This is a genomic window from Leptospirillum ferrooxidans C2-3, assembly GCF_000284315.1.
In the GTDB taxonomy this organism is placed as follows: Bacteria; Nitrospirota; Leptospirillia; order Leptospirillales; family Leptospirillaceae; genus Leptospirillum; species Leptospirillum ferrooxidans.
This window is the reverse complement of sequence record NC_017094.1, coordinates 57,672-519,044: the sequence shown is the minus strand read 5'-3', so window position 1 is coordinate 519,044 and position 461,373 is coordinate 57,672. Positions and strand designations below refer to the sequence as shown.

Genomic DNA, 461,373 nt, shown 5'->3' with positions numbered 1-461,373 from the left:
CGATATCCGGAAGGGACGACTCGTTCCGACCTATGGAAGTTTCCCGATCCGTTGCGACTGGTGCGAGGAAGTGTCCGAGAGTGTCGCCCAGACTGGATCCTGTTGGGTCTGCCCGAACTGCATCGGGGAGATGAGAGGAGAAACAAGAGGATGAAACGAGAATCCGGTGGCTTTGTCCTCCCAGTCGCGGTCATGGCGGTTATTGTCCTCATGGCTTGCTTCTTTGTTTTTAAATCATCGCCGTCCCCCCAAGGCGCCCGGACAGTGGATCAAAATGGCGCTCCCCTGCTTTCCCCTGCTCCGCCGGATCAAAAAGTCCCTCCCGCCACCAAACCATCATATAAGCGTGCGGAGACGGAGTCGCCGATGGGCTGGAGAACTCTTTACCGGGACAACTGGGAATTTCTGTGTCCCGTTCTCGGACACCAAGTTGTCGATCCGGAAGAAGCCTGCCGTCTGATTGCGGCTCCGGCCCGGCTGGGGCCGATCGTCGTCCGCGATTCGTCGGTCAAGTATGACAAACCATTCACCGTGAAACGGAATCCATCGGTCCCATTGGTCAAATACAGCATCAAACATCCGGTGATGAGTCTCCCGGAATACGTTGGCCCCCGGTTTTACCCGGAGCGAATGATGTGTGCAAACTCTCCCGGAAAATGGATTCCGACTCATCGTCCTGTGATCGATCCGCAAGGAAGGCTGATCCGGTATGACCCGGAGCAGGTCCGGATCTTTTGCGGAGGCGTCAAATGAAGGCCGACAGATCAGGTACTTGGACAGAGCAAAAAATGTACAAGATGGGGTATCAGACATTCAAGGAGTGGACAGCCAAATCTCCACAGTGCAGAACATGCGCCAAGGCTGAAAAAGTCTGGAATGACGACAACAAAAACCTCCATTGCATGGCCGGTGATTTTGCGACTCCACCAGGAGCCGTTTGCGACGAGTACAAAAAAAGGATGGATCGGAAATGAGCCGGAAATCCGTTTCCCAAATAATGGTCAATATTTGGTCAAGGTGAACAAAGTTTCAGAATGACAAGCAGATATCGTTTGTATCACCAGCTTTTCCAGACAGTTTTTCTTCATTTCTGTGGAAAAGGAAGTCCCGGATTTAAGGAGGATCTATTTCATGGAAACACTCACACTCCCCCAGGCCGCCGAGTTCTTGCAGTTTCACCCCGATTGGGTCCGACGGGAAGCGAAAGCGGGACGAATCCCCGGTCGGAAAATCGGGAGAGAGTGGCGGTTCATGAAGGAAGACCTTGTCGTATTTATCCGGTCGGGATATCCTGAATTCCGGCAGGCACCAATTGTGGAGGTGTCATCGTGTCAATTATCAAAAGAGGAAGTACGTGGTGGATTGATTTCACAACGCCGCGCGGAAAGCGCATTAGATGCTCGGCTCAAACGGAAGACAGACAACAAGCGCAAGAACTCCATGACAAGTTGAGGGCCGAAGCCTGGAGACAGGTGAAGCTCAAAGAAAAACCGTCTTATACATGGGACGAAGCTGCACTTCGGTGGCTCGATGAAAAAAGTCACAAGAAGAGTCTGCGGGATGACGAGAGTCGGTTGATATGGCTCCAGTCTTTCTTGCGGGGGGAAAAGCTGTCAGAAATCGACCGAACCATGATCGATCGGATTATTCTGGAGAAAAAAAAGGAGCAGTCTTCTCCCGCTACGGTAAACCGCTATCTTGCGCTCGTCCGGGCGATATTGAAAAAAGCGGTCAAATGGGGGATGGTTGAGAGCGTTCCATCCGTTCAACTGCTCCAGGAGCCGAAAAGAAGAATTCGGTGGCTTACACGGGAAGAGGCCAACAGACTTCTCCGAACGCTCCCAGAACATCAGGCAGAACTGGCCAGATTCGCTTTGGCCACCGGGCTGAGACAAGGCAACATATTGACACTTGAGTGGGCGCAGATTGATCTTCAGAGGGCTATATGCTGGATTCATCCGGACCAGGCGAAGGGAGGAAAAGGAATCGGCGTCCCGCTAAACACCGAGGCTCAGTCCGTATTAAAACGGCAAGCCGGCAAGCATGAACGCCGAGTCTTTGTTTATGAAGGAAAGCCGATCAACCAGGTCAACACATTGGCCTGGAGAAAAGCCCTCGTCAAGGCAGGGATTGAAAACTTTCGATGGCACGACCTTCGGCATACCTGGGCATCATGGCATGTTCAGGAAGGAACCCCGATCCACGTGCTTCAAGAGCTCGGAGGCTGGGAATCCAGCGAGATGGTCAGAAGGTATGCTCACCTATCTCCAGATCATCTATCCAAATGGGCAGAAAATTCATCTCGCGTCACAAATACGTCACAAGGACAGTTACAGCTAGTCGTGTAAACACCTTGAAAACGGCTCCAGTATTGGTGGGCCGAGGGAGGATCGAACTCCCAACCCGCTGATTAAGAGTCAGCTGCTCTGCCAATTGAGCTATCGGCCCGAAGAATTAATAGCAGGTATCAGCTAGAAATTCAAGGGGAAGGAGAAGATTCCTTCCCTCTTCGGGCCAATTTTTAGTCCTGATCCTGTTCTTCCCCTTCAACAATTCCCTCGGGAATCCACTCACTTGACCTGCGAACCGAAAACAGTCGCTCCCCTTCAGGAGCCATCGGGCAGACCCCGGCAGGACAAATATGCTTCTCTACATGAGACATCCATTCTTCCTTGAAATACTCAAGAGAACTGAGAGGCACACTTGGAGCGCTCTTTCCAAGGCCGCAAATGGATGACTCCATCATGTAATCCCCGATCCGGACCAGAAGGTCAAACATCTCAGGTTTCCCCTGCCCGTGAACGATCTGGTCCAGAATCTCATAGTAGTCCTCTGTTCCGTCACGACATGGAGTGCACTGGCCACAAGACTCATGATGGCTGAAAGCGGACATCCAGTAGGCAAGATCCACCATGCAGGTCGAGTCGTCCAGCACAATAACCGAGGCGGAGCCCAAAAAAGAGCCCGTCAAGGCAACAGAAGGATAATCGAGAGAGATATCGAGATGCTCCGGAAGGAGAAGCCGGCTTGCCGAGCCCGCAGGAAGGATCGCCTTCAGCTTGCGGCCGTTGGGAATCCCTCCCCCCAAAACCATGATCACCTCACGAAGGCTCATTCCGAAGGGAACCTCATAGAGTCCCGGCTTCGCGATGTGCCCCGACAGACAAAATAGCTTTGTCCCCGGAGTGGCTTCGTCACCAAGGGACTTATACCATTCCCCCCCCTTCAGAATAATGGAAGGGATGTTGGCAAGGGTTTCGACATTCTGAACATCTGTAGGCCTTCCCCAAAGCCCCACATCGGTAATCCTGGGCGGTTTGTTCCTGGGCAATCCGCGACGCCCCTCAAGGCTATTGATCAGCGAGCTTTCCTCGCCGCAGATATAAGCGCCTGCCCCCCGATACAGCCGGATATCGTAAGAAAATCCCGACCCCAGAATGTGTTCTCCCAGGAATCCCCGCTGGCGGGCTTCCTCAATCGCCTTTTCAAGGATCCGCCAGGAACCGGGATATTCTGCCCGAAGATAGATATAACCGAGATTCGCCCCAACAGCATAACCTGCCAGAATGATCCCCTCGATCAGGCTATGGGGATCACGCTCCATGATGTAGCGGTCCTTGAAGGTCCCTGGCTCGCCCTCGTCCGCATTGGCTACAACATACTTCACACCTTCATGTTTTTTCACCGCAGCAAGCTTCGCGCCGGTCGAATAGTCCGCACCTCCCCGACCTCCCAGGCCAGATAGCCGGATCTCGTCGATGACCGCATCCGGAGACATTGATGACAGAGCCTTCTTCAGGGCATTGTACCCACCCTTCTCGAGATAGGAGTCCATCTCAACTGTTACAGGAGAGGCCAGATCGTTAAAAACCACCGTTTTTCCCTTGATGGGTTCTCCGATAGGAGTTGGAACAGGACAAATCGTGGGACCGCTGCTCTTGTATCTTGAAAGGATTTCAGGGAGGGACTCAGGAGTGACATTCAGGTACACATCCTCATCAATCATGAGCGAAGGTCCTTCCGCACACTGTCCAAGACACTGGGCCGGCCTCAGCGTGAAAAGGCCATCGGATGTCGTTTCCTCAATTCCGATCCCGAGATTCCTGGAAAGGGCCCGGAAGAGCTTCTTCCCTCCATTGTTCAGACAGGGATTCGTAAGACAGGGGCGAATGACATGGTGGCCAGAAGGATGAAATGAAAAAAACTGGTAGAATGTCCCGATTCCCAAAACATCGGAAGGAGAAAGGGATGTCTTCCTGGCAATTTCCCTGACCTCCTCTTCCCGGATATAGTTGGACCGTCCCATTGCGTCGTGGAGAAGTGGCAAGACAGCCTGTTCTGGTCGCTCCCAGGATGCGGAGGAATCAGAACAAGCGGTCTCTTTGAAGGATGCGTCACCCGATATACGATCTGAGTCCAAGATTGACCTCCTTTTACATGATTGCCTTCACCTTGTCATTTCTGGGAAAATAAACGACATTACAGGATGTTCCCTCTAATGGGTTCACCCATTGAACTACACCCTAACATCCTGCCATAACGGGGAGATAAAATGAACAGGTTGAAAGAGCGTCAATCATTTTCCGGGAAGATCAGACTGTTGCTGTTTTTTTTACTGATCGCGAACGTTTCCCTGCCCGCCTGCTCAACAAACCCGGTGGAACTGCACCCCTACCAGAAAAACACAACCATTCCAGCCACACCTGAAGAGTCCAGAGCCATTCTTGAATCCATTGAAAAAACCCATCCGGGAATCCATATCGAAGCCTCGCTCTCCCCCGCCGGAACAGCGACCAATGCCAAGATTACGGTGCGAACCTCCCGCAAGGAACATCTCGTCAACAAGGGATTCCAGAAAATTGAGGGCAAAACCGAGATTTACCCCGCCTGCCAGCACTGGTTCTATCTGACAAGGAACTTCGATCCGGCTTGTGGGGGCGGGAAACTATGGGGAACAGCCTCTGCTATTTTTGTCGATGGAGTCGGGATAGGAGCTCTTTTTGATCTCGTTCAGCTTGGGCGATACCCGTTTACTTGGACCAAGACCGATCTCTCAAACCCGCAAATGACCGATGAAGTGGCCGATCTGGCGAAGAAAATGGCTTTGTCGGCCAAAAACAAAGCGACTCTTTCAGCTCCAAGGTGAAGGAACTGAAAGAGCACTCTCTGTGGAATATTGTTCAGGATCTGCGTCTTGCGCGGCGTCCTGTCGATGAAACAACCCTCACCGGTTGCAGCTCTGACCTGCGGGAGTGTGCAAGAAGCTTGGACAGAAAAACAACCGGAACCAAAACAAAAAGAGTGATCAGCAAAGAACCAAGCATCTTCCCACCTTCTTTCATCACCAGAAAAAATGATCCGGTCAAAGGGAAGGCCGGACAAAAAACCGACCACCTCCCCGGAACGCTCCCTCAAGGTCGAATCTTTCCAACAGGAGCTCCAATGGTTTCAATATATTCCCTCACCGGAGCCTCGTCAACCTTTTTGACCGCCCAATCCAGTGATTTGGCACACGGTTTGGCCACATTGCGGCTTTTTTCAAAGGCTTCCGGAAAAAGAAGCTCGTTCATGACACCAACGGCAATCGACTTGCAACATTATCGGAACAGCCATCACCTCATTCAAGACCGAGTCGGCCCAACATGTCAGGTGTAATCTGGACAGGAATGGAAGAAGCCCTCAATGAGCTGAAAGCCCCATTTGAAGGATCCATCTCCGAAGATACGGATTACTGCAAAAATGTCCCTGATCCCATTCACAAGCTTTATACGGGGAATAACCTTCCCATCTTGAAATACCTGCTTGGAGAGATCTCCGGGGAGGTCAAGGTGATTTATATTGACCCGCCCTACAACACCGGGAGCATTCTGAACTATCACGACCGCTTTTCGGTTTCATACAAAAAAAACTCTCCCCTCAAACGGGCCGAAGATTTCGATGAATGGCTCAGCAAACCCTCGGCGGACCATAGCCCCTGGATGAGCTTCATGTTTCCAAGACTTGCACTAGCCAGGAAGCTTCTCCGCCCGGATGGCGTGATTTTTATCAGCATCGATGATCGGGAGCTCCCGAGGCTCAGGCTTTTGATGGATTGGATCATGGGGGAAAAGAACCATATCGGAACAGTTGTCTGGAGAAAGAAGGTGGTACGGGGCAGAGGGAACCGGCATATCATCCCCCAAACCGAATATATCGTTTGTTATGCGAAGGACATTTCCATTCTCCCCCCCTTTCAGGAGCCCTTGACCGATGACATGATCGGTGCCTACACCAAAAAAGATGAAATGGGGGCCTATAAGGAGATTCCCCTCGCCAAATCCGGAACAGCCCATTCTCCCCGCCCCAATCTTGTCTACCCGATTATCGCTCCCGACGGAACAACCATTCACTGTCCTACCCATCAGTGGAGATGGAGCGAGAAAACATTCAGGGAGCGTCAACAGGAAATTCTCTTCCGGAAAACGAAAAAGGGGGTCTGGAGGATTTTGACAAAACAATATCTGGAAACAGCCGATGGACTGCGCTACAGAACGCCCACATCACTCTACGACAAGGTCACCACCACCGATGGCACGAAAGAGCTGCAAGCCATTTCCGGAAACGGGAACTTTGACTTTCCAAAGCCATCAAGACTGATCCGGGACCTGATTTCCTGGGCAACAACCGGCTCTCCCCAACCGGACAGACCGGAGATCATCCTCGATTTTTTTGCGGGAACGGCTCCAACAGCCCAGGCGGTGATCGACCTCAACAGGGAAGATCACCGGAGAAGAATCTGTTATCTCGTCCAGGACCGGATCGAGGATCCCCGCCACACAGACAAAATCCTTGAACTGGCAAAAATCAGGATTCAAAAAGCCCGTGAATCCCCATCGGATGGATCTATGGAAGATCAGGCCATTTTTCCGCAAGGATTTCGACTATTCCATTATCTCCCACCAGCATAGCCTAGGGAGTCTGCACAAGCCGGGACAAGTTCAGGACCTCCCTTTGGGGACTCCATGACCAGCCGGCAAATGCCAACGGCTCTTTCCCGGAAAAAACCGGTCCATTTTCTGATTGTCGAACAACCGCCGGCATCACTCCGCTCCAATCCACCGAAGTCGATTGTCCAGCCACCTTTCCGGTGAAATGGTTTGTGACCGACAAAAAGAGAATCGGAGTGATCACGATCAGGAGGGGAAAGATCTCACGGGCAAGTCCCCTTGAGTACTTTTGTCTCAGGAAAAGCCCCACCAGCCATCCATTGAAAATCAAAAGCAAAACAGGCGGAACAGCCGGAAGGGAAATCTGTCCGAGCCTTATTCCCGAAAAGAAAGTGGCAAGAGCAATCACCGCCCGGGAACAGACACTCAAGACATTCTCCAGATATAAAGGCACCCAGCCCAAAAAGAGGGCCAGCCCCAGATAGGCAAATCCCGCAGGCAAAAGAACCTCTCCGGCCAAAGGAACGATGACAGGGTTCGAGACGATGCCCACAAAGTCACCGATATGGAAGACCCCCCATAAAAGCGGGGTGGTAAAAAGTGTTACCCAAAGTCCTGTCTTTACTGTTTCAGCAGAAAACAGAGCGGAAGGAACACTAGTGCCGGAGTGGTCCTCTTTCCTCAGGGCGGCCAGGACACCCAGAACAGCCATCAGGGAAAGATCCATGCTCGTGGAACGGGGAAGATCAGGGATAAGGATCATCATGGCCATCAGGGAGATGCCAAAAAGATCCTCACGATGGATGGAGACCCCCCATCCTCTCGATACAAGAACAAAAATGGCCGCAAGGAGTGCTCGTCCGGCGGGAGGAGGCATCCCGATCAAACTGGCGTAGGCGATCAGGATGGGGATCACCAGAATGGCCGACAAGCGGTTCACATAAATACGGGCAAGAATTTGACGAAGGAATGCCAATGGCATCCATCGGAGGGCGACAAGGAACGACCCCGAAAGAAATGCGGCAAGGAGTCCCATATGCTCCCCCGAGACCGATAAAAGATGGTACACCCCGGAACCGAGAAAGACATTGTTGATCTCGGGAGACATATGGGTTGTATCAGAGAGAACCATGGCTTCAATCAGTCCGGAAACATCGGGAGGCAAGCGGGATTCGAGAAAAAGCTCGAGGGAATGAATCCTTCTTGGAGCCCACCCCGAAAAGGATCCCTCACCGTTTTCATCGATCATTTCCCGATCCGGAACAAAAACGTTCCAGGGACGAATCTCTCCCTGAAGAGATCCATTGTCCAGAAATGACAAAAAACCATGTTGGGAAAGAAACTTGTCCGGGTGATCCGATAAGGACACATCGCCAGAAAAACACTCTCCCGCTTCTGGAGCCTGACGAACCCTCGCCGAGGGAATCAAAAGATGAATCCCCTCTTTTCTGCCATCGTCCAATGTGGCCATCAACACGGCTGAAAACGTTTTTTCCCCCTGGCTCTTGACCTTTTCAAGGCAACCATGAAAAACCGTATTTCCAGACGGAATCGTATGAGAATAGGGAATGGACAGATGGAAAATGGACCAGAAAAACCCGAGGGATACCCAGCTCCATGGTGAAACGATTCCGGGAGGGGCGGACAGGAATTCACGGTAGAGGAATAAGGAAAGGGATATCAGAAGGATGAGCACAAAAAGGGGAGCCAAAGGAAAGAAGACTCCCCCCAGGATCCCCAGAAAAGCGGCGATTGCCGCAACCAGCCACCCAACCGGAAAAATCAGTTCGCCATGACCTCAAAGTCCTTGAGGACGGCCCTTTCAAGCTCCTCCACCAGATAGGCGATCCGATCGTGGTTCTCGCCTTCCAGCATGATTCTGAGTGCGGATTCCGTTCCGGAGTAGCGGAGCAAGAGCCTTCCCCGACCACCGGACAGCTCCTCCTCGACAACATGGGACATTCGCTGGAGGTGGGCGAGTGTTTCAATCGGAACTTTCTTGAAGACCGGAACCGTTCGCAAGACCTGGGGAAATGGCTGATAGACAGAAGCCATCTCGGAAAGGGAAATCCCTTTTTCAACCAGTGTCGACACCAGCTGCACCGTTGACATCAGGCCGTCACCTGTCGAATGGAGATCGCGAAAGATCAGATGGCCCGATTGTTCTCCCCCGAATGACAGGTTCTCCGCTTCGAGCGCTTCCAGAATATATCGGTCCCCAACCTTGGTCTTAAGCACCCGTATGCCATTTCTTTTCATCAGGATATCCAGGGCCAGATTGCTCATGACCGTGGTGACAAGCGTCGAGTTCCTGAGCGTCCCCTTCTCATTCATCGTCAAGGCCATCATGGCCATGATGGCATCACCGTCAAGGATTCGTCCCGTTCCGGTGACAAAAACCGCCCGATCGGCATCCCCGTCAAGAGCCACGCCAAAATCCGCACCAACCTCCAGAACCTTTTCGGCAAGCTTCTCCGGGTAGAGTGCGCCACAGTGATCATTAATGTTGACCCCGTCCGGCTGGTTGCCGATGGCAGTCACCTTTGCCCCCAGTTCACGAAGGGCCATGGGGGCCACGTTATAACCGCCTCCATTGGCCAGGTCCATCACGATATGAATACCGTCGAACTTCATAGAGCGAGGGGTGGTGTTCTTGATGAACTCAATATATCTCCCATCGGGGCCGGCAAGCCTTGCCACCTTGCCGATTCCGGGCCCTGTGGGGCGAATCTTGTCGATTTCATCCCCCACAACCAGAGACTCTATCCTGGCTTCAATCTCATCGGGAAGTTTCGATCCATCCGAGGAGAAAAACTTGATCCCGTTATCCTGGTAGGGGTTATGGCTTGCGGAAATCATGATGCCCGCATCGGCCCTGAGCGCCCGGGTCAAAAAGGCGATTCCCGGGGTGGTAAAAGGACCGACGACAATGACATTGACCCCCATGGAGGTGATTCCGCTCGTCAGGGCGTTTTCAATCATGTAGCCGGAAATGCGCGTATCTTTTCCGATAACAACATGATGGCCTCCCTCATATTTTCGGAACAGATAGGCGGCAGCCCGGCCAAGACGAAAACAGGTCTCTCCTGTGATTGGTTCAACATTGGCCACACCGCGAATACCATCGGTACCAAAAAGAGATCGATTCATCATTCTCCTCCGAAAATTTTTAGACGGCCACAGGAATCGCCCGGACTCAGACAGGTCATTCTGGTCGATAAAATCTTAAAAGATCAAAAACCATGAGAACAAAAGACTCATAAAGGAAACCAGAAAAGAGGCAATAAAAGCACTTCCAAAAGAATCGATCGAAAAACCCGGTACAAACCATGTCACAGACCAGAAGACCAGAGCATTGAGAACAAAGGTAAAAAGACCAAGAGAAAGAATGTTGATCGGCAATGTCAGTAAAAAAAGGATCGGCCGTATCAGCGCATTCAGGATTCCCAGCACAACGGCGACCAGGATCGCTGTTCCGAAGTCCTTCAGGTGAATTCCCCTGATCCAATGCGCCACAAAAAACACGATCAGTGCGTTCAAAAGGATTCTTAATACCAGTCCCATCGGCGTATTCCTTTCACTCCATTACCAAAGGCAATCATGATGCATTCAAACATGCGATCAGTCCACTCGATCTATCCTACAGGATTTCCTCAACCTTGGAACGCATTCGTCCGATAAGGAACAACACCCAATGCTCTTCATCCAAAAAAACCATGATTGATTCTTTTGATCGTCGATGGAGGAAAAAAAACGATTTGATTTATTAAACCAAAAAACATAAGATTCGCTCAACCAAAAACACATCTTTTCAAAAAAACGAAAAAAATTTTTAATCGTCTTTTTTGATAATCATACACATACCCGAATTGGCACCAGCTGCCCAAAAAGGAGTATCGGATGTCTCTGAAGAAAAAACTTCTGGGACTTATCTTTTCCCAGATAGTCCTATCGTTCATTGCTGTTATGGTGATCGTCCATGGAATCAACTCCATCGACAAGGAGTCTGCCCATATCAACACGCTTTCCCGGGAGACCGACGACATCTCCCAGAAGATGGAATCGATGCTCATTCAGCACCAGAGCGCGATGCGGATTGTTTTATCCGGAGGACTTCGTGGAAGCTTTGTGGAAAAAGCGGTGCTTCTTCAGGGAGAATCCCTTTTTCCCTACCTTGTCAAAAAACTGGGGATCAATCCAACAACACAAAAGATTCAATCGTTATTGGCATTGACGGTGAGCCTCGATCATGCCTCCCGGGCAATCGGACGGCCGGAGATCTCTCTGCTAAGGTTCAACAAGGTCATTCTCCCCAAATACAGCATGCTCATGAGTCTTGTGGAAAAAAATAAAAAAGAGACTCTCTCAGCTCTCTCCAAGAATCTTCTCCGAAAGACTTCTCAGATCAGGATGCAGGTTCTGACAGTCATCATCATCGACATGGTCCTGAGCATGTCCCTTCTGACAATGATCACCATCTCCCTGTTGAAGAAGATTTCGATTATTTTCAATGTCTCGGAGCAACTTGCCAACAAGGACTTTACGGCGTCGATGCCTTCTTTGGGGAAAGATGAACTTGGCAAGATCGCCTCTGAAATACAGACCCTCTCAACGGATCTCCAGAAAACCGTCAAAGATGTCAGCAGCTATGCAAACACCATCTTCAAGGAAACATCGACCATCCTGGTCTCAATGAAGGATCTGAATTCCAACGCTACAAACATGAATTCGGAAATTACCCATTCAGTCTCTTCCATGGATGAGCTCGATACAACGATCAACTCCTTTCGCGGAATTGTCCAGGAAGGAATCAACTCGACGCAGGCAACCCGGAAACAGGCCCAGTGCGGCCTTGAAATCGGAGAGCAGGCCTCACAATCCCTTGCATCACTTTCCAAGGATGTTTCCAGAACATCCCAGCAGATCAATCTTCTGGCGGGAACGATTGAAAAAGTCACTGAAGCCACTGCCGGGATCCAGAATATTTCAAGCCAGACAAACCTTCTGGCTCTGAACGCCGCGATTGAGGCCGCAAGAGCCGGAGAGCAGGGACGCGGATTTGCGGTGGTCGCCGATGAAGTCCGGAAGCTTTCAAGCCTCACATCGGGTCACGTCAAGAACATCGAAGAAATCGTTGCCGATGCCAGTCGGGTCATGAGGGAAACGATCGATATTTCCGAGGGCATGGTCCAGGGGATGTCCCAGAACATGCAGGATGGCCAAAAAGTCCAGGAAGCACTGACACTCATCAGCCAGCGGCTTGAAAGCATGGAGAAGACCATTCAGAGCCTCGGAACAACCATCTCGGTCGTCAGCAAGGTGGAGGACCAACTCAGGGGAACCCTTCTTGCCAACGAGAAAATGGCTAAAAATACGCTTTCCATTGCCGCAGGAACGCTTCGTGAAGCCGAAACCGTCTCAAGGACGATTGAAGAGCTCTCTGCCCTGTTTGCAAAATAAATCCTCGGGAGCCTGTAAAAGGCTCCCTGCCTTACCCGCCACCGGAAGCATTTTCCTTTCAGTTGAACCTCATGGGGTTTTTCCCGCCACCCCAATGCAGTATGCTGTCTTATCGGACTCACCACACATCCCGTTCCGTCAAATGAACCCGGATCGACAAAACCCATCAAAAAAGTCCATTTTTCCAAGTTCGGAAAGGAGTCTTCATGCGAAGAAATTTTTCTTCCTTATATGGGAAAACCCTATCGGAAAAAGCGCAGATACTTGAATTTTCCGATTATCTCGCCATCGACAGAACCGTCATGGCCAATGAGCGAACCCTTCTTGCCTATATAAGAACCGGGGTGGGACTCCTGATCGCGGGACTCGCTCTTATCCGATTTTTCAAACAGACCCATTTTGACTATTACGAGATCGCTGGAATATTGTCCATCGTTGCCGCCATTTCAGTGACCATTTTGGGCATACGGGATTTTTTCCACATGAGAGGCTTTTATGCCGAGGTGCTCGAGCAACAATTCATGGAAAAACAATCAGGAAAGTCGGAACAACGACAAAACCAGCAAAAGTCATCTGCAAGATCATGATGGAGCTACCGAATACAAAGCATCAAAAAACCTTTATGGAATCGATACATATGTCACAGCGGTTGATGGGCTCGCTCCGGCAAGGATTTCATTCGCTTTGACCATTGCAAGGGAAGATGCGGACTGATTCATCCAGAGGGCAACAGAGTTTCCGGAGGAATCCACATACATGGCACTTCCGTGGGGGTAGCCATAACCGACCCAACCCGATTCCAAAGCGGAAGGAGTGGCAAAGCTTCCCACAATTCCACTTCCAAAAGAAGTGAAAGGATCAGAAAGTTTTGCGACAGAATAGCTGTTTGCTCCGGTCGTTCCCCAATCCCCTCCGGCGGCCCACATGACAATATGATTGACGCTGTCAACAAAAACATTATTTTGGGGAGGAGCCGAATTAGTGAGTGTAATCGACACCACCGCTGACAGGGGCAAAGAGTAGGTCCCGAGAGAAGGCGTTAATGTAAGATCGTTCAGGTTAACTAGAATTGTAACCGGTGAAAAAACGGACGGAGACGAAGTCGTTGAAAAAGCATCATACTCGCAACCGATGATTGCTACCTGATAGGACGTATCGATCCCGATCGCATCAGCCGTGCACGAGGCATTTCTACCTGCAGAAAAATTCGATTGTGTTTGAGCATCCGGACGATAGATGATTCCTGTTTTAATATCGGCAAATTCCAAAAGGTTCCCATCACTTTTTCTGTTAAAATAAGAAACCGCCCCCGATCCGGAAAGGATCATCTTGTAGTTCTGCCCACCTACAACGAGATAAGGGTCATAGGCAAAATTTTCGACAATATCAATTCCGCCCGATAACTGATAAGAGGGGATTGATGGATATACCGTAGAAGTCACCGGGTTCGAAGGATTGGAATAATCCACAAACTGAAATCCCGAGCCGGTCTCCACAATCGCTATCTGGATGGAGGGATCCATCACCACCCCACCCACATCGGTCAACCCTGCCGAAGTATCGATTTGATCAGTGGCCGTTAGATTTGTATAGGGATTACAATTACTGACATTACTACCCGTCGAAAACTGAAAAAACTCCAACTGATAACTATTAATATCAAAGGCCACGCCGACAGAATGCTGAGTATCGAGATTGACTCCGCTAATAGAAAATGAACTGGTATTACATTGTATTTGTGTATAAGAAGGAGTTGGATTCTGGGCACTCGGAAGAGTAATCAAGTATGCAGTATTCGTAGAAGAGGTAGTACCTGAATTCCCTGAAGAACTGCCACTGGTCGAAGCCCCCGAAGGCGCCGCCACCGTCGCATTCCCATTGGAGATAAAGACCCCCAAGGAACCGGAGGAAGCCTCCGTGCTATTGGAAACCGCCGTTGAAGAAGTTGCTCCGCCACCTGCTCCTCCTCCTCCGCCGCCGCCACCACCACAGGAAGTGAATCCCAAAAGAAAAATTGCGCCGAACAAATATCTTGCAGCGGATCCCGCGGGTTTATTCACGGAAGACTCCTTTTTGGTGGCTTTGACTACTGAATCGGACCATACCCCGGGAAAACAGCTCCATTTTGAGTCAGGGGAGGATTCACAAGCCCCATCTCGTTTAAAGATGGTCCCCAACTTCTTCCGGTAGGAGGTCCACCCCGGGAGACCCAAACCGATAAAACACCATTGGAATAAGAAGACATCGGAAGCTCTGTCGTTGCCGATGTCCCGACATTTTGGGGAACGGCCACCGTCAAAAGGGCCCCCTGGCCGCTCACAGAGGCCTGGGCAACGGTAATCGGAGTTGTGCCATCCCAGGCGGAAACAGGAGTCGAAGCCAAAAAACCGGCGTTGACCACAGGAGCCCAACCCGTTGGCCATCCGATACAGGCGCCCACCGATGAGGAACCCCAGGGACAGGCCCACTCCTCATAATTGGAAACCGTGCGGGAAAGACCGCGAAGCTCTTTGACCAGAGCAATCTGCCTCGCGGTCACAATCCACCCGTAGCTTCCCGCCGCAATAATCGACGAAATCACCGCTCCCAGAAGGATCGAGAGCAGAAATTCGAAATTCATTTGATGAAATTTCTGGTTTGACGACCATTCCCCATCGTCGTCGGATTTAAAGTCGCCGAAGCGGGACCACCCACCACCGGAGCCGAGCCCCCCGAGCTTGAAGACGGATCCGTCTGGCTCTGCTGACAATCCTTCCCCTGAACATCGGAATTACAATTTGCGACCTGATGGGCTTGTTCCGAAGCATTTACATCCCCTTGACCGGGATTCGTATTCGTCGAGGAAAACCCTCCGCTTTCAGACGGTGTCGTCTGGGAACAACTGGTCGAGGAAGTTGTCGAGCTTGTGCAGCTGGTCGAAGGATCGGAATAGCCATCGGCCGGAGTCGACCCGGAGGATGAAGAGGCATTGTTGTTTGAACTTGCGGCAACGGATATGCCGGAACACGCCAAAACGACGAACAAACCAAGGAAAATCCCCTTGATCAATGAAAGGGATCCTTTATACACATTGCTTTTCATGGCAAACTCCTCTCCCTACCTGGAGAAATTGAAGAAAATGTGCCTGTCAAAATCCCCCTTCCCGACCGTTCAGGAAAGGATGCGTTTCTAACAATAACGTCCACCGGCGGCAGTAATAAGACATCCCTGGATCAGGATATTCCCGGAACCCAGAAGATCACCACCTGTGATTGAAAGGCCAACCGGCTGGCCTTGGCTGTCACGCACCCCTTCTGCGATCGAAACGGCCGTACCCAGGGCAGAATTCGAAAAAAGGGCGGCGCTTCCCTGAGACAGGGAGGATCCTCCGGGAACGGCCACTGAGACCGGGGCATTCGTCGCAATCCCCAGACCTCCGTTTGATGCTCCGCTCAAAAGAGAAAGATAGGATCCTGAATTGACATCCGAAAAATATCCAACGACACCTGTCCCCGCGGGGTCCTGAATCGTTGCAACCATCGCCGCGGACGCATTGGTTGTTCCCGTCGCCAGAGTCACCTGAGATCCGCTTTGAGCGTTCACGAAAAGTCCCGCGGCGCCTCCTGCTGACGACCCCTGGTTGGCCAGGTAGCTTGCCATTCCCACCGTTCCGGAAAATCCGTAGAACTGGGCATCAGGACCGGAGGCCCCTTCAGCGAGATCAATATAGGACTGGCTGGACTGATCCTTGAAAATGGCGGCGGAACCGGTTCCGGACGGATCGTTTACATAGGAATACAAAGAAACCGGGCCGGGGGTGATCTGGGTATAGACCCCCTGTGTGCCGATGGAAAGAATATTGGCGCTTTGCCCCGTGGCGTCCCAGAACCCGCCAGCATAACCCGCACCGGACGTATCGTTGACCTGGGCGTAGAGACCGACATCACCACCAAGAGAGTCAGGGCCGTTTGTCCCCTCCGCCATGCCGACATAAGCCCCGTTGCTTTTATTCTCGAAGGTCCCCGCAGCCTGGGCGGCTCCAGATCCGTTGACTGACAGAGCCGGCGTCGTGTCCCCGGTCGCAATGTCCTGAACGATCAGCGGAGCGCCATTTTGATCCACCGTCTGGGTAATGTTGGGTGGAGGCTGATCCATGACAAAGTTCCCCTGAGGAACCGGCTGGCTCCAATTGATCGTCGTGGGGGAAGTCGCCGTTGAAAGGGGAAGGCTCCGTTCCAGAAAACCGAACATCGGAGAGAGCGATGCCGGCACCACAAGCTGGAGCTGATAGTCGTAAGGGGAGCCAGGAGAAGCCGTAACCAGGGAAATGGAGACTCCGTCGGGAGTGGTGACCGTCCCGCCACCCGGACAGGAGACACAGACACCCGTTCCGGTCGTGGGCAAATACCCCCCTGACACAAGAGAGGAAACGGTCGGGGCCTGTCCATTTTTCAACCAGTAGAGATTGGCCGTATTCGAGATCATGCGGACCGCCTCGAGGTCGATATTGGCGTTCTTGAGCATGACGACCGAAGACACTTTCCCCGCGACAACCGAAGCAACGATGGCGAGGATCAGAAGAGAGATCGACAAGGAAAGCATGTTGATAAAACCGCCATCATTTGGCTTTCCCAATGGTCTTTTCATGATCAGGCACCTCCCATGAAGGAGTTGACAATGCCAAAGATCGGCCCATAGAGCGCCGCAAATGCCAGCAGAACCATCACCGACATTGCGACCACCATGATCGGACTCACGACCGCCTTCACCGCCTCGAGCTTTTTCGCCACAAGCTCTTCATAAACGCTTTCCATCTTGATCAGCTCATCATGGAGATTTCCGGAATCCGCGGCGATTCCGATCCAGTCGGAAAAACCGCCGGAAAAAAGATCCGATCCCGAAAGAACCTGAGCCAAGGGAACTCCCTCATCTTCCATTTTTCTCTTCATCTCGAGAACCTTTTCAGAAAGATCCTTCGAACCAAGCGATCGGGCAATCTCCGCCAAAGCGTCGTTTCTGGTAAATCCCGCCCCGATGAGCATCTCGAAACTGATCACGAACTTGTAAGTCAAAAGCACCCTGAAAATTGAATCTATAAATTTTATTTTTCTAATAATTTTTATAACGAACCTTTTTCCGAACCGACTCAATAATACCACATAAAGAAAAATCATCAAGAAAAGCGAAAATAGTCCAATCAAGTATTTTATGTTATCGACAAAAAAGGTATCGAGAGCAAAAATATCCGACACGAACGCCGAAAGCTGGAGTTTGGGGAGCTGGACCACAAGTGCGTGGAACCTCGGCAGAACATCGAAAAAAAGAACATACCCAAAAAGGACCATGACAACGATATTGATGGCAGGCATGATCAGGGCATTTCTGAGATCCTGCCGCATCTTGGCCATTTGTTTGAGACTCTTGGCCGCTTTTTTCAGAACCTGCCCAAGCGTTCCGGTTTTTTCTCCTGTCTGGATGACCGGCAAAAACTCGCGGGGGAATCCTGCAACGCCAAATGCCCGCGAGAGCGGAATTCCCTGCTCGATCAGAACCAGAACCCGGTCAATGATTTTCTGGACACCCCGCGCCTCGAGATTCGCCCGGACAAACTTCAGGGATTGTTCGACAGGAAGACCGTTTTCAATAAAAAGGGAGAGACGGTCACAGATGTCAGAGGCCGTTTTGGTCGAGATTCCTCCGTTGTTTTCCGGAGAAATCCAGAACAGGACGGTCTTCCCCCAATCGGGAAGAAGGGCAGAGATCTTCCCGTAGGGGAAGTTTCCCCTGATTTCAGAAATCGCCTCTTCAATATCCCTGGCCTTGATCGATCCGCTTGAAAGCTTTTCGTTGACGATCACTTCGTAGTTGTAGATCACTTAAAGCACTCCGGCGTTTCTGAGGACCTCTCCAAAAGAGGTTTTTCCAGTGGAAGAGTCCCTCAGCGCTTTTTCCGCCAATGACATCCACTCCGGATGGAACGACTCATAGGCTCTTTTCAGGACGACAGAGTTGGAGGACTTCTGATCTGCCAGAAATCCCCTGGTTTCCCTGTTCATGAACAAGATCTCGGCCAGGGCGTAACGCCCCACGAAACCGCCACCATTGCAGCGGTCACACCCGTAGGGATCATAAACGGTATCGATTCCGGCACGGCCGATAAGAATTCCGAGATCCCCCACCAGATCTCCGGGAGCAATAGGCCTGGGACGGGCGCACGAGCAAAGTTTTTTCAACAGGCGCTGGTTCATGACCACTTTTGTCACCGAGAGAATATCGAGGTAGGAAATGCCAAAGTCGAGAAGTCTCTCGAAAATCTCAAAAACCGAGGTCACATGAAGGGTCGTCAGGATCAGATGTCCTGTCCTTGCCGCCTGGACGCTGACCCTTGCCGATTCGCCATCGCGGATTTCCCCGATCATGATGATATCCGGATCGTGGCGAAGGGAGGATCTCAACGCATCGACGTAGTCCCATTTTTCATTTTCGGCGTTCCAGACCTGCACCTGGATGCCGAAAGGTCTTCTGTACTCAATCGGGTCTCCGATATCAATCATTTTTCTGGTGTTCAGATCCATCTCGGAGATGACCGCATGAAGAGAGGTGTTCTTTCCCGAACCGGTTGGCCCCGTGACAAAGACCATTCCGTTTGAAAGGTTCGAGAGGATCGACTTCATTTGAGAAATCTCGTCTTCCGGGTAACCGAGACTCGAAAGCCGTATCGTGGCCTTTTGCGATCCCAGGATTCTCAGGACAACCGAAAACGCATTATGAATGGTTGGAATAAAAGAGGCCCGGATCTGGACATCCCTGTGATCGATCGATACCGTAAAGTGGCCATCATGGCTCTTGTTCGACTGCGGGTTCAGAACACGGCTTTTGGTGACCAGAGCCATCGTGACGGTTTCATAGACCGCGCGTGGAATAAAGGCAACGGTGGAAAGGTCGCCATTCAGCCGGAAAAGAACCCTGACCACTTTCTGCTGGGGCTCAAAATGAATATCCGAGGCATTCATCCGGTATGCCCTGTTGACGATGAACTCCATCATCTCCGAAGGCTGCGCGACAAGAGCCATCACCTCTTTTGAAAACTGGGCGGGATGGATGATGCCCATTCCCATGATTTCGTTCTGTTTCCAGAAGATGGAGCTTTTTTCAAGGAGCAGGAAGTTCGCCAGACCAAATCGTTCGACGACCCCTTCTCCGATCAACTGTTTTTCAAAATCATGGATCCTGGAAGGGTCCGAGATGACAAAGCGGTTCTCCGTCAGCGGAATCACCGCCCAGGAGATAAAGAGCTTTTCATATCGGCGAAAAAGACTCTGGTCGAGCTGATCCCCGACCGACTCGAGGGCAATTTTGGGGATTCCTGTCTGAATGGACAAGGCCTCCAGAATCTTTTCCTCCGAGGTATACCCATTCTCGAGAGCCATCTCGCCCACACGTCGACCGGAGGCCTGCGACTCGGTCAGGAGACCTTCCCTGATCGTGGGATCGATCCCTCCGATCTCTTCTAGAATCTCGAGAATGGGTCTTGGAGACCGGATTTGCATTACATCTGCCCCGCTGTGATATGCGTCGATTCCTTTTGCGGAATGGTTCTCAATGGAGCCTGTTCTGGCTTCAGGTGCAAAAGGGTTCGGGTTGTGGGTTCGGGAACGGCAAAACCATCGGAGACAATGGGCGTAATGATAAAGACCATCTCGTCGACTGTCCGGACATCGTTATATCCTGAAAACAGGTATTTGAGACCCGGAATGGCTCCCAAAAACGGGATCGTGTACTCCTGCTTTGAAATGGTGTTTGAGATCAGTCCTCCCATAATGACCGTGTTGTTGGACCGGGTCAGGATATCCGAGGACAAGGCCCGGGAAGCAATCTCCGGCTCCTGGAAGGTCCCCACCCCCTGAACGGCGATCGAGACAAATTGTGTCAGGGTATTCAGGACCGGAACAACATGGAGCCTGATGGAATCATGGTCGATCACCGCGGTGATCTCGAGATTCAATCCGACGGTCGCGTAAGAGATCTGGGGAATGACCAGGGAAGAAGAGTTGAGCCCACCGAAAGCAAACGGCATTTCACTCTGGAGATAAGGAATATTGGTCGTCGCATTGATCGTCGTCGGAAGTCCGGACAACGTCAGGATCCTGGGCTGGCTGACCAGGTGAACATGTCCGATCTGGTCAAGCGCCTGCAAAATGGCGGTACTCGTTCCATTCGGACTCGTCACTCCTATTGAATAGGGTGCGAACTGGGAGCCTGTCGCCGCGAGACCCGCATTCTGGGCACCGGCTCCAATCGTGGTGAACTGTGCGCCGACCCCCTTCAGAAGAGCGTTCCAGTTCACACCGAAAGAGTTGTTCTGGTTGAGCTGGATCTCGGCAATCTCCACTTTCAGGTAAACCTGCTTCCGGAGCGCATTCCGGACTCGGTTGAGATAATCCCTGATATCCGAAGTCCGGTCCACCTGGTCATGGACATAGACATACCCGGACTCGGTATCCACACGGACCACTCCGTGAGGTCCCTTCATTCCGTCCAGGGTCTTTTTGAGCGAATCCCAGAAAGTGACAAGACCGCTCGACATATTGACGGTAACATTTCCTGAGGTCTGGGTCCCCTGATTGGCACCCATGCCACCACCCATCCCTCCCGTCATACCGCCAAGGCCGCCGCCCATGCCGCCGCCCATTCCTCCTGCCATACCTCCACCCATGCCTCCTGCCATGCCGCCGCCCATGCCACCGCCGGAGCTTCCCGAGCCTCCCCCCGGAGTGGTGGGGTTGGATCCCACAGACCCCATCAGGATGGTCCTGATGTTCGGAACGGGAAGCCTGAAAAGAATGGTTTCATGGCGGGTGACCCTGATATGGTCCGGCGCTGGAAGAAAGGCGGCTCCCATCGGTTTCAGGATCAGGTCAAGGGCTTGCCTCAGTGTTTTTTTTCGGATGGAAATGAAAACATGCTCCGACGGGTTCATGTCCCCCCACACAACCGTGATGCCTTCTGGCATGATCAGCTCGAGCGTGTCGGATAGCCTTGTTCCCCTGAAATCACCGCTGACCACCTTGTTCAAATAATCATAATCCCGAACATGAGCCTCCTTTTGAGGAAGGGGCAGAATCACCTGAGGTAAGGATGGATCGATCTTTCCTGCCTTTTTGTCATAGACCGGATGCAGATCAGACAAGGTTCCCTTCTTGGCGACCGGTGCGCTTTGACATGCGCCCAGAACCAGCATCAGGGCAAGCATGGGGAACAGGAAAGACTGTCTTTTCTTCATTTGATGGCTCCCGTTCCAAAGGGTTTATGGCGGCCCTGCACCTGAGAAACATCCCCGCCGGAAAGGGCAAACGTCTCTATCCGTCCGGTTTTTGTATTCCGGACCGTAACCGACTTTGCGCCGATGCCGCGAATTTCAAGCGTCCCCAAAACATCCCCGACCGAAACAACCCGATCCAGCCCCCGAAAAAAGACAACGGCATGATGGCCGGAGACCGCCCGAACGGTCAGACGATCCATGGGAGGGCCGGTTTTTTTTTGAGAAAAATGTCTCATGGCCGGACCGGAATACCCCATCTTTTTCTGAAGCTCCCATTTTTCCACCTCAAGCTTCTCGGTAAGAATCTCTTTTTTCAGCTTGATCAGATTGTTGTAATAGGCTTTGTCCTGATCCGACAGTTCAAAGATCGGAGCTGGCACCGACGGAGAAGAGGGAGATCCCTCCGGCGGGAAAGCCGCCGCCACTCCCCTGTCGGAAACGATCAGGAGCAAACAGCCTATCGTAGCCGCAAGAAGCGAAAAGGAATTGCCATGGACTCTATTCATTCATTCGACCTTTCCATCCATCCGTTAACAATCTACCGTTGGGGACTTTTTGGGGGAAGATTCTTTTGCTTCATCGCCGCAAGGGCGTCCTGAAGCCGTTGCCTTTTGATCAACGCTCCTTCAAGAAGTGACGCCTGATGGGGGGGAATGCCTTCAAAACGGACCAGAAGGTCAAGCATCCCCGGAGTATCCTTCTCCGCAAGATCCCCTGAAACACCCGCATTCGAGAGGTACTTCACCCGGCTGACGAGCGCCTTGTCTTTTTGGGCGAGATACTCAAGATAAGGCATCAGGAAAAGAACCGTGCTGAGACTTGCGGGCACCGAAAGTTTCCAGGTGCTCTCCCACACTCTGCCATTCAATCCCCCGACCCCGACCACAGGCTTCATGTCCCCAAGCTCCGTCGGACCATGGCCATCTAGCGGTTCAAAGCGGATCGGGATGCCCCATATCGACCGCAAGGCGCCGAAATCCGCAATACCGGACTCCAGATTGTCATCGATTCCTCCAAGGAGAAATTCATCGTGGCGGATCATCGTCCGGATCCTCAGAAGCTCCCGGGCAAGAAGCGGGTCGCCTTTTGCCAAATCTTCCATTTTCACAAGCTTCGCGTGATCCTGATAAAAGGAGAGCAAAGACCATCCAAGGGAACACAATCCTATGAAGAGAATGGAAAAAAGACCCACCGTTGCCAGAAGGAAAGGAGGAATCTTGTTCATTTTCCCTCCTCCTCTTTCCTGAGCAGACCATTCCATTGCCCCTGAAACAGAAAGGAGGGTGAAAGATCTTCCACCGGAAGATAAATCGGCCGTGGATTTGTGAGAAGAAGGTGCTGCGCTGCGATCCGTTCCTTTGTCCTTCCGACCAGTGTATCCAGAAGAATTCGTGATGGAGCCCGACCCTCTATGAACCAGTTGTATTTTGCCGCTCCTGCCCGGAAGAGAATCAGCTCCCTCGATGTCAGCGGGCTGCTTGCGATATCAAGCCGTGTCAACCCCCAGGAAAGGTCCATCTGCGAAGAGAGATCGGCGTTCACATCGGACAAGAGGATGTGAACCATTCTCGCATTGGTCAGTCTGGCCAGAAGCAGTTCATGACGGGCTTTCAGGATACGGGTTCGTTCGATCGCCAGGTGGTCGAAGTGCCTTACAAAAAACAAGGCGATCAGAAATAAAAGCATTCCCAGAAGCGATCCCGGAAGGACCTTTAAAAAGATCGATCGCCAACTGGCATTTTTGGCAGAGAGAGACTCATGGACAAACGGGGGATCCTTAAGTGCGTCACCCAGCAGGTCAAAGGGAATATCCTGGATTGTCCCAGCCACCTGGTTCCAGTCCAGGGCTGTCCTGTTCCGGGAATCCCTGATCCAGGAAATTTCCTCCTTTGGAGCCGGCCCTTCTTCCTGTGATATTGTTTGAAGCAAATGATCCAGGAAGGAAGAAATGCCAAGGAGAAAGGACTGTGGATTCGAGACGGTCGCCATGGAGATCACATTCGACTCCATCACACCGCCTGACTGAAGGATCACCACAAAGCCGGAGACAGAGTCCGGATTTCCCTCCGCCATCACCGGAAACAGATAGCCGTACACGCCGAGTGGATCGGTCGCAATCGCCCCCATCGGGCGAATAAAAGCCGGCAATCCCAAAAAGACCGGAAGTGACTGATTGACCGCTTCCCATCCTGGCGGAGAAACAAACCACCAGAATCCCTCCGGAGCATTCCATGTCAAAACATTCCGTGGGGAAAGACCAAGACCTCCGGCGATCAGCTTTCTGGAATCGGCGATGGACATTTTTCGGGAACCCTGAGCCGCACGGGAACTTCGAAAAACAAGGGTCAGTCCAGCAGGAAAATAGAGGACACAGTCTGATCTTTGAGGCACATCGGGGATCGTTCCGGAGGTTATGACCTGATCCCCGCTGAAGCGGACAGGTCTCAGTGGCATATGCCCTGATTTGAAGCGAAGCGAAAAGGGTTTCAACATTCTACTCTTCCTGGGCTCTCATCTGACAAAACACCTTTGATCCTGACACACAACGCCGGGCAAGCATCCCTCTTGAAACCCAAAAGAACGAATGAGAATAGCAGGAAAAAATAACGATTTATAATGATTCATGACCCGGGAAAATCTCTTGGACGGGTCGCAAACTGACGTGCCGTCTCAAGGGTGATCTGCCCCCTGGAAACAAGACGCTTGAAGCTTCCCGTAAAGGTCCGGAAATGCGTATCCCCCTGCTTCTCCATCGATTCGATTTCGGGATAGAGAAGATGGAGCTTGTCTTCCCGGCTTCGGATGATATTCCTGATGGCCTCATTTAAAAACGCAAACTCCTGTGCCACGGCCCGGTCTCCATTGACCGTGGGAACCAGCACCTGGCTGACGACCGCCTGGATGACCATCGAACACTGCGCCCGGATAATCGGCTGCTTGTGGGCCGGAAAACTGTCAAGGATCCTGTGAAAGGTCTGGGCAACGTCAATCGAATGGAGTGTCGTAAAGACAAGCTTTCCCGTTTCAGCAAGCGTCATCACCGCTTCAAGCGCTTCCGGGTCCCGAGTCTCCCCTACCAGGACGACGTCAGGATCCTCTCTGAGTGCGTCTCTGATCGCTTGCGGATAAGTACTGACTCCCCCTCCGATTTCCCTTTGGGAAAAGCGGGCCTTGATCGGGTTATAGATCAGTTCGACAGGATCCTCGATCGTAATGATATTGACCGGACGAACTTCGTTGATGGCCTGGATCAGCGAGCCCAGGGTGGTTGTCTTGCCCGATCCGACCGCTCCGGTCACCAGGACAAGCCCCCTCTTGAGCTGGATCAGCTCCGAAAAAACAGGAGGCAGACCAAGCTGTTCAAGGGGAGGGATCCGTCGGGGAAGAACCCTGACCGCCATGTCATATCCGTTGATCGATCCCAGGATATGCATTCGGATCCGAACATCATCAAAGCCGAAGGAAGCGTCCTGTCCATAGGTTTCCAGAAGCCACTGGACAAAACTCTGGGACACGGTGATATCGGTATCCTCGATCACCCCGCGGCGACGGACATAACATCCCTCTCCCTTGATATGAACGTCGGTAATCATCTCGTCTTCGAAGAGGGGCCTTATCCAGCGCCAGCCATCCTGCAAAGGTCCGTTATCATTCCATGACAGGCTTTTCATTGCACATTCCTCTGATGATCCCTCGAGAAGGAAGGGATTCGATTAAAAGGCACTTCTCAAAAAACAAGCGTCAACGTGCCGGACGAGGGGCTGCACTGGGTTGCCTGTGCTTGAAACTGGTTGCAAATCGCCTCAAAGTCCGTATCGGTGAAATAGCTTGAAAGGATTACAATCGAAAACTGGTATGGAGTGGCTCCCGCAGCAACAGAAACGGAAGTCTGCGGGATAGAAAGAGAAAAAGAAGGACCGTTGCAGCCTGAGGGAGGCCAGATCCCGGAAGCGGAAAGAGCCGGACAGGAAAGCCCCGAATAGGAGCTGTTGATCTGAATATACTGATGGGATGCCGTTCTGACATTTCTGATCACCTGGGACAGTGCCGATATGTTCGCCCCGTGGATATAAGAACGGTAACCGATCAGAGAGGCCGATGTGACAAGCGCCATGACAAAAAGGACGACTGTCAGCTCCATCATGGTAAATCCGCCATCCCTTGCATGACGAACCTTGTCCATCGACCCATCCCTAATCAAACAGAATTCAGTTCATTGTCAACGAGAGAGTTCCACCAGCGCAGGTTCCCGTCCCGTGAGAGGAATAAGCATTCAGGATAGCCGTACAACCATCTGTGCTCAGACCGGTCTCAGACAAGGTGAACTGGTTGGTATTGGTCCCTGTCGCGATCGTTCCGTATCCGCCATAGGGATTCAGGACGCCCTGGGTCGTATAGGAAGACGGGAGCATTGTGGTGGAACCGGCCACATATCCCCCCGATGCGTATGCGGTCAGGCCATTATAGGTTCCCCCCACCTGGCCGGCATTGGCCTGGGCATAGTTGTGGGCGGTTTCTATAAGCTTTTCAATTTCCGTTTTGGTTGCGGCGATCTTGCCACCATTCACAAACGAGTTGTAGCCCAACAATGCCGCAGCCACCAGAATACCGATCACCAACAGGACCACAGACAGTTCAATCATTGTAAAACCGGAATCATTGACCCCTTTCGCCTCGATGGAACTTTCCGACCCTGAATCCAACGCTTCAACCTGTGTCTCTAACATGCTTTCCATGATAAATCCTCCTCTGACAATCCCCAAGACCAACCCAAGCGAACCAACTCCTTACACAAATGAAGGGGTTTCCCGAACCATTCATTAAGGAGAAAGTGACCCGCAGAAATCATACCACAAAAAATACCAAAGTAAAATTTTTAAGATAAAAATAAATTATCAAACAACACATAAACAGAAAAGTACTTTAAACGAAAGGATTTAATATTGATATTCAAAAAAATAAAAATGAAAATCAATATTTACATGACTTATCGGTAAATAAAAAAAATTGAATGAACAGTATTGGATAAGGAGGGCTCAATTGACATCATCAAGAACCACAAAACAAAAAAAAGGGTGGGAAAAATCCCACCCTCTCGAAAAAACCATTGGTCGGCAAAAGAAATGTCAATTTTTGACGGGGCTCGACTCCTGTTTTTGTGTAACGGGAGAATGATCAAAGCGGATCGGGATCCCCTTCACCGTCGTGCATGTCAGTGTATAGACGTCATACAAAGGCAAGAACCCATACAGGGAGGTCTCCGTTGTGACATGAACCAGTCCATCCGCATTGAGCGAGGGATGGGCCTGGAGGGCATGACGCAACGCCGTTTCCACATCGGAGTCCCCCCAAGGAATGATGCCGAGAATAAAATGGCGACAGGCGGTTCCCGTAATTTCCGTTCCCACTCGGTGGAACCGGTGGGAATCGTGGGGACCAAGATCCGCCTCGGTTTCACTGTTTGTCAGCAATCCTAGGCTTCCGGTCGATGTACAGGACGACAAAACAATCATTAAAAATAATGATGCCATCAAAAGAAAGGATCGACAGAATTTTAACCTTTTCATATTTGACTCCTCCTGGGGTGAAATCCCGTGAACGTATTGGTTACTTGTGACCACCCTTTTTCGCAATTCCCTTGATAGAACCATGATTTGCTGAAACGTTTGGCAGTGGACCTGTCGTATCATGGAGCATGGCGGCCGAAACCGGAATATTGGATTTGGCAGTGGCGTGATAGGAATAAGGAGTATAATAGTTTGAACAGCAACAGGTGCACTCAGGCACATAGGCCGGGCCATACACTCCCCCACCAGCGCCGCAGCTTCCAAGAAGGGATCCCACCAAAAGGATCCCTCCCCCATAAATCCAGCGGGACACCCTTCCGTTCGAGACGTGTCTTTTATCCATCAGTGCACATCCTTGGTCATATGGTCGGCACGCCATCCAAAAGACTGGAGACGAACCGCAGATGGAATCCGGTCAGACCGTTTACGGTATTGTTTGATGCTCCCAGAAAACGGATCGAACCGATTTCATGAGAAAACAATTCCACAAAAGGACTGCGTTATCTCCAATTAAAACCAAGCACAAGCCCTTTTACCTTTTTTGATCGATCCCGTCAAGCCATTTTGGACCCATCGATCATGCGTTTCACAAGACTTTACCCGGTGGAGATTCTCCTTCAGAATAAAACGGTCATAAAAACAACCCCTTGAACAATGGGCCATACCGGCCCTTCATTATGGAGAAAAAAGACCCGATGGATCAAACAAAAGAGATCGCTGACCTGAAAGACAAAATCAAAGCGCATTCCCAGGGGACAACAACCCTGAATCTTTCTTTCATTGGAATCGTCAATGGACTTTTTGAATCCCTGGGACAGAACCCTGCAACATCCGGGGAACTTGCCATGAAAACCGGAATGGATCCCGAATATGTGGAAAGATGGTGCGATGCGGCTTACGCTTTTGGGCTCCTTGATGGCCAGGACCATCAATTCCGTCTTTCGTCCCTTGGTGAAATCATGAGGCCTTCTCACCCCCAGACATCCATGCCGCAGGTGATCCAATCCGTTCTCGGAACACATATGTCCGAAAGGATTGCCGGCCTCATGCGGACAGGAGAACGTCCTGGAGAGGTCATTCTTGGAGAGAGAGAGACCGTTCTTCCCTGGTTTGGCCCCATGCTCGAGACCACATTCGGCCCGATATTTGAAAAACAGATTTTCCCTGCCATTCCTTTCTTCAGGGAGATCGATCGCAACGATGCCCTGGCCATCGATCTTGGCTGTGGGAATGGCTGGTACCTGAGAGCCCTGGCAAAACACAGCCCCAAACTTTCCGGGCTGGGAGTGGACGGTTTCCGGGAAAACATCCGGCAAGCAAGCCTTCGTGCTGAAGAGGAAGGGTTCGGAAACCGGCTAAAGTTCACCCAAGGCGACATTTTTTCCCTCAAACTGGACCGGAAGGCGGATATGATCGCAATGAACAGGGCCCTCCATCATGTCTGGAGTGACAAGGAGAGACTGTTCCCGATGCTCCGATCATATCTCGCACCCGGTGGAGCCCTTGTCTTGTGGGAGCCCTTCTGGCCCAAACAACGCGAAGAGTTGAGATCAAACGGAAAACGTCCGCTCTCTTTCCAGAATCTTGGGGAGCATGCTCAGGGCAACAGGTTGCTTAACCCTGAGGAAATTGCCGAAGAATGCCAAAAAGTTGGTCTTAAGACAACAATTTCCCTTTTTGCAGAGGGAAATGAATCGGTTGTCGTTGCAGTGAACACTCCCTAGAAACGATCTCTCGGTCTGACATCTCCATGAATCAGGAGAGCGCTTCTCCGGTTGTCTTTTTTCCAGGCAAAAGAGCCATGACTGACCGGAGAAGCGTATCCCTGACCTCTTGCTCCACAAGCTCTCCTGCGGGAAATCTCACCTGATAACTGACCGTCGAGCTGGAAAAGTCCACAAGACGGAGCGTGATCTCCGCTGGAGAAAGGGCATATCGACCGGTCAGGCATTCAAGGATCCTTTTTTCGATGGCCTCCGTACTCACACCCGAAGGAATATCCATCCGGATGGAAATCCGCTCATCTGAAAAGCTTCTCTCAAATAACAATGCCTGAAGAAGGATACTGTTTGGCAACATGAACGTTTTTCCATCCTCCCCCCTCAGGTGGGTATAGATCATTCCCAGGGACAGAACCGTTCCCCTGTACTCCGGAGCCAGTGTTTCATGCGGATAGGTCGAAGCCAGCCTGGCGTATTGCCAGGTGACTATACCGATTGTCTCTCCGACTTTGAACGGTTGGGTAAAGGCCAGTACGAATCCCGAAAAAAAGTTTGTCAGACTGCTTTGCGCTGCAATACCGATGACAATCGAAAGGACCGTGCCTCCAAGGGCCAGATTTTCAAAGCCTTTTCCCAGAAGGCTGAGGACAATAAAAACCCCTGACGCGATAAAAAGGAAATCGATAAAATATCGGGCAGAATTGGCTTTCTCCTTCCCGATCCGCTCTGCCAGAAAAGGAACAAGATCCGAGACCAGTGTCCTGTACAGGGTAAACAGAATCAGAAGGATTCCCGAGATTTCCATCAGGTTGATAGCCTCGGGATAGCTCTTGTAATGCCTCCCGATGGCATGAACCCCCATCAAGAACAGTGGAATGGAGAGAAAAATAAAGATGAACCGGAAAGAAATGAAATGGGTTTTCTCTTTTGCTCCGTCTGCTGGAGAGTTCCCTGTTAATGGCATAAGCGGTATCCTCCTTCGTGACCTGATCCATCAAAAATGAAAAATACTCCCTGTTTCGCCCTTTCATAGAATGAGTCAAAGCGAAAGTCAAAAACCAGAATTGTATCCCGAACCCGGATAAGGAAACCCTTACAGGGTCAGAACCACCCGAAAGCGGGCCTTGTTTGAGATCATGACCTGATAGGCCTTTTCTGCCTCTTCAAGGGGATACGTCTCCACCATTGGGCGGACACCCGCCTGATGGGCAAAACGAAGCGTCTCTTCTGAATCTTTTGCATCTCCGGATGGCCAACCCGAAATCCTTTTTCGTCCCCCGATCAATTGAAGCGGCGAGACGGAAAGAGGATTGGCATCGACCCCGACAAGAACCATGTTGCCATTCGGCGACAGTCCGTCGACCAGCCGCGAGGCCAGTTCACTGTTGGGTGCTGTCACAAGAATCACTTTGGCCCCGCCCATTTTATTAAGGGCGGTCACAGCATCGCCAGAAGAAAGGTCGATATAGTCATGGGCCCCAAGAGACCGCGCCAAAGCCTCTTTCTCTTTTCCGGAAGACAGTGCCACCGTATGAAGCCCCATCTTGGAGGCAAACTGGATACCGAGATGTCCAAGCCCACCGATTCCCGAAATGGCCACGAGATCGCCAGCCACCGCTCCGGAATGGCGTAGGGCATTGAAGGTGGTCACCCCGGCACACAAAAGGGGAGCCGCCAGCTCTTTGGCCATCCCGTCCGGAACTCTCGCAAGGGCCTCTTCAGGAGATACCATGTATTCGGCATAGCCTCCATCGAAGGAAATCCCTGTCACTCTGGAATGTTCGCACAGGATAAAATCTCCCTTCCTGCAGGAATCACACTCGAAGCAGTGTCCGCCATGCCATCCGACACCAACAATATCGCCAACCTTCCAAGCCAAAACAGCTTCCCCCGTTTTTTCAATGACACCCACAACTTCATGTCCTGGAACTCTTGGATACGAAAGACCGGGAAAAAGTCCATCCCGGACAAAAACATCGCTATGACAGATGCCGCATGCCGACACCCTGATCAATACCTGTTTTTTTCCGGGAGCGGGTCGATCGGTATTCGATACGAGAAAGGGCATTCCTGGTTGACTGACCTGAACAGATCTCATCGAAGCCTCCTTTTACAATCCGGTCCAATTGATCGCAGAAGACATTGACTCCAATAAAGAAACAGTCCTCTCTCCATAATGGAGAGAGATTGGACTCCGATCAAGTGCGCGCTTAAAATCAGGTGGAGACAAGAGGGATTCATGGGCAAAGCACTTGAAGTCATGCGTTCGAAAGGGAGGACATATTGGAACATATTGTTTCTGGAGAAAAAAGCCTTGCAACATTTGGAGGCGGTTGTTTCTGGTGCCTTGATTCTGTCTTCAGGGATACGAAGGGTGTTTTATCCGTGGAATCCGGTTATATGGGCGGAACGGTCGATCATCCCACATACCATATGGTCTGCTCCGGCCGAACCGGCCATGCGGAGGTCGTCCGGCTGGAGTTCGACCCGCAGGTGATCTCCTATGAGGAGTTGCTGGAGATTTTTTTTACCATCCATGACCCGACCACACTGAACCGACAGGGACACGACATCGGAACACAATACAGATCGGTCATCTTTTCTCACGACAAGAGACAGGAACTCTCTGCAAAGACAATCATCAAGAACCTTGCTTCGGCCTATCCAAACCCCATCGTGACCGAAGTGGTTCCCCTGTCAGTCTTTTACCCGGCGGAGTCCTATCATCAGGACTATTTTTCTGACAACCCGGATCAACCTTATTGTCAGGCTGTCGTAAGGCCCAAGCTGGAAAAATTCCGGAAGGTGTTCCCTCAAAAATCCTTACAAAAAGGCGTTTGACCATAAAAACAATGGACTCCCGTCAGGAAATAATCTTATCGTGGCCAGCGATATTCAAGGAGTGATGGATCCGGCTCGGCTTTTCAAGACCCAATCGACAAACGATCCGGAAGGAATCGCCGGGCTGGAAAGATATCCCTGATAGCTCCCCACGCCAAATTCCCGAAGATAGCTCAATTCCAGCTCGCTCTCCACCCCCTCGGCGCAGACTTCAAGGCTGAGGGCACGGGCCAAAAGGGTGATCAGACGAACAATCTCTGAATCCTCTCCCATTTCTCCGATCTGCCGGACAAAGGAACGATCGATCTTGAGAACATCCACCGGAAAGCGCCTCAGGTAGCTTAAGGAAGAATATCCCGTACCAAAGTCGTCAATCGCTATCTTTATCCGATGGGCTTTTAATGCGCCCAGGAGATCGATCGATTCCTGTGCTTTGCGCATGACAACCGTCTCGGTCATTTCAATCATGACCTGTTCAGGATTTTCTCCGGAATGGGACAACATCTGAAGAAAATTGAGCAGAAAATCCGGCTCCTGGAGTTGTCGGGCAGACAGGTTGATGCTGATCCGGAGATGATCCAGTCCATAGCCCCGCCAAACCGACAGCTCGTTGAGGGCTGTCTTCACAACCCACTGTCCGATAGGAACAATCATCCCGTTTTCTTCCGCAAGGGGAATAAACTGATCCGGATGGATCGGCGTGCCATCTTCGCCGATCCATCGGATAAGCGCTTCCGCACCCGTTGTTCTCCCGGTCACCATATCGATCATTGGCTGGTAATAAAGACGGAATTCATTTCGTTCGAGCGCCTTGAACAACCTCTTTTCCATCGAATACCGGACAGTCTGCCGTTCCCTCGCCTCCGCGCTGAAGAACTGGACCTGGAAACGACCCTGCTCTTTTGACTGGGAAAGCGCCATGTCGGCATTACTGATCAATGTTTCAAAATCCTCGCCATCTTCGGGCATGATCGTTGCCCCGATACTCGCCGTCAAAAAATATTCCTGACCATCAATCGTGTATGGCATCGAAATCGACTGCAGGATTTCCGATGCCACTTTCTCGGCCGCCTTTCTGGACTGGATCCCCGAAAAGGCCAAGGCAAACTCATCCCCTCCCAGTCTCGCAACGAGATCATTTTTTCGGACCACCTTCAACAGTCTTTCGGAAACAGCTTTTAAAACACGATCTCCCATCGTATGTCCGGAGATATCGTTCGTCACCTGAAAACGATCGAGATCCATGACGAGAAGAAGCAGGCATCCATCTTGTAGCGTGATCTGGTGTGTGACAGCACGAAAAAATTTTTGGTAGAAGGATGTCCTGTCATAGAGACCGGTGAGGTTGTCCATCGACTCTCCTTCAAAAGAGTCCCCGGGATCCCTCTCGACCGCTCTCTTGTCTCCTGAGATTACGACCCGGAATGGACCGGATGCGCCGTCCGGGAGAGAAAAACGGAGCACCTCTTCCAGCTCGGAAAGGATCCCGATCTCATGACCTTGAACCCTTTCTTGCCATAGGATGTTACTGGCGATCTGATTTCCCCCACCGTCAAATACAGAAGCGCCAATACCATGACTGGAGAGAACGATCTCCTTGCCACCGGAATGATTCCGCCCCTCAAGCTTCGTATCTTGAGCCTGAAAGGCTCTTCTCTCGCGTTTGTTTTCATACATTCGGCTATCCGCTTTTCTCAAGATAGTGGCCAGATCCTTGTCTCCCCGGGGGTAAAGGCAATACCCGATGCTTGCAGATATCTCATAGTCACAACCACAAATTTTGTAGGGACTCTTGAGATGCTCCATGAACTGTCCAATCCACATCGGAATCTCTGATTTTTGAGAGAGTCCCCGGACCAGGATTCCGAATTCGTCTCCTCCGAGTCTCGCGACCAGGTCTTGCGAACGAACGGAGAGAAGAAGCCGGTCGGAGAACTCGTTCAGCAGACGATCCCCCTCCTGATGTCCATACTTGTCATTGACTTCCTTGAAGCGGTCCATATCAAGATAAAAAATCGCCCCTCTTGCCCCCTCTCCCAGTTCCCGTTCCAGTTCCGACATAAACAGGATCCTGTTGGGAAGCCCCGTCAGGGGATCATGATGGGCCATATACGAAAAGAGCTCCTCTCTTCGTCCGGAGAGACATTTCATCAACATTTGCCATGTACCGATACCGGCAAATCGCTCTCCGTCAACCACCAAAAAACCATCATCCATCGCCCTGGGGAGGGTATCCCCCTGAAATCTTTTGCCTATCTCATCAATATCACTTGAAATCTGGACGGTGACAGGAAGGGGATCCATAAACTCCGTGATGGGTTTTGGACCAAACAATTCATGGGAATAACGAAACGAAAAACGTTCAATGAGGGTGCTCCTGAAGATCAGTCCAATGGGACTCTCGTTCTTCAGGATTGCAAGCCCTGGCAGTCCTGGATCCTGCCCGAACATTCTGTAGACCTTTTCCGACGATGTCTTTTCGGAGACCCAGCTATCGGTGACGATCAGATCTTTTGCTGTATGGACAGGAAGTCTTAAACGCGGAGAAAAGGATAGGGTGTCTATGTTGGGAAGAATATCGGAAACAAGCGACTGATCGATCATGAAATCCTCCGGGATCAAACCAAAAACCCGAAACAAGCCTCCCATCATTGGGTGTAGAAAAACTAGCACCCCAAGAAAACAAAGCATCAAGAATGCGTTACAAACAGCTGACAAACATGGTCTTCTGGCTTCTCCTCAACCAGGTGAAAAAACAGTGGCTCTGATCAGCCGCCATTTTTTTGTTCTGAGACAAGCTCACGAAGACAAATATCTGACGATGAGAATCGGAAAACGGAAAAGACCAAGGCAGGAGTCCTGCGTCAAAGACTCCGGAGAAGACGGTAAGACGCGGAGTAGCAAACTCCTTCGCACAGCCTCGTCGAAAGAGGAACTTCCGAACCTCCCTCCTGCAACGTAAAGGGTTTAGATGCAAAAAAGTTCATGTGACGATTTTCTCTTCACCCACTTTTGGGCACTGGCCGTGGCATCCCACAGGGAGAAGGATTGATCGGCCTGCAGGGAAGGAAGGTCTCTCCCGGGTCACGGATATCGCGCTTGGGCCGATGCTGTTCGCGGTGATGTTTGTCGTGTCGCCCGGACTCTATCACCTGAGTTCAGACATGCTGATTATTTTGACCTCAGAAGCCTTTGGGACCAATAAGAACACCCCCCACGGCCGGGATGTTTTCTCCCTCCCGGGAGTCCTTGGATCGTATCTGGCTTATACGCTCGTTTTGGGGCAGACCATCCATTTTTCATTTGAGATTTTGCACACGGGACCTTATTGAGCCATGCGGGTTTTTGGATCGAGCCCCGGGACCCCCGGGAGAGCCGAGAGATGGGGTGTGGCGGCCAAAATGTCTTGAACTCGATGCATAGGGTTTTTTCGGGCTCCGGACGTTCCATTCCCCCCAGTTGGGGCGGAAAAGGAAGTCAGGCGTGAACGCTCAGTTTGACGCCCAGCGCGTGCATCACCTTCATGATCGTTTCGAAGCGAGGTTTGGAGCCGGGGGTCAGGGCCTTGTCAAGACTTTCTCGCCCAAGCCCCGATTTCCGCGCTATCTGAGACACCCCGCGCGCTTTGGCCACGTTGGACAGAGCCGCCAAAAGAAGATCTGGATCGTTCTCCTCAAGGGTGACGTTCAGGTATTCGGCGATGGCCTCCTCGCTGTCGAGGTAGACCGACGGATCGAAGGCCAGAATTTTTTCTTTCATGGTTTACTCCAGGGTTTTCGCCAATTCTTTGGCTCGCGAGATATCGCGGTCTTGCGTCGATTTGTCCCCACCGCAAAGCAGGAGAATCACCGTGTTCTCCTGGCAGAAGAAATACAGGCGGTATCCGGGTCCCGCATCGATCCGAATTTCCGAAGCGCCCTCTCCTACCGGCTTTACGTCACCCAAATTTCCCATCGCGATTCTGTCCAGGCGGGACAGGATCCGGACCCGTCCGGCTCGATCTTTCGAGAGAAAAGCCAATTCGCGAAGGTTTCTGTCTACTGGACGGCAATCCTGCAACAATCGTATTCAAATGGATACAATAAATCTAGCACAAATACATTAATGAGAAACAACGCATGACAAAAATCGTCAAAAACAAAAAACCGGAATGTTGGGGAATTTTGCTGATTGAGCTCGACACAGGTTGGAACGTGGTGAGCGAAAACGGGAGCTGCGAACGATATCCGGAAATCGACTTCAGTGTGATCGAGGAGACGGATCTTTTGCGGATTTCACCCCCGTCGGCGACCGAGACGACCCAACAGGAGGTTGTCGCATCGGCCTGAGTCGCACTGAGAACCTTCCAGGAAGGAGAGAGATCATGACCATATCGTCAATACGACTGACAAATCCGGGGGGAGGAGGACTCTCTCGAAAAAGATCGTGAATCCAGTCCCTCAAAAAACCTGTGCTCAGGGATGGAGTCATCGGTGCGGTCGGTGGGTTGATCGTCATTGCAATGGAGACGCAGGTGTGTTTCAGAGGTCAATAAAGACTCCCTTTACAAGCTTTGGTGCGTTCAGGAGGTCACTTTGATTTCAGTTGAAAGGGAGAAGCCCATTGTTACCCCGGGGATCGCTCCTGGTAGCTATTACCCGGCAGGAGACGATTTAGGATATGGGTTAGTCGGGACTTGATCGGACGGAATGGTATCGGCGCAAACCCCATCTTCTCCGTATACTTCGGATCCTGTCCTGTCGTCAGGACCCATTCAAGTAGCGTTTTTACATCTCTCATCGTTTCCCCCGGCAAATTCTTGTTCACCATCCAGAACTCAAAATTCGCATCCGGGTACAGGTTCTTGCCATGAAAGTGATATACAATGGAGCGATTGAAGTCTTGGGGAAAAGTCGGATCTTGTAATGCCGCTTGTCCTGCTGCCTGGATCGTTTTAATTGATCCCACCACAAATTCCCCATCCCGATTTTTTAGGGCAGCCGACTTCAGGTGATATTCAAGGATCCATCCCAGTCCCGCATATCCGATTGCTCCTGGGGTCGCCATCACTGCCGCCACTAACGAATCCGACCCGCTATAGCCCGATCCTGTTGGCCAAGAGGGCAACATATCTCGCCCAACATTTTCTTGCCAGTCTTGCGAGGTCTGATTGAGATAGTCTGTAAACACAAAAGTTGTACCAGAAGAATCAGCCCGGTGTATTACCTTAATCAGCTGATGTGGAAGTGTCACCTTGTGATTCATCACCATTATGGCTGGATCATCCCAATATTTGATTTTTCCCAGATAGATCCGCGCTATCGTTGGGCCGTCCATATTTAGCCTGATCGTCTTGTCCAATTTTGGGATATTGTAGATGATCTCCGCGTCTTCAAACGCCACGGGAATCGAGACGAGGTTGGAAAATCGGGCTCTCAGCCCTTTTGTCAGATAAGTGTCCGATGCCCCGATCATGATATTCCCATTCGCCGCATTCGTAATACCAAACCCGGAACCGGTTGATAGCACCGAGATATGTGTATTCTTATGTTGCTTCATGTACTCTTGAGACCATACTTGTTCCAGCGGAAACAGTGCCGATGATCCGGAAATCATGAGATCTGCTGCCAGGCTCTCCTGTACCCTGATACCCCCTGCCACCATAAAAAGAAGCCCAATGCATATTCCACGCTTTAATCTATCCGTCCATTTGTCATTCAGAAACATCTGAGTCCCCCATATATGCGGTCAATTTCCGCTTATAAATCACAAGTCAAGTTTTTCACCCACCATTCATATTCTCTTAGTGTGGTCCCAGAACGAATCTGTCTGAGATTGTTGGTTATGGGTTACTCTCATTCCGTTTCATCGTGTAGTCGTCCATATAATTAGCCAGTTCCGGTGACATTGGTCCTAAAAAAGAGACTGGATGAATGGCCCCTATTCCCTCAATATGCTTCTCAGTATTGACAAGGATTTCTTTTCATCATTTTTCGCGCAGGAAACCCTTCCCTGGACGGTTTATGTCAGGGAACGGGAGGAATGCGCTGCTCCTTTCTGTTGAAGGGCTGACACAGGAAATATTATTGCCTATAATGAGCTTATGAAAAAAGCATTGAAGGTCAAACTGACCCCAACCAAAGAAGAGGCCAAGTCTCTTCTGGAGACGATCGAGACGTTCAACGACGCCTGCAACTGGATTTCCAAAAAGTCCTTTGAGGCAGGAACACCGTACCAGATGAAACTCCACCATCTGGTCTATTTTGAAGCGAGGGAACAGTTTCCCGCCCTCACCTCACAGATGATCGTCCGGGCCATTGCCAAGGTTTCCGGCAGCTACAGGACGGAGAAGAAAACGCTCCACTTTTTCAAGAAACAATCGGCCATGGAGTATGACAAGCGTCTTCTGTCTTTCAAGTCCCTGTCCCATGCTTCTCTTGCGACCATCCACGGACGGATCACCGTTCCGTTGATCTTCGGCCACTACGCTCCGCTCGACCGGAACAAGATGCTCGGACAGGCGGATCTCACCCCCTCCGGCGGGAAATTCTTCCTGAATCTCGTGATCGATGTTCCGGACGGAACACCCTATGACCCCGAAGAGTTTCTCGGAGTCGATATGGGCATTGTGAATCTCTCCACCGACTCCGATGGAGAATCGTTCTCCGGAGAAGGAGTGGATCATGTCCGGGAAAAGATCCACACCCTGAAAAAAGCGCTTCAGGAGAAAGGAACGAAGAATGCCAAACGCCACCTGAAAAAAGTGTCTGGCAAAGAAGCGCGATTCAAGAAAGACACGAATCACTGTCTTTCGAAAAAGATCGTTTCCAAGGCAAAAGGCACCGGACGAGGTATCGCCCTTGAGGATCTCAAGGGATTCAACGGCCGGACAATGGTTGGAAAGAGCCAAAAGGAACGATTCGGAAAATGGGCGTTTGACCAGTTGAGACGCTTTATCACCTACAAGGCTGTTCTGGAAGGCGTTCCCGTGGTGGTCGTCGATCCACGAAACACCTCCCGCACATGCTCTGTTTGTGGACATTGCGAAAAAGACAACCGAAAGTCTCAAGAACATTTCTCCTGTTTGATCTGTAAACACACCGAACATGCGGACATCAATGCCGCACGGAACATTCGCTTCAAGGCCGCAATCAATCGGCCTATCGCAGTCTGAATCGAACGCTTGAACTGCAAACCCCCACGACAGCTTCGGCTTAGTGGCGGGTAGTTGATAAATCTTTTAGGACTTAACGGAACAGACCTCTCCTACAGATATAGCAAGCTTAAGTGCCAATTGTCCAAATTTTCCTTCGTAACACATGAGGCGTTCCTAGGAATGTCCCATCTTAGAAAAAGTAGAACCAGGACATCATTGCCCGCTGATCTGCTGCCGTTATCCCGGTGGTGTAGAGTGTATTGTAACTTCCAACTTCAAGAGACACGCGGACCGCCGGAGTGAGATCATGGGAGAGGTTTACAAAGGTGTAAGTGTTTCGTGACCAAGGAGCGAGGTATTTGTAAAGTCCATTGCTTGAAACTCCTCCTCCGAGGGTTTTCGGGCCGATGGAATTTGCGAGAGACTGTATGTTCGTTCCGATGTCGCCGGCAAAACCAACGGAAATCCATGTTTTGGCCTGATCAGGAAAGTAATACTGAAGATTCAGGTAAAAGGTTTCAAGATCCAGCGGAACGAACTCATCTCCCTGGAGGATGCCATTGCCGGCGGGGATCAGTCCCCCACTGGGAATCCCGGAAGCTCCCGCTGTTCCGGCATAAGATCCCAAGCCGAAGGTAAGATTGGGAAAGAGCCAGGCATCGCCTTGCCCATAAGTGAATTCTGCTGCCAGGGTCAGGGTATTTCCAGGATTGTCGTTCTGGATAGGAATAATGGGGAGAAGTAAATCCAAAGCATAGGCTGATGTGGATTTATTGAACGTTTGTGTACCTGCTCCGGCTGATGGAATAAAAGAACCATTATAGTTTGTTTGGACATCTGAGAACCCGATCGAAAGTGGGGAAGGTCCCTTTGCGCTGTTACCCAGCGTATCTTCTCCCATCCAGTTTGTATTGACCCATTTGATCCCTTCCACAAAAGCCGGGAAGGCGAAACTCTCGGAGGGAGGCATCATGGCGGACACTGCTATTTCTGCCTTGTTTCCGTGAGAAAAGTGGAAGATCCGATAATAGCGGATTTGTGGGAACCATGCCGTGGGGGAGCCGGGACCCGAAACGATCTGCAAAGAGTTGTACATATAATAAGGTCTCCAGCCGAATAGGGACCAATATTGCCCAATAAGCAGATTCCCCCAATTCTGGCTGCTGATATCCATAAAAGCAAGTCGGATCCGTGGAACGGGAAATTGGAACATGCCGGGTCCGGAATTCGTTCCACACGGGAAGGATCCTCCATATTGGCATTCACCGGGAGTATTGAGAAAGTCCATCTCGAGAAGGCTTCGAACCTTATACCCATTATAGTTTGGAGAAGAAATGGCAAAACCAAGTCGGGAGTTATTGGCATCGAACCCGAATGAGGGGTGATCCACTGTCTGACCGAGACTGGGATTGGTTGTCGGAGGAATCGCGTTGGTTTCCACTGTCTGGGAATTCGCGGCCCCTGAGTTGAACGGCCAATTGTTGAATGAATTCGTAGAGTCATAGATGGTATCGAGTTCGATGAACCCATAGACCATGATGAGCCATTTACTCACCATTTGGGCATACCCCGGGGGAGGTGCATCAGGGATAAGATTCAGAAAAGACCGGTGTACTTCTGATTTGAACGGAGTATCGTCTTGATTGTTGGAGCTTGAAGATCCCTGCTTCGGGCCTGTTGATGCTGAGGAGGATTGATCAGGTGTAGTTAGCGAAGAGCTCCATGCATTTGCCGTCCACGAAATTTCTCTGAAACATAGGACAAATATGATAAGGAGCAACGAAGAGCGGATCCCCAGTATTGTCATGTTCTCTCCATTGTCAAGATCAATCATGACTGCCGCTTTACAGCTCGGTATGTCGTAAGAGCCAGTGCCCTTCGCAGCTCTTAGCAAATTGTGTGCCGTGTAAAAAATGGCTGTAAATATGAAGAGTCTGTTTTGGAGTTGATTCATCGCTCCCGCCACAAACACATGATCTTTCGGTGGGGGGCATACAGCCTTCACCCCCCATGTTTGAATGGAGAGGGAGATCTTTTGCAAAAATGGCCCTTTTCCTTTTTTAAAGGGATGTTATGAGATGGATTTGTTTCTGGATGATGGAATCTTATTTCTCACGTTGATGGACAAAATTGTTATCTCTTGAACGATTAGTGATGACAATTTTGTTCATAATATTGCTGGAAAAATCGAAAAGATGAACCTTCATGCCATCATATATTCGTGGCATATTTCTTGCTTAACGATAGTTAATCATGTAGATGGGTTGTATCATTATGATGGATCAGGCAGATCAATGACGTGGAGGTCATCTATTGAAGAAACGTGAAGGGATCATTCCTCCAAAATTTGCTGACAAATTTTTCAGAATTGATTTTGAATCAGAGCCTTTACCTGTTCTTTGTCTCTATCCCATTCCGCCTGGAATCATCCTTGATGACGTCCGGCTGGAAGTGTGCGGATTAGAGGAGCACCCTCGCCTGATCCCTTGGTCTTCTCTTTCATCTCTTCCCCGGATAAAGCAGGATATTCCCATTATTTGCCAGCTCTTTAACTGGTATGAAAATGTTCAGTGGGAAGGCATCCGTCTTGTGGATTTGATCGATCATCTTCGAGTGGATGCACCCATTGATGGATATTTTGCCTTTTACTCAAGAGATGGCGTTTATTTCGAAACCTTGTCCAGAGATGAGGCGAGAGACCCGAGGGTACTACTCGCTTTCGGTCTGAATGGTGAACCTCTTCCCGAGCAGCATGGTGGTCCTCTCCGGCTGGTTGTCCCGTTTCTTCAGGGATACAAGAGCGTTAAGTGGCTCGGAGGAATACGGGTTTTTCGGAATGATCCAGTCGGAATCAAACGCCTCCTGGGACAAAGTCCCAGTGGGCAGCTAAACGATGCTTGGGTAAAGCGCCTTGGTGTTGTCGTACCTTCCGGAAAAGCCGGTGATCCACCACCTTTGGGGGCTCCCGCATCTGCAAGTGGTATTTTATCTCCGCCCAAAAAAGAGGATTTTCCAACCCATTCACTTTCTGCCCCGAGAATTGATGCACGGTTGTTGTCTGGCGAACCGTCCGGGGAGGAAGGGGTGGAAGTGGAATGGGGATCAGAGAAAGACGTCCTGTGCGAGATCATGGTCATTGTGCGCCCGGAACGTCGACAGGCAACCCAGAAAGCGCTGGAGGAGGGAGGATTTCTTTCTTACTCCACCTATGGAGTATTGGGGAGAGGTCGTCAGAAAGGGCTCAAGTTCAAAGGAGAGGAGACCTCAGAAGCGGCCATACGGTTTCTGCCACGGCAGATGTTTATGTTTGTAGTGAAGGAGTCATCCGTGAACGAAGCGGTTGAAATCATTAAAAAAGCTAACCAAAGCGGTAAAAAAGGCCAATTTGGGGATGGAAAAATTTTTGTGCTTAAAATGGAGACTGCCATTCGGATCAGCACCGGAGAAACAGGGGAGGATGCCATTTGAAGCTCATACGGGCCATCGTTCGCTCCGAAAAAGAGCCTCAGGTTCTAAAAAGTCTGGAATCCGGCGGATTCTATGCGATGACTAAATTTCCTGTTGTAGGTCGCGGACAGCAGCAGGGAATTCAGGTGGGAGATGTGAGTTACGACACTCTGTCGAAACTTGAATTTCTTGTGGTGGTTTCGGATACAGATTTGGCAGCGGTTGTTCAGTGTATCGAGGAAGCAGCTTATACGGGGCACCCCGGGGACGGAAAGATCTTTATCCAGGAGGTTCTGTCATCTCATACCATCCGAACAGGAGCCGAGGAACATGGAGAATAGTCGCAAAGGGCAACCCATCATCAGTTCTTTAAAAAGCGGTCATCCAAAAACTCTTTTGTCCGCTTTTCTCTATTTTGATGTGAGTTTTATGGTGTGGATGCTGATTGGAGCGCTGAGTGTTCTTATCGCCAAAGATCTGCATCTGTCAGCTTTTCAGAAAGGGTTTCTTGTTTCAGTTCCACTGCTGGGAGGGGCTTTCTTCCGGATTATCCTGGGACTTCTGTCAGACCGGTTCGGTCCCAAAAAAGTAGGAATGACAAGTCTTTTGGTGACGATCCTTCCCCTCGGATGGGCATGGCTTGGAGGGAAAAGCTTCTACGAGCTTTTGGTGGTCGCGTTGTTTCTGGGAATTGCCGGGGCCAGTTTTGCTGTGGCGCTTCCGTTGGCAAGCCGGTGGTACCCGCGTGAGAATCAGGGTATCGCGATGGGTATTGCCGGGGCGGGGAACAGTGGAACCCTTATTGCGGTGTTCCTGGCACCAACCCTCGCCGTTACCTATCATCTGGGTTGGCATAGAGTTTTTGGGTTGGCTATCATTCCTGTTCTTGTGGTCTGGGTCCTCTTTACCTGGCTTGCAAAGGAGCCTCCAGTGACTGCGGCTCCTACGGGAATTCGTCCGTATCTTGAGCTTTTAAAAGTCAGGGATCTTTGGTGGTTCTGCCTGTTTTACGGGACAACTTTTGGAGGGTTTGTCGGTCTCACAAGTTATCTGAACATCCTTTATCACGACCGTTATGGCCTTAGCGCCATTGCAGCAGGAAATCTCACGGGATTGGCCGTTTTATCCGGAAGCTTCTTTCGTCCAGTTGGCGGGGTCCTTGGAGACCGTTTTGGAGGATTGCGCGTTCTCACTGTCATCTATTTGCTTGTAGCCCTGTCGTTTATGTTGTTCGGAGTATTTCTTCCGGTCGTTCCAGTCGCCATTCTCCTATTGACAATAGGTATTCTGGCCCTTGGAATCGGGAATGGCGCGGTGTTTCAGCTGGTGCCCCAGCGCTTTTCTTCCCAGATTGGTGTTGTTTCGGGAATTGTCGGAGCAGCTGGTGGTTTGGGCGGATTTTTCCTGCCCAGTCTCTTCGGAGTCCTGCGCGAGTACTGGAATCTTACGGGTGCAGGTTTTGTGGTCTTTTCTTTTATAGCGTTTTTCTGCGGGACAGTGGTTTTTCTTAAACGAAAAAACTGGGAGCACGAATGGCTACCGGTTCCAGAGATTTCTCCCGAGAGGGATCGCGGGTTGCCGCTTCTCCCCCCGGCTGTTCGTGTTCCGATGGAAGTTGTCTTCGGAGGTTGAGCATATATTTTGAAAGGAAAAAGTCCCATGAAGATTGTCATTATTGGTAATGGAATGGCGACAGATGCCTTTCTTGAATCGTGGGGAGAACTTCCTTCTTCTGTTAAAACCCAGTGGGAAATAACAGTTTTTGGTGATGAGACTCTTACCTCGGCTTACAACCGGATTTTTCTGGTAGACCTCCTGACCGGACGAAAGACGACAGAGAAGATTCTGCTCAAAGCGAGTGACTGGTATTCTCTTAACGGAATAACCCTGAAGACAGGGGTGCGGATCGATCGTATTGATTCGATGGCAAAAACTATCTGGGACGAGAATGGAAATTCAACTCCGTATGATATTGCCGTGATCGCGGTTGGCGCTCGTCCCTTTATACCACCTGTTCCGGGAGTTTTACTCAAAGGTGTCCATGTGCTCAGGACAATAGAAGACGTCAGGGAGGTTTCGGAAAGAGCTCGTAAAAGCCGGAAGGCCGTTGTTGTTGGCGGTGGACTTCTTGGCCTTGAGAGCGCCCGGGGGCTTTCAGACATGGGTGTTGCTGCGACAGTTCTTCATCTGAGGGGATGGGTGATGGACCAGCAACTTGATCAGATGGGCGGTCACCTGCTCAAAAAAGAAATCGAGCGCATGGGGATACAGATCCGTGTCAACACCGTTCTCTCTCAAATTCATGGAATTGGGGGTAACGTTAGCGCGGTGGAGCTCAGCACAGGTGAGCATCTTCCCGCTGACCTTGTTCTGATTTCTGCCGGAATTCTTCCAGACACACGCCTTGCGATTTCGTCCGGGATTGATGTTAACAAGGGTGTCCTGGTCAAAGACGATCTTATGACCAGCGCGTTAGATGTGTATGCCCTGGGAGATGTGATTGAACATCGGGGGCATTGTTACGGACTCGTGATACCGCTCAGGGAACAGGCAAAGATTCTTGTTCACAATCTGACACATGGCTCGGAAGCGCCCCTTTCTTACGTCGGGACGGAATGCTCGACAGCGCTCAAGGTTTCAGGGGTGTCAGTGATCTCGGCGGGCAAAATTCTTGGTGGTAGCGGAACAGAAGAACTGGTTGCACTGGATTCCCATCGTGGAAGTTACCGAAAACTGATTTTTAGGGGAGATCGTCTGGAAGGGGCGATCTTTGTGGGAGATCCTGCAGGAAGTCCCCGGGTGTTGGGCCTTATCAACTCGGCTGGTTCGGCCTTGGCTCTCAGGGAAGATTTTTTTGGGAAATCCGTTTCATCTGCCTTGATTGAAGGAGACGATAAAGAGACGGTGTGCGTTTGCCACAATGTGACGCGAGGAACGATCCTTGCAGCGGTCAGGACGAAGGGCCTTAAATCCCGGGACGAAGTTGCAAAACATACGAAAGCCAGCACCGGATGCGGAAGTTGTTCACAAGCCGTGACAGACCTGATTGCCCGAAGTGAGATTGGACAGAAATCCGTAAAAGCTTCACCAGCCACCGCCGTTTCTATCGATAATCCTCCGATCAGGACACTCCTGTCGGAATACCCGCCGACCTACCCCAAGATGCTCGAGATTGAAAGAATCAAGAAAGAAGGTCTCGGACTCGATTTTGATGAAATCTTCAAAAAAGACATTGCGGCTCTCTCGGAAGACGATTTTTATCGTCTGAAGACTTATGGCATCTGCAGTCAGAAGCATCCGGGATTTTTCATGGTCCGGATTCGAATTCCGGGAGGTCGCCTCTCCTACGATCAAGGTGTGGAACTTGCCCGGCTATCGAAGAAATACGCTCGTGGAAGAGTCCATATCTCGACACGTCAGAATCTGGAACTGCATTGGATCCGGTTGCATGACATGCAGTATATATGGGAAGGACTGGATTCAGTTGGGCTGTCGACCCGGTCGAGTTGTGGTCACACCATGCGGAATGTAATGGCCTGTCCTCATGGTTCGGTCAGTCCGGATGCGCTCATGGATGTTGGTCCTATCGCTCGGTCCATCAGTGATTACTTTGTTCAGCGTTCGGACATGATTAATCCTGGTCTTCCGAATCGGCTGAATATTCTTTTTTCAGCCTGTCCTCTCTGCGATCCGGATGTGTGGATCAATGATATTGGATTTCGGGTCGTTCCGGCCCCGGCGGAGCAAAATCAAGCGGAGTCTTTTGGATTTGAGCTATGGGCCGGAGGAAGTCTGGGCGCACACCCGGTTCTTGGGTTCAGGCTCAAGGAATTTATTCCTCTTCGCGAAGCACTCCCTGCCTGTCAGGCTATTTTTGAAATATATACAAAACACGGAAACAGGAACAAGGCTAAATCCCGTCTCAAGTGGTTGGTTGAGCAGTGGGGGAAGGAGAAATTCTCAACTATATTTGATCAGGTTTTCCAGGGAAAGAAGTCTTTGCCCGAGAATAAGGAATTCCGTTTTGCGGAAGAAAAACAGTCTCCCCGTCCGTTTCCGTTTTCCTTGTATCCCTCTCGTATCCTTGAAGGGTGTCTTCCACAAAAGCAACGGGGAAAGGTCCTCATTCCGGTGGATGTGCCTCTTGGAGAGCTTGCCTCCTACCAGTTGAAGGCCCTGTCAAAGATCACTCGCCGGTATGGAGATGACGGCATCCTTCAGTTGACGAAGGAGCAGAATATTGAGATCCAGGGTATTACTGAAAGGCATGGACCATCCGCTATCCATGAAATCAGGGGTCTCGGGCTGTCCCCATTTTCTGTTGGCACGAACCCGAATATTGTGGCATGTCCCGGAACGGAGTTCTGTGTTTTGGCAGTGACAGATGCCCAGGGGGTGGCGCGCTCCCTGCTGCATGATTTTAAATCTCCCAATCCGAAGGTCATGGAGCTGATGGATCAAGTAACGGTTGCCATTTCCGGATGTCCAAACAGCTGTTCCAAACATCAGGTAGCGGATATCGGGCTTTCTGGTGCCATGACCGTGGTTGGTGATGACAGGCGCTATGCCTATTCCGTCTACCTTGGCGGGCGGATGGGGAAGGAAGTTCGACTTGGCGAAGTGGTGCTTAAGGGGTTGACTGAAGAGATGGTTCTTCCGGTATTCGAAACACTCCTCGAATGCATCGATAACCGTCGAATTGGAGTGGAGACCTTCCAGAATATTGTCGATCGGGTGGGGGTGAAAATGCTTGGAAAAGAGGTAGAAACGCTCCTTGAGTCCAGCCGTCCGCATATTTGGGAGAAAATCCGGATGGAGTGCCAGGATGATATCCATGAGGAAATCTTGAAATGACTGTACGTTGTCCTATTTTACGATGTGCTCCGCGGTAGGACTGCTTTTTCTATAACTAGCCGTTCATCTTGCAGCTTCAGATGAGGACTGTGGATGCCAGCTGATTTGACCGGATGCCATTATCCTCGAAGGAGGCCTTTGTGAAAATGATCCAGGCAATTGTTAGGCCGGAAAAAGCAAATGATGTTGTTCTTTCCCTTGAAAAAACAGGCATTCTTGCTTTGACTCGAATGGATGTGATGGGACATGGACGGCAAAGGGGGATTCATGTTGGAACCATCCATTACGCAGAAATTGCGAAGGTCTTTTTCATGATTGTAGTTGAAAATCACGATATGGATCGTGCTGTCAATGCGATCCGGATTGCGGCCTGTACTGGTAACCCAGGGGATGGAAAGATCTTTGTTTCTTCCCTTCTTGAATCCCGGACAATCCGTGAGAGTGGAAAATCGGTCGCTTCACAGAAAATAACTGATCATGAATCAACTCCACTTTCCGGAAAGGGTGTTTAATGATGATCACTTTTCCCATCCGTCCTCTTTACCTCCGTCTTTCTGTGACAGATCGCTGTAACTTGAGATGCCTTTACTGCAGGCCTGATAAGACAGAAGACAGTGCGATGCACCCGTCTCATCTATCAGATGAACATCTGTTGGCCCTTGTGGAGATGGTGGACACCGCTGTACCAATTTACAAATTGCGTTTGACGGGAGGTGACCCGCTAGTTCGTCCCGCCCTCCATGAATTTGTTGGAAAGGTCCGAAAGCTTCTTCCAAAGGCAGAAATTGCTTTAACCACAAACGGGCTTCTGCTTTCCCGCCAGGTAAAGGCACTGAAAGAGTCCGGTCTTGATACGATGAATATAAGCTTAGATACGACAGAATTCGGTGTATTCGAAGAAATTGCCAGGGTCAATGCGTTTGACGATGTTTTGGAAGGTATTCTGGCCGCAAAAAAGTCGGGGTTTAGGAGTCTCAAGCTCAATACGGTTCTTTTGCGTCATTTTAACGGGCAATCCTTGCATGAGCTTGTCGATTTTGCGACTGACATGAGATGTGAATTGCGCTTTATCGAATTAATGCCGATCGGAGTGGCTTCTGAATACTTCAAATCCGAGTTTCTGTCAGCTGACGAAGCACTGGCATTTCTTCGCCCCTATTTTGGCGATCCGATTCCTCTTGGCTTGAAGGGAACGGCGTCGCGTTATCTCTTCCAATTTCGTGGGAAGAAAACTGTTGTTGGATTCATTACAACCATCTCGGAACCGTTCTGTGGAGAATGTGACCGGTTGCGCATCGATTCAAGAGGATGGTTGTTTCCGTGTTTGCACGATTATGACGGATTAGATCTTCTCTCATTATGGCGGACAGGTGAAAGAGAACAGGCTGTCCGGTTAATCCGGGCAGCTCACACAGAGAAAAAAACGCCCATTCGGGAATGGACATCTCAGCAGATGGTCCGGATCGGGGGATAGGAGGCATGATCCATGCCAGATAGGGGTGGTAATCGTTTTCCAAGCATATTGAACCGTTCCGAAGAAAGCGCGTCAGTGGCCCCTCGCACCTTTTTCATGGTTTATTTTGGTCCCATTAGAGAGAAAGCCGGGAGGCTGGAGGAAGAGATTTTGACAAATGCCAGAACACCTGAATCTCTCTATGAGGAGATAAGGAAAAAATATGATCTTGAGTACCCCTTTTCTCTTCTTCGGGTCGCAGTGAACGGGACTTTCACAAACCCGGATGACTCCCTTGTACACGGAGACACTGTTGTTTTCCTTCCTCCATTTGGAGGGGGATGAATGTTTCAGTTCATGAGAACGGCTATTTCTGATGGGGTTCTACGTTCTTCTCTCTATCATCCGGGAGCTGGAGGAGTGGTCATTTTTGAAGGCCGCGTCCGGAACCAGCACCGGGGGCGATCGGTACTGTTCCTTGAGTATGAGGCCTATGAGGCACTTGCAGAGAGAGAAGGGTTGGCGATCCTTGCGGAAGTGAGGGAAAAGTATGACATTCTGGAGGTTCTTTGTGCTCATAGGACCGGAAAGGTTGAGCTTGGGGAGATGGCGGTTTGGATTGGTGTCGCGGCCGTTCATCGGGCTCCAGCTTTTGAGGCTTGTTCTTTCGTGATCGATGCGATAAAACAGCGTCTTCCGATATGGAAAAAGGAATTCTACGGTGATGGAATGGCTGTGTGGGTGAACTGCAAGGACGAAACATTTCCTTCCGCTACAGAGAAGAAAATAGGAATGGCCTGCCATGATCACTCCCGATGAGGCACTCAGCACCGTTTTGAGAAATGTTGCCCAGTTGTCCCCCGTATGCTTGTCCCTTGCAGATGCGCTTGGGTGTCGCCTCTCGGAGGATATTCAGGCTCCCTGTGATTTTCCTTCTTTTGACCGATCGATGATGGACGGGTTTGCCGTGTGTTTGGGATCGGTGTCAGGACGATACCGACGAATGGGTATTTTGAAGGCAGGAGAAAGTTGGCCGATCCCACTTCATGCGGGTGAGTGCGTGGAAATTATGACTGGGGCTCCCTGCCCATTAGGAACGGATCTCGTTTTTCCTTATGAGGATGTTGAATCAGATGGGGCGTGGATGACTTCCACTCAGAATCATGAGTTGGGTCAATACATGTCAAAACGCGGGAGCGAGTGCAGAAATGGCGAGACCGTTCTCAAGAAAGGAACGATCGTGACTCCGCTGGTTATTGCTGTACTGGCTTCGTTTGGCCAAAAAACGGTACCTGTCATCCCTCCTCCGCAAGTTGCGATTATCGTAACAGGACGAGAGATCGTCCGTGAAGGGAGATTTCTTGAAGAAGCACAAATTCATGATGCCAATGGCCCAATGCTGATGGCAATGGCTTGTATGCTCGGAGTTACAAAGATAGGATCACAGAGTGCCGACGATGATCTTTTTTCACTGACACAGGCACTCGAGCAGGCCTCAGAAGCAGAGGTAGTGCTGATCACTGGGGGTGTTTCAGAGGGACTTTTTGATCTTGTTCCGGAGGCACTTCAAAAAACTGGGGCAGAGATCCTTTTTCATAAGGTTTCACAAAAACCCGGAAAACCATTCCTCTTTGCCCGAAAGGGAGGCCGGCTTTATTTTGCTCTTCCTGGAAACCCCTTGTCTGCTCACCTGTGTTTCCATCGCTATGTAACTCCGGTCATTCGTATGATGCAGGGGAATATCCTTCCGTCATTTCGTGATCGGGGTATCGCCAGGATTACCCCCAACCAGAGTGGGCGAACCCGCTTTGAGCTTGCCCGGGTCCAGGGTGATCGGGGGACAGACCAGCCATTTCGCTTAACTGTTTATGAGGGCCGTCATTCTTCTGATCTCTTTTCGGTGCACAAGGCGAACAGTATCGTGTGCGTTCCCCCTTCCAAAGAAGGCGATACAGCAAGTTTTAAAGAGAAAGATTGGGAATTTGAATGGCTCGAGAGTGCACGAATGGAGGATATGTGGAGTTAGCGGAAGATCCGGGCTCCCGAGCCCGGATGGTGGATGTGGGAGCAAAAGAAGTTACAGAGAGGATTGCGATTGCTTCTGGAAGGATACGTCTTGCCAGGGAAGTGATCGAATGTATCCGGGCGAACAAGGTCCCGAAAGGAAATGTTTTTGAAGTCGCCCGGGTTGCAGGCATCATGGCAGCCAAGCGAACCGACGAGATTCTCCCTCTTTGCCATCCGTTGCCGCTTGAGTCAGTGGAGGTTCATCTGGAGATTCTTCAGGATGTTGTTATGGTCCGGGTTCAAGTTCGTACGCATGCCAAAACCGGAGTCGAGATGGAAGCACTCACAGCTGTTGCCGCCGCTTGTCTGACGGTATATGACCTGTGTAAACCTCTGGCGAAAGGTCAGTCAGCAGTCATCGAATGCATTCAGCTTGAAATGAAATCGGGTGGCAGAAGAGGTACCTTTATCCGGAAGAACGAATTAGAGAAAGAGGGTGAAGGATCATGCGCATTGCCGTCCTGACTCTAAGTGACAGAAGCTATGCCGGTATTCGCTCCGACCAATCCGGGCCAATGGCGGTCAAAATGTTGGAAGAGGCATTTGCCGGAAGCTCGATTGAGGTGGCCATCCTTCCCGATGACCGTACTGCCATCAGGGAAAAGTTGCTGGAATCAAGTGCCAATGGGTACAGTGACCTGATCGTAACGACTGGTGGAACGGGGCTTGCTCCTCGCGATGTGACGCCAGAGGCAACCCGGGATGTCCTTGAACGGGAGATCCCCGGAATGTCCGAGGCGGCAAGGGCTGCCGGTCTACTAAAAACTCCGCATGCAATGCTCTCGCGCGGTGTTTGTGGAACACGGGGAAAAACATTGATCATCAATTTACCAGGGAGCCCAAAGGCCGTTGCTGATCATTTAAGCCTCCTGATTCCGGTTATCCGGCATGCACTTGATCTCTTATCAGGATACACAGAAGTATGTGACGCGTCTCCCATGGTGCAGTCAATTCCAATTGAAGAATGAGTCTGAAAACAAGATCCTCTAACGAGGAAAACAGATCATAATCGTTCCTGGTTAAAAGTCTGGATCCGAGTTTTTGGCTTTCTGATCCTCAGGCCCGTTTTTCAGGTCTTTCTCCCCCTGTGTCAGGATAATTGTCGCATGACTTTGAGAAGTCTTTGAGGGAAGATTGATCCAAAACTAAACAGGCGAGGAGAGAAAACATGGGTCAACAATACGCATTGGAATTCAAGGAAAGCATCGTCAAGAGAATGCTTTCTCCTCAGAACGAATATATCCCCACCTTGTCCCGGGAAACCGGGATTCCTGTCGATACTCTTTATACCTGGAGGGTTAAATATCGATCCCGGTTCATGGGCGCAGCCCTTTTGAAAGATCGGGAAACGTCTTCCCTGAGCTCGGAAGAGAAGCTTTCAATCCTTCTCGAAACAATGTCCTTAAATGAACACGAGTTGGGAGAGTATTGTCGTCAAAAGGGCCTCTACCCGGAACAGATTGAGGCCTGGAAGAAAACGGTTCTGGAGGGGTTGCTCTCTCCCTGAAAAGACGCAGAGGGAAAAGGTATCTCAGCAAGCCAAAACGATCCGGCAGCTGGAAAGCGAGCTTCTTCGGAAGGAAAAAGCCCTGGCAGAGGAGGCCACTCTCCTGATGCTTAAAAAAAAAGTGGACGCTCTTTTGGAGGAAAAAGAGGTCGGAAGATCGATGGGGAGTCCCGTCAGGAAATGACACGTTTGATCGAGGAAGCCCGAAAGGAGGGGGCTCGCCTTTCCAGGATCTGTGCCGTTCTGGAGATTTCTCCCAGGGCGTTCCAGCGACATGGGAAGAAGAAAGCGGGAGGAGAGGACGGGCGCAAGGCAGCCCAGACGAAACGAGCCCCTGCCAATGGGCTCACTTGCGAAGAGGAGGCCATGATTGTATCAACGGTGAACGAACCTCGCTTCGCCTCCATGTCTCCGGCCCAGATCGTTCCGATTCTGGCCGATGAAGAGCAGTATCTGGCATCGGAGTCGACTCTCTACCGGATCCTTCGGAAGAGAGGGCAGCTTGCCCATCGTGGGCGTTCCAAGGCCCCGACGCACAAGCGTCCTTCGCCGCTTGAAGCCACCGCTCCGAATCAGGTCTGGACATGGGATATCACCTATCTCTCCACGACCGTCAAAGGCCATTTTTTCTATTTGTACCTGATTCTGGATCTTTACAGCCGAAAGGTTGTGGGATGGGAGGTCTATGCGGAAGAATCCTCCGAACATGCGGCCGAGACGATCCGGAAAACCGTTTTTCGGGAGAGAAAAGGAGGGATCGCGCCGAAGGTCGTCCTGCACTCGGACAATGGGGCGCCTATGAAGGGAGCCACAATGCTTGGAACGCTCCAGATGCTGGGAATTCGCCCCTCATTCGGGCGTCCTTCCGTCAGTAATGACAACGCCTATTCGGAGTCACTCTTCAAAACCCTGAAATACCGGCCGGACGACCCGGTGGAAAAGCCCTTCGACACACTGGAAGAGGGGCGGAAATGGGTCTCATCTTTCACAGGGTGGTACAACGAAGAGCACCGCCACAGTGCCATCAAGTTTGTAACGCCTTCACAGAGACATAGCGGGAAAGAGCGGGAAATTCTGAATCGAAGGGAGAGGATTTACCAGGAAGCACAAAAGAAAAATCCCGAACGATGGTCCGGAAAAACGAGAGACTGGACGCCTATCGGAAAAGTGACTTTGAATCCTCAAAAAGAGGTGGTCCGTAAAGACCAAAATTTGAAAGAGGAAAAGTCCAAGAAAATGCGACAGATTGTTTGACAATTACCGCGGGAATGGATCCATATAGCCGGTCAGTGAGAACTCTCACAGAGGTCCGGGTACGCCTCAAAGAGGCGACCCTCACAAAAAAAGGCGTCCTCGTGCTGGCCACCAACAACGTCGACGACACTTCCCTCTCCTCCTCCCGCTCTCTGATCTCCACCTACAAGGTTCAGGGATCGATGATCGAGGGGAGTCCTGGAAACCAATTTCAGGCGATCCGTTGATGCCTCAATCATCGATTGAACGAATCACCTGACTTCTCTGGAATACTGTTAGCTTCTTCGTAAGTTTGGCCAGGATAGTGATTGAATGAGCCCACACTACGGTATTCTTGCTAAAATCAATTATCTTTAACTGGTAAAGAATCTTCGTTCAAACCGGTCTACAACAATTGTGAGACATCCGACAGACCCGATAATGGCGATATCTGCTCCCAATTGTCGACCAGGAGAATCGATTTCCGAAGCGGGCACAGCCCATTTGGTACCGTCGCTCCTCGGACGCAATAGAGCGAGACTCATCAGACCCTGAGACAACGACCACCTGTTCTGAGTCTTCCAATGTTTCCTCGAAACATCCTTTAAGAATCCCTATCACCCAAAGAACTCGTGGCGAGTAGTTTTTGAGTTTCAAGAAGACAGAAGACGACATATGATTCGTTTGGAATGTTCAATGCTGGTGAGGAATTAATGTGTTTTGATGTGGTGCGCCCGGCAGGAGTTGAACCTGCGACCTTCAGATTCGTAGTCTGTTGCTCTATCCGGGCTGAGCTACGGGCGCATGAAAGAGGAAGGACGTCCGATTATAGTGATTTCTTCTCCGGAATCAAATCCCCTTGAGATTTCCCCACCGCAATTCTTTGGTTTTCTTTGGATAGGCATCTTTTTTTGTTAAGATACCCGATGTCAGATACCCCACTAAATGGAGGAATACCCGTCCCGTGAGCCAGCATCCCTACCTCTTTAAAGAAATCGAAGCCAATGTTCAGGCCATTTGGGAAGAAAGCAATGCATTCCGAACGGAAAACCAAAGCGATCGACCAAAGTTCTACTGTCTGGAAATGTTTCCCTACCCTTCCGGAAGGATTCATATGGGCCATGTCAGGAATTATTCCATTGGAGACGCCCTCGCCCGCTATAAGCGAATGAGGGGATTCAATGTCCTGCATCCGATGGGTTGGGACGCGTTTGGTCTTCCGGCCGAAAACGCCGCCATACAGAGAAACATTCCACCGAGAACATGGACAATCGACAACATTGCCCACATGAAAAAACAGCTTAAGAAGCTGGGGCTCTCCTACGACTGGGACCGCGAGGTCGCAACCTGCCTCCCGGACTACTATCGCTGGAACCAGTGGCTCTTCCTCCAGTTTTTAAAACGGGGCCTGGCCTATAAAAAGGGAGGACTTCTCAACTGGTGCGACCAGTGTGCGACGGTTCTCGCAAACGAGCAGGTGGAAGAAGGTCTTTGCTGGAGATGCAAAAGCCCGGTTGAGCTCAGATCTCTTGAGCAGTGGTATCTGAAAATTACCGATTATGCAAAAGAGCTTCATGACACATTAAAAGAACTTACCGGATGGCCTGAAAAAGTCAGGACAATGCAGGAAAACTGGATTGGCCCCTCCACCGGCGCACACATCGACTTTACCGTTGCCGGACTGAAGAAACATCTGACCGTCTTTACCACCCGTCCGGACACCTTGTTCGGAGTGACATTCGTAACGATTGCCCCGGAACACGAAGAAATGGAAGAGCTTCTCTCCCTTTCTCCAAACCGTGATTTGGCCAAGGCATTTATCCATGAAACTCTTCACAAGCGAACAACGGAACGAAATGCGGAGCTCGTTGAAAAAGAAGGCATCGACTCCGGAGTCAGGCTGGTCCATCCGTTGACAGGAGAGACCATCCCCCTCTGGATTGGAAACTTTGTTGTTTCCGGTTACGGGACAGGAATTGTCATGGGCGTTCCAGCCCACGATACGAGAGATTTTGAATTTGCCAAAAAGTATGGCATTCCGATCAAGACGGTCATTTCCGACTCTTCAAACAACCCGCTCCAAACCCAACAGGAAGCCATGACCGGACCGGGCATTCTGGTTCAATCAGGACAATTTGACGGGCTCAAAAACGATCAGGCCAAAATCGAGATCACCAGATACCTCGAAGAAAAAGGAGCGGGTCGCTCTGTTACAACCTACAGGCTGAGGGATTGGGGAATCTCCCGGCAACGCTATTGGGGAACACCTATCCCTGTTCTCTATTGTGATGGCTGCGGAATGGTTCCGGTACCAGAAAAGGATCTCCCGGTTTTGCTTCCAGAACATGTCTCCTTCACCGGCAAGGGTGGCTCTCCACTCGCCGAACAGCCGTCTTTTCTCAATGTCCGGTGCCCACAATGTGGCAAGGATGCCAAGAGAGAAACTGACACGATGGATACCTTCATCGACTCGTCCTGGTATTTTCTTCGATTTACCGACCCGAAAAACACCGAGATGCCATTTGACCGGCTGAAATCTGCCCATTGGCTTCCGGTCGACCAGTATGTCGGAGGGGTCGAACACGCCATCCTCCATCTTCTTTATGCCCGTTTCTTTACAAAGGTCCTGAACGATATCGGACTCTCTCCGGTTCGGGAGCCCTTCCAATCCCTTCTGACTCAAGGGATGGTTTTGAAAGACGGAAGCAAGATGTCCAAATCAAAAGGCAACGTCGTGGACCCCGATTTGCTCATTGACCGTTATGGAGCCGATACGGTCAGGCTGTTTACCCTTTTTTCCGCCCCCCCCGACAAAGATCTCGCATGGGACGACAAGGCCGTCGAAGGGGCCTACCGATTTCTGGGAAGACTTTTCCAAAAATCCCAGGAGTTGTTGACTCATCCCGGATTTCAGAAAAGAGCTTCCTTTACCGATGAGCTCCCGTCAGAGCTTCGTCTTGTACGGACCAAAATCCATGAAACGATACAGGATGTGACACGGGACCTCGATGGCGATGCCCAGATGAACACCGCCATCGCAAGACTCATGGAGCTCCTGAACACGCTCTATTCGGTTGACATTCAAAATGGCGCCGCTGAACGATCCGTTCTCCACGAAGGCCTTCATGTCACATCCATGCTTCTTTCTCCGTTCGCCCCTCACCTATCCCAGCATCTTTGGAGCAGTCTGGGAGAAGAGGGGCTGGTTTTAAATGCCGGCTGGCCGAAAATCGACCAGTCGGCCCTTTTGAGAGATGTTGTTCCCTTTATTGTGCAGGTCAATGGAAAGCTGCGGGCAACATTGATGCTCCCACCGGCCACAACCGAGGCTGAACTGAAAGAACAGGCCCTTCAGGATGAAAAGGTCACCCGGGTTTTGGAAGGATTGCAGATCAGGAAGATCGTCCATGTTCCCGGAAAACTTTTGAATTTTGTCGCGGGACCCGGATAGTCCATTGAAACACTTCTTCTGGCGAATGGGCTTTCTCTCCCTCTTCTTCGGGATATTGGGGGGATGTGGGTATCACATATCCAACCTGTCGGGGTTGACGCATCTCCCTAACGCCAAGCACCTGTCACTGGGAAAGCATGTGACAATGTCCGTCCAGTCTTTTCATAACGCAACAGTCTTTCCCCTGATTGAAACCCAGGTTTCACAGCTTTTAAAAGACGAGCTTCTGAAAGTATCGGGCATTACCCTGGTCAACAACCCCAAATACGCGGACCTTGTCTTGTCAGGAACGGTCGTCAGCGCAGCAGAAATCCCGCTTGCACTGTCCTCAACCCAGGGAATCGAACAATATCTGGTTGAAATCGTCCTCTCCGCCAAAGTCACCGGCTACGATGGAAAAATTATCTGGCAAGGCGGATCCATCATTGGTGGCGCCCCGATGTATGTCAACAACAATCTGGCCATATTCCAGCAGAACCAGTCCTATGCCATGAACGAAGCAACACAATCGGCTGTGAGCCGCCTTGTGTCTTCCATGGCCCACAACCTCAAATCGGCTGTTTTCATCATCCCCAACCAGTCCCTTTCCCAGCCGCTCTCCCCACAAGTACCCGGAGGAATGGCAAGCCCATTTCCCAACTCACCCGGAGCTCCGGGCGGGATTCCCCAGCAACCTGGTGTTCCCGGCGGAATTCCTCCCGGGACAATCCCATGATCCAATCCTCTCTTGATCTTCTTCAAAAGGATTTTCCGGTCTCTCCCATTCTCTTGCTGATTCCGGAAGACGCCCTGATCAGACAGGTGATCCGAAAAGCACTGATTCACCGGATATTTCCCGAATCGGACAGCGACAATGTCCTGATCAATCTTGAGGAAAAATCCGGAAGTGACGTTCAGACGGGCGACATCCGAAGGTTCCTTTTTGAATCGAGTCTCTTTGGATCAAAGAGACTCGTCTGGATCGAACAGGCCGATAAAATCGACGACCTGTCCCTAAAGGCAATCTCCAAAATACTGGAAGGGAACACGTCCGTTCCCAAGGCACTGATTGTTCTTGAACTCAAGGAAAAAACGGCGGAAGAGCTCTCAAAATCCTTTCCGGGATACAGGATGGGATGGCCCAGAGTCGCAGCCCAAAAAGATCAGGAATTTCAGAACTGGGTTTTGGAACTTGGGAAGAAAAGAAATCTTAAGGTTACACAACCTGCCGCAGAAATCCTTCAGCATCATTTTGACAGCCATCTGGGACTTGTTGACCAATGGCTGGAAAAGATCAGCGTTTCATTCAAGAATGCAACCAGCGACAGTAAACTTCCCATCATCACACCCGAGTTTCTTCTTCACTCGGAGGACAGGATTGAAGATCCTCTCCAGACCGTTTTTCATCTTTTTACAGGATGGGAAGAGAAAGACCGGAGAGTCCTGCTGGACTGGAAAAGGTTTGCGGGAAAAAGTGGATCACCATTGGGAATTTTATCGTTATGGCATCGCCAGTGGAGACTCTATACCATTGGCAACCTGTTGCTATCGGATTCGAATGGAACACAAACTTTGGCACAGATGGAAAAGCTTTCTCCCTACAGGGCGAGAAAAGTGATGGAAACAGCAGGAAAGCTGAATTCCAAAACTCTCAAAAGAGGCTATGAACTTCTGGTTGAAACGGATTTTCTCATGAAGTCGGGGGGAAATCCGGACATCGCCATGGACAGGCTTCTGTTGGGACTGTGGGCACTGTCCCCCAAGGGACAGAAACCCACAAACCAATATGGCGTCAGGAAAGTGCGTTGACTTTGTTCGTCAGCCTGGAAATTTTTCTTGAAGCGGCATTGCGATGAAGGATGCGACGATTGACCGCATGATCAAGAACCGGAACCACCTCACCCAGAAAAGTGATGGCTTCCTGCTTTTTGCCTTCGGAGACAGCCACCTCAACCTTGCGGGCCATTGTCCTGATCATCGAAATGGCCTGCCGATTGTGATTCCGTCTTTTTTCATTTTTACGAATGTCTTTGATTGTAGCACTATGGGATGCCAAACGAACCTCCTTGAAAACACCGGACCCGACCAAAAGCGGTGGGCCATTTCACCTGTCATTCTGCCGCCAGAAAAGCAGAAAATCTATTGTCTACACAATCGGAGACCGCCCATCCTTCTTCCTGAATCAGGACGACATCAAACGGTATCGGCCGCAATCTCCGAGATAAAAGACACGAAATCCGAAGATGTCATTCTAGGGGAAAAAACAAAACATTTCAACAAACATTCTCCTGAGGGCCAATGACCGAACAAACAAAAGAACCCAAGCATCTCGGAAAAAAAACCGGATCGGTCTCACTGGCCACGCTTATATCGAGAATTGCCGGATTTCTGCGGGACATGTTTATCGCCGATCGTTTTGGAACCACGTCCCTCTCGGATCTTTTTTATATCGGGTACAGGATTCCGAATATGCTCAGGGAGCTTTTTGCCGAAGGAGCCCTTTCCTCCGCCTTCATCCCTTCCCTTTCCAGAACGCTCGCAACAAAGGGTGTCCGGGAGGCCTCAAGACTCTATACCGCTGTCCTTTATATCCTCGTCATCATCCTTGGGGGGGTTATCCTTCTCGGAGAGCTCTTCGCCCCGGAGATCCTGCGGATACTCGCTCCGGGATACTCAATGGACCCGCACTCAAGAACCATTGGCATCACCCTCATCCGGATCATGTTTCCTTTTCTGTTCTTCATTTCACTGTCAGCCCTTCTGATGGGCATCCTGAATGTCGAAAACAAGTTTTTCCTGCCGGCATTCTCTCCTGCCTTTTTCTCCCTGGGCCTTGTTATCGGAATGGTTCTTCCCGGCGGACTGACCGATCATCATCCTGTTTATGGACTTGCCATGGGAGTCATTCTAGGAGGGATCTTTCAATGGGCCCTACAGTGGTTCTTCATGAAAAAGGACTCTATTGGACTCGATCTCAGCATGTCCCTCAAAGAAGGGATCCGGCATACCGAAGCCAGGAGGGTCATGCGTCTGATCATTCCTTCAATCGGTGGATTGTGGGTGATGCAGGGGAATCTTCTGATTGCAACGATCCTCGGATCGTATCTCGCAAAGGGCACCATTTCTTCACTCTATTATGCGATGAGGCTTGTTCAGTTTCCTCTCGGACTGATTGGAGCAGCGATCGCAACAGTCATTCTCCCCATTCTTGCCCGGCAAAGTCTTGAGGAAAATGCCAAGGAAAAAAGTCTTCATACCCTGAAAGACGGATACAGGCTTTCACTTTACTTCATGCTTCCGGCAACCGCAGGACTCCTGTCCCTGGGAGAGCCACTGATCAAAATCATTTTCGAGCATGGATCATTCCGGACCCAAAGTGTCCACGAAACACTTCTCGCGCTTTGGGGCTACGCCATCGGACTCTGGTCCTTTTCGGGAGTCCGGATCCTTGTCCGAATCTACTATGCCGTACAAAACACGAGATTCCCGGTCAAAGCGGCCATTTTTGGACTTCTGGCAAACCTTATTGTATCGGTTGTCTTCCTGAAATCGCTGGGAATCATTTCTCTGGCTGTGGGAATTACGATCGGGTCTATCGTCAATCAGCTGGTTCTTTTTTATGGTTCAAAAAAAATCATGGGACAATGGCCATGGGTAATTTTCGGGAATCTCCTCCCTGTTCTGGGGTGGTCTTCAGGGCTTTTCATCCTGGAAGCATTCCTGTGGAAAAAGTTCACCGTTCTGTTTCCGGCACCCAGCCCTTCCCTCATCGCAATGGCAATCCTCTTCCTTATTGTGTCAGGGGCCACTTTTTATATTATGGGAACGATCTTTTCCGGGGTGGAAGAGGGCCGGCTTCTTCTTTCGGGAAGCCGGTCCCTGCTAAAAAGACTCCTTCGAAGAAGCCGCTGAGAAGATCCTCTCCCGATAATTGGACTGGAAAAGATAATTTGACCAGGAAGAGGGCATTTCAGAACGAAGGGACATATGTAAGAGAATCGCGGGAAACCAGTGGGGACGAGCGGCTTTCTTCAGAAGCCTCATTCCGGCCTCGTCAGGGGTCTGTCCGGATTTGAGGTGATTGCATTTTTTGCAGGCAGTAACGATGTTTTCCCATGTTTTTGTCCCGCCACGAGCGGCCGGAAAAACATGGTCAAAGGTCAGATCACTCTTATCGAATCGTTTTCCGCAATACTGGCAGGAATAACCGTCACGGGCAAAGATGGTCTCCCGGGAAAAACGCACCATCTGACGAATTTGATGAAAAGAGACCATCCGCTGGAGCCGGATAACGGAAGGCATCTTCATCGCCATGGAAACAGAATGGATCTCCCGGTCAAAAGTTTCCACAACTTCCACCTTCCCCTGAAAAATCAGGGTAACGGCCTTTTCCCAGGAAACAATTTTCAGTGGTTCATAAGTCGCATTCAAAAGAAGGGCTTGCCCGGACATCCGAACCCCCAATCTCCTAACGCCAACAGCATCTGATCCGACGAAAATGCTTCAGAGAGCCTTTCATGAAAGGAAAGACCCTTGAGTGACAAAAGGGACGGATGTATTATTCCATAAACAGGATTTTCCCTGCAAATCCTCTACGGGCAGAATTGGGGTCGAACTTGTCTTTCACATCCATTTCCTCAATTGCCAGCTCCCAAAAATCCCTTTTTGGAATTGAAGAGGGTGTGCGTCTTGTCCTCTTCCAGCGGGACTGGGACAGCCACCTTCCATCTCCGATCAGGGACAATACCTACCCTGGAGCCATCTCACCCGAAGGAATTATCATCAGGACATCCCGGCAGGCGTGGCAGCGACAATGCACTTTTCTTCTGCCCGAAATCCGGGAGACGATTCAGGCCATCGCACCCGACCTTGCCCACCTGCCGATTGTCATCCGGCTTGAAAAGCCTTTCAGGAAACCATTGCCGGCTAAAAACAACAGCGTGGAACTGACAGAAGAGCTCCAGAACCAGGCAATGGCAATCAGCATGCTCTCAGAAGATCCTGGTGTTCGGAAAGCGTGTTACCCGATCATCCTCAAATCCCTTCTCACCGCTAAAAAACTGGGATTACCCATCATTTCGCCAAAAACAGATCCCCCTCAGGATAGCTGATCAGACCCTCTTGCCTTTTCCAACTGTTCCCCGCTCTGATATGATCAGAATATCGCTAAACTGCTGGCAGGTGAATCTCACAGGGACGTTTTTCAGTCTTCCCTTCGTTCATCTCCATACGCCTTAACAGGAAGGATTTCCCCATTGTCAGAATCCGAGGACCAGAGTCCCGAGGCAACACGATCCGTCACTGAAGAAGGAACCGCTCCCCATCATAGGGTTCCGACACCGATTAGGGTCTTCAACGCCCAAACAGGAGAGCATATCGAAGTTCCATTCCAGAAAAGGGTTTCCACACTGCTGCTCAAGCTGGGCCTCGATTCTGAAACCGTTCTTGTCATCCAGAAAGACAGTCTTCTTTTGCCGGGAGACAGTATTGATCCGCAGTACGAGGTGGAGATCAGGCCGGTCATCTCGGGAGGTTCCGGATCATGAATTGTCGAGTCTGTAAAAAAAAGGCCGTTATCGCCATCCCCCGGCACAATACCGCATTCTGTGCAGACTGCTTTGATAAATACTTGATGGATCAGGTTCGAAAAACCATCAAGGAATTCAGGATGTTCGAACCGGGTGACCGTATTCTTCTGGCCGTTTCGGGAGGAAAGGATTCTCTCGCCCTTTGGGAGATACTGAAAAGGCTTGAACTTGATGTCCTCGGGTACCACCTCGACCTCGGCATTTCTGAGTACTCGAAGGAGAGCACCGAGAAAACGCGAGCTTTTGCGGAAAAAAGAGGATATCCACTTATTATCGAGGAGATCGAATCAGAAACGGGAGCCACACTTCCCGTTATAGCCGAATCCACCAAAAGACCCCCGTGCTCGGCATGTGGCCTTTCCAAACGGCACCTTTTCAATCGGGCGGCCCGGCAACATGGCTGTCAGGTTCTTGCAACGGGACACAACCTGGACGATGAAGCCTCACGCCTTTTGGGAAACATTCTCCATTGGCAGGATGGATATCTGGAAAAACAGTCCCCATCCCTTCCTGCTGAAGGAGGGCTCATACGAAAAGTCAAACCGTTGAATCGCCTGACCGAAAAAGAAATGGCCACCTATGCCTACCTGAAGGGAATCGATTACGTCATCAGGGAATGCCCCATGTCCGCTGATGCAAAACAGATCTTCTATAAAAAAGTCTTGAATGACATTGAAAAAGAATCTCCCGGTACAAAACAGTTTTTTTACTTCGGATTCCTCGAGCGCTTAGAGAAGATGTTTCCTCCATCAAGTGAAAACGCTCCTCCCGCAGGAAGTTGCAAAGTCTGCCAGGAGCCCTGCTACACGGATATTTGCAGTTTTTGTCGACTCCGGATGAAATTGTCTCCTTTTCCCGAGACTCAAGAAACAGCGGAATCTTCGATCAATTTCATCACGCCCAATACTCACTGAGGAACCATGGCCCTTCTTGTCAATTCGTTCAGTTATTCCCCTTCCCAATGGGGGCAGTATGAAACATGCCCCCGACAATACTGGTTTTCCCGCTATGGATCATGGGGTGGATGGGAAAAAAACTGTTCTCCCCTGACGCGCGAGATTTACAGGCTCAAAAAACTCTCCAACCGTTATCTCTGGAGCGGAAGCCGAGTCCATGAAGCCATCTCTTCCATTCTGAAATCCTTCCAGGCGGGCCATGAGATCGATCCGGAGAAGGAAAAACAAAAACTTCTCTTCCAGATGAGGCTCGATTTCAGGGAATCAAAGGCTCTTCTTCCCGAAACCATTCCCCCCAAGGGAAGCTATCGATTCATTGAACACGACGACCAGGAAATGGCGATCCTCGATTCCGAATGGAAGGAAATTGTCGGGAAAAGCCTTGCAACGCTTGAGAACTTCTTCCTGTCCGAACCTTGGGAATGGATCCGGTCACTGGGACCCGATTGCCTTATACGGACAGACGAAATCCTCGAGAGTATCCCTTTTCAGACCGATGGGATCGATTTTCCGGTCTATCTATCCATCGACTTGGCTATAAACGATCCGGAAGGCTTGATCATCCTGGATTGGAAGACAGGAAAACCAAGCCCCAAGAATCATCAGCCACAACTCGATCTTTATGCTTATTATGCCGTGAAAAAATTCGGTCGAGAACCCCATACCATCAGGACCGGAGCGATCTACCTCTCAAACCCGGACAGGAAAGTCTCCCTTTCCTCTTCTTCTCAAGTCATCTTTGAGGAAACCCATTCCCGCATCGAACAACACACCAGAACCATTCTTTCAAAGATTCAGGATCCCTTGAACGGTGTCGCGGAAAAAGAGGGATTCACTCCGATGCCGGGAGCTTATTCCTGCAAGAGCTGTTTTTTCAGAAGAGTTTGCGAAGACGCATACTAGTCCCGGGTCCATCCATACAAATCTGGCCGACAAATGATATAATGAAAGAGTTATTAAAAAATAAAAATCAGATCAATTAAATATATCATCATATTTTTTGAAACACTGGGCTGATGCCCATTTGGGTGAGGAAGGCGATTAGCAATCAAGACTTTTTTATTTGGGAACAAGCGATCTGAAAGACAGTCGCTCATCGAAAAACACTAAGGGCTGGAAGGGAACTTCGATGATCTGTCCCTTATCTGATAGGAGTTCCGGATCCCGAGAGTTGAAGTATGTGATTTGCGTCACATAACAACATGACCAAATTCACTGATCAATCCATCAATTGGGGGTAATCTCGCTCTCATGGTTCACTCGGGATCATTTTCCGGTCGATTGCTTATGAAAAGATCTTTCAAATTCCACCCGGTATTTCCTGCTCTCAATATATAAAGGAGCCTCCATGGATCCGATCCTTTCCCCAGAAGAAATCAAGGCGCTCATGGCCAGCATCAGGGTCCCCGGGATTCACGAGACTTCCCCTGAAATCCCATCCGGTGAGCAGACATCCAGTCCGAACCCACCCATCGAAAGCGGTGCGATGATATCGGACCAGGATGGGCAAATCGTCTGGGTCAGCGAAGATTTTCTCAAGATGACCGGGAAAGAAAAAGAAAACCTGATCGGTCAGACCCCAGAGTTTATGAAAGTCCCCAAGCACGTCAGCAAAACATCGCTGCCTGTCTGGGAAACCATACTGCAGGGAAAGATCTTTACAATGGTACACCACGACCACAGAACCAATGGATCCCCTTGCAACTATGAAATCACCCTCATTCCGATTCTGGGAGATAATGGGTCAATAACAAGCTTTGTTCATGTCTGGAAAGATATGGACAACAAGATCCAGAAAGAAAAAATCCTATGGAAACAAGCCCATATCGATCCGTTGACAGGGCTGCCCAACAGGAACTTCCTGTCCCAATGGATGCCGGCTGAAATTTTGAGAACCCAAAAAGAAAAAAGCCGGCTGGGCGTTCTCTTTCTTGATCTCAACGGGTTTAAAAAAGTCAACGATACGTGTGGACATGCAGGGGGAGACACCCTTCTGAAAGTGATCTCGGGACGACTCCTGCGATGCTCAAGGAGAACAGACCTTGTTGTCAGGCTGGGTGGTGACGAGTTTTTGATCCTTCTGAACAATATTGAAAGTGATACGGCACTGACATTACTGGTCGAACGCATTATGGAAGCGATACAAAAGCCCATCAGGATCGAAGGAAAACTTGTTGAGATAACAGGATCTGCCGGGGTTGCCATCTGCCCCCAGGATGGTGTCTTGTGGGAAGATCTGATTCGAAGGTCCGATGAGGCTATGTATATGTCCAAAAATCAGAACCAAAAAAGATGGCGTCTTGTTTCATCGACTTCCTTTGTCGATTCGATCAGGATCTCAGAATCCCGTTCCTTGAAAGACAATACGATCAAACTCCCCAGATTCCAGGAAAAAGTCCACCAGACCAAGGGGTAAATATAACCCGAAGCTCTCCTGAAAAGAGAGCTTCGGGCGCTTCATTCCCATGATCGCTTAATGGTCACTCACCTGAAATTGCCCCACCAGCTGCTGCAATTGTCTCGTGGAAAAACGAACCTTACCGACACTCCCCCGAAGAGCCTCTACCGCGTGTTGCATCCGTTCTGTCATGATCTTGGTATTCTTGACAATATCACTATGGGATTCGCTCGTCTCGAGAATATTGGCAATGGAATCCCCCATTTTCCGGACGACTTTCTCGATTCCTGCATGGTCCGAGCTTGATCCTTCTGTCAATAAAAGACCCTCCTCAACACCGGACATGCTGCCTTCCATCGTAGTAACGGCTTCTTTTGCTTCTCCCTGAACCTGGCTGATCATCGAACGAATTTCACGAGTCTGCATGCTGGTGCGTTCCGCAAGCTTTCGAACCTCTGCAGAGACGACACCAAACCCTCTCCCGTGATCTCCGGCCCTGGCGGCCTCGATTGCGGCATTCAGCGCCAAAAGATTGGTCTGGTCGGCAATTTCCTGAATAACCTCTACGATTTTTCCAATATTCCTGGCGCTCAACTCAAGCGCTTCAATGGATACCTTGGAATGGTCGATCGAGTGTCGTATGCCACCTGTCCTGGCACGAACAGCGTCAAATTGAGATCTGGCAGTTTCAATGACATGAGTCATCGATGATTTCATTTCCTCTGCAGTTTTTGATGCCACGGAAATTTCCGCCATTTGAGTGGCAAGAGACTGCAGGAGGGTCTCAATCGCCTTGACGACTTGAGCGGAGGCCCCATCAGCCTCATTATTTTTCTGAAGCATCTGCTGATTGGTCTCGAGAACCAATTCGGATGTCCTGACGACCTGACCGACTATCCCGTCAAGGTTGTCGATGAAACTATTGATCCACCGCCCCATTTCTCCTGTTTCATCCGCAACGAGAATCTTGTGATCAAGTCTCTGGCGGAGGTTTCCGCCCCCTTCTGAAATCGTCCGGATCACTCCGGTCATCTCCTTTAGTCGATGGGAAAAAGGCTGCAGTCCTTTTTTATAAAACCACAGGCACACCATCATAAAAAAGGGAAGAGTGAGCACCTCGCGCTCCCAGAATGAGAGTCCGGAAAGATGCAGAAAGCCGATATTCAAGGCCCATACAAGAAGATTCAATCCTACAAAAAGTCCCATAAACTGGAAATTCATGGATCTTCGTCGATAGACCTCCTCAAGATCTCCTTCGCACATCATTCCCCATCGATCGGGAGATCCAGGCATCTGAAAGGTCACACCTGATCCAATCACGGGAACATGACGGTAATCGGAATATCCGGGATAGGTCACAAACAGATTGCTCCCGTTTCGGATCGTTTCCCGGACCCCGGGGTGAAGATCCCCTGTCGATGGATCCGTAAATCGGAGTTCAAGCTCTGTATGGTGCTCCACCTTCACCGTACCCCATGATGTTTTGATTCCTCCCTTAAGGTTCTCTCCAAAGGAAAAGCTGTCATCTTCAAAGCGTGAACGAGACAGCGCAGTGCCCGGATCAATGGAAGGATCAAAATGAGACTCTGCCATAAAGAGATAATTATCTCCCGACTCGGGATAGACATGGCCAGCCTCCCGCTGGATCAGATCCCCGATGACATCATTGGGAATCCTTGCGCAAAGGCACCCCAGAGTTTCTCCCCGGCTCTTGATGGGGTGATAAAACATCAAGGTCACGTCATCATGAAATTTTGATGTCGAGGGACCAATTCTACCGGTCTCGGGATCGATATAGGGGCCATGAAGGAATGGAGCCTTGAGCCCCTCGAAAAAAGCTTTTGATACCAAAACAGCCCTTCCTTCCCTTTCCTTTTTGCTTGAGGCAACAACCGTTCCGGAAGAATCCAGGACAAACAGTTCAGAAATATCCAAAGAATGAACCCGTTCCAACTCCAGAAATTGACTCGATAACTCTGGCCACAGGTCAGCAGCCTCCTCAGCGATTGCCGATAAATAGAGCCACTTCTCTTGAGCCCATTGCGTCAATATTTTCAATCTGGTCGCGGAAATCCCCTCAAAAGTTCTTTCTACAAGCCCATAAGTATCCTGATTCAAAAGACAAGACAGTCCAAGACTCATCGCTCCCGTTTTTCCCAAAAAAGGGAGCCACTTCTTTTCATCTATAGATAAATTCATTTGATGACTTTTAAGCATACCGCCTCCGATGAGCATCAAGGGTTTAGTGCACTGTCTGCATCATGAGCAAACCTTATGCCACATTAGGAAGCATCGAGAAACAATAAGTTTTTTCAGGTTATAAGTATAATTTTATTTTATAATAAAAAATGAGATAAGCCCAGCGCAACAAAAATGGAAACATTACATCATTTTTGTTGAAATGCGATATAGCAAAATGGCAGGAAACAGGGATGTTCGGGTAAGGTTACCGGAGTTTTCTCTTGACTCAGGGGATTGGCATCATTTCCCTTGCTCTGATGGATCATGGAAAATACTTCAGTGTCAGGGAAAGATAGGACAGGCTGGTCAATGGCTCACAAATCTGGTGCAACAGCCATGGAGCGGTCTACCATTTCATTTCCACAGCGGGGATCTGTCGATCATTATTCCCACTTAGTCCAGATTCACAAGGACATACTTTTTCTTGAGTTTGGTCGTCCCCATGATAATCGTATCCACAATCTCGGCGTACCCTTGCTTGCTTAACCGGATCAAAAAAGCGCCGTCATTAGCCCAGATGGCTTTATTTTTAACACAGATTCTCACAGGAGTATTTGTCAGATAGCGACCATTAAAAAACAGTTTCGCCGACACGTTGGTTTCAATAATGAGCGGCGTTTCCGTTTTTGTGCAGGCAACACCAACCCTTCCGATATTTTTGTTGTTTTGCTTCTTGGAAATATTTCCCTTGTTTTGTGTGGACTGAGGAACGACCGAGGGTTGAATCACTGGTGAATTCGTTCCAATAGGAGGTGAAACAGGTGGTGGTGGCAATGAATTTTGGTTCGTCTGGGCGGGAGTCTGTGAATTGGTGCTTTCATAGCGTTGTTGCATTTCGTTGAGAAGATCTTGCGCTGAATCGGCCAAAACAACCCCAGAGGTCAATTGGATGCCTGCGAGGAAAACCATTATGAACTTGAGCATTCGCATTTTTCACCTGAAGTTAAATTGTATGAGCCAATCCTTCGACCCTTATATGATACATAATTCCAATCTTCCAGGCGACTTCACCCACGGTGGCATTTTCCCCATGAACCTCACTTGAATCTGCCATGATTCGCTTCAGTTTTCAGTCGGAGCGCCCTATAAAGGGCTTTGATGGAATCCTCTCCGGGATGAATCCCGAAGTTTTAAAACATTTTCAGATAAAAGAACGATACGGGCCTGAAAACGGAGAAGCAAACGAAAAATTCAAGATGCTCGGAAGGAAGCATAAGGGATCTGGAATGAGATCAGAAAACGGATGGGCAGTGGATTACCCTTTTGTTCCGGAGATAGAAGTCCGGAGATAGGAAAAAGGTGAACGCGATTTAAAAAAAGTCAAAAGAGGGTAGTGCCACGGAAAAAACGATCAGACTCTTAAGTAATATGGCTATACATTGGGGTGAGTGAGGGGTTTCGAACCCCCAACCCCTGGAGCCACAGACCAGTGCTCTGCCCTTGAGCTACACTCACCATTGAAGCGGAAAACTTGGGTATTCTACTTCATTTCGCCCAACAATCGCAACCACCGGAAAAAGTCCCAGACAAACTAGTGGACCAGACGCTCCGGGTGGAGGATATAGTCTTCAACTGTTCTCACCACAGGTCTGGAAATGCTTTTTTTGAGCCGTCCTTCCAAAAGCCTTTGAGCCTGGGAGAGATCATTCCCGGCATCCCTTCCAGATTTGAGAACTGTTTGCACCGTCTGGCGCCGGTTCACGTCCACAACGGCAATGGCGCTATTGAAGCCGATAAAAGTATAGGGTGAACCGGGTGGAGCCGGAACCTGGCCGGTGTGAACATCTCCCTGGATGAGAATCGAAGGATTCCCCGTCGATGGACGAAAGCCGTCTTCCCCCAAAAGCTGGGTGATCTGGTCGGTCACCACTGAAGACCCGTAGGTATCCCCCGTAATATGAACCGCAAATGTCAGATACTTTGAAAAAAGGTTCATCAGCTTCTCGGAATCGTCCCCAATGGAAAAACCAAGGATTGGATGCATACCAGAAAGCCCCGAAAGCTCCTGGGATTTCTTGATTGCCTTCTTTTCAATTTCAATAATCCGGACCAGAAGTCTTGCCTGATGGACAGGGTCAGAGACTCCTTCCAGTTGTGTTTTCTTGGACAGGATCCTCAATCGCAGGGAAGACAGCTCGGAGGACAAGGCTTGTGTCGCTTTTTTCCGGTTCAGGACTGCAAGGGCATAGTAGCCATTTTGATGGGAATCAAATTGGACCTTGGGAAAATACACACCTTTCAAGACTGCATCCGTTGAGACATCAAGATGCTCTCGTCTTAAAAAGTGTTGTGTCGTATCCGACTCCGTCCGGATGGAAACAGACTGTGATTTCACCTTGGAGCGAATGATTCCTGAAAGATTTTTCATGGCATCCGACTTTGCCCGGTCAACGGAGCTTCCGAATCCGGAAGCAGTCAAATAGGTGGAACGGGGATAAGAGGAACTCATCCCTGTCTCCCACCATGCCCCATTGGAAGAAGATGTTGCACAGCCGGCCAGGATAGACGAGAACACCAGAACCGCCGACAGGACTTTGATCCGAAATGGATGACTCATGAAAAATCTCCTTATATACAGGTTGTTAACGTCCATCGGTTTCGTGCAAAAGAAGGAACTGACCGGGAACCAGAGTGACCTTTTTCTCAATGACCGGTCCGGATACTCCCATAGGATACACTGAAATATCATATGTCCCCGGATCAAGATCCAATTCGGAATAATCCATTTGCGATGGCAAGGTTCTCCACGAACGGGTATCTGCCTCATCCGAGGCCACATTCGCGACATCACCAACAATCATGGCAATCAAACCCGCAATGCCTCCGCCCTGCCTGTCGGCCACATTTGTGGCAACAACCTCTTCGGCTGTCTTCAGGATAGATCGGATCGCTTCCCTGAAAACCACGCGCTTCAGATGATCCTGAAAATTGGTCAAACCGATTGCCCTCAGAGGCTCCGCCACTTCGGAGGTATTTTCGGCCACAACAGTCTTCCCCGCAGCACTTGCGACGATACGATGGCCAAAGATCTGAGTCCCCCCGGAAACCGGATTGGGAACGGAAAAGCTGACCATCGCCAATGTATTGGCGATGGGAAACGGAAAAGCGAACCGTTGACTTGTCAGATGAAAGATCTGGCCATTGTAGCCAATAAAAATCACATGCCCCATTTTTTCAAACGATTTTGATCGTATCCATTGCACACCCGGAAATCGTTTTTTCAGTCTGGCCAAAAGATTGACCCGACCGGAAGCCTCGGCCGAACGCAGAAGCGCCGGAAGCACAAAGGAAGGAATTGAGGCGCCATACAGAAGTTGATTCTTTTCATACGTCGAATAGGCTTTTCTATAGGAAATCAGGGATGAGGAATAGTCCACCCCCCCTGAGTTGACCTGTGCCTCCTGGTAAACTCCGGAGAGGAATCTGGCAAAACCGTCATCCGTATAATGATTGAGTTGAGCGGTATTGAACGCGATGTGGTGCTGCGTCATTAAACGAACAGCGGAACTTTCGTATCGTGCAAATTTGCCTGGAGGAGTCGCAGCCTTGGGATAGTCCTGATTGTATTCCTGAAGCTTCAGACGGATTTTGCGGGTTTCAACGAGTGCCCCGGTCCAGTCTCCAGTCTCTGCGTAATTCAAGGAATTCAACAGATTGATCATGACCCGTTCAAATGGATATCCCCTGTAGGGAATGACCAGATCGTTGGTCTGATAGGCCTCGATGATATTGGTGACCGATTTGGTATAGAGAATCCTGCTCAGGCGATCCGCTCTGCGAAAAGCTTTTTCACTTGTCCGATAGTCTCCGGAGGCTTGTGCCGCAGCACCAAGATCCATGTCATAGAGGACTTCATTTTTCTCTCCATATGAACCGTGGGCTTTCCGGATGATTTTTTCCGGTCCCGGATCAACCCCTCCATCGGAAGGGTTGAGGGACAGGGATTCGAAATACCCTTTGTATTGCTCCGTTGACGGAGCACAGGATGAAAGGATCAAACATGTCAGAATAAAACACAAAAGTGATTGAGCAGGCCGCCTGGACCGAACCGATTCGTCCTTCAAAACACCTCCGTCAGCAATGGGTCAGAATCCCATACTGGATTGATGTGCAATCTTTTTGACACGATATTCCGAGGCCCATACGATCTCGTTCGATGTCAGGTCAATTGCCTTGAGGTGAGTCTCATACATCCGGACAGTCTTTCCGCCCCTTCTCGCCACATAGGAGTTGATCGACCCTGTCAAAAGATAATCCGCCCCGGTTTGCTGGTCAGGACCATGGATCGTTGACGATCTGGCATGAGACATCTGATAGGCTCTTTCCGAGGAAGCCTCTCCCCGATGGGCAGCATTGGCTGTCACAAAATGAACCTTTCCGGACTCAAGGAGCTGATCCTGAAAATGGTTTAGAAAAAGCCGGGTATTGATATGCTGGTCGGATCGATTGATGATCTGACCAAGCTCAACAACCGGCCTTCTTCCATGCTTGGCCTTGAAGTTTGCCAGCCAGTTTTCCCTGAGGGCTTTCCTGATAAGGGTCTTTGCCGTGAGTCTTGCATCATTGTCGGTCCAGCGGCTGGTAACCCCACCTTCCGTATCAAGGCTCACCCGTTTGACACTATAAGAAGAACACCCCGAGAACGACAGGACAGAAACAATAGAGAGGCACAAAGCCAAAAATGAAATTTTTCCAGACTTTAAAGGAAACGACATCATCCTAACCCTCCAGTAACAAAAAATGACCCGACAGAAAAGTCAAAATACTCGGGAAATATACCATAATTCTGCTCTTGTGCCATATCAAAAATAAATTGATGTATCCCCATCTCTCTCCTCTGGGTTAAAAGACAGTCCCGCCCGTTAAAAAAATAAATAAAAGATTCCTTTATCCAGCCTTGCATTGGGCATCTTCCCCCACTTACAATGGCTAGAGGTCGCAAAAATCGATCCAGAAGAATCTCCGGCACCAAAAAGGTTTTTAGCTGACAGATTCACCTTTTTTTCAATCCTGCAGCTTCATCCTTTTCCCTCACAAAAACCAAAAATGACCATTGGAGGACATCTATGAAATCTCTCAAGAACTCAAAAACAGTCGACAACCTGAAAGCCGCTTTTGCAGGAGAGTCCCAAGCCAATCGTCGTTACCTCTACTTTGCCAGAAAAGCCGATGTTGAAGGCTATCCCGATGTTGCCGGAGTTTTCAGGGACACTGCTGAAGGTGAAACAGGCCACGCTTTTGGCCATTTTGATTTTCTGAAGGAAGTTGGCGATCCAGCCACAGGGGAGCCTGTCGGCGATACCCCAACCAACCTGAAATCCGCGATCGCAGGGGAAACCTACGAATATACCCAGATGTACCCCGGATTTGCGAAGACCGCGAGAGAAGAAGGATTTGAAGAAATCGCGGAATGGTTTGAAACCATGTCCAAAGCCGAAAAGTCCCATGCGGGAAGATTTTCACAAGCTCTCAAGAATATGGCCTGATCCAGGCTTTTTGCCATCATTTCCATTTTCTCCGAATATGAAAAAGGGGAGCTTTCGGGCTCCCCTTTTTGATGTTCCAATCTTCCAATATTTCAGCAGTTCATTCACTCGCTTATTTCCAAATCGTTAACACTGGCTCCAGCCGCAACTCCCGCCTTTTTCACCACCCATACACTTGAGACAACCTTCCATGAAGGCGACTTTACCTCCACAGGTGGGACAGGCCACTTCAATCGCAAGCCCCTTTTCGGCGATTTCGCCATCTTGGGAAGAAAGGATTGTGCCGATGGCTTTCGCAATGGCATAAGGGTCCGATCCCAAGGTTCCCGCCTCTTCATGGGACTTGATGAACTGGCCGATCACCTCTTCAATGGGAGCACCGTACTGAAGCGCCATCGATCCAAGACGACCAAACAGGATCGCGCTTTCTCTCTCCCGGTGGTCTGCTGCCGGTGTCACAAAAATCTCGGCAGGCCGGCCATCCGCATCAAAATAAAGATGGACGTAGGACTTTCCGGACTTTCCCTTGATCTTGGCACGCACACCCCGGCTTGTATCCAGGGGAACCCTTCGATTACCCCATTTCAGATCCTTTGAGGTAAGGGGATCGGAGACTTTCTCTGATCCGGTCCCAAGGTTCAGAACCTGGTTTGAACGGCTTCCGTCACGATAGACGGTAATTCCCTTGCAACCGAGGTCATAGGCAAGAAGGTAGGATTTCTCCACATCTTCAATTGTGGCTTCCTGGGACATATTGATCGTCTTTGAAACTGCCGCATCGATATACTTCTGAAAAGCTCCCTGCATTCGGACATGCCACGGCGCCGAAATATCATGGGCCGTTGCAAAAACCATCTGCCACTTTTCGGGAACCTGTGGAATCCCCCTGCAGGATCCATGATTTTTAACGATCAGGGATGGAAGTTCTTCTGACCAGAAACCCTCCCTTTGGGCCACTTCGGTAAAATAATCAAGCGTGTAGGGAAGGTGAGTTCCATCCATGACATTTTTATACCAGATAATGGAAAATTCGGGCTCACAGCCAGAGGAAGTATCCGCAATCATGCTGATGGTCCCCGTCGGGGCAATTGTCAGCAGATGGCTGTTCCGTTTTTTGGTTCCAATCCCTTCGAAGTAAGGGAACGGCCCCTGGGTCGCGGCCAGCTCCTGGGAGGTCCGCTCTGCCACTTCCTGAATATGACTCATGATCGATTCGGCCATCTCGAGACCTTCTTCGGAATCATAGGGAATCTCAAGATACATCAGGAGCCGGGCAAACCCCATGATACCCAACCCGATTCGCCGTGTTCCCTTGTTGACCTCTTCAAGCTCCGGAATTGGAAAACGGTTGGCATCCACAACATTATCCAGAAAACGGACAGCGAGGTAGACGGAATGGGTCAGCTTCTCCCAATCGACTGAATACTGCCCCTTGGTATTCCGCACAAGGTGCTTTTCAAGATTGATGGAGCCAAGGTTACAGGACTCATAAGGTCCAAGAACCTGCTCTCCACAAGGATTCGTTGCTTCATATGTCCATTTTGACGGAGTTGGATTGGCCCGATTGGCAGTATCAATAAAGAAAAGTCCCGGTTCTCCGTTTGCCCATGCATTATGGGCAATACGGTCAAAGACCATCCGGGCAGACAAGCTGCCAGCAACTTCGCCATTATTGGGGGAAATCAGATCGTAATCCGTATTTTCCTTGACCGCTTTCATAAAGACATCGGTGATTGCAACGGAAATATTGAAATTGGTCACTTGGGTCAAATCCATCTTGCAGTCAATGAATTCCAGAATATCCGGATGATCCACCCTGAGAATCCCCATGTTCGCACCGCGACGCGTTCCACCCTGCTTGATCGCATCGGTTGATGCGTTGATGACCTTCATGAAAGAGACTGGACCCGATGCCTGTCCTCCTGTTGACCGAACCACTGCTCCTTTGGGACGAAGACGGGAAAAGGAAAATCCGGTACCGCCACCGGTCTGGTGGATCAGTGCAGTGGCCTTTACCGTGTCGAAAATTTCGGGCATGGAGTCCCCGATCGGCAACACAAAACAGGCGGAAAGCTGACCCAAAGGTCTACCGGCATTCATGATCGTTGGCGAATTGGGGAGAAAATCGAGACCTGCCATAAAACGATAGTACTCTTCTGCCAGAAACTCCCTCTCGGATGGCTGGGGGTTGACCGAGGCAATCGCGTTGGCAATTCGCCTGAACATCTCTTCGGAATTCTCCCGGACAACACCCATCTCATCTTTGGCAAAATATCGCTTTTCCAGAACTTTCAAGGCATTTTCCGACAACATGATTTCAACATTTCCAGACATACGACCCCCATTCAAAACAGACAAATTGGTCTAACTCATTGAATTTCCAATTATTCCAAAAGATACCAGTAGCATACCGCTTATAGTATGGCAAATAACAATGGATACAATATGTGGTATGATTCCGGGATTCTAAGACAATCCTTTCAAGAAATCAAACCCCTGAAAATCCTTTTTCATAATGAAAATTTTTGTAATGATTTTTGCCTGTTAAAGCCATTGGATTCTTCCGGCCTAGTTCTTTGATTGACATTTCAGAAGAGTTTTTCAATGATCAATGGAACTCATCTGTGCTCAAAAATATTCAAAAAACGCATGATTCAAGAAACAGGAACTCACGAAAAAGGGGAAAACCATTCATACCCAGCAAGCGATCCTATTCGCACTTCTTCAAGGGGCAACAGAACTTGCACCCGTCAGCTCACTGGGACACGGGATCCTTTTGCCGGCAGTTCTCGGCTGGAAATCTCTCCAGATGCACAAGGATTTCCTTCCTTTCATGGTCGCACTTCACCTTGGAACAGCACTGGCCCTTCTCCTTTACTTCTATCGGGACTGGACGGCTCTGTGCCTTGGATTTCTCCGGTGGATGACAACCAGCAAGGCCCAGCTATTGAAAAGTGATGTGGATCATGCCCGAATTCTCCTTCTCGTGATGGGGGCCAGTATTCCGGGAGGATTGCTGGGATTCCTTCTTGAAAAAAAAATCCGGGTTCTTTTCCAGTCCCCGAAGACGGCGGCGATTTTTCTGGTGGCGAACGGATTGGTTCTTTTCGGGGGTGAGATTCTCAAGTCCAGGAAAAAAGGGATACCGCTTCAGGACCTTCCGATGGGAAGAGCCGTTTTGGTGGGTCTTTTTCAGGCTGTGGCCCTGATACCGGGATTCTCCCGGTCCGGGATTACGATGGTTGGTGGAATCGTCAACGGACTGGGCCATGAAGAAGCGGCACGATTTTCATTTCTTCTCGCAACACCCATCATTCTGGGAGCCGGAGTTCTGGAGATCCCCAAAATGCTCAGGGACCATTCGCCCCAGATCCTGCACCTTTCCCTCGTTGGAGCCATTGTCTCCTTTTTTACAGCGTGGCTTACAACATTTATCCTGATGAAGTATTTCCGTTCCTTTGAAACATCAAAGGCCCTTGTTCCTTTTGGAGTCTATTGTCTTCTTGTTGGTAGTGCCGCCTATTGGTACATGTCGTAAAGACTCCGGAAAGGGTCTTCTGAAGCAGATTCAGCAATCAAGAAGACAGATAGCCCAAGAATCGGCCAGTTCTTGAACTGGCAGAAAATCTCTTCGACATTATTTTTTTTTCTTCCGTTTCCGGAACAGCAGGTAAACAAGCGCACCGCTCCAGGCCAGAATCAGAAATATCCACATAGCCGTTGCCGTATGATCCAGAATGGATTGTGCCAGCAGATGACGTTGATCCAAAACACCCCCCCATCAAACCACTTCTTTAGGCTTTTCCAACGATAAGACTGGAAAACAATTGAGCAGAGCTCCAATAGAAACTATACTGGAAGGGCGCTCCCTAATCAAAAGATCACTTTTAACTCCGAGGTGCCGGTGAATCCTTATATTGTGATGATGTCGATACTGATCTACCTTGCCCTTGCCGGTTACCTGACGGCATGGTATATCCGGTCCGGACGAAACGGATCAGCCATTGGCCGGCAGATCGGATCACTTTTTTCCACAGAGAACACATCCGATTTCATTCGAATCCGGAGAGGGCATATCGCCTCGGCTCTTTTTGGGTTTACATGCGATGTCAGCGGGACAATCATCATGGAGGTCGAAAGGATCAAGGGTCGAATAAAGTTCCACCCTGTGCCTCCGGCTCTGGACTGGTTTCATCTGATCACCGCTCAGGGAGCTCTTTTTTTATTTATTATCCTGGCCATTCTGGGATTTCTGAAAAGAAAGGGTGCCCCCATTTCCCGGTTTCATGTCCCCGTTGCGAAGGTTTTTTTCCTGTTATGGATTTCAAGTTCAATCTCGGGATGGTTTTACCGGATTTCATGACAAGGCTTATTCCGCGAAAATCTGGCTCCATCGAAAAATGATTGCCGAATCCTCAATGGTTCTGATAGTATTGGCTTCCCCAGTTTAAGGGCGGCGTAGCCAAGTGGTAAGGCAAGGGTCTGCAAAACCTTTATACCCCAGTTCGAACCTGGGCGCCGCCTCCAACAAGATCTCTGACCGATGAAATTTGCATGAAACTTATCCCCCCATACAGGCCGCCTTCAAATCATCCAGAAAAAGAACCCCCATAGCCAAAACGTCATAAAAATCATGCACCTCAAATTTTCAGAGCGTGCTCTCTCCCCCCCAAGCCATCCTCGCCAAATTCTTTAGCAAACACTCATCGTAATATCTTCATCCCTCTTTATTGGGCTTCACTTATCTTCTTTTCCGAACACCAAGCCAATACTTCGGAAAGATCCAATCATTAAAAAAACCCATGATGGAATCGTTCAACTACAGCCACTAGAACACCATATTTAATCAGTATTTTTCCATTACGGATTCAAAAAAAATGAGCACAGAAGCCATCAAATAACGTGAGCCTAATCAAAATATGCCGTGAGACATATCAATTTTGAACTTGATCCATCACACAGACCTTGATGCATTCTTTCTATAACCTGAAATCACGCTGGAAACAGCGGCTACGGGAGTTGGGAGGCATATCCAATCCGGATATCACATCTTCCAATCCCAAAATCTTTCATAACCTTAACCCAAGGAGTGAAAACATGAAAAAGGAATCAAAAAAATCCATTTCAATAGCCATCGGCAATGCAGGAGTGGCAACAGCCATAGTGGGAATTCTTGTCTCCGGAAATGCCTTTGCCGCAACAACCGGATCTTCTTCAGGTACAAGCATTGCCATCCCTACTGTTGGCTCAACTTCATCAACATCTGCAGGTTCCAATGGGGGAGCTACAAGCAGCACTGTTAGCAACACCTCTTCTTCATCATCAGGAGCAGCATCAAGCAGCCCTTCTGTCTCATCAGTAAAAACAGATATGACAAAAGACATGAAGGATATTGCTCTTGATAAGAAAATCTCTACCTATTTGCAAGTCGACATTCTCAGAAACAAACTTGCATTACAAAAAATGATGAACAAGGAGGATAAAACCCGAGATATGCTCAGAAGACTTCAGGCTGATCTTCGATCAAACATGAAGAAGGATGATAGAGACGATCAGAAAGCAGATATTCTTGCTGATCGAAAAAAAATCAGCCAACTTCATAATGAGTTAAAAAAAGAACGACAGTCAATTAACAAAATGAAGACTGAAATCAAGAAAGATATCTCGGAAAGATCCGCTCAGATCAAGGATATTATGAAAAATGAAAAAGATTACAAATCCGATCTAGCAACTCTTAAGAAAATATCCACACCGGTGACCACGGCTTCCAGCTCGCCGTCCACCTCTTCCACCAAAACAGCGAGCAGCTCTCCTTCTGCTAGCTCGACTTCATCCGCACCGGTGACCACGGCTTCCAGCTCGCCGTCCACCTCTTCCACCAAAACAGCGAGCAGCTCTCCTTCTGCTAGCTCGACTTCATCCGCACCGGTGACCACGGCTTCCAGCTCGCCGTCCACCTCTTCCACCAAAACAGCGAGCAGCTCTCCTTCTGCTAGCTCGACTTCATCCACACCGGTGACCACGGCTTCCAGCTCGCCGTCCACCTCTTCCACCAAAACAGCGAGCAGCTCTCCTTCTGCTAGCTCGACTTCATCCACACCGGTGACCACGGCTTCCAGCTCGCCGTCCACCTCTTCCACCAAAACAGCGAGCAGCTCTCCTTCTGCTAGCTCGACTTCATCCACACCGGTGACCACGGCTTCCAGCTCGCCGTCCACCTCTTCCACCAAAACAGCGAGCAGCTCTCCTTCTGCTAGCTCGACTTCATCCACACCGGTGACCACGGCTTCCAGCTCGCCGTCCACCTCTTCCACCAAAACAGCGAGCAGCTCTCCTTCTGCTAGCTCGACTTCATCCACACCGGTGACCACGGCTTCCAGCTCGCCGTCCACCTCTTCCACCAAAACAGCGAGCAGCTCTCCTTCTGCTAGCTCGACTTCATCCACACCGGTGACCACAGCTTCCAGCTCTACGGCCTCTTCCGTAAGGGTGGCAAACCGATCTGGTTCAACAGTCACCACCTCTTCATCTCCGGTTACAACTGCTTTAAGTGATCCGTCAAGTTCCACGACAGCGTCTTCTTCAAGCTCGGTGAACACCGCTTCCAGCGGATCTTCTAGCACTGCAGTTGCAACAGATATTCAGAACGATAAGAAGTCGATCCACCTTCTTGTCGCCGAAATTTCAAAGGACCATCAAATGCTTCGAGCTGACCGAAATAAATTCTATGAATCCATGGAAAGCTCTGAAGATGGTTCCAGCAAAACTTCATCATTAAAGACAGCCATCAAGGCCTTGAAGACCAAGCTCCATGCTGCGGTCAGTTCCTTGAAAGTCGCCCGAATGGATCTTAGAAAAGATGAAGGCCATCACATTTCAACGGCTTCTGCTCTTCATGGCACAGGAACTGCCTCTCCGCTTAACGCTGGAACGCATCCAACGGTTCATCCGGTGGTGCATCCTGTAGTCAAAAAGTAACGCTTTTCCATAAATCAGAAAAGGGGGAGTTTAGCTGCTCCCCCTTTTTATCGTTATAAAAAATCACAACAAGATCCTGTGAATTGTCCTGAATGGAATCCATAAAACGATTCACTCAAAAAGCTTGCACAACATTTTTTTCATAACAGAAGCAAAAATCCCGGTTTCAATCTTTCTTCCAATGATTCTTGGATAAAACATGTTTGCCTTGGGTGGGTACAAGTGATCGAAATGAAAACAACTCCAATAAAATTCAAGGGAAAGAAAAAGGCACTTCTTTTCTCCCTGCTATTGTCCCTTTCCCTATCGCAACCCATATTTGCCCAAGAAAAAGGAAAAGCCCCAACCAGCGATCCTCAAACAACGGAATCCTCCATTCAAAATCAAAAAAAACAGAAAGAAATTGAAAAACTGATCCAGGCAAAGAGATATCCAAAAGCCTACAAGCTTGCCCGTCAGCTACAAAGTCAATATCCCGAGGACTTGAATGACATCTATCTTCTTGCTTATATCGAAAAAAAAGTCCATTTTCTGCGAAAGGGCCTTTTGACTTTACAGAAAGGATTAAAAATCGACCCTGAAAATGTCGACTTGTCCATTTTAAAAGCAGAAATCCTGATCGAACAAGGCCACACTCAACAAGCCAGAGACATCTTAAAACATTTTCAGAAATCTCAGCCAAATAATAAAACTATTCAGAAGGACCTTCTTAGAACATATTTTCCGGACGGCTACCAATCAACCATACCCCCAATGGATCAACACCTGTTCTCATTAGGATTGGTTCAGACACCATTCACCCCCGATGACTTTCTTGTTTCAAGCCTGCCAAGCTGGAGTTTAGACTTTTCAGCACTGGGCGTGAATTACTCTGGAGGGGCTCTTTTTCTTGGCGATACGAAATTGGAGTCACCCATGGCAATGGGGCTTCGTTTCATTGCAGGAAGAACTGAGTATCTGGGATTTTCCAGCCAGGGGAACGGTGTCAATAGCTGGACATATGCAGGCATTGATGCTCCCATCAATAACCATGCAGATATCCAGGTGGATGCTGGCGATACATCTATTGGAAGAACCGGATTATACGGTCATCTATTCTACAACCCGGGGGACCTTACACTAGACATACAAGGCGTTGATAACATGATCTGGGGAGACTTCGGACAAGCGATCCAGATGAATGGCAGTGAAAGCGGTATTAGTCTTTATGCCAATCTTAAAATAAGCCAACGGCTCTCTCTGGGAGGCAACTACTGGTATTACAATTACACCCTCAACAACGGCACACTGCCCTACGGGAACCTTCATAACTCTTTTTTGTATATGGACTTCCAGCTTACAGAGGACCCTGCTACAGACATTATCGTTGGATACGATGACTGGACCGTGATGGCAAGCTCACCCGCTGTGGCGGCGCTTGTTCCCGAAATCATGCGCCAGCAATACTTGCTCCTGGCCCTCAATGGGGAAAAGCAGTATGCAAATGGGCTGGTTTTCAATGGACAGTTGGGCGGGTACAACGATTTCTATAGCCATGTTACATCGTTCGAAGCCACAGCAGGAATCCGGTATCCCATTTCAATGCACTGGTCCTTTTATGGGAATGCCGTTTACTTCGATGAATCCACTCTCTACTCCGGACCTTCAGAAGAACTGATGCTGGGGATAAACTTCCTGTTTTGAGAAAGGATTGAAATAATGTTTCAAAACATATTGCTCGGAAAAAGAATCACAGCATGCCTCCTCTTGATTGGAACCATTGTTATGGGGGGATGCAAAACAACTCCCTACCAAAACTCGGAGCCAATCGAGCACATGTCTGTTTTGATTCTCCCATTTAAGAACCTGACATCAACTCCTGAAGCGGGCAAGACAATCTCCGCCCTTTTTATTTCTTCCATAACCCTTCACCATGTCATGTATCTGTCTTCCGCAAGTAACGGAACAATGAAAGATATTCAAAAGATGACAGAAAGTGGCACTTTACCCAATAGCATTCTTCAACCTCTGGCAAAAGAACATATTGATGCCGTCCTATTTGGAAATGTAACGGAGTATGAGTATAGATCAGGTCTCTCCACAGAGCCTGTTGTCGGATTCACATGGAAGATGATCTCGACAAAAACGGGAAGAACCGTTTGGACAGGTGCAGTGAGTCAAATAGACACTTGCTTCTGGTTTTGTCACGATACTCTATCCGAATTTGGGAAAGAACTGGTCGATGCAGCAGTCGATAAGCGCTTGTCTGATGATTACCAATATCAATCCAGACAAGATTATTTCAATCGTTCCGATTAAAAAATGAAAAGAGGAGATGATGCTTCTGTAAAAAGAACGATCTCCTCAAAAAGAGCTTCCCGATATCCCCGGCAAGACAGCCCGACAAGGAAATCATCCTCTTGAAAAAAGGTCCTCCGGTCTGAAAGAATGGTTATGATGGACGATTCGATTTGATCCGTCAGAGGACGTCCGGAGGGTTGAGGCTGATGAGTCATGAAATGGACTTATGGAAAGAAGGATCCCTTCCTCTTTTTACAAATCAACAAGGGGAAGAGGCTCCACTCCATTTCATTCTCGATCAGACAGGAGACTACCTTTTCACAAAAGATCTTGATGCTCGCTATACCTATGCAAAGATCGAAGGTGAAGAGATCAATGACATCGACTCCACCGGAAAAAACAGAATAGACTGGTCTGTCAATCCTCCTCCTTACGATCAAAAAGAGGAGATAACCGGTCTGTGCAGGATATCGACCGGGATATCCCCCAGATGAAAGAACCGGTCGAAGAAGCAAGGATTTTCTCCTCTTTCTACCGGGCCCTTTCTGAAGCCACCAGAATCCTCCATCAGCCCTCAGACCATATTTCACCTCAAGAGATCCTGTCAGAGCTCACAAAGTCACTTTCAGATATCCTGTTTCCATCCTTCTTTTGTATCGGGCAAATTCCGTCGGGAGCCACGGACGTCGAAATTCTCTCCGCGGCTGGGCCTTTCCTGGAATGGATGAACGGCGTCATCCTCTCTTCCGATCCCCAAAAGCCGGGAGGGAAAGGCCCTGCCGGGGAAGCTATCCGCACATCCCTTCCCCAGGCATGGCTTCTTTCCGATCCTCGCACTCCAGATGAAATGAAAAAAAGAGGACAAGAGTTCCATGTCGCCGGAAATCTTGCCGTGACATCATCCAGAAGAGATGGTGAGACAATCCTCCTCCTCGCCTACTTTAATGATGAGTCGATGATCTCCCCGGCAACAGCCGAACTTTTCCTGAGGATCGCCGATGAAGTCTCCGGACTTTTAGACAGAAAAAAGGACAGACTCATCGCAATCGGGCTCGAGCAGGCCAGGGAAACCCAGCGCATTGTCCTGAAAGAGTTCCTGTCGGCCAAGACAGAAGAAGAGATCTACCGGATCCTTTCATCCGTTGTGAGCCGGGGAACCAAAGCCCTTGCCGTTGAAGTCCTCCTACCCGGAGAAGACTGTTTTATCCGATACTCCATCGAAGGGCCCCTTGCAGAAGCCATCCAAACACTTCCCCCTCCTCCCTTTTCGGTCCCTCAAGGAAGCTCCAGAATCCCTACACCGACAAGAATCTGGGACCTGAAAAAACCGCTTCTCTTCAAAAATCTCCCGAACGATCCCGATCTTCCGGGCTATTTTCAGATTGAGCCATTCAGGGATATTGAAGTGGTGGCAGGCTTCCCGTTGAACGGACGCTCGCCGGAAGATCCCCTGCTGGGAGTCTTCCTGATTCTCGGTCAAAAAAGGAATGGACTTGATGATCCAATGGTCTTTGAAAGCATCGCCGACACTGCCGACATTGCAGCGAGATCCATCGTCCGCTTGAGGACAGAAAAAAAGCTCGACTCAGTCACCCGCCTCTACAAGTCTCTTACAGCCATACATGCCCTCGTGCTCAGAAAACCAGGTGAAAGGGAACTTTTTTCGGAAACAGTCAACACATTGATTGATCATAGCGGATTTATCGCTTCAGGTTTCTATTTCCCGGATGAAAACAATCAATATCTTGACCTCGAGGTCTACAAAATCATCGACCCGTCCGGGCTGACCGGGAGACATCCAACCCGTTTTTCCCTTGACCCGAACTCTCCCGATATCAGGACCGTGACCGTAAGGGCTTATATCACGGGAACCCCCGTGATTGAGAACGACCTCATCAACGCCTATAAGAAGGTCGGACTCTTACCCCGTGGGGAAACCTATGACAGTCTTGCATTCCGCTCTGTCGGGATCTTTCCCGTCTTCCGGAACAATCGGTGCATCGGTGTTTTTGCAGTCGTTTCCGCTGAAAAAGACTTTTTTTCTTCCGATATATCAAAGCTTCTGAAAGAGGTGGCCGACATTATCTCTCTCACTCTTGACGCCATCGAAACGGAACAGAAACAGATTCAAGCAGAACAGCGTCTGATGAGAAAGACAGCTCTTTATAACGCGCTTCAGAAACTCAGCTCCCTTGCCGCATCCAACACCAACGAAGAGAATCTGCTCAAGGGAAGCTGTTCCATTTTCATGGGCCAGCCGAATATCACCTCCGTTATTGTATGGTCGGTTGACCGGGAAGCCAATGGGATCCGCCCTCGTTTCTTCGAAGCCAATAATCCTGAACTCATTGGAAAAATTTGCTCGATGCTTTTTCTGTCGGCCGATAAAGCCCAGCCCCAGTTTCGTTATCCGATCCTTGAGGTCACGCTTCAAAACGGACTGACCGGAGTAGCCAATAATCTTCCCAAAATGGCGGAAGAAATCGGCGAACCCCATAGCCTTGACGCCGTCCTCCGGATGGATGTCCACTCCGCCATCACCGTGCCTATCCGCCGGGAAGGAAAAATCACATACATACTCAATGTGAACATAGGGATTCCCGACTACTTTGACGAAGATCTGGTATCCCTTGCTCATGAGGCCGGAGAAATCCTGACAGGTGCCCTCGACTCCATCGACACCGAGATGAAAAGGATTGAAGCGGAACAGCGACTGACCACCCTGATCGAAAACATCCCCGAAGCCATCATTTTTAAAGATGGAGAAGGGCGATGGAAGTCCGTCAATCAAGCCGGTCTTCGCATGTTTGGACTTGAAGGGAATCATCTGTGGAACGACAGGACGAACAAGGAACTTGCCATTCTCCAGCCCGATCTTGCCTCAGTCTTTAACGATTGCGAAATCTCGGATAACGCGGCATGGAAAAACCTTGGCGCCTCGAATACGGTCGAAACCCTCGATGACAAAAAAGGAAATGTCATCATTCTGGAAGTGACCAAAATCCCTCTTTTCTCTCCTGACGGAAGCCGGAAGGGGCTGGTCATATCGGCTCAGAACATCACCCAACGAAAAAAAAATGAAATCCGTATCGAACACATGGCAACACATGATCCTCTCACAGATTTGCCCAACCGGAGAGTCTTCCTCGACAGGATCGAACAGACCCTGATCCGATACCAGGAAACAAAAGAGTCATTTGCGGTCGGGATTCTGGATCTTGACGGATTCAACGAGGTGAACAATCGACTGGGACACCCCATGGGAGATGAACTTCTGATCCATGTGGGAAAAAGGATTGAGTCCCTTCTTCGCAAAGATGATACGCTGGTCCGCCTCGGAGGGGATGAGTTCGGACTCATCCTGACCGGATTAAAAACTGAAAAGAGTGATCAGGAGATTTTTGGAAAAATTATAGAAGCTCTTCTCAAACCGTTCACACTGGGGGATCAATCCTCTGAACCGGTCAGGATTTCAGGAAGTTTGGGGCTGGCGGTCACACCCCCTGAGCACGATGGCGTCACCGCCTTGATCGCCCATGCGGATCTGGCACTCTATAGCGTCAAGCATCAGGGGAAAAACGGCTGGGCAATCTTCGAGCAAGTCATGGAAGAAACCCTGATCGAAGAGCATCGCATAAGGTCCGAGTTTTCAAGAGCCATCGAGAATAGAGAGCTTTGTCTCTACTACCAGCCTCAAGTCAACATGGAAAAGGGGATCATCCTCGGCGTTGAATCCCTCCTTCGATGGAAACATCCAAAGAAAGGTCTTCTTCTTCCGGAATCCTTTATCAAAGTGATCGAAAAAAGTGACCTCATCATTCCGCTTGGCCGATGGGTCCTCAAAACGGCCATCAGGCAGCAGGATGAGTGGAGACAGCAGGGGATCAACCTTCGCATCAGCATCAATATTGGAGCCAGGCACTTTTTATCCGGTGACTTCATCGGAACACTGGCCGATGTCATCGGATCTGCCGACAGCTCCATTCGGCCAGAGATCGGGATAGAAGTGACAGAAACAGAGGCACTTCGTGATCTGGCACACGCCGAAGAACAAATCAGACTCTGCCGAAAGCTTGGAGTTTCCGTCGGCCTCGACGACTTTGGGACAGGACAGGCTTCCCTGACATCCCTCCAGCAGCTTGATGTCAGGGAGGTCAAGATCGATGTCGGATTTGTCCAGAAGATGATGGAAAGTCCGAAGGATCTGGCCATTGTTTCAACCCTTTCCACTGCGGCTCACATGATGCTGATCAATGTGATTGCAGAAGGAGTTGAAACAGAAGAGGAAGGAAAAACCCTTATAGCCCTGGGTTGTCCGGTGGCCCAGGGATTTGGCATCGCTCCCCCGATGGCTCATGAAGAGATTCCCGAATGGATTTCGAAGTGGCGCCCGTTCGACTCCTGGACTCAGTTATCACAAAGAAAAGACTCCTCCCCCATGGAAGGAGCGCTTGTGCTGGTCATCGACCACTCATTGGCGGCCTTTCAAAAAGGAGTCCTGACCACCCTGGACTCAATGGAAGCCCCAAGGGAAGAATGGATCAACTCCCATGCCTGCTTACCGGGTCAATGGATCGATAACGCCGGGAAAAGCCAGTTTAGAAACTTGCCGTTATTTGAGGAATTCAAAAGGATCCATGAGGAGCTTCATCATCAGGCGCGAACAGCGTTTATGGCCCGAGACAGAAACGATGTCCAAACACTCGGGAACCTCAAGATCGGATTGAAAAAAAACACTAACACCCTACGGGAGCTTCTGAAAAATCTTCGATCCGGATAACTCTCAAAAACATGGATACGTCAAGTCAGATCCCGACACACCAAGAATCCATAAACCACCCTATTGGCTCATGTGTCCCGTTTTGACAAAAATGGTACATCCCGCTACGGAAAAAGGATTGTGACGACTCAAATGGGGGCTCCTGTACCAGCTCCCCTCGGGATAGCGTCCGTGCTCATCTTCGAAAACACCTGATACAACAAGGACCTCCTCACCACCAAAATGCCTGTGGGGTTGGAAAACCGTTCCCGGGTCCCATCGAACGAGCGCGGTATTTTCCCCTCCAGAAGAGAAAAGGGGCATGACACTCAGCCCGGAAACCAACCCTGGTACCCAGTTGGCTTTCTCTGTCTCAATCAATCCCGGCTTTCGCACAAGCCCTTCAGGGATTCTCTTTTTGACAAAAAAAAGAACTTCATCATCCACCGCGTTCAAGACAAAAGGAGTCGCCCCTTGAGGAATCAAAAGATAGGAACCCTTCGAAAAAAGCGTCTTCCCGGAAAGGAGAGTCCCTGACATCAAAAAGATTTCAAGGTCTCCAGACGAGGAAAATCGCCATGATCCTCCTCGTCCCAGGGCGATCAAAAAACTTTCATTCCCATCCGCCCTCGACTCAAGCATGCAGACTCTCGCTCCGGACTCTTCAATCCATTTAGCATTTCCTGGCGAAACGACCGCTAGATGGGAGATATCCTCATTGACCAACTGTTCCAATGAACCTCCTTGATCCAATTCAATCCGGTCCAAAGAACCAATCCCGGATTTCTCCAAAACGACCCGGGAAACAGAGTATTCAAAACAAACCGGCACAAACCAGTACATTGACAATCAGAGATATCTTCGAGAACATGTACTCCTTTCTTACCTCCAGAATGGATTTCAAAATCAGCAGGGACAATCACCTGACGATGTCTTTTCAAAAAAAAGATTCACAACCCCATAAAGTCAAAAACACCCTCATGGCCTTACCACCAAACCAAAAATACCAAACAGGTCCATTCCAATGCCAGCGATACTCTTAACCGCCGGAGGATTCCTGCTGATCCTCGGCGGCAGTATCCTTTTTTCCCATTCGGCAGAAGCACTGACCCAAAAGCTTTTCAGGAACCATTCCCTGGGCCGCCGCATACTGGGGAATATGTCCCTTTCCATTCCCGAGTTGATCCTGCCTCTCTTCTCTTTTCTAGGCGGATCAGGAGAGGGAAGAAAAGATGCCGGGATTGGAGCCATTCTGGGCGCCCCGCTTCTTCTTATCGCCATACTTTGGCCCATGACCCTGTTTTTCACCCGAAAATCGCCTATTCCCTCTTCAGAGAAGAGGCAGTTATCCAGGGAAGCTCCCATTCTGGCAGCAGGACTCTCTCTGGCTCTTCTGGCAGGATCCTTTCCATCCCACACCCTTCATATGAGCATTGGCATCTTCCTCCTGATGCTCTACCCGGCCATTCTTTTCGGAATCAAAGGAGAGGAGCTCCCTGACGACAGTAGCAACACTGAAGAGCATCCGGCATTTATCAGGACAGCTCTTATGTTTCTGTCGGGTGTCGCACTCCTTCTCATCGGCCCGGTCCTCCTGTTGAAGGGAATCCTGGGGTTCGGGGGATCCGGAGGAGGTGAAACCATTTTCATCCTGTCCATCATCCTGTCTTCCCTGTCGACAGAATCTCCTGAAGCATTGTCTCTCTTCATGCTTCTGAAAAAAAGGGACATTCCGGCAGCCTACGCAATCCTCTGGGGGTCGATCCACTTTCAGCTGACGGTCTCCCTTGCGACCGGACTGATCCTCTCTCCCTGGATCATTCAGGAAAGGCACATTGCTGCAGGGGCCGTTCTGATTCTGGCACTGCTGCTCTCAACCCTCTGGGCACGATCAACCGTGGAAAGGACAAACTGATGGATGAGAAACTCTCCAACGAAGAGAATGCCATTGTCATGGGTTTTGGCAAAACAAGCCTTTATGCCGATTTTGCCTACGAGATGGCACATATGCTCTTGCCACTCTGGATACTTCATTTGGGCGGCACGGCTGTTACCGTTTCGGTGATGGAATCCGTGGCGGAGGTCGCAAGAATGGGGGGAGCCATCAGCACCTCCCGCTTGGGAGAGACAGTAGAAAAACAGGGGTTACTGGTCAGGATAGGCTATGGATTAACCGCCATCGTCACCCCTCTCATGGGAATGGTCTCGGCACCTGGTGCCCTGATTCTTTTAAAATCCGTGTCCTGGTTCGGGAAAGGGCTTCGCGGGCCGGCAAGAGACGCGCTGGTCTCGGAAACCATCCCAAGAGAGTGGCTGTCAAGAGCCTATTCCCGTATTCAGACACTTGACCAGACAGGGGGAATCCTTGGCCCGTTGGTTGCAACAATCCTCACCGGAACAGTCAGCGTGCAAAAACTGTTCTATATGACATCCATCCCGGCGGCATTGTGTTTTTTCTGGGCCGTATCTGCTTCCCGCTTGGCCCAAAAACAGACATCCTCCCTGAAGCAGGATAGCAGGGAGAAGACCTCCCCAAAACATTTTTCCACAAATCTTCTGTACAGAGGCAAGAAAGGATGGATCCCGACCCTCTTGGGGGGAACCCTTTTAAAAATATCGATATTTCCAGCCACACTCCTGATGTTCCGCTTTAATGAACAAAGTGGCCTGCCCATCCTGATGGGAGTCGGATTCATTCTTTCAAGCGTTGTCCATGTCGCATCCGGACTCTTTTTATCCTTCAAGCCCATCACTCCTGAAAAACGCCTTGACCTTTTGCCTGGACCGGTCATCCTGTCACTCGCAATCACGCTCCTTCTGAGTCCATCCGGAGGAACAACAGCCTATATGATCGGAATGTCCCTATGGGGCGCAGGAGAACTCTGGACAACGATAGCGGTCAAGACCCGGATTGCCTCGCAACTGGGACCGGATCAGAAAAGCAAGGGATTTTCCCAACTTGAAATTTTCACCACAACAGGGATGCTTCTGTTTCAGCCGGCCGCAGCATGGGCATGGGAACATGGACATAGTCTCGATGTTCTCGGAGTAACGCTCGTCCTCATAGCAACAGGAACCCTTCTGATGCTCAGAACAAAAGCCATCCCGCAGGATTCTCCGCTCAGAGGGTAAAAAAACAACGATCAGTATCCAAGTGACGTTGGCTGATAATGCGGAGGACCAACCCCTCCCTCATCTCCACCAGAGTGGGGAGATCTCCCGCCACCACCAGGCGGGAGCCCCCCAGACGGGCCGGACGGCAACATCTGATGAAGCCCCCCATTTCCCGTTCCCGAACCTGCCTCCATGGAATGGGCCATATAAAGGAGCCCAATCCATATGACCAGAAGCCCCCACAGGATCTTTTTCCCTCCCATATCATCGAACGAGTTCAAGTGTTTTCTCCTGACCCTTCAGCGCTGAGAGGTTAAAGTCCCAAAAAACTCATGATCTGAGCGACATGGCCATCCACCTTCACCTTTGGATAGATCTTTCTGATCGTTCCGTCGGCACCAATCACTACGGTTGTTCGTTCAATACCAATCGATTTCCGTCCATACATGTTCTTCTCTTTCAAAACTCCATAGGCCGTACAGATCGCACCGTCAGGATCTGAAAGAAGGGGAAAATTCAGATCATATTTCTTGACAAACTTTCCATGGCTTTCCAGCGAATCCCTCGAAACACCCAACACCACGACTCCGGCCCGCTTTAACGGCTCGAAAGCATCCCGAAAATCACAAGCTTCCCGAGTGCAACCAGGCGTATCATCCTTGGGATAGAAATAAAGGACAACCGTTCGGCCCTTCAGATCAGAAAGACTCACAGTTGGCGACTCATACCCCAAAACACCAGCTGAAAAGGAAGGGGCCAAATCCCCTTCCTTCAATGGATCAGTTGCCATTTGATTGTTCCTTTCCCCTATATGTGTGATGAATGGTTCTGTTTGAAGCCCTTCCCGGATCTGCATTCAATATCACAGGAAGGCCATTTTTTCCACCGCCGATGATAACAATCTTCGCATTGGGGCTCTTGGCCAGCTCTTCAGTCGCCCGAATTCCCTTCCAGGTCAGGTATTGCGAGGTCAGGTTTTCCTGAACAATTTTCTGGAAGGCCGAAATTCCTTCCGCCTCGATGCGCTTTTTCTGGGCCTCCTTCCTTGCGATATCCAGAACATATTCCATCCGCTGGAAGTTCTGCTCCTCGGTCAGTTTATGCTCGATCGCCGTCCGGATCACACGGGGCAGTTTGACATTTCTGATCAAAAATCCGCTGACTGTGACCGGATACCCTTTCAGTTTCTCACGAAGATGCTTCAGGATCGATCGTTCGATCTTCTCTCTCTGATTCGAATAGATCTGCGAGGGGGTGTAGCGACCAACAATCTTCCGGGTCTCGGAACGAACATAGGGTGCGATCAGCACATGAAAGTAATCGGGGCCAACGGTCTCCTGAAGCGTCGGAAGGTATTTCGCATCCACCTTGTAGAGAACCGATGCATCCATTCCGACAGGGAGACCGTTCACCGTCAATACATTCAAGTTGAGCCTTGCTTCCTGGGTTCTCAGGGAATAAATATACATCTCGTTCCACGGGGCGATCACCTGGACGCCTTCCCTGTAAATATGGGCTTTATCCGTTCCATGGCTGATATCCCAGAAAACACCCGCCTGGCCCGGATTGATTGAAACGACACAGCCCGCCAGAAGACTGGTGAGAGCAATCGCTCCAGCTGCTTTTTTGAAATTTTTCATCAATTCCTCCGCACGATCACTGGAATATGATCTTCATAACTTTCATGGACCAACATCCCAGAGGTTCAGAAATGATCCGTTTTTTTTCACCAATTTTGAAACCTGACCGAGAACCTTACCGTCCGAAACGGACATGATCCTGACCGAAATCTCTATTTGCTGCCCGAGATCCGTCATTCTCCCCAAAACAATCCGGTCTGCATTCAACTCTCTTGCGATCAACACCATTGAAGACGATCCTTGACCTCCCTGAGTGATCGCCTCCAGATGCATTTTTTGACGGAGTTTTCCGGAATCAATTACGTTCAAGGCGGGATCAGTAGACAAGCCTTCGCTGATCCTTGATGCCAGATAACGCCCCAAAACACGCGCAACACCACGGTTATCCACAAATTTGGGAACGAGCACACTCTCCTGGGGCTTCCCTTTTTCAAGGGTGCCGTCAAGGACAGCGTCAATTTCGGAGGTCAATTGTTTGGAGACTGTCACCGGAGTCTCGCCGGAGACGCCTTCTGCAACAATTGCCGGGGTAAAATGTTCTGCAGGAGAGGTTTGGCAAGAAGAAATCGCCAGAAACAAAAGAAAAACGAACGGAACAAACAGATTACTTCCCACCGCTTTCGAGGGGATCAGTCGATAGTTTTCCATTTTCATTGAATTAACTCCCTAATGTACCGGAGTTCATCCGAAGATCGTGTTCAGAGCGAAGATCTTCGAGAAGTTCACGGAGAGCCGAAGCTTCCTCGGCCGACAGCAAATGGTCGTTCTCCCCCTCGTCAACGTCCTGTTCAAGGGACTGCCAGCGACTCCCGATAACAAAATGTTCCTTCGAAATCTCTCCGTCAAGATCAAGAAGCCTGTTTCGAATCACAATGTAACGATCCGATTCCATGAGACACCTCCAGGTTGGATCTATCTGAATACCTCCGTTTAGGAAAAGGAACAGTCTCTTTCATTCCGCTCCCGTTCACATTATATACCTCCCCCATGATTATTGGCATCAAGATCATGCCATAGAACCGTTTTCCAGAAAATCGTGATAGAATTTCCAGGAACCGGAAAAATAATGGATTGGGTGAACATTTAAACCGGCCACTCTGTTTCCGGAAATCACCGGAGGTGTATGGAGTCCGTCACCTCATGCGATTTTCATCAACGCCAACATGTCATAACAGACCAAGAAGGAGGAATCATGCACCCATTAAAAATGGTCACAGCTTCCCTTATATCCGCCGCATTTTTTTCCATGGGACTCGTCGGAACACCGGCTTTCGCGGCCGAAAAAACATCCGTCAAGATTACCTCTCCAAAAAGCGGATCCACCGTTCATAACCCTGTCCTGATTCGTTACATCCTCCATAAAGGACCAAAGGGTGACCATGTCCATCTTTTCATCGATGGTCAATTTACAGAGCCCACCCACCAGAATCCCATAAAGATCAAACTGCCCAAAGGCAGACATACCCTTACACTCAAGGTCGCAACAGCAGGTCACAAGATTCTTGGACCAAAGTCCAAAGTGACCGTCAACGTCGAATAAAAAAAAGCCCTCCGTCATGGAGGGCTTTTTTTTCTGTCCTTCTTTCATCTCAACGTTCAAACCCTTCAGGCCCTTCAGGAAACCTTCAACACGCATGCTCCACGGATCCGGTCGTTCTTGAGATCCATCAGGGCAGATGTTGCCTCTTCCAGAGAATAAACCCTGACTTTCGGGGTGATTCCAAACGCCTTGGCCATTTTTAAGAGACCCTGCCCGTCCTCCCTCGTATTGGCTGTCACCGAACCGAGGCTCTTTTCCAGAAAGAGCTGGTCCTGATAGACAAGGGATGGAATATTCGACAGATGGATCCCTGCGATCAGGAGCTTTCCTCCCCGATCAAGATCAAGCATGATATCCGGAACAATCTCTCCCGCTGGAGCAAACAGGATTGCTCCGTCAAGAGGCTCTTCGGGATGAGTCCCTGACGGCCCGACAAAATCGGCACCCATCTCCCGAGCCAGGGCCTGATGACCTTCTCCCCTGCTGATGACAGACACTCTCATCCCTAAAAACTTTGCCATCTGGAGAACAAGGTGGGCAGATGCCCCGAATCCGTAAAGACCGAGATGTTGCCCGCGAAGGAGCGCAAGCCTTGAAAAAGCCCGGTAACCGATAATGCCTGCGCATAAAAGCGGAGCAAATACCGAAGGATCCGTGAAATTCAGGTGATAGACAAACCGTCCATCCCCCACAACGTACTCGGCAAATCCACCGGGCCTGTCATAACCGGTAAAGATCGGGGACAAACACAAATTCTCCCTCCCCGACAGACAGAAACGACAGGTTCCGCATGACCGGTAAAGCCAGGCCATCCCTACAGGATCACCCAGAGCCCATCCGGTGACGCCTTCTCCGAGAGCTGCAATCTCGCCCACAATTTCATGTCCGGGAATCGTCCCGGGAGAGACACCCGGAAGATCCCCCTCCACAACATGAAGATCCGTCCTGCAAACCCCGCAGGAGCGAACCCTGATCAGAACCTCCCCCTTGCCCGGAGAAGGAACCGGAAGATCCCGAAGGACAAGGGAATCCGGAGCCACCGGTCCTGTCTTCGACAGAACCATCGCTTTCATAGAGCTCTCCCGGTCAACAGCAGTTCTTTTCCCCTTCCGCCGGCCTTCGCAGAATCTTTCTCAAGATAGACTCCGCAAGACACCACCTGGTGATTGAAGACTGAAGGAGATTGGCACCCACAAAGGCTGTCAGCCATAACCACTCCCTTGAAACATAGACGGACAAAAGCAGACTGATCAATATCATCGATCCGGCCAACGCGCGGATCATTCTTTCCATCGACATTTTACTCCTCCATTATCAAAAATCCCAGAATCAGTTCCCGGAAACCATCTGCCGGCCATCCGGCCAGCGTTTCCCCTCCACCCGGGCAACCAGGAGGGGAACAAGAACAAGGGTGAGAATCGTCGAAACCATCGAACCCGCCAGAAGCGCAATCGCCATACCGCGGAAAATCGGATCCGAGAGGATGACAAAGGATCCAGCAACAAGAGCCAATGCTGTCAGCAAAATAGGCCTTGTCCGAACGGCACCCGCTTCCAGAACCGCTTGTTTCAGCTCGACTCCCTCCGCTTTTTTCGTGTGCAGGAAATCCACAAGAAGAATGGAGTTTCGAACCATGATTCCGCCAAGGGCGATAAACCCGATCATCGATGTCGCCGTAAAGTTCGATCCCAGAAGGACATGGCCCGGAATCACCCCTATGAGCGCCAGAGGAATCGGAGACATGATGATCAGGGGAGTCACATAGCTTTTGAACTGGATCACGATCAGGAGATAAATGACCACGATGGCGGCAATAAAGGCGATTCCCATATCCCTGAAGGTGACATAGGTGACATGCCACTCTCCACCCCACCGCACCGAAATCTTGTCGTTGGAAGACGGATATCCCCAAAAATATTGCCGAACAGCTTCGGGATGTCCGGAAAGCTCCGACGGGGGGAGTTTTCTTGAAAGATCCACCGCCGCATAGACAGGGCTCCGGTTGGAGCCGATCGTATTTCCCGTCACATAGACCACAGGACGAAGATTCTTGCGGTACAGAACGGCGGGCGCGCCTTCTTCGGAAACATCAATCAGTGTCCCCAGGGGGAGGAGTCTTCCATTATTGGATCGGACCATGATCGAGTCCAGATCCTTGATGGAAGAGCGGTCCTTCCTTGAAACATCCAGGACAATCGGAACATACCCCTTCCCGGATGTCGTATGAAGCTCCCCTGTCTCGCCATGCAATCCAAGAGTCAATGCTTTTTCAATCTGCTCCGTTGAAACGCCCGAAAGAGCCGCCTTCTCCTGGTCAACGCGGATCCTGTAGCGGACCTGGGGGTCCGGAAGGGTTGAATCGACATCAATCACCCCTTCGGCATGCTGAAAGACATCCCGAACCTTTTTGGCATAGTCACTGATGCTTTTCTGATCCGGGCCGGTGACCTCCGCAACGATCGGAGCCATGACCGGAGGTCCCGGGGGCACCTCGACCATTTTGATCCTTGCGCCAAAGGAATGCGCCACGGGAGCTAGCTTGCGCTCCATCTCTTCGGCAATCCGATGGCTTTGAAGCGATCGTTTTTCCCTCGGGAGAAGATTGATATGGATTTCGGCGACCCTTTTCCCTCTCCGCAAATAATAGTGTCTGACGAGTCCATTGAAGTCGAACGGAGCAGCAAGTCCGACATAGGCCTGATCGGAACGGACAGAAGGATCCTTCAGGATCACCCGTTCCAGAGCCATGGCGGTTCTGGCGGTGGACTCAAGAGTTGTTCCCGCAGGCATATCGATGACAACATCCAGTTCACTTTTATTGTCAAAAGGAAGCATCTTCAACAAAAGGGTGCGTGTATCAAAAAAGGCCATGACACCAACCGTCAGAAGCAGAACTGAGGCAAAAAACAGATTCTGCCGAAGTCGGGAGTTCAGCAGAGGGAGCATGATCGACCTGTAAAGGTGACGGATTCCCGCATCCACCTTTCCCATGATCTTGTTGACATGGCCAGCGGGCGGAACCATTCTTAGCGCAAGAAAGGGAACCACCGTCAGGGCCACCAGGAGGGAACCTGTCATCGCCAATGAGGCATTGACCGGAATGGGGCGCATGTAAGGCCCCATCAGCCCGCTGACGAATGCCATGGGAAACAGTGCTCCAATAACGGTAAAGGTTGCCAGGATCGTCGGGTTCCCGACTTCACCCACGGCGACAACGGCGCGTTCAAGAAGGGTATCCCTGTCTCGTTTGCCTCCCAGAAAATGAAAATGCCGGTTGATATTTTCCACTACCACAATCGCATCATCCACCAGAATACCGATGGAGAAGATCAGGGCAAAAAGCGTGACCCTGTTGACGGTATAGCCAATCACCATGGATCCGAATAACGTGAGGGCAAGTGTTACCGGAATCGCGACAGCCACCACTCCGGACTCCCTCAGTGAAAGACCAAGCGCAACAAGCAGGATCACGGCAACAGTGGCAACAACGAGATGCAATAAAAGATCATCGGCCTTTTCATTGGCCGTATGGCCATAATTTCTGGTCACCGTCCATTGGACATCAGAAGGAATCTTTCTCGCCGAAAGATCTTTCATCTTCTGAAGGATTTGGTTGGCGACAACAACGGCATTGATCCCTTTTTTCTTTGCGACAGCCACAGTGACCGCCGTTTCATCCCCCGATAAAGGAGATGTGGCCGGATGGCCGATCCATACATAACTCTCAAGGGGCCCCGGACCATCCGTGACTTTTGCAACCTGAAACAAACGTATGCTTTTCCCATGTTGCACGGAAACCACCAGGTTCCGGACCTGGGAAACCCGGGTCAATGTTCCGGAAAGCGCCACCTGATAAGAAATATTGTTCCGATCGAAACTTCCGAGATCAATACTTCTGTTCGATCGCCAGATCGCAGCGGAAACATCCATCGCCGTCAGATGATGGGCCGTAAGATCCGATGGACTCAATACCACACGGACCGTTCGCCTTCTGCCTCCGATGACCGTCACCTGTCCCGTCCCGGGAATCCTCTTGAAGCTTGTCGCAACCTCTTCCGATAGACGATGAAGGACCGCATCCGACTCGGTTTTTGAATACAGCGTCACAGCCATTACAGGAACGTCATTGATGTCCATTGGCTTGACGAGAACCGGACCAGCGTCCCGGGGAAGGTAGCCGCGGCTCTTCATGACCTCGCTGTAAATCTTGACGAGGCTCTTTCCCATGGGCTCACCCACATGAAAGCGGACCGTCACCACAGCCGTCCCACTTTCAGATTGTGAATAAACCGCCTTGACCCCCTTGATCCTGGAAAGATGTCGCTCCAGGGGAGCCACAATATGGCGGGACATCTCCGTTGCGGACATTCCCGGATCAGAAACAAAAAGATCCATCATGGGAACCTTGATCTGCGGGTCCTCCTCCCTTGGCGTTTTCAAAACGGCCAACCCACCAAGGGCAAGGGAGATGAGAATCAGGATCGGTGTCAGGGGGGAATCAATGAACGTTCTGGAAAGCCATCCCGCGAATCCCGGACCATGTTTTTCGCCGGTCATCAGTCTTCTCCCAAAACATGGACAGGTGTTTGATTAAACAGCTCTCCATCATGGGATACAACCACCTTCTCTCCGGAATTCAGTCCGGAAAGAACTTCGACCAGGGGAGCACCCGAAGCAGAGCTCTTTTTCAAATGTCCGATCCTGACGAAACGAAGCCCCGCCACACCGTTCCGGACGACAAAAACCTCACGCAAGCCATCTCGGTCGATCACGGCACTCCGGGGAACAAGAGGGCTCGTCTCTTTTCCGGAAGGCAAGAGAAGCGCCCCATAGGAACCTGGCCTGAGACCGGGAACACGACCGAGGGAGGCTTTGACAAAAACGGTGTGGGTGGCGGGATCAGAACGGGGAGAGATCGATCTCACCTTCGCGGGCAAATCGGTCTCAACGCCATTTTTCCGGACTCTGAAAGACAGTTTCATCCCGGGAGAGATTTCATTCGCCAGATATTCAGGGATATTGGCGGACACCCGAAGATCTCCCTCCCGGAGAACTTCCGCAAGAAGTAATCCCGGGCTCACAACATCGCCTACACGAACATTCTTGAGGGCCACCCTCCCGGAAAAGGGGGCAGTGATGCTCGTCAGGGAAACCTCATTCCTGGCTGCAGAGTAATCCGCCAAAGACATCAGATCCTCCGCCTTGGCCGCATCCCATTCCTGCCTCGACGCTTCCTTTTTCTGATAGAGGGCGTCCATTCTCTGGAATCGTCCATGAGCGTTTTCATACCGGGCTCTCGATGCCTCGAGCCTGTCGTAAGCGGCCCTTCCGGAAAGTTTCATAAGAAGATCGCCCTTGTGGACCATCTGCCCGGTCCTGACCCGGACAGTCTCGACCCTTCCCTGAACCCTGCTATTGATCCTGGCATCACGCTCGCCTTCAACCACTCCGGAAACTCTGGAAAGGTGCAGACTTTCTCCCGGACTGACGTCAAACACCCTGACATTGACTGCAGGAAGGGATTTCTGACCTGAAGTCTTGGAAGCTTCATGACAGGATGTCCCCAAAAGCAAGATCGCCATCCCGACATAACCGGCGGGTGACATTTTTTTCCACGGTGCAATCCATTTTTGGTTTAAACAAAACTTCATTTCCCGGAAACCTCCATCGCACCTGGAACCATTCCCCTCTCGTCAAGATCTCCTGTTGCCAAGAGAAGGTCGACTCCAGAATCCATCAATGCCACCTTGTCAGAAAGGTAAACCAGTCTTGCATCCGCCAGGCGGACATCCGCCTCAAGCAGCATCAGCGGCGGATCAATTCCCTGGGAAACCCTATCCTTTTCCACCTGCTCCTCTTCAGAACGGATATTGACCTTCTGCTGGTCAAACTCAAGTGTCGATTCAAGGACCTTCGCATCGCTCCGGGCTTTCGCCACCTCATAAGCGATTTTCGACTTCAAATCCTGTCTGGAATAGAGAGCCTGACGAAGCCTCGCATGGGATCTTTCGCTTTCCTCCTTGTCGGAAAGTCCGTTCAGGATAGACCAGCTGAGCGTCCCCATAACCGTATAATCCTGCTTGCCCCATGTATTGATCCCCTGGGCGTATTCGTTAAAGATCCCCTGGGCGGACAAAGCCGGCCAGAATCCCGAATGCGCGGCGGAGAGAAGACTCGACTCACTCTTGACACCCATCACGCTGGCCTGGTAATCAGGGCGATGCAAAAGGGCTTGCCCTGAAACCAGCTGAGAGTTGGACGACGAATATCGCTCAACGACCGAACGAGCCCATTGAATTCCGCCTGGGGGGAGACTGAAACGTTCCCTTGCCAATGAACCCTCAAGATCTCCGGATGAAACACCCATCAGCCTGGCAAGCTTCATCTTGCTGATCTCGACCGCTTTTTTTGCCCTGAAATAGGACAGTGCAACCGACTGTGACTTAAGCTTTGCCTCGTCGAACATGGTCTTGTCGATTCCCCCTTCCCCGAAGGACTCTGTCGCCCGGGAAAGGGAGGATTGGACCGCAGCACGCTCACGATCGATGACCCGAACTTTCTTCTCTGCAATCACCACATTGAAATAGGCCTTCGTCACATCAGAAATCAGCTTTTCCCTGGCCCTTCTCAGCTCAAGACCAGCCTGCTGCTCCCCTTTTGTTGTCGCCTGGTAAGTAAAATATCTCTTCCCCCCCTGAAAAACGGTCTCCGACACAACAGCCGCGAATCCAAATGCCTGGGTCACAGAGGGATTGTTCAGCTCATTGACATTTGACAGCTGACCGGCCTGGACGACTCCTTCATTTAACAAAAGGCCAAACGCATTCAGGGGATTGGTCGTGCTGATGGCCGACTCGCTCACGGACATGGCCGGGAGCCAGGCGCCCATTGCCTGAACCTTTCTGGCATGCATGATCTCGCCTGAAAGGCTGGACTCAAGAAGAGCCGGATTTTTGGAAAGTGCCCGGGAAACGGCCTCTGACAAGGTCAATGCCCCTGCACAGGAAACCTGTCCGATCATCCCCAGGATCAAACCTGCGATCAAGATTCGGAAAGAGATCATGGGGATCGAGATCTTCGGAACAGACCGGATTTCATTATTCATGGCAAAACAGCTCCTCCATCAGACGCATGAACTCCATGACCTTGGGATTCACAATCCGGTAAAAAACCTGATGTCCATCCCTCACAGAATCAATGACCCCCTTGTCTTTCAATAACGACAGATGTTGGGAAAGATTGGACTGGCTCACCCCTACAAGTCCGGCAAGATCATTGACACTCCTGGGACCTTCGGACAGGACAGCAATCACCAACAGGCGCGCGGGATGGCCAAGGACCCTGAGGCACCTCGCCCCTTTGGAGGCTTTGGATGGTTGAATTTTAGCGGTCGTCTGTTTATCGTCATCAACTCTCATAATGTTAGAATATTTTAATATTTCAACGAAGTCAAGATCCGGGACTGGCTTTCGACGCATTCTAAAATGCCCGATGGAACAGACCTTGCAGCTTTCAGGCTTTTCCGGGATTTACCCTCATCATTGAGCGGAAGAGAACATCTTTTTGAAGGGCTCCGTAGAGAGAAAGAAGTGAGTCTTTCTGAAAAAGGAGAAGGCGGGAATAATATTGGGTGGCACCTTTGTTCTTCTCGATGATTCTCCTGAAAACTTCACGGACAAGATCGAGGGATTCCCTGTGGACATCAGAGAGGCTTTGGAAGGTTGGAATTTCACCATAAAGGGAAATCCCCTCATGGTTGTACCAATCTTCAACGGGTGAACTCCCAAATTCCTCTTTCTCAAATGGAGTCAAAGGAGAATGATCCGACTTATCCGCAAGGGAGATGATCCGCTGGATCCAGGACAGATGAGAAATCTGCGTCAGTAATATGGATAACTCCGAAAGGGGCAAGAAGGGAGAAACACCTTCGGAATGGTCCTTATTGATCCAACGCTGTCTCCATTCCAGAAAACGCTCAGGGGGTAGCGGTCTTGAGATGGCATAACCCTGGGCCAGATCGCATCCCATCGCCATCAGCATCGGACTGTAGGACATCTGTTCCATCCCCTCTGCCACCACATTGCGACCGAAGATTTTAGCCAGACTGGAAATGCTTTCGATAATGGCAAGGTTTTCCCTGTTCTCAAGCATGCCGATCACAAAGCTCTGGTCGATTTTCAATGTATCAAAAGGAATATGTTTCAGATAGGAAAGGGATGAGTACCCCGTTCCAAAATCATCGATGGAGAGCCTGATTCCCAGTTCATGGAGTCCATCGAGAACCTCCCGGAGATTGGGAACGTCCTCCGCGGAGGTTGTCTCCAGAATCTCGATCTCAAGAAGATGGGGAGGAATATCCGGATATCGATGCAATAAGCGGACGAACTTCTGGTGGAAGTCCGGCTGCTTGATCTGGAGAAGATCGACATTGACACTCACGGGAATCAGGATTCCCTGGTCTTTCCATTTTGAAAGACAGGAAAAAACCAACTCGAAAACGGTTTCGCCAAGAGAAACGATCAGCTCCGTTCCCATAATATCATTCAGGAACTCCCCCGGAGACAAGAGCCCTTTCTGGGGATGGTTCCAGCGGACAAGCGCCTCCAGAGAATTGATGGCATGGGTCCGGAGATTGATGATCGGCTGGAAGTGAAGGCAAAGCTCATGATTCTTGATCGCGTTTTGAAAATCGGCCCGCAAGGTCTGTCTCGCTGATTCACGCTCGTCCATCTCGTGGTTATAGAAACGGAATCTCTTTGCCCCCGACTCCTTGGCCTGATACATCGCCCGATCCGCCTTCCGGATCAGCTCCGACTCATTCAGGCCGTCGAGAGGGTAAAGGCTGATCCCCATGGAGAAATCCATTTCAAGGAGTGTCGATTCAATCTTATAGGGACGGCAGATATGCTTCCTGATCTTTCTGGCCACATGGGAGACATAGCTGAAGGTCTTGAGATTATTGAGAATAATGGCAAACTCATCCCCACCCATACGGGCAACAACATCGATCTTCCGCACAACATTCCGGATGCGCTCCGAAACCTGCTGGAGCAGGAGATCTCCGGCCAAATGGCCGAACGTGTCGTTGATTTTCTTGAAATTGTCCAGATCCAGAAAAATGACGGCAAATTTTTGCTCGCCCCGCTCGCACCACTCAATCGAGTGTTCCAGATGTTCATGAAAATGCTTCCGATTCGATAACCCGGTCAGGGAATCATGATAGGCCATATAAAAAAGCTTCGAATCCATCTCTTTTCTCTTGATGGCATAGAAGATCGACCTGGTCAAAATATGGCCATTAAAAGTTCCCTTGACGAGAAAATCCTGCGCTCCGACCTGGAGAGCCGTTACAGCAAGCTGTTCATCGTCCTGGGAGGAAAGGACCACAATCGGGGTTTCCCCACAAACATCATGGATGGTTCTGAGCGTTTCAAGGCCATTGCTGTCCGGAAGCCCCAGATCCAGCAAAATCGCATCAACAGCCATTTCTGATAGAAGAGTTCCTACACGGGAGACCCGGTTTGCTGAAAAAAGCGAGATCCTGTCTTCACTGATGGCATGAAGCATCTCCTGCACCAGAAGAACATCTCCCGGATTATCCTCAACAACAAGAACCCTGAGCGACCGGTCAAACATCGCTTACTGTTCCAGGATATCGGGGCTGGGAAGTTTGACGATGGTCAGCCAGAATGTTTCGATGGACTGGACAACCTTGATGAACTGGTCAAGGTCCACCGGCTTGGTCACATAACAGTTCACATGAAGATCATAGGTTTTGAGGATATCCTGCTCTGCTTCCGAAGAGGTGATCACCACTACCGGAATTCTCCTCAGGTCGGGATCGGCCTTGATTCGCGAAAGCACCTCCCTGCCATCCATCTTCGGAAGATTCAGGTCCAGAAGGATAATATCCGGCCTCGGAGCATTCTCGTAGGGCGGCTTTCTCTGAAGAAAATCCATGGCAGCGAAACCATCTCCCAGAACATTGAGATGGTTCCTGACCTTGCTGTCCCTCAGTGCCTCCTTGGTCAGCCTCACATCACCGGGATTGTCTTCCACCAGCAGAAACTCGGCCGGGCGCCCCATGTCCTCAATACCGCTCATACCTGTTCCCTTCTTTCCTTTCTGTTCCGGAATGGATCATTCCGGAGATGTTTGCCTGCTGCCCTCGACTGCCATATGGAAATGGCCAAGACCTACAGACGCTTGAGTGTAAAAGAAAAAGTGGAACCCTCTCCCGGATGCGAGTCTACGCGGATGGTTCCGCCATGCCTTTCGACAATCCTCTTGCACATGGCAAGCCCTATCCCTGTTCCAGGGTATTCCTCTTTCGTGTGGAGTCGCTGGAAGATCACAAAAATTCTTTCGTAGAATTTGGGGTCGATCCCAATTCCATTGTCATGAACAGAAAACAACCAGAAATCCCCTTCTTGCCTGGCAGCAATCTTGACGGTCGGAACTCTGTCCGGAGAACGGAATTTCAGCGCATTGCCGACAAGATTCTGGAAAAGCTGCATCAACTGGAGCTGATCGCCGAGAACAGGAGGAAGATCCCCTGCCTCGACAATGCCACCGCACTCGGAAATGGCCATGGCCAAATTGGACAGGGCATTTTCAAGGGCTGTCCGGGATTCACAGCGAACAAGCTCCCGTCCCATTGAATCGACTCTTGAATAGGAGAGCAGCGCGTTGATCAGGGATTGCATCCTGAGCGCCCCGTCAACGGCATAATGAATGAACTCATCGGCTTCCTCCGACAATTTCCCCTGATATCGGCGTGCAAGAAGCTGTGTGTAACTTGTCACCATTCGAAGTGGTTCCTGAAGGTCGTGAGAGGCAACATATGCAAACTGTTCCAGGTCACGATTGGATCGAAGGAGGTCTTTTGTTTTTTGGGTCAGCTCGTTTTGTTTTTTGTGCTCTTCCGTCCTGTCCCGAAACTCGAGGATATACTCCGGATCCGTCTTTCCTGCTCTCTGAAAAACATTGACCGTAGCCCAGGCAGGAAAGGTTTTTCCGTCTTTGTGCCTCAGGAAAAGAGATCCTTCCCAATGGCCTTCGACCCTAGCCACTTCCCCGATCGCCAACTGCGAAGGCGACAAAGATTCCGGATCGTCCCAGAGAAATTCGTCAAGGGACCTTCCGGCCAGCTCATCAGGATACCATCCGATAATCTTCCCGGACGTCTGATTGGCATGCTCGATGACCCAGTTTCCATCCAGGATCCAGACCGCCTCCACATTGGTCTCAAAAACACGAGACAGGACCTCCATCCGTTCCCGCTCCGCCAGGAAGTAAGAATCCATGACAAGCCCCAGGTCAAAGAAGAGGATCTTTCCGAGAATATCGGGAAGAGACGGATTTCCGGAACAGGGAGATGAGGGCTCCGCCCGGAGGAGACCATTGGCCCACTCCAGAAAGAGAGCAAAGGAGGACTGGACCCATTCGGGTCCCAACCCTATGATCTGATGGGTAACACCCACCCCGAGGCGGTTGTGGACATATTCCTGATTATAGGGACCGGAAAGCAGTTCGACAAAGTACTCCGCGTGGCGGAGTCTGAGCCAGGATTGGGAATGTGTCTTCTCAAGGATCATCCGGCTTTCGGGAAAGGAGTTGATCCGCTCATGGAGAATCTGGACAAACTCCGGAATGCGTTCCTTCAAGAACGGGGCAAGATCCCGGACGACGATCTCTTCCTCCGGTGTAATTCCGAGGAAAGCTTTCCTTCGCTGGATACCGGCTTCGGAGAGATCAAGACGCTGGGCCATCTCACGCGCTTTTTCCAAATTCGCGACGATTTTCAAAAAGACTCCGGCTGGTTCAATCTGGACGCTCTCCGGGAAAACAGTCACCTGTGCCGGATCAAGACAAAGATCCTTGAACGGCCAGCAGAAATAACACCCGAAATCATTTAAGACAGCCGGAATAATGAATCAAATCATTAAAAAAATGCAACACCAAGAAGAAATGTCATAAAAGATATTACTAAAGAATAAAAAATGATTATTAAAGATTCCTTACGAAGAGTTTTTTAAAACTTCATCAATACATTTGAAAAATATAGCAAAATAAAATCCCATAACTCCTGCTACTCCTTTATCCTCCATCAATCGGTTCCATGATCGACTCCCCATTGCCCCGGATGGGAGCCTCCATCGTCAAGACCTGATCAAAAAAACAATCTCCCCCTCTCTTGGGGCCCTACAGCCAATGAGCTTTTCCGGACGGTAAATTTGATTTTTATAGCTGATCGTGGTTCATTAGTCGGATGATATCCACGGGACCCACCATCATCCGGAATCGAAGGGGGGCCGAATCATTCATCCCCGTTACGCGGGGCGAAACAACCAGCCTTTTTGCTGATAACAGTCAGGACAGACACTTGGCATTTGCAGGACAACAAAAAAAGGGGATGGGGCTTCTCATTCTTTTTCTATTTCTCGGAGCGGCGTTCGGATCGATCCTGACCGCGATTTTCAATCTTTTTGTCCCTTCCGGCCCCCTCGCAGATATTTTTCTGACTCATGTCACCGTCGGCTCAAGCGGACCGCTCACCTTGAAGCTCATTCTGGTGGACATTACGGTCGGAACCAGCGTCCATATCAATTTGCTCAACCTTCTCGGCATGGTTCTGGGATATTATATCTACAGGAATTCCTGAAGGGCCCCGCTACCCTTTTTTACGTGACCGTCCGGATTTTCCGGCGATCTTGATTCCACGTCCATCCACCTCTTTTCCGCGACTTTTCAGGACATCGCGGAAATAGGCCGCCCGCTCGAAATCCAGAGATCCTGCAGCCGCCTCCATCAATTTGCGAATGTCTGCATCCGACAACTGTCCATCCGCCTCTTTTTCTTTTTTGTCCTCAATAAAAGCCAGCGGCTCGGTATAATCGCCTTCTGAAACAGCATAGAGACTCTCCGGGATATTCTTGATGATCCCCTGGGGAGAGATGTTGTGCTCCTTGTTGAAAGCGATCTGGACCCGACGGCGCCTGTCCGTCTCATCGATGGCCTCCTGCATTGAGCCTGTTATGGAGTCTCCATAAAAGATCACCCGTCCGCGAATATTTCTGGCTGCACGCCCCGCTGTCTGGATCAGGGAGCGCCTCGAACGCAAAAAACCTTCACGATCCGCGTCAAGAATGGCCACAAGACCGACTTCAGGCAGGTCAAGACCTTCTCTCAGAAGGTTGATCCCCACCAGAACATCAAAAACACCTTTCCGCAAATCCCGGAGAATCTCCATTCGTTCAAGCGTATCAATCTCCGAATGGAGATATCGAACGCGGATCCCCCTCTCCTCCAGGTATTCGGTCAGATTTTCCGCCATCCTCTTTGTCAGTACGGTGACAAGAACACGATCGGAAAGTCCAACAGTCAGATGGATCTCCCCCAAAAGATCATCCACCTGGTTCTTGGCAGGGCGCACTTCAATAACAGGATCGGTCAAACCGGTCGGACGAATCACCTGCTCCACCGTCACACCCCCTGACTTTTCAAGCTCGTAGGGTCCCGGGGTCGCGGAAACAAAGATCACCGAGGGCAAGATCGATTCAAACTCGGGAAAGGTCATCGGACGGTTGTCAAAGGCGGACGGGAGCCTGAACCCATACTCCACGAGACTTTTTTTCCTGGAATGATCTCCATGGTACATTCCGCCCACCTGAGGGACAGCCACATGGCTCTCATCAATCAGTACGAGGAAATCTTTCGGAAAATAGTCAAACAAGGTGGGAGGCGGCTCCCCCGGCTTTCTTCCCGACAGATGTCGTGAATAGTTTTCAATCCCGTGACAGTAACCCACCTCCCGTATCATTTCCAGGTCAAAAAGTGTCCGTTGCTCGATACGCTGGGCCTCTATCAGCTTTCCTTCCTTCCTGAAATAGCGGATTCTTTCGACAAGCTCCTCTTCTATACTGGACAGGGCGGATTCCATTTGATCCGGTGGAAGGACATAATGCGTCCCGGGATAGATGATCACCGAGGACATCTGGGACAGTTCCGCCCCTGTCAGGGGATCGAACTCCCGCAAACGATCGATCTCATCTCCAAAGAGCTCAATCCGGATCGCCCTATCCTCATAGGATGCCGGAATGACATCGATTACATCCCCCCTGACTCGAAATGTCCCCCTTTTCAGATCCATATCATTTCTCTGGTACTGGATCCCGACAAGCCTCTCGAGAAGCTTCTCCCGGCGCATTACGAGACCCCGTTCAAGATAAAGATGCATCTTCTTGTAGGACTCGGGAGAACCCAGTCCGTAAATACAGGAAACAGAGGCCACAACAAGGGTGTCCCTGCGGTCAAGGAGCGCGGACGTGGCCGAGTGGCGCATCCGGTCGATCAGCTCGTTGATGGCCGAATCCTTTTCGATAAAGGTATCCGTCGAAGGCAAATAGGCCTCAGGCTGATAATAGTCGTAATAGCTTACAAAGTACTCAACCCTGTTCTCCGGAAAAAACGTCTTGAATTCCCGGTAGAGCTGGGCGGCCAGTGTCTTGTTCGGGGCCAGGACGAGTGCGGGTTTATCAAGTTTCTCCACGACTTTTGCCATGGTGAAGGTTTTCCCTGACCCGGTGACACCCAAAAGCGTCTGAAAGGACGCCCCGGATTGAATCCCGTTTGACAGGACCTCTATGGCCCTCCCCTGATCACCGGAAGGAATAAACTCCGACGCAATCCTGAATCTGATATTTGAAGAATCTCCACTCACTGTCATCCCCTCGGAGCCAGAATCATGAGCCCCACACCAACAAGAACCAGAAATGCCCCGGCCTTATCCCAGATATCGGGATGAAAGTGATCAAACGACATCGCCCAGAAAATGGAAATGACGATAAAGATCCCCCCATACGCCGCATAGACCCGGCCGAACGGAGCCGGTATCTTGGTCGCGGAAATGCCATATGCGGCGAGAAGCAGCATACCCATAACTCCCTGCCATGGATTTTGGTGCTCCCGCAGCCATCGCCAGACAAGATATCCACCGCCCACCTCCAATACGCCTGACAGAAAAAACCACGGAAGCGTCCTGGCAAGGATCCTTGCACCTTCCTGAAGACCCATCTTGAATATTTCCCCCCTTTTACCGCACTATCTGATGAGATTGGAAATAGGACCGGACAAACCACCCAACAAAGGAGCCTCATGACCGTCGATCCCGTTTGCGGAACAAAGATTCCAACACTTCAACATGCCTATGCCATCCGTATCCATAAAGGAAGAATCCTTTATTTTCACAGCCCTCAATGCCTTGAAACATTCGAGCGGGATCCAGCAAAGGTCACCGCTCCTCCGGGAAGACTCTTTACCGTGGGCGTTATGGGTGCCGCCTCCGGAGATCTTGAAGCAAAGCACAGGGAGATCGCCCGCCATCTTGGCAGGGAGATCGCAAAACGGGAATTGGGACTGATCACCGGAGCTTGCCCAGGCCTTCCATATGAGGCTGCATCGGGATTCAAGGAGGTTGGTGGCGTCTCCATCGGCATCTCCCCCGCCCTTTCAGAGCAGGAACATATCTCCCGATACCAGTCCCCGAACGATCTGTTTGACATCATCATCTTCACGGGATCCGGGCTGATGGGACGAGAGGTCATCAATATCCGCTCAAGCGATCTGGTCCTGATCGTCGGTGGACACTCCGGAACCCTCGGAGAATTTTCCATCGCCTATGACGAAGGCAAGCTGATCGGTGTTCTGGACGGATCGGGCGGAATCACCGAGATTCTTCCCGATATCGTGAAGAAGATAGGAAAAGAAACCGGTAGCCGCCTCCTGTACCACTCGGACCCCGGAACACTTTTGACTCTCCTCGTGAACGAATACACCACTAACCATTTCCGAAGGCCATCGGTCCATATCGTCGGCTGAGCCAGGCCAATGGGGATCTCACGGGATTCCCATTGGCAATCCCTGCGTTCGGTCTGTCGATCCTGTCTTTACCTCAGGGGAAACATTGACAGCAATTTCTTCGACAACCCTTCTCCCTGCCCTGACCAGACCGCGCTGTTGAAATCGATCGCTTCCAGCGTCTGCCGGATGGCCCTTTGTCCTCCGGACAAGGGATTCTTTTCAAAAAAGGATCCGATCACTTCGGAGAATGCCTTCTCTTTGCGATGATCCCCCATGGCGCGGATCAATCTTGAAAGAGCGAAGCCCCCGCTTGAGTAGCGCCGTGAAAACTCCTGGAATCTCTCCGTAAAAAAGGCCCATGCATGATCCCGCCCGTAAGGATTGTCCGCAACAGACACCACCACGGACACCGTATCCTGGGAACGGATCCTGTCTGAAAGACTGTCTTCCAGAAGCAATCGGATCTCCTCTGGTTTCCGTGAAGAGGCAAGCCCTGTCAAAAACCTCATCTTCTCCTCCTGATGGGACTCAATCAAAGCCCGATCCCGGAGGACTCCAAAAGCATCCGACAAACGCCCACCGCCAATAACGGTTCGAAAAACACCGATTCTCAAATCAGGATGGAGCGATGAAGGGTTCTTCAGAAACTCCCCGAACATCTCTTCACATCTGGTCAGCACCAAAATATCTCCGGAGCGGCCAAGCGCGCCCAGGAGCAGTGAGCGGAGAAGCCTTGCCTGATGGTCCTCCCCCTCTTTCACGACCCATCCGAGACGATCAAAGGCCTCACGGCACACATCCTGGATGAAGGATGAAAACGCTTCCCATGCCGGCTCAAAAGCAAGCAGCTGGTCCAGATAAGCCAGATGCGCGATGATGTCAGCCCATACAATATAATTTGTCTGGTGGCGGCAGACATTGACCGTATCCAGAAAATCCTCGAGTCTGGACAGACCGGCCAAAGACAGTGAAAATTCGTCATTGACAAATCCAAGACTTTCCGCTGCAGAGATCTTGCCCTCCCGGATATCCGAAAGGATCCTCTTTCTTAAGCTTCCTTCATTCTTCACCCGATAAAAACCCCTTCCGGACACATTCAGGCTCCGGATGGATTCCATCGGAAAGGGAAAAGGGGAGCTTGCCTCCCCAAGGAGAAAAGATTGCTCGGATACCTGGCCATTCTCCTCTCGACGGACACCCATCATGACCTGCCAAACGTCTTTTGTCGGAGAGGAAAGAATCTCTTTCATCCGGACAGGATGGTTCGCAAACGGTTCCTGTACGGCATGGAGGTTTTTTTCGTCCTCCAGACGCACGACCGGGTATCCCTTCTTCAGAGTCCAGCTTTCCATGATGGACCGGACATCCTGACCGGCCTTTCGTCCCAGGGCATTCCAAAGATCCTGCGTCCGGGCATTTCCGTAACTGTGGCGTTTCAGATAGTCCGACAATCCCTCGCGGAAAACCTCCTCCCCCAGATAGCCCTCGAGCATCCGGATCAGGGAACCCCCTTTCGTATAGGAAATGGCATCGAATATTTCATTGATTTCATGGGGATCCCGAACATCCACCTGAACAGGATGGGATTCTGTCATCCCGTCCAGGTCAAAGGCTTCCGTCATGTCCTCTGCCTGAAAAAGCTCCCACATGCGCCATTCGGGGAAAAGATAGTCGACCGCCTTGACCTCCATCCATGAAGCAAAGCCTTCATTCAGCCAGAGGTCATCCCACCATGCCATCGTCACCAGGTCTCCGAACCACTGATGAGCCATTTCGTGAGCAACCACGATGGCCACCCTCTGACGGGTTCTCGCTGAGGCAACCGACGGATCCACGAGAAGAGCTGTTTCACGGTAAGTCAGTATGCCCCAGTTCTCCATGGCACCGGCCGCAAAATCGGGGATCGCCAGAAGATCCATCTTTGGAAGGGGATAAGGGATGCCAAAATACTGGTTGAACCAGGGAAGAAGACGCGTTGCCACCTCAAGGGCAAAAACACCCTGTTCCTTTTTGCCTTTGGTCGACCAGACAGAAATCCGCGTACCGTCCGGAGTCTGGTCGCTGACCTCCTCAAAGTCTCCAACGGAAAGATGCAGAAGGTAGGTGGACATTCGGGGAGTTTTTGCAAAAACAACCTCTTTCATGGCTCCTTTCAGAAGCTTTTCCCTGACCACCGGCATGTTGGACAGCGCAACAAGTTTTTCAGGTACGACCAGAGTGAGGGAAAAGGTTGCCTTCGCTGAGGGTTCGTCCCAGCAGGGAAAGACCCTCCGGGCATCCGTAGCCTCAAACTGGGTCGTCACAAGAACCCGTTTTTCCCCGTCAGGATCTTTAAAATGGCTCTGGTAAAGCCCAGCGAGAAGGTCGTTGACCTTTCCGGCAAAAACAACCTCCAGCAGAGCGGATGAACCAGCCTCAAAAAGCCTTTCCGCTTTCAGAACAATGCGCTCATATTCCTTATCCTCGAGAACCCGGAGCGGAGAGGGATCCCCCTTTACAAAAGCCGTTGCGTAATCAATGTCCAGATCCACAGAATTGAGGACAAACTCCGTGGTATCCCTCCGGACATCGAGGTGGATCTTGACCTCACCACTGAAGGTCAGAGCCTCCATATCCATTTTCAAAACCAGGTCATAGTGTGTCGGACGAACATCGAGGGGAAGCTGATAGCAGGACATATCGGGCATCAGGTCAATCCTTTCAGGTTGATCATGTTCAATTGGATAGACCAAGGGAGCGCTCAATTTCGGAAAGCCCCATGGCCCCGACAAGGCGCTGGACGGGAACTCCATTTTTAAAATACACCATCAGGGGGATGCTTCTGGCCTCAAGGCGCTGGGCAGTATCCGGGTTTTCGTCCACATTGAGCTTGGCAACGGTGATTTTTCCGTTGTACTTTTTTGCAAGTTGCTCCAGTATGGGTGCGACCATCCTGCAGGGACCACACCATGGAGCCCAGAGGTCCAGAAGGACCGGAACAGGCGAAGACAGGACAAGCGCCTGGTAGCTGGCATCCGTCACCGTAATCGGAGCTCCTCCTACCGGGAGGGGGGCCTTGCATGCCCCACAACGCGGTCCTGGCCTTCCGGGGTCAACATTATTTACCACACCACAAGCAGGACACCTGACAGGAGTACTCATGAATTCCTCCACTCAAAAGAAATCCGTTACAAACCCGTTGACATCCGTTCATCATAGTCCCCGACATGAAACACGACAAGGGGATAAGGAAACGGGTCCGCTCCGGATAGCCAGCACGCTCGTTGCTTTTCTCCTTCTTTTTCCCGGAATGCTCTCCGTTGCATCGGCAAGCTCCTTTTTTGAGGGATCCCCGAAAATGGGAGAGCACTATTCCCCGTCGGAAAATCTTGAAAAGATCGATATCGCAATCCTCAAAAAAGCGAAAAAATCCATTGATATCGCAATGTATGCCTTTACCGACAGGAATCTCTCGGGAGTACTCCTTCAGGAAGCCCAAAAAGGGGTCAAAATCCGGATTTACCGTGACCGGACACAAATACACGACCATGGAGACCAGAGTCAAAAACTGCTTAACCAACCTGGAATAGAGATCCGCATCAAACGAAACGGAAGAAGCAACATCATGCATCTGAAGTCCTACATCGTCGATGGCAGGATCCTGAGGACAGGATCGGCCAACTGGTCTCCCCCCGGAGAAGGAGCCGCATGCCGGCGTTATTCCTGCGGTCACAGGCTCCAGCAGGACAACAACCTATTTCTCACGGAAGACCCGATCATGGCAAAACAGTTTGTGAAAGAATTTGACCATCTCTGGAATCGACCAAACAACATGAGACACTTCCCCAAAGCCAAACACCGCAGGAGAAAATACGACTGACCTCCCACGACTTCCCAAAAAAAGGCCGTTATTGGGGCATGCTCTCCCCGTTCGATGCCACGTCAAGAGCATCTCCGAGCGGGAGCGGCTTATCCAGAAACTCCGGAACAAAAAACAGGGCATAGCCAGACAGCATCAAAAGTCCTCCAGCGACCTGATGGAAGGAGAGAGGCTTTCCCAAAAAAATAATTGCGCCCAGAGCCGTTACAATGGGCTGCCCATTGACCAAAAAACTCGTTCGGGTGCTTCCCAGGACGGAAAGGGCCCGGTTCCAGAGGAAATAGGCCAGATAAAGCGCGATGCCAATCGTATAGAACAAGGCGAAATAAACGACCGGAACTCTTTCGTCTGGAGAGAGAAGCAGTTCTTTCGGGCTGGACAGGGCGATGAACAGTCCTCCGATCAGGATCGGCAGGACGGTCACCGTCAACGGCGGGAGCGTCCGGAGAAGTCTTCTGGACCAAAGAGTCTGAAGGACAAACAGAAAAAGGCAAAGAGCCCCCCATAATAATCCGGTCAACCAGAATGGTCCGCTTCCGACGGGAGCACCTCCGCCAACGAGAACGGCTGTCCCCATAAAAACCACCAGCATCCCGCCCCATTGACTCTTTTTGTAACGCTCGCCTGCACCGATATGCCCAAATACAGCCAAAATCAAGGGGCCAAGCGACAAAATGAGTGAAATCGTGAGGGGATCAAGGAGAGAGACCGCTTTAAAAAAAGAAATCTGATAGGAAACGGTCGACAGGAACGCCAAAAAGGCCAAACCGGACCATTGACCCAATGTGAGCTCTTTCAGCAGGGAAAAAAGTCTGGGGCCAAGAAGAAGCAACAAAATGGCTCCCCAACCAAAACGCAACGTCAAAAAATGTCGGGGAGTAAGCATTCTTAAAGGTTCATACAGAACGACATAATGAAAACCCCAGATCAGGGTCGTCAAGGCGATTGCCCAATACCCGCCGACAAGCGTTGAAAATCTTTTTTTCACATCCCTCTTCCATCGATTGAATCCGGTCCGGGCAAAGCCCACCAGAAAGAGAACATAGAGGACAAGCAGACGTCCATGGGGAGTCCGCACATCATTCTGTTTTCCAAGAACCCCAAAATCGATTATACTTCAAGAATAGATAGCCCGGTCCTGCCCCTTCCCTTTTTTTCGTTATCCTCATGGTCAGGCGTTTGCAAAATTCTAACAGTTTTTCATTGAAAGGGTTTACTCTCGTGAAAAAGACTCGGCTGCCCCTTTCTTCCCCGCTGTCCATGTCGATCGTTTTGGTAGCCCTCACACTTTTCTCCTTATCCGCTTGCCAAACTCTCCAGGGGTCACTCCCCTCCAATGGAGAACGAACCCGAATATCGGGCAAACTGATCTCGGAGGGGCTTCCAATCAATCACGCAACCATTTTCCTGAAGGGAAGCGGCACCCGAACCAATCGGGAACTCCTCACAAGAGCCGACGGTTCGTTTGAAGCGGATCTTTTGCCGGGACATTATGCCCTTTCAACACAGCCGGTTGGCTACTGCCCCATCAAGGGATCGATCAATGTTCCTAAAAACCCCGGTCAGCCAGTGCCGCTGAGAATTGAGCTTGTCAGAGTCTCTTTCATCCACTGCGGTCAGGGAACCATCATCCTGTCCGGGAAAGCGATCGACAACGAAGGAAAACACCTGACGAAACCAGCCCTTCTATCCGGGATCATCAACGGTCTTTCCGCCCCGAAGTCCGGGACGGCTTCTCCAACGCTGAGCTTTTTTCTGACAGCGGAAGGGCCGGGAGAAACCACAAGGGAGATCTCTCTTGATCCGACAGGACGCTTCATCGCCCCTCCCATGGTCGCCGGGCGTTATATCCTGGACCTTGTCTTTTCAGGATTCTGTCCTGTTCACCAGACACTCGAACTTCCGACAGGGGATTCCTATCTTCAGTTGCAGCTGATCCGTCACCAGGAAGGAACCTCGTGCACGAAATCCCGGGCCCATCTCATATTACCGGATACCGGTTCCTGAAAAGGGCGGCCAGTGGAACGGAGAAACACCATCGTCTCCGAAAACGGATCTTTATTGACTTGAACCTCCCTGTGGCCGATCCTTCTCACGGATGAAAAGAGTTCTCAAGACGAGCACCTTCGCCATCACCGACAAACCGATCGCACGACAGGAGCCAAAAGTTGGACACTGATACAAAATCCGATATGAAAACCATGAAGATTTGGGAGCCAGGCTTACGGATATGGCATTGGGCAAATGCCCTTTCCATCCTCCTCCTTCTGGAAACATCCTTTCTGTTCGACTGGCACAAGGAACTGGGTCTTTCCAAAGAAACCTCCGGACTCTTCAAAAAAACCCACTGGGTCGTTGGACTTGTCTTCGCAGGATTTTTTCTTTATCGCTTTTTTCTTCTCTTCCGGGGGAAAACCTTCAGCCGCGTCAAAGATCTCAGGATTACCGAAAAAGGACAGTCGGTCCTGGGAGTGCTGCGACACGAAATCAGCATTCACAAAAATCCGCCCAAAGATCAAAATGGACAGCCGATGGAACCACCAGAACCTGGCCACAACCGTCTTGGGCGATTCCTTTATATTCCCCTTCTGTTCATCCTCCTGCCTCTCCAGATTGTCACAGGGGTCCTATGGGGAAGTCTCAATTGGGGCTACTGGCCGGTTCCGGCTCTCCACAATATGGATCATGCCACCAGAAAATCCATTGATGATCTTCTCTCAAACATCCACAGCACCGGAATGTATATCATTGTCGCGATTGTCATCCTCCATATCGGTGGCGTTATCATGAGCGAATTGACATTCGGAACGAATCTTCTCTCGTCGATGATTCATGGAAAGAAGAATCTTCCTCCACAGGCTATGATGGAATATGAAAAAATTCTGGAAGAAGGGAATGCTTCGGATTGACGCAAGTCATAGGCCGAAAAATCTCCCTGAAAGGGAATAATGGCAAGCAATCCCGAAAAAAAAGCGGATGACCGTCGTTTTGAAGAGCACCGCGATCAGGATCCTTCCTCCATAGCGGACCTTCTCCCGGACGGAATGTCGGGCGATATCATTGTCTCCAAATTTTCCGGATGGGGAAGTCTGGTCACAATCATTCCGCTTCTAGATGCCATCAAGAATCGTTTTCCCGAATCCGGCATTATTCTTCTGACACATAGAAAAAATGAGGAATTCGCAAAAATATTGCCCCAGATTACAAGAACCATCCTGTTTTCCAATCCGGGACTTGGTCATTTTCTAAAGTCCCCTCTCCAGTTCTGGAAAAAAATTCGCATCCTCCGAAAGGGAAAACCAACGGTCTTTATCGATTTGCAGATCCACACACATCAATCACTCTCGATGATTCTCTCCCTCGCGAGCGGAGCATCGATACGGGTGGGATTGAAAAGCAAGCCCAGCCGGTCGAGGGACCGATTTCTCACCCATTCCATCTATTTCAACAGACACCAGCCCCTGTCCACCGTCTTCAGGCAGATTGGAAACCTTCTGGGACTTGGACCCTTAGCACAATCCCCCAAGATACCAATTCTTTTTTCTTTCAGAGAACAGGAACGCGTTCTCGAAAAACTGAACCTTCCGGATCCACAGAAAAGACTTCTGGTCATCAATCCCAATGCATCAAAACTTTCTCATGAGCGTCGTTGGCCAAGGGCTCATTTCATCCGCCTGCTCGAACTGTTTTTCCAAAGGTTTCCGGATACCAACGTTGTCTTTCCCGGAAGCCCCGGAGAATACCAATACAACGAACCCATACTCAAAGCCTTCTCCGGCTCCCGACATTTCATGAGAAACGTGGCCGGACGACTGACCCTTCAGGAAACGGCGATCCTTCTCAAAAAAGCCTCCCTCTTCCTGACAAACGACAGTGGGCCCCTTCATCTGGCACTTGCCCTGGGAACCCCCACGGTCGCGATGTTCGGTCCAACCCATCCGGATCTTGTCCTTTACCGGCCCAATCCCCCCAAAAGCATTTTTCTTTATGAACCTATCTATTGCAGCCCCTGCCTCCACCAGACACCAACACCTCCCTGCGCTGGGGATAACAAATGCATTCAGGCGATCTCCCCGGAATCGGTCCTCTTTGCCATGGAATCGCTTCTGACCTCTCCCAAAAAAGATCCGGGACCGCAGGAATGGCGTTTCAATCCGGCAAGATACTCTCCACAAAATGAGAGGCATACCCCGGGACTCATCCAGGACTCCCCAGTGAAGATAAAGACCCTTTGAATTGAGCGATTCACCCCGAATCCAGAGACTCCCCGAAACAAAGTCCTCCATGACCATTATCCCGATCCTCTCTGCAAATCGGTTTTTGAGAGGGATCGCCCAGGGCTTCCTGATCGTCTGGTTTCTGCCTGATCTCCATCTGTTGGGCTGGTCTCCTGTCAATGCGGGTATCGCCCTTTCTTCCGGACTGCTCTTCGATTTTCTATTGACGTTGGCCATTGGCCGGATCGCGGATCGGAGAAGGGGGATTCCCATCCTTGTATCAGGCGAGCTCCTGACCATGACGCCATGCCTTTTTTTTCTCTGGAACCACCATCCGGTCTGGATCTGGATTGCAGCGGCTCTTTCGGGACTTGGACAAAGGTCCAATGGATCCCCGGGCCCTTTTACACCGGCGGAACAGACGACCATCCTCAAGACCATTCACCTCGAACGCCTTTTCTCCACGGTCAGCAGCAATCTGGCAGCAGGGCTCTCCGGTATGGCAATCGGTGGCCTGTCCGGAGCATTTCTGCCTCATGGAATGAAAATTTTCCCTCTGGAAAATCTCAAGGGACTTCTTCTTCTGATGATTGCATCTTCCCTCCTGAATATTTTCCTTTTGAGGAAGGCAGGAGTCCTTGAGGAAACAAAGATAAAGGGGAGGTCTGTCGATCATCCCAACTCCCCCCTTCTCCCCGGTGAAAAAAAGAGCCTGCTTCTGCTTGCGACATCGAATGCTCTTTTCGGGCTTTCCATGGGAATCACCGATCCCTCGATCTCATACTGGTTCATGCTCAGGTTCCAGATGGGACCACAAACCATTTCACTCGTTCTGGGAATTTCCTTTCTGGCAGCTGCCCTTTTTTCCGCTCTTCTTGCCCGCAAGCACCATCATTCCCATCTGCTAAGAGCTACAGTCCTGCTCCAGTTCCTGGCAGTCATCTCTCTTTTTCTGATGCCACTTCCATCATCCTTTGGATGGGCATGCGCACTTTTCACACTCCGATTTGCCTGTCTTCGGGGGCCTGGTGGGATCAGACAGGCCCTTGCCGGACAACTGGTCAGGCCGGAGCATGCCGGATGGGCCCAAAGCATCCATCTCTCCTCCCTTGGAGTGGCTGCCGTTTTTGGCCCGGCACTGGCCGGTCTGTTCTGGAAAAAAGGAATGGTCAACACTCCCCTTTATATGGGAGCGGCTTTCGGGGTTCTCTCCCTGATTCTTTTTCTCATTCTCTATCGAACATCCGTCATGAGACCTCCGTCTGCTTCCCTCCCGTCCCCCTGAGTTCTTGCCCACATAATACGAACGGAGGATAATCTTTCTCTGACATCTGTCTGACCTTCCCTTCAAACCCCACCAACAAGGAGTCGAAATTGCCTCACACACAGAGTTTTCGGGTCTCCGGAATGACCTGCCAGAACTGTGTCCGACACGTGACCAAGGCCCTTTTAAACCAGAAGGGAATCACCCGGGCTGACGTGTCTCTCGAAAAGGGGTCTGCCCAGATTGAATCAACCACCCCGATCGATTTTTCCGTCATCCGGGAGGCCTTGAAAGAGGAAGGCTACGAAGCCTCCGGCGACGACTCCGGAGAACCACTGCCAAAGGCCAGGGATCCATCCTCCCGACCACTGGAGAATCCGGTGGTGAAAAATGAAAAAGCCGGTATGCCGGCCGCTAAGGCCACGACTCCTCTCGATTTTCATATTGAGGGAATGCATTGCGCAACATGTGTCTTTACGATCGAAAAGGCACTGACCCGACAAAAAGGTGTTGGAGACGTGCGGGTAAATCTCGCCACATCCACATGCAGCCTGTCCTATGACCCCACAGAAACAACTCCCGAAAAGCTCTTTAAAACCGTTACAGAGTCGGGATATACTCCGATTCCCCCGGAAGAACTGGTAACGAAAAACGCCTTCTTTCATGAACTTGTGGGACTTTTTCTCACTGGAGCCCTGACCGTTGCCCTGATTTTCCCCCTTCACGAACCAACAACCGGATTCTGGGCATTCGAAAAAGCCATCCTGGGGATTCTTCTTGAGATTGTCGGAGGAGGAGTTTTTATCCGGGGGGCCTATAACGCCCTCAAGAATCGCTCGGCCAACATGGATACGCTCGTAGCCCTCGGGACCCTCTCAGCGTTGATCTATAGCCTTCTTGCCCTTGCCCGCGTCACACCCATGACCATGTTCGAAACTCAAGGACTGCTGCTCTTTTTCATCAGGACAGGAAAGATCCTCGAACTGTCTGCCCGAAACCGCGCCGTCTCCCTTCTGGAGGGAACAAGATCCCTTTTGCCGGACCATGCCTTTTTGATTTCTCCCGACGGCTCGGTCAAGGAAACTCCCATCGAATCCCTGTCTCCGGGAGATGTCATCCAGGTACCAAGAGGTGCCAGGGTTCCTGCCGACGGGAACCTGGAATCTCAGGAGGCCTTTCTCGATGAATCCCTGATGACAGGGGAATCCCTGTCCGTCAGGCGATCTTCGGGTGAGCGGATCATCGGCGGAAGCGCCAATACGGCCGATCCGTTCAGGATGCGGATCACTCAGACAGGAACAGATACGGTTCTTGGAAGAATGGTCATGGCCATCCGGCGTGCCCAGAATGACCGGCCACCGATCCAGCATCTGGCCGACCGTATCGCATCCGTGTTTGTCCCGGCCGTCATAGCCGTTGCCCTGATCTCCTCTGCCGTTTTCTTCATCACGACCCACAACATGACACTTTCCACCACTGCCCTGATCGGTGTTCTCGTCGTGGCCTGTCCATGTGCCATGGGACTTGCCACACCCACCGCCATTCTTGTTGGATCATCGGTTGCCTTGAAGAAAGGAATCATTTTCAGGCGGGGATCCGCAATGGAAATCTTTGCAAAAGCCACACGGATCGTTTTTGACAAAACAGGGACATTGACGAAAGGCACACCGGAAATCACCAGCTGGAACGGATCCTCCTCCGAGGAAGACCTGGTCCCGATCCTACTTCCGGTAGTCTCTTTGGCAACCCATCCATTGGCCCGGGCCCTGGCACTTCGGATGAACACCCTTCATGTCGCCATCTCTCCCGAGGAACAAAAAGAATCATGGGTGGTAACAGAGTCTCAGGGGGAAGGGATGAAAGGGAGCCGGAGATCCCGTCCGGATGAGGAGCTTCTTCTCGGACGTCCGGATTTTCTCTCTTTTCATGGAATCATTCTTCCGGTTGAGGGGATCGGGAAGGAGGAAGGATCCATTGTGGCAGTCGCCTACCGGGGAAAATATGTTGGCCGTTACCTCCTGAAGGACTCCATCCGGCCGGAATCTCCTGAAGTCATCCATTATTTTCAGACAATGGGCATCAAGACCTCCCTCCTCTCCGGAGATCATGAGGAAGAAGCCATGAGAATCTCCGGTCTGGCTGGAATTCCTCCCACGGAAACCTATGCCGGGAAAACCCCGCTGGAAAAGGAAGAGATGATCCGTCGATGGCGCGATCAGGGAGAAATCGTGGTCATGGTGGGGGACGGGATCAATGATGCGGCCGCCATGGCCAGAGCCGATCTTGGCGTTGCCATGGGGGAAGGAGCCGCCATCACCAGGGAACGCGGGGATCTTTTACTCCCTCCATCCGGTCTCGGGCCCCTGGCATTTGCCCATCATGTCGCCCGGCTGACACATTCCCGAATCCGGCAAAACCTGTGGTGGGCGTTTGGCTATAATATTGCGGGCATTCCCCTCGCGGCCGGAGTCTTTTACCCGCTGACCCACCAGTTCATTCCTCCAACTTTTGATGGTCTGGCCATGGCAGCCTCCTCTGTCATCGTCGTCGGCAATTCCCTTCTGCTGGCAAACGTTGCAAGCGACTCTCCCGTCAAAAAATTCCCATCCACATAAAAAAGCCCTCCGGAAATTTTCCGGAGGGCTTTTTGTACCCGAACGATCTTTCTTTGGAATATTTCGAACTACAGGGCGGCATCTCCTGTTTCTCCGGTACGGATTCGCACTGCTGTTTCCAGCGGGGAGACAAAGATTTTACCGTCTCCGATCGAATTGGACATGGCTGTGCGACGGATTGCTTCCACAACCGGGGAAACCTTGGCATCAGAAACGACGATTTCCACTTTGATCTTGTTGATGAATTCCACGACAAACTCGGCCCCGCGATACTGCTCGGTGTGGCCTTTTTGCTGGCCGTATCCCTTGACTTCGGTTACGGTCATGCCATACACGCCGAGGCTGGTCACCGCTTCCTTGACTGCGTCAAGCTTGAACGGCTTGATGATGGCTTCCACTTTTTTCATCTGCTGATTCCTTTCCCTGAAAATCCCGGGTTATATCACACATTCTTTGGTCCCAGCCGATGGAAGGCTCCGGAGAACCGGAGCCCATCCGTTTTGGCAATCAGGTTCGTTGAGTCACAGGCTTTTGTGCCATGCTCATTTCACTTCTGCCAGCAAGCTCACCAGGGGCTGTTCCACCACCGAATCCTCCGGAGAACATCTCTGGATATCCCCACATCTTGTGTTCGCTGATATCGAGACCGCTGACCTCGTCATGCTCCGAGACACGAAGTCCGATCGTGACCTTGATGACGTAGAAGACGAGAAGCGATACGAAGAAGACATAGGCCAGGGAAGCACTGACGCCTTCCGCCTGAACCAGAAGCTGATGGAAACCACCGCCATAAAAAAGGCCGGGTGTTCCGACAGCCAGAAGCTTGACACGGTCGGGGGTTGCAAAAAGCCCGTTGGAAAGAGTACCCCAGATACCGGCCATACCGTGAACAGAAACCGCTCCGACAGGATCGTCGATATGAATGCGGTCGATGGCAAGAACACCGACTACGGCAATGACACCGGCGATGGCACCGATGACAACCGAGGCCCATGGATCGACAAAGGCGCAGGAAGCGGTAATGGCGACAAGGGCAGCAATGGCACCGTTGGCAACCATACTCATGTCAGGAGCACCCAGAATCTTCCAGGCGGTGAACATCGCCGCCAGGGCACCGGCCGCAGCCGCAAGGTTTGTGGTCATGGCGATATAGGCAAAGTAGCCGACAGAAGGAGTCGTCGCCATCAATGTGGAACCCGGGTTGAATCCGAACCACCCGAGCCAGAGAATGAAGGTTCCAAGAACCACGAAAGGAATGTTATGACCAACAATAGCGTTGGATTTTCCGTCTTTGGTGTATTTTCCGATCCTGGGTCCGAGAAGGAGAGCACCCGCCAGAGCCGCACCGGCACCTTGAAGATGAACCACGGTCGATCCCGCGAAATCCTGCATCCCCAGAGTTGAAAGCCATCCACCACCCCAGATCCAGTGGCCGACCACCGGGTAGATCACCGCGGAAAAGATCACGCCGAAGATGATGTAGGTGGAAAATTTTGTACGCTCTGCCATGCCACCCCAGACGATCGCCAGGGAGACAGCGCAAAACACGACCTCAAAGAGATACTTGGCCGACAGGGGAACATCACTGAAGGAGAGCGATGCGAAGACAGTCGCAATATCCTTGTCCGCCACATCGAGCCCCCATCCCGAGGTTCCGATGATGGAGTTTCCCGTTCCGAAGCAGATGGCAAAACCCACTGCCCAAAACACCAGAGAGGAAATGGAGTAGATGACAATATTCTTGACCGCGATATGGCCAGCATTCTTGGCTCTGGTCAGACCGGCTTCCAAAAGCACGAACCCTGCCTGCATGAACATGACGAGAACAGCAGCCACAACCGTCCAGATGGTATCGGAGGCCACCGCGGCAATCGTCGGTGGAGGTGGCGTGGGCGTGGTATCCGCAAACGCCATAACCGGGGCCAGAAGCCCAAGGGCAATCCCGGCAATCCAGGAACTTCTATTGGATAAAATGGATTTCATGGAGTTCTCCTTGAAAGTGTCCAGTTTGTGATCGTCATGACATCACGACGATCGGGAAAGTCTCCTGAAAACTTCTCCTCAGGCCGATCCTCCAGGGATACGGCCAAAAGGAGAAGGTGGAAAAGTCCTGTCTAGAACGAGTAGATCAATTCTACATCGACGGTGTCCTGGGAATAGAGTGCCGGACCCCGGTTACCCGCATTATAAAATGAATTGTTGAAAAGCGGATTGTTGGCGTTGTCGTGGCGATACTCCACCCGGCTGATGACATTGGGCATGAAGTTCCACTGATAATCGATCGACTCGTCGTTGATCGCGGTTCCCGGCATGCCGGTCATGAAACCGTTTGGATCATAATAGACTTCGTAACGGGCAACGACATCCATCGTATCGTTGATGTCGTAGCGGACAAAATTTTCGCTCGAATACCAGGTCGCGTTTCCGACAGGGGTGCCGGACGAGTTGACATTTCCTTCCGCCTGCCAGCCGTAGGAATCGTCAGTGACGAACCACAGATGGTCGATCGGCCCCACCTCGACGACAAAGGCACCGTAGTTTCTCCATGTTGGTGTACTCTCATTATATGGAGCAGCATTTTGAACACCTCCAGCAAGCCCCAATGGATCAAAATAGACGTTTCTGACCTGCGGGCCCAGATATCCGGAGAAGTTGATGTTCAGCCAGGAGATGGGGTTGGCCACCAGACCAAGCTCGATATCCTGGAAGTAGCTCCCTTCGTTGGACTGCATGTTGCCGTTCCAGCCGTTGTTCACCCCGAGATAGAGATTCGTGGTGGCATTGGGGGCGTAGTGCATCCGGACGCCGGTGTGGGTATAGGGTCCGAGAAAAAAGGTGTAGCCGTCGGAGATCATCCAGTTCCCGGTGGGCTGGATCACTTCGAAGTTCGCCAGTGTCTGGAACTGTCCGGCATAGGCCTCAAGCTCCTTGTTGGTGTCGGGAACGAAGAAGTTGATATACGCTTCCTCCAGCCAGAAATCGGAGTAAGGCATACCAGCGCTGGCCAATGATCCTGTAGCGCTTCCTCCATGCCCTCCCCCCAACGCCCCAAAATACCCCGGAGAAAAATTCTGGGCGGATGCGTAGGCGCCTGGACCAAAGTCGGCGCGGAGAACAAAGCCGATCCCGTCGTCGTCCGGACGCCAGAACTTGAGCTGCGCCATGTTGACATTAAAGGAGTTTGCACCGTAATCATAGGCCCGGAAATCCGTTGTCGATGCGCTGGTCGGGTTATATTGCCCGTACACATCGATAAAGCCCTTGAAATGGACATTCATCGAAGGAAGGATCAGATCCGGCGCTGGAGCTGGCGTGGCTGCCGGAGCGGGTGTTACGGGAGCTGCCGGAGTGACAGGTGCCGGGGATGTGGCCGGAGCCGTTGTCGTCGTTTGAGGAGAGGAGCTGTCCCCATAAGAAAGATGCGGGGAGGATAGACCGGCGAGAAGGACCATCGCAGATGCGACCGCAAGGGACAAAACCCCGGCAGATCGGCCTTTCGCTTCCGGAAAGCGTCGTTTCATTAGTCTCTCCTTTAAAAGAGTTTTCCAGTGAAAAGTGCTAATATTGGTTGTCAAAAAATAGATTAGGAAACCGCGATGGGCATAAAAATGCCATCAGACGATCAGGATAAAAACAGGTGGCTTTCTCGACGGAGAGAGGATTGGAACAGCGTTGTTCCAGGGGAAGCCTTGCACTTTCCGTTTCTTTCGAAAACGGGAAGAATTCACCAGGGGGCAGACCCCCCTTAACAGGGTGACGCACCTCTATTATCAATTTCCGTGCCAGAAAAAATAATATCGTTTATAAAATACTTACGCTTTAGCCCTTCTTCTTTCGCATACCAAATTCGACAATATTGAAATCAAAATTGATGACAATTTTGAAGGTCTCAAAGCTCAGAAAGGCGTATTCCCAAAATGGCTTTAGCCCATCTTCACCCTATCATTGTTCATTTCACTCTTACCCTTGGGATTGGCTGGTGCGGGTGGGATCTTTTTCGGATTTTTTCGAGGAATCAGACAGGAAAGGGTTCCATAACAAAGAGAGAAACTGCCGGAAATCTGCTTGAAGGACTGATCATCCTTCTGATCATAACGGTTGGCACAGGGTGGATTGCCCTGGCGATGAAAGAGCGTGCGATGGGACCAGGAGCGGCGTTCTCCCCGGGAGAAAAACACGGAGACGCCGCCCTTCTGACACTCTTTATCCTGCTCACCCGGTTTCTGATCGGGTTAAAAGCCAGAGAGGGGACTACAAACATGCAAAAAAGTGTATTTCTAAAACCTCTGGCCGCCTTTTTTTCTTTTCTGGCTCTTGCAAGCTTTCTGGTCACAGGAATCCTGGGAGAGAGGCTTGTCTTCCACTATGGGGTCACTGCAAAAAAATCAGCACGCCCCGATCTTCAGGAGATCTACGCTTCCAGTGCTCTTTTCAAATCCAGGATCAGATCCTCCGGATCCTCAAGTCCAACAGACACTCTCAAAAAACCCGGATCGATCCCCAGGGCCATCCGGCCTTCGGGCGACATCTGACGATGGCTCAATGAAGCGGGATGCTCGATCAGGCTCTCGGGATCACCAAGACTCACCGCAATCTTGAAAAATTCAAGTCTGGAAGCGACTTTTCTTGCCTTTTGATCATCCCCGAGAGAGAAAGAAAGCATCCCTCCAAAACCTTTCATCTGCAAAGCGGCCACCTTGTGTCCCGGGTCTCCGGGAAGCCCCGGGTAATGAACGGACTTCACCATGGGATGATGCGACAGGAATTCGGCAATATTCATCGCTCCCCGGCAATGGGCTTCCATCCGGAGGGGAAGGGTTTTCATCCCCCGAAGGAGAAGCCATGAGTGAAAGGGGGAAAGCGTCGCGCCCAGATAGGAACCCTCTTCAAAAGAAAGTCGTTCCATCAGGGAAGCGTTCCCTGTAACAGTCCCTCCAAGAAGGTCTCCATGGCCGCCCAGATATTTCGTGGCACTGTGGACCACGATATCGGCGCCAAGGGCGAGAGGCTTCTGAAGGATAGGAGTCGCAAAGGTATTGTCCACAACCAGTGGAACCCCTGCACTTTTGGCGATTCCGGACAGTCTCCCCAGATCGATGACCGTCATCACCGGATTCGAAGGGGTTTCCGCGAACACGGCAGCGGTTTTCGGGGAAAGTCTTCGAGAGAGCTCCTCTCCCCATCCTTCTTCCCGTGGATCGAACCAGTGGATCAGGCACCCTTGGGGGATCAGATATTTTTCAATGAATGCCCTCGTCCCCCCGTAAAGGACCTTTGGAAAAGCCATCTCGGGACGGCTTTTCGTCAAATGGATCAGGATGGCAGATATGGCACCCATTCCGGAGGCAAATGCCCGTGTTTTTTCTCCCCCCTCGAGCTCGGAGACAAGAGTCTCGAAACGCTCGGTCGTCGGGTTTCCCATTCTTCCGTAGACAAACCCCTCCTCCTCCCCCTTGAGAACCCGGTCCACCTGATCAAAATCGGGAAAAGTAAACGTTGACGTCTGGTACAACGGAGGCGTCAGCGCACGCCAGGGATCCTCCGGACCGCTTGTATGGATGCATTTTGTCCGGGGACCCGGGGTCAGATAGTTTTTTTTATTCTTCAATTTCCCTCCCATAACTTTTCAAACCTGAACAATTCTTTCATAATACCATCAACAGATTTAAACCAAACTTTGATCAAAAAGAAACATTACAAAAAGGATACTGAATGTCGAGTTTCTTCCCCCAAAGCATCAAATCGCTTGTGGAATGGGTCAGATCACACCCCGAGATCTCGAAGGAAGTACTCAGGGCATTCAGATATGGCCGGGATCTCTCTCTGATCGCAGTCGTCAAGACAGAGGAAGGGGAGTCCCCTGTTTCCCTCGACAACATTGTCTCTCCTTACGTCCGGACGCCTGATATCTACTTCGAGCTCGGACCTGATATCGAGATTCTTCTATTACCTGAAACCAGCGCTGACGGAGCGAGGATTGTTGCGTCGCGAATCATGGAAGGGGGACCCAGACGCCTTCCGGGTGCCAATGACACAAGCCTTCCGGAGATCCGCATCGGAATGACCTCCATAGGGCTTGGTGGACATTCTGACATTGAGGTGACAACAACGGCTCTTCTTTCAGTGCATGCGGCCATTGTCTCCGGAAATCCGATGATGTCTTTCCGGGATATCTTTATCGGGAATCTTTCCCTGTTCGAATCGGTTGCAATGATCGCGAATCTGACAACTTATGAAATCTCGGTTTTTTCCCAATCGTTTGAACGTTTCAGGGAAGAGCCGATGGGATTCAGGGAGCGTCTGGCTCAGGGAGCCTTCCAGATCGCGACCGACCTGGGCCTGAGCGAGGAAGACGCTGAAGATCTGGCTCGATGGGCACACTTCACAGACCTCTCCGCCTTCGAAAAAGGACACGGCAATCAAAAAGCCGACCTTTTTCCCATCGCATCAAGAAGAAAAAGGGACGATTTTCTGAAAGGCATGGAGCTGTATCTTTCGAACCCGGATGGGTCAACCAGCAATGAGGTCAACTGGAAAACAAGATGGAAGAGCAAGGAAGCGGCAGCTATCTTCCAGTCAACCTACATCATCCAGAAAAGTTGTCTTGGACGCATAGGCCAACAACAGGCGTCCTTCCAGGATATTCTTGTACAGATGGAAAAAATAGGGATAGAGAAATCAGTCATTGATTCCATTACCAAAAAAGGTGAGTCCCTCTGGAATCCCTTATTCCAGTAAAGGTTCACACACCTGCCTATAAAGCTCTGATGCGGGGGTCAACTCTCTCCACGATCCAGTCTCCCAAAAGGGTCATCAACGCCAGGAGAACCGTATAGACCATCGTTGTCCCCATGATCATAGGGTAATCCCGGTTCATGACCGACAACACGAAAACCCTTCCGAGCCCCGGGATCGCAAAGATCGATTCCACCACAAAAGATCCTGTCAAAAGAGAAGCCGCCAGGGGACCCAGAATCGACAGCAGACCGTTGAGGGATGGAGCCACCAGATGGCGTGCCAACAAAAAAACCCGGGCAATTCCATGCCCCCTTGCAGCCTGATAAAAGGGACTTTCCATCGTTTCTGAAAGACTTGTCGCAAAAACTCGGGCCAAATAGCCCGCTGGTGCAAGGCTGATGGAAAAGGAAGGCAGAATAAGAGATCTCCAGCCTTCCCAGAGGGCGGGTGGCAGGAGACCCATATAACTTGAAAAAACAGCGATTAGAACCGTTGCCAGCAAGAAGGAAGGAAGAGCAACAAGCGATGTCGCAAAAAACCGGATCGCCGTTGAGACTTTTTGACCTGAAAGCGCAATGGCAAGGCCTATGAGAATGGCAAGAACAAGAGACTCAACAAGGGCCACTCCCCCCAAAGTCAGCGAAACAGGAAGCGCCCTCGAAATGATATCGTTTACCGACAGACCCGGATTTTTAAAAGACATGCCGAAATTGCCTTCGATGGCATGCTTCAATCCTTCAAGGTACTGGACTCCAAGCGGACGATCGAGATGGTAATAGGCCAGAATGTTGGCCATGATCTCTGGAGGAAGCTTCCTGTCTCCGGCAAAAGGATTTCCGGGAGCAAATCGCGACAGGAAAAACGTCAGGGTAAAAACGGCCCACAATAGAAAGATCGCCCCCAAAAGCCTTCCCCTTAGCCTCTTCATGATGGGGATCTCCCAATTTTTTCTGCAATCCACTGGAAGGATAAAAGCGTAGCCACAATCGCCAGCGCCGGCCACAAAAGAACCCATGGGGTCATTGGAAGCGCCTTGAATCCCTCGTTCACCAGAGTCCCCCAGCTGGAGTGGGGAGGAGATATCCCCAACCCCAAAAAGCTGAGGGTTGACTCTCCTAAGATCCCACCCGGAATTCGAAACAGAAGAAGGACTCCCATCACCGGCAACAAATTTGGAATAAAGTGCTTCAGGATCATCCAGGAAGGTCTTGTTCCAACAGAACGGGAGGCTTCCATATAAAGCTGCTCCCTGATCCTGAGCGTCTCCCCACGAATCACCCTCGCAACCCCCATCCATCCACCAAAGGTCAATGCGACGACAACAGCCATTGCCCCATGTCCCAGAACAAGAAGGAGAATTGTTGCGATCAGGATTTCCGGAAGAGCAAACCAGACCTCAAGGATTCTCATCATCACCTGGTCCACAACACCACCCGTAGCTCCGGAAAGAACTCCCCACATGGTTCCGATAATCGTGGAAAGGAATCCGACCATCAGTCCGATCCCCAACGAAACCGTTGAACCTGAAAGAAGCCTTGAGAGATTGTCCCTCCCCAGAAAATCACATCCAAGTAGATGACCGGGCGTTCCAGGAGGACACAAAACCTCTTTTGCATTCTGTGTCTGGGGATTCAAAATCGTTTGGGAGAAATGCAGGAGGATAGGAACTGAGAGAAATGCAATGAGGAGCGAAATGATCCAGACCGGTCGAATCTTCCCTTTAACGATCCTCATGGGGACAATCTGTCAGGTAAACGTGATGACGGAAGAAGCAGAAAGGATCATTCGGGCAGCCTCCTCATCGGATACGGCATCTTTACCGGGAATCATTCCTCGCCCCTCAAGATCCACCCTTAAACGGTAGAGCTCCCCGCAGTCCGGCATAGAGTTTCGAACTCCCTCGCCTGCCAGCAAAACCGCATGTGGCTCTGAACTCGCCAGAAGTCTTTCACGGACATCACGGAACCCCTCTGGAGGGGGAAAAAGTGTCAGGAACAATAGACGGTTTCTATTCATGCGGCTCTCCCGGGGCTCCAGAATCCAAGAACCAGATCCGACCCCAAAATCAGATCCATTCCTTCTGCCCGCGAAATAACCGTTTCAGGACCCGATGCCGTCCAGTCCGGAAGGTACTCGGAGAGACTTTCTGCCTCGACAAGGATTCCCACTGACAGATCTCCCAATAGAGGCAACACCTCCAAAAGCTCTGGTGGCAAACCGATCAACTCGGGATGAACTTCCCGAAGAGCGAGAACCCCTCTTCCCCTCAGAAGGATCTTCATGCCACTGTGTGTGACGGAAAATCCCAAGGCCATCCTCATCGCCTCAAAATGTCTGAGGTGGGCAGTGGGAGACTCCTCTATGACAAAGAGGACCTTTTTGTTTAATGGTTCAACACTCATGCATTCCTCTCAGGAGACCTTGTGACCTAAAGGAAGGGAAGAAAAAGATCTGCTTCGGAAGACAATTGGCCCAAATGAACCTGTGTCTCAAAGGAAACCCCACGAGGCAAATTTTCCGCCAGGAGACCTCTTGGTTCCGCTGTACTCTGGCATACCAGAATTTCTCCTCCTGAAGACAGGACTGGAGCCAAAGGAAACGAGGCAGGATCCCTGTAGTTTCTTGGAAGAAGCCCAAGGACAGCATCATCCATGACAAAAAGGGTCAGTCTGGCTCCTGTCGAAAGAAACGCCAGAGCCATTCTGATGGCCAAAAAAAACTGGGTCATTTCCGGACTTTTGACAAGAAGCACGACTACATGTTTTTGACTTTCAGACACCGCCCTAGATTCCGGACTCAATGGCATGACAAAGCCCTACCATATTGGCCAACGTCTTTTGAAAAACAGCAGGATTGGTTTCCTGGACACCATCAAACTGCTTCGAGAAGAGAATCCGGCCATCCCAGACCAGCACCTGATTATACGGGGTCATTTCCCCCAATGCATTGACAACAGGTGGCATAGATAACACCCGCTGTGCTTCTTCCGCATTCGGTGACCGAACATCAAATGGAACGGGAATATCAAGCGCAGGACCAACTTCCGCCTGGAGCTTGACCAGATCTTCCGGTTTGGGCTTCCGAAAACCATCCTTCTGGAGGAGGACAAAATGGGCATCAGAAGCAATCCCGAGCTCCGAAACCAGATTCAAGACACTCACAGTATGATTTTCAGAAGTGTGAAAAAAAACACGGAGATCCCGCCCATCCACATGTCCCTCAAACCAAGGGTATGAGATGATGTTATCCCTCCCTGCCCGACCGTCGAGTTTTTTTGCCAACTCCTGAAAATCCGCAAATATTTTTTGCCGGTTCATGAAGCCATGAACAAAAAAAGCAAGTCCGACAACAGCTATCAAACCAAAAAACGTCAACGGAATATAATTAATCATGGATTGATCCTAGCATATTTGAGAATGAGGGAAAAAGGGATAAAAAAAGGGCTGGACCCAGCAAACTCCGGGAAGCCAGCCCTCTTTTTCAGAAAAGATCCTCTGGATCAGCTATTCCCCAAGTGAAGGATCATGCCTCCAACACCAACAATCCAGCCGCTACCTGGTCCCTGAAAAGAAATATTATAAAGATCCAGGCCGGTCCCTGAAGGAATCAGGCTCCAATGATTGCCACCATCGGTAGTTTTCAGAAGTATCCCCATAACACCGACAGCATAGCCTGTTTTATCATCCACAAAAGTGATCGCATGAAGGTCATTCAGCTCCCGTTCATCGCCTTCGATTCCTCGACCAAGAGGTCCAACACCCATCCCGTTCTGGATGGACCAGGAGATACCTCCATTTGAGGAAAACTCTATGATTCCATGCGTACCAACCGCCCAACCATGGGTTGCATCAGAGAAATAGACACCATAAAGATCTTTCCCAACCGGGTTTCGTTTCTTGCTCCAGGTCGCACCACCATCTGTTGTAACAAGAACAAGGCCATCCTGACCAACTGCCCATCCGTTTGAAGGATTGCTCTTCAGAAAGAAGATACTCATGATCCATTGGGCTGTATCTGTAGACACCTTTTTCCAGGTTGCCCCTCCATCGGTTGTGTGGAGAAGCGTCCCAGCAAAACCTCCCGCAAAGCCTTCTGTCGGATTCAGGAAGGTCACGGTATAGAGATCAAATCGAACACCGGAGTTCTGAGGGACCCAAGTTTTGCCACCATCGTCAGTCGTCAGGATTGTGCCCTGGTTCCCAACGATCCAGCCCTTGGTCGGGCTCACAAATGCTGCTGACTGAAGCCAGTGGGTTGTTCCGGAAACCTGAGCCGTCCATGTTTTCCCGGAATCGGATGTGTGAAGGATGGAACCGGAAGCTCCCGTTACCCAGCCTTCCGAAGGGCTGACAAAAGAAAGTCCATTAAAAGGAATACTGATATCAAGGGAGTCCCTGAATACCCATCCTCCGAATTTGGGATCATCCGAAGCGATGGCCTTGCTGACAGGGCTGACAAAAACTCCTACAGACAGAAGGAAAGCAGCAAACGTACCCAATACCATAGATGCCTTATTTGCGAAACCAGTCTTCCCAAGTTTCAATGCATTTTTACCATTAGATCCTGTCATCATACCTCCCCTGAAAACCCATCCCCATGAATTCTCCTTCTTTCCGCCTTTCATCAAAGACATTTGGCGAAAACAAAGACAACCCCATCACCTTAAGTTTTTTATAACCCGGGAAATATATCTTGTTGCCTCTCCATTGGAGAGCATTGCCCCCAAGCCGAGGCCATCATCGTAGTGAACACTCAGAAGATCCATGAAGCTGCGCGCAACCTGAGAAATTTGGCAGCCTCCCCGTCAAGGTTGATCATGGACGGGATCTTCCCTTAAATAGGGCATAAAATAATGACTTAGATCGCATATCGAATTGGGGGAAAATTCTACTGAACACATCCCTGATTGTCAAACAAGCAATAGAAAACAAATGGCGACAAGATCTAAGGTGATCCTAAAAAAGCCATCGGGAGGGACCTCCCGATGGCTTTCAGACAACTCCATACATTTCATTAAAAATAGTAACGGAAACCTGTATTGAAGTTCATCACAGATCCCAAAAATCCAAAACCGGTCGGATTGTTTGGGCCAGTTACAAAATCCACGCTGACCGGATTCCACTGTCCATAGATCGAAAGCCTTGGCATATCGGACAATGCGTGCTCAATACCCATGCCTGCAGAAAGATAGATGGAAGAATTGGCATCGCTACCGGAACCGAACGCTCCCATAAACTGAATATTGCCATAAAGAATCGTCCGGGACGTTTCAACCAGAGCAATCATTGGCTCAAGCTCAAGCGTTGTCAGAAAGTTTGTTCCCGGGCTGACAGAAGGGAATCCAAAACCGAGTCCACCATCCAACCCGAACGTCTTGTTGAACCAGTACCTTGCACCAACAAAACCGACACTCGTGCTATCCGTTGCCCCAGGGGTAATCTCCATCGGAGACCAGGACAAACCCACCCCTATTTTACCGATATCCGAAAAAGTGCCACCAGAGGAAGATCCTGACCCAGTGCTTGAGCTCTGGGAGGAGGTTGTCACTTCAGGAGAATCCTCGGAAGAAACACTGCTCGCAGCTTTTGCGTGAACCGGTTGAAAAAAGACAGCTGACAAGACGAACGAGGATAAGAAAACAACTTTCAGAAAAGAACGAACACTGTTTGACGCCATTCAATACTCCTCATAAAAACCATAAAAGTTAAGAACCAAAACACAACGTGAAAAATGTCCTTGACAAAACAAAACACCCATTGCCACTCAAGACACAGAGGTAATGCCGGATGCATTTTATCATATTTTAAAGTATTCTCCCCAAAAATCGGTGATACCCATCACAGGAACAATGTGATCTCACGAAATATCCTGATACACTCCACAGTTCAGGGCAGCGAAAGCACATCCTGAAGCTGGATCTTCCCGACATCCGGATAAACCCTGTCCGCATGGAAAAAAGATTGTGGCGAGTAGGTATGGCAAACGGCAAATGCTTTTAACCCCGCGCGCTTTGCTGCTTCCACGCCCTGGACAGAATCTTCAATCACCAGAACCTCGTCATGAGAAAGCCCTTCCAGGCAGTCCATCAAGGCCAAACGGGAGAAGCCTTTTACATACCCTTCGGGATCCGGCTTCCCTCTTTCCGTATCCTCAGCGCTGACAATAAATTGAAAACACTCCATCAAACCGTTTTGAGAAAGAGTCCCCTCAATTTCTGGGCGAAGGGCCCCCGAAACAATTCCCATGGGATAAATATGGGACAGATCCGTCACCAGGGATAAAACGCCGTTATACAGAGGGAGACCTGAAGAGAGTCTCTCCATATAAATTTTCGCTTTTTTTTCAATCAGTTCACAGAGTATCTGATCTTCAGGGGGCTTTCCAAAATGGCTGGACCAAAGGCCTGATAGAGCACCCCTGTCGTCCATCCCCAGAAACTCTTTCCAATACAAGTCCCTGTCGACAACAACTCCATAAGGAGAAAGGACTTCTACAAAAAGATCAAGATGCACCCGCTCATCATCAATAATGACCCCATTAAAATCAAACAGAACAGCCCTGATCATCTTTATTTTCCCCAGATTGATTCCTGAAAATCCTGATCAAAAATCGAGAATGTTTTCCGGCAAGATCGCTGGAAGACAGATCCCACATTTGTTATCCTCATCATTATCATCAATTTGCATCAGAAAGTCGTCAGTGCATTGCCGGCCAGACAGATGCCTAAAGGTTTTCAAGGAGCTTTCCCATGATCCTCCCTTATAAGGGTATTCTCCCCAAAATTGCTCCATCGGCATGGATTGCCGAATCAGCGCAGGTGATTGGGGACACAACAATCGGAAAAGATTCCTCCATCTGGTTCGGAGCGGTTGTCAGAGGGGACGTTCATCGAATCCGAATCGGGCAAAGAACCAACATTCAGGATCTATCCGTATGTCATGTCACAAGAAACAGATTTTCACTCACGATAGGGTCCAATGTCACCGTGGGCCATCGGGTCATTCTCCATGGGTGCACATTGGGCAACAGGATCCTTGTCGGCATGGGATCCATTATCATGGATGGAGCTGTTATCGGAGACGACACGATTATTGGAGCAGGCTCCCTGGTCACAGAAGGCACAATTATCCCGTCAGGGCATCTCGCCCTTGGCAGCCCGGCGAAAGTCAAGAGAACTCTGACAGATGAAGAAAAAGAGTGGATAAGACAATCGGCCCGCCACTACATCTCCTACAGCCAGAATTATAAAAACAGTCCTTACCCGATTTCAGCTAAATAACGATGACCATCCAGCCACCCATCAGGCTTCAACCACTCATGATCGTTATTGTGGCCGCACTGATTTCTGCGCTGATGGGTGCGTTTGCTTTTTGGGATAATATTCTTGTTCACAGGGGAGCAGTCCTTGCCCTTGAAAACGAAGGTCGCCTTGTCGCCCAGGAGTTTGCCTTCGGAGTGGAGATGCACCATGAAGCGGACAGGATTCTCCCGGCGGCAAACGGAGCGACCGGATCGAGAGCGACTGTCGATCGACGGGGACTGATCGCTCTCCAAAAAGAGATGAAAGCGGTCATGACCATCCGGCATAACGTCAAACGGGTCGATCTGCTCACAGAGGGAGAAGAATTTCCCAGAATCATCAGCTACCCCAATACGCCTTTGTCCCTCAAGGAAAGTCAGGCCCATACCGTTGTCATCTCCCATCACCTGAACTGGATCAGCGTCCGGGAACCTATCGGGACCCGATCCGGACTTTATGTCGTTGTCCCATTTCTCCACCACAACAAAAAGCTTGGAACCGTTGGGGTCCTTATTTCACTTTATGAAGCAGACATGCTTGCACAGAGGGAGCAAAACAGGACACTTCTCCTCCTTCTTTCAGGATTTTTGTTGCTGGCATTTCTTCTCTCGATTGTCGTCAAGAAACTGGTCCTGACCCCCCTCTACCAAGTCTCTCAAGCTATGGAGAGAGTTGGGGAAGGAGACCTCGACGTCCGCGTTGACCCTGTCGGAACATTTGAAATCAGGCAGTTCAGTGGAGGTTTCAACAAGATGCTTTCCATTCTTTCTGACCGGACGGAAGAAAACAGGAAGCTCCTTCAACGGGTTCAGGAATTCAATGACACGCTGACAAACAAGATCACTGAAGCCACGCATGAATTGATTCAGAAAAATGCCTCCCTAGAAGAAGCCGGACGAAACATGTTTTTTTTCCAGAGGAAACTTTCAGAACTGGAGAAAATGGCTGCCATCGGAGAAAGCCTCGCGATTGTCGCGCACGAGCTCGGGAATCCCCTTCATTCCATAAGCGGACATGTGGAGTTGTCTCTTGAAGAAGAAGGACTCCCTCCTTCGGTAGAAAAGCATCTGCATGTGATCCTTGGCCAGATCGACCGGATGATCAAAGCCATCAGGAAGCTTCTCAGCATGAGCCGAAGGGATCCCCCTCCGACCACGTCACTGAATCTGCCTTCCCTAATAGAAGATATTCTCTTTCTTGTCCAACCCAGAACCGAGTCGATGGGGATTACCATCACCTATCAGTTTCCACCGGAATGCCCTCTAGTCCAGTCTGACCGGGAAAGCCTTCAGGGGGTTTTTCTGAACTTTATTGAAAATGCTATAGATGCTTCCGGTCAGCATGGCACAATAGAAATCTCTGGCCATCAAAACGGCGATTATGTTGAGATCCATGTTCAGGACAGCGGGCCAGGAGTTCCTGAAGATCTGGTTGAGCGGATTTTTGAACCTTTTTTCACAACCAAATCTCATGGAACCGGACTTGGCCTTGCCATCAGCCGTAAAATCATCGATGATCTCGGAGGTAACCTTTCTCTGGGGACAGGACCGGGCGGACATTTTGTTGTAATGGTTCCTGTAGGCCGAAACAGGGGGCAAAACCCCTTGAACACCTTTTGATGATATGGTAGGTTTCAACTATGCCTCTTGACTCGGAAACTCTGCCAATGTCGGCGTCTCAGAAAAACCGAAAAAAAATTCTGGTCGTTGAAGACGATGTGGTTGCGCTTGACCTTTTGGAAGAAATTCTGAAAAAAGGGGGCTTTGCAGTATCCGTTTCCCAATCTGCCGAAGAAGCCATCGCTCATCTTGACAGGGAGGAAGCCTCCCTGATCCTCACAGATCTTCGCATGCCAGGAAGAAGCGGGATGGACCTTCTCAGGTCGATCAAGAAAGACCATCCGGATCTTCCCGTGATCATACTGACCGCATTCGGTGACGAACACCTCTGGGTCGAGGCCCTTTCTCTCGGAGCCATTGACCTCATTCCAAAGCCATTCAAAAAACAGGAGATCATAGAGGTCGTTCAGCGAACACTTGACGCCATTGGACGCTCACCAAGCGGCCATCTGAAGCAGTCCCCCCCCGGAAATACGGACTGACCATCATTCGAAGGAGAACGCCGAAAATGATCCAATCTTCACAAATAGAAACCCCCAAGAAACTGACACGGACCTCCCTTATATCACTAGGCCTTTCCTTATCGCTCATTCTCTCCATGACACCGCAGCCAGCAAGGGCTAGTGATGGAACTCCTTCCGCTCCGATATCAAAGGAGGAAGTTGCTCCGGGTCTCGCACTTCAGAATGTGTTTGTGACGGTTTCAAAAGCGGTCATTCCGTCAGTCGTCAACATTTCGACAACATCCGTCGTAACGGCAAAACCGCAGAATCCATTCATGAACGACCCCTTTTTCAGGCAGTTTTTCGGCAATCAGGCTCCCGGAGGAGCTCCGCAGAAACATGTTGAGAGAAGCCTGGGGTCGGGCTTCATCATCTCCAAGGATGGCTACATCGTTACAAACTATCATGTGGTCAAACATGCCACTAAGGTCACCGTTGTCCTCTCTGACAAGTCAAGCTACCGGGCCACCATTATCGGAAAAGACCCCATGACTGATGTTGCGGTGATCCGGATCCACCCGAAACATGACCTCCCGATCGTTTCCTGGGGCGATTCGAAAAAGGTCAGCGTCGGGACCATTGTCCTTGCCATGGGATCACCTTTTGGTCTGACACAATCCATCACCATGGGAATTGTATCCGCACTGAAAAGAAGCAATATCGGAATTGAACAGTACGAAAATTTTATCCAGACAGATGCTGCCATCAATCCTGGAAACTCCGGTGGTCCTCTTGTCAATCTCTTCGGACAGGTCATCGGGATGAATACCGCCATCTACACAACAAATGGCGGCTATGAAGGGATTGGTTTTGCCATTCCGGCCGAAATGGTACGGCAAGTCGTCAACGACCTCAGAACGAAGGGACGAGTCGTTCGTGGTTGGCTTGGCGTATCGATCCAGAACATATCACCGGTAATCGAGCGTCAATTTCATCTTTCCAGCAAAAAGGGTGTTCTTGTCAGCGACATTCTTCCGGATGGTCCCGCAAGTCATGCAGGCTTCAAGCGGGGTGACGTGATCATCGCACTTGACGACCATGAAATTCAGGATGCCAACGATCTTCGGTTCAGGGTGTCGCGCATTGCACCTGGAACAAATGTCCGGATTACAGTCATCAGAAATGGTGACAAGAGAAATATTCCTGTCATGATCGGAGAGCTTCCGGCAAATATCGCAATGGCCGGAAATCACGTTGAGAAGCCATCCTCTCCAAAACTTAACAATGTCCTGAAGGGACTCGTCATTACTGATATCACCGCAGAGATGCGCCAGCAACTGAATCTTCCCGCTCATCTTGAAGGGGTTATTGTCGAGGGGGTGGCCTCTGGTTCTGTTGCCGAAAGCGCCGGTCTCAGAAGAGGGGATATCATTGTCGAAGTGAACAGGCACAGTGTGCACTCGGTCAGCGAATATATTCGCATTGCTAAGAAAATCAAAAAGGACCAGGATGCGGTCCTGTCCGTCCTGCGGGATGGCCGATATTCTTATGTCCCCCTCTCTCCCTAAAACAGGAAGCCTGCCCGTGGGGGGACCGAATCTCCCCACGGTTCAAAGGGGCTCTTCCTTTACCGTACTGGGTGTTGATCCCGGACTTGCCGCAACAGGCTATGCGGTTCTATCCGGAACATCTCTCGAGACAGTTCGCATATTGGCCCAAGGAACGATCAGGACATCTCCGAAAACACCCGTCGAGGGAAGGATCGGCGAGATTTATGACCGGCTTGAACAAATCGCAAAGACCCACCGGCCCAATGCCGTGATCATTGAAGATCATTTCAACAGGAAAAATGCACCTAACGCCGGTTTGATGCTGGGACCGGTCATCGGTGTCGTTGCTCTTCTGTCGAACAAACTGCACCTCGCTTTTACGACCATATCTCCAAGAGAGCTCAAGCACAGGATCACGGGTTATGGTGGCGCCTCCAAAGAGGCCGTCCAGGAGTCCCTTGCCATATGGCTTGGCCCGAGACTTCATCTTTCAAGCACTCATGAAGGCGATGCCATGGGATTGGCTTTTCTCGGTTTCAGCAGGTTATTGCCCCCATGATTTCAAGATTGTTCGGAACAATCATCTCCTGGGAAGAAGATGCCATTACCCTTCGCGCGGGAGCTGTCGGGTATCGGGTCCACCTATCGCCCTACTCGATGAGTGTCCTGTCGGGAACCGATTCAGAATCTTCCGAGTTAAGCCTGTATACCCAGTTCTTCTGGAGCGAACATCAGGATTCTCCAACCCTTGTTGGGTTTCCCACAAAAGAAGAACAGGACCTTTTTCTTCTTCTCAGAAAGGTTCAGGGACTTGGCCCCATGACCGCACTGCGAATTCTTTCCCTTCCTGTCGAGGAGATGCTTTCCATGATCTCGCAGGGAGATGTCTCCCGATTGAAAACACTCAAGGGAGTCGGAGACAAAACCGCTAAAAAAATCATTTCCGAGCTGAAGGAAGAAGTCCAGCCCATATCAACACCCCTGATTCCGGCCGAACCCACCGGGAAGAACAAAACAGCTTCGCTGACAGATATTTCATCCCTGGTCAGGGAGACATTGGTCCAACAATTCGGACACACTCCGATCGAAGCATCAAGACTTGTCGCCGCAGCTCTCAAGAAGAACCCCGACATTCGTACCATTGAAGAGCTTTTCTCGGAGGTTTACAGAATTGGATCTGACTGATCCCACACCATTTCCTGAAGAGGAAATCGAAGAGAACATTGCAGAAGAGAACAGGGAATCGAATCAGCTTCGTCCCCGCTCTTTCGAAGACTATGTCGGTCAGGAAGATGTCACCAGAAGCCTGCACATTGCCATTGAAGCCGCCATCATCCGGGGAGAGGCCCTGGATCATATTCTGTTCCATGGCCCACCAGGGCTCGGGAAAACAACGCTTTCCAGCCTGATTGCAAAGGCCATGGGCGTCCCCTTTCAGGGAACAACAGGACCTGCCCTTGAAAAAGGGGGGGACCTGGTGGGAATCTTGACTAGAATGGCCCCGGGAACGGTTCTGTTTATTGATGAAATCCACAGACTTCCACGCCCTGTTGAAGAGATTTTATACACAGCGATGGAGGACTTTGCCATCGATGTCGTCTTTGACAAAGGATCGGCAGCCAGAACATTCCGCCATCGGCTTCAGACCTTTACCCTTGTTGGCGCCACCACAAGAGCGGGTCTCCTCTCCGCTCCCCTTAGAGACCGATTCGGAATACAAAGGGATATGGACTTTTACACTCCCGCGGAACTTGCCCGGATTCTGGAACGGTCTGCAAAGATTCTGGAGATCATGATGACCCCTGATGCGGCAAATGAAATTGGGCAACGTTCACGGGGGACCCCAAGGATAGCCAACAGGCTTTTAAAAAGAGTCAGGGACTTTGCTCAGGTAAGGGGGAACGGGGTTATCACAGTCTCACTGGCAAAAGAGGCCCTTCAAATGGAGGGAATAGACACAAGAGGCCTGAACCGGGTGGACAGGAAGTTTCTTGAAACAATCCGGTCCGTCTACGAAGGCGGCCCAGTGGGAATTGAAGCCATCGCGGCAACTCTTCAAATGGATCCCGAAACCCTGATCGATGTCGTGGAGCCTTACCTTTTGAAGGAAGGATTCCTCGCCAGGACTCCTTCCGGTAGAAAGCTGACTCCTTCAGGGTGGGAGGCCAGTGAAGGCTCCTAGCCAAACAGCGAGTGGACCCTTGAATCCGCACCCGATCAATGAAACACTAAGGGGATTCAATTTCGAAACCATACGAACAAATGTGACACACTTAGGATGGAATGCTTCTTTTCCCCTCACCTCTCCCTAACGAAAGGATTGCCATGTTTGTTGTTGCCAATCGCATTCTTGTTGCCAAAGGATTTGAAAAAGACTTTGAAGAACGCTTCAAGAACAGGAAGGGACTGATCGACGGATCACCGGGCTTCATTCGCAACCTGATTTTAAAGCCCATCGATTCTGAGTACTACAGTGTCATGACCTTTTGGGAGACAATGGAGGACTTCAAGAACTGGACCCGCTCGGACTCCTTTAAAAAAGCCCATTCCAACCACCCTCCCAGAGAAATGTTTTCCGGACCGAATGTTCTTGAAATTCATGAAGTCATTTCCGATTCCGACAAGGATGTTGATTGAAAGGACTTTTACTTCTTTCCGGAGGACTGGACTCTTCCCTCGCGGGCAGGCTCCTTCTGGAGCAGGGCATTGAACTGGTGGGTCTCCACCTTGAAAGTCCCTTCGGCTGCGAAAACACTGCTGAAACCATGGCGGCGGAATTGGGGGTTCCCCTGCTCCGCCGTCCAAAAGGGGATGCCTTTATTGATGTATTGAAAAATCCCGAGTTTGGTTATGGCTCAGTGGTCAACCCCTGTATCGACTGCAGGATACTCATGTTTACCATTGCCAAGAAGGTTATGGATGAAACCGGTACGAGCTTTCTGGTAACAGGAGAGGTTGTCGGCCAAAGACCCATGAGCCAAAAAAGGGATACATTATACGTAATCGATCAGGAAGCCGGAATGGAAGGAGAAATCCTGCGCCCATTGTCGGCAAGGCTCCTCCCTGAGACTCGCATGGAAAAGGAAGGGATAGTCGACCGAAAAAAGCTTTTTGGATGGGCAGGACGCTCCAGAAAACCCCAACTCGCCCTCGCCAAAAAATTCGGATTCAAGACCATTCCAAGCCCCGCCGGAGGATGTCTTTTGACCGATGAGCATTTTCGGGAAAGGGTCACTGATTTCATTACCCTTGATGACGGAAGATCAAGGGAAAATGCATCACTTCTCCGACACGGCCGCCACTATCGATTCGAAGACTCCACGTGGGTGATTCTTGGTCGAAATGAAAAAGACAACAAGGCGCTCGACGAAAAGATCTCGGGACTTGGCGTCTCCTTTCACCCGGAAGGCTTTAATGGCCCCAGTGTTTTTTTCCCGGCACCCCTTCCACCCCATATGGATGAAATCGTCTACGGAGCTCTTTGGCCCCATTTTCCAGAACATGAACGGGGATACACACCTATTCCCGCCAAAACCGTCTGGGGAGAAAGCAACCATATTCTCTCTCTCGAACCACCCCTTGAAGAAAGCCCCTTTCTGAGGGAGGACCATTGGACAACCCATCTTCGGCATTGAAATTTCTCTTTTCAGATCATCAAAGACGATTCAGGAACAATATTCATGTTTACCCGGTCATATCCAGACGTTCCGGAGGACTTTCGGTCGGCATTAACATGAACCCGGACAAGGGCTGCAACTTTGATTGCATCTATTGTCAGGTCGATAGGACTCCGGAAGGAATGGCCCATATTCAGAAGATCCATCAGAAAGTCGACCCGGACAGGGTCATCGCCGAACTTTCACACCTGATCGATCTTGTGGAAACCAACCAGTTTTTTTCCGTACCTCCATTTGACCAGACTCCAATGGCCCAGAGAATACTGACCGATGTCTCCTTTTCAGGGGACGGGGAGCCCACAATGGTTCCGGAATTCCCGGAAGTTTTGGAAAAGGTCCTTGCCTTTTTCCAAAAACGCACCCATGAAGTCACAATCCGGATCATTACGAATGGCACGGGGCTTTTTAAGGCATCGACCAGGAGAAAAGTGCTGGATCTTTTCAAGCAGAAAAATACTCTGGAATCTGAGAGAATCCCCTGGTCCATCTGGTTTAAAATCGATGCGGCGGATGCAGAGAGTTTTGCCTTTCTCGACCGGTCCGGTCTCCGTTTTCCATCCTACTGGAAACAGGTCGAGGAGACGCTTCAAGAAACCCCTGTCACAATCCAGACCATGGTCATGGACTATATTTCCCCAACAGTGAGTTTTCATCCTGAAGGAGACTGGAGCAAGCATATGCAGCAAGCCATGGGGAAGCTCGTTGCGGGTGGTGCCAAAATCAGTCGATGGGACCTCTATTCAGTGGCGAGAATGCCTCCCTCTCCTGAAGTCAGACCGGTCTCTTACGAGCGCCTTTTGGCCCTGTCGAAATTTTTTAATGAATCCATTCCGCTTCCCATCCATATTTTTCCATAAGAAAAATTCAAATCCAAAATCCCGTAAAAAATGATTCCACATAAACGCTACCGCAACAATCCACCAGAAAGAAGGTCAAAAACGTCATTCATCCTCTAAAAAAGAGAGATTCCCCATCACGTGAATGATCAGTTCGGCACGGTTTCGGACTTTAAGTTCTTGAAAAATCGTGTAGAGGTGGTCCTTGACTGTCTGGAGAGCCAAGCCAAGCTTTAATGCGATCTCCTTATTCGTCCGCCCTCTCATGATTTCCAGGATAATTTCAGACTGGTGCTTTGACAAATCCAGCTCCTTCATCCTCCGGCAGAGGGCCAACTTCGGGGGATAGGGCTCAAGAACAACCATTCCACCAAAAGCTTAAGGAAAAACCAAGTCATCATTGATATGACGAGATCGGAGTTTGTACAAAGAGAAGAGCAACTCCTTTGTGGAAGAGCTCTAGAGGAAGAGGATCGAATCTTAGGGAAGATTCCTTGATATTATAAGGATTTGACCGACGAAAAAAATAAACCATAAACTTTTATATTCTTAAAATCAGGAGCCGCTCTGCAAAGCGACCCCTGAACAAACAAAGATAACGCGGAGGTTCACCCGTGAAACTCCAGTTCCAGTCTATACCTGACCGATTCTGTTTTCAACCAGAGAAGATCAGAATGGATAGAAGGATCTTTAGATAAAAAAAATCAATCGATAATCATGTCTTCCTGAGCTCAGCAAGAAACGATATCACCTGATTGGTGGCATATAAGCCCAGAAGGGAATAGAAACGGCTTGATGGCTATTGAGGACCTAGAGTTGGATCTTGAGTAACCATCTCGGACGGTTATCCTGGATTTGTCCTGATCTTGCCAATGCTTCCTGCTCCATTCCGGAGCAACAGGACAAGAACACATCCGGATCAGGAAAGAATGAGTGACGGATTTTTCGTCCGGGCTTTTGGAAAGAAACTGATTAGAAGGAAGGTTCCCATGCAATATAAGGGATACCGGGGGCCGCACGTCTTGCCATGGTGAGATAGCCCGTATGACCAACGATACGATGGGCAGGACGAACCGATGTCGGACCAAACTCCCAGTCCCTGACAATCGCCTCAACGGTCTGTACAAGGTGAAAGTCCCCGGAATCCTTCAATCGGTTGGAAAGGGTATGGACCTGAAGCGGAGTCGGCATCCAGGAAACCAGAATGCCACCCGGGCGAAGCTTTTTGGCAAGACCGGAAAGGCCTTCCCATGGCTCGGGCAAATCGAGAACGACACGATCAAAAACACCGGGAACAGACTCTTCCCATCCGGGATCACCATATGAGCCGATCAGGAGTTTGTGGTTCCCCATCAGTTCCGGAACCATTCTGCGCAAATTACTCATCGCCTCCGATGCGTGTTCTTCGCGCTTCTCGAGGGATACGACCTCCCCACCCGGCGCAGACATGCGAAGAAGGCTTAGTGTCAGGGCTCCGGCACCAATTCCTGACTCAAGGATCCTGAGCCCGGGACGGATCTCTCCCCACATCAGGATCAAACCCTGATCCTTTGGATAGATGACCTGGGTCCGTCTTTTCATGTGGGAAAGGGTTTCCCTGAGAGTGGGGCGAAATGGAGTAAGCGTCAGACCTCTAGGGCCAACATAGCTTTCCCCCTCGGAAGCTTTTTCCATCAGCTCGGCATGCGGGAAAAGGTGGCCATCAAGATTGAAGACCTTTCCGGGAATCAACTCCGGAATGACGTAGGCTCGACCACGGTTGTCGTAGAGGATTAGGGACTCACCCGCAAGAAATGGCATGGGGGGATTATAGGCAGGTTTCCTCCCGGACACAATGGGGGGTGGAAAAATCTTTTTCACAATTGGTAAAGATCCGGCCTCCTTTGTCTGAAGGCGTCACTTTCCGCCGCAACGGTCTTTCTCTTTGCCAAAGACGGGTCAAAGGCAACTTCCAGAATGGCTGCCGTTTCTCTTGGAGCCCTTGCAAGAATCTCTCCGGACGGAGACAGCACCTGACTCTGACCGATATAGGTCAAGGGAGGAAGACCTCCTCTTGCCTCTGTTCCGACCCTGTTTGCCGTAAGAGTATAGATCCTGTTTTCCACTGACCGGAGAATCATTCCGGAAGGACCAAAAGGGAGAACCCAGTTTGCCGGATGAGCGATCAACATGGCTCCTGCAAGGGCCAGACTGCGGGCAACTTCCGGAAACAGCCAGTCAAAACAGATCATGACCCCCATTGGCCCAAAGTCTGTATCGACAAGGCACAATGGCCCAGCTCCCGGAGAAAACCAACGATTTTCCGCATCAAACAGGTGGACCTTGTCATAAACCGTTACAAGTTCCCCATTCCTGAAAACAGCCGCAGAGTTTGTCACCCGGCCATCGGTCAGACAGGGGAATCCCCCGACGACCAGTCCACCGGTCTCCCGTGAGAGAGACTTCATGAAAGTCACCGTTGGACCAGCATCAGGCCCAACGGCTTTCTCGGAGAGGGATCGAGCTTCAGAGACAGATGTGAACTGATATCCCGAGGCAAAAAGCTCCGAAAGAACGACCAGATCGGGCTTTGGTTCCTTTCTTTTCGATAAAATCAGGGAAACATCCTCGATATTTCTGGACACTTCTCCAAACACCGGGTCGTTCTGAACAACAACAACCTTCATCTGGGCTCAGACCCCCTCAAGTTCAAAATCAAACAACCCATCATCTTCTCCGGACGCGCCAGCCTCTTCCACAGGATCGACTCCTTCATGAGAATCAGATTCCCTTGGATAGCGATTCACCCGTTTCCGGCCCTTTTCCCGCTCTTTTCCTGCCACAACAATCGTGAACTCCCCTTTCAGGGGTTTTCTGGAAAGGATTGCGGAAACCTCCGACAGCACCCCCCTTGTCACCGATTCAAAGGCCTTGGTCATTTCCCGATGAACCGATGCTCCCCTGTCGCCCAAGACCTCCTGCATCAATAAAAGCGTCTTGAGAACCCGATGGGGCGACTCCAGAAAGACAAGCGCTCCGTCATATTCCTTCACCCGTTCAAGCCTCTTCCTGATCTCGCCTGGCGTTCTGGGCAAGAACCCGTCAAACAGGAATCGGCCTGGCTCTATACCCGATGATACAAGCGCAGACAGGACCGAAGATGGTCCCGGAACCGGATGGACACAAAAACCGGCCTCAATTGTTCTTCGAACCAGTTCGCTTCCCGGATCGGATATGAGTGGAGTTCCGGCATCGCTCACAAGGGCGATGCTGATTCCATTTTTCAAGCGGTCGAGGAACAGGGGAATTTTTTCTTCCTGATTGTGGGCATGATAAGAAACAAGCGGGGTCGGGATCTGATGGTGAGTCATCAGGGAACGGGTCACCCGCGTGTCTTCGGATGCGACAAGCCCGACGGATTGAAGAACCTTCAGGGCACGAACGGTAATATCCGAGAGATTCCCGATGGGAGTACTGACAATGTACAGCGCCCCCTGCCCTGGATGGTCATACATGATCCCTTTTTCGGTCAGAATGCTATCCATGCCACAACCATCTTCCTATAAATGGTTCGATCAGAGATCCGGTCGGATCAGCCATCAGAAATTCAGGAGGATCATCTCCTCCGGGATGGACCTCTCCTTCAGCACCTTCGTCGTTTCCTCAACCATTTCCTTCATTCCGCACAGATAAACAACTGTCTCGTGGAGAGGATCCTTGGACTGACGCAGGATGTCCTGGACAAACCCCGAGTGCCTGTCCCATGTCTCGTCAGGATAAGTGACCGTAATATGGACCTCTGCCCCTTTCTGGTGCCATTCATCCATCTCATCACCAAACCAGATATGGTTTGGTGTAAGCGTTCCAAACAGAAAAGAGATCCTGTTGAAATCGTTTCTTCGCTCAAGGGCCGTCAATAATGTTGAGCGAAGAGGGGCAATCGCCGTTCCGACACCCACAAACAGCAAATTCTTTCCAACATATGGATCCAGAGCAAAACCTTTACCCTGAGGGCCGGAAATGGAAATCCTATCCCCGACAGAACGGGAAAAGAGATAGTCCGTTGTGGAGTTTCCTCGTTTGACCAGAATTTCGAAACTCCCCTTCAGTGATGGTGGGGAGGCTATCGCAAAATAGGAGGACTTGCCATCGGATCCGGCTAGTGAGATGAATTGTCCCTGGTGAAAGGGAAAGTCCACCCCACCCGTATCAAATTTGAACAAACGGACATTTTCCTCGAAAGGAATAATTTCGGACAATTTACAAACGATACTCCCGACAGAACTCACAAACACCTCACTTGAACCGATGAAGCATCTCCCTTGGGGGATGCAATATCACTTTGGTTTAAATGTCGTTTTCACATAAGCATAAACATCCTGGATTTCCTGAGCGGTAATCACATCCCACCATGGTGGCATGACCCGTTTTCTGCCGTTGGTGATCACATTGATAAAAAAAGCATCAGACCGCCCCTTCCAGAGATTGGGATCCGTAAAATTGGCGGGATGGGGGAACATCGCCGGAGCGGCAAGCCCCTGGCCGTTTCCCTGGGGACCATGACAAGCCACACAATAATGATTGTAGACGACCTTGCCATCCACAGGATCAGCCGGAGCGAGAGCAAATGCCTCTTTTCCATGACCAATCGCTTCAAGAGCCAGAAACATTCCTAACAACAAAATAGCTCGACGAATCAACGTATCCTCCATTGGGTTGATCTCCGAGAATCGCATTTTGAAACGGAGATTGGCTTAAAAGGGCGCGAAGAAGCCACACATGAATCGATGGTTTGCATCTTCGTGCCATCTCGAGCAGACAAGAATCGGTTAGACATATGGTTGTTTACGGGATTCCCCGAAAATTATGCCACAAGCATGGAGACCATTTCACCCATCTTTTCTGTTCAGTAGGCAAAGTCCACACCTATGGAGAAATTGCTGGCGGTCACATTTCCGAAAAGTGCGCCGGGGTAAGATGAAACCTGGCGATTACCGGACATCTGAGCTCCATTGGACGCAAATCCACTCAACAGCCCTGACACACCCGCGTCGAATAACCACTGGTACTGGGCATAAAGGGAAACGGCAGTCCGTTCACTTTGCCATAAACCATATCTGTCCAGAATCGTAAAAGAAAGAACATCATTAAAATTTCCCGGAAGGGCTATCTGATTTCCGCCGGAAAAAACTGGCTGTTCGATCATGTCCAGCTGATTATAGATAACAGAAATCATATTGGATCCGGTCCCGTCAGAAGAGAACATTCCCCCGAAATTGGGTTGCCAGTCCGCCTCGACAAACCAGGTCATGTACGATAGCCCTGAGGCAGGAATGGAACTTCCCATGAAATCCGGGTTGGATTGAATCATTCCTGCCGGATCCCGGACAATTTCCCATGCGCCGAATAGATTGAGGCCACCTCTGGGTATCGGGTTCAAGGAGATGTCAACGCCCTCCCGGTTAAAAATCGTTGAAGGAGCATTCCCGCCGACACTGCCCATGGAGCTCCCCTCCCCTACATAGGAGAAAAGACCGATTCTCTCCCCTGATGTCGCACCCCAACCCCCAAAGGACTGCGTCAGGTGAACAAAATAAGAAAACCCGTTGTTTTCGGCAATATTCAATGAATAGGTTGAGGGAGACAAAGGATCCTGGGAAGCGCTGCTTCCCGAGACTCCCGGGGAGTTCGATGAGGAATATAAGGAGGAGTTGGGCATAAAGCTCACATCGAGTCGTGTTTCGCAGGGGTTTAAGGAGAAGGATCGTCTTGTCCCGCATCCATTTTCAAACTGATACCCGAAGTAGCGAATGGAAGTGACCGATTGCCCCATCTGAAATCGGTCTCCGTCAAAATAGGCCCCGATAGGGTTGGCAAAAGAAAATCCGGCATTTTGTGCACCGGAGTTCGTAACAACCTCCGCCGTTCCCGGCTGATAGTCATACATCGTGTAGGGGGAAGCCGTACCGATCGAAACCGACCTGTGCGATGAAAATGGGGAGTCTACACTGGATTGACCCGCATAAACATTGAACCAGGTCGAATGGAGAAGATCATCCAATCGGACCCAGAGTTTTGTGATCCCGAAGTTCCCGCCAACGAGATACCCCGGTTCGACCCAATAAGAGATCCAGGGGTTTAAAAGGCCACCGGACTCAAGGCTCCACGGGTTCTGTGAGTTAGCACCGTTGGACCACCCACCATTAGTGTTTTTTCCAGACAATACCCCGTTGACCGAACTCATGTCGTAAGACTCGCTCATGCGGAAACCGACAGGAAAATAATTCTGGTTTGCCGGATCAGAAAACCCCATGTCCAAACCATTCCCTCGACCTGTTGTGGAGAGCATGAAACCGCGATCCTTGAATATGTTTCCATTGTCATTCAGCTTGGGCCATTGGATGTGACAAAAAGCGCAGGGAAAATCATAGCTTCTGGAAAATCCGGGGTAGGCAAAGCCTTTTTCAGGCAAGGTGCAAATGACGAAGATCGACAGCAGAAATAAATGGATCGAACGGATCAAAAAACATTTCATTGGGATTCCCTTGGAAAAGATCCTGAAAAAACGCGGGTTGATCAAATCTCTCAAAAGAGATTAACGGCTTAAGACAAAAAATCAAATCCCTTGATCGCTTCTGTTCGCTCAAACCATGGAGTCTTCCTTGGCAACCGGACAAGTCTTGCGCTACAAAACCGGACAGATTATGTGCTCCCTAAGGGAAAAGTGATTGAGGAGGAAAATGGAAAAAGAAAATGATAGCATTGTAAAGCATTCCCAAATCCCTCATTCCCGAAAAAAGAACTCGATCGCTTATCAAAGAGTTTCCTGCAGTCAGAATACGCTTCAGGCTTTCAAAAGGGGCCTTTCGATGCATAAAACAATTCCTGTCGACAAACTGACAGTGGGCATGGAAGTGATCTCACTGGATAAAAGCTGGCTCGAGACAAATATCCTCTTCCATCGCTTCAAAATCCGGTCTGGGGATGAGATCCGCAAGCTGAAGGAAAACGGGATCAGGATGGTCACCGTCAATATCGAGGATGAGCGGGACCAGATCTCCCAACAAAAAGGAACTGGCAAACACTCTGATCCTCCTCTCCAGGAGGAAAATGACATCGCTCCGGAGTTTCAGACCCTTGAGATAAAAACACCCCATGCCATCAGGGAATGGAATGCCCTTCAGGAAAAAACCGTTGCAGTCGTCGCCAAAAGTTTTGACAACATTCGGAAAAAACTCTCATTTGATGTTCTTCCTCTCAAGGAGCAGGTTGCCCAAACTCTGGAAATGACCCTTAAAAATCCCAGCAACAATTCATTTCTTCTGACCCTCTCGGAGGTTGATGATGAATCTTATGTTCATTCGGCCAATACGATGGTTCTGACAATAAGCCTCGCTGCCCGGTCGGGGGTGCCGAGAGAAGAGCTGGCAAAATGGGGTCTTGCCGCTCTTCTGCACGATATCGGAAAGAGCCTTATTCCTCTGGATGTTCTCAAAAAACCCGGAAAACTCACCCCGTCAGAGTGGGATATCATGAAAAAACATCCCCAGCTGGGACATTCCATTCTTTCAAAAAGCAAAGATGAAGTGATCAGTGGTTTGTGCGCGACAGTCTGCATCGAGCATCACGAACGAAAAAATGGAGCGGGCTACCCTTACGGAATCGACATCAAGGAGTTAAACCCCGTCTCCCGCTCCCTGATGGTTCTCGACATTTACGAAGCGCTCACCGCCGGACGCATATACGCAAGCCCTCTTTCACCAGCCAAAACTCTGGCCTACATTCTGGAGACTGAAATTCATCGACTTGATCCTAAAGCGATCGCCGAGCTCGTCCGGATGATTGGCGTCTACCCGGTCGGATCACTTGTGGAGCTTGCAGACGGCAGGATTGCTATGGTTTCCGAGTATAAAAATCCCGACACACATGCAGGGCAGGTGAATTTGCTTGTTCTTTTTTCCAGCCGCTCAAAGCCTGTTGACGAACCTTTCCACATCACCCTTCCGTTGATCGACCGAAATACCGTCACCCAAACATTTCACCCGAGAGAGCTTGGAATTTCCCCTTCGGAAGTCTTCCGTTACATAGAGACTCCCGGCCCGGAATTTCCGGAAGAACCACAGGCAGAAGAAAAGGTCCGAGATCAGGCATTACCTGGATAAGCAGCTTCAGCTTGCAAACACCTGCGCCCACCGATACAATCTCTCCCTGAGATTCTCCTTCCACAACGTTTCATCATCAATGCTCGGGTGGCGGAACAGGCAGACGCAGCGGACTCAAAATCCGCCGACCTCACGGTCATAGGAGTTCGATTCTCCTCCCGAGCACCAAGTAATATAGCCATTATATACTTCTCCTTCTTCTATGCTAAAATAATTCCCAGGAATATTTCCGACACTTCTCCGACACTCAGAAAAAATACGAGGAGGAAGAATGGCGAGTTTCTATAAACGCAAACTGGCAGATTCTACGGTATGGGAAGCAAAAATCCGGCGAAAAGGCTACCCTGCCCAAATGCATTCGTTTGACAAGCGCGAGGACGCTGAAAAATGGGCGAGGGAGATCGAGTCGGAAATAGATCGGGGCATTTTCGTTTCACGGAAAGAAGCTGAGAACACGACATTGTCCGAGGCTTTGAGCCGGTATGAAGAAGAAGTTTCAAAATACAAAAAAGGATACTCCCAGGAGAAAAAACGAATCCGGTCCTGGAAAGTAAATGCGCTCGCACAACGATATCTGGCAACCATTCGACCGCAAGATATTTTTGAATACGAGCAAGCTCGCCGTGGTGCAGGTATTTCTGAGCGAACAATCCGGCTTGACCTTGCAATCGTGAGCCACCTTTTTAACGTGGCACGGGAGCACTGGGACATGCCCGGTTTAGTCAATCCGATCAGAAGAACCAAAGGGACAAATCCGGGGAAGAAAGCAAATAACCTGTTTAAAAGCAGGGAGCGGACCCTTTCTTTTGAAGAACAGAACGAACTACTCAAACACTTGTCGAAAGAAATGCAACATATTGTCTTGTTGGCAGTGGAGACAGGCATGAGACGGGGAGAAATCATGTCTTTGACAAGAACCAATATCGATATTAACAGGAAGATCGTCAAGCTTGAAGAAACGAAAAATGGGTCCTCTCGTGAAGTTCCTCTCTCCACTGTAGCTTTGGAAACATTAAAGGAAGTGCTCAATAGCCAAGTGATCGGTATTAAGGGCAACCTATGGGGAATAGGCCCCGACCGGGTTTCACAGGTTTTCGCTGCGGCGGCCAAGTCTACAGGGCTAAAAGATATTCGTTTTCACGATCTCCGTCATACGGCGGCCACAAGACTTGCCGGGATCTATCAAGCCCACGAATTGGCAAAAATCCTTGGGCACAAAGTCTTGAACATGGTCATGCGATATTACAATCCGACAGGCGAGGAACTCGGGAAGAAAATGTGGGAGTCTTCCACGAATCACAAGGCTTCCGCTCCGGAAAAATAGACTGGAACTTCTTGGGGATTTTGGGCTGTAATTGGTTGGATTCCCGCAACAATTTGGCAGTATACGCCCTGAGCCAATACACGACTGATCAGAAAATCAATAACGCTATATGGTCAGATTGAGGATTGCAAGGACTTATTCTATGAAGTGTTTGACAATATTCTCACAAAAATGGGAACAGACGGGCTCCGTTCCCATTTTAATTTTTCAATACGTGTAAGGATCGCCCCGTCAGCGGACGATCCTTCCCGACTATTCCATTTTTTTCAAGAACCAGAGTGCCTGGGACAACCCTTCGCGGTATCCCTCATAGTACTCCGACTTTTCCTTGTAATAGTGAGCGCTCACCCGAACAAATTCCGCCTCAAGCTTTTCCAGTACGGCCTTTTTCGTCAGAGTGCCGTTTTTTAGTTCTGAAGCCTGACCTTCCGGCACCTTCACCACAATGACCTTGTCTCGAATATCCATTTTGTCCTCCCGGAAAAGAGCCCGCTCCAGAAGGAGGCGGGCCGAAGTTTACGCCCGCCAATGGTCCTTTATTGCATGGTGTTTACCAGAAGATCACAAGCAGTCTGAGCGAGTTTCGACGCCCGGACCAATGCCTTCTTGTCTTTCTCCAGCGCCTCGATCCAGGAACGGACATAGGCCGCATGGTTTTTGAAATGGGCCTCCGCCGGACTAATCCCCGTCGACATGGCCACAAAGAGGCTCGTCATTTCTGCGACCAGCTCCTCAAAGGCGTAATCCGGATCCCCGTAGACCCCAAAGGACCTGTTTAGCCTTTTTTCATGGCCCGTTGCATGAGCGAACTCATGAAGAAGAGTCCCGAGATACGCCTTTTCACCTTCGAAATTTCCTTCCCCCGGCATTTGGATCCGGTCGTCGGTGCGCGAGTAGAACGCCCGTCCGCCTCCGTGATTCACCGGGACATTGAGAGCCGTCGAAAGCCTTGACCTGATCTCTTCCGCCTTGCCACTCCAGTCTGCCGGTTTCGGTTTTTCTTCCAGTGCGGGAATCCCTTCCAGGTCCGGAGCCCCAAAGACAAAATAGACTTTAGGAATCAGAAGGTCTCCGGAATTGCCGGGAGGCTCCTCTTCCCGCCCTTCTTTCTCTTTTTTCTCCACCGGAACGAGCTTCAGGATCGGGATCCCTTTGGATCCTCCCCGAATTTTCCAGCCCGCCTCGACGGCTTGTTTGAAGGTGGCATACCGCATGTCCGGTACACCCATTGACAGGGCATGCCAGGACAAGTTCAGCGCATTCACGCCCCGGTAGGGCTTCCCGGTCAAAGCATTTACAGGCACACCGTCCCCGGTCACTTTCCAGGGCCGGGTCCAAGGCGCGGTCCCGGATTCCAGGGCGTGGATCATTTTCTCCGTAATCTGCGCGTAGAATTCTTGCGTGTTCATTTTCTTTCCTCCTGGTTGCGTGCCCCTCCCAGAAGGAAGCGGGCACAAGACACATGCCCGCATTGGGCTTGACTTAGTCGATTACCCCGAGGTTTCGGTAATACGACTCCATTTTGTCCAGCTCACGTTCCAGTTCTTCCTCGGAGAGCCAGTCGATCCAGTCCTCCCGATTTTCACACTCTTGAGCAATCTCCATGCCGCCCTCCCGAAAAAAGCCCGTTCCGGAAGGAGCGGGCCGCGTTTACCCGCTGTGGGTCTTGATTATTGTCCGAGCACCGAACGGAAAATTCCCCCGATACCGTCCATTTTTTCCCCGCACTCCCCATGAAGCCGAAAACAGGAAAAAACCACTCCCAGAGCCAAGAACCACGAAAGAGCGCCCAAGACGCCGATAATGATTTTCATGATCATGTGTTCTCTCTTGGTCGGGACCGGGGATCCCAAGAGGAGAAAGCGGGGGTCGACTGACGAGAACCCGCCTACACGTGGCTTTCAGTGTTTTTTTGATTGCTTTGGGATTTTTTCTTTGGATTGGCTTTTTGACTTGCGTTAATTTGCCTGCTTTGTCCCGGCGACCGAAAAGGGCGAGACGACGTGAGGCAACAACGTCTGGAATGCTTTCATTCTAGCATGGATCGATCATGCGTCAAGCTCTTACCTGACGTCATAAAATGGATCAATGGATTCCTGGTCATTGGGACCGGTCGAGGGTTCCTCTTCGCTCTTTTTTTCTCCGCCTTTTCCTCTCCGTTTGGTCCTTCCGGACTCTCTCCGTATTTCGGGAGGAATCGGCGCCGTTTTTGGCGAAGCGGTCGTCCACCCCGCCGGGATCTGGTTTTCCCGGACCCTGGGAAGGGTGACATACGGCCACACGAGGCGATAGACCCCATGGCCGGTATTGAGAGACAGAAGGGCCAGGATCCCGGGACTGGTGCCCTTGTTATCCCCCAGACCATTGAGATCGTGACCCGTCACCACAGGTTCGGATTCGACAACCTCGGTGATTGTTTTTCTCAAACCTTTCTCGGAGTTCGAAAGAGAGACCCGTCGGGTTCTTATGGTCCTCTCTCCGAAAAACTGGGTCAGCCACCGGACCGTTTCCACGCCCTGGCTCCGGCACACGATATACGTCCCGCAAATTGCGGCCCAGACGTCCGCCGTTTCCCGGCCATAAATCTCCCGGAGCTGGGAGAGATCCTGGAGTCCGAGGAGAACGCACAAGCCCTTGGAACGGCCCACCTCCAAGTATTGCGCGAAGTGTTCGAGCTTGCCGAGTTGAGGAAATTCGTCTAGGAGAAACCAGATCCGGCGGCTCTTCGAATCCGGCATTTCGGGGGAATTCATGATCCCCCCAAAGGCGCTGACAATGGCCTGAATATATGCCCGTTCCAGGGTCAGGTAGCGCTTGTTCCCCTGGAGAATGATCGTCCGGCGGGAAACGACCGGGGTCAGGGCCCACTCTCGGAGAGAAATCCGGGGAACGATCCGGCCCGGTTCGATTTCCTGCCCGGTGAACGGATCGGTATTGTCCCACGCCCGGCACAGATCGTCGATCGATCCTGTAAAGGCATTCATTGAAGACAGCAGACTGGCTCCCGTGCTGGTCGGCCCCCCTCCCGCCCCGACGAAGACCGGGGCCAGATTCGGAGCATACAGCATGACCGCCCCCAGAATCGTCTCCGGCGAGTTCAGGGCTTTTGACAATTCTTTCCACGACCATTCGGTCCCACGGGTCGTCTGAAGGTGTTGAATGCAGGCTTTGACGATCTGACGGGGAGCCTCCGACCAGAATTTGTCCTTGCTTTCCGGGATCAGCCTCTCGGCAAAGGTCGCCGCGTCGGTGGCGTTCTCGATATCCTTGCCCACGTCCCACGCCCAGGTCCGCGCGTCCCAGGGCGCAAGGAGAATCATTTCCGAATCGGCAACGGGAAGTCCTGCGGTAATGTCACTTTTGTTGTCGTAGAGAATCAGACGGTCTTCCGGACCGGAACGCATTCGGTGAAGGATCGACTGCAATATGTTAAATATGACCTGGGTCTTGCCGGATCCGATCGCCCCGAGAACGAAGAAATGACGGGTTTCCCGATCCCGGGAGATCGGAACGTCAGGGTGAATCGATATTCCCTGGCCCGACTTGGCGACCTCTCCCCGTAGTTCCCGGGTTGCGTCGGCGGCACTGTTGAATATCCGCTTTCCGACAACATGGACTTTTTTCAGCCGCCCCCGGGAGACTCCCAAAAAGGCGAAAGTGCCCACAACAAGGCCGCTCCCCAGAGACAGGGCCAGAATTCCTTCGAATGACCAAAGGAAGCCTTGGTTGCTGAGCCAGAGCCGCACGCTGTCCCAGTCATACCCGTTGAAAGGAGCAAGGTGAAAAAAATGGAGGATCCAAAGAAGGGATAGATCCAAAGACACATTGTTCCCTTTGGCGTCCGTGGCAGGAAAGGGCCAAGGGGCCAGTCCGGGAATGTGCCAGAGTCCAAACCACAATGCGCCGGAAACGACCGCCGAAACCACGACGAAAAACAAGAGCCCACTGCTCCAGTCCCGACCTTCCCGTTCTTCCGGAACTTTTACGGAAGGTCTATATTTCAGTCGCTTGGGTCGTTTCGCGGGGAGGGGAAGAAATGCCTGGGATTGGACTTCCGGATTGGGTCCGGAATTCCCTTCCGTCGAGGTTTCAGAAGACCCGGAATTCAGATCGACCATGTATTCAGCCATTGTTGACCTTCTCCCGAATTTCTGTCCCCCTCACCGTCTCGTATCGCGCCTGGGTCTGCCGCTCCCGGCGTCCCCGGGCCAGGGCCGATCCCCGAATGGCCTTCCCCAGCCGTTCCGCCCGGTCGGCGGTCCGGACCTTTTCCGACTCTTCCAGGGAAAAAGACTCGGCAAAAATTCCCCCCTTCAAGCGAAGTGGCTTTTCTCCAGGCTTTTTGACCGACAGGTAATCTGCCGACAATCGTCCTACCTCATAACCTTGCTCCTTCAAAGCGTCGACCACCCCCTTCCGGTCGTGAATCCTTCCCTCTTTAATACGGACGATCAGAAGATCTGTCAGCCGCTCTTTCTCCCGGCTCCGGGACGGGGACTCATTCTCGCCGGGGGAGCGAACCCGGGCACGATTGGGGTCCTCCGGATCGGCCCACCCGTTCCTGAGGTTCGTCATGTTTTTCCAGTCCTTGAAGTCTTTCCGCCACCCCGGTGGAAAGGCATTGAACTGTTTTCCGGTGACAAGGTCCACCTTGGGAATAACAAAATGGAGTTCCACCCGTCCGTCCTTGCCGGTGTGCCGGACCCAGAGGACAAGAACCCGATCCCGGGAGAGCCCGGCAAAGGCCAGATCTTCGAATTCGCGTATCACCTGCTCCTGCTGGGACGGGCTCGGTCGCTCTTCGGTCGCAAAGCTCAGCACCCCGGAGGTGTACTTGTGCCGGAAGTCCAGGCTGTCGATCACGTCCCGGATCGTGTCCGGATCGCCGAACAGAATCTCGGGCGTGTGGGGACGGGGCTCTCCGTTCGAGTCCGTCTCCCCGAGAAGGTAGTCGACGGGGCCAGATCCCCTTCCGGTCCCCCGGCGGAAAAGCTTGACAATCATGGGTGCGTCTCCCTGAAAAGAACGTCGTATATTTTCTGGAGCTCCGGTATGATTCGAGGAGCAACGGACGGGTTTTGCCGAACCGACCGGGCCATGTCTCCCAAGGCGGCTCCAATCCGGGCGTGGGCCAGAGTTCTCTCCCGAAAGGCGGCCCGGTCTTGGGCGGTCCAAGTCTTCACTCGTCCCAATGCGTCCCGCACCAGAACGGAGAGAGGACGGCCCGCAAGTTGGGCCTTTTCGACAATCCGGGCGTAGTCCTCTTCAGAAAACCGCACCGTCAGTAATCGCTTCCTATCCATAAAACCTCCGATCAGAAAATGGTTGAACAAATCCCTGGACGCTCATTGCCTTCGAGGACTGACGTGCCGGGCCAAGAGGCCAGTGCCGGGATTGGGAACCCGCGAAGGTTCCGAATCCCGGACGAAAGGCACAAAGGACGAAGGAAGGCAGAGCCGTCCACCTCTCGGGTAAGAATCCCGGGAGAAGGAGCGACTCTGCTTCTGGGGGTCCAGGGGGCTCCCCCTCTGGCCAGCAAGTCGGTGGCGCAAGCTGCCGACGGTACGAACTGTCGCTAGACAGGGCGTATGCTGGCTTAGCTCAGTTTTTGCTTTGGATTTTCAGTTCGGAATTGGTTTTCAGGTGCTTGGGAAATTTGTCTTGGATTTTATCGGATACGCTCTTGGGCGGATTTTATCTTCTGTTTTTCGAAAGCCACGCTTGGGCTTTTTCTCTAACGTCCTCAGGCAGGCGAGTCATTCCCTCTTCGTCCAGGAAGAACGGGTACTGCTCCAGAGGAACGCCGGCTTCTGCCCGTTGTCGGGCATACTCACCGGAAACCTTGAGAAGAAGATTCCCGTGAATCTCCCGGATTGATTGTCTGTCTGGCTTCATGTCTATCACCTCCTCTCTTTCACAGTTCTCATTGTACGACAAAAAAGGTACGACAGTGCAGGAAGGTTTCTTGCCAAGCCCTTTCACCTCCAGACCGTCGACGAGAAGAAGCTTCTCCTACGGAAAAGAAGATCAGGCAATCTTCAGGAGTTCCTCGTTCCAGTCCTTTCCTTGGGGAAGGATTCTCCCTGCCTCGGGAACGGACTCCTTGAGGGCCTCGAAGAACGACTCCCCCGCCCGGTCATTGTCGAAGCCCGCCAAAACCTTCAGTCCTTTTTCCCGTGCTTCGCGTCCGTAGTTCTGGATCAGTCCCTTGGCACACCCTCCGAAGGAAAGAATGGTCCCGGGAAATGCAAGATCCCGGAGGCTCATGGCGTCGATCGCCGACTCCACAAAAAAGAGATCCGTTCCCACCCCGGAAAGCCGGAAAGGGGCTTTCTCGCCCCGATAGCCATGAAAGCTGACGGGTCCCGTTCCCCTGAGCTCGGCCCCCTTCCCCGTTTCGGAGAGGAAGACGGCATTCCTGTATTTATCGGCATAGAGCGTCCCTTCCCGGTGCAGGGAATCCACCAAGTGCCCGGAGAGCTTCCGGACTCGGGTCAGATAGTTCCGGACGTGGATCCAGTTTTCCTGAACCGGAAAGGGGACAAGACTCCTGGACCCCGGAGTCCCGGAAGGAAGAACGGTCGGCAATTGTCTTGGAATCTCCGGAACACCGCCCAGGACCCGGACCGCCTCCCGAAAATCGACCCGGAGAATGTGCATGACCAGGTCGATTGCCCCGCCCCCGCCGGTACTCTTGTCGTGGTTGAAGAACTTCGGCCCGGTGACCGTCATGCGACCCACAGGTGTTCTCCAGTTGTGCTTGTCCTTTTTATCCCGCTCGGCGCCCAAACGCTCCAGAACAATTTCAAGAGAAATACTTCTGACCGAATCTACCAAAACTCCCATGCCTTCCTCCATGTTGTCTCCCCGAATAGCGACAACCCACATACGATCGGCCAAGCCAGAGCCGCACGCAGTCGGTTTTGTGTGATTTTCTTTTCCGTAGTAGCAATTTTTGTAGTAGAAGCTTCTTCCTTCCAGCTTGTTTTCCTCTGGTTCCAGTTTCAGGTGGAACCGCTTTTTGTTTTTAAAGAATGGACCGATACTGATTTTTTTCTTCCTTTCTGTGGTTCCACTTTTTTCGAAGATAGACACGAGCATTGGGATTTTTCCCATTATGTATCTCTCTCTTTCTCTGGAACTGTGGAACCATATTGATATTATGGCTACAATTCAGGATAAAAATGGTTCCAGAGTCGGTGGAACCAACCGGAACCTCCGGAACCGAAAGAGGAGCCTGTCAGAATGGCACCTCCTCCATGGTTTTCTGAATTGCCTCGTTCTCGTCAATCCCGCAACACTCTAAGGGAATCGCCACACCCCGAATTGAAGTGCCCCCTACCTTGGCTTTGTGGCTTTTTTTTGCTCCGGGGAGTCTGGCCAGCACTTCGGCATAGTTTCCAACCACGCCAGCGATCTTCTTAAGTGAATCGTTTGTGCTCCCAATGAATAAGAACCGGCTGTTGTCGCTTTCGACGATCTTTATTCCGTAGGCTTCCGCTGCCTTCCTTTCCGCAGAACCAGTAAGTGACATGGAAACGGATAGCCCTGCTTTAATTTGTGCGTACAGGATCTTATGGAGCATGTCCTCCGCGTCGTCTTGGGTAAATGCACTCCCGTCGTAGCAAAAGTCCACGCCAGCCAAAGTTGGCATAGCGAAGGTGGCGCTCCCGACAAGCGTTCCGACCGTATCCTTCAGACGCTCTTCAGCCTGCCCCAAACGCCCCTTCGCACTTTCGATTGCGACTAAAAGACGAGCGTGATCATGGATCAGCTCATGGAGAATGATCTTCCCAAACCGTGCAAGAAAGCTTTTCGGAAACCTAGGTTCACGTCCGCCCTGTCTGCGGGAAAGCTTGATCACATGGAACCGGCTCGCGTCGGCAGCATTCAGGTCGGGTGGGTTGATCGACCCGAAGCAAAACGAAGAGGTTAGCCGAAAAGAGAACCCACGTCCGTCAGGTGTACCGAGCACCTGTTCCGAGCCCGAGGAACTGGAGCGGGCCAACATGAGGAGACCTTGCCCTTCCCCTCTCATGGACTTGGGTTCGGCTTCGTCAATGAGAATCGGTCGGGAACTTGCTTTTACCTGCTGACGGATCCCTGCAGCAGACGACCGACCTTCTACGGCCACAGCATGCCCGTCAAAGATTTCCTTCAGGATTTTCCACACCGTAGTTTTACCGACACCTCTCTGTCCGGTGATCCAGATATGAGAGCGCCACGCGATCGATCCTCCGGACAGGGCAGACACGACAAAACCAAGAAGTGCAAAGGCGGTGTCCTTTCCGTAAGCCTGGTACAGTTCGATAAAAAAGACCTGGGCATATTCGAGAAGATTTCCTTCTTGTGGTGCGACAAACCCCTTCGGGTCCCCGATATAGCAATGATCCGTTTTCTCGAATTTTTTTCCGTCGTGGTACTTTGGACAATCGCCTTCAAGCCAGAGACCTGGACCCCGGGTATGTTCCTGATAAAAAGCCCCTTTAGCACGGCAAACTTCCTGCAAGTAGAAAAAGGCTTTTTCCCAATCTGGTCCTAAAGCCTTTCCCTTCTCGCTGGTTCGCATGCCTCCAAACGCTATCAGAGCAGCTTCTCCGAGCTTCCCTGTCGAAGCGGGTGTTTTCGATATATCAAGGATCGCCTGGCTTGTGGTATCAAAAACTATGGGATTCCCTGCGGATACACCAAGTGGGATAAACCCGAACGATTCCCAAGATTTCTCTACCTCCTCGGTGGCCTCTTCTCGCGCGCGCGTATTATTCAGGAGGTTCATTTCGCACCTCCCGCCGCTTTTAGGGCCGCTTTTGCCGCGGCTTCCCCTTTGGTGGGACGCCCTCGTTTTTTCGGGGTAGGTCCAGGTTCTGGCGTGGTGTCGGAAGACGTCGGCAATCCGGCTTTCCGGTCGATCCAGGATTCCACGACTTTCGGGTGCCAGCGCAAACTTCGGCCCAGTCGGACCGCAGGTGGCAAAGAGTGCGGGCGGGTTGAAGCGAGGTTATAAATCGACAATTCGGTGTAACGTAAAATTTTCGCAAGGTCTTTAGCGGTCAACAGTGCTTCCATTGGGAAACTCCTACAAATATCAGATTCCAGGCATATCACCTCCTTTTTTGGTTTTATTTTTGGGACAGAAAAAGCACACAGGGATCCACGTGCCTGTTTACATGGGCTGAGCGGGTTCTGTCTTATTTGGGTTTTGTGATTTATTTTTAGAATGTTGTACAACCTAGCACACACCCCTCTTCGTGAAAGGGAAGTGCGCCACGTTGACAACTTTTGGAGGTCTCGGAAGGAGACTTTGATTTTATTTTTGACTTTTTATTTTTAACTTTATGTTACTGAAATCAGTATAGCAGATTTTTTGGGTTGAGTTCACATGTATGAGAAATCGTAACTACTCAGGTACAACATTTAGGGACAATGCCCCGAATACTCACTACATTTAGTGGATTCCATGGAGAAAAGCGCTCGGAAATGCGTTGCATTCAAATAATTCCACACCTCAATCGCCGCCGATCTATTTATAAATATCTGTGGTTGCGTGATTGGCAGAGATTAACACCCACCTGAGTAGTTACGAGAAATCTAATCAATGAATCCCCTTTTCAAAGATTTCATGTCAAAATCCTGGTTTTGAGAGGACTCTGATTCCACGTCTAACTCCCACCTCCCTACCCAATACTGCCCTGGCGTCTTCGAAAGAAAGTAGAAACTGCTCTATAGTGTAGGGGAGAAGTTTTAAGATTCCTTTTTCTTTGAGATCTTTACGGAAAACGCTAAATATCCTTGATTCTAAAGCCTCTTTATCTGAATCGCCTTCTTTTAATGCAGGATTGACGAAAACAATTTCTCTTAAGGAAATATTGTTTTGCAATCCAGCCGCCATGAGATATCTGAAATGTGCGTCTGCCAAGGGCAGTGAATACCCTATGACGATTATCCGTGTCGCCGTTTGAAGCTTTTTGATCGCATTCGACCAGACACCCACCAAAGGGTGTCCTACCTTGGCGGTTCCCTTGTCCCAGACTGGGGGCGCCAGCAGAAGGGCTTGAGAACCTAGCATTTCTTTTTTTATAAAATCTCCATAGACCTTAACCACACCCTTGATCCCTATGTATTTCTTGATAGGGCTGTTTGGCGATAATCCTGTCAATGCCCAATTCACGGACCCATGAAGTTTGAGGATAGATACAACATTCTCTTCCTCTTCATTTTCTTGAATGCTCCTCGCAGAGTCGTCAAAGTTTGGCAGCTCTGGAATCTCATATCCATGCAATCCGTCATACCGGAACGGTATTGCCCATTCTTGAAGCGCTTCTTCCAGCAAAAGATCATAGTTGAATGTTATGAACGTATTGTCCTTATAAGGGGTCTCTCCCCATACACCGGACATAAGTCCCACATAGAATTTGAACTTATCTATTGTGAGATTTGCTGGATTTTCTAGATTGTCCAGGGAAAATCCCTTTGGTAGAGGGTTAGGAGCACCAAAAAAAATCACTTCTCTATCAACTTTTTTGTTTCGGCAATACTCCAGTGTTTCAGCAATTGCAATGATCACATTGCGGTTTGTCGTCTCGTCGGAACCTCCTTTGGCAGCACTCAAGCTGAACAGATCTTCTATGTTTTCTGGGTCAAACTGTATACGATATGCCGCGGCAGCAGCTTCGAGTCGAAACTTCAGAACGGCTTCTATTTCTTTCGTTTCTTGGGAGTGATCTTTTTGCCAACTTGCGGCCTCTTTCATTTTGTCCATGAAGTTCCGGACAAGAGGGTATCCCGCCTCATAGGAGAAGCCAGCTCCAAGGATATAAACGTTGTGGTCGTTGTGGAATTCAATGTCCATGTTAGGTAAAAACTCCTTCTATGGGGTTTCGCCTAAAAATCGCATTGAAATCAATATTGCAGCCGTTGACAAGTACTTTCCAGGCAGGATTGCCTTTGATTTTCTCTTCCCAAAGACCAATGATCGTTACGTGAAACGGCTTCGGTGTGAAGTTTTCTCCTGCGATCTGAAAATGAAGCCTCCACTCCCGGTACTGCGGAATTGGGAATGGAAATAGATACGAAAAACTCGGGTGAGGTTGTTTGGTCCGAATATTGATCTGGTGTGAAGCCACTATCTCAAGAAAATCAAAAGATCTTTCGGTTTCAGGGTAAAGGTCGACTTCTTCGAACCCAAAAGAATTTTCCGACCATGCGACCTGATTAATTTCGTTATAATCCGTTTGTCTCCAACTTTCTTCTCTATTTGCTCTTTGTTCGATTCTTGTCAGGTAGACACGACACCTTTCGGCTGAAAAGGACTTCGAAAGATTTTCTACTTTGGCGCGGACTACGATCTTATGCCCACCAATGTTGGGAGAACCTACAAAAACCAGGAAAGGAGTTGTTCTCGGATCTTCCAGGTTGGTTTTTTCTTCTATAGGAAAGTTGATTCGAATTTGGGGTCTGAGAAATCTCCTTTTTGCTGGTTCCAGCAGAAAGGAGGACAAGAATCCGACTATCCCTCCGCCCAATGTGCTTGCCAGTATGCTTGTCCAGTCTGTAGGAGAAGGGGAATTTGAGCTCATGCCACCCAATCCTGACACAATGTCTCCGCCTGCTCCAATACCGTCTCCGTCGCCTTCTCCTGCTTGTCCGGAGGGTAGCCGTTCTTCTTGAGAATCCTCTTCACCAGGCGCTTAATATGCGCCCGTCTGTCCTCCCGGATCGACCAGTCCACCGTCACGTTGTTCCGGATCGTCTGGACCAGCTCCCGGGCGATCTCGCATAGAACCTTGTCCCCCAGGATCTTCACCGCGCTGTCGTTCGTCTCCAGGGCGTCGTAGAAGGCCACTTCGTCTTCCGAAAGCCCCAGGTCCTCTCCCCGTTTTTCGGCTTTCCGGATCTCTCCGGCCAGCGTGATCAGCTCTTCAATGACCTGGACCGTCTCGATCGCCCGGTTGTGATAGGCCCGCAAAGTCTTTTCCAGCATTTCGGAAAACGACCGGGACAGGACGACATTTTTCCGTGACCGGGTTTTGATCTCGTTGTCGAGAAGCTTTCGCAGAAGTTCCACGGCCAGGTTCTTCTGCGGCATATTCCGGACGTCGGCCAGAAATTCTTCGGAGAGGATCGACAGGTCGGGACGCATGAGTCCCGCCGCCTCGAAGATATCGATCACCCCCTCCGAGACGATTGCTCCCGAGACGATCTGCCGGATCGCATGGTCCATGTCTCCCGGATCTCTCCCCGAGGACGGACCGCTCTTCGTTAAAACGGCGTTGACCTCCTGGAAGAACCGCACGTCGTCCCGGATTTCAATGCCCCTGGGGTGCGGAACCGCCAGGGCAAACGCTTTGGACAGGTCGGAGACCGCCTTGGCCAGTCTCTTCTGACCGTTCTCCTGGGACAGAATATGGTCCTGGGCAAAGGGCAGAAGGGACAGGCGTTTTTCGGGCGATTGTTTTCCAGAACTCCAGTCGAACCCATGGAAGAGTCCGCAACAGATCTCGTAGTGCTTCAAGAGAGCGGCCACGGCGTCGTCCTGGTCCAAGGTGGGCTTTCCGCTTCCCCCGCTTTGGGTGTAGGTCGCCATGGCGGTCTTCAGTTCATGGGCAATCCCCAGATAATCGACGATCAGGCCGCCCGGCTTGTCCTTGAAGACCCGGTTGACCCGGGCGATCGTCTGCATGAGACCATGGCCCCGCATAGGCTTGTCGAGGTACATGGTGTGAAGGGACGGCGCGTCAAACCCCGTGAGCCACATGTCCCGGACGATCACGATCCGGAAGGGATCGTTGGGGTTCCGGAAGCGGTTGGCCAATTTTTCCCGCCGGGGCTTGTTCCGGATATGCTCCTGCCATTCGACCGGATCGGTGGCGCTTCCCGTCATGACGACCTTTAAAATTCCCTTTGTGTCGTCCTTGTCATACCACTCGGGACGGAGTGTGATCAGGGCTTTGTGGAGGTCGAGACAGATCCGGCGGCTCATGCCCACGATCATGGCCTTGCCGTCAAGGGCTTCCAGGCGTTTTTCAAAATGGTCGACAATATCCTTGGCAATGAGCCCGATCCGTTTTTCTGTTCCGACCACCGCTTCAAGAGCCGCCCATTTGGATTTCAGCTTCTCCTTGCGCTCCTCCTCCTCGGTCTCGGTCACCTCCTCGAATTCCTGGTCGATATGGGGCTTCTCGGCCTCCGGAAGGTCGAGCCTGGCCAGGCGGGATTCGTAGTAAATCGGGACGGTGGCTCCGTCGTCCACGGCCCGCTGGATATCGTAGACGCTGATATAGTCTCCGAAGATCGCCTTGGTGTTCCGGTCAGAAAGCTCCACCGGCGTTCCCGTGAACCCGATAAAAGAAGCGTTGGGAAGAGCGTCCCGCATGTGCCGGGCAAAGCCGTCCATGAAGTCGTACTGGCTTCGGTGGGCTTCGTCGGCGATCACCACAATATTCCGGCGGTCCGAGAGCCTGGGGAAGGTGTCCCCGTCCCTCTCCGGATCCGGGAAAAACTTCTGGATCGTCGTAAAGACCACACCACCGGAGGCCACCCGCAATAGCTCCCGGAGTCTTTGCCGTGCGTCGGCCTGGACGGGAGTCTGGCGGAGAATCTCCTGGCACCGGGAGAAGGTCCCGAACAGTTGGCCGTCGAGATCGTTCCGGTCGGTGAGAACTAACAGAGTGGGGTTTTCCATGGCCGGGTGAAGGACGACCTTCCCGGCATAGAAGACCATGGTGAGGCTCTTCCCGGAGCCCTGGGTATGCCAGATCACCCCGATCCTCCGGTCTCCCTTTGGCCGGGAAGCCGTCAAGGTCGTCTCAACCGCCTTGTTCACGGCATGGAACTGGTGGTATCCGGCCAGTTTCTTGATCAGACTCCCGTCGGTTTCCGCCTCGAAAACAACAAAGTGGGAGACAAGATCCAGGAGGTGCTCTTTTCGGAAGACGCCTTTTGTCAGAACCTCTATGGGGGGACGCATTCGGGCTTCTTCCTCGCCCTCGATCGTTCGCCAGGGAGCAAAGCGCTCCTTATTTGAGGAGAGAGAGCCGATCCGGGCCTCGTAGCCGTCCGAGATTACGAGAAGTTCATTGAAGGCAAAGAGGGACGGGATCTCTTCCTTGTAGGTCTGGATCTGGTTGAAGGCCGACCAGATCGTGGCCTTTTCGTCTCCGGGATTCTTGAGCTCGATTACCCCCAGAGGGATCCCGTTCACGAAGACAACGATATCGGGACGCCGATTGTGGTGTCCTTCCACAACGGTGAACTGGTTGACCACCAGCCAGTCGTTGTTTTCAAGATCGGCAAGGTCAAAAAGCCGGGCAGAATCGGAGACGATCCGGTCCTGGGTACGGTATTCGACAGGGATCCCCTCCACAAGAAAGCGGTGGAAGGCATGATTGCGCTGGATCAGGGTGGGAGAATCAATCCGGGTGAGCTTTCGAAAGGCGTCGTCGAGAGCTTCGGGAGGAAGGGAGGGATTGAGACGGGAAAGAGCAATTTGAACGTGGGCGGGGAGGAGCGGGTCGGAGTACGAGGAACGCTCGGAGAGGCTGGCTTCGGGTGCGATCTCCGGGCCATGGAGGATCGTGTATCCCAGCTCGCCGAACCAGCCGAGGACGATCTGTTCCAGGTCGGATTCGGTGAGGGCGGTCATGGGTCACCCCCCTTGGACGGACTCCGGTTCTTTCCATTGTCTCTGTCTTGAGCAATCATAAGACTGCCGCAAGCCCCTTTCTCTCGACAAGACTCAACAGCTTCAGGGAGGGACCGCTTGGGCGTTTTTCTCCGATCTCCCATTTCTGCACGGTCGAAAGACTGGTGTTCAGCACTGACGCAAACACGGCTTGGCTGACATGTTCCTTTTCCCGCAACGATTTGATCTTTTCGGGAGTCATTTCGGAAATACTGGGGGTTGTCAACGCCTCCAACTCGTTCATTCGCCGCTTGTCGATCAGCCCGATCCTGTGCAATCCCGACGCCGTATCCTTCATTTCGCTTGCGATTCTATTGGTGATTTTCTTTGGTCTCATTAATCACCTCCACAAATTCTCCCGAGGAAAGGGCCAAGTCCACTTGCCGGTCATTAAGCTTGAGAAGATCCACGGCCATTTCCTGAAAGATTTCCAGTTCCTTGTCGCTGATATTGTTTCGCTCGTTTTTTCCAAATCCGTACAGGAAGAACCAGCGGTCAACTTTTTTGGTCGCCACAATCACCCGGACGCCACTGCGTTTTCACAGTCCCGGAAAAGCCACCCGCTTTTTGAAAACGTATCCGCCAAGATCCGCGTCGATCAACCCCTGCTCCATTTCGGCTACAGCCTTAGCGAGAGCCCCGTCCGACAACCCGTTTTTTTCCAGCGCGCGAACGTCCGAAGCAGGAGTATGCGTTTCACATAAAGATTGTATCACTAAGTGCTATGGGTTGAAAGAACTTGGTCATGGCTCCCTTCAGGCACCTTTTGTCCGAACAATCTCGTCTGCTTCTTGCGTGGCTCGACGGGTGGTGGCGTTGGGCACCTTTAGCTCGAACGCTAGTTGCCTTTCGGCAATGATACGCAACAGGAACACGCGCACCGCGTCGGATTCAGACAATCCCATGGCCGACAGCGTTTCCGTGGCTTCCGTCTTGATTCGTTCGTCAATGCGAACATGGATCATGGTACTATTCGCCATATCGGTCTCCATTCATTTACCTGATTAGCACTATCCTTCAGCCAGACCCTGCGGATAGCTCCAGGCGGGGCTTTCGGCTCATGGCCTTGCTCATGCGTCTACTTACGGCCGCCTTGAAACTCGGCCCCTCTTGGAAATTGACTCCGTCTAGCTGAAGGATCGTGCTAATTAGGTTCATTTATGAGACACTTTGTATCTCAATGAGAGGAATACGAGCAAAATAAGAAGGGCGACAAGTGGATTTGGGAAATTTAACATTATCAAAGAAGCCAAAGACGATATGGTAGAGGTCAGCTTCTTCTTCGAGAAGGCTACTTATTATCCCTTTTTTGTATGTTATTACGGTCTCTTTCGGGGAGTTTCTCATACAATTCTTTCAATTCATTCGGTTTAGTAATCATTTCTTGCACAATCATATTGACCAAGTGAAATAATTTGGTGGCTACCTCAGGATTATCCTCAACATTCATTTCTCCTGGGTGAATTGCATGATTCCCAGTCACTCGAACGATATCAAGAGCTTTTTGTATTCCAGGGTCTAATCCATTTTTCACCAGCCTTTTAATGTCTTCATTGATATTTTCGCCGGATTCCCCAAAGGACTTACATAGTTTTCCAACTATAAGACGTAATAATGCTGCCGCTGACCTCGGAGAGTCCGGACAGACCCTTCTGGCCTCTCCAAAATCTTCAAGACATTCTGCTGGCATATCTGGCGAAGGAAGCGGACTAATGAGTTTTTTTGGAAATACAAGAGTGACTTCATATCCTTCTCCACTTGCCCAAAGAGTCCATTTATCACAATGAGAACATTTGGCAGCAGCATGACCACCAATTTCTTCTCGGTACCCCCCTTGGTACCCAATCGCTAACTGCACCCACTTAAATTGGGCATAAGCACCACAAAATGGGCAATTAAACGCACTCTTATTGAATTCAGGTTCTTTGTATGGTGTTTCCAATGGACCCTCCTTGAAACAATTCCTAAAACCTCAAATCAAAGTAAATTTGTCAAAGAACCTACTCAAAAAAATCTTCCGGCGTTTGAAACTCGAATTTCTCCAGAGAGGAGTTTGGGGAGAAGCGTATCGCGCAGTTGTGTTAAAGAAAGTACCTCTTCTGAATTTCTTCGAACAAATGAATAAAATCGTGAAACTATCTTCCCAAAAGCCTCAGCAAGCAACATAGGTGACATTACGAATGGAATCTGGCAAAGGTTGGATTGATTGAGTTTTGGCTGAACTGCCCCAGTCACGAAAGAACCAATGTCTGCTTGTTGCAAAAACAACAGAAGGTGTTCGCTTGAAACACCTTGTTTACCAGTCAATACATGAGCATGATTGCTTACCCAAAACTTTCCCCACACATATTGGGTTACTGGAGTCTGATCCTTATTGTTGATCACTGAGCCGTCTTCTCCAACCAAAATATGGACCCCCTCAAACAGATAGTGGTCAACGTAATCAAGAATTCCAGTTGCACCATAATAAGGGTATTTACCTTTATGTTTGGCTCGCTCATTACTTGATAATGGAACACGTTTTGAATCAAAAATATTTATCACAGAACTCAGAGTAGTTAATTTCCACCCCCTTGGAATCTCCCCCAGTTCCGAATCCTCAAAACTATCCGGGAACAAGTCTTCGATCTCCTTGGGCAGTCCCGTGGGTCTTCCTTCCACCTTGGCTCTGACAGGATCGAAGTCCACGAACCAGGACTTGAAGAGCGCTTGGGCCATTGCTTCCAGAGTTTCGTTCATGCGACGGTTGAGTTCGATCTTGTCGTCGAGGGTGCCGAGAATGTGGGCTATGGCGCGTTGAATATTTTTGTCTCTTGGTGCTTTGAGCGGTGCTTGCGTCATGGTCCATGCACTTGCATTTGGTTGGGCCGATTTATCACCAAGAACGCCACGAATAAATGACCAAAAGTCATTACTCCTGAGATAGTATGCAAGAAACCGGCTATCAAACTCAGGCTTGGCCTTAAGACGTACAAGATAAGAAGCAAATACCGCAGGCGGCGGATTATTAATGTACGCACTTGCACCTGTTGAGGCCCCCGTTCGAGCAATCACAATATCGCCACTATCGAGCCGATATTTATGCGCCGAGCATTCATTGACCGAAACATAGGGAACAGATTTCCAGTTAACCTCCCCACTCACGATATCTGTAATCCGTAAGAATCGAGGGCCAACAGGGGTGTCGACCGCAGAAGCAGTGAGTCCGTAATCAATTGAACGGCAAGCCTCACAGAGTTTACAAGAGATCCATTCCTCTAAAGGGTTGCTGCCTTGAAGCCCCTCATATCGATTTTTGTAACCAGCCCCATTGACAATCCTTTTTTGGATCACGACCTTATCTTTACGGATAATCTCCCTGAACGTTTCACTAATGTTTGCCCAATCCACCACGTCCACTTTGTAAGGGATATTGGATTCGCTGAAAGCGTCCCTCAAGGCGGCTAACGTTTTGAAATCCAGGGAGGTCTCTCCAATCACGGCCAGATCGAGGTCCGAGGTATCCCGAGCGGTCCATGTTGCACGAGACCCAAATGCCCATACTTCCCGGCCAGGAATCACCCGGTTCAGGATTTCCAGGACAATCTCCAGGTGGTCTGGACGTATGTCAAGTGGCATGTCTTAAGGTTTCCAGTAGGCTGATTGCGTCGGGAAGGAATAATTCGGCTCGGACAAACACCGCTTCTGCCGTTTGGGAATCGTATGTGTGCGAGGTTTCATTGCGGGCCTCATAGTGTTCGAGCCATGCTTCGGGGTCCATTATGATTTGAAGCCGACCAGCTTCCCGGAACAGATCCTTTTTGGTCCGAATCGCGCTTTCCTCCACTTGGGCGATATGCTTGAGATAACGCTGGATCATTTTCCAGGAGAGATCCATGGTGTATTCAAACCGCTGGATTACACCGTCCCGGAGAAGCTCGTTGTCTGGATCGGCAAGGCTCTGCTTTATCCCCGATCTCAATTGTTCAATAGCTTTTTCCAAAGGCTCAAGATTTAGGGAGTTCATGACGATTCCTTGTTGAAAGCTCGTAAGTTCACTTCATATTTTCTAGGGTCAAGCTCGGCACATTCAATCTTTATACCGGTGTCTGATTCATTCAAAGTTTCAACCAAGAATTGAAACCCTTTTTGACACTCTAGCGGCATTTTTGCACCAAAAACAATTCCTGTAAGGGATTCCACCTGGAAATCAAAATATTCTTCTCGATTGTTCCAAATAAGGCGAACTTCTTCTTCATATTTCCAATGGTTACTTTTGGAAAGAAGAATCTTTTGTGCCAATTTCATGTTATTAATTTCATTTCCGCTTAGGTTGATTAACGGGCGCGAATCTGAATATTCTATAGGGTAGAAGCCGATCAATTTGTTCTTGCTTTTCAAGATTTCAGAACAAAACTTAAGGCAATATCCTTCATGTTTACCAGCGTAATGAGCCCACATGAGAAGATTGTTCCCTTTCTCTGAAAAACAGACAACACGAGAACGATTCACAAGTTTTTGGAGGGTGAACTTGAGGAGATCAATGATCGGTTGCCTATGTTCAGGATCAATAGAATTATTGTTTGTGAGGTATTCCTCTGCCCGGCCCCCGAGTTTTCCCCTACAGTTCTGCCACTCCTCTGAATCGAATGCTTGATTCCCATGGTACAAGCGAAACCATTTTAATAGATCGGTATCTTTAACTTTTGGGTCAAATTCGACGAGACAATCGTAGGGATCGTTAAAGCCAGAAGGAGTCGTGCGATAAAGCTTTTTATTTGTCAAAAGATAGACCAGCCTATGATTTTTCTTATGGCCGATCAGATTCAGATAGTTTAGGAGAGTCTCTTTTTGGGGTGGATCCGCCGCCGCCCATGTCGCAAACTTCTCCAAATCGCACCGATCTTGTTCATTAAAGGAAAAATAACGATAAATGTTTCCTTGGGAAGCACACTCTTTCATATTCGGGTCCACGATTCACCTCCCCTGAAGAAGCTTAAAAGAGACCCTGACTAGCGCTACTCAGGAAAGAGAAAGCCACTTGACATTATGCCGTCAGGATTTGGAACCTGGTTGTCTGGACAATCGGTCTTACATGCCGGTTCTCGCGTCGCAACTCGACAAGGCCATAATTCGACATGGTTTTGAGGGTGCGAGAGAGATTGCTTGGCTTGCGTCCCGTGACCACGGCCAGATCGGAGATCGATTGTGGCTTGACCTCGGCAATAACCTTGAGAAGAGCCCGATTCTCGTCGCTCAGCACTTCGGCAAGAGACTTGATTGAGGAAAACCATATTTTCGGCTCTCCAGGACCTGGTCGATACTCTCCCTTGGCGATTGACAGCATTCTTTCCCGAATCTTCTCCTGAGGCATGATTCCGATCCGAAGAACCTTCATGTCTATTGAACCTCCTGCAAGATCCGATCAACACTTTCAAAAAAATCCGTCAACAATTGGTGGGCATTCTGAAACTCATAGGGAACACCCTTGTCAGACCTGTGACGGTGCGTATGATCATAGGTCACAATCCGTCCCGCATATTTGAACTTCTTCGGTAACTTGATAGCATGGGCATTGTCGTACCCCATGATCCGCTTTCCATAAGAAGTCATGCAGTGTCAAAGAATAACGAATCCCATGAGGAATCGCGGAAGTCGGAGTGACCTGCCATGCCTCAATCTTGATCCAGTACCCATTGTTTTGAACTATGATTTGGCCGTGCAGATCAAGAAGAGTGTCGACCCCGTGCTCTCTCGGCAACAACTATATCACCAGTTGATAATACTTCAATAACATTCTTGCCTCAAATTGGACGATTTCCAACGGAATCGCCTGAACTCTATTTGCCAACAAGGAATCGATTTTTCCATGACCGGATCCAGGGTCGCGTACTCTCCGCATTTCTCGCACCGGAGCACAGGAAGATCCTTCAAAAGGACAATTGTTTTGGCCGAAAGATTGAAGGGCAGTTCGGTGATCTGGGGCTCCAGTGTTTCACCACAGACCCGGCACTTCATGATTGATAAGCCACATATCTGAGAATCTCCACCTCGGCATTCCGTTTCACAGCCTCTTCCGCCTGTGCGTAAATCTTTTCAGCCACGGGTTCGTCAAGATAGTACTCTCCACAATCCTGACAGACGTCCCCTGGAACCTCCTTGACAATGACGACGGTCCCGCTGCGTGCAAGCGTTACGGTAACATACCCGGGAGCCATTTCTCCTGTTTTGCAGATCACGCAGTTCATTATTGTCTCCTTGTTCTCAAGGTCAAGATCAAGAGTATAGACCGTAACGATAAGGCACGTTTCAGTGGTCGTGTCTTCGGCAATAACGACAAGGAACGATCGGCTCCCGGTAGCCAATACAAGACGGCTGGGATAGAGGTGGTCGTCAGGGTACTCGGCAGCCGTCATTCCTGAAGCAATTGCAGTCCTGACTTCTTCCTCAGATATACCCTTCTCGAACATGCCTCGAATGGCCTGCTGGCTGAAATGAAGATTCTTACAGTCCATAGCCCAGCTTCGACAGATTACTTCTGATTTCCGCTTCCAGGCGAGCACTCTCCTTGAACTGTTCGTCCAGTTGGGCCGTGAGCCGCTTCATTTTCTCCTCGAAGGGTTCCCCGTCGCCCTCGACCTCTTCCGCCCCGACATACCTTCCTGGGGTCAAGACATGCCCGTGGGTCCGAACCTCTTCCAACGTTGCTTTCTTGCAAAACCCGGGAATGTTCTCGTACTGTCCGGCCCCGTCACCCCGCCAGTGGTGGTAGGTTCCGGCGATCTTCGCGATATCCTCGTCGGAGAGGTCCCGGTGGGTCCGGTCGGCCATGAATCCGAGCTTTCTCGCGTCAATGAAGAGAATTTCTCCGCTCCGGTCCCGCAGGGGTTTTCCTTCCTGGCCTTTGCCGTTTTTCTTGTTTCTTGAAACAAACCAGAGGGAGACCGGAATTTGAGTCGAATAGAAGAGCTGTCCCGGCATGGCGACAATGCAATCCACCACGTCGGCCTCGACGATATTTTTGCGGATTTCTCCTTCCCCGCTCTGATTCGAAGACAGGGAGCCATTCGCCAGAACGAACCCCGCCACCCCATTGGGGGCCAGGTGGGATATGAAGTGCTGGACCCAGCCGAAGTTAGCGTTTCCCCCGGGAGGAACTCCATAAACCCAGCGTTTGTCTTCCCGGAGCCGGTCGCCTCCCCAGTCGCTCGAATTGAACGGAGGATTGGCCAGAATATAGTCGGCCTTCAGGTCGGGGTGGAGATCCCGGTGGAAACTGTCGGCGTTCTCTTTTCCAAGATTGGCGGCAATGCCCCGAATAGCCAGATTCATGGCGGCCAGTTTCCAGGTCGTGTGGTTCGATTCCTGACCGTAGATACTGATATCCCCGATCCGGCCTCCATGGACCTCAATGAATTTCTCGGATTGAACGAACATGCCGCCGGATCCACAGCAGGGATCGTAGACCCGCCCCTTGTAGGGGGCCAGCATTTCCACCAGAACCCGGACCACGGAGCGGGGAGTGTAGAACTGTCCCCCCTTCTTTCCTTCGGCACTGGCAAACCGGGAGAGGAAATATTCATAGACCCGTCCCAGCATGTCCCGGGAACGGTGTTCCTTGTCTCCCAGGCCGATCGTTCCCACCAGGTCAATCAGTTCTCCCAGACGTTGCTTGTCGAGACCCGGACGGGCAAAGTCTTTGGGAAGAACGGCTTTCAACGACTTGTTGTCCCGTTCGATTGCCACCATGGCGTCGTCGATCACCTTGCCGATCTCGGGACGCTTGGCGTTGGACTGGAGAACCGACCAGCGGGCCTCTTTGGGAACCCAGAACACATTGTCCGCCCGGTACTCGTCCGGATCTTCGGGGTTGGCTCCCTGGGAGATTTCACTCGTCAGCTTGGCGTGGTGTTCCTCGAAGGAGTCGGAGACGTATTTCAGGAAGAGGAGCCCCAGGACGACATGCTTGTATTCGGCGGCGTCCATGTTGTTCCGGAGCTTGTCGGCGGCTTGCCAAAGCTTGGTTTCGAGACCGAGGGGGGAACTGTCAAGTTTTTGATTGCCTTTTCTTGCCATTAGGCTTTGTCCTCATTGAAAGTGCCAGAAGATTTCCTTCCTTCACACAAGTTTTCTGATTCGACTGAACCTCTCGTTACTCGTTTATGCGTGTTCACTGAATAACGGGGCATGAAGGATCTTTTTTGAGAGCCGAAATAATATTTTGGAGTTTGCCGAAATCAATGAGGGACATACGATATTTTACACTTTCAATATAAACAAGAGCTGGCCCTGTAAAAGTCGAAGTCGTTACCAATAGTCCTTTGGTTGCATTCCGGGATTCAATATCTCCGAAAAGCTGTTTTACAACGGGTTCGCCAACCTTTCGGTCTTTTCGATTGCGTTTGCACTGGACTAGGGTCAGCTCTGTTCCGAACATACAACGCCTCTCGGCAAAAATGTCCACACCACCGTCCCGGCTTCCTTTACCAAGAGTTACTTGGTAGCCATGCTTTTCTAAAAGTTTCGAAACAAAAATTTCGAATTCTCTGGGCATTAGGGAAAATATCTCGTCTGGGTTGGAATCAAAATATCGAACAAGCTCCAGCGTATCCTGAAATTGTATGCCCCCATTTCGAAATTCTTCCAAAGATATGAGTCGACGTTCTTCAGCTGGCAGATCTTTTGTGAAATTTTCAATCTTCTCGGATAACAATAAAACAATCTCGGCGAAAGAGCCTGTCATATCAGCCTCTTTGAATAAAATCATGGGTGGTCGGATTCCAAAATGGCTCGGATATTCGCAACAATTATGGCATATTGAGGAAGGAGTTTGGGAAGGGAGGAAAAGACCCATGAAAATCAACATTGCTTCGGATCTTCACCTGGAAACATACGACTGGATTCCAAAATTTTCTCCCCGGAAAGCCTCTCACATGTTTTCTGGTCTCTTCTCCTGCGACCTCCTTGTGTTGGCAGGGGATATCGTGGGCTCCCCCCGGTGGCTTTCCGAATGGCTCTCCCTATGCCCCGTCCCCGTCGTTTATATCTTGGGTAATCACGAATACTACGGAAAGAGCCTTGAACGGACGGGGAGCGCATTCAGACATATGTTGGACGACTTGACTCACGTCCATTTTCTGAATGGGGAAAGCGTCGTCTTAAAGGGGGTCCGTTTCGTCGGGGCGACCTTGTGGTCGGACTTCGACGGGGAAAATCCGCTCGTCATGGAAGAATGCCAGGACAAAATCAAGGATTTTCGTCAGATCGAGGGGATCACGACGGCAAAAGTCCTGGATCTGTTCACCAAAGAACGGAACTGGATCGACTCGGAGCTTTCGGTTGCGTTTGCCGGACCGACCGTTGTCGTGACCCATTATGCCCCGTCCCCGCAAAGTCCGTCCGTGTTTCACGGGTCGCTGTTGGGAGGAGGCTTCGTGACGGATCTTGAGGACATGATTTTAAAACACCAGCCGAACCTCTGGATCCATGGCCACACCCATGACAACTGCGATTACACTGTCGGGAGAACGCGGGTCCTTTCCAATCAGTCAGGATACGGCTGGGAAGAGGCACATAAAGGATTCAGGCCCTTGAGTGTGGAGATCTGACCCGCATACGCTTTGGCATTTTAAGAAGGGTCGTAAAAAATGAAAAAGATCGAAACTGGTTAAACCGGATTAAAAAAGGAAGGAAAACGGAAACAGGAAATCGAGCACACAAGCCACGTTCGGCTTCCGACAATCTCCGACACTTCTCCGACACTCAGATACTAAAATTGATTAAAACCAGATTAAAGGGAATGAGACAAAATCAAGAACTGTATTGAGATTTTCAAAAATCTTTATGAGGGGAAAGGCAAATTTTCGGACTCAAAATCCGCCGACCTTACGGTCATAGGGGTTCGATTCCCCTCCCGAGTACCAATGCCATTACCAAATATCAAAGTGGAATATATGGACCAAAAAAAGACGAACGTCTGTTTTTTACAGTTTTCAGGTCAAAGGCCTCTCAAAGCAAACCGAAGGCTGCTTTCCCGTTCATGAATCCAGAAAAGCTTGACATCCGCCCATCAAAAAAAACTACACTGATCCGCATGAGACTTGCATTACCGGTCTAACCGAGTGACGGGAAGAATCGTTTTTTCTTATAAAGATCAGGCTGATGCAGGATAATGACGACCTCAATCCCAAAATAGAAGAAAAAAGCCGACAACAGATACAGCGTGGTGAATTGCACCCATTGACGCTGTCCTTTTTCAATCCTCTCCTTGAAAGATCCTACCAGGACGCCATTGTTCCAAGATTGAAGATTCAAAGCCGTTGGGCCATCCTCATCGGCGTTTTCATATATGTCGTTTCCGGAGGAATCGATCCCTGGGTTATCCCTCCGGATGACCGTTACTTTCTTTGGCTCGTTAGGGGAATGGTGATCCTGGTAGGCGCATGGGCCATCTTTCTGACCTACCGACCCACTTTTCAAAAATCCCATGCACCGATACTGTCACTGACCGCTTTTGCGGCAGGAGCTTTTTTCCTGCTCGCGATGAACCACGTCCCCTCCTCATCAGAGCAGATCTATTATGTCGGGATCATCCTCATTACCTTCTGGACGTACAACTCCATCGGACTCAGGTTCTACCATGCGGTCAGACTCAATATCTTCTTTATCCTGTCCTATTTTTTACTTTTAACGGTCCATTTCCGATACCCGCCACATATCATCTTTTACCATCTGTTTTTCATTTTGGCGGCAAACATCATTGGCGGCATTACCGGATACATCATGGAAAGGCAGCGCAGAAAGCTCTTCATCCGGGAATATGAACTCGATGAAGAGCGCAACCACCAGCTTCTTCGATCTCTGCATGATCGGCTCACAGGCCTTCCCAACCGTGAACTTCTCGATGACCGCATCGAACAGGCGATCATCCATTCCAGACAAAGCGGCTTCGATGCTGCCGGACTCTATATCGATATTGACGGCTTCAAGATGATCAATGATACATGGGGCCATGAAGTGGGAGACTGGATTCTCCTCAGGACATCCGAACGGATTCACGCCATCCTCCAGGTCGAGGATACGCTTTCAAGGCTTGGAGGAGATGAGTTTTTCATTTTGCTTCAAAAGGTCTCCTCGGAGGAGGAACCCATATTGCTGGCAAAAAAACTCCTGCGGGTGCTGGAGGCACCATTTTCACACCCGGAAATTCCGGAAACTCTTTCCATCAGCGCCAGTATTGGAATCTGCCTCTTCCCTTTTCATGAGTGTTCCACAAAAACCATTATCCATGCAGCCGATCAAGCCATGTATCAGGTCAAGAAAAGTGGAAAAAATGATTATCAGGTTGCCATCAGAGCCGATGCTTCGTAACAGGCAACCCGCTCCATCATCAGCCTCATAAAGCTCTTGATGGTTTTTCCAGGAAAAATAAACGATCCTTGAAGTTCTGAGGAACTTAAGTCAGAAAGGAGAATCACATGAATCCCCGCCTGTCACAGCCGCTCATTCTCTCCGGAAATAAACCGCTGGGACTTTCCCTGACTTACCGCCATCTCCCGGAAAAGGACCCGGTGAAAGCCATCCAGAACCTGAGTAAACTTTTTGATCCTCAACAAGGGATCCTTGGTTTTGGAGAACCCCTTGTATCCTCTTTTTCCAAAAAAGTCCCCGGACTCCGGACCTTTCCGGGACTCTCTGGCATCAATTGTTCTTCTCCCTCAACACAGGGAAGCCTTTGGTTCTTGCTCCAGGGGGAGAACCGCAGCGATATTTTTGACCAAACAGAAAACCTTTCCAACATTCTGGGAGACGCATTCACTCCTGACGACCAGATCGACACTTTTTTATATGCCGGCGGCAAAGACCTCACAGGATACGAGGACGGAACAGAAAATCCCGGTGGCGAGAAAGCGGCTGAAGTTGCCATCATCGAAGGAGGAATCGGAATTTCCGGTTCAAGCCTTGTCGCAGTCCAGAGATGGGTTCATGATCTCGGACATTTCCGGACACATTCCCAAAGAGAACGGGACAACATCATCGGGAGAAGGCAGGACACCAACGAAGAACTGGCCGAAGCCCCGCAAACAGCCCACGTCAAGAGAAGCGCACAGGAATCCTATACTCCTTTTGCCTATATGCTCAGAAGATCCATGCCCTGGGCATTGAACCTTCAGCAGGGGCTTGAGTTCATCGCCTTTGGAAAAACTCTTGACCCTTTTGAAAATGTCCTTCGGCGAATGATGGGACTCGATGACGGAATTACCGATGCACTTTTGACTTTCTCAAGACCTGTCAGGGGAGGATACTACTGGTGTCCTCCCCTGACAGGTGACCGACTGGATTTCCGTTTTTTGCTCGAATGATCAATCTCTCCCAAGCGATGCAAAATATCACCTTGTTGGCTTGGCAAGAATTGTCCGGTCTGGCTGCGAGGGGAGGTATTGACTGAAAGAATCTGATAGTCTCAGAAAAGCCACCCATCAAGATGAGTGGCCAATGGAAAACAGGGAATTTTCCCAGATCAATCTTGTCCAGGAGTACCATTGTCCCAATCTTCCAACCAAAAACCTGCCATGACACTCATCAAAAAATACAGGGGATTCTCTCTCCTGCTGACGGTCGTGCTCTCCATTCTGGGGATCGTCAAGGCATGGAATCTCCCCATGACCCTGTACCCTTCCATTGATTTTCCCAGAGTCTCCGTGATCGTGAGATCACCCGACATTCCATTTGCCGAAATGGAAAGCCGCATCACAAGACCCGTGGGAATTACCCTCAGGGGTGTTCAGGGGGTTCGGGAGCTCAACTCCCGGACGATGCAGGGATCGGCCGAGTTTTTCCTCCGTTTTTCCTGGCATGAACAAATGTCACTGGCGTTACCAAGGGTCGCCCAGGCGATTGATCGGATCCGGGGGGATCTCCCTGCCGGAACCAGCATCCAGGCCATTCGAATGTATCCGTCCGATACCCCTGTTCTCACCGTGGCGCTTTCATCCACGTCCGACAACTTGCCCCAGATCACAAGAATTGCCAAAACCCGGCTGATTCCCTACATCTCGAACCTCCCGGGAGTCTGGAAGACGGAAATTGCCGGAGGAAAGAATCCGGAGATCCATGTTGAGGTCGACCCCTACAAACTGTCAGGAGCACACCGGACTTTCTCCGATGTTATCAGTGCCCTTTCCACACAAAACAGGATTGGCGTCATCGGACCGAGAACTGAGGAACACCGGCTGAAAACCGTTCAGATCGATAACACAATGACCCGAACAGCCGAGATCAACAAGATTTTTTTACCCTCTCCATCAGGCGTTCCCCTTCCCATCGACCTTCTGGCAACCGTCCGGCGGGGAGTAAGGCCCTCGGATGAAACCATCAGGATCAGTGCCAATGGTTCTCCGGCCGTTCTTCTTCTCGTCTATCGCGCTCATGGAGGCAATGCGCTGACCATTCAGAGAGCCCTTCTCGATCATATGAACGAGTTCAGGCGGCTTCTTCCGAAGGGATGCACGCCAGCCATCGTCTATGACCAGGGGGCTCTCGTTTCCGATGCGATCCGGCATGTCATCTGGGCTCTCGCCATTGGACTTTCCGGAGCGATGGCCCTTGTCATACTGATCCTCCGGAGAGGCTATCCCATTCTTTTGATGGGATCACTTCTCCCTGCAATCCTGTTTATCTCTGCAGGCATTCTGGGACTTCTCGGGGAAACCTTGAATCTCATGGTTCTGGGAGGCATCGCTGCCGGAGTTGGACTTGTGATCGACGACTTTATTGTCATCATTGAAGGAGGAAGACACGCACACAGAATGAGCGGACTTCTTGTCCCCTTCGTACTTTCCGGTCTGATCACAATTCTCGCACTCGTTCCCCTTTTTGGAATGAATGGCCTTGTGGGTGCTTTTTTCGCCCCCCTGGCAATTTCCTTCGTGACACTTTTGGGTGTCTCACTCCTGGTCAACACCTTTGTCACGCCCGCATTCATTCATCAGGAGAAGGAAACGCCAGTGCCCATATCGACAGGGATTCTGACAGGACTCTCTCCGGCGGTTATCCTTGGAGCCGGAACTCTTGCTTTCGCTCTTCTTCTGCTGCCACTGACCCATCTTAAAACCAATTTCATGGCCAGAATGGACGAAGGATCCTTTACCCTGGATTTCCATGCCCCGGTGGGAAGTTCCATCAACGACATGGACAGGGCTGTCCTCAGGGTGGAAGATCACATACGGGCACTTCCCGGCGTTATCGATACGACAAGAAGGCTTGGAACGGAAATGGGATTTTACATTACCGAACCCAACAAGGGAGATTTTGTCATCAGGCTTTCGGAAAACCACCCCAAATCCACTTTTGAGTTAATCCGGGAACTCAGGCCATGGGTCCAAAAAAATGAGCCGGAACTCGATACGGACTATTCTCAGGTCATGGAAGACAGTCTGGGAGATCTGATCGGTGTTTCGGCGCCTGTTGTGGTTGAGGTTCATGGTCAAAACCGGAAAGATCTTCTGGGGACGGCCAGAATGATCCGGGACAGACTCTCCGGAATCCCCGGGCTTGTTGATCTCCATCTGTCGGTTCGACCCATGGGGGATACACTCGATGGCCACGTGATCGCTCCCCTCGCCTCCCTGGCGGGACTCACGCCGGAGGCGATCATCGCACAAACCAGGGAAGACCTTATGGGAATCACCGCAACAACGGTCCTTTCTCCCGGAGGCCCCCTGCCGGTCAGGGTCCTCTACCCTTCCGAATACAGAAATGGCTTGATCCCCCTCTCCCATCTTCCGATTTCGGAGTCTGATGGTTCCCTGATTCCTCTCTCTCAGGTGGTGACCTTCACCAATACACCCCCTGCCACCGAGGAAGAGGATAAAAATCTCTCCCCCATCCTCCGGATCGAAGGTCGTCTGGATCATGGAAATCTCGGAGGTGTGATCAAGGAGATCAAGGCAAAAGTCTCTTCCCTCACCCTGCCAAAATCCTCTTGGGTCACCTATTCCGGGGCATACAAGCAGGAACAGAAAAGCTTCCGGACTTTGGGAGAAGCCCTTCTGGGCTCGGTTCTTCTGATCGTGACCATTCTTTACGGGACATTCAGAAAATGGACGCCACCGCTTGTCTTGACCGCGGGAATGGCCTTTTCGGTCCTCTCTGGGATCGCCGCCCTGACCTTCTCCGGCAGGACCCTCAACATTTCTTCTTTTGTCGGATTGATTCTCGTGGTGGGATTGTCCGCAGAAAACGGATTTTTGGTGGCGAATCGCTTTGAATCTGCAGAAGGCAACGCCTCAGAAAAGCTGAAGGAAGCGCTTTCTGACCGTTTTCTTCCCATCGTCATGACGCATCTCGCCAACGCAGCGGCTCTTCTGCCACTGGCTCTCGGCGGAGGCGCAGGTCTCGATATGGAGCGGCCCCTGGCTGTGGCAGTCCTTGGCGGACTTGTCGGCTCCTTTTTTTCTTCCGTTTTCCTCATCCCTTCGGCTCTTTCCCTTTTTACCAGAACCGTATCTCCCCAAGAAGGATTGCCTGATGTCCAGATCTGAGACGCACAAAACACCTCGAAACCCGTCAGGATTGTTTTCCGGGCTCCTTTTGTGTGCCACAATCCTGTTCGTTCTTCCCGGCTGTACCAAACATCCCAAAGAGCACCCTAAGGACGCCGGTTCTCAGGAGCAACAGCTGAACACGATGGATTTTGTCAAAACCATTCCGATCCAAAAGGGACGCCTCTCCCAGGAAGTCATTATCCCGGGAAGGATTACATTTGATCCCGTTCATTACCGCAGGGTCATGTCGAGAGTCAGTGCCCTTTCAACCATCTCCATCAAGGCCTTTCCCGGAGATACCGTTTCAAGGGGAGAACTTTTGGCTGTCCTTCGGAGCCGCCAGTTCCAGACCGCCGAAGCGGAAGCGGTCAGCGTCCTGGAAAGTCACAGGATCAATGCTTCGGGCAGTCGGGACCTTCTCTCCCTGGCGCTTTCAAAACTCAAGACTCTTGGAGCCTCACAAAAGGAAATTGATCGTCTGATCAAGACACACAAGCCGTCTGATCGCTATGAAGTGCGGTCAAGCATTGCCGGAACCATCATCAAGACCGGAGAGATTGAAGGGAATCAGGTTCATCAGGGAGATTGGCTTTTCGAAATATCGGACCTGTCACACCTGTGGGTCGATGCCTACCTTTACCCGGGACAGGAAAGAGGAATAAGGGTTGGTCTTCCGGTATCCATCCGGACACTGCACCCTCCATTTGAAACAATTCCTGCGGTGATCACGAGAGTTTTCCCCATGGCTGATCCTCAAACGCGGACCATTCCCATCAGAATCTCTCTTTCCAATCCAAAGCACCGCTTCCGTCCGGACCTATGGGTCTCTGTGCAGATCGTCCCCGACCTGCCACAGGAGGGATATATCGTTCCCAAGGAGGCCCTCTTTCAGAATCAGGCGGGAGGACTTCAGGTCCTTGTCAAAAGGGGAACAGGCTTTCTTCGTCTGAATGTTTCCAAAATGGCGCAGAACGGGAAAGAGATCCTACTGGAAGGCCCTTTCCTCCCGAACGATCAGATTGTGACAGCAGGACTGTTGAGACTCAGGGCCATGATTGGGACTAAACGGTAAAATGGAGCAGAACATGTTTCCGGCCCGTCAGATCGCATGTGGACCATAAAAGGCCCAGGACAGGACGAATCCCAGAACACTGACAAAGATCCATAATGCCACTCCCGCCTTGACCGGAGCGACGCCAACATGAAAAACCTTTGAGAGCCTCGTTTCAAGACCAAGACCCGCCATTGCGATTGCCAGAAGGATGCTGTCAAGGTTATTGAATGCATCGGTCAGGGAAGGCTTGAGAATGTGCAGGGAATTGATCCCGACAACCACGGCAAACGCAACCACAAACCAGGGGAAATGTTCCCTCCTGCTCGAGCCCCCTTTCTCCCGTCTTCCTTTCAGGATCCAGAATTCGAGAAGAATGATCACCGGCAAGAGGAAGACAACCCGGGTCAGCTTGAGAATGGTCCCAAGGGCCAGTGAAGAGGGAGACACATTGACGGTTGCACCGATGACCTGGGCCACTTCATGAATGGATGAACCAGCCCATGCTCCATAGACATCCAGAGGAAACCCCATCCAGTGCTCGATGGCCGGGAACAGGAACATCGACAAGGTTCCAAAAAACGTCACAGTCGTCACGGCAAAAGCCACTTCCTCATCTTTGGCCTTGACCACGGAGTTCGCCGCGGCGACCGCCGAAGCACCGCAGATCGCCGTGCCGGTTGCCAAAAGCCATGAAATCTCCTGACTGAGACCAAGCGGACGAACTAGAAGACGTGCAAACAGGTAGGTCCCCAGGATAACCAGTGTATCGAGTAAAAATCCCTTTACCCCAACAGAGGCAATCTCCCCAAAAGTGAGGGAAAAACCAAGACCTGCGACACCCAGACGAAGAACCTGCCTGAAAGAGAAACGGATCCCTCCTTCAAAAATTCCGTGAACAGGCACAAGGTTCCGGACCGCAATTCCCAGAATGATAGCCACCATAACCGGACCCAGGGGAAGGTGGGCTTTTAAAAAATCCAGCGAAGAAATCAGCTTGGCCACAAGGGCAATGGAAGCTGTCAATAAAAGTCCCGGCAATATATGTCTGGCCTTTTCAATCATTGAGAATATTTCCCTTCACGATAACAATCTCCTTTTTTTGGATCCCCCCCGAATGATGCTGCTTTTCAGAAAGCCGCAAGAGAATCCCATTTTCTCATCTCCCAATGACAGGGACCTCTCCTCAAGAAAAAAGAGTGGTCCCCGCTGAACAGACGCCAAGGCTTCCCATTCAGTGTCTTGAAGCTCTGGGGGAGACTTGGCCAATTCGATGACGCTCAATAGATCCAGATTTTATAGGAACGATCGGCATAATCAAGGAGATCGATCTGACCTTTGCTTTCTTCCGGACCGGACACCAGTGGAAGGATCTTTTCTGTAGCCGCATCCCGTCCATAAGCCACAGCACAGTTTTTTGTCACCCCTTCAATGACTCCCGAGTCCTTGAGTTCTTTAAAAAGATCCCCCATAACAGGATGGTCCCCATCAAGAACTTCAGGCCAATAGGATCCCGCTCCGGCAAAAAACAGCCTGGACTCATCTCCTCGGCGATGCGCCTGCCGGGCATAGACCAGGGCATGATAGACACGACTTGCTTCGGACTCTCCTGAGTAAACCACAAAAACATGTTTCTGGGACATGATTATTCCTCCTTTTCAGAGTGGGGTGATTAGGACTGCCCGACCATCGGGACAGCCTTGATGAGCCTGTCTGCCGCATAAAACTATCTATTGATAGATAGGCTCATTCATTCGGAAACAGGCTCTATCGAAATCAACATTCCTGAAGATTTTTCTCAGTCCTTCCAGGACAACAGGATACGGATTGCGGATGGAATTTCCGGAAAGGGCTCTTTCGCCTGGAAAACCCTTCGAACGAGCATTTCCCCTTCAAGAAAAGAAAAGATTGCAGAGGCGACATCCCGGCTCTCTCCTGGAAAAGAGAAAGAACCACTTAATCGTCCCTCATCAATCACTTCATTGATCCAGCCGACATTCTTCTCGTAAAAAATCTTGATCTCTTCCTGAACCGTCTCCGACAGGGTCGGAAGCTCCGCAGAGAAAACGGCAAAAAGACAAAGACGCGCGCCCCCTTTTGAAAGATCCAGAAACATCTTCAGATAGGCCGACAAGCGATCTTTTGGTGATCGCTCCGTATCGTCGATGTTCCGGATGGCCCCCTCGAAATCGGAGCGGTACCTCTGAATGAGGGCACGACCCAAATCATCTTTTTTGGGAAAATAATAATGGATGCTGGCCGTCCTGATCAGGATTTGTTCCGCCAGATCCCGGTAACTGAACGCATTGAACCCACGGGATTGAACAAGCTCTTGGGCAACATCAATAATCCGCTCTTTCATCTCATTCGGGACCATGAAGGAAGTCTATCTGTGCATCGATAGGCTGTCAAGACATCATGACCTTCCGCATGGGCCTTCTTCCTGCTGCATGAGGGAACATATCTCAATGGAACAGAAGTTCCTTTTGATTTCAGATCCATTCTAAAAATGGGCCCCATCTGGTCTTCCTTGGCAAGCCAATATCTCTTTGACTTTCAAAACATCCCTTCCATAGCGGAAATCAAAGCTCAAAAACAATCTGAACATATTCCCATCTTGATGCATTTCAAATCTTCCCGTAACAGACTTTTCCTACCATGCATCCGCTTTCATTCCAGAACACCTATCTATCTTTCTAAAAACAACTTGATGTCAAAAACCATTGGAGTCCATCATGAAACGAACCTTTACAAGGAAATGTGCCTCCGTTTCCTTGGCCTTGTTTGCGCTTGGGGCATCCGGAACGGCCAATGCAGCCGACAATCCTGCTTCCCCCAAAGCCCAGAACACACCTGCTCTATCAAAGTCATCCACCCTATACGGGATCGTCCGCTCTCAAAAAGACCAGAAGCTATTGGGAGGAGTTTCCATCATCCTGCACAACAAGAAAAATGACACTTCCATTTTGGAAAAGACAAACAGCCAGGGTGGATACCTTTTCACGGATCTTCCACCCGGAGATTATGAAATCCTGGTCGGAGGAGGAAACTTTTCCCAATCGAGAAAAGAAGGATTCTTGAAAGCGGGAATGACCGGAGAGATCGATTTTGCAATCCAGATGCTTTCTCGAGGTTCATCCACCCTTCTGGGAACGATCACCCAGAAGAAGGGTGACTCCGAAACACCGGTCTCTGCAACGATCAAGGCCAAAAACCTCTCCACCCATGAGATCTATACCCTAAGCTCCGATGAAAATGGAAATTATGCGCTCGCCCAGATTCCCGGAGGAACCTATCTTGTACAAGTCACAAAAAACGGCTTTGTTCCTGTAAATCGTAAAATAGATTTGACCCTTTATTGAAAGATAAAACTGACCCCCCTTCGAAAAGAAAATTGTTAAAGTCCTCTCAGGAATATCTTGAGAGGAGGGAAGGGGTGGTCAGCATGTATCTGTGGCAGAAGATTCGGATGATGCGGGAAAACAAGCAAGGGATTAAAGCGATTGCCCGGACATTGAAGCTTTCAAGGAATACCGTGAAAAAGTATCTCCGATCTGCGGAGCCTCCGGTTTTTCACAAACGAGAGTACGCCCGGAAGATTGCGCCGTATGAAGGTCGGATCGTCGAGATGGTTCGGAAGCGGTACATCGGGACCCGGATCTATGAGGAGCTGGTGGCGGAAGGATATCGGGGATCCCTGAAGACCTTGTACAACCATTTGTCCCGGATTCGATCTGAAGAGCGGGAGAAAGCCCGAAGCACCGTTCGGATGGAAACGGGGCCGGGAGAGCAGATGCAGTACGACTGGACCGAGTGGGAGATTGATTGGGGGGGAACAGTCCAGACGGTTTATATCCATGCCGTGGTTCTGGGCTACAGCCGGCTGACCCATTTTTCCTGTTCCGCCACGATCCGCCAGGAGGATGTGATGAAAGCGCTGGAACGGGCCTTTGCCTTTTTCGGAGGAACCTGCCGAACGCTTCTGATGGACAACGGGAGCCAGATGGTGGTGGAGAACCGGAAGGAGAAAGGCGTCCGCTTCAACGAGTCCTTCCTGATGTTTTGCGGCCTGTACGGGATCGATCCGGAAGCCTGCCAGCCCTATCGCGCCCGTACGAAGGGAAAAGTCGAGCGGACCTTCTTCTCGCTCAAGGAACGGGGGCTCCGGGGCAAGAAGGTGTCGGACTGGGGCAGCCTGGAGAATCTGCTCCAGACCTTCACCCGGACCTTCAACCAGCGCCGTCACCAGACCCTTCACGAAAAGCCGGTGGACCGCTTTGAACATGAGAAGTCCCTTCTTCGGCCCTTGGTCCCGGTCGATCCCCGGCGCCTCTACGAAGGCGAAATCCGGAAAGTCAGTTCCGACGGATATATTCGGTGGGATGGACACGCCTATCCCGTTCCCATGCGTTTCTGTGGACGGAGTGTCTGGGTGACCGTGGAGTCAGGAATCCGGCTGACGGTATGGGGAGAGGGGGAGACCCCGCTCCTCACCCATCCTCTTCGAACCGGTTCCCCGGACCCCCTTCCACCGCACCCGGAGCATCAGGAGGCCGAACCCCGACGGAAGAAGCGCCGGGAAGGGCTCCGGGCCCGATGGGTGGGCCGGTTCCGGGAACGGTTCGGGGAAGAGGTCGAGCCCTTTCTGGAGGGGCTTCAGGAAGCGACCGGACCGAACTTCACGTGGCATGTCTCCGAGATCGTGGAACTTCTGGAGCGGTACGACCCCGAAGAGGGACGGCGGGTCCTTCGGGAGGCCCAGGCATGTCAGGGGTTCCATAAAAACTTTCTCCGTCCGCTCCTCCGGCCGGAGTGTCTTCTTCCGGTGCCGGAAGGCATGGCTCTGCCGATGGGAGCCTCTCTTACGCGTTCTCTCGACTGCTATGGGGGACTCGGAGAGGAGGTGTGCCATGACTGACCTCCACCAGCGGATCACTCAGCAACTCCGGACCCTGAGTTTAAAGGGACTGATCGACCTTTACCGCCCTCTGGCCGAAGAAGCGGCCAAGAACCAGCTCCAGTACGAGGAATACCTGGCTCTTCTTCTGGATGAAGAAACCCGGGGAAAGACCGACCGGTCGGTCCGCACCAAAATAACTCTGGCCCGGTTCCCTTTCCTCCGCACCCTGGAGGAGTTCGACTTTTCTTTCCAGCCCTCCCTGGAGGAAAAAACCTTGGTCCGCTTGGGAACGCTCGACTTTCTGGAGAAGGCCGAGAATCTTGTTTTCCTTGGACCGCCTGGCGTCGGGAAAACACATCTGGCCGTGGCGATCGGCATCAAGGCCTGCCAAGCCAAAAAGCGCGTTCTGTTCCTCACCCTCCCCGCTCTCTTGCGGGATCTGTCTCTGTCGGTCCGGAACGGCACCCTGCCGGCGAGCCTCCTGGCATATTCCCGGTACCATGTCCTGATCATCGACGAGGTCGGATACACCCCGATTACCCGGGAAGAGGCCAACCTGCTCTTTCAGCTGGTCTCCATCCGTTACGAGAAAGGATCGATCCTTCTGACCAGCAACTACGGGTTCGAAGACTGGGGAAAGATCTTTCCCGACTCTGTCGTGGCGGCGGCCATTATTGACCGGCTGGTTCATCATGCCCGGATTTTCCCTATCCAGGGATCGAGCTATCGTGTCCGGGACAAAATCCATCGGCGAAAGAGCGCAAAACCATCCCCATCTTCGCTTATCTCGCAAGGGGAAGGAGAAATCAAAGCCTCACTTTAACCGGGAGGAAGGGGGGTCAATTTTATTTTTCAAAAAGGGGTCAAAAGTAGTTGCAATCTACAGTTCCAGTCTCCGAAACGGTCGATGTCAGCGGGAAGACAAGAGAAAATATCTCACTTCAATTCAATCGCATGGCGCGAGCCGAAATCCGTGCGGAGGGAAACAAGAGAATCCAGGACAATACCGGTGCCATTTCCATTGTTGACCAGAAGAAATTTCAGCAGAATCTGACAACCGGTGCGGGCTATACCCTCATGCAGAACACGCCGGGTATCGAGTACTATTCCCGTTCCGGAGCTCAGGGTATCTCAGGGGGAATGAACTACATGTCCTGCCGTGGCTATACAGTGGGCGGCGCCAACACCAATCCGAACGGAAATGCCGGAATTGAAATGTCGGTTGAAGGCGTTCCGATGAACATTGAAGCCGATGGCGGGGAAGTCTATGATCTCGGGATCATGAACACCGACATCAAGTCCGCAACCGTCAACAGGGGTGTGACAACATCCCGGGAAACCGGAAACTACGCGGCGGGATGTTCCGTGAACTTCCATCTGGTTGATCCCATGCAGGATGCCTTTCAGACTGTCAACGCCGGAGGCGGTTCCTACGGGCTCTATTACACAAGCTACATCAACAACTCAGGGATCAATTCGATCACAAACATCGGTGGCTACAACGACTTCACCATCATTCACCAGGATGGCTTCCAGCAGTTCACTCCTCTTACCGAATACCAGTATTACGGGAATCTTACAAAGTATCTGACGGGAGGGAAGCTTTACTTCATCACCACAGCGAATTACAAATCCTATGACCGCGGCGCATCGATGAGTCTCGCGAATTACAATACCTACGGCCCGACCAACAATGGCGGTCCGAGCTATAGTAACCCGACCAACCCGGGAGATACGCCCAATTCGCCGTTTTTCAAAAATTGGGAATACGGGCGGTTCATGCTGGATCTGGGCGTCAAGGACCAGATCACCCCGTCGATCCGGGTGAAAAACTCTCTATATGCAAATGTGGAGCCTTACGGAAGTACAAGCATGCCGGCGGGATTCGGGAGCTGCAACGGGACCTCCTGTACTTCGTCTACCTCAGGTTCCATCGCTCCAAACATGAGCGGCCAGCTTGGGTACCAGTTCCTCCAGAACTATTATCAGGCAGAGGGATACAAGGCGGGAGATATTGCCGAGGTCAAGTACCGGCTCTGGAAAGACGACAATCTCTATCTGGGAATGAAAGGTCAGTACGCAACCTACCATTACTACATCGATCCTTTGTTGGGTGGCAATATTGTTGGTGGAACAAACGATGCGATCTACTCCCAGACAAGTATTGTGGGATACCTCGAGGACCATTACCGACCAGTGGATCAGGTCCTGATCAATGTCGGATTCCGGGTTGCGAGTATCGCCCAGTACTATAATGACCAGGTCCCCAGCTCAGACTTTTCGGCAGCAGGCCAGGGTGTCAGCAACGGAGGATCGATGTTGATCCCCATGCCCCATGTCGGACTGAACTACTACCCCAACGAGCATTGGAAGCTTTATGTCACGGGTGGTGAGTCCTTCGCGCCTCCCGCGATGTTCGACTACAAGGGATTCTCCTCCGGTTCATTGGTGGGGGGAGTTCAACCCGAAAATGTTTGGGATCTGAGTGTTGGAACACGGTATTCGACTCAAAAAGGATTCGTCGCTCTGGATGTTTACAGCGATTATCTGACCAATATGCCGGTCGCAGTACCCTTCACTTCCGGGACAACGACCTTCACCCAGTTTGAAAATATCGCCCAAGCCCGTCAGCAGGGAATCGAGGCAGAAGGCAAAATCGATCTGGGTTTGGGTTTTACAGGTTCCGCAAACTTCACCTACATGAATAATGTTCTGGGAAATACTCCCGCCAGCGGCCAGAACTTCGCCGGGGACATGATTCCGTTCATTCCTCTGGACATGGGAAATCTCGCACTTTCCTACGACCATGGTCCGTACCACATCACAGTTGACGAGCGGTACACCGGGATGATGAATGTCGTCGACATGTCGGGAACGCCCGGGAATCCTCAGGACAATGTTCCTGGGTATTTCGTGACCGATCTCTATGCTTCCTATGACCTGCCGAAGGTCGACGGATGGTACAAGGCCGCGAACCTCTATTTGTCGGCATACAATCTTCTTAATACCAACTACTACAACCCGGCCGGCTATTACGGCTCAGGAAATGCCGCTACCGCCAACAACCTGGCAACGCTCTTCGTCTACCCTGGAGAACCGGTCAATCTTTTTGCCGGAGTCAAAGTCACCTTTTAAATTTTGATTCATTTTTTGAGCTCGACAATAACAACCGACGGGAAGCTGCCTAACGGCAGTTTCCCCAATCGGCTCCCTATCAAGCTTTAAAAAACTCCATCTCATCCGCAACTTTTTTCTTTCTCTTCCTGAAATCATTTTTGACCCCAAATATTAACCAAAAATTGACCCAAAGTTGATCTGCCTTTTTTATCCTCTCTATGGGTTGCTGAAAAAATCAATATCTCAATAAAGTTTCTGTTTTTTATCCTGTTTTTGAGTTTCAGCATAAAAACTCTGAATTGAAAGTCTTTCAACAAACAATCGATCCTGATGCCAAATCGGGTCGGGTCGATTCTCCCGGAGCAATAGATGATTCATGAAACCGATATGATGGAAGACCCGAGACCGACCATACTCTTGATCGAGGATGAAGCAGAGCAGATTGCTTTCTTGAAACACTTCCTCCTAAGAGAGCGTTATCAGGTCGCAGTCGCCCAGGGAGGCGACGAGGCCATATGGGCACTCCGCAAAATGGCGAGCAAAAAAGTCAAGATCTTCTGTATCATCGACTGGATGCTTCCGGAGGTCTCAGGGGTTGAGGTTTGTCGATTCATCCGCTCCCATCCGGAATTGAAAAACTCCCCCATAATGGGGATATCCGCAAACCACAATCCCGATGTCGGGACACATGCCCTTCTCGAAGGGGCTGACGATTTTATGGTCAAGCCATTTTCGGCCCGGGAAATGTTGACCCGGATCAAGTCACTCATTCGCAGATGTCAAATCAAAAAAGAAAAGCTGGCCACCAAAAAAATCTCCCTGTCCTTTGGTCCGCTCTCCTTTGACAGTGTCCGGAGAGAGCTTTTTGTGGACGGCAAGAAAATCTCCCTGACAAGAATGGAGTTCATCATTCTCCAGTATCTGATCGAGCATCAGGGACACGCCATATCAAAAGAAGAGTTGCTCTCTGAGCTCTGGAGCGATGACAACCCTGTCGGCGATGATAACCTGAAAGTCCATGTCTATTCCCTGAGAAAAAAACTGAAGGACCCTTCAGATCGCCCCCGATTCATCGAAACGCTTCGGGGAATCGGATACCGATTCAAGGATCGATGGGAAGATTAAGAAAACCCTCCCCTGCCCCGATCTTGAGAGAACCATCTCCCATTCATCCATCTTGGAAGCAAGACCTTCCCAAAAACATCAAGATCCCATCAAGATTGAATGACACCCCGTTCACCAGACCCTAACCGCCATTTATTCCTCTTCCCTTATTATCCCCACAACCAAACTGGCCTATGTGCCGTTCGGGACAGAAAGAGCTGCGCAAACATTTTTGGACAAACTCAAAAAGTCTCATTTTGGACATTTTACAAAGGGGGAATAGGTGATCAGAAAAGAAAAGACCCTCAAGAATATCGCGGCTTTGGCCGGGATTTTTCTTGTCAGTCAATGGAACGGACCTTTATCGTACGGTCAGTCGGCTCCTGATGCATCCGCATCGGGAAAGGAAGCCTCTGCCCCGTCGGTAGCAGCTTCCTCTGTGATTTATGGAACGATCTTTTCCAGTAAAGACAAGAAACCGCTTTCAAGTGTTCCCGTTGCCTTAAAAAACAACGGCACAGGAGAAGTCGTCACCAAAAAAACCGATGCTCAGGGAGCTTTCATTTTCTCTCATCTGGCACCTGGCAACTATCAGATCATTGCCGGTGGAGGAAGCTTTTCGCTTCAGAAAAAAGAAGGAATCCTGAAAGGGAATACAGTCGGAGAAATGAACTTTCAGGTCTTGCCCCTCTCGACAGGAAACTCTCTTTTATCCGGAAATATCTATGAGGGCCATGGGGACAACAAGATTCCCCTTTCTGCCCAAATGGCTGTCAAAAACACCCGCACCAATGAAATTTACACGGTGGGATCCGACAACTCAGGACATTTCTCACTGAACAATATCCCGTCTGGAGACTACCTTGTACAGATCACCAAAAAAGGCTATTTTCCCCTCTCGGAAAAAATAGCGATCAATGGAAACACATCTCATAATTTTCCGCTTCGTCTGAATCGTCTGGCAGAAGCTGACATCAACGCAGAGGCAAACAAGAAAATTCAGGATAATACCGGCGCAATGACCATTGTCGGCAGAAAGAAATTTGCAGAAAACCAGACAACCGGTATCGGGTATGTCCTGATGCAGACGCCTTCAGTCAATTACTATTCGCGTTCAGGCGCCAACGGTATCACTGGCGGAATGAACTACTTCATGTGCCGGGGCTATACTACGGGTGGTTCCAACTCTGCTCCTTCCGGTGGTTCCAATATCGAGTTTTCCGTCGAGGGAGTTCCCCAGAATGTGAACCAGGACGGCGGTATGGTCTATGACCTGAACCTCATGAACAATGACATTTCCTCTGTCGACATCCAGAGGGGTGTCACCACATCGCAACAGCTTGGGAACTATGCCTCCGGTTGCGCCATCAATATTCATCTGGTACAGCCCACCAAGGATGCCTATACCCAGATCACTTCCGGAATGGGAAATTACGGACTCTATTATACCTCCCTGATCACAAATACCGGTTTAAACACAAAAGTCAATGCTGCGGGATATAATGACCTCTCCTTTCTGAACATGAACGGCTTTCAGGAATATACGAACTATCAGGAAATCCAGGATTACGGAAACATCAGCAAGTATCTCTCGAATGGATACGTCAAGCTCATGTTTACCGGAGCCTACAAAAACTATGATCGTGGCTCCTCCATGACCGTCCAGGATTTCAATTCATTCGGCGCCACCTACAACGGGCTGCCCAATGGGGAGAACACCGGATATGCCAATGGGGTCAACACACCCAATTCACCTTACTACAAGGACTGGATTTCAGAACGCTACATGTTCACCCTGCAGTCAGAAAACAAGATCAATGATTCTGTCACAATCAAAAATAATGCCTTCGCCTTGATCACTCCTTACGGAGTCATCAACGTTCCGGTCACTTCCACCGGAACAAACCAGATTCCCGGAGGAGGGAGCTTCCAGAATCTGACGCCTACTTATGGAGGGCAGCAGTCAAGCGGTGGATCGACCTCACAGAACCCCTTCAACTTCAGCTATATCGAGGGTCAGGGGTTCAAAGTCGGAGACATCGTCGAAAGCACCATCAAGCTCTGGAACAGTCTGACCCCCATTATTGGGCAAAATACCCTTCATGTCGGGTTCAGGCTTTCTGATTCCAATTATCTCTATGCAAACAATCCGTTGCTTTCGCCCAATATCACCGGAAATGCCCAGGATGCTTCCAATGAGCTCTTGACCATCGGAGGTTATCTTGAGGACCACTGGCGACCGACCCATCAGGTGCTGGTGAGTGCAGGTTTCCGGGCCATGGAGGTCGGAGAGCAGTATTCCGAACACTTGACTGGAGCCAATCTGGCCTACATCACAAGCCAGGGACACGGAGAAGGAGGAATCACCGCTGGTCAAAACTTCGACGTTTTTCTTCCGCATGTGGGAATTGACTACTACCCCATTAAAGAATTGAAACTTTATGCAAGTGCGGGACAGTCCTATTCCACCCCAGCCATTCAGTTCTGGTCGGGACTCGCACCGGGACAGCAGCAATTGAATGTGCAACCGGAAATTATCAATGATTACCAGATGGGTGCCCGTTATACAGGAACAAAGGGTTTCATCGCCATCGACGGATACTCTGACTATATCTCGAACATGCTTCTGACATCCCTGGTCACCGTCAACAATGTTCCGAATGTTGTTCCCGTTCAGGCCAATACCGCCCAGATGGAAGGAATTGAAGCAGAATTCAAATATGTCATCGGAGACGGATTTTCTGTCGACGGAAACTACACCGTTACAAACGCAACATTTTTAAGTGCGTCATTCGGATCTTACAGCAATACCGGAGACAGACTTCCCTTTGTCCCCAATCAATTGGCCAATCTTGATCTGAACTATGCAGCAGGACCATGGCATGCCACGATCAATGAACGCTATACCGGTAACATGAATGTCATCGATACCGGTGGCGGCGTTAGTGGCAACTGTAATTGCCAAGCCAATTCTCCGGGATATTTCGTGACCAACCTTATTCTGGCCTACGATCTTCCCACAACAAGCTGGTACAAGAGCGCCCAGTTGTTTTTCAACGCATTCAATCTCTTGAACACAAATTACTATAACCCGGCATTTCTGACAGGCAATAACAATGTCGATACACTGTTTGTCTACCCGGGTGAACCGATCAACGTTTTCGGAGGTGTCACCGTTACCTTCTAGGACCCTACAGCACCTGTAATTTCAAGGAGGTGGCCCATCAAAAGCCACCTCCTTTTTTATCTCTTCATCTTCATTCACTTTCCTGGATTTCTTAAACCAAATTTCCCCCCTCCCAATTCTCTGTGACAGGCCGTTCATCAAATTTTTACCTTGGGGTCACATTGGCATGAAACAATCCAAGTGGGAATGATTAAGACTACTTCGAAAGAACAAACACACATCTCAAAAGGAGCCAGACCATGGATGCACTCAATTACCTCTTAAGGGGCGGACCCATCATGTACCTCTTGATCCCCATGTCCGCCATCGCCATTGCCGTCATCATCGAACGTTTCTTTTATCTCAACCGGGAAAAAACTGGAACAGAGAGGATCCTTTCGGTTCTCAGAAAAGGCAGCAAGGGAGAATCAGAAATCGTCGAGATCAGAAGACTTCTGGAAGAAGCGCAGAGAGCACACCTCATCCTCGGCAAGATCCTGGCACTTTTCCTCGATCACAAAACAGCCTCAGGCGACCTCGAGCACCTGGTCGAAGCCGAAGCCCTGATCGAAGAAAAAGGACTCAAGCAGAGAATGTGGCTTCTGGACACCACCATTACCATGGCGCCCCTTCTCGGTCTTTTGGGAACCATCATGGGCATCATCGGCTCTTTTCACGTGATGTCTGTCTCCGGCCTCGGAAAACCTGCCCAGATCACCGGCGGAGTTGCAGAAGCCTTGATCGCAACCGCCACCGGACTGGTCATCGCAATCGTTTCTCTGGGGTTCTACAACCTGTTGAACACCATGATCCGGGAAATCCGGAATTCCATCGAATCGTCTGCCCGACTCCTGTTTCTTCTTCAGGACAGGCTGAGGCTGGTTCCTTCCGGAGAACGCATGCAGACATTATCCGCAGAGAGAAGTCCCTCAACCATCTCGAGAGCGGCCACCGTTGCCAAATAAACGCAGACACCTGATCCCGATGAAAATCGTTTTTCATCGGGATGTAACAATCAACCGTTCCGGGAACATTCACTTTTTCACCAGGAGCACCTCATGAGACTCTTTTCGGACCATCCCGAAGAAGAACGCGCCAGGATCGAACTGATACCGATGATTGATATCATGTTCTTTCTGCTCGTCGTATTCATCTTCATCTCCATCTCTTTGATCAAACTGAATGGAGTTACGCTCAATCTCCCCAAGGCGGCAACCCAGCCCATCAAAAAAGAGATCAAGACGCTGAATATTTCCATCACGGAGAACGGCGCGCTTTATCTCGACAAGACACCTGTGACAAAAGACCAGCTGAAAAGCGATCTCGCAGCCATCGCCAAAGATCCATCGGTCAAGGAGCAGATCATTATCAGCGGAGACAAGGACTCCCATCTCCAGGCCCTGGTCAGTGTCATGAATCTCTGCAACACATTGGGTTTTGACAATCTCTCCATCAGGACACAAGAACAATGAGTACCCTTTCCGGAACGAAACAGTCCGCTTTTTCAGACTATCTTGAAAATCCGACACTCAGACTCTATGGACTCCTCTTTCTTGTCATCCTGATGGAAGGAGGGCTTTTGCTCGCCATCCATGTGACTCCTTCCGTCGAGATCCCCGATAAAAAGACGGAACCAATCCGGATCACACTGACCCATCCTCCCGCTCCACCAAAACCGATCGCCAAACCGACTCCCCCGAAACCGGTTCCCCACCAGATCAAAAAAGTGGTCCGGAGGGTCCACCCCCAACCGAAGGCCACACCTCCCGTTCTTCCAGCCGCAAATGCCACATCGGAAAATCAGCTGGTGGCCTCTGTCGGAAACGAGGTCTCTTTGGGATGGGGATCCGCGGCGCCGGCGAAGGGCACACCTTCGGACTTTATTTCTCCTCAGCTTTTGACGAAGGTCGACACCTCCAATTTCTACACCCAGAAGATGAAAGATTCCGATGAAGAAGGCGATGTCGTCATCGAAGTCTGGGTCGATCCCAAAGGAGCCATCTCCCATTACAAGCTGCTCATACCGTCCGTCTATGACGACATCAACCACGTCTCCCTGGGGATCCTGAAAACCTTGAAGTTTGCCCCTGCCACATACAAGGGGAACCCTGTCGAAGGGCAGTTCCAGCTAAACTTCCGGTTCCGGATCCAGAACAGCTAGGTCGCCGATGAAACGATCAGCCATTTTTTTTCTCCTTTTTTTTGCATTGCTTCTCACGACGGTTGCCCATGCTCAGGACAACCCCCCTCCGGGGACGGATACAGGCCAAACAGCTGATGGTTCGGAGCCTAAAAAGAAAAAAGAGGACAATTCGGTTATTCTGAGCATGTTGCCGGGACCAAATGACAGCATGGGACTGAAAAAAGTCTTCAAACATTACGGTCTTTCCATTACCGCAATCGAGATCGATCATCCCGATCCCCAGGATCCGATAACCGTCAAGATCCGTTTTGACCTTCCCCTGGTGAAAAAATGCGATGCTCCCATATCAGAGCTTGCGACTTTCCTCACCAGAAGCGCCGTTTGGCAAACGGACCATAACGGGGTGTTCTTACCGATGAATACATGGGCGAGGGGGCTTTCCCGCGGCCATCGGGAGCTCTTCCTTCCAGAAGACTGCCCCTCTTGAGAAATCTCAATTCCGGTTCCGGACCTCTTCCTTTTTCCTGAATTTTTCAGAAAGGGTTCAATGGCGACGAAAAAACGACCAATCCTCAAATCTTTTCCTCTTGCCCATACCCTATTGATTCTTTTTTTTGCGATCATCCTCTCACCACCCATATCGGCCAGCGGGGACAGTACTTCCACGTCCCGAAATCCTCTTTTAGAAATTCAGGATATCCCCCTTCCCGGAAAAGCCACGCGGCTCGACTACACCTCCATCGATCAAAAAAAGCATCGTCTTCTCATCGCCCATCTGGGAGACAACTCTCTTCTGGTCATCGACCTTATCCACCGAAAAGTCATCAGGGAAATACACAAGATCCCCAATATCCATGGCGTCATCGCCATTCCTGAGAAAGGCGCCATTTATGCGACGGCAACCGGAGTTGACCAACTTTTTGAAATTCGTTCCCAAAATCTGACCATCACCAGAAGGTTCCCGTCAGGGCACCACCCGGATGGTCTCGCCTTTGACCCTCAGGACAACCGGGTCTTCATCTCGGATGAAACCGGCCATGCCGTGACCTCAGTCGGAGTCGGATCCCACCCATCGGTCTTGACACTTTCTTTGCCGGGAGAGGTGGGCAACACCCGCTACAATCCAAAGGATCACCGGATTTACTCAACCGTTTCAGGAGAAAAAGAGGATCTGGTCGCGGTCATCGACCCTCATACCATGAAGCTCATCAGGAAGATCCCTGTTGAGAAAGGCTGCAAACCTCATGGAGAACGGATCAGCCCGGACGGGAAACAGCTCTTCATTCTCTGCCAGGAAAATGCCACTCTTCTGATCATGAGCCTTCCGAGCGGGAAGCTTCAAAACCGATTTTCGGTGGGAACTGATCCTGACGTCCTGAGTCTCGACTCCAAAAGGGGTCATCTGGTTGTCGCCTCAGAATCGGGAACCGTCAGTGTCTTTTCTCGGGGGACTTTCGGTTGGAAAAAATCGGGCGAGCAGTATGTTGCCTATCGCGCCCATACTGTGGCGATTGATCCTCAAACTGGCCTGGTCTATCTTCCCCTTCAGGAAATATCGGGAAAGCCTGTTCTGCGGATCATGAAAATCCAGTGATCCTGATAGAATCCCGCTTATTCCCGAGCAGAACGGATCTCGATCCGCTCCCTCAATGGGAGGATTTCCTCTTTCAGCCATGAAGGAGAACCCTCCCAGAGAACGCCTCCCTTTTCATCAAGAAGCCTGGCAACCGGCATCACCTTCAGGTAGGAATTCGTCAGAAAGATTCCCTTCACCTGACCGAGCTCTGATGATTTCGGGGCGGACCACCTGAGAATGCGCCCTTCCTTTTTCCATTCTTCCAGAACAACACAACGGATCACCCCGGGAAGGATTCCCCATCGCTCAGGAGCGGTGAAAACCGTTCCGTCATCACGGATAAAGAACACATTCGAGACAGCCCCCTCGAGAAGCCTTCCAGTCCTCCCCTTCAGGATCCACTCATAAACTCCCTTCGACTTTCTCCGCGCGAGATGGGCAGACAGGAGAAGATTGCCTGTTTTCAACCTTCCACGGGGGTCTCCAGACAGGAGAAGCGGATCGGGTGCCAGAGCGACATCAACTCCCTGTTCCCAATCCGATTTTGGAGGATCGTTCCGAAAAACAGGAAAAATAAACCAGTCACCCTGAACAGACGGCTTTCCGGTCAGAGAAACTTCCCGAAGCGCGCCCGGGGTCATGGTGATTCTCAATAGTTTGGGAGGAGACTCCAGATTTTCAAGCAGCAGCGAGACTCCATGAAGAAGATCTCCCCGGGAGGGGATAAAGCTCCAGTCAAGCGAGTTGGCCATTTGCAGGATTCTGTCGAGATGACGGTCTAGAAACTCCGGATGCCCTCTTGTCACGCCAACGGTCGTGACAAGGGACTCCCCATATAAAAAAGCCGGATCCATTGCTGAAACATGCACTTGGGAAGAGTCCAGCAGTTTATTGTTTTTAAGCATCAGCAATTCTTTTTCCCTTTCTCCAGAATATCTCACCCCTTCCCCCCAAATGGCCAGATCCGACCGGACACCAGGAGAATTCCAGAACAGGGCCGTGTCTTTCAGGAAAGATACAGGCCAGAGTCCGTTCCATATTAAACGAATCCTTTAATATGGAGTCGATTGACTTCCATATTGCACCATGCCTTTAATATGGAGTCGATTGACTTCCAAGGTACAGACATTCCAAATAAGAGTATCCGATGAAAAAAATAGGTCGTGCTGGCCAATATATCCATCAACTAAAAGGCTATAAAGCCTTTATTCCAAAATTTCTTCCGCCAGATCCAGGTATTGTGATGGATCATGAAATCCTGACCGCTGGTTCTTTCGCAGACCGTGCGATCGGACGGCTTGATGGGTCCATCCAGACACTCCCTGATCCAGACCTTTTTGTGTTCATGTACATACGCAAAGAAGCGGTCTTATCAAGTCAAATAGAAGGAACTCAGAGCTCTCTTGATGATGTTCTTGAAGCGGAAGCACAGGTGTTCAGCTCCCGGCGTCCGAAAGATGTCGATGAAGTCATCAATTATATCGGAGCCATGAACCTTGGACTTTCACGTTTAAAGGAACTGCCCGTTTCTGTCCGGCTCATAAAAGTGATCCATCAAAAATTGCTCGTCAATGTGCGAGGGGCAGATCGTCAGCCAGGAGAGCTACGGCGTAGTCAAAACTGGATTGGTCCTGGCGGTTGCACCCTCCACGAAGCAACCTTTGTTCCTCCCCCTCCCGAAATCGTACCGGATGCGCTTTCGAATCTTGAGCAATTTCTTCATAGTGAAGAGCAACTTCCAGATCTGATAAAAATTGGATTGGCACATGCCCAATTCGAAACCATCCACCCGTTTCTTGACGGCAATGGACGTATAGGAAGATTGCTGATCACACTTCTTTTTTGCGAACGCGGCATTCTCCAACGCCCAGTCCTTTACCTTTCTCATTACTTTAAAAAACACCGGGAACAATATTACGATCTCCTTCAGAAAATTCGGGATGAAGGGGATTGGGAAAGCTGGTTAAAGTTTTTTCTTGTCGCCGTTGGAGAAGTCTCCCATGAGGCCACCGAGACTGCCCGACAAATTGTCGCGTTACGGGAAAAACACCGAGAAATGATCATTGAGTGTTTTGGAGGCTCAACCGCTAATGGAAATAAGGTACTGGAATACCTCTATTCGCATCCCATTATCGATGTTCAGGATATCGTAACGGTAACAGGAGCAAGCTTCACTGCAGCCAACAATTTAATGAAACGTTTTGTCACACATAATCTTCTTAGAGAAATCACAGGAAACGTACGCAATCGACAGTTTCGTTATGGAGAGTACATAGACCTGTTTGGAAACATCTGACAACCTCCAATGAATCATGGGAATCCCCTATTCCCGCCACAATCTCCTCACCTCGAACCCCCATGGTCAGAGGGAGGGGTCATAGAAAAATAGCAGAAAGGCTTATTGGGGCGTCGCGCCCTCCAAAACATCTGAAATCACTCGAAGTTTCGCAAGAATTTCTTCATACTCCCTCTCAGGATCCGAATCTGCCACCAACCCTGATCCAACCGGAATGCGGATACGACCATTCTCCTGAAAAACCGTGCGAATCAGTAAATTGAAATCCGCCAAACCTCTTTCAGGATCAAAAAGTCCGAGGCTTCCGCAATAATATTCGCGAGGGCTCCCCTCAAGCTCCATAATCTCCTTTGTTACTGCCCGCTTTGGAGCCCCTGTGACGGACCCACCGGGCATCATGGCGCCCAGAATCTCCCCCAGACCAAGACCAGGAATCAGGTCACCTTTCACATCCGAGACCAGATGCCAAAGATGTCTGTAGCGCTCGACCCCCAGGAAACGGGGCAGATGAATGCTCGAAGGGCGGCAGATTTGGCCCAGATCATTTCTCAGAAGATCAACTGTCATGACATGCTCCGCATGCTCTTTGGGGTCCCCCCTGAAGATCTCCTCGCCCGAGCGATTCCCGTGGGCACTCTCGTTTTGGGGCTTCTCTTCCCGAAGTGGAAGGGTCCCTGCAATGGGAGATGTCGTAATCGTCCCTTCTGACAAGCAAAACAGTCGCTCAGGAGAATTTGAGACTATCCATCTTGACTGTCCAATATACACGGCCGATCCCGGAGATGGGTTAGCCTTCAAAAGAAGATCATTCAAAACCACCGGATCGAGGCCCAGATCCTCACCGCAAAAATCGATTGCCAGATTGACCTGATAAAACCGCCCTTCCCGGATCCCGGAAAGAACTTTCAGGACATTTTCCCGATACCTCTCTCGAGAGATGGAGGGAGACAGAACAATCCGGGGAAGAGAATGTCCGGGAAGAGCACCCTCATCCCAGCATCCGGCCTGTTTTGCCAGGTCATAAAGGGAGAGCGGGATAAAAAGACGTCGTGTACGGTGCTCATAACAGACCGATGACCGGTAATGGCAGACAATAGTCTTTGAAAGATCATCCGGATCGATTCCCGTGAATGGCATCAGAAAAACATAGCCATCGGAAAATAAAGGCCTCTCCGGATCAGGGGTTTTCTTTTCCCTCGCAAGAGGCTTCCGGAAAACCGACAGCATCTCCTGATGATCAAGAGGTGAGAGTCCCCATGGAATGAAGCTCCATCCCCAGTTTTTCTCACGGGGAAAATGAGCCACTGGAGAGGATGGAAAAAGGCTTCTCAGATGAAAAAGCCATTTTTCCGGAAAAAAAGGAACATCTTCCAGAACATGGTAAGAAGTGTCCCCCCATTCCGTCATTCATCCATCTCCAGATTGTCGATCAAACGGGTTTTCCCAAGCCAGGCCGCCGCCAGAAGGATCAGGCCGGACGAATCCCGGGTTGGCGGAAGAAAGGTTTCCCGGTCGACCAATGAGACATAGTCCGGACGAAAACCAAGAGTGGACAAATTTTTCGAGATTTCCTGCAGCCAGGCCTGCTGATCCGAGTGATTTTTGGGAACGCCTTCTTCTTTGGCTTTCAGAAGACGGCCATACAGAAATGGAGCAATGAGGCGTTCACTCTCCGAAAGGTATCGATTGCGGGAACTTTTCGCGAGTCCGTCATATTCCCGGACCGTCTTCACCGATTCAATTTTCAAGGGAAAATCAAGCTCTGCCACCATCCGTTCGATCAGAAAAAGCTGTTGCCGGTCTTTCTGTCCAAACACTGCAATATCGGGAGAAAACAGGTGGAAGAGTTTTGCAACAATGGTCAGGACCCCGTCAAAATGGCCGGGTCGATAGGCCCCGCAATAGAGGCTGCCGACGGGATGGCTCACCCTGATCGAGGAGTTCTCCGAAACCATTTCCGAAACATTGGGAGTAAAAACAAGCGAAACACCCTCTTTCTGGCATAAATCCAGATCGGCCGAAAGGGGTCTGGGATACCGCTCAAGATCTTCACCAGGACCAAATTGCATCGGATTGACGAATATGGAAAGAGCCACATGGAAACCTCTTGATTTCGCATGCCGTACAAGTTCTACGTGTCCAGAATGAAGGGCTCCCATCGTTGGCACCAGCGCCAATGGGTGGTCACTTTCGGACGACAGGGCTTCTTTCAGTTCATCCAGACTGCTGACATGTATCACAACTCCTCCTCCTAAAAGATCCTCGCCTGTCCATCAATCCTGATTCTCCTGAACATCCTCTTGCACAGGAAAGGATTTCCATTCAGAATATGCACTACCATCCCCCATCACGCTCTGGAGGAGCCGGAAAAGGGATTTGATCGATCTCTTTTTCGGCCCCTCCAGATGCCCTCCGACACGGTGCCTTTCCCGGAAAAACCTCTGGATGCCTGATCGTGTTCTCAAACAACTAATGGAAATCCGATCACCCGGAGCAAAGATGTCAGATCATAAGGCGCAGGACAACAGACCGTCAGGACAATTGAATACCCAAGGTCTGCTCCACCGCATGACCCAGGGCAATCTTGAAAATCCCTACCCCCTGATTGCCATGCTCATGGGAGTGATCGTCTTCGGCTTTCTGTCCATCCGGCAGATTCCCCGGGATATCTTCCCCTCGATCCCCATCCCGGTGGTGATGGTGGCGACATTTTACCCGGGGATGAACTCCTCCCTCATCGAACGGAATATTACGTCTATCCTCGAGAGGCAGTTCACCATGGCGGGAGATGTGGAGTCCATCCACTCCCGCTCCCTGAACGGCATCAGTCTCGTCAAAATCATTTTTCACAGCCAGGTTCCCATCGGGCAGGCTGTTTCCGAAATCAATGAACTTTCCCTCTCCATACTGCCGTTTCTGCCCCCCGGAACGGCTTCGCCCATGGTCGTATCCTACAGCTATTCTAATGTCCCTCTCTGCCATATTCTCCTGACATCGGACTCCATCAGCCAGGCGCGACTGTATGACCTGGCAACCAATGTCGTCCGTCCCCAGCTGGGCGGTATAGAAGGGGTATCATCTCCCCCCATTTTCGGAGGAAAGGTCCGGCAGATCAATATGTACCTTCATCCGGAACGGCTCATCAACCGAAAACTGACCCCCCTTGATGTTGTCAATGCGATCTATCGCCAGAATCTTCTTATCCCCACCGGAAATATCCGCATAGGAGAGCTCAACTACCTGACCCAGTTCAACAATCAGGCACCTGATCTTTCTGCCCTGGGAGAAATTCCCATCAGGCTTTCTCATGGAGTTCCCGTTTTTGTGAGGGACGTCTCATCAATCGAAGACTCCTTCGCTCCCCAGGAAAACATGGTATTGGTCGACGGCGTTCCGTCAGTCATCCTTCCGATCTATCGGGAAAGCGGATACAGCGCCCTCGATGTGATCTCCCGGATCAAACAGGCGCTGCCACATCTCGACAAGGTTCCGGCGGAGGTCAAGACCAGAATTTTGTTCGATCAGACCATCTATACCAAAGAGGCCCTTTCCTCCCTCATGAGAGAGGCGTTCCTAGGAATACTGACATCGGGAATACTGATTTTTCTGGTTCTGGGAGAGTTCAGGCAGGCCCTTCTTGGGGTCATCGCTCTCCCGATCGCCTACCTGGCCGACCTGACCTTTCTCCACTTCTCCGGAGAAACGCTCAACATCATGACATTGGGGGGACTTGCCATTGCCGTGGGACCAATGATCGACCATCTTGTCCTGGTCGTCGAAAGTCTCAAGTCCCACGAACCCGAGGAAGGATCCGCACCGTCGGCCATCATGGCCGGACTTGTCCCCATTCTGCGACCGACAGTGATGGCCACACTTGCCATGATCGTTGTGTTCTTTCCGCTTCTTTTTCTGGGAGGACTCGTCCATTTCCTGTTCTGGCCACTCGGAATCTCGGTCATCGGCGCGAATCTCGTCAGCGTAATCCTCTCACTGCTCCTGATTCCCTGGCTTGTCATCCTGGCACACCGGTACGGGAAGCCCAAAAAAGACAAGATCGTCCCCCCTCTTCCACTCTACCTCGAAAAAGTCTTTGACCGTTATAGGGTCTTTCTTGACCACCTGCTCTTGCATCCGGCGAGAACCCTTCTTTTCATTACCATGATCCTTCTTCTGATCCTCCCTCTTGGGCGCTCGGTTCCGCAGAGCCTTTATCCCGAGGTCGACGCCGGCCAGTTCAGGATCTTTGTCCATTTTCCGGGCGGGTCACGCCTTTCCGTATCCCGGAAGGAATCGATCGCCATCGATCATCTGATACGGAAATCCCTTCCCGGGAACACCGTCACGGCGATCGTCTCCAATATCGGCATCAAGGCAGGGTGGTCATCGATTTTCAACCCCAATGCCGGAACGGATACGGCCATTATCGATGTCGCGCTGGTCTCCAAAAATCATCGCCACTATTCGACTGCCCAGGCGATCAGACATCTTGAGCCCATTCTGCGAAAGCACTTTGAAAACACCATTTTCCTCTTCAAGGCCAGCGGAATCGTCCAGGATCTTCTTTCCCGGGGCAGAATCACTCCTGTGATCATCGAAATTCATGGAGACCATTACCAAAACAGCATGCTTTATGCCAAACGTTTGGCGGAAAAAGTAAGGGGTCTTCCCGGAGTCCTGTCCTCCAATGTCTTTCAACGCCCCCATTACCCGGCCCTGAAGATCGAGGTCGACCGGACGCTTGGAAAGATCCTCGGAACAGAAGAAGACGAGGTTGCGAAGAATGTTCAGGTCAGCCTGAACTCCAATAACGCGATCCGGCCCATTCCCTGGATCGACCCCGTAACCGGATTCTTCTACTACCTTTCCGTCATGTACCCGCCGGAAAAGTTTACGAGAATGGAAGACCTGACCAATCTTCCCGTAGCCCACACCCAGAAAGGAAGCATCACCTATCTCGGAGAGCTCGCACGGGTTACCCATCAGGATATCCCCGAAGAGATCGATCACGATCGTCTGGACCGGGCCATAGATGTTCTGGTTGCGCCTTCCCCGGGAGAGTCCATCCAGATTTCCGACAGGATCAACCAGCTGTTAAAGAACACATCCACACCCCCCGGAATCCACATCCGTTTTGTGGGTATGACGACCCATATAAGGCATGCCTTTTCCAATCTTTCGAAAGGCATACTGCTGGCAGTCTTTTTCCTTTTCCTTCTTCTCCTTGTCTTTTACCGTTCTTTCATCGCTCCCCTGATTGTTCTCGGCGTTGTCCCTCTCGGTATCATTGGCAGCATGGCCCTTCTTGGCATCCTCCATTCCTCCCTGAATCTTGTTTCGATCATGGGGATCTTCATGACGATCGGTATTGTCGCGTCGAACAGCATCCTTCTCGTCAACCGCTACCTTCGGTACGTCAACGAGGGAATCCCCCTCAGGGAGTCCATCCTGAGGGGGTCCAGGGAAAGGATCCGGCCGATCCTGATCACAAGCCTGTCGGCCATTACAGCCATGATCCCCGTCGCCATCCGCTTTGGCGTCGGATCCGAGAACACCCTTCCCCTGGCAAGGTCCGTTATCGGAGGACTTCTTGTCGCCACTCCCCTGACGCTCTTTTTGATTCCTGTCCTCTCTTTTCTCTTTTTAAAGAAAACAGAACAATTCATCACCACCCATAAAGGCCAAAACATGATCAACACTCCGTTACGATCGATCCTTCTTGTGCTTTTTCTCATGCCATTTCTGGTTTCCTGCCACCAGACTCCCCGAAAGGACAAGCTGGTCACGATAGAGGGATCAAGGGCAACAGTCCTTGTGACTCATCCCACCATCACGGATCTTCCCGTTTCCATCAGGCTCCCGGGAACGGTCACATCCTACCAGTCGACCGAAATCCATCCGCAGGTTCTGGGATACCTGAAAACCGTCTCGGTCGACATCGGGTCAAGTGTCCGGAAAAATGACATTCTTGCCCAGATCGACATTCCCGAACTGAGAACACACTTCATGCGAGCACTGGCCAATTATCAGTACCGACTGACCCTTTTGAACCGCTTCAGGCAAACCCTCAAGGAATCTCCCGACCTGATCTCGAGAGAAGAGGTCGATCAGGCCCAGAATCTTTATCTCTCAGCCCTGGCCAATCTCAGGGAAGATGTCACACAACTCCAGTTTTCCGTCATACGGGCTCCGTTTTCAGGAATCATCACCAGAAGGTATGTCGATCCGGGGGCCCTTGTCGGACAGAAAGGGAGCAACACCCCTCTTTTCCGTCTTGAAGACATCTCCAGAGTGAGAGTCAGAATTGATATTCCGCAAGCATCGGTCGATGATGTGACGATCGGCACCCCTGCCCTCATCATCGTCAAACAAGACCCTGATCATCCCATTTCGGGCAAAATCGCCCTGGTCAGCCACGCACTGAATCCAGACAGCAAGACGATGCCTGTCGAGGCGATCTTCGACAACCGGAACGAGCGGCTCAAACCCGGAATGTTCATACGGGTCTCCCTGTTGCTCCATACACTCAAGAACAGGCTGACCATCCCCGATACGGCCATCATGACCAGAAACGGCCTTCTGTTTATTTATGTACTGAAAAAAGATGGTTCAGTTGAAGAGCGACGCATCATTCCAGGAGAGGACAACGGTGTCAGCATTGAGATCCTGAAGGGAGTGAACCTATCGGAAGCGGTCATTGTCTCCGGCAAGCATCAGGTCCTGTCCGGAGACCACCCCATTGTCCGGGAAGAGCCGGGAGTTCAAAAATGAGCAGATCAGTCCCAGGAATTTTGCTTATTCTCCTTTCGATCTTGATCTCCTCCTGTCCATTGCCCGGCCTTCATTCCAAAAACATAGCCATTGCGGCCACCTCCTCCATCAACCAGGACATCGAAGACCTCCCGAAGGTTCCGATTTTCCCCTCACCACAATACCGGCTCTTGCCCATCACCATCTCTCAGGTGCTTGAACGGGTGGTCAAGCTCTCTCCGGAAATCAGGATCCAGAAAAAAAGACTCGCCGTTTCCTATGCCATCAGGGATCTGGCTATCGAGGGCTTTTTCCCGTCTTTTACCGTCAACGGGGGAACCATGGCTTACAATGGGGAGGTCCAGAGTTCGAGCGGATTATTTGAAAATATCCAGAAGCAACACACGATGATCGAACAGGGAGGAGTTTTGAGCACAAGCCCGGGCGTCTCGGGCTTTCAGACATTGATCAAGACAACCAGGATCGATGAAACCCGCTCTCAGCTGTCCGAAACGATTAACCAGAAAACGGCCCAGGCCGCCAGGCTCTACTTCGAAGAAAGCGCCCTTCTGTCCAGAATTTACGTTCTGGAAAGGGCAGTCGCCATATCGGCGCAGATCCTGAAAGAGGAAAAGAGACTAATGGAGCTGGGGGGAGCGAGCATTGTCGGCCTTCTCCGGGCCGCCCACGAGGTCACGAGAGACTCGAGAGCCCTGGTGGAAGAAGAGCGGCTGACCTATATCGCCGGGTTCCGCCTGGCCCAACTTTTAGGAACCGGACGGGAAACACTTCCCATTCCGCAGGAGTCCTTTATTCTTCCCAGGCTCTTCATCCAGATGCCAAACCGCCTGGAACCTCTCTTAACCCTCTCGGACAAGAATCGGCCCCTTTTGCAAAAACGCCATTATCAGGTCACAGAGGGCCGACAAGGCATCAACGAAGCGCTGTATGCTCCTCTCTTGCCCACGATTGGCGTCACGATGCTGAACGGTCAGCTCGGTCCGGATCCCTATGCGTTGACAGGATATGGATCCACCCTGTTTTTTGCCTCATGGACGGTGGGACCCGGGGGAATACTCGATCCTGCCAGAATTCTTCTGACAAACAGGCAAAAAGAGCTGGCCGACAGCAGGCTGGAAAGGACCAGGCTTCTGGTTCACCGGCAGGTCAGCCAGTCATATGAATCCCTGAACCAGAGCTTTTCCGAAGAAAGGATCGCCGTATCCGATGTCAGGCTTGCCCGGCAAACATTCATGGCCTCGAGAAAAAGGGTGCGTCTGGGTGTCTATCATGCCCTTGAACTCATCATCAGTCTTCGCGATCTTGTACACGCCCAACTGAAATACGTCGACGCAACGGAATCCTTTCTCCAAAGCCAGTTCGACCTGCTGGCCGCCACAGGATCAGCACCCGAGCTTGTCCGTGAACCCGTGGCGGTCGACAACCGGATCACTCCCTCCATGTTCACATTTTCCCCACCTAAATAGTGTTCTCAGCCTTTTTATCAATGAAACCGATAAGAATATTAGGCGATGAGAAAGGGGTTTTATCCCTTTCGACCGTTGATAATACTTATATCCAGAACAGATCCGGCTTTCCATTCAACAGAACTCTCACAAAATGGTTGATCTTATTTATGAAAATTGATTAAATTGAGGATGATCAATAAAAATTTTCCCATTCTCATTGATCAATTTAATATCAAGCCATTTTAGACTTTCGTTTTTTCTTTTCAAAAGGGCGGTTGTGTGTTTTTTCGGATCAGGGACCGGAAAAACGCCCAATCTAAAAGGACCCTTTCAAAAAACCATTGAGAATACCGGATCATTCAGTGTATTCTCTCGCTACGAAAGTAGTGGTGGGAAATGTTCCCTCTCTCGGGTCATATTTCCCTTGAAAAAACGAGGATTGATACGGATGAGCAAAGAAATCTCCATACCGATTGAGAATCTGCGCATAGGACACTATGTCGTCGGCATGGACAAAAACTGGCTCGAGACACCGTTCATGACCCATCGTTTTTTTATTCACAGAAAAGATGAAATAGACGCCCTCAGAGCATCCGGGGTCAAATTTCTGACCGTTGACCTGTCCCGCTCAAGGCTTCTGCATCCCGAAAAAAAGGAACAGCACCCCGCCCAGAAAGAACAGGCCGACCAGCAAAAATCGTCAGACGAATCCAATGCTCCCGACTGGAACAGTTCCGAACGGCTTGAAGAGGTCACGATCCCGGAGTTTGAGGCAGCCTCCCTTTTGGCCGACACCCACGTCCGGCTCGTTCACCAATATAAAAAACTCTTCCAGTCCCTGAAAAACGGAAAAGACACTCCCAGCGCATCCGATGTCACCTTCTACAAAAACGCGTTGAATGAAGTCGCCCGACTCGGAAGATCCTATCCGGACGCGCTTCTTTTTATGGCGCACCTCCAGTCCACCGATGACGAAACCTATATCCATTCGGTCAACACCATGTTTTTGGCGATTTACATGGCCATTACCAAAAATGTTCCGCAAGAGGAGGTTGGCATCTGGGGGATGTGCGGGCTTTTTCACGACATGGGAAAATGCTCCATCCCCGCCATGATCCTTCATAAAAAGGAGCCATTGACCCTCGGGGAATGGGACATCATCAAATCCCATCCGAGCGTGGGAGAAGAAATTCTGAAGACGTGGAACGGATTGCCTCCCATCGTTGCCAAGGTGGCTGGAGAGCATCATGTCCGGAAAAACGGAAAAGGCTATCCTGACCAGAGGTTATTCATTACCACAGATACCATTACAAGGGCGGTCATGATCCTGGACACCTTTGACGCACTCACTGCCGACCGATCCTATCGGGCAGGAATGCCGCCACCAAAAGCACTGAAACTCATCGCCCAGATGGCGCAGGATTCCCTTGATACCCAGCTTGTGGCACAGGTCATCAAAGCCATGGGGATCTATCCCATTGGGTCCGTTCTGGAACTGGGCAGCGGTGAGGTGGGAGTTGTCATCAGACACCATATCGACCAGGACAACAGAAATCAGCAGAATTTTTCCCTGCTGATGATGAAGGACGAAAACGGCGCGCATCTCAGGAAGCCTGTCGCCAGAAAAATCACATGGTCTCCCGGAGCGCCCCCTCCTGTGGCACGAACCCACAATCATTCCGCATGGGGCATCGACTGGACTCAGCTAAGGGAACATCTCCATCTCTGGACAGACGCCCGAGAACTGCCGGATCCCCTTTCAGACCCCGGTTGATCCAAAACCACCGGATCCCCTTTCGGTCTTCTCCGAAAAAGACTCCACAACGGAAAAAACAGGCCGAACCACCGGCACAAAAATCATCTGCGCCAGCCGATCACCCGGCATGATTGTGACCGGAACACTCCCTTCTCCATTTCTGTTCCAGACACTCACCATAACCGGCCCCTGATAATCTGCATCGATCAAGCCGACAAGATTTCCGAGAACAAGTCCTGACCGGTGTCCAAGCCCCGATCTCGGAAGAACCATTGCAGCAAGGTGGGGGTTTCTCAGGAAGAGAGAAAAACCCGCGGAAACAAGCATCGCCGATGACCCGGCAGCGAGTGTGACCGGTTCGGAAATACAGGCAAAAAGATCGATGGCAGCGGCCATCTCGCTTTGGTAACGAGGAATTCCCCATTCCAGAAGCCGCTTGTCGAGAATACAGATTTCCACTTCCGGAGAAGGATGAAAGGAACTCAAGATGCAGCTCCTCCCTGACAAGGTGCTGATGGAACGCCAACAGACAATACTTCGAGTTTTCCATAGGTATTCTTCAAACGGAAACGAATGGTCCCCGGACCATTTTTGGAAAAAAAGACCCAACCATCAACAAGACTTTTGGACTTGATCACGGTAGGAAGGCCGGAAAGATCAAGATGCCGTTCCTTGCCTCTCAACGATTGCCTCAACTGGGTCCCAAGAAGAGCCTCCTGATAGGAGGCTCCACCTGACCGGAACCGATAGCCCAGAATTTGCTCGTCAGACCTTCTTACACTTTTCAGGTCAAGATGCACCGCCAAAAGATTCCCGCCCGAGGACAATGGCAGACACTCCACACCCGCGACAACGGCGGTCACCCCCTTCACCTCGCGATCATCCGGATGGCAGCCGGAGAACCCCGTCAAAGAGGCACTTATGAAAACTCCGCATAAAACCTGTAAAAAACGATTGCAGCTCATTCTCTGGTAATCTCCGTGCCGACACCTTCCGGCGTAAAAATTTCAAGCAACAGTGCATGCGGAACACGACCGTCAATCACATGAACCTTCCCGACTCCCGCCTCAATCGCCTTGAGACATCCCTGCATCTTCGGAACCATTCCTCCATGAATGGTCTTGTCGATCATCAGTTTTTTGACCTGTTCGGGGGAAAGGGAGGTCAAAAGATTCTTCCCGCTATCCAGAACCCCCGGTGTATCGGTCATCATGATCAGTTTTTCAGCCTTCAATGCTCCCGCCAGCTCTGAAGCCACCTCATCCGCGTTGATATTCAAAGGTTGTCCGTCCCTGTCGACCCCGACAGGGGCCACAATGGTGGTATAACGGTGGCGGTCCAGAAGATCCAGAATTTCGGTGTTCACAGAAATCACCCGACCGACCGCTCCGAGCTCCCCTTCAGAAATACGCTCTCCGATCAAAAGCCCCGCATCCCTTCCGGCAATCCCCACTGCCCGTCCTCCCCGTTTTTGCACCAGAGTGACAAGATCCCTGTTCACTTTACCGGAAAGAACCATTTCCACAACTTCCATCGTCTCGTCATCGGTGATCCGTCTTCCATCGGAAAAGACCGAAGAGATGCCAAGCTTCGACAACCAACCCGAAATCTCCGGACCTCCCCCATGGACAACCACAGGACGAATGCCGATGTGGCTCAAAAGAACAAGATCATCCGCAAATGAGCTGTCACTCACCCCTCCGGCTCTGGTGCTGCCACCGTATTTGATCACGAACGTCTTCCCGGAAAACGTCCGGATATAGGGCAACGCCTCTATCAGAACACGAGCCTTCTCCTGATTGACCTCCAAAGAACCTCCTCGGGCTGAAATCATTTCTTGTTCGGAGCCATCCCGGCACTCACCTCGCTCCATCATCATCCGGGGCTTTGGGCACTATAACGCTCTCCTGTTTTTTGGACCTGTCATAACGATCTTTCAGCTCCCGGATCCCCACATGGGTATATTTCTGTGTCGATGAAAGGGATGAGTGGCCCAGAAGACTCTGTATATGGCGAAGATCCATGCTGTTGTTCAACAGGTGTGTCGCACAGGTATGCCTGATCCCATGAGGGGTCACGTTGGCCGCAATTCCCGCTTTCCTGGCTGAAGCACGGACGATTCTGCTGATTTGATAAACAGACAGCCTTTTTCCTCCGAAGCATTCCGGGAACAGGCAGTCCAACGGAGCCACAGCTCCGGATTCCGGCAGGAACGTGAGCAAACGGACTCTCGCCACACCGACAAGAGGCACACGTCGCTCCTTGTTTCCCTTCCCCCTGACCAGAAGGACATCCCCCTGAAGATCGCCGAGATTCAAACCGCACAACTCTGACAGACGAAGTCCGTCAAGATAAAAAATCTCAAGGATTGCCCGATTTCTTCTCCCCTCCCATGTCGAGGGATCCGGAGCATCCAGAAGTTCATTGATCTCATCAATCGTGAGAAACTTTGGCTGGCTTCGGGGAATTTTGGGGCCCTTCAGTCCCCTGAACGGATTTTTTGCAACAACTCCATTCTCTGAAAGGTATTCATAAAATCCCCTTAAAGAGGACAGGATACGAGAAATCGACCGGGGGTGATAACCACCGAGAACCAGATGCATCAAAAAAGCCTGGGCATCACTTTCGGAAAGAACGGGACCTGCTGTTTTTTTCCCGCCACTTCCGGAAGCTTCCGCAAAAAGGAGTAAATCATTCCGGCAGGATGCGATGGTTTTGGATGAGCGCCCCTTCATTGCCAGCATCCGCAAGAAATGGTCCATATGCAGATAGACTGGATGATCCGGCGGATGACTTCCCGAAAGGATGGCTCCGTGAATCAAATGTTCGGATTTGCGAGTTCCTGACCCCTTACCTCCCACAAGCCTCTCCATGGAGTGCGTCGGAAGCTGTTTTTTTCCTCCAGACAGAAAACGCCTCCTGAGCATTTCTGACGATGGTTTGACGCCTGGATTCCTGTGCGTTCTTACCTTGTCCTCTCTTGCCGGGCTCAGGGAAAAGACCAAAATGGAGATTGATCGGACAAAAGACCCCACCGGACGGGTTGGACAAACCGGTCAACAATGATCCGAGGGCGGTTTCCCCGGGAGGCAATATCGTTTCAGCAGGAAGACGCTCCCCGCCCCAGGAAGCATGTACCGCCATCGCTGTCATATGCCCCATTGCGACAGATTCCGTATATCCCTCAACGCCAAGAAGCTGGCCGGTAATATAGACCCCGGGAAGTCCCCTGATCGAAAGGTCTGCCATAAGGAGCGAGGGGGCATCGACAAACGTATTTCGGTGAAGGGATCCAAAGCGAAGAAAACTGGCGTTTGATAGCCCGGGAATCATCCGAAAGATCCGGGCCTGTTCCCCCTGCTTGAGTCGGGTCTGAAAACCCACCAGGTTATAGGCGGATCCGGAAAGAGTCTCTCTCCTGAGCTGGACAACCGCATAAGGTCTTTCTCCCGTCCGGGGATCCGGAAGACCCACCGGCCTTAAGGGGCCATGAGCCAGCGTTTCCATTCCGGACTCGACGAGGGATTCGATCGGTTGACAGGCAGAAAACGCCCTCAAGGATGCAGGGTCGTCCTCGACCCCCTCATGGGGAGGAACTTTTTCCCCAAGCAGGATCTCCTGACAAAACGCATGATAGAGCTCCTGCGACATCGGCGCATTCAGGTAGTCTCCCTGACCGGGCACACCGTGGCGATCTCCAGGGTAGAGAGATTCCAGATCAAGACTTTCCGCATCGACAATAGGAGCGATCGCATCATAAAAGGAGAGCTTCATTCCCGGAAGGTATCGGACGAGATCGTCCATCAGGGCAGGATGAGTCAGTGGACCGGTCGCAATCACCAGCGGCCTCACCGATGGCAGTTTCAGGACAGGCTCCCGTATCACCTGGATATCGGGATCCGAGGAAAGCCGACCATCAAGAAGCGTTGCAAAACGATCCCTGTCCACAACAAGGGCACCACCACCCGGTATTCTGGAGGAGACAGCCGCTTCAATCACAGGAGAGTTGAGCGCCAGAAGCTCTTCTTTTAAAAGTCCATGTGGTGTAAGGGGATCAAGGCTTTTTAGGGAATTTGAACAGACAAGCTCACCAGCGAGAGCCGTTTTATGGGCACCCGACATCAAAACAGGTCTCATCTCAAAAAGTCTGACCCTGTGTCCAAGCGAGGACAGGGAAAGGGCGGCCTCGGTGCCAGCAAGCCCTGCACCGATGACCGTCACAACAGGCAGATCAGTCCGGAGTCGACTCATAACCACAACCTTCCCTGGGACAGACCAAGACCCCATTCGAAGACTTTCCCGACTCGACAAGAAATGGATGGTCGCAAACCGGACAGGGCTTCAGAACCGGTCGTCCAGCAAATGTGGCTGTACACGTCGGGTACTCGCTACATCCGTAAAAGATGCCCCTCTTACCCCGTCTGGGTACGATTTCTCCCTTGCATCCCGGCTCGGCGCAGGGAATCCCCGTTGGCATGGGTCGCGCCGTCTTGCACTTTGGATACCCGGTGCACGCCAAAAAGGGGCCGAAACGTCCTTTCCTGACCACCATGGGTTTCCCGCAAACCTCACATGGAAGCGTGTTTTCGGGAACAGGGGGAAGTGGAACTTTATGCTCGTCCTTGGGAGGCCATGGCCGGGTTGTCTTGCAGGTCGGGTATCCGGTGCAAGCGAGGAAGGTCCCGAAACGCCCCTTTTTGATCACCATCGGCTTTCCGCAAACCTCGCAAAGCTCGTCGACGAGTGTCTTTGGAAGATCCGGATGGATACCGTTCTCATCTTCGATATAATTCATGCTGGTCTTGCATTCTGGATAGCCGGAACAGGCGAGATAGCCGCCATTTTTACCCCATTTACGAACCATTTTCTTGCCGCATGCCGGGCAGTCGATATCGGTTGGAAGAGAAGCCTGCTTGAGGTTTTCCATTCCCCCGGACCGAGCTTTTGACAGGCTTTCATGAAAGGGCTGATAAAACTCTCCCACAATGGTCTGATAGTCCCGGCGTCCCTCTTCCACGGAATCAAGCTCCTCTTCCATTTTGGCCGTAAACCCGGGACTCACAAGATCCGGAAAGGAGGCCACAAGAAGCTTGTTCACCCTCTCACCGAGATCGGTCGGAAAAAAGCGCGATTCCTTTTTTTCGACATATTCCCGTTCAAGGATGGTCGACATGATCGTCGCGAAGGTACTGGGGCGTCCTATCCCCTTCTCCTCGAGTTCCTTGATGAGTGTTCCTTCGGAATATCGGGGCGGCGGCTCGGTAAAATGCTGTTCAGGAAGAATTTTTTTCAGATCGATCCCCTGACCTTCCGAAAGGGGTGGAAGCACACCTTCTTCCGCTGATTCCGTCTGATCTCCCTCAACGGTGACCGTTTCTCCACGAAGCCTCAGGAAACCAGGATCAAGAAGGACCCTTCCCGATGCCTTGAGAACATCTTTTTTGTTTCCCTCGATCAGGGCAACAGTCTGAAGATAGCGGGCAGGGCTCATCTGGCTTTCCATGAATCGCTGCCATATCAGGTCGTAGACCTTGAAAAGATCCCCGTCAAGAACACCCTTCAGGGACTCGGGCGTCCGGGACGGATCACTCGGGCGGATAGCTTCATGCGCATCCTGGATTCCCTTTCGATTTTTAAACACATTAGGCGTCTTCGGAAGGGCGTCCGGATGGTGGGATGAAATCCATTTTCTGGCAGCGTCCTGGGCTTCGGGAGCAATCCGGATCGAATCCGTCCTCATATAGGTAATCAGACCAACAGGTCCTGTTCCGGGAAGATCGATCCCCTCGTAAAGCTTCTGTGCAGCCATCATTGTCCGTCTGGCGGCAAAACGAAACCTGTTGGCCCCTTCCTGCTGGAGTCGGCTTGTGGTGAGCGGGGGGGAAGGATTCCGCTTTTTCTCCGTCGACTCGACAGAAGCGATGCGGAAGCTCTCCTCCTGGAGTCGAAGAACCGTTTCATGGGCCGCTTCCCCATTCGAAAGCTGTGGCTTTTCCCCTGCTACCCGCTCAAGACGGGCACGGAAGGTCTCACTTTTGGAAGAGGCGGAAGCATCAATGACCTGGCACAGACACTCAATTGTCCAATATTCTTCCTGGCGAAATGCCCTGATCGCCTCTTCCCGGTCACAGATCAGCCTGACCGCGACGGACTGAACCCTCCCCGCCGAAAGACCGCGACGGACACGATCCCAGAGAAGGGGCGAAAGGGTATACCCCACAATACGGTCAAGCGCACGCCGGGCCATCTGGGCTTCCACCTTGTGCCCATCGATATCCCCTGGCAAGGACAATGCATGACGTATTCCCGATTCGGTCAGCTCATGGATCAGAACCCTGCGGATGGGGCGATTGAGCCCCGACAGCTCTGACGCAATATGGTAGGCAATCGCCTCCCCTTCACGATCAGGATCGGATGCAAGGTAAATCTCCGATGCATTTTTTGCCTGACTGAGAATATCGGACAGGATCGCCTTCTTGTCCTTGTTGACGATGAACTCGAGCTCGAAACCCTTGTCGAGATCAACACCAAGCCTGGAAGGCGGAAGGTCTTTCAGATGACCGACGGAGGCCCTCACGGAATAGGATGGACCAAGGATCTTCGTGAGCGTTCTCGCTTTCGTCGGAGACTCGACGACAATGAGTGTTCCGCCCGAAGAAGTCGTCTTTCCCTCCACCAGCTTTTTTCTGACCGTTTTCCTGGCCGCTGGAGATGAAGACTCCTTCACCGCCCTTGTGGACTTCTTCTTGACAGTATCTTCCTTACTTTTTGTGGCCATTTTTCCCCTTAGACAGTACCTTCAAACATTGGCCAACCCACTCTGGAACCCATCCGACAGTCCCATCCATCAGGTATTAGAAAAGATCCGCTTCCCCGACCGGAAGTCTTCCACCCAGGCCGAGGATAATATCCTCCGCATCATAAACTCTTCGGGCTCCCTGCTCCATCAAGTGCAGTGGACCATCAAAAGCACCTCCGGATTGTTCATCAAAAAATACGAACAAATCCCGGTTTTCCTCAACAGCAACCCTCACAGTGATGGACGTTCCCGAAAATCGTCTATGCACACCGCAGACAGCTCCGGCCGAAAGGCCTGCGATAATCCTGTTCCTGAAAGGAAAGTGCCAAGCTGAAGGAGGATCTCCTGGAGGATATTCACTCACCAGAGCCCCTCCCCCGTCAAGAATGTCCTGGGCCAAGCGTCTGTTGGCAGGAGGATATACCCGATCCAGACCGCACCCGACAACCGCAACCGTCAGCCCGCCCGCATCGAGGGCCCCCCTGTGGGCTGCGCCATCCATTCCTGCCGCGAGTCCCGAAACGATCGACAGCCCAAAGCGCGCTATATCTCCCGACAACCGTGAGAAACTTTCCAGGGCAACAGATGGTGCATCACGAGATCCGATCATTGCAATGGACGGGTGAAAGAGGGAAGAAATCTCTCCCTGAACAAAAAAGGCCTTGGGGGGATCAGAAAGCTTTTCCAGAAGGGGCGGGTAACCCGTTCCGACAGTGATCATCTTTAACCCCAGTTGTTCGCACTTGTCAAGAACAACCAGCGCCTTTTCCCGCCAAAAATTCGTTTTGGAGCGAAACTCCTCCTCGAAAAACAAACCTTCCCGAAATGTTCTGGAAAGGAGGTGGGGGGTTTTCTGCTTGCCCAGGTGGTCCAGGCGAAAAAGACTCTGCGCCAGATAAAAAATCTCTTGCTCGCTTCTAGAAGTCCCTTGAGCTTTGATCTTTCGGGCATTAAGATGGGGAGGTTCTGTATGAGACAAGTTTTCAACCACCATGGGAACGTTTTGAGAGGATCAAGAATGCTCTTTGGGAGGTCCGAATGAATAATGACCTGTTCCGGATGTTTACCGTGGCAACGGTTATTCTTTCCCTTGTGACCCTTGCCGGCATCATTCTCTGGTCAAGGGACAGAAAACACGCCCTGATGCGCCAAAAAGCCGAACTTCCTCCTCTGCACCTGAGGAAAAAACAGCTCGACGAAGAAATTCTGGCCCTTGAAAAACACATAGAACTTCTCAAAGCCAAACGGAAAAAAATGGATGAGGAAACATCCTAACAAAAAACAGGTTTCACTTCTCCCTGACAAAAAGGAGTCCCCCGAAAACATCTTCCCAGGATTTTCTAATCCGACGATCGTGCACCCCCAGTTTAATCCCCCCTGTCGAGATAGATTTCCTCCCGATCTGCCCGATACCCGAAAAGCTCCGAGTATCGTCCCCAGTTCACCAGCAATAAAAAGCTCATATGGGGATCTTCTCCGGGAAAAGCTTCCGCAATCCTTTGGCGGACCTCATCAGCAGGAAGTCCTTCCTTCTCCCCTTCCAGCCATTTGGCGACCAGCTGAAAGAGAGGCAACGTCAGAATCCTTTCCCTGAAGAGCTTCTTTCTCCCATTGATATCGGCACCAATCAAATCCCGACCGATCTTGGTCAGAATGATTGCTGATCCGGGTGTCAGAACGAACCCCAGTGACTCCGCCGCCCGAACGAGCTGCAGCTCTTCCCCGAGCTCAAGATGAAGATCCACGCCAAGCTGATAGAGGTCCTCTTCCCCTCCATTCTGATCAAGGACCTTTAAAAGTCCTACGATTCGACTCATACCCGGATGCGAATCGGGATCCCCTTCCATAAAACCTCCTTCAAAATGGTAAAAACCGTCTCCCCAATGGAGGCGGATGCGTCTCTTTTCGAGACATCAAAAAACTTGTCCATCCATACGAAAACAAAAATCTTTCAGGAAATCAGGGAAAAGATCCGGTCCGACAGCCGGTCAAAGTCGGGATGGCGCCGATCCCTTGGCCGCCGGAGGTCGACCGAGATCTCCTCCACAACATGCGTTGGCCTTCGCGAAAGAACAACGACCCTGTCGGACATCAATATCGCCTCTTCAATGATATGAGTCACCATGATGATTGTCCGGACAGACATCTCAGGGTCCTGCCAAAGCATCAGTACCTCATCCCTGAGAGTGAGGCTCGTCAATGCATCCAGATTGGAAAAGGGCTCGTCCATCAAAAGGATCGCTGGCTCCATACACAGGGCCCGGGCGATCCCGACCCTCTGTTTCATTCCTCCGGAAAGTTCCCTTGGATAAGCTTCCTCGTACCCTTCAAGCCCCACCTTGTCAATGTAGAAAGCAACGCTTCGGGAGATTTCGGACTTGGGCAGCCCCTGGGCAACAAGACCGATTCCAACGTTTTCCCGAACCGTCATCCATGGGAACAGCGCGAATCCCTGAAAAACCATCCCCATGTCTCCATTGACACCTAGGGATGGGCTGCCCCTGTAGAGAACCTCACCCCGCGTGGGGGAGATCAGTCCCTGCAAAATCCTGAGTAGGGTACTTTTCCCGCAACCGGAAGGGCCCACAATCGAAACAAACTCCCCCTCGTCAATCGATAGGGAGAGATCCCGAATGGCGAGATTGTTGCGGCCCTCTTCCAGAAATTCCTGGGAAATCATCGACAGTTCAAGAAACGGTTCAGCCATGATAACCATATTTATTGGTCACCCGTTCATACAGCGGTGTCCAGAACAGGCGATTGAGCATGACAACGACTCCAGTCATCAATAAAAGTGACGCGACCACCAAAATTTCATTTCCCGAATGGTATGTTGCCCGGTCCAAAAAAGCCCCGATTCCCCTGACTCCATAATCCTTATTGTCATACACCACATATTCGGCGACGATCAATGCATTCCACCCACCCCCGAACGCCGTGATGGAACCGGTCAGCAATGACGGATACAGGAAGGGCAGGAAAACCTTCCTGATAAAAATCATCCCGGACAGTCCAAGTGTCTGGGAGACTTCCCGCATCTCGGCAGGAAATGATCCGACCCCGGCAAGAAGGTTGAATAGAAGATACCACTGCATCCCGGACAGTAACAGGATGATCGATGCCAGATTCATGCTGTTGGTTGTCCTGACGACCAGTACGATGATAAAGGGAAAAAGAGCGGTTGCCGGAACAGATGCCATGATCTGGGCCACCGGCATGACTGTCCTGTGAAGTCTGGGAAAGCGAAAAACCATGTAGGCAAGCGGAACCGTCCACAAGAGGGAGAGAAAATACCCTGCCAAGAGTCTAAAAATGGAAAAAAGAAGATCCAGAGGAAGCTCTGAAAGACCACTCCATGGAATCCCCCTGGAGAGCTCCCGAAAAAGGGAACGGACAGCCAATGCCCCCAGAAAACCAACAAAAATGACGGAAAGGGCCGGCAGGGCCCTGGAAAAGATCCGCATTCCCCCCGGAGATTTTCCTTCCATCTTTCTTCCATAGGACTCAAGCTGGAAGAACCGGCGGTCCATAGCATCGGAAAAAAACGAGCGCATTTTTCCCAAAAACTTTCTTGGTTGCTCGAGAATCGTCGCATCCATCAGGAAATCCCGAAAAGGGGATTCGACCCTGTCAAAGGATGATGAGTTCTGCTCGATCCTGAATCGCTCCGCCCATACCATAACGGGCCGAAACAGAAAAAAGTCGAACAGGACCACCGATACGATCAATGTCAGTATTCCGAGTATCGCAAGCCCCATACTCCCGGAAGCGGTTGCCGACACCAGGAAGCTTCCCAACCCCTGAAGCTGATAGTGGACAGAACCAAGGGAGATCATTTCGCAGGCGATCAGAAAATACCATCCCTGTGCCCAGGACAGGATGGAATTATAAACCATCTTTGGAATCGTTACCGGAATCAAATACCTTGAAAGCCTGATCCACCATGGAGCCTGGATCTGCCTCATCAGCTCGGAAAACTCATGAGGAGCGGTCCTGATGGATTCAAAAACGGCAAACGCCATGTTCCATGCCATACTCGTCGCAATCAGGACCATACTCGCAAGCTCCACACCATGGAGCGGATTGGAAAAAAGATGAGCCAGGACAAAAACCACCGCCGGAAAAAACCCGAGGATGGGAATGGACTGAAGGATGTCCAGAACAGGAAGGAGATATCGTTCACCCCAGGGAGTCAACGCCGTCAGAAGACCGTAGCAATAGGCAAAGACTAGGGAAATCAGATAGCCGCCAAGAAGTCTCAGGACTGAAAGGGCAAGATCTTTCGGTAAAGCCGAGATCTCGGCCTTTTCAATCTGTCCACCCTGAAGGAGGATATGGTGCCTGAACAAGATCCAGCTCAGCAAAGTCAGAACAATCAGAGCACCTGCCATAACAGCATTGGATCGAATCCTAGGTGACAAAGCATGCTCTCCCGAACAGGAAACAAGGATGACGGCTTTCATTTTCAGGAAGTACAAATTGATTTAGAGTTTCAATCATGGAAGAATCAAAAATCAATCCCATAAAAATCCTGAATACTGGAGGATTCATGACTACAGCAGGCATCCAACAAGTTCCCTCCGGCCTAAGCTCCTTCCAGGAAGGAATACTGATCGGCGTGGCGATTTTTCTGGTCATGACAGGTATCCTTGTTTACCGGATCATTCTTTTTCTTTCGACACTTGAGACAGCCGCAAAAGAGCTTTCCAGATCATCTCTCCCAGTCCTTCACCATCTTTCAGGGATCCTTCGTGACACAGAGAGGGTAACCCAGTGGATCGAGTCCATTAAAGAAAGTCTCGACAGACCAGCAGCTGAACATCTTTTTTCCCTTTTCAGCCGGGTCTCGTCGATCGGAAACATGATTCAAAAGGCAACAACGATTGGACACGCTCTCAAGAATGCCGTCATGGCTTACAAAAACCCCAACGGACAACCATCTCCACCAAAACATGAAAGCAAAGGAGAAAACAGTTGAGCGACAAAACCGATTCCCAGAGTTCATCCTCCCATGCCCTTTTGTTTTTTGTCGCAGGGACACTTGCCGGGGCAGCGGCAGTGGTCCTCTTCCTTCCGGAAGCCCGCAAAAAAGCCCGATCCCTTGCACAGGAAACAGTCGAAGGACTGCGAGAAGGAGAAATCCGGACAGAAATGGTCCAGACCGAACATCAGACCAAAAAAGCGTTGAAAGCCGGTTGGGAAGCATTCATCAATACATTGACCGAAAATCCGCCGGGACCGTCTTCTCCCCCAACGGAAGAGTAAAGAAACAAGGGGGCATTACTGCCCCCTTAACACCGCATGAATGATCTTCCTAACAGGTCACTAGATCGTTCCTGGAAGTCCCGTCACAACTCTTGAGGACATATGACCGGCATTGAAGGTGGTCTCCGTCACATGTGCCCCGGCTCCCATCACCTGAGAGTCAACAGCATGGGAACGATAAAGCTTGACGACAGGCGCTCCAGTGGAAGGTCTTGTAACCGAAAGGGCGACCAGAGATTTCCTTGACTGGCTGTAGTGCCATGCCAAAACGACATGATTTCCGGATTTCGTCGTTTCCGCCCTCATCCCGTTTTGCGGAATATCGGCCTTACCAGAAACCGATGGGGAGTTTGTAATCGGATTTTTTCCGGACCAGAACTCGATCGTGTTGAAGATAATGACATCACCCAGACCTGCAATCGCATACACGGGGAAAATGATCAAAAGGGCATTCACACCGGACCGGGCCCACTTGTTCTCGATCGTCCCGTTGGATTTATAAAGCAGATGAACCAGGGCATATTGCCCATAACATCCGGAAAGGACTCCCATAAAAACAACAAGCATACCCGCGGAAATCCATGTTTTGGTTTTGTTGAACATCTCCGTCTCCTCATTTTTGATTGTGAACCTGGTTCTGGGAGTCAGCGGCCCAGAAGAAACGGTACAAGCATACGAACAACACATACTTTTATCAAATTTATGGGGTCTGGAGGCTCGACTGTCCTGAAATCTGGGCACCGGTTTCATAAACCGAGCCATTGACGGAGAGGGAATAGACCGCTGCAATACAGGAGTAAGATCCTGAGCAACCCACTTGGCCAACGGTCTCGGAAATTCCGGAACCAGGAAGGGTTTGCAGTTCGAATATCCAGAGACCATTTCCCGTCGATGTCTGAGAGACACCATTCGAGAGATAGATAAGGGTTCCGGATGATCCAGTCAACCAGAAGCTTCCGGAAGGATCCGGAGAAACTTCCTGAAGGAATCCCGCCTGCTGGGAGAAGCTCTGGGGAATCGCGACAGGATACCAGGACAAGGTCGACAGCTGGCTCTGAAGGACGGCTCCGGGTCCCACAGCGATGCAGGTCCCTGACAGCTGGCACGCCACTCCGCTGATACCCTGGGGGGCATCTGCCTGGGAAATGGGTGAAAACTGGAAAGTCACCCCGGAATCGGAGGAAACCACCAGTCCGGGAATACCCTGCCCGGATGTCGTTTGAGCCGAGATCAAAATGGTTGAGCCAGAAATCGCCACCTGTCCATAGTTGGCAGGTCCGACACCGGACGATGAGGAATTCAGGACAGCCGTCCATGCCCCGGAAAGGATCGGCAGGATATACATTGAATTGTTGCTTCCAACCGCAACACAGGCAGGAGTCGTTACCGTCTGGCAGCTGACGGAGTTCAAGGTCAGGTTACCATTGACCGTTTCATTGGTGACCTGAAAGGTGGCCCCTCCATCAAGTGTCTGGGCGATCAATCCCTGATTTCCGACAATGTAGCAGATCAGGGTCGAGGGACAACTGATCGATGTCAGGTTGAAGTTGGCAAGAGCAAATCCTCCGTTGACAAAATCCAGTGGCTGATAGGTCAGTCCACCGTTCTGGGTCAAGAGGATCAGGCCGTTTTGACCCACCACAAAACAGGTCGATGGCCCCGGGCAGGAAACGGATGTTGGCTGTGAGCCGGAGGGTATGGAACCGGCAACCCACAAGAAACTCTGGCTCTGCGACTGACAGGATCCCACAACCCCTAAAGCAATCAGCAGAAACAACCATTTGCTCATCCACAAAAAGCGAACGCAAGCTCTCCAAAGTCTTCTTGACAGGCTTACCGGCAAGGAACCGGAAATAAAGCCGGTGACAGGGTCATCCATTGGTTTTGAATAACTCCCGTTTCTCAAGAACGCGCATAACCTTTTTGGCTGCCCCGGTCAGGGGAACCTCCCTTGCCTCTCCGATTCCGGGGAATACCCTTGCGTTTTCAGACCCTGTTGGCAGAACATCCACTTCGATAATCAACACCTCTTCCTCGATATGGGTATAAACATGAGAAACCCTGCCAATCATCCTCCCTGTTTTTTCTGAAGAAGCCACTTCATCCATGACATCCCCGGGAAAATCCCAGAGTCCTTCCAAAAAACGTCCTCCCGAGCGGATCACAAGGGTAAGCCCTTTTTCAGGCGGAAGAACAAGGGCTGTTCTGATGACCTTCCTTCGGAAACCTCTTTTCATTATTGGCAAACTGGAATCAAGAGAAAAACGGGACGTCAGGCATTGGGAGGAGAGGGGACATTCATCACACAAGGGAGCCCTGATCCGGCAAACAGTTGCACCGAGGTCCATCAACGCCTGATTGACCTCTCCGGGAGAGTCTCCCGGCAATTCGACAAACGCTCGTGAAATGTTCCAGAGATATTCGAGCTTGTCTCCTTTTTCAGGGGAATCCATGAACTGAAAAAGACGGCGATTGACCCTACGAACGTTCGCATCGAGAATCGGCTCCCTTTCCCCAAAAGCAATCGATGCAATTGCTCCTGCAGTGGACGGTCCTATACCTGGCAAAAGTTCCCACTGCGCTTTTGTTCTGGGAAACGAACCGGAAACCACGATCATTTTAGCCGCCCGATGGAGATTTCTTGCCCTTTGGTAATATCCCAGTCCTTCCCAGAGTTTCAGGAGATCGTTCTCCGAAGACTCTGCCAAAAGATCAACCGAAGGGAATCGCACCATAAAACGCTCAAAATATCCGACCACAGCAGAAACAGTCGTCTGTTGCAACATGATTTCCGACACCCAGACCCTGTAGGGGGTAATGGGGTCCCTCCACGGCAGCTTTCTCGCAACATTACCGTACCATCCCAGAAGCCGGTCTCTTGCCTCCAAAAAATTGAAGGAAGCCCTTCCGGCAAGCAGATCCTCCTGATCAACCGACCGGGAGATTGTCTCCAGAAAAAGTCCTTTTCCAGTCAATGATCAAACCCCCTTTTCCAGAAAAAAGCACCTGGCCTGGCAATCGGAGCGCTCCCGGGGGGAGAACCGGACGATAGAGTTCCACATAAACTGTCACGAAGATCCGAAGGCAGCCTAGCCTGACGGGATGCTTCATCAAGAAGATGGCGCAAGGTTTCCCGCGATGGCAACGCATGGTGAGGGAGAATCAGATCCGGTGGGTGACCGGATGATGGAGGAAAGGAAAAAAGAAAGTCGATATCCAGGATACGAGGCCAGAGCCTTCCCTTACCTCTTCTGGGGACTTTTCGTTCAAGTTCATTGAGCCAGTTAAAAAAACCCGGAACACATAGCCTGGTCACCCCGACAACAACAACATTGTCATAGGAAGGAGCCGGAGTTCCCCAAGCCAGTGTCCGGGCAAAAGAAGACATTCCTGTCAATCTGAAAAAAGAGCTTTGAAACATACTGGAGAGACATCTTTCAATTGCTATTCTCGACCCGGGAAGATTTCCTCCGAGTGAAACTCCTGCAATCACCCTGATTTCCCGGAAAAACAGGAAAAAGGAAACATGTTTTTTCTCCGGCTAGTTTTTGGGGGTAAAGAGCCCCTCATTCACAATCCTGTCGATGGCTTCCTTTAGTCTCGGCGTATCGACCGTCAGGGCGAAGCGGACATAACCTTCTCCGGAAATTCCGAATCCGTTTCCGGGAGTCGCGACAATTCCAGTGCGGCTCAACAAGGCCAAAGAGGCCTCCTCGGACTTCATTCCCGCAGGTATTCCCGCCCAAAGATAGAACGATGCTCCCGGCGGGATGACGCGAAGACCGGCGGTCCTGAGACCCGATACCAGAACATCACGGCGCTCTTGATACATGCTACGGAGATTCTCCATCCAAAAATCCGGAAGCGCCATTGCGGCAATCGATGCCTCCTGGAGAGCCTGAAAGATTCCGGAATCCATATTGCTTTTGATTTTTCCAAGACCTGCGAGGACCGATGCGTTACCAACCGCAAAACCGACTCTCCACCCGGTCATGTTGAATGTCTTGGACAAGCTGTGAAATTCGATTCCCACTTCCTTTGCCCCAGGAAATGAAAGGAAGCTCTTTGGAGCATTCCCGTCAAAATAGATCTCGGAGTAAGCCGCATCATGCGCAACGATAAAGCCATATTTTGTTGCTTTTTCTATGACTTCTGCAAAAAATGAATCCGGAGCGACAGCACCGGTTGGATTGTTCGGATAATTGATGAACATGATTTTTGTACGACGATAGACAGAATCCGGAATTGCCGAAAGATCAGGCAAAAATCCATTGGATTCCAGTATTGGCATGTAGTAGGTTTCTCCGCCGGCAAAAAGAGTACCGGCATGATAGACCGGGTAACCAGGCTCAGGGACCAGAACCGTATCTCCCGGATCAATGAATGCGAGCGGCATATGGCCGATCCCTTCCTTGGAACCGATAAGGCCCAGCACTTCCGTGTGAGGATCCAGGTCGACCAGAAAGCGCTTTTTGTACCAGTGGGCAATCGACTCCCTGAACGAGAGCATTCCTTCATAAGAGGGATACTGATGGTGCTCTGGACGGCCCAGGGCAATCCTAGCAGCCTCAACGATCGGAGGGAGTGTCGGGGTGTCCGGATCTCCGATTCCAAGGTTGATGATATCCATTCCCTTGGCCATCGCCTCACGCTTTTTTTCATCAATACGGGCAAAGAGATACGGTGGAAGACTTTTAATTCTTTGAGACCACTTGGCGCGAAAATCCATCAGCTAGACACTCCTGTAAAAGTTTGGGATATGTGAAAACGACAAAAAATCGGTTATTGCCTGAGAAAACACCTCACTCCCGTCAGATACCCGACAGGATGACTTTCCCTGTATTCTAGCAGAGCAGGCAAAAGGCTTCCAGCCTCAGACTCACTCAATCAGAATTCTGTTACATTGCTTAAAAATGGGGACAAAGGGGGATTTTTCCAATCTCAGCTTCTAAAAGTAGAAAAACCCTAAAAAGCGGCATGAAAGGGTCTTTCTGCCATTCCATTCCCGGACTCCGACCGTTCTCAAGGCTTGCATCGATGACCCTTTTCTGACAGAAGGCTCGACTTCTGACCATTCCCGGTCACCTCCTGAATAGGACTCCGGACATGGGAGTTTTTGAGGAGGTCAGTGGGTTGGCCATCTTGATCGAATTGCCTACCATGTTCGTTGTTATGAACAAATCAACCATTTTCAGTCTCATTCCTTACTGGAATAACGAGACTCCTTTCAGACTCATACCCTGTTGGATGAAGGTGACTCTTGTTTTTTTTTTGACACGGTAATATCATCGGCAATATGAAACTATCGCGCGTCGTCTTGGATACGAATGTATTGGTGGCGGCTTCCCGCAGCCGCCTGGGTGCGTCATTCACCTTATTACAGGCCATGAGAGACAGACAGTTTCTCGTCTTGCTTTCGGTACCGCTGATCCTGGAGTATGAAACCGTCCTCAAGCGCCCGGAGCAACTGGCAGCCAGCGGGCGAAGCGCCCTCATGACGGATGCGTTTCTGGACGCTTTGTGTTTGTGCGGCGAACCGGTCCATCTGCATTACCTCTGGCGGCCCCAACTGCGCGATCCCGCCGACGAAATGGTCCTGGAAACCGCGCTGAATGGCCGCGCGGACGTGTTGGTCTCCATGAACATCCAAGACTTTGCCATCGTCGGGCGTTTTCGCCTGAAAGTGGCGACACCTGGCGCATTTTTACACCAATTACGAGAGGAGCAACCCTGATGTCCAACTATGCCCTGCGTGTGCCTGAGTCCCTGCTCGCCTACGTGCGCCAGGTGGCTCAGGAAGAACATGTATCCATGAACCAGTTTTTTGTGACGGCCATCGCCGAAAAGGTCTCGGCCCTCAAAACAGAAGCCTATTTCCGCGAGCGTCAGGCGCGTGGTGATATCGCCGCCCTCGACGATTGGCTGGCGGCCAGCCCGGACAGCCCACCGCTGAAGGGCGATGAGCTGGGCTGACCGGCGCTCTTGGGAAGCCTTTCGACGACGGTATGGATGGGTAGCTTGCAATCCTCACAAATGCTGTTCCGCACCCCGTCGATGGCCCGATCTGATCGGGCTGTCAACCCCTCTTGTACCCGTAAAGGAATGAGTCCTCAGGGAAAAAACACCTTACGCGTTTTTTCATGGATCTTCCTAGCACTGATAATGGCGATATCCTCCGCAAAGCGTCGTTGAACACCATGAGTCGATGGGGAGAACAATAGGAAACCTCTTTCCTTCTCAGTCTTGGATTCAGGGAGCAGACTTCGTCCCACTCTCTTTCTCTCCACCGGGATAACGGTAAAGATGGGCCAGAACCAGGGCCACAGCCTCGTAAAACTCGACAGGAATGGGATGATCCAGAGGTAATCCGATCAACATTTTGGCAAGTGGAGGGTTTTCAGTCACAGGAATTTTGTAGAGCGAGGCCTGCTCCAGGATGGCTTTAGCGACTTCTCCCTTCCCGGAGGCAAGAACAACCGGAGCACCATCTTCCCCTGGAAGGTATCGGATCGCAATCGCCAGACGTGACAACTTTTCAGGATCATCCATGATCTTTCCGGTGCCTTTCCAGCAATATCGAGATATTTTTTTCAAGGGCCGCGCCCAGATCGCTCTCAAGGCTGTTCCAATAAGACATCAGAAAGGGGGAAGATGTCCTTGGATAAAGATTTAATCTAGCGGATGACGGATCAAAGACACCGGCGAGCTCCAGATTTTCCCCCGTTGCATAGGACACGGAAAGTCTGAAAGAAAAACTCGCAGACGGAAGATTTTCGGACTTTTTTGAGGAGTGAGCCTCTTTTTCATCCGGCCAGCAGATCTCGAACATCACCGAAGGAGGAGATCCCCCAGCAAAAAGCAAACCTGGTGGAACAGGTCCATCCACCTTTTGAAAGGTAAGATTCGGAATATCCCCATTTTTTAGAGAATAGGTCTCAGCCATCATCTGTGCAGGGGTTTGGAGGGAACTGGCCGGGATGGCTCCATCTGTTTCGAAAAATAAGGCTTTTGATATGGATTTCTCCAAACCGGATGTTTCCTCATGATCGCCGCCACTGACTCGAGTATTTCCCAGGAGCAGCAACAATGGAGGAGAAGTGGCGACTTCCTGATTCCCCTTGAAAAACAATTGGTTGTTCTCTTCAAAAAGGAATCCGGAAACGCTTTGACGGGAAAGGGTGGGCGGAAGGCTTTCAGGAGGCAGTGAAAGAATCAGGGGAACCTTCAGTCCCGGAAGACTCACTGACCATAAAAAGGGAGAAGAGGAACGAAGCGGCGACAGGAGTGCGGACAAAACTCCTTTCGGCGCTGTGCGCAGAAGACGCACAAGACCCAAAAGAGGATCTGGTCCAAAAGGAATCCCCCCGCCAGACAGATCGGGTGGTTGCACACCTGACATCGACACTCTCCCGGGCTATCCGACACCTCCACCGGATAGCCTTGCCATTCCCAGAATCAACTCCACCTCCCCTTCACTTCGGCCGAGCCTTTTTGCAATCTCAGGAATCGACTGACCCGACATGGACCAGGAAACAGCCTTTTCCTGGTCAGTCAACGGAGACGACTTCCTTAAATCAGGAACTACCGGTTCCAGAACCTGAGAGGTCTCCCGATGAGAATCCTGTGGCGGGACAGGAGAATGAAAAGAAGGTCCCGTCTGAAAATTTTCCAGATCCTCAAGCATTCTCTCTGCATCATAAAATGCCACCTGAAGCCTGGAGCGTTCCATTGTCATTTTGGCCAGAAGACTCTTCATCTGGGCAACCTCCCGGTTGTCTCCCGTGGCAATGGCATCCTTCCTCGGGCTCTGGACGGGATAAACAGCAGAGGGACTGACCGATTGGACAGGGGGATCGACCGTATTTTTCCCAGGCAAACGCCGGCCTTTATCAATCGCCAGCTGACGCATTCTCATGCGGACAACACGAAGGTAGACGATCGATATCGCACCCGCAACCAAAAAAATCAAATCGAGAACACCCTGCATCAGATCAAACCCCACAGACTCCCCTCACGTTCTGACGATCGATCAAACCCTGAGATCAAGGTGTCCTTTTGACCGGGGATAAACGGCATCCGGCTCATTTTCTTGGTCTTTTTGCTTCTCGTCTGTGGCATCCTCCTCCTCACCCGATCCAACGGCATCCTCCCGGGACAGGGAAACGGGATGAACCTCCCTGATTTTTTCCACCTCGGAAATAGCGAGAGCCATCGTGGAAACGGCAGGAAGAGAGGGATTAAAAGGGGGAGAAGCCTGAATCAGCGCCGGTATCTGCTCAATCGATTGCTGAACACCCACTGTCGGCAAGATACTCATATTGGACCTCCATCTCTATCCGGAGGTCACAAAAGATCAATCATGCGACTTCCCGGACTTTCAATGACTTCCTTCTATCATACATCCGGGAATTCTTCAAATCTCCGGAGGAGGTAGCGGCTTTGAATGCTCTTGCTTCTGGTTTGGAAATGTCCGGTGGGGACCAGGGCCGGAATCAGCCAGCGGAAGGACAGTAGGTGAGTGGTACTCCCTGTTCAGGATCAGGATCTCTACACGACGATTTTTTTCTCGTCCGGACGCGGTCATGTTTGAAGCGATCGGACGAAAACGCCCGAACCCCGAAGCACCTCCCCTCCTTGGATCCAGAGGACCTTCACGAATCAGCTCGGTCAGGACATTCACGGCCCTCATCGTGGAAAGGACCCAGTTATTGGGATACTTGGATGTCCTTATGGGCTGATTGTCCGTATAACCGCTGATCCGGATTTCTTTTTTAGACTTTGCGAGAATTCCCGCTACCTTTTTCAGGACAGGCAATGCCTGTGGACGGATTTTTGAATGTCCCGACTCAAACAGAAGTTTTGACTGAATTCTGAGCACAATTCCGTGTTTTGTCTGGACAACCTGCATATCCCCTTTTTGGGAGGATTTCTCCACCATAAGCTGCATGGCCTGCACCATAACCGCCTGTGTCTGAGGAGTGATTTTTCCGGACTGCATGGTATTGTCCTTCGGAATGATCACATGAGTCGACCCAATCACCTTTTTGTGCTGAAATGTGGCGGTAATGGCGTTGGACATGACCCTGAACTTTCCGGTATTCAAGGAAGAGATCGCATACAGCATCACAAAAAAGGCAAAAAGGAGGGTGATGAAATCGGCGTAGGAAACAAGCCATCTCTCGAGATTTTCATGTTCTTCATGACGGGCTTTTTTAGCCATTGTCCTTCGCTCCCTAAATCATGACTCAGGTGGAAGGCAGATGAACCCGTTCCGCCTCGCTCAGGAATCCTGCCAGAAGATCCTGGATGTTGTTCGGATTTTCCCCCTGACCGATTGCGACCAGTCCAGCAATGATCATTTCCCGGAACTTTCCTTCGGAACGATTCTTGATCTTGAGCTTTCCAGAAAGCGGCAAAAAGATCAGGTTGGCAGAACCCACCCCATACACCGTGGCGACAAAGGCAGTGGCGATCCCTTCAGCAAGCTTGTTCGGATCGGAGAGGTTGCTCATGACATGGATCAAGCCCAGAACCGCCCCAAGGATTCCGATCGTCGGAGCATACCCGCCAGCGGCTTCAAAAACCTTGGCAGCTCCGCCCTCTTCCTCTTCCATATAGAACGATTCTCCTTCAAGAGCTTCGCGAACCTTGGCGATATCCGTGCCATCCATCACCATTCTGACACCGCGGGTGAAAAATCCATTGGCCTTGATAAATGGATCCTCAAGATAGGCCTCAAGCTTTAACAACCCTTCCTTTCGTGAAACTTTTGCAAGCTCGACGATTTTCAGGATAAGGGGCACCGGATCGGACTTTGAATTCAAAAACAGCCGGGGAATCCCCTTGACTGCGGCAATGACCTGTGGAAGGGGTGTCGTCACCATCGTCGCGCCAATCGTTCCGCCGAACACAATAATGGCAGCTGTCAGCTGAAAAATGGTCCCGAGAGGCAAACCTTCCATCGTTGCCCCGCCGAGAATTCCACCGATACCGATCAAGAAACCCAGAAGGGTCGTGATATCCATGGTCTTTTAGCGCCCGGATCCTGAAACATCAGACTGGTGTCTTCTGAGAAGGCTCATGATATCAATAATCGTTACCAGGGAATCATCAAGATGGGCCACTCCGGTAATGGCATCCGCAAAACTTCCGGCCATATTGAAGTCCTGACGGTTTTCAATATCCTTTCTGGGAATCCTGATGACCTGGTTGACCGAGTCCACCGTCAAACCCGCAAGAATCCCTTCCGCATTCACAACGATCGTTCTCATATCCTCGGTCACTTCCGATGCGGAAGGAAATCCGAGAAGCCTTCTGAAGTTGATCACCGGCAGAATTTTTCCCCTGAGATTGACCACACCATCAACATAGTGGGGAGCCTTCGGCACACGGGTCAAATCCGAGAGCCTGTTGATCTCCTGAACATGAATGACTTCACATCCATAATTTTCCCCTGCAAGGGTAAAACTGACCAGTTGGAGGATCTCATCTGATCCATCAGCAAAGTCTGTCCCCGACGGAGATCCCGGGGAGAATGGCTCAATGGATCTGTCGGTCGAAAGTTCCTTCATTGGACAATTGCCTCCTTCATTTTGAGAACAAGAAACCATTCGAATAGAAAATCAGGCATCCGTCCTGAACTGCGCGAGATATCGTTCAAGCTCTTTCATTCTTGAATCCATCTCCACCCCGGCATCAGCGGACTCTTTCGCATTTTGACGGATCAGCTGAATTCCGCGGGAGGAGCTTTCCACCGCTTCTGTCACATTGGAAACCGCTTCACTCTGTCGGGCAGAATCTTCGGCGATCTCGTTGACACGGATCGTCACCTGATTGACGGAAGCGGTGATTCCGGAGAGCAGTGTGGAAGCCTCCTCCATCACCCCCATCAGATCGATCATCTCCTTCGATCCCGAAGACATCACCCTTACCGACTTTTCGGTCTGAACCTGAATAGACTTTATCGTCTCGGCAATTTCCCGCGTGGAAAGTGTCGTTCTTTCCGCCAGTTTTCTAACCTCGTCGGCAACGACAGCAAATCCTTTTCCCTGCTCCCCTGCACGTGCGGCTTCAATGGCCGCATTGAGGGCAAGGAGATTGGTCTGCTCGGCGATCTCGTCAATAATGGTGATGATCTGGGAGATTTCCTCGGAGGACTTGCCAAGCTCCAAAATGCTTTTGGTCGCATCGGAGACGACTCCGGAAATTCGTGTCAGTTCCTGCCCGGCCCTCTGAATGGATTCCAGTCCCCTCAGGGCTTCCCGATCGGTTTTCGTGGAGAGTTCTGCCAGGGAGCGGGTATTTTGGCTCACAGACCGGATCGATCCGGATAGCTTTTCCGTGGCTTCGGCCGCACCGGCAATCATTTCGGCCTCATGGTCCGTCCTGGAGCGGATGCCGTCAAGCTTTCCGATGATACCCTTGGCAATCAGCATGACCCTGGAGGCTTCTTCCCGCTGTTTTATAACGACTTCACGGATCTTCATGACCATCTCATTAAAATGCGTCATCAAGCTTCCGATTTCGTCACCGGTTCTGGGCTGGACGGTCCGGGTAAGATCCCCCTGGGCCGTCTGCTCAATCACTGAAACGATCTCCTGAATCGGTCGGATGGCAAGGGTTCTCATCGTAATGGACAGAAGGACGGAGAGAACAATCATCGTTGCAAGTGACAATATGGAAATCTCCATGATCATGGAATTTTTCGAATGATTGAAAGCCGTCAGGGGGGTACTGATCCTGAGAACCGCCATGACTGGCTGATCCTTTTGGAATCCATGGCAGAGAAGACAGTTATTGGACATTTTGATCGGCAGTAACCGGGTCAGTGCAGGAGTTCCATCAACTGTTTCCTGATATGAAACGGCACGACCGTATAAAAGAACATTCTTGAAACGGGAATCCTGCCCCAGACGGCCAGAATCATTCTTGGGCCGGGAAAAGAATGAACGACGGGCGTAGGCATCGTAATGCCTCCATGCGTTGACCCGATCAATCATCTTGTTGTCATAGAACGCCTGCTTGCCGGATGGCCGAAGAACCTGAACCCTCAAAATCCCTTCAAGATGTTTCTGATCCTCTATAACCTTCTGAGAAAGGACTGGTGCATTGACCGACATCATCACCGTCGAAAGGCTACCGATGATGGACTGTCCCATCATTTCGGATCGTTTTCCCTCCTGATTCATCAGATCACCCGAAACCTTATAGATCGTCAGTACCCCCGTCACAGAAAGAAACAGGAGCAGAATCAAAAACACGGACAGCTGGATCTTTCCCTGTAATTTCAATCGACCTCCCCTACCCCCGGACAAACCCTTCTATCGGGAAACGGCCGATACCCCCTGATGGCCGCGGATCTGGATATCTTGCAAAATCTCACCGACATCAAGAATCAGAACCACCTTCCCATCGCCGGTAATCGTTGCCCCTGCCATTCCCCTGATACCTGACAGGATTGGCCCCATACTCTTGATGACCACTTCCTCCTGGTATGGAAGTGCCTCGACAACAAGACCTACGGAGCGGGAGCCAAGCTGAACAACAACCACATAACGGTTTTTTCCTGCAGATTCATTGGCCTCACCGGGGATTTTGAACTCATCCCTTAGCCTCAGGAGTGGCAAAACCTGATTCCGGAGATTTAAAACTTCAGCTCCCGAGAGTGTCCGGATATCCGATTCAGTGATTTTGACCGTTTCCACAACGGACTGAAGCGGTACCGCATAGACTTCATCCCCGATCGCGACCATCAACGCCTGGATAATGGCAATGGTCAAAGGCAGGTTGATCACAAATGTCGAGCCCAGTCCATTTTGGGAGCGGATCTCGACTGTGCCATTGATCTTGTTGATATTCGTCCTGACCACATCCATTCCGACACCACGGCCGGAGACATCCGTCACCTTTTCGGCAGTGCTGAATCCAGGCAAAAAGATGAGATTGACCAGCTCTTCAGTGGTCATCCGGTCAGCATCCGCCGCCGAAATCAGATTGCGTTCGATCGCTTTTCTGCGGACCCTGTCCACATTGACACCATGACCGTCATCTGAAATCTCGATGACAATGGAATTTCCCTCCTGATAGGCAGAAATCCGGACGACGCCTTCAGGGCTTTTCCCAGCGGCAAGACGTTCCTCAGGCATTTCAAGACCATGATCGATCGCATTCCGGATAATATGGACAAGCGGATCGCCGATCTCCTCGATAACGGATTTATCCAGTTCCGTTTCTTCTCCGGACAGCTCAAGACGAGCCTCTTTCCCCAATTTTCTCGACAGATCCCTGACCATCCTCGGGAATTTTCCAAGAACCTTCTTGATGGGCTGCATTCTGGTCTTGATGACCGCCAGCTGAAGATCCGTTGTCACCCTGGACAACTGAATGACCGCCTCAGCGATATCCTTCTGCTGTTTTTCCCAATCTTCATCCCCACTGGTATCGGTGGCGAGACGAACCAGCCGGTTGCGGCCAAGAACGAGCTCTCCGACCAGATTCATGACATTGTCGAGTCGCGAGGTCTCAACCCGAATCGTCTGATCCACCTCAACTCCCGAGGATTGCGGCGCGGCCCCTTCCGTCTGGGCAGAAGCGGAGGGAGAGGGTTGAGAAGAGACGGCAGGAGAAGGATCACGTGATACGATTTCAGCGACTTTAGCAGGGAGAGGAGGAGCGGGTTCTTCTGTTTCTGACTCTTCCGGGTCCTCGGGGGGAACAACCATTCCCGCCTCTTCGGAATCCGGAACGGCCGGCCCCGTTGATTCATGAGATGAAGCCTGGTCTTCTCCCCACTGGAGAAGAAGGTCAAGCTTCATCGTGAGGGTATCAATATCCACATCGGCCTGAACTCCCGTGTGAACCTCTTCCAGAAGAAGCTTCAGAGCATCCATTGCTTCCAGAATGATATCGATCACCGCCGGCTCTGCCTTCATCATTCCCTGTCTCAACTGATTCAGGACATTTTCGGCATGATGGGCAACCTCAACAATCCGCGTCAGGCCGATAAAACCTGCGGATCCCTTAATACTGTGGGCAGCCCGAAAAATTTCGTTCAGAAGAGATGTATCGTCCGGCCTTGCCTCAAGCTGGACAAAAAAGTTGTCGAGACCTTCAAGCATCTCCTGCGCCTCGGCAAGAAACTCCTGAACAATTTCCTTCATCTCGTCATTATCAAACCCTTCCGCCACCGGTCACCCCCCTGAGGAATCAGACAACAGCCAATGATTATTCCTTGAAAATCTTTGCAACCTTTTCCTGAAGGGTCCCCACAGTGAAAGGCTTGACGATATAATTTGAAACACCAGCCTTGATTGCCTCAACAACATTTTCCTGCTTGGCTTCGGCTGTCACCATCAAAAACGGGATGCTTTTGATGGAGGGAGTTGCCCTTACCTTCCTGAGGAGATCGATTCCGGTCATATTCGGCATGTTCCAGTCTGAAACAACAAAATCAAATTTTTCAGAAACAAGTCTGTCATAAGCCTTTTGCCCATCCTCGGCCTCCTCGATATTGACGAATCCGATCTGACGAAGAGTGTTTTTCACGATTCTGCGCATCGTCGAAAAATCGTCAACAACCAGCACTTTCATTTTAAAATCCATTGTGTGGTATACCCCCAGAAATGCGACAGCCGAAGATCCCCGATCAGTCCAGAACAATCTCAAAAGAAAATCCGCGGCCAAGTTTTAGTCAATCCCGCACATAGCAAGGAACGACACCCTTACATGACAGATATGGCAATGGGCCAATCTACCATTTTTTCATACGCATTTAAAGGTTAATATAAAGAGATCAGCCCTCTTTATGACCGGAAGAGAGAAGCGCTTTTTTCAAATTCTTGATCGCGAGGGTATGGATCTGGGAAACTCTGGATTCACTCACCTCAAGAACCGCAGCAACCTCTTTCATGGAAAGCTCATCATAGTAATACAAGGACAGGACCAGTCTTTGCTTTTCCGGAAGGGCATCCAGAGCCTTTTCAAGAAGGGTCGACTCTTCACTCTTCAGAAACTCCGAAAGCGGATCGGCCTCCCCCGGAACCACCAGACGATCCAATATGGACGATCCTGAACCATCCTCCATCTCGAACAGATCTTCAATCGAATAAAGATGATGAGGTTCGATTTCATTTTCGAGTGTCAGATACTCATCGAGAGGCAAGGAAAGTGCTTTCGCCATCTCGCTGTCACTGGGCTCCCTCAGGAGGGTTGCACGCAAAGTCTCCCGCACGGCATGAACGGCTGAAGCTTTCTCCCTGACGGATCGTGGCACCCAGTCGGCCGAACGGATCTCGTCAAGCATCGCACCCCTGATCCGATGCTCAGCCATGGTCTTGAACTTGATCCCCCTTGAAGGATCAAATCGTTTCGCCGCATCGATCAGTCCTGTCATCCCGACACTGACAAGATCATCCACATCGATTTCCGGCGGAAGACGATGGGCATATCTCATCGCAAAAAATTTTATGGTTACAGCAAACTCTTTCAGGCTGGCCTCATCAAGTTCCATCATGGCCAATCACCTTTCATATCAAGCATCTTATCGGTTGAAAAACAACCTCCAAACAGCTCTCGACCACCCCTGACACTCCCGACACCCACAAAGAACAGATTCTCCACTGCACTAGCGCTCCAGAAGACGCTTCATCAGAAGACCGATACTTGCCCTCACTCCTTCACGCGGCGGCCTTGAAAGGAAATCCCTCGCAACCTGTCGCATTCCCAAGGCAAAAGGAGTTCCGGGAAGCATCTCCGCCAATGCCCTCTGATTGCGAACAGCCTGTGTCACGGAAGGATCAATCGGAAGGTAACCTCCGAACGAAAGATTCAGGCCCGGAATAAAACGGTCGGCAACCCTTGATACCAGATCAAAAAGCTCAAGGGCCTCCTTCCTGTCCCTGACCATATTGGCCAGAAAGAGAAAAGGTTTTCCCGACTGTCTCCGGTTCAGCACCTTCATCAGGGCAAAGGCGTCTGTGCGACTCGTTGGCTCTGGAGTCACCACAATCATTGTTTCCTGACTGGCCAGATTGAAGGTCAGGACATTCTCGGAAATCCCGGCACCGGTATCGATCAACAGGATATCCACCGATTCATCGATCTGGTCAAAGGCCGAAATCAGCCTGAGGTGTTCTTCGGGTGAAAGTTGAGTCAGGGACTCCACTCCGGAGGCTGCCGGAATAATTCTGATACCTGCTGGCGCCTCGATCATGATCTGTGAAAGCTCCGCAGAACCGGAAATAAAGTCCTTCAGGGTAAAAACAGGATGAAGGTTGAATAGGATATCCATGTTTCCAAGTCCAAGATCCGCATCAAAAATCAGAACCCGTTTCTTGAACGTATCGGCAAGAACATATGCGAGATTGGCCGCAACATTGGTTTTTCCGACTCCACCTTTTCCGCTCGTAATCGCAAGGATCCGGGGAGGGGGACCTTTCCTCTGGGGAGGTCCTTCCGGAGCTCCCGGATGTCTCAAGCCTTCGGCTTGGTCTGCCATCTATCTGAATCCTCCAATAATCCACTGGGACAAGCGACCTGAATGGGCAACATCGATATCATCGGGAACACGCTGCCCCATCGTCACATAGGATACAGGAAGTGGTGCCCTGGATAGAATGGGGTAGAGCGATCCAAGGGACTCGGTCTCGTCGAGCTTGGTCAGTATCATGTTGTTTGGAGCCAGACACTGGTAGAGCAAAATGGATTTTTCGATATCTTTTGTCTTGTGGGAGGCAGACAGGACAAGAGAGACAGAAAGGTTCAGATCTTCCAGTAGAAGGGCCGATACAAACGGATGGATTCTTGTGTCATCACCGGAAAGACCACCTGCTGAGTCCACCAGGATCACATCGTACAGTTCCCTGTCCCTCGCATCCCGAATGATGGAGACCAGACGCTCGGGAGTCGATGCGACCTCCACCGGAAGCCCCATCAGGTCGCCATAGATTCTCAGTTGCTCAAGGGCTCCTATCCGGTAAGTATCGAGGTTTACGAGAAGAACTTTTTTCCCGTGTCGTATGGTAAATCCTGCCGCAAGTTTTGCGATTGTCGTTGTCTTGCCCACTCCGGATGGACCTGCAAAAACACAGACGACCGGATTATTGTGGCGGATGCGGTCCAGAAAAGATCCTGACGTGCGGATATTTCTTGCGACCAGAAATTGCAAAAGAGAACCGATGCGCTCCTCGTCCCCGATCTCTCCCACATTCAGGGTCAGATCGGAAAGCGCTTCAAGAAGGGCCTGCCCGTCTTCCGGAGCGATCCCCTGACGGAGAAGAATCTCTCGAGCCAGCGCGAGGGAATCAACCGATTCATTCACCGGCTGATCCGGAACATTCCTGGCTCCTTCGGAGATCAGAGCCTCGACCTGTCTGGCAAGAGACTGGACCGTTTCCCTTGTCCCCGTTCCCCACTCTTCTTCCATACGATGAAGCGCCAGCCGAAGGGACTCGACCTCCCTCCGGAGGGAGGTCCGTTCATCTTCAACCGGATCCGGAGAAGCGGGACTTTTTCCAGAATGCCGGACATCATTCATCCAGGGGGGATCCATCTCTGGAAGCCCCGCTGTCACAACAACACCGGAGGTTCTTCCACGAGTCGCGGTCCTTCCTTCCCTGGAATCCAGAATAACCGCTTCCGAACCAAGTTCCCTCTTCACTTTCCGGAGAACCTCACTCATATCCTGGCCCTCGAATGTGCGAATGAGCATTGCCTAGACCTCCTGGTAACGAATAACATCCGAGGACACGATCGGGATATCCGACGGTACCTCAAGTGGTGAAATAACCGCAAGAGAAGGGAAATATCTTTCCAGAAGCCTCTTGAGCCCAACTCTGGCCTGGGGAGCAACCATCAGGACAGATTGGAGACCACGCCGACCCTGGCTCTCAAGAACGCTCCCCAGACTTGACAGCAACTTCTGTGCCAAGGATGGCTCAAGAACAAGCCCTGCCGCTCCGGAATGAGCCGCCTGTTTCAGGATCACCTCTTCCCATCCCCTGTCAAAGCTCACGATCTGAAGATTTCTGAGTTTGCCGGACAGGTAGGGATTGACAATTGATCGTCCAAGAGACTGCCGGACTCCTTCTGTCAGAGATGTCACATCCTTGGCATCCCGACCGGAGGAAACCTGATCGGCAAGCGACTCCAGTATGGTCCTCAAATCCCTGATCGAAACCCTTTCGGACAACAGCCCATGAAGTACCGAAACCAGCACACCCAGAGAAATTTGCCCCGGTATCAGATCCTCCACAAGCTTGGGGTAGTCTTGGGACAAGGCCTCAAGCAGGCGCCCCACTTCCTGTCTCCCGACAAGATCCGCACTATGGCTTCGTATGATTTCCGTCACGTGAGTAGACAGAACCGTCACAGGATCGACAACCGTAAAGCCGAGGCTTTCCGCCATCTCCCTCTTGTCCGAATCAATCCACACCGCGTCAAGGCCAAAGGTCGGCTCCTTGACCGGAACCCCATCGAGACTGCCTGAATCTCCTCCCGCATTCATGGCCAGAAGAGATCCATTTTTCAGCTCCCAGCGACCGACCGGATTTCCCTTGAGCAGAATCAGGTATTCATTGGGCTTAAGCTGAAGGTTGTCGCGAATATGAATAGGGGGAACAATAATCCCAAGCTCTCCCGCCAGCTGACGCCGGATCCCCCGGATCCGGTCCGTGAGATCAGCCCCCTCCCCTCCTTCGACCAAGGGAACGAGTCCATACCCAACATTGAGCTCCAGTAAATCAAGGGAAAGGTAGCTTTCAATATTTTCCGGTGCAGGAGGCTTGACCTGGGTCTTCTCCGATTCAATCCGTTTTTCCTCCTGCTTTTTCTTTCCGCTGATCTGGCTATAGGCCATCAGTCCGATAGTCGAACCAAGAGCCAGAAAGGCCAGATGGGGAAGACCCGGAACGACTGACAGAAAAAGGAGAATCCCGGATGTTCCGGCCATTGCCCGGCTCCTGTGAAACACCTGATCCCTGATCTCGACTCCCAGGTCATTTCCGGTACCGGCCCTGGTCACCACAATACCGGCCGCAACCGACACAATCAGGGCGGGGATCTGTGCGACAAGCCCTTCTCCAATCGTGAGCGTCGTATAGAATTGCAAGGCATCGGAAAGAGAAAGACCATTCATCAAAAGACCGATGAGCAACCCTCCGAGAATATTGACAAGGAGAATCATGATCGCCGCGATAGCATCTCCGCGAACGAACTTGGAAGCTCCATCCATCGCTCCAAAAAACTCTGATTCCCTGGAAAGCTCCTTTCGCCTCTTCCTGGCCTCTTCCTCCTTGATCGATCCGGAGTTCAGATCGGCATCAATGGCCATCTGTTTTCCGGGAAGTGCGTCGAGAGTAAATCGAGCGGCGACCTCAGCGATACGCCCGGCACCCCGGGTGACCACCATGAAGTTGATCACTACAAAGATCACAAAAAGGACGAGACCGACTGCATAAGATCCTCCGACGACAAAGTGGCCAAATGACTCGATCACATGTCCTGCCGCTTCGGTCCCGTCTTGCCCATGGAGAAGAATCAGCCTCGTCGAGGCTACATTGAGCGAAAGCCGGAAAAGGGTCGACAACAATAAAATGGTCGGAAAAATACTGAATTCCAGAAGGTTTCTGGTGGTCATCGCAACCAGCAGGATGATCAGTGAAAACGAGATGCTTCCTGCCAGGAGAAAATCCAGAAGAAAGGGTGGTAGGGGAACGATCATGATCGAAAGAATTCCAACAACGCCAACGATCACGAAAAAATCGGAAGAGTTACCGGAAGCCATTGGCTTGACCGGCCGGTCGACTTGTTCAGCCATGTTTCACTCCTGACAATGTTCCTTTTTCATACAAAACCGACAACACTTGGGCAACCGCCTGGTAAAAGACAAACGGAATCTCCCTGTCAACCGGACATGCTGCATAAAGAGTCCGGGCCAGAGGAGGATTTTCAATCACGGGAACCCCCGCTTCCTTCGCCACCCTTCTCATGTTCAGGGCGATTTCATCCTGACCCTTCGCAACCACCACCGGAGCCGCCATCGTATCCATGTCATAGAGAATCGCGATGGCGAAATGAGTGGGGTTGGTGATCACCACCGTAGCCTTTTTGACCTTGGCCATCATCCTCCGTCTTGCCATCGCTCTCTGAATGGACCGAATTCTCTGACGGACCTGAGGATCTCCCTCACTTTCCTTGAATTCTTCCTTGACCTCTGCCCTGGACATCCGGAGTTTCCGGAGAAGGAAAAATTTCTGCCAGCCGTAATCCAGAATGGCCAGAATCAGAAAAATGGGCAAAAGCCTGACAAGGACATCCCTGATCATCATTGAAAGGCTTGAGATCACCCGGTGGACTCCTGTTCCCCCAAGAGCAGGCAACCCCTCCCAGTCACTTCTCAAAAACCAGAACGTCACCCCCATGACGATTGCGATCTTGAGAATGTGTTTGACAAGTTCTCCTGCCGACTGGGAGGAAAAGATCCTTCCAAACCCCTTCGCCGGAGAGATCCGGTCCCATTTTAAAGCCAATGCCTTGGGGGACCAGGAAATGCCTCCCTGAATCAGGGTTGCCAGGACCCCTGCCCCCAAAAACAGAAGCCAGACAGGAAGTCCGACGCGAAAAGAGGAGACAATGGCCGACCCAAGAATCTTCGTAATGGAATCAGGCGTAATGAACGGATGGGCTGAAGCGGTAAAGAAACCTGCCATCTGTCCTTTCAACCCCAAAAGCAGCCTCTCTCCGGAGAAGGAGAGGAAAGCCATTGAGGCCAGAAGAAAGAAAAAGATCCCCACTTCGCGGCTTTTGGCAACCTGACCTTCCTCACGCGCCTTTTCAAGGCGCTTTTGAGTGGGTTCTTCTTCTTTCTCCTGAAAGTCCTGTTCAGCCATGGGAACCCAAAAGCTTCAGGAGATCAGGAAGATTCGATTCCATTCTGGAAAAGGCATGTTCCACAACGCTCCCAAAAAAAGGCAAAGATGCCATAAAAAGGACAAGCCCCCCCAGAAGGAGGAGCGGGAAACCCAATGTCAACAAATTTAGTTGCGGCATCATTTTCGACAGGAAACCCATCACCAGATTCAGAACAATTCCCCCCACCAGAAAGGGGGAAGCCAGAACAAATCCCAATTCCACGAATCGGCCAAAAAGGGAAAGGTATCCCTCGAAAAAGAAAGGCCCGAAGTTGCCTCCTCCCAGAGGAACCCATCGAAAGGATTCGGCCAATCCCCAGATCATCGCGTATTGGGCATTTGTCGCCAGAAAAACCAGAAACGCAACACTGTTCTGAAATGTCCCGAGAAGGGGAACCTCGGCAAGACCAAGGGGATTGATCACATCAACGATTCCAAAACCCACCTGGACCCCGGCCATTTCTCCCGCAAGGGCCACCGCCGAAAAGATCAGATACGCCGAAAATCCAATGGCAATACCTGTTGCAAACTCTGAAAAAAGACCGATCAGCCACGAGGAAAATGCCCCTTGATAAGGAGTCATATCCCTTCTGACAAGAGGAAACATCAAAAAGGCCAGCGCCATCGAAACCAACGCCTTGATCTTGACCGGAATGGCTCTGGAAGAAAGGATCGGCATGCTGACAACCATTCCTGAAACCCGTGACAGGATCAGCATGAACGTCACCGGATCCCGGGGATTCCATCCCGCGAGCGTCTGAAGAAGATTCACTGGGTAATCCCCGGAAGACGTCCAAAAAGATCTTGCGTATAGTCAAGAAGTTGACGGACCATCCAAGGCATCAGGATCAGCAGCACTCCAACCACTCCTGCCACCTTCGGCAAAAAGGAAAGAGTCGTTTCGTTAATCTGGGTCACTGCCTGAAACAGACTGACCACAATACCGATGACAAGGCTCACGATCAGGATGGGGAATGTCAGCACCATGGCCATTTTCAGTGCATCGTGTGTCAGGTCAATCGCCGTTTGCGGATCCATCATGGCTCCCTTCATCAGATACAAAATCCCATCTTTTTTGAATTCACATGCTCGATCAAGCAATCGCCATGCCAATGGGAAGCAGAGTTTTCAAGGAAAATCAGACGGAATGGGACATCATGAGGGAAGGAGGGCCGCCCCTGCCGGGGGAGTCTAGTGAAAGCTTTGCACAAGAGACCCGACAACCAGGGACCAGCCATCCACCAGAACAAACAGAAGAATCTTGAAAGGCATGGAGACAACAGTGGGAGGAAGCATCATCATTCCCATCGACATCAAGACCGAGGAGACCACCATATCCAGTATCAAAAATGGAAGATAGATCATGAAACCCATTTCAAAAGCGGTCGACAGCTCGGAGATCACAAATGCGGGAATCAGCACATACGTTGGAATATCGTCAGGACTTTTGACCTTCTCCGGAAGATGTCCGATCTTCATGAAGAGCGCCAGATCTTTCTTGCGGACCTGCTTCATCATGAAATTCCGGACCGGTTTCATCGCCTCGGTCAACGCCACATCCGGAGCCATCCTTTTCTCAAGGTAGGGAGTAATGGCGGTATCATCCATTGTTTTATAGACCGGAGCCATGATAAAGAAGGTCAGGAAAAGAGACAGTCCGATCATCACCTGATTCGGAGGCACCTGTGCTGTTCCCATCGCCTGGCGAAGAAAGGAGAGGACAACGATAATTCTCGTAAAGGAAGTCATCATGATCAAAATGGAAGGGGCCAGGGAAAGGACCGTCAGCATGAGCAGAAGCTCAACGGTCATTGCCACCTGGCTTGGCTGGCCATTGTCAGAGCCGAACTTGAGGGAAAGCTCCGGAAGCTGGGCAACCGGAGCAACGGACAGATTGCTTCCCCATGCCATATCCGGGAGGGCGGTCCATACCGAAAGGACAGACAGAAACAAAACCAGAAAAGAGAACCGGCGAATCAGAGGTCGAAACAGCATCAGACACTCCACCTTCTTCCATTGGAGGAAGATTCCCGTCCTTCTTTCAGCCGGCTTGCCGTTTCCTTGAGAAGATGATCGAAGCTTTTATTATCCCCTTTTGAAAATTCCGGCTCCTCAGAACGGTCAGGCGAGATCCTTTTTTCGGCTTGGACCGGGATACCGGCCACACCCTGGCCACTTTCTCCTCCACCAAGTCTTGAAAGCAAATTGACAGAAGTCGGGGTCACTCCGATCAAAAACTGTTCTCCTTTGACCGAAACCACCGAAAGGGTCGTCTTTGGCGCCAGAGTGCAACTTGTCAGGACCTCGATCGAATCCCTGTTTTCCCTCCTGAGAGAAGGGGCCCTTCGCTGAAGATAACGGATGAGCGCCACCGCTCCCAAAAAAAGAAGCAGGACAAAAAAGAAAGAGGCAAAAAGGCGAACCCCCATCATCATCATCGAGGGAGCGTGTGCATGAACGTGATTGATCATCAGGGACTCCATGGATAAATGAATTCAGAACCGCAAGCTCTCACAGACTTCTCACCCGCTCCACAGGACTGACGATATCGGTCAGCCGGACACCATATTTGTCATTGACCATAACGACCTCTCCACGGGCGATAAGCTTGTCATTGACAAGAATCTCCATGGGCTCTCCGGCAAGCTTCTCAAGCTCGACGACCGATCCCTGTCCCAGCTGCAAAAGATCCTTGATCAACATCTTTGCCGTTCCCACCTGAACAGAAATGGTCAGGGCAACATCCAGAAGAAAATCAATATTTTCAGGAGATTCTGTTGTTTTGCCCATATCGGCTCGACTGATTTCCGGCTCCGGAGCATCATTTTTGGTCAGATCCGCTTCCCACGCCGCGGCAAGAGCTTCCTGATCGATCTCTTCATCAGACATTCTCGAAATCCTTTCTCTTTGGACCGGGAGCCATTCATTTCCGGTACCGGTTACTGGATCACAAACTCCGTAAAGTAAACCGAACTCACCCGACCAAGGGTCAAAATGGAATTGATCCGGTGCTGGATCTGATTCCTGAGGGCCAGTTTTCCACCGGTTGAAGACAGGTCTTCCTCCGTCTCCGATCCCAGAAGGATCAGAATGATATTCTGGATCTCGGGCATCCGGTATTCAATTTCTTTTGCCACCTCCGGATTATTGAGCTTGAGCGCCACCTTCAGTTTCAAATATTTGGGAAGGGCATTGGGAGCGACCGCCAAATTCACCACAAAGGATTTCAGGTCGACAATGGGATTTTTCTTGACGAGACCTTCAAGCTCTTTGGGAGACATCGGGACTTCGGAAGGTTTTTTACCCTTGTGGTGAAGAAAGAAAAAAGCTCCCCCGCCGCCCAGGAGCAAAACGACCACCGCCCCTATGATGATCAGCTTTTTCTTTCCGCCGGATTTCGCGGGAGACGCTCCCTCTTCTTCATTCTCTGAATCTTCGGCCATTGTTCCTCCTCATGATGGATATTTCCGTTTTCCTGTCCTGAATACGCAATAATGATACCAGAAAGATTGCTTCCCCCTGAACGCAATAAAAAAGGGAGGCCGAAGCCTCCCTTTCCCTTTGAATCTTTCCCTTTTTACAGGGATATTAACCCAAACGGGTCAGAAGTGTATTCATGATCGTGTTGTCTGTCGCGATCACCGACGCGGAGGCCTGATATCCCCTTTCGGCGGTAATCATGTCAACCATTTGACGACCAAGATCGGTATTGGAAAGTTCCAGCGAGTTGGCCAATACCGTCCCCCTTCCACCGACACCCGCCTGACCGTAGCTTGGCACCCCTGAGGCGATGCTTTCCGCATAGGCATTGCCGCCGATACTGGCGAGACCGCTTGGATTGTTGAAATTCGCGATCGAAAGACCCGCCAGAACCTTCTGGACGCCATTGGTAAAAGATCCGACAATCTTGCCGGCCCGGTCAACCGCCAGGTTGTTCAGATCCCCCGACTTGTAGCCGTCCTGGGTCTCCTCGATCGTCGCCGCCGGAGCATTGTACTGCGTCAGGTCGAGAACCTGCTGTGTCACACCATTGATATGGTTCGAACGAACTTTTTCTCCCGGTTTGGGCATGACGATATCAAGGGTGACCGGTGTCTTGGCCTTGTCGTCGAGGGAGGTCGTATACCGGGCATGGGAAACACCGTTATTATCCCTTTTGACAGGCGTTCCCCCATAATTGACACTCGCCACATTTCCGTTTCCGTCGAAGTTGATGAGTCCCACCATTCCCTTGGTTGAAATCGACCTTTTGTGACCCTTTGGAATATAGGAAATCGAACCTCCGCCCTTGGTCACAGCCGCCCCGTCGAGCTTCGCCTCAAAAGCCCACTGTCCCGCAACCGATGTAGGATGGAACTTGTAGGTCAACAGGTGCTGGATCCCCAGGGAATCAAAAATATTCGTGGACTTCTCAAAAGATTGTGCCGATTTGAGATTTTCCGTAATACCGGCATCAAGATTGATTCTTGAAAAGACATTTTGGGTCGCTTTCGGAGGAATCGTCGACTGGGGCACAGAGATATCCGACAGTAAACTTCCCATTTTTCCGTTCTTGTAAAGATATCCCTGAAGGACACGTCCATCCGGATCGACAATACGACCTTTTTTGTCAAGAGCAAGCTCTCCTGCGCGACTGAAGACCTTTGCGCCAGCTTTGGTCCTGAGCGTCAGGAACCCGTTTCCCTGGACGGCAAGATCCAGACCATTGTTTGTGTTTTCAATGGACCCCTGGGAAAATTCGCTCTGGATTCCATCAACGTAAACACCTGTTCCCGGCTGGGAGTTATTCACCGAATTCGAGCGGCCGGTCAGTGTCTGGCTGTAGATATTGGCGAAAACAGCCCTTCCCTGTTTGAACCCGATCGTGTTCATGTTCGTGATGTTGTTTCCGATAACCGACATGTCGGTTCCCATGGCACTCAATCCGCTTGTCGCAACATACATGGATGATAGAACGCCCATTGTGATCTCCTTTTGATTGAACTCTTTTTGGCCAGGATTTCTTCTCCTAGGCCTTTTTGTTTACCGAAATGGCTTGAACTGGCCCTCTTCCGGTGGCAACCGGAGGAGAAGCGGATGGGGGAATGTGTCCCTCCGGACTCTTCACCGGCAGGACAGATGCCGGGTTTGCGGCCACCGGAAGAACCGGTGACCCAGCCGGAGGTGATTGCATCTTGTGGCCAGGAGGTTTGCCTACATGCGAGACATCCTTGAGGGCGATTTCCCTGCCGCCAACCTCAAGGATCGGAGCGCCATCCTTAAAGAGCACTCCTGTTACGACACCCGTTTCCACTGGATTTGCGGAAACAGGCCGGTGACGACCATCCTTGGCCTCAACTTCAAATGAATAATTGCCGGGACTAGCCATCGATCCATGATTGGTGACTCCGTCCCACTCGATCGAGTGTGTACCGGCCAGAGCAGGCTTCATGGAGAGTGTCCGGACCAGATGATGCGACGCGTCAAAGACGCGAACAGATCCGGATGCAATGGCTCCGTCCAGAGTAAAGGTCATCCGGGCGGAATCCTTGGCATCAAAATGGAAACCGTTCCCGGAAACGGTGACTTCCTGACCCAAAAATCCCACCATACCGATCTTGTTGGCATCTCCTGTATCCTTTCCGATCGCTCCCACCCCCTTGTTCAGGCGGGTCAGCTGATCGAGCTGGGAAAATTGCGCCAGCTGGGCGGCAAATTTGGTATTGTTCAGGGGATGCATCGGATCCTGATATTGCAGCTGGGAAATCATCAGATGGAGAAAATCTCCCATTCCAAGCTTTTTCGTCGGAGGCGGCGGTGATTTTGGAGCCAGACGCTTCTCGGACATCTTGCGAATCTCGTCTATGTTTGAGCTTTTTGAATTGATGATCATTTTCCCACCTCTTGTGCATTAGATGAATGAATCTTCGGGCTCCGATCAGACAACCCTGTGAAACCCGGACAGATCAGCTGCGGACAACCTTTCGGATGGCGTATGAAAGGGGGTCTCTTCGGTGACAGGTGCCCCTGGAACCGCATGAGGCATCCCGGTTGAACGCTCCCTGCTGCCATCACCACCCTGAGCAAATCCTGGGGACCCCCCTCCCGTACCGGAGGTCAAAAAAGCGCCATTTCCCTGAGAAGATCCTGAGGGCTGCCCGGAAGAAGAGTCACCTCCCTGGGAAAATCCTGAAGAAGCCATCGGAAGGGAAGACGCCGCGAGATCCCCTCCTCCCCCTTCGACATGAAACTGGTGCATTGTAAAACCCTCCCTGGAGAGCGCCCCCTTCAGGTCCTGGCTCTTGCTCCTCAAAAGATCCCCGACAGATTCGTCCCTGGCGAAAAGCTTGACCTCCACCTCGCGGGTCTTGGGATCAACATGCACCTGTATCCGGATTGGCCCAAGAGCGGGAGGATGGACACGAAGGGAAATCTCGCCACCCCCATGCCTTGCCGTGGTAATGACCCGGGAAACCAATTCCCGCTGATCGATCGTAGGTTGGTCGGAAACAGCCGGTTGAAGGGAATCCGGCGCAGTCAGGGGAAGAGTCGCCAACACAGGACCGGCAGATGTTCCCGATGGACCACCTTTTCCTTCCGGAGTCTTCGTCATATCCGGAGAAAACTCACCTGAAGCACCCTTCCCTTTCTCCCCATTATCCGAAACAGAGGATTCGCCTGAAGAAGGTAAAACCATTTTGGGCTCGGGCAGAAGGGAGGATTCCCGTTTGAACGGTTTGTCCTCAAATGCCGTCTTGGGAGGAGTCTCTCCGGAATCGGTCATCTGAATGGCCGAAGGATCCCGTTCAGGTAAGGGAGACTTCGAACGCACCCCGTCACCGGACATTTTTCCACCAGCATCATCAGCCGATTTTGTTTGGGGGGATAACGGCCCTGAAAGAGAAGAGTCTCTCCGGTGTAAAAAGGGTTCCCCCGTTAAAGTCTCAGAAGGCTTTTCCGGAATCTGCCCCTCTCCCATGACAGATGTCCGGGAAAGGAGCTCCGAAGGAGAAGGTTGAGAGCTACCGATTTCCCGCGATCCGGAAGTGACTTTTCTCCCTGACTCGGGAACAGGTTTGATAAAGACCCCTTTTTTTGCCGTCGGAGCTTCGGAAACGGGAGCAGCCATCAAGGCATCCGAAATATTGTCATGAAACGGGACTTTTTGCCCGGGGGCTTCTCCCGCCGGTAGATTCGGAATTTCCCCCCCGGAATTTTTCACGACATGAGACGGATAAGGGATAGATGTCTCGTTCACAGAAGCCGTCTTTGGAATATGCGGGGAAGAGCTTCTGAAAGAGACACCGGGAGAATCCGGTAGGAGCGGTATGGACCGATCCATTTTCCCGGAACCCACCTTTTTGGCTGGTCCGGATACGTTGGGAGATGCGGGGGGAGGAGAAAGGGCCTCTCCATGAAACAGCAAATGATCCATAAAGGATTTCTTTTTCTTCCGGAGGGGTTTTCCTGAAACAGCCTCTCCAAGGGACAGGGGCTCCTCTTTTACCAGGGAGTCCGTCTTCACCCCCTTTTTTCCGGAAGATCCTGAAACGGGCTTTCCTGCCCCGACTGGCGGAGCAAACAAAGAAACAATTTTTGACATCGCGGACGGTCCTTTCAGGGCAAGGCCCCGGTGGAATTTTTGCTGGCGCCGCTCTTGGACTTCAGCCCTGACAGTTCAAGAGAGATACGGATCGCCACCTTTGGATCCACATACTGCATGATTCGGGAAGCCTTCCTTGGGTTCATCCCGGCAATCAGTAGTAACGCCAGATCATCGGACATCATGTTGACCTGGGAGGCCGCCGTCCGTGGGGCCATTTTTTCATATATGGTCGTCAAGTTCCGGATTTTTGCCGTCTTCAGCTTTTTCTCAAACTCCCTGTCTTTCTTGATCTGATCCACCAGCGCCTGATTTTTCTGGATCTCCGCTTCAAGATCCTGGCGCATCTCAAGAAGTCTTGTTTCCTCACCCTTCCCCGCATCGGAAGATGAGGACGTCGGAGCTGGTCCCTGAGCTGACGGGGCGGCCAATAACCGGCCAGACATTGAAAAACAAAGCACAAGAATCGTCAGAACCCTGACGCCCCCGAAAACTCCCCGACAGATCTTCACCGACCGTCCTGCCCTTTTTCCAGAGACAGGGAAACCGGCTGGAAATTGGAAGCCTTTCCCCAGCGGGACATCTGAAGATCGTCCTTGACCCTTTCCTCACGCCGGGCCTCCAGATCTTTTTGGCCCTGAAGCTCTATCTCCATCAAATGTTCGACTTTTTTCAGCTCCTTCGTTGCCTCCTGCCAATGGCACCGTCTTCGGGAAAGCTCAATCTCTATTTTTGAGATTTCTTCCTCCACCCTCTGAATTTCCTCGCTGACAGCATTGACATAGTCATAGCAAAGGGCCCGCCAGGAAACAGTCTGTGCAAATGAGCCTTCCTGACCGGAAATGGAGGCAACACTCTGAACCCGCTTGGAGTCAAGTTTCTTGAGCAGCATTCGATTGTGCTCGAGAATACCGAGAGCCTCCATGAACAACTGCTCAGACTTCCTGACCGAAATCTCCTTCAATTTCCGAAGGGATTCATATCTCGAGGGAAATGCCATAGCTTCTCCTTGTTACCCGGCCAAAAGGGATCTGAGTGTTTCAAGGGATTCTTCGAAGGAGTATCTCTCATTGCGATCCTGCTCCAGGAAGTCCCTCATCCTCGGATAAAGATAGACCGCCCTGTCGAGATCAGCGTCCGATCCGGGAACATAAGCACCTATCCGGATCAGATCCTCCGACTTCCGGTAGAGCGCATATAGCCTGAGAAACTCCCGGACCATTGCCCGGTGCTCTTCATCCACAATATCGTTCATGACCCGGGATCGGCTTTCAAGGAGGTCTATTGCGGGATAGATTCCTTCTGAGGCCATCTCTCTCGATAAAATGACATGTCCGTCAAGGATGGCCGCGAGCGCTTCGGACAGGGGATCCGATGGCATATCACCACCTTCCACGAGAACCGTGTAAATCCCCGTGATCGAACCATCCCCGTCGACACAGCCCGAACGTTCCAGGAATCGGGGGAGCTGGGCAAAAACCGATGGTGTATAGCCCCGGGTTGTCGGTGGCTCGCCTGCAGCAAGACCAACCTCCCTGAGAGCCATCGCGAAGCGGGTCAGGGAGTCCATGACAAAAAGGACGGATTTGCCCTGATCCCGAAAATACTCGGCGATGCTCATCGCCATCAATGCCCCGCGAATTCTCAAAAGGGGCGACTGATCCCCCGTTGACGCCACCAAAACCGCCTTGGCAAGGCCATCCTCCCCGAGATCCCTCTCTATGAATTCCCGGACTTCGCGCCCTCGTTCACCGATGAGGGCAATGACCGTTACATCGACCTTCGCGTCTTTCGAAAGCATTCCCAGAAGCATGCTCTTTCCCACGCCTGCCCCGGCAAAAACACCAATTTTCTGTCCCTGGCCAATCGTCAGGAAAGAGTTGACCGACCGGATTCCCAGATCCAGAACATGGCTGATCCTTCTTCTCCCCATTGGGTTGATAGGTTCCCCGTACAGAGCCATGGACCTTTCCCCGGAAGGATCGGCACCCCCATCGATGGCCCGCCCCATCGGATCCAGAACCCTGCCGAGAAAACGGTCTGAAACACGGACGACAGGGCGGGATTCCTTCCGGATGACCCTTGTGCCCGGACGGACTCCCCGCAAGTCGCCAAGGGGCATCAGTAGACTCCGTCCTTCCCTGAACCCGATGACCTCAGCGGGAATCGGCCTGTCTCCCCTGATTTCACAGAGCTCTCCGATCCCAAGATCAAGACCGCGGACTTCAAGCGTCAAACCCACCCCCTGAACGACAACACCGCCTTCGACAACAGGATCGAAAAACGAAAGCTGTTCCGTCCAGCCGGAAAGGATCCCTTCAATCTTCCTGGTGAGAATCCCGCCTTCAGGGACGCTCATTTTTCCAGACCTTCCCGAAGTATCATTTCCAGTTCCCGGATTCCGGAAAGGGGATCGATCGATGCGGAATAAGACTCTGTCCGGAAGGAAAACTCCGAAAGACCTAGTCCGGGATCCGGTTGGATCTCAATCTTCCGAAGGGACAATTCTCCCTTGAGATCAGGATCAAGGCTGTCCAGCATCCTCTCCATTTCAGGAGAGACAAGAAGAACTCCGGAAAGATCCGCCGCTCTCTTTCCAATCGCCTTTTGGACAAGGCTCCTGACCCCCTCCCGGGTTGAAAGACTCTCTCCAACCAGTCTGCTAACAGCTTCGAGGACAATATCCGCCATGACGTCAAGGTGGTCCGCAAGGCTTTTCTCAAGAGCGCCCGAAAGCCCCTCCGACCAGGCAATGAGACTGTTCCGAAAAGGTTCGGATTCTCCTTTGGCTCCTTCAAGCCCCCGGGAAAAACCGGCACGATAACCTTCCTCCCGGGCTTTTTCCTCAATCGCCAAAAGCCACCGGTCACCCTTCAGCTCCGGTTCATCCACAAACACTCGCTCGCCTTTCACAGGCTTTCCTTCAGAACGGGGAGACGGAGTCTGAAAACCCTCCGGACTCCAGGCGGTAAATCCGCCTCCGTCTTTTTCTTCCACACCCCTGTTCTCAGACAAGCTTCTCTCCTCCCTTCCCGGCAATCACAAGCTTTCCTTCGGCTTCGAGACGACGGACGATTTTCAGGATCTCCTGCTGGGATGCCTCGACTTCCCGAAGGGGAATACCTCCCATATTCTCGATATCGTCCTTTAACGTGGCCTGTGCCCTTGTCGACATATTCGACAGGAACTTGTCCCGGATCTGCTCTGCTGCCCCGCGAAGGGCCTTTGTCAGGACGTCTCTTGGAATGGCCTGAAGAATCTGCTGGATTCCCCGGTTATCAAGAAGCAGAAGGTCATCGAAGACAAACATCAATGCCCGGATCTGCTCTGCAAGCTCCTGGTCACTCTGGGTGATGTAGTCAAGCACCACTTCTGCAGAATTGCGTTCCATCTCGTTTAGAAGCCCTGCGACCTTTTCGATCCGGGAGGATCCGCTGACACTCCGTGTCGAGCCCAGAAGTTGCATTTCCGTCGACAGAACCTCTTCAAGATCCTTGACGACCTGGGGGTTGATGTCCTCGATCGTAGCCAGTCGGAGAACAACATCGGCTCGGAGAATCTCTGGCAAATAGTTCAGCACGGATGACGCCTGTGCCGGATTCAGATACGAGATGATCAGGGCAATTGTCTGCGGATGCTCTTTCCTGATCAGAGTCGCGATGGCCTTTGCGTCCATCCACTTGAGAGACTGAAGGCTGCCCCCATCCTGATCATTCATCATTTCAATGATCTTGTCGGCCTGCTCTTTTCCCAGGGATTTCTCGAGGATGGACCTCATATACTTCTCACCCACATTCGGCATATTCCTGGTGACCTTGTAGAGAACGCCGAACTCTTCCATCACCGAATCGACCTCTTCGGGTGTAATATCTCCCATCTGGGCGATCAGATTCGAAATGACAGCCACTTCCTTCGCCTCGAGATTCCTCAAAATCTCCGATGCGGACTCTGGCCCCACCGTCGCGATGAAAATTGCGGCCTTTTCAAGACCTGACAGTTTCCTTTTTGCCACAAGACTCTCCCTGTCCTACTTTTCCTTCAGCCAGCTTCTGATGACCTGAGCCGCCTGCCCCGGATCCTCCTGGGTCATTCTTGCAACTTCTTCCCTTGAAGAGGGCTTGGCTGTTCCTTCTCCACTTTCCTGGGATGGACCTTCAGCCATCTGGAGGGTTGGCATGGCCGGCTTCCACTGGGTCATGCTCTTTAAAAGGGGCCTCATGACAAGGATCCCGAAGAGAAGAAGGAGAACCCCACCAAGGAATATCTCAAGAAGAGGAACAAATGGGGCAATCGACGACTCAAGGTTATGGTCCGGTTTTTTTGAACCACTGGCAACATTCTCCGCAAATGGAACCGACAGGACAACCACCTGGTCGCCACGTGAAGGATCAAATCCCATCGCATTCTGGACAATGTGGGTAAAATCCTGGATTTCCTGGGCACTTCTCGGCTGGTAGACCATCTTTGTCCCTTTTTTCCCGGAAACCTCCACCATCCTCTGGTTGACCAGAACCGAAACGGAAACCCGCTTGAGCGTTCCCACCGGTTCCATCACATGCTTGGTGGTTTCGCTCACATCATAATGATCAATCTCTTTTTTCTTTGAAAAACTCGTCTCTGACCCATTCTGGGGTCCAAGGGGAGGTGAGGCAACCTTTCCAGTCGCACCGGTGACATTCGAAAGGAGACCCGGAACCCCGACCGGAAGGATACGGCTCCCCTTGGACTGCTGGCGAACTTTTTCCCGGTCTTTGAGCACTCTTCCATTGGGATCGTAGCTCTGGCTTGTTTTCTCAACCCTTCGAAAATTCAGCTCCGCTGTCACCCGGACAACCGACTGGTCCGGACCGAGAACCTTGTCCAGCATCGTCTGGAGCTGTCCCTGAAATTGCTTTTGAACATGTTCCTGATAGGCTAGCTGGGCAGAGGTCAATTCTCCGGGAATCAGGGAGGGTTTCTTCCTGTTCAGGATTTCTCCGTCGGTGTCAACGACCGTGACATGCTTTGATACAAGGCCAGGAACAGCATTCGAAACCAGATGGACAATCCCGTTGACCTGACCTCTCGAAAGGCTTTCTCCCTGCTTCAGTCGAACAAGAACGGAGGCATGGGCGCCATTTTTTTCCCTAAGGAATACGGAATGGGTCGGGAGAACGATCGACACCCTTGCCAGAGCGATTGGATGCATCTCCTCGATCGTCCGGTCAAGCTCTGTCTGGAGAGCCTCAAGATACTGAACCTTCTGGGCAAAATCGGTTGTCGCAAGGGAAGGGTGATTAAAAATGTCAAAGCCCGCGCCGTGATGTCTCGGCAAGCCTTCATCAGACAGCTGCATCCGAAGCGCATAGACATCCTTTGAGGGAACCCGGATCAGCGCGCCTTTCTTGGAGACATGATAGGGAACACCCAACCGGTCAAGGTGGGACTGGATCTCCATCGAGTCCCCCGGCGACAGGTTTGAGAAAAGGACCGAAGAATCTCCTTGTCTTCCCATCAGGGAAAATACGATCAATATTGCGATCAATCCTGCAGCGACAAGCCCTCCCACAACTTTTCTCGCCATGGAAAGCTCTGAAAATCGATTGGCAAGATTCCCCAGAACATCTCTTAAAGCACCCATCTTTGCCCCTCACACAATAAAGATTCTTGCCCGCCAACTCTCCTGAAAAACAGGCAGATCACATCGGCATATTCATCATTTCCTGATAGGCCCGGACAATCTTGTCCCGAACCTGCATCATGAGCTGAAACGAAACGTCTGCCTGGGCCATCTCCACCATTGTCTGATGAAGCGTCACGTTGTTTTTCCCGGTGGAATAATCCTGGATAGTCTTGTCCGCCTCGACCTGAATGGCGTTCACCTTGCTGATGGAGTCTTTCAGAACATTGACAAAAGAAGACTCCGGGGTGGCAAGGGACGATTTTTCAGGATCGTGTGGACGAACCCGTCCGGAAATCTCATCACTCCCGGACGGGGAAGGAACCCCCTTGAATCCTGCCAGAGGATTATAAATCGGGTTGGAGTCATGCATGGATTGTCAAATCCTTTTTTGCCATTTGTTTTGTATTGGCCAGTGCTGTCAAATTGGACTCGTATGCCCTCGAGGCATCGGTCAGGTTGACCATTTCCTCAAGCTTGCTGACATTCGGGTGATAGACATAGCCGGACTGATCGGCATCGGGGCTCATGGGATCGAAGACCTTCTTGAGAGGCCTGGGGTCCTTGATCATTCCCATGACGCGGACTTCCTTCACCGGCTCCTTTGTCTGGTCGGAAAGGACATCGAAGAAGGACTTTCCCGGGACAACAGCGGCAAAGACGACATCCCTCCGCTCAAAGACACCATTTTCATTTCCGTGAAGGCTGTCGGCATTGGCAAGATTTCCCGACAGGACATTCATTCGAACCCGCTCCGCCTCCATTCCTCCGGCGGAAATTTTCAATGCATCAGAAAAAGCCATCGCGATTACCTCCCGCTACCCCTGATGGCATCGCCAAGAAGGCGATACTTCCAGGAAACCATCTGGGCTGCCGCATTGTAATTTCCTGTATTGGACGCCAATTTTTGCATTTCCATCTCAATATTGACGGTATTGAGATCATTTCCCACCGTCTCATCGGGATTGACCAGGATCTCCCCGGAGACACGATCAATGGAGTCCCTTGTCGGCTCAGCAACAGCCCGGGCAAGAGCGCTCTTGAAAGAGAGATCCTTTGCCTGATATCCGGGAGTATCCTGATTGGCAATATTGGAGATCAAAAGCATATGCCTCTGGGCTCTCAGATCCAGATCCCTTTTAAGGAGGTAGACCGTCTTGTCGAAAAGGTGAACCCGCTCCATCTGAACCTCCGGAAAAAGAAACCATTTCGCTCTTGACTAAAAACAACATCTGGAAACAAGCAATTGGCATGCCATCAAAAAAACCGTTCACACAGCCCCGTAAAAGCCCCAACAAGGAAATTTCTTCCTAGTTCCCTTCCTGATCCCCCGAGACCAATACACCATACTCATGCAATTTATTCCGCAACGTCCGGACAGAAATCTCAAGCATCCTTGCGGCCTGGGTCCGATTCCCCCCGCAAGCATCAAGTGTCATCAGGATCAGGTCTCGTTCAACTTCCCTGACAGACTGTCCCGGACGGCAGGGAAATGGTTCAGGAGATTGCACGGAAAGGATCTCCCTGGAATCCGGTACCGATACGTCTTCAAGCGGAAGCGACAATCCTTCGCCCATCGCAAGATGCTCCTCGCGAATGTCATCTCCGCCTGATAAAAGGGCCAACTGTGTTAAAAGATTTTCCAGTTCCCGGATGTTTCCCGGAAAAGTCCCATTCGAAATCGCGCTCATCGCCTCCTGCGTCAAACTTCCGACAGGGATTCCATCTTCTCTCAAGCGACCAAGGATATGACGGGCCAGGAGTGGAATATCACCCTTTCTCTCTCTCAAGGGGGGGACCTGGACCGGAAAGACTCTTAGTCGGTAATAGAGGTCTTCCCGAAACTTTCCGGACGCGACAAGGTCCTTCATATTCCGGTTCGTCGTCGCAATCACCCGGAGATCCACCGGAACAGGAGATGTTCCCCCGACACGGTCGACTTCCCTTTCCTGGAGAACCCTCAAGAGCTTGGACTGCAGGGAAAGCTCCATCTCCCCGATCTCATCGAGCAGAATCGTTCCCGAGTCCGCCAGCTCAAACTTCCCGATCTTTCTGGCAACAGCACCTGAAAAAGCCCCTTTTTCGTATCCAAAAAGTTCAGGCTCCAGAAGACCATCCGGGATTGCGGCACAGTTGACCGCGACAAAGGGACGGTGAGCCCTTGGAGAGGCCTCATGGATAAAGCGGGCCAACAGCTCCTTTCCTGTCCCGCTTTCACCTTCAATCAGGACCGTCGCCTGGGATCGGGAAACCGACTCGACCATTTTCAGTAGTCTCAAGAATCGGGGATCTTTCGTCAAAATCGGACGTCTGAGCTTTTTCCAGATCTCTACTCCCTCCCCTCTCTCTCCAATCGGCTCTTTATCCGGAGACAGGGGCAAGGGATCAGGGCACAAAAGTCGCCTGAGGGCTTCTGGCGAAAAAGGCTTCATCAAAAAATCCACCGCTCCCTGTCTCATGGCATCAACCGCCTGAGGAACAGAGCCAAAGGCCGTCATTAATATGACACGCGTTTCCGGACTGATCCGACGCAGTGTTGTCAAAAGGGCCCATCCGTCCATCTGGGGCATTTTGAGATCCGTAATCACCCACCGGTAGGGTCCTACGTCCTCAAAACGACGGAGAGCCTCCTTCCCGTTTGAGGCAAGGTCCACAGTATAGCCGTCCTGGCGAAGCGTCTCCTGCAGGGCCAGAGACATTTCCGATTCATCATCCACCACAAGAACAGGACCTTGCGTGCTCATTTGAATTCTTCCTCCAGAATTTGTCCCGACCAGATATCCCCGCTTGTCCGTTCCAGACTCTCTCCTGGTCCGGGAAGCTGTATGATGAAACACGACCCATTTTCATTGGAGTCAATCTTCAATAATCCGTTATGGGCAAGAATGATTTTCAAGACGATCGGAAGACCGAGACCGGTGCCCTTGGTCCTGGTGGTAAAAAATGGGTCAAAGATCTTCTCCTTCAGCTCCCTCGGAATACCCGGACCATTATCCCTGACAGAAAAGATCGCTCCAGCAGACTTGCTCCTTTCTGCAGACAGGGTGATGGAGCCACCTCCGGCATCAAAGCAGGCCTGGAATGCATTCGTCACAAGGTTAAAGACCGCGTGGTAAAGAAGCTCCTCGTCGCCCTCAACCACAAATGAGGAAGAAGACTGAACCGAAAAAGAGACGGCCGGACCGCCGGCCCTTTCCCTCATGACGCCAATACGGGAACAATCCAAAGACAACCGATCCAGAAGATCCTTCACAGGAAATGGAGCAGGGGAAATTTTGGGGAGACGGGTATGGAACAGAAGATTTCCGATCAGGCGATCCATCGATGTGACGGAAGACCGGATTCCCTCAAGAGCCTGACCACCCCTTATTCCCGCATCACGGGCCAGGAGACTTGAAAACAGCTCTATGCTCCCCAACGGATTCCGAAGATCATGGGCGATCATTGCAACCATTTCCCCCATATCCCTGAGCCGCCTGTCCCGAGCGACCTCCTCCTCCATCTCACGCAGCCTTGTGACATCATTGACAATCAGGACATATCCTGAAGAGCGCTCCTCGTCATCGGCCACTCTTGAGATTTCAATCAAAAGGGAGCGACCTTTACAGGAAACGGCCAAAGGGTCGATCCGTTCTGAGATCGGCCATATTCCCCACTTCCGAAGGAGATTCAGCAATTCCCCATCATCCGGGGAAAGCCATTTTTCAACCTGTGGATTGCTCCAGAGAACCTGTCCTCCGGGAGTAAGGACCAACACTCCTGTCGGGAGACTTTTTAAAATCGTTTCCAGAAACTGCCCCTGGCTGGCAAGAGCCCGGTCACGATCGCGAAGCTCCCTTGAAAGCTCTGAAATTCTCCGCTCAAGTCCGGCATATTTTCTTGACAAGGATTCCGATGCTTCCTGAAAGGACGAAAATGCCCGGGCAAGGGCATCCTCCCCCGGGTGAGCCATTTTCGACTGCTGCTCCATAAAGTTCTCTTTCATGACCCGGACCTCCCGTCAAAAAGGATCGAGATCCCCTTTGCTTTCTGTCTGGCAACCGAAGCAAGATCAGGATTGATTGCCGCCTTCGCCGCAGAGAGATACCAACGATAGGCTCTCTGTTCTTTTCCCTCCGCCTCGTCGAGCTTTCCAAGCTGGTACATGACCCATCCCCTTCTCGGATCCGATGGTCCGTCCCGCAAAAATTTCTCCCAAAGGGAGATCGCCTCTTTTGTCCGGTGCAAAGAGACCTCCATCTGCCCGAATCGGTAGAGTAGCGTCAAAAGACTCGCCTGATCCGATCCACCAGGAGCCAGAAGAACCAGAGCCTTTCTCGCACTTCTTTCAGCCTGGTCAAACTCGTTTCTCAAAAGATGAATCCGGAACAATCTCGCCTCGGCCCAACCGGCCTTGGGATCGGCCGGGAAATCGCGAACAAAGCTTCTTAACAAAGGAATTTCCCGATCCATATCGCCAAGCTTCCTGGCCACCTTCTCCTCATCGAGTATCCATGAAGCCCCTTTCGAATCCCCTGGCTGAATCAAGGCGACCAGCTCCTGTCCAGTCCTCCATGCCCCTAGAGTGTCTCCGGACTTCAGGTCAAGCGCGATCAGATCCTTGAGTGCACCGCTACGGGGAGCAAGCCCGCCATGGTAAAGGACCTGACGAAGCCATCGTCTGGCACCCGGATCATCCTTGACGCCTTCATGTGCCCGGGCAATTCTTAAAAGCACCTTGCCTTCCAAAGAGAAATTCCGCATCTCCATTCCTGTCGGACGAGGATCGAGCAGAACCGGACTGACAAGATTCCGGTAAGAGTGCACCATACGAAGAAGCCGGCGATCCTCAGAAGGATTCTTCATATCCAGAATCTTCCGGAACAGGACCGCTGACTCAAGGCCAAGAAGTCTTTTCCCGGAAGAACTTTGGGGATCAGCGTCGATTTCAAGCCGGTGGATCACCCGGAAAGCGAGATCAAAACGCTTCTGGGAAACAAGGAGGGGGACCATAATGCTTGCAGCCTCAACACGGGAACGGCTCGTGACACCGGAGCGGACAATCTGGTCCGAATCCTCAATCAGCCGGTCATTCAAGGATTTCTGGTGGGGAGGAAGGAATTTCAGCTGCCCGCTCGGATGTGATTCCGACTGTAGGTCTTTCAGCTTGTCTTTCATAAGCGTGACTCTGGAAAGATCTGATGCTTCTGTGTGGGGATAAGTCCTCATGACCTCCGCGAGCCGCGCCAATCGACTTTGAGGCTTGCCAAGCCTTCCTGCAAGTTCGGCCATATGGTAGGCCGCCATCGGAACATGCATACCTCCTGGCTTTCTTCTCAAATACTCACGAAAAAGTTTAAAAGCTCTTTTATCGTGTCCGATACGATCCGAATAGAGAGCAAGGTCATAAAGCCTTTTCGGGTGGGAATAGGCATAATCCGGGGAAAGGCCAATGGCCGCCCGATAGTATTCACCGGCTTGGGGAAGATTGCCAAGGTCGAGGGAAACACCTCCCGCTTCGTACAAGTAATGGACCCTGTCAGACTGACTGACCCCAGAAGCCGTTTCCATATCGACTCCCAAAGAGGAAAGAGTCTCCATCGCTTTCTTGGGATTTCCGGATCGCCTCCAGGAAGCCGCCAGAAGAAGCTTCTCGGAAATGGAAAACGGACCATCAGGACTTTCCCTCAGACCAAGGTCGATCATCCCTCTTGCTTCCGGATAAAGGCCTTCAGAAAACATCAGCCTGGCAAGTCCTTCAGTTGCCTCATCCCTTAAGGACCCTTGAGGAAGGTCCATGCGGGCCCGCCATAAGTCTCGCGAAGCTTCTTTGATGGTGGGATCCGAGCTGTCATTTTCATGACGGAGATTGAGGGATTTTTTGACCAGGATCTCCCCCATCACAAGAGAAGCGCGGGGAATCAGGACAGAGCCCGGATGCTCCCTCTTGAGCTTCAGGAATATCTCCCTGGCCCCTGATGGAGAACCGTTTGAGTCCTTCAGCTTTAAAAGTTCGTGGAAAAGGGCATGATCCCCCGAAGAAGGGATGCGATCCGCTGTTTCGGAAACAGGCACAGAGACGTCGGGGAGCTGAGAAGCCAAAGCTTCTGAGGACAAGTGGAGAGTCGGGATCCATAGAGCAGAAACGATCCCCAGGAACCGTCCGAAACACCCAAAATTCACGATTCTCTCCTCACTCATGCATCAATCGGATTGCCACAGGAAGTGTCCCCCCATAACCGAATTGGTCGTTTGGGATTCTGATCACACTCTGGATTCAGCAATATTCATGCCGAAGAATAAGGAGAGGGGAAAACCGGGAGGGGATATTGAGAAAGGAGTGTTCTAGCCGTCCATCTCGGATAAATCCGGCGGGCCCCCTAGTCGGAGCCGCTTCAGTTTTTCAATGAGGGTGGTCCGGTTCATCCCCAAAAACTCTGAAGCCTTGGTCTTGTTCCCTCCAAATCTTTCGAGGGCTTTCTGAATCAGATCACGTTCAATTTCAGCAAGCATGTTTGAAAGATCGATATGTTCAACCGTATTTGAAATGATCTCCCCAAAAGCACTGGCCATATCTCCACCTGATGAGACAGAAGGAATGAGTGCACCTTTGAGAGCTTCTGAAGAAACCGAAAACTCTTCAGGCTGTTCTTCAAGACAAGCGGCCGCATGGGAAAACTTTTCAGGAAGATCTTCCGGATGGACCATTTCTCCGGCTTTCAGGACCAGAAATCTCTCCACAAGATTTTCGAGCTCGCGAATGTTTCCTGGCCATGGGTATCGGCAAAAGATATCCATCACCGGAATCGAAAAACGAACAGGCTCACCTCTTTCCTCCCGCACCCATCGGCTGACAAAGTAGTCCACCAAGAGGGGAATATCTTCGGTACGCTGGCGAAGCGGAGGAATCTCGACTGGTATGACAGAAATCCTGTAATAAAGATCTTCCCGGAACTGCCCTGTCGCAACCATTTGTTCAAGATTCCTATGGGTTGCCGCAAGAATCCGGATATCGGCCTTTCTTTGAGTGGCGGAGCCGACCCGTTCATAGGTCCTTTCCTGAAGAACCCTGAGAAGCTTGACCTGCAACGACAGAGGCAGTTCCCCGATTTCATCCAGAAAAAGGGTTCCTCCCTCTGCCAGCTCAAAACGACCGGGACGTTGTGAAAGGGCACCGGTGAAAGACCCTTTTTCATGACCAAAAAGTTCACTCTCAATCAGCCCTTCAGGAATGGCCCCGCAGTTTACCGGAATAAAGGGATGATTCTGACGGGAACTCATCCCATGGACCATTCTCGCCACACGCTCTTTCCCGGTACCGCTTTCTCCTGTGATCAAGAGCGTCGAATTGCTTTTGGCCACACGCACCAAAAGTTCCTGAAGCTTTTTAAGGGAAGCGGCCTGTCCGATAAATTCAGATGTCATAAGCCTCTCTGCATCACTTTGGAAAATTTCATCCTGATTGCCCCCTTATTTCTTCATACCGCTTCCAAAGAGCGGGAAAACCCGCCCTCTGAAGAGAAGGATTCTCCTTGACCAGCCTAATAAGATCCGTCGGAGAACGGACAATAGCCTCCCCACCGGAAAACGCTCCGGAGGGAGCATTATATGGGCAAACTTCCTGGCAAATATCACATCCGAAAATCCAGTTCTGAGCGACATCCACAGGAATCTTTCCGGGATTCTCCGATTTTGGTGACTCAATCGTCAAATACGAAAGGCACTTTCGCGCATCAAGCCGGAAAGGACCGCTAAACGCTTCTGTTGGGCAACTGTCAAGACAAAGGGTACAGGATCCACACGGCATAAAATCTTCAAGGGGAGGTCTCCATGATGAAAATGGCGTTTTCAGGAGCAGAACCCCGATCGTAAAACGTGTTCCCATCTTACGGTGGATCAACAGGGTATGGCGGCCGATGCGGCCAAGCCCCGCTTGTTGGGCCAGGGATTTTTCAAGGATTGCCCCATGATCCGGCTTGATCAGAGGCTTGTCCCCCTTTTGGAGCAGTGGTCTGATCTCATTGAGAACAGATTTGAACCTTTCCTCAAAGACACAATGATAGTCCTCCCCAACGGCATACCTCGCCACCCTCACTTTTATGGCGGCTGTCTCAGGAATCGGAAGTTTCTTGTCCGACGGCAAAAGTGCCAATACTGCAGTGCGGTAGCCCGGATATCCGTCAGAAATGGAACGGCGACGATGGGGATTTCTCTCAAGGAAGGACATTGATCCATGATTCCCCTGACGGAGCCATTCCAGAAAAAAAGGAAAATCTTCAGATGCCGCTGGATCCAGAAGAATCGAAAAATCCGTAAAAAAAGAGGACAGCGCACGAACAAGAGGTGCCGGGTCATTCGGTGGGGAGCCCGGGAATCCGTCAAGTTCCGTCAGAATATCTCCCTGCTGGCCATTTCAATCATGTCCCGATCTCCCACAACCTCCTGAATTACCGGAACAATCTCCTCACCCCGCATTTCCAGAACATCCAGAAATGCTCCGATCGGAGCGTCCAGATAAGGGAAATCCGCATGGCCAATGCCAACCCCCCGGCAAATGGTATCGGCCAGACCGACCAGAGCGGAGGACCGTCTCGACTTGACAGGGCATTTTTCAGGACGGTGGTGCCAACGAATGGAGTCTCGGATCACTTCAGGAAATTTCCATTGAGTGAGAAGGCGCCCGCCCAGCTGGTCATGGCTCAGTCCAAATTCTTCAAGCTCCCAGTCGGAATCTTTCCCCGATCTGGGTAACCCTTTCCAGATGGACTCCATCCGTTGAGGCTTGAATATCAAAAAGGGAAGCTTGCCGATATCATGCAAAAGACCTGAAAGGGTGGCTTCATCCGGGTTCATGACCCCCTCAAGGCGAAGGGAAAGGTTCTTTGCAACTCTTGAAACCCCCAGCGAGTGCTTCCAGAGTTCAAAAACTCCAGGTTGATGCTTGACCCTGTCAAAAAGAGATGTCGTCAGAAGAATCCCCCGTACGGTCACAAGACCCAAGCGGACCAGAGCGCCACGGATGGTCGACACCTTTTCGGAAAACGGATAGAAAGGAGAGTTTGCAACCGTAATCAGACGCGAAGCCAGACCCGGATCTTCCGCAATCAAGCTGCCAATGACTGCGATAGAAACATTTGGATCATCAATGATGGTAAAGAGCTTATTAGACAAAGGGGAAATGGCCGGCAAAACAGAAAGCGTTTCCAGAAAAACCTGAAAGGAAGGATTGACCTTCGTTTCCATCAGGAGGTCATTATCTTTCATCCGTGTTTAGCGCAGGATACCCTCTCCTGGATGGTCGTTCCATCAGGAGAGGGTAGGAATGCGCTTCTCCTTATTTGTTAGCGATTTACATGAGACAATGTATATCCCATGATGAGCTTATGAAAAAAACATTGAAGGTCAAACTGACCCCGACCAAAGAACAGGCCAAGTCTCTTCTTGAGACGATCGAGACTTTCAACGACGCCTGCAACTGGATTTCCAGAAAGTCCTTCGAGACCGGAACACCGTATGACCCCGAAGAGTTTCTCGGAGTCGATATGGGGATCGTCCATCTTTCCACCGACTCCGATGGAGAATCGTTCTCCGGAGAAGGGGTGGATCAGGTTCGGAAAAAGATCCACACCCTGAAAAAAGCGTCTGGCAAAGAAACGCGATTTAAAAAAGACACGAATCACTGTCTTTCCAAACGAATCGTTTCCAAGGCAAAAGGCACCGGACGAGGTATTGCCCTTGAGGATCTCAAGGGATTCAACGGCCGGACAATGGTTGGAAAGAGCCAAAAGGAACGATTCGGAAAATGGGCGTTTAACCAGTTGAGACGCTTTATCACCTACAAGGCTGTTCTGGAAGGGGTTCCCGTGGTTCTGATTGATCCACGAAACACCTCCCGCACATGCTCTGTGTGTAGACATTGCGAAAAAGACAACCGAAAGTCTCAAGACCAACTCTCCTGTCAAGAATGCGAACATATTGAAAATACGGACATCAATGCCGCACGAAATATCCGTTTCAAGGCGACCATCAACCCGCCTATCGCAGTCTGAATTGAACGCTTGAACTGCAAAACCCCGTTACAACCGTTCTCCTTGTTTAGTGGTGGGTAGTTGATTGCAAAGACTCTCCCCAGGTGGCAAACAGATCTTTTTTGAAAGCTCAAAGGCTCTCGCAAAGAGCTTCACAGAATCCATTCGTCGCGGATCGTCTTTCAGATATCGATGTCTGTCACATAAGGCAGCAATTTCCATCCTGAGCTCCAGAAGAAGCTCATCTGACTCTTTATCCCTCCATGTTCGGGTAACAACCGACAGCACCCCCCTGGAGCCGAGAATTTTTTTCAGGGAACCGTTCACCGTCTGGGGGGCTTTCAGCAAAATCCTTCCGGATGAATCAAGGACATCCTCTGCGATTTCCATCCCGTCAGCAAGTTTCTCGCATTCCACCCGCGTATTGATCCAAACCATCAGGTCTCCCCTCTATTGAAACATGGACACGGTCCGAAAACGCCTCACTCATTGACACACAAGAACCCCATCATGAAGGAAAAGACGATTGGCACCCCTGTACCACGATAGAAAGCGGTCCTGAATCTCCAGAGGAGAAAAACCTTCCACCAGAAGAGAGCCCTGGTAGAGGAAACCCGACCGACCCATCCGGATGGCCCCTCCCAGAATTTTTTTCGAGTTTGAGATCAAATCCCCACAAACAGGTTCCGAAAAACAGGTTCCACGGCCATCATGCGCCCTTTCGGGCTTTCCACCAAGAGAGGATTCTATTCCCAAATCTCCAACAAACTTTCCCAAAAAAATATGCAGAAATCCATAGAGATCGACAAGAACCATCCGTGGACGAATCGGCATCATAAGGGAAAAACAGAGATCCTGACCATGGAGAACCGCACCTCCTCCTGTTGGACGAACAACCCAACGGCCATTCTCCACTCTCCAGTCTTCAGGTGGAGTTCCTCGATACGTCCGGCCAACTGTAACCTGCCCTGGAGCAATCCGGTAGGTTCTCAAAAGGCTATAAAAGATCTTGTCATCCTTTGAGAGAGTGGCCATTCCCTCCAGAAGAGATTGATCCATGCCCATTTGCTCCGATGCCCCCCGCATGTGGTCTGAAAAAAGCGGGATGGCGATTTTCTTTCCTGGGCGCAGCATCAATCCTTCCGGAGATTTCCAGAAGAAACAGTCGGATCTTTTAACACCGGGTCCCTGGCCGCCAGAACTTCATCCGGACGGGATACCGGAGTCCGCAACGGCGCAGAGAGAATCTCGGACGGATGGAGTGCTGCCTTTTCCACGATCCTTGAAAAATCCTCGGCAAATGCATCCAGCATGGACTTGCTCTCACACTCCGTCGGTTCGATCATCAATGCTTCCGGCACAATGAGAGGGAAGTGGATCGTTGGCGCATAATATCCCGCATCGAGCAATCCTTTCGCAAGATCACCCGCATGCACTCCGAACGCAGCCAGAGGCTTGGCAGAAAGAACAAATTCATGGGCGCACAAACCAGGGCCCTCCCCAGGCAAGACTCCATCGAGCTTTTTTTTCAGGTAGTTTGCATTCAGCAATGCATACAGAGCCACTCTCGGAAGCCCCTCCCTGCCCAGCAAAAGGACATAGGATAGAGCTCTGAGCAACACCCCGGTCGACCCAAGAAAGGATCGGACCGGACCAATCGAAGAGGAATCTTCCGGATTTGCAAAGGAGTAGACATGGTTCATCTTGACAATGACAGGTGTTGGCAGAAAGGGTGCAAGATGGGATTTCACACCCACCGGCCCTGAACCCGGACCTCCGCCGCCATGAGGAGTCGCCAATGTCTTGTGGGTATTGATATGAACAATGTCGAATCCCAGATCGCCCGGCTTCAGCACACCCAGAAAGGCATTCATGTTCGCACCGTCCATATAAACCAGTGCTCCGGCCTTGTGAACCAGACGAACAACCTCCGACAATTCCTCTTCAAAAAGCCCGAGAGTACTGGGCGCTGTGATCATGACCATGGCTGTCTCGGAGGACAGGGCTTTCTCAAGGGCTGCCGTGTCGATATGGCCGGATGGCTTTGAAGTGATTGAGCGAACAACCATCCCTCCCATGGAGGCACTCGCAGGATTGGTTCCATGAGCGGAGTCCGGAACCAGAATCACTTTTCTGGATGTTTCTCCCCTGGACTCAAAATACTTTCTGGCGATCAGGATTCCTGTCAATTCTCCATGGGCTCCCGCAGCAGGTGCAAGAGTCACGGCATCCATTCCCAAAAGGGACTTCAAAAGATCTGACAGGGTCCCCATCGCTTCAAGAAGTCCCTCCATCCCCTCCGGGTCCGTTCTTGGGTGAAGGTCAGAGAATCCCGGCAGCGAAGCCACCTTGTCGGATACCTTGGGGTTATATTTCATGGTGCAAGATCCAAGCGGAATAAAGTGGGTATCCACACCTCGGGAGAGATGGGAGAGATTTGTAAAATGTCTGACAACCTCAAGTTCTGAAAGTTCTGGCAGACACGGAGGAGAGTCCCTCATCGAAACCTCTGGGACTCCAAAATCCGTAGATCCGGAAACGCTTGGTGGGAAGACTCCCCTTGCGCCAGGCCTTGAGATCTCCCATAAGGTGGGATGCATATCCGGTCTTGCCGACCTCTCTTCACTGTTCGCCCTGATTGTCATGATTTTCTTCCTCCATGGCGGGCAAGCACCTTTTCAATGGTTCGTCCAAGATTTTCGATCTCTTCCTCTGTCCGCATTTCGGTCGCGCACCATAACATGCGGTTTTTCCCTCCTGGTGAGGGATACCCCGCCAAGGGGAGACCGGAGAGAAATCCCTCAGACAAGACCAGTCGACTGAGTTCTCTCGATTCCATAGGCATTTCAAGAATGAATTCATGAAAAAACGGAGTTTCCTCCCAGACTGCGGAAACACCGGGAATCGATAGGAGACGGGATCTGAGCTTTCTGGCATTTTTCATCGATCCAAGGGCCGCCTCGCGAAATCCCTCCGGGCCCAAAAGGGAAAGAGTCACCAGCGCCTGAATCGAGAGAAGTGTCTCGTTGGAGCAGATATTCGAATTGGCCTTCTCCCGGCGGATGTGCTGCTCTCTGGCCTGAAGGGTCAACACATAAGCTGTTCTGCCCTCCCTGTCCAGCGTCTTTCCCACAAGCCGCCCCGGAATTTTACGCATAAAGGGTCTTGCCGCAGTGAGGATACCCAGATAGGGTCCTCCTCCGGAAAGGGGGATTCCAAGGGGCTGACCTTCCCCTGTCGCCAGATCCGCACCCCAAGATCCGGGGGTCCGAAGGACAGCCAGAGAATGGGGATTTGCATGAAAAATCAGCAGGGAACCATTTTGGTGGAGTGCATCCGCAAATCCGGAAAAGTCCTCGACTGTTCCCCAAAAGGTCGGAATGGCTCCGACAAAACAGGCGGTCTGATCATCCAGATGGGCAATGACGTCCTGAAGCCTGGTTTTCCCTGATACAAGGGGGATGGGGTTCAGTGAACATCCGACTCCCTCGACATAGGTCTTGACCACTTTGGCAATATCCGGATCCACACCTTCGGAAATCAGGATTTTGGAACGCCCCTCTTGTCGATGGGCCACCAGACATGCTTCGGCCAGGGCTGTGGCCCCGTCGTAAACGGATGCATTGGAGAGATCCATCCCGTACAGATTCGCCATTGTCGTTTGATATTCGAAAATGACCTGGAGCAGACCCTGCGAAACTTCAGGCTGATAAGGAGTATAGGCCGTCAGGAACTCCCCCCTGCTCACCAGAGGTGAAACTGCTTGGGGGATAAAATGGTCATAAGCTCCGGCTCCACGGAAAATCGGCACGGAACCACCGGCCTTGTTCCGGGATGCCATCTCCTGCATGCGCCTTATCAGGGAAGACTCGGTCAAACCGGAAGGAATGTCGGAAAGGTCCGGCAGTACATGATCCTTTGGATAGGGAGCCAAGAGGTCTTCAAGCCTGTCCACACCAATTTCCTTCAACATTTCTCGGGTTTCGGAAGGTGTGTGCGGAATAAAATCAGCCATGACCGGGCTGCCCTCCCCCATCAGAAAGATAAGCATTGTAGGCTTTTTCATCCATCAGGGATGAAAACTCCGTTGGATCGTCCAGCTTCAATCGGAAAATCCATCCTTGCCCCAAAGGATCCTGGTTCAAAAGAGCCGGATTGGAGTCAAGTGCCTGATTTCCTGCAATAACAGATCCACCCATTGGAGCATAAATGGAAAATGCGGCTTTTACGGATTCAATAATAGCCGCCTCACCTCCCTTGGGGACTCTCTTGCCGATTTTCGGAAGCTCGACAAAAACAACATCGGTGACTTCTTTCTGGGCAAAATCGGTTATTCCCACAGTTCCTTCCGAACCACTTTCGTTCAAGGCAATCCATTCGTGCGTTTGGGTATAACGTTTTTCCACAAGGTCCTCCTTAGATTTGAAACATATTCAATATTCAACGGAATCCCGACATCAAAGGGAATTCAGTTCAATCCTCCCTGAATGAAAGGACGTGTGCGAAATACGATAGGCAAGGACTGGTCATGTATCCGAACATAGGCAGGAGCCCCGACAGAAAACTCTTCGGCAAAGGACCTGTCCAGGTAAGCCAGACCAAACCCTCCCCCCGCAGCGGGAGAATATCCGCCTGATGTCACAGTCCCGGTCACTTTTCCTGTCGTTGCCGAAGACACAATGCAATCGGTTCGGGGAATACCTCTCCCCTGGACAGAAAATCCGACCAGAAGTCGATGATTGTCATGATGAATGGGGTTACCCTTCTCATCAAGAAGGATTTTTCGACCAATAAAGTCTCCCTTTTTCAACGATACCGCGAATCCAAGACCTGCATCAAAAGGGGTTGTTTCTGCCGTAAGCTCCTGACCGTAAAGAGGATATCCCATCTCAAGCCGCAGAAGATCCCTGGCCCCGAGTCCACAAGGCTTGAGGCCGAAGGCATCCCCAACGGAGAGACACTTTCTGTAGATACGGGATACCTCCTCCGCCGGTCCGAAAAACTCCCATCCATCTTCACCCGTGTATCCGGTCCGACTGACCAGAATCTCACCACCGGGTACAGTCATTAGAATGGCACCACGTCTGGGAAGCTCGACAGCGCGGGGTTCCACCAGATTCAGAATCTCCCTGGACGCCGGTCCCTGAAGGGCAAACCCCACATGTGAAGGAGAAGGGTCTTCAAGTGTGACCCCCTGAGGCAAATGATCTCCAATCCATTTTCTGTCGTCCTCCCGGTTTGAGGCATTGACGACCAGATCAACTCGACTCTCGGAAAAGCGGTAGGCCATAATATCGTCGATCGCTCCTCCGGCCTCATTGGAAAGGATCCCGTACAGGGCCTTTCCCGGTGAAACGCCCAGAAGATTTGATGTCATCAGGCGGTTCATCGCATCGGCAGCACCTTCCCCACTGAGCACAAATCGGCCCATGTGGCTGATATCGAATAACCCTGCGGCGGTCCTGACTGCCTGACATTCTGCCGTTATGGAAGAAAAACGGACAGGCAAGAGGAACCCGTGGAAATCCGTCATATGTCCACCCATTTCCTTGTGGAGGCCATCAAGGGGAAGAATAACGGGGCTACTCATTTCAATTCTCCTTTTTGGAGGCGATTGGCAAGGTACGAACTTCGAACGAGGGCGCCAGAAAGAACCTCCCTGATTCCCATGTCAATAGCCCATTTTTTAAAATTTTGAAAGCTTTCCTCAGGAAGGAAACCCTGGACAGGCTTTGAATGGCCTGTTGGAGGAATGTATTGACCAATCGTGAGAATTTCGACACCGGAAAGGGAGAGGTCCCTGATGACTTCCCGGATTTCCCTTTCGGTTTCTCCGCAACCCACCATAAAACCGGATTTTGTAAGCAGACCTTTTGATCTTGCCAGAGAAAGGAAGGAAAGAGAGCGGTCGTAATCTCCTTGAGGACGGAAAGAGCGCGTCAATCTTCTGACTGTCTCAATATTGTGGTTGAAAACATCGGGTCGGTCATCAAGAAGAAAATACGCTTCCATCGGCCATCCCCCGTCTGTTGACAGGAACTCGGGAACAAGAAGCTCCACAGTGACTCCCGGACAGGAGTCCCTGATCGTTTTCATCACCCGTCTGAAGTGGCCGGCCCCTCCGTCCGGAAGGTCATCTCTCGCAACGGATGTCACAACCACATGGTCAAGCCCGAGCCTCCTGACGGCAGACGCAAGACGTTCCGGCTCGTCGGACAGCTTCTCCATCGAAACAGGCTTGCCTTTGGAAACACCGCAGTACGAGCAACCCCTGGTACAAACATCCCCCAGGATCATGAAAGAAACATGTCCCTGTCCGTAGCACTCCGCCCTGTTTGGGCAAGAGGCTTCTTCACAAACGGTGGCCAGGGAGAGCTCCGACAGGACTTTTCCGACAGAAAGAACCTTGGGGGTCGGAAGGGGACGCTTCATCTGTTCGGGAAGACGCTCTCGCAAGAGGATAAAAGACTTGGAATCAGGGAGTTGCATCGGCGAGGGGGCTACCTACTTCCGCATGAGGCGGGCTTCAAAATACCATCGACAAACCGGTATTGGAAACCGGAGGAAAAAAACTTATTGCCGTGATTTTAGTCAATGGATTGGGGAATTGCAAGAATCAAAAACAGTGTAATATCTATAATTTCATTTTTAAACGAATAAAAAATTATTTATTCATCATTTGCACTTTTTCTGAAGACTGGATAATCTTCATTCATGCCCTTTCTTGATAAGCCACACATTCAGCACTTCCAGAGATAAGGACGACCTTGAACATATGGGTTGATGCAGATGCTTGCCCCCGTGCAATCAAGGACATTCTTTACCGTTCGGCCGACAGGACAAAGATCCCTCTGATACTTGTCGCCAACTCACCCCTCGCAACACCACGCTCATCGATGATCAGCACATTGACCGTTCCCAAAGGGTCAGATATGGCAGACAAGGCCATTGTTGAAAAAGTCGAATCGGGAGATCTGGTCATCAGCGGCGATATCATTCTTGCGGATCTGGTCATCGCCAAAGGCGGATCAGTCCTGTCACCCAGGGGAGATGAGTTCACCTTAGACAATATTGGGGAATATCTATCCACAAGGACTTTCATGAGCGAGCTCAGGAGTGCAGGCTTGGCAACAGGAGGCCCTCCTGCCATGACAAATGGAGACAAGGAACGCTTTGCCAATCGTCTGGAAACAACTCTCAGACGATTGAGGGCCCTCCAGGAGAATCGGTCATAGATTGCCTCACAGACACATGCTCGGGTAGAATGCGGGGATTGTTCCAATACTATCGGGGCCCCGAAAAGGGGCTACATTCGAAAATGCATATCTAACTCAGGGAAAACAGGCAGAACCATGCTCGAAATGATCAGAAAATTTGCCATTGAAAAGCCAAAGGTTCTGGGAGGACTGATCCTCTTCATCGCATTGATATTTACCATATCGATGGGCTGGTGGGGATTTGCGAATTCCCGCTCCTCTCAAGGTGATATCGTCGCCAGAATCAATGGAACACCCATAAAAAGTACAGAATTTGCCAGGGACTTTTCAATCATGAAGAACAATTACCAACAGATGCTGAATGGTCCCATGGGCTCAAAGATTCTCAAACAGCTGAACTTTCCTGGACTTGTCCTGAGAAACATGATCTATAGACAGTTATGGGCCGACGAGGGAAAAAAACTCGGATTGGTAGTCTCCGATGAAACCATCATCCGTGAAATTTCACAGATTCCTTTTTTCATGGATGGAACTCCACCGCGATTCTCAAAACAAATTTATACCCGCTTCCTGACCGGAACCCATCAAACGGCAAAACAATTTGAGGAATCGATCCGGAAAGACCTTCTGGTTCAAAGGGCCCAAGTCATTGTCAGGGCAACGGCCGGATCCCCTTTTCCACAACCGGGTTCACCTGCTCCACCGACAGCATCGATGATCGACCAGCAAAAAAACATGCTGAAGCTTGAGGAGGAGACGGTCCAATCCTTTCAGACACAACTTGAAAATAGCGCAAGTATCAAGATTGACCAGGATGTGCTGAAAAAAGTTTCACAGGCTTTGCTTTAAGAAAAAGGTCCCCACCGGATCCGGTGGGGACCTTTTAACCCTCTAATATCCCCATCTAAAAGAAATTCACCCCGACACCGGCGGTGATAAACTCCCAAGGCTGTGCCATCGTTCCGACGCCAACCTCCCTGTACCGAACATCGAGAAAAAACTGTCTTGCAGATGATAACGGGGCATTCAGCATCATTCCCACATCAAAGTAAGTATTCGCAACTCCGGAAAGAAGAGCCTGACCAAAATCCCCTTCCAGATCAAGGGACATGTAGGAAGTTGCAAAAAGATTGACCAAAAGACCACTGTAAAAAGGGAAGATATTGTTCGGGAGAATAGAACTGGTCTTTGACTGATTCAGATAATCGATTCCGGCACGAACACCGACATCTTTCGTGAACCAATACTGGAGATCAACCCCACCGCCATAATACATGTCCCCATTCGATCCCGGAACATTGACGGGATCAGCTCCCTCAACCTCTATTCCCACTCCGAAGGCATTGGAAGAACCCGGAGATGCATGAACAAGCGCAGGGAACCCGAAAAGCATTGAAAGAGAGATGACCAAAAAAGATCCAATAATGAAAAAACCTTTCCTTAAGGAAACCATTTGAAGCTCCTTTTTAAATGAAGATGAGCAATGTTTTTGGAAAAAATCTCCACACTCTCTTCGGCAAAAACTCTCCGGAACAATATCTTTCTGATCTTGACCGCGCATCCCCCATTCAGCAGTAAAACAAAGACTGACGGTTGTCCAGAGCCCGTTTCACCGCTACAATGGAGCAAGGCACTTGATTGTTAACCCCGCGCAATCATAAAGATCCTCACCAGGAAAAATTGGGACCATGAATACTCATAAATATTGAAAAGAGGGAGGAGAGTGGGATGTTTGGATTGTTTGGAGGAGGAAACGATTTACAGCTTGACCCAAAGGAGCTGAAAAAGAGGATCGATGCAGGAGAAGAGCTGATCCTTCTTGATGTAAGGGAAGATTGGGAACACTCGAGGGTCAAGATCCCCGGAGCAAAGCATATTCCACTTGGACAGCTGAACAGGGTCCTGGGGGATATTCATAAGGAAGCCACTGTGGTGGTTTACTGCCACCATGGAGCCAGAAGTCTCCAGGCCTGTATGGCGATGAAAAAGGCAGGTTACGAAAAGGTTCAGAATCTGAAGGGCGGAATTGATGCGTACGCCATCCACGTGGACCCGTCATTGCCAAGATACTAACCAATCCCCTCAGGATGTCTCTTGAACATCCTGAGGAGTTTTACCGCAAAAAACAGTTTTCAGGATTTTTTGGGTGGCAATGTATGAGCTGGTGGACGTCCATAAACGGGAATTTCGACGATACCTGCCAAACTTTCCAGATGAGTGATCCAGTTTTCTCTCGGAACCTTTTCGAGATTTTCCTCACGGACACGCATCCGCCCGTTTCCTGGAGGAATAATGACATCGTATTCGTTTGCCTTCCAGTATCCCCTCGTCCGGCTTTCAACGATCCCCAACTGATTGGTGACCTTTACCAAAACAGTTTCTCCGGACTGAAAATGATAGGCAATTGGCCTGTATTCCAATGGTCACCTCTTTTGATTAACGGATTGATGGATGATCAACATCAAGACTGCTTATAATAGCATATCCTGAAGAAGAGCATGAACTCTCCCGCCTCCAAGCTCTTCGCGGCTTCCGGAGGGTTTCCCGTTTTGTCGGTCCCTCCGCAGGCATGTATTTCAAGACCTTTCCGGCCCTGAGCCCCCTGTGGAGATTTTGGCATTTGAAACGCCGAAGAGACCGCATTTCGATCTGCATCATATTCATCCTATACTATGATAATATGGAAACGATAGCAGAAAAACAGGTCGTTCGCTAACCCCCTCTTGTCCTGGGACCGGAAAGAGGAATGCGTTCACCGTTTGTTCAAAATTCCTGATAGGACTGACTCTCCGAACGAGTAAACACACCGAGTCTATAATGATAAAGATCACCACCAGCTGTTTCTTCCGACTGATGTAACAGTTTCCAGTTTGGCCCCATAACCCTAGAAAAGTCATCCTGATCAAAAAACACATCATAATGATCCCGATGGAAAATCCAGTTCCGCTTTCTCTTTTCTCCCGGATAGTGTTGGAAAAGCTCGGAAAAAGCTCCCAAAAGAAAAACTCCTGATGGCTTGAGGATCTCACCAATCCATTCGGGATATTTTTTCCGTTGCTCAAGCCGCATGTGGTGCAGAACTCCGAAATCCAGAACAACATCAAAGCTCCCACGACGAAATGGAAGACTAAAGAGCTCTCCATTGACCAGCGATACTCCCGAAAAAGCGGGATCACGCCTGACTCCGATCAGGGGAGCCATTACAGAATCAAGGCCAACGGTGTGGCAGCCTGAAGAAAGCGGAGGAAGAAGGTTTCGACCCTGACCACAGCCTATCTCAAGAAACCTCATTCCCGTTTTTAAAAGCCCCATTTCACCCGCAATACCCACCACTTTTGAGGCCCCAACCTTCGGCCATCCGGTCTTTCCCGAATCATAGGCCTGTTGAAAGAAAAACCGTTGCCTGTCATACGGATTCTCATTTATCAATTTTTTTCCTCCGTTGAGGCTCCATGCTCAAAAGACTCTCCAGCAATATGTTACAATAGGTCAATCGGACTGGATATGCGCCAATTAGACTGACCAAAGGGGGGGGACATGTCGATTCTACTGGGCCATTCTTCTATCCGCCCCATGACAAGCGTCCTGCAAAAGGTCAACCAGATTTGTGAAAAAGAAATGATCGGGTTTGCCCTTCTTTCCAAAAAGGGATTCTTACGGGCTGCCGACAGTTTGTTTCTTTCTTTCCTGGACAAAAAAATCATTTCCGTCGGAACGATCCCACAAGCGGACATTGAAAAAACATTTCTGACCAAAATACTCCCGGCGAATGCCAGCCAGATCAACACCTGGATTCGGGGAAATACTCCGGCTTCCGGTGGGCTCTGGCAGACATCCGTTCCTTTCGGCGAAGCGTCTTTGGAACTTTTTCGTGCCGCCATCACTGACTCCGATGAGGAAGCGGTCCTTTTTTTTAGAGTAGCAAACCATTCAGCATCTCTCGACAACTCCTTATCCCGAATCTTTACAGAACTATCCGAGGAAATGGCATCCATTCTTCTTGACTCGCTTGATCATGAGAAGATTCTGGAAACGCTTGCCGATCCATTCTGGGAAGAATCCAATCTGCCAGAACCGCCAAAAATATTCCTGTGGACCACCTCAAAATGGCAGAAGAACTCTTCGCTGATCCAAGTCTCGACAAGAACTTCGGCCGATCATCAGATGCCGATTACCACAGCCATCTCAGCCATTATCCCTGAACAGGTCATCCAGTCCATATCCATTCCTGTCTCCCGGTCATTCTTTATCAAGGAAGCCGACCCGGAAAGCATTCATATGATTATTCCCCTTTTCCGGGAAACATCTCATCTGGGTTGGATGCTCCAAAAATTGACCTCTCAAGAACAGAAAGAAACAAGCAATACCCAACATATCCAGCAAAAAGCCAATGACCTGACAAGAAAAATTTTCAGGAACAGGGAAGAGCTCCGGTTGATCAGCCCGCTGAATCGTGATCCTGACTCAGCCCTTCTGTCCAGAAGAGGATTGATCGACGGACTTGCCGACCTGATTGAAATGGCCTCACTGAGACATCAGGGAGTGGGCGTCATAGGCATCACTCTTACAGAAGCGAGAGGAGTCTTCCCATTGGTTGAACACCTGGAGCTATTTACCAGGTACTCCGACCTTTTGGGAAGAATGTCTCCCATGGAATTTCTGGTTTTCCTTCCGGACACATCAAGACTGGGAACAGAAAAAGCACTCGCCAGAATGAAAACGGCACTTTTGGCAGAAGTGGCCGGGAATAGCAGTCTACTGGCAAAATTCACATCTTGTCATGCTCCGGAAGATGGAGCATCACCACTCAAGCTTCTGAGGGCCGCCTTTCAGGAAAGCCCCCAGACAAGAATGGACATCCGAGCGAAGAATCCATTTGGATAAGTCGGCGGAACCGCAACCTCCAATACAAAAAGAGGAAAGTCATGATTGATTTCGACCCGAGAGACCCAAACCAGACAACCAAAAAAGACCGGTCCCTATTCTGGATGCTCCTTCCGATCGCAGTCATTTTTCTTTTGATCATGGGAACCAATCTTTGGCACTTGGCCCATCAGGATTTTGTCGGCTTTGCAACCCAGCATAAGGAAATTCCTGCCGGACAAAAACATTAACGCTTATTAACCCGCAATATGTTTCAGTTCTGATAAAAACTCGGAAGTAAATCGGCCGCTCATGACGGAAGCAACGGGGCCTTCCATCCGGATTTCTCCGGTTTTCGAAACATCAATCGTCAATTCCCCCCCTGGCATTGATACACGAACAGGGCTTTTGACTTTGCCAAGGTGAACCGAAACAGCTGCAGCAGCGCAAGAAGAAGACCCGGAAGCCAGAGTATAACCGGCTCCCCTTTCCCAAATACGGATTTCAATCCGATCCTCGCCTGTCACTTTAACCATCTGTGTATTGATTCGACGAGGAAAAAGAGCATTATTTTCAATCGCCGACCCCCATTTTTTGATCCAGTCTTCATCGATCTTGTCCACAAAAAAGACAAAATGAGGATTCCCGACCGAAACAGCCGTCCCCTTGAGCCTCAAGTTCGGTGCAAGATCAATTTCTCCTTCAATATGAGGAGACAATGCACCTTTGACACCAACCTTATCCGGATCCAGCGTATAGTTTCCCATATCCACAAGAACTCTTTTCACCAGTCGATCCTCTCCCAATGTCACCTTGGCAGAAACCATTCCTCCCAAGGTTTCGATCTCGAAAGATTCTTTTTTTGCATAACCGTATTCATACAGGAACTTCGCAAAGATCCTTAGCCCATTTCCGCTTTTCTCCGCTTCGCTGCCATCCGGGTTAAAAATACGGAGGCCAAAAGGCTCATGATCCCTGGTTAAAAGCAATATTCCATCAGAACCCACACCATAATTCCGGTCACAGATCAGTCGAATGATTTCAGGAGACCACGAAAGACCGGGAGGTGGAGCCGTCATGACAATATAATCATTTCCCAATCCATGCGACTTGATAAAATCCTGTTCCAAAGCCATTTCAAAGATCCTTTCCGATAGGGTTAATGTTCATGATGTTCAACGGTCACAGTCTTGGTGCGGGTGACTGGGGAGAACTCGATGGATGGCGGGAATTATTGCCGAGTGCCTGGGCCTCAAGCGCCATATCCAGATCTTTTTGGGCTCTTGGGTCAGAGGGTCGTATCAGCAATGCCTCGCGAAATGATTGGACAGCTTTTCGAATCTGATTGTTCCTGAAATAGGCTTCTCCGTGTGCAATATGCGTATTGACCTGTTCCAGAATGCGTTTTTTGAGTTCGATTGCATCGTTATCTGACGGATCAAGCAGAAGGGCTCTTTTGACGGACCGATAGGCGCCAGGCAGATGGTTTGAAGAGAGTCTGGTTTGAGCCAGGTGCCGGTACGCCCAGGACAATGTCCGGTCAAGCTCGGGATTGGCCGGTCCCTCTTTCCTCAAAAGGAGCAGTCGGGCAGACAATGACTCCCATTGCCTTCCCATCTGGTTCTGAACCTCGATCAAAATAAGGAGATGCCTGCGGGCTCTCTTGGGAATGACCCACGACGGATCCAGACGGGCCGCCTGGGAAACCTTGGACAAAGCTTCATTCAGATGCCCCACCCGTTCAAGCTGCCGAGCCTCCCCCATCCGGTAGATGGCCTCGTCCCTCCCAATCTGGTGATCAAGCCCCAGCAGCAAATGCTGATTGGTTGCAGTCAGATAGGGATATTTTTTCCATGCCTGGTCAATCGCTTCCGCTTTTGAAAATTGATTTTGGGATAAATCCACCCTGGCATCCTTGTATGCATGAAGGAATCGAGCGTTATTCTGGACCACAAGAGCATTATTCTTTTCCGGTTGAGCCATCATGCATCCGGGAAAAAACAGGGATCCCCCCAAAAGAAACATGCCAAAAACGCTGACAAGGCGCTTCCCTTTATCCAAATCACACCAGTCCATCATGACCTCTCCCCGATGGTGTCCATTTCACGATATCCTCCATCTCAAGGACCGAGCCATTGAACTCCCGTCCACCGGTCCAAGACAGATACCTTACAAATCGGGCGATATCAAAAGCAATCCGCGAAGGGGAAGGCAAGCTGCCGGGATCCTCGAGAGGATAGGCGAATTGCCTCATCTTTGTTCTCATTTTACCGGGATTCAGGGTTGCAGCAAAAAAAGGCTCTGGCAGATCCGAAGCCAGCGTTTGGGAAAGCGCTTCGATACAAAGCTTGGAAATGCCGTAGCTCCCCCAACCGGAACGAACCCTTCGGCCGACTCCGGAGGAAAGAAAAAGATGGCCACCACCAGGGTTTGATACGATCTGCCGGGCCATCAGATGGCTTGAAAACAGGAGGGGAGCTTCGACATTGACAGCAAAAGCCCTTTCAATATCTTCCCAAGGCTCTTCCCATAAAGGATTTCTCGAAGGGAGTATCGAAGCATTGTGGATGACAAGCCATGGAATCATATCTGCCCAAGGATCTTCCCGGAGGAATTTCCGGCAAGCGGAAAGATCCGAAAGATCCAGAACAATTTGCTCATAGCGAAACCCGTTAGCGGGCAAATCAGTGGCCGGAGCAGAAGAACGGACAAAACCCAGCACATCAAACCCGCACTGAAGAAGTTCTGATGCAAGGGCTTTCCCCAAACCGTTTGACGTCCCCGTTACCCACACGATTTTGTTCATTGGCTCAGGAAGGACGTTTTGCGTTTTCCTGAATCTCCTGAAGTGTTTTGCAATCAATACAAAGTGTTGTGACTGGTCTGGCCATCAGACGTTTTTCTTCAATTGGTTCGCCACACTCTTCGCATATGCCAAAATCACCTTCCTTGATCCTTTCGATAGCGAGATCAATCTTCCGGAGAAGGTTCTTCTCCCTCTCCTTCAGACGGAGAGAAAACGCCTCATGCTCTTCTCTTGTAGCCATATCTGTGGGATCAGGAGTCAAACCGGCAACATTGGCGACACCGATACCAACAACCCTTCCCGCCTCTTTCAGGATTTGATCCCGCTGATCCAGCAAAAGCCTTTCTATGCGAGAAAAGTCCCGACCACTACTTGGCTGTGGTGGAGAATCCTGACCTGAACTGCCAGAGGAAAACTCGTCCATTGAATGACTCTCCCTTTGAACATCAAAAAAGACGCCACAGTCCGCGGCAAAGAACTTGCCAAGCGGCATGAACCCATTCCATCATATCGACTATACACAGCAAGGGACAATCCTTCAACAATCTTTCCGTCATCATTGTCAAAGTGGGGGTCTTCGTTGCAAAAAAATGCTGGATTTGTTAGCCATGGAGCGCCGGATATCATTCTCGGAACCGACAGGGCCTTGCATTCCTGGCAAACTTACCTGAAACCCGAAAAGAACTACAGGGCCATTGCCGTCATCTCCGCCCATTGGATGGAAAAAGAACTCACCATTTCAGGCAATCCCCACCCAAAAACCATTCACGACTTTGGAGGTTTCCCGGAAGAGCTCTATCAAATGCGCTACCCAGCACCCGGATCCCCTTCGGTTGCCATGAACTTGAACGAAAATCTGTCCAAATCCGGATGGATATCCAAAATGGAGAACAATAGGGGGTTAGACCATGGAGTCTGGATTCCCCTCATGACAATGAGCCCGGACTCTCAAATCCCGGTTGTTCCCATCTCCCTTTCACGAGAGATGGGAACAGGGGAGATGTTTCAGTTTGGACGGGACCTTCATGATATCGCTGGGAACGATCTCTTTTTTCTGGCGAGCGGAGGAATCACCCACAATCTTTTTGAGGCAAGGGTCACCACCGGAGGAAACGCCCGGTGGGCTGAAGAATTTGATGACTGGACTGTCAAGACCGTTCAGGCCGGAAACTGGGATGACTTGATCCATTACAGGACCGCCGCTCCATACGGAAGCAGGAACCACCCCACTGAAGAGCATTTTCTTCCGCTTTTGGCTTTTGCCGGATGGGCAAGCCGTTCACTGGAATGCTCCCCGGAAAGAAAGATCTCCGTCCCCAACAGGGATATCTCCTACCATTGCATTTCCATGACAGGCTTTCTCCTGGAATCCACACAGTAGCCGGGCAAGACTCAGGAGATCTCATCGCCGGTAAAGCCCTTCGGAGCCTGTGGCAGCTTCCCTGTCAGGGAATACACCACAGGCAGTACAAGAAGGGTAAAGAGAATGGCTGTCACGACTCCTCCCACAATAACGATCGCAAGAGGTTTTTGAGCCTGATTGCCGATTCCGGTTGAAAGGGCTGCCGGAAGAAGTCCAAGACCCGCAAGAAGCGCTGTCATCAGGACGGGCCGGACTCTAAGCTCCCCGCCCCTTGTAATGGCTTCGGCCATTCCCATTCCTTCCTGCCTCAGTCTTGTTACAAAATTGATCAGGATCATGCCATCCTGGATCGCAATGCCAAAAAGCGACAGGAATCCGATTGCAGCAGAAATGGAGAGATGATGTCCCGTCAGGTACAGGGCCCAGACCCCTCCGGTAAGGGCAAATGGCACAGAGAGAAGCTGTACAAGAGCATACCCGACAGATTGATAGGACCAATACAAGAGCAAAAACATGATCGCAACAGCAATGGGAGCCAGAACAAGAAGACGCGACTGGGCTTCCTTCATCTCCCTGTATTCCCCGTACCACTGGATCCTGTAACCGGTTGGCATTGGAACATTTTTTGAAATGAGGCTCTTGGCTTCATCGACCGCGCTACCGATATCCCGATGTCTCACCGAAAACTTCACAGGGATATAGCGGGAATTCTGCTCCCGGAAGATATAGGAGTTTCCGTTCTTGACCTCAATCGTCGACAGCTGGGAGAGAGGAATATGTGACCCGTCCGGAGTATCCACCAAAATGGATCGGATGGCCTTGATATCCTTTCGGTATTTTCCGGCAAGCCGGATTGTCACGTCAAAACGCTCCTCTTCTTTCAGGATCTGGGTCACAGCGACTCCACCCACAGCGGTCTGGATGACATTCTCCACATCCTGGGCATGAACTCCATAACGGGCACAGGCGGAGGGATCGACACGAATGAGAAGCTCCTGACCCCCTCGAATCCTGAAAATCCCCAGATCGGTCATTCCCTTGACGGAAGCCAGGAGAGAAACGGTCTTCTGGGCAAGTCGCTCAAGCTCCTTCGGATCCGGACCAAAAATTTTCAGGCTGTTCTGCCCCTTGACCCCTGAGACAGCCTCTTCCACATTGTCTTCAATATACTGGGACACATTAAACGTCACTCCCGGAATTCCGTGAAGCTTTGTCAGGATTTCCTTCTGGATCATCGCTTTGGTCACGCCGGGACGCCATTGTTTCTCGGGTTTGAAAAACACGGCAAACTCTGCGTTCCAGAACCCTCCGACATCATAAGCATCATCCGGACGTCCTTCCTCAGAAGTCACAACCTTGATCTCCGGAGTCTCCAGAATCATTCTCCTGATGCCATCCGTCATTTTTGCCCCGTAGGGAAGACTGACCGATACGGGATAGGTTGCCCGGATATAAAGGTTGTTTTCCTCTAGTTTAGGAAGAAACTCCGTTCCAAGCCTCGGAAGAATGATCAATAACGTCAAGATCAAGAAGCCTCCGGCCAGAGACAGTGTTACAGCCTTGTGCGCCAGAACCCATGATAGGAGAAACCGGTAGGATCTCTTTACAAGACGCATCAGCAATGTATCTTCATGGGGAGCAACATTGGAAAGAGCTGACGATGAAATTGCGGGAGACAGGGTCATCGACAAGATCACTGCCGCCAGAAGACCTCCCCCCATGGTATAGGCCATGGGGGTAAAGATCTTTCCTTCAACCCCCTTCATAAACAAAAGGGGAACATAGGCCGCAAATACAATCATCGTGGAAAAGACCGTCGCTCCCTGCACTTCCGTCACTGCTGAAAAAACAATCGACCGGGTGTCCGTTTTATCACCAGATGGACGTTCCATCAGATGCCGGTAAATATTTTCCACAACGATGACCGAAGCATCCACCAAAATACCGAAATCGATCGCTCCCAATGACAGGAGATTGGCAGATATGCCTTTGAGCTTCATGAGGGAGAACGCTGCAAGAAGGGCAACCGGAATCGTAATGGCGACAATCAGGGCAGACCTCAAATTTCCCAAAAAAACGTACAATGTCAAAAGAACCAGAGTAATACCCAGAGACAGATTCTCCAGAACGGTATGAAGAGTCCATCCCATCAATTCCGTTCTGTCGTAGAAGGTATTGATCCTGACCCCTTTTGGCAGGTCATGGGCCCGGATTTCCGCCACCTTTTTGTGAACTCGCTCCAGAACATGACGGGTATTTGCACCGCGCAATAAAAGGACAACCCCTTCGACCGTATCGTTGTTCAAATTTCTTCCCACCCTGCCAAGCCTGGGCTGGGGGCCGATCTGAACGGTTGCAATATCCCTGATCAAAACGGGCGTTCCCTTGACCTCCGCAACCATGATCTTGCCAATATCATCACGATTGCGCAAAAGTCCGATACCCCTGACCACCTGGGCCGTTTCACCAAAGTTCAGGACATACGCCCCAACATTGTTGTTCGCTGCAGACACAGCATTCATCACCTGGGAGAGAGTCAGGTTGTAATCTCTGAGTCGGCTCATATCCACCAGGATCTGATACTGTCTGATCCATCCGCCCATTCCCGATTCGTCAGCCACTCCGGGGATTTCCTTGAAACGCCGTTCAAGAACCCAGTCATCCAGAGTTTTCAGCTCATCGAGTGGCGCTCCCGAAAGGGTGTATCGATAGATCTCACCGGTTGCGGGTGTATTGATATCCAGCACCGGAACGATACCGGCAGGAAGATTGGCCTGAGCCGTCCGGTTATAAATGCGGTGCCTGGCCTCAAAATCATTCACTCCATCCGAAAAGATGGCCATCACGACGGAAAGCCCGTACATGGAGATGGATCGCTGTGCCTTCATGCCAGGAGTGCCGTTAATCGCAATCTCAATGGGCAGGGTGATCTGTCTTTCCACTTCTTCCGCACCACGACCGGGCCACTGGGTCAAAACCCTTACCATAAGGGGAGAAACATCCGGATATGGCTCGATTTGGAGGTTCTGATAGGAAACGACACCCAGAACAACAACCACAACGCTCAACAGATAAACAAAAACCCTCTCCCTGAGAGCCAGTTTCAGAAGTGTTCTCATTAACGGACCTGTCGCTTTCGTGGTTGGGGCAGCACCCCGCGGTTCTGTAGGTCCTGACGAATATTTTCAAGAAGGATCGCACCAGATGTCGCAACCGCTTCCCCGGAAGAGACTCCTGAAAAAACCGTCATTTCCCCGTCCGACTCATCACCGGCAGAGACCTCCCGAGTCACAAACGTTCCAGGTGCCGTTTCAACAAATACATGGTATCCCTGATCGTCCCTGATAAAGGACGCATCAGGAAGCGCAATTTCTCCCGTTGGCCGGTCAAGACTGATGATAACCGAGGCAAACATCCCCGGCTTCAGCAAATTATCGGGATTTGAAATTTCCCCCCTGACATGAAATGTTCTTGTTGCCGGATCGACCATCCCGCCCAGATAAATGATCTTCCCTGCAAAGCTCATTTCGGGATAGGCCACTGTATGCACATTGATTTTTTGCCCCTGGCGGACAAGAGGCAGATCCCCTTCAAAAATATCCATATAGACCCAAAGCTTGGACAGGTCCGCAATGGTCAGAAGCTGATCCCCCGGATTCATGAAGAGACCTTCTCTCAGCTGGGAGTTGAGGATTGTTCCTGCCCTGGGAGAATGAATCGTCAGGTAAGGATCAATCTTTCCCGTTTTGGAAAGTCTTGTCAGGTCCTTTTCGGAAGCCCCCATCAGCAAAAGCTTCTTTGCCACCGCCTGGATATAGGACTTGGCTTCCGACGCGTCCTGGGATGTCTTCGCCACCCTGAAAGCATTCAGGTACTCCACCTCAGCCGTTACAAAGTCAGGACTATAGACTTTAGCCAAATCATCGTTTTTTGAAACCCGTTGCCCCTCAAAGGCCAAGATTTTTACTTCTCTCGCAGCCACTCTGGCAGAAATGACGGAAACCTTTCCTTCGTCAAAGTTGATCGTTCCGGTTCTCCGGATCGTTCGGGAAATTCTTCGGGGAACGGCAACTTCCGTCTTGACCCAACCCGCCTTGATCTGCTCGGGGGTCAATGTCAGGGGAATGGAGTCCGGTGGTGATGCAAAAACAGGATGGGGATGGATCCATCCACCCGGGACAAACAGTGACATCATCAAAAACCCCAACGCCAAAAAACCTCCAAAGTTCATCACTTCACCTCTTCCCGACCTTCCGCCCCGACAACTCCCCCGTTCAGTTCAGGGAGAGATTCTCCAACCGCCGCTTCAAGATTTGAAAGGGCCTGGTAATATCCGATCAGATTTTGATACCCGGCATAACGGGCCTGCTTGTAGGCCTGTATTGCGCTGATCAGGTATAAAAAATCGTTTTTCTGGTTTTCATAACCCGTCAAAGCCAGATCAAAGGCCAGTCGTGTCTGTGGAATGATTTCACGATCGCTGATTTCATACTGCCGATATCCCAGAACAACCTGTGAATAGGAGTTATCCACATTGAGCCGAACTTGCATCACCTGCCACTGATATTGAAAATTTGCAGACCTGACCTGATCTGATGCCGAATCGACCTGTGGCTTTTGCTTCATCATGGCGAAGATTGGCACATTGACCTGAAGACCAGCGTAATAACAGTTCAGACCGGAAAATCCATAACAGGACTCCCCACCCATCGACCCCTCAAACTGGAAATCCGGAAGGTAACCCATCTTTGTCAGGGTCAGCTGATGGCGATTCAACTCGAGGTTGGTCTCACTGGACAGGAGATCCGGACGATTTTTCAGTGCCTGGACTTCAAGTCCGGGAAGAGGTCTGGAAAACGCTACAGGTGCTTCCGGAGAATCGATCTCGATCGGAGTGTCTGGAGAGTAAGCCAAAAGGGCATTCAGCTGGCGTCTTGCAATCATCTCCGACATCTCGGCTGTAAGCTGGTCCAGCTTGGCCTGTGACAGCTGGACCTTCGCATTGACCACATCAAGGATCTGGGCCGATCCCACAGACAGCTTGGTTCTTGTGATGTCCAGAACCCTCGCCAGCCAATTTTGCATTTCAAGGTTCAAGGAAAGAGCTTTCTGGGCCAGAAGCAACTGGTAGCAAGCCATTTCCGTCTGGTTCCGGAGAGAGACTCTTTGGGCCCTGTATGCCAGGTAGGATGTCTCCGTATTGTCCTTGTTGATCTGGTATCCGATCTCCGACTTTCCGGGAAACAGGACACTCTGGGTGATCGCCCAGTTATTCCCGGACTGATAAGGAAGCCCCTGACCGTTGGGGCCATTCCCCTGTTCTCCTGCTCCAAACAGGTACTGGATCTGTGGATCGGCAGGAGCCAGGGCTGTTACCTCGAGTTTTTTGGTCGATTTCCAGGACGCCTTGTAGGCCAAGATATCCGGGTTTTTCCGCAGGGCGATATCCACTGCCTGAGCGACCGTCAGCCTTCGTGCCACCGGAGAATGAGCGCTTTGCTCTTCTGCGATTTTGGGACTGGGATTCTGCCCCACTTCCGTTTCGGCAGATGCCGCATAAGACTCCCCAGAGAAAAGGATCATGAATAGAGGCAAAAAGATCAGAACAGATCGAAGCGTTTTTAAAAAAGTCGGCATGCTATCTCCCACAGGGAAAACCTCTTCCGGATGACAGTCTATGGTTCTTCAAACGATAGTCCTCAAAAGATCCAATCAAAATAGAACCACTTTCATTTCATAAACAAGTTTCATTTTCATCAAGAATTCATCATTTCGATACTATGTATCAATTTAAAACAAAATACAAGGGGGGAGTATATAAACGAATGCATGCTCAATCGTTACCTATCACGGTTCAAGCTTTTTGGCATAGTAAGCAGACGCGATACCCAGCACCCAAAAATCATCCAGCATCCCAAAAAACGGGATATGGTCAGGAATAAAATCGATCGGTGTCAAAAGGTAAAAAAGAGCACCATAGGCAACCAGCTTATCCGGAGAGGACAGACTTTTTGAACGAACCACCTTCCACAAAAGTGTTATTCGCTCTGACCATTCCTCTCCCAGACCTTTGAATGACGAAACCTTTTTCGAATCCTTCTTGACCTTCTTCTGCTTCTCGACAGATGAGCCAATCTGGGAAAGACAACCAAGGATACGGTCCTGGGAGACCTTCTCTCCGACTTCAAAACCCTTGGAGAGGCCAAGGTTCTGGACTGCCGCCTGATATTCATTGGAAGGAGCGTCGGCAAGAATCTCTCTCACCACCGGCAAACCCGGATCCAGCCGATTTTCAGCAATAAGCCTGTAACAGGTATCTCGAATAGCCGCAACATAGACAGAAGGAACAACCATTGCATCCTTCCTCAGCCAGCGACGCAAGGTCATTCCTGAAACACCAATCATTTTTCCAAGCTCTTCAGGAGAACATCCTGTCGCATCCAGAAGTCTTAACATTTGTGAAGTTTTCATTCGCAAATGTTAATTAGAGGAGTTTTGGTTGTCAAGAGAAAACACATTTCAAGTTTCCTGGAACAACGGAGGGATACTAATACGGTGTTGCATGGTAACCCATTTTTCGAAGAAGCCAGCCATAGAAAAACGTCGTATAAAAAACATACCGTTGTCCCTGAAAAGAGGCATCCGCTCCATACGGGCTTTGGTAGGCAAGGCTGACCTGATACCAGTCCGCCTGATAGTTCATCTCGTAAGACAGGTACCCCTCCGTCCGACCGTAGTACCCGTTATCCGAAAGGTTGACCAGAGTTCTCGATTCAACAGCTGGCGTCAAATGGGCAAGGAAAGAAGGAACGTTGACACCGATGATATCGTGAAGATAGAGAAGGCTGTATTCAATTGCCCCGTCAAAACGGATAGAGTCCTGAAAATCATAGGTTCCCATATAGTCGGACAAAGCCATCGGACCAGCCCCGAACGGAACGATCCCCGCCACATCGGTCTGAAACGCAAAAGGACGAATCCAAGAAACAGGAACGTCACCGAGTCCCTTGTTAAAAACAAGGTAAGAGTAGAGTGTAAATGGATTCCCCTGACCGACAGGCGTTCCTCCGACAGGAACAATACCCCTCATGATGAACGTCGTAAAAATTTCATGAGGGTCATTTTCATACATCAGATACTTCCCCTGGATCCCGGCATACTGAAACCCGGAATAAGGATGGTTGGGCGTCCAGAGATCAATATAATGGGTATCAACCCGCAGACTGAAGTGATGAGTGATGCGTTTTTCCAGCATCACGGGAGTCGTAAAGGCACTGCTTCTTCCCGGCATTCCGCCAAAAGCGGGCATAAGGGTCAACTGATTATCGATATCTCCATCCTTGACAATAAGGGGTTCAATAAAGATCCGGTTACCCGCATGAGCAATCCCGCTTGAAAGCATATTCGTCGTGGTTGTCGCGGAAGGCAAACCACTAGGATGGTCGCTCATGCCACCTTGCCCGGAAACAGGCGATGTCTCAGCCAATGAACCGAATCCCCATGGAACCTCAAGCCCCGGGAAGGGAGTGGGAACCCCAGAAAGATCCATGGCACTCTCCGCATTCACCGGAGCCACCCCGAACAAAAGCAAAAAAAGGACTGGGAAAAATACATTAAGGCGGAACGGAAACGACATTGATTCTCCTAAAGACATAAAAAAAGACAACGATACTTCCCGGGCTCAGAATGGATAAAAAATCCCGTTCTCCCAAAATCAGTAATGATACTATGTCTCATGTATGATATGGATCCTATCCCTGAAATGGAGAACTGTCAAGCAAGGTCTCCTTGGAAACAATATCTTGAAGAAAGATATTTCCCCATTTAAAAAGCGATGTCATATAGTATAGAGCCCTATACTATAGTATTGTGCAACCACTTTTTCATCAACCACTTCCCCCAATAAGCCTGGGCAATAACTCAAGAATCCGGAAGATCCGCCCCCCCCGAAACAACCACCGATTCATCGAAAGGACAAATCTCCTGCAGCCTTTTTTCAACAGTCCTGATATCAACATGACCAAGAGATAAAGCTCTGGAGTATTCGTTGACACGATCAAGATGCCATTGTATTTGTTCACCAACTCTCTTTCTGGCAAATTTATCGACTCCACCGGACAAAAAGATAGGTCCACGACACACAAAGAAGGACCGACCAAAGGGCCATGGCAACAGGAATCCGTCCCAGCTTTTGAACATATGGACCCGTGTGTAGGATACTGATAGGCAATAAAGAGGGCGACCTGTTTTCAGGGCAAGGTAGGAAACACCTTCCTTGACTATTCCGGCGGGACCCTTGGGACCATCCGGGGTAACAACAAGTGTCATTCCCGGGTCGCTCCCGGCGATCAGTATATCCGACAGGGCTTCTTTCCCTCCCCGGGTTGATGATCCCCTGACACACAAGATGCCAAAGATACGAAGGAGTCCCGCAATCAGATCGCCATCTTTTGAACGGGAAACGATGATTCTGGAGCGCCCTCGCAAACCCTTCCAGGCCAGCGGCATCAAGAGACCCTGATTATGCCAGAATGTCACAAGAACACCATTTCCATCTGCCGTTTTGGACCAATAGTCCTGAAAACCGATAAAGGTCTTCTTGTTCGTTATCCAGATCAACCGGACAATAAGAGAACCGATAAGACCTAATATGACGTACCTTTTTTTAAGTTTGGAAGATTTTTCCATTTGACCACGGGGATCCAGTTTTTCGCCTCCAGACAGGATATTCAATATGCTTCTTTATGAAAATCGCAGTCCAAGAGCTTTTTTTGGACCACCATTCCCCCCCAGGAAGATTTTCGACATTCTCGAGAAAACCATGGGACCATATCAGGGATTATTCTATCAAAACAAGCGACTGGTCCTCTATTCACCAACACTCAAGGGAATCTGGAAATATGTTGGCCATGAGAGATCTCTGGACGATTTTCTGGAGCACCTTTCCCAACATGTCACAATTGGTGAACGAAGCCACCTGAACGAGTTTCTAGAAAAAGCCGAACACCTTGAATCCTCCATAACAGACCGGTTCATCTTGGTGCCAAACTCAATGGGGGAGTTTTTGTTTTTGGGCATTATCCTGACCCACACACCATTTGGTACCCACCTGTCCTTATCTCCTGCATCCGATCTGAAGGAATGCGTTGAACTGCAAAAGACGATAGACACAAGCAAACTCAAGTCTCTTTTTTCTGCGCTCGGGACATGGTTTGAGGATGCTGAAACAGAAGAACTGATTACCCAGGCAATCAACCTCCTCCCGGAAGAACTCTCTCTCTCTCTCCATATTCACCGCATCAACACTTATATCGGGGTCGGAAAAGAAAAACAGGGAGCTCACCTTTTTTACGAAAACCGATCCGGAAAATGGATCAGGGACATATTTGACTCTGAAGAACCCAGCGGGTACATCCCCACCATGCGTCTACAAGCCTACATGGAAGGGGTCGATGTCATGATGAGAACACCCATGTTCATAGGACAGGTTCTGCCTCTTTTCTGGGTTTCCATCAGCCATCAGAAACTCAATCAGTTTGGCGTGGACCAGTTTTCATCCTATTTGAGGGAATTCTCCCGCCAGTCGGTCATGAGCGCCCAACAGTTCCATAGCCCCAAGTTCCATTTCAGCAAGTTTTGGTCAGGCCAGGGTTACGCCCCCCATGGCCTCATGCCCATCGCCAAACTCCTTTCAGAGAATACATCCACCGAAGCGGGCAATACTCCGGTGTTACCCATATGGGGATTAAGCCAAGCCACCCTGCCAGGGCTTCAAAAGTCCCACAGGATCCCCGACCCGCTTTTTTTGGACTGGGAGAAGGGATTGGGAATCATCATGCTAAGGGGCTGCTCCCTTGAGCAGGCCACATCGGTGGTCTGGAAAAATATGAAATCCCGCATCAAGCTTCCTATCGATCCACCGATGCGCCTATCGGACTTTTTGAATCTGGAATAGAACACCATTGCCCGACTGACCTCGATCAGAAGAAACACTTTTCCTCGGGTTCCCGGCGTGGTAGGATCTTTCAACAGAATTTTTTGTCCTTTTATCAGGATCTGATGTTTTAACAAGGAGCCCGAGAAATGAGCGAGGAAGATATCCATTTGGACCTGAGGGGAGTCAAATGTCCCTTCAATTTTGTAAAAACCAAGCTTAAGCTTGAAGGGATGGCCCCGGGCCAAGTCCTCAAGGTTGTCTTGGATCCAGGAGAGCCCATCAAGAATGTTCCCCGCTCCGCGCAGGAAGAAGGCCACGAGATCCTATCCATTTCGGAGCGGCCGGACGGACTTTTCGATCTTCGGCTCAAAAAGGCATCGGCGTGAAAGCCCCTCAACACATCCTGGACAAGCCATGAAATTCGGGATATTACTGTCCACACACCCCGACAAGGGAGACGGGCCGGCCGTACAAAACCTGATCCAGGCAGCCCAGAAATGCGGAGATACGGTCTACCTCTACCTTCTCGACGAAGGCACCCGATTTATTCCTGAGGAATGGGTTCAAAATCTGCCAAGCTCCGCGGTACATGTTTATAGCTGCGCCTATGGAGCTCAATCCCGGCGTATCAATGATCCAGGGAAAACAACCTTTTGCGGTCTTGTAATGCTGACACAAATCATGGAAGGATGCGATCGCTTTGTCTCCTTCAACTGACTTTCAGAAAGAATATCGATGACCCAAACACCAAACGGGAATCCAGCCTCAAACAGTACACTTGTCTTTATCCAGAGCGATCCTAGGGAAAGCCCCAGACCGGCTGAAGCGGTCCGTGTCACAGCGGGGCTCGTTGGGGGGGAGATTCCTGTGGGGATCTACCTGTTCAAGGAGGCCCTGCCCCTCTTCATGGAAAATCTGGAAGACCTCGAAGATGGGGAAATCCTGATGAAATTCTGGACTGGATTTCCCGAAATGGGGGTTGAAATCTACTATGAACCGGAGGAAGGGACGAATCCGCCGGCAGGAGCATTGCCCATGACGCCAGATGAGCTCTCCGAACACATCACCCGATATTCCCAGTTCCTTTTTTTCTGAGGATTGAACATGACTCTTGTTCTGCTTCGAAGCCCCCTTGCCGAATCCCATCTCCGGATGGTTCAGTCCATCTTAAAAGACTCTCCGGAAAACAGGGCAATACTCCTGAATTCTTCCGTTGTTTGGCCTGGCGAATCCAATGGTCAGGTTCTGTCTGTCAAGGGTGAGTCACAAAATCATTATCCCGAAATTTCCTGGGATGAAACCTATGCCTTGATCAAGAAAGCTTCCCGTCTCCTTCTTCCCGCCAATATCTGATCGTTTATCACTAAAAAGAGACGGGAGTCCCCCTTCAGTCAAAAAAATCTCTCATGGTCTTGATTGAGGGGAAGGTTCGTCGCATGGTACTAATATCTCTGGCCCATGCAGGATTTCCTGTTTCGGGAACACAGGAAAACAGTCAGGGGACCCGGAAGAATGCTCTTGGAGTTTAAAAGAAGGGTGTCAGCAGATATGGAAAAAGAGCACCAGGATACTGGCAAGAATCCATAATCAGGATCCAATGAAAGTGAATGCACCCGCAAAAAGGCCCCCTGCTTGGGTTCCAGCCGTTCAACTCAAACCGCTCCTGTCTGTCGGACATCTCACCAATGCGGACTTGGGTCTTTTAAAATGGCGCATGAAATCCTCGGAAAATTCTGAAAAGACAGGGCATTCCATCCGGGGATCAGCCTCTTTGGAGGATCCCCCCCGGAAGGATCCATTCCCAAGCCGCTATCTTACGTTCAAAAAGTTCGCATTCCCGCTTTTCTTGGTTTTTCTGTTTCTTGTGGCCGGAAAAATTTCTGTTGCCAATTCAACACAAACACCAATCGAAAACTCTCTCCAACAGGTCGCCCCGAAGAGCAAGGAAATCTCTGTTGATGACGCGGTCAGGATTGCTCTCTCGCAAAACACTTCCATTTTGTCCCTGCGATCCACATGGAAGGCAAAAACATTTTTAGAAGAAACCGCCATAGCCCCGTCTGACCCCATCATCGAATTTCTTTACGGCGAGGGTAACCAGGGGGCCAACACCCCTTATGGTTCTGGAACCGGCTGGTCCATTTTCCAAAACATGCTCTTTCCAGGAAAATCATGGATCGACAAAAGCATATCGAAGTCTCAAGCATCTCTTCTCCATGAAGACTATATTGAAAAGCGCAGAAACCTCATCAATCAGACTGAAAAAGCCTGCTACACGCTTCTGCTGGATCAGGAAAGGCTTCGGGAAAATCGCCGGCTCATTGACTGGCTCAAACGTGTCCAGGAAATAACCAGGATAAGGGTTGTGGCCAATAAGGCACCCCTCCTCGATTATCTGAGTGCCAAAAATGCTGTCAAACAGGCAATATTGAGACGTATCACCTATAATCTTCAATTCTTGTCCGACAAACGTCAGCTTGATACTCTTCTCAATATTCCACTCAAAACCGTTATTCAGATACGATTGCCCGAAGTCCCCCAAAAACCTCCTGTCCATTTTTTACCGACCAAGGACCTTGACCTTTCCCTCGACAAAAAACGGCCTGACGTCAAAAAGCTTCAGGGATCTATCGAACTGGGCATCCAACAGCTTTCCAGGGCAGAGATGGACTATCTTCCTGACTTTCAGCTCCAGGGAGCTGAAGGTGACATCGGGTGTTATGGTTTTTCCAACACAAACTGTTACTCACTGGGCGTGAGTTTTAACTTTCCGATTTTTTTCTCTATCAAACAACAAAAAAAAATTGAATCTCTCAAGCAGACCATTTCCGCAAAAAAATGGCTTCTTCGCTGGCAAAAGTCCTTAGCTGTAACAGAATCTCTCAACTCCCAGACCAAAACAATCGTCGCCTTCAAAACCTTTGAAATAAACGATCAGGAGATCCTTCCAGATGCGGAACTGGCCTTTACACTGGCTCTTGGTGCGTATGAAAACCAAAAAATCAGTTTTTTATACCTCATTACAACACTCAATAACTTTCATCAGTCCAGGTATAACCGCTTCAAAAGTCTGATCAACTACTACAACGCCCTCTCAGATCAGGAAGCCGTAACAGCAAGCTCCCGATTCCTTGACGACTAGCATGACTCCCCGTTCTGGGCAAAATTTGACAAACTGACCATAGACAGAAAGCCGTTTCCACGCCTCTGACCTGACTTTCCATCCCATTCTGGATACATGCCATAAAGAGCGGAAAACATCATGGGAACATCTCTTATCCTCCCTCCTTGAGCAAGATATTCACAGAGTTCCAAGACAAAAACGGCTGAAAATGTTTTCTCGGTAAGTGATGCCTATTACCCAACGAGTTTTTCCTGCAGTCAAAAGCGTGATTGTCCCGGTTGTGTCTTGTATTTTTGTCCTGTTTAGAATATCCTAGCGGGATACTTGTCCTCTAAAAGAGTTATTTTGGGGTCAACTGGAGAGATGTCCGAGCGGCCGAAGGAGCACGACTGGAAATCGTGTAGGTGCCTAATAAGCGCCTCGAGGGTTCGAATCCCTCTCTCTCCGCCATTTTTCCCCCTGGGTCACCGGGAGACCTTCCGGGGGGGGCCAGGCTCCGTGCAACAGAGTGCCGTGAACTCCGCCAGGTCCGGAAGGAAGCAACGGTAACGGAATACTCAGTGTGCCCCGGAATCACCTGGTCTCCCTCCGAGGGCCTCCATACGACCACCCGATTGGATCCCTGATCATGTCAACTGTCATCTCCCTCGCCCGAAAATGGCGCCCCCAAACCTTTTCTGACCTTGTTGGACAGGAATCGGTTTTCAAGGCGATCACTTTTGCATTGAAAGCCAAAAACCTTCCGCAAGCCTATCTTTTTTCCGGAGACAGGGGAGTCGGAAAAACAACAGTAGCAAGACTTCTCGCAAAATCCATCAACTGCAAGGATGGTCCAACAACAGCTCCCTGCCTTTCATGCTCCTCCTGTCTTGAAATCGCAAAGGGTTCTTCACCTGATGTGATGGAAATCGATGGCGCTTCCAATACCAGTGTTGACGATGTACGTTCCCTCAGGGAAGGGATCCATTTTCTTCCCTTTTCGGGAAGGGCCAGGATCTACATCATCGATGAAGTCCATATGCTTTCGACTGCAGCTTTCAATGCCCTTCTGAAAACATTGGAAGAGCCCCCGTCCCATGTCATCTTTATCTTTGCCACCACCGAAGCCCACAAGGTTCCTGACACCATCCAGTCCAGGTGTCAGCATTTCAGATTCAGGAATCTCACCATACCCGAAATCAAAAATCAGCTTCAGAAAATATGCCTGGCCGAAGGACTCGACTTTTCTCCGGAAGTCCTGAACCTCCTTTCGCAAGCAGCAGAAGGCAGCCTGAGGGATGCACTGAGTCTCACAGACCAGATTCGGGCCCTTTCCCAGGGCGGAATATCCCTTGAGGATATTTCCCTGTTTTTGGGCATGACCCCAGCCCATCTGGAAAGAGATTTGCTGGACTCACTCCTTTCAGGAAAACTTCCGGACACACTCAAGATCGCGGAAAACCTGCTCTCAATCGGGATTGACCCCAGAAATCAATTAAAAAATCTTTCTAAGCGCACAAGAGACCTTCTGATGTCATCTGTCCTGGCGAGCCCCTTGACGGGAAAACCGTTCGAATGGATGCAGGAAGCCATTCCCCCGTCCTTTCTCACAAGAACCCCCTCGGAGATCTTCCTTGAACAGATGCTGACGCTCCTTTTAAGAGGAGAGGAAGAGCTGAGAAAATCTCCCCAGCCTTCGATCACCTTTCTTCTGATCCTTTGCCGTATCTGCCATCTCAAGGATGCAGAACCGCTTGCACAAATTCTTGCATCCCTCAGGAACTCCGTTCCGGACAACAGCAAAAGAGAAACCATTCCATCAAAACCAATTTCTCCTGAAGAGAAAGGGATGGACGGGAACCAGAAAAAGAATCCCGACATCCAACCTGAACAAAAGCCATCCCACCTCGATATCAGGATTCCGGGAGACTGGAAAAGATTTCTGAGGGAAATCAAGGGGCTCGAACCTCATGACCGAGAACTCCTTGAGGAGTGCCAGATCCAGAGAACAGATCCCAAAACAATCACACTGTTCGTCTCAAAGGCATTCTTTGAAAGCAGGGTCCGGGAACACATCCCGCTCCTCAGGGAATCCTTCCTCCAGCGCGAGGGGGAGGCCGTTACCATCCTGACAAAAGTGCAATCGCAAACGGGTGGCCCCAAAATCCAGTCACCTGTCGAACAGGCAAAAGATCATCACCTTGTCAAGGAAGCCCAAAATATTTTTGGAGCAGAGATCATATCGGTTAAAAACCAGAGCAGTCCTAAAAAAGACCCATAAAAAAGGAGATCCAGACATGATGCCGGACTTCCTGAAGAAGGCCATGGAAATGAAAGGAAAGATCGGACAAGTCCAAGAAGAATTGCAGAATGCACGTCTTATCGGAATCGCAGGAGAAGCTGACGGAGTGATCGTAACCATGAACGGGAAATCCGAAGTTCTCTCCATCACGATCACACCAAAGCTTCACCAGGAGGCCTCAAGAGAAGACCTTGAAAGGCTTCTATGCCAGGCAATCAATCAAGCTGGAGAAAAAGCGCGAACCCTCATGACCAAATCCATGCTTGAAGCTTCCGGCATGCCCGGTGGATTGCCGGGATTTCCCGGCTTCTGACAGATCGCCCTATGCCGCAAAAACCCGGTGACCGAAACCCCTCCCCTTACCCGATGCCATTCTATCGGGTCATCGAGGCATTAAGAACTCTTCCCGGAATAGGTGTCAGGACAGCCACAAAACTGGCTTTTCATCTTCTGAAATCCTCAGATGAGGAGGTCTTTGCACTTTCAGGTCATCTTTCTCTCATGAAGAAAGAGCTGGTCCTATGCTCAGTCTGTCAGAACATCAGGGAACTGCCTGAGAACGCCAGCACCGATGACACCGTTTGCACCCTGTGCAGGGATCCTTCAAGAGATGATGGACTGATCATGGTCGTCGAGGATGTCCAGACACTTTATGCCGTGGAACGGTCCGGAGAGTTTCAGGGGCTTTACCATGTTTTGATGGGACGCCTTTCCCCCCTTGATGGAATAGGACCTGATTCCATAAGGATCAAGGAACTTATTTCCCGAGTGGAAACCGGCCAGGTCAGAGAAATTATCGTTGCGACTTCTCCCACAACGGAAGGGGAGGCAACAGCTCTCTACATCTCCCGACTTTTCAAGCCGGTCGGCATCAGGATCAGCCGTATCGCTTTTGGTATTCCGGTCGGCCTTGAGCTTGAATATGTTGATGACATGACCCTCATCCGTTCAGTCGAAGGCCGAAGATTGATGTGATCTTGGGAACCACCCCATGCTTTTAAAGGAGCCCCTATTGGAAACAACTCCATCCGAAATCACCCAGTCCGTCGAAGAACTCGAAAACGCGATCAAAAGACGGCGGACATTCGCCATCATTTCACATCCGGACGCTGGCAAGACAACCCTTACGGAAAAACTTTTGCTTTATGGAGGAGCCATTCATGTTGCTGGTTCCATCAAAAGCAGAAAGGCCCAGCGCCATGCGACGAGTGACTGGATGGAGATCGAGCGCCAGAGAGGAATCAGCGTCACCTCCAGCGCTCTCCAGTTTGATTACAAAGGGTACGGAATCAATATCCTTGATACCCCGGGCCACAAGGACTTCAGCGAAGACACCTACCGGACACTTGAAGCCGTTGATTCAGTCATCATGCTTCTGGACGGAGCCAAGGGAATCGAGCCACAAACATTGAAACTCTTTGAAGTGGCGAGACTCAGGAACCTGCCCATTGTCACCTTCATCAACAAGGTCGACAGGGAAGGCGTCCCACCATTGGACCTTCTCGCCGAAATTGAGCGCACACTGAATATACGTGCCATTCCCCGGAACTGGCCCATCGGAACGGGGCGTGACTTTCGTGGTGTCTATGATTTGATCGACGGAACAGCCCACCTGTTCACCTCTCTCGAGCATGGCGGACAAAAATCTGAAGAAAAGATCCTTCCAGCCGGTTCACCGGAACTTTCCAATGTCCTGGGTACTATCGGTCTTGCGAACGCATTTGAAGATGAGCGCGAACTCCTGCTGATGGAACAGAATCTATGGGACACCACTCTTTTTCAAAAAGGAGACGTTACCCCCGTTTTCTTTGGAAGCGCTCTGAATAATTTTGGCGTCGAAATGTTTCTGGAAGGATTTCTGCCCCTTGTGCCACCGCCGCAACCCAGAGCCTCAAGCCAGGGACCAATCGAACCCTCGAATCCCGTTTTTTCTGGCTTCATTTTTAAAATTCAGGCCAACATGGACCCACTTCACAGGGATCGATTTGCGTTTTTAAGAGTTTGTTCAGGAAAATTCAAGAAAGGCATGACGGTCCGGAACAATAATACCGGACAAGAAATAAAGCTCACAAAAACACTTCAGTTCCTCGGACAACGAAGGGAACTTGTGGAAGAAGCTTTTCCGGGAGATATTGTCGGACTTCATGATCCGGGGGTCTTTCATATCGGGGATACTCTCTGTGAAAAAGGGAACTTTACATTTGAGGGGATTCCGCATTTCTCCCCTGAATATTTTTCCAGGGTCCAGATAGAAGACCCCATGAAAAGAAAGCACATGAACAAGGGACTCCTGCAAATCGCCCAGGAGGGTGGAATCCAGATCTTCAGCATGGACCAGGATGGGGAGCGGGACATGATTGTCGGTGCGGTCGGAATGTTGCAATTTGATGTTCTGAAATTCCGGCTTCTTCATGAGTACAAGGCCCCGGTCAAGCTCGACACGCTAGGATATGATCGCGTCAGGTGGATCACGGGAGAAGATTCCATGATCCGCGCTCTGGCAGGAACTCTCGACACGCTTCTTGTCTATGATCAGGATAAAAAGCCGGTTGCTCTTTTCAGAAACGAATGGGCACTCAGGTATGCTGTGGAAAAATATCCGAAACTCACCTTCCATGGAACTTCGCCCAGAACATTTACCCCTTGACAGAGGATTTCTGCGTGGCCTCCCCCATGGCAGGTTCATCAGTATTTAGCCTAGTCTCCCGTTCCCTGGACGGTTTATGTCAGGGAACGGGAGGAATGCGCTTCTCCTTCATCATCTGTTAGGAATTGAGACAGGAAACAATGTTTCCTGTGATGGGTCTATGAAAAAAATATTGAAGGTCAAACTGACCCCGACCAAAGAACAGGCCAAGTCTCTTCTGGAGACGATCGAGACCTTCAACGACGCCTGTAACTGGATTTTCAGAAAGTCCTTCGAGGCCGGAACACCGTACCAGATGAAACTCCACCATATGGTCTATTTTGAAGTGAGGGAGAGGTTTCCCGCCCTCACCTCCCAGATGATCGTCCGGGCCATTGCCAAGGTCTCCGACAGCTACAGGACGGAGAAGAAATCGCTCCACTTTTTCAAGAAACATTCCGCCATGGAATACGACAAGCGTCTTCTGTCTTTCAAGTCCCTCTCCCACGCGTCCATGGCCACGGTCCACGGACGGATCACCGTTTCGTGGCAAAAGGCACCGGACGCGGTATTGCCCTTGAGGATCTCAAGGGATTCAACGGCCGGACAATGGTTGGAAAGAGCCCAAAGGAACGATTCGGAAAATGGGCGTTTGACCAGTTGAGATGCTTTATCACCTATAAGGCTGTTCTGGAAGGGGTTTCCGTGGTTCTGATTGATCCATGAAACACCTCCCGCTCATGCTCTGTCTGTGGACATTGCGAACAAAACAACCGAACGTCTCAAGACCAATTCTTCTGTTTGACCTGTAAACACACCGAACATGCGGACATCAATGCCGCACGGAACATTCGCTTCAAGGCCGCAATCAATCGGCCTATCGCAGTCTGAATCGAACGTTTGAACTTTACCCCCCCACTACAGCCTCGGCTGAGTGGCGGGTCGTTGATCCACAAACAGGGTACGGATGGGATAAGGGATATTGACTCCCTCCTCAAAAAATGCCTTGCTCAGGGAGAAGCCAAGATCACTGGTCACCTGATAGCGGACAGTGGCATCCTTAAGCCAGAAAACAAGATCCAGATCATAGGTTGACTCACCGAATGAGGCGAACCATACGTCCGGGGCCGGATCCTTCAGAACCAACGGATGGTTCCCCGCCACTTCCTTCATGATTCTCACCGCCGACTCAAGATCCTTTTGGGTCATCCCAACGCCTACCTTGATATGCGTCCGGATTTTAGATTCCAGATGGCTCCAGTTGATAACCTTGTTTGAGATGAAATGGCCATTGGGAACGATAACGGCGATATTGTCGGTGCTCATGATGACAGTACTTCTTGGGCGAATTTCCTTGACTGTTCCAACAATGCCATCGATTTCAATAATATCTCCCGGCTGAACAGACTTTTCGGCAAGAATCACTCCAAGGGCGATCACGTTGGCAGCAACTGACTGAAGTCCGATCCCGAATCCAAGGCCAACCATTCCAAGGACACCCTCAACGGATGTCAGCTTGACCCCAATATTATCAAGTGCCAAAAGCCCTGTGAGGAAAAGGACAATCGTTCCCGCAAGCTTTGATCCCAGCAAAATGAGATTTCTGGATTGGCTACTGGACTCCCTCTCGGCCTTGATATTCAAGGCTTTCATCACGGCACGCCGGACAAGAATACCAAGGATGATGATCAGGAAAAAATCAACAAGACCCGCAATTGTAACAGGAGTTTTTCCCAAGGAAAAAAGAATTTTTTCATGATGTTCAGAGAAGGATCCTGAAGGAAGCATCTCATGGAGGCTTGCAAGATGCGCCTTTAATTCATCAGAGGGAAACATGGCAAGAACTCCTTGGGCCAGAAAATCTCACAGAAAGTCCATGAATGATCGAATCGGGGAAGATACGGGGAAACACAAATGGCGGAGAGGCAGGGATTCGAACCCTGGGTGGGGTTTTAGCCCCACATCCGCTTAGCAGGCGGACGCCTTCGACCACTCGGCCACCTCTCCAAAATCACTACTGGTCTCGAACATTTGTTCAAAATAAACACAATACAGTATAAAGCCCCCTACCATCCGGTCATGAGGCTGATCCATTCATCTCGAATGTCAAAAACAGGACGGTCCGGCTAGCGGGAGCGGCCACAAAGGATACCCCAAAACGAGACAAACATTCAATACAAAAACCATTATTCAGTGATACCAACACCACATTTACCCCATACTCAGGACCTTCTCCCTGCTCGGGAACAAGTCAAAAAAAACTTGAACCTTTCCGGCCGACAGAATGAAGCGATCAGATCGGACTAACGCTTCAGGAGTTTGGAGGAAGGATCTTTGGATCTGAATGGAAACACACACTGGGGCAAATGGATTGACCCAACAGGGGAAAGTGGGCGAGACGCATTCTGGCTCTCACCGGAAGCGTTCTGAAAAGAGATGGGATTTGGCGGAGGGGGTAGGATTCGAACCCACGGAGCTTTCGCTCTACGGTTTTCAAGACCGCCGCCATCGACCACTCGGCCACCCCTCCAAACGGCTGAAAATGTACCACAAAAGAAGATGTTCTTCCACACTCACTCTAAGCGAATCTTTGAAAAACCTGACAACACACGCTCAGATCTTAAAAAAGCAAACCGCTAAGGTCTTGCAGGAGCCCTCAGGTTACCAGAATTTCCGGAATTTATTCCCCCGGACTGGGGAATGATTCCGGGAGCGCCCTGGGGAATATCTCCCTGATCCGGCGCAAGCAACGGATTGATCGTCTGATCCTCTTTTTCATGTTTTTGAGGATGCTCGGGAGCAATCAGCGTTTTGATCCAGGTAATGGCCCGCAGTGTCCCCCCATCTTTTGGGTTGAGCTTTTTTGCCTTCAGTTCTTCCATAAGGGCTTCCTGGTAAAATCCCAGATGAGCCAAGGAAATGCCCAGAACCATATGTGCCTGATCATCAAAAGGATTCAGGCGGACAGCCTGCTCTTCCGCTTCTCTGGCAAGACTCCATTTTGCGAGCGAAGCGTACGCCCAACCGGTCGCCTCCCATGCAGACTCGTTTTTGAGGTCTGAGGCGAGAACAATTCTCTCCTCCCGGATTTCCTGCTTGAAGTGACCCGTATTTCCTTCGGCAATGCCCAAGGAAATACGGGCTGGCACATATTGTGGGTTATTGGAAAGGGCCTGTTTTTCTTCATGCACAGCTTCTTCATTCATTCCAAGCTTTCCATAGGCAATTCCTGTCAGAAAATGCACACTTGCATGGTCAGGATAACGGCGATCGAGTTTTTTAAGCTCAGGTAGCGCAAGACCGGCTTTTCCTTTCATAATAAGCGCGGCCATTTTTGGAAGCTTCTTCTGTAATTCCACAGGATCAGATGGGGTCGCAAGGGGAATGGCCCAAAGTGGCAGGGGAACAATTGAAAGGAAAAAGGTCGACAAAAGACCGGACAATAATTTTTTCATTTTTCGATTCTATCAGAAACAACCCGTTTTTCCAGATTAAAAAAGGTGATATATGTCACAATTCGAAAAAGATCAGTATTTTATGGAATTGGCGATTTCAGAAGCAGAAAAAGCTGTCCTGATCGACGAAGTCCCGGTTGGAGCCGTTCTTTTATTGGGAGACAAGGTCCTTTCGACTGCTCATAACGCTCGCATAAGTACCTTTGACCCAACAGGACACGCCGAAATACTTGCAATTCGAAAAGCTGCCCAGACAATCAAAAATTACAGGCTCACTGGAGCCTCCCTTTACGTCACTGTCGAACCTTGCCCAATGTGCTTTGGAGCGATCATGGAAGCCAGAGTCACAGAAGTTGTCTTTTCTGTCAGGGAACCCCGATCCGGAGTCATGGGCTCTTTGTATGACCTCCAAAACGACCCAAGATGGTCTCATAAAATTATTGTCCGGGAAGGTATTCTCGATGGACCTGTTCAAGAACTGCTTCGAAATTTTTTTCTTAAAAAACGTTTGGGACCACAAGACCATCTATGATAGAATCAGGAAAATCTGTGGAGAGATGGCCGAGAGGCTGAAGGCGGTTGACTCGAAATCAACTCTGGGGGGAACTCCAGCGGGGGTTCAAATCCCTCTCTCTCCGCCACCCGTCCGGGAAATCCCCATATGTCTGAAAAACAGAACAGGAGTGGGAGAATGGCACCCCAATCCAAAATCAACCTGAACGCCATCATGGAACCGATCTCAAAAGCCACCAATTCTCCCATGGTGTTGATCGACCATCTGTTCCGGATTGCATGGATATCCGATTCTGCCTCGCAGTCGTTGGGACTGACAACCGAAAGCATCGGTTCTCTATGTCCGGACTCCCTGGAGGGGAAGATTTGTTCCGGGAGCTGCCAGAAAATATCCCATTTCTTTTCCAATCCATTATCGGAACGGGGGATTCCCCAACCATGTCTTGAGCCAACATTTGGCAATATCAGCATCAATACGGAAAGGATCAGCTCCGATCTGAGCGGCTATCCACTTCTCCTCAAATCGTTCCAACCCTTATTGCATGACTCCCTCCCGAAAAACCAACAGCATACTTTTGTCGCATCCAGAGACTGGGCAGAACCCTTTCTGGAAAAACTCACACGTATCGCAAAAACCGAAATCCCGGTGCTACTTATTGGAGAAACAGGAACTGGCAAAGAATGCCTCGCCCGTCTGATCCATGAAAGAAGCCGCAGATCTCATGGCCCCTTTGTCGCACTTGATCTTTCTGTCATTCCGGAGACCCTGGTGGAAGACGCACTTTTCGGCCACCAGAGGGGCGCCTTTACCGGAGCTGTTTCTTCCCAGAGCGGGAGACTTTCCCGAGCGCATGGCGGCACACTCTTTATTGATGAAATTGAGAATATTCCCCCTGCTGTCCAGACGCGATTATTGCGATTTCTGGAAGATGGCAGCTTTGAGCCCATGGGTTCGAACCAGTCCCAAGCCATCTCGACAAGGATCATTGCCGCAACAAACGAGGACCCTGAAAAGCTTCTTCGGGAAGGACGGATGAGACCGGACCTTTTCTATCGCCTGAATGGACTCTCCCTCCAGATTCCTCCCCTCAGGAAACGAACCGAAGACCTCCCCATTCTTGTCGAACATTTCCGTTCGATCTTTCAAAAACAAAACAGGAGTTCCTCATCTTCATTTTCATCAGAAGCCATGCAGGCCCTTTCCTCTTATCACTTTCCCGGAAACATAAGGGAGTTGAAACATTTGGTAGAGTCTGTCCTGGCCGTTTCCGATCCACATAGGCCCATAGAACTTTCGGACCTGCCGGAGTCCGTACAAAAGGGGTCCACCGGGTTCTATCCACAGACAGATAAAATCCATGAGGAAACCCATCCCTATTACGAAGATTCTCTTGACCCGGAACTGTTTGAACGTCGCAGAATTGAAAAAGCCCTTCGCTCTTCAAACGGGAAGATCGAAGCAGCAGCGTTTATTCTAGGAATCAGCAGAATTACGCTTTGGCGTCATATGAAACGATTGAACATGAAACAAAACTCGTTTCATTTTTGAAACTATGAAGAAACATTGTTTCGCAACATTGATTCAAGAAAGAAACATTCACATAGCCGCAATTTCTCCTTATAAAAAATAATACTATCCCGCAATAACTTAATTCAAAAATTCTCCTCATCATTTCTGGGCATACCGCTTGCTTAACCACTTTCGTAACCATCCGCACAGGATTGGTACCACATCAAAACCATTCATAATGGAAGCCCTAGCGGGTTTTTAAAAGGAGCCGGACAATGAACAAACAAGCATCAGTTGGTGCAGCCCCAATGGTCCTTTTTGCCTTTATTACCGTTTTCCCTGTTCTTCTTTTTGTGATTTTCGAGAAATTTCAGGCTCCCCTTATCGGTGGTATCGGAACCTTCTGATTGATCGAAGCAGGGTTCCCATTCATAGGATGGGGACCCTGTTTTCAGTTTCTATAACCTGATACTCCCTTACGTCCATTCCATCGTATCCGGTCCGATTTCCCCCATACCTTTCCGCAACCCCATGAACCGGCCATTTTCCAATCTTTCAAAAGATCACGGGCATACACCATTTTCCACGATGCTTTTTCCTTTTTCTGTTACCATCTTTAAAAATAAGCCGGACTCATTGAATATTTTCTTGCACCATTTTATGATCGCAGTTATTCAGACAATGAAAGGACAAAGTGATTGAAAGAACCGACAGATTTCGACAAGAAAACGGGAAAAGACCCCGATGGGGAAGCTCTTTCCAGATTGATTGATGTCATTGGACGACTTCGTGGACCTGAAGGATGTGCGTTTGACCGGGCACAGACTCTTCCGAAACTTCTTGAAGACCTACGGGAAGAGTTTCATGAGCTGGCTGATGCAATCTCGACAGACAACTTGCCTGAAATTTCATCAGAGATATCAGATCTCTTCACTGTTCTGCTCTTCATGCGACAAATCCTCTGGGAAAAAAACGGCCTTCTGACATCAGATCTTTTCAACATGTCCGCAGACAAGATGATTCGTCGGCACCCTCATGTGTTCCTTGAGCCCAATCCTGATAAGAAAATTGAGGCTATATGGGAAACATGGGAAGCAATCAAAAAAACCGAAGAAGAACATCAGGACAGAAAATCGATGCTTGACGGTATCCCGAAATCAATGTCGGCACTTGATGCTGCACAAAAACTTGGCAAAAAAGCGGGTCGGGTGGGGTTTGACTGGGTATCCGCAGATGGTGCATGGGAAAAAGTCGAAGAAGAGCTTGAAGAACTCTCTCAAGCGCGCCATGAATCTCCTGATCGACTGAAACACGAACTGGGAGATTTGCTTCTGGCACTATCCTCCTATGGCAGGCATCTCGGAATCCGGACGGAAGAGGCACTCCTCCAGGCCAACAAACGCTTTAGGGATCGTTTCCATCAAATGGAGCTGGATGCTTCCCTCTCTAACAGAGCCCTGTCATCGCTGTCACCGGAAGAGTGGAACGACATGTGGATTGAAGCCAAGAAAAAAGAGGGATCCGGATGACTGAAAACAAGATGAAAGAACTCATCAAATCCATCGGTACCGGCCCCAAGGGGTCAAGAGGTCTTTCACGTGATGAAGCTTTTGAAGCTTGTCAGCTGATCTTGTCAGGAAGTGCAACACCTGCCCAAATTGGAGGATTTCTACTGGCATTAAGGACAAAAGGAGAAACATCGTCTGAAATGGAGGGTTTTCTTCTCGCACTCCAGTCCTTCCTCAAAATTCCTCCTTCAGCAACACCTCTCAAGGCACTTGATCTCGGGTGCCCCTATGATGGCCACTCAAGGAGTCCGGGCTTATGGATTCCAGCTGCCATACTCGCATCAAGGGCAGGACTTCCTATTGTTCTCCACGGCTACCAGGATCTCCCCGCAAAGTTTGGTGTTGGCCTGATCCCCCTTTGGAAGAATCTGGGACTTTCCGTTTCCAGACCGGAAAATGCCTTATCGGATTTAGAAAAAAATAGCATTGTCTGTCTGTCACAGGAGGATATCACTCCCGAGCTCGCCCGAATGGCCCCGATCAGAAGGGAGCTCGGCCTTCGATCCCTTTTCAACACTGTCGAAAAAGCCTTGAACCCCATGAATGTCTCTCATTTGGCGATCGGATATTTCCACGAAACGATTCTCCCAGCCATGGAATCCATGGTCAGGGCAGCCCATCCTCATGCAAAAGTAACCTTCGTTGGAGGGCAAGAGGGGAGTATTGGACTCTTTACCCACAGAGCTACAAAAATCGTTCCAGTCAACTCCATTCCGGATCTTGTTCCGGAGTTTCTCCCACCGGTTAATGAAAAGGTTGAACCCATCACCGTTCCTCCGACAACGGAGGCTTATACACTGTACTATCACGAACTCATCAAGAACCCTCTTCATCCTCATCGAAAGGCATTGATCTGGCAAGCAGCCACGTTGTTAATGATGGGAGGTTTAACCTCCCAAATGGGAGAAGCGCTGAGTCTGATTGGAGATCCCGGGAAGGGAATCGATTGGTAATAGATCTCTCCGAAACGGAATCCCCCTAGACTCCGGGAAGGGACCTGATGAAAAAAACGTTACTGGTAAACGACCTCAAGATTGGGATGACCGTTGTAGGAGTTGATCGAAACTGGTTTGAGACAACCCTTGTCTCTCATCATTTTACGATTCGCTCAAACGAAGATATTGAGCGGCTCCGAAAAAACGGAATCCAGAAGGTCTCGGTCGAATTTATTGTGGATAAAGGGCACATAGCCAAACAGGATTCCCCCTCCAAAACGGTCAACAAAAAACCTGACACCATCAATAGTGAATCGCTCCCTCCACCGGAAGAGGGTACAACAGAACTTCCGGAACCGATCACAAAGGAACTCTCCGAAATCGAACGAATCCAGAAAGAAACAGCCTTTATTCTTGAAGGATCTTTCAATGAAGCCCGCATGGGCAGGGCGATGGATACAAAGAAAATCCGGGAAATGGTCCGGCAAACGATCGACATGATTCTTCAGAACAAGAGCTCTACCTCATTTCTTGCAGACATTTCCGGAAACGATGATGAGACGTTTGTTCATTCAGCCAATACAATGATGCTCGCGGTCGGATATGCCATCAGAAAAAAATATCCTGAAGAAGAATGGATGTCATGGGGCATGGCTGCCTCACTCCATGATCTTGGGAAAATCTTTATTCCGATGGAGATCCTTAAAAAACCTTCCCGTCTCACGCCGGAAGAGTGGGAGCAGATGCGAAAGCATCCTCTTTTGGGCTCCCAGTTTCTGAAAAAATCTCCTGAACCTGATCTTCGAAATCTCGCGGCAAAGGTCGCTGTGGAGCATCATGAGCGTCACGGAGGAAAGGGATATCCTTATGGTCTGGAACTTCCAAGCATTCACCCTGTTTCTCAGGGAATCATGGTCCTTGATGTCTATGAAGCGCTAACCGCCGACAGGGTCTACCGAAAAGGCATGACTCCCCACAAGGCCATGTCCTTCCTTCTTCAGAACAATATGGGGCTTGACCGGGATATCAGCCGGACACTCGCCAATATGGTAGGGATCTATCCCGTGGGAACGCTCATTGGAGTGTCAGGGGGGGAGATTGGAGTTCTTCTGGGTTACCAGGGAGATGACGTCGTGACAGGAATGGCCAAAATTCTTGTTCTTTTTTCAGCACGTCAAACTTTTCTGGAGAAACCCTACACCATTGAACTCGCCATCGGGACAAACGAACGACATTTTCCGACCTATTCGACGCACGATATCGGGATTACTCAGAAGCAGCTGATCAGCTATATTCTGAAATTTTCACAAGCATGAGCCTGGAGAGAGTGATTTCAGTCCTCAAAAAACGTTCAAAATGATTGATTCGGTATTTCACTGAAGTCACCCTCCAGGGGAAGGTCCAATTCATCGGTTACTTGACTTTTTTGACCAGCAGTTCCCAGTATCCATCGGATTTTTCTGTGCCGATATATTGCTGGCCAACCTTGGAAATCCAGGCCGGAATATCCTTGGCTGATCCCTCATCAGAGGACAACACCTTCAAAACAGTTCCAACGGGCTTGACCGAGATGACCCGGATCAGCTCCATAAGAGGGCCAGGACAGTAAAGCCCTCTTGCATCAATCACCTCGTCTGGTTTTACAGTTTCTTCACTCATGATTCTCTCCCTATCTCTTTTTCACCTTCAGACAAAGAGTACCTGTCCCCCTTCAGCTTTTCCCAAAAATGTCGCGACACCAACCACCTCATCAAAGACCGGAACCATTTCCTCCAGTTTTGAGTCGATCAGGTCAAGCGCCAACGCACAGGCAAAGACCTTCAATGACCCCATCTCTTTTCCCTGAATCAACAGATCGGAGAAGAGCGGAGCCTTCTTTCTGATTGCTGCCTGCCCCACTTCACCAATTTTGGGAAAACTGCGGTCAGCGACCGTCTTTTGACGAAAACAGGTCATTGCCGCCATCGTGACAAAAACATTGACCTCTATCCCCGAGACTGAAGCAACAGAAGCCATCATGCATCCAGCCTGAAGTTTTTCAAACTCGTCCGAAGCCAGAACCACTGATAGTTTTTCCACAACCGCCCCCTCTTTTAATCAAAAAGAACAACAAGGATCCACCTCTTTGCCATCATAACATTTTTGAGCCAATGGTCGAGAGAGATGAAAAAGACGCTTTATAAAAAACAGGACGGGAATTAGAATGGACAGAAGGCTCCAGAAGAATGCACAGAACAAGATTCAACAGAAAGGTTCTCCCTTGATCAGAAAACGCCTCATGACCATCGGAATCATCATTTTCATCGCAGCCATCCCTTCAGCCATAGGCCCTGTTTTCCTCGGTCTTGTCAGAGATGACATTCACGCCCATTCCTTTGTGGGAGATACAGGACTTCAAGTGATTACAATCTGTGGGACTGTCACTGCTTTGCTTGGGTTGTACTTATTTTTCCTGGGTAAAAGAATGTCCCACTCCCCGGATAGTCGTCTTCCATAAAAACTCCGGGGAATCTGGACGGCGGATCTCCGTTCGGAACCGATGACAAACCGAATCTTGCAAGAATGGCATTCAGCAGAACCCGATGGTCGCTGTATTCAGAAAATTCAAGGTGGCCCTTGTGGCGGCTTGTCACACAAATCAGCGGAACACGCCCCCCCTTCCCCGGAAACGGCTGGCGTAAAAAAGGGTGATGAAAAAACCCCCTTCCCTCATCCCAGACAATAAGGATGACGCCACCTTTTCTGAAATCTTCAGAAGCCATGATTTTGGGAACCCATTTCGACATAAATAAATCACCTGCTTCAATCAATGAAGATGTGCTGTTTTTCTTGCAGGCCCCACCTCCATGCATATCATGGCAAAGTCCCGGAACAACGTAAGAAAGATTGGGAAGATGGCCTCGCTTGAGATCTTTATCAAGATCTTCAAGCGGACGGTCGAATACGGCTCTTTTGGGATCATTCCTCAGGGAGGGAATCAACATGAAAGGATTATGCTTTTGAACATAAACAGGGTGCCGGGAAGGATATCGGTCTCCATCGAATCCCGCATAGGGCAACCCCTCGAAATAGCCACTGACCGTGAATCCCTTTGACTCCAGTTTGTCTACCACCGTCGAGACAGCAAATCTCTGGGAGGGATCATCCGAATGACTTGTACCGCTGGATCCTGCAACCAGTTCCACATAATTGGGAAGGCTCGGATGGGTCATTGCGTGATAGTTCGTCATAACCATATTCTTTTTTGCAAGGGCATTCAGGAACGGTGCATGGGAATTGCCTATGATCTGTGAATAACCCTTGTTTTCAAGAATGAAAATGACAATATGCGGTGGAGGGGAGGAGGCCATGGAAAGAGCGGGAAAAAGCAAGGAAACGAACAGGAGCATCCCTCTTGAAACCATTCGGATCATTACTTCATTGAACAAAAAACCATCATTGGACATCAATCAAAATCCTTTAACAGAAGGAATCGTTTAAACCAATCTTCAAATTGGGGGATTTCCCTGTCTGCATGTTCCAGAGGCTTGACCTGAATCGATTCAGTCTTGACCAGCTGACCTAAAAGCTCCTCCCCGGTCCAGTTGGAAGACGGAAAGGAATGCTTCGAGAGATTGCACTGGAAGCGATAATCCGTAAGGCTCAATCGTTCCAATATACCCTTATAACGGATCTCGACACTCGTTGAAACACCGTCCCCCACATCAGGATAAATCATAACAATTCCCTCATCAATTTTACCGATAAGATCAGAGCTTCTTCTGGCTTTTTTCAGGAAATCAATAAACTCATCCTGAATCTCCTGGAACTTCAATCGAAAAAGAATCATCGAAAAAGGGCGCACAGGAGACTGGCCGATCATGTGTTCCATGGCCAAGATCAGACTTTCCCGATCAAAAATGCCCTGTTCATCAATCTGATAGAAGGGAAGCAATCCAGCCTTGCTCCTGAACTCTCCCATTTCAAATCCGCAGGCAGAAACCATCTCCTGCCAACGGATCCGAAGGGGCTCTTTCCAGACATCGAAAGAGATCAGCGGGATCCCTATCCAGGCAAAGACATGAAGGTACCAGTTGCAGGGAAGGAGAACCTCGTGCTTCCACAATTGATCCGAATGGGCAACAAGAGCCGGTCGGACGATTGAAGCCGAAAGCGTGCGGAAGTAAACGGTATCTCCGTAAAGAACACCCTCAGTACTTTGTCGCATGCTCTCGGGAGGGCCTTCATACACCATCCGGATAAAGTGGCTTGAATCGCTCATGGATGTCGCATCCGCCATAAAAACCCTAATGAGCTGATACGCTGCAGGAAGAGTCGTCAACAACCCCTGGGAAAGGTTGTCAATGCTCATTGTGTCATGGCTACCCATAAGGATATTGCCGACAGGACGCTGAAGCTTTTCCGCCATCCGCGCAAGGTAAGGAAGAAATGTCGAGGAAATTTCTTTTTCTGAAGGAAGAAACTCCTCCCTGGAGAGAAAGTAGATCGCTACGGGTGATGGCAAATGACCGAGGGGATAGCTCTTCATGAGAAGAACACCCTTTTTTCCAAAATTACGGAACTCCCTTATGCCAAACTTTTCCTCAAAATGATGAGGATCTCCCTGGGCCCCCCCTTTTTGGGAATCCAGAATTTCAAAAACATCTTCATAGGGTTTTCTGGCTAAAAACTTGAAACCAACCTGAATGTGAAAGGAAAGGGTATCATTGAACAGAACAATTTTCCCATCCCCGTCAACGATGAAACAAGCTATTCGGGGATCGACAACAATCAGGTCGAGAATTTTTTTATGCGGAGCGGTATCCCTGATGGATCGGGAGTAGATATAAAATCCCAATCCTTTATTCTCCGTCAGATAAAATGTTTAGAACAACCGCCATACCCGATGCCTCTTCGAAAAATGGTAGAAGGTTTAAGCTGAAGGCCCCTTGTCAAATGGACATCGAAAGATTGTATACCGCCATGCTACCACAAAAGGGCTCCAGCAAAACCCCAAAAGGTCGTCCAATCGAAGATTAACGGCTTTTTAATGCGTCCCATATTGTTTCGGCGACCGTTGGGTGAGGGAAAATCGAGTGGGACAATCGATCCGCACCATCTGGCAAACCAATGGCAAGGGTCGCAACCGGAAGGATTTCCGACAAACCAGGTCCCACACCTCCGAACCCCAACAACGCTCCGGACTCTTCATCGACAACCATCTTCACAATTCCTCTTCTGTCTCCGTGAATCAAGGAACGACCGTTTGCCATCATCGGAAACTTCTTCAGTATTGCCTGGAATCCTTTTTTTCTCGCCTGTTCAAGGGTCATCCCCACTGAGACAAGTTCCGGATGGGTGTAAACCACCCGGGGGACAGTATTGGGGTCATTCGGAGGAGGGTTCAGACCAGCCATATGTTCGACACTAACGATCGCTTCATGGGTGGCAGCATGAGCAAGCATGGCCCCACCAACCAGATCACCAGCCGCATAAAGACCCTCAACACCGGTCCACCCTGAGCCATTCACCAAAACAAACCCGCCAGTAGAGACTGTAAGCCCCACCGAATCAAGACCCAGAGTTTCTGTGTTTGGGACTCGGCCAATCGCCACAAGGAGATAATCAAACGAAAGATCCTCAGGAGGTGATTCCGTTGAGGAATTCGATGGTTTCAGGGAAAGAGAAACATTTTGATCCGTCCGGACAACGTCCCTGATAGAAATCCCGCATTTTAAGACCACGCCCTGGCGGTCGAGTTCCCGCGACAGGATCGAAACCAGTTCGGAGTCTTCGCCAGGCAATAGGGTTGGCTCCCTCTCCAAAATCGTGACACTCCCTCCAAGGGAGGTAAAAATCTGTGAAAACTCAACCCCGACAACACCTCCACCAAGGATTCCGATCTTTTTTCCGGCTGGATTTAACAAAAGGGCATCCGAACTGTCGATCACCCGTTCGTGATCGAATGGAAGACCAGGAAATGACTTGGGACGAGAACCTGTTGCCAAAAGAATATTTTTGGCATGCAGGACAAGAGGGGAGAGCCCCTCCGAAAGGACCACTTTACCTGTACCCAAAAGAGAGCCTGAAGACTCAAATGTCATGACCCCTGCGGTTTTCAGCAAATGCTTGATTCCCTGGTGAAGACGATTGATGACGGACTGGCCAAAAGCCACAACTTCGTCATGCTTGATCTTTGGAGGGTCATAATAAAGGCCATTCGTGGGTGTAGCGGTTTTTTGGATAAGAGAGGAGACTTCCAGCAGGGACTTTGTCGGAATACAACCCTGATGGAGACACACCCCCCCCACCTTTCGAGACTCCACAAGAGCAACACGCATGCCCAGTTCACTTGCCCGGAGGGCTCCCATATATCCTGCCGGACCACCGCCAATAACAATCAAATCAAAAGAACGATCCAGACCTTCGACAATCAAAGCAACCCTTTCCGTTTCATCTTCAACCTAAAAATCCCCCCCTGAGAAGAGAAAAACACAAGGGGATCCTTGACTTTAAACCAATATTCACCTATATTACTCCTGCGGGGTGGAGCAGCTCGGTAGCTCGTCGGGCTCATAACCCGAAGGTCGTAGGTTCAAATCCTGCCCCCGCAACCAATAATACCTCCTCCAAATCCGAGCTCAGCATTGCCCAGACCGTAAAATCGAAAATTAAAATATTTGCTTCCCGAAATTCAAACATATAAACGAAAAATCTCTGAAACCACAGAATGTGTCATAATGTTTCATGAAATCCCATCAGTTTCTGTTCAATGCGGCGGCATGTCCCATCCAAAGAATCTCCGAAGGGAGCGGACTGTTCCATTAAAAAATAGCACCGCACTATGAAAAATCGCAATTTCGTTCTTTTTTGAAGAGTTGGAATGATTCTCCGATAAAGAGGTTTGCGCTTGAAAAGCACCGGAGCCGGTCTCTTTTAAAACGCAATGAACAATGGTCCTTTTCGGACAAATTCGGGAGGAAAACATGGACTCAAAAGAAGCTTACAAACAAAAACTAAATGCCCAGATCAAAGAGTGGAATGCTCAAATCAACCTATTGAATGCCAAGATCGAGAACAAGGGAGCAGACATGAAGCTCAAGTATTCCAAAGAACTCGATGCACTCAAAGAAAAACAGGATGATGTCCTTCAGAAAATAAAAGAGCTCGATGAATCCACCACAGAGAACTGGGAAAAGATTAAAGTGACGGCAGATCAAATGCTGTCTGACCTCAAGACAGGATTGAACAACGCCATTTCCAGACTTAAATAAAAGGAAATACCATCGCGGTCTCCGGCAAGTTGGCAGGGGGGGCCGCCCGCCCTGCCTCTATTGCTTCAATGCTTTGCCGTTCACTGGTATTGAGCGCTATTTTTTCCACCAGTCCAAATTTCCGGTAATGATATACTTCCGGAATAAATCAAAAAGAATGAACCCCAAAAAACCAAATTCCAAAAGGGTAAACATCCTGAAAAGGATTGAAACTACCCTTGAACGGGTCTTGCTCATGTCCGGGGGGGGTGGTGGACCTTCCCCAAAATGATCCAAATCATCCATTGTTTCCCTCATTGATTAAGGTTCAGGGTCCAGAGGCCAACCCGCCCCATCGGGGTGAGACAGGTTACCCTTTTGAGTCTTCCGGAATGGCCATTCCCAGAAGGTTTTCATTCAATCCACCAATCCAGTAGGTTTTTCCGTCTCGCCCCGGAAACATTGCAAGTTTGATAATTTGATGATTGAAGTGAAAAGAAAGGTCTATCTCGCCAGACAGTTTGAACCGTGATCGGGAACCCGTTTCAAAGCGCCCATTGGTTCGAAATCCCCTGATGACTGAACCCGCCTGATTGACTTGCCCATTGAGTTCAAACACGCCTGCCTCCCGGTCAAAACGGATGACACCATCAATGCCCAATGGGCCCTCAACCAACAACCCTCCCCCCAAAACAAAATGGTAACGCTCAAGCGGATAGATTGCCAATGGATGAGTCGCCGGCAAAAGGATTCCGACTCCCTTCATATGCGGATTAGTGGAAAAAAAGATCCCCTCGTCAGCATTTCCTGAAATATCAATGGGACTATGCCGGGACTTCAGCCACAACCGCATATGTAGGCGCCCATCAAGTCCGGTCGAGGTTGCCCCCCGGAGATCTGCCTGTGGAACGGCCACACCATTCTCCAAAACAACCGGATTCATTGGAGCATTTTGAGATGTCTGAAAAGGGATGGGGCCGATAACCGTAAAAAACTCGTTGAGCCTCTCCTTGTAGCCGGTATAAATAATGACCCTGGGTGCCCAGGGATCCTTATGCAAAGGAGAATCAACCATCAGAAAATAGATTGGCGGCTCCACAACAGAATCATCAGAGCTGGCAACCAGCACAGCTGACTCCATCTGGCAGACAGAAAGATTGGAGAACCGGACAATTCCCCTCAGACTGATCCGGTGTGTTCCTTCAGAAGATCTGGTCAAGAGGGTTGCGTGCAAAGAAAGATCCTTTGCCAACTCATTATGGACGGTTCCCGCCGACCAAACCTTATCTATCCTGATCTCCCGGCCATGACTTGATCCAGCTGGCCATTTGATACGGATATCCATATATCTGGAGGAACATGTCCTTGCCGTGACAGAAAGTCCCTGAATGGACTTTCCGCTCATCATCGACAGCTTGTAGGATTCGGCTTGCATTGTTGGATACACCGGGGGGGGGACAAAGACCTCACAGCCACCAACAAGCAGAAGAAGAGCAAAAAACAGCCCTCTCACCGCTTCCGGAAAAGCAATCATTATTTGTTTAAAAGGTTTCATAATCCTCTGGAAGACCTGTCGATTCTTGTCTCACTCACCGACATATGGCATAATCAACGCGATTGTTTGATCATTTTATCATACAATGTATCTGGCTCCACGGCCATCACAGTCAGTCGGAACGATTCCAACCCATTTCCAAAAAACAAACCAGACAGGACGGCCATATGCAAAGTCAAGGAAAAAAGTCCCGCTACGCTCACATGATTACCCTTATGGCTCTCGTTTTTCCGATAACATCTTGCGCAATGACCAATTCTGTTGTCGGCGATCATCTCGGAGCCGCACAAAAATTTGCTCAGGACGCAACTGCCACTGAAAAATCCGCACATAGGGAAGCGGGTATTCTAAACCATCTTGAGGCTGCTAACAAATACTCAAACGCCGCAGATGCACATATCAGGGCTGGAAAAGAATATTCTCTTCTGGGGAACCCGGTTCAGGCTCAAAAACAATATGAGCTGGCCTCGGAAGACTTCCAGACCGCAAGCCAGGAAAGCCTTTTGGCCAGTGGAGAAAATCCAAAACAATAGCGTCTCAGACTTTTTTTCTCCGACGGCCTTTTCTCCCCCGTCGGCTTTTTTTCCCATCGGGACTCTCTGTCTTAGGTTTTGTTGCCACCAGTCCAGCAGCAAGGGTAGGCTCCGTTTTTTTCCTTCGCCTTCCTGCAGACTCCTCCATTCCTTCAAGGGCAAGTTCACACTTGAGACGTTCAAGATCAACACGCATGATCCTCACTGAGACAGGATCCCCTATTCGGTAAACTTTTCGCGTCCTCTCCCCTCTCAGGCTATGATGCTTTTCCTGAAAAACATAATAATCATCCGATAACGAAGAAACGGGAACCATCCCCTCCACCGGAGTATCATCAAGTTCAACAAAGAATCCAAACCCGGCAACACCCGAGATGACCCCTGAAAAAACCTCTCCAACATGATCTCCCAGGAATCGGATGCGCTTGAAGTCAATCGACATTCTTTCTGCATCGACTGCGGCACGTTCCCGTTCTGAAGAATGAGATGCGGCTTTTGAAATATCGGTCTTGACCGAATCTTTCAACGGCTTGGACCGGTCGGCACCAAGAAGTCTATGGACGACAAGATCCGGATAGCGACGAATTGGAGAGGTGAAATGAGTGTAATCACTCATGGCAAGACCGAAATGGCCCAGTGGCTTTACATCATAACGAGCCTGTTTCAAAGATCTCAGAACTGAAAAGTGAACCATTTTCTCCTGAACGGTCCCTCTGGTGGCTTCAAGAACCCTGGAAAGGGTTTTTGAAGTGGGAACCTCACCTTCCTTGATGGGCATGGCAAGACCAAGGGCACCCAAAAAGAGATTCAGATCCGAAATCCGCTCAATAGAAGGCGCCTCATGCACCCGGAAGATTCCTCCACCCCATCTGATCACCAATTCTTTGGCAACGACCTGATTGGCTAACAGCATGAATTCTTCAATCAACTGGTGGGAAAGATATCTGGGCGAACGAACGATATCGATTGGGTGACCCCTCAGATCAAGGATGATTTCAGGTTCAGGAAGATCAAAATCAAGGCTTCCGCCTAAAAATCGTTTTTTTCTCAAAATCTGGGCAACAGACCAGAGTTCAGAGAGAAGAGATGTCCAAGGAGTATACCGGGCGTCTTCATTTGCCCCCCGAAGAACATCATGGACCTTTGAATAGGTCATTCTCATACGACTTCTGATCACAGACAAAGTGATCCTGGAGTCGAGAACTTCTGCAGTATGCGGATCGAGCCTCAAGACAACGCTTCGGGCAAGCCGGTCCTCATCTGGCTTCAGGGAAAGGACACCATTTGAGAGGACCTCCGGAAACATGGGAACCACCCTGTCCGGGAAATAAACACTCGTCCCCCGACGGAAAGCTTCCTTGTCCAGGGACGTTCCCTCGCGAACATAAGTTGCAACATCCGCAATATGTATACCGACCTCAAAAGAACCATCCTTCAATCTGACCAGAGAAAGGGCATCGTCAAAATCCCGAGCATTATCCCCATCGATCGTGACAATATCCCAATCCCTGAAATCTTCCCGATGATCTCCAGGAGCAATCGGTGTTTCCTGAGCTACCCGCTCGGCCTCATGAACAACATCCGAAGGAAACACCTCCGACAAACCGAAGGAGGCCATAACGATCTCCGTATCGATCTTCGGATCACCTGCCTGCCCCAACTGAGCCAAAATTCGACCCCGGGGGGAATTCAGCGAATCAGGATATGAGGTAATCTCCAGAACAACCAGATCACCCTCGGAATACTGGACGGGTGGTTCGCTTGGCTCCAGAATAAAATCGGCCTTGAGCTTTGCATCCCGAGGCCGAACGATCGTATTTGCTCCGAACTTATGTACTGTACCCACCACAGAGGTCCTGGCCCGATCAACCACAGAAAGGATCACTCCCTCCTGGCGGCCTCGGCGGTCAGTTCCTGTCCTCACAGCCTCCACGGTGTCCTGATGCATTGCTCCTTTGGTCATTCCTGCCGGAATAAAAAGGTCGGGCTGTCCATCTCCAACCAGAACAAACCCATACCCGTCCGGATGAGCCTGAAATGGTTTGGTCACTGTAGGAAGCCGTTCTTTCAAGGCCAAACCGGCACCAGGAACCTGGAGGATGGCCCCATCTTTAAGAAGTGAATCCATGGCAGACCGGATCAATTTCAAGGATTTTCTCCCTTTCTTCAATTTTTCAAGGAGAATTTCCTCCCTAACCGGGACAGAAGGTGTTTCCTTTAAAAACGATAGAAGAGAATCCCTGAAAGACTCCTCCCCAGAATGATTTTCATTCCCTTCCAATAGATCCACAACGCCTCCAATCAATGATTTAACCCCTTCCAGTTTGACACAAAAGGTTCATCATGGGAAACAATATGGCCGAAAGGCTTGCGGAAAGCTTTGAGATGGACGAAAAACCAGGGACTCATGAATTCATTCTATCAATGCTGATCATCTCTCTTTTCATCCAAGAAACTGCTCTAAATTCTTTTTAGTAGGTGCTCTTGCACATCATGTTGCATTCCTTTAGCATGTGATCTTGGCAAGATATGCATTCTGGTGTACGATGGATCGGTTTTAAATATTATTTATTTTAGAATTCCGAGAGCCGTCCGGGGTAGATTCCCGGAATAGACTACAGTCGGTCATAAACAGAATGAGTGCTTTCTGAAGTAACCATTAGTGAATTCATATCGGAATACGGGATGGTCGGCCAGCGGTTACTCGATGCACCTTCACCTTTCCCGTATCTGCATTTTTGCAGGTGTGTCCCCCGGGAGCCTGACAAAAAGCGAGTTGGTGAACAATGTTCACCAACTTACCAAAAATCCCCGGGGGGAAAACAGAAAACCATTTATCTTTCAGGAGGACTCTCATGTCCCAGTTTCATGTAACTCGTTCAGGTCGTATCGCCTTGGCCGGCTTGGCAATCATCGGATCACTCTCCATTCTTGGTCTTCCTCAGACTTCTTTTGCGGACAATACCGCAGCTCCAGCGGCAACTGCACCTGCAGCGGCTCCTGCGGCCCCAGCAGCCCCAGCAAAACCTGCTGTAGCCAAGAAAAAAGTGGCTGCCAAAAAGAAAGTTGTCGCCAAAAAGAAGGTTGCCGCCAAGAAAAAAGGGCATCATGGACCAGTCTTTGTTGGCGTCGTGACAGCAGTAAACAGGGACTCCTCCCCCATGACCATTGTTGCCTCACGCTCGCTCGGCAAAAAGGGTGGTGACATTGTTTTTGGTGGTGATATCACCAGCCATACCATGGTCATGAAGGGCCGCAAACACATCTCCGCAAAAGACATCAAGAGCGGGGAGAAAGTTGTTATTCATTACAAGGCATCCATGGGAACACTCGTCGTAACAGGTGTTTCGGTCAGATAAAAACAACTTCGGCCAATCGCTGCTGAGCCACAGGACCCAGCATGCGGTAAGGCCGGGAAATCAGGGGCCCTTCGGGGAAAATCACATTTTAAGGAGTAATAGAATGAATTCAAAGAAATCTCTTCTCGCAATGTCCATCCTCGTTGCCGGTATTCTTGTTGCCGGAGGTTGCTCTTCAACCGGTGGATCATCCACTTCAACCCCGGCAGCAGAGACCCAGAACACTGCCCCGGCTCCTGCTCCTGCTGCCACTGAAAGCGCAGCCCAGACAGCTCAGGATGAAGTCAATCAGACTCTCTCCAAGGACATCACCTATGGTTTTGATAAAGCTGTCCTGACTGCTTCCGATCGGGAATCACTCAAGAAGGATGCAAAAGTCCTTAACGCCAACCCATCAGTCAAGGTTGTCATTGCCGGTCATGCCGACGAGCGCGGAACCGATACATACAACATTGTTCTTGGTCAAAAACGCGCCAAAGCAGCAATGATGTACCTCGTGCACATGGGCATCAGCAAAAAACGTATCAAGATTGTCTCCTACGGCAAAAGATCCATCCCTGGTTATGATACCTGCTCTGACCATACTGAATCCTGCTGGCAGGCAAATCGTATTGCCCATTTCATGAAAATCACCATGTAATCTTTTCCCATCCCGTCTCAAAAAAGGGCTGCCACGCAGCCCTTTTTTTATAACCAAAAACGGATACCAATTCCCTTTCCCATTGTAAAACCTGTTTCAAAAAAGTGTTGTAACAAAATAAAACAGTAAAACGGATGATTAGAAAATCATTTTTTTCAAAAAACAACAAAAGTTCCTAAAAATAATGACTTGAAAATCGCCATTCGGCAGACTACCATCTCGTTAGCTATGATCAATCATGTTGTTGAGCCTCTTACTCACCTGGAGATTTTCTAATGACATTTTCCCCCATTCGTTTTATTCCAACGCTAGTTCTCGTCTTTTTCCTCGCAGCCTGTAGCCATCAGGAACTCACATCAATCGCTCCCGGTCCTGACGACAAGAATAAAATTCCTGGAGTTGAGGTCAATGGAAGAGCTCATCCTTTTGTTGGACTGGAAAAAACACAGACATCACAACAAGTCTATGAAGTTCCCACTCCAAAACCCCTTCCAGCCCCAATCCCCAAAGCCAAGCCTGCCCCATCTCTCGCCCTTCAAAAAGAAATCTATTTTCTCCCCAATAGCGCATCGATTGCCCCGTCAGCAAGAGCAGTTGTCAAGACATGGGTGAATGATATTTTATCCAAACATCTGAATAAAGTTCTTTTGATTGGCCATACGGATCCATCCGGAAAAGAGTTTTTAAACAGGAAACTCTCACTAAAGAGGGCGGCAGCTGTTCGATGGATGATCAAAAAAATGGGTGTGAAAAATGTCAAGATTTACTTGAGGGCCGTCGGTCCCAAACCGGTAGACGGATTTCACCGTTGTAAGGCAAAAAACTGGAAGTGTTATGCCAGAAGCAGGGCTGTTCGATTTATCGAGCTTGGTGCTCCGAAGAAATCTTCCCCTTGAAACGAATAAAAACGCGGGTCAACAGGTAAGTTACAAGAAAGACGAGAACGGAAGCGATCAATGACCCGCAAATGAATGGCCAAAGAACCAGCTTCACTTGGGCGATAATGGCAGAAGTTGGCATTTTGGACAAAGCCCGGAGAGAGGGGAATACCGTATTCTCCCGGAGAAGGTGTTCCCCTATTTCTATCTCGATCACATATGCTGGTAGGAAAATTGGAATAAACGTCCACGGGTTGTTGATCCATGTACCAAGAACAGCCAAAGGGACTCCTGTTTTCAGGAGAGATGCGACAGCTATCACCAAGACTGTATGAAATCCAAAGGGCGGCAAAAACGCTGCAGAACAGCCAATCGCGAGAGAGAGTGCCACTTTATGTGGATCAGGCTGGGCGAGAACCAGTTCACGAAGCTTTGCTTTCCAGTTCGCTCCATTAACCCCCAACATGGTCAAATCCCCAATCCCAAATGTCATATGTTCCATCTGTCACGACTGCTCCAGCCACTCCGGAAGAATCGACTCTTCCCCAATAAGTGACCTGATCATGGGACTGATCATGGAATAGGTCCCTGGCGACCGATTCAAACTCTTTGGCCTTGTCCTCAGAAACGCCCACAACCAAGTCATAGTCCTCTCCTCCCTCCAGTGCAAGTTTCCTGGGATCAACAGACAGCACATTGGCTACAGGAGATAAATAATCCAGATCGGGTGCAGAATCCAGAACAATCGAGACACCTGAAGAACGGGCCAAGGAAGAAAGCGCTTGTCCAAGACCATCAGATGAATCCATCGAGGCCGACAGAAACGGATGTTTCAAAAACCAAGAAGGGAAAGACGGAAAGGTACGGGGACGTTTGAAGGTCGCGATTGGCTCTGATAACTTTTCTGAAAAATCTCCCCTTGATAGGGCAAGATAACCTGCTCTGGCAAACCCCGGGCGACCAATCGAATAGATTCTGTCCCCATGAACGAGTCCATTTCTGGGAATAAATTGATCTTTTGGAACCATTCCCAAAAGTGTCATGGTGAGGTCGACACCACCCGTTGTCCGAGAGATGTCTCCTCCCGACAGATATGCTCCAAACTCAAGGCACCCAGCAAGGATCCCGTCGTAAAGCTTGTCAACTGTTGCCTCAGAAAACCCGGATGGAAGAGCCAGTGTCACAAATGCGGAAAAAGGTTTCCCCCCCTTGGAATACACATCACTGGCATTCACAACGACAAGACGATACCCTACCTCTTCGGGTGTCATCCAGTCCCAACGAAAATGGACCCCTTCCCGCTGACTGTCGGTTGTCACCAGCAGGTCAGAGGACTCCCGCACTCTCAAGAGGGCTGTATCATCACCAATTCCATGAAGGATTTCCGGAGGAGATGGAGGCAATTTTGAAACGATCCGATCAATGAGGTCACGCTCCTTCACCTTACAGAACCCTTTTCCGAACTTTTTTGAAACGATGCAATGATCCTATTCACTCGTCTCATCAGGTTTTATATGAGCCGAGCAATTGGTCCAGATATTCCCGAAATTGAGGTCCCAAATCAGGATTTTTCAGACCAAACTGGACAGAAGCTTTCAAAAACCCCATTTTGTCTCCAGTATCATACCGATTTCCCGAAACCTCAATTGCGTAGATCGCACGATGACTTGAAAGGGTCCGAAGTGCATCTGTCAGCTGAATTTCACCACCCACCCCTGGTTCCTGATTCTCGAGGATATCAAAAATATCCGGGGTCAAAATGTAACGCCCAATAACAGCGTAATCAGAGGGAGCATCCTCAGGTTTTGGTTTTTCCACAAGGGAAGTTACCTCAAAAAGTCCTGGTTCAATCAATCGCCCAGCAGCAATTCCGTAAGAACTGACATCACTTTTGGGAACCCTCTGAACGCCCAGAACAGGGCCCTGATATCGCTTGTATGCCCGGACCAGTTGAGAAAGGGCCGGCTCATCCGAGTCAATGACCTCATCGCCCAGAACTACAGCGAAAGGCTCATCTCCAATCAGTTGTCGGCCACAAAAGACAGCATGCCCCAAGCCCTTGGATTCTTTCTGCCTGGTATAAGAAAAGTCGGCCAGAAAGGAGATCTTACGGACTTCTTCGAGCAGCTCAAACTTCCCCTTCTTTCTGAGCATGTCCTCAAGCTCATAGGAGATGTCAAAGTGATCCTCGATCGCTCTTTTTCCCCGACCAGTGATCATGATGACCTCGCTCACACCCGCCGCGACAACTTCCTCCACTACATATTGGACAACGGGCTTGTCCACCAATGGAAGCATCTCTTTTGGCGAAGCTTTTGTCATGGGCAAGAATCGGGTTCCGTGGCCAGCAAGCGGAAAAAGAGCTTTTCGAATGTCAACTTTCATACAGACCCCCCATAATGTTTTCCCCAGTTGAGACATGGTTCCCTTGAAAAAACCCGATTTTCAGGATCATTTCCCGGAAAGAACTTGGTGAATGAGATCTTCAATTACCGAGTCCAGGGACACCCTTGAAAGATTACCCTCAATCACCCGATCTGCCAACTGCAGACGATCTGCCCTCGGCATCTGGCTTCTGATCCGCAACAGGGACTCTTTCTCCGAAAGGCCATCGCGCTCCATGAGGCGACTAAGCTGCAGGGATTCCGGAACATCGACCACAACGCAAAGGTCCACCTCCTTGTTTGCGCCACTTTCAAACAAAAGGGGAACCTCATAGACAATGACCGGATTTTCTTTTGACAACGCTTCTTTTCTTTTCAAATACAACTGACGAATAATCGGATGGAGTATTTTTTCAAGCAGGATCCGTGACGGTGGATCATGAAAGATCTTCCTGCCCAACAACTGACGATTGATCGATCCGTCTGAAGACATTTCCTCCGGAAAGGCCCTGGAAACAGCCAACAGTCCCTCTGATCCGGGCTTGACGGCTTCTCTCGCCAAGAGATCGGCACTTACGACAGGAATGTTTTTCCGGACAAATGCCGCGGCAACGTGGGATTTGCCAGAAGCGATCCCGCCGGTCAGTCCGATGACCTTCGACAACGCTACCTCTTTACTCCAGGATCATTACTCAGGGACTTTTCCTTGATTCTCACGAAATAGCGCCTTCCAGATTCTGCTTCGATTCCCAAAATCAACGATCCGAACACCAGCCCACTGATCTCGAACAGATGGGGCTTCAAAAGTGGATCATCAAGTGGGGCAGCGACAATCATTCCAAGACGTAACAACCCGCTCAACAGAAGAAAGCCACTGACTACCACCAAACCGACTGTCCCCCTGTAGGTCAGGGTCCTGATGGCAAAACTCCACATGACCACTGACAGGAGAACCATCAATAGCGGTAATTCAAGGAGAAGTAGTGACGGATTTCTCAAAGAAACTGGAAGTGCTAAAAATCTCTCCAATATCCAGGTCATGTCCAGAAGCCCAGGGATTGCCACAATCAGGATCGTGATTCTGGTCCTCATCGGCATCATCATGGGCTCACCACCCCCTTTGGAGACGGGGCCGGTGCAGAGGAAGAAGTGTCCGGAGCAGGAGGAGAAAGTCTTGGCCGAGCGGAGGATCCGGGTTTCAGGAGACCTTTTTGTTCCAATTTGGCCCTGTTAATGATTTTTATAAAAAAATTCTTTTGGGGATTGGAAGGATCAAGACTCAACCCCTTCTGGAAATAAGGAAGAGCGTCTATTGAGGTACCCTGACTCCATAAAATGGATCCAAGGGCAAAATAGGGCTCTGCCCTGTCAGGATCTTCCTGAATTGCAATCTGAAGCTCTGCTTTCGCCTTGGGAATGGCTTTGACCATCCTGTACACCATCCCAAGCTTGAAATGGGCCTGGGCCATGGTCGGATATTTCTTGACCACATCTTCATACGCCTGAATCGCGGTCTTGAAGTCACCCTTTGCAATAGCCGCATCCCCCTTCGCAAATGGATAGGGAATGGTCTTTGGAGTTGCTTTTTGTTCATAATAAATCAAAAAGATTACCAGATAGACAATAAGCCCCACCCATCCAAAGCGCGCCACTTTCCGGACTTTCTCTTCCTCCGATGTCCCCTTGTAGCGCCTGAGGATCAAGACTGTGCCCAAAAGGGCCACAAGAACCGCTACCAATGCCGTCATTACAGCCATTTCCAGCATCGGCATATTCAAACCCTCAAGAAGGGCATGCTGATCTGTCGTACCTCTTAACTCCATGAAGCCCCCACTTTACAAAAATCAGATTGGATCCGGATCCTATCACATCATGCCGGATGGGCATCCACCCAGTTTTTTCCCCAACCAGTCGAAACGACCAGCGGAACTTTCAAGTCAAAAGCCTTTTCCATAACATCTTTCAACAATACAGACATCTCCTCCACCCTTGAAGAAGGTACCTCAAGGAGAAGCTCGTCATGCACCTGGATAAGGAGATTCGCACCCTTGTCCGGAATGGCGTCAAGACGACCGGATAGCTCCACCATGGACTTCTTGATCAGATCTGCAGCTGACCCCTGAAGAACCGTGTTCACTGCCATTCGTTCCCCATATTCCCTCAACCTTCGATCACTGGAATGGACCTCCGGAATGCGCCGGATTCTGCCTGAGATGGTACGAACCATCCCGGTTTTTCTGGCCTCATCGAGTATGGATGAAAAAAAGGGCTCAATCCCCGGATACGTGGCAAAGTAACGGTCAATCACCTCTTTTGACTCTGATGCTGTCACACCAAGACTCTGGGACAAACTGTAAGAAGACATCCCGTAGAGAATTCCAAAGTTGACCGTCTTGGCGCGTCGTCTTGAATCAGGTGTCACAGGCTCTCCAAACAGCCTCCTTGCCGTATTGGAATGAATATCCTCTCCTTGTGTAAACGCTTCGACAAGAGAGGCGTCCCCGGACATATGGGCCAGAAGTCTCAGCTCAATTTGGGAATAGTCCGCTGATAGAAGAAGTGACCCGGGCGGCGCAACAAAACATTTCCGGATTTCCAGTCCCAATTCCGAACGGATCGGGATATTCTGGAGATTGGGATCGGAAGAAGAAAGTCTTCCCGTAGCAGTTACAGTCTGATGAAACTGTCCATGCAAGCGACCATTCTCATCCATTTTGGATGAAATTCCCTCAACATAGGTTGAAAGAAGCTTTGAAAGCTGACGGTATTCCAGAATCATCCCTGGTAAGGGATGTTTTTCTCGAAGGGATTCCAGTGTCTCTTCATCTGTCGAATATCCTGTCTTCCCTTTCCGTGCAGTCGGGAGTGCCAGTTTTTCAAAAAGGATCCGGGCCACCTGTTTCGGGGATAGTATCAGAAAAGATTCTCCTGCCAATTCGTGAACTTCTTTTTCAAGGGCAGAAAGACGTCCGGACAGAAGATGTCTCAGTGCTTCCAGCTGTTTCTTGTCAATCGATACTCCAAAACGTTCCATTCTGGACAGGACTCCAGAAAGGGGCACTTCGATCTTTAAAAGTACAGGCAATAAATGGAAACGGGAAATTTCTTCATAAAGGAGAGGATAAAGACTGCTGACCAGTTCACGGCGTTCCCCGTCAACATTCAAAAAATGACGTGAGGCAATCACGGCCAAGGAGTCTTCCCGGTGTCCAGGGTCCAGCAAGTAAGCGGCAAGGACAAGATCAAATCCAACCTCCGGAAGAATCAGCTCCGGCCATTGGCGATGGAGAAGCATACTATCCGATACCCAGACCGGTTCGGAAAGAGCTGTCAAGATTTTTTGCAGGCCGGTAAGATCTGATTTGGAAAACAAAAGGGATTGATCCGGGCCGTGATACCAGATTTCATTCGGGGAGACCGGATCTATACCGTGTTTTCCGGAAAGCCCCCCGGAAGAAAGCGTATGAGATCTCTCCCTGCCGGAAGAGCTCGGAAGAGTCTCTGAAGGGTCAGACGATTTGGAACGGGTTTGGCTATCCTTATTTTCCAACGATCGGATACGCGTCCAAAGTGCCGGAGCCTCAAGTTCTTTTAAAAGAGCTTCAAGAGATGGCAGATCTGGAGAGGACAGGGACAGCGAATCAGCAGAAGCTTCTATCGGAAGACGATCATGAAGGATCGTCACCTTTTTACTCAAAAGGATCTGCTCCCTGTTGGCAACCAAAAGATCCCTGATTCTGGGAGGCGTCACGGACTCTATGCGGGATAAGAGCTCTTCAACGCCGTCACCGGATTGCCCCAGCAGTTTTGCCGCCGTTACAGGACCAACACCGGGAACACCAGGAATATTGTCCGAGGTATCTCCCATCAATGCGAGAAGGTCCGGAATTTGTGACGGTAGAACACCCCAGCGATCGATCACCTGGGAAACACCAAAACGCTTTTTCGTCATCGGATCAAAAACCGTTACATGATCGGAGACAACATTCAAAAGATCCTTGTCCGCCGACATGACAACGACATGAGAATCTCCGTCAGCCTGGTCAATCCACCGGTGTGCCAGTGTCGCAATGACATCATCTGCCTCATACCCGTCAACAGACACCGTGGAAATCCCAAGTCCAGCGATCAATCGTTCGATATAGGGGATCTGGACCAGAAAATCATCAGGAGGGGAAGGACGGTTCGCTTTGATTTGAGGGAGAATCTCTGACCTGACACTCTTGCCCTGACCTTCAAAGATCACCCCCAGATAAGCTGGATTGAAGTCTCTGACAACGGACAGGAGCATATTGGCAAAAACAGTGAACGCACCTGTAGGACAACCCTTGGAAGTCGTGAAGTCAACCCGACTGTGATAGGCCCGGAAGATATACCCAAAACCGTCGAGAAGATAAAGGGTGTTTTTGGGAAGAACACTGGCCCAGGTCAAATCCCCAGGGTTGGCGGAGCGGGTGCCCCGGGGTGACTGATTCATGGGATTATTTTCCGGAAGGCCTGCCGGCCACAGGATAGCGCCATTCGGAATGATCCTTCACATGGCCATGGACAACATCGAAAAAAGCCTTTTGAAGGGCCAGCGTCACGGGACCCGGACGACCAGTTCCGATCGTGCGCTCGTCAATTTCCCGGATCGGAGTGAGTTCGGCTGCCGTTCCTGTAAAAAAAGCCTCATCGGCAAGATATAGATCATCTCTCGTCAACACACCTTCCCAAACAGGAATTCCCATCTCTTTTGCAAGAGTTTGCACAGCATTTCGGGTGATTCCGTCGAGAACGGTTTTCAAGGCTGGTGTCCGGAGGACCCCACCCGAGACAATAAAGATATTCTCTCCTGGCCCTTCCGCAACAAATCCGTCCTGATCAAGGAGGATCGCTTCATCATAGCCAGCCATCTTGACTTCCCACTTTGCCAGCTGAGAGTTGACATAGTGAGCCGAAACCTTTGCCCTGTTCAGAAAAGTATTGACACCAAAACGCGAAAAGGAACTGATCTTGGCCCGGATTCCCTTGGATAGACCCTCTTCACCAAGGTAGGTTCCCCATTCCCATGCAGAAATGGAAACACAGATCGGATTCTGTCTGGCGTAGATACCCATATCCCCATAACCAACATACATCAATGGACGAATGTAACAGGAAGAAAGATTGTTTTCTCTCACAACCCTGCACGTGGCATCCATCAACTCTTCTTCCGAGTAAGGAGACTTCATGAGCATGACCTTGCCTGAGTTCACCAATCGTCTCGTATGTTCGGCAAGACGAAAGATGGAGGTCCCTTCCGGGCCACTATAGGCCCGGATACCCTCAAAAACGGCCATCCCATAGTGGAGGGAATGTGTCAGTACGTGAACGTTGGCATCCTTCCAGGGAACCATCTTGCCATCCATCCAGATCCATTGTGACTCTTTAAGCATCAATACCCTCCAAAATCATCGGATAAAACAATCAGTCCCTGCCACGAAAAATTTCAAGGATTCTCAAAAGCGACAAAAACAGGTTCAAAACATCCAGGTACAGGGAGACCACAGCCATGACCGGGGTCAATTCCTCTTCCGAGGATGAAAGGATCCGGGCCGTATCAAAAAGAATCAGGCCGGAAAACACCAGAGCGCCCATTCCGGCAACAATCACCTGAAGAAACGCAGGGTGCCAGAAGATTTGGACCAGAGACAAGATCACAACAATGATCAAACCCGTAAAAAGGAAGCTCCCCAGAAAGGAAAAAGACTTCCCGGAAACCATCGCATACAGGCTCAGACTGAAAAAAATCGCCGTGGTCAAAAGAAGCGCGTTGGTCACGATGCCGGCTCCACCGGGAAGATGGACAGCCTGTGCAATGGCAGGGCCAAGGGACGCTCCCATGATTCCCGCAAAAAGGAGTGTGACCAGGACGTTGACGACCGGCACTCTCTGAACTCCCATCAGGAGGAACAGAGTCCCGAAATTAAGCACCATCAGAATGATTGGATGACTGAGCATGGTCGAAAGCCCCTGCTCCATTCCCCAAAAAGTCGCCATGGCTGAAACAAGGAGGGTCACAGCCAGAAGGCTATAAACCCGGACCATAAACTTTCCTTGACTGACTGAACTTCTAAGGCCTTCGACCACATTCCGGTCATTGGTCGCATTCCAGGAATTCATCGAGTTCATTTTTTACTCTCCCCAAAGCCCAAAAAAAAGGCGCGATACAGTCACTTCTTCATATTCAACCATCCCGGCCAACCGGACCGGATCTTCTCATGCGGTGATTATATCAAATAAAATCACTCCTTGTCCCATCGGGTGATGATAGCTTTACCGTTTTGACGGCACCGGTTATCATGAGAACCATGAGGAGGCTTGATCAACCATTCAAGACAGGATTTCAAGTGAGAGATCGACTGGTATGGGCCGTTGGGATACTTGTATTTCTGCTCGGGACAACAATCGTCCTTTTCGGATCTCAGACCTATTTTGACCGGAACCAATTTCGTAAAGACTTTCAAAAACTGCTCTTCCACCAACGCGTCATCACTCTTGCACTCAAACTTCTCTCCGATGCAAAAGATCTTGAAACCGGACAACGTGGATTCCTGCTGACAGATAATCCTTCTTACCTTGAGCCTTATCAAAACAGCCGAAAGACCATTATTGCGCACCTTGACATGCTGTTGTCCGTCAGCCGAAAATCCCCCTACATCCTTGCCGAAGCTCAAAAAACCGGAGGACTGATCGCCAGGGAGATTTCCATTCTGAACCGGGCGATCGTAACCCAGGAAGTGTCCGGACAAAAAACGGCCCTGAAAATCATCACGGATGGAGAACCCAAAGCACGGATGGATGCCCTGCGCGTTTCCGTCGGAAATATCCTGTTAAGCCAAAACAGGGAAATCACCATCCTTGAGTCCATCGCTTTCAAGGATCGACGGATGGTCCGAAGGAACTTCCTTCTTTTCCTCGGAAGCTCCTTTTTATTCATCATCATCACCATTGTGATCATCTATCAGGAAATCCGCAAAAACAGCAAACTCCTGAGACGTCTCGAGGAAGAATCCTCTCATGACGAACTAACAGGAATCCCGAATCGAAGATTCCTCCAGGAATGGTCAAAGGTCGAAATTCTGCAAGACAGGAATAAAGAGTTTTCTTTCACGCTTCTCTATCTTGACTTAAACCATTTCAAGGCTGTTAACGATCAACTTGGACATGCAGCCGGGAATCATGTCCTGAAAGCGGCCGTCAAGCGCTTTCAGTCTGCGCTCAGGGAAGGGGATTTGCTGGTCAGGATTGGAGGAGATGAATTCATCGCCATCATCAGGGGAACACTTTCTCCCATGGAGAAGGAGCTCCTTGTCCAACGACTCAGGCGAACACTTCTCCACCCCTCCATTATTCCAGGGAACGTCTCCATCCCTTTTGGACTGAGTGTGGGAATCGCCTCTTATCCGGATGATGGAGATCATCTGGATGACCTTCTTCGTGCTGCCGACAAAGACATGTATCAGGACAAGATGTCCCAAAAGACCGGACGTTCCACAAAAATGGATTCCGTTTAATGAAAATCCTCTCCGGGGTGTTCTATTTTCACAGAAAACGGTGGCAGGGATTTCAGCAGATGGCGCCCGTAGGACTTTGTCACAATCCGGCGGTCCAGAATGGAAACCACCCCCCAATCATTTTCGGAGCGAATAAGACGACCCACTGCCTGAATCAGACGAAGAGAGGCCTGAGGCAGCTGGATTTTACGGAATGGATTTTCCCCCTGATCTTCAAGCCATTCGGACAAGGCCTCCCCGATAGGCTCCGTGGGAGGAGAAAACGGAATCCGGACAATCACGACATGTGTGAGAAGAGCTCCCTTGAGATCAAGCCCTTCCGCCAGGGAAGCAAGCCCAAAAAGAAGGCTTCCCTCTCCTCTTTCGATCCGTTCCCGATGTTTTCCCAAAAGCGATTCCCTGGAATAACTTCCCTGAACCAAAAGCCTTTTCAGGACATCAGGCGGAAGAAGTCCGCTGACATCTTCCATTTGTCTCCGGGAAGAAAACAAGACGAGCCCTCCCTCTGCAGGATGGATCCGTTTGCTGATCCACTGGGCAACTTCCCTTGTATGACCATGTGAATCAGTAGGGTCCGTCTTCATATGCGGAATCTCCAATACCCCCTGCCGACCATGATCAAAAGGAGAATCAAGCTTTTTACGAGTCACATCCGGGAAAAGAGCAAGACCTGACTGGGCCATAAAATGATCAAAGTTCCCCAATGCCGTTAACGTCGCTGATGTGGCGACCCCTGCCGAATATTTGGACCAAACCAGCTCTTTCAACAGCCCGCCCGACATGACAGGACCCGCGTGGAGGGAGAAAGAAGGAATCCCCCCCTGGATCACCCTCTGGGCCCAAAGTGCAATGGGGTTCTCACTCTGCTTCTTTTTGGCAGTAATCGTTTCCGTGAAACGAAGCAATCCCCCTACCCGGCGAAGAAGTCCCCCTGTCTCGAGAAGTCCCCTTTCAATCAGACGGTCACCCCCGCCGGTTGAAGCAAGTCGCTGTGACAGGGCATCTCTCAGACGGGAAAGACTCGTCTTCAGTGTCGAGAAATGTTCATGGGCGAGAGCAAGATCCTTTTCCAGATTCCCGGGCAAAACGCCCCGGGGAAATCGCCATATCGATTGCTCACCTCCGCCAGAAAAAATCCCCGACGACAGATCTTCCCGATTGATTTTCGCAAGGAGAGCCGGCCAATTCTTTTCCAGAAAATGGGACACACCTGACAAGATGGGGGAAAGGTGAACAACAGCTTCCTGACAGATCACAACATCAGATCCGACCTCTTTTGTCCCCATGACCGAAACACCATTTGCCATTGCCATCGGAATTTCCGAGAGAAATTCAAGGGAAGACTCCAGATAGATCCCGGACAAAAATGCTTCTGTCGCTTTTCTCGGAAGGTGATGTGCCTCGTCCACGACAAGCAGGGATGATCCCGGAGCAGGAAGAACCACCCCACCGCCCAAAAGCGCATCTGCAAGAAGAAGGTCATGATTCGTCACAACAATATCGACACTTTCAAGGAGCTTTCGATTCCTGAAATAGAGACAATCCTCAAAATACTGGCAATGAGCTCCGGTGCAACTTTCCGCCCGATTGGCCACCAGGGAAAAGACCCGTTCATCCATAACTCCCGGCCATGTATCCCGATCTCCATCCCATGTGCTTCCCAGGGCTTTTTCCATTTTCTGCAGGAAATCCTTGGTACCCGGAGGTGCCATCAGTCCACCATCAACAAATAAGGCAAGGTCCCGCTCACAGACATATCGGCTACGGCCCTTGGCTATCCCATGAGTCAAGGGCCAACCGGAGTGCTCCTCAAGAAAGGGAATGTCCTTGGAAGCCAACTGTTCCTGAAGTCCGACTGTCACAGAAGACACAACCAAACGTTTTTCGAGATGTCTTGCCATGATGATCCCCGGTAAAAGATAGGCAAGCGTCTTTCCCGTCCCTGTCGGACCCTCAATGGCCAGAAGGGAACGACCGGACTCATCCTGGACATCTGCAGGCCTTGCGCGGGAAAACACCTGACGGACCAATTCGATCATCTCTCTCTGTCCGGGCCTGTCCCGGAATTCCGGAAGACTTTGGGAGATGCGAAGCAACCATTCATTGACTTCATCCACAGTCTCTGGGAAAAGATGCGAACCGGAGTCAGGCTTCATGAAAGACACCTGTCTCCAGACTACCCTGAAAACGTTCACGCATGCACAAAGCGATTGCCCCCGCCACCAAAACGCCTCTTTCCTCAAGACCATGGGCAAGACTTTTAAGTGTCCACCCTGTGGTCACCAGATCGTCCACCAAAACAACAGGATCTTTTTTCAGGTTCCTGTGAAAAATCCAGCGGTCACTGGAACTTATCGCCAGTCTCTCATTACGGCCCAGTCTCTTTGACTCCGGACCGCCTTTTCTCTCCACACCGCCAAAAGAATAGGAGATTCCCCAAGACCTGCTCCATAATAACGCCATACGGTCTGCCATCGAAAAACCTCTCGACAAAAGTCTCTTTTTATGCGGGGGAACAGGCAGGAGAATAACCCTTTCACAGGGAACTCCCAGTCGGGCAATCCCATACTCCATCAGAAGATTCATGGCTCTCGGATCCGAGTAAAACTTGGCACGGGAGAAAAGGGACCGGGTGACTCCCTGATAAGAAAAGGCGCCCTGAATCCACCGGTTTTCCAAAAGCTTCAAAGGCTCAGGTGATGAACGTGTCTCGCGTAAAAATAACTCCATGCAAACGGAACATAATGTTCGGGATACAGGGGAAGGATCAAGGCAGTGAGGGCAGGAACCAAGGGAGATCAAGTGTAAGGGGGCAATTAAAAAGAGAGCGGTGTATATTCATCAAACTCTGAACCGAAGACATTGTCCTCGGAAGAAATAAACTCGGGGGAGGAAAGGATGGAAGCATCTTCCCTGTTATAACCGGGATAGACTGTCATGGTATTCCATCTCCGACAGGAAGGACACCGGCCATCCCATTCGGAAAATCGCGTTTCGCAACTTCTGCAGAAATATTTCTCCGAGACGGTTCCGGCAAGAGAAGACTTTCGAAACGCCTCCAGAGCATTGCCCTGATCACCTTTTCGCAGGTACAATTCCCCCCTCAATCGATGAAAGCTTCCATCCCAGTTGACACGGCCATCGATCGATTCCAGAAGATCAATCGCCTCATCCACCATCATCAATCTCGCCAAAAGCCGGGCTTGTCCAAGGAAATAGGCCGGCTCATCCGGAAAATCCTGAACCAGACGTTCGTAAAGAGACAGGATCAAATCGGGATTTCCACGGTCGAGCGCCAGCTCCTCTATCTTGTCGAGATAGACCATATCCCTGTCTCTCGACCAACCTTCAAGAAGCGTTTCAAGAGCCTCTTTTCCGCGACCTTCACTATCCTGGGCTTCTGACAGGGAAATCCTCGCAGGGACAAAAGAGTGATTGATTTTTAGGGCGCTACGGAACAATCGCCTTCCCGCATCCGATTTTCCTTCCCTGACCAGCTGACGGCCTGACTCATATTTGATTCCCACGAGGAAAGCGACTTCCCTCTCCCTGCGGTCTCCCTTTTGAAAAGAACGGGACAAAACAGACTGGACATCAAGAGCTTCATCCCATTTTTCAAGACGTACCAGAAGATTTCTGAAGCTTCCCAACAGAAGGGCGTTTTTCCCTTCCTTCTTGAAATATTCCCGGTACAGGGCAAGCTCGTCATCCAAACGGCCCGCCTTGTCATAATCATTGGCCAGCGCGAGAATCAGCCGTACATCCTCTTCATCAAAAACACGGGCACGACGATGAATACGGATCGCTCCTGTCAGATCACCCCCCTGACGCTTCAGGTTCCCCAAAAGAAAAAGGGCGGCCGTGTGATTGGGCATAATCGCAACAAGACGGTCAAGAAGCGTTATCGCTTGTGGAGTATGGGAACGATTCAGTTCCTCCCTGATCTTCTTCCAGAGAATTTCCACTTTTTCTTCTGTTCGCTCTTCCTGGATGTTTTTTAACGAGCGGAACCATTTGAAGGCGTCTCCCACCCCGTTCACCATCAGAATGAATGCGGCTCCAACAACCAGAGCCAGCACCATCAAGGCAACCTCTGGAAGCAGAACGGTCCTGCCTGGCAAAAATTCGAATGGGAAGGAACGGGGATTCCATTCAAAAAGCTTGACCAGATAGACAAGAGACAGGATCAGGACCAATAGAAGAAATCGCGTCATAAACGATTCGGCTCCGGAATGGAAAGGTAATTTTCACCATCATTGGGAGCATGGCGGTCTTCAGGATTTTTCAAAGCAAAGTGGCCCGCATCGGAGAGAACCCATAATGGAGACGATGGAAAAAGGTCCTCAAGGCGATACAACCGACGTCCTGCCGATAAAAACAGGTGAATCACCACATCTCCAAAATCCATCAGGCTCCAGATTGGACCCTTTTCATAAAAGAAAGGTTCTCCGCGCTTCGTAAAGCGTTGATCAAACGCATCCATAACGGAGTCACGATGGCGTTCATTTTCAACCTCGCCGATAATCAGGTGGTCGGCATAGCTACATTCGATTCCAGGACTCAGAATCCAGACATTCCCGACTTTCCTGTCCAGAAGGAATCGGGCCATTGCTGCCGGAGTTTCTTCCGGAACATCCATCAAGCTCCCCATGGAACCGTTTTCTGACTGTCCTTTTATGGACACAGGTTCCCCTCTTTGAGCCGATGTGCCTTCCTTGGTCTTCAACAAATCATCCTTCACAAAATAACTCCTTTTCAACAATATAGGATTTGACACTTGCGGGCAAGATTTTCCCCTTTTCCAAAGAAGGATTCTTGACCCCTGAGAGAGCACCTCGTACCATCGTCGAAGAAATATCCGGGGTGTCTGCCCGGAGAAGAGCCAACCGAAATGAACTCTCGGGAACAGCCCTCATCCAGAGACTCATGACACCAGAATCAAGAGACCTTGCATCATCTTCGGATATCGACAATGCCTTTTTTCCAAGGATGGACAAAACCCCTGAAACAACAGGAGCAACATCCAAAAACAGTGTTCCGGGCCTCGAAGCAACCAGAAGATCCGCCAAGGAAAGAATCCCCGCCGGATCTTTCCAGGACAAAAATTCCAAAAACGCATCCGTCCCCAGAACAAGCCACGGGCGTTTAGGGAGATCAAGCTCCCTGAGGGTCCCGACGGTATAGGATACACCTGATCGCAAAATCTCGACGGGAACAGCTTCCCACCCACAGTTTCCGGCTATCGCTTCCTTGAGCATCCGGAGCCGGTGATCTGCTCCGGGATCACCGGAAAGGGACTTGTGGGGAGGTCTGCCGGTTGGAACAAATAAGATTCGGGAAAGGGAAAAACGTTTCTGGAGCTCCCTTGCCAATGACAGATGACCTTCGTGGATGGGGTTGAAAGCCCCCCCATAAACAGCAATATCCGACAGGGAGCTCATGTCAGGATTGCCGGAGATGTCCATTTCCCCAAACCTGGTATTTTGTCGTGGTCAGCTCTGCAAGTCCCATCGTCCCCCGGGCATGGATCCGGGTTGTGGAAATTCCGACTTCAGCTCCAAGACCAAAGGCAAAACCATCGTGCAATCGGGTAGAAGCGTTCACCATGACACAGGAAGCGTCCACCTCACGCCAAAAACGGTCTGCCTCACCGATATCAGAGGTGATGATCGCCTCAGTATGACCTGACCCATACCTGCGAATATGCTCAAGAGCGTGATCGAGTCCGTCCACAACCCGGCAATTGAGCGTCAGGTCGAGAAATTCGGTGTCGTAGGTTTCATTGGTCGCCTCATCCACAGTCGGATCCAATCCTCTGGTCACGGCACAGCCCTTCACCCTGATACCCCGCTCATGGCAAACGGAAAGGAAATGGCGCAGGAAGCCCTCCTTTCCGGAATCCACCAAGAGGGTCTCCATCGAATTGCATGTCGAGGGCCGGCTCGTCTTGGCATTCATCACAACGGAAAGAGCCATATCCTCATCGGCTGAAGCTGCCACATATATATGGCAAAGACCACGGTCATGGCGAAGGACAGGCACCCTTGAATGACGGGTTACAATATCCATCAAACCGGCCCCTCCCCTCGGAATGATGACATCGAGCCCGGTATTCCCGACCAGATCGACCACGACATTCCTGTCCGTCCAGGGAAGAAAAAAAACGCCATCCGTATTGACGCCTGAAGATTCAAGAACCCTTTTGACCACCGATACAAGACGCATGTTTGTCTTGAAAGCTTCGGAACCTCCCTTCAGGACAATCGGACAACCGGCCTTGAGACACAGGGAAAACACTTCAATCGTCACATTCGGACGGGCTTCGTAAATGACGCCCACCACACCAAGCGGAACCCGTACTTTTTCAATTTTCAAGCCGTCCGCATTTTCCCAGGAAGAAACACCGGTTCCCACAGGGTCAGGAAGAGCCGCAACCTCTTTGAGCCCCTTGATCATCTGGTCATAACGACTGTCCGTCAAGAGGAGCCGGTCACACATCGCAGGATCAATACCGGACGAAACCGCCTTAGAATAATCCGTTTGATTGACCGCCATGATGTCGCTTTTTTCTCTTGAGAGCTCTTCCGAGAGAAGAATCAGAATTTCATTTTTCTTTCGGCTTGAAAGAATTGAAAAATCCCCAAGAGCCTTTCTCGCTCTGGAGATCCCCGCATTCAGGGCTTCCGGAGCATACAAATCGGTTTTTTCTAGCATGGTCTGAATTCCTTCTGATCGTTCGAATCGTCCAAAAGAGCCATATCATTGGCATGGACAACAACAACGCCACTCGAATGGCGATTTTCTATCACATCCATTGAGGAAATCTTGGTAACACCCTTGCCAATCACCCGACCATCCCGGTCTATCAGTCGAACAACATCGCCCTTGGAAAACACCCCATCGACCCGCAAGATACCCGGGAGAAGAAGGCTGGTTTTTCCACTTCTCACAGCATTCACCGCACCTTGATCGAGATGCAGGCCACCCGCCGGCCTGGAGAAATATCCGATCCATACCTTCTTGCTCGAACGGGAAACAGACGCCGCATCAAAAAGCGTCCCCTCTTTTCCCAAAAAGAACCGCTCGATAACTCCCGGTTTCATTCCTCCGACAACTCCCACCGGCAACCCCCACGACGCTCCATCGGAAGCCGCAAGAACCTTCGAAGACATCCCTCCCGTTCCAAGCCCTGAACGGGAAATGCCTGCCATTTTTCGGATATCGGATGTAACGGCCGGAACATACGCCACCCGCCTGGCGAGTGGGTCAATCCTGGGATCGGCGGTAAAAAGAGCCGATACATCGGAAAGGATCAAAAGGAACCCGGCTCTTACGATGGCGGCAACTTTTGCTGAAAGCTGATCATTGTCACCAAATCGGATTTCCTCGGTGGCGACAGAATCATTTTCATTGACAACAGGAACGATTCCCAGCGATAGAAGTGTCTCAAAGGTCCGGTCAAGATGGGTGAAACGATCCCGCTCGATCACATCATATGGGGACAGGAGGACCTGGGCTGCAGTGATCTTGTGGCGTGAAAGAGCCTTTTCCCAACTCCACATCAGTCTGTTTTGACCGACAGACGCTGCTGCCTGTTTCATGGCGAGGGAAAGAGGTTTACGACCAAGCGACAGAGTGTTTCGGCCGGCAGCCACCGCTCCGGAAGAGACGATGACAACCGATACTCCACGAGAACGCTGTTTAGCAACTTCTTTTGAAATAATAGAAAGCGCCCGTCCGGAAAGACCTCCGTCGGAAGAGGTCAATACGGCGGAGCCAACTTTTAGGACCAATGTTTTCATCTTTCCATAGATACTGGAAAGACGAACAAGATCTGGCTCGAAAGAGAGGGAAGTCCCTTCGTTCACGCAATAACCGAAGAAGGGTTTCTTTCTTCCGGAGTGTTACTGGCAGTGCCATCCCGATGAACATCCTGATCAGAAGAATCTGAATGCTTTCGGGACTCTTCCAGACGCTCTTCCTCTGCCAAAACGATTGACAACTCTTCCATAAGTCTCGGCATTCCTTCACCTGTCTGGGAAGATATCATAAGCTCCGGGAAGCCTTTCTTCCTGACAAACGCCAAAAACTTCTCAACCCTTTCAGGATCCGCAGCATCCAGTTTTGTGCCAACAACCCGCTCAGGCTTTTCCATCAGCTCCGGATCAAAAAGCTCGAGTTCACGGCGAATAATGGCATAGGAATCTGCAGGGTCCTCGGCTCCCTCGTGGGAGAGATCCAGAAAATGAAGGAGGATGCGGGTTCGCTCCACATGTTTCAAAAAGCGGGTTCCCAATCCTTTTCCTTCATGGGCCCCTTCAATCAGTCCGGGAAGGTCGGCAATGACAATTTCCTGCTCATTAGGAGAATGTCCCATGACAAGGACCCCCAGATGAGGATGCAGTGTCGTGAACGGATAGGAGGCGATCCGCGGATGAGCCCTGGTCACCCGGGAGAGGAACGTTGATTTTCCAGCGTTCGGGAATCCCAGAAGTCCGACCCTGGCCATGACCTTGAGTTCAAGACGGAGACGACGTGTCTGTCCGGAAATGCCTGTATCGGCATAGTCAGGAGTCTGACGGGTAGCGGTTGCAAAATGGGCGTTTCCACGGCCGCCCCGCCCACCCCGCGCCACGACAACAGATTCTTCCGGCACGGTCAGGTCAAAAAGAAGCGCCCCCGTATCGTCATCAAAGATCTGTGTTCCGAGTGGCACCTCAAGTCTCAGGGATCGGCCGTTTGCTCCGTGCATGTTCTTTCCACGGCCTGGACCACCCGGAGTGGCAATAAGATGGGAACGGTGCTTGAAATCGAGGAGGGTTGATCGGCGATTGGTGCCGATGAAAATGACGCTGCCACCCTGGCCGCCGTCACCTCCATCAGGACCACCTCTTGGAACAAACTTTTCGCGGCGGAACGAAATAGCCCCCGCCCCGCCCTTTCCGGACTCGACAATAATGCGGGCTTCATCTACAAACTGGGGCAAGGGGAGATTCCTTCCGGACTAAACCGGCATCTCCTGGGAGACCCGGGGAAGCACATGAACTTTTTTGGACTGGCCACCGCTGGTGAATTTGACCAAACCGGATTCCCGGGCATAAAGAGTGAAATCCCGACCGATACCGACATTCTCACCGGGGTAAAAATTGCTTCCCCGCTGGCGGACCAAAATATTGCCGGCCAAAACAAACTGGCCATCAGAACGCTTGACTCCGAGACGCTTGGACTCTGAATCACGTCCATTTCGGGTGGAGCCCACCCCTTTTTTATGTGCCATGACTAAACTCCTTCAACAGCCTGTTAAACAAAAAATTCGCCCGATCCAGACTATGCGCCCCGGATAATTTCCTCGATCCGGATTCTTGAAACCGATTGACGGTGTCCCTGCTTCCGGCGGTAATTTTTGCGCTTTTTCTTTTTGAACACGATGATCTTCTGATCACGCTCCTGTGACAGGATCTTCGCGCGAACCGAAACGCCTATGGACTTTTCACCCTGGGCAAACACAGTTCCGGTTTCATCGGAGACCATCAGGACTTCCTGAAGAAGGACTTCACCTTCTCCTTCAATTTTTTCAACAACCAAAATCTGGCCCGGGGTTACGCGATACATCTTTCCGCCCGTACGGACCACAGCAAAACCCGCCATGCCACTCCCACCTTCCTTAAAAAATCTTTCTAAATTTCGAGTGATCTCAAAATGCGAAGTGGAATAATACCATCAATCAAATCAAAAAATCAAAGCGTTGGAAGTATGCCGAAAACGATGGAAAAGAAACTCATGCGATAAAACAGTCCCTCACGTTTCCTGTTGGATATCGGCATCTTCCGTCAGATCGGCTACAGAGGCGAAATCAAACCTTTTCTCGGTAGAGTTCTATCAGGGCATTGGTCGAAGAATCATGCACAAGTGGTTTACCGGTGGACTCCTTGAGTTCCGGAATGATGCGTTGCGCGAGAACTTTTCCGAGCTCCACTCCCCACTGGTCAAAAGAGTCAATTCCCCATATGGCCCCCTGGACAAAAACACTATGTTCATAAAGTGCCACGAGCTTCCCAAGTGTGGCTGGAGTCAGCCTGTCAGCCAAAATCACATTCGTGGGCCGATTTCCCTCACAAACCTTGTGGGGGATCAACTCCTCCGCAATCCCCTGTTTTCTTAATGCCTCAGGAGACAAACCGAAAGCCAGAGCTTCGGACTGGGCAAACATGTTTGCCAGAAGAATCTGGTGATGATTCCCCAGAGGGTTCAATGAATGAAAAAAACCGATCAGGTCAGAAGGAATGATCCGGGTTCCCTGATGAATCAACTGATAGAAAGAATGCTGACCGTTTGTACCGGGCTCACCCCAAATCACGGGACAGGTATCATAGTTCACCCGATTTCCCGTCATCGTTGTATGCTTCCCGTTGCTTTCCATGGTCAACTGCTGAAGATAGGCCGGGAACCGCTTCAGATATTGCTCATAAGGAAAGATCCCGCGTGTAGCGGAACCAAAAAAATTATTTTCCCAAAGAGACAAAAGCCCCATGATGACAGGAAGATTCTTTTCCGGCGGGGTCTTTTTGAAATGCTCATCCATTTCGTGAAAACCAGCAAGCATCTCATAAAAATGAACGGGCCCAACCGCAAGCATGATCGACAGACCGATCGCCGAATCCATCGAATACCGCCCACCGACCCAATCACCAAAACCAAACATGTTTTCCGGATCGATACCGAACTTCATGACCTCCGCGCGATTGGTCGACACAGCGACAAAGTGACGGGCAATCGCTTCCCGGGAACCCAGTGAGGAGAGAAGCCAGTCCCTGGCGGTCGAGGCGTTGGTCATCGTTTCAAGCGTGGTAAAGGTTTTGGATGAAAGGATAAACAGCGTCTCGGAAGGATCAAGGTCGCGCGTTGCTTCAACAAAATCCGTCCCGTCGATATTGGAGACAAATCGAAAGGTCATTTCTCGATGAGAATAAAACTTCAGGGCCTCATAGGCCATGACCGGACCAAGATCCGATCCCCCGATTCCTATGTTGACAACATTTTTAATGATTTTTCCGGTCTGCCCTTTCCAGGATCCGTCATGAATACGCCGGACAAAGGTTGCCATTCTGGAAAGCGTTTCATGCACCTCCTTAACAACATCAATGCCGTCAAGAAAAACGGGCTGGGATGAAGGAGCCCTGAGAGCAATATGAAGAACAGCTCTTTTCTCGGTCTGATTGATCTTCTCGCCATTGAACATTGCGGCGATTTTCCCGGTGAGGTCACATCTTTTCGAGAGAGCCAAGAGCTTCTCGAACGTTTCAGATGTGATCCGATTTTTGGAATAATCCAAAAATAACCCAGCACCCTGGACAGAAAACGTCTCGGCTCGGGAAGGATCCGCATCAAAAAGCGCTCGCAAGTTGGTTTTCTTTATGGATTCATAATGCCTTGAAAGCTCTGACCATTCCGAGAGACTGGTCAGGGAAACAGAATTAGCGGATGTCATTGGGTTCTCCTTGTTTTACCGTTCCACCAAATTTCACTGGAGAGAGGTCCACTAGATCGGCAATCCGTTCGATCGCCAGGTCCGGTCTCGGGTATCTGGCCGTAATTGCCGGATCATTGGCATAATGTCCCTGCCGCACAAAAACAGAGGTCAGTCGATCCTTCCATATCGATTTCATCTCTGAAAGGATTCTCAACTTGTCATCTACCATAACGTAATGATCAGCCGGGTAAAGGCTTTCAATCTTGGCAAGCATCTTCTCCTTGTGGATAAAGATCAGAACATGGCTGTCCACTTCACGTCTGATACCGGAATGGTCGATCTTGATCGGCTGGAAGATGGCATCTCCATCGCTCAGGATCACGGCCTTGCCATGGCTTTTCAAGGAGCGGAGAACAGATAACGCGTCAGGGTAGAGGTTTTTCGAAAATGGATAATCCCGAAAGAAAAAAGCCAATTCCTGTGTCATTGGAGACTGATCTCTTTTGAGCCGGAATATCTGGGCCGCACCCAAGAAGTCGGCAAACCCGGAAGAGCTTCGGATTTCCTCAAGGATTGCCCAGTATTCGATCACCCCATCCGGACCAAACAGGTTCAGGAGGCAATCTTTCAGATCCCTCTCAAAACAATCATTGTCAAAGAGGGTGTCATCGACATCGATCAGAAAAACAGTTTTTTCAGGCAATGATTCAAGGAACCCAGAGCTCAAGTGAACTCCTTTCGCTGAAATCCGGATAATTCCTGAAAAATCCGGATAAGAATCAAAAGAGAACTGGCTTGAAAACGCGGCTAGGAAGATGGGAAGGGAAAACTTGGATCAACCCGACTCTAACACATCCGCCGAAAACTGGAAAATCCATTCAAACAAGCAAGATTGCCAAATCAATTCATGACTGTGGATATTGACAATTTTCCCGATTAACGTATTCTGGATGACTTCCATTCTTGGAAAATTTTCGGGTAATATGGAAGAGAAGTGGCTTCAGAAGCGATCATCGAACAGAACAAGCGCCCGTAGCTCAGGGGACAGAGCAGCTGGCTTCGAACCAGCGGGCCGGGAGTTCAAATCTCTCCGGGCGCACCAACTCAAAAAGAACCTTATCACTGTCTCTATAATCATTTTTGCGAGCCTTTTTTTGAGATCGAGTCCATTTGGTCTCCGATCCATTTTCCCGCATTTTGGGCCGCCTTCCCAGCTCCATCAACCACGCGTTTAACATCCTGCTTAAATGAGTCACTTTTGAGATAGTCTCCCGTTTTTTGGGCCGCATCATGAATGGATTTCTCCACGGATTTTCCTGCATTTTCTGCTTGACTGGAAAGATCCTGTGACTGTGAAGAACTTTGAAAAAAACCGAAAAAAAGAACGATAACAAAAATAAAAAACCAGGGAAAACCCGGATGTCCTAAACCAGTCCGTCTCATTTTATGAATCTCCAAGTCGTTTCATGACAAAAACTCCCTATCCACCGCATATTCTCATATCTGTCCCGAAAAGAGCTCAAGCGGAAGGGTGACCTCGAATTCCAGAAACCTCCATCCCAAACCCCGACATTTCGCAATATCGACTTGATCCTGGAGAAAAGCTCTGCCCTCCGATCGAGAACGCCCTTGATCAGAGGATTCGACCAGCATTTCATCATCTATAACACCCACTCTAAAAAAACGGAAGGACGACCATCGTCAGAAAAACATTATCCCTATCGGAAAAAAAATAAAAACAAACCTTCAATCTTTTCCACTACAGGATCAAGAAACTCCTATCCTGTTCAAAACCGCACTTCCGTGTCATAGTGGAAACAATTCCTGTCCCCCCAAAAAGGAGGCTCCGATGACAATCGTTCGATCGCCGGCAGTCGCAGGTGTGTTTTATCCCAAGGAACCGGATATCCTTCTCGACATGGTCGAAGGGATGCTTGAAGAGGCCCTCGGAAAAATCCCCCCCGCCATCCAAGCCCGGGGAACTCCGCGCGCGCTCATAGTTCCCCATGCGGGACTGATCTATTCAGGACCCATTGCAGCATCAGCTTACTGCCTCATGAACCCATCCTTCCTCCCTAAAAGAATTTTCGTTCTCGGCCCATCCCATCGGATCTTTTTCAAAGGGATTGCCACATCGACAGCAACTTCCTTCGGAACCCCTCTGGGAGAGATCCCTGTCGACAGGACTCTCGTCGACCAGATGGAAACCCTCCCGGGGATCGACACCTACGATCCGGCACACACACAGGAACACTCCATTGAAATCCAGCTTCCATTTCTAAAGGTGCAGATGGATCAGGTTCCCATCATTCCCCTGATCGCCGGAGAATCCTCTGCCTCAAGCGTCGCCAGGGTCATCAAGACAGCACTCAGTTTTCCCGATACGCTGGTTGTCATCTCAACGGATCTTTCCCATTACCTTCCTCCGGATGAAGGACAGCTCCTGGACGCCAGAACGGCCTCCGATATCATCTCCCCGGAGTATCGCCCCCTGACCAATGAGATGGCCTGCGGGTCACAGCCCCTGAACGGATTTCTCATGGCTGCCCAAGAAGCGGGCCTCAAAGGAGAGATACTGGATCTACGAAACTCGGGAGACACGGCCGGCCCCAAAAATGAGGTGGTAGGATATGGATCTTTTGCATTCTGGTCTCCCTGAATCCGGATCTTTTGAAGACATTCTTCTCAAGATCGCAAGGAACGCAATCGGAGCAGAGTTGGGATACCCTGAAAAAATCCTTCCGGATCATCCGAATCTTCATTGTTTTGGCGCGACATTTGTGACCTTGAGCCTGAACGGAGATCTGAGAGGCTGCATAGGATCACTGCTCCCTGTTCGGCCGTTGGAAGAAGATATCCGGGAGAACGCTCGAAACGCAGCCTTCAGGGATCCCAGGTTTTTTCCATTGGCAGCCCATGAATGGAAGTTCCTGAAAATCGGAATTTCCCTTCTCTCTCCACCGGAAGAACTTTTCTTCAACAACCTTGATGACCTTGCCGAACAGATTTCGGAAAAGAGAGAGGGACTATTCCTCAAATGGGAACACCGATCAGCGACGTATCTTCCCGAAGTCTGGGAAATGATCTCCGATCCCGGAATGTTTCTCGAGGAACTCTTAAAGAAAGGACACATTCCAGCGGATGCCAAACCTCCGGGACTTCGGGCATTTGGCTACTCAAGCACCGTCATCAAAGAGTCGTAAATGGAGACTGATAGATTTGTCGGGCAATGGTGGCACGCGCTTCCGGATGGCAGGATCCAGTGTGATCTTTGCCAACGGGACTGCCGTCTTCACGAGGGGCAAAGGGGAGCCTGCTTTGTCCGAATGATGGACCAGGGAGAAATGATCCTGACGGCATGGGGCCGCCCTTCAGGACTTCATGTGGATCCGGTTGAAAAAAAACCTCTGAACCATTTCTACCCGGGGACCTCTGTCCTGTCGTTCGGTACCGCCGGATGCAACCTCACCTGCAAAAACTGCCAGAACTGGGAAATGACAAAGTCACGCGACATGGAGCTTCTCTCCCAAAGAGCCGACCCCCCTGAAATTGTCCGGGTTGCAAAGAAAACAAGGTGTAAAAGTGTCGCATTCACCTATAACGATCCAGTCATTTTTGCGGAATTTGCGATCGATACAGCGATCGCTTGCCATGAGGCCGGTCTGAAATCCATTGCCGTCACGGCGGGATATATTCACCCCAAGCCCGCAAGAGAACTCTTTTCCTTCATCGACGCCACCAATGTCGACCTCAAGGGATTCTCGGAGGAGTTTTACAACAAGGTGACGGGTGGTCACCTTGCTCCTGTTCTCGACCTTCTCTGCTATATTCATCACGAAACAGACGTCTGGCTTGAAATAACGACACTCCTGATCCCCGGACTCAATGATTCGGAAAAGGAAATCGCTGAACTCTCCCGATGGATCTCCACCCATCTCGGACCCGACGTTCCCCTGCACTTTTCCGCTTTCCATCCGGACTTCAGGATGCTTGACCTCCCTCCCACCCCGAGAGAAACACTTTCCATGGGAAGAAAGATCGCAATGGATGAAGGGCTTCGATTTGTCTATACCGGAAATGTGCATGATCCTGCCGGAGGAACGACATTCTGTCCGGAATGCCGCTCTCCACTGATCATACGCGACTGGTTTTCCATCCTCTCATGGAACATGGATGCGGATGGCCGATGCGCCGTCTGCCATCAAAAAATCCCCGGGCGTTTTTAGACAGCTCTCCATCCACGAAGAACACACGGACAGGACAAAGACCCCGAACTCTGGAGAATGGAAAATCGATGTCACATGGAGCCATTCCCGGTTATGAAAAGCATGCGGAGAAACTCTCGGACCGCTACGAATCCGTTTTATTTGAAAAGGTGCATGGATGGCTTCTTCCCATACTGGGCGAAAAACGCGGAAGGGCTCTTGATATCGGTGCAGGATCGGGAAGGGATGCCGCCGGACTGTCCAGACTGGGCTTTAGGGTGGTTGCGGTCGAGCCCTCTGGCCGCATGAGGTCAGAGGGCCAAAAACGTCATCCGGGGTTATCGGTTGAATGGATCGATAGCTCCCTCCCGGCCCTATCCTCTCTGAAAAAGGGCTCCTTCGACCTTATCCTCGCAAGCGCCGTCTGGATGCACCTGTCTCCGTCGGACAGGCCACGGGCATTTCAAAGGATGGTCTCATTGTTGAACCCCGGAGCCATCCTAGCCATAACGATGAAAGACGGTCCGGCGGATGCCGAGTTTCCAACCTACCCTGTTCCTGTCGGTGAGGTAGAACTTCTTGCACGGGAAAACAGAATGGAGATCCTCTTTTTCGAAAATCAAAAAGATCTTCTTGGAAGAAATGGCATCACATGGTTTCATTTTGCAATGCGCCCTCAGCCCATTCGCCCCTGATCCCTTAAAATCCCGAAAAGGTTCAATGCCCCGATCACCACACCGGGCCATCCCTGCCCGGGAAAAACTGTGTCCCCAACAAGATAGATCCCTTCGGACACAACAGACGACGGGAAGCGAAAGGGGAAATTCGGGTGAACAACCGGAATCCCCCCGACTGTTCCTCGCGATCTTCCTGTATATTTCTCAAATGTTTTAGGCGTTCCGGAGATGATTTCACCTTTTCTGGCACTCCGGAAGAGCGGAATTGCCCGATAAAGGGACTCCAGAATCTGATTGGTTGCCACTGAACGTTTTTCAAGGATGTTCTCTCTCGTACGATCCTCCCAGATACTAACTGGCGTATGGGTGGAAATCGTGACGCTTCTCATTCCGGACCGGCTCAAAACCGGATCATCCGGATGGGACAGGGAGAGAAAAAAGGATTGGCTTTTTGTGACCGGATTCTCATCATCAAGAATGATCTGATGATGAAGTTCAAAATCCGCTCCAAACACATCCTCCACCATAAAATAGATCACGAATGCCCCGACACCATGGAAATCAGGTCCTTTAAGGCGAGGGCGCAGTTGGTCCAAAAGATCCTGATCAAGAACCGAGTCCAGATCCCAAATGGTCCGGTTCAAAATGACATTCTCCGTCTCCCATTCATCCTTGCCGGCGGTCACCAGAAATTTCCCCCGTTTCTTTTGGATCTTTTTCACAGGATGGTTCAGATAGACTCCGGGAATGAGCTGGGAAAGGGACTCGATCGCTCGACCCATCCCTCCCATGACAGTATAGTTGTCGAGATTCGGATAGGTTAATCCAAGAATCCCCGCAAAAAGAGGAACATGATCTGAAAAGCCCTGGGCCGTAATCAAGAGCTGATGATCAAAAAACCTTTTCAGTTCAGGAGGAAACACTCCATATGAAGATTGCAGGAACGACAGGGTTGATCGAAAGAAATCCGGTGAATGAAGGAGAAAGATATCCGGACGGGAAAAGAGCGGTCTCAAAAAAGAGCGGATCTTCCCCTGATCAACACCATCAAAGGAAGTCAGTCCTGGCCAGAACTTCTCCGCGCGAAGTCTGATTTTTTGAAACACGCTTCGATGGGGATAACCGGGAAAGGCGTTCTCCATCTCCAGAACAAACCGCTCCATATTCCGAAATCGCCGGATGGTCTTTCCCATGATATGGACAACAATCGCCGGATCAATCTCCACGACAGGAAAGGAAACACCTGTCCGGCGCGAAAGGACATCGAGAGGCAAACCGCTGGACAAACCGACAAAAGTCGTTGCTCCCGCATTATAAAAGTTCCCGTTTCTCCCGAAGGTTCCAGAGCATCCGCCCAGATAACCCAACCGTTCGAAAAGAGCGACATTCTGTCCATTTTTCGCAAGAAGAGCCCCGATGCTGACTCCCCCCACCCCGCCACCACATATTGCAAAATTGAGTGGATCCATCCATATTTCCCTCAAGGAATCAGTTTAAAAAGGATCAGGACCATCGAAGGATTTTCTCACCTCGAATCCCCGGGCTCAAGCTCCCCTGATACAGATGCCACAAGAGCCTTTTCGAAAAGACTCCCATGGATAAGGAAGATCACGTGAACACCTCTATCGTCTGGTTCAGAAAAGATCTCAGGCTTAAAGACAATCCCGCCCTTTTCCACTCCGCCCGCTCCGGTCCGATTCTTCCCGTTTACATTTGGGATGAAACCCTTCCCGAGCAGGAAGAAGGAGCCTCCCGCTGGTGGCTTCACGAAAGCCTTCTTTCCCTTGCCCGCTCTCTTTCATCGACAGGATCCCCGCTTGTCTTTGCCCGGGGATCCACGAAAGAAGTCCTTGTCCATTTTGCAAAAAGATCAAATGCTCAAAAAATTGTCTGGAATGAGCTTACAGAACCATGGGCAAAAACCTTTGACCTCTCTCTTAAAAAAGAGCTTCTCTCCACCGGGCTGAAAGTGGAAACCTATCCCCCCGATCTTCTTTCAGACCCCGAATCCATGATGGGGAAAAACGGCCCGTACCGGGTATTTGGCCAATTCTGGAAACGTCTTCGGCCCGCACTGGACCCTTCAGCCCCTTTTCCCGCCCCGGAGAGGATCTTTCCACCGGAATTTTCTGTGATTTCAGAGTATCTTCCCGAATGGGGATGGAATCCATCCAGACCCGACTGGGCAAAAGAAATGAGAGAGAAGTGGATCCCGGGAGAAGAACAGGCCCACATGACTCTGAACACCTTTCTTGACGAAAGACTTCAATCCTATGAGAAGAATCGGGATCGGCTCGACCATGAGGGCTATTCGATGCTTTCTCCTTTTCTTCATGCCGGAGAAATCACCTCCAGGCAAATCGTCCGGGCAACACTTGATAAAATGCATGAACATCCCGGCTGGCAGAATGACGGGGAGAAGTTCCTTTCAGAATTGGGATGGCGAGAGTTTTCACGATATCTGCTGATCCATTTTCCCAAAATGATCTCAGAACCCTTTCAGCCAAAATTCTCCAGCTTTCCATGGAAAGACAATCCTGAAGCCCTCTTGGCCTGGAAATCGGGAAAGACGGGTTATCCGGTCATTGATGCCACCATGAGGCAGCTGTGGGCTATAGGCTATATTCCGAACAGGTCCAGAATGATCTCCGCAAGCTTTCTCACGAAAGATCTCCTGATTTCCTGGAAGGAGGGGGCACGGTGGTTCCGGGAAACACTTGTTGACCATGACCTTGCAAACAATACCGTTTCCTGGCAGTGGGTCTCTGGAATGGGTGTGGATGCCGCCCCATACTTCCGGATTTACAACCCTGTCCTTCAGGGAGAGCGGTATGATCCGGAGGGCATTGCAATCCGCAAATGGATTCCGGAAATCAAGGGCCTGCCCAACCAATGGATCCATCGTCCATGGGAAGCACCGGAGCCTCTTCTGAAACGAGCCGGAATCATCCTGGGCAAGACTTATCCCGCCCCTATCGTTGACCATTCTTATGCCCGGCAGGAGGCATTGGCACTGTTTGGTGCTCTTGGAGGAAAGGGGCAGAAGCCGGAGTTAATGGCTTGACGACAAAACCGAAACCGGAACCCTTTCGCCCAGAGTCTCCCGCCCCAACTCCACAAGATGCTGGTGATGGGTCAAAAAGATCACCTGGGTTTTTGCCGACAACTCCCAGAGAACCTCCAATGCCGCTTTCGCCCGGCCATCATCAAGGTTGATCAGCAAATCGTCCGCTATGAATGGCATCGGAATCGAGTGGTCCAAAAACTCATGGACAGCGGCAAGCCGGAGCGCAAGGAAAAGCTGGTCGGCGGTACCGGTGCTCATCTGGGAAACACCCACCGGAGGACCATCCGGACGGAATCCCAGGATCCCCATCCGGTCCTCATCGTCATAATCAATCCCCAGCGACTCAAATGATCCAAGCGTCAGACGAGAAAACAACACGCTCGCCCTTGAAAGCAGAGGACCCTGATGCTCTTTCCGGTAGCGGTCAATAGACCATCTCAGGAGGATCGAGGAACCTTTCAGATAGACAACCTGCTCCGCCACTTCCCTCATTTCCGAAAGGATCCTTTGACGATCAGAGGCAGCCTCCACAGCCAACAGATCCCCCCCAAGGGAAGAAAACGCATTATTGAGGCGGGTCCTTTCCTCAAGAAGCACCTTGTAGTGCGATCTCAGGGACTCCATTTCCCCAGTTCCCTCCTCCACGAGCTCCGCCAAAAGAGCTGGATCGGGAATCTCTTCGCACTCTCTCCTCAAATCAGGAAACGAATACCCGTCTCCGTTCTTGAAAAGAGCGGCGGAAAGGAGCTCCTTCTCGGCTTCAAGAGCCAGCATCCGCTCCTTCTTTAAAATGATTTCGGCAAGACTTGAGCCATCAGGGACGTTCGCGGCCTCGAGAAGGGTCCGGATGGTTTCCGACCCTTCCCGGTCAAGCTCCCGATAATGCCGGATCGATTTCTCTATGGAAAGGATATCCTGATCTTTCTGTTGGCAAAGCTCCACCGCCATCTGGGACTGTTCGAGCCTTTTCTCGATGATTCTCATCGAGTCATCGGGCGTCTCCCCCAAAAGATCGGGTGCGACCAGGGGAACAAGGGAGCGAACCATCCCATGAAAATCATCCGCATCCTTTTGAATCGACCGAACGCGATGGGTCAGATCCCGGACAGGTTCTTCCAGAACTCTCATGCGATCAATGATTTCAAGAAACTGAGAGACCGCCTCCGGATCCCGGGAGGAGACAATTCCGATCTCCCTGACCGCATTCTCCCATCGGGATTCCCATTCCCGAAATCGTCTGATCGCCAGATCAAGCTCCAGCTGCCTTCGATTTACCTCTTCTTCACCCTTTTGAACCTGCTGGTTCAAAAGCTTCCAGAGGGAAGCCCCTTCTGACAGCTCGCGAAGACGTTTTTCAGACATTTCGACCAGAAACTCAAGAGACTCTTCTCCTGTCAGATTCCGTTTTTCCTCCAGGGACAAAAGCTCCCTTTCAAAACGGGAGCGAAGACTTGAGATCTCCCCTGAGACCATTCTTATTTTTTCTTCACACAACTCCCGTCTGGAGGACAGTTCCAGAAGTGCCTCCCGATCCATAGCCCATTTCAGCATCACTTCCGGAGAGTCCGGAAAAAACGGGGCTCCTTCCCATAGATCCTTCCACTCCCGAAAGAGCCCCTCACGAACACCAAGAGCCAACTGATCCTGCGCGAGCAGCTCATCGAGAAGACCCTGCTGTTCATCAAGCTTCTGGGCAATGACTCTGACAGACGCCTCAAAATGCGCATTGTCGAAACGCCTGTCGGAGACAACATCGACTTCCCTCTGGAGCTCCTCAAAAGATGAGACCGGATCCTTTTTTCCCGGATTTTCGGCCGTCCCTGATCCGGGGGGAGGGGCGCCATGGACATGGATGTACTTGACCACCTCCCATGCCTGATTCCGTTTCTCCCTCAGGCTTTCAAGAATGTCTTTCGTCACCAGTCTCTCGCGTTGAAAAATTCCGTCGCGGCTGGCGGACAGGCTGCCGATCTCCTGTCTCGCCGCCTCCACCTTACGGCTTCGATCCCTTTCCATGAGCTCCCAATCCTTGAAGCGATCCTGAAACTCATGGATCTGCCCCATTCCCGGGGGATGGATGGACAACAGGTCCTCCAAAGAACGGACTGAAGGGACCAGGGAGGCAAGACGCAAACGGATCTCCGAATCATGCTCTGAGCGTTCCTTCCGAAAGCTCTCCAGTGGAGAGAGCAAATGAGATGCGTTCCGATAAGCCGACAGCGCTGACTCAAGACCCGTCAGATCGACAGGAGGCATCATTCCCAGTTGCCTCTTTTGTAAGCCATCCTGGGCAGCCCTCGCTTCCATGAGTGCCCTCTCGGCAGCCGACAGAAAGGACAGCAATTCCACCCGTTCGGAGAGACGTTTCGAAACCGCAACCGAACGGGACCGGGGTGGGATCATCGAAAGCAGGAGATCCGCTTCCAACGTCTCCCAGGAAAGCTCCCTCGCCAATGAACGAAGCTCCCCGACCATGGATAAAAGCTCCGACTGACGTTTGGGAAGATCCTCCAGAGCCTTCTGGACATGAATTCTCACTTCATGAAGACGGGCAATCTCATTGGCCCTGGACAAAATCTTTTCATCCGGAAGAATCTTTTTCCGATCGGAAATGGAGTGTTCCAGACGTTCTTTCAGTGTCTCCCCCTGAATCCGTGCTCCCGTGATTTTCTCCTGAGCAGACTCAAGTTTCTCCCGGGCGTTCCCCGGAAGAAAGGGCAATTGACCGATCGAGGCTATCTCCGACTCGATCTGGTCAAAACGGACCAGATCCCGGAAAACCCTTCGGACACGCTCCAATTTTCGGAGAGACAATGTCTTTTCAAAGATCTGGCGATCAACCCGATCACACTCATCCCGTATTCTTGAAACCTCTTCCTTCAATGACAGCCATTTGCTCCCTGAAAGGCTGTGTTCCCGGAGTATGCGCTCATTGTCTTTCAGCCTTTCCTCAAGCTGGCTGTACTTTCTTTTGGAAGACCGCCTTGCTCCCCACAAACCGTCAAGCTTGGCCTCGATGGAGTCGAGATGTTTCCTGAGACCCGCTATCCCCGTCCCGGCGGAAAACAGAATCTGCCCCGCATCATCCCGCGCCTCGAGAAGCTCCCGGCCACCCTCATTGAGTCTGGGGTAATCCAGACTGAACATCCTTTCAAAAAACACCCTGTCGTAGCCTCCGAGAAATGGCGAAAGAGCTCCGTCTCCCAAAGGGTGAGCCGTGCCATCTCCGGACAGCAATGTCTCCTTCTTTCCCTTCCTCCGAAAAAACTCAATCGACGAAGTTGGATTTTCCAGAACGGCACCAATTCGCATGTCTCCATACGAATGAAGAAAGTTATAGGGGGAATTATGGGAAATCCCGTACAAGAGGTCGGAAATGGCGGACAGGGTTGTCGATTTGCCTGCTTCATTCGGTCCGAAAACAAGATGAAAGTCATGAGTCCCAGCCGGAAAATCAATGACAGCATCCGTAAATCGTCCATACCTTTTGAGATCCAGCCGGCTGAGCCTCATGATTTCTGACCCTGCTCACGGATATCGGCCAATAAAAATCTGATGACAGGTGACAGGAGTTCCCCATATTCCCTGTCAATGGCAGATTTCAATGCGATATCTTCATTATCGATCCGGAGGTCATACGGCAGCGTCTGGACCAATTCACCCAACTGAGATTCCATCATCTTCAAAAGCTCCGGATCGTCCTTCGCCTTCCCGAGAATCTGCGCCAGATCCATGAAAGACGTCTCTTCCTTTTCATCAACACCGATCCCCATTGGCTCAGTTTGGACGACAACCCGCTCCACCCAGGCCACGGACGATCCAAGGGACAGGGCGGCGGAGCGTGCTTCGGCCAGGAGTGGCTCCCTCGATGACTCCAGCTGGAAGTGGATTTTTGTCTTTCCCTCAATCAGGATCCTGCAAGCCAGAAGACGTCCATCCATCTCTCCCGATACGGTCCGGATCTCTTCGCGGATCCGGTTGATGATATCGGAAAAGGAGTCTTCCGGACCGGCATTGACAGTCAGGACTTCCCATCGGACAACATCGACCGCCAGAAGGCCAAGATCAGCGACAGCGCCTTCATTGACGGAGATGATGCAGGCCCCTTTTGGCCCCGTCTCGCGAATATGTCTCCCCTGTAAATTTCCCGGAAAAACGATATAGGGGGTCCGGTTGATCACCTGTCCCTGATGCACATGGCCCAAGGCCCAGTAGTCATAGCCCTTGGCAATCAGTTCCCCGGAGCTGCAGGGTGCATAATTGGCATGGCCACCCAAACCTCCAAGTCCCGTGTGCAAGACACCGATGTTGAACATATCCGGAACCGGATCGGGAAATCCCGGAACCAGATTGTCCGTCACATCCCTTTGTCGGAAGCTCATTCCATGAATGGCGACAGACAGGTCCGGGATCAGAAACGTATGGGCATGATGGGTTCCAAAGAGATTGACATTCGGGGGAAGGTTGAGGCTTCGGGTCATCTGGCTTGCCGCATCATGATTTCCATAAACCAGAAAAACAGGAATATCTTCAGAGGAAAGCCTGCCCATCTGGGCAACGAAAAAGAGTCCGGTCTGATAATCCTTCCAGTCTCCGTCATAGAGATCTCCGGACAGGATCATAAAATCCACCTTCTCTTCAATCGACCGGGTCACAAGATTTTCAAAGGCTTCCCGAGTTGCCTTCCGGATGCGTCTTGCATTGTCTCCCTCCTGTCCCGACAACCCTCTGAGGGGACTGTCAAGGTGGATATCCGCGGCATGTACAAAACGAAACATTGACACACAATCCTCCTCCCGGACAAGAAAACGGTCCTTCCAATGGAACCAGAAGCCTTAGCCTACTTTAGAGAAGTTCCCTGCTAAAAAAAAGGACGGACAGTTTTTCAAGCCGCTCCTCCGAAGCTTGATCCAAATCACATCCATTTCTGAAAAATTTTGTTAGAGTTCCCCGGTTCTTTTCGTTCAACCTCATAAAAAGGAGATCCACATGAACTTCAAAAAAACTGTCCCGGCGGTCATCATTGTCTCACTGATTGCCGGAGTAGGATTTGCCCATGGATCGACATCCCTCTCAAGCCGCTCAACAACACCAACAGGCCAGTCCACGAATGAAAACACGGATTTGAAAGCGGATAGTCTTGACATCAAAAATGAAATCATCAAACTGACCGATCGGCTTAAAACACTCAGAGCCAATAAATTAGGCAATCCCGATCGCACAGCCGACATCGCCGCACTGAAAGCAGAGATCACAAAACTCAGGGCAAGGCTCACCGCGCTCAACAGCCAGAAGGCACCCAATCCTGATCGCGCTGCGGATATCGCCCAGCTGAAAGCAGAGATCACAAAGCTCAGGGCAAGACTCACCGCGCTCAACAGCCAGAAGGCACTCAATCCCGATCGCGCTGCGGATATCGCCCAGCTGAAAGCAGAGATCACAAAGCTCAGGGCAAGACTCACCGCGCTCAACAGCCAGAAGACACCCAATCCCGATCGCGCCGCAGATATCGCCCAGCTGAAAGCAGAGATCACAAAGCTCAGGGCGAGGCTCACCGCGCTCAACAGCCAGAAGACACCCAATCCCGATCGCGCCGCGGATATCGCCCAATTGAAGGCCAAGATCGCAAAGCTCAGGGCGAGGCTCACCGCGCTCAACAGCCAGAAGACACCCAATCCCGATCGCGCTGCGGATATCGCCCAATTGAAGGCCAAGATCGCAAAACTCAGGGCGAGGCTCACCGCGCTCAACAGCCAGAAGGCACCCAATCCCGATCGCGCCGCGGATATCGCTTCGGTCAAGAGAAGGATTTTCATGCTGAAGAACCGCCTCAGAGCCCTTCGTGCTGACAATCGGTTCGACTATGACCGGGCAGACCGGGATTTCCGGGACAGGGAATCTCCCGAAGCCTCCATGCACCATGATGGAGACGACCATCATCCCGAACTCGGAAGATCCGCTTTTGGCCACGAAGAAGCTACAAGGGAGATCATGCAGGGATCCCATGAAAGGGTTGCCGCGCTCTACTCCCCATCCCACCATGCGGGGTATCATGCCCGAATGCACAGACATTCCCGATAATGGGCGGATCTGACAAAAAGGCCGGGAGAGTCCCGGCCTTTCTCATCATTGCCCTTCTGGGCTCCCTGACCGGAGCCCTTTTTAGTGTTGGCAACGGTTTCGCTGAAGAATCATCCGGGTCAGCCCCTTCGGATCATGACTGGAAGACGATCAACAACAGTATTGCCAAAAGAAAATTTTCCCTGGCAGAGCAACAGATTGGCAACTACATCAAATTTCATCCCAAAAGACGCGAGGCATATACACTTGGAGCCCGTATCGCCCGGAAAATCCATCAACCCGGAAAGGGGATTGCCATTCTGGACAAGGGAATCAGTCAATATCCCGATGACAAGACTCTTCTCAGGCTGAAAGCGGAGCTTCTGATGGAACAGGGAAACATGTCCCGCTCCAGAACAATCCTGAACCGGCTTTCCAGAGATCCGACACTGTCCCAAAAAGAAAAGGAAAAGGTCACCGAAGACAAAAAAACGCTTGAGGTCCTTGTGCTGTCAACCCCGCCCCTTGAAACCTTTGACCAGAACATCAACTTTCAGGAACCGGTTCCCCCTCCATTCCAGTCACCATCCACCTACGAGATGGAAAATTCGGATTACCATATCCACATCCAGAATGTCGACATCGGATATTCGGGTGGTTCCTCCATCGGAACCGGGATCACCGCAGAAACACCCCTTTTGAAAGATACTGTCCATTTTCAGGCGGGGACCAATCTTTACGTGGGATCGGCATCAGGACAGACCAGCGGCCTTGAGTCCTACCTTTTTGCCGGTGTGGACGGGCAGGGACCGGATGGACTCCAGTACCTTCTTGATGCAGGGGATGTCTTCGCAGGCAATCAGGTCAATGCCGGACTTTACGGACACCTTGACCTTCCGCTCGGAAGGCTAAGGATCGATGGACAAGGGTGGTATCAACTTCCCTGGAGCGGATACGGACAAGCCATCCTCGAAGGCGCACTCCAGTCCGGAGGGCTTCTGAACGCGACTGTTTCCCTGATTCCGAACCTGTCCCTGTCAGGAGAGTACGAATACACCTACGACACTCTGGGCGGAAGTCAGACACCCTTTGGAATCAATCACAACACAATGGTCGCGGTCGACTGGAACTTTCTGAAAAAACCAGATCTTCATCTCGTCGCGGGATATGATACGCAGTCCTTCACACCTTTTATCCCGAACGCAACCAATCTGGTGCCCGTCCTTCTGTCGTCAAATTTTGGGTTTGCCGGACTTTCAACACTCGACCAGCTGGGTCGTTATGTGGTTTTAAATGGACAGCTGGGAGGAGTTGTGGGGACATTCGACACTCCAGGGCCACTCGCAGGCCTTCAGGCCGACATCGGCGCATCGGTCCAGGCCAATGAACATCTGGAGTTTTATGCCAATCTGTCTTACGAGTCCCTGGCCGCTGCCTATGTGGGTGCCGTGACCACCATGATGTTCGGAATCAACGTCTGGCTTTAGACTCACACGCCCATTCCCCGGGTCCCGGGGAATGGGTTCAGACGTTATGTTTTTCCAAAACGTCCAGAATGGGGCATTCGGATGTATGACCCGGTTCCCGGCAACTTTCCAGAAGTTTCTCAAGAGCCACCTGGATCCCTTCGAGATTCCGGATTTTCTCCTTCACCACCCGGATTTTCTCCTCAGCCATCTTCTGCACCGATTCGCAATTGGTTTCCTTTGTTGTCCGAAGCCCAAGAAGCTCCCGAATTTCCGCGAGGGTGAAGCCAATCTCCTTCGCATTCTTGATAAACTTCAGCCGGAAGACCGTTTCCTCCGGATAGTCCCGGTATCCCGACTCCCTTCGCGGGGGATCCGGGATCAATCCGTTTCTCTCATAAAAGCGGATGGTATCGATGCTGACACCGGAAAGTCTTGCGACCTTTCCGATCGGAAGATGGGTCATGCGATCATCCTCAGATTGGTTTCCCTGTCTCGGGCAAGCCCAAAATCCATTCCAGACTATCCCGCACAGCATGAAAGCTGTTTGACATCCTTGTAAAAAGACTGGGCACAGAGCTTCAGGCTTTCCACCATTGTCAAATAGGGGAAAAACTGGTCTCCAATCTCCCGGACTGTCCTCCCGCCAGCAATCGCCATTGCGGCCGTCTGGATGACTTCTCCCCCTTCCGGAGCCAACACCTGGACTCCAATCAAACGGCCGGTTTTTTTCTCCGCTACCATTTTGACCCATCCTCTCGTATCGAAATTGGCAAGTGCCCTTGGAACCTGATCCAGGGAAACTGTCCGGACATCGACTTCCATTCCTCGCGAAAGAGCATCCGCCTCGGAGAGGCCGACCACAGCCACCTGCGGATCTGTGAAAATGACTTCGGGAAGAACCGAAAGGTCCAGATTGGCAGTCTCTTTTCCCATCATATTGATCGCGGCCCGGGTTCCGGAGGCTGCCGACACATAAACGAACTTTGGAAGATTGGTGCAGTCCCCAACAGCAAATATACCAGGAACATTCGTTTCCAATCGATCATTGACAACGATCGACCCATTCTGTGTGGTGATCACCCCAGCCTTTTCAAGAGACAGTCCAAAAGTATTCGGTGTCCGCCCTGTCGCAACCAGGCAGCCATCTCCCTCAACCGTCATCCCATCCAATTGGAGAGTAAACTTTCCGTTCTCAAACTCGACACCAAGAACCTTTGCGTTCAACAGAAAACGGATCCCCTCACCAGCGAGGTAAGTCTGGAGACTTTTGCCGATGTCCGCATCCATCCGTTTCAGGATTTGCGGATTCCGGTCGATAATCGTCACGCGGCTCCCGAGACGCTGCATGGCCTGCCCGATTTCAAGCGCCACAAATCCACCGCCCAGAATGATCATCTCCTTTGGTACATCATTTGAAAACAAGGCTTCGGTCGAAGTCCAGAAAGGGGCTCCGGCGAGTCCGGGAATCTCCGGAACATGGGGACGACTTCCTGTTGCCACAAGGATACGATCCGCCACCAGAGACTCTTCACTCCCGTCCTTTTTCCGGACAAGAACAACTGTCTCACTTTGAAAAGAGGCCGTTCCCTCGATGAAGGTGACATTTGGAAGATCCCTCAGAAGACGGCTGTATTTTTCTTCCCGAAGCTCGAGCACTCTCCCTTCTCGCTGTTTCTTCAGAAGAGGGGCTGAAAACTCCGGCGTTGTCGGCCGAATGCCCTCAAAAGGAGGACACATGGACTGATGGACATGATGTGCCTGACGGATCAATATCTTCGAAGGAACACATCCGACATTGACACAAGTTCCGCCAATCGTCCCCCGTTCCACGAGAGTGACCCGAGCGCCCAGCTCGGAGGCTCGGAGGGCTGCGGCAAAGGCCCCTGATCCGGCTCCGATGATGACGATATGCCGCAAGGATGTGTCGGAAGAAACGTCCGGGCCGCCAAATGAAGCCGGATCACCCGGAAAAAGTTCATACCCTTCCTCATGGACCTCTTTTTGAAGCTCTTCGAAGGACGCCGGCTCCTTGACTTCAATCTCACCTGCTCCCCTGGCATAAGAGACTCGGGCTGAAATGACATTGGGATTTTTGAGAAGCGTTTTCTCGATGGTCAAAGCACAATGGTCACAGGTCATTTCCTCAACACGAAAAGCAATCTTTTCCATCCTGAACTCCTTCTGATTGAACCTGGGGGTCAGCTCCAAGCTGACCCGGATCTCACTCTTGGTCTTTTCCGGAATTCTTATCCGCAAAACGCCGTCTTTTTACGCCTTCGAAATAGCTCGCTACCCGTCAGAAGCAAAAGACCCGCGAGACCGGCATACATCAACGGATGATAGAACTTCATTCCCATCGGAATCCCCAGTGCGCATAAAAGGTATCCCGCCAGAAACCAACCGTTCTGGTGGTTCCGGTAGGAAAGGAAAGCCCCCCAGGAACCCATCATCAGGGAAGCCAGCATCAAAGGAAAAAGAAGATGCTTCTTGATCAGGACTCCCAGTCCAATGGTTCCGATAAATGAAAGAAGGGCAGGAACTCCGGCACAACACGATACTGCAACAAATGTCATCAGGGCGGCACCCACTGCCATTATGCCCGATGACTGTGGTTCATTGCTCCGAACACCTGAGGATTTTTTCAAATTTTTGTTGTCCATCGAATCCCTTTCCAGCATATAGATCTTTTCATCCACATTGTCCGGGAGTTCTTTTTCACAACCCGGAAGGAATCACGAAAGAGAGACGATCCGCCTCTCAGGCAGACCTCAAGATCAAGGATAAACCCTTGACATTAGTCCAGAGTCAAGAAGAAATCATTTTTCCAGTTCTCGAAGTAAAATGCCCGTGAAAAAGAGGCTGCAGTCTCCAACCAACACAACGGATGGACCGGAGTCTTGTGAGAGCAGACAAAAGCCGGACAGGCCACAGGAGAATGAAGCGACGATGTCCAAAAAGGAAGTGTGGCTTATCAGGAATGGCTCAATGGGCCAGCAACAGGGAATGGATCGCAATGATGGTGTTTGCGGACCTCGCAGGTCCGGGCCTTTGGATGTGCCATTGATGGTGCGGCTCACCACAAAAGATATGACAAGAAGTATCCGGGGAAAGAAAAGCCGGGGAACCACCTAGCCCCCCGGTCTATTCCTTGAGAATCCTGAAACGAAGCCGGATCACCCTCTCATGCCAGGTTCCATGGGAATGATTCTTACCGGCTGATTGGCTTGTATCTGAGACGTTTGGGTTTTGCCCCTTCGGCTCCGAGGCGTTTTTTCTTGTCGGCTTCGTATTCTTGATAGTTCCCGTCAAAGAAGGATACCGTAGAATCCCCTTCAAAAGAGAGAATATGCGTTGCGATCCGGTCAAGGAACCACCGGTCATGGGAAATCACGAGGACACAACCCGCAAACTCCAGAAGTGCGTCTTCCAGAGCCCGCAATGTTTCAACATCCAGATCATTTGAAGGTTCATCCAGCAAAAGGACATTGCCCCCCGACATCAATGTCTTGGCAAGATGGAGTCTTCCCCTTTCTCCACCGGAAAGGGTGCCCACGATCTTCTGCTGATCCGGCCCCTTGAAGTTGAATCGGCCGATATAGGCACGGGAGGGTGTTTCGTAGCTTCCCACCTTGATGACCTCTGAGCCGTTCGCAATCTCCTCAAAGACCGTCCGATTGCCGGAAAGCATTTCCCGGGACTGGTCAACGTGGGCAAGCTTCACGCTCTTTCCAATGAGCACCTCCCCCGAATCCGGTTTTTCTTTTCCGGTGATCATCCTGAAAAGGGTTGATTTTCCGGCACCATTTGGACCGATGATGCCAACGATGGCTCCGGGTGGAATGGAAAAGGACAGATTATCGATCAAAAGCCTGTCTCCGTACCCCTTCGAGACCCCCTTGAATTCGATGACGCTGTCACCAAGCCTCTCCCCGACGGGAATAAAAATCTCCTGGGTTTCATTCCTGGCCTGATAGTCCTTTGAGCTGAGCTCGTCAAAACGGGCCATTCTGGCTTTGGATTTCGCCTGTCGACCCTTGGCATTTTGCCGGACCCACAAAAGCTCCTGCTTCATCGCTTTCATCCTTGCCGACTCCTGCTTTGACTCGGCCTCAAGACGACTCTCTTTCTGTTCAAGCCATGAACTGTAGTTTCCCTTCCATGGAATACCCTGTCCACGATCAAGCTCAAGGATCCATTCCGCGACATTGTCCAGAAAATAGCGGTCATGGGTAACAGCAACCACGGTTCCCGGAAACTCATGAAGAAACTGCTCAAGCCAATCGACAGACTCCGCATCGAGATGATTCGTGGGTTCATCGAGAAGGAGCATGTCAGGGCTAGACAGCAAAAGGCGACACAAGGCGACACGACGTTTTTCCCCTCCGGAAAGATGTCCGATTTTCGCCTCCCAGGGGGGCAGTCTCAGAGCATCCCCCGCGATTTCCATCTTCTGGTTCAGATTGTGGCCATCAGAAGTGGCGATTATCGCCTCAAGCCGGCCCTGTTCCAATGCGAGCGCGTCAAAATCATTATCGGGATCGCCATAGGCCGCATAAAGCTCCTCAAGCTTCTTGTGGGCATCGAACACCTCCCCCAAGGCCTGCTCAACAGCGTCCCGAACGTTCATTTCGGGATCAAGTTCCGGCTCCTGGGGCAAATACCCGATCTTGATATTGGGCATCGGCGTGGCTTCGCCAAGAATATCGGTGTCGATTCCAGCCATAATCTTGAGTACGGTCGATTTTCCGGATCCGTTCAACCCCAGGACACCAATCTTGGCTCCAGGGAAAAAACTCAGGGAAATATCTTTTAAGATCTGACGTTTTGGAGGAACAACCTTGCCAACCCGATTCATTGTGAAAACGTATTGTGCCATGGATCCCCTGAAATTTGAGTGTGACAACAAGCAAACAGTGACCATGAATGATACAACAGGAACGGATTTTTATGAAACCACAAAGGATGAAAGGATTGAATGAGTCAATGGGATCGGGCAGTTCTGTCCTCATCTTCACGATAGGACCAACCATCCGGAAAACCGGTGAGTTTTGCACAATCCCTCAGATTAAGGATCACTTCCCGGAGCCGTTCCTGAAAAACCGACTTCTCCAGGATCCGTCTCCTCTCGATTTTCAGCCCGGTCATATAACTTTCCGCAACTTTCGAAAAAGTTTCTTGCTGGAAGACTCTTTTATGAAAACAGATTCCAAGGTATTGAGTGTCCAAAAAGCTCCTGATGGAATCCTCCGCAGCAAGCCGGTCATTTTTTGACGAATTCGCCTCCATCCTGGAAGGGACCAGATTCCATAATTCGTTGTGAGCGACATAGGAGTAGGGAATGTAGTGATCAAGCGCATAGTTTCCGGGTTTTAACAGAGATCCTGTATAGAGGCACCGAACATCCCTATCACGAAGGAGATCATTCCAATACTCCTTGTAGGGCTTTGGAATGGATTTCCTGGCTTCATCAGGGTCGATCTTGTGCTTAAGGTTTGGAACCGCAAGATTCCTGTCCTGCAGATAGGATAGCCACTGAAACTGGAACCAGTCCTTGACGATCGGAAAGTTTTCCTGGATATACCTAACCCATACAGGGTGCAGGACAAGAAACCCGTTTCCGGGATCCACCCTGTACAATGGTGGATTGGGACTCCAGAATGACTCATTGGAATGCCTTGAAATCAGTGCGTTTTTCTGATGATCCACTACCCCGCAAAGCGCATCTTCGAAAAATGGTGCCAAAAGACGAAATGGAACGTAACGCTTGAGCTTCTCCATTTCTCTGTTCCCGGCCTTTTCATCGATCATGCTTTTGAGAATGTCAGACATCCTGTCCTGAACTCCGAATGAAAGCCGATACTCCTCCAGAAGGGGCCTTGCCGTGTCTATCATGCTGGAGACCAGAGAGAGTAGGTCGATCTTGACTCCAGAGCCTGCCATATTTGGAGAAATCGATTTGATTGTGTGGAGCAAAGCCTGGAAAAACAGAAATTTATAGGAGTTGGTCACATTACTGAAGATTCTTGAAAGCTTGGAGACATCCACCGTTGCCGAAGCGGGCAAGAGCATTGACTCCCCCAATGAAAATGTTCAGCCAGTTTGCCTGATATCAGGATTGCCCGTCATAAAACCAATCTCCCGAGAGAGCATGAGCACAAAAACATAATAACAAATAATCCATTACAAAAATAAACAGCATATATGGTAAAGTCTGCTTGATGGAAACCAATCAGACTTTACCATAGGACTAAAAATCATTACCGAACAGATAGTTCCATAAAAAGAAGCCTCCTCCACTCCTGAAAAAGGGCCCGGTGACATGGAGCGATTTTTCCGACCAATGATCACGATTTTCCTTGTCTCGGCCACCCTCTGTGGCTCTTCGCCTCCCGTCTCCATGGCAGAAGGGATCCATTCGGAAGCGACCTCACCCCATACCTCCCCCAAAGAACAATACCGGATGGCCATGGAATACGAAAAAGGCACATTCGGCCCGCCGGATCTCAGGATGGCCATCTACTGGCTTTTCCGTTCGGCCCGCTCGGGCTATGCGCCGGCTGAGGCGGAGCTCGGTTTCCTTTTTGACAGGGGGAAGGGGGTTTCCCGGGATTCTGCACAGTCCGCTCATTGGTATTTTCTGGCAGCCCAAAAAGGAAATCCAAGAGCCGAAACCAATCTGGCATGGGACTACGAACATGGATCAGGGGTTTCCAAAGATCCTGGACAGGCATTTTCCTGGTACAAGAAAGCTGCAGAAAAGGGTTATCCCAGAGCGGAAAATAATCTTGGAACGCTTTACTCAAAAGGTCTGGGTGTTTCAAAAAACGATCGGAAGGCGTTTTCCTGGTACCGGAAAGCCGCACGCCAAAACTATGCCATTGCCCAAACGAATCTGGGAATCATCTATTCCAATGGAATGGGGGTTCAAAAAGACCACGACAAGTCTCTCTATTGGCTCAGGAGAGCTGCCGATCTGGGAAACAGGAAAGCCCAGGAAATGTTGGGTGAAACCATCGCACCGGAGGCATTTTCTCCTTTTGTCTCCTCCATTCATGAAAAGCCGGAACCAATCGACCACAAGCCCAAAGTGGTCCTGGCAAATTCTCCGGAAACCAATCCTCCTGATGTTGACCACCCTCCCTTAACCGAACAGGAACATCCGGATGACTTTGCACTTGTCATTGGAGTCGAAAACTATCCGGACGGACTACCTTCAGCCGAATTTGCACTGAACGATGCGCGAAGTGTTTTCCGCATGATGCTTTCATTGGGAATCCCTGCCGATCATATCCGACAACTTTCCGAAGGAACGGCAACCCGTTCCAGAATCCGGAGTGCCCTTGGGTGGATCCACCGCAATGCCAACAGGAACTCTACCATCTGGGTCTACTATTCCGGACATGGAACCGAGGACCCAAAGGGGGATCCCTATCTTGTCCCTTTCGACTCGGATCCGTCCGACATTGATCACACCGCCTATTCAATGAAAGAGCTTTTCAGAAGTTTGGCCCTGATGAAGTCCCGCAGGATCGTTGTGGCCCTCGACTCCTGCTTTTCCGGTGCGGGAGCGAGATCCATCATGCCGGAAGGGCTCCGACCGCTAAAGGTCACCCGAAGATCCGGTCTTCTGGATTCACACGGTGGAAATGAGCACTTCGCCTTTTTCTCGGCTTCCGGAGCAGACCAGGAAGCAGGCGTTTTCAGGAAAGCCAGACATGGACTTTTTACCTATTACTTTCTTCGTGGCATGGAAGGGGGGGCCGCCAGGGGCGGACATATCACTGTTTCCGAGCTTGCCCTCTATCTGAAAAAACATGTTTCCCGGATGGCCAGTCTTCAAAATCGGGATCAGACCCCTGCTCTGACCCCGCTACCGACAGGAGCCAAATCAGACTTCAGGCTTCGATAGCGTCAAACCAGAAAATCAGATCATTTTTTCCGGAAAGGAATCAAAGAATGCCAGTAGATGGAATTTCAGCCATCACCATTGCAATGATTGTCGTAGTCATTCTGGCATTCATCGTCCTGAAGCAAAACAAGTTTGCAAACAGGAACAGTTCTGCCTATCCGGCTTTTTTCACCACCATTGGTATTTTTGGGACCTTTCTCGGCATATCGGTTGGGCTCTGGAATTTCAACCCGAATAATGTCCAAAAAAGCCTCCCAGCCCTTCTGGAAGGACTGAGAACCGCATTTTGGATCTCCCTTTTGGGAATTCTTCTCGCAATATTCTTCAAAGGAAAAGATATCTGGAACAATTCCCAAAAAAATGATGATTCCCTGCCGAATCAGGTCACCATAAAAGATCTTGCAATAGCACTTGAACGCATTCACAAAGCCCTGGCCGGTCAGGAAGATTCCACGCTCCTGTCACAGATGAAACTTTTGAGACAGGACACGAATGACCAGTTTGGGAAACTCCGGGACTCCCAGGAACTGTTCATGAAAAACATGTCTGACCGTGGAACAGATGCTCTGATCACAGCCCTTGAAGAAGTCATCCGGGATTTTGATACCAAAATCAACCAGCAGGTGGGTGAAAGCTTTCATCAATTGAATGAAGCTCTCGGAAAAGTTCTTCTCTGGCAGGAAAGTTACCAGGATCAAATGAAACAGATCGCGGCGCAGCAGGTCTCATCATCGAACCTGATGAAAAGCCTGTCAGAAGGCTTCGATTCACTCTCAAAAACCAGTATGGATACCCAGGCAGTGATCACGACATTGTCAAACGTGCTGTCAGAGATCAATACCCAAAGGAGAGCAATGGAGGACTCTCTTTCATCCTTGGGGAGTCTCCTTTTAAAAGCATCGGATGCTCTTCCCAATATTGAAACCAAGATTCTGGAGTTTTCAAATCAGATGACCAATGGCGTACAGGCATCAACAAGGATGTTGAGTGAGTCGATCGAAGCCTCGACAAAAAGGACCGAATCCCAGGTCGCAGCATTGGACAAGGCACTGGAAGCTGAGCTGACTCGCGCGATCGGCGGTCTTGGTCAACAGCTCACCGCACTTAGCCAGAAATTCGTCGAGGATTACACCCCACTGACCGATAAACTTCGGGATCTTGTGTTGACATTGGGAAATGGAGCCCGATAGACCATGGAACAGGATCCGTTTTCAGAAAACTCCACCCCCCAGGACGAACACTGGATCCCCCTGAGTGACCTGATGACGGGCCTGATGATGATCTTCATGCTGATCGCACTGTCCTATATGATAAAAGTTGAATCGGTCAATGCCCGGATACGGACAATAGCGGTTCAATACAATCAACTCCATGTCGACCTTTATCAGGACCTGACAAAAGAATTCACTCCAGACCTTAAGGAATGGGGAGCCGAAATCCACAAGGACCTGAGCATCTCCTTCAAGGAGCCGGATATTCTCTTTGATACAGGATCCGACACCATAAAACCCAGATTCAGAGAAATATTGACCAATTTTTTCCCCCGTTACGTCAAGATTCTTTCTTCTCCCAAAAACCGAAATTGATTTTAAAACCGGCCCTCGCAAGAGGGGTAAAGAGAGGGAGCCTTCATTTTTGAAGGGAAGGATTCCCCACCGCATCCCGATCTAATGGCCAGAAGAGGGAAAACCGGGGTCGTTTTCGGCTTTTTCCGGGTTTTCCCCTCTCTTTTGGACGCAGGTTCCCCTCCGTTCCGGTCGGGTGCGTTTTCAGGGAGGCGTGGAGGAAGAGGGAAGTCTTACGGACTTCCTTCCCGGCACCAGAGCCGCCAGCACCTCTCCCGAAAGCTCCGAAAGGGGGCCAGAACATCCTCCGCCACCTTGAGAACGAGAACGCCCGCATGACGCACCACTTTCCCGGCCATCTGATAGATCTGCCATCGGACCGTCTGGACCTGGGCCCGCTTGAAGCTCTCGTCCAGAATCTGTCCCCGGAACAGGAGAAAGAGGTTGTAGGCCAGCACTCCGATCCGGAAAAAGATCCCGTTGGCTTTCGTGTCTCCACTGGGCATCCGCTCCATCCCGAACCCGATCTTCAGCTCCTTGATCCGGTTCTCGGAATCCTCTCCCCGCTGCTTGTACCAGGCCACGACCCATTCGGGGATCTCCTTGTGGCTGGTGGCCAGGACCTTGTATCGGACATCGGGAGAAGCCTCTTTTTCTCCTTCCTCCTCCATTCCCGGCAAAGGGGTCTGCACCCGCCGGCGCACCACGATGAGCCGGAAGGCGTTGTGGGTTTTGTTCATCGTGTGCACCGTCTCGGCGATATGACCGTCCTGATAGGGCCTCCAGTCGCTCTCGGGGATCCTTCCGATCGCCGCCCGCACCGCCACATCCAGATCGGCTCCGATCACGAACCGGATTCCCCGCTCCTGGCAGAAATTGATGACGGAGGCCTGGTACGACGCGCTGTCCGCCCGAAACCGGGCGATCCGGATCCCTGCCGGAAGACGCCGGAGGCAGTCCTTCAGAAACGGAACATGGTCCGCTCCCGGAGAGACGTTCCCCTCCCGAAATTCTTCGTGTATCACCATCCCGGAGAGTTCCTTCACGTGCCCCACCAGAGGCATGTACCCCTTCTCCCCCTTGTAGGTCCACAGGGCTTCGGCCTTTTCCGCCACGATCTGGCTGGCATCGATGTCGAGGGTCACCTCCCGGACCCAAGACAGGCCGGCCTTCTTCCGCCTCTTCCGAAGTGCCTTGCCCAGAACCGACAGAACCCGGGCGATGACCGACTCCAGTGCCGACAACCCGGTGTCGGAAGCCCCCATCCGCCGGAGCCACCGGCCGAACGCGTCCGTCGACGGCACCTCTCCGATACCAAGAAGCCCCAACAGTCCCTTGTCCTGGGCGATCATCCGAAGGTCACAAAGGCTCCTTCCTCCGCCTTGCAGCATCAGCAACAGGGGGACCACATAGGACGAGGCTCTGTACCCCGCTCCGCTTCCGGGCTTCCCGAAGGCCCGGTCAATCTTCTTCTTCAGTCCGAGAGACTGAAGAAACTCCCCAAACAGAACCAGCCCCGCCTGAGAGGTGATCGTGTCGTCGGTCGATTCGAGTTTGAATGGAAGAACGGTTTGTCGTACCATGAAGTCGCCCCTTTCGTTTCACCCTTCGGGTGGGTAAATGGTTGTCTTTGACAACATCCATTTTACCAGAAACGACAAGGGGTTTCTTGTTTTTTTCCTCACTTTTTCTCTTTCAATCGCGGTTCTTGGGCTTCTCCAAAATATCGTGACTCCATCCGGGAAATTCGGGTTGAGGGACACACCTCGAGCTTCTGGAAAGGGGCCGTATCAACAGATGATGCCTACTTCCGCAACATGGCACTCTCCCAGGCCAGAACAAGAACCACACTCGAATATGTCCTGACACTTCCCCAAGTCTTGAATGAGAAGAACTGGCTTAAAAAACTCCTGACAGCGAATGGCCTCTCCTCTTCCCATCTTGTTTTCGACAATGGAGGGAGAGAAGATTTTTCCCAGTCCCAGCGCGTCGAGTTCAGGGTCAGGACAAATGCTGAAGCCAAAATTGCCAACATCATAGAGGCGGCAAAGGAATGACTCTCAGAGTTGGAATCTCCCGATTGCAAAAATCCGGAGAACTCTTCCCGAGGGATGAATGAAACTCCCTGACTTTCTTCAGTCTGCCGCTTTAAACGAACTCAGAAGCAAGATGAAAGCCCCTCTGGGAGAGTTTGAGCCGGTCTCCCTGCCCCCCCTGACCTTGTCCCTTTCGGAACAGGAGCAATTGCAGGAATCGGGAATAGAGATTCCTCTTGAAGAGGTCCGTATCGCTGAGGACCAGAGACTGACCTATAAAGAAGCGCATGTCGTTCTTTATATCAGGACCCCGGTCTCAGACAATCTCCCGAAGTTTCATATTTGTGATTGTACAAAGCTGAGACAGATGAGGGCCAACCACAGATTTGACCGCTATGTGGTTTCAAACAGGGAAGACGGTCATTTCGAGATAGAACAATCAGGACAAAAAAAAGTTCTTCATCTTGATGTCTGTCAATATTGTCTGGGTCAGATGAAATGGATGGGATTCAGTTATGAAAAAATACGCCCGGAAGACCGCCAGAAAATAGTCAAGAACTTTTCTCTCAAAGAATTCTTCAATCAGTACGGTCATATCACATCACAGAGAAAATCTCCCTAGGGCCCTACTTTCCCGGATTATTCTGGAATGAACCACCGGTATTGGGAGAAATGACTGACGGGCCCTGACCATAGGGATTGTTAGGAGACTGGGGAGAGTAGGGACTTCCGTATACTCCGTAGGGATTGTTGATCGAATCGGGAGAATAGGGACTCCCATATTGTCCATAGGGATTGGCGACGGAGTTCGGGTCATAGGGATTGTCGTTGAGATTCCCCAGATACTTTCCGTCCGGTGCGATCAGGACAGGAGACACCGCTTCAGCCATATCGACATGAAACACAAAAATGGTGATCATCATCAAAAACAGACCGATTTTCTTCATCACCCGATCCCTCCTCCATGAGGACATACCAAAGAAATCTCGCCTTTGATCGATCATACACCCTTACAGAAAGGATTCGACCGCTGGGGCAAAGACCGGAGTTGAGCAAAAACAACTTCTAGGGAGCGCTGATTTCACCCACCGGCTTTACAGCCAATAGAGCCAGAAAAGTCAGAACCGCCGTGACGCAAAGATACCCTCCCACAGCGCCAATTCCATGGGTCACAGCCAGTTTTGTCGCAATATAGGGTGCCGGAGAGGCACCAACAATCCCCGCCAGATTAAAAGCAAGGGACGCTCCGGTATAACGGACCGGTGTTGGAAAGAGCTCTGCCAGCACCGTTCCTGCAGGACCATAGGTCAAGCCGGTCACCGAAAATCCAAGAACAAAGAAAAGCAAGATCAGAAGGGGATGGCCGGAAACCATTACGTGGCCAAAAGTCAGACCAAAAATGAAGATCAGGACGGTGGCAAGGATCATGGACTCGCGACACCCCCGATGGTCCGCATACCGGGCCGATACAGGGATCATCAATGCAAAGCATAGGACTCCGGCCATTTGAAGAAATAAAAAAGTCTCCCGTGGATAACCCAAATGTGTGGTTCCCCACCCGAGGGCAAAAACGGTCATGAGATAAAAGAGCACAAAGGTGCTCAACAGGGAAAAGAGTCCAATCAAAAGGGATTTTGGATAATGCAAGATCACGGAAAGGACAGGGATCCGGGCCCGTTCCCCCCGCTCCATCGATTGTCTGAAGTCAGGCGTCTCGATAAGACGAAGTCGAACCCAAAGGCCGATCATCACCAAAAAAGCACTGAGCAGAAAAGGAACCCTCCATCCCCATAATGCGAACTCCTCATGGGTCAGCTCATGAGAAAGGATTAAAAAAAGACTCGTGGAGAGAATGAATCCCACCGGCGCTCCGAGCTGAGGAAACATTCCATACCACGCCCTTCGGCCTGGTGGTGCATTTTCTGTGGCCAGAAGGACCGCACCACCCCACTCCCCTCCCAGCCCCAAGCCTTGTCCCAAACGGCAAATCGCAAGAAGAAGCGGAGCCATGAGACCAATTTGACCATATGTCGGAAGAAGACCGATCAGGATGGTGGACAGTCCCATCGTCATAAGCGCCGCCACCAGAGTCGCCTTTCGTCCGACTCGATCTCCATAGTGTCCAAAAAGAACTGCGCCGATCGGTCGGGTGATGAAAGCGAGCGCAAATGTGGCAAGCGATTGTAAAGCCGCCGTTGTGGGATTTCCCGATGGAAAGAACAAAGAAGGAAAAACCAGCACAGATGCCGTCGCAAAGATATAGAAATCAAAAAACTCAATAGTCGTTCCCACAAGACTTGCGAGAAGAATTTGTGTTTTGGATGATGGCGAGCTCATATCGTTCTGAAACCTCAAAAATAATAGTCTGGTGAGAGAGATCCCTTTGTGCGGGAAAAGAGCCATGGCAGCCTTGCCCCGTTTTAGGGAATGGACGAATGACTAGGATACAGTCCGGCAGTCCAAGAGGCAAAATCCGGAACAAACTCCCTTTAAAAAGACTGGACCTGTTCACAAACAGATTCAAAGGGAAATAATAAGGCTCCAGATGTGATGATGATCACTCCGAAAACAACCTGAATATGCTAAAAAATGTCCGCAATCAATGATTGGCATTTATAAGATTTGGAAACAAGACACCATTTCAAAAAATGATCCAATATCATGCCGGATGAAGCTATTCTTTTGGAGATATGGGGGTAGAAAATGAATCTTTCCCTCAGGATGGACAGTCCCGTTCGCGTTAAAATGGGTGTTAGAAATCATGATGGGCAAGGCTAGATTTAGTCCAGAACAAGGGTTGAACTCAGGGACATCCAACTCGAAAGAGCTCCTTTGGAAAAAAATGCGGCCTTGCCTGATGGCTATATGACAGATAGGCATCCCTCCAACCGCTCCTCCCCCTTTTACAGAAAATTCCTGAAAAATCACCGATATCTTTTTAAAGACATCATCCGCCCAACAGACATGTCATCTTTACTGCTTTTCCAACACTCTTCCTTGGGCCATAGCCGCTTTCCGTCTTTTTTAACGGATGCTTTTCAAATTCGGTTCAGGAGTTATCAGACAATCGTCACCTCTCACAACTCTCCATGAAGACACACTACCGATGATCGGATGAACAATGGCGTATAAAAAATGGCTTGTTCTAAACTCGGGAGAAAGAGGATCGCCTCTCCCCAGGCGACATCCCTTCTCTTTTCTTCCCTGGCGATGGGCCGGAGGAGCACTCGCCTGGTTTCTGGTCATTCTGACATCCATAACCGTTCTATCCTACGGAGGTGCCCTTTTTGAAATCTTTTCGTATCTGCACGCAGAGAGCAAATCCCGGATGGATGAGCGCATTGTGGCGGCGATTGACCGGATCCATTCAGACATTACGGAAAGTGGTCTGGGAAAAAACGGGTACCTTCTTTCGGGGCAGACAGCCTATCTGGTCTCTTACACGACAGGAATCGAAAAGATGGTGCAGGACATTGGAGATCTTAGAAGACTTCTTTCAAGGGGAAAATCGACCGATACCCTTGCCCGCCTGAACCAATTCGCAAATATAGGGAGCTCTGATCTGGTCCAATCCTCACGACGGATGCAACAACGGGGGTTGATGGAAACGCGCGCTCACTTCAGGAAGCTCCAGGAAAGATCTCCTCTCGAGGAGATCACCCCCTATATGGAGAACATCCGGATCGTCTACCTCAAGGCACACGAGGAAATGGAAAAGGCTTCACGAAAAAGGCTACGCCGGGCATCAACACTATTTGGATTGTCCTTCATCCTGTTCGCGTCTTTTCTGGGAGTGGCCTCAAAAAGAATACTTGAAGACATCTCCAAAGTGAATGAACTCGTGACATCCCTTCACCACGACGCCCACCACGATCCCCTGACAGGGCTTCCGAACCGAGCTTTTGTCATGGAGTGGATCGGATACGCTCTCTCCAACTGTTCTCGTGAAAAGAAAAGGTTGGCCATTCTTTATATAGATCTGGACAGGTTCAAGGAGATCAATGACCTTCTGGGACATGACAGCGGAGACCTGGCACTTATTGAGGTCTCCAAAAGATTCGGCAGCCAACTGAGAGGCTCAGACGTCCTGTCACGACTTGGAGGAGACGAATTCGTTCTTCTCATGTCCGGATTTACCGATCCGGAAGCTCCATTCCTTCTTGGCGAACGACTCATCAAGTCACTTGATGATCCCATCATCCTCCCGAATGCAACACCATGTCTCGGCGCAAGCATCGGAATTTCCGTCTTCCCGGAGGATGGAGAGACACCGGAGTCGCTCATGAAGGAAGCGGACAAGGCCATGTACTGCTCCAAGGAATTGGGGGGAAACCGCATCTGTTTTTCCATGGGAGCACAGATCCTGAGAAGAGACTCATTCTCTCCTTCTGCATGAATGGACACCAACACGTTCGCGTTTGTATCTTGATAGCAAAGCATCCTGGAAAACGATTCCAACAGATTCTCCAGATACAAACCAAATCCGCCAGGGCTGCCAGCCGCCACGAATGTGGCGAACTGGCAGGTTGATATCGTCATTCGCTTTTCAGGGAATCCATATCTATTGAAAATCGGTACTTTACATCGGACTTCAGCAAACGATCGTAGGCTTCGTTGACCTTCTGAATCGGAATGACCTCCACATCGGAGGTAATGTTGTGCTTGCCGCAAAAATCAAGCATCTCCTGTGTTTCCTTTAACCCGCCAATAAGTGATCCGGAAAGGCTTCTCCGCCCGAACAGGAGAGCGAATGCATTCACAGGAAGAGGTTTTTCAGGAGCACCAACGAGAGTGATGTTTCCGTCGGGTCCAAGCATGTTGAGATAGGCGTTGATGTCGTGATCTGCGGAAATGGTGTCCAGAATAAAGCTGAAGGTTCCGGCGTGTTTTTGCATCTCTTCGGGACTTGTGGAGAGAATGACCTCATGAGCTCCAAGACGGAGAGCATCCTCTTTTTTACGGGGTGAGGTGGTAAAAACGACCACATGTGCTCCAAATGCCCGGGCAAATTTGACTCCCATGTGCCCCAATCCTCCTAAGCCCACCACACCGACCTTTTTTCCCTGAATGTTTCCCCAGCGTCGCATTGGTGAGTAGGTCGTGATCCCTGCACAGAGCAGTGGAGCAACTCCGGCAAGATTCAGATTCCCTGGGACATGAAGAACAAAGTGCTCATCCACGACAATGCTGTCTGAATAGCCACCATAGGTTACCCCACCAAGATGTTTATCGGGAGAATTATAGGTAAACGTCCCGTTCGGGCAAAGTTGCTCCAGATGGGCCAGACAATTCGGACAACTTTGATCCGAATCGACGAGACAGCCAACACCAACCAGATCGCCCTTCTTGAATGCCGTAACCCCGGACCCGACCTTTGCAACCCGTCCAACAATCTCATGTCCAGGAACCACTGGATAAACCGTTGGCATGACATCGCTCCATTCGTTACGCACCGTATGAAGATCGGAATGACAAATGCCACAGAACAGGATATCAATCTGCACATCACGGGCGGTCACATCCCGTCGCGGAATGGTATTGGAAACAAAAGGGGCAGTGGAACTCGCGGCGGAATAGGCTTTGGCTTTATACATGTTCAAGTCTCCTTAACAGAAATGGTTAATGGGTTTACAACCCTGTCATCTGCTCGCTTTTTTCCGGGTAACGAGCGCCATGGACTGTAATCATTGAAGAAGCGGCATTGATTTCTTGAAGATCATCCGCTGTCAGCTCGATCTCCAGGGATTCGATATTTTCTTCGAGCCGCTTAACCTTTGTCGTGCCCGGAATCGGAACGATCCATGGTCTTTGGGCCAATAGCCACGCCAGTGCGATTTGGGCCGGGGTCGACTTCTTGGCGGATGCAATCCGTTCAATCAGAGCGATCAGGCCACGATTGGCTTTTATGGCATCCTGGGTAAATCTTTGAAGAGTGCTTCGAAAATCGTTGCTTTCAAATGTTGTTTTTTCCGTAATCGTTCCTGTCAGGAATCCCCTGCCGAGAGGGCTGTAAGACACAAGTCCGATTCCCAATTTTTGAAGAAGCGACAGAAGTTCCTCTTCCGGCCGCCGGAACCAAAGCGAATATTCATTCTGCACAGCCGCAACCGGTTGAATGGCATGGGCTCGTTCGATCGTCCGGAGACCGGCTTCAGACAACCCGAAATGGCGGACCTTACCTTCCTGTATCAGCTCTTTAACCACTCCAGCCACCTCTTCTATCGGTACTTCAGGGTCCACCCGATGCTGATAGAAGAGATCAATAACATCGGTCTTGAGCCGGGAAAGAGACGCTTCGGCAACTTTTCTGATATGTTCCGGTCGGCTGTTTAGAACCGGCCCGGATCCGGTCATTCCCCGGGGATCGTTACGGGTGTCAAACCCGAACTTGGTCGCAATCACAACGTGATCGCGCATGGGAGCAAGTGCTTCGCCCACCAGCTCCTCGTTGGTGAACGGACCATAAACCTCTGCCGTATCAAAGAAGGTAATGCCATATTCCACGGCTTTTCGGATGAGGGCTATCATCTCCTTTTTGTCTTTGGGAGGACCGTAGGAAAAACTCATCCCCATGCACCCAAGCCCGATAGCCGAAACGTTCAGGCCACTCTTTCCCAAAGTGCGCATTTTCATTTTAATTGCCCCTTTCCCATCGTCCAGGAATGTATTCCTTTGCCATGCACTTACCCTACCTCAACAATGAGGGTGATCGGTAGACCAATCCTGTCATTTAATTGCCTAAAAATACGAGCGATAAAAATGAGAGTTGTCCAGATATGCACAAGTCAGATAACATTGATAAGGGAGGGGTTCATGAAAAGCTCAATGAAATCAGGGAACAGAAAAGAATACGAACTGGTTTTCTCCATGCATGCCTTGAGTGAAAAAATTGCTCGATGGACCGGGAAAAATGAATCTCAGACAACCGCCATTTCCGGTCTGACCCTATTCAGGAGGGAGTCCCCGACAGGTCCGATCAATGGCCTGTATGAACCCAGCCTCTGTCTGGTCGCCCAAGGAAGTAAAAGAGTCCTTCTTGGAGAAGACACATACATCTACGATAGTCAGAACTATCTGATTACCTCGCTCCATCTACCAACGATTGTACAAGTCACCGAGGCAAGCAGGGAGAAGCCTTATCTGGGTCTAAAGATGACTCTTGACCCAAAGGAAATCTCACAAATGATGCTGGACAATCCGATTCCTCCCCCCCGAATCCAGCAATCCAGCCGAGCCATGGCAACCGGAAAAATGACACAGCCTTTATTAGAAGCCACCCATCGATTGGTCGACCTTCTATCGGCAGAAGAAGATATCCCTTTTCTAGCCCCTATCATTCAACGGGAGATCCTTTACAGATTGCTGGTGGGTGATCAGGGAATGAGACTGAGACAAATTGCCTTGGCAGGAAGCCAATGCCACCAGATCGCGAGAACAATCGAGTGGATAAAAAACCATTTCGCAGAGCCATTTTTGGTCAATGATCTTGCCAAAGAGACCGGGATGAGCATCTCGACCTTCCATCATCACTTCCGTTCAATGACCTCACTCAGTCCGTTGCAATACCAGAAGCAATTGCGGTTGCAGGAAGCAAGACGTCTGATGATGACCGAAAGACTTGACGCAGCAACAGCAGCTTTGCACGTCGGTTATGAAAGCCCATCTCAATTCAGCCGGGAATATAGCCGGATGTTTGGCGCACCTCCATTGAGGGATATCACGAATCTGCGACAAATCGAGCTATTCGATTAGGCTATCAAATAAAAGTTACGAATTCCTGAGGAGTATCCTGAACTTGGACTGAATACTGGAGCGGGAAACGGGATTCGAGCCCGCGACCCTATCTTCTCGGCATCGGACTCCATAGGAATAAACACCTCCGATACCTGGCCTCGAAGCTTTTGAACACATTTCCGAACCAAGCTTTCGCTTCTAGAAAACGGATGTTCATCCAGCAAGCGGGCATAGACCCTCCGGGCCGCATGTCGCTGTTTTCCGAACCGTTCCCGGTCTTCATTGAGCCAATTGTTCAATGACAGATTTGATGGGTCCAATAACAGGAGACGACTTCTCGGCAGTCAGCCGGTACCGGGGAACCTCCGTCATCGCAATCGCTTTTCGGACGGTCGCCCGAGTGATGCAACTCTCCTTTGTAATGTGGCGAATGGACCTCTCTTCTTTTTGAAATTCTGTATACAGGACCTTATTGGGACATGAAAGTTCTTGACATCGAAAGCCGGGACGGATGGGAAAGCCGCGCCATGGAGGCGGGGGGCCAGAACGTCCTCCACTCCATGCAAACTGTTTTTTCGGGCTTCGGACGACCCATTCCCCCGGGCGGCGGCGGAAAAGGAGATCAGGCGTGAACGGCCAGTTTGACGCCCAGCGCGTGCATCACCTTCATGATCGTTTCGAAGCGCGGTTTGGAGCCGGGGGTCAGGGCTTTGTAAAGACTTTCCCGCCCAAGCCCCGATTCCCGAGCTATCTGGGACATTCCGCGTGCTTTGGCCACGTTGGACAGAGCCGCTAGGAGAAGATCGGGATCGTTCTCCTCAAGGGTGACGGTCAGGTATTCCGCAATGGTTTCCTCGCTGTCGAGATATACCGACGGATCGAATTCCAGAATTTTTTCTTTCATGGTTTCTTCTCCAGGGTTTTCTTCAATTCCTTTGCCAGAGAGATGTCGCGGTCTTGCGTCGATTTGTCCCCGCCGCAAAGCAGGAGAATCAACGTGTTCTCCTGGCGGACGAAATACAGGCGGTATCCGGGTCCCGTATCGATTCGGATTTCCGAAACGCCCTCTCCTACCGGCTTTACGTCACCAAAATTTCCCATCGCGATTCTGTCCAGGCGGGACAGGATCCGGACCAGTCCGGATCGATCCTTCAGAGAGGAAAGCCAATGCGCGAAGGTTTCTGTCTGCTGGACGGCAATCATGCAACAATCGTATCCGAATGGATACGATAAGTCAACCACAAATACATACAGGAGCCAGAACGCGAGTGATAAAAACCAATATCAGTAAATTTGAAGAGATCCTTTTCTTCATCGTAAAGAAGGGCATAGCCAATAAGCTGACGTACATGTTCTATCCCCAATGGTTTTACCATAGTCTTGATTTCTGTCAGAATTTAAAGATTGTTATATACGATGATACAGTCAAAATCGGCTCCGCCAACCAGAGCAGAATTTTTAACGCCTGATTAAAAACCACAATTCTGGCATTAAAGAGTTCGCTTTCAGCGATCCTTGATATTATTTACAAACGTCTTAATCGATTCGTAAATATCCTCGATATAGGACCTTCCCCCCATCCATTCGACATATTCATCCAATAGTGATCTTGTCGTTTTTTCCCCGATAGATCTCATGAAAAGTTTTGGTAGTGTTCCACCCCTGTATTTCTTCTCCAGTACAGAAAGAGCCGTGGCCGAATAGATCGCTTCGGAATCGGTGGCCGGCCGGCCATCCAAGTATTGGATTCCGATTTGATAAAGGTCTTTCAAGCTTTCCATCAAAGCCAAATCGTAAAGATCTTCTTCTGAATAAAAAGTTGTGAGAGCAGTATGGGCAATCGTATCTTCAAAGATCAATTTGTTCCGCATGGCTGAATATCGGATTAAATAGTCAACAGTTGTGCCGATCAAAGAGTGAACAACAAAAGAATAAGGTTCAATGGTTAAATGATAAAGGCCGAATTGTTTTTGTGCTCTGAAAGATGGAGCAACATTCCTTGATTCCTACCTTATCTTCAAATCTTGAGAAGAACTGACGAACCTGGCTTTTAGAGTTCTTAATCTCGCTGGTTAATGACATAACGGCCCACTGAAAGTTCTTATTTCAACCTCTTCGCCAAGTTCTCTGCTCTTAAATGCGTGTACCTTTTGAGCATCTGGAGCGTCTTATGGCCTGTAATGGTGGAAACTTCCATTGGGTTGAATCCCTTTTCAAAGAACCGGCTGGTGGCCTCGTGCCGGAGATCGTGAAAGGTCAGGCCGGTCAGGAAGGTCGGATCCGGTTTCTCTCCACTATTTTCGCATTCCTTTTCGTAGGTGGATCTGGCCCGTGAAACGGACCTGATAAATGTTGTCGTGATTGATAGGGACCGCGTTTGTAGATCGAGGCCAATTTTTCTCCTGAAATTGGGATCAAAACTTCATATTCTTTCAGGAGTTCATTGCAACATATTTGCAACAAAAATTGAATTTTAGAGGAAGGAAATTTTCAAGGATGGCTTAAAATATGGAGCGGGAAACGGGATTCGAACCCGCGACCCTCGCCTTTTCAAGGCAAGGAAAATCACAAAAATAATCCGCATGAAAGCTGAAGAAATCATTGCGGAATTTTTGAAATGATCCGTTTTCGACAGGAGGAAACCATGCGGGTAAGAGTAGATCAACAAGCGGATGCCATATACCTTGACTTGACGGGGGAAAAGATCGAAAGCAGCGAGGAAGTGGCTGACGGCACTATTCTAGACTACGACAGGAAAAGCAATATGGTGGGAATCGAAATCCTGGACGCATCCAAAAAAACCGGAGAGATAAATACTCTCCAACAAATGAGCCTGGATGTGGCCACGTTTTCATGATTTCTGGCATGAAGCATAGGCCGTTTTTTTGAGAAGGGCCTATTCCCATGCAAGTTTCCGCTATAACTGGCCACAAGACTCTTCAGATGCTGGAACAGTATCCGCATCTAAAGGCAGAGGATCTGAAAGCTCAATTGAAAAATCGTATTTTATAGGATACAATTAATCATGATCGAAGTCCGTCAGACTGATACTTATTCCGAATGGTTTTCAGAACTTCGAGATCGAGCCGCGAAGGCCAGAATTGATATTCGGATTCGCCGGCTTTCCCTCGGAAATCCTGGAGACGTGAAACCGGTAGGGTCCGGTATCTCCGAAATGCGAATAGACTACGGACCAGGATATCGCATTTATTTCACGCAATGCGGGCCCGCGCTTGTTATTCTTCTGGCCGGGGGAGACAAGAGTACACAGGAAAAGGATATCAGAACGGCCCATGAACTTGCCGACAAACTTTAGGGGGATTTAAGATGCGAAAAACAAAAACCCGACTTTGGGATCCGGCAGAACATCTGGAAACCGAAGAAGATATGGCCGCTTATCTTGAAGCGGCTCTCGAAGATGGAGACCCTGTCCTTGTGGCAGCGGCTCTGGGAGATATAGCCCGGGCCAAGGGGATGACGCAAATTGCCCGCGAAACCGGCCTTGGCCGTGAAAGCCTTTATAAGGCCCTTTCGGCAGAGGGAAATCCTGAGTTTGCAACGGTTCTCAAAGTTCTCCGATCCCTTGGGTTACGACTTCATGCCACGGTCGGTTGATATTTTTGGAGCGACAAACCCCAACAGATGAATCGACAGAGGTGAGATGTCAAATGAGCCATTGAGAAATCGCATTCTTGAAGAAGTTCAAAAGATTCCTGAAACAAAGTTGGAAGAGGTGATTAACCTCCTCCATCCTTTCTCCTTGAGTCTTGCTTCTTCAGAACCTCTTCCCGTATCAACGATCCTTTCATTTGCTGGAGTTTGGAGCGATATGGATGAATCGACTTTCAGGGATTTTGAAGAAGAGATCCGAAGACGGCGAGGATACGAATAATGACGACAAGCCAAGTGGTGTCTTTCGTCACCGAGAGCGTCCAGCGACTCATGGAGATTTTCGCCGGGAGCATGACGGGAATTAGAAATCCTAAAGCTCATGAAATAGTTTCCATCGACTCAACCAGAGCAATCCATTTTTTATTTCTTGCGAGTCTCGAAATGAATCGGTTGGATGATGTAAGGATTCCCTAAACTAATTGGAGGCTTTCCATAATGGGTGATATCGATCTTTCCAACCCTCCTGAATTATATTGGCATTGTGCTATAAAGATCGGAGAAAAATCTCCCTATGCTGTAGTGAATGATCTTAGTTTCAGTCAGCTAAAGAAAAATATTATAGATCCTTGGTTATCTGGTCGACAATTCTTTGTGTCTGGAATCCTTGTCAAAAAAGAAAAAGTATCTGAAATCAGAATCGCATATACCCCCTATACAACAGAAAAATACGTGAATGACTATGTTCAGAAAAGTGTCCAGAGTGGATTTTGTGGATCGGAGGATCCGCATCTTATCCCATTAGGAATGGGTACCGAGCTAACTAATGAGCTTCTGTCGACTGAAACATCTGTGGCTCCCGATCCCTCAATTTCCGATACCGCTCTGGTCCTCCAAATCTGTCAAAGGATTCAATATTCAGCAAGAATTCTTTCCAATCGGACTCGAAAAGGGAAAACTCCTTTTTTAATCGAGGACGAATATGATGTTCAGGATCTCCTTCAAGCAGTCTTGAAGGCTTACCTGAAATATTCCGTCCAGGAAGACACTCTTCCCAAAGTGGCTTCTACAAAATCCAGCCGGGCAGATATCTCTATCGAGAATCTAGGAATTTTGATCGAGGTTAAATATGTTCGCGAGTCTGGGGATCAGAGACGAATTTTTGAAGAATATTCAGAAGATTTAGAACTTTACAGTAAATGGCCTTACCTGAAAACCATCATATTCCTGATCTATAACGCATCAATCCTTCGGGATCCCGAGGCTTTTGAGAAGCACTCAGGACCACAAGAGAGAAACGGGAAAAGGTTCAATGTCAAGATAGTTCTTTCATGAAGTATAAAGACTAGGGAGAGGTAGCCGTTAGTATTTTTGATGGCGAATTTTTTGGGAATTTATATAGAACGTAGGCGAAGGATCGTATCCATGAATTGTGAAATAGAATTTCTACCAGTTGGAACTGGATCAAGACCGGGCGATGCCATTGTAGTTCGCTATGGAGAGGATAATAATTGGCAACTCATAGTCATCGACGGTGGAACCTTGGATACCGGTAAAGATCTTGTCGTCCACTTAAAAACCACATTTGGCTTCAACGTTGTCATTACCCATGCGCTGGTGACCCATCCTGATACCGACCACGCTTCTGGTATGCGTGAGATATTAGAGGGTCTGCCAGTAGAAAATTTATGGGTTAATTTGCCGTGGAATTTTGCAGCAGAGGCTAGACCGTATTTTGTCGATAAAAATTGGACCGAACAGGGGCTTGCCAATGAATTGAGAAAGGAATTAAAGTGGACGGGTTTGTCAAGACAGTTTTTATGCCTTTTCTAAGAACATATTTCTCAGAAAAGAAAACCGTACTTTTAATCGCTTTAATCTTTCTTTCCCGTCTCGGTCGGTCCTGATTTTCCTCCTTCAGAGAGAATTTCCCAAGGTGTTTTGTAGTCCAAAGATTGATGAGGTCTTTTAGTGTTGTAAAACCTGAACCAATCCCGGATTCGTTCTCTGGCTTGCCGGGGCGTATCGTATTCGTTTAGATAAACTTCCTCGTATTTTATACTTCTCCAGAGTCTTTCTGTGAAAATGGTATCAATGGCTCGCCCCTTTCCGTCCATGCTGATCTGGATGTTCCTGGACAAGAGACGTTCGATATAGCTGTTGCTGGTGAAATGGCTTCCCTGATCGCTGTTGAAAATGGCAGGGAGAGCGGTCTTGAAAGCCCGATCCACACAGTCCAGGACAAACGGCATCTCAAGTGTCTGGTCCAGTTCCCAGGACACGACATACCGGGAATGCCAGTCGATAATGGCGACCAGGTACCTTTAGGAGGGGGCGGTGTGTAGGCTGGCTTAAACCAAAAACGACCCAAAATGTTCAAACACAATCCTTCGGAGAGGATTCAATAAAACGAGAAATAATCCTCAGGAGAAATCCCTCCAAAGGGGGAATGGAGACTATAAGGAAATTGCCTTGCGGGTCCCGTCTCGGATGATTTCCTCCACGACTCGGGTAGGAATCCTGACCGCCCGCCCGATGTGGACAACCTCGATACTTCGATCAAAGATCCACCGCCTTATCGTGGAGGGCTTGATTCTGAGATGGGTTGCCGCTTCTTTAACGGTTAACAATGGCTCAATCATCTGAGGCTCCTTTCGCCCGTGGTCCAAAATTTGAACAGCTTGACAACGCCAGATGATCATCGGATAATATCGTTGTGATCGACTATAAAACGAACTAAAACGTTTTTCAAGGGGACAGGCAATATGAGTAAAAACCTTGATGAAATCGAGCTCGCCAATAATCTCATCTCGCTGACGGGATTATCCATGTCAAAGGTGGCCCGGAGTGCCGCGATTTCCCCGGGGAATTTATCGAACTGGCTGCGTGGGAATCGGACGGCCCTGGGAGCGGAGGGCAAAGATCGCCTTTTCTCAAATATGGGCATAGTCGGTGGAGCGCTTGATCCAAGAAAGGTTCACATATGGACAATGAAGAAAGGCGACCTGACTCCCTTTTATTCTGTCTTAAAATGGCTTTCGCAACCCTTTGAAATATTTCATATTGCCCCCCAAAAGCTTTCCGTGAGGGACTATTTTCCGGACCGATACTTTCTTCCTCTCATCGCATACAATCAGAATACCCGCATCGTTCTACTTCGAAAAATATATTCTCTGGAAAGCAATATTCCCCCGATCGACCCCGCTTTTCTCCCGGAAGGGTCCCACTGGAGGGTCCTTCCGAAGGATTCCTATTTTCAGTTCGTCGTGAAGAGAATTCCCAATGAGATTTATGTCCGCTGTTTTTCCGGAGAAATCACTCCAGAAGAGTTTGATCTCATCACGAACGAGCATTCCCTGAAAACACCCGCGCCTCCTGGCTGGGACAGCGTGGTGAATGCTCTCCAGGGATTAGGCTTCGACCCGGCCTCCGCGCTCGACTGGATCACGAAAATGAATTCTTTAAGGAAGGATCCGTGAGATGACTGAAGATCAGCGACGGGAATACAAAAGCTCCTGGCGGGACGAATGGATGAAGAGCATTTGCGGGTTCGCCAATGCCCAAGGTGGGATTCTTGAGGTGGGAAAGGACGACCATGGAACGATTCTTGGCCTGCCTGATGCTCCCAAGCTGCTCGTGGACCTTCCCAACAAGATTCGAGATGTTTTAGGCATCATCCCGTCCGTAAACCTTGAGAATGAAGAAGGCCATGAGTTCATTAGGATCATTGTGGATCCCTCCCCCACTCCCATCAGCTACAAGGGCGAATATTTCTTTCGGAGCGGGGCCACGAACCAGACCCTCAAAGGCAGCTCCCTCGATCAGTTTCTCCTGCGAAAGCAGGGGAAAACATGGGATGGTGTGCCCGTTCCCGAAGTCTCGGTCAAGGATCTTGACGAACACATTCTCGACGACTTCAGGCATCGTGCCATGCAAAGCCAGAGGCTCTCGGAGAAAGACCTGAAGGGATCTGATGCCGTCCTGATCGAACGGCTTCGGTTGACGGAGGGGACCTACCTAAAGAGGTCCGCCCTTCTCCTCTTCCATCCCGATCCCGAAAGATTCGTGACGGGATCCTATGTCAAGATCGGATACTTTAGTAGCCAAACCGATCTCCTCTATCAGGATGAGGTTCACGGGGATCTCTTCACTCAGGTGGACAACACCGTGGACCTTCTTCGAACCAAGTATCTCAAGGCTCTCATCTCCTACGAGGGTCTCCAGCGGATCGAGACCTTCCCGATGCCGGGTGATGCCCTTCGCGAGGCTGTAACCAACGCCATCCTCCATAAGGACTACGGAAGCCATATCCCCATTCAGATTCGCGTCTACGACGACCGGCTCTCGATCTGGAACAACGGACAGCTCCCCCCGGAGTGGAACGCGGATCGCTTGGTCCGGGAACACTCCTCCCACCCCTTCAACCCCGAGATCGCCCACGTCTTTTTCAGGGCCGGAATGATCGAGTCCTGGGGACGAGGGATCGAACGAATTGTGGAGTCCTGCCGAAAGGCGCACATTCCGTTCCCGAAGTTCCTCCATGAGACAACGGGCTTGCGGGTGGAGTTTCCCTACCCTCCTTCCCATATTCACCCTGAAAGAACTACCAAGAAAACTACCAAGAAAACTACTAAGAAAACTAGGGAGAAAACTAGGGAGAAAACCGAGACAAGCACGACGAAACAGATTATCGATCTGATCGCCGCCGATCCATTCCTTACCATTCGGGAACTGGCCGACAAAACGGGTGTCTCCTTTGACGGAATCGTCTGGCAGATCAAGAAGCTCAAAAAGGAAAACCGAATTGAACGGGTGGGACCGGACAAGGGTGGTTTCTGGAAAATTCTGAAATAGGGCCATTTCCCTGAAGGGAAGCGCGTTCCTCCTTCTGAACCTGTCACCACGGAAAATCGCGATCAAGGAGCGTACTCTATGGCACGAAAAAATGGTGAAAATCGAGGCATCCGGGAACTCCCTCCGGGATCGGGGATCTGGTGGGTCGACATCTGGCATGAGGGCAAACGCATTCGGAAGAAGGTCGGGAGCAAGTCCGCCGCCCGGGCAACATGCGACAGACTCAAGACAGAATCCCGGGAAGGTCGTCTCGTCCCACGTCCTGTCAAAAAATACGACCCTACCTTTCGGGAATTGGCGGAAATGTATGCGCAGTACGCCAAAATCCATCACAAGAGATAGGGGGACAACAGCACCCGCATTCGTCGCTGGCTCGACGCCTTCGGAGACAAGTCTGCACTCTCGATCAAGCCCCACATGGTCGAAGAAATCATTGCCAAAATGATCGATGAAGACTATAAGCCCGGCACCATTGCCCGGGAATTGGTGATTCTGAAGGCGATCCCTCAATCGGGCCATCAAGAACGAGCTCATCGAAAAAAATCCCATTGCCCGCGTTTCGGCTCCAAAGTTCGACAACACCGTTGTGCGATATCTCACCCCGGACCAAGAAGAACGCCTCTTCAACGCCCTTCCGGAGCGACTCCATCCCATCGTCACGGTCGCGCTGCACACAGGACTTCGCCAGGGGGAACTTTTGAAGCTGAATTGGGAGGATGTCGACTTCAATGCAGGAACCCTCTTTGTCCGAGATCGCAAATCCGGGGAATCGACGCACGTCCACATGAACAGTCGGGTGAAGGTAGTGATCTGTTCCTTTCGGAAACAGGAGGATTTTGAGGGAGCGATCTTTACCGACACCCATGGAGGACGGATGGATGCCCGAAACTTGAGGAGGGACTTTGGGATTGCCGTCAAAAAAGCTCGATTGGCCCCTTTCCGATTCCACGACCTGAGACATTCGTTTGCCTCACGTTTAGCGATGCAGGGGGCCAATGATCGGACGCTTCAGACACTCATGGGGCACAAGACCCAACGGATGATTCTCCGGTATGCCCATCTTGGCCCGACCCATCTTTTAAACGCACTCGAAGGGTTGGTCAAGGCATCTCCTCCCCAAATCGGAACGGACACTAAAACGGACACTACGAAGTTTTTGAGGATTGAAGGCGGACAAAAAACGCTGAAAGCATTGAAAATACTGGAGCGGGAAACGGGATTCGAACCCGCGACCCTCGCCTTGGCAAGGCGATGCTCTACCGCTGAGCTATTCCCGCAATAATGGAGGCGAAACTAAAATAGCGATTATCCGATATATTGTCAAGGAAATGTCCTGAAATCGGTTTGACAATGAGAATCAGTTTGACTTGCAGGAAATCATCTTCGGGTGTAATCTTATGGAACCCTGAAAATATCTGGATTTACAAAAAAATCCACCCGCAATGGGAAAGGTGACCTCAAAATGAAATCCGCCAAGCCGATACAAAACGATATCAACAGAGAAAGCGAGGAAATCAAGCAGCTTGTCTCCAAATTTCGCTCGCTCAATATTCAGATCACCCCTCAGAGGCTTGTTATTGCCTCAGCCCTTACCGGAACAGAAAAACACCTGTCCGTTGAAGACATTCACCAGATTGTCCGAAAGAAAAACTCCAAGATTGGTCTGGCTACCGTTTACAGGACACTCAATCTGTTAAAGGGAAAAGGGCTCATTGAAGAGCATCGGTTCAACGACGAATTCAGCCGATATGAGCTTCATACCGAATCCCATCACGACCACCTGATCTGTATCGAGTGCGAAACAGTCATTGAATTTGACCAACCGGTGATCGAGCATCTTCAGGATCTGGCTGCTGCAGAAAAAAACTTTACCATCGTTTCCCATAGACTTCAGATCTATGGCATCTGTGAAAACTGTGCAACAGCCAATAAAAAACGGGAAAAGAATCCGATTTCCCCTTGACCGGGTCAGCGTGCGGGCGTCAGGATAACACCCAATGTCCCGACGGCTGACAACTTCCCGTTGCTCGATATCACCCCCAGAAAATCAGATTCGGACAAATCCCCTTCGGACTTTATGACAGGTTCGATGGCGCTGCCCGGTTTACCGGACAGAAGGATACCACCCTCTCCCGAAAGGGCCACAGAACCATCGGGCAAGAGAGCCGCCCCATATAGATCATTCCTCACTGGAATCTCAAGCTTTGAAAAATGGGAAGAGTTTCCGTCCGGAGAGTAGTAAACCAGACCATGATCCCCCGCCAAGAGGACCCTTTTACCGTCCGTTGAAAGAACGTTGAAGGAGGGTTCCTGTCTGGTCACCCTCTCCGAAGCCATCTCAAGGGGATGAAAGGTCGTCCCTCCGTCGGTTGTCTCCAGGAATGTGCGATGCCATCCCGCGACATATCCATGTTGTGGGGTCAAAAAAGCAATCCCATAAAGATTCTGGACGGTCGGCACGACCAAACGCTTCCAGGAGGCCCCACCATCCGAGGTCGCCAGGACAATTCCCTTTTCCCCTGAAATAAAGCCATGAAGAGGATCGGGAAAACTGATGGACTGCAGGAAAAAATCCTTCACCGGAACAGAAACCCTTGTCCAGTGATCACCCCCGTCAACAGTCTTTAACAAAACGCCATCATCCCCCGAGATCCAGCCGACCAACGCGGAAGAAAAGGCAATTCCATAAAAATCTCCCATCAGCGGAGGCGCGATCCGTTTCCATGACACTCCTCCATCATCGCTTTTCCAGATTGATGATTGGTCCCCGACAACGACAAAGTGACCTTCTGATGGCGAGGCAATTCCATCAAGTGTCCCGACATAGCGGAGGGAGCGGGGAATTTTTTGGCCAGAAGCCACAACGGGAACCGGCTGTGACAGTCGAAAGGCTGTTCCGGGAGGAAGAGTAAAAACTGGAAAGGGTGGAGCATTGTTCTTGGTACAACCGGAAAAGAAAATAATTCCCCAAAAAACGATCATGAAGCTCAAGGGAACCCTTTTCGAAGTGGTGCCCGGAATGGTCCTGGTTTCCGGAACACCCCTCTTCTCAGTGAATATCTTGTTCCTCAGTATCTTTTTCAGATTCATGCTCCGTCTTGAAAGGATTGAAGTGATACTCAAAAATGGTCTTGATGGCAAATGGAGCGCTATTTGCTGTCAAACCGGCACCAATTCCAATATTCCAGTCGATATTTTCACCAATGGCAAAGTTCCACGAACTGAAAACATAATCTTGCTGGGTGACCTGCCCGTTTCCCCCGAGTGGAAGCATGTTGTTGATCGAACCCTGATCTCCAAAAGCCTCAATACCGGTGTTGACCCAGTCGGCCAGTAAATAGTATAACCCCGCCGCATACCCGAAATCAGGTGGCAGGGCAGCTGTTGGACCGGAAGGATTGGCCGTCTCAAAAAGATAACTCATATTGATGTCCAGGATAAAGTTCCCGATCTTTTTTTCCCCAATCAAAATCACGTCCAGAAGAGATTCCTCATTGGCTCCGGCTGCCGGCAGCCAATATTCGATCTGCATGGCGGGATCGATAAAATCGGGAATTTTGGGAAACCGGATACGTGTGGTAATCGCCCGGGTCTGGTAATAAGAGTAGGTTTGCCCAGCACCCGCCAGAAAATCTTCATAAGTTCCGAATGTCAGCCAGTCTGTTACCCCAAACTCCAGAAGATAGGTCGAAAAAAGAAGATCCGCATTTTCCTGGGACTTTCCGAACATCGGATCAGCAGATTTCGATGGAAGAAGCAAGGTTTGCCAGGTACCGATACTGAACTCCCCCTGCTCCGGGGTTTCATACGGATAAACAATAAAATCCCTGAAAGGATTGGCGGCATTGACGATGGAAGGGAATATGGCAAACAATGAGAGCAGAAAGAAAAAAGAGCAACAGAACCAGTTTTTAAAACCATCATTTCGGAAATTGGCTGTCAGGTGCTGGAAATAGATCTCCGGTCCGGACCGGAACGAAAAGGGTTCTTTCATTGTTTCTTGCGAAAAGGGGATTCCCAAAACCTCCTCCTGTCCAAAAACAAAACACTCTGATCAACAAGGAAAACTCTCCGGCAAGCCGGACAATCCTCCAATGGTCGCTCGCCATCCCAAAAGGTTATAAAAGTCGACCCAACAGCCATCAAAGAATGATTTCAGTGAAGAAACAGATAAATAAGGAGGCCCCCCGTTATAAAAATAAGGGTAAAAAAAGCCACTTTTAATCACTTTTGGGAGCAACCAACAATAGCATATTTCCATCTGATTTCCATCTGATTCAGACGGCCGGAAAATCTTTTTTTGGCCTCAGGAAAATCGCTCTCCGAAGATCTCTTCCGGACAATCAGCTCCTAACGGAAATGCTTCCGGAAGGATCCTGGCAAAAAAATCCCGGACAGATAGGTTTTACGTTTTTTTTCAGGTAAAATGGCGAAAAGATCATTCAACCAAAGACCTCGAGGAATCCCTTGTTCGATATTACCGTCACAACCCAATTCTCTGCCGCCCACCAGATTCCAGGATACCCGGGGGCCTGTGCCAGGCTCCATGGACATAACTGGAAAATCGAGGTCACCATCAGGGCGCTCACACTCGATCATCTTGGCATGGCGCTCGACTACCACCAGGCCGAACAGATGCTTTTTCCCATCATTTCTGAACTGGACCATACCAACCTCAATGATCACCCTTTTTTCTCCGACAGGACGACCACTTCTGAAAATGTGGCCTTTTTTATCCATTCCCGGATGAAACAGGCTCTTGGCAATGATCTTCAGGCAAAAAACCGAAAACTCAGTCTGATGGCCGTCACTGTCTACGAAACGGATATCTACAGAACCACCTATCGGGAGACCGATGGCTGATGGAAGGGAAAGATCCTCTTCTTTCGGTCAGGAACCTTACTGTCCGGATCAAGACGCCACAGGGGGAAATCATCCCCGTCAGGGAACTTTCCTTTGACGTTCATCCGGGAGAAATCCTCGCCATTGTCGGAGAATCAGGATCGGGAAAGACCCTGTCGGGACTTTCCCTCCTCGGACTCACACCAAAAGGCTCTCGAATCCAGGGAGAAATCTTCCTCCGGGGAACCCCTATCCAGAGTTTTACAGAGACCCAATGGAATACCATCAGGGGAGCCCGGATCGGTCTGGTCTTTCAGGAACCCCAAAGCGCCCTGAACCCCATTCTGACGATAGGCACACAGATTGAAGAGATCCTGAGAAGCCATTCTGGATCCGTCCAAAGATCGGAGGAAACAGCCTTCATCCGATCGCTTCTCGAACGGGTGGGGCTTCAGAATCCCGACAGGATCGCAAAATCCTATCCGCACCAGCTCTCGGGTGGAATGAGGCAAAGGGTCATGATCGCCATGGCGACAGCGCTCGATCCTGAACTTCTGATCCTTGATGAGCCAACAACGGCTCTTGATGTCACCATGGCCACCCAGATCCTTTCCTTGCTGATCGAAGAAAATCACAGGCGTAAAACCGCGATGATCCTCATCTCCCACGATCTGTCTGTGGTCAAGAATTGCGCCAGCCGCATTTTGGTGATGTATGCGGGACGGATCATAGAAAAATGCGACAGGAACCGATTCTTTAATGAAGGACCGGACCATCCCTATAGTCAGGCCCTTCTCAAATCACGTCCTGACAAAGGGGAATATACACGTCACGATGGCCCACTTGAAGCCATCGGTGGCCAGGTACCACCTCTCTGGGACCTTCCGGAGGGTTGCGCTTTCTCCCCGAGATGCCAGAGGGCAGATGAAAGATGCAGGACGACAGTTCCTCCATGGAAACCATACTCAGCGTCAGACCTTTCAGAACCTTCAGAAAATCCGGCCATAGAGGGCTCCCTTTGCTTTTACCCGGGAATCTTCCCATGATGCCAAATGATGCAAGGCCAGACACCCAGAGAACAACGGAAATCTTGCCCCCCGAAAGTCAGACCCCCTATCTTCTGGATGTCTCCCATATCACGCGTATTTTCGACAAGCCAAGAGACTCTCTTTTTTCACGCAAAGAGACCATCACAGCCCTTCAGGATATCTCTTTCCGGGTTCCGAGACGATCGATCGTCGGACTTGTCGGGGAAACCGGTTCCGGAAAAACCACGCTTGGAAGAATCGTCATGCGACTGATCGATCCGACTTCCGGAAGCGTCCTCTATAATGGGCAGGATCTGACCGCTCTACGGAAGGAACCTCTCCGTCAAATGAGGAAGCATTTTCAGATGGTTTTCCAGGATCCCTATTCAAGCCTTGATCCGAGAATGACCGTCAGAAACATTCTGAAGGAACCCCTTTCGGCTCATGACATGCTTCCATCTCCAAAAGAGGAAACGCAATCCCTGGGGGATCTGCTGACAAGGGTTGGTCTTCGACCTTCCGATCTGGACCGTCTTCCCAAAGAGTTTTCCGGTGGAGGAAGACAGCGGATCGGGATCGCCAGGGCCATTGCCCTGAAGCCGGAACTTCTTGTCGCAGACGAGCCCATCGCCTCCCTCGATGTTTCCATCGGTGCCCAGATCATCAATCTCTTCTCTTCCCTGAATCAAGAAGATCTGATGACTCTTTTCTTTATCTCGCATGACCTGTCGGTGATCCGGTACCTGACCGATTATGTTGTCATTCTTTATCGGGGTCTCAAGGTAGAGTCCGGACCAACGACATCTGTCTTTTCCCAGCCGTACCATCCTTACTCTAGACAGCTTCTCTCCTCCCTGTCCGGAGAACCAAAAGGCACAGCCAATCGGGACAATACAGAAAAGGAACAGCCGCTTCTCCTGCCTTTGTGTCCCTTTTATGACCAGTGTCCAGAACGGGAATCTATATGCCGGACGGACCCTCCGCCCATCAGGGTGGAAGCTGCCGGCCCCTCCGATCTCTGGCCAAGGGACATGGCCTGCCACAAACCACTTTAAATGAAGGACCTGATCATATGACCCATACATTTCACCCTCTGGAAGTCACTCTTCTGAAGGCGCTCATGACAGCCACAGAACCGGAGGATGCCAATAAACTTGAGTCCCGCACCCAGCTCTCTTCAGGGCAGCTCAGCATGGCTCTCGGATGGCTTGAGGCCAAAAAGCTGATCGAAATCCACCCGGGGCCACCGGAAACGGAGGTGACCGTCACCGACTCCGGAAGAGAGATCCTCGAAGAAGGATTTCCTGAAGAGGTCATCATCGACCGGATCCGCAAAGACCCGACATTGACCATCGCCAAGCTTCGGGAGGGTGTCAGTGACCCGGCAACCATCTCCAAGGCGATCGGAGACCTGAAATCCCAGGGAATCATCTCCATTCTGGAAGGTGGCATCCTCGCCGTAACAGCCCCTCTTCCCGAAAGTCTTGTCCGGTCATTCGATCTTATCCGGGCTATTGAAAAGGAGGGCTCCATCCTTCTTGAGTCTCTCCCGCAGGAAGACAGGGAACTTCTGGAGGGACAATCGAGAAAACGCGGAAAAGGCAAGGGCATTCTGAGGCTGGATGTCAGGGATACACGGTGTTTTTCCCTCATTCCCGGACTTGTCGATCTGGAGGACCTCGAATTGGAGGAAGGAGCACTGGGGGCGGTCACTCCTGAAATGCTCCAGAATAAAACCTACAAGGGAAAACGCTTCCGCCCCTATTCCCTTGAAACTCCCGCTCCACGCCCTCCGATTGGACTTCTTCACCCCTACAGGAGCTATCTCGACGAGGTCAGGGGCCATCTTGTCCGTCTGGGATTTACCGAAATGAGCGGAACGCTTGTGGAAAATGAATTCTGGAACATGGACGCATTATTCATCCCCCAGACCCATCCCGCCCGAAATATCCATGATATCTATCTCATACGCGAGCCCCGGGAATCGGCATTGCTTGATCCTGAGCTTAAAAAAGAGGTCCGGGCTGTCCATGCCGGAACCGAAAATTCCGCAGGAAGCCGAGGCTGGAGACAGCCCTGGAGCGAAGCCCAGTCCAGACGCCTTCTGCTCAGAAGCCAGGGAACGGCCTTATCCGCTCACCAGATGGCCTCTTCACCCGATGTTCCGGGAAAGTATTTCGCCATCGCACGATGCTTCCGTTATGACCAGGTGGACCAGACCCATGCTGTCGACTTCTATCAGGCAGAAGGTATCGTTCTTGAACCAGGAGCTTCGTTCAAGACACTACTGGGCCTTCTGACACTCTTTGCCAAAGAGGTCGCCGGTGCCCGCGAAATTCATTTCAAGCCCGCCTACTTCCCCTTTACCGAGCCCTCCGTCGAGATCCATGTCAAACATCCCGTTCTTGGCTGGATGGAGCTTGGCGGTGCCGGTCTTTTTCGTCCTGAAGTGACAAAACCCCTTGGCATCGATGTCCCGGTAATTGCCTGGGGTCTGGGAATCGATCGCATGGCCATGATGAGTCTTGGTCTTTCCGATATCCGGGATCTTTTTTCGGGTGAGCTCTCGACTATCACCCGCATGCATGAAGCCCGGGCAAAGAGCCGTTCCGTTTTCAAAAACACTGAGAAAGGATCCTGACCCTTGCCAACACTCGACGCACTCAAATCCGACATGGAAAAACTTCTTGGATCCAGCATCATCATCGACGAGTTTGATCGCCGCCTGGACTGGGTCAAGGGAGAGCTCAAACATTACGACCCGGAAACGGGAACCATCCGCATCGAATTGAACGATACCAATCGACCTGACCTCTGGTCTGTCGAGGGTATTGTCCGTCAGCTTCTGGGTGGACAGTCCCCTTCAAAACGCCCATGGAGCCAGATGATTTCACCAACCACGCCACTCAGGAGCATCCGGGTCGATCCGACCGTCTTCACGGTCAGACCCTATATTGGCGGCTTTCTGGCAAAAGGACCCGGACTTGGAGAGGAAGGTCTCAGACAGCTGATCAGTTCCCAGGAAAAGCTTTCGGATCTGTTCGGACGAAAACGCCAGGATATCGCAATCGGCGTTTACCCCGCCAAGAACATCCTATTTCCCGTCACCTACGAAGCCGTCTCTCCTGATGAGCATTCGTTCACTCCGCTCGGCCAAGACTCCCCAATGACCCTTTCCCGGATCGTTCAAGAACACCCCAAAGGGAAAGAATATGGACATCTGTTATCCCCTCATTCCCTCTGGACCATTCTTCGGGATCAGGGCGGGAAGATCCTGTCGATGCCTCCGGTTACCAACGCAAGGCATACCGGAGAGGTCACGGCCGAAGATGATTGGCTTTTTGTCGAAGCCACAGGCCATGATCAGGAAAGGATCCGGCTGGTGATGAATATCATGGCCGCCAATCTCTTCGATCGCGGATTTCAGATCGAGCCCATTCTCGTTGACGATTCCAGGGGAAAGACACAAAATCCCCAGTCCGCAGGGGACCGCATTTTAGTCCCTGGCAATCTGCCTTCCGAAGTCTCCGGAGAAGCGGTTTTACCGCAGGACTTCATCAGGGCGCTTCTTTCCTATGGGTATCCATCGATACAGCAGCAGGAAAAAGGATTTCTGGTGACCGTTCCGTTCATGAGGGATGACGTGCTCCACCCTATTGACTGTGTTGAGGATTATCTCATCGCAAGGGGTTTTGATAGTCTGACACCGGTTATGCCCACTTTCTTCACACCCGGAAGAGCCGCAAAAGAAGGAGAAATGGAAGATCGGGTCCGTTCCCTGATGGCTGGAATCGGATTTCAGGAAATCCTGTCCAACATTCTTACGGAAACCGATTCATTGTCTTCCGCCCTTGGCCGGCCAACTGGGCCCATTGTAGAGATTGACAACCCCATTTCCAGACAATATGGCGCACTCCGTTCCACGTTTCTGTCACAGCTGATGAATGCGGAAGCACTCTCCAGCCGATTCCCTTACCCCCACCGGATCTTTGAGGTCGGAGAAGCTGCAGAAAAAGAAGGATCTCCCTCAACCATCCGGGAGACAATCCTCTTTACAGCCCTTGTGGCCCACCCGACTGCATCTGTGTCTGAGGTTGCAGGCATTATTGTCGAAGTTCTGAGATATCTCGGCCTCACTGCAAAGCTTGTCTCGAAGGATATCCCTCCGTACATCAAGGGACGCTCCGCAGAGATCTTTATCCTGGAAAAACCGGATATCGCCATCGGGGAACTGGGAGAGATCGATCCGGAAACACTGGATATTTTTGGTATCCGGATGCCAACCTCCATGTTCGAAGTACGGCTGGACCGCATTCTCCGGCCACTTCCCCCTACCGGATGACGGAATCTCCGTAAAAAAAGGGCCATCCGAAACCGGATGGCCCTTTTTTAAACTACTCAACAATATGAACAAGGAACCTGCCACCAGGACAGGTCCCCGATTTCAAACTTATATGGCCTGTTTGACCTTTGCAGTCAATTCGCCGAAAACCTCTGGCTTGTTCAGTGCCAGATCCGCCAGAATCTTACGGTCAAGTCCGATCTCAAGCTTTTTGAGCCCCGCAATAAACCGGCTGTAAGAAATGGACTGGGCGCGGCAAGCTGCGTTAATTCTCTGGATCCAGAGTGAACGGAACTCGCGCTTTTTGACTTTGCGATCGCGATAAGCATAGGTCAGGCCTTTTTCAACTGTATGGCGGGCTGATCTGTAAAGTCTTGAACGACCTCCCCAGAACCCCTTGGCCAAATCCATGATCTTTTTTCGTCGGGCCTTGTGTATCGTCCCGCCTTTGACTCTCGGCATTGGAATCTCCTTTTCAAAATCAATTTATTCGTATCACAAAAAATGTTAGTGAGGTAAAAGCACTCTGATATTGTCTGCCTGACCCTTTGAAAGGATGCTGTCTTTCAGGGAGCGGGTTCTTTTGGAAGACTTACCGGTCATCAGGTGACGCTTTCCGCCCTGATGAAAAGAAATTTTCCCTGTACCTGTTACAGAGAATCTCTTCTTGGCCGAACTTTTTGTCTTAAGGGACTTTCCTGTGGCCATGATGAATCCTTTCTATTTGGGGTTTTCAGTCCCCTGTTCTTGATTCTGACTCTTCTTGTTTGATTCTTCCCGGTCTCCGCCTTTTTCAGAAGGCTTATAGGCGGGATTCGGAGCAAGAACCATGGTCATGCTGGAACCTTCCATACGGGGAGGAACCTCAACGATCCCCCGGGGATCGATCGAGGCAATGATCTTTTGCATGATCCCGGCTCCCACTTCAGTGTGGATCATTTCACGACCGCGAAACATGAGGTTGATCTTTGCCCGGTTGCCTTCCTCAAGAAAGCGCTGAACATAATTGATCTTCGTTGAAAGATCATGTTCATTGATATGAGGGCGGAACTTGACTTCCTTGACCTGCCCGGAGCGCTGGTTCTGCTTCATGGCATGAACTTTCTTGCTCTGTTCATACATGAAACGACCAAAGTCCATCATCTTGCAGACAGGCGGCTTGGCATTCGGTGAAACTTCTACCAGGTCAAATCCAAGCTCTTCCGCTTTCTTGATGGCAACGATCGTTGGAAATATTCCCAGCTGCTCACCTTCCGGGCCAATGGCCCGAACTTCCTTGATCTTAATTTCGTGGTTGACCCGAGGTTTTGGGTTGATGGAACCCTCCTTTTTTCTATCGTTACCATGGGCATTTCCTGCCCTGGAGCATATCAGGCCGGTCTGGCCCTTTCAATCAGGGAGCTGATCGCCTCATCCCGAAGAACGAGGTCTGTCTTTTCACCTTCGCGGGTTCGAATGGAAACCCGCCCTTCAGCAACTTCCCGATCCCCTATTATCCACATCTCCGGAACCTTGAGCATCTGTGCTTCCCGAATCTTGAAACCGATCTTCTCATTCCGGAAGTCTCCTTCCGCACGGATACCGCTTGATTTCAAGCGCTCAAGAAGAGCCTCCGCATCCGGAATATGCCGATCCGCTATTGTCATGATCATCACCTGTTCTGGCGCGAGCCACAAAGGAAAGGCTCCGACATAGTGCTCGACGAGGATACCGAAAAACCTCTCGATCGAACCAAACAGGGCCCGATGGATCATGATCGGCCTCTCTGCCTCCCCTTGTGTATTGCGGAAGGACAGATCAAATTTTTCAGGAAGATTGAAATCCACCTGAACGGTCGAAAGCTGCCAGGAACGGCCGATCGCATCATGGAACTTGATGTCGATCTTGGGGCCATAGAAAACGCCTTCCCCAGGATCAGTCTGATACGGAATCCCCGATTTGATCAGAGCACTTTCAAGGGCATCCGTCGCCATCTTCCAATGCTCGTCAGAACCGACCGATTTCTCCGGCCGGGTGGACAGATAGACCGTCCGGTCGGTAAAACCGAAACGGCCGATCATTTCGTCCACCAATACAAGGACCTTCTCGATTTCTGACGCCAAGTCCTCCGGCCTGCAGAAAAGATGGGCATCATCCTGGGTAAAGCCCCGAACCCTCATCAGGCCATGGAGTGTGCCCGAACGCTCGTATCGATAGACAGTTCCAAGCTCGGACAAGCGAATGGGAAGATCCCGATAGCTCTTCACGCTCTCACGGAAAATCATGATATGAAAGGGACAGTTCATCGGCTTCAGCTCATATTCCACCCCTTCGATTTCCATCGGAGAGAACATGCTGTCCCGATAATAATCCCAATGACCGGACTGCTTCCAGAGGTCGAGTCTCGCAATATGCGGAGAGTAGACATACTTGTAGCCGTGGCGGTCATGGAGGGACTTCCAGAGATCCTCAAGGATGCGACGGACCCGGCTCCCCCTTGGTAGCCACAGGACCAGACCAGCCCCTTTTTCATCCAGGGTCCGGAAAAGGTCCAGTTCCCGGCCAAGCTTCCTGTGGTCCCTCCGGCGAATCTCCTCAAGCTTCAGAAGATGTGCGGCAAGATCGGCCTCTGACCAGAAAGCTGTCCCATAGATCCGCTGAAGGGACGGGTTTGACTCGATCCCTTTCCAGTAGGCTCCGGATGTGGTGAGTAGCTTGATGGCAGGAATATCACCGGTCCCGGCCACATGAGGGCCCCTGCAGAGATCGACAAACTCCCCCTGCTCGTAAACCGTTATTTCTGCCTCGTCCGGAATCGAAGAAATCAATTCAAGCTTGAATGGCTCATCCATCCCGGAAAAAAGGGCTACTGCCTCTTCCCTGGAAACCGGTCTTCGCTCAATCACAAGCCCCTGAGAGATGATCTTCCGCATCTCGTCCTCTATCCGGACAAGATCCTCGGGAGTAAAAGGACGGGAATAATGGAAGTCATAATAAAAGCCATCATCCGTAGCGGGACCGACACCAACCCTGGCTTCCGGAAAAAGACGCTTCACCGCCTGGGCCAATGTATGGGCAGCACTGTGGCGAAGTGCTTTCAGATCTCCCTTATCTTGAACGACAACCTGAGCCAATCAGTTTCCCCCAACACTCCAACATATCCCGATCCGCCAAAATAAACCATATAACAGCTCATGTTGGAAAATAAAATTCTTTTTTCAGTCGGGCTAAAACAAAAAACCGTAGTCTGACACAGTAGTATAAGAATGAATCCTTGTCAAATCTTGGCCTCATCCAGCGAGATCATGCGGTGGATTTTTCTTGCGACCAATGCGTTTAGGGAGTTTGGGTAAACTCTCTTCTGCCGGATCGCCAATGAGTGGCTTTTCGTCACATGCCGAAAGAGCTTTCCCCACCCTCAACCTGAGATCCGGGAGAAGTTCTTTGGAAAACCACTCATTCTTCTTGAACCAGAGGGCATTCCTTGGTGATGGATGAGGAAGGGGAATGACTCCGGAAGGGTAGGAACGCCATGAGAAAACCCTGTCCGTCAAGGACAGGCCATCTCCCAGGAAATATCGCTGGGAATAAAGACCGAGAAGAAGACAAAGTTCAATCCGGGGAAGCCACTTTAAAAGTTCCCCAAGCCACATGGATGCGCATTCTGTTCTGGGAGGCAGGTCACCCCGCTCCCCCTTGCCAGGATAGCAATACCCCATTGGAATGATTGCAATACGCGACGCGTCATAAAAAGTCTCCCGGTCAATCCCCATCCACTCTCTCAGACGCTCCCCGCTCCGATCATTCCAGGGGATACCGGTTTCATGAACGCGGAGACCAGGTGCCTGCCCCACAATCAGGACTCTCGAACGCTCATCGCAGGCCAGAACGGGTCTGGGGCCCATCGGCAAAGAGGATTCACAGGCCCGACAGCCTCGAACCGCCTCCAGGAGGGAAGAGAGAGACGGATATGAGGGTGCCCTCTCTTTATGGACCCTTTTTTGGATCACATTTTCCAGAATGAGCATCATCCGCCCCGCCTGTTGTTTTCAAACATGTCAGCAGGCATCGGGTAGAGCAACCTCCATATCATCCGGATGGGCCTCTCCCCTTCATGGCTCTCGCATTCGACCGGACCAAGATAGGTGAAGGGCACTGTATGCTGATTCCTTTTCTTCACATCGCGGGCAAAAACAAGGATCGTGTATCCCCGCTTCTTGTGTTCGATCAGATTTTGTCCTTTTTCGGATAAAGCTTTCGTATCGGACTGGGACTCCCAGTGAAGGAGGCTCTGGTTAATCGGGTAATCCGCATACATTGTTGTCGGGGAAAAGTCCTTTTCCGTTTTTCCAAAGGTGACAAGAAGCGCATAGGTTTTGATCTGTTTGAAGGGAATGACTCCAACACCCCGTAGCCCCGGAGTTTCAATGGAAAAGTGGCCAAGGACCCCCTGCAGGTCTTCATTTCCATAGCGCCCGTGAAGACGAAGCGATGTCCTGAAAGGAAGCTCCGGAACACTCGGACTTGCATCACTGTTCTCCAGCGCCCAGTCCAAAATCTCCTGAAGATCAAAAAGAATGGAAGGATTCCTGCAAAGACGCCCGAAAGAATCCTCCAGGGAAGCCATCTTGAGAAGGCTGCCTTTTTTCCGCCAAAGTCTCCGATGGATCGGTGCTCCCCAGTTTCCCGAAATGGAGAGCGCCTGCTGAATATCTTTTTGCTGAAGACAGGTGATGGTTTTTTTCATCACCCGAATTTCCTCCGGATCATTCATGAAAGAGGCATGAATCAGTGATTCCCGAAGAAGGGTGAGATCCGGATCTTTTGGCACCAACGCAAGACGAGCCCTTGATTTCCACTCACTCCAGCTTCTGGAGGACAGGAGAATGTCCGGCTCGATATCGTGGTACGTGACAAAATTTCCAAAAGTGAGAGGGCGACCCGTTTCAGACTCGAAGGTTTCCAGTCGCTCTGGAATGACCACCGACAAGTTTTTCAGGTTCTCACGGATATTTTCAAGAACTTGCTTCCGGGCAATCCGGTCAAGGCGGATCGAGCAACCAGGGGGAAGATGGGGAAAATCCTCCAGAACTTCCCGTTCAATCGAATAGCGATGGTGAGGAAGAAGGGCCTTCAGTTTGGTATCGATCCGGTATCTCCGATGAACCTGACCAACAAAGTCCAGGACAGTGAGACAGTCTTTTTCCGGGGCATGGCGCAAGCCACGCCCCAACTGCTGCAGAAACACCGTCAGACTCTCTGTGGGACGGAGAAAAAGAACAGCATTCACCGATGGCAAATCGATTCCCTCACTCAGCTTGTCCACAGTGAAAAGAAACGTCAGTTTCCCCGAAGACAGATCATCCAGACGATTGCGACATTCAGGATTATTGACATCCGACAAGATGACATTCGACAAGATGCCTCGACGATTAAACTGCTCAGCCATATATCTCGCATGCTTCTGGCTGGCGCAAAAACCGATTCCCTTAAGAGAAGATCGGTCCGGAAGATATCGATCGAGTGAGGACAGGATCACTTCCAGCCGGTTTTTCGCCAAAACATCATCACCGGTGTAAACATTTTCCAGTGCGGAAACATCAAACCGCCCATTTTTCCAGAAACGGTCCTCTGACAATGCAACAGGGTCTGCCACTCCAAAGTATTGAAACGGACAAAGAAGCTTTTCTTCCAGCGCTTCGGGCAACCGTATCTCTGCGGAAAACCGATTGCCGAAATCGGAAGCGACACTTTCCCCATCCATTCTTTCCGGAGTCGCGGTAAGCCCCAGAAGGACTTCCGGAGAAAAGTGCTCAAAGAGAGGTCGATAACTTCCCGCAGGACCATGATGGACTTCATCAACCACGATGAAGTCGTAAAAATCGCTTTTGAGTCGATCCCAGAGCCTCCGGGAAGACAACATTCCCACTGAGCAAAAAAGATGATCCAGACGTGAGGGTTCGTAACCCCCTCCAAGGATTTCGCCAAAAGTATGATCCCGAAGGACATTTCGGAATGTGGCCAGTGCCTGTTCAAGAATTTCCACCCTGTGCGCAACAAACAGAAGTCTGGCCTGTCGATTTTTCCGCTCATGGAACCGCCTGAAATCAAAGGCGGCCACAACGGTTTTTCCGGTCCCTGTCGCAGCAACCACCAGATTTCTCTTCCGTCCATGAACAAGGCGATCACGGTCAAGAGCTTCCAGAATCCTTTCCTGAAAAGGATGCGGCCGCAAATCGAAGAAAAAAGCCTCCCGATGTTTGTCGGGTTTTCTCGCCTGTAAGATGGCTTTTCTGAATGTTTCATTCTGATCACGACCGAAAGGGACAAACTCTTTACTGTTCCAGTAAGTCTCAAATTCCACACGAAACTTCTCCAGGATATGTCCCATATCCTGGGCTGTCACTTTCAGATTCCACTCAAGACCGCTGCTCATTGCCGGATGGGACATGTTCGAGGAACCGATATATGCGGTGGAGAATCCCGACAGGCGGTGGAAAAGATAGGCCTTGGCATGAAGGCGGGTCCGCTGGGTGTCATAGGAAACCCGTATCTCAACATTTGGCAGGCGAGAAAGCCATTCAACAGCCGGCGGATCGGAAGCCCCCATATAGGAGGTTGTAATGAAGCGAACAGGGACCCTGTTTTTCAAGAGATCCTCAAAACCTTCCATCAATAGTCTCAGTCCGGACCATTTGATGAACGATACCAGAATATCCACCCGATCAGCCGAGTACATTTCCTCCAGCAACTCATGGGCAAGCTGGGGTTCAGACGGAGAACCCGTAAAAAGAGAGCTTTTCGCAAGGGGGGTTTGGGGACGGGGAAGACCGGTCCTTCCCGAATAGTGGGGCGGGGTGACTTCGAGAAGAAGGCTTTTTTCATCAGGGACCAGCCGCTTGTCCCTGAAATCATCAAGACCACCATCAAGAACAATTTGTTCCAGAAGATGATTCACCAGACGTATCCGTTTTTCTGGCGGGGATTCCTGTAAAGCCTGATTGAGGACTTGAGAAACGAATGAAACATAGCGCGATGGTTCTTCTTCGGGATCGACTTTTCCAAAAACCGGGTGAAGATCAGGGTGAAGACGGAAAATTTCTTTCAGTCTCTCATCAAGAAGTGCCTCGTAAAGCCCATAGGCGAGAGGTTCCAATGGTTCTCCAGTCATTTGGACCGGACCAAAAGGCGTAACGTTCCGGTCTTTCGCGGATTTTCTGTTTGGTCGAGGGGAGGACCCCGCTATAATTTATTTTCACGACTGTCAGGAGAGATCGCAAAATCCATGGCGGAGAGATCATGCTCGGGAAGCTTGTCGCGATAAAGGGAATCAAGTCGGGCAAGACTCATCCCCGTCAATGGGTTCGAACCACCCCGACTTTTTTCCCAACGGTCGAGAGAGAGTGTGGCCCTGACCAAAAAAAGAGGAGAAGGATTTTCCCCGGCAATGGAAATAGCTCTTTCGAATGACTGGAGAATCTCCCCCTCCGGACGCTCTTTCATGGAGAGAAGTTCCGCCATGACTCTCCACATTTCCGATAAAAGGGCCCGGTCTCCCGTCTCCGAAGAGCGGGAAAGGGCCCGCTCAAGAAATGCGATGGCCTGATCCGCGTCTCTCATCATCTGAAATCCCTCTGAAACGGACAAAAGAGCCAAAACATCAAAGTTGCCTCCGGAAAGCTCCGAAAGGTGGCGGTCCATCTCCTTCATCCCCTCCTCCTTTTCACCGGAAAGGCATTTCGCCCACCCGGAAAGGATACCCGCCTGGGAATACCAAAAACGGAGGCCATGTGCACGGCAGTGATCCTTCAGAAGATTAGCATGGCGCAAGGTTGGAGCAATCTCCCGGCGGAGCCGGTGAAAAAAGCTCTCTGCCGCCATCACCTGAGCCATGATCAGCGGATTTTCGGAGAGTCTGGCCAGATCAGGTGAGCTGTGATGAAAGTCAAAAGCCTCTTTTGATTCGAGAAAGATGGCAAGAAGAAGGGAGAGATAGGCCTGACAGACTGAAAGCGTCGCCGAACCACCAATAGAATGGGTCGGTTCATTATGATTGGAAGGAAGATCGATGCTTTCCCTCAAATCCTGCTGGGCCGTCTGGAAATGACCACACCAGAACGAACTGATGCCACGAGCTTTTTTGGCTTTCAAATAAAAGGTGGGTCGCTGGGACTGCCTTGCGGATACAAAAAGCTCATCACAAAACGAAAGGGCTTCTTCCCATCTTCCTTCAGCGGAGATGGCTTCCCATTTATCATAAAGGGTGGAAAAGGTCGGCTCCAAAACCATACTCCCCTTTCTGCCCGAAGACCGGGAAACATCCAGAATGGAAGCGGCCAGCAGGCTGCCTGAATCCTTCCGGGAAAACAATAGAAATGTCAGGAATGAGGATGAATTCTATCACAGGGAAAACATAAACAACAGGAAAACTTCCGGGAACAAGAACCGTCAGTCTCCATATGGAGTTGAGAAAAATCTCTCAAATGTTCTCCTCTCATTTCCCGGACGGGAGGATTCCCATTCGAGAGCCCTCTGAAAGATATTCCTTGGAGAATCCAAAAGATCCCGGATCGGGGAATCCGGACTCCTTACGATTTCCGAAACCAGGAGACTGGCCAATGTGCACCCGCCGCCATGAAGCGACGGGATATTGACCTCGTTGCGATCAAGGACAAAACAACCAGTCTGATCAACAAAAACATCCGTCCTGACCCTGCCCTCCCGATGCCCCCCTTTCAGATAGACGGACACAGGACCATAGAGATCCCGGATCTTTAAAGCTCCATCCATCAGACCGGACGCTCCCGGAAGAAGAGGACTCCCCAGAAGAACTTCGGCTTCCGGAATATTCGGAAGGACCATGTCCGCCAAGGGGAAAATGCAGGTGGCCATCTCCCGGAAAGAGGCCTCATCAAGAAAGGGATCACCCGATCCGAACCTGAAGATCGGATCGACAGCCACAAAAACATCATCGTCAAGATCATTCAAGATACCGATGACTGCACTCAAAGCATGCTCCGGCAGGAGACCAACTTTAACACCCCGGGGAGGATGTCTCTCCAGAAGGGCTCCAGCCATTCTGAGGATAAAGTCAGGATCGACAGACAACACTTCACGGACATGATCAATATTCTGAGATGTGAGCGCCACCGGAATCCCCATCGGATGGACTCCGGACCATGACATGACCTTCAGGTCCTGGTAAATCCCCGCACCACCGGATGGATCAATCCCCCCAATAGCCCAGACCACCGGAAGTGTCACGGGATTTCCAGAACCGCCACGGGAAATTTCGACAAAAGCAGCGGGTTGACGTGGGCGTTTCCCAAAACCGCCCCATAATGGAGGACCGGGCCGGTGACACGGCCTGTGTGGCCTAGATTTCCAACCACTTGACCCTGTCTGACACGCTGGCCCTTTTTCACTCGAATCCTTGAGAGGTGCAGGTATTCTGTAAAAAGACCTCCCCCGTGATCCAGAATGACCATATTCCCATCGTAATAAAACCTGTCCGCAATCACTACACGGCCTGTGTTTGCCGCCTTGACCGGCAACCCTTCCGGACCATCAATATCCTCTCCGGAATGTCTTGAAAGCGGGGTTCCGTTCAGAATCCGGATCGCCCCGAAATCATGGGTAATACGGCCATTGATCGGCATGACAAAGGGTTCTTGAAATGCGATCCCCGTTCGCTCTGCCAATCCCTGATGAATTTCCCGGGACTCCCGTCTTATCCGGTCGAAAAAGGATTTCGGAGGGTGAACGAAAGACTTTTTCACATGAAGACGACTTGTCATAAAATGGCGGTTCACGACCAGAATCGAGCGGGAGGAAACACCCGGACAACCAATAAAGCGGAGCGTATGAATTCCAGGATGATCCGCAAAGTCCACCCCCAATAGGGAAACCCTCCACTTTTCCTGGCCTTTTGACCAGCTCCAACGGGCCGGCGGCTTGAGAAAACGCGCCTGACGACCCAAAAAGCTTGCCGCCTGACAATGGTGTTCACCCCCCTCTTTGACAAGAAGTGTTCCTCCCAGGACAACCTGCACCGGAGATGAGTCCATGTCAGACTCTGAAGCTATCGCCAACGAAAACGGTGAAACAGCAAACAGAATATTCAACATGAAAATCGAAATAGCATTCTTCATACCGACCCTCCCCGGGTCCATCCACCCCGAAGGGAAAAAGCCTTGGCCTTCGGATCGGCTGAATAGGCAAGATCTCCAATCATAGCGACTCCTGAAGCCCCCGTCTTCCTGACAGATTCAATATTCCCCTGATGGATCCCCCCGATGGCAACAACCGGGATCTCCGCTTCTGCCACAACCTGTTCCAGGAGCTTAAGCCCCTGGGGAGGGCCATAAGCCAGCTTGGACGGAGTTTCAAAAACCGGTCCAAAAAAAACATAGTCCGCCCCTTCGGCTTGTGCCCTCATCACTGACTCTCGGCTGTGGCAGGATACACCCAGAAGAAAATTGTCCGGTTTTTTTTTTCGGATGACATCCATGGGGATATGATCTTCCGGCAGATGCAGTCCGATAGCGTGAATCGAAAGAGCCATATCCAAACGGGTATTCACAATGATCGGGAATTCCTCCCCGAGGCTATCCCGCAAAAGATAGCCCAGATCCAGGAAATCCCGGACCGGGCCATTTTTTCTCCTGAGAACGACAGCACTCACACCACCACTGACCGCTTCCTGCACCCGGGATACAATGACTTTTGCTGGAAGATCCTCCGGAGTCACAAACAGAAGCGGTAAAATCTCCATCACATCCCGAAAGGAGGACTTCTCCTTCGGGGGATTCAGGAGCGGGCTCCCGGAGAAGGCATTTCAAGCATCCCCTCAAGTGGACTCGAGGCATTGGCGTAAAGCTTTCTGCCCATCCGACCTGCAAGGTAGGCATCCCGTCCGGCAAGGACGCCGTAGCGCATGGCTCTTGCCATCCTTACAGGATCCCTGGCTTCTGCAATAGCCGTATTCATCAAAACACCTGAAACACCCATTTCCATGGCAATTGCAGCATCGGAAGCCGTTCCGACTCCCGCATCCACGATGATCGGAACCGATACTGTTTCCTGAATGATCCTCAGGTTATAGGGATTCCGGATCCCGAGGCCTGAACCGATCGGAGCGGCCAGCGGCATGACAGCGACGCACCCAACATCTTCAAGCTTCTTGGCCAGGATAGGATCATCATTGGTGTAAGGAAAAACGATGAACCCTTCTTTCACCAGGATCTTTGCCGCCTCGAGAAGTCCTATGACATCCGGAAAAAGTGTTTTCTGATCCCCCAGAACCTCAAGCTTGACCATATCGGAGATACCGGCGGCACGTGCGAGTCTCGCATAGCGCAAAGCATCTTCGACTGAATAGCAGCCGGCGGTGTTCGGAAGAATCTTGAACTTGTCCGTGGGAAGGTAGTCCAAAAGATTGGGCTCATCTTTTTTCAAAATGTTCACGCGACGGACAGCCACGGTAACCACATCCGCTCCCGAGGCGAGAATCGCCTCTCTGGTCTGCTCAAAATCCCGATATTTCCCTGTTCCGACCCAAAGACGGGAACGGAAGGAAATGCCGGCAACCACCATTGGATCATCCATCTTTGCTGTATCTTCCAGCACTCCATTTTCCATAACGATATTTCCTCCAGACAATAAATTCATTGGACATGATCGACAAGATCCATTCTAGGACGGGAGTCTGGCGGGGGCAAGGATCGGAGAAAATTGTGAGTGCAAGCATATCCTGGCCGCCAGAACATTCAAGGCAAAAAATAAGGTCCATAACATGCATTAAAACCAGATTTTCTTATGCTGGACTCAAAATGAGCACTCATCATGCTTCCTGTGGATCAGAGAGTCTTCTCAAATGTCCATAACTTTTACACGTGTCAAGATTTTTTTCATCTCACCTGGTTTCAATGAGCGTTACCGATTTTTTTTGTCCATTTAAAATCAGTCAACACATTTTGGATTATCCCATTTTGCACGAGACATTTTTGGTCGCACGGAATTTGCTTGCGTTCCTCCTGAGAAATTTGAAGCTGGTTCAGCATTCCCTCTTTATTTCTGTCACGGAAAAACAAATATATCCAAGGAGACTCTCACCATGGGCTTTAAAAGAAATCGGCTGGTTGGTTTATTCATGACAATAATGATGTTGTATGCCGGAGAAGTGGCCCAGGCCACCGTATATACCTACACGACCATCAATGACCCAAATGCGACTGTGTACAGTAGCGATCGGAATCAATGGAGCGGGTGCCATCGTGGGAGGCTATAGCAATAATTCCGGATTCTACGGATTTCTCGACCAGAACGGCTCCTACACGACCATCAATGACCCAAATGCGACTCAAGGGACCACTGCTTACGGAATCAATGGAGCAGGTGCCATCGTGGGAGGCTACAGCAATAATTCCGGTTCTTACGGATTTCTTGACCAGAATGGCTCCTACTCGAACATCATTGACCCAAATGCGACTCTAGGGACCTCTGCTTACGGAATCAATAGAGCGGGTGCCATCGTGGGAGGCTACAGCAATAATTCCGGTTCTTACGGATTTCTCGACCAGAATGGCTCCTACTCGAACATCATTGACCCAAATGCGACTCTAGGGACCTCTGCTTACGGGATCAACAGAGCAGGCGCCATCGTGGGAGGCTACAGCAATAATTCCGGTTCTTATGGATTTCTTTATCAGAATGGCTCCTACACAAACATCATTGACCCAAATGCGACTCTAGGGACCACTGCTTACGGGATCAACGGAGCGGGTGCCATCGTGGGAGGCTACAGCAATAATTCCGGTTCTTACGGATTTCTCGACCAGAATGGTATTTTCACGACGATCGCTTTGACAGGAAATTATATTACCCAAGCGACCGGTATCAACGGAGCAGGCGCCATCGTAGGGCGCTATGGCAATGATTCAGGGTCTAGCGGATTTATTGCAACTCCCAACATTTCATCCACACCTGAACCTTCCACAATGCTTTTATTCGGAACAGGGATTCTCCTGATGGGAATCATTTCCACCAGGAAACAGAAGGACCTTCTGAGTAAACTGTAAGATCAGACGATTTCGATTCCTTTCAGAGCGGGACTTCTCTCGACGAGGATCCCGCTTTTTATGCCAGAACGCTGAGACCACTCTACCGGCTCCCAATCTTGTACCAGCCTGACCTTCTTCCGGAAACCAATCATGATTCGATTCCGTTTCATCCTATTTTTATGAAGTCCACAAAATCTCCTTATTAAAAAGAGTCTTCGAAGAAGAGAGAAACCAATTTCAGAACATTCAGGAGATTGTCCCTGTCTGAAATCTTTCTCTCCCCCCCAAGCATGTTCTGTGTTTTGCAGCTGGTGATCAAGGTTTGATGACTTCCACAAAAAAACTCCTGCAGGTGTTCATCAAACACTTTCTGTAATAGAATGTCTTATTCCTTTTTCTGCAGAAACTCTTCTGACCCTATCGACGACTAAAACGTCCCCCAATACGAGGATTCTTGAATGGACAATCCAGCTGACAGCCCCAAATCCCTTACCGAAAGCAATCCTTTCCTTCCGGACCCGGATCTTCTTGAAACCCTCCATGTGTCTGATTACCAGACGATTTATGACGAATCGATCAGGGATCCGGAACAGTTCTGGGGGAAGATAGCGGAAGACTTTCGCTGGAGCCGGAAGTGGGACAGGGTTCTCGACTGGAACCCAAAAACCTATGAGGCCCGCTGGTTTTCCGGAAGTCTCTCAAACATCACGACCAACATGCTCGACCGGCATATTGATGAAGGACTTTCCAATAAGGTCGCGCTCATCGCCGTGGCCGACGATGGCAGCGAACGGGTCTACACTTATGGTCGCATCATGGACGAGACCAACCGTCTCTGCCACAGTTTTGCCGAAATGGGGCTTAAAAAGGGAGACCGGGTTACAATCTTTCTTCCACCCACTCCGGAACAGGTGATCTCAATGATCGCATGCGCCAGAAGCGGACTTGTCCACACAGTCGTCTTTTCCGGCTTCTCTGCCGGCGCATTGAAAAGCCGCATGGAAGACTCTGAGCCGAGGCTTCTCATCACCGCCGACTGCGCCTACCGGAGAGGAAAACGCATCGCTCTGCTCGACACGGCAAGAGAAGCCAAAAAAGCGATTACTTCCCTTGAAAAGACCATTGTCATCCGTCGTGAAAACCCGGATCTTGAGCTTGAAACAGGAGAGATCCCCTTCGATTCTCTCCTGAAAAAGCATGCATCCTCCGGCTTTTTCAAAGCTGTCGACTGCACAACTGACGATCCCCTCTTCATCCTGTACACCTCCGGAACCACCGGAAAACCCAAAGGGATTGTCCATACCCACCCGGGATATATGGTTGGAACCTTTCTGACCACCCGGTGGGTCTTCAACATCCATAACGATGATGTCTTCTTTTGCGTCGCCGATCCGGGGTGGATTACCGGCCACAGCTACATCGTATACGGACCTCTCCTGAACGGAGCCACGGTTCTTCTGGCTGAAGGATCCCCCGACTATCCGGATCCCGGACGATGGTGGCACCTTGTGGAGAAATATCGTGTCACCGTTTTCTATTCCACCCCCACAGCGATCCGACTCCAGATGCGTCTCGGAAAACAATGGCCAGAGAAATACGACCTGTCCTCCCTGAGGCTTCTGGGATCGGTTGGAGAACCGATCAACCCGGAGGCCTGGCTCTGGTTCCGGGAAGTAACAGGAGGTCGTCTTCCAATCATGGATACCTGGTGGCAGACAGAAACAGGAATGCATATGATCACGCCTCTTCCCGGCGTTCCGCTTGTCCCAGGTTCAGCGACCCGTCCGTTTCCCGGAGTCGTCGCCGATGTGGTCAATCGCCAGGGAGAAAGTGTTGCTCCGGGAGAGGCTGGCTTCGTGATCGTCCGTCAGCCCTGGCCATCCATGTTCAGAACCGTCTACGGAGATCCCGAACGCTACAGGAAATACTGGGAGGAAATTCCGGGAGTCTATTTTTCGGGAGATTCCGCAAAGCGGGACCATCACGGACTTTTTCACATGATCGGACGTGTCGATGATGTGATCAAGGTGGCAGGACACCGGCTTGGAACCGCCGAAGTCGAATCCGCGCTGGTTTCCCACCCCTGCGTTTCCGAAGCCGCTGTCATCGGGAAACCGGACGAGCTCAAGGGAGAGGTCATCAAGGCATTTGTCATCCTGAGAAAAGATGCCGAACGGACCCCTGATCTTGAGCTCAGGATACGCCAGCATGTCAGGGAAGAGCTGGGAGCCATCGCCATGCCGGATGAAATCGAGATCACGGAATGGTTGCCCCGAACACGCTCCGGAAAAATCATGAGAAGGGTTTTAAAGGCGCGTGAGCTGGGTCTTCCAGAAGGAGACACCTCCACGCTTGAGGATTAATAAGGACTCATAAAGGAGAACCATTTTGGAAAAACCGCTTGTGACAAAACTTCTTCATACAAGATTCAGAGTCTCAGACCTTGAAAGAACGGTCCGATTTTATACGGAGATTCTTGGACTGACCCTTGCCTCACACCACACATCCCCCCGGGGATCCAAAATCGCCTATCTCACCGTACCAGGCTCAGAAGAAGAAATTGAAATCGCGGAATTCTCCGGTTCGGGCGATGTTGTCGTTCCCCCTGATCTTGTTCATCTCGCCTTCTCCGTCGAAAACCTCGAACAAACGCTCTCCCGATTGGAAAAACTCGGCGTCCCCATTACCGACGGACCAACACGCGGAAGAAACACAACCTTCTTCTTTATCGATGCCCCGGAAGGTTATGAAATCGAACTGATCGCACCCAATCCGGTCTGACAGCCCAACCCTCCATCCATCGGATGACGGCTGCTCATGACAATAACCGGCGTCTCCCGTGCGGGAGATGCCGGCATATCCTCTCTGCTTTTCTCTTTTTTTAGAAAAACCCGTGAAAAATCTGTTTCAAAAGGTTGTTATCAAGATGGAGACCCGGTTTCAGGGGAATGATCAATGTCCTTTCGATCGGAGCGGGAGATTTTTGCGAAAAATGGAGTACCAGCTGGGCACCTTTCAGATTCATGTTCTTTTCGGGAAGAGAAAAATACAGGAACCCTCCCCTGAGCGCTCCACTCTGAAGAGTTACATTCTTGTCAAAAGCCTTGAAGGTCAAGTCTCTTCCAAAAGGATCATTCTGTGGTGTTGGTTCACCAAATGGGGTTGGGAGCACCCAGATCACCGAACCTAATCCCAGGGTAACAAGGGTGAAAAGAATCAAACCTGTATAATAGAAGGTTTGCTTGACGAGAATATACGGATGCTTGGCCTGCCAGGAGATATCAAACGCCTCGTTGGGAACGATGGACGGATAGTAGTGTCCATCCACAACGATATAGGAAGATTTGATCAAAAATGTGGTGGGCCGGAGATCCGTCGACATGAAGGACATCTGGAGGGGAAGAATATGCATTCGCCAAAGACCATTATGATCGAAGAGCTTATGGATCATGTGGGGAGTGTTATAAGGACGCACTCCGACCAAAAGATTGGTTTTTGGAACAGTTGCATGAATCGTCAGCTGTGATGGTGGAGACAATGGAACCGGTTTGGCCGTATAAAATGAAGTACAAGATGTCAGCGAAAAGGAAAGGAGAGTGACCATAGCCAGAAGGCGGGCCCGGAAATAACGGGTAGAACGCATCGGATCCTCCTAATATTGATCGAAGTGAGACTGTCGCCGTCTCAAAACCTCCTGCAAAAATGATTAAAGGAAAGGCCTTGTTTCATTGTCACACCAAAATTATCCCGGGTTGCCAAACAGAACAAAAATGAAGAGGACAGATCTTGACTGGGGCTATCATACCAGAAAGGAACACTCCTTGGACATCCCCGGAAAAAGTCCAAAGCAGCAAGCAGACTGATGGTCATATCGTTTCCAGATGTGATAGAAACCGAACAATCATTGCCCCCGGTAACCGAATGGACCATTGAAGTAAACAGTCACCGTTCCCATAGGAGTCACCGTGCGGGGATAATCAGACTGATAGACAGGAAGAGCAACACCAGCCCCCCATGTTGCGGAGAGTTTTTGGGTATGAGGCCAGGTTACCTCAAGCTCCGGAGCTGCCCATAAAAATGACCATGCAGGAGCATTGGCCGCCCCAAAAAGGAGGTTTTGACCACTTTGGGATTCTCCATAAACCTCCAGAAGATACCCGGCACCCCATTCCGTATTGATCACATGCTCAAACGCACCGGCATAATATAAAAGGTTTCCGTCAACCACATGGTCATTGGGCAATGCATTCTGGGTAATCCCGTTATTGTATCCATACCCCGCTCCCACCGTGGTGGGGTTTTCAACAATGTCACCAACCTGCAGATAAAACATGAAGGGCTTCACATGCTTCCTCACAAGAAGCATGATCGCCTCATTGAAGGTTCCATTCCCCAGCTGATCGGCACCATATTGTTGGGGGTTCAGGTTCTGGTACTGGCCGCTTGGAACCCAAAAGTCGAAAGTGAGTGCCACCGATGGTCGGGCTAAGGGTAAATAGACATCCTCGTCAGAAGCAATCTGCCATTTGACTTCAAAATGGGTATTCCCCACTCCAAAATGGTTCGCACTTTGACCTGAAGGAGTGATCGGTGGCCCCTCCACATTATCGATAAGGGGAATAAAGGTATCGAGTTCAAGATTATGACCAAGGCCAACGGCAAGTCTCATTGGCATATAGTAGGAAGATGAACCCGGAGAGATCGAGTCGTAGACGAAGGGCTCCAGGTACCAGGAACCGATCGGTTCCACTTCGGCGGTTCCTGTGAAAAATGGCCCGCTTGTATTGGGACCCCATGGAAGAAATGGTGGAGCCAGAGCCTGAAAACCCTTCGAAATATCCTCATCGCTTGAGAATGGAAAGGGTAACGCCATGCCCCCCGATCCGGGAGAGATCGCTGTTGGATCCGAAAAACCCCTGGAGGGGAAAAGAAGAACGGACAGGATCAAAGCAAAGGCAAAAAAAGGGACCCCACGCAAAATGCGTATCATAAATGAACTCCTGGCCTTACGCATCTTTGGAAGGGGTTATGGGTGAGATTGCTCCGGATTCAGATTGCGCCTGTCGAGCAAAATGGCAAGGGCACGTGATGACTGGCCATTATGGAGAAGGGCTTCCGCCATGATCTTCTGGTACCCTTTTGGCCAGGAATGTCTTGGCTCGATCAGGGAAAGGAGGGCCAGGGCATGATGGTACTCATGATGCGCGATCAGGATGCGGGCTTCGTTCATGATATAGGGCTCATCATTGTCATCGTTTCTGAGGGCGCGAGCCTGCTCAAGGAATCCGATCGCCTTGTCAAAGTGACCCTGCGTAAATTCGATATAGGCCAGATTGTTCAGGATCGTAGGCTCGGTGGGATCATTCCCAAGCGCAAGCTTCAGCTCGACAGCCGCCTGCTCAAGGTTTCCTTTCTTGATATCAGCATAGGCTTTCTTTTCCTGTATATAAGCCTTGACCTTCGGCTCAGTCATCGCAGCGCAACCGACACCAGAAAGAAGAACCGTTACCAGGATAAGTCCCCTGGACACGAAACTGACCATCTGACCCATTTTCATGATCCACCTCTTTTCAACTGTTTGATATGTAGTCTCATTATACAAACAGGATCGGTCTCAATGCAAGAGAAGAGCCAATACTGTGTAGGGAGCACATAATCTGTCCGGTTTTGTAGCGCAAGACTTGTCCGGTTCCATAATGGGTCCGAGGAGGAGCCAGAATGGACCGAACAAATGTGCTACAGGAGATCCGGAAGATGCGTTTTGAAGACACCTGGAATGAATGGAAGAAAGGATGCCTCACTCAGGAAGAGGCCGGCCGGATTCTCGGGATGAGTGAAAGGACCTTCCGGAGATATGTCCGGCGAGTCGAGGAGGAAGGGATCCAGGGGATTCTGGACAAACGACTCACCCAGGCCTCATCGAGACGGGCCCCGGTCGATGAAGCCCTGGGACTGGTCGAAAAGTACCGGAGCCGGCATGATGGCTGGAACGTGAAACACTTTCACTTCTGGTACCGGAAAGAAGGCGGGAAACGGAGCTATACCTGGGTCAAGAAGACGCTTCAGGAGAACGGAGCGGTCCGGAAAGCTCCTGGCAAGGGGAAGCACCGGAAGAGACGGGAACGTGCGGCCTGGGAAGGGATGATGATCCATCAGGATGCCAGCAGTCATCCCTGGGTGTCCGGACAGATCTGGGATCTGGTGGTGACGATGGATGATGCGACCAATGAGCATTACAGCATGTTCTTTGTGGAGGAGGAGGGAACCGCATCCAGTCTTCAGGGGATACGGGAGGTGATCGGGAAAAAAGGGCTTCCTTCCTCCCTGTACACAGACCGGGGCAGCCACTACTGGGTCACGCCGGAAGCGGGAGGGAAGGTGGACAAGAAGAACCTCACCCAGTTTGGACGGGCGATGAAACAGCTGGGCATCGAAATGATTGCCGCCTACTCCCCCGAAGCGCGGGGACGCAGTGAACGGGCTTTCCGGACCCATCAGGAGCGTCTTCCCAAAGAGCTCGCCCTGGCGGGAATCACGACGATGGAAGCGGCCAACCGCTATCTGTCCGACGTCTATCTTCCAGCCTTCAATACCGAATTTTCCCATCGGGCCCCGGAGGAAGGATCGGCCTTCGTTCCCTGGACCGGAGACTCTATAGACGAGATCCTCTGTGAGCACCACGAACGGATTGTTGGCAACGACAACTGCGTGTCTTTCGAAGGACGGACCCTTCAGATTCCTTCCGACCGGTATCGGCTCCATTACGTCCGGGCCACAGTCAAGATCCACCGGCATCCCGACGGATCGCTCTCCCTGTTTCATGGACCCCGGAAGCTTTCCGACTATCCTGTCGAAAAACCGGAGATTCCAAAAACGAAAAAGGAACCACGAACCAAAGCTCCTTCGACCGGAATCCGCCCGGTCGAAGCTCATGTCTGAGAACGGGGAAACCCGGAGTTTTCAAATGAAAAAAAGCGGACAACTCATTTGCTATAAAACCGGACAACTCTACTTGCTACTAACAGAGAAGAGCCAATACTGAAACAATACCCTCAGTAAGGAGGGAAATGATTGCTTTTGGCCCGCAGGGGATTCAAGAAGAGGAATTTACTTAAGGTAGGTCTTCAGAACACCGAGAATGGATTCAAGCGCCCTCTCACGATCCGCAAGGGAACCATCGGGACTGACCAGAACATGCTCTCTCAGATGCCCCTCAATCAATTCGGACATCAGCCCATTGAGCGCCCCTCGCGAAGAGGCCACCGTCTGAAGGATCACCGCGTAATCCTCATCCCGACCTGCCTCCAGAAGCTTTTCAATGCCAGAAAGCTGACCTTGAATTCTCCTGACACGGTTGACCAGATTTTTCTTCTCATGAATCGTATGCACTCATTGACCCTTTTGTAATAAGTTTAAGGTTAAAATACCCCTACCAACTATTTATGTCAAGAAAAACCAATAAAAAAACCGACAAAAGCTTTCTGGAATGGAAAAAAGTACTACACATTTTCAGGGATCTCTTCCGTAACATCCTTGGAGAGTTTAAGCCTTTTGACCAAAAATGGCTTGACTCCCCCGCCAACCACAATCGTCCCGACAATGGTCCAGAAAACGGCTCCATGAACCGCTCCCGAAAGGCGCGACTCAAAGAGCGAAGCCAAGGTTGCCGACATGATTCCCGTTTCTCGTGTTGCAGCCATAAAAATCAGGTCGTCGCGGGAAAAACCGGAAGTATGGACCGAAGGAATCAAAAGAAAGATTGTAGCCGGACGGACAAGGAAGATAAAACCAGCGATAAAAAGAACGAGAAGCCAGGGTGAAAGACCAAACGATCCGAACTTCATATGAGCCCCAAGAACGGTAAAAATGGCCACCCTGGCCAAAAAAGCTGTCACTCCGGCTCCTTCACGGATTCGAGCAATGCCCGGAAGTGGTCCCTGACGAATTCCAAGGTCAAAAGCCCGTGGATTCCCCAGAACCACACCCAGAACATAAACAGCCAGAAATCCCGAGGCATGAAAATTCTCACTGAGAAGGTAGCTTCCTCCTACCGCGGCAAGGCCCACAATCTGGGCATTTTTCGAAAGATAATCATATCGGGTATGAGCGATCAGGATAACGGAAAGCGCTCCCAGCAAACCTCCTGCAAGAATCCCGGGAACAATCAGACCGACGGAGATCAGTCCATCCCGGATCCATGTACCCGTTGTCTCGTGGGACAGAGCGAACTCCGCCACGGAAAAGGTCAAAAGAGCACCGGTTACATCCGTGAGGGCGGCTTCTGTCATCAGGATATCCCTCACTGTTTTCGGAATGGGAAGGGACCTCAGGATCGGGACGATTGCAGTGGGATCGGTCGAAGCCAGAATAGCTCCCAGAAGGGCCCCTTCCGCCCAGGAAAGGTTCAGGATATATCTTGCAAGCAGCATTGTCAGAGAAGCGGAAAGAACGACTCCGAACGTTGCCAGAAGACTGATGCTTCGCCGATGCTTCCGAAGGGTCCTGAACGAGGTATCAAGACCGGCGTCAAAAAGGATAAAAGAGGCTCCCATCGACAAGACCACAGGAGTCCAATCACCCCCATCGGAGGAGAGGAGTCCAAGGCCCGATGGACCAATGGCCACACCCAGACCCAGGAAAAACAGGATGTCAGGGAGTTTGAACTCCTCTGCCAAACGGGATAAAACCAGAGCAACGATCAGGAAGATTGTGGCCGTCAAAAACAGCACATGTGTTGAGATCATGGTCTCAACACCATCAGGCAAACATCGGCCAATAAAAAAAGAATCCTCATCACCATCGCTCCGACCGGCAGCTCAATCAACCTGCTTCCCCCCAACAATTCCGGAAAGGTTCCGCTACAAGAACTCGGGAGATGCGTCCTCACTTCGGACTGTCCGATCCTCTCCTTGCCTGAACCCTTCATCAACAAGCTGTTCGGGAAGGACCTTCCCCGTTTTTACCCCCATCTCCCGAAGACGCTCGGAAGATCTGACCAGATTGCCTTTTCCCGCAGACAATTTGCCATAGGCCGTTTCATACGATTTTTTGGCTTTATCAAGCTTGTCTCCAACGTCCTTGAGATCTGTGACAAAGCCCACAAACTTGTCATACAGGGCTCCTGCCTGACGGGCAATTTCCATGGCATTCCGGTTTTGGTGCTCATATCTCCAGACATGGGCAATCGTCCGAAGAGCCATTAAAAGAGTTCCCGGATACACAATCAGAACATTTTTGGCCAGAGCTTCACCCACAAGATCCGGATCGGTCTCCACCGCCAAAGCATAGGCAGACTCTATCGGGATAAACATCAACACAAAATCGAGAGACTCCAGAGCATGAATATTCCGATAGTCTTTTCTCGAAAGATCATTCAGATGCGCTTTCACAGACTGCACGTGTTGGAGTGTCTGTCGTTCTTTTTCTTCCGGGTTTGCCTCCGACAGGGACCGCTCATAGGCGGTCAGAGAAACCTTGCTGTCAACTACCAGATGGCGACCTTCGGGAAGATCGATAATGATATCCGGCCTGAGTCTCGCCCCTTCTTCATCTGTAAAGCTGGCCTGAACCCGAAACTCACGATTCTCTCTGAGTCCGGACATCTCAAGCGTTCTCTCGAGAATCATCTCGCCCCAGGCTCCCTGGGACCGGGAGTCCCCCTTAAGGGCCTGGGTGAGACTTGATGTTTCCCGCGTCATCATGGAGTTCAGATCCATCAGCTTTGAAATTTCGAGTTTGAGTAGCATCCTCTGCTCGGATTCCTTTTCCGAGGATTGCTGGACCCTCTCCCCAAACTCTTTCAGCTTTTCTCCCAGCGGAGTCAAAAGTAAAGAGAGCTGGCTCTGGTTCATCTCTGTAAAGCGGGCGGTTTTTTCTTCCAGAATCTGGTTTGCAAGATTCTGGAAATTCATCCCCATGGACTCCTTGGCATGTTCGAGGAGTGATATTTTCTCCTCCAAATGGCTCCTCTCAAGGACAATTTTTGTTTCAAGTCCCGCGTTCATCCTTGAAAGATCATCTCTCTCGTCCCTGATGATCTGGAGCTCCTGTTTTATTGTCTCCAAACGACCGTCAGCCTCAGAGACTTTTCTCTTCTCCTCCTCAACCTTCAGGCTGAGTGCCAGTTTTTCCCCTGCCAGGGATCTCTCCCTGACCCCCAAAAAAATAAAAACAGCCACAGCGCCAAAAATCAATCCCGAAGAGAACCAAAATCCCGATGATGGAATCATTTCACACCTTTCAGAAACCGGATGGCACAGACTCCATTTGTGATCGAAACCGATCCCAGATGAGTCTATACACGGATCACAATCTTTCCAAAATGCGCTCCCTGATCAAGAGCCATCAAGGCTTCCCTGGCCTCAGAAAAAGAGAAGACACCATCGATTGCCGGACGATGGGAGCCATGTTCCAGAGCCCTGGACATTTCTTCAAGCTGACGGCGGTTTCCGACATAGATTCCCCGGACTCCTATGGCTTTTCCAAGGATCAGGGCTGTATCCACATTCCCCGCTGTACCGGAGAGAACACCAATGACACTGACCTGTCCACCTACCCGAACCGCCCTGAGGGATCGATTGAAGGACTCCCCTCCCAGAACATCCACCACATGATCGACACCGCGACCAAGCGTTAACGCATGAACCTGATCATCCCAGTCAGGAGAAGTGGAGGTATCTATCAGATCTTCCACACCAAATGCCCTCATCTTCAAAAGCTTCTCTCGAGAGCGGGAAGTGGCCATCACCCTGGCACCTCCCATTCTGGCAAAAAGTGCAGCATACATGGAGACTCCTCCTGTGCCCAAAACCAGAACCGTCTGTCCGGGTAAAAGGGGAATGCCTCCATACAAAGCGTTCCAGGCGGTCAAGGCGGCGCAGGGAAGCGTCGATGCTTCCTCGAAACTCCAGCCGGAAGGAATCTTCACCACCGACTCGGATCCCAAAATCACATATTCCGACAAAACCCCGTCCAGATCACCTCCAAGCGCCCTACGATCTGTCTCCGGTCCCACCAGTCCATCGAAAAAGAACGGAAAGAAAGAACCCATTACCCGGTCCCCCTGAATGAAACCGGAAACACCCTCTCCAACAGATTCGATTTCTCCCGCACCATCGGACAATGGGATCAAAGGATAACAAACCTCCCTTCGGTAGACTCCCTTTGCAATCATCAGATCCCGATAATTGAGCGATGCCGCCCTCATCCGGATCAATACCTCTCCCTTTTTGGGGGAGGGCTTTTCCCTGGTGACAATCTTCAGGTGATCCAATCCTTTTCCAGATAACTCGTATGTCTTCATTATTATTCTCCTCGCCTCTTCCTGAATATGATGATGGCCTGAAAAAGCCTTCCGGAAAAATGAATCTTAAACCCACCATCTGATATGCTACAGAGATAGGCTTCAAAAAAGAAACCTGTTCTCCTCATGCGGGGGGTTCGAATGCCAGGAAATGGACGATGAGAAAAAATCTGATCCGGGAATGCATTTCTTATGGAACGAAAAGGAGCGTTATCCATACCGCAATCATTACGTCCTTTATCGTCGGAACCATCCTGAACCTGATCAATCAGTTTCCGAATATCCTCTCCCATTTACCTCTGTCTCCAATGAAGATTTTCCTGAACTATCTCACCCCCTATATGGTTACTACCGTCGGAGCGGTCCGCATGTGTTTCCAGTTTGAAGATAAACTCAAAAAGGGGAACATCCCCGAATCCGTTTCCGATCCGGAGCGCTCCCCCCTTTCCACCCAAAAGGACCAGACAGACTTCTAGGTCCTCAAAGCCAAACATTTTCCGTCAGCTCTTTCCGGAGCTTTTAACTCCAGAAATGAAGAGATCCCGGGTCATCACTGACCCGGTTCTTCACTCCTTCTCCTTATTTCTGTCTGAAACCGGGATGTTAAGTCCGGGAAAAAGAGCCATTCCCTTCACTCAATCCCTGAAGTTTCACTGCCCCAATGGGCTCGGAGTCTTGCATTCCCACCACGACCACTGGTTTTTTGATCATTTTTCTGGATTCGTCATACAAGAGCGCTTCCGCCTGGGCCCGTTCCCGTAACAGGGGAGATCGGGTACCGCTCACAGAGAGGCAGTTGTTGAAAATCCAGGCCCATGTCCGGATTCCGGCGCGAAAGAGATCAGCCTCGAGCGACAATGCTTCAAGCAACGGCGTCGTTTCAAGCAAACTGACAACAATGATTTTGGTCTTTTCCGGATTTTGAAGACGCATCATAGGAGTCGTGCTTTCATCACCCTCCTTGATGTGGCGGGACACTTCATGATGATAGGCTCCTGTCGCATCGAGCAGTAATAGCGTATGGCCGGTTGGAGCAGTATCCACTACAACAAATTTGCGGTCGGACTCCTCGATGACACTGGAAAAGGCCTGAAAGACAGCGATTTCCTCCGTACAGGGAGAACGGAGATCCTCTTCCAACATCAAAAGCCCTTCCCTGTCGAGACCTTGGCCCCTTTCCTTCAGGACCAACTGTCTGTATTTCTCTGTCTCCACTTCCGGATCAATCCTGCTGACCGTGAGATTCGGGGGAGCATCAGGAAGTGTCCTCAGAAGGTGGGCAGCAGGATCCGTTGTTGTCAGATGGACAGGGAATCCCCTCAGGGACAGGGACACGGCAATGGAGGCTGCCATGGTGGTTTTACCCACTCCACCTTTACCAACCATCATGACAAGACCATGTCCATCCTTTGAGAGTCCATCAACTAATGATTCAAGACCTTCCACCCATTCGGACGGCAACGAATCCGGCTGATTTTGGATTTTATCAATATTCTCTTCCGAGGACCCGCCTCCTGGAGAAAAAAACTCTTTCAGGTGTCCAACTCCGACCACGTTATATCCCTTAAGGGGCAAACGATCTACCTTGAACCCTGAAAAAAAAGCTTCCATCTCTCCGACGGTCCGTTGTTCCGATTGATAAATCGCCAATGCCAGAGGGTCATTTTTCACTTCCGATTCAGGCAATAACCCATTAATGACCAGATAGCTGCCGGACAACCCCTCCAACCTCAGTTCGGAAACCGTTCTCAAGGCTTCCTGAAGGGATGACCTCTGTCCCCTTGCGACCAGAACCAGCCTTGTTTTAGAAGGATCGGAGAGAATTTTGACCGCTTTCTCATATTGACCTTTCTGCTGTTCCAGACCGGACAGGGGACCAAGACAGGAAGCCCCCTGGGGGTTATCACTGATAAAATGGCTCCATGCGCCAGGAAGGCTCAAAAGACGGATTGTATGCCCAGTCGGTGCCGTGTCGAACAAGATATGGTCGAAATCAGACAGAACCTTCCCGTCGGTCAAAAGTTCCGTAAATTCCCCAAAAGCCGCAATTTCCACCGTACAGGCCCCGGATAGCTGTTCCTCGATGGCACGCACTACATCATCAGGCAAAACTCCCCTCACCGGTCCGACCACCCGTTCCCGAACCTTCCTTGCAGAATCAACCGGATCGATCTCAAGCGCGAAGAGCCCATCCACGTCCGTCAGGGCTGTGATCCGGTTGCCGATTTTCTGACCGAAAACCTGTCCGATGTTCGACGCGGGATCGGTGCTCACAAGAAGAACCCTCTTGCCAAGTCCGGCCAGATAAACGGCCGTTGCACAAGAAAGGGAAGTTTTGCCGACACCCCCTTTTCCCGTGAAGAAAAAAACGGCAGGCGGATGTTCCAGAAACTTCATCATGTTTTGCTCCTGACTGTTTTACAGATCCCTAGTGGGGCCAAAGACATCTCAACAGCAGCCACTGTCATCGCAACAACCTTTTGAAGCACCCTGTTTGCTCACAGGATCCGAAGACTCAGTCAATCCGGCAAACAAAAACAGCTCGGACCGGGTTGGATATCTCCCGGCAAGGGCGATCTCGTCTTCAACAAGAATGACCGGAAGGGCGCTTTGTCCGGAACGGGCAAGAAGACCCTTGACCAGAGGATTCTCGGCAAAAGCCAACGGATCCTGAGCAAGATTCCGCCTGACGATATTGCCACCACTGCGCTTCAGACTATCGACATCAGCAGCAAATCCGACAAGGGCCGTATCAACTTCAGGACCGCAGACACCTGTGGAACAACAAAGGGCAGGATCAAAAACTTCAATCTTTTTCATTTCAACTCTCCAATGAATATTGAATTATTAAACACGAGGAAAAACCAGTCTCCCTCATTTGAGGACCCCCCAGAATCAGGGCATCAGGGTCCCGATACGATCCAGCTCTTTTTTCAAAAGAACTGGCGAACCCATTTGTCCCGAATGGAAAAAGGAAAGAAGAGCCTCGATCCGGAAACGCAGGATGCGGTAAGCCCTTTCAAATTCGGCCTCCACAAATCTCTCATCACCCACCACTTTCGCAGGATCAAAAACACCCCAATGGGAGCGAAGGGCTTTTTCCAGGTAAAGAGGACAGGCCTCCCCCGATGCGTCATCACACACAGTGATCACAACATCGGGAACCTCTCGGAGCTCTTCCCAGGATTTGCTATATAGACCATCGACAGGGATTGACTTCTTTTTCAACAAGGCGATGGTTTTGGGGTGGACGTAACCAGCCGGATGGCTTCCGGCGCTCATTGCCCGGATCGTCTCGGGAAAAAGCGCATTGAATGTCGCTTCGGCCAGAATGGAACGACAGGAGTTCCCCGTGCAGAGAAAGAGGATCTTCACGAAAAACTCCCGTTTGATGGATTCCCAGCCGGAAGAGGAGGAAGACAGGAGAGATTGCCCTTGGCTTCTTCCCGGAAGGAAGCGCACTCATCGGGGTTTCCCGCACAACATTCTTCCGTCAGGTAAGAGATCAGGTCCAGCATCACAGGGATATTCGCCCGATAACGCTGGAAACGGCCCTCCTGAACCACCGTCAAAAGCCCTGCCTGGGTCATGGCCTTTAAATGAAAAGAGACATTGTTTGCAGGAAGCTCAAGCAGCTGCGCAATCTGGCCGGAGACAATCCCGCCTGACCCTTCCTTGACCAGAAGACGATAAATATCCAGACGTATGCCGGAAGAAAGAGATTCAAAAATCTGGGTAGCATGTATTCTGTCCATAATTCTATGGTACAACACTAATGGAATCATTGCAACAATAAATCAATCGCTCGGATACCCCCTACACCAATTGTTGTGGATCGCGGAAAGAGACAAGTAAAAAGAATATGGAAAAACAAGGAGGTCAAAAAAAACCCGGGGGATCAAGGCCCCCGGGCAAGGAAGAAAAAATCAAAAACGGTGGAAACTACATCTTTTGATGGCCCGCCATTCCATGATGCATCATCATTCCGTGATGCATCATCATCATCTCCCTCCAAAGCTTCTTCGCCTTTTCAAACTGCTCGGGGGTCAGAACCTTGTGGGCACTCGAGACCATCTCGACATAGCTGTCCATGATCTTCTTCTTGTGGTCAACGATACGATTGATATCTTTCTTGACATCGGAGGTGTCAATATTCTTCTTCATCATTTCGACCATGACATCTTCACGGATCACCTTGATCCGGGCCTTTTCCATGATCGCAGTCTTTCGGAATCCCATCTTGAGGTGCATCAGCTTATGGACCTGATCCTGCGAAAGTCCCAGTCGATCCTGGTTCATCAGGTAAAAAGGAATCGGAGCGCCATGCATGATCATATGCATATGACCATGGCAATGATGCATCATACCGGCCTCAGCCTTGGGAACTCCGGAAAATCCGAATAGAAAGATAGCTATCGCCATGACAACAACCTTTGACATCTTACCTGGCAGCATTCAAACCTCCTTATATTTGGACTGTTTTGGTGGTTGGTGAAAACACAAACCACCCCGACAAAAAATAGTATTTCATACAATTGTTGAAGAATGATGGAAAAAGAAAGCCACTAAACCGGAAGCTCAATCACAAGCTCCGTCCCCTGGGAGACGGGATCACTCTTTTGCCTGTTCGATATGGCAATCCGGCCTCCATGGACAGATGCAATGGCTGACATGATCACCGACCCAAGCCCAAGAGAGATTTCGGAATTTGAAAGGTCGTTCTCGCAGGAAAGCTTTCTCGGCCTGCGTTTTCCAAAAAGGATCGCATCTTCCGAAGAAATCCCCGAACCATCATCCCTGATCACAATACGGGCCATGGATCCACCATCGTGATTTTTCTTCACAGACTCAAGCTCGATTTCAACCTTTGATGCCGCATAGCGTCGTGCATTCTGAAGCGCATTTCTCATCATTCTTTTTAAAAGAACGGGATCCCCCGACAGGATAATGGGGGATTCCGGGCTATTGAACTGAAAGTCAACGGCTTCTTTTTCTGGGGTGACTCCCTCTTCCACGATCCGGATTTCTGATTGAACAAGAGCTGTAAGGTCAATATTTTCTGCCGTTTTTCTATATTTTGGGTCTCCGACTTCAGCAATAAAGAAAAGATCATCAATCATCCTCAGAAAATATTCACTTTCACTCCGGATAATCTTGAGGAAACGCTCCCGATGTGCCGGAGACATCGTTTCACTGTGGTCAGCAATCGTATCGACCGCAGCCTTGAGGCTGGTCATTGGTGTTCTCAGATCATGACCAAGTTCATGAAGAAGCTCCTGTCGTGAGCGGTCTGTATCTTCCACCCGGGACACAAGACTTTCGATCGCATTGGCCATGCGATTGAAATCGGTCATGAGGCTACCCAGTTCATCAAGCCTTGAAATCGGGAAGCGGGCCTTGAGATCCCCTTTTTCAAGCCTGCCAAGAATCTGCTTTGCCTCCCTCGATTTTTGCCGAAGATAGACAAACGTAATCAAAAGACCCGCAAAAGCGGAGGCTGCCATCGTCGCAAACAGAAAAATCGTCCATCCCAGAAATCCTCTTCTGATCGCTCCCGTTTGGGGAATCTTGACCAGAAGATAGGTCGGACGGGGTGCTTTCAGTCGAAGAATCATCATATCGGGCGTTAGCTGGAACGAACGGTAGTGTGCTGCAATTCCATGAATGATTCTGGGCTTTGTCAGATCATTCCATGCCACTGGAAGAGGCCCTGAAGAGATCTGTGCGTCAATTTTTCCGGAACCGTCAACAATCCAGACCGGAAGCACCCGTAGCCCAATTCGAGCCCGCATGGCTTCAAAGCTTTGGAGTGTCTGCTGGTAAGAACTCCCCTTTTCGATCACTCTGGCCATGAACCTGATTGCAGGATTCCGGATGGGGCCTTCTCCCGTTTCGTTTAACATCCGGATACTTCCAACGATCACAGTATCCATAATGAATGAGACCGCCAGACTGACTAAAAAAAGCTTGACGAGAAGATTTTTGTTCATGAGATCTCATCTCCTGCTTCGAGTCGGTAGCCCACTCCATATATGGGGTGGATCCTGATCAAATTTCCGGCAATATCACGGATCTTTTTTCTGAGGTGAGACAGATGCGAATCGATTGTACGGTCAAACATGTCAGAATCATCCGAGAGAGCGTCAAGGATGTCTTCCCGGGTTACAACCTCACCGCCTCTTTGAACAAGATAGCAAAGGATCAGATATTCTTTTTTCCCAAGATGGATGAGCTGACCGTCGATCTTTACGGTCCGGTCGCCTTGGTCTATCGTGATCAACCGGTATGACAGGATATTTCCACGAAGATGTTTCCGTTCGACAAGACGATCCATCCGCGCGGTCAGTTCAGCAAGCCCGAAAGGTTTACGGATATAGTCATCTGCGCCAAGGGATAATCCTTTGACGACAGAAGGTTCATCCGTACGGGCGCTGAGCATCAAAATGGGGATCAGGCTGTCCTTTTCCCGAATGATCCGGCACAGGTCGAATCCGGACCCGTCGGGGAGCTGGACATCAAGAAGAATCAGATCAAAGGCGGCTATAGCAATCAGATCGGAAGCTTTCGCAATTGTATCGGCAACCTTGAGATCATACCCTCTATAGGGAAGACTGAGCGCAAGAGTCTGTCCAATCATGGGGTCATCTTCAACGAGAAGGATTTGCTTCAATAAATTCTCCCCATATAAAACAAACTCACCGCATATTTACTGGATTGGGAGCGGCGAAAGAGCTCTACTCATGATAGAAAAATCCCCTGACTCTTACCCATTATAACGATTTGTCCATTTAGCATGGACCCTGATCTATTTTGAATTTCACATTACTATACAGAAATTGGAACAAATTCTATAAGCTGGGAGAGCAGGTAGATCCCACTCTCAGCAAACACTTATGAGGGTAAAAACCGATATCGTCCACAACAAACGGAATCTGAGAATTTAGCATTTGATCCATATCCGGGATCTAAAGCATCTTGCACTCCAGACTCGAATCTGGGGTCAACCGCTTTTCATTTTTTTGATTGCTTTGTTTGAACACGTGCTTTAGATTTCTGGAAACTTCGAAATCGCACCCTTTAAAATGAGGAAATCCAATGAGCGGCACTACCAATCTCCCCGTTTGGGAAGATTCCACTCATTCCTGAAAAGGGGAATTTTGAACAGTCAGGAAGATTACAAAAAACCTCAACGTTTTTAATGATTCCTAAAATTCTGGCTCCTTGCTAAACCACCGGGTTTCCAGGCATTTTCGAAGGCCGAGTCGGGCCCGGTGCATCCTCACTCCGCAATTTTCCGGAGAAATCCCCAATTCCCTGCAGATTTCCTCCACGGGAACCTCTTCCACCATTTTCAGAAGAAACACACGGGACACTCCCTGAGAGAGTCTTTTCAGACATTCATCGAAGACTTTCCAGAAATCCTTGTTTTCCAGACATCGATCCGGATCTCCCCAATCTGCTGGGGGATGAGCCCATTTCCCATTCTCCAGAAAGTCGGAGGGACCGACTTCTTCTCCGTCAAACCCTTCCACAAACAGATAGCGGGATTCCCGCCGGAAATGATCGACAACCTTGTGCTTGAGGATCCCGAAAAGCCATGTTTTTTCGGAAGAATTCCCGGAGAAACTGTTCCGGGAACGGATCGCCGACGCGAATGTTTCCTGAACCGCATCCTCGGCATCCGATTCCTTTCCCAGAAGGGAAAGGGCGTACCGGTAAAGTTCGTCTCCGTAGCGATCCAACCACAATTCGGGATCGACCGAACAACTGGAACTCATTTTTGTTCCCCTTCATCCATTGCCCTGAGGATTCGCTGCCGGGCCTCTTCCGACAAGACCGCATCCTTGTTTTCGGCTCCGGGCTTTTTCCGGAGAGACTTCGTCACAACCTTGTCCAGAAAATGGATCTGGGTTGAAAAACGTGAGCACGCTTCGCAAAAAAACAGATGGACCCGAACCATCATCCGTTCCCGGAACGAAAGTCTTTGATCCTGTCCGAGAGAGATGAGCGAACTCACGTCCTTGCATGACATCAATGATCGACCCATCTTCATTTTTTCCCTTTCCCGGTTATTCATCAAACGCCACTCGAAGATCGCCGTCCGATGACATCAAGAACCATAATAATCAACTTCCTTGTGCAATACCTCGTCATCGTTTTTGAAGAGCATCAGAAGATGCGACAAAAAGAACCACTGCCTTCTCTGATGTTCCACTGTTGCAGCAGTCTTTTGAAGGCCTGTGCGGCAAAGAGCATCGCTGGACCTTGCTGGAAATTGATCCCGGTGCTGATTGGAGCATAAAAGGATCCATTCTGGCCTTTTGAGAACTGGGGTGCGAACTGCGGGAGATAGGCGACCTTGGCTTCAAGATAGAAATAAGCGAAGTTCTGTTAACAAGTTCTTGACGGGCACCTCCCGCATCAACGACCGCAAAGAAAAAGTGCTTGGGATCTCCCAACAACCTGACCTTTAATCCCGCTGTGATGGGGGCGGACATAATTGAGCTACCGAAAAAAAGTCCGGTCTGGCTTCCCTGAAACAGGTTGCCCTAGGCATCATCCGAAATGCGATGTTGTCCATCATCCAGTAACCGAATCCAACGCCGGCTCCGTACCCGTTTTCAAAGCTTCTGGCAAAGCTCTGGTTTGAGACAGCTGAATGAACCGTAAGTGTTGAGATATCAAGGGCCGTAAAATCATAGTTTCCCAAAATCATCAGGTTCAGCTGACCAGTGGCGGCACTTGCCGAAAAAGCTCTTTTCGGCGGAATGGCTACCAAAGTAAGAACCCCGGCAATGAACAGGGGAAAAATCATTTTGATGAAGCGTGTCATTTTTAAAGCCCGCATAATGGCTTCCTTTTCCCGTTTTCTCTTGCCAAGGGGGAACGAATGATTACGAATACAAAAACTTCTGTCCCACCCATACCCACCGATAGGCCAGGAAACCCAGAATGGTTCCGAATACCCCATGGGCGATGGCAACAGTCAATGGCATCGCCGGCATATCTTTTCCCATAAACCCGATGCCCTGAGAACGGACAGCCGGGCTCAGCAAAAATACGAGTCCGATCAGCATGCCGTATCCCAGACCTACCCAAGTTCCCCTGCGTCCCAACAAAACGGTATAGATCACGCCAAAACAAAGACCATTCCAGAAGTGGTATCCCCATCCGACTAGATCCGAAAAAACATTTGGACCATCCATAATCCGGTTGGTCAGCAATACCCCCAGCAGTTCGGGGAGATTTCCCGGCATTCCTCCATAGTGAAAGCTGATACTCCTGACCACTTCAAGGCCAACCGTTGCAAGAAGGCCGGCTCCCGCTCCGGCAACGATCCGGTTGACAAGAGATGACATGCCCCGAATACGTGCCCAAAGTGCGAGAAAGAACACAACCGCGACCGAAGGGATCAGCGCCCATTTCCCCAAGTCGGCCATAGAAGCGTACCCGGCCTGCGAAATCGGGAAAATGAGCGGAGCGACACTCGCACCGGCAAGAATCAACACCCCCGCCTTTTGCTCGGAACCTGTCATGAAACTCACCTTTTCCTCAAAATTGGTCAGAGGGAGGAATCCTCCCCCCGACCGGATTCTTACTTCAACATGCCTGTCATCATGGCAAGATTTTTGTCCAGCATCATTCCCATCTTGACCAACATCGGATCATGGAAAGCACCGAGTTCCTTGGAAGGCAAAAGATAGCTCACGATTGTTTTTCCATCGTTATTCACATAGATGTTGACCCGAACCGGAATCAGAACTCCCACACCCTTTTGGGCAGAGAACAGTTTCTTGCCCATCGTCGGATTTCCGACAAAAAATGTTTCGGACCGGAGCTTGAGTCCTGTCATTCCCATGACCTTTCCCTGGTTAAGCATCCCCAGGACCATCATCCCGTTTTTTGCCACAAGCTTCTTGAACATCGAGACAGTCTGGTTAAAAGAACCATGAGTCGTTACCGAAACAAGACGACTTTCTGCCGCGCTGGCCTTAGAAAGTCCAGAAAATCCCATTGCCAAAAAAACTACAATAGCCGGTACCAGCATCCTCGAAAAAATCTTCATCGTTTTTCTCCTTTTGAATTGAATTAATCGAACAGATCAAAACCAGTGGAACATCCAATGCCCGGCTGCGGCTCCAGACAGAAGCAGCATCATTCCGAGCATTGTTTTTTCATGACCGCACAACCCCTTGTGAGTAGTACACCCCTCTTTGGTACACATCATCGACATCATTGCCTCCTAGCCGTTCACATTGTCCAAGAAAATTACCCTGATCCTGTATGCGCCGAGGCAACCCATGACTGCCGGGATTGTCTCCTCACGTCCGACAAGATTAGTCTGATGGATTTCCATCTGCCCATTAGTCGCGTGAAAAGCGGAATTATTACACCTGTCTTTTACGCATTTTCAAGGGAGTATCAGATTGTGTCTTTTCAGAGGCCGAACCATTGTCATATAGGCAGGAGAAGGTAGGAAGCAAAAAAGCCGACGGCCCACAGGGCAATGGAGAGCCAGTACAAAAGCCGGCTCCTCGTCTGAAGCCGTTCGCACAGGACACCGAGAACGGGGTCATTGGGACAGGTTCGTCCCTGACGGTACATGAGCCATCCCGACAATCCCATCAATCCGGCTGAGACCGCAAACAATTCCAGCTTGTAATGCGTGAGCATGACCAGAAACGGGAAATTCCCCACGAGACCGGAAACGACGACTCCCATGCCCAACGTCACAAGGAGAACGGGAAGAGCGCAACAGACAAGTGTGCCGGATGTCGTCGCCAGAGCAATCAGACCGATCCCCAGTTCTGTGTACGCCCGGGTTCCCCCTGTGTCAGGATAATTGTCGCATGACTTTGAGGAGTCTTTGAGGGAAGATTGATCCAAAACTAAACAGGCGAGGAGAGAAAACATGGGTCAACAATACGCATTGGAATTCAAGGAAAGCATCGTCAAGAGAATGCTTTCTCCTCAGAACGAATATATCCCCACCTTGTCCCGGGAAACCGGGATTCCTGTCGATACTCTTTATACCTGGAGGGTTAAATATCGATCCCGGTTCATGGGCGCAGCCCTTTTGAAAGATCGGGAAACGTCTTCCCTGAGCTCGGAAGAGAAGCTTTCAATCCTTCTCGAAACAATGTCCTTAAATGAACACGAGTTGGGAGAGTATTGTCGTCAAAAGGGCCTCTACCCGGAACAGATTGAGGCCTGGAAGAAAACGGTTCTGGAGGGGTTGGGCTCTCTCCCTGAAAAGACGCAGAGGGAAAAGGTATCTCAGCAAGCCAAAACGATCCGGCAGCTGGAAAGCGAGCTTCTTCGGAAGGAAAAAGCCCTGGCAGAGGCGGCCACTCTCCTGATGCTTAAAAAAAAAGTGGACGCTCTTTTGGAGGAAAAAGAGGTCGGAAGATCGATGGGGAGTCCCGTCAGGAAATGACACGTTTGATCGAGGAAGCCCGAAAGGAGGGGGCTCGCCTTTCCAGGATCTGTGCCGTTCTGGAGATTTCTCCCAGGACGTTCCAGCGACATGGGAAGAAGAAAGCGGGAGGAGAGGACGGGCGCAAGGCAGCCCAGACGAAACGAGCCCCTGCCAATGGGCTCACTTGCGAAGAGGAGGCCATGATTGTATCGACGGTGAACGAACCTCGCTTCGCCTCCATGTCTCCGGCCCAGATCGTTCCGATTCTGGCCGATGAAGAGCAGTATCTGGCATCGGAGTCGACTCTCTACCGGATCCTTCGGAAGAGAGGGCAGCTTGCCCATCGTGGGCGTTCCAAGGCCCCGACACACAAGCGTCCTTCGCCGCTTGAAGCCACCGCTCCGAATCAGGTCTGGACATGGGATATCACCTATCTCTCCACGACCGTCAAAGGCCATTTTTTCTATTTGTACCTGATTCTGGATCTTTACAGCCGAAAGGTTGTGGGATGGGAGGTCTATGCGGAAGAATCCTCCGAACATGCGGCCGAGACGATCCGGAAAACCGTTTTTCGGGAGAGAAAAGGAGGGATCGCGCCGAAGGTCGTCCTGCACTCGGACAATGGGGCGCCTATGAAGGGAGCCACAATGCTTGGAACGCTCCAGATGCTGGGAATTCGCCCCTCATTCGGGCGTCCTTCCGTCAGTAATGACAACGCCTATTCGGAGTCACTCTTCAAAACCCTGAAATACCGGCCGGACGACCCGGTGGAAAAGCCCTTCGACACACTGGAAGAGGGGCGGAAATGGGTCTCATCTTTCACAGGGTGGTACAACGAAGAGCACCGCCACAGTGCCATCAAGTTTGTAACGCCTTCACAGAGACATAGCGGGAAAGAGCGGGAAATTCTGAATCGAAGGGAGAGGATTTACCAGGAAGCACAAAAGAAAAATCCCGAACGATGGTCCGGAAAAACGAGAGACTGGACGCCTATCGGAAAAGTGACTTTAAATCCTTAAAAAGAGGTCGTCAGCAACGACCAAAATTTGAAAGAGGAAAAGTCCAAAAAATGCGAAAGATTGCTTGAATATTACCGTGAGGCTCGTTCCGAAGGGGAGGACAACCCCTCCAGAACCGTTTTCTTCCAGGCCTCAATCTGTTCCGGGTAGAGCCCTTTCCGACGCCAATATTCTCCTCGTTCCACCTCATTGAGGACCATCTTCTCAAGAAGGATGGACATCTTTTCTTCAGAGCTCAGGGATGAGGATTCGTTTTCCTTCCCGTTCCCATGTTCCGGAATTCGGGATCGGTATTTCGTCCTCCAGGTATAGAGAGTACCCACAGGAACCCCTGTTTCTCTCGAGATCTCAGGAATATATCCATTGTTGGGAGGAAGAATATTCTTGAGAACACTCTCATTGAATCCCACCGCATACTGTTTGCCCATCACACTCTCGCCTCTAGGTCAGTTTTTGCTCCTTTGTCCTTCAAAGACTCTTCAAAGTCATGCGACAACTATCCTGACACAGGGGGTCGGGGAGCCCTCTGAAAATCTCTAAAAGATGCCGGGCCTGTTCAAGGTCGAAAATGTATGGCCGGCGTTGGCCGCTATTATGCCTGGTGCAAGCCGTCACCGGATTGGATGTCATGGCTCCCTGGAGCACGATCCATCGAAAGAAGTTCCGCAACACTCCGAGCAAGTGGTTGGAACCTCGCGGTCTCGGGGGGGACGGGAGGCCAAAAACTGGTCGATTCCCGAAGGTGTGACAGCTTCAAAGCGTTCGATCCCGTTTGAATGCATAAACCGACCCAAGGGGATCAGGGTATCCCACACCATATTTTGTCAGCGTGTGACGCCCGGCTTGGGGGCATCCTGACAATCGTCCTTTCACGCTCAAGTCAAAGTCTAGCCCCAGCCGACGAATCCCCCCTCCACCTGAACAGGTTCCAGAAAACAGGAGAATCAGGCGGCCGGCGCTCAGGATCCTTTCACTCCCCCTTCAGATCTGGTCGAAGAGCTCCTTGCATACAGCCAGGACGTTTCTACTTTTTCCGGAATCGAGCTTCTTCTGGTTTTTGCGGAGTTCCCGGAGAAGTCTGATCGACGAGGGTTCATTCTGAAGGATGACCCGCGATCGGTCAAATTCGCTGATGTCTTCCCCAACGACCGGGACATGGGTAAACAGGCTCTCACCCAGCCAGCGGGTACATCCTTCGGACTGGAGAATAAATACGACCAGGTAGTTTCGCATCGGAAGGACAATCACCCGGCTCTGGACCTTGGCAATGGCTCTGTCGAAGTCTTTATCACCGGATGGTTTTCCTTTTCTCTTTTTGTCCAGAATCATCCGGTACCATCCCCGGATCAGGTCGGCATGGATCGACCGGATGACATATCCCGGATGATTCCGGTAAATTTTGAGCGACTGGATTTCCTTGTCGATAAAGTAGCCGGCTTTCTCAAAATTGAGGTCTTTCAGCTCCGTCTTGGCCAGTGTCCGGTAGTCCACCGGGGTGATATAGCCAAATTCGGTCATGTCCAGCTTTTTTAGAAGGACGATGATCCGCTTTTCAAGATACTCCGCCCGCTGCAAAAGGATTTCCCGCCCGTGATAGTCGGGGGTGGATTCAAAAAATTCCTCGTTTGAGCAATACGATTTGCGAAAGTCGCTTCCCCCCGTTCTCTGGGCGCACTGCAGACGGTCCAGTTCCAGAAGGGTTTTGTGGAAAACCTGACCGTCCACCTGGAGATCATGGATCAGGAGGTTGCGGTTCCTGATCTCGTCGCTGATCAGGGTGCCAAGGGAGAAGATCAATGCGGCGATACTGACGATCAGGGTAATCAGCCCGGAATCTCCCGGGAGATGTTCCGATGCCGGTCGTTTTTCGTTCTTCAAAAGTTGTCTCCCCAGGGAAAGGAAAAGCGGGTTGTAATGAAAGCCAGAGAGAGCATGCTCTTGGACCGGATAACTTTAGGCCATTACCGGTCTGACTGTCTTTTTGCGTATTCTCGCGAAGGTTGCCACTTATTCCTGTTATGATTACCACCTGTCTGACCCCCTGATCCACCCCCTCGTCGGGGATCAGATTGTTGTCACAGCTTGACAATTACCAGAAAGCGCGATCCGCTTGTCTTTCCGGAGTTGCTCCCGGATGAGTGTCTTGACCTTCTCCGTTCCTTCCGGTCCCAGTCGTTTCCGGAACTTGCACAACGTGGAACTCTCCACAAAATGGGCCTCTTCCAGAGGAACGCCACAGAAAACCCATCCACACCACGTTCTCATGGAGTTATGATGGAAAGTGGTGTTTGGAGGGATTGAAAAGAAAAGGCGTGTCCTGCTGAAATGTGGTTGCCCAACCACAACAATTCAGCCAAGGGAGCACGCCACATGGAAGAGAATACACTGATCGGGTTTGTGAAGCCAAGGACGATTTCAGACCCGTTGACCGAACTTTTGAGGATGGGAGCCCGGAAATTGATCGAAGCAGCCATTCAGGCGGAATTGTCTGAATTCCTTGGGCAGTTCGAGCAACGGAAGACCTCCGAGGGGAAAAGAGGAGTGATCCGAAACGGGTATCAACCGGAACGGGAGATTCTGACGGGGGTCGGAGCAGTCTCCGTTCGGATTCCGAAGGTCCGGAGCCGGACAGGAGACGCAGTAACCTTTCGATCTGCCCTGGTTCCTCCGTATGTTCGGAAAACAAGATCTCTGGAAGCGGCGCTTCCCTGGCTCTACCTCAAGGGGATTTCGACAGGTGAGATGCAGGAGGCTCTCTCCGTTCTGGTGGGACCCGAAGCCAAAGGACTCTCCCCGGGCGTGATTCGACGACTGAAGGAAAGCTGGCTCCAGGAAGACTCCGAGTGGAAGAAACGGCGTCTGGACAAAGACCGCTGGGTGTATCTCTGGGCGGACGGAATCTACAGCGGAATTCGGGCCAGTTCGGAACGTTTATGCGCTCTTGTGATTGTTGGAGTGAATGATCGGGGAGAAAAGCACTTCTTGGCGATCGAGGATGGGATGAGGGAATCGATCCAGAGCTGGAAGGATGTCCTTCTGGATCTGAAGGAACGGGGCCTTTCTTCTCCAAAACTGGCCATTGGGGATGGAGCCATGGGGTTCTGGGGAGCCATGGAGGCGGTCTTTCCCCAAACGACGCATCAGCGGTGTTGGGTTCATAAGACAGCCAATGTTCTCAACTACCTTCCGGACTACCTTCCGGACTCCCTTCAGGAGAAGGCCAAGAAAGGACTCCATGAGATCTGGATGTCGGAAGGCCGAGAACCGGCTCAGAAAGCGTTCGACACGTTTCTAAAAACCTACGAAGCCAAATACCCGAAAGCCACGGAATGTCTCCTGAAAGATCGGGAACCGCTCCTGGCCTTCTACGACTTTCCGGCGGAGCATTGGATTCACATCCGGACGACCAACCCGATTGAATCGAGCTTTGCCACGATTCGACATCGGACCAATCAGGCCCGAGGATGCTTCAGCAAAGAGACGATCCTGACCATGATGTTTAAGTTGGGACTTTGTGCCGAGAAACGGTGGAGAAAGATCAAGGGGTTCACCCACTTGGCTCTGATTCTGGAAGGGAAAATATTTAAAGACGGAATTCTAGAGGACAACTCAAAGCAGGACGCGGCTTGATGCTCTCAAACACCACTTTTGACTATTTCTCCAAGAACAGTACCCATCGGATACTGTTCTTCGTGTGGAAGCCAACTTTGGAAAGAAGACGCTAAAGAGGGCGAAGGAGAAGGAGGGCTGAATAGATGGGACAATTGGGTCATCAAGGCAATCGGAGAACTTCTTTCAGCCTCTCCCGCCGAATCCCAAATGGCATTGCATGAGGGCTTCCAGTTGGCAGTATCGGATGTTATCCGCCATCTCGGGATTTCCAATACAAAAGATCTTGATCGGGCCGTTGGTTTTGGAGAGAGCACTCTTACTCAATGGCGACGAGGAAGGGGGAAGCCGAGATTCGACTATTTTCTCCTCTTCTGCTTCAAAACCGGGATCAACCCAAAAGACATGCTCTGCCATTCATCGGGCGAATTTCTCAGGCATTGCCGGATACCGATAGACAAGCGAAAGTTTTCAAAGGGAATACTTTCTCACGAACAGGGATTCCTTCAATTGCTAGCAATTAGAAATGAGATTGTTCGAGTTTTATCCTCCGACGACACCCCTAAGGAGTTTTCCAAACGGCTCGGGGTTGGGATCGGGTTCCTCAGATATCGGTTTCCTGAAAAATCTAGAAAAATAGCCGCCCGGTATAGGAATTGGCTTAGAGAGAAGAAAGAGGCTCTTTTCCAGTCAAGATGCGAGGCTATCAGAAAAGCAGTCGAAGAACTTGAAGCTGCCCAGGAGTACCCCAGCAAAGGGAAGGTCTTCGGACGGATCCCTGAAATGAGCGTAGGAGGGGGAAAAGACCAGAAATTGACGAATGTATGGAAAGAGGCTATTCGCTCAAGATTGAGAGTTAAAAAAGAACTGAATCAAAATTGGGAAGCATAATGTGTCCGAGAAAAAAAGGAAGCATAACTTGGCCAAACGGCCATTTTATGGTTCAACTCACACACACAAATGTGAGGATATAAGAATGAATGGTCGGGGCGAGAGGATTTGAACCTCCGACTCCCTGCTCCCAAAGCAGGTGCGCTACCGGGCTGCGCCACGCCCCGAAAAAGGCAAGAAGTGCATTCTACAGAATAAAGATCAATTTGACCAGTCTTTTTCCATCTTCAACTTTATTTTTCCTTTTTATCTTTCTTCTTTTTCATTGAAAATCCCCGGAACCATAGTCATAATACATTGATCAATCAAACATTCTTCTGATCTTTTATCTATCCGGGGTCTTCTTGAATCGAAAAAAATATGTTCAGTTCCTATTGCGAAATGGGTTACCCCTTCTCTTACTCACAATGATCGTATCTTGTGGACCCCAACAGGTTCGTCTGAACGATACGATCTCCCCTCCTCTGAAGTTTTCAGCCATCAAAAACGTGGGAGTCTTTCTTTACCCTGACAACTCCCCGTCCGATCAGCTTTTTCAAACAACATTGAAAAGGAATCTTGCTTCTCTGGGGTCAGTTTCAGTTACCGCTCCACACCTTGATCATTTTCCTAATAACCTCGCTCCCGAAATACCCAATCTCTCCCACCAATCACACTCTAATGTTTTGGTGTTGATTCATGTCCTTTCTCACTACGTAACAGACGAGTTAAATCAAACTGGGGGAAAATCTTGCGTCCAAAACCATTGTGAAGAACTCCACATTCCGATGGGCACAAGAGATGATCAAATCTCTTTCAGACTAGTCATCCTTCAGGCTTTTCCCTTCAAGATCCTTCTGGATAAAAAGATTACCACCCATATCTATTCCCACCGATTTCCCCTTTCTCTCCTCTCAAGATCTTTTGAACCCAAAAAAACATTGGATCTTAAACTTTACGCCAAAATCTCCCAGCATATCGCCTATTTGATATTCCCGGTCAAGCTTCGATCTGTTCGCCCATTCTATACATTTGACAGACCAACCCGTAAGGCCTTTTTGGCCTTGTCCCAAAAAAAGACCCGCCTCGCACTCTTTTTTCTCAACAGCGATTATTCCCAATTAGTCCGTTACCAAAAAAAACCTCCCTATAAACTGTATGATGACTTTGGCGTAGTTTATGAAGCAATGGGAGCTTATTCTCTTTCAGATTATTATTACCGGAAAGCACTTCTTACTAAAAACCAAAAACTCGTCAACCGGTTTGAAGCCCAAGTTCGGTCTTATCTTATTTACTTTATTGGAATCAATATCTTTGAGGAGGGACATCACCAATGATCAACATGCTTCTTGAAGACCAATTGTCAGATGTTCTCAGAAAATTCCGATATGGTCGAAAAATCAGTTTGAAAACACTTGAACAAAATTCCGGGATCACAATGGAACTCCTGAGATCATTTGAATCAGGCGACCAATTACCGAACCAGTCACAATTAAATCTGTTGGGGGAAGCCCTCGGTTTTGATCCGGCCATCCCTGCAAAAATCCACTTTCATCCCGAACGGACACCCAATCCCAAACTTCCTCACTGGATACATCCTGTAAAGGAAAACTTTCATGGAATGGATGTATGGTGTTATGTCGTCGATCTCCCTGATGCGGAACCTGGATCGGGAAAAACGCAATCTATTCTCGTCGATACTGGAAGCGCGACAGATATCCTCCACCATTATCTTGATACAGAAAACATATCTCTTAAAGGAATCCTTTTAACGCACGGCCACGAAGACCATGGAGGGGGGATCGAACATCTCCCCCCTAACCTTCCGGTTTACCTGAATGATGCTGACATGCCTCTCCTGAAGACACATATGCCGAATCCCCCTATGACCTTTTCACCGGAAGATGCCCGCGATCTTTTAGGGGCATGGGGAGTTTCCAAATTTGAGATTACCCCTATGCCAGGTCATACCAAAGGATCGGTCGCCTATAGAATTGATAATGCCTTATTTGTCGGAGACGGGATTTTTTGTGGTTCCGCAGGAAAACCCTGGACACCGGAGGACTTTAAAGATGAACTGGAATCGATCAAAACACTTCTGGAATCCTATCCTGAAGATCTGGTCATTCTTTCAGGACATGGTCCATTTACAACGGTTGGAATGGAAAAAGGAATCAATCCCTTCTACCATTGTGCAATCTAAATCCGATATCTTGCTCAAAAGCTAAACAAAAAAAGGGAGACATTGGACGCGTCTCCCTTTCACATATTGAAAATAAAAACGTTCTGTAGAAGACGCTAGTTCGGTCCGGTTCCCGGCGGTGTCTGGAAACTTCCGCTTGGAGCTGATCTTCTTGCCACGATGCGAAGCCTCACCGACGCTCTGCGATAAGCTTGCTGGTAAAGGAGTCTTGTATCTTCCGCCATAGGCTCAGAAAGAGCTTTCTCAGCGTTGGCTCTGGCTTTTTCGGCTCTGCCAGCATCGATTTCATCGGCTCGCTCAACAATATCTGCAAGTACAGTAACCTGATGAGGTAAAACCTCAACAATCCCACCGGCCACAAAATATGCGTAGGTCGATTCACCCTTCCTGACAATAAACTCGCCAACATCAAGCAATGTCAGGAAAGGCGTATGTCCTGTAAGGACTCCGAACTCTCCTTCGACACCTTTTGCCTGAACAAAATCGACAACATCTGTCAGGAGTGATTTTTCTTGCGTGACAAGAGTCAGCTGGAATGACATATCAAGCCTTTGCCTTTAATTTTTCTGCTTTTTCAATGGCCTCTTCGATGGTTCCCACCATATAAAAGGCTTGCTCTGGGAGATCATCATATTTTCCTTCGATGATTTCCTTGAAGCCTTTGACGGTATCAGCACGGGAAACATATTTTCCTGGGCTCCCTGTAAAGACCTCAGCAACAAAAAAGGGCTGGGAGAGGAAACGTTGTATTCTGCGGGCTCGAGAGACAATCCGTTTATCATCTTCAGACAACTCATCCATACCAAGGATGGCAATAATATCCTGAAGATCCTTAAACTTCTGAAGAATTTTCTGAACACCTCGGGCCACTTTGTAATGCTCTTCACCAATAACCATCGGGTCCAGAATACGAGATGTGGAGTCAAGAGGATCCACCGCAGGGTAGATACCGGCTTCAGCAATGGACCGGTTCAACACGACGGTCGCATCCAAGTGAGAGAATGTTGTTGCCGGAGCTGGGTCGGTAAGATCGTCCGCTGGAACATATACAGCCTGAACAGAGGTGATAGAGCCTTTTTTGGTAGAGGTGATTCGCTCCTGAAGCCCGCCCATTTCAACAGCAAGTGTTGGCTGGTACCCCACCGCTGAAGGCATACGACCCAAAAGGGCAGAGACTTCCGCACCGGCCAGGGTAAATCGGAAGATATTGTCAACAAAGAACAGAACATCTCTCTGCTCTTCATCCCTGAAGAACTCGGCCTGGGCCAAACCTGTCAGGGCCACCCGCAGACGCACTCCGGGGGGTTCATTCATCTGACCGTAAACCAGACTGGTCTTGTCTATAACCTTCGATTCCTTCATTTCATTCCAGAGATCGTTTCCTTCTCTGGTTCGCTCTCCCACACCGGCAAAAACGGAAAAGCCTCCATGTTCCATGGCGATATTTCTGATCAGTTCCATGATAATGACGGTTTTACCAACACCGGCACCACCAAAAAGACCTGTCTTCCCGCCTTTGGAAAACGGAGCAATAAGATCAATGACCTTGATTCCGGTTTCGAACACTTCTGTGGATGTGGCAAGCTCATCATATGGAGGTGGATCGCGATGAATGGAACGAAGTTTGTCTGTTGGAATCGGACCGGCGTCATCCACTGGAGTTCCGAGAACATCCATCATCCGGCCCAACACCTCCTGACCGACAGGAACCATGATCGGCTTTCCGGTATTTTTGACTTTCATTCCCCGGACCAGATGATCCGTTGTCGACATCGCAATGGTCCGGACAACGCCCTCTCCCAGTTGTTGCTGGGTCTCGAGGATGATCCCTGAACCTTCCACAACCAGAGCTGCGTATATTGCTGGCAGATTTGCTCCTTCAAACCGGACATCAACAACCGGTCCGATGACCTGGACAATTTCCCCTGTTTCCATTCTTTTTGAACTCCTTGTCGATTGAAAAAGCCGGTCTGGCCAAAATTATCCCTGCTGGATCGCTTCCGCCCCAGATGAGATTTCTGAGATCTCTTTCGTAATATTTGCCTGACGCAACTTGTTATAGGTGAGTGTTAAACCGTAAATCACCTCTTTGGCATTCGTTGTCGCGTTTTTCATCGCAACCATTCTGGCACTGTATTCACTTGCAAAGTTTTCCAGGACTCGTTGGAAAATAATCGTCTCAAAATACCTGGGGAGAAGAACATCAAGGATCTCTCGGCTATCATCAGGTTCATACAGATATTCACCGGTCAGATCCGCACCTTCCTTTGGCTGAAGGTGTTCTGGCTTGATGGGCAAAATTCTCTCCATCATCGGTTTCTGGCTCATAATCGATACAAACTGTGTATAGAAGATCCAGACTTCCTGCCACTCTCCCTTGTCCGCGAACTCTTCGATGACAACCTGCGTTGCCGGAAGAATTTCTGTGATAGGACCACGATCCTTCACCCCTTCGACAACACCAACGAGCTTTCGTCCTGACCGTCTGACAAAATCACGTCCTTTTTTTCCGATTGTCACAAACTCGAATTCGACTTCAGGTCGCTCTCCCATGAACTTGAGTATAGTTCTGAAAAGATTAGAGTTGATCGGACCACAAAGCCCCCTGTCTGTGGAAACAAGGACTATCCCCACTTTCTTGACAGGCTTGATCTGAAAATAAGGATGGGTCGAAAAACTCGATCTTGTCCCCATCCTGACGAGGATTTCATGAATCCTGTCTGCATAAGGTCGTGTGTCCAAGACCCTTTGCTGAGCCCGTCGCATTTTCGCTGAGGCCACCATTTCCATTGCCTTGGTGATCTGTCGCGTATTTTTGACGGACTTTATCCGTGTCCTGATCGAACGAAGTGACGCCACTTGTTACTCCTTGAACATGGAGACAAAAGATTTCAAAGCGTTTTTGAGCTTTTCTGCCGTTGCATCCGAGATGACCTTTTCATTTCTGATAGAATCCAGAATTCCGGGATCATTCGCTTCAACAAAGAGGAAAAACTCTTTTTCAAATCGGGATACACTGTCCGGTTTAATCGAATCCAGATAACCATTTGTTCCGGCATATATGATCGCAACCTGTTTTTCAACGGGAAGTGGAGAATAGTTGGGCTGTTTCAGAATTTCTGTCAGCCTTAATCCTCTCTCAATCTGGTCCCGGGTGGTCTTGTCGAGATCCGAGGCAAACTGGGCAAAAGCGGCCAATTCCCTGAACTGGGCCATATCGAGGCGAAGCTTTCCAGCAACCTGTTTCATTGCCTTGATCTGAGCCGCTCCACCAACCCGGGAAACCGAAATGCCAGGATTGATCGCGGGACGGATGCCTGAGTAAAAAAGATCCGTTTCAAGATAGATCTGTCCATCAGTGATGGAAATGACATTGGTGGGAACATAGGCCGAAACATCCCCTGCCTGAGTTTCAATAATTGGAAGCGCTGTCAGGGATCCGCCCCCATTTTCCTCATTGAGTCGGGCTGCCCGCTCCAGTAAACGGCTATGAAGATAGAAAACATCTCCGGGATAGGCTTCACGGCCTGGCGGGCGTCTCATCAAGAGAGACAACTGGCGATATGCCCAAGCATGTTTTGTCAGGTCATCATATACAATCAGGGCATCCTGACCCCTGTCACGGAAATATTCCCCCATTGCACATCCTGAATAAGGTGCGATGTACTGAAGAGCCGCAGACTCGGAAGCCGAAGCGGACAACACAATTGTGTACTCCATCGCGCCACTTCTCTCGAGAATGCTTACGGCATTAACAATGCTTGATGCCTTTTGACCAATGGCAACATATACACAGATAACGTTTTGCCCCTTTTGGTTAATAATCGCATCAAGGGCAATCGTGGTTTTTCCGGTCTGGCGGTCGCCAATAATCAGCTCTCTTTGACCACGACCAACCGGAATCATTGCATCAATAGCTTTCACACCTGTCTGAAGAGGAACTCCGACCGATTTTCTGGTCGCGACCCCTGGTGCAATTTTTTCTACTGGGGAAGAGGCAGCCGCATTAATAGGCCCTTTTCCATCTATTGGCTGACCAAGAGCATTCACAACGCGCCCTATCATTTCCGGTCCTACCGGGACTTCCATAACCTTTCCGGTAGTTCGGACTTCATCTCCGGCAACAACACCCTCATCCGACTCCAACAAAGCCGCACCAACTTCGTTTTCTTCCAGGTTGAGGACCAGTGCTTTTCCGCCCTTCACGATTTCAAGAATCTCTCCTGCCATGGCTCCACCGAGACCCGACAGACGAATGATTCCATCTCCTGACTGAAGAACCGTTCCACGATCTTCTGCCACAACCCCTGCCTTGATTTCACCAAGACTTTTTAATATGTCATTTGTGATGTCTGTGCTTTTCAAAGCTTTATCATCTCCCCGTTCATCCCCGGCTTACGCCTGAAGAAGGTCCATTTCCATTCTTGCCAGGCGCCCTTTCAGGCTCCCATCCCATACCTGGGTTCCCATTCTCAGCACAAGTCCCGCCTTCAGGTCCGGCTCAACCGACCATACCGGCCTGACGCTTTTTCCACCCAGCTGATCCCTAAGACGATCCAGTACATTTTTTTGCTCTGCCTCTGAAAGGACGCCGGCTGAATGGATCAATACCTCAACCTGTCCCGAGCGCGCAAAATAATCATCCCTCATGCTTGATAGAATCTTTGGCAAACTAGACCACAAATCAAACAAAATGATAAGGACCAGACTGTTTCGCAAACCTTCATCCGTTTCCAGAGAAGAAGCATCAGGCAAGCGGGAAAAAAACGCCAGCTTTTCAACCAGCGGAATAGAACCATTCATACTCACTGATCTGACAATCCGATTATGACGAATGTCACAAAGCCCCTTCAAAAAATCGGAATAGCGTTCAAAAGTAGCTTCGTCAAGTCCTATCCGGGACCGGAGCATATTCAGGAGAACTTTTGTCCCTTCACGGGATCTCGATCGCCTGTTCATCCGACCTTCTTTGGTTCCCGGGTATCAACGGCCCGGATTGCCCTGTTGATAAACATCATTTTCTGGGACTCAGAAAGGCTTTCCTCAAGAACGCTCTCAACACCCCTGACTACAAGGGAGACCGTTTCTTTCTTGAGTTCATTTCGGACGCGCTCTATATCGCTCTTGATTTGGGCCTCGGCTTTTTTCAACCGATTATCGACTTCAACAAGAGTTTCTCTCTGCTTTTCTTCGCGAATCACCCGCGCCATTTCTTCTGCCTGATGCAAGATGGCATCAGCCTGTCCCTTTGCCTGGGCAAGAAGTTGGCGGTGCTCTTCCAGAAGACGCTCAGATTCCTTGCGCGCTTTTTCTGCTGCCTCAATATCGCCCATTACCTTTCGACGCCGCTCATCCAGAACTTTCGTCAGGGAAGGCAAAAGATAACGTCGGACAATCAACAGCATCAAGATAAAAGAAAGCACTGACCAGAAAGTCAGTGATGAAAAAAAAGTCTGATCAAACTGAGGCACTTTTGCTCCCTTCCATCGGGATCATCCCGACATAATCGTCAGGATGATCCAACCCCGGTTTTCCGACCTAAGAACGGAGACCCATGATGATGAACGCAATAACAAGGGCATAAAGGGCAACGGCTTCTGACAAAGCAAACCCCAGCCACATGTATTTTGACACCCTAGCCTCAGCCTCTGGCTGGCGGGCAACTGCCTCGATCATCTTTCCGAAGATATAGCCGATTCCAGCACCTGATCCGGCCACACCAATTGCGGCAGCACCCATACCAATCAAAGCAGCAGCATGAACATCCATTACAATTCCTCCGTTTTCCGTTTATCGGGTATTTCAGTGGTTGAGTTTGACAGCCTGTCCCAGATAGACCGCCGACAGGATGGCAAAAATATACGCCTGAATAAAGGCGACCAGGACCTCAAGTAGGTAGAGGACCACGGATATTGAGAACGGCAGCCATTTCAAGTAGATGGCCAGCGCCCCCGTCAGTGAAAAAAGGACAAAAAGAATCGTATGACCAGCCGTCATATTGGCAAAAAGACGAACAGCCAAAGACAGGGGTCGAGCCAGCTGGGAGATGATTTCAATCGGAATGATCAATGGCAACATCCAGCCGGGGACGCCCTCCGGAACCAATATGGACAGAAACTTGACTCCATGTGTGGCAAATCCGACAACAAGACTGACCAGATAAACACCCAAAGCCAGCATCCCCGTGATCAGGAGCTCGCTCGTAATCGTAAACGATCCGGGGACTAGTCCGATGAAGTTTCCGAGGAATACAAAGAGGAACAGGGACAAAATCCAGGGAAGATAGGTTTTTCTTTTCTCTTCACCAATGTTTTCATCCACCACCTTGACCATCGTCTCGTAAAGCATTTCAACAAGGCTCTGCAGCTTTCCAGGCACAATGGAAGCACCCGATTGAAGGATTGACGCAATAACGATCGCAACGCCTATAATGACCCACATGGCCATCACAGCCTGAGTGATCGATATATCAAAACCAAGCATGTGCATCTTTAAGATTGGGTGAAGAAAAAATTCCTCAAGGGGATTTCCGTTCACTTATACTCCATCTTTCTATTCAAATGATTCCTGCCACAAAGAAATCCGTCCCATTACAGATGCCATATGAGGATTTCCATGTCTACAGGAGCTTTTCACCATCGCCTGGAGACTTCTTGGCCTCTTTTTCCGGCAATGGATGTTTGTCGTAAACTGGATCTTCCCCTTTTTCTTCCTTCAATTTGGCTTTTCCCGGCAGCTTCATCGTCTGGTAAACGAGCAACATCCCACCGGAACTTCCAAGAAGAAAACCCAAAAGAGAAAACATGGGAAAAAAGGCCCGGCCCGTCTCCTTGTCCAGCCAAAAGCCCGCCAGAGCACCCATGAAAATTGCAACCAGAAGCTCTAAACCAACCCGAACAACAAGCATCGGCCCCATACCAATGCCCCCCGGAACATATCCTGGAAGATCCAGAACATACCATTTCACCAATGAGACAAATCAATCCGGAGAAAGATAAAAACTTAGGGGAGCCGCACCGCGCCCGTGAACGATTGATTCAATCTGAAGACTGCAGACGGGTTCTCAAGGCCTTCCGTTAAATCACGAACAAAAATCCTTTTGATTAGATCAAATTTTTTATTTTTTTTCAATACTGCTGTAGGGACCCAAGAACCGCGATTGAAAGAGAAAAAGTGAGGAAAAAAACAAGAAACCCCTTGTCGTTTCTGGTAAAATGGATGTTGTCAAAGACAACCATTTACCCACCCGAAGGGTGAAACGAAAGGGGCGACTTCATGGTACGACAAACCGTTCTTCCATTCAAACTCGAATCGACCGACGACACGATCACCTCTCAGGCGGGGCTGGTTCTGTTTGGGGAGTTTCTTCAGTCTCTCGGACTGAAGAAGAAGATTGACCGGGCCTTCGGGAAGCCCGGAAGCGGAGCGGGGTACAGAGCCTCGTCCTATGTGGTCCCCCTGTTGCTGATGCTGCAAGGCGGAGGAAGGAGCCTTTGTGACCTTCGGATGATCGCCCAGGACAAGGGACTGTTGGGGCTTCTTGGTATCGGAGAGGTGCCGTCGACGGACGCGTTCGGCCGGTGGCTCCGGCGGATGGGGGCTTCCGACACCGGGTTGTCGGCACTGGAGTCGGTCATCGCCCGGGTTCTGTCGGTTCTGGGCAAGGCACTTCGGAAGAGGCGGAAGAAGGCCGGCCTGTCTTGGGTCCGGGAGGTGACCCTCGACATCGATGCCAGCCAGATCGTGGCGGAAAAGGCCGAAGCCCTGTGGACCTACAAGGGGGAGAAGGGGTACATGCCTCTGGTGGGGCACGTGAAGGAACTCTCCGGGATGGTGATACACGAAGAATTTCGGGAGGGGAACGTCTCTCCGGGAGCGGACCATGTTCCGTTTCTGAAGGACTGCCTCCGGCGTCTTCCGGCAGGGATCCGGATCGCCCGGTTTCGGGCGGACAGCGCGTCGTACCAGGCCTCCGTCATCAATTTCTGCCAGGAGCGGGGAATCCGGTTCGTGATCGGAGCCGATCTGGATGTGGCGGTGCGGGCGGCGATCGGAAGGATCCCCGAGAGCGACTGGAGGCCCTATCAGGACGGTCATATCGCCGAGACGGTGCACACGATGAACAAAACCCACAACGCCTTCCGGCTCATCGTGGTGCGCCGGCGGGTGCAGACCCCTTTGCCGGGAATGGAGGAGGAAGGAGAAAAAGAGGCTTCTCCCGATGTCCGATACAAGGTCCTGGCCACCAGCCACAAGGAGATCCCCGAATGGGTCGTGGCCTGGTACAAGCAGCGGGGAGAGGATTCCGAGAACCGGATCAAGGAGCTGAAGATCGGGTTCGGGATGGAGCGGATGCCCAGTGGAGACACGAAAGCCAACGGGATCTTTTTCCGGATCGGAGTGCTGGCCTACAACCTCTTTCTCCTGTTCCGGGGACAGATTCTGGACGAGAGCTTCAAGCGGGCCCAGGTCCAGACGGTCCGATGGCAGATCTATCAGATGGCCGGGAAAGTGGTGCGTCATGCGGGCGTTCTCGTTCTCAAGGTGGCGGAGGATGTTCTGGCCCCCTTTCGGAGCTTTCGGGAGAGGTGCTGGCGGCTCTGGTGCCGGGAAGGAAGTCCGTAAGACTTCCCTCTTCCTCCACGCCTCCCTGAAAACGCACCCGACCGGAACGGAGGGGAACCTGCGTCCAAAAGAGAGGGGAAAACCCGGAAAAAGCCGAAAACGACCCCGGTTTTCCCTCTTCTGGCCATTAGATCGGGATGCGGTGGGGAATCCTTCCCTTCAAAAATGAAGGCTCCCTCTCTTTACCCCTCTTGCGAGGGCCGGTTTTAAAATCAATTTCGGTTTTTGGGTAGGGAGTTGTAGCGAGAACAGAATATGGCCATCTTTAACAGCCCAAGGACTACCTGCTTTCATGAAGTTCAGAAAGGAGGATTTCAGAAGAATCGACTCACAGTGGTCCATGAGAATAAAAAGGCGTGATTTCAACTAACAGGGAAGGATAAGGTTAAAACGGAAACGGACCCATAAGAGATCATCGGAACCACAAGGAGCACTTTCCCAGAGCGTTTTCCGCCATGGGATCCCTACTTTGGAGAAAAACGTTTCCAATGGACATCCAAAAAGCTTTTACCGAACCGGATAAACTCGACCTATCAACTTAACCTGAATATACTGTTCTCCATTCTCTCTTCCCCCAAGACTTTCTCTCCATCCATCCCAAGAACTCCATACCTCTTGACCTTCTCCCTTTCTATGCCTACCATGACCATATGCTCTATCAACGACTACTTAGGGGGTTTTACTCCTACATTCTTATTTTCCTGACCGGGGCGACACTGTTCCTTGCCCTATTTGTAGCACCTCTCCTCTTTACCCATCTGGGCATCCCCAAGGCAGCTGAGGCCACAGGCGTTCTCTTTCCACCCTATTTTCATCTTCTTTTTATCCTAAGCCTCGTGGAGCTGGCTCTCTCTTTCCTTATGGCCGACAGAAAACAGCCATTTGCCAAGATCACAATCGGATCCTGGTTTTTTATCTCAGTAATAAATGGTCTTTTGGCTGGAGTTCTGGGACCTGAGGCAATTGTTTCACGAACCCGCTGGCTTGCCCATCCGGCAGACCTTGCGGAAAAAGCTCATTTTGACAAGATTCATGAGCTCTCTGTCATTCTGAACAGCGTTTCACTTGTGATGTTTTTAACGCTTTGTCTCCCATTGGCCTTTTCATTCAGACCCTCCCGAGACAGGATTGCTTCAGAAAACTCGCCATCCCAGACACATTCCTGAAGACATGATCAGGGTTGATCTCACTGTTTTCAAGTGGATCCCCAAATCCCCACGTCACACCAATTGTCTGAACTCCCGCCTTGAGTCCCGATTCTATATCCAGAATGCTGTCTCCTATCATCACAACTCTGGAAGGGTCAACAGAAAAACGTTTGACCATCTCCAATATTGGTTGTGGGTGGGGTTTTCGATTGACAAAAGTATCCCCTCCAACAATCTCTTTAAACCAGGATCCAGACTCCAGTTTGTCTACTAGAAGTCTGCAAAGCTCCTCCCTTTTGTTTGAAACAATGACATGATCCACGGGCAATTCGGCCAATAAATCAGGGATTCCCTCAAAATACCGGGTTTTATCGGCAATATGCCCGCGATAATATTCCATGAAAATCTCAATAGCCTTTTCCTGCTCTCTCTCTCTTGACTCTGGTGGCAACGCCGCACTCACAAGATAACGAACTCCATTTCCTACCATACGGGCAAAATGCGCCTGATCCACATCGGGATATCCCAATGTTCTCATTGCCTCGTTCGTCGCCCTTACGAGATCTGCACTCGAATCAACAAGAGTGCCGTCCAGATCCCAGAGGATCAACTCTGGGGAAACCTTGTCACGAACCATTTGAGAATCCCTTCAATCACTTTCCCGGATATGATCACCCAGGCGGTTAAACATCATCACCAAAACCACAACAAGAAATCCTGCCATCAAAAGCCATGGGGCGGTTCTGATCACAGTAAGGCTTTGCGCATCCGCCAGCATGTTCCCCAGACTGGGGTGGGGTGGAGAAATCCCCAGACCAAGAAAGCTGAGCCCAGCCTCACCAACGATAAATCCTGGAACAGACAATGTCACAGCAACAACCAGATAGGGAGACATGTTCGGCAATAGATGTTTTAAAAAAATGTCCAGGGGACGGGCTCCGGAGGACTTTGCAGCGAGGACATAATCCTCCTTGACCAACGACATCGTCACTCCCCTGATGACCCTTGCAAGACTGGCCCAACCGACCAGAGCCAATGCTCCGGTGATGACAATGGCTGCCTCTCCCGACGGAATCCCCGGGGGAAACAGTGCCCGGAAACCCATCAAAAGGTAGAGTGACGGGATCGCCATGAAGACCTCTCCGGTTCTCATGATCACAGCATCGACCCAACCACCACGATAGCCGGCTATCAATCCGGCAGTGACGCCGACCACAAAAGAAATCGCAACTCCAAAAAGAGAAAGAAGAAACGAAAGTCGCATCCCAACAATCAAACGGGAAAAAAGGTCACGGCCCAAGGCATCTGATCCTAAAAATGAGATCCGGCCAGGGGCATCAACACAGATCAAATGAAGCTCTGAAGGAAAAACTCCCAGCAATCGATACCGATCCCCCTTACAAAAAAAATGCACACTGGATTCTTTTCCAGGAACAATTCGATAGGTCCGGGTGATGGGATCAACCTGCTCCAGAATGGGAACAACAATCCCGGACGCTGTGACTCTTGGGTAAATGGCAGGCGCATAGGACAAGTCGAAGCGAACATTGTTATACCCATACGGAACAAAAAATTCTCCAAAAAGAGATACAACAAATAAACCCAACAGAATCTTTCCTGCCCACCCCCCTTTATTCAGGAACCTTCCCAACCTACCCATCAATGTTCCTCTCTCACCCTGGGATCAAGGAACCAGAGACAGGTGTCGGCAATCATATTCCCCACAAGCAACATCACTGCACCGGTCATGATCCCACCCATCACCAGATACAGATCCTGACTCATGACAGCATGAAGCATCAGTCTTCCCATTCCCGGCCAGCCATAAACCATTTCCGTAAAGGCTGCACCGGACAATAATCCTCCGAGCTCAAATCCAAAGATGGTAATCAAGGGGTTAATGGCGTTTCGGAACAGGTAACGTCGTCGGAGCAATGCTGGAGAAAGACCTCGGGCCCGGGCAGCGGTCATCCATGGCTTCCCCATCACCTCCATGACTGAAGACTTCATCAAACGGTATAGAACCCCTATTGATCCAATAGCCAGAGTGAATGCAGGCAAGATCAAATGATGAATCCTGTCAACAAAAATCGTCCAGGACGAGCTTCCCAGGACACCAGGACTGGAAGCCCCTCCGATCGGAAACCATCCAGTCTCACCAGCCAGAAGAACACCAAGAATGGCGAGGAAAAAAGAGGGAATTGCAATGCTCAGATAGGAAAATCCGGTCAGAGTCCGGTCAAGGAATCCGTTCGGACGCATCGCACCACGAATGGCAAGGGGAATCGCAAGCCCCCAGGAGAGTAAGACTGAAGTGATCGCCAGAAGAAGTGTATTCGGAACCCTCGATAAGATCAGATCGCTCACTTTGACATGATACGAGAAGGAATAGCCGAACTCCCCCCGAGCCAGAGCTTCTACCCACTTCACATATTGGATTGGCAAGGGCTGATCCAGCCCATACAGGGAGCGAAGCTTGGCGATAATTTCGGGAGAGACCTGGGGATTCAGGGACATTTGGGACAGAAAGTCTCCAGGGGACAACCTCATCAATAAAAATGAAAGAAAGGAGATTCCGACCAAAACCGGAATCAGATTGAGGAGTCGGATCAGGATATTTCTGATCATGAATGGACAATCCTTGCTTTTTGATACACTTGTGTAATATGCGGAACAACTCCTCCCAGGGGGGATGGTCTGATCCCTCCAAGTGTTTTTCTCACAGCTGTAATGCCGTCAGGGGTCACAAGGTCCACCATCGGAAGCTCATGATGGGCAATATCCTGCCATTGGTCGTAGATTTTTTTCCGTTTTTCGGGATCCATCTCGAGTGAACCTTCTTCAAAAAGGCTATCAATCTGTGCCTCCCATGCTTCCTGTGGCTTTTTTTCCCTGGGATTCCAGAGATGCAGAAACCCGGATGACTTCCATACCGCGGCATCGCCATGAGGATCGGTTACCCCTGTGAGACCGAAAAGAAGCATCTCCCAGTTGAAGGAGGTCATTACATTTGTCGCCAGCATATTGAACTGTAGGCCAACAACCCGGACCTTGATCCCGACTTCCCTCAGATTGGATTGCACAATCTGGGCCATCAACATTCTCTGCGGACTTTCCACATTCGTCAGAAGAACAATTTCAACGGCATGTCCAGATGAGTCAAAAAGCCTCCTCTTTTTTAGCAGGAAGCCAGCTTCCCTCAAAAGAGATCGGGCTTTTTCCGGATCGTGTCTGTAGACGGGGTATGTCTGATGGTAAAACGCTTTGACAGATGGTGAAACAGGTCCATATATGGGCTCACCCATCCCGTTTTCAACGATGGAAATCATCGCTTTTCGGTCAATGGACCAGGCAATGGCTTCGCGGAATTTTCTCGACATGAACCAAGCCCGCTTGTAAGAGGCCACAGGAGATCTTGGATTCTGGTTAAAGGTCAAAAATGATTCCGAAAGCCCCGGTCCCCGTGTAAAAAGGGTAAAAGCTGCCCGTTTTGCTGCCGGCTTCAACAAAGACATCTCACTGGGACTCACGCCGTAGAGATCTCCTTTTCCTGCCAAAAATCGGACCAGTTGGCTGTTTGCATCTCCCACAATGCGCAAGTCAATGGAACGAAGACACGGAAGAGGGCAACCTGGAGAAGGCTTAAGCCCGGGAGGGGGAGTATAATGCGGATTGACCTCCAGAGAAACAATCTGACCAGGGACATAACGGGTCATCATGAAAGGACCTGAGCCCACAATGTGCCGGGGGTTTTCCCGAATGGACCAAGACTCGTTAAAGGTTCCCGAAGAAACAGCCGGAGCAAGAACATGTCGGGGCAAGATCTCCGCTCCCAGCTCTTCGAGAAGTGGAGCAAAAGGAACTGCAGTCTCAAAAACCACTGTATAGTTGTCTTTCAGGGAAACATGAATGGGCTTTCCTGCGACCGTCAAAAGACTTCTGATCGGTGTTGCCACTTTGGGGTTATTGTAGACATCCTGATAGGTAAACAGAACATCCCGACCATCAAGAGGGGCACCATCTGACCATTTGAGATTTCTGGCCAGAAAAAAGGTGACCCTTTTTCCTCCTTGGCTGATTTGCCAACTGGTTGCGAGATCAGGTTTGATGGAGCCATCTTCCGGGGATTCACGAGTCAATCCACGAAACAGGTATCCAAGAATCTGGGTGCTTGAAGTTTCAGAGGCAAGGGCTGGATTGAATGTCTTTGGGTCCGACAGGATATCCATCGAAAGATGTCCACCTGTCACAGGATCTCTTGGAGCTAGCTTCAATGAGGCCACCGCCCCCCGCGAACAGCCCGCAAGGAGTATGGCCATCAAGAAGACAAAAGCCGTCCTTTTAAAGGAAGACGGCCAAAACACGATCACTTTTTAGCTGGAGCCTGAGCAGTGCCTGAAGTGGCATTTGGCGTCACAGGAGCTGCCGGCAAGGCTTTCATCGGTTCGTCGAGCATGATCGAAGACCCCACAGGGCTTTGATGAATCAGCGAGAGTGTCAATGAAGTCACCATAAACAAAGTTGCCAGAACCACAGTCATTTTAGCCAAAAATGAAGAGGCGCCCCTGGCACCAAAAAGAGTCTGGCTCGAACCACCGATCATTACTCCGGTTTCCGCTCCTTTTCCGGACTGGAGAAGAACCGCTGCAATAATCAGGATGCAAGTTACAACATGAATAAATGTTATGAAGATTGTCACGCTCATTTCCTTTCAAATAGCCTTAAAAATGGGATGAAACCGTTTTTCGGTCAATCCAGACCATCCCGATCGTGAATGACCGACAAACCTGGCAATTCTTTTCCTTCAAGAAGCTCAAGCGCCGCTCCGCCACCTGTGGAAATGAAGGTCATATTGTCTGCTTCCCCGGCACGGTAAACGGCAAGGGCGGTATCTCCGCCACCAACAACCGTCAGGGCATAGGAATTGGCGACGGCATGAGCCATTGCATAGGTCCCGCGAGAATAGGCATCGATCTCAAAAACGCCCATTGGACCATTCCATAGAATGGTCTTGGCATTTTCAAGAACCTCGGCAAAAAGACGGACTGATGCAGGACCAATATCGAGAGCGGTCCAACCCTTCGGAATTTCCTGATAGGGAACAATCTTTGTCGGTGCCTGGGGATCCATGGATTCGGCCACGACACAATCAACAGGAAGATACAGCTTGAAACCACCTTTTTTCGAATCTTCGATCATCTGTTTGGGAATATGCAGAAGGTCATCTTCCACTAAAGAATTTCCAATCTCAAGACCCATGGCTTTGAAAAAAGAAAAGGCCATGCCACCGCCAATGATGAACTTGTCCACCTTTTTTTGAAGGTTCGCGATAACACCGAGCTTCCCTGAAACCTTGCCACCACCCAGAACCGCAACAAATGGACGGGTTGGAGCAGAAATGGCACCCTGCAAATACGTGACTTCCTTTTTCATCAAAAAACCGATGGCGGCGAGAGAAACTCTCCCGGCCACACCGGTCACGGATGCATGGGCCCTGTGAGCCGTTCCAAAAGCGTCATTGATGTAAACGTCACAAAGATCCGCAAGTTTCTGGGCAAAGGCCGGATCATTTCCTTCTTCCCCAGGATTGAATCGAAGATTCTCCAGAAGAAAAACATCTCCGGGAACCATCTTTTCCACCTCACGGGCAACCTGACTTCCGACAACCTCTCCGTTAAAGATCACATCCTTCCCCAGAAGCCTTGATAGCCTTTTGGCAACAGGAGTCATGCTGTAGCGGGGATTAACATGTCCATCTGGCCTGCCCAGATGGGAGCCAATGATGATTTTTGCTCCCTCATCGATCAGATAGTTGATCGTGGGGAGAGAAAGCCGGATCCTGCGATCATCGGTAATATGAAGATCCGCATCAAGAGGCACATTGAAGTCTGCCCGAAGAAATACTTTTTTTCCCCGGACATCGATGTCGTCAACCGCAATTTTTGATGGAATCAAAGGGTCCCTCCCACATAGAAAACCAGATCGCGTACCCGACAGGAATATCCCCACTCATTGTCATACCAGGCGAGGACCTTGACCATCCGTTTGTCAATGACCTTTGTCGAGAGACCATCAACAATCGAGGAGTGGCTGTTCCCCAAATAATCCACCGAAACCAGAGGAAGATCCGAATAGGCGAGAATCCCTTTCATCGCGCCTTTGGCCGCATCGCGGAACAGTCCGTTGACCTCTTCGATCGTTGTATCCCTCTTTACAATAATGGTCAGATCATTTAAAGAAACGTCCGGAGTGGGGACCCTGATGGACATTCCATCAAGACGTCCTTTCAAATCCGGCAAAACCAGTCCAATGGCCTTGGCCGCTCCCGTCGTTGTGGGAACCATCGAGACTCCTGCAGCTCTGGCTCGTCTCAGATCCTTGTGCGGCAAATCAAGAAGCTTCTGGTCATTCGTATAGGAATGTACGGTCGTCATGAAACCTTTTTCAATTCCCAGAGCATCCTCAAGCACTTTTGTCACGGGAGCAAGGCAGTTGGTGGTGCAGGAAGCGTTCGAAATGACCGAGTGGAGCTTCGAGTCGTAAATCGATTCATTGACTCCCAGAACAATCGTGCAGTCAGGGTTGGGCGAAGGAGCGGAAATAATGACCTTTCTGACCGTTCCATTAAGGTGAAGGGAGGCTTTCTCCTTGTCCTCAAAGCGTCCTGTACTCTCAATGACCAATTGGACATCCATTGTCGACCAGGCAATCTTAGCCGGATCAGCTTCCCGGAATACTCTCACACGATGACCATCAACCAGCAGATCATCCCCTTCGGCACCCACATCGTGGGGCAAGATCCCGTGCACAGAATCATATTTCAGAAGGTGGGCCAGGTGGGCGGAATCGGTCAGGTCATTGACCGCCACTATCTCATAGCGTTCTCCGGAAGGACTTACGCTATTTTCAAGAAATGCCCGGAACGCGAGGCGTCCAATACGCCCGAATCCGTTGATCCCGATTCTGATGCTCATCCATTATTCCTTTCTAAAAACATGCTGGTGGATAAAGATATCCCCTGAATTATGTCTGTTCCCATCGTCTCTTTCAACACAACCCGATCGTCTGCACTCCAATATCCACTTCAGGGTGCTCCCTGAAGGTTATAGAACTCAGCATCAGGATGTTTTTCCGATGTTCCCTCACGAGGAGGCAGCTCCCCTTTTCGAAAAATCTCAGTGACAAAATGCGTACTGTTCTCTGGAGCTCTTCTTCCCGTATCCGGATTGATGCGAACATTGACGATATCATCCGGAACGGTAAATGGAGTATTCGGCAAAAGGGGCAATGCCCCTTTCATGATATCAATCCAGATGGGAAGGGCGGCATGTGCGCCAAACTCTCCCCTGCCCATCGAGCGGTGATCATCCATACCGACATAGACACCAACTGCAATATCAGGAGAAAAACCGATAAACCAAGCGTCCTTGAAATCATTGGTCGTTCCCGTTTTTCCTGCCAGAAGACGTGGAAGAACAAGTGCATCCCTTCCGGTCCCTTCGGAAATAACACTTTGCAGCATTGATGTCAGCATGTAGTCGTAAGCAGGATCATAAACCTTCGTGGGTGACGGAATATGCTCAAAAACGGTTGTTTTCCGAAAATTGACAACCCTTCGGATCGAATAGACAGGCTCCCGGATTCCACTATTGGCAATAACCGAATACGCCGCCGTGAGCTCAATGGGACGGACACCTGACGATCCAAGAGCCAGGGAAAGATCATGGCTCAATGGAGTTGTGATCCCGAGACGTCGTCCAAAAGCAATGACATTTCCGACTCCGATGCGCCTGACCATTCTGATGGTCGCCAGATTGATGGATTCGGCCAGGGCTTTCCTC

449 protein-coding genes, 13 tRNA genes, 1 other RNA gene and 10 pseudogenes (2 of these 473 running past the window's edge) are annotated in these 461,373 nt (G+C 50.5%); 179 read left to right on the top strand and 294 right to left on the bottom strand.

All coding sequences use genetic code 11. From position 1 onward, the window contains the following. The 5 genes from LFE_RS14065 to LFE_RS02640 form a co-directional block, all read left to right on the top strand. Positions 1–154, top strand: the 3' portion of a protein-coding gene (locus LFE_RS14065; protein WP_014448732.1) for a hypothetical protein. The gene continues 20 nt to the left of window position 1, outside the view; 154 of the gene's 174 nt are visible here — the last part of the coding sequence; its start codon lies off the left edge, out of view; its stop codon occupies positions 152–154. Continuing rightward, positions 151–753 carry a hypothetical protein gene (locus LFE_RS02650; protein WP_041773955.1) on the top strand — a complete coding sequence of 201 codons (603 nt, stop codon included), beginning with the start codon at positions 151–153 and terminating at the stop codon, positions 751–753. The genes LFE_RS14065 and LFE_RS02650 overlap by 4 nt, the downstream gene beginning before the upstream one ends. Then, positions 750–974 (top strand): hypothetical protein, encoded by a 225-nt coding sequence (locus LFE_RS02645; protein ID WP_014448730.1) that lies wholly within the window; start codon positions 750–752, stop codon positions 972–974. The genes LFE_RS02650 and LFE_RS02645 overlap by 4 nt, the downstream gene beginning before the upstream one ends. A gap of 157 nt (positions 975–1,131) precedes the next feature. Continuing rightward, positions 1,132–1,452: a helix-turn-helix domain-containing protein gene (locus tag LFE_RS14315; protein ID WP_014448729.1), complete on the top strand. Its 321-nt coding sequence runs from the start codon at positions 1,132–1,134 to the stop codon at positions 1,450–1,452. Continuing rightward, positions 1,335–2,348 carry a tyrosine-type recombinase/integrase gene (locus tag LFE_RS02640; protein WP_407081001.1) on the top strand — a complete coding sequence of 338 codons (1,014 nt, stop codon included), beginning with the start codon at positions 1,335–1,337 and terminating at the stop codon, positions 2,346–2,348. The genes LFE_RS14315 and LFE_RS02640 overlap by 118 nt, the downstream gene beginning before the upstream one ends. 24 nt (positions 2,349–2,372) lie before the next feature. On the opposite strand, the gene LFE_RS02635 is transcribed toward LFE_RS02640, so the two are convergent. After that, positions 2,373–2,448 (bottom strand) — tRNA-Lys (locus LFE_RS02635). Between the two features lie 73 nt (positions 2,449–2,521). After that, positions 2,522–4,420, bottom strand: coding sequence for an NAD(P)H-dependent oxidoreductase subunit E (locus LFE_RS02630; RefSeq protein WP_014448727.1), 1,899 nt, complete (start codon positions 4,418–4,420; stop codon positions 2,522–2,524). 132 nt (positions 4,421–4,552) lie between these two features. On the opposite strand from LFE_RS02630, the gene LFE_RS02625 reads away from it, so the two are divergent. Further along, positions 4,553–5,146 carry a hypothetical protein gene (locus LFE_RS02625; RefSeq protein ID WP_014448726.1) on the top strand — a complete coding sequence of 198 codons (594 nt, stop codon included), beginning with the start codon at positions 4,553–4,555 and terminating at the stop codon, positions 5,144–5,146. A gap of 34 nt (positions 5,147–5,180) precedes the next feature. On the opposite strand, the gene LFE_RS14060 is transcribed toward LFE_RS02625, so the two are convergent. After that, entirely contained in the window at positions 5,181–5,324 is a 144-nt protein-coding gene (locus LFE_RS14060) for a hypothetical protein (protein WP_158310231.1), read from the bottom strand. 318 nt (positions 5,325–5,642) lie between these two features. On the opposite strand from LFE_RS14060, the gene LFE_RS02615 reads away from it, so the two are divergent. Continuing rightward, positions 5,643–6,947: a site-specific DNA-methyltransferase gene (locus LFE_RS02615; protein WP_148272521.1), complete on the top strand. Its 1,305-nt coding sequence runs from the start codon at positions 5,643–5,645 to the stop codon at positions 6,945–6,947. A 1-nt stretch (position 6,948) separates the two neighbouring features. On the opposite strand, the gene LFE_RS02610 is transcribed toward LFE_RS02615, so the two are convergent. The 3 genes from LFE_RS02610 to LFE_RS02600 form a co-directional block, all read right to left on the bottom strand. Then, positions 6,949–8,637, bottom strand: a complete 1,689-nt coding sequence (locus LFE_RS02610) for a ComEC/Rec2 family competence protein (protein ID WP_014448723.1) — start codon at positions 8,635–8,637, stop codon at positions 6,949–6,951. 71 nt (positions 8,638–8,708) lie between these two features. Then, positions 8,709–10,076, bottom strand: coding sequence for a phosphoglucosamine mutase (glmM, locus tag LFE_RS02605; RefSeq protein ID WP_014448722.1), 1,368 nt, complete (start codon positions 10,074–10,076; stop codon positions 8,709–8,711). 75 nt (positions 10,077–10,151) lie between these two features. Then, complete coding sequence (locus tag LFE_RS02600; RefSeq protein WP_014448721.1) at positions 10,152–10,490, bottom strand: phage holin family protein; 339 nt, start codon at positions 10,488–10,490, stop codon at positions 10,152–10,154. A 336-nt stretch (positions 10,491–10,826) separates the two neighbouring features. Here LFE_RS02600 and LFE_RS02595 point away from each other — a divergent pair, with 336 nt between their 5' ends. Further along, positions 10,827–12,386, top strand: coding sequence for a methyl-accepting chemotaxis protein (locus LFE_RS02595; protein ID WP_014448720.1), 1,560 nt, complete (start codon positions 10,827–10,829; stop codon positions 12,384–12,386). A gap of 206 nt (positions 12,387–12,592) precedes the next feature. After that, positions 12,593–12,973, top strand: coding sequence for a DUF202 domain-containing protein (locus LFE_RS02590; protein ID WP_014448719.1), 381 nt, complete (start codon positions 12,593–12,595; stop codon positions 12,971–12,973). A gap of 33 nt (positions 12,974–13,006) precedes the next feature. Here the strand turns inward: LFE_RS02590 and LFE_RS12895 are convergent, their stop codons facing one another. The 15 genes from LFE_RS12895 to LFE_RS02515 all read right to left on the bottom strand — a co-directional run bounded on the left by LFE_RS12895 (position 13,007) and on the right by LFE_RS02515 (position 27,597). Beyond that, positions 13,007–14,446 (bottom strand): hypothetical protein, encoded by a 1,440-nt coding sequence (locus LFE_RS12895; protein ID WP_014448718.1) that lies wholly within the window; start codon positions 14,444–14,446, stop codon positions 13,007–13,009. Positions 14,447–14,472: 26 nt separating this feature from the next. Next, positions 14,473–15,006 (bottom strand): hypothetical protein, encoded by a 534-nt coding sequence (locus tag LFE_RS02580; RefSeq protein WP_041773952.1) that lies wholly within the window; start codon positions 15,004–15,006, stop codon positions 14,473–14,475. Then, positions 15,003–15,467 (bottom strand): hypothetical protein, encoded by a 465-nt coding sequence (locus LFE_RS02575; RefSeq protein WP_148272520.1) that lies wholly within the window; start codon positions 15,465–15,467, stop codon positions 15,003–15,005. Before LFE_RS02575 ends, LFE_RS02580 begins: the two co-directional genes overlap by 4 nt. 87 nt (positions 15,468–15,554) lie before the next feature. Continuing rightward, on the bottom strand, positions 15,555–17,012 hold the full coding sequence (locus LFE_RS02570) for a hypothetical protein (RefSeq protein ID WP_014448715.1): 1,458 nt from the start codon (positions 17,010–17,012) through the stop codon (positions 15,555–15,557). A 2-nt stretch (positions 17,013–17,014) separates the two neighbouring features. After that, positions 17,015–18,241, bottom strand: coding sequence for a type II secretion system F family protein (locus tag LFE_RS02565; RefSeq protein ID WP_014448714.1), 1,227 nt, complete (start codon positions 18,239–18,241; stop codon positions 17,015–17,017). Next, on the bottom strand, positions 18,242–19,915 hold the full coding sequence (locus LFE_RS02560; RefSeq protein WP_014448713.1) for a GspE/PulE family protein: 1,674 nt from the start codon (positions 19,913–19,915) through the stop codon (positions 18,242–18,244). Next, the gene (locus LFE_RS02555) at positions 19,915–21,648 is read right to left on the bottom strand and encodes a type II secretion system protein GspD (protein ID WP_014448712.1); all 1,734 of its coding nucleotides are present in this window, start codon (positions 21,646–21,648) and stop codon (positions 19,915–19,917) included. Before LFE_RS02555 ends, LFE_RS02560 begins: the two co-directional genes overlap by 1 nt. Further along, complete coding sequence (locus LFE_RS02550; RefSeq protein WP_014448711.1) at positions 21,645–22,193, bottom strand: hypothetical protein; 549 nt, start codon at positions 22,191–22,193, stop codon at positions 21,645–21,647. Before LFE_RS02550 ends, LFE_RS02555 begins: the two co-directional genes overlap by 4 nt. A 32-nt stretch (positions 22,194–22,225) precedes the next feature. Continuing rightward, positions 22,226–22,912, bottom strand: a complete 687-nt coding sequence (locus tag LFE_RS02545; protein WP_014448710.1) for a hypothetical protein — start codon at positions 22,910–22,912, stop codon at positions 22,226–22,228. Beyond that, complete coding sequence (locus LFE_RS02540) at positions 22,909–24,177, bottom strand: hypothetical protein (RefSeq protein ID WP_232502554.1); 1,269 nt, start codon at positions 24,175–24,177, stop codon at positions 22,909–22,911. Before LFE_RS02540 ends, LFE_RS02545 begins: the two co-directional genes overlap by 4 nt. A 131-nt stretch (positions 24,178–24,308) precedes the next feature. Then, on the bottom strand, positions 24,309–25,358 hold the full coding sequence (locus LFE_RS02535) for a type IV pilus twitching motility protein PilT (protein WP_014448708.1): 1,050 nt from the start codon (positions 25,356–25,358) through the stop codon (positions 24,309–24,311). Between the two features lie 56 nt (positions 25,359–25,414). Then, positions 25,415–25,870 carry a type IV pilin protein gene (locus LFE_RS02530; protein ID WP_014448707.1) on the bottom strand — a complete coding sequence of 152 codons (456 nt, stop codon included), beginning with the start codon at positions 25,868–25,870 and terminating at the stop codon, positions 25,415–25,417. 25 nt (positions 25,871–25,895) lie between these two features. Beyond that, positions 25,896–26,423, bottom strand: a complete 528-nt coding sequence (locus LFE_RS02525) for a type II secretion system protein (RefSeq protein ID WP_014448706.1) — start codon at positions 26,421–26,423, stop codon at positions 25,896–25,898. Positions 26,424–26,813: 390 nt separating this feature from the next. Continuing rightward, on the bottom strand, positions 26,814–27,254 hold the full coding sequence (locus LFE_RS02520; RefSeq protein WP_014448705.1) for a hypothetical protein: 441 nt from the start codon (positions 27,252–27,254) through the stop codon (positions 26,814–26,816). 40 nt (positions 27,255–27,294) lie between these two features. After that, on the bottom strand, positions 27,295–27,597 hold the full coding sequence (locus LFE_RS02515; protein WP_014448704.1) for a hypothetical protein: 303 nt from the start codon (positions 27,595–27,597) through the stop codon (positions 27,295–27,297). A 352-nt stretch (positions 27,598–27,949) separates the two neighbouring features. Here LFE_RS02515 and LFE_RS02510 point away from each other — a divergent pair, with 352 nt between their 5' ends. After that, positions 27,950–28,978, top strand: coding sequence for a class I SAM-dependent methyltransferase (locus tag LFE_RS02510; protein ID WP_014448703.1), 1,029 nt, complete (start codon positions 27,950–27,952; stop codon positions 28,976–28,978). A gap of 31 nt (positions 28,979–29,009) precedes the next feature. On the opposite strand, the gene LFE_RS02505 is transcribed toward LFE_RS02510, so the two are convergent. Continuing rightward, positions 29,010–29,939: a mechanosensitive ion channel family protein gene (locus LFE_RS02505; protein WP_014448702.1), complete on the bottom strand. Its 930-nt coding sequence runs from the start codon at positions 29,937–29,939 to the stop codon at positions 29,010–29,012. 129 nt (positions 29,940–30,068) lie between these two features. Continuing rightward, positions 30,069–31,073: an alcohol dehydrogenase gene (locus LFE_RS02500; RefSeq protein WP_014448701.1), complete on the bottom strand. Its 1,005-nt coding sequence runs from the start codon at positions 31,071–31,073 to the stop codon at positions 30,069–30,071. Between the two features lie 185 nt (positions 31,074–31,258). Here LFE_RS02500 and msrA point away from each other — a divergent pair, with 185 nt between their 5' ends. Further along, the gene (gene msrA, locus LFE_RS02495; protein WP_014448700.1) at positions 31,259–31,816 is read left to right on the top strand and encodes a peptide-methionine (S)-S-oxide reductase MsrA; all 558 of its coding nucleotides are present in this window, start codon (positions 31,259–31,261) and stop codon (positions 31,814–31,816) included. A gap of 54 nt (positions 31,817–31,870) precedes the next feature. On the opposite strand, the gene LFE_RS13425 is transcribed toward msrA, so the two are convergent. Next, complete coding sequence (locus LFE_RS13425) at positions 31,871–34,420, bottom strand: diguanylate cyclase domain-containing protein (protein ID WP_014448699.1); 2,550 nt, start codon at positions 34,418–34,420, stop codon at positions 31,871–31,873. A gap of 383 nt (positions 34,421–34,803) precedes the next feature. Between LFE_RS13425 and LFE_RS02480 the strand changes: the two genes are divergently transcribed. Further along, positions 34,804–35,148, top strand: coding sequence for a hypothetical protein (locus LFE_RS02480; RefSeq protein WP_014448698.1), 345 nt, complete (start codon positions 34,804–34,806; stop codon positions 35,146–35,148). A gap of 145 nt (positions 35,149–35,293) precedes the next feature. On the opposite strand, the gene LFE_RS02475 is transcribed toward LFE_RS02480, so the two are convergent. Both LFE_RS02475 and LFE_RS02470 read right to left on the bottom strand, forming a co-directional pair. After that, a complete protein-coding gene (locus tag LFE_RS02475) occupies positions 35,294–35,575 on the bottom strand; it encodes an addiction module antidote protein (protein WP_014448697.1) in 282 nt (93 codons plus the stop codon). Between the two features lie 3 nt (positions 35,576–35,578). Continuing rightward, positions 35,579–35,836, bottom strand: a complete 258-nt coding sequence (locus LFE_RS02470; RefSeq protein ID WP_232502553.1) for a type II toxin-antitoxin system RelE/ParE family toxin — start codon at positions 35,834–35,836, stop codon at positions 35,579–35,581. 98 nt (positions 35,837–35,934) lie between these two features. Here LFE_RS02470 and LFE_RS02465 point away from each other — a divergent pair, with 98 nt between their 5' ends. After that, positions 35,935–36,144, top strand: coding sequence for a hypothetical protein (locus tag LFE_RS02465; protein ID WP_014448695.1), 210 nt, complete (start codon positions 35,935–35,937; stop codon positions 36,142–36,144). Positions 36,145–36,421: 277 nt separating this feature from the next. Here LFE_RS02465 and pstS read toward each other — a convergent pair whose 3' ends face one another. After that, entirely contained in the window at positions 36,422–37,411 is a 990-nt protein-coding gene (pstS, locus tag LFE_RS02460; protein WP_014448694.1) for a phosphate ABC transporter substrate-binding protein PstS, read from the bottom strand. 487 nt (positions 37,412–37,898) lie between these two features. Between pstS and LFE_RS02455 the strand changes: the two genes are divergently transcribed. After that, the gene (locus tag LFE_RS02455; RefSeq protein ID WP_014448693.1) at positions 37,899–38,969 is read left to right on the top strand and encodes an RNA-guided endonuclease InsQ/TnpB family protein; all 1,071 of its coding nucleotides are present in this window, start codon (positions 37,899–37,901) and stop codon (positions 38,967–38,969) included. A 172-nt stretch (positions 38,970–39,141) separates the two neighbouring features. Here the strand turns inward: LFE_RS02455 and LFE_RS02450 are convergent, their stop codons facing one another. Further along, positions 39,142–40,509 carry a hypothetical protein gene (locus LFE_RS02450; RefSeq protein ID WP_014448692.1) on the bottom strand — a complete coding sequence of 456 codons (1,368 nt, stop codon included), beginning with the start codon at positions 40,507–40,509 and terminating at the stop codon, positions 39,142–39,144. 755 nt (positions 40,510–41,264) lie between these two features. Between LFE_RS02450 and LFE_RS13530 the strand changes: the two genes are divergently transcribed. The 13 genes and pseudogenes from LFE_RS13530 to LFE_RS02375 all read left to right on the top strand — a co-directional run bounded on the left by LFE_RS13530 (position 41,265) and on the right by LFE_RS02375 (position 53,760). Beyond that, complete coding sequence (locus LFE_RS13530) at positions 41,265–42,419, top strand: molybdopterin-dependent oxidoreductase (RefSeq protein WP_014448691.1); 1,155 nt, start codon at positions 41,265–41,267, stop codon at positions 42,417–42,419. Beyond that, entirely contained in the window at positions 42,416–42,739 is a 324-nt protein-coding gene (locus LFE_RS02435) for a P-II family nitrogen regulator (RefSeq protein ID WP_014448690.1), read from the top strand. The genes LFE_RS13530 and LFE_RS02435 overlap by 4 nt, the downstream gene beginning before the upstream one ends. Further along, the gene (locus LFE_RS02430; RefSeq protein ID WP_014448689.1) at positions 42,729–44,030 is read left to right on the top strand and encodes a nitrate/nitrite transporter; all 1,302 of its coding nucleotides are present in this window, start codon (positions 42,729–42,731) and stop codon (positions 44,028–44,030) included. Before LFE_RS02435 ends, LFE_RS02430 begins: the two co-directional genes overlap by 11 nt. A 27-nt stretch (positions 44,031–44,057) precedes the next feature. Next, positions 44,058–47,252, top strand: a complete 3,195-nt coding sequence (locus tag LFE_RS12885) for an FAD-dependent oxidoreductase (protein ID WP_050989468.1) — start codon at positions 44,058–44,060, stop codon at positions 47,250–47,252. 146 nt (positions 47,253–47,398) lie between these two features. After that, positions 47,399–47,764: a P-II family nitrogen regulator gene (locus LFE_RS02420; protein WP_232502583.1), complete on the top strand. Its 366-nt coding sequence runs from the start codon at positions 47,399–47,401 to the stop codon at positions 47,762–47,764. Further along, entirely contained in the window at positions 47,764–48,726 is a 963-nt protein-coding gene (locus LFE_RS02415) for a GTP 3',8-cyclase MoaA (protein ID WP_050989466.1), read from the top strand. Before LFE_RS02420 ends, LFE_RS02415 begins: the two co-directional genes overlap by 1 nt. A gap of 12 nt (positions 48,727–48,738) precedes the next feature. Next, positions 48,739–49,050: a MoaD/ThiS family protein gene (locus tag LFE_RS02410; RefSeq protein WP_014448685.1), complete on the top strand. Its 312-nt coding sequence runs from the start codon at positions 48,739–48,741 to the stop codon at positions 49,048–49,050. Beyond that, the gene (locus LFE_RS02405; protein ID WP_014448684.1) at positions 49,051–49,524 is read left to right on the top strand and encodes a molybdenum cofactor biosynthesis protein MoaE; all 474 of its coding nucleotides are present in this window, start codon (positions 49,051–49,053) and stop codon (positions 49,522–49,524) included. Then, the gene (locus LFE_RS02400) at positions 49,508–50,731 is read left to right on the top strand and encodes a molybdopterin molybdotransferase MoeA (RefSeq protein WP_014448683.1); all 1,224 of its coding nucleotides are present in this window, start codon (positions 49,508–49,510) and stop codon (positions 50,729–50,731) included. The genes LFE_RS02405 and LFE_RS02400 overlap by 17 nt, the downstream gene beginning before the upstream one ends. After that, positions 50,722–51,237: a cyclic pyranopterin monophosphate synthase MoaC gene (moaC, locus tag LFE_RS02395; RefSeq protein WP_014448682.1), complete on the top strand. Its 516-nt coding sequence runs from the start codon at positions 50,722–50,724 to the stop codon at positions 51,235–51,237. The genes LFE_RS02400 and moaC overlap by 10 nt, the downstream gene beginning before the upstream one ends. After that, positions 51,219–51,740, top strand: a complete 522-nt coding sequence (locus LFE_RS02390) for a MogA/MoaB family molybdenum cofactor biosynthesis protein (protein WP_014448681.1) — start codon at positions 51,219–51,221, stop codon at positions 51,738–51,740. Before moaC ends, LFE_RS02390 begins: the two co-directional genes overlap by 19 nt. Before the next feature lie 200 nt (positions 51,741–51,940). Next, positions 51,941–53,533: pseudogene (locus LFE_RS13525) on the top strand (IS3 family transposase). A 35-nt stretch (positions 53,534–53,568) separates the two neighbouring features. After that, positions 53,569–53,760 carry a hypothetical protein gene (locus LFE_RS02375; protein WP_148272517.1) on the top strand — a complete coding sequence of 64 codons (192 nt, stop codon included), beginning with the start codon at positions 53,569–53,571 and terminating at the stop codon, positions 53,758–53,760. A 478-nt stretch (positions 53,761–54,238) separates the two neighbouring features. Here the strand turns inward: LFE_RS02375 and LFE_RS02370 are convergent. Continuing rightward, positions 54,239–54,316 (bottom strand) — tRNA-Arg (locus LFE_RS02370). Positions 54,317–54,476: 160 nt separating this feature from the next. Here LFE_RS02370 and leuS point away from each other — a divergent pair. The 3 genes from leuS to holA are packed head-to-tail and all read left to right on the top strand — an operon-like array spanning position 54,477 to position 58,751. Beyond that, positions 54,477–56,963 (top strand): leucine--tRNA ligase, encoded by a 2,487-nt coding sequence (gene leuS / locus LFE_RS02365; RefSeq protein WP_014448677.1) that lies wholly within the window; start codon positions 54,477–54,479, stop codon positions 56,961–56,963. A 4-nt stretch (positions 56,964–56,967) separates the two neighbouring features. Then, positions 56,968–57,678 (top strand): LPS assembly lipoprotein LptE, encoded by a 711-nt coding sequence (lptE, locus tag LFE_RS02360; protein WP_041773947.1) that lies wholly within the window; start codon positions 56,968–56,970, stop codon positions 57,676–57,678. Continuing rightward, entirely contained in the window at positions 57,675–58,751 is a 1,077-nt protein-coding gene (gene holA / locus LFE_RS02355) for a DNA polymerase III subunit delta (protein WP_014448675.1), read from the top strand. The genes lptE and holA overlap by 4 nt, the downstream gene beginning before the upstream one ends. On the opposite strand, the gene rpsT is transcribed toward holA, so the two are convergent. Then, on the bottom strand, positions 58,735–58,998 hold the full coding sequence (rpsT, locus tag LFE_RS02350) for a 30S ribosomal protein S20 (protein WP_014448674.1): 264 nt from the start codon (positions 58,996–58,998) through the stop codon (positions 58,735–58,737). The two genes, holA and rpsT, sit on opposite strands and share 17 nt — an antisense overlap. Before the next feature lie 242 nt (positions 58,999–59,240). Here rpsT and murJ point away from each other — a divergent pair, with 242 nt between their 5' ends. Then, positions 59,241–60,854 carry a murein biosynthesis integral membrane protein MurJ gene (gene murJ, locus LFE_RS02345; RefSeq protein ID WP_014448673.1) on the top strand — a complete coding sequence of 538 codons (1,614 nt, stop codon included), beginning with the start codon at positions 59,241–59,243 and terminating at the stop codon, positions 60,852–60,854. Here the strand turns inward: murJ and LFE_RS02340 are convergent. Next, positions 60,825–61,394, bottom strand: coding sequence for an HNH endonuclease (locus tag LFE_RS02340; protein WP_014448672.1), 570 nt, complete (start codon positions 61,392–61,394; stop codon positions 60,825–60,827). The two genes, murJ and LFE_RS02340, sit on opposite strands and share 30 nt — an antisense overlap. Positions 61,395–61,558: 164 nt before the next feature. On the opposite strand from LFE_RS02340, the gene LFE_RS02335 reads away from it, so the two are divergent. The 5 genes from LFE_RS02335 to LFE_RS02315 all read left to right on the top strand — a co-directional run bounded on the left by LFE_RS02335 (position 61,559) and on the right by LFE_RS02315 (position 65,902). Next, positions 61,559–62,053, top strand: a complete 495-nt coding sequence (locus tag LFE_RS02335; RefSeq protein WP_158310229.1) for a DciA family protein — start codon at positions 61,559–61,561, stop codon at positions 62,051–62,053. A 144-nt stretch (positions 62,054–62,197) separates the two neighbouring features. Then, positions 62,198–62,488, top strand: coding sequence for a hypothetical protein (locus LFE_RS02330; RefSeq protein ID WP_014448670.1), 291 nt, complete (start codon positions 62,198–62,200; stop codon positions 62,486–62,488). Beyond that, on the top strand, positions 62,485–63,444 hold the full coding sequence (locus LFE_RS02325; RefSeq protein ID WP_014448669.1) for an ATP-binding protein: 960 nt from the start codon (positions 62,485–62,487) through the stop codon (positions 63,442–63,444). Before LFE_RS02330 ends, LFE_RS02325 begins: the two co-directional genes overlap by 4 nt. 6 nt (positions 63,445–63,450) lie before the next feature. Continuing rightward, positions 63,451–64,389 (top strand): PD-(D/E)XK nuclease family protein, encoded by a 939-nt coding sequence (locus LFE_RS12870; RefSeq protein ID WP_014448668.1) that lies wholly within the window; start codon positions 63,451–63,453, stop codon positions 64,387–64,389. 445 nt (positions 64,390–64,834) lie between these two features. After that, entirely contained in the window at positions 64,835–65,902 is a 1,068-nt protein-coding gene (locus tag LFE_RS02315) for a sensor domain-containing diguanylate cyclase (protein WP_014448667.1), read from the top strand. A 57-nt stretch (positions 65,903–65,959) separates the two neighbouring features. Here the strand turns inward: LFE_RS02315 and LFE_RS02310 are convergent, their stop codons facing one another. Then, a complete protein-coding gene (locus LFE_RS02310) occupies positions 65,960–68,083 on the bottom strand; it encodes a methyl-accepting chemotaxis protein (protein WP_148272516.1) in 2,124 nt (707 codons plus the stop codon). Between the two features lie 435 nt (positions 68,084–68,518). Continuing rightward, positions 68,519–69,049 carry a hypothetical protein gene (locus LFE_RS02305; RefSeq protein ID WP_148272515.1) on the bottom strand — a complete coding sequence of 177 codons (531 nt, stop codon included), beginning with the start codon at positions 69,047–69,049 and terminating at the stop codon, positions 68,519–68,521. Positions 69,050–69,240: 191 nt separating this feature from the next. On the opposite strand from LFE_RS02305, the gene LFE_RS14055 reads away from it, so the two are divergent. Beyond that, positions 69,241–69,417: a hypothetical protein gene (locus LFE_RS14055; protein ID WP_014448664.1), complete on the top strand. Its 177-nt coding sequence runs from the start codon at positions 69,241–69,243 to the stop codon at positions 69,415–69,417. Between the two features lie 88 nt (positions 69,418–69,505). Here LFE_RS14055 and LFE_RS02295 read toward each other — a convergent pair. The 4 genes from LFE_RS02295 to LFE_RS02280 all read right to left on the bottom strand — a co-directional run bounded on the left by LFE_RS02295 (position 69,506) and on the right by LFE_RS02280 (position 72,843). Beyond that, positions 69,506–69,580: transfer RNA gene (locus LFE_RS02295), tRNA-His, on the bottom strand. Positions 69,581–69,656: 76 nt separating this feature from the next. Beyond that, on the bottom strand, positions 69,657–70,682 hold the full coding sequence (locus tag LFE_RS02290; RefSeq protein ID WP_014448663.1) for an LPP20 family lipoprotein: 1,026 nt from the start codon (positions 70,680–70,682) through the stop codon (positions 69,657–69,659). Positions 70,683–70,707: 25 nt separating this feature from the next. Further along, positions 70,708–72,189 carry a COG3014 family protein gene (locus LFE_RS02285; RefSeq protein ID WP_014448662.1) on the bottom strand — a complete coding sequence of 494 codons (1,482 nt, stop codon included), beginning with the start codon at positions 72,187–72,189 and terminating at the stop codon, positions 70,708–70,710. Between the two features lie 21 nt (positions 72,190–72,210). Next, positions 72,211–72,843, bottom strand: coding sequence for a penicillin-binding protein activator LpoB (locus LFE_RS02280; RefSeq protein ID WP_014448661.1), 633 nt, complete (start codon positions 72,841–72,843; stop codon positions 72,211–72,213). Positions 72,844–73,191: 348 nt separating this feature from the next. Between LFE_RS02280 and LFE_RS02270 the strand changes: the two genes are divergently transcribed. Beyond that, a complete protein-coding gene (locus LFE_RS02270) occupies positions 73,192–73,611 on the top strand; it encodes a rubrerythrin family protein (RefSeq protein WP_014448660.1) in 420 nt (139 codons plus the stop codon). 126 nt (positions 73,612–73,737) lie between these two features. Here LFE_RS02270 and LFE_RS02265 read toward each other — a convergent pair whose 3' ends face one another. Next, positions 73,738–75,945 carry an adenosylcobalamin-dependent ribonucleoside-diphosphate reductase gene (locus tag LFE_RS02265; RefSeq protein ID WP_014448659.1) on the bottom strand — a complete coding sequence of 736 codons (2,208 nt, stop codon included), beginning with the start codon at positions 75,943–75,945 and terminating at the stop codon, positions 73,738–73,740. A 355-nt stretch (positions 75,946–76,300) separates the two neighbouring features. On the opposite strand from LFE_RS02265, the gene LFE_RS02260 reads away from it, so the two are divergent. Continuing rightward, positions 76,301–77,149 (top strand): undecaprenyl-diphosphate phosphatase, encoded by an 849-nt coding sequence (locus tag LFE_RS02260; RefSeq protein WP_041773943.1) that lies wholly within the window; start codon positions 76,301–76,303, stop codon positions 77,147–77,149. A gap of 99 nt (positions 77,150–77,248) precedes the next feature. Here LFE_RS02260 and LFE_RS14470 read toward each other — a convergent pair whose 3' ends face one another. After that, complete coding sequence (locus LFE_RS14470) at positions 77,249–77,380, bottom strand: hypothetical protein (RefSeq protein WP_269763951.1); 132 nt, start codon at positions 77,378–77,380, stop codon at positions 77,249–77,251. A gap of 135 nt (positions 77,381–77,515) precedes the next feature. On the opposite strand from LFE_RS14470, the gene LFE_RS02255 reads away from it, so the two are divergent. Together LFE_RS02255 and LFE_RS02250 are read left to right on the top strand one after the other, a co-directional pair. Then, a complete protein-coding gene (locus tag LFE_RS02255) occupies positions 77,516–77,974 on the top strand; it encodes a hypothetical protein (RefSeq protein WP_014448657.1) in 459 nt (152 codons plus the stop codon). An 89-nt stretch (positions 77,975–78,063) separates the two neighbouring features. Further along, positions 78,064–78,138, top strand: a tRNA-Cys gene (locus tag LFE_RS02250). A 542-nt stretch (positions 78,139–78,680) separates the two neighbouring features. Here the strand turns inward: LFE_RS02250 and LFE_RS12865 are convergent. After that, positions 78,681–78,995, bottom strand: coding sequence for a hypothetical protein (locus tag LFE_RS12865; RefSeq protein ID WP_014448656.1), 315 nt, complete (start codon positions 78,993–78,995; stop codon positions 78,681–78,683). A gap of 327 nt (positions 78,996–79,322) precedes the next feature. Next, positions 79,323–80,234, bottom strand: coding sequence for a hypothetical protein (locus LFE_RS12860; RefSeq protein WP_232502552.1), 912 nt, complete (start codon positions 80,232–80,234; stop codon positions 79,323–79,325). 76 nt (positions 80,235–80,310) lie between these two features. On the opposite strand from LFE_RS12860, the gene LFE_RS12855 reads away from it, so the two are divergent. The 5 genes from LFE_RS12855 (at position 80,311) to LFE_RS12850 (ending at position 87,649) form a co-directional block, all read left to right on the top strand. Beyond that, on the top strand, positions 80,311–80,589 hold the full coding sequence (locus LFE_RS12855) for a hypothetical protein (protein WP_050989463.1): 279 nt from the start codon (positions 80,311–80,313) through the stop codon (positions 80,587–80,589). A gap of 483 nt (positions 80,590–81,072) precedes the next feature. Continuing rightward, the gene (locus LFE_RS02240; protein WP_232502551.1) at positions 81,073–82,272 is read left to right on the top strand and encodes a tetratricopeptide repeat protein; all 1,200 of its coding nucleotides are present in this window, start codon (positions 81,073–81,075) and stop codon (positions 82,270–82,272) included. A gap of 132 nt (positions 82,273–82,404) precedes the next feature. Continuing rightward, on the top strand, positions 82,405–82,887 hold the full coding sequence (locus tag LFE_RS02235) for a DUF799 domain-containing protein (RefSeq protein ID WP_232502550.1): 483 nt from the start codon (positions 82,405–82,407) through the stop codon (positions 82,885–82,887). A gap of 188 nt (positions 82,888–83,075) precedes the next feature. Next, entirely contained in the window at positions 83,076–83,363 is a 288-nt protein-coding gene (locus LFE_RS02225) for a hypothetical protein (RefSeq protein ID WP_014448652.1), read from the top strand. Beyond that, complete coding sequence (locus LFE_RS12850) at positions 83,330–87,649, top strand: EAL domain-containing protein (protein ID WP_014448651.1); 4,320 nt, start codon at positions 83,330–83,332, stop codon at positions 87,647–87,649. Before LFE_RS02225 ends, LFE_RS12850 begins: the two co-directional genes overlap by 34 nt. A 60-nt stretch (positions 87,650–87,709) precedes the next feature. Here LFE_RS12850 and LFE_RS02215 read toward each other — a convergent pair whose 3' ends face one another. Beyond that, positions 87,710–88,363 carry a cupin domain-containing protein gene (locus LFE_RS02215; protein WP_014448650.1) on the bottom strand — a complete coding sequence of 218 codons (654 nt, stop codon included), beginning with the start codon at positions 88,361–88,363 and terminating at the stop codon, positions 87,710–87,712. Between the two features lie 289 nt (positions 88,364–88,652). Here LFE_RS02215 and LFE_RS02205 point away from each other — a divergent pair, with 289 nt between their 5' ends. Further along, positions 88,653–89,543 carry a sodium/calcium exchanger membrane region gene (locus tag LFE_RS02205; protein WP_014448649.1) on the top strand — a complete coding sequence of 297 codons (891 nt, stop codon included), beginning with the start codon at positions 88,653–88,655 and terminating at the stop codon, positions 89,541–89,543. Next, positions 89,543–90,760 carry an MFS transporter gene (locus LFE_RS02200; protein WP_014448648.1) on the top strand — a complete coding sequence of 406 codons (1,218 nt, stop codon included), beginning with the start codon at positions 89,543–89,545 and terminating at the stop codon, positions 90,758–90,760. The genes LFE_RS02205 and LFE_RS02200 overlap by 1 nt, the downstream gene beginning before the upstream one ends. 11 nt (positions 90,761–90,771) lie before the next feature. On the opposite strand, the gene LFE_RS02195 is transcribed toward LFE_RS02200, so the two are convergent. Genes LFE_RS02195 through LFE_RS02175 form a run of 5 tightly spaced genes read right to left on the bottom strand, consistent with a single transcriptional unit; the run spans position 90,772 to position 93,274 of the window. Then, a complete protein-coding gene (locus tag LFE_RS02195) occupies positions 90,772–91,023 on the bottom strand; it encodes a hypothetical protein (RefSeq protein WP_014448647.1) in 252 nt (83 codons plus the stop codon). 32 nt (positions 91,024–91,055) lie between these two features. Beyond that, positions 91,056–91,532, bottom strand: a complete 477-nt coding sequence (locus tag LFE_RS02190; protein ID WP_041773940.1) for a peroxiredoxin — start codon at positions 91,530–91,532, stop codon at positions 91,056–91,058. Beyond that, entirely contained in the window at positions 91,522–92,382 is an 861-nt protein-coding gene (locus LFE_RS02185) for a prohibitin family protein (protein WP_014448645.1), read from the bottom strand. Before LFE_RS02185 ends, LFE_RS02190 begins: the two co-directional genes overlap by 11 nt. A 42-nt stretch (positions 92,383–92,424) precedes the next feature. Next, positions 92,425–93,036: a FlgO family outer membrane protein gene (locus tag LFE_RS02180; protein WP_014448644.1), complete on the bottom strand. Its 612-nt coding sequence runs from the start codon at positions 93,034–93,036 to the stop codon at positions 92,425–92,427. A 4-nt stretch (positions 93,037–93,040) separates the two neighbouring features. Further along, the gene (locus LFE_RS02175) at positions 93,041–93,274 is read right to left on the bottom strand and encodes a hypothetical protein (RefSeq protein ID WP_014448643.1); all 234 of its coding nucleotides are present in this window, start codon (positions 93,272–93,274) and stop codon (positions 93,041–93,043) included. 300 nt (positions 93,275–93,574) lie between these two features. On the opposite strand from LFE_RS02175, the gene LFE_RS12845 reads away from it, so the two are divergent. Then, entirely contained in the window at positions 93,575–93,922 is a 348-nt protein-coding gene (locus tag LFE_RS12845; protein ID WP_014448642.1) for a hypothetical protein, read from the top strand. A 74-nt stretch (positions 93,923–93,996) separates the two neighbouring features. Here LFE_RS12845 and LFE_RS02165 read toward each other — a convergent pair whose 3' ends face one another. The 9 genes from LFE_RS02165 to LFE_RS02125 all read right to left on the bottom strand — a co-directional run bounded on the left by LFE_RS02165 (position 93,997) and on the right by LFE_RS02125 (position 105,729). Continuing rightward, positions 93,997–94,995: a zinc-dependent alcohol dehydrogenase family protein gene (locus tag LFE_RS02165; protein ID WP_014448641.1), complete on the bottom strand. Its 999-nt coding sequence runs from the start codon at positions 94,993–94,995 to the stop codon at positions 93,997–93,999. 13 nt (positions 94,996–95,008) lie between these two features. Then, entirely contained in the window at positions 95,009–95,221 is a 213-nt protein-coding gene (locus tag LFE_RS02160) for a YgaP family membrane protein (RefSeq protein WP_014448640.1), read from the bottom strand. Between the two features lie 30 nt (positions 95,222–95,251). After that, positions 95,252–98,479 carry an efflux RND transporter permease subunit gene (locus LFE_RS02155; protein ID WP_014448639.1) on the bottom strand — a complete coding sequence of 1,076 codons (3,228 nt, stop codon included), beginning with the start codon at positions 98,477–98,479 and terminating at the stop codon, positions 95,252–95,254. Further along, positions 98,479–99,528: an efflux RND transporter periplasmic adaptor subunit gene (locus tag LFE_RS02150; RefSeq protein ID WP_158310228.1), complete on the bottom strand. Its 1,050-nt coding sequence runs from the start codon at positions 99,526–99,528 to the stop codon at positions 98,479–98,481. Before LFE_RS02150 ends, LFE_RS02155 begins: the two co-directional genes overlap by 1 nt. A 41-nt stretch (positions 99,529–99,569) precedes the next feature. Beyond that, positions 99,570–101,027: a TolC family protein gene (locus LFE_RS02145; RefSeq protein WP_014448637.1), complete on the bottom strand. Its 1,458-nt coding sequence runs from the start codon at positions 101,025–101,027 to the stop codon at positions 99,570–99,572. Further along, positions 101,020–101,340 carry an ArsR/SmtB family transcription factor gene (locus LFE_RS02140; RefSeq protein WP_014448636.1) on the bottom strand — a complete coding sequence of 107 codons (321 nt, stop codon included), beginning with the start codon at positions 101,338–101,340 and terminating at the stop codon, positions 101,020–101,022. Before LFE_RS02140 ends, LFE_RS02145 begins: the two co-directional genes overlap by 8 nt. A 94-nt stretch (positions 101,341–101,434) precedes the next feature. Then, positions 101,435–103,558 carry a putative bifunctional diguanylate cyclase/phosphodiesterase gene (locus LFE_RS02135; protein ID WP_014448635.1) on the bottom strand — a complete coding sequence of 708 codons (2,124 nt, stop codon included), beginning with the start codon at positions 103,556–103,558 and terminating at the stop codon, positions 101,435–101,437. Positions 103,559–103,561: 3 nt separating this feature from the next. Further along, positions 103,562–104,026: a response regulator gene (locus tag LFE_RS02130; protein WP_014448634.1), complete on the bottom strand. Its 465-nt coding sequence runs from the start codon at positions 104,024–104,026 to the stop codon at positions 103,562–103,564. Between the two features lie 92 nt (positions 104,027–104,118). After that, positions 104,119–105,729, bottom strand: coding sequence for an ATP-binding protein (locus LFE_RS02125; RefSeq protein WP_014448633.1), 1,611 nt, complete (start codon positions 105,727–105,729; stop codon positions 104,119–104,121). Between the two features lie 578 nt (positions 105,730–106,307). Between LFE_RS02125 and LFE_RS02120 the strand changes: the two genes are divergently transcribed. Next, positions 106,308–106,586, top strand: coding sequence for a DUF4321 domain-containing protein (locus LFE_RS02120; protein WP_014448632.1), 279 nt, complete (start codon positions 106,308–106,310; stop codon positions 106,584–106,586). Positions 106,587–106,595: 9 nt separating this feature from the next. On the opposite strand, the gene uvrB is transcribed toward LFE_RS02120, so the two are convergent. Both uvrB and LFE_RS02110 read right to left on the bottom strand, forming a co-directional pair. After that, complete coding sequence (gene uvrB, locus LFE_RS02115; protein WP_041773939.1) at positions 106,596–108,650, bottom strand: excinuclease ABC subunit UvrB; 2,055 nt, start codon at positions 108,648–108,650, stop codon at positions 106,596–106,598. Next, positions 108,647–108,997 (bottom strand): YnfA family protein, encoded by a 351-nt coding sequence (locus LFE_RS02110; RefSeq protein WP_014448630.1) that lies wholly within the window; start codon positions 108,995–108,997, stop codon positions 108,647–108,649. The genes uvrB and LFE_RS02110 overlap by 4 nt, the downstream gene beginning before the upstream one ends. A gap of 81 nt (positions 108,998–109,078) precedes the next feature. Here LFE_RS02110 and LFE_RS02105 point away from each other — a divergent pair, with 81 nt between their 5' ends. Next, on the top strand, positions 109,079–109,801 hold the full coding sequence (locus LFE_RS02105; protein ID WP_014448629.1) for an SLOG cluster 4 domain-containing protein: 723 nt from the start codon (positions 109,079–109,081) through the stop codon (positions 109,799–109,801). 68 nt (positions 109,802–109,869) lie between these two features. Here LFE_RS02105 and LFE_RS02100 read toward each other — a convergent pair whose 3' ends face one another. Together LFE_RS02100 and trxA are read right to left on the bottom strand one after the other, a co-directional pair. Next, positions 109,870–112,470 carry a M1 family metallopeptidase gene (locus tag LFE_RS02100; protein WP_014448628.1) on the bottom strand — a complete coding sequence of 867 codons (2,601 nt, stop codon included), beginning with the start codon at positions 112,468–112,470 and terminating at the stop codon, positions 109,870–109,872. Between the two features lie 28 nt (positions 112,471–112,498). Then, positions 112,499–112,924 (bottom strand): thioredoxin, encoded by a 426-nt coding sequence (gene trxA, locus LFE_RS02095; RefSeq protein ID WP_081495313.1) that lies wholly within the window; start codon positions 112,922–112,924, stop codon positions 112,499–112,501. On the opposite strand from trxA, the gene LFE_RS12840 reads away from it, so the two are divergent. Then, positions 112,923–113,642, top strand: a complete 720-nt coding sequence (locus LFE_RS12840) for a phospholipase D-like domain-containing protein (RefSeq protein ID WP_014448626.1) — start codon at positions 112,923–112,925, stop codon at positions 113,640–113,642. The two genes, trxA and LFE_RS12840, sit on opposite strands and share 2 nt — an antisense overlap. Before the next feature lie 28 nt (positions 113,643–113,670). On the opposite strand, the gene LFE_RS02085 is transcribed toward LFE_RS12840, so the two are convergent. Beyond that, positions 113,671–114,720, bottom strand: a complete 1,050-nt coding sequence (locus LFE_RS02085) for a DMT family transporter (RefSeq protein ID WP_014448625.1) — start codon at positions 114,718–114,720, stop codon at positions 113,671–113,673. Positions 114,721–114,863: 143 nt separating this feature from the next. Here LFE_RS02085 and LFE_RS02080 point away from each other — a divergent pair, with 143 nt between their 5' ends. The 5 genes from LFE_RS02080 to LFE_RS02050 all read left to right on the top strand — a co-directional run bounded on the left by LFE_RS02080 (position 114,864) and on the right by LFE_RS02050 (position 121,738). Further along, the gene (locus LFE_RS02080; protein ID WP_041773938.1) at positions 114,864–115,649 is read left to right on the top strand and encodes a carboxypeptidase-like regulatory domain-containing protein; all 786 of its coding nucleotides are present in this window, start codon (positions 114,864–114,866) and stop codon (positions 115,647–115,649) included. A 161-nt stretch (positions 115,650–115,810) separates the two neighbouring features. Continuing rightward, a complete protein-coding gene (locus tag LFE_RS02075) occupies positions 115,811–116,551 on the top strand; it encodes a cytochrome b/b6 domain-containing protein (RefSeq protein ID WP_014448622.1) in 741 nt (246 codons plus the stop codon). A 39-nt stretch (positions 116,552–116,590) separates the two neighbouring features. Beyond that, entirely contained in the window at positions 116,591–117,877 is a 1,287-nt protein-coding gene (locus LFE_RS02070) for a glycosyltransferase family 9 protein (protein WP_014448621.1), read from the top strand. A gap of 1 nt (position 117,878) precedes the next feature. Further along, on the top strand, positions 117,879–119,144 hold the full coding sequence (locus LFE_RS12835) for an MFS transporter (RefSeq protein WP_050989460.1): 1,266 nt from the start codon (positions 117,879–117,881) through the stop codon (positions 119,142–119,144). 89 nt (positions 119,145–119,233) lie between these two features. Further along, entirely contained in the window at positions 119,234–121,738 is a 2,505-nt protein-coding gene (locus tag LFE_RS02050; protein ID WP_014448619.1) for a heavy metal translocating P-type ATPase, read from the top strand. Positions 121,739–121,806: 68 nt separating this feature from the next. Here the strand turns inward: LFE_RS02050 and LFE_RS02045 are convergent, their stop codons facing one another. From LFE_RS02045 to LFE_RS02035, 3 genes are all read right to left on the bottom strand, one after another. Beyond that, complete coding sequence (locus tag LFE_RS02045; protein WP_014448618.1) at positions 121,807–122,145, bottom strand: P-II family nitrogen regulator; 339 nt, start codon at positions 122,143–122,145, stop codon at positions 121,807–121,809. A 100-nt stretch (positions 122,146–122,245) separates the two neighbouring features. Next, positions 122,246–123,721 carry an ammonium transporter gene (locus LFE_RS02040; RefSeq protein WP_014448617.1) on the bottom strand — a complete coding sequence of 492 codons (1,476 nt, stop codon included), beginning with the start codon at positions 123,719–123,721 and terminating at the stop codon, positions 122,246–122,248. A gap of 131 nt (positions 123,722–123,852) precedes the next feature. Beyond that, positions 123,853–125,259, bottom strand: coding sequence for an outer membrane beta-barrel protein (locus tag LFE_RS02035; protein ID WP_014448616.1), 1,407 nt, complete (start codon positions 125,257–125,259; stop codon positions 123,853–123,855). Between the two features lie 396 nt (positions 125,260–125,655). Between LFE_RS02035 and LFE_RS14600 the strand changes: the two are divergent. Next, a pseudogene (locus tag LFE_RS14600) lies at positions 125,656–126,108 on the top strand (DUF2231 domain-containing protein); the annotation flags it as partial. A 41-nt stretch (positions 126,109–126,149) separates the two neighbouring features. Here LFE_RS14600 and LFE_RS02030 read toward each other — a convergent pair. After that, a complete protein-coding gene (locus LFE_RS02030; RefSeq protein WP_014448615.1) occupies positions 126,150–127,346 on the bottom strand; it encodes a trans-sulfuration enzyme family protein in 1,197 nt (398 codons plus the stop codon). Between the two features lie 104 nt (positions 127,347–127,450). On the opposite strand from LFE_RS02030, the gene LFE_RS02025 reads away from it, so the two are divergent. Then, positions 127,451–128,476 (top strand): hypothetical protein, encoded by a 1,026-nt coding sequence (locus LFE_RS02025; RefSeq protein WP_014448614.1) that lies wholly within the window; start codon positions 127,451–127,453, stop codon positions 128,474–128,476. 16 nt (positions 128,477–128,492) lie between these two features. Here LFE_RS02025 and LFE_RS02020 read toward each other — a convergent pair whose 3' ends face one another. From LFE_RS02020 to LFE_RS01980, 9 genes are all read right to left on the bottom strand, one after another. Then, positions 128,493–129,404 (bottom strand): ABC transporter permease, encoded by a 912-nt coding sequence (locus LFE_RS02020; RefSeq protein ID WP_014448613.1) that lies wholly within the window; start codon positions 129,402–129,404, stop codon positions 128,493–128,495. Beyond that, positions 129,401–130,210 (bottom strand): ABC transporter permease, encoded by an 810-nt coding sequence (locus tag LFE_RS02015; protein ID WP_014448612.1) that lies wholly within the window; start codon positions 130,208–130,210, stop codon positions 129,401–129,403. Before LFE_RS02015 ends, LFE_RS02020 begins: the two co-directional genes overlap by 4 nt. Positions 130,211–130,222: 12 nt before the next feature. Beyond that, the gene (locus LFE_RS02010; RefSeq protein WP_014448611.1) at positions 130,223–130,492 is read right to left on the bottom strand and encodes a hypothetical protein; all 270 of its coding nucleotides are present in this window, start codon (positions 130,490–130,492) and stop codon (positions 130,223–130,225) included. After that, a complete protein-coding gene (locus LFE_RS02005) occupies positions 130,489–130,878 on the bottom strand; it encodes a hypothetical protein (protein ID WP_014448610.1) in 390 nt (129 codons plus the stop codon). The genes LFE_RS02010 and LFE_RS02005 overlap by 4 nt, the downstream gene beginning before the upstream one ends. A 26-nt stretch (positions 130,879–130,904) precedes the next feature. Beyond that, positions 130,905–131,255, bottom strand: coding sequence for a DsrE family protein (locus LFE_RS02000; protein WP_148272513.1), 351 nt, complete (start codon positions 131,253–131,255; stop codon positions 130,905–130,907). Positions 131,256–131,259: 4 nt separating this feature from the next. Then, positions 131,260–131,868, bottom strand: coding sequence for a hypothetical protein (locus LFE_RS01995; RefSeq protein WP_014448608.1), 609 nt, complete (start codon positions 131,866–131,868; stop codon positions 131,260–131,262). Positions 131,869–131,975: 107 nt separating this feature from the next. Beyond that, positions 131,976–133,046 (bottom strand): WD40/YVTN/BNR-like repeat-containing protein, encoded by a 1,071-nt coding sequence (locus tag LFE_RS01990; protein ID WP_050989543.1) that lies wholly within the window; start codon positions 133,044–133,046, stop codon positions 131,976–131,978. 443 nt (positions 133,047–133,489) lie between these two features. After that, positions 133,490–134,152 (bottom strand): hypothetical protein, encoded by a 663-nt coding sequence (locus tag LFE_RS01985; protein WP_014448606.1) that lies wholly within the window; start codon positions 134,150–134,152, stop codon positions 133,490–133,492. Positions 134,153–134,361: 209 nt separating this feature from the next. Further along, on the bottom strand, positions 134,362–135,042 hold the full coding sequence (locus LFE_RS01980; RefSeq protein ID WP_014448605.1) for an HAD family hydrolase: 681 nt from the start codon (positions 135,040–135,042) through the stop codon (positions 134,362–134,364). Positions 135,043–135,224: 182 nt separating this feature from the next. On the opposite strand from LFE_RS01980, the gene LFE_RS01975 reads away from it, so the two are divergent. The 10 genes from LFE_RS01975 (at position 135,225) to LFE_RS01930 (ending at position 143,922) form a co-directional block, all read left to right on the top strand. Then, positions 135,225–135,755 (top strand): gamma carbonic anhydrase family protein, encoded by a 531-nt coding sequence (locus tag LFE_RS01975; RefSeq protein ID WP_014448604.1) that lies wholly within the window; start codon positions 135,225–135,227, stop codon positions 135,753–135,755. A 2-nt stretch (positions 135,756–135,757) separates the two neighbouring features. Next, positions 135,758–137,395, top strand: a complete 1,638-nt coding sequence (locus LFE_RS01970) for a HAMP domain-containing sensor histidine kinase (RefSeq protein ID WP_014448603.1) — start codon at positions 135,758–135,760, stop codon at positions 137,393–137,395. A gap of 47 nt (positions 137,396–137,442) precedes the next feature. Continuing rightward, the gene (locus tag LFE_RS01965) at positions 137,443–137,877 is read left to right on the top strand and encodes a response regulator (protein ID WP_232502549.1); all 435 of its coding nucleotides are present in this window, start codon (positions 137,443–137,445) and stop codon (positions 137,875–137,877) included. Positions 137,878–137,903: 26 nt separating this feature from the next. After that, a complete protein-coding gene (locus tag LFE_RS01960) occupies positions 137,904–139,406 on the top strand; it encodes a DegQ family serine endoprotease (RefSeq protein ID WP_014448601.1) in 1,503 nt (500 codons plus the stop codon). Positions 139,407–139,422: 16 nt separating this feature from the next. Then, positions 139,423–139,947: a crossover junction endodeoxyribonuclease RuvC gene (locus LFE_RS01955; RefSeq protein WP_014448600.1), complete on the top strand. Its 525-nt coding sequence runs from the start codon at positions 139,423–139,425 to the stop codon at positions 139,945–139,947. Continuing rightward, a complete protein-coding gene (gene ruvA / locus LFE_RS01950; RefSeq protein WP_014448599.1) occupies positions 139,944–140,573 on the top strand; it encodes a Holliday junction branch migration protein RuvA in 630 nt (209 codons plus the stop codon). Before LFE_RS01955 ends, ruvA begins: the two co-directional genes overlap by 4 nt. After that, positions 140,560–141,570, top strand: a complete 1,011-nt coding sequence (ruvB, locus tag LFE_RS01945; protein WP_014448598.1) for a Holliday junction branch migration DNA helicase RuvB — start codon at positions 140,560–140,562, stop codon at positions 141,568–141,570. Before ruvA ends, ruvB begins: the two co-directional genes overlap by 14 nt. Positions 141,571–141,671: 101 nt before the next feature. Then, positions 141,672–142,025, top strand: coding sequence for an antibiotic biosynthesis monooxygenase family protein (locus LFE_RS01940; RefSeq protein ID WP_014448597.1), 354 nt, complete (start codon positions 141,672–141,674; stop codon positions 142,023–142,025). Continuing rightward, on the top strand, positions 142,022–143,023 hold the full coding sequence (locus LFE_RS01935; protein WP_014448596.1) for a thiamine biosynthesis protein: 1,002 nt from the start codon (positions 142,022–142,024) through the stop codon (positions 143,021–143,023). Before LFE_RS01940 ends, LFE_RS01935 begins: the two co-directional genes overlap by 4 nt. Next, the gene (locus LFE_RS01930) at positions 142,999–143,922 is read left to right on the top strand and encodes a radical SAM protein (protein ID WP_014448595.1); all 924 of its coding nucleotides are present in this window, start codon (positions 142,999–143,001) and stop codon (positions 143,920–143,922) included. Before LFE_RS01935 ends, LFE_RS01930 begins: the two co-directional genes overlap by 25 nt. An 84-nt stretch (positions 143,923–144,006) precedes the next feature. Here LFE_RS01930 and LFE_RS01925 read toward each other — a convergent pair whose 3' ends face one another. The 7 genes from LFE_RS01925 to LFE_RS01895 form a co-directional block, all read right to left on the bottom strand. After that, complete coding sequence (locus LFE_RS01925) at positions 144,007–144,204, bottom strand: response regulator transcription factor (protein WP_014448594.1); 198 nt, start codon at positions 144,202–144,204, stop codon at positions 144,007–144,009. Positions 144,205–144,873: 669 nt separating this feature from the next. Then, on the bottom strand, positions 144,874–145,761 hold the full coding sequence (locus LFE_RS01920; RefSeq protein WP_014448593.1) for a tRNA (adenine-N1)-methyltransferase: 888 nt from the start codon (positions 145,759–145,761) through the stop codon (positions 144,874–144,876). Further along, a complete protein-coding gene (locus LFE_RS01915; protein WP_014448592.1) occupies positions 145,758–146,567 on the bottom strand; it encodes a nitrilase-related carbon-nitrogen hydrolase in 810 nt (269 codons plus the stop codon). Before LFE_RS01915 ends, LFE_RS01920 begins: the two co-directional genes overlap by 4 nt. A 6-nt stretch (positions 146,568–146,573) precedes the next feature. Continuing rightward, positions 146,574–147,425, bottom strand: a complete 852-nt coding sequence (rsmI, locus tag LFE_RS01910) for a 16S rRNA (cytidine(1402)-2'-O)-methyltransferase (RefSeq protein WP_014448591.1) — start codon at positions 147,423–147,425, stop codon at positions 146,574–146,576. A 54-nt stretch (positions 147,426–147,479) separates the two neighbouring features. Then, complete coding sequence (locus LFE_RS01905; protein ID WP_014448590.1) at positions 147,480–148,139, bottom strand: FAD-binding oxidoreductase; 660 nt, start codon at positions 148,137–148,139, stop codon at positions 147,480–147,482. A gap of 78 nt (positions 148,140–148,217) precedes the next feature. Continuing rightward, entirely contained in the window at positions 148,218–148,580 is a 363-nt protein-coding gene (locus LFE_RS01900) for a c-type cytochrome (RefSeq protein WP_232502548.1), read from the bottom strand. Positions 148,581–148,786: 206 nt separating this feature from the next. Next, positions 148,787–150,415 carry a cytochrome gene (locus LFE_RS01895; protein ID WP_232502547.1) on the bottom strand — a complete coding sequence of 543 codons (1,629 nt, stop codon included), beginning with the start codon at positions 150,413–150,415 and terminating at the stop codon, positions 148,787–148,789. A 334-nt stretch (positions 150,416–150,749) separates the two neighbouring features. Here LFE_RS01895 and LFE_RS01890 point away from each other — a divergent pair, with 334 nt between their 5' ends. The 3 genes from LFE_RS01890 (at position 150,750) to LFE_RS01880 (ending at position 153,366) form a co-directional block, all read left to right on the top strand. Further along, positions 150,750–152,042: an HD-GYP domain-containing protein gene (locus LFE_RS01890; RefSeq protein ID WP_041773932.1), complete on the top strand. Its 1,293-nt coding sequence runs from the start codon at positions 150,750–150,752 to the stop codon at positions 152,040–152,042. Positions 152,043–152,123: 81 nt separating this feature from the next. Further along, a tRNA-Leu gene (locus LFE_RS01885) sits at positions 152,124–152,210 on the top strand. 103 nt (positions 152,211–152,313) lie between these two features. After that, positions 152,314–153,366, top strand: a complete 1,053-nt coding sequence (locus LFE_RS01880; protein WP_014448586.1) for a tyrosine-type recombinase/integrase — start codon at positions 152,314–152,316, stop codon at positions 153,364–153,366. 252 nt (positions 153,367–153,618) lie between these two features. Here the strand turns inward: LFE_RS01880 and LFE_RS01875 are convergent, their stop codons facing one another. The 26 genes and pseudogenes from LFE_RS01875 to LFE_RS01750 all read right to left on the bottom strand — a co-directional run bounded on the left by LFE_RS01875 (position 153,619) and on the right by LFE_RS01750 (position 176,792). Then, positions 153,619–153,834, bottom strand: coding sequence for a hypothetical protein (locus LFE_RS01875; protein ID WP_014448585.1), 216 nt, complete (start codon positions 153,832–153,834; stop codon positions 153,619–153,621). Positions 153,835–153,902: 68 nt separating this feature from the next. Continuing rightward, positions 153,903–154,775: an ArdC family protein gene (locus tag LFE_RS01870; protein WP_014448584.1), complete on the bottom strand. Its 873-nt coding sequence runs from the start codon at positions 154,773–154,775 to the stop codon at positions 153,903–153,905. A gap of 73 nt (positions 154,776–154,848) precedes the next feature. Continuing rightward, entirely contained in the window at positions 154,849–154,971 is a 123-nt protein-coding gene (locus LFE_RS14465) for a hypothetical protein (RefSeq protein WP_014448583.1), read from the bottom strand. A 65-nt stretch (positions 154,972–155,036) separates the two neighbouring features. After that, positions 155,037–155,186 carry a hypothetical protein gene (locus tag LFE_RS14050; RefSeq protein ID WP_158310227.1) on the bottom strand — a complete coding sequence of 50 codons (150 nt, stop codon included), beginning with the start codon at positions 155,184–155,186 and terminating at the stop codon, positions 155,037–155,039. A 243-nt stretch (positions 155,187–155,429) separates the two neighbouring features. Next, the gene (locus tag LFE_RS01860; protein WP_014448582.1) at positions 155,430–157,496 is read right to left on the bottom strand and encodes a type IV secretion system DNA-binding domain-containing protein; all 2,067 of its coding nucleotides are present in this window, start codon (positions 157,494–157,496) and stop codon (positions 155,430–155,432) included. Next, entirely contained in the window at positions 157,489–158,370 is an 882-nt protein-coding gene (locus LFE_RS01855; RefSeq protein WP_014448581.1) for a relaxase family protein, read from the bottom strand. Before LFE_RS01855 ends, LFE_RS01860 begins: the two co-directional genes overlap by 8 nt. Then, positions 158,367–158,669 carry a plasmid mobilization protein gene (locus tag LFE_RS01850; protein ID WP_014448580.1) on the bottom strand — a complete coding sequence of 101 codons (303 nt, stop codon included), beginning with the start codon at positions 158,667–158,669 and terminating at the stop codon, positions 158,367–158,369. Before LFE_RS01850 ends, LFE_RS01855 begins: the two co-directional genes overlap by 4 nt. Positions 158,670–159,060: 391 nt before the next feature. Then, a complete protein-coding gene (locus tag LFE_RS01845) occupies positions 159,061–159,261 on the bottom strand; it encodes a hypothetical protein (protein WP_014448579.1) in 201 nt (66 codons plus the stop codon). Between the two features lie 132 nt (positions 159,262–159,393). Beyond that, the gene (locus LFE_RS01840) at positions 159,394–160,467 is read right to left on the bottom strand and encodes a toprim domain-containing protein (RefSeq protein ID WP_158310226.1); all 1,074 of its coding nucleotides are present in this window, start codon (positions 160,465–160,467) and stop codon (positions 159,394–159,396) included. Between the two features lie 139 nt (positions 160,468–160,606). Beyond that, positions 160,607–162,142: a hypothetical protein gene (locus LFE_RS01835; RefSeq protein ID WP_014448577.1), complete on the bottom strand. Its 1,536-nt coding sequence runs from the start codon at positions 162,140–162,142 to the stop codon at positions 160,607–160,609. Beyond that, on the bottom strand, positions 162,139–162,432 hold the full coding sequence (locus tag LFE_RS01830; protein WP_014448576.1) for a helix-turn-helix transcriptional regulator: 294 nt from the start codon (positions 162,430–162,432) through the stop codon (positions 162,139–162,141). The genes LFE_RS01835 and LFE_RS01830 overlap by 4 nt, the downstream gene beginning before the upstream one ends. A gap of 556 nt (positions 162,433–162,988) precedes the next feature. Next, complete coding sequence (locus LFE_RS01825; protein WP_014448575.1) at positions 162,989–164,215, bottom strand: SIR2 family protein; 1,227 nt, start codon at positions 164,213–164,215, stop codon at positions 162,989–162,991. A 723-nt stretch (positions 164,216–164,938) separates the two neighbouring features. After that, entirely contained in the window at positions 164,939–168,007 is a 3,069-nt protein-coding gene (locus LFE_RS01815) for a type I restriction endonuclease subunit R (RefSeq protein ID WP_014448574.1), read from the bottom strand. A gap of 55 nt (positions 168,008–168,062) precedes the next feature. Further along, positions 168,063–168,383 (bottom strand): helix-turn-helix domain-containing protein, encoded by a 321-nt coding sequence (locus LFE_RS01810; RefSeq protein WP_014448573.1) that lies wholly within the window; start codon positions 168,381–168,383, stop codon positions 168,063–168,065. After that, positions 168,358–168,660 (bottom strand): annotated as a pseudogene (locus tag LFE_RS01805) (type II toxin-antitoxin system RelE/ParE family toxin). Before LFE_RS01805 ends, LFE_RS01810 begins: the two are co-directional and overlap by 26 nt. A 141-nt stretch (positions 168,661–168,801) precedes the next feature. Next, a complete protein-coding gene (locus LFE_RS01800; RefSeq protein WP_014448570.1) occupies positions 168,802–169,026 on the bottom strand; it encodes a type II toxin-antitoxin system RelB/DinJ family antitoxin in 225 nt (74 codons plus the stop codon). Positions 169,027–169,337: 311 nt separating this feature from the next. Beyond that, on the bottom strand, positions 169,338–169,988 hold the full coding sequence (locus LFE_RS01795) for a DUF4145 domain-containing protein (protein WP_014448569.1): 651 nt from the start codon (positions 169,986–169,988) through the stop codon (positions 169,338–169,340). A 62-nt stretch (positions 169,989–170,050) separates the two neighbouring features. After that, a complete protein-coding gene (locus tag LFE_RS13520; protein ID WP_014448568.1) occupies positions 170,051–171,664 on the bottom strand; it encodes a restriction endonuclease subunit S in 1,614 nt (537 codons plus the stop codon). Continuing rightward, positions 171,654–172,052 (bottom strand): nucleotidyltransferase substrate binding protein, encoded by a 399-nt coding sequence (locus LFE_RS01785; protein WP_014448567.1) that lies wholly within the window; start codon positions 172,050–172,052, stop codon positions 171,654–171,656. Before LFE_RS01785 ends, LFE_RS13520 begins: the two co-directional genes overlap by 11 nt. After that, a complete protein-coding gene (locus tag LFE_RS01780; RefSeq protein WP_014448566.1) occupies positions 172,049–172,999 on the bottom strand; it encodes a DUF2971 domain-containing protein in 951 nt (316 codons plus the stop codon). The genes LFE_RS01785 and LFE_RS01780 overlap by 4 nt, the downstream gene beginning before the upstream one ends. Before the next feature lie 73 nt (positions 173,000–173,072). Further along, positions 173,073–173,423: an HVO_A0114 family putative DNA-binding protein gene (locus LFE_RS01775; RefSeq protein WP_014448565.1), complete on the bottom strand. Its 351-nt coding sequence runs from the start codon at positions 173,421–173,423 to the stop codon at positions 173,073–173,075. A gap of 2 nt (positions 173,424–173,425) precedes the next feature. Beyond that, positions 173,426–173,786, bottom strand: a pseudogene (locus LFE_RS14630) (toxin-antitoxin system TumE family protein). A 26-nt stretch (positions 173,787–173,812) separates the two neighbouring features. After that, a complete protein-coding gene (locus LFE_RS14625) occupies positions 173,813–174,043 on the bottom strand; it encodes a YgiT-type zinc finger protein (RefSeq protein ID WP_041773928.1) in 231 nt (76 codons plus the stop codon). Further along, positions 174,040–174,540 (bottom strand): DUF4258 domain-containing protein, encoded by a 501-nt coding sequence (locus tag LFE_RS13870; protein ID WP_148272510.1) that lies wholly within the window; start codon positions 174,538–174,540, stop codon positions 174,040–174,042. The genes LFE_RS14625 and LFE_RS13870 overlap by 4 nt, the downstream gene beginning before the upstream one ends. After that, positions 174,530–176,101 carry a class I SAM-dependent DNA methyltransferase gene (locus LFE_RS01755; RefSeq protein ID WP_014448562.1) on the bottom strand — a complete coding sequence of 524 codons (1,572 nt, stop codon included), beginning with the start codon at positions 176,099–176,101 and terminating at the stop codon, positions 174,530–174,532. Before LFE_RS01755 ends, LFE_RS13870 begins: the two co-directional genes overlap by 11 nt. A gap of 94 nt (positions 176,102–176,195) precedes the next feature. Continuing rightward, positions 176,196–176,792, bottom strand: a complete 597-nt coding sequence (locus LFE_RS01750; RefSeq protein WP_041773927.1) for a restriction endonuclease — start codon at positions 176,790–176,792, stop codon at positions 176,196–176,198. Between the two features lie 85 nt (positions 176,793–176,877). On the opposite strand from LFE_RS01750, the gene LFE_RS01745 reads away from it, so the two are divergent. From LFE_RS01745 to LFE_RS01725, 5 genes are all read left to right on the top strand, one after another. Next, positions 176,878–177,633, top strand: coding sequence for a metallophosphoesterase (locus LFE_RS01745; protein ID WP_014448560.1), 756 nt, complete (start codon positions 176,878–176,880; stop codon positions 177,631–177,633). Between the two features lie 553 nt (positions 177,634–178,186). Beyond that, on the top strand, positions 178,187–179,395 hold the full coding sequence (locus LFE_RS01740; RefSeq protein WP_014448559.1) for a GGDEF domain-containing protein: 1,209 nt from the start codon (positions 178,187–178,189) through the stop codon (positions 179,393–179,395). Positions 179,396–179,502: 107 nt separating this feature from the next. Then, positions 179,503–180,387 (top strand): Dyp-type peroxidase, encoded by an 885-nt coding sequence (locus tag LFE_RS01735; protein WP_014448558.1) that lies wholly within the window; start codon positions 179,503–179,505, stop codon positions 180,385–180,387. A gap of 180 nt (positions 180,388–180,567) precedes the next feature. Continuing rightward, the gene (locus LFE_RS01730) at positions 180,568–183,567 is read left to right on the top strand and encodes an efflux RND transporter permease subunit (protein WP_014448557.1); all 3,000 of its coding nucleotides are present in this window, start codon (positions 180,568–180,570) and stop codon (positions 183,565–183,567) included. After that, complete coding sequence (locus LFE_RS01725) at positions 183,554–184,642, top strand: efflux RND transporter periplasmic adaptor subunit (protein ID WP_014448556.1); 1,089 nt, start codon at positions 183,554–183,556, stop codon at positions 184,640–184,642. Before LFE_RS01730 ends, LFE_RS01725 begins: the two co-directional genes overlap by 14 nt. 27 nt (positions 184,643–184,669) lie before the next feature. On the opposite strand, the gene LFE_RS01720 is transcribed toward LFE_RS01725, so the two are convergent. The 3 genes from LFE_RS01720 to LFE_RS01705 form a co-directional block, all read right to left on the bottom strand. Then, complete coding sequence (locus LFE_RS01720; protein ID WP_014448555.1) at positions 184,670–185,686, bottom strand: YeiH family protein; 1,017 nt, start codon at positions 185,684–185,686, stop codon at positions 184,670–184,672. 215 nt (positions 185,687–185,901) lie between these two features. Further along, the gene (locus LFE_RS01710) at positions 185,902–186,264 is read right to left on the bottom strand and encodes a hypothetical protein (RefSeq protein ID WP_014448554.1); all 363 of its coding nucleotides are present in this window, start codon (positions 186,262–186,264) and stop codon (positions 185,902–185,904) included. Positions 186,265–186,419: 155 nt separating this feature from the next. Continuing rightward, on the bottom strand, positions 186,420–186,998 hold the full coding sequence (locus LFE_RS01705; protein ID WP_014448553.1) for a TetR/AcrR family transcriptional regulator: 579 nt from the start codon (positions 186,996–186,998) through the stop codon (positions 186,420–186,422). A gap of 358 nt (positions 186,999–187,356) precedes the next feature. Here LFE_RS01705 and LFE_RS01700 point away from each other — a divergent pair, with 358 nt between their 5' ends. The 11 genes from LFE_RS01700 to LFE_RS01650 all read left to right on the top strand — a co-directional run bounded on the left by LFE_RS01700 (position 187,357) and on the right by LFE_RS01650 (position 200,645). Further along, entirely contained in the window at positions 187,357–187,983 is a 627-nt protein-coding gene (locus LFE_RS01700) for a carboxypeptidase-like regulatory domain-containing protein (protein ID WP_014448552.1), read from the top strand. A gap of 83 nt (positions 187,984–188,066) precedes the next feature. Further along, the gene (gene istA / locus LFE_RS01695) at positions 188,067–189,539 is read left to right on the top strand and encodes an IS21 family transposase (RefSeq protein WP_041774666.1); all 1,473 of its coding nucleotides are present in this window, start codon (positions 188,067–188,069) and stop codon (positions 189,537–189,539) included. Beyond that, the gene (istB, locus tag LFE_RS01690; RefSeq protein ID WP_014448550.1) at positions 189,532–190,344 is read left to right on the top strand and encodes an IS21-like element helper ATPase IstB; all 813 of its coding nucleotides are present in this window, start codon (positions 189,532–189,534) and stop codon (positions 190,342–190,344) included. Before istA ends, istB begins: the two co-directional genes overlap by 8 nt. Positions 190,345–190,394: 50 nt before the next feature. Continuing rightward, positions 190,395–192,656 carry a TonB-dependent receptor gene (locus LFE_RS01685; RefSeq protein ID WP_014448549.1) on the top strand — a complete coding sequence of 754 codons (2,262 nt, stop codon included), beginning with the start codon at positions 190,395–190,397 and terminating at the stop codon, positions 192,654–192,656. 351 nt (positions 192,657–193,007) lie between these two features. Next, on the top strand, positions 193,008–193,763 hold the full coding sequence (locus LFE_RS01680) for a response regulator transcription factor (RefSeq protein WP_014448548.1): 756 nt from the start codon (positions 193,008–193,010) through the stop codon (positions 193,761–193,763). Between the two features lie 262 nt (positions 193,764–194,025). Next, positions 194,026–196,929 carry a TonB-dependent receptor gene (locus tag LFE_RS01675; protein WP_014448547.1) on the top strand — a complete coding sequence of 968 codons (2,904 nt, stop codon included), beginning with the start codon at positions 194,026–194,028 and terminating at the stop codon, positions 196,927–196,929. Positions 196,930–197,168: 239 nt separating this feature from the next. Beyond that, positions 197,169–197,873: a MotA/TolQ/ExbB proton channel family protein gene (locus LFE_RS01670; protein WP_014448546.1), complete on the top strand. Its 705-nt coding sequence runs from the start codon at positions 197,169–197,171 to the stop codon at positions 197,871–197,873. A 93-nt stretch (positions 197,874–197,966) separates the two neighbouring features. After that, positions 197,967–198,380: an ExbD/TolR family protein gene (locus tag LFE_RS01665; protein ID WP_014448545.1), complete on the top strand. Its 414-nt coding sequence runs from the start codon at positions 197,967–197,969 to the stop codon at positions 198,378–198,380. Continuing rightward, complete coding sequence (locus LFE_RS01660) at positions 198,377–199,069, top strand: TonB family protein (RefSeq protein WP_014448544.1); 693 nt, start codon at positions 198,377–198,379, stop codon at positions 199,067–199,069. Before LFE_RS01665 ends, LFE_RS01660 begins: the two co-directional genes overlap by 4 nt. A 7-nt stretch (positions 199,070–199,076) precedes the next feature. Beyond that, positions 199,077–199,538, top strand: coding sequence for a hypothetical protein (locus LFE_RS01655; RefSeq protein WP_014448543.1), 462 nt, complete (start codon positions 199,077–199,079; stop codon positions 199,536–199,538). 60 nt (positions 199,539–199,598) lie between these two features. Next, entirely contained in the window at positions 199,599–200,645 is a 1,047-nt protein-coding gene (locus LFE_RS01650) for a YncE family protein (RefSeq protein WP_014448542.1), read from the top strand. 17 nt (positions 200,646–200,662) lie between these two features. Here the strand turns inward: LFE_RS01650 and LFE_RS01645 are convergent, their stop codons facing one another. Then, positions 200,663–201,568: an aminotransferase class IV gene (locus LFE_RS01645; protein WP_014448541.1), complete on the bottom strand. Its 906-nt coding sequence runs from the start codon at positions 201,566–201,568 to the stop codon at positions 200,663–200,665. 206 nt (positions 201,569–201,774) lie between these two features. Between LFE_RS01645 and LFE_RS01640 the strand changes: the two genes are divergently transcribed. After that, the gene (locus tag LFE_RS01640; protein ID WP_014448540.1) at positions 201,775–202,923 is read left to right on the top strand and encodes a Fic family protein; all 1,149 of its coding nucleotides are present in this window, start codon (positions 201,775–201,777) and stop codon (positions 202,921–202,923) included. Positions 202,924–203,025: 102 nt separating this feature from the next. Here the strand turns inward: LFE_RS01640 and LFE_RS12825 are convergent, their stop codons facing one another. Further along, a complete protein-coding gene (locus LFE_RS12825) occupies positions 203,026–204,330 on the bottom strand; it encodes a chorismate-binding protein (protein ID WP_014448539.1) in 1,305 nt (434 codons plus the stop codon). Further along, a complete protein-coding gene (panC, locus tag LFE_RS01630; RefSeq protein WP_014448538.1) occupies positions 204,327–205,163 on the bottom strand; it encodes a pantoate--beta-alanine ligase in 837 nt (278 codons plus the stop codon). Before panC ends, LFE_RS12825 begins: the two co-directional genes overlap by 4 nt. A 259-nt stretch (positions 205,164–205,422) precedes the next feature. On the opposite strand from panC, the gene LFE_RS01625 reads away from it, so the two are divergent. The 3 genes from LFE_RS01625 to LFE_RS01615 all read left to right on the top strand — a co-directional run bounded on the left by LFE_RS01625 (position 205,423) and on the right by LFE_RS01615 (position 212,913). Next, the gene (locus LFE_RS01625) at positions 205,423–209,691 is read left to right on the top strand and encodes an efflux RND transporter permease subunit (RefSeq protein WP_014448537.1); all 4,269 of its coding nucleotides are present in this window, start codon (positions 205,423–205,425) and stop codon (positions 209,689–209,691) included. Beyond that, entirely contained in the window at positions 209,688–211,157 is a 1,470-nt protein-coding gene (locus LFE_RS01620) for a TolC family protein (protein ID WP_014448536.1), read from the top strand. The genes LFE_RS01625 and LFE_RS01620 overlap by 4 nt, the downstream gene beginning before the upstream one ends. 430 nt (positions 211,158–211,587) lie before the next feature. After that, the gene (locus LFE_RS01615) at positions 211,588–212,913 is read left to right on the top strand and encodes an HD-GYP domain-containing protein (RefSeq protein WP_014448535.1); all 1,326 of its coding nucleotides are present in this window, start codon (positions 211,588–211,590) and stop codon (positions 212,911–212,913) included. On the opposite strand, the gene dut is transcribed toward LFE_RS01615, so the two are convergent. The 7 genes from dut to dprA all read right to left on the bottom strand — a co-directional run bounded on the left by dut (position 212,899) and on the right by dprA (position 220,673). Then, positions 212,899–213,381, bottom strand: a complete 483-nt coding sequence (dut, locus tag LFE_RS01610; protein ID WP_014448534.1) for a dUTP diphosphatase — start codon at positions 213,379–213,381, stop codon at positions 212,899–212,901. The two genes, LFE_RS01615 and dut, sit on opposite strands and share 15 nt — an antisense overlap. Next, positions 213,378–213,860, bottom strand: coding sequence for a hypothetical protein (locus LFE_RS01605; RefSeq protein WP_014448533.1), 483 nt, complete (start codon positions 213,858–213,860; stop codon positions 213,378–213,380). The genes dut and LFE_RS01605 overlap by 4 nt, the downstream gene beginning before the upstream one ends. Beyond that, positions 213,857–214,729, bottom strand: coding sequence for an acetylglutamate kinase (gene argB, locus LFE_RS01600; protein WP_050989542.1), 873 nt, complete (start codon positions 214,727–214,729; stop codon positions 213,857–213,859). Before argB ends, LFE_RS01605 begins: the two co-directional genes overlap by 4 nt. A gap of 25 nt (positions 214,730–214,754) precedes the next feature. Next, entirely contained in the window at positions 214,755–215,756 is a 1,002-nt protein-coding gene (locus tag LFE_RS01595; RefSeq protein WP_014448531.1) for a tyrosine-type recombinase/integrase, read from the bottom strand. After that, positions 215,746–217,146, bottom strand: a complete 1,401-nt coding sequence (trmFO, locus tag LFE_RS01590) for a methylenetetrahydrofolate--tRNA-(uracil(54)-C(5))-methyltransferase (FADH(2)-oxidizing) TrmFO (protein ID WP_014448530.1) — start codon at positions 217,144–217,146, stop codon at positions 215,746–215,748. The genes LFE_RS01595 and trmFO overlap by 11 nt, the downstream gene beginning before the upstream one ends. Then, on the bottom strand, positions 217,127–219,673 hold the full coding sequence (gene topA, locus LFE_RS01585; protein ID WP_014448529.1) for a type I DNA topoisomerase: 2,547 nt from the start codon (positions 219,671–219,673) through the stop codon (positions 217,127–217,129). Before topA ends, trmFO begins: the two co-directional genes overlap by 20 nt. 76 nt (positions 219,674–219,749) lie before the next feature. Then, positions 219,750–220,673 carry a DNA-processing protein DprA gene (gene dprA, locus LFE_RS01580; protein WP_014448528.1) on the bottom strand — a complete coding sequence of 308 codons (924 nt, stop codon included), beginning with the start codon at positions 220,671–220,673 and terminating at the stop codon, positions 219,750–219,752. A 59-nt stretch (positions 220,674–220,732) separates the two neighbouring features. Here dprA and LFE_RS01575 point away from each other — a divergent pair, with 59 nt between their 5' ends. Continuing rightward, entirely contained in the window at positions 220,733–220,969 is a 237-nt protein-coding gene (locus LFE_RS01575) for a hypothetical protein (protein ID WP_014448527.1), read from the top strand. A 92-nt stretch (positions 220,970–221,061) separates the two neighbouring features. On the opposite strand, the gene LFE_RS01570 is transcribed toward LFE_RS01575, so the two are convergent. From LFE_RS01570 to LFE_RS01560, 3 genes are all read right to left on the bottom strand, one after another. Continuing rightward, positions 221,062–221,541 (bottom strand): AAA-associated domain-containing protein, encoded by a 480-nt coding sequence (locus LFE_RS01570; RefSeq protein WP_014448526.1) that lies wholly within the window; start codon positions 221,539–221,541, stop codon positions 221,062–221,064. A gap of 104 nt (positions 221,542–221,645) precedes the next feature. Further along, positions 221,646–222,401 carry an ABC transporter ATP-binding protein gene (locus LFE_RS01565; protein WP_232502546.1) on the bottom strand — a complete coding sequence of 252 codons (756 nt, stop codon included), beginning with the start codon at positions 222,399–222,401 and terminating at the stop codon, positions 221,646–221,648. After that, on the bottom strand, positions 222,394–224,115 hold the full coding sequence (locus tag LFE_RS01560) for an ABC transporter permease subunit (protein WP_014448524.1): 1,722 nt from the start codon (positions 224,113–224,115) through the stop codon (positions 222,394–222,396). Before LFE_RS01560 ends, LFE_RS01565 begins: the two co-directional genes overlap by 8 nt. Positions 224,116–224,243: 128 nt before the next feature. Between LFE_RS01560 and LFE_RS01555 the strand changes: the two genes are divergently transcribed. Then, positions 224,244–224,672, top strand: a complete 429-nt coding sequence (locus tag LFE_RS01555) for a hypothetical protein (protein ID WP_014448523.1) — start codon at positions 224,244–224,246, stop codon at positions 224,670–224,672. After that, on the top strand, positions 224,669–224,959 hold the full coding sequence (locus LFE_RS01550) for a YtxH domain-containing protein (RefSeq protein WP_014448522.1): 291 nt from the start codon (positions 224,669–224,671) through the stop codon (positions 224,957–224,959). The genes LFE_RS01555 and LFE_RS01550 overlap by 4 nt, the downstream gene beginning before the upstream one ends. Before the next feature lie 60 nt (positions 224,960–225,019). On the opposite strand, the gene LFE_RS14045 is transcribed toward LFE_RS01550, so the two are convergent. The 5 genes from LFE_RS14045 to LFE_RS01525 form a co-directional block, all read right to left on the bottom strand. Then, on the bottom strand, positions 225,020–225,562 hold the full coding sequence (locus LFE_RS14045; RefSeq protein ID WP_014448521.1) for a DUF3332 family protein: 543 nt from the start codon (positions 225,560–225,562) through the stop codon (positions 225,020–225,022). Between the two features lie 97 nt (positions 225,563–225,659). After that, positions 225,660–226,838, bottom strand: coding sequence for a hypothetical protein (locus LFE_RS14040; RefSeq protein ID WP_041773923.1), 1,179 nt, complete (start codon positions 226,836–226,838; stop codon positions 225,660–225,662). Beyond that, positions 226,831–227,934, bottom strand: coding sequence for an A/G-specific adenine glycosylase (locus LFE_RS12815; RefSeq protein ID WP_014448519.1), 1,104 nt, complete (start codon positions 227,932–227,934; stop codon positions 226,831–226,833). The genes LFE_RS14040 and LFE_RS12815 overlap by 8 nt, the downstream gene beginning before the upstream one ends. Next, entirely contained in the window at positions 227,931–228,452 is a 522-nt protein-coding gene (locus tag LFE_RS01530; RefSeq protein ID WP_041773922.1) for a 2-amino-4-hydroxy-6-hydroxymethyldihydropteridine diphosphokinase, read from the bottom strand. The genes LFE_RS12815 and LFE_RS01530 overlap by 4 nt, the downstream gene beginning before the upstream one ends. A gap of 48 nt (positions 228,453–228,500) precedes the next feature. Then, positions 228,501–229,688, bottom strand: a complete 1,188-nt coding sequence (locus LFE_RS01525) for an LL-diaminopimelate aminotransferase (protein ID WP_014448518.1) — start codon at positions 229,686–229,688, stop codon at positions 228,501–228,503. A 567-nt stretch (positions 229,689–230,255) separates the two neighbouring features. Between LFE_RS01525 and LFE_RS01520 the strand changes: the two genes are divergently transcribed. Beyond that, a complete protein-coding gene (locus LFE_RS01520; RefSeq protein WP_014448516.1) occupies positions 230,256–230,693 on the top strand; it encodes a putative toxin-antitoxin system toxin component, PIN family in 438 nt (145 codons plus the stop codon). Continuing rightward, positions 230,693–230,932, top strand: coding sequence for a hypothetical protein (locus LFE_RS01515; RefSeq protein WP_014448515.1), 240 nt, complete (start codon positions 230,693–230,695; stop codon positions 230,930–230,932). Before LFE_RS01520 ends, LFE_RS01515 begins: the two co-directional genes overlap by 1 nt. 276 nt (positions 230,933–231,208) lie before the next feature. Here LFE_RS01515 and LFE_RS01510 read toward each other — a convergent pair whose 3' ends face one another. The 39 genes from LFE_RS01510 to LFE_RS01320 all read right to left on the bottom strand — a co-directional run bounded on the left by LFE_RS01510 (position 231,209) and on the right by LFE_RS01320 (position 268,328). Further along, positions 231,209–231,508, bottom strand: coding sequence for an EscU/YscU/HrcU family type III secretion system export apparatus switch protein (locus LFE_RS01510; protein WP_014448514.1), 300 nt, complete (start codon positions 231,506–231,508; stop codon positions 231,209–231,211). Then, positions 231,501–232,358 carry a hypothetical protein gene (locus LFE_RS01505; protein WP_014448513.1) on the bottom strand — a complete coding sequence of 286 codons (858 nt, stop codon included), beginning with the start codon at positions 232,356–232,358 and terminating at the stop codon, positions 231,501–231,503. Before LFE_RS01505 ends, LFE_RS01510 begins: the two co-directional genes overlap by 8 nt. Before the next feature lie 15 nt (positions 232,359–232,373). Continuing rightward, positions 232,374–232,961 carry a helix-turn-helix domain-containing protein gene (locus LFE_RS01500; RefSeq protein ID WP_014448512.1) on the bottom strand — a complete coding sequence of 196 codons (588 nt, stop codon included), beginning with the start codon at positions 232,959–232,961 and terminating at the stop codon, positions 232,374–232,376. A 27-nt stretch (positions 232,962–232,988) separates the two neighbouring features. Further along, entirely contained in the window at positions 232,989–233,276 is a 288-nt protein-coding gene (locus LFE_RS01495) for a hypothetical protein (protein ID WP_014448511.1), read from the bottom strand. A 96-nt stretch (positions 233,277–233,372) separates the two neighbouring features. Continuing rightward, positions 233,373–234,179, bottom strand: coding sequence for a flagellar motor protein MotB (locus LFE_RS01490; RefSeq protein ID WP_014448510.1), 807 nt, complete (start codon positions 234,177–234,179; stop codon positions 233,373–233,375). 25 nt (positions 234,180–234,204) lie between these two features. Next, the gene (locus LFE_RS01485; protein WP_014448509.1) at positions 234,205–234,984 is read right to left on the bottom strand and encodes a flagellar motor protein; all 780 of its coding nucleotides are present in this window, start codon (positions 234,982–234,984) and stop codon (positions 234,205–234,207) included. 6 nt (positions 234,985–234,990) lie between these two features. Beyond that, positions 234,991–235,530, bottom strand: a complete 540-nt coding sequence (locus LFE_RS01480) for a chemotaxis protein CheW (RefSeq protein ID WP_014448508.1) — start codon at positions 235,528–235,530, stop codon at positions 234,991–234,993. Positions 235,531–235,581: 51 nt separating this feature from the next. Beyond that, positions 235,582–237,249, bottom strand: coding sequence for a methyl-accepting chemotaxis protein (locus tag LFE_RS01475; RefSeq protein ID WP_014448507.1), 1,668 nt, complete (start codon positions 237,247–237,249; stop codon positions 235,582–235,584). 30 nt (positions 237,250–237,279) lie between these two features. Beyond that, positions 237,280–239,145: a chemotaxis protein CheA gene (locus tag LFE_RS01470; protein WP_014448506.1), complete on the bottom strand. Its 1,866-nt coding sequence runs from the start codon at positions 239,143–239,145 to the stop codon at positions 237,280–237,282. A 37-nt stretch (positions 239,146–239,182) separates the two neighbouring features. Beyond that, positions 239,183–239,560, bottom strand: a complete 378-nt coding sequence (locus LFE_RS01465; protein WP_014448505.1) for a chemotaxis response regulator CheY — start codon at positions 239,558–239,560, stop codon at positions 239,183–239,185. A 190-nt stretch (positions 239,561–239,750) separates the two neighbouring features. Further along, a complete protein-coding gene (locus LFE_RS01460; RefSeq protein WP_014448504.1) occupies positions 239,751–240,470 on the bottom strand; it encodes a sigma-70 family RNA polymerase sigma factor in 720 nt (239 codons plus the stop codon). A 111-nt stretch (positions 240,471–240,581) separates the two neighbouring features. Then, positions 240,582–241,454, bottom strand: coding sequence for a MinD/ParA family protein (locus tag LFE_RS01455; protein ID WP_014448503.1), 873 nt, complete (start codon positions 241,452–241,454; stop codon positions 240,582–240,584). Then, positions 241,455–242,666 (bottom strand): flagellar biosynthesis protein FlhF, encoded by a 1,212-nt coding sequence (locus LFE_RS01450; RefSeq protein ID WP_014448502.1) that lies wholly within the window; start codon positions 242,664–242,666, stop codon positions 241,455–241,457. It lies immediately after the preceding gene. 3 nt (positions 242,667–242,669) lie between these two features. Beyond that, positions 242,670–244,772 carry a flagellar biosynthesis protein FlhA gene (flhA, locus tag LFE_RS01445; RefSeq protein ID WP_014448501.1) on the bottom strand — a complete coding sequence of 701 codons (2,103 nt, stop codon included), beginning with the start codon at positions 244,770–244,772 and terminating at the stop codon, positions 242,670–242,672. Then, positions 244,765–245,844, bottom strand: a complete 1,080-nt coding sequence (gene flhB / locus LFE_RS01440; protein WP_014448500.1) for a flagellar biosynthesis protein FlhB — start codon at positions 245,842–245,844, stop codon at positions 244,765–244,767. Before flhB ends, flhA begins: the two co-directional genes overlap by 8 nt. Next, on the bottom strand, positions 245,837–246,637 hold the full coding sequence (locus LFE_RS01435) for a flagellar biosynthetic protein FliR (RefSeq protein WP_014448499.1): 801 nt from the start codon (positions 246,635–246,637) through the stop codon (positions 245,837–245,839). Before LFE_RS01435 ends, flhB begins: the two co-directional genes overlap by 8 nt. Beyond that, complete coding sequence (gene fliQ / locus LFE_RS01430; protein ID WP_232502544.1) at positions 246,634–246,906, bottom strand: flagellar biosynthesis protein FliQ; 273 nt, start codon at positions 246,904–246,906, stop codon at positions 246,634–246,636. The genes LFE_RS01435 and fliQ overlap by 4 nt, the downstream gene beginning before the upstream one ends. A 150-nt stretch (positions 246,907–247,056) precedes the next feature. Further along, positions 247,057–247,860 (bottom strand): flagellar type III secretion system pore protein FliP, encoded by an 804-nt coding sequence (gene fliP, locus LFE_RS01425; RefSeq protein ID WP_014448497.1) that lies wholly within the window; start codon positions 247,858–247,860, stop codon positions 247,057–247,059. After that, positions 247,860–248,336 (bottom strand): flagellar biosynthetic protein FliO, encoded by a 477-nt coding sequence (locus tag LFE_RS01420; RefSeq protein ID WP_014448496.1) that lies wholly within the window; start codon positions 248,334–248,336, stop codon positions 247,860–247,862. The genes fliP and LFE_RS01420 overlap by 1 nt, the downstream gene beginning before the upstream one ends. A gap of 40 nt (positions 248,337–248,376) precedes the next feature. Then, entirely contained in the window at positions 248,377–248,754 is a 378-nt protein-coding gene (gene fliN, locus LFE_RS01415) for a flagellar motor switch protein FliN (protein ID WP_014448495.1), read from the bottom strand. Between the two features lie 50 nt (positions 248,755–248,804). Beyond that, complete coding sequence (locus tag LFE_RS01410; RefSeq protein WP_014448494.1) at positions 248,805–249,308, bottom strand: flagellar basal body-associated FliL family protein; 504 nt, start codon at positions 249,306–249,308, stop codon at positions 248,805–248,807. A 145-nt stretch (positions 249,309–249,453) separates the two neighbouring features. Next, complete coding sequence (locus tag LFE_RS01405; RefSeq protein WP_014448493.1) at positions 249,454–250,827, bottom strand: flagellar hook protein FlgE; 1,374 nt, start codon at positions 250,825–250,827, stop codon at positions 249,454–249,456. 46 nt (positions 250,828–250,873) lie between these two features. Then, the gene (locus LFE_RS01400; RefSeq protein WP_014448492.1) at positions 250,874–251,737 is read right to left on the bottom strand and encodes a flagellar hook assembly protein FlgD; all 864 of its coding nucleotides are present in this window, start codon (positions 251,735–251,737) and stop codon (positions 250,874–250,876) included. A 45-nt stretch (positions 251,738–251,782) separates the two neighbouring features. Then, the gene (locus tag LFE_RS01395; protein WP_014448491.1) at positions 251,783–253,447 is read right to left on the bottom strand and encodes a flagellar hook-length control protein FliK; all 1,665 of its coding nucleotides are present in this window, start codon (positions 253,445–253,447) and stop codon (positions 251,783–251,785) included. A gap of 14 nt (positions 253,448–253,461) precedes the next feature. Then, positions 253,462–253,959, bottom strand: a complete 498-nt coding sequence (locus tag LFE_RS01390; protein ID WP_014448490.1) for a MotE family protein — start codon at positions 253,957–253,959, stop codon at positions 253,462–253,464. After that, positions 253,956–254,447 carry a flagellar export protein FliJ gene (locus tag LFE_RS01385; protein WP_014448489.1) on the bottom strand — a complete coding sequence of 164 codons (492 nt, stop codon included), beginning with the start codon at positions 254,445–254,447 and terminating at the stop codon, positions 253,956–253,958. Before LFE_RS01385 ends, LFE_RS01390 begins: the two co-directional genes overlap by 4 nt. Positions 254,448–254,459: 12 nt before the next feature. Next, the gene (locus LFE_RS01380; RefSeq protein WP_014448488.1) at positions 254,460–255,806 is read right to left on the bottom strand and encodes a FliI/YscN family ATPase; all 1,347 of its coding nucleotides are present in this window, start codon (positions 255,804–255,806) and stop codon (positions 254,460–254,462) included. Then, positions 255,803–256,462, bottom strand: coding sequence for a FliH/SctL family protein (locus tag LFE_RS01375; protein ID WP_014448487.1), 660 nt, complete (start codon positions 256,460–256,462; stop codon positions 255,803–255,805). The genes LFE_RS01380 and LFE_RS01375 overlap by 4 nt, the downstream gene beginning before the upstream one ends. Further along, positions 256,455–257,459, bottom strand: coding sequence for a flagellar motor switch protein FliG (gene fliG, locus LFE_RS01370; protein WP_014448486.1), 1,005 nt, complete (start codon positions 257,457–257,459; stop codon positions 256,455–256,457). The genes LFE_RS01375 and fliG overlap by 8 nt, the downstream gene beginning before the upstream one ends. 15 nt (positions 257,460–257,474) lie before the next feature. Then, on the bottom strand, positions 257,475–259,067 hold the full coding sequence (gene fliF, locus LFE_RS01365) for a flagellar basal-body MS-ring/collar protein FliF (protein ID WP_014448485.1): 1,593 nt from the start codon (positions 259,065–259,067) through the stop codon (positions 257,475–257,477). A gap of 58 nt (positions 259,068–259,125) precedes the next feature. Continuing rightward, a complete protein-coding gene (fliE, locus tag LFE_RS01360; protein ID WP_014448484.1) occupies positions 259,126–259,479 on the bottom strand; it encodes a flagellar hook-basal body complex protein FliE in 354 nt (117 codons plus the stop codon). Continuing rightward, the gene (flgC, locus tag LFE_RS01355) at positions 259,472–259,909 is read right to left on the bottom strand and encodes a flagellar basal body rod protein FlgC (protein ID WP_014448483.1); all 438 of its coding nucleotides are present in this window, start codon (positions 259,907–259,909) and stop codon (positions 259,472–259,474) included. The genes fliE and flgC overlap by 8 nt, the downstream gene beginning before the upstream one ends. A gap of 5 nt (positions 259,910–259,914) precedes the next feature. After that, positions 259,915–260,289: a flagellar basal body rod protein FlgB gene (gene flgB, locus LFE_RS01350; RefSeq protein WP_014448482.1), complete on the bottom strand. Its 375-nt coding sequence runs from the start codon at positions 260,287–260,289 to the stop codon at positions 259,915–259,917. Between the two features lie 127 nt (positions 260,290–260,416). Next, positions 260,417–261,850 carry a sigma-54-dependent transcriptional regulator gene (locus LFE_RS01345; RefSeq protein ID WP_014448481.1) on the bottom strand — a complete coding sequence of 478 codons (1,434 nt, stop codon included), beginning with the start codon at positions 261,848–261,850 and terminating at the stop codon, positions 260,417–260,419. Further along, a complete protein-coding gene (locus tag LFE_RS01340; protein ID WP_014448480.1) occupies positions 261,847–263,091 on the bottom strand; it encodes a sensor histidine kinase in 1,245 nt (414 codons plus the stop codon). Before LFE_RS01340 ends, LFE_RS01345 begins: the two co-directional genes overlap by 4 nt. Further along, the gene (locus LFE_RS01335; RefSeq protein ID WP_014448479.1) at positions 263,088–265,268 is read right to left on the bottom strand and encodes a tetratricopeptide repeat protein; all 2,181 of its coding nucleotides are present in this window, start codon (positions 265,266–265,268) and stop codon (positions 263,088–263,090) included. The genes LFE_RS01340 and LFE_RS01335 overlap by 4 nt, the downstream gene beginning before the upstream one ends. A gap of 162 nt (positions 265,269–265,430) precedes the next feature. Next, positions 265,431–266,510, bottom strand: coding sequence for a sigma-54 interaction domain-containing protein (locus LFE_RS01330; RefSeq protein ID WP_014448478.1), 1,080 nt, complete (start codon positions 266,508–266,510; stop codon positions 265,431–265,433). Between the two features lie 28 nt (positions 266,511–266,538). Next, complete coding sequence (locus tag LFE_RS01325; protein ID WP_014448477.1) at positions 266,539–267,312, bottom strand: epoxyqueuosine reductase; 774 nt, start codon at positions 267,310–267,312, stop codon at positions 266,539–266,541. A gap of 161 nt (positions 267,313–267,473) precedes the next feature. After that, complete coding sequence (locus LFE_RS01320) at positions 267,474–268,328, bottom strand: HDOD domain-containing protein (RefSeq protein ID WP_014448476.1); 855 nt, start codon at positions 268,326–268,328, stop codon at positions 267,474–267,476. A 140-nt stretch (positions 268,329–268,468) separates the two neighbouring features. Here LFE_RS01320 and LFE_RS01315 point away from each other — a divergent pair, with 140 nt between their 5' ends. Next, complete coding sequence (locus LFE_RS01315) at positions 268,469–269,134, top strand: RNA-guided endonuclease InsQ/TnpB family protein (RefSeq protein ID WP_014448475.1); 666 nt, start codon at positions 268,469–268,471, stop codon at positions 269,132–269,134. A 27-nt stretch (positions 269,135–269,161) separates the two neighbouring features. On the opposite strand, the gene LFE_RS01310 is transcribed toward LFE_RS01315, so the two are convergent. The 7 genes from LFE_RS01310 to LFE_RS01280 form a co-directional block, all read right to left on the bottom strand. Beyond that, a complete protein-coding gene (locus tag LFE_RS01310; protein WP_014448474.1) occupies positions 269,162–269,551 on the bottom strand; it encodes a hypothetical protein in 390 nt (129 codons plus the stop codon). A gap of 48 nt (positions 269,552–269,599) precedes the next feature. Then, positions 269,600–270,247: a lipoyl protein ligase domain-containing protein gene (locus LFE_RS01305; RefSeq protein ID WP_014448473.1), complete on the bottom strand. Its 648-nt coding sequence runs from the start codon at positions 270,245–270,247 to the stop codon at positions 269,600–269,602. Beyond that, on the bottom strand, positions 270,247–271,758 hold the full coding sequence (gene gcvPB / locus LFE_RS01300; protein WP_014448472.1) for an aminomethyl-transferring glycine dehydrogenase subunit GcvPB: 1,512 nt from the start codon (positions 271,756–271,758) through the stop codon (positions 270,247–270,249). The genes LFE_RS01305 and gcvPB overlap by 1 nt, the downstream gene beginning before the upstream one ends. After that, positions 271,755–273,128, bottom strand: coding sequence for an aminomethyl-transferring glycine dehydrogenase subunit GcvPA (gene gcvPA / locus LFE_RS01295; RefSeq protein WP_014448471.1), 1,374 nt, complete (start codon positions 273,126–273,128; stop codon positions 271,755–271,757). The genes gcvPB and gcvPA overlap by 4 nt, the downstream gene beginning before the upstream one ends. Further along, positions 273,121–273,519, bottom strand: coding sequence for a glycine cleavage system protein GcvH (gene gcvH, locus LFE_RS01290; protein ID WP_014448470.1), 399 nt, complete (start codon positions 273,517–273,519; stop codon positions 273,121–273,123). The genes gcvPA and gcvH overlap by 8 nt, the downstream gene beginning before the upstream one ends. 62 nt (positions 273,520–273,581) lie before the next feature. Further along, the gene (gene gcvT / locus LFE_RS01285; RefSeq protein WP_014448469.1) at positions 273,582–274,703 is read right to left on the bottom strand and encodes a glycine cleavage system aminomethyltransferase GcvT; all 1,122 of its coding nucleotides are present in this window, start codon (positions 274,701–274,703) and stop codon (positions 273,582–273,584) included. Further along, entirely contained in the window at positions 274,700–275,602 is a 903-nt protein-coding gene (locus tag LFE_RS01280) for a lipoyl synthase (RefSeq protein ID WP_014448468.1), read from the bottom strand. The genes gcvT and LFE_RS01280 overlap by 4 nt, the downstream gene beginning before the upstream one ends. A 278-nt stretch (positions 275,603–275,880) precedes the next feature. Here LFE_RS01280 and LFE_RS01275 point away from each other — a divergent pair, with 278 nt between their 5' ends. Together LFE_RS01275 and LFE_RS01270 are read left to right on the top strand one after the other, a co-directional pair. Further along, the gene (locus tag LFE_RS01275; protein WP_014448467.1) at positions 275,881–276,348 is read left to right on the top strand and encodes a YaiI/YqxD family protein; all 468 of its coding nucleotides are present in this window, start codon (positions 275,881–275,883) and stop codon (positions 276,346–276,348) included. A gap of 117 nt (positions 276,349–276,465) precedes the next feature. Beyond that, on the top strand, positions 276,466–277,179 hold the full coding sequence (locus tag LFE_RS01270; protein WP_014448466.1) for a SurA N-terminal domain-containing protein: 714 nt from the start codon (positions 276,466–276,468) through the stop codon (positions 277,177–277,179). 55 nt (positions 277,180–277,234) lie between these two features. Here the strand turns inward: LFE_RS01270 and LFE_RS01265 are convergent, their stop codons facing one another. Continuing rightward, positions 277,235–277,783 (bottom strand): hypothetical protein, encoded by a 549-nt coding sequence (locus LFE_RS01265; RefSeq protein ID WP_014448465.1) that lies wholly within the window; start codon positions 277,781–277,783, stop codon positions 277,235–277,237. Between the two features lie 275 nt (positions 277,784–278,058). Between LFE_RS01265 and LFE_RS01260 the strand changes: the two genes are divergently transcribed. After that, positions 278,059–278,403, top strand: coding sequence for a rhodanese-like domain-containing protein (locus LFE_RS01260; RefSeq protein ID WP_014448464.1), 345 nt, complete (start codon positions 278,059–278,061; stop codon positions 278,401–278,403). Between the two features lie 59 nt (positions 278,404–278,462). Here the strand turns inward: LFE_RS01260 and LFE_RS01255 are convergent, their stop codons facing one another. Together LFE_RS01255 and LFE_RS01245 are read right to left on the bottom strand one after the other, a co-directional pair. Then, on the bottom strand, positions 278,463–278,750 hold the full coding sequence (locus LFE_RS01255) for a hypothetical protein (RefSeq protein ID WP_014448463.1): 288 nt from the start codon (positions 278,748–278,750) through the stop codon (positions 278,463–278,465). 343 nt (positions 278,751–279,093) lie between these two features. Next, positions 279,094–279,759, bottom strand: coding sequence for a class I SAM-dependent methyltransferase (locus LFE_RS01245; protein ID WP_014448462.1), 666 nt, complete (start codon positions 279,757–279,759; stop codon positions 279,094–279,096). A gap of 108 nt (positions 279,760–279,867) precedes the next feature. Between LFE_RS01245 and LFE_RS01240 the strand changes: the two genes are divergently transcribed. Continuing rightward, positions 279,868–281,214: a nucleotidyl cyclase domain-containing protein gene (locus LFE_RS01240; RefSeq protein WP_014448461.1), complete on the top strand. Its 1,347-nt coding sequence runs from the start codon at positions 279,868–279,870 to the stop codon at positions 281,212–281,214. Positions 281,215–281,255: 41 nt separating this feature from the next. Then, entirely contained in the window at positions 281,256–281,444 is a 189-nt protein-coding gene (locus LFE_RS01235; RefSeq protein WP_014448460.1) for a hypothetical protein, read from the top strand. A gap of 6 nt (positions 281,445–281,450) precedes the next feature. Here the strand turns inward: LFE_RS01235 and dapF are convergent, their stop codons facing one another. From dapF to LFE_RS01215, 4 genes are read right to left on the bottom strand one after another with little or no spacing between them, the layout of a single operon-like run. Beyond that, the gene (dapF, locus tag LFE_RS01230; protein ID WP_014448459.1) at positions 281,451–282,329 is read right to left on the bottom strand and encodes a diaminopimelate epimerase; all 879 of its coding nucleotides are present in this window, start codon (positions 282,327–282,329) and stop codon (positions 281,451–281,453) included. 46 nt (positions 282,330–282,375) lie between these two features. Beyond that, positions 282,376–283,269, bottom strand: coding sequence for a hypothetical protein (locus LFE_RS01225; protein ID WP_232502543.1), 894 nt, complete (start codon positions 283,267–283,269; stop codon positions 282,376–282,378). Further along, positions 283,256–283,999, bottom strand: a complete 744-nt coding sequence (locus LFE_RS01220) for an SDR family NAD(P)-dependent oxidoreductase (RefSeq protein ID WP_014448457.1) — start codon at positions 283,997–283,999, stop codon at positions 283,256–283,258. Before LFE_RS01220 ends, LFE_RS01225 begins: the two co-directional genes overlap by 14 nt. A 4-nt stretch (positions 284,000–284,003) precedes the next feature. Next, positions 284,004–284,423: a TraR/DksA C4-type zinc finger protein gene (locus LFE_RS01215; RefSeq protein WP_014448456.1), complete on the bottom strand. Its 420-nt coding sequence runs from the start codon at positions 284,421–284,423 to the stop codon at positions 284,004–284,006. A 156-nt stretch (positions 284,424–284,579) separates the two neighbouring features. On the opposite strand from LFE_RS01215, the gene LFE_RS01210 reads away from it, so the two are divergent. Next, on the top strand, positions 284,580–285,380 hold the full coding sequence (locus tag LFE_RS01210) for a DODA-type extradiol aromatic ring-opening family dioxygenase (protein ID WP_014448455.1): 801 nt from the start codon (positions 284,580–284,582) through the stop codon (positions 285,378–285,380). Positions 285,381–285,391: 11 nt separating this feature from the next. Here LFE_RS01210 and LFE_RS01205 read toward each other — a convergent pair whose 3' ends face one another. From LFE_RS01205 to LFE_RS01180, 6 genes are all read right to left on the bottom strand, one after another. Beyond that, positions 285,392–288,481, bottom strand: coding sequence for an efflux RND transporter permease subunit (locus tag LFE_RS01205; protein ID WP_014448454.1), 3,090 nt, complete (start codon positions 288,479–288,481; stop codon positions 285,392–285,394). Further along, on the bottom strand, positions 288,481–289,593 hold the full coding sequence (locus LFE_RS01200) for an efflux RND transporter periplasmic adaptor subunit (RefSeq protein WP_014448453.1): 1,113 nt from the start codon (positions 289,591–289,593) through the stop codon (positions 288,481–288,483). The genes LFE_RS01205 and LFE_RS01200 overlap by 1 nt, the downstream gene beginning before the upstream one ends. Continuing rightward, a complete protein-coding gene (locus LFE_RS01195; RefSeq protein ID WP_232502542.1) occupies positions 289,593–290,999 on the bottom strand; it encodes a TolC family protein in 1,407 nt (468 codons plus the stop codon). The genes LFE_RS01200 and LFE_RS01195 overlap by 1 nt, the downstream gene beginning before the upstream one ends. A gap of 210 nt (positions 291,000–291,209) precedes the next feature. Then, positions 291,210–291,818, bottom strand: a complete 609-nt coding sequence (locus LFE_RS01190; RefSeq protein WP_014448451.1) for a YkvA family protein — start codon at positions 291,816–291,818, stop codon at positions 291,210–291,212. 91 nt (positions 291,819–291,909) lie between these two features. Further along, entirely contained in the window at positions 291,910–292,998 is a 1,089-nt protein-coding gene (locus LFE_RS01185; RefSeq protein ID WP_014448450.1) for a hypothetical protein, read from the bottom strand. Positions 292,999–293,282: 284 nt separating this feature from the next. Continuing rightward, on the bottom strand, positions 293,283–294,050 hold the full coding sequence (locus LFE_RS01180; RefSeq protein ID WP_148272506.1) for a lysophospholipid acyltransferase family protein: 768 nt from the start codon (positions 294,048–294,050) through the stop codon (positions 293,283–293,285). 46 nt (positions 294,051–294,096) lie between these two features. Between LFE_RS01180 and LFE_RS01175 the strand changes: the two genes are divergently transcribed. From LFE_RS01175 to LFE_RS14310, 14 genes and pseudogenes are all read left to right on the top strand, one after another. Beyond that, on the top strand, positions 294,097–295,317 hold the full coding sequence (locus tag LFE_RS01175; protein WP_014448448.1) for a hypothetical protein: 1,221 nt from the start codon (positions 294,097–294,099) through the stop codon (positions 295,315–295,317). Between the two features lie 128 nt (positions 295,318–295,445). Continuing rightward, positions 295,446–295,685, top strand: a complete 240-nt coding sequence (locus LFE_RS01170) for a sulfurtransferase TusA family protein (protein ID WP_014448447.1) — start codon at positions 295,446–295,448, stop codon at positions 295,683–295,685. Between the two features lie 28 nt (positions 295,686–295,713). Next, positions 295,714–296,016, top strand: coding sequence for a hypothetical protein (locus tag LFE_RS01165; protein WP_014448446.1), 303 nt, complete (start codon positions 295,714–295,716; stop codon positions 296,014–296,016). A gap of 18 nt (positions 296,017–296,034) precedes the next feature. After that, positions 296,035–296,394 (top strand): hypothetical protein, encoded by a 360-nt coding sequence (locus LFE_RS01160; RefSeq protein WP_014448445.1) that lies wholly within the window; start codon positions 296,035–296,037, stop codon positions 296,392–296,394. A 9-nt stretch (positions 296,395–296,403) separates the two neighbouring features. Further along, positions 296,404–296,652 carry a hypothetical protein gene (locus tag LFE_RS01155; RefSeq protein ID WP_014448444.1) on the top strand — a complete coding sequence of 83 codons (249 nt, stop codon included), beginning with the start codon at positions 296,404–296,406 and terminating at the stop codon, positions 296,650–296,652. Between the two features lie 244 nt (positions 296,653–296,896). Beyond that, positions 296,897–298,441 (top strand): TolC family protein, encoded by a 1,545-nt coding sequence (locus LFE_RS01150; RefSeq protein ID WP_014448443.1) that lies wholly within the window; start codon positions 296,897–296,899, stop codon positions 298,439–298,441. Positions 298,442–298,780: 339 nt separating this feature from the next. Further along, a tRNA-Ser gene (locus LFE_RS01145) sits at positions 298,781–298,873 on the top strand. A 37-nt stretch (positions 298,874–298,910) separates the two neighbouring features. Next, an RNA gene (gene ffs / locus LFE_RS13405) (signal recognition particle sRNA small type) lies at positions 298,911–299,009 on the top strand. 42 nt (positions 299,010–299,051) lie between these two features. Beyond that, positions 299,052–300,683: a DNA polymerase III subunit gamma/tau gene (gene dnaX, locus LFE_RS13500; RefSeq protein WP_014448442.1), complete on the top strand. Its 1,632-nt coding sequence runs from the start codon at positions 299,052–299,054 to the stop codon at positions 300,681–300,683. A gap of 16 nt (positions 300,684–300,699) precedes the next feature. Then, positions 300,700–301,017 (top strand): YbaB/EbfC family nucleoid-associated protein, encoded by a 318-nt coding sequence (locus LFE_RS01135; RefSeq protein WP_014448441.1) that lies wholly within the window; start codon positions 300,700–300,702, stop codon positions 301,015–301,017. Positions 301,018–301,028: 11 nt separating this feature from the next. Continuing rightward, the gene (gene recR, locus LFE_RS01130) at positions 301,029–301,679 is read left to right on the top strand and encodes a recombination mediator RecR (protein WP_014448440.1); all 651 of its coding nucleotides are present in this window, start codon (positions 301,029–301,031) and stop codon (positions 301,677–301,679) included. A gap of 37 nt (positions 301,680–301,716) precedes the next feature. Then, the gene (locus LFE_RS01125; protein WP_014448439.1) at positions 301,717–303,351 is read left to right on the top strand and encodes a peptide chain release factor 3; all 1,635 of its coding nucleotides are present in this window, start codon (positions 301,717–301,719) and stop codon (positions 303,349–303,351) included. 160 nt (positions 303,352–303,511) lie between these two features. Next, positions 303,512–303,994 (top strand): hypothetical protein, encoded by a 483-nt coding sequence (locus LFE_RS01120; RefSeq protein ID WP_232502541.1) that lies wholly within the window; start codon positions 303,512–303,514, stop codon positions 303,992–303,994. Between the two features lie 110 nt (positions 303,995–304,104). Continuing rightward, positions 304,105–304,221 (top strand): annotated as a pseudogene (locus LFE_RS14310) (zinc ribbon domain-containing protein); the annotation flags it as partial. A 27-nt stretch (positions 304,222–304,248) separates the two neighbouring features. Here LFE_RS14310 and LFE_RS01115 read toward each other — a convergent pair. From LFE_RS01115 to LFE_RS01100, 4 genes are all read right to left on the bottom strand, one after another. After that, on the bottom strand, positions 304,249–305,166 hold the full coding sequence (locus LFE_RS01115) for a mechanosensitive ion channel family protein (protein WP_014448437.1): 918 nt from the start codon (positions 305,164–305,166) through the stop codon (positions 304,249–304,251). A 79-nt stretch (positions 305,167–305,245) separates the two neighbouring features. Beyond that, positions 305,246–305,337 (bottom strand) — tRNA-Ser (locus LFE_RS01110). 437 nt (positions 305,338–305,774) lie between these two features. Next, positions 305,775–305,860, bottom strand: a tRNA-Ser gene (locus tag LFE_RS01105). A 106-nt stretch (positions 305,861–305,966) separates the two neighbouring features. Beyond that, positions 305,967–306,785 carry a tetratricopeptide repeat protein gene (locus LFE_RS01100; RefSeq protein ID WP_041773919.1) on the bottom strand — a complete coding sequence of 273 codons (819 nt, stop codon included), beginning with the start codon at positions 306,783–306,785 and terminating at the stop codon, positions 305,967–305,969. 52 nt (positions 306,786–306,837) lie between these two features. Between LFE_RS01100 and LFE_RS01095 the strand changes: the two genes are divergently transcribed. From LFE_RS01095 to LFE_RS12810, 7 genes are all read left to right on the top strand, one after another. After that, positions 306,838–307,317: a nucleoside deaminase gene (locus LFE_RS01095; protein ID WP_014448435.1), complete on the top strand. Its 480-nt coding sequence runs from the start codon at positions 306,838–306,840 to the stop codon at positions 307,315–307,317. A 19-nt stretch (positions 307,318–307,336) separates the two neighbouring features. Continuing rightward, a tRNA-Ser gene (locus tag LFE_RS01090) sits at positions 307,337–307,426 on the top strand. A gap of 50 nt (positions 307,427–307,476) precedes the next feature. Further along, on the top strand, positions 307,477–308,847 hold the full coding sequence (locus tag LFE_RS13495) for a sigma 54-interacting transcriptional regulator (RefSeq protein ID WP_014448434.1): 1,371 nt from the start codon (positions 307,477–307,479) through the stop codon (positions 308,845–308,847). A 236-nt stretch (positions 308,848–309,083) separates the two neighbouring features. Beyond that, positions 309,084–309,215: a hypothetical protein gene (locus LFE_RS14460; RefSeq protein WP_014448433.1), complete on the top strand. Its 132-nt coding sequence runs from the start codon at positions 309,084–309,086 to the stop codon at positions 309,213–309,215. 291 nt (positions 309,216–309,506) lie between these two features. Next, the gene (mazG, locus tag LFE_RS01080; RefSeq protein ID WP_014448432.1) at positions 309,507–310,337 is read left to right on the top strand and encodes a nucleoside triphosphate pyrophosphohydrolase; all 831 of its coding nucleotides are present in this window, start codon (positions 309,507–309,509) and stop codon (positions 310,335–310,337) included. Next, entirely contained in the window at positions 310,334–311,329 is a 996-nt protein-coding gene (locus tag LFE_RS01075; RefSeq protein WP_014448431.1) for a glycosyl transferase family protein, read from the top strand. Before mazG ends, LFE_RS01075 begins: the two co-directional genes overlap by 4 nt. A gap of 47 nt (positions 311,330–311,376) precedes the next feature. After that, positions 311,377–312,627 (top strand): HD-GYP domain-containing protein, encoded by a 1,251-nt coding sequence (locus LFE_RS12810; protein WP_014448430.1) that lies wholly within the window; start codon positions 311,377–311,379, stop codon positions 312,625–312,627. Positions 312,628–312,724: 97 nt separating this feature from the next. On the opposite strand, the gene LFE_RS01065 is transcribed toward LFE_RS12810, so the two are convergent. From LFE_RS01065 to lpdA, 5 genes are all read right to left on the bottom strand, one after another. Beyond that, entirely contained in the window at positions 312,725–312,970 is a 246-nt protein-coding gene (locus LFE_RS01065) for a sulfurtransferase TusA family protein (RefSeq protein WP_014448429.1), read from the bottom strand. Positions 312,971–312,997: 27 nt separating this feature from the next. Continuing rightward, a complete protein-coding gene (locus LFE_RS01060; RefSeq protein WP_014448428.1) occupies positions 312,998–313,390 on the bottom strand; it encodes a DsrE/DsrF/DrsH-like family protein in 393 nt (130 codons plus the stop codon). 341 nt (positions 313,391–313,731) lie between these two features. Continuing rightward, positions 313,732–314,757 carry a phosphoesterase gene (locus LFE_RS12805; protein WP_014448427.1) on the bottom strand — a complete coding sequence of 342 codons (1,026 nt, stop codon included), beginning with the start codon at positions 314,755–314,757 and terminating at the stop codon, positions 313,732–313,734. Beyond that, positions 314,757–316,148, bottom strand: a complete 1,392-nt coding sequence (locus tag LFE_RS01050) for a hypothetical protein (protein ID WP_014448426.1) — start codon at positions 316,146–316,148, stop codon at positions 314,757–314,759. Before LFE_RS01050 ends, LFE_RS12805 begins: the two co-directional genes overlap by 1 nt. Before the next feature lie 178 nt (positions 316,149–316,326). Next, positions 316,327–317,727 carry a dihydrolipoyl dehydrogenase gene (gene lpdA / locus LFE_RS01045; RefSeq protein WP_014448425.1) on the bottom strand — a complete coding sequence of 467 codons (1,401 nt, stop codon included), beginning with the start codon at positions 317,725–317,727 and terminating at the stop codon, positions 316,327–316,329. Positions 317,728–317,830: 103 nt separating this feature from the next. Between lpdA and LFE_RS01040 the strand changes: the two genes are divergently transcribed. Next, positions 317,831–317,907, top strand: a tRNA-Met gene (locus tag LFE_RS01040). A gap of 369 nt (positions 317,908–318,276) precedes the next feature. Next, positions 318,277–318,564, top strand: coding sequence for a sll1863 family stress response protein (locus LFE_RS01030; RefSeq protein ID WP_014448424.1), 288 nt, complete (start codon positions 318,277–318,279; stop codon positions 318,562–318,564). Positions 318,565–318,913: 349 nt separating this feature from the next. On the opposite strand, the gene LFE_RS01020 is transcribed toward LFE_RS01030, so the two are convergent. After that, a complete protein-coding gene (locus tag LFE_RS01020; RefSeq protein WP_014448422.1) occupies positions 318,914–320,098 on the bottom strand; it encodes a hypothetical protein in 1,185 nt (394 codons plus the stop codon). 167 nt (positions 320,099–320,265) lie between these two features. Here LFE_RS01020 and LFE_RS01015 point away from each other — a divergent pair, with 167 nt between their 5' ends. Next, positions 320,266–320,631, top strand: coding sequence for a hypothetical protein (locus LFE_RS01015; protein WP_014448421.1), 366 nt, complete (start codon positions 320,266–320,268; stop codon positions 320,629–320,631). A 4-nt stretch (positions 320,632–320,635) separates the two neighbouring features. Here the strand turns inward: LFE_RS01015 and rnr are convergent, their stop codons facing one another. Then, entirely contained in the window at positions 320,636–322,921 is a 2,286-nt protein-coding gene (rnr, locus tag LFE_RS01010; protein WP_232502540.1) for a ribonuclease R, read from the bottom strand. A 565-nt stretch (positions 322,922–323,486) separates the two neighbouring features. Between rnr and LFE_RS01000 the strand changes: the two genes are divergently transcribed. The 3 genes from LFE_RS01000 to LFE_RS00990 all read left to right on the top strand — a co-directional run bounded on the left by LFE_RS01000 (position 323,487) and on the right by LFE_RS00990 (position 325,526). Next, positions 323,487–323,990 (top strand): hypothetical protein, encoded by a 504-nt coding sequence (locus LFE_RS01000; protein ID WP_014448419.1) that lies wholly within the window; start codon positions 323,487–323,489, stop codon positions 323,988–323,990. A 103-nt stretch (positions 323,991–324,093) separates the two neighbouring features. Beyond that, positions 324,094–324,630, top strand: a complete 537-nt coding sequence (locus LFE_RS00995; RefSeq protein WP_014448418.1) for an OmpA family protein — start codon at positions 324,094–324,096, stop codon at positions 324,628–324,630. A 275-nt stretch (positions 324,631–324,905) separates the two neighbouring features. Continuing rightward, positions 324,906–325,526, top strand: coding sequence for an OmpA family protein (locus LFE_RS00990; RefSeq protein ID WP_014448417.1), 621 nt, complete (start codon positions 324,906–324,908; stop codon positions 325,524–325,526). Here LFE_RS00990 and LFE_RS00985 read toward each other — a convergent pair. From LFE_RS00985 to LFE_RS00945, 9 genes are all read right to left on the bottom strand, one after another. Then, complete coding sequence (locus tag LFE_RS00985; protein ID WP_014448416.1) at positions 325,489–325,974, bottom strand: DUF2062 domain-containing protein; 486 nt, start codon at positions 325,972–325,974, stop codon at positions 325,489–325,491. The genes LFE_RS00990 and LFE_RS00985 overlap by 38 nt on opposite strands. Continuing rightward, complete coding sequence (thiL, locus tag LFE_RS00980; RefSeq protein ID WP_014448415.1) at positions 325,961–326,950, bottom strand: thiamine-phosphate kinase; 990 nt, start codon at positions 326,948–326,950, stop codon at positions 325,961–325,963. Before thiL ends, LFE_RS00985 begins: the two co-directional genes overlap by 14 nt. A gap of 61 nt (positions 326,951–327,011) precedes the next feature. Then, positions 327,012–327,893 carry a UTP--glucose-1-phosphate uridylyltransferase GalU gene (gene galU / locus LFE_RS00975; RefSeq protein ID WP_014448414.1) on the bottom strand — a complete coding sequence of 294 codons (882 nt, stop codon included), beginning with the start codon at positions 327,891–327,893 and terminating at the stop codon, positions 327,012–327,014. A gap of 66 nt (positions 327,894–327,959) precedes the next feature. Continuing rightward, a complete protein-coding gene (coaE, locus tag LFE_RS00970; protein ID WP_014448413.1) occupies positions 327,960–328,556 on the bottom strand; it encodes a dephospho-CoA kinase in 597 nt (198 codons plus the stop codon). Positions 328,557–328,558: 2 nt separating this feature from the next. Continuing rightward, positions 328,559–328,996, bottom strand: a complete 438-nt coding sequence (locus tag LFE_RS00965) for a hypothetical protein (protein WP_014448412.1) — start codon at positions 328,994–328,996, stop codon at positions 328,559–328,561. Beyond that, on the bottom strand, positions 328,993–329,715 hold the full coding sequence (locus tag LFE_RS00960) for a tetratricopeptide repeat protein (RefSeq protein ID WP_014448411.1): 723 nt from the start codon (positions 329,713–329,715) through the stop codon (positions 328,993–328,995). Before LFE_RS00960 ends, LFE_RS00965 begins: the two co-directional genes overlap by 4 nt. 47 nt (positions 329,716–329,762) lie before the next feature. Next, positions 329,763–332,369, bottom strand: coding sequence for a DNA polymerase I (gene polA / locus LFE_RS00955; RefSeq protein WP_014448410.1), 2,607 nt, complete (start codon positions 332,367–332,369; stop codon positions 329,763–329,765). Between the two features lie 4 nt (positions 332,370–332,373). After that, positions 332,374–333,309 carry a branched-chain amino acid transaminase gene (locus LFE_RS00950; RefSeq protein ID WP_014448409.1) on the bottom strand — a complete coding sequence of 312 codons (936 nt, stop codon included), beginning with the start codon at positions 333,307–333,309 and terminating at the stop codon, positions 332,374–332,376. A 31-nt stretch (positions 333,310–333,340) separates the two neighbouring features. Continuing rightward, the gene (locus tag LFE_RS00945) at positions 333,341–334,045 is read right to left on the bottom strand and encodes a Bax inhibitor-1/YccA family protein (RefSeq protein WP_014448408.1); all 705 of its coding nucleotides are present in this window, start codon (positions 334,043–334,045) and stop codon (positions 333,341–333,343) included. Between the two features lie 218 nt (positions 334,046–334,263). Between LFE_RS00945 and LFE_RS12800 the strand changes: the two genes are divergently transcribed. Then, positions 334,264–335,430: a diguanylate cyclase gene (locus tag LFE_RS12800; protein WP_014448407.1), complete on the top strand. Its 1,167-nt coding sequence runs from the start codon at positions 334,264–334,266 to the stop codon at positions 335,428–335,430. On the opposite strand, the gene dinG is transcribed toward LFE_RS12800, so the two are convergent. From dinG to LFE_RS00880, 12 genes are all read right to left on the bottom strand, one after another. Further along, on the bottom strand, positions 335,427–337,586 hold the full coding sequence (dinG, locus tag LFE_RS00935) for an ATP-dependent DNA helicase DinG (protein WP_014448406.1): 2,160 nt from the start codon (positions 337,584–337,586) through the stop codon (positions 335,427–335,429). The two genes, LFE_RS12800 and dinG, sit on opposite strands and share 4 nt — an antisense overlap. Next, positions 337,576–338,118 carry a ComF family protein gene (locus LFE_RS00930; protein ID WP_014448405.1) on the bottom strand — a complete coding sequence of 181 codons (543 nt, stop codon included), beginning with the start codon at positions 338,116–338,118 and terminating at the stop codon, positions 337,576–337,578. Before LFE_RS00930 ends, dinG begins: the two co-directional genes overlap by 11 nt. Positions 338,119–338,246: 128 nt before the next feature. Beyond that, positions 338,247–339,644, bottom strand: coding sequence for a tetratricopeptide repeat protein (locus LFE_RS00925; protein WP_014448404.1), 1,398 nt, complete (start codon positions 339,642–339,644; stop codon positions 338,247–338,249). Further along, positions 339,641–340,156 carry an RsfS/YbeB/iojap family protein gene (locus LFE_RS00920; RefSeq protein ID WP_232502539.1) on the bottom strand — a complete coding sequence of 172 codons (516 nt, stop codon included), beginning with the start codon at positions 340,154–340,156 and terminating at the stop codon, positions 339,641–339,643. Before LFE_RS00920 ends, LFE_RS00925 begins: the two co-directional genes overlap by 4 nt. Before the next feature lie 4 nt (positions 340,157–340,160). Continuing rightward, complete coding sequence (gene nadD / locus LFE_RS00915) at positions 340,161–340,895, bottom strand: nicotinate (nicotinamide) nucleotide adenylyltransferase (RefSeq protein ID WP_014448402.1); 735 nt, start codon at positions 340,893–340,895, stop codon at positions 340,161–340,163. Beyond that, positions 340,873–342,144: a glutamate-5-semialdehyde dehydrogenase gene (locus tag LFE_RS00910; protein ID WP_014448401.1), complete on the bottom strand. Its 1,272-nt coding sequence runs from the start codon at positions 342,142–342,144 to the stop codon at positions 340,873–340,875. The genes nadD and LFE_RS00910 overlap by 23 nt, the downstream gene beginning before the upstream one ends. Next, positions 342,138–343,298 (bottom strand): glutamate 5-kinase, encoded by a 1,161-nt coding sequence (proB, locus tag LFE_RS00905; RefSeq protein ID WP_014448400.1) that lies wholly within the window; start codon positions 343,296–343,298, stop codon positions 342,138–342,140. Before proB ends, LFE_RS00910 begins: the two co-directional genes overlap by 7 nt. Continuing rightward, positions 343,295–344,416 carry a GTPase ObgE gene (obgE, locus tag LFE_RS00900; RefSeq protein ID WP_014448399.1) on the bottom strand — a complete coding sequence of 374 codons (1,122 nt, stop codon included), beginning with the start codon at positions 344,414–344,416 and terminating at the stop codon, positions 343,295–343,297. The genes proB and obgE overlap by 4 nt, the downstream gene beginning before the upstream one ends. A gap of 18 nt (positions 344,417–344,434) precedes the next feature. Beyond that, positions 344,435–344,707, bottom strand: coding sequence for a 50S ribosomal protein L27 (rpmA, locus tag LFE_RS00895; RefSeq protein WP_014448398.1), 273 nt, complete (start codon positions 344,705–344,707; stop codon positions 344,435–344,437). A 50-nt stretch (positions 344,708–344,757) separates the two neighbouring features. Further along, positions 344,758–345,078, bottom strand: coding sequence for a 50S ribosomal protein L21 (gene rplU / locus LFE_RS00890; RefSeq protein WP_014448397.1), 321 nt, complete (start codon positions 345,076–345,078; stop codon positions 344,758–344,760). Positions 345,079–345,283: 205 nt separating this feature from the next. Next, a complete protein-coding gene (pgi, locus tag LFE_RS00885) occupies positions 345,284–346,918 on the bottom strand; it encodes a glucose-6-phosphate isomerase (protein ID WP_014448396.1) in 1,635 nt (544 codons plus the stop codon). After that, positions 346,905–347,627 carry an HAD family hydrolase gene (locus LFE_RS00880; RefSeq protein WP_014448395.1) on the bottom strand — a complete coding sequence of 241 codons (723 nt, stop codon included), beginning with the start codon at positions 347,625–347,627 and terminating at the stop codon, positions 346,905–346,907. Before LFE_RS00880 ends, pgi begins: the two co-directional genes overlap by 14 nt. Before the next feature lie 299 nt (positions 347,628–347,926). Here LFE_RS00880 and LFE_RS00875 point away from each other — a divergent pair. The 5 genes from LFE_RS00875 to LFE_RS00850 all read left to right on the top strand — a co-directional run bounded on the left by LFE_RS00875 (position 347,927) and on the right by LFE_RS00850 (position 351,800). After that, positions 347,927–348,002 (top strand) — tRNA-Arg (locus LFE_RS00875). 747 nt (positions 348,003–348,749) lie between these two features. Then, on the top strand, positions 348,750–349,559 hold the full coding sequence (amrB, locus tag LFE_RS00865; protein WP_014448393.1) for an AmmeMemoRadiSam system protein B: 810 nt from the start codon (positions 348,750–348,752) through the stop codon (positions 349,557–349,559). Continuing rightward, positions 349,531–350,103 carry an AmmeMemoRadiSam system protein A gene (gene amrA / locus LFE_RS00860; protein ID WP_014448392.1) on the top strand — a complete coding sequence of 191 codons (573 nt, stop codon included), beginning with the start codon at positions 349,531–349,533 and terminating at the stop codon, positions 350,101–350,103. Before amrB ends, amrA begins: the two co-directional genes overlap by 29 nt. Then, positions 350,104–351,126: an AmmeMemoRadiSam system radical SAM enzyme gene (amrS, locus tag LFE_RS00855; RefSeq protein ID WP_014448391.1), complete on the top strand. Its 1,023-nt coding sequence runs from the start codon at positions 350,104–350,106 to the stop codon at positions 351,124–351,126. 68 nt (positions 351,127–351,194) lie between these two features. Then, positions 351,195–351,800, top strand: coding sequence for a class I SAM-dependent methyltransferase (locus tag LFE_RS00850; RefSeq protein ID WP_014448390.1), 606 nt, complete (start codon positions 351,195–351,197; stop codon positions 351,798–351,800). Here LFE_RS00850 and LFE_RS00845 read toward each other — a convergent pair. Continuing rightward, a complete protein-coding gene (locus LFE_RS00845) occupies positions 351,782–353,251 on the bottom strand; it encodes a phytoene desaturase family protein (protein WP_014448389.1) in 1,470 nt (489 codons plus the stop codon). The genes LFE_RS00850 and LFE_RS00845 overlap by 19 nt on opposite strands. 143 nt (positions 353,252–353,394) lie before the next feature. Between LFE_RS00845 and LFE_RS00840 the strand changes: the two genes are divergently transcribed. Continuing rightward, positions 353,395–354,846 (top strand): cryptochrome/photolyase family protein, encoded by a 1,452-nt coding sequence (locus LFE_RS00840; RefSeq protein ID WP_014448388.1) that lies wholly within the window; start codon positions 353,395–353,397, stop codon positions 354,844–354,846. On the opposite strand, the gene LFE_RS00835 is transcribed toward LFE_RS00840, so the two are convergent. Together LFE_RS00835 and LFE_RS00830 are read right to left on the bottom strand one after the other, a co-directional pair. Then, positions 354,835–358,362 (bottom strand): YhaN family protein, encoded by a 3,528-nt coding sequence (locus LFE_RS00835; RefSeq protein ID WP_014448387.1) that lies wholly within the window; start codon positions 358,360–358,362, stop codon positions 354,835–354,837. The genes LFE_RS00840 and LFE_RS00835 overlap by 12 nt on opposite strands. Then, positions 358,359–359,627, bottom strand: a complete 1,269-nt coding sequence (locus LFE_RS00830; protein ID WP_014448386.1) for a metallophosphoesterase family protein — start codon at positions 359,625–359,627, stop codon at positions 358,359–358,361. The genes LFE_RS00835 and LFE_RS00830 overlap by 4 nt, the downstream gene beginning before the upstream one ends. A gap of 211 nt (positions 359,628–359,838) precedes the next feature. On the opposite strand from LFE_RS00830, the gene LFE_RS00825 reads away from it, so the two are divergent. Then, positions 359,839–360,930 carry a hypothetical protein gene (locus LFE_RS00825; protein ID WP_014448385.1) on the top strand — a complete coding sequence of 364 codons (1,092 nt, stop codon included), beginning with the start codon at positions 359,839–359,841 and terminating at the stop codon, positions 360,928–360,930. Then, positions 360,930–362,396: a tetratricopeptide repeat protein gene (locus tag LFE_RS00820; RefSeq protein WP_014448384.1), complete on the top strand. Its 1,467-nt coding sequence runs from the start codon at positions 360,930–360,932 to the stop codon at positions 362,394–362,396. The genes LFE_RS00825 and LFE_RS00820 overlap by 1 nt, the downstream gene beginning before the upstream one ends. Before the next feature lie 37 nt (positions 362,397–362,433). Here LFE_RS00820 and LFE_RS00815 read toward each other — a convergent pair whose 3' ends face one another. From LFE_RS00815 to LFE_RS00805, 3 genes are all read right to left on the bottom strand, one after another. Beyond that, entirely contained in the window at positions 362,434–362,841 is a 408-nt protein-coding gene (locus LFE_RS00815) for a MerR family transcriptional regulator (RefSeq protein ID WP_014448383.1), read from the bottom strand. Positions 362,842–362,897: 56 nt separating this feature from the next. Further along, the gene (gene merA / locus LFE_RS00810) at positions 362,898–364,547 is read right to left on the bottom strand and encodes a mercury(II) reductase (RefSeq protein ID WP_014448382.1); all 1,650 of its coding nucleotides are present in this window, start codon (positions 364,545–364,547) and stop codon (positions 362,898–362,900) included. Positions 364,548–364,624: 77 nt separating this feature from the next. Further along, positions 364,625–365,038: a MerC domain-containing protein gene (locus LFE_RS00805; protein WP_148272501.1), complete on the bottom strand. Its 414-nt coding sequence runs from the start codon at positions 365,036–365,038 to the stop codon at positions 364,625–364,627. A gap of 286 nt (positions 365,039–365,324) precedes the next feature. Here LFE_RS00805 and LFE_RS13865 point away from each other — a divergent pair, with 286 nt between their 5' ends. Then, complete coding sequence (locus tag LFE_RS13865; protein ID WP_148272500.1) at positions 365,325–365,510, top strand: hypothetical protein; 186 nt, start codon at positions 365,325–365,327, stop codon at positions 365,508–365,510. A 76-nt stretch (positions 365,511–365,586) separates the two neighbouring features. Here LFE_RS13865 and ettA read toward each other — a convergent pair whose 3' ends face one another. Then, entirely contained in the window at positions 365,587–367,254 is a 1,668-nt protein-coding gene (ettA, locus tag LFE_RS00795; protein WP_014448380.1) for an energy-dependent translational throttle protein EttA, read from the bottom strand. Between the two features lie 104 nt (positions 367,255–367,358). Beyond that, positions 367,359–368,447 carry an HNH endonuclease domain-containing protein gene (locus LFE_RS00790; protein WP_014448379.1) on the bottom strand — a complete coding sequence of 363 codons (1,089 nt, stop codon included), beginning with the start codon at positions 368,445–368,447 and terminating at the stop codon, positions 367,359–367,361. Between the two features lie 271 nt (positions 368,448–368,718). On the opposite strand from LFE_RS00790, the gene LFE_RS12795 reads away from it, so the two are divergent. From LFE_RS12795 to LFE_RS00775, 3 genes are read left to right on the top strand one after another with little or no spacing between them, the layout of a single operon-like run. Further along, positions 368,719–370,287 carry a caspase family protein gene (locus tag LFE_RS12795; RefSeq protein WP_050989453.1) on the top strand — a complete coding sequence of 523 codons (1,569 nt, stop codon included), beginning with the start codon at positions 368,719–368,721 and terminating at the stop codon, positions 370,285–370,287. 47 nt (positions 370,288–370,334) lie between these two features. Then, the gene (locus LFE_RS00780) at positions 370,335–371,477 is read left to right on the top strand and encodes a hypothetical protein (protein ID WP_014448377.1); all 1,143 of its coding nucleotides are present in this window, start codon (positions 370,335–370,337) and stop codon (positions 371,475–371,477) included. Positions 371,478–371,480: 3 nt separating this feature from the next. Further along, positions 371,481–371,873 (top strand): OmpA family protein, encoded by a 393-nt coding sequence (locus tag LFE_RS00775; protein WP_014448376.1) that lies wholly within the window; start codon positions 371,481–371,483, stop codon positions 371,871–371,873. Between the two features lie 212 nt (positions 371,874–372,085). Here LFE_RS00775 and LFE_RS00770 read toward each other — a convergent pair whose 3' ends face one another. Next, a complete protein-coding gene (locus LFE_RS00770) occupies positions 372,086–373,435 on the bottom strand; it encodes an IS1380-like element ISLefe1 family transposase (protein ID WP_014448285.1) in 1,350 nt (449 codons plus the stop codon). Between the two features lie 234 nt (positions 373,436–373,669). Between LFE_RS00770 and LFE_RS00765 the strand changes: the two genes are divergently transcribed. Continuing rightward, complete coding sequence (locus LFE_RS00765) at positions 373,670–373,909, top strand: hypothetical protein (protein ID WP_014448375.1); 240 nt, start codon at positions 373,670–373,672, stop codon at positions 373,907–373,909. Between the two features lie 58 nt (positions 373,910–373,967). Next, a complete protein-coding gene (locus LFE_RS00760) occupies positions 373,968–374,510 on the top strand; it encodes a hypothetical protein (RefSeq protein WP_014448374.1) in 543 nt (180 codons plus the stop codon). Positions 374,511–374,514: 4 nt separating this feature from the next. Here LFE_RS00760 and LFE_RS00755 read toward each other — a convergent pair whose 3' ends face one another. Together LFE_RS00755 and LFE_RS00750 are read right to left on the bottom strand one after the other, a co-directional pair. Next, entirely contained in the window at positions 374,515–374,835 is a 321-nt protein-coding gene (locus LFE_RS00755; protein ID WP_014448373.1) for a hypothetical protein, read from the bottom strand. Between the two features lie 118 nt (positions 374,836–374,953). After that, positions 374,954–376,225 carry an MFS transporter gene (locus LFE_RS00750; RefSeq protein WP_014448372.1) on the bottom strand — a complete coding sequence of 424 codons (1,272 nt, stop codon included), beginning with the start codon at positions 376,223–376,225 and terminating at the stop codon, positions 374,954–374,956. Positions 376,226–377,009: 784 nt separating this feature from the next. On the opposite strand from LFE_RS00750, the gene LFE_RS12790 reads away from it, so the two are divergent. Further along, on the top strand, positions 377,010–378,284 hold the full coding sequence (locus LFE_RS12790) for a diguanylate cyclase domain-containing protein (protein ID WP_014448371.1): 1,275 nt from the start codon (positions 377,010–377,012) through the stop codon (positions 378,282–378,284). Between the two features lie 139 nt (positions 378,285–378,423). Here the strand turns inward: LFE_RS12790 and LFE_RS00730 are convergent, their stop codons facing one another. Together LFE_RS00730 and LFE_RS00725 are read right to left on the bottom strand one after the other, a co-directional pair. Further along, the gene (locus tag LFE_RS00730) at positions 378,424–379,482 is read right to left on the bottom strand and encodes an NAD(P)-dependent alcohol dehydrogenase (protein WP_014448370.1); all 1,059 of its coding nucleotides are present in this window, start codon (positions 379,480–379,482) and stop codon (positions 378,424–378,426) included. A gap of 34 nt (positions 379,483–379,516) precedes the next feature. After that, positions 379,517–380,521, bottom strand: a complete 1,005-nt coding sequence (locus LFE_RS00725) for an aldo/keto reductase (protein WP_014448369.1) — start codon at positions 380,519–380,521, stop codon at positions 379,517–379,519. Positions 380,522–380,701: 180 nt separating this feature from the next. Between LFE_RS00725 and LFE_RS00720 the strand changes: the two genes are divergently transcribed. Then, entirely contained in the window at positions 380,702–381,640 is a 939-nt protein-coding gene (locus LFE_RS00720) for an AraC family transcriptional regulator (protein WP_014448368.1), read from the top strand. A gap of 461 nt (positions 381,641–382,101) precedes the next feature. Next, the gene (locus LFE_RS14030; RefSeq protein ID WP_014448367.1) at positions 382,102–382,254 is read left to right on the top strand and encodes a hypothetical protein; all 153 of its coding nucleotides are present in this window, start codon (positions 382,102–382,104) and stop codon (positions 382,252–382,254) included. Here LFE_RS14030 and LFE_RS00715 read toward each other — a convergent pair. The 4 genes and pseudogenes from LFE_RS00715 to LFE_RS14305 form a co-directional block, all read right to left on the bottom strand. Beyond that, complete coding sequence (locus LFE_RS00715; protein WP_014448366.1) at positions 382,245–382,526, bottom strand: addiction module antidote protein; 282 nt, start codon at positions 382,524–382,526, stop codon at positions 382,245–382,247. The genes LFE_RS14030 and LFE_RS00715 overlap by 10 nt on opposite strands. Beyond that, positions 382,523–382,825, bottom strand: coding sequence for a type II toxin-antitoxin system RelE/ParE family toxin (locus LFE_RS00710; protein WP_014448365.1), 303 nt, complete (start codon positions 382,823–382,825; stop codon positions 382,523–382,525). The genes LFE_RS00715 and LFE_RS00710 overlap by 4 nt, the downstream gene beginning before the upstream one ends. Positions 382,826–383,127: 302 nt before the next feature. Next, complete coding sequence (locus LFE_RS00700) at positions 383,128–383,493, bottom strand: hypothetical protein (protein WP_232502538.1); 366 nt, start codon at positions 383,491–383,493, stop codon at positions 383,128–383,130. Positions 383,494–383,723: 230 nt separating this feature from the next. Next, a pseudogene (locus LFE_RS14305) lies at positions 383,724–383,951 on the bottom strand (tyrosine-type recombinase/integrase); the annotation flags it as partial. 315 nt (positions 383,952–384,266) lie between these two features. Here LFE_RS14305 and LFE_RS00690 point away from each other — a divergent pair. From LFE_RS00690 to LFE_RS00660, 8 genes and pseudogenes are all read left to right on the top strand, one after another. Then, entirely contained in the window at positions 384,267–384,479 is a 213-nt protein-coding gene (locus LFE_RS00690) for a DUF2283 domain-containing protein (protein WP_014448361.1), read from the top strand. Continuing rightward, a pseudogene (locus tag LFE_RS14620) lies at positions 384,469–384,634 on the top strand (site-specific integrase); the annotation flags it as partial. The gene LFE_RS00690 and the pseudogene LFE_RS14620, both read left to right, overlap by 11 nt. Before the next feature lie 13 nt (positions 384,635–384,647). Then, complete coding sequence (locus LFE_RS00685) at positions 384,648–384,938, top strand: type II toxin-antitoxin system RelE/ParE family toxin (RefSeq protein ID WP_014448360.1); 291 nt, start codon at positions 384,648–384,650, stop codon at positions 384,936–384,938. Positions 384,939–384,949: 11 nt separating this feature from the next. Then, the gene (locus LFE_RS00680) at positions 384,950–385,237 is read left to right on the top strand and encodes an addiction module antidote protein (RefSeq protein ID WP_014448359.1); all 288 of its coding nucleotides are present in this window, start codon (positions 384,950–384,952) and stop codon (positions 385,235–385,237) included. 218 nt (positions 385,238–385,455) lie between these two features. Further along, positions 385,456–385,599, top strand: a complete 144-nt coding sequence (locus LFE_RS14300; RefSeq protein ID WP_232502537.1) for a hypothetical protein — start codon at positions 385,456–385,458, stop codon at positions 385,597–385,599. Then, entirely contained in the window at positions 385,565–385,708 is a 144-nt protein-coding gene (locus LFE_RS14615; RefSeq protein ID WP_407081000.1) for a TIGR02391 family protein, read from the top strand. The genes LFE_RS14300 and LFE_RS14615 overlap by 35 nt, the downstream gene beginning before the upstream one ends. Positions 385,709–385,729: 21 nt before the next feature. Further along, positions 385,730–386,566: a PD-(D/E)XK nuclease domain-containing protein gene (locus LFE_RS00665; RefSeq protein ID WP_014448356.1), complete on the top strand. Its 837-nt coding sequence runs from the start codon at positions 385,730–385,732 to the stop codon at positions 386,564–386,566. A gap of 90 nt (positions 386,567–386,656) precedes the next feature. Further along, positions 386,657–387,064: a ComEC/Rec2 family competence protein gene (locus tag LFE_RS00660; RefSeq protein ID WP_014448355.1), complete on the top strand. Its 408-nt coding sequence runs from the start codon at positions 386,657–386,659 to the stop codon at positions 387,062–387,064. A gap of 41 nt (positions 387,065–387,105) precedes the next feature. On the opposite strand, the pseudogene LFE_RS00655 reads toward LFE_RS00660, so the two are convergent. Together LFE_RS00655 and LFE_RS00650 are read right to left on the bottom strand one after the other, a co-directional pair. Further along, positions 387,106–387,552: pseudogene (locus tag LFE_RS00655) on the bottom strand (transposase); the annotation flags it as partial. Positions 387,553–387,687: 135 nt separating this feature from the next. Continuing rightward, the gene (locus LFE_RS00650; RefSeq protein WP_014448353.1) at positions 387,688–387,873 is read right to left on the bottom strand and encodes a helix-turn-helix domain-containing protein; all 186 of its coding nucleotides are present in this window, start codon (positions 387,871–387,873) and stop codon (positions 387,688–387,690) included. 123 nt (positions 387,874–387,996) lie between these two features. Between LFE_RS00650 and LFE_RS00645 the strand changes: the two genes are divergently transcribed. The 4 genes and pseudogenes from LFE_RS00645 to LFE_RS14610 form a co-directional block, all read left to right on the top strand. Beyond that, positions 387,997–388,710: a hypothetical protein gene (locus LFE_RS00645; protein WP_014448352.1), complete on the top strand. Its 714-nt coding sequence runs from the start codon at positions 387,997–387,999 to the stop codon at positions 388,708–388,710. Between the two features lies 1 nt (position 388,711). Continuing rightward, positions 388,712–390,085, top strand: a complete 1,374-nt coding sequence (locus LFE_RS00640) for an ATP-binding protein (RefSeq protein ID WP_014448351.1) — start codon at positions 388,712–388,714, stop codon at positions 390,083–390,085. A 78-nt stretch (positions 390,086–390,163) separates the two neighbouring features. After that, complete coding sequence (locus tag LFE_RS00635) at positions 390,164–390,427, top strand: hypothetical protein (RefSeq protein WP_014448350.1); 264 nt, start codon at positions 390,164–390,166, stop codon at positions 390,425–390,427. 244 nt (positions 390,428–390,671) lie between these two features. Next, positions 390,672–391,091, top strand: a pseudogene (locus tag LFE_RS14610) (site-specific integrase); the annotation flags it as partial. A gap of 196 nt (positions 391,092–391,287) precedes the next feature. Here LFE_RS14610 and LFE_RS00625 read toward each other — a convergent pair. Further along, a tRNA-Gly gene (locus tag LFE_RS00625) sits at positions 391,288–391,362 on the bottom strand. Positions 391,363–391,547: 185 nt separating this feature from the next. Between LFE_RS00625 and LFE_RS00620 the strand changes: the two genes are divergently transcribed. Next, positions 391,548–392,048, top strand: a complete 501-nt coding sequence (locus LFE_RS00620; RefSeq protein ID WP_014448348.1) for a Fur family transcriptional regulator — start codon at positions 391,548–391,550, stop codon at positions 392,046–392,048. A gap of 5 nt (positions 392,049–392,053) precedes the next feature. Here the strand turns inward: LFE_RS00620 and LFE_RS00615 are convergent, their stop codons facing one another. Together LFE_RS00615 and LFE_RS00610 are read right to left on the bottom strand one after the other, a co-directional pair. Next, positions 392,054–393,067, bottom strand: a complete 1,014-nt coding sequence (locus tag LFE_RS00615) for a WD40/YVTN/BNR-like repeat-containing protein (RefSeq protein ID WP_232502580.1) — start codon at positions 393,065–393,067, stop codon at positions 392,054–392,056. Positions 393,068–393,134: 67 nt separating this feature from the next. Beyond that, positions 393,135–394,106 carry a hypothetical protein gene (locus tag LFE_RS00610; protein WP_014448346.1) on the bottom strand — a complete coding sequence of 324 codons (972 nt, stop codon included), beginning with the start codon at positions 394,104–394,106 and terminating at the stop codon, positions 393,135–393,137. 446 nt (positions 394,107–394,552) lie between these two features. Between LFE_RS00610 and LFE_RS00600 the strand changes: the two genes are divergently transcribed. Genes LFE_RS00600 through pheT form a run of 5 tightly spaced genes read left to right on the top strand, consistent with a single transcriptional unit; the run spans position 394,553 to position 400,297 of the window. Continuing rightward, entirely contained in the window at positions 394,553–394,948 is a 396-nt protein-coding gene (locus tag LFE_RS00600; RefSeq protein WP_014448345.1) for a 6-pyruvoyl trahydropterin synthase family protein, read from the top strand. Next, entirely contained in the window at positions 394,948–395,973 is a 1,026-nt protein-coding gene (locus tag LFE_RS00595; RefSeq protein ID WP_014448344.1) for an ABC transporter ATP-binding protein, read from the top strand. Before LFE_RS00600 ends, LFE_RS00595 begins: the two co-directional genes overlap by 1 nt. After that, on the top strand, positions 395,970–397,010 hold the full coding sequence (locus LFE_RS00590; protein ID WP_158310224.1) for an ATP-binding cassette domain-containing protein: 1,041 nt from the start codon (positions 395,970–395,972) through the stop codon (positions 397,008–397,010). Before LFE_RS00595 ends, LFE_RS00590 begins: the two co-directional genes overlap by 4 nt. 17 nt (positions 397,011–397,027) lie before the next feature. Next, a complete protein-coding gene (gene pheS / locus LFE_RS00585; RefSeq protein ID WP_014448342.1) occupies positions 397,028–398,596 on the top strand; it encodes a phenylalanine--tRNA ligase subunit alpha in 1,569 nt (522 codons plus the stop codon). Between the two features lie 3 nt (positions 398,597–398,599). Further along, positions 398,600–400,297 carry a phenylalanine--tRNA ligase subunit beta gene (gene pheT / locus LFE_RS00580; RefSeq protein ID WP_014448341.1) on the top strand — a complete coding sequence of 566 codons (1,698 nt, stop codon included), beginning with the start codon at positions 398,600–398,602 and terminating at the stop codon, positions 400,295–400,297. Between the two features lie 108 nt (positions 400,298–400,405). On the opposite strand, the gene rplT is transcribed toward pheT, so the two are convergent. From rplT to LFE_RS00525, 11 genes are all read right to left on the bottom strand, one after another. Then, entirely contained in the window at positions 400,406–400,759 is a 354-nt protein-coding gene (rplT, locus tag LFE_RS00575) for a 50S ribosomal protein L20 (protein WP_014448340.1), read from the bottom strand. 45 nt (positions 400,760–400,804) lie between these two features. Then, complete coding sequence (gene rpmI, locus LFE_RS00570) at positions 400,805–401,005, bottom strand: 50S ribosomal protein L35 (RefSeq protein ID WP_014448339.1); 201 nt, start codon at positions 401,003–401,005, stop codon at positions 400,805–400,807. Positions 401,006–401,017: 12 nt separating this feature from the next. Then, complete coding sequence (infC, locus tag LFE_RS00565) at positions 401,018–401,614, bottom strand: translation initiation factor IF-3 (protein ID WP_148272496.1); 597 nt, start codon at positions 401,612–401,614, stop codon at positions 401,018–401,020. Between the two features lie 53 nt (positions 401,615–401,667). After that, positions 401,668–403,410: a threonine--tRNA ligase gene (thrS, locus tag LFE_RS00560; protein ID WP_014448337.1), complete on the bottom strand. Its 1,743-nt coding sequence runs from the start codon at positions 403,408–403,410 to the stop codon at positions 401,668–401,670. A gap of 156 nt (positions 403,411–403,566) precedes the next feature. Beyond that, positions 403,567–404,307: a uracil-DNA glycosylase family protein gene (locus LFE_RS00555; RefSeq protein WP_014448336.1), complete on the bottom strand. Its 741-nt coding sequence runs from the start codon at positions 404,305–404,307 to the stop codon at positions 403,567–403,569. Beyond that, entirely contained in the window at positions 404,304–407,432 is a 3,129-nt protein-coding gene (locus LFE_RS00550; RefSeq protein ID WP_014448335.1) for a DUF3427 domain-containing protein, read from the bottom strand. Before LFE_RS00550 ends, LFE_RS00555 begins: the two co-directional genes overlap by 4 nt. Positions 407,433–407,518: 86 nt before the next feature. Next, the gene (locus LFE_RS00545) at positions 407,519–408,559 is read right to left on the bottom strand and encodes a tetratricopeptide repeat protein (protein WP_148272495.1); all 1,041 of its coding nucleotides are present in this window, start codon (positions 408,557–408,559) and stop codon (positions 407,519–407,521) included. 165 nt (positions 408,560–408,724) lie between these two features. Continuing rightward, positions 408,725–409,540 (bottom strand): hydroxymethylpyrimidine/phosphomethylpyrimidine kinase, encoded by an 816-nt coding sequence (locus tag LFE_RS12785; RefSeq protein ID WP_014448333.1) that lies wholly within the window; start codon positions 409,538–409,540, stop codon positions 408,725–408,727. After that, complete coding sequence (locus LFE_RS12780) at positions 409,537–410,427, bottom strand: M23 family metallopeptidase (protein WP_014448332.1); 891 nt, start codon at positions 410,425–410,427, stop codon at positions 409,537–409,539. The genes LFE_RS12785 and LFE_RS12780 overlap by 4 nt, the downstream gene beginning before the upstream one ends. Continuing rightward, positions 410,424–411,050 carry a thiamine phosphate synthase gene (gene thiE, locus LFE_RS00530; RefSeq protein ID WP_014448331.1) on the bottom strand — a complete coding sequence of 209 codons (627 nt, stop codon included), beginning with the start codon at positions 411,048–411,050 and terminating at the stop codon, positions 410,424–410,426. Before thiE ends, LFE_RS12780 begins: the two co-directional genes overlap by 4 nt. Positions 411,051–411,085: 35 nt before the next feature. Beyond that, positions 411,086–411,883 carry a thiazole synthase gene (locus LFE_RS00525; protein WP_041774554.1) on the bottom strand — a complete coding sequence of 266 codons (798 nt, stop codon included), beginning with the start codon at positions 411,881–411,883 and terminating at the stop codon, positions 411,086–411,088. A gap of 620 nt (positions 411,884–412,503) precedes the next feature. On the opposite strand from LFE_RS00525, the gene LFE_RS00520 reads away from it, so the two are divergent. The 3 genes from LFE_RS00520 (at position 412,504) to LFE_RS00510 (ending at position 416,118) form a co-directional block, all read left to right on the top strand. Next, complete coding sequence (locus LFE_RS00520; protein WP_158310223.1) at positions 412,504–413,355, top strand: PEP-CTERM sorting domain-containing protein; 852 nt, start codon at positions 412,504–412,506, stop codon at positions 413,353–413,355. 440 nt (positions 413,356–413,795) lie between these two features. Beyond that, positions 413,796–415,700, top strand: coding sequence for an acetate--CoA ligase (gene acs, locus LFE_RS00515; RefSeq protein WP_014448327.1), 1,905 nt, complete (start codon positions 413,796–413,798; stop codon positions 415,698–415,700). A gap of 25 nt (positions 415,701–415,725) precedes the next feature. Beyond that, positions 415,726–416,118: a VOC family protein gene (locus LFE_RS00510; protein WP_014448326.1), complete on the top strand. Its 393-nt coding sequence runs from the start codon at positions 415,726–415,728 to the stop codon at positions 416,116–416,118. Between the two features lie 100 nt (positions 416,119–416,218). On the opposite strand, the gene LFE_RS00505 is transcribed toward LFE_RS00510, so the two are convergent. The 3 genes from LFE_RS00505 to LFE_RS00495 form a co-directional block, all read right to left on the bottom strand. Then, positions 416,219–416,980, bottom strand: coding sequence for a hypothetical protein (locus LFE_RS00505; protein WP_014448325.1), 762 nt, complete (start codon positions 416,978–416,980; stop codon positions 416,219–416,221). Between the two features lie 258 nt (positions 416,981–417,238). Further along, entirely contained in the window at positions 417,239–418,327 is a 1,089-nt protein-coding gene (locus LFE_RS00500) for a hypothetical protein (RefSeq protein ID WP_014448324.1), read from the bottom strand. Positions 418,328–418,363: 36 nt separating this feature from the next. Continuing rightward, positions 418,364–418,894, bottom strand: a complete 531-nt coding sequence (locus LFE_RS00495) for a tetratricopeptide repeat protein (protein WP_014448323.1) — start codon at positions 418,892–418,894, stop codon at positions 418,364–418,366. Between the two features lie 161 nt (positions 418,895–419,055). Between LFE_RS00495 and LFE_RS00490 the strand changes: the two genes are divergently transcribed. Further along, a complete protein-coding gene (locus tag LFE_RS00490; protein WP_014448322.1) occupies positions 419,056–420,276 on the top strand; it encodes an ISNCY family transposase in 1,221 nt (406 codons plus the stop codon). A gap of 168 nt (positions 420,277–420,444) precedes the next feature. Here the strand turns inward: LFE_RS00490 and LFE_RS00485 are convergent, their stop codons facing one another. The 4 genes from LFE_RS00485 to LFE_RS00470 all read right to left on the bottom strand — a co-directional run bounded on the left by LFE_RS00485 (position 420,445) and on the right by LFE_RS00470 (position 424,639). Then, positions 420,445–420,726: a metal/formaldehyde-sensitive transcriptional repressor gene (locus LFE_RS00485; RefSeq protein ID WP_014448321.1), complete on the bottom strand. Its 282-nt coding sequence runs from the start codon at positions 420,724–420,726 to the stop codon at positions 420,445–420,447. A gap of 110 nt (positions 420,727–420,836) precedes the next feature. Further along, complete coding sequence (locus LFE_RS00480) at positions 420,837–422,081, bottom strand: cation:proton antiporter (protein ID WP_014448320.1); 1,245 nt, start codon at positions 422,079–422,081, stop codon at positions 420,837–420,839. A gap of 114 nt (positions 422,082–422,195) precedes the next feature. Next, positions 422,196–423,566, bottom strand: coding sequence for a DNA recombination protein RmuC (locus LFE_RS00475; protein ID WP_014448319.1), 1,371 nt, complete (start codon positions 423,564–423,566; stop codon positions 422,196–422,198). 65 nt (positions 423,567–423,631) lie between these two features. Then, the gene (locus tag LFE_RS00470) at positions 423,632–424,639 is read right to left on the bottom strand and encodes a zinc-dependent alcohol dehydrogenase family protein (protein WP_014448318.1); all 1,008 of its coding nucleotides are present in this window, start codon (positions 424,637–424,639) and stop codon (positions 423,632–423,634) included. Positions 424,640–424,797: 158 nt separating this feature from the next. Here LFE_RS00470 and LFE_RS13855 point away from each other — a divergent pair, with 158 nt between their 5' ends. Further along, positions 424,798–425,115 carry a hypothetical protein gene (locus LFE_RS13855; protein ID WP_014448317.1) on the top strand — a complete coding sequence of 106 codons (318 nt, stop codon included), beginning with the start codon at positions 424,798–424,800 and terminating at the stop codon, positions 425,113–425,115. A 127-nt stretch (positions 425,116–425,242) separates the two neighbouring features. Here the strand turns inward: LFE_RS13855 and arsA are convergent, their stop codons facing one another. The 14 genes from arsA to LFE_RS00390 all read right to left on the bottom strand — a co-directional run bounded on the left by arsA (position 425,243) and on the right by LFE_RS00390 (position 435,526). Beyond that, positions 425,243–427,036 (bottom strand): arsenical pump-driving ATPase, encoded by a 1,794-nt coding sequence (gene arsA, locus LFE_RS00455; protein WP_041774545.1) that lies wholly within the window; start codon positions 427,034–427,036, stop codon positions 425,243–425,245. A gap of 51 nt (positions 427,037–427,087) precedes the next feature. Next, entirely contained in the window at positions 427,088–427,459 is a 372-nt protein-coding gene (arsD, locus tag LFE_RS00450; RefSeq protein WP_014448315.1) for an arsenite efflux transporter metallochaperone ArsD, read from the bottom strand. 75 nt (positions 427,460–427,534) lie between these two features. Then, positions 427,535–428,014, bottom strand: a complete 480-nt coding sequence (locus LFE_RS00445) for an arsenate reductase ArsC (protein ID WP_014448314.1) — start codon at positions 428,012–428,014, stop codon at positions 427,535–427,537. Next, complete coding sequence (locus tag LFE_RS00440) at positions 428,011–428,394, bottom strand: ArsR/SmtB family transcription factor (RefSeq protein ID WP_041773899.1); 384 nt, start codon at positions 428,392–428,394, stop codon at positions 428,011–428,013. Before LFE_RS00440 ends, LFE_RS00445 begins: the two co-directional genes overlap by 4 nt. A 187-nt stretch (positions 428,395–428,581) precedes the next feature. Beyond that, complete coding sequence (locus LFE_RS00435; protein ID WP_014448312.1) at positions 428,582–429,094, bottom strand: periplasmic heavy metal sensor; 513 nt, start codon at positions 429,092–429,094, stop codon at positions 428,582–428,584. Positions 429,095–429,204: 110 nt separating this feature from the next. Further along, positions 429,205–430,629, bottom strand: coding sequence for a HAMP domain-containing sensor histidine kinase (locus LFE_RS00430; RefSeq protein WP_014448311.1), 1,425 nt, complete (start codon positions 430,627–430,629; stop codon positions 429,205–429,207). After that, positions 430,626–431,309 carry a response regulator transcription factor gene (locus LFE_RS00425; RefSeq protein WP_014448310.1) on the bottom strand — a complete coding sequence of 228 codons (684 nt, stop codon included), beginning with the start codon at positions 431,307–431,309 and terminating at the stop codon, positions 430,626–430,628. Before LFE_RS00425 ends, LFE_RS00430 begins: the two co-directional genes overlap by 4 nt. Before the next feature lie 535 nt (positions 431,310–431,844). Beyond that, complete coding sequence (locus tag LFE_RS00420; RefSeq protein WP_014448309.1) at positions 431,845–432,417, bottom strand: sigma-70 family RNA polymerase sigma factor; 573 nt, start codon at positions 432,415–432,417, stop codon at positions 431,845–431,847. Then, positions 432,414–432,686, bottom strand: a complete 273-nt coding sequence (locus LFE_RS00415; RefSeq protein ID WP_158310222.1) for a zf-HC2 domain-containing protein — start codon at positions 432,684–432,686, stop codon at positions 432,414–432,416. Before LFE_RS00415 ends, LFE_RS00420 begins: the two co-directional genes overlap by 4 nt. 423 nt (positions 432,687–433,109) lie before the next feature. Continuing rightward, positions 433,110–433,487 carry a hypothetical protein gene (locus LFE_RS00405; RefSeq protein WP_014448307.1) on the bottom strand — a complete coding sequence of 126 codons (378 nt, stop codon included), beginning with the start codon at positions 433,485–433,487 and terminating at the stop codon, positions 433,110–433,112. A gap of 46 nt (positions 433,488–433,533) precedes the next feature. Further along, on the bottom strand, positions 433,534–434,175 hold the full coding sequence (locus LFE_RS00400; RefSeq protein WP_014448306.1) for a hypothetical protein: 642 nt from the start codon (positions 434,173–434,175) through the stop codon (positions 433,534–433,536). A gap of 59 nt (positions 434,176–434,234) precedes the next feature. Next, positions 434,235–434,705 carry a DUF302 domain-containing protein gene (locus LFE_RS00395; RefSeq protein WP_014448305.1) on the bottom strand — a complete coding sequence of 157 codons (471 nt, stop codon included), beginning with the start codon at positions 434,703–434,705 and terminating at the stop codon, positions 434,235–434,237. 36 nt (positions 434,706–434,741) lie between these two features. Beyond that, on the bottom strand, positions 434,742–434,873 hold the full coding sequence (locus LFE_RS14455) for a hypothetical protein (RefSeq protein WP_269763949.1): 132 nt from the start codon (positions 434,871–434,873) through the stop codon (positions 434,742–434,744). A gap of 221 nt (positions 434,874–435,094) precedes the next feature. Beyond that, positions 435,095–435,526, bottom strand: a complete 432-nt coding sequence (locus LFE_RS00390; RefSeq protein WP_198408003.1) for a hypothetical protein — start codon at positions 435,524–435,526, stop codon at positions 435,095–435,097. Positions 435,527–435,551: 25 nt separating this feature from the next. Here LFE_RS00390 and LFE_RS00380 point away from each other — a divergent pair. Next, positions 435,552–437,077 (top strand): IS3 family transposase gene (locus LFE_RS00380; RefSeq protein ID WP_148272494.1). Its coding sequence is split into 2 segments (ribosomal slippage): positions 435,552–436,020 and positions 436,020–437,077, totalling 1,527 coding nucleotides; the frame shifts between segments, so codons are not numbered across the junction. A gap of 71 nt (positions 437,078–437,148) precedes the next feature. Here LFE_RS00380 and LFE_RS00375 read toward each other — a convergent pair. The 3 genes and pseudogenes from LFE_RS00375 to LFE_RS13850 form a co-directional block, all read right to left on the bottom strand. Next, positions 437,149–437,505, bottom strand: coding sequence for a hypothetical protein (locus LFE_RS00375; protein WP_050989451.1), 357 nt, complete (start codon positions 437,503–437,505; stop codon positions 437,149–437,151). 553 nt (positions 437,506–438,058) lie between these two features. Continuing rightward, positions 438,059–438,955: a hypothetical protein gene (locus LFE_RS00365; protein ID WP_014448300.1), complete on the bottom strand. Its 897-nt coding sequence runs from the start codon at positions 438,953–438,955 to the stop codon at positions 438,059–438,061. Between the two features lie 243 nt (positions 438,956–439,198). Beyond that, positions 439,199–439,346, bottom strand: a pseudogene (locus LFE_RS13850) (transposase); the annotation flags it as partial. A 101-nt stretch (positions 439,347–439,447) separates the two neighbouring features. On the opposite strand from LFE_RS13850, the gene LFE_RS00355 reads away from it, so the two are divergent. Both LFE_RS00355 and LFE_RS00350 read left to right on the top strand, forming a co-directional pair. Continuing rightward, positions 439,448–440,707: an IS256 family transposase gene (locus LFE_RS00355; protein ID WP_014448299.1), complete on the top strand. Its 1,260-nt coding sequence runs from the start codon at positions 439,448–439,450 to the stop codon at positions 440,705–440,707. 18 nt (positions 440,708–440,725) lie between these two features. Beyond that, entirely contained in the window at positions 440,726–441,577 is an 852-nt protein-coding gene (locus LFE_RS00350) for a hypothetical protein (protein ID WP_041773893.1), read from the top strand. Between the two features lie 90 nt (positions 441,578–441,667). Here the strand turns inward: LFE_RS00350 and LFE_RS00345 are convergent. Further along, positions 441,668–441,744: transfer RNA gene (locus LFE_RS00345), tRNA-Pro, on the bottom strand. A gap of 600 nt (positions 441,745–442,344) precedes the next feature. Here LFE_RS00345 and LFE_RS13845 point away from each other — a divergent pair. Then, complete coding sequence (locus tag LFE_RS13845) at positions 442,345–442,893, top strand: hypothetical protein (RefSeq protein ID WP_014448296.1); 549 nt, start codon at positions 442,345–442,347, stop codon at positions 442,891–442,893. Next, a complete protein-coding gene (locus LFE_RS00335) occupies positions 442,890–443,759 on the top strand; it encodes an MBL fold metallo-hydrolase (protein ID WP_014448295.1) in 870 nt (289 codons plus the stop codon). The genes LFE_RS13845 and LFE_RS00335 overlap by 4 nt, the downstream gene beginning before the upstream one ends. Positions 443,760–443,854: 95 nt before the next feature. On the opposite strand, the gene atpC is transcribed toward LFE_RS00335, so the two are convergent. The 9 genes from atpC to LFE_RS00290 all read right to left on the bottom strand — a co-directional run bounded on the left by atpC (position 443,855) and on the right by LFE_RS00290 (position 450,726). After that, positions 443,855–444,301: an ATP synthase F1 subunit epsilon gene (gene atpC, locus LFE_RS00330; protein WP_014448294.1), complete on the bottom strand. Its 447-nt coding sequence runs from the start codon at positions 444,299–444,301 to the stop codon at positions 443,855–443,857. Position 444,302: 1 nt separating this feature from the next. After that, on the bottom strand, positions 444,303–445,694 hold the full coding sequence (atpD, locus tag LFE_RS00325; RefSeq protein WP_014448293.1) for a F0F1 ATP synthase subunit beta: 1,392 nt from the start codon (positions 445,692–445,694) through the stop codon (positions 444,303–444,305). Between the two features lie 45 nt (positions 445,695–445,739). After that, positions 445,740–446,618 (bottom strand): ATP synthase F1 subunit gamma, encoded by an 879-nt coding sequence (gene atpG, locus LFE_RS00320; protein ID WP_014448292.1) that lies wholly within the window; start codon positions 446,616–446,618, stop codon positions 445,740–445,742. 3 nt (positions 446,619–446,621) lie between these two features. Continuing rightward, positions 446,622–448,124 carry a F0F1 ATP synthase subunit alpha gene (gene atpA, locus LFE_RS00315; protein ID WP_014448291.1) on the bottom strand — a complete coding sequence of 501 codons (1,503 nt, stop codon included), beginning with the start codon at positions 448,122–448,124 and terminating at the stop codon, positions 446,622–446,624. Between the two features lie 30 nt (positions 448,125–448,154). After that, the gene (locus LFE_RS00310; protein ID WP_014448290.1) at positions 448,155–448,718 is read right to left on the bottom strand and encodes a F0F1 ATP synthase subunit delta; all 564 of its coding nucleotides are present in this window, start codon (positions 448,716–448,718) and stop codon (positions 448,155–448,157) included. Next, complete coding sequence (atpF, locus tag LFE_RS00305) at positions 448,715–449,230, bottom strand: F0F1 ATP synthase subunit B (RefSeq protein WP_014448289.1); 516 nt, start codon at positions 449,228–449,230, stop codon at positions 448,715–448,717. Before atpF ends, LFE_RS00310 begins: the two co-directional genes overlap by 4 nt. A gap of 67 nt (positions 449,231–449,297) precedes the next feature. Next, on the bottom strand, positions 449,298–449,528 hold the full coding sequence (gene atpE, locus LFE_RS00300; protein ID WP_014448288.1) for an ATP synthase F0 subunit C: 231 nt from the start codon (positions 449,526–449,528) through the stop codon (positions 449,298–449,300). Between the two features lie 33 nt (positions 449,529–449,561). Next, entirely contained in the window at positions 449,562–450,296 is a 735-nt protein-coding gene (locus LFE_RS00295; RefSeq protein WP_014448287.1) for a F0F1 ATP synthase subunit A, read from the bottom strand. Positions 450,297–450,378: 82 nt separating this feature from the next. Continuing rightward, complete coding sequence (locus tag LFE_RS00290; RefSeq protein ID WP_232502578.1) at positions 450,379–450,726, bottom strand: AtpZ/AtpI family protein; 348 nt, start codon at positions 450,724–450,726, stop codon at positions 450,379–450,381. A gap of 308 nt (positions 450,727–451,034) precedes the next feature. Between LFE_RS00290 and LFE_RS00285 the strand changes: the two genes are divergently transcribed. Both LFE_RS00285 and LFE_RS00280 read left to right on the top strand, forming a co-directional pair. Further along, a complete protein-coding gene (locus LFE_RS00285; RefSeq protein WP_014448285.1) occupies positions 451,035–452,384 on the top strand; it encodes an IS1380-like element ISLefe1 family transposase in 1,350 nt (449 codons plus the stop codon). A gap of 650 nt (positions 452,385–453,034) precedes the next feature. Then, positions 453,035–453,550, top strand: coding sequence for a DUF4149 domain-containing protein (locus LFE_RS00280; RefSeq protein ID WP_014448284.1), 516 nt, complete (start codon positions 453,035–453,037; stop codon positions 453,548–453,550). On the opposite strand, the gene LFE_RS00275 is transcribed toward LFE_RS00280, so the two are convergent. The 8 genes from LFE_RS00275 to LFE_RS00240 all read right to left on the bottom strand — a co-directional run. Next, positions 453,492–454,169 carry an HAD family hydrolase gene (locus tag LFE_RS00275; protein WP_014448283.1) on the bottom strand — a complete coding sequence of 226 codons (678 nt, stop codon included), beginning with the start codon at positions 454,167–454,169 and terminating at the stop codon, positions 453,492–453,494. The two genes, LFE_RS00280 and LFE_RS00275, sit on opposite strands and share 59 nt — an antisense overlap. Positions 454,170–454,181: 12 nt before the next feature. Then, the gene (locus LFE_RS00270; protein ID WP_232502536.1) at positions 454,182–455,138 is read right to left on the bottom strand and encodes an ABC transporter permease; all 957 of its coding nucleotides are present in this window, start codon (positions 455,136–455,138) and stop codon (positions 454,182–454,184) included. A gap of 53 nt (positions 455,139–455,191) precedes the next feature. Further along, positions 455,192–456,160 (bottom strand): ABC transporter permease, encoded by a 969-nt coding sequence (locus tag LFE_RS00265; protein WP_014448281.1) that lies wholly within the window; start codon positions 456,158–456,160, stop codon positions 455,192–455,194. After that, entirely contained in the window at positions 456,157–457,806 is a 1,650-nt protein-coding gene (locus LFE_RS00260; protein WP_232502535.1) for an ABC transporter substrate-binding protein, read from the bottom strand. The genes LFE_RS00265 and LFE_RS00260 overlap by 4 nt, the downstream gene beginning before the upstream one ends. Positions 457,807–457,898: 92 nt before the next feature. Next, positions 457,899–458,237: a preprotein translocase subunit SecG gene (gene secG, locus LFE_RS00255; RefSeq protein ID WP_407080999.1), complete on the bottom strand. Its 339-nt coding sequence runs from the start codon at positions 458,235–458,237 to the stop codon at positions 457,899–457,901. 44 nt (positions 458,238–458,281) lie between these two features. Further along, positions 458,282–459,487 (bottom strand): phosphoglycerate kinase, encoded by a 1,206-nt coding sequence (locus tag LFE_RS00250; RefSeq protein ID WP_014448278.1) that lies wholly within the window; start codon positions 459,485–459,487, stop codon positions 458,282–458,284. Then, positions 459,484–460,506: a type I glyceraldehyde-3-phosphate dehydrogenase gene (gap, locus tag LFE_RS00245; RefSeq protein ID WP_014448277.1), complete on the bottom strand. Its 1,023-nt coding sequence runs from the start codon at positions 460,504–460,506 to the stop codon at positions 459,484–459,486. The genes LFE_RS00250 and gap overlap by 4 nt, the downstream gene beginning before the upstream one ends. A 110-nt stretch (positions 460,507–460,616) precedes the next feature. Continuing rightward, positions 460,617–461,373, bottom strand: the end of a protein-coding gene (locus LFE_RS00240; protein WP_014448276.1) for a penicillin-binding protein 1A. It continues 1,601 nt past the right edge of the window; the window shows 757 of its 2,358 coding nt (coding positions 1,602–2,358); its start codon lies beyond the right edge, outside the window — the gene reads right to left on this strand; its stop codon occupies positions 460,617–460,619.

Bases quoted from the DNA above. Each gene is read 5' to 3' on its own strand.
- LFE_RS01775 (WP_014448565.1), bottom strand. From the start codon at position 173,423: ATGAAGGTTCTTCGGATCGGAATCATGCCTCAGGAGAAGATTCGGGAA.
- LFE_RS02140 (WP_014448636.1), bottom strand. From the start codon at position 101,340: ATGAGAGTTGATGACGATAAACAGACGACCGCTAAAATTCAACCATCC.
- LFE_RS02190 (WP_041773940.1), bottom strand. From the start codon at position 91,532: ATGGCAACTGATCCATTGAAGGAAGGGGATTTGGCCCCTTCCTTTTCA.
- LFE_RS01810 (WP_014448573.1), bottom strand. From the start codon at position 168,383: ATGAGACCAAAGAAAATCACCAATAGAATCGCAAGCGAAATGAAGGAT.
- LFE_RS14030 (WP_014448367.1), top strand. From the start codon at position 382,102: ATGAAAGTTCTTGACATCGAAAGCCGGGACGGATGGGAAAGCCGCGCC.
- LFE_RS01670 (WP_014448546.1), top strand. From the start codon at position 197,169: ATGGATGCACTCAATTACCTCTTAAGGGGCGGACCCATCATGTACCTC.
- LFE_RS01980 (WP_014448605.1), bottom strand. From the start codon at position 135,042: ATGATCAGGGCTGTTCTGTTTGATTTTAATGGGGTCATTATTGATGAT.
- LFE_RS01870 (WP_014448584.1), bottom strand. From the start codon at position 154,775: ATGAACACGCAAGAATTCTACGCGCAGATTACGGAGAAAATGATCCAC.
- LFE_RS00820 (WP_014448384.1), top strand. From the start codon at position 360,930: ATGGGCGGATCTGACAAAAAGGCCGGGAGAGTCCCGGCCTTTCTCATC.
- LFE_RS01830 (WP_014448576.1), bottom strand. From the start codon at position 162,432: ATGGAAGCACTGTTGACCGCTAAAGACCTTGCGAAAATTTTACGTTAC.
- LFE_RS02535 (WP_014448708.1), bottom strand. From the start codon at position 25,358: ATGAAAAGCCTGTCATGGAATGATAACGGACCTTTGCAGGATGGCTGG.
- LFE_RS01160 (WP_014448445.1), top strand. From the start codon at position 296,035: ATGACCCAAACACCAAACGGGAATCCAGCCTCAAACAGTACACTTGTC.
- LFE_RS01495 (WP_014448511.1), bottom strand. From the start codon at position 233,276: ATGAGTATCTTGCCGACAGTGGGTGTTCAGCAATCGATTGAGCAGATA.
- LFE_RS01260 (WP_014448464.1), top strand. From the start codon at position 278,059: ATGTTTGGATTGTTTGGAGGAGGAAACGATTTACAGCTTGACCCAAAG.
- LFE_RS02200 (WP_014448648.1), top strand. From the start codon at position 89,543: ATGGATGAGAAACTCTCCAACGAAGAGAATGCCATTGTCATGGGTTTT.
- LFE_RS01620 (WP_014448536.1), top strand. From the start codon at position 209,688: ATGAGCAGATCAGTCCCAGGAATTTTGCTTATTCTCCTTTCGATCTTG.
- fliN (WP_014448495.1), bottom strand. From the start codon at position 248,754: ATGTCTGATGAAGAGATCGATCAGGAAGCTCTTGCCGCGGCGTGGGAA.
- LFE_RS02645 (WP_014448730.1), top strand. From the start codon at position 750: ATGAAGGCCGACAGATCAGGTACTTGGACAGAGCAAAAAATGTACAAG.
- LFE_RS01065 (WP_014448429.1), bottom strand. From the start codon at position 312,970: ATGAGTGAAGAAACTGTAAAACCAGACGAGGTGATTGATGCAAGAGGG.
- LFE_RS00760 (WP_014448374.1), top strand. From the start codon at position 373,968: ATGAAACTCCCTGACTTTCTTCAGTCTGCCGCTTTAAACGAACTCAGA.
- LFE_RS01310 (WP_014448474.1), bottom strand. From the start codon at position 269,551: ATGGTTTGGATCAATACGCGGGTGGAATGCGAGAAACTTGCTGACGGG.
- LFE_RS01115 (WP_014448437.1), bottom strand. From the start codon at position 305,166: ATGTTTCCCTCTGATGAATTAAAGGCGCATCTTGCAAGCCTCCATGAG.
- LFE_RS02155 (WP_014448639.1), bottom strand. From the start codon at position 98,479: ATGACCGGCGAAAAACATGGTCCGGGATTCGCGGGATGGCTTTCCAGA.
- LFE_RS01240 (WP_014448461.1), top strand. From the start codon at position 279,868: ATGTCGATTCTACTGGGCCATTCTTCTATCCGCCCCATGACAAGCGTC.
- LFE_RS00765 (WP_014448375.1), top strand. From the start codon at position 373,670: ATGGCACTCTCCCAGGCCAGAACAAGAACCACACTCGAATATGTCCTG.
- LFE_RS14625 (WP_041773928.1), bottom strand. From the start codon at position 174,043: ATGAAGTGCCGGGTCTGTGGTGAAACACTGGAGCCCCAGATCACCGAA.
- LFE_RS01990 (WP_050989543.1), bottom strand. From the start codon at position 133,046: ATGACAGGATCTAATGGTAAAAATGCATTGAAACTTGGGAAGACTGGT.
- LFE_RS00925 (WP_014448404.1), bottom strand. From the start codon at position 339,644: ATGACGCGATTTCTTCTATTGGTCCTGATCCTGTCTCTTGTCTATCTG.
- LFE_RS01525 (WP_014448518.1), bottom strand. From the start codon at position 229,688: ATGGATTTTCGCGCCAAGTGGTCTCAAAGAATTAAAAGTCTTCCACCG.
- atpC (WP_014448294.1), bottom strand. From the start codon at position 444,301: ATGTCATTCCAGCTGACTCTTGTCACGCAAGAAAAATCACTCCTGACA.
- istA (WP_041774666.1), top strand. From the start codon at position 188,067: ATGTATCTGTGGCAGAAGATTCGGATGATGCGGGAAAACAAGCAAGGG.
- LFE_RS02390 (WP_014448681.1), top strand. From the start codon at position 51,219: ATGCGCATTGCCGTCCTGACTCTAAGTGACAGAAGCTATGCCGGTATT.
- LFE_RS02415 (WP_050989466.1), top strand. From the start codon at position 47,764: ATGATGATCACTTTTCCCATCCGTCCTCTTTACCTCCGTCTTTCTGTG.
- LFE_RS01705 (WP_014448553.1), bottom strand. From the start codon at position 186,998: ATGGTCCCGAATGAGATGAAAGAGCGGATTATTGATGTTGCCCAAGAG.
- LFE_RS13495 (WP_014448434.1), top strand. From the start codon at position 307,477: ATGGCACCCCAATCCAAAATCAACCTGAACGCCATCATGGAACCGATC.
- LFE_RS00525 (WP_041774554.1), bottom strand. From the start codon at position 411,883: ATGGATGATCCAATGGTGGTTGCCGGCATTTCCTTCCGTTCCCGTCTT.
- ruvA (WP_014448599.1), top strand. From the start codon at position 139,944: ATGATTTCAAGATTGTTCGGAACAATCATCTCCTGGGAAGAAGATGCC.
- LFE_RS01490 (WP_014448510.1), bottom strand. From the start codon at position 234,179: ATGGCTAAAAAAGCCCGTCATGAAGAACATGAAAATCTCGAGAGATGG.
- LFE_RS01235 (WP_014448460.1), top strand. From the start codon at position 281,256: ATGATTGATTTCGACCCGAGAGACCCAAACCAGACAACCAAAAAAGAC.
- LFE_RS00310 (WP_014448290.1), bottom strand. From the start codon at position 448,718: ATGAACAGGCGATCGAGATCCCGTGAAGGGACAAAAGTTCTCCTGAAT.
- LFE_RS01515 (WP_014448515.1), top strand. From the start codon at position 230,693: ATGTCCAACTATGCCCTGCGTGTGCCTGAGTCCCTGCTCGCCTACGTG.
- LFE_RS00520 (WP_158310223.1), top strand. From the start codon at position 412,504: ATGCGACTGTGTACAGTAGCGATCGGAATCAATGGAGCGGGTGCCATC.
- LFE_RS00730 (WP_014448370.1), bottom strand. From the start codon at position 379,482: ATGTATAAAGCCAAAGCCTATTCCGCCGCGAGTTCCACTGCCCCTTTT.
- LFE_RS02265 (WP_014448659.1), bottom strand. From the start codon at position 75,945: ATGTCTGGAAATGTTGAAATCATGTTGTCGGAAAATGCCTTGAAAGTT.
- LFE_RS02560 (WP_014448713.1), bottom strand. From the start codon at position 19,915: ATGCAAATCCGGTCTCCAAGACCCATTCTCGAGATTCTAGAAGAGATC.
- atpD (WP_014448293.1), bottom strand. From the start codon at position 445,694: ATGGAAACAGGGGAAATTGTCCAGGTCATCGGACCGGTTGTTGATGTC.
- LFE_RS02135 (WP_014448635.1), bottom strand. From the start codon at position 103,558: ATGTTTGACCGGTCGCTCAGGGTTCTTGTTGTTGAGGATAATCCGGGA.
- LFE_RS02010 (WP_014448611.1), bottom strand. From the start codon at position 130,492: ATGAATAGAAACCGTCTATTGTTCCTGACACTTTTTCCCCCTCCAGAG.
- LFE_RS12805 (WP_014448427.1), bottom strand. From the start codon at position 314,757: ATGTCCAATGATGGTTTTTTGTTCAATGAAGTAATGATCCGAATGGTT.
- LFE_RS00680 (WP_014448359.1), top strand. From the start codon at position 384,950: ATGCGAAAAACAAAAACCCGACTTTGGGATCCGGCAGAACATCTGGAA.
- LFE_RS13845 (WP_014448296.1), top strand. From the start codon at position 442,345: ATGGGCACAAGAGATGATCAAATCTCTTTCAGACTAGTCATCCTTCAG.
- LFE_RS01960 (WP_014448601.1), top strand. From the start codon at position 137,904: ATGATCCAATCTTCACAAATAGAAACCCCCAAGAAACTGACACGGACC.
- LFE_RS02290 (WP_014448663.1), bottom strand. From the start codon at position 70,682: ATGAGTCATCCATTTCGGATCAAAGTCCTGTCGGCGGTTCTGGTGTTC.
- LFE_RS13520 (WP_014448568.1), bottom strand. From the start codon at position 171,664: ATGCCACTTGACATACGTCCAGACCACCTGGAGATTGTCCTGGAAATC.
- LFE_RS00850 (WP_014448390.1), top strand. From the start codon at position 351,195: ATGTCACATGGAGCCATTCCCGGTTATGAAAAGCATGCGGAGAAACTC.
- pgi (WP_014448396.1), bottom strand. From the start codon at position 346,918: ATGACATCCGCTAATTCTGTTTCCCTGACCAGTCTCTCGGAATGGTCA.
- LFE_RS14060 (WP_158310231.1), bottom strand. From the start codon at position 5,324: ATGCTTGGTTCTTTGCTGATCACTCTTTTTGTTTTGGTTCCGGTTGTT.
- LFE_RS02525 (WP_014448706.1), bottom strand. From the start codon at position 26,423: ATGGAAAGCATGTTAGAGACACAGGTTGAAGCGTTGGATTCAGGGTCG.
- LFE_RS00645 (WP_014448352.1), top strand. From the start codon at position 387,997: ATGAGTAAAAACCTTGATGAAATCGAGCTCGCCAATAATCTCATCTCG.
- fliF (WP_014448485.1), bottom strand. From the start codon at position 259,067: ATGGGTGCTTTAAGAGATGTTCTGGGGAATCTTGCCAATCGATTTTCA.
- LFE_RS01835 (WP_014448577.1), bottom strand. From the start codon at position 162,142: ATGAACCTCCTGAATAATACGCGCGCGCGAGAAGAGGCCACCGAGGAG.
- gcvPA (WP_014448471.1), bottom strand. From the start codon at position 273,128: ATGGCTGATTTTATTCCGCACACACCTTCCGAAACCCGAGAAATGTTG.
- rsmI (WP_014448591.1), bottom strand. From the start codon at position 147,425: ATGGATAGCATTCTGACCGAAAAAGGGATCATGTATGACCATCCAGGG.
- LFE_RS01015 (WP_014448421.1), top strand. From the start codon at position 320,266: ATGCAAAGTCAAGGAAAAAAGTCCCGCTACGCTCACATGATTACCCTT.
- LFE_RS02270 (WP_014448660.1), top strand. From the start codon at position 73,192: ATGAAATCTCTCAAGAACTCAAAAACAGTCGACAACCTGAAAGCCGCT.
- LFE_RS14465 (WP_014448583.1), bottom strand. From the start codon at position 154,971: ATGGAGATTGCTCAAGAGTGTGAAAATCGGGAGGACTGGATCGACTGG.
- LFE_RS00725 (WP_014448369.1), bottom strand. From the start codon at position 380,521: ATGAAAATGCGCACTTTGGGAAAGAGTGGCCTGAACGTTTCGGCTATC.
- LFE_RS01385 (WP_014448489.1), bottom strand. From the start codon at position 254,447: ATGGCATTTCCCTCGAGATATGAATCCCTTCGGAAATTGAAGGAGATT.
- flhB (WP_014448500.1), bottom strand. From the start codon at position 245,844: ATGGCTGAACAGGACTTTCAGGAGAAAGAAGAAGAACCCACTCAAAAG.
- LFE_RS02310 (WP_148272516.1), bottom strand. From the start codon at position 68,083: ATGAATTTATCTATAGATGAAAAGAAGTGGCTCCCTTTTTTGGGAAAA.
- LFE_RS12780 (WP_014448332.1), bottom strand. From the start codon at position 410,427: ATGAAGAATGCTATTTCGATTTTCATGTTGAATATTCTGTTTGCTGTT.
- LFE_RS02185 (WP_014448645.1), bottom strand. From the start codon at position 92,382: ATGAAAAATTTCAAAAAAGCAGCTGGAGCGATTGCTCTCACCAGTCTT.
- LFE_RS02165 (WP_014448641.1), bottom strand. From the start codon at position 94,995: ATGAAAGCGATGGTTCTGTCGAAGACAGGACCGGTGGCTCCGGATTCC.
- LFE_RS00470 (WP_014448318.1), bottom strand. From the start codon at position 424,639: ATGAAGACATACGAGTTATCTGGAAAAGGATTGGATCACCTGAAGATT.
- LFE_RS02015 (WP_014448612.1), bottom strand. From the start codon at position 130,210: ATGAGGATCGTTAAAGGGAAGATTCGACCGGTCTGGATCATTTCGCTC.
- arsA (WP_041774545.1), bottom strand. From the start codon at position 427,036: ATGAAGTTTCTGGAACATCCGCCTGCCGTTTTTTTCTTCACGGGAAAA.
- LFE_RS01320 (WP_014448476.1), bottom strand. From the start codon at position 268,328: ATGGAAACGAAGGTCAATCCTTCCTTTCAGGTTTTTCTGGAAACGCTT.
- LFE_RS01205 (WP_014448454.1), bottom strand. From the start codon at position 288,481: ATGAGAACACTTCTGAAACTGGCTCTCAGGGAGAGGGTTTTTGTTTAT.
- argB (WP_050989542.1), bottom strand. From the start codon at position 214,729: ATGATTTCAGCCCGAGGAGGTTCTTTGGAGGTCAATCAGGAGAAGGCT.
- LFE_RS00960 (WP_014448411.1), bottom strand. From the start codon at position 329,715: ATGGAGTTAAGAGGTACGACAGATCAGCATGCCCTTCTTGAGGGTTTG.
- LFE_RS02505 (WP_014448702.1), bottom strand. From the start codon at position 29,939: ATGCCATTAACAGGGAACTCTCCAGCAGACGGAGCAAAAGAGAAAACC.
- LFE_RS00770 (WP_014448285.1), bottom strand. From the start codon at position 373,435: ATGGTACGACAAACCGTTCTTCCATTCAAACTCGAATCGACCGACGAC.
- LFE_RS02570 (WP_014448715.1), bottom strand. From the start codon at position 17,012: ATGAAAAGACCATTGGGAAAGCCAAATGATGGCGGTTTTATCAACATG.
- LFE_RS01940 (WP_014448597.1), top strand. From the start codon at position 141,672: ATGCTTCTTTTCCCCTCACCTCTCCCTAACGAAAGGATTGCCATGTTT.
- LFE_RS01095 (WP_014448435.1), top strand. From the start codon at position 306,838: ATGTCACAATTCGAAAAAGATCAGTATTTTATGGAATTGGCGATTTCA.
- rplT (WP_014448340.1), bottom strand. From the start codon at position 400,759: ATGCCGAGAGTCAAAGGCGGGACGATACACAAGGCCCGACGAAAAAAG.
- fliE (WP_014448484.1), bottom strand. From the start codon at position 259,479: ATGCATGACTCCAACCCGATTTATAATCCTCTGGCAGGATTCAAGGGG.
- LFE_RS00420 (WP_014448309.1), bottom strand. From the start codon at position 432,417: ATGAGTTCCAGTTGTTCGGTCGATCCCGAATTGTGGTTGGATCGCTAC.
- LFE_RS01400 (WP_014448492.1), bottom strand. From the start codon at position 251,737: ATGATCATCAATTCAAAAAGCTCAAACATAGACGAGATTCGCAAGATG.
- LFE_RS01875 (WP_014448585.1), bottom strand. From the start codon at position 153,834: ATGGATATTCGAGACAAGGTCATTGTGGTGAAGGTGCCGGAAGGTCAG.
- pstS (WP_014448694.1), bottom strand. From the start codon at position 37,411: ATGATTTCCGGATCATCGGCACTGTTTCCGCTGGAACAAGTATGGTCT.
- LFE_RS01700 (WP_014448552.1), top strand. From the start codon at position 187,357: ATGAAACGAACCTTTACAAGGAAATGTGCCTCCGTTTCCTTGGCCTTG.
- LFE_RS02235 (WP_232502550.1), top strand. From the start codon at position 82,405: ATGTCTGTTTTGATTCTCCCATTTAAGAACCTGACATCAACTCCTGAA.
- LFE_RS00265 (WP_014448281.1), bottom strand. From the start codon at position 456,160: ATGATCAGAAATATCCTGATCCGACTCCTCAATCTGATTCCGGTTTTG.
- merA (WP_014448382.1), bottom strand. From the start codon at position 364,547: ATGGAAAAGATTGCTTTTCGTGTTGAGGAAATGACCTGTGACCATTGT.
- LFE_RS02510 (WP_014448703.1), top strand. From the start codon at position 27,950: ATGGATCAAACAAAAGAGATCGCTGACCTGAAAGACAAAATCAAAGCG.
- LFE_RS00555 (WP_014448336.1), bottom strand. From the start codon at position 404,307: ATGATGCTCATTCTGGAAAATGTGATCCAAAAAAGGGTCCATAAAGAG.
- LFE_RS01725 (WP_014448556.1), top strand. From the start codon at position 183,554: ATGTCCAGATCTGAGACGCACAAAACACCTCGAAACCCGTCAGGATTG.
- LFE_RS02160 (WP_014448640.1), bottom strand. From the start codon at position 95,221: ATGTCGATGGAAAGAATGATCCGCGCGTTGGCCGGATCGATGATATTG.
- LFE_RS02305 (WP_148272515.1), bottom strand. From the start codon at position 69,049: ATGCTCAAGTTCATAATGGTTTTCCTCGCAGGCATCCAATTGACCTCT.
- LFE_RS00395 (WP_014448305.1), bottom strand. From the start codon at position 434,705: ATGAAGATTTTTTCGAGGATGCTGGTACCGGCTATTGTAGTTTTTTTG.
- LFE_RS02545 (WP_014448710.1), bottom strand. From the start codon at position 22,912: ATGAACAAGATTCCTCCTTTCCTTCTGGCAACGGTGGGTCTTTTTTCC.
- LFE_RS00825 (WP_014448385.1), top strand. From the start codon at position 359,839: ATGAACTTCAAAAAAACTGTCCCGGCGGTCATCATTGTCTCACTGATT.
- fliQ (WP_232502544.1), bottom strand. From the start codon at position 246,906: ATGATGGATCCGCAAACGGCGATTGACCTGACACACGATGCACTGAAA.
- LFE_RS00815 (WP_014448383.1), bottom strand. From the start codon at position 362,841: ATGACCCATCTTCCGATCGGAAAGGTCGCAAGACTTTCCGGTGTCAGC.
- LFE_RS01460 (WP_014448504.1), bottom strand. From the start codon at position 240,470: ATGATGGAACTTGATGAGGCCAGCCTGAAAGAGTTTGCTGTAACCATA.
- LFE_RS14050 (WP_158310227.1), bottom strand. From the start codon at position 155,186: ATGATCATGAAAATCATTATCGGCGTCTTGGGCGCTCTTTCGTGGTTC.
- LFE_RS02420 (WP_232502583.1), top strand. From the start codon at position 47,399: ATGATCCAGGCAATTGTTAGGCCGGAAAAAGCAAATGATGTTGTTCTT.
- flgB (WP_014448482.1), bottom strand. From the start codon at position 260,289: ATGGAGCGGGTTCACCTTTTCGACAAGACGGTCTACCTCCTTAAAAGG.
- LFE_RS02515 (WP_014448704.1), bottom strand. From the start codon at position 27,597: ATGGATAAAAGACACGTCTCGAACGGAAGGGTGTCCCGCTGGATTTAT.
- LFE_RS01270 (WP_014448466.1), top strand. From the start codon at position 276,466: ATGCTCGAAATGATCAGAAAATTTGCCATTGAAAAGCCAAAGGTTCTG.
- LFE_RS01450 (WP_014448502.1), bottom strand. From the start codon at position 242,666: ATGCTCATTCGCACATTCGAGGGCCAGGATATGAGTGAGGTTCTCCGG.
- LFE_RS01845 (WP_014448579.1), bottom strand. From the start codon at position 159,261: ATGAAGCCAGACAGACAATCAATCCGGGAGATTCACGGGAATCTTCTT.
- arsD (WP_014448315.1), bottom strand. From the start codon at position 427,459: ATGAAAAAGATTGAAGTTTTTGATCCTGCCCTTTGTTGTTCCACAGGT.
- LFE_RS01510 (WP_014448514.1), bottom strand. From the start codon at position 231,508: ATGGATGATCCTGAAAAGTTGTCACGTCTGGCGATTGCGATCCGATAC.
- LFE_RS01840 (WP_158310226.1), bottom strand. From the start codon at position 160,467: ATGCTCGTGTCTATCTTCGAAAAAAGTGGAACCACAGAAAGGAAGAAA.
- LFE_RS00430 (WP_014448311.1), bottom strand. From the start codon at position 430,629: ATGAACAAAAATCTTCTCGTCAAGCTTTTTTTAGTCAGTCTGGCGGTC.
- LFE_RS01315 (WP_014448475.1), top strand. From the start codon at position 268,469: ATGAAAAAAACATTGAAGGTCAAACTGACCCCGACCAAAGAACAGGCC.
- LFE_RS00690 (WP_014448361.1), top strand. From the start codon at position 384,267: ATGCGGGTAAGAGTAGATCAACAAGCGGATGCCATATACCTTGACTTG.
- LFE_RS14315 (WP_014448729.1), top strand. From the start codon at position 1,132: ATGGAAACACTCACACTCCCCCAGGCCGCCGAGTTCTTGCAGTTTCAC.
- LFE_RS02070 (WP_014448621.1), top strand. From the start codon at position 116,591: ATGGCAAGCAATCCCGAAAAAAAAGCGGATGACCGTCGTTTTGAAGAG.
- LFE_RS02175 (WP_014448643.1), bottom strand. From the start codon at position 93,274: ATGGAATCGGATCGTTACATTGTGATTCGAAACAGGCTTCTTGATCTT.
- LFE_RS00700 (WP_232502538.1), bottom strand. From the start codon at position 383,493: ATGCGGAACAAATTGATCTTTGAAGATACGATTGCCCATACTGCTCTC.
- LFE_RS02105 (WP_014448629.1), top strand. From the start codon at position 109,079: ATGACCGTCGATCCCGTTTGCGGAACAAAGATTCCAACACTTCAACAT.
- uvrB (WP_041773939.1), bottom strand. From the start codon at position 108,650: ATGACAGTGAGTGGAGATTCTTCAAATATCAGATTCAGGATTGCGTCG.
- LFE_RS01225 (WP_232502543.1), bottom strand. From the start codon at position 283,269: ATGGACTGGTGTGATTTGGATAAAGGGAAGCGCCTTGTCAGCGTTTTT.
- LFE_RS12840 (WP_014448626.1), top strand. From the start codon at position 112,923: ATGAATTCCTCCACTCAAAAGAAATCCGTTACAAACCCGTTGACATCC.
- LFE_RS02430 (WP_014448689.1), top strand. From the start codon at position 42,729: ATGGAGAATAGTCGCAAAGGGCAACCCATCATCAGTTCTTTAAAAAGC.
- LFE_RS00950 (WP_014448409.1), bottom strand. From the start codon at position 333,309: ATGCTTAAAGAGTCACAATGGATCTGGATGGATGGCAAGATGGTTCCC.
- LFE_RS01890 (WP_041773932.1), top strand. From the start codon at position 150,750: ATGCATAAAACAATTCCTGTCGACAAACTGACAGTGGGCATGGAAGTG.
- LFE_RS13865 (WP_148272500.1), top strand. From the start codon at position 365,325: ATGTCCAAAAAGGAAGTGTGGCTTATCAGGAATGGCTCAATGGGCCAG.
- LFE_RS02110 (WP_014448630.1), bottom strand. From the start codon at position 108,997: ATGGGTCTTCAGGAAGGTGCAAGGATCCTTGCCAGGACGCTTCCGTGG.
- LFE_RS00475 (WP_014448319.1), bottom strand. From the start codon at position 423,566: ATGATTCCATCATCGGGATTTTGGTTCTCTTCGGGATTGATTTTTGGC.
- LFE_RS00635 (WP_014448350.1), top strand. From the start codon at position 390,164: ATGGCACGAAAAAATGGTGAAAATCGAGGCATCCGGGAACTCCCTCCG.
- LFE_RS02180 (WP_014448644.1), bottom strand. From the start codon at position 93,036: ATGAAAATGGAAAACTATCGACTGATCCCCTCGAAAGCGGTGGGAAGT.
- gcvT (WP_014448469.1), bottom strand. From the start codon at position 274,703: ATGAGTAGCCCCGTTATTCTTCCCCTTGATGGCCTCCACAAGGAAATG.
- LFE_RS02400 (WP_014448683.1), top strand. From the start codon at position 49,508: ATGATCACTCCCGATGAGGCACTCAGCACCGTTTTGAGAAATGTTGCC.
- LFE_RS02550 (WP_014448711.1), bottom strand. From the start codon at position 22,193: ATGAATAGAGTCCATGGCAATTCCTTTTCGCTTCTTGCGGCTACGATA.
- LFE_RS01850 (WP_014448580.1), bottom strand. From the start codon at position 158,669: ATGGATAGGAAGCGATTACTGACGGTGCGGTTTTCTGAAGAGGACTAC.
- LFE_RS00440 (WP_041773899.1), bottom strand. From the start codon at position 428,394: ATGGACAGAATACATGCTACCCAGATTTTTGAATCTCTTTCTTCCGGC.
- LFE_RS02020 (WP_014448613.1), bottom strand. From the start codon at position 129,404: ATGAAGAGGCTAAGGGGAAGGCTTTTGGGGGCGATCTTTCTATTGTGG.
- LFE_RS01800 (WP_014448570.1), bottom strand. From the start codon at position 169,026: ATGGCGAATAGTACCATGATCCATGTTCGCATTGACGAACGAATCAAG.
- LFE_RS01650 (WP_014448542.1), top strand. From the start codon at position 199,599: ATGGCGACGAAAAAACGACCAATCCTCAAATCTTTTCCTCTTGCCCAT.
- LFE_RS02450 (WP_014448692.1), bottom strand. From the start codon at position 40,509: ATGGTGAGTAAATGGCTCATCATGGTCTATGGGTTCATCGAACTCGAT.
- LFE_RS02500 (WP_014448701.1), bottom strand. From the start codon at position 31,073: ATGAGATCTGTTCAGGTCAGTCAACCAGGAATGCCCTTTCTCGTATCG.
- LFE_RS12845 (WP_014448642.1), top strand. From the start codon at position 93,575: ATGCACCCATTAAAAATGGTCACAGCTTCCCTTATATCCGCCGCATTT.
- nadD (WP_014448402.1), bottom strand. From the start codon at position 340,895: ATGGACATCTCCGGCAATCCTGACATGAGCTCCCTGTCGGATATTGCT.
- LFE_RS01455 (WP_014448503.1), bottom strand. From the start codon at position 241,454: ATGGCAGACCAAGCCGAAGGCTTGAGACATCCGGGAGCTCCGGAAGGA.
- LFE_RS02520 (WP_014448705.1), bottom strand. From the start codon at position 27,254: ATGAAAAGGTTAAAATTCTGTCGATCCTTTCTTTTGATGGCATCATTA.
- amrS (WP_014448391.1), top strand. From the start codon at position 350,104: ATGGAGACTGATAGATTTGTCGGGCAATGGTGGCACGCGCTTCCGGAT.
- rpmI (WP_014448339.1), bottom strand. From the start codon at position 401,005: ATGGCCACAGGAAAGTCCCTTAAGACAAAAAGTTCGGCCAAGAAGAGA.
- topA (WP_014448529.1), bottom strand. From the start codon at position 219,673: ATGGCCACAAAAAGTAAGGAAGATACTGTCAAGAAGAAGTCCACAAGG.
- pheS (WP_014448342.1), top strand. From the start codon at position 397,028: ATGACCCATACATTTCACCCTCTGGAAGTCACTCTTCTGAAGGCGCTC.
- trxA (WP_081495313.1), bottom strand. From the start codon at position 112,924: ATGAGTACTCCTGTCAGGTGTCCTGCTTGTGGTGTGGTAAATAATGTT.
- LFE_RS00805 (WP_148272501.1), bottom strand. From the start codon at position 365,038: ATGGACAACAAAAATTTGAAAAAATCCTCAGGTGTTCGGAGCAATGAA.
- LFE_RS00490 (WP_014448322.1), top strand. From the start codon at position 419,056: ATGGACCGAACAAATGTGCTACAGGAGATCCGGAAGATGCGTTTTGAA.
- LFE_RS12810 (WP_014448430.1), top strand. From the start codon at position 311,377: ATGAAAAAAACGTTACTGGTAAACGACCTCAAGATTGGGATGACCGTT.
- LFE_RS00665 (WP_014448356.1), top strand. From the start codon at position 385,730: ATGGGTGATATCGATCTTTCCAACCCTCCTGAATTATATTGGCATTGT.
- LFE_RS00710 (WP_014448365.1), bottom strand. From the start codon at position 382,825: ATGATTGCCGTCCAGCAGACAGAAACCTTCGCGCATTGGCTTTCCTCT.
- atpE (WP_014448288.1), bottom strand. From the start codon at position 449,528: ATGGATGTTCATGCTGCTGCTTTGATTGGTATGGGTGCTGCCGCAATT.
- LFE_RS01740 (WP_014448559.1), top strand. From the start codon at position 178,187: ATGCAGGATAATGACGACCTCAATCCCAAAATAGAAGAAAAAAGCCGA.
- LFE_RS00945 (WP_014448408.1), bottom strand. From the start codon at position 334,045: ATGAACTCGATGAATTCCTGGAATGCGACCAATGACCGGAATGTGGTC.
- LFE_RS01970 (WP_014448603.1), top strand. From the start codon at position 135,758: ATGACCATCCAGCCACCCATCAGGCTTCAACCACTCATGATCGTTATT.
- LFE_RS01200 (WP_014448453.1), bottom strand. From the start codon at position 289,593: ATGAACTTTGGAGGTTTTTTGGCGTTGGGGTTTTTGATGATGTCACTG.
- LFE_RS00435 (WP_014448312.1), bottom strand. From the start codon at position 429,094: ATGCTGCCAGGTAAGATGTCAAAGGTTGTTGTCATGGCGATAGCTATC.
- LFE_RS00595 (WP_014448344.1), top strand. From the start codon at position 394,948: ATGGAAGGGAAAGATCCTCTTCTTTCGGTCAGGAACCTTACTGTCCGG.
- LFE_RS00685 (WP_014448360.1), top strand. From the start codon at position 384,648: ATGATCGAAGTCCGTCAGACTGATACTTATTCCGAATGGTTTTCAGAA.
- LFE_RS01465 (WP_014448505.1), bottom strand. From the start codon at position 239,560: ATGGATTTTAAAATGAAAGTGCTGGTTGTTGACGATTTTTCGACGATG.
- istB (WP_014448550.1), top strand. From the start codon at position 189,532: ATGACTGACCTCCACCAGCGGATCACTCAGCAACTCCGGACCCTGAGT.
- LFE_RS01280 (WP_014448468.1), bottom strand. From the start codon at position 275,602: ATGCAACTCCCTGATTCCAAGTCTTTTATCCTCTTGCGAGAGCGTCTT.
- LFE_RS01615 (WP_014448535.1), top strand. From the start codon at position 211,588: ATGAGCAAAGAAATCTCCATACCGATTGAGAATCTGCGCATAGGACAC.
- LFE_RS01655 (WP_014448543.1), top strand. From the start codon at position 199,077: ATGAAACGATCAGCCATTTTTTTTCTCCTTTTTTTTGCATTGCTTCTC.
- LFE_RS02475 (WP_014448697.1), bottom strand. From the start codon at position 35,575: ATGAAAGAAAAAATTCTGGCCTTCGATCCGTCGGTCTACCTCGACAGC.
- LFE_RS01985 (WP_014448606.1), bottom strand. From the start codon at position 134,152: ATGGCGTCAAACAGTGTTCGTTCTTTTCTGAAAGTTGTTTTCTTATCC.
- LFE_RS01555 (WP_014448523.1), top strand. From the start codon at position 224,244: ATGACTACAGCAGGCATCCAACAAGTTCCCTCCGGCCTAAGCTCCTTC.
- LFE_RS12865 (WP_014448656.1), bottom strand. From the start codon at position 78,995: ATGTCTTTTGTCATATCTGTTTTTACTGATGAGACAGAAGGGCTGCTT.
- LFE_RS14055 (WP_014448664.1), top strand. From the start codon at position 69,241: ATGAATCCCGAAGTTTTAAAACATTTTCAGATAAAAGAACGATACGGG.
- LFE_RS01880 (WP_014448586.1), top strand. From the start codon at position 152,314: ATGGCGAGTTTCTATAAACGCAAACTGGCAGATTCTACGGTATGGGAA.
- thiE (WP_014448331.1), bottom strand. From the start codon at position 411,050: ATGGAGATTTTACCGCTTCTGTTTGTGACTCCGGAGGATCTTCCAGCA.
- LFE_RS02410 (WP_014448685.1), top strand. From the start codon at position 48,739: ATGCCAGATAGGGGTGGTAATCGTTTTCCAAGCATATTGAACCGTTCC.
- LFE_RS00715 (WP_014448366.1), bottom strand. From the start codon at position 382,526: ATGAAAGAAAAAATTCTGGAATTCGATCCGTCGGTATATCTCGACAGC.
- LFE_RS01855 (WP_014448581.1), bottom strand. From the start codon at position 158,370: ATGATTGTCAAGCTTTTCCGCCGGGGGACCGGAAGGGGATCTGGCCCC.
- LFE_RS14045 (WP_014448521.1), bottom strand. From the start codon at position 225,562: ATGTTCAACAAAACCAAAACATGGATTTCCGCGGGTATGCTTGTTGTT.
- LFE_RS02650 (WP_041773955.1), top strand. From the start codon at position 151: ATGAAACGAGAATCCGGTGGCTTTGTCCTCCCAGTCGCGGTCATGGCG.
- LFE_RS01570 (WP_014448526.1), bottom strand. From the start codon at position 221,541: ATGGAAGGGGATCCCGATTCGCATCCGGGTATGAGTCGAATCGTAGGA.
- LFE_RS02595 (WP_014448720.1), top strand. From the start codon at position 10,827: ATGTCTCTGAAGAAAAAACTTCTGGGACTTATCTTTTCCCAGATAGTC.
- LFE_RS01220 (WP_014448457.1), bottom strand. From the start codon at position 283,999: ATGAACAAAATCGTGTGGGTAACGGGGACGTCAAACGGTTTGGGGAAA.
- gcvPB (WP_014448472.1), bottom strand. From the start codon at position 271,758: ATGACAATCAGGGCGAACAGTGAAGAGAGGTCGGCAAGACCGGATATG.
- LFE_RS01505 (WP_014448513.1), bottom strand. From the start codon at position 232,358: ATGTCAGGTGTGCAACCACCCGATCTGTCTGGCGGGGGGATTCCTTTT.
- LFE_RS01155 (WP_014448444.1), top strand. From the start codon at position 296,404: ATGACTCTTGTTCTGCTTCGAAGCCCCCTTGCCGAATCCCATCTCCGG.
- LFE_RS01640 (WP_014448540.1), top strand. From the start codon at position 201,775: ATGAAAAAAATAGGTCGTGCTGGCCAATATATCCATCAACTAAAAGGC.
- LFE_RS00335 (WP_014448295.1), top strand. From the start codon at position 442,890: ATGATCAACATGCTTCTTGAAGACCAATTGTCAGATGTTCTCAGAAAA.
- galU (WP_014448414.1), bottom strand. From the start codon at position 327,893: ATGAAAGTTGACATTCGAAAAGCTCTTTTTCCGCTTGCTGGCCACGGA.
- LFE_RS00720 (WP_014448368.1), top strand. From the start codon at position 380,702: ATGAAAAGCTCAATGAAATCAGGGAACAGAAAAGAATACGAACTGGTT.
- fliP (WP_014448497.1), bottom strand. From the start codon at position 247,860: ATGCTGTTTCGACCTCTGATTCGCCGGTTCTCTTTTCTGGTTTTGTTT.
- LFE_RS01860 (WP_014448582.1), bottom strand. From the start codon at position 157,496: ATGGCTGAATACATGGTCGATCTGAATTCCGGGTCTTCTGAAACCTCG.
- LFE_RS01605 (WP_014448533.1), bottom strand. From the start codon at position 213,860: ATGAGCTGCAATCGTTTTTTACAGGTTTTATGCGGAGTTTTCATAAGT.
- LFE_RS01195 (WP_232502542.1), bottom strand. From the start codon at position 290,999: ATGCCGACTTTTTTAAAAACGCTTCGATCTGTTCTGATCTTTTTGCCT.
- trmFO (WP_014448530.1), bottom strand. From the start codon at position 217,146: ATGAGTCGACTCCGGACTGATCTGCCTGTTGTGACGGTCATCGGTGCA.
- LFE_RS01165 (WP_014448446.1), top strand. From the start codon at position 295,714: ATGAAATTCGGGATATTACTGTCCACACACCCCGACAAGGGAGACGGG.
- LFE_RS02225 (WP_014448652.1), top strand. From the start codon at position 83,076: ATGAGTCATGAAATGGACTTATGGAAAGAAGGATCCCTTCCTCTTTTT.
- LFE_RS01735 (WP_014448558.1), top strand. From the start codon at position 179,503: ATGAATCCCCGCCTGTCACAGCCGCTCATTCTCTCCGGAAATAAACCG.
- polA (WP_014448410.1), bottom strand. From the start codon at position 332,369: ATGAATCAGTCACCCCGGGGCACCCGCTCCGCCAACCCTGGGGATTTG.
- LFE_RS00660 (WP_014448355.1), top strand. From the start codon at position 386,657: ATGAATTGTGAAATAGAATTTCTACCAGTTGGAACTGGATCAAGACCG.
- LFE_RS00500 (WP_014448324.1), bottom strand. From the start codon at position 418,327: ATGATACGCATTTTGCGTGGGGTCCCTTTTTTTGCCTTTGCTTTGATC.
- LFE_RS02040 (WP_014448617.1), bottom strand. From the start codon at position 123,721: ATGAAATCCATTTTATCCAATAGAAGTTCCTGGATTGCCGGGATTGCC.
- LFE_RS02025 (WP_014448614.1), top strand. From the start codon at position 127,451: ATGTCGAGTTTCTTCCCCCAAAGCATCAAATCGCTTGTGGAATGGGTC.
- LFE_RS01420 (WP_014448496.1), bottom strand. From the start codon at position 248,336: ATGATCAATCACGTTCATGCACACGCTCCCTCGATGATGATGATGGGG.
- LFE_RS01915 (WP_014448592.1), bottom strand. From the start codon at position 146,567: ATGAAGGTTGTTGTTGTTCAGAACGACCCGGTGTTTGGAGAAGTGTCC.
- LFE_RS02205 (WP_014448649.1), top strand. From the start codon at position 88,653: ATGCCAGCGATACTCTTAACCGCCGGAGGATTCCTGCTGATCCTCGGC.
- rpmA (WP_014448398.1), bottom strand. From the start codon at position 344,707: ATGGCACATAAAAAAGGGGTGGGCTCCACCCGAAATGGACGTGATTCA.
- LFE_RS02455 (WP_014448693.1), top strand. From the start codon at position 37,899: ATGAAAAAAGCATTGAAGGTCAAACTGACCCCAACCAAAGAAGAGGCC.
- LFE_RS01120 (WP_232502541.1), top strand. From the start codon at position 303,512: ATGAAAAAAATATTGAAGGTCAAACTGACCCCGACCAAAGAACAGGCC.
- LFE_RS00400 (WP_014448306.1), bottom strand. From the start codon at position 434,175: ATGACAGGTTCCGAGCAAAAGGCGGGGGTGTTGATTCTTGCCGGTGCG.
- LFE_RS01975 (WP_014448604.1), top strand. From the start codon at position 135,225: ATGATCCTCCCTTATAAGGGTATTCTCCCCAAAATTGCTCCATCGGCA.
- LFE_RS01395 (WP_014448491.1), bottom strand. From the start codon at position 253,447: ATGTCAAAAATTGTTTCTTTGTTTGCTCCGCCAGTCGGGGCAGGAAAG.
- LFE_RS02615 (WP_148272521.1), top strand. From the start codon at position 5,643: ATGTCAGGTGTAATCTGGACAGGAATGGAAGAAGCCCTCAATGAGCTG.
- recR (WP_014448440.1), top strand. From the start codon at position 301,029: ATGCCGCAAAAACCCGGTGACCGAAACCCCTCCCCTTACCCGATGCCA.
- LFE_RS00480 (WP_014448320.1), bottom strand. From the start codon at position 422,081: ATGATCTCAACACATGTGCTGTTTTTGACGGCCACAATCTTCCTGATC.
- LFE_RS01750 (WP_041773927.1), bottom strand. From the start codon at position 176,792: ATGATTTTATTCAAAGAGGCTGATATGACAGGCTCTTTCGCCGAGATT.
- LFE_RS00985 (WP_014448416.1), bottom strand. From the start codon at position 325,974: ATGTTGGGGGTTAATGGAGCGAACTGGAAAGCAAAGCTTCGTGAACTG.
- glmM (WP_014448722.1), bottom strand. From the start codon at position 10,076: ATGAATCGATCTCTTTTTGGTACCGATGGTATTCGCGGTGTGGCCAAT.
- LFE_RS01745 (WP_014448560.1), top strand. From the start codon at position 176,878: ATGAAAATCAACATTGCTTCGGATCTTCACCTGGAAACATACGACTGG.
- LFE_RS01190 (WP_014448451.1), bottom strand. From the start codon at position 291,818: ATGTTAAGACTTCTGGATGCGACAGGATGTTCTCCTGAAGAGCTTGGA.
- LFE_RS01405 (WP_014448493.1), bottom strand. From the start codon at position 250,827: ATGGGCGTTCTATCATCCATGTATGTTGCGACAAGCGGATTGAGTGCC.
- LFE_RS14300 (WP_232502537.1), top strand. From the start codon at position 385,456: ATGAATCGACTTTCAGGGATTTTGAAGAAGAGATCCGAAGACGGCGAG.
- LFE_RS02555 (WP_014448712.1), bottom strand. From the start codon at position 21,648: ATGAAGAAAAGACAGTCTTTCCTGTTCCCCATGCTTGCCCTGATGCTG.
- LFE_RS01895 (WP_232502547.1), bottom strand. From the start codon at position 150,415: ATGAAATGTTTTTTGATCCGTTCGATCCATTTATTTCTGCTGTCGATC.
- LFE_RS14460 (WP_014448433.1), top strand. From the start codon at position 309,084: ATGAACAAACAAGCATCAGTTGGTGCAGCCCCAATGGTCCTTTTTGCC.
- LFE_RS02100 (WP_014448628.1), bottom strand. From the start codon at position 112,470: ATGCCCGATATGTCCTGCTATCAGCTTCCCCTCGATGTTCGTCCGACA.
- LFE_RS00845 (WP_014448389.1), bottom strand. From the start codon at position 353,251: ATGGATCCACTCAATTTTGCAATATGTGGTGGCGGGGTGGGGGGAGTC.
- LFE_RS12825 (WP_014448539.1), bottom strand. From the start codon at position 204,330: ATGACGGAATGGGGGGACACTTCTTACCATGTTCTGGAAGATGTTCCT.
- LFE_RS00780 (WP_014448377.1), top strand. From the start codon at position 370,335: ATGCCAGTAGATGGAATTTCAGCCATCACCATTGCAATGATTGTCGTA.
- dnaX (WP_014448442.1), top strand. From the start codon at position 299,052: ATGTCAACTGTCATCTCCCTCGCCCGAAAATGGCGCCCCCAAACCTTT.
- LFE_RS13425 (WP_014448699.1), bottom strand. From the start codon at position 34,420: ATGATCGATCAGTCGCTTGTTTCCGATATTCTTCCCAACATAGACACC.
- LFE_RS00830 (WP_014448386.1), bottom strand. From the start codon at position 359,627: ATGTTTCGTTTTGTACATGCCGCGGATATCCACCTTGACAGTCCCCTC.
- LFE_RS00280 (WP_014448284.1), top strand. From the start codon at position 453,035: ATGCTCTATCAACGACTACTTAGGGGGTTTTACTCCTACATTCTTATT.
- LFE_RS02035 (WP_014448616.1), bottom strand. From the start codon at position 125,259: ATGAAACGACGCTTTCCGGAAGCGAAAGGCCGATCTGCCGGGGTTTTG.
- LFE_RS01520 (WP_014448516.1), top strand. From the start codon at position 230,256: ATGAAACTATCGCGCGTCGTCTTGGATACGAATGTATTGGTGGCGGCT.
- LFE_RS01150 (WP_014448443.1), top strand. From the start codon at position 296,897: ATGAAAGTGAATGCACCCGCAAAAAGGCCCCCTGCTTGGGTTCCAGCC.
- LFE_RS01660 (WP_014448544.1), top strand. From the start codon at position 198,377: ATGAGTACCCTTTCCGGAACGAAACAGTCCGCTTTTTCAGACTATCTT.
- LFE_RS02145 (WP_014448637.1), bottom strand. From the start codon at position 101,027: ATGAATAATGAAATCCGGTCTGTTCCGAAGATCTCGATCCCCATGATC.
- LFE_RS01075 (WP_014448431.1), top strand. From the start codon at position 310,334: ATGACTGAAAACAAGATGAAAGAACTCATCAAATCCATCGGTACCGGC.
- LFE_RS12795 (WP_050989453.1), top strand. From the start codon at position 368,719: ATGATCACGATTTTCCTTGTCTCGGCCACCCTCTGTGGCTCTTCGCCT.
- LFE_RS00775 (WP_014448376.1), top strand. From the start codon at position 371,481: ATGGAACAGGATCCGTTTTCAGAAAACTCCACCCCCCAGGACGAACAC.
- LFE_RS01180 (WP_148272506.1), bottom strand. From the start codon at position 294,050: ATGGAAAAATCTTCCAAACTTAAAAAAAGGTACGTCATATTAGGTCTT.
- secG (WP_407080999.1), bottom strand. From the start codon at position 458,237: ATGAGCGTGACAATCTTCATAACATTTATTCATGTTGTAACTTGCATC.
- LFE_RS12855 (WP_050989463.1), top strand. From the start codon at position 80,311: ATGCTTCGAGCTGACCGAAATAAATTCTATGAATCCATGGAAAGCTCT.
- LFE_RS00995 (WP_014448418.1), top strand. From the start codon at position 324,094: ATGAATTCAAAGAAATCTCTTCTCGCAATGTCCATCCTCGTTGCCGGT.
- LFE_RS00790 (WP_014448379.1), bottom strand. From the start codon at position 368,447: ATGCTCTTGCCCGCTTCGGCAACGGTGGATGTCTCCAAGCTTTCAAGA.
- LFE_RS01625 (WP_014448537.1), top strand. From the start codon at position 205,423: ATGTCAGATCATAAGGCGCAGGACAACAGACCGTCAGGACAATTGAAT.
- acs (WP_014448327.1), top strand. From the start codon at position 413,796: ATGGACAATCCAGCTGACAGCCCCAAATCCCTTACCGAAAGCAATCCT.
- amrB (WP_014448393.1), top strand. From the start codon at position 348,750: ATGACAATCGTTCGATCGCCGGCAGTCGCAGGTGTGTTTTATCCCAAG.
- LFE_RS01410 (WP_014448494.1), bottom strand. From the start codon at position 249,308: ATGGCCGAAGATTCAGAGAATGAAGAAGAGGGAGCGTCTCCCGCGAAA.
- LFE_RS02600 (WP_014448721.1), bottom strand. From the start codon at position 10,490: ATGGGACTGGTATTAAGAATCCTTTTGAACGCACTGATCGTGTTTTTT.
- gap (WP_014448277.1), bottom strand. From the start codon at position 460,506: ATGAGCATCAGAATCGGGATCAACGGATTCGGGCGTATTGGACGCCTC.
- LFE_RS00650 (WP_014448353.1), bottom strand. From the start codon at position 387,873: ATGATTGAGCCATTGTTAACCGTTAAAGAAGCGGCAACCCATCTCAGA.
- LFE_RS00415 (WP_158310222.1), bottom strand. From the start codon at position 432,686: ATGGGTCGATCATTGATGTCATGCAAGGACGTGAGTTCGCTCATCTCT.
- LFE_RS02530 (WP_014448707.1), bottom strand. From the start codon at position 25,870: ATGGACAAGGTTCGTCATGCAAGGGATGGCGGATTTACCATGATGGAG.
- LFE_RS01020 (WP_014448422.1), bottom strand. From the start codon at position 320,098: ATGAAACCTTTTAAACAAATAATGATTGCTTTTCCGGAAGCGGTGAGA.
- LFE_RS00990 (WP_014448417.1), top strand. From the start codon at position 324,906: ATGACATTTTCCCCCATTCGTTTTATTCCAACGCTAGTTCTCGTCTTT.
- dinG (WP_014448406.1), bottom strand. From the start codon at position 337,586: ATGAAGCCTGACTCCGGTTCGCATCTTTTCCCAGAGACTGTGGATGAA.
- LFE_RS02590 (WP_014448719.1), top strand. From the start codon at position 12,593: ATGCGAAGAAATTTTTCTTCCTTATATGGGAAAACCCTATCGGAAAAA.
- LFE_RS01965 (WP_232502549.1), top strand. From the start codon at position 137,443: ATGTCGGCGTCTCAGAAAAACCGAAAAAAAATTCTGGTCGTTGAAGAC.
- holA (WP_014448675.1), top strand. From the start codon at position 57,675: ATGATCCAATCCTCTCTTGATCTTCTTCAAAAGGATTTTCCGGTCTCT.
- LFE_RS01345 (WP_014448481.1), bottom strand. From the start codon at position 261,850: ATGAGCACGCAAGGTCCTGTTCTTGTGGTGGATGATGAATCGGAAATG.
- LFE_RS01665 (WP_014448545.1), top strand. From the start codon at position 197,967: ATGAGACTCTTTTCGGACCATCCCGAAGAAGAACGCGCCAGGATCGAA.
- LFE_RS00965 (WP_014448412.1), bottom strand. From the start codon at position 328,996: ATGATGATGCCGATGAGGACCAGAATCACGATCCTGATTGTGGCAATC.
- LFE_RS02280 (WP_014448661.1), bottom strand. From the start codon at position 72,843: ATGATGTCGTTTCCTTTAAAGTCTGGAAAAATTTCATTTTTGGCTTTG.
- LFE_RS01135 (WP_014448441.1), top strand. From the start codon at position 300,700: ATGATGCCGGACTTCCTGAAGAAGGCCATGGAAATGAAAGGAAAGATC.
- LFE_RS01175 (WP_014448448.1), top strand. From the start codon at position 294,097: ATGCTTCTTTATGAAAATCGCAGTCCAAGAGCTTTTTTTGGACCACCA.
- dapF (WP_014448459.1), bottom strand. From the start codon at position 282,329: ATGGCTTTGGAACAGGATTTTATCAAGTCGCATGGATTGGGAAATGAT.
- LFE_RS00620 (WP_014448348.1), top strand. From the start codon at position 391,548: ATGAAATCCGCCAAGCCGATACAAAACGATATCAACAGAGAAAGCGAG.
- LFE_RS01170 (WP_014448447.1), top strand. From the start codon at position 295,446: ATGAGCGAGGAAGATATCCATTTGGACCTGAGGGGAGTCAAATGTCCC.
- LFE_RS01030 (WP_014448424.1), top strand. From the start codon at position 318,277: ATGGACTCAAAAGAAGCTTACAAACAAAAACTAAATGCCCAGATCAAA.
- LFE_RS00275 (WP_014448283.1), bottom strand. From the start codon at position 454,169: ATGGTTCGTGACAAGGTTTCCCCAGAGTTGATCCTCTGGGATCTGGAC.
- LFE_RS01380 (WP_014448488.1), bottom strand. From the start codon at position 255,806: ATGAGCGTCCCTGAAGGCGGGATTCTCACCAGGAAGATTGAAGGGATC.
- LFE_RS13855 (WP_014448317.1), top strand. From the start codon at position 424,798: ATGAGAAAAAATCTGATCCGGGAATGCATTTCTTATGGAACGAAAAGG.
- LFE_RS00285 (WP_014448285.1), top strand. From the start codon at position 451,035: ATGGTACGACAAACCGTTCTTCCATTCAAACTCGAATCGACCGACGAC.
- LFE_RS01995 (WP_014448608.1), bottom strand. From the start codon at position 131,868: ATGATTAATTATATTCCGTTGACGTTTTTTGGTTTGATAGCTGTTGTC.
- LFE_RS01480 (WP_014448508.1), bottom strand. From the start codon at position 235,530: ATGAAGGAACTTTCGACCGACAGATCCATTGAGCCATTCTCCCCGGGA.
- LFE_RS00640 (WP_014448351.1), top strand. From the start codon at position 388,712: ATGACTGAAGATCAGCGACGGGAATACAAAAGCTCCTGGCGGGACGAA.
- LFE_RS01000 (WP_014448419.1), top strand. From the start codon at position 323,487: ATGTCCCAGTTTCATGTAACTCGTTCAGGTCGTATCGCCTTGGCCGGC.
- LFE_RS00755 (WP_014448373.1), bottom strand. From the start codon at position 374,835: ATGAAGAAAATCGGTCTGTTTTTGATGATGATCACCATTTTTGTGTTT.
- LFE_RS00590 (WP_158310224.1), top strand. From the start codon at position 395,970: ATGATGCCAAATGATGCAAGGCCAGACACCCAGAGAACAACGGAAATC.
- LFE_RS01330 (WP_014448478.1), bottom strand. From the start codon at position 266,510: ATGACATCTGAATTTATCGGACAGGCCGCTTCCCTTAAAAAGCTTCAG.
- LFE_RS02150 (WP_158310228.1), bottom strand. From the start codon at position 99,528: ATGTCACCCGCCGGTTATGTCGGGATGGCGATCTTGCTTTTGGGGACA.
- flhA (WP_014448501.1), bottom strand. From the start codon at position 244,772: ATGGCTGAACAAGTCGACCGGCCGGTCAAGCCAATGGCTTCCGGTAAC.
- LFE_RS01720 (WP_014448555.1), bottom strand. From the start codon at position 185,686: ATGATTGAAAAGGCCAGACATATATTGCCGGGACTTTTATTGACAGCT.
- rplU (WP_014448397.1), bottom strand. From the start codon at position 345,078: ATGGCGGGTTTTGCTGTGGTCCGTACGGGCGGAAAGATGTATCGCGTA.
- LFE_RS01215 (WP_014448456.1), bottom strand. From the start codon at position 284,423: ATGGACGAGTTTTCCTCTGGCAGTTCAGGTCAGGATTCTCCACCACAG.
- LFE_RS02315 (WP_014448667.1), top strand. From the start codon at position 64,835: ATGGATCCGATCCTTTCCCCAGAAGAAATCAAGGCGCTCATGGCCAGC.
- LFE_RS02405 (WP_014448684.1), top strand. From the start codon at position 49,051: ATGTTTCAGTTCATGAGAACGGCTATTTCTGATGGGGTTCTACGTTCT.
- flgC (WP_014448483.1), bottom strand. From the start codon at position 259,909: ATGGCTTTTTCTGATGCATTGAAAATTTCCGCCGGAGGAATGGAGGCG.
- LFE_RS01755 (WP_014448562.1), bottom strand. From the start codon at position 176,101: ATGGCAAGAAAAGGCAATCAAAAACTTGACAGTTCCCCCCTCGGTCTC.
- LFE_RS01185 (WP_014448450.1), bottom strand. From the start codon at position 292,998: ATGTCGTTTCCGTTCCGCCTTAATGTATTTTTCCCAGTCCTTTTTTTG.
- murJ (WP_014448673.1), top strand. From the start codon at position 59,241: ATGACCGAACAAACAAAAGAACCCAAGCATCTCGGAAAAAAAACCGGA.
- LFE_RS12870 (WP_014448668.1), top strand. From the start codon at position 63,451: ATGGCCCTTCTTGTCAATTCGTTCAGTTATTCCCCTTCCCAATGGGGG.
- LFE_RS01710 (WP_014448554.1), bottom strand. From the start codon at position 186,264: ATGTCCCAGAAACATGTTTTTGTGGTTTACTCAGGAGAGTCCGAAGCA.
- LFE_RS12790 (WP_014448371.1), top strand. From the start codon at position 377,010: ATGGCGTATAAAAAATGGCTTGTTCTAAACTCGGGAGAAAGAGGATCG.
- LFE_RS00505 (WP_014448325.1), bottom strand. From the start codon at position 416,980: ATGCGTTCTACCCGTTATTTCCGGGCCCGCCTTCTGGCTATGGTCACT.
- LFE_RS02325 (WP_014448669.1), top strand. From the start codon at position 62,485: ATGAATTGTCGAGTCTGTAAAAAAAAGGCCGTTATCGCCATCCCCCGG.
- LFE_RS00405 (WP_014448307.1), bottom strand. From the start codon at position 433,487: ATGCGGGCTTTAAAAATGACACGCTTCATCAAAATGATTTTTCCCCTG.
- LFE_RS00615 (WP_232502580.1), bottom strand. From the start codon at position 393,067: ATGATCGTTTTTTGGGGAATTATTTTCTTTTCCGGTTGTACCAAGAAC.
- ettA (WP_014448380.1), bottom strand. From the start codon at position 367,254: ATGGCACAATACGTTTTCACAATGAATCGGGTTGGCAAGGTTGTTCCT.
- LFE_RS01825 (WP_014448575.1), bottom strand. From the start codon at position 164,215: ATGGACATTGAATTCCACAACGACCACAACGTTTATATCCTTGGAGCT.
- LFE_RS02580 (WP_041773952.1), bottom strand. From the start codon at position 15,006: ATGAATTTCGAATTTCTGCTCTCGATCCTTCTGGGAGCGGTGATTTCG.
- LFE_RS02045 (WP_014448618.1), bottom strand. From the start codon at position 122,145: ATGAAAAAAGTGGAAGCCATCATCAAGCCGTTCAAGCTTGACGCAGTC.
- LFE_RS01325 (WP_014448477.1), bottom strand. From the start codon at position 267,312: ATGTCCTTCCTTGAGAGAAATCCCCATCGTCGCCGTTCCATTTCTGAC.
- LFE_RS00375 (WP_050989451.1), bottom strand. From the start codon at position 437,505: ATGGGCAAACAGTATGCGGTGGGATTCAATGAGAGTGTTCTCAAGAAT.
- amrA (WP_014448392.1), top strand. From the start codon at position 349,531: ATGGATCTTTTGCATTCTGGTCTCCCTGAATCCGGATCTTTTGAAGAC.
- LFE_RS01785 (WP_014448567.1), bottom strand. From the start codon at position 172,052: ATGAACTCCCTAAATCTTGAGCCTTTGGAAAAAGCTATTGAACAATTG.
- LFE_RS00750 (WP_014448372.1), bottom strand. From the start codon at position 376,225: ATGAGCTCGCCATCATCCAAAACACAAATTCTTCTCGCAAGTCTTGTG.
- LFE_RS14455 (WP_269763949.1), bottom strand. From the start codon at position 434,873: ATGTCGATGATGTGTACCAAAGAGGGGTGTACTACTCACAAGGGGTTG.
- LFE_RS01815 (WP_014448574.1), bottom strand. From the start codon at position 168,007: ATGACCGCCCTCACCGAATCCGACCTGGAACAGATCGTCCTCGGCTGG.
- LFE_RS01575 (WP_014448527.1), top strand. From the start codon at position 220,733: ATGAATAATGACCTGTTCCGGATGTTTACCGTGGCAACGGTTATTCTT.
- LFE_RS02340 (WP_014448672.1), bottom strand. From the start codon at position 61,394: ATGTCCGGGCAAGCCCTTCTTTTGAATGCGACTTATGAACCACTGAAA.
- LFE_RS01565 (WP_232502546.1), bottom strand. From the start codon at position 222,401: ATGGCTGAACCGTTTCTTGAACTGTCGATGATTTCCCAGGAATTTCTG.
- LFE_RS02575 (WP_148272520.1), bottom strand. From the start codon at position 15,467: ATGAAAAGCAATGTGTATAAAGGATCCCTTTCATTGATCAAGGGGATT.
- LFE_RS01305 (WP_014448473.1), bottom strand. From the start codon at position 270,247: ATGCTGCGCCCAGGAAAGAAAATCGCCATCCCGCTTTTTTCAGACCAC.
- LFE_RS00910 (WP_014448401.1), bottom strand. From the start codon at position 342,144: ATGCTAGAAAAAACCGATTTGTATGCTCCGGAAGCCCTGAATGCGGGG.
- LFE_RS14615 (WP_407081000.1), top strand. From the start codon at position 385,565: ATGGAGATTTTCGCCGGGAGCATGACGGGAATTAGAAATCCTAAAGCT.
- LFE_RS02005 (WP_014448610.1), bottom strand. From the start codon at position 130,878: ATGAGTGTTGAACCATTAAACAAAAAGGTCCTCTTTGTCATAGAGGAG.
- LFE_RS01340 (WP_014448480.1), bottom strand. From the start codon at position 263,091: ATGAAAGAGAACTTTATGGAGCAGCAGTCGAAAATGGCTCACCCGGGG.
- LFE_RS01680 (WP_014448548.1), top strand. From the start codon at position 193,008: ATGATTCATGAAACCGATATGATGGAAGACCCGAGACCGACCATACTC.
- LFE_RS00355 (WP_014448299.1), top strand. From the start codon at position 439,448: ATGGAAGAGAATACACTGATCGGGTTTGTGAAGCCAAGGACGATTTCA.
- LFE_RS00495 (WP_014448323.1), bottom strand. From the start codon at position 418,894: ATGAAAATGGGTCAGATGGTCAGTTTCGTGTCCAGGGGACTTATCCTG.
- LFE_RS02625 (WP_014448726.1), top strand. From the start codon at position 4,553: ATGAACAGGTTGAAAGAGCGTCAATCATTTTCCGGGAAGATCAGACTG.
- LFE_RS01100 (WP_041773919.1), bottom strand. From the start codon at position 306,785: ATGAAAAAATTATTGTCCGGTCTTTTGTCGACCTTTTTCCTTTCAATT.
- LFE_RS02130 (WP_014448634.1), bottom strand. From the start codon at position 104,026: ATGAGCGGTATTGAGGACATGGGGCGCCCGGCCGAGTTTCTGCTGGTG.
- LFE_RS01265 (WP_014448465.1), bottom strand. From the start codon at position 277,783: ATGGTTTCCTTAAGGAAAGGTTTTTTCATTATTGGATCTTTTTTGGTC.
- LFE_RS02465 (WP_014448695.1), top strand. From the start codon at position 35,935: ATGACAAAAATCGTCAAAAACAAAAAACCGGAATGTTGGGGAATTTTG.
- LFE_RS00835 (WP_014448387.1), bottom strand. From the start codon at position 358,362: ATGAGGCTCAGCCGGCTGGATCTCAAAAGGTATGGACGATTTACGGAT.
- LFE_RS13870 (WP_148272510.1), bottom strand. From the start codon at position 174,540: ATGGACTGTAAGAATCTTCATTTCAGCCAGCAGGCCATTCGAGGCATG.
- LFE_RS14040 (WP_041773923.1), bottom strand. From the start codon at position 226,838: ATGGATGACCCTGTCACCGGCTTTATTTCCGGTTCCTTGCCGGTAAGC.
- LFE_RS12885 (WP_050989468.1), top strand. From the start codon at position 44,058: ATGAAGATTGTCATTATTGGTAATGGAATGGCGACAGATGCCTTTCTT.
- LFE_RS01485 (WP_014448509.1), bottom strand. From the start codon at position 234,984: ATGGATATCACGACCCTTCTGGGTTTCTTGATCGGTATCGGTGGAATT.